General features: G+C 70.8%; 373 protein-coding genes, 6 tRNA genes, 3 rRNA genes, 8 pseudogenes and 1 riboswitch (2 of these 391 cut by a window edge). Of the genes and pseudogenes, 135 read left to right on the top strand and 255 right to left on the bottom strand.

From position 1 onward, the window contains the following. A protein-coding gene (locus OG251_RS30150; RefSeq protein WP_326680047.1) for a hypothetical protein crosses the window boundary here: on the top strand, positions 1–295 show its final stretch. Its footprint begins 620 nt before the window's first position; 295 of the gene's 915 nt are visible here — the last part of the coding sequence; its start codon lies off the left edge, out of view; the stop codon is at positions 293–295. Between the two features lie 15 nt (positions 296–310). Here OG251_RS30150 and OG251_RS30145 read toward each other — a convergent pair whose 3' ends face one another. Genes OG251_RS30145 through OG251_RS30135 form a run of 3 tightly spaced genes read right to left on the bottom strand, consistent with a single transcriptional unit; the run spans position 311 to position 2,221 of the window. Next, a complete protein-coding gene (locus OG251_RS30145) occupies positions 311–616 on the bottom strand; it encodes an AzlD domain-containing protein (RefSeq protein WP_326680046.1) in 306 nt (101 codons plus the stop codon). Then, entirely contained in the window at positions 613–1,347 is a 735-nt protein-coding gene (locus OG251_RS30140) for an AzlC family ABC transporter permease (RefSeq protein WP_326680045.1), read from the bottom strand. The genes OG251_RS30145 and OG251_RS30140 overlap by 4 nt, the downstream gene beginning before the upstream one ends. Positions 1,348–1,357: 10 nt before the next feature. Further along, positions 1,358–2,221, bottom strand: coding sequence for a helix-turn-helix transcriptional regulator (locus OG251_RS30135; RefSeq protein WP_326680044.1), 864 nt, complete (start codon positions 2,219–2,221; stop codon positions 1,358–1,360). Positions 2,222–2,413: 192 nt separating this feature from the next. Between OG251_RS30135 and OG251_RS30130 the strand changes: the two genes are divergently transcribed. The 3 genes from OG251_RS30130 to OG251_RS30120 all read left to right on the top strand — a co-directional run bounded on the left by OG251_RS30130 (position 2,414) and on the right by OG251_RS30120 (position 8,830). Then, entirely contained in the window at positions 2,414–7,123 is a 4,710-nt protein-coding gene (locus OG251_RS30130; protein WP_326680043.1) for an Lhr family ATP-dependent helicase, read from the top strand. Positions 7,124–7,216: 93 nt separating this feature from the next. Then, entirely contained in the window at positions 7,217–8,029 is an 813-nt protein-coding gene (locus OG251_RS30125) for an Fpg/Nei family DNA glycosylase (protein ID WP_326680042.1), read from the top strand. 36 nt (positions 8,030–8,065) lie between these two features. After that, positions 8,066–8,830 carry an SDR family NAD(P)-dependent oxidoreductase gene (locus tag OG251_RS30120; RefSeq protein WP_326680041.1) on the top strand — a complete coding sequence of 255 codons (765 nt, stop codon included), beginning with the start codon at positions 8,066–8,068 and terminating at the stop codon, positions 8,828–8,830. A 133-nt stretch (positions 8,831–8,963) separates the two neighbouring features. Here OG251_RS30120 and OG251_RS30115 read toward each other — a convergent pair whose 3' ends face one another. The 9 genes from OG251_RS30115 to OG251_RS30075 all read right to left on the bottom strand — a co-directional run bounded on the left by OG251_RS30115 (position 8,964) and on the right by OG251_RS30075 (position 23,772). Then, positions 8,964–9,311 carry a hypothetical protein gene (locus tag OG251_RS30115; RefSeq protein ID WP_326680040.1) on the bottom strand — a complete coding sequence of 116 codons (348 nt, stop codon included), beginning with the start codon at positions 9,309–9,311 and terminating at the stop codon, positions 8,964–8,966. A 406-nt stretch (positions 9,312–9,717) separates the two neighbouring features. After that, positions 9,718–10,101 carry a helix-turn-helix domain-containing protein gene (locus OG251_RS30110; protein WP_326680039.1) on the bottom strand — a complete coding sequence of 128 codons (384 nt, stop codon included), beginning with the start codon at positions 10,099–10,101 and terminating at the stop codon, positions 9,718–9,720. A 109-nt stretch (positions 10,102–10,210) separates the two neighbouring features. Continuing rightward, entirely contained in the window at positions 10,211–10,720 is a 510-nt protein-coding gene (locus OG251_RS30105; RefSeq protein WP_326680038.1) for a CinA family protein, read from the bottom strand. Continuing rightward, positions 10,717–11,520: a CDP-diacylglycerol--glycerol-3-phosphate 3-phosphatidyltransferase gene (pgsA, locus tag OG251_RS30100; protein ID WP_326680037.1), complete on the bottom strand. Its 804-nt coding sequence runs from the start codon at positions 11,518–11,520 to the stop codon at positions 10,717–10,719. The genes OG251_RS30105 and pgsA overlap by 4 nt, the downstream gene beginning before the upstream one ends. Next, positions 11,517–12,995 carry a 30S ribosomal protein S12 methylthiotransferase RimO gene (rimO, locus tag OG251_RS30095; protein ID WP_326680036.1) on the bottom strand — a complete coding sequence of 493 codons (1,479 nt, stop codon included), beginning with the start codon at positions 12,993–12,995 and terminating at the stop codon, positions 11,517–11,519. Before rimO ends, pgsA begins: the two co-directional genes overlap by 4 nt. 219 nt (positions 12,996–13,214) lie before the next feature. Further along, positions 13,215–14,015, bottom strand: coding sequence for a helix-turn-helix domain-containing protein (locus OG251_RS30090; RefSeq protein WP_326680035.1), 801 nt, complete (start codon positions 14,013–14,015; stop codon positions 13,215–13,217). A gap of 313 nt (positions 14,016–14,328) precedes the next feature. Further along, positions 14,329–17,121 carry a DNA translocase FtsK gene (locus tag OG251_RS30085; protein ID WP_326680034.1) on the bottom strand — a complete coding sequence of 931 codons (2,793 nt, stop codon included), beginning with the start codon at positions 17,119–17,121 and terminating at the stop codon, positions 14,329–14,331. Between the two features lie 272 nt (positions 17,122–17,393). After that, on the bottom strand, positions 17,394–18,077 hold the full coding sequence (locus OG251_RS30080; protein ID WP_326680033.1) for a response regulator: 684 nt from the start codon (positions 18,075–18,077) through the stop codon (positions 17,394–17,396). A 244-nt stretch (positions 18,078–18,321) separates the two neighbouring features. Continuing rightward, positions 18,322–23,772: a HAMP domain-containing protein gene (locus OG251_RS30075; protein ID WP_326680032.1), complete on the bottom strand. Its 5,451-nt coding sequence runs from the start codon at positions 23,770–23,772 to the stop codon at positions 18,322–18,324. A gap of 400 nt (positions 23,773–24,172) precedes the next feature. Here OG251_RS30075 and OG251_RS30070 point away from each other — a divergent pair, with 400 nt between their 5' ends. Beyond that, a complete protein-coding gene (locus tag OG251_RS30070) occupies positions 24,173–26,800 on the top strand; it encodes a SpoIIE family protein phosphatase (RefSeq protein WP_326680031.1) in 2,628 nt (875 codons plus the stop codon). Positions 26,801–26,810: 10 nt separating this feature from the next. On the opposite strand, the gene OG251_RS30065 is transcribed toward OG251_RS30070, so the two are convergent. From OG251_RS30065 to thyX, 9 genes are all read right to left on the bottom strand, one after another. Then, the gene (locus tag OG251_RS30065) at positions 26,811–27,467 is read right to left on the bottom strand and encodes an NUDIX domain-containing protein (RefSeq protein WP_326680030.1); all 657 of its coding nucleotides are present in this window, start codon (positions 27,465–27,467) and stop codon (positions 26,811–26,813) included. 113 nt (positions 27,468–27,580) lie between these two features. After that, positions 27,581–28,366 carry a DeoR/GlpR family DNA-binding transcription regulator gene (locus OG251_RS30060; RefSeq protein WP_326680029.1) on the bottom strand — a complete coding sequence of 262 codons (786 nt, stop codon included), beginning with the start codon at positions 28,364–28,366 and terminating at the stop codon, positions 27,581–27,583. A gap of 102 nt (positions 28,367–28,468) precedes the next feature. Then, positions 28,469–28,541 (bottom strand) — tRNA-Thr (locus OG251_RS30055). Positions 28,542–28,792: 251 nt separating this feature from the next. Next, positions 28,793–28,909: ribosomal RNA gene (gene rrf / locus OG251_RS30050) — 5S ribosomal RNA — on the bottom strand. Positions 28,910–28,988: 79 nt separating this feature from the next. Then, positions 28,989–32,114: ribosomal RNA gene (locus OG251_RS30045) — 23S ribosomal RNA — on the bottom strand. Positions 32,115–32,415: 301 nt separating this feature from the next. Continuing rightward, positions 32,416–33,941 (bottom strand): 16S ribosomal RNA (locus tag OG251_RS30040). Together the 16S, 23S and 5S rRNA genes with 1 tRNA gene alongside form the textbook arrangement of a ribosomal RNA operon. A gap of 625 nt (positions 33,942–34,566) precedes the next feature. Then, positions 34,567–36,252, bottom strand: a complete 1,686-nt coding sequence (locus OG251_RS30035; protein WP_073726610.1) for a ribonuclease J — start codon at positions 36,250–36,252, stop codon at positions 34,567–34,569. 128 nt (positions 36,253–36,380) lie between these two features. Continuing rightward, complete coding sequence (gene dapA, locus OG251_RS30030; RefSeq protein ID WP_326680028.1) at positions 36,381–37,280, bottom strand: 4-hydroxy-tetrahydrodipicolinate synthase; 900 nt, start codon at positions 37,278–37,280, stop codon at positions 36,381–36,383. Positions 37,281–37,432: 152 nt separating this feature from the next. After that, entirely contained in the window at positions 37,433–38,170 is a 738-nt protein-coding gene (gene thyX / locus OG251_RS30025; RefSeq protein WP_326680027.1) for an FAD-dependent thymidylate synthase, read from the bottom strand. A gap of 187 nt (positions 38,171–38,357) precedes the next feature. Between thyX and OG251_RS30020 the strand changes: the two genes are divergently transcribed. Together OG251_RS30020 and OG251_RS30015 are read left to right on the top strand one after the other, a co-directional pair. Then, positions 38,358–38,597 carry a hypothetical protein gene (locus OG251_RS30020; protein ID WP_326680026.1) on the top strand — a complete coding sequence of 80 codons (240 nt, stop codon included), beginning with the start codon at positions 38,358–38,360 and terminating at the stop codon, positions 38,595–38,597. 94 nt (positions 38,598–38,691) lie between these two features. Further along, complete coding sequence (locus tag OG251_RS30015) at positions 38,692–39,252, top strand: hypothetical protein (protein ID WP_073726618.1); 561 nt, start codon at positions 38,692–38,694, stop codon at positions 39,250–39,252. 80 nt (positions 39,253–39,332) lie between these two features. Here OG251_RS30015 and OG251_RS30010 read toward each other — a convergent pair whose 3' ends face one another. The 6 genes from OG251_RS30010 to eccD all read right to left on the bottom strand — a co-directional run bounded on the left by OG251_RS30010 (position 39,333) and on the right by eccD (position 46,392). Next, the gene (locus OG251_RS30010) at positions 39,333–39,800 is read right to left on the bottom strand and encodes a tetratricopeptide repeat protein (protein WP_326680025.1); all 468 of its coding nucleotides are present in this window, start codon (positions 39,798–39,800) and stop codon (positions 39,333–39,335) included. 12 nt (positions 39,801–39,812) lie between these two features. Beyond that, entirely contained in the window at positions 39,813–40,565 is a 753-nt protein-coding gene (dapB, locus tag OG251_RS30005; RefSeq protein ID WP_326680024.1) for a 4-hydroxy-tetrahydrodipicolinate reductase, read from the bottom strand. An 18-nt stretch (positions 40,566–40,583) separates the two neighbouring features. Beyond that, positions 40,584–41,963, bottom strand: a complete 1,380-nt coding sequence (locus OG251_RS30000; protein ID WP_326680023.1) for a M16 family metallopeptidase — start codon at positions 41,961–41,963, stop codon at positions 40,584–40,586. Next, entirely contained in the window at positions 41,960–44,173 is a 2,214-nt protein-coding gene (locus tag OG251_RS29995; RefSeq protein WP_326681466.1) for a polyribonucleotide nucleotidyltransferase, read from the bottom strand. The genes OG251_RS30000 and OG251_RS29995 overlap by 4 nt, the downstream gene beginning before the upstream one ends. A gap of 272 nt (positions 44,174–44,445) precedes the next feature. After that, the gene (rpsO, locus tag OG251_RS29990; RefSeq protein ID WP_003965855.1) at positions 44,446–44,736 is read right to left on the bottom strand and encodes a 30S ribosomal protein S15; all 291 of its coding nucleotides are present in this window, start codon (positions 44,734–44,736) and stop codon (positions 44,446–44,448) included. A 177-nt stretch (positions 44,737–44,913) separates the two neighbouring features. Continuing rightward, a complete protein-coding gene (gene eccD, locus OG251_RS29985) occupies positions 44,914–46,392 on the bottom strand; it encodes a type VII secretion integral membrane protein EccD (RefSeq protein ID WP_326680022.1) in 1,479 nt (492 codons plus the stop codon). Positions 46,393–46,576: 184 nt separating this feature from the next. Here eccD and eccCa point away from each other — a divergent pair, with 184 nt between their 5' ends. The 6 genes from eccCa to OG251_RS29955 all read left to right on the top strand — a co-directional run bounded on the left by eccCa (position 46,577) and on the right by OG251_RS29955 (position 55,680). Beyond that, positions 46,577–50,536 carry a type VII secretion protein EccCa gene (eccCa, locus tag OG251_RS29980; RefSeq protein WP_326680021.1) on the top strand — a complete coding sequence of 1,320 codons (3,960 nt, stop codon included), beginning with the start codon at positions 46,577–46,579 and terminating at the stop codon, positions 50,534–50,536. Between the two features lie 208 nt (positions 50,537–50,744). After that, positions 50,745–51,197, top strand: coding sequence for a hypothetical protein (locus tag OG251_RS29975; RefSeq protein WP_326680020.1), 453 nt, complete (start codon positions 50,745–50,747; stop codon positions 51,195–51,197). A 71-nt stretch (positions 51,198–51,268) separates the two neighbouring features. Beyond that, complete coding sequence (locus tag OG251_RS29970; RefSeq protein WP_326680019.1) at positions 51,269–51,967, top strand: hypothetical protein; 699 nt, start codon at positions 51,269–51,271, stop codon at positions 51,965–51,967. A gap of 74 nt (positions 51,968–52,041) precedes the next feature. Continuing rightward, positions 52,042–54,333: a hypothetical protein gene (locus OG251_RS29965; protein ID WP_326680018.1), complete on the top strand. Its 2,292-nt coding sequence runs from the start codon at positions 52,042–52,044 to the stop codon at positions 54,331–54,333. A gap of 3 nt (positions 54,334–54,336) precedes the next feature. After that, on the top strand, positions 54,337–55,353 hold the full coding sequence (locus tag OG251_RS29960; protein WP_326680017.1) for a hypothetical protein: 1,017 nt from the start codon (positions 54,337–54,339) through the stop codon (positions 55,351–55,353). Between the two features lie 93 nt (positions 55,354–55,446). After that, a complete protein-coding gene (locus tag OG251_RS29955; protein ID WP_326680015.1) occupies positions 55,447–55,680 on the top strand; it encodes a DUF397 domain-containing protein in 234 nt (77 codons plus the stop codon). A 117-nt stretch (positions 55,681–55,797) separates the two neighbouring features. Here OG251_RS29955 and OG251_RS29950 read toward each other — a convergent pair whose 3' ends face one another. The 4 genes from OG251_RS29950 to eccB all read right to left on the bottom strand — a co-directional run bounded on the left by OG251_RS29950 (position 55,798) and on the right by eccB (position 59,586). Next, entirely contained in the window at positions 55,798–56,103 is a 306-nt protein-coding gene (locus tag OG251_RS29950; protein ID WP_073726640.1) for a WXG100 family type VII secretion target, read from the bottom strand. 52 nt (positions 56,104–56,155) lie between these two features. Further along, on the bottom strand, positions 56,156–56,506 hold the full coding sequence (locus OG251_RS29945; RefSeq protein ID WP_073726642.1) for a WXG100 family type VII secretion target: 351 nt from the start codon (positions 56,504–56,506) through the stop codon (positions 56,156–56,158). A 259-nt stretch (positions 56,507–56,765) separates the two neighbouring features. Next, positions 56,766–57,995 carry a type VII secretion-associated serine protease mycosin gene (mycP, locus tag OG251_RS29940; RefSeq protein ID WP_326680014.1) on the bottom strand — a complete coding sequence of 410 codons (1,230 nt, stop codon included), beginning with the start codon at positions 57,993–57,995 and terminating at the stop codon, positions 56,766–56,768. A 46-nt stretch (positions 57,996–58,041) separates the two neighbouring features. After that, the gene (gene eccB / locus OG251_RS29935; RefSeq protein ID WP_326680013.1) at positions 58,042–59,586 is read right to left on the bottom strand and encodes a type VII secretion protein EccB; all 1,545 of its coding nucleotides are present in this window, start codon (positions 59,584–59,586) and stop codon (positions 58,042–58,044) included. Positions 59,587–59,812: 226 nt separating this feature from the next. Between eccB and eccE the strand changes: the two genes are divergently transcribed. The 8 genes from eccE to OG251_RS29895 all read left to right on the top strand — a co-directional run bounded on the left by eccE (position 59,813) and on the right by OG251_RS29895 (position 71,468). Further along, positions 59,813–61,174, top strand: coding sequence for a type VII secretion protein EccE (gene eccE, locus OG251_RS29930; protein WP_442818436.1), 1,362 nt, complete (start codon positions 59,813–59,815; stop codon positions 61,172–61,174). After that, positions 61,174–61,896, top strand: coding sequence for a hypothetical protein (locus OG251_RS29925; protein WP_326680011.1), 723 nt, complete (start codon positions 61,174–61,176; stop codon positions 61,894–61,896). Before eccE ends, OG251_RS29925 begins: the two co-directional genes overlap by 1 nt. 377 nt (positions 61,897–62,273) lie before the next feature. Beyond that, positions 62,274–65,222, top strand: coding sequence for an SCO5717 family growth-regulating ATPase (locus tag OG251_RS29920; protein ID WP_326680010.1), 2,949 nt, complete (start codon positions 62,274–62,276; stop codon positions 65,220–65,222). 198 nt (positions 65,223–65,420) lie between these two features. Further along, positions 65,421–67,298, top strand: a complete 1,878-nt coding sequence (locus tag OG251_RS29915) for an ABC transporter substrate-binding protein (protein ID WP_326680009.1) — start codon at positions 65,421–65,423, stop codon at positions 67,296–67,298. Positions 67,299–67,301: 3 nt separating this feature from the next. Further along, positions 67,302–68,393, top strand: coding sequence for an ABC transporter permease (locus OG251_RS29910; RefSeq protein WP_326680008.1), 1,092 nt, complete (start codon positions 67,302–67,304; stop codon positions 68,391–68,393). After that, positions 68,390–69,310, top strand: coding sequence for an ABC transporter permease (locus OG251_RS29905; RefSeq protein ID WP_326680007.1), 921 nt, complete (start codon positions 68,390–68,392; stop codon positions 69,308–69,310). The genes OG251_RS29910 and OG251_RS29905 overlap by 4 nt, the downstream gene beginning before the upstream one ends. Next, entirely contained in the window at positions 69,307–70,473 is a 1,167-nt protein-coding gene (locus OG251_RS29900) for an ABC transporter ATP-binding protein (RefSeq protein WP_326680006.1), read from the top strand. The genes OG251_RS29905 and OG251_RS29900 overlap by 4 nt, the downstream gene beginning before the upstream one ends. Beyond that, positions 70,470–71,468, top strand: coding sequence for an ABC transporter ATP-binding protein (locus tag OG251_RS29895; protein WP_326680005.1), 999 nt, complete (start codon positions 70,470–70,472; stop codon positions 71,466–71,468). The genes OG251_RS29900 and OG251_RS29895 overlap by 4 nt, the downstream gene beginning before the upstream one ends. 85 nt (positions 71,469–71,553) lie before the next feature. On the opposite strand, the gene OG251_RS29890 is transcribed toward OG251_RS29895, so the two are convergent. From OG251_RS29890 to rimP, 10 genes are all read right to left on the bottom strand, one after another. Further along, on the bottom strand, positions 71,554–72,726 hold the full coding sequence (locus tag OG251_RS29890; RefSeq protein ID WP_326680004.1) for an XdhC family protein: 1,173 nt from the start codon (positions 72,724–72,726) through the stop codon (positions 71,554–71,556). Positions 72,727–72,826: 100 nt separating this feature from the next. Next, positions 72,827–73,783, bottom strand: coding sequence for a bifunctional riboflavin kinase/FAD synthetase (locus OG251_RS29885; protein WP_326680003.1), 957 nt, complete (start codon positions 73,781–73,783; stop codon positions 72,827–72,829). Between the two features lie 43 nt (positions 73,784–73,826). Next, positions 73,827–77,606, bottom strand: a complete 3,780-nt coding sequence (locus OG251_RS29880) for a serine protease (protein WP_326680002.1) — start codon at positions 77,604–77,606, stop codon at positions 73,827–73,829. 204 nt (positions 77,607–77,810) lie between these two features. After that, a complete protein-coding gene (truB, locus tag OG251_RS29875; RefSeq protein ID WP_326680001.1) occupies positions 77,811–78,713 on the bottom strand; it encodes a tRNA pseudouridine(55) synthase TruB in 903 nt (300 codons plus the stop codon). Beyond that, positions 78,710–79,207, bottom strand: coding sequence for a 30S ribosome-binding factor RbfA (gene rbfA, locus OG251_RS29870; protein WP_326680000.1), 498 nt, complete (start codon positions 79,205–79,207; stop codon positions 78,710–78,712). Before rbfA ends, truB begins: the two co-directional genes overlap by 4 nt. 37 nt (positions 79,208–79,244) lie before the next feature. Then, positions 79,245–79,538, bottom strand: a complete 294-nt coding sequence (locus OG251_RS29865; protein WP_266802363.1) for a DUF503 domain-containing protein — start codon at positions 79,536–79,538, stop codon at positions 79,245–79,247. A 173-nt stretch (positions 79,539–79,711) separates the two neighbouring features. Further along, the gene (infB, locus tag OG251_RS29860) at positions 79,712–82,870 is read right to left on the bottom strand and encodes a translation initiation factor IF-2 (protein ID WP_326679999.1); all 3,159 of its coding nucleotides are present in this window, start codon (positions 82,868–82,870) and stop codon (positions 79,712–79,714) included. Positions 82,871–83,018: 148 nt separating this feature from the next. Further along, positions 83,019–83,297 carry a YlxR family protein gene (locus tag OG251_RS29855; protein WP_266802365.1) on the bottom strand — a complete coding sequence of 93 codons (279 nt, stop codon included), beginning with the start codon at positions 83,295–83,297 and terminating at the stop codon, positions 83,019–83,021. Between the two features lie 113 nt (positions 83,298–83,410). Next, positions 83,411–84,451, bottom strand: coding sequence for a transcription termination factor NusA (gene nusA, locus OG251_RS29850; RefSeq protein ID WP_073726694.1), 1,041 nt, complete (start codon positions 84,449–84,451; stop codon positions 83,411–83,413). 2 nt (positions 84,452–84,453) lie between these two features. Next, complete coding sequence (gene rimP / locus OG251_RS29845; protein WP_326679998.1) at positions 84,454–84,960, bottom strand: ribosome maturation factor RimP; 507 nt, start codon at positions 84,958–84,960, stop codon at positions 84,454–84,456. A gap of 177 nt (positions 84,961–85,137) precedes the next feature. Between rimP and OG251_RS29840 the strand changes: the two genes are divergently transcribed. From OG251_RS29840 to OG251_RS29830, 3 genes are read left to right on the top strand one after another with little or no spacing between them, the layout of a single operon-like run. Beyond that, positions 85,138–85,653 carry a hypothetical protein gene (locus OG251_RS29840; RefSeq protein ID WP_326679997.1) on the top strand — a complete coding sequence of 172 codons (516 nt, stop codon included), beginning with the start codon at positions 85,138–85,140 and terminating at the stop codon, positions 85,651–85,653. Further along, entirely contained in the window at positions 85,650–86,159 is a 510-nt protein-coding gene (locus OG251_RS29835; RefSeq protein ID WP_326679996.1) for a ferritin-like domain-containing protein, read from the top strand. Before OG251_RS29840 ends, OG251_RS29835 begins: the two co-directional genes overlap by 4 nt. A 29-nt stretch (positions 86,160–86,188) precedes the next feature. After that, positions 86,189–87,112, top strand: a complete 924-nt coding sequence (locus OG251_RS29830) for an aminoglycoside phosphotransferase family protein (RefSeq protein WP_326679995.1) — start codon at positions 86,189–86,191, stop codon at positions 87,110–87,112. Positions 87,113–87,266: 154 nt separating this feature from the next. Here OG251_RS29830 and OG251_RS29825 read toward each other — a convergent pair whose 3' ends face one another. The 7 genes from OG251_RS29825 to OG251_RS29795 all read right to left on the bottom strand — a co-directional run bounded on the left by OG251_RS29825 (position 87,267) and on the right by OG251_RS29795 (position 95,238). Continuing rightward, positions 87,267–88,970: a proline--tRNA ligase gene (locus OG251_RS29825; RefSeq protein WP_326679994.1), complete on the bottom strand. Its 1,704-nt coding sequence runs from the start codon at positions 88,968–88,970 to the stop codon at positions 87,267–87,269. 36 nt (positions 88,971–89,006) lie between these two features. Beyond that, entirely contained in the window at positions 89,007–89,612 is a 606-nt protein-coding gene (locus OG251_RS29820; RefSeq protein WP_326679993.1) for a GNAT family N-acetyltransferase, read from the bottom strand. Between the two features lie 29 nt (positions 89,613–89,641). After that, on the bottom strand, positions 89,642–90,484 hold the full coding sequence (locus OG251_RS29815) for a GNAT family N-acetyltransferase (RefSeq protein ID WP_326681465.1): 843 nt from the start codon (positions 90,482–90,484) through the stop codon (positions 89,642–89,644). Positions 90,485–90,665: 181 nt separating this feature from the next. Beyond that, complete coding sequence (gene ispG / locus OG251_RS29810) at positions 90,666–91,820, bottom strand: flavodoxin-dependent (E)-4-hydroxy-3-methylbut-2-enyl-diphosphate synthase (RefSeq protein WP_073726742.1); 1,155 nt, start codon at positions 91,818–91,820, stop codon at positions 90,666–90,668. Positions 91,821–92,023: 203 nt separating this feature from the next. After that, positions 92,024–93,334 (bottom strand): M50 family metallopeptidase, encoded by a 1,311-nt coding sequence (locus tag OG251_RS29805; protein WP_326679992.1) that lies wholly within the window; start codon positions 93,332–93,334, stop codon positions 92,024–92,026. After that, the gene (dxr, locus tag OG251_RS29800; RefSeq protein WP_326679991.1) at positions 93,331–94,584 is read right to left on the bottom strand and encodes a 1-deoxy-D-xylulose-5-phosphate reductoisomerase; all 1,254 of its coding nucleotides are present in this window, start codon (positions 94,582–94,584) and stop codon (positions 93,331–93,333) included. The genes OG251_RS29805 and dxr overlap by 4 nt, the downstream gene beginning before the upstream one ends. A 159-nt stretch (positions 94,585–94,743) precedes the next feature. Continuing rightward, the gene (locus OG251_RS29795; protein WP_326679990.1) at positions 94,744–95,238 is read right to left on the bottom strand and encodes a nucleotidyltransferase domain-containing protein; all 495 of its coding nucleotides are present in this window, start codon (positions 95,236–95,238) and stop codon (positions 94,744–94,746) included. A gap of 83 nt (positions 95,239–95,321) precedes the next feature. Between OG251_RS29795 and OG251_RS29790 the strand changes: the two genes are divergently transcribed. Further along, a protein-coding gene (locus OG251_RS29790; protein WP_326679989.1) for an IS5 family transposase occupies positions 95,322–96,130 on the top strand; the annotation gives its coding sequence in 2 pieces (ribosomal slippage) (positions 95,322–95,661 and positions 95,661–96,130; 810 coding nt in all). Between the two features lie 38 nt (positions 96,131–96,168). Here the strand turns inward: OG251_RS29790 and aroA are convergent. The 5 genes from aroA to OG251_RS29765 form a co-directional block, all read right to left on the bottom strand. After that, entirely contained in the window at positions 96,169–97,404 is a 1,236-nt protein-coding gene (gene aroA, locus OG251_RS29785) for a 3-phosphoshikimate 1-carboxyvinyltransferase (protein ID WP_326679988.1), read from the bottom strand. Positions 97,405–97,495: 91 nt separating this feature from the next. Then, positions 97,496–99,442, bottom strand: a complete 1,947-nt coding sequence (locus OG251_RS29780) for an acyl-CoA dehydrogenase family protein (protein WP_326679987.1) — start codon at positions 99,440–99,442, stop codon at positions 97,496–97,498. Between the two features lie 230 nt (positions 99,443–99,672). After that, complete coding sequence (locus OG251_RS29775; protein ID WP_326679986.1) at positions 99,673–101,118, bottom strand: aldehyde dehydrogenase family protein; 1,446 nt, start codon at positions 101,116–101,118, stop codon at positions 99,673–99,675. Positions 101,119–101,354: 236 nt separating this feature from the next. Beyond that, positions 101,355–102,938 carry a PucR family transcriptional regulator gene (locus OG251_RS29770; protein ID WP_326679985.1) on the bottom strand — a complete coding sequence of 528 codons (1,584 nt, stop codon included), beginning with the start codon at positions 102,936–102,938 and terminating at the stop codon, positions 101,355–101,357. A gap of 100 nt (positions 102,939–103,038) precedes the next feature. Continuing rightward, positions 103,039–105,399, bottom strand: a complete 2,361-nt coding sequence (locus OG251_RS29765; RefSeq protein ID WP_326679984.1) for an ATP/GTP-binding protein — start codon at positions 105,397–105,399, stop codon at positions 103,039–103,041. Positions 105,400–105,803: 404 nt separating this feature from the next. On the opposite strand from OG251_RS29765, the gene gabT reads away from it, so the two are divergent. Together gabT and OG251_RS29755 are read left to right on the top strand one after the other, a co-directional pair. Beyond that, complete coding sequence (gene gabT / locus OG251_RS29760) at positions 105,804–107,144, top strand: 4-aminobutyrate--2-oxoglutarate transaminase (protein ID WP_326679983.1); 1,341 nt, start codon at positions 105,804–105,806, stop codon at positions 107,142–107,144. A gap of 148 nt (positions 107,145–107,292) precedes the next feature. Continuing rightward, entirely contained in the window at positions 107,293–108,123 is an 831-nt protein-coding gene (locus OG251_RS29755; protein WP_326679982.1) for a phosphatase PAP2 family protein, read from the top strand. Here the strand turns inward: OG251_RS29755 and OG251_RS29750 are convergent. From OG251_RS29750 to OG251_RS29715, 8 genes are all read right to left on the bottom strand, one after another. Then, positions 108,074–109,897, bottom strand: a complete 1,824-nt coding sequence (locus tag OG251_RS29750) for a chitinase (RefSeq protein WP_326679981.1) — start codon at positions 109,895–109,897, stop codon at positions 108,074–108,076. The two genes, OG251_RS29755 and OG251_RS29750, sit on opposite strands and share 50 nt — an antisense overlap. 153 nt (positions 109,898–110,050) lie before the next feature. Then, the gene (locus tag OG251_RS29745) at positions 110,051–110,545 is read right to left on the bottom strand and encodes a hypothetical protein (RefSeq protein WP_326679980.1); all 495 of its coding nucleotides are present in this window, start codon (positions 110,543–110,545) and stop codon (positions 110,051–110,053) included. Positions 110,546–110,683: 138 nt separating this feature from the next. Next, a complete protein-coding gene (locus tag OG251_RS29740; RefSeq protein ID WP_326679979.1) occupies positions 110,684–112,099 on the bottom strand; it encodes an NAD(P)/FAD-dependent oxidoreductase in 1,416 nt (471 codons plus the stop codon). 29 nt (positions 112,100–112,128) lie between these two features. Continuing rightward, the gene (locus OG251_RS29735) at positions 112,129–112,926 is read right to left on the bottom strand and encodes an ABC transporter permease (protein WP_326679978.1); all 798 of its coding nucleotides are present in this window, start codon (positions 112,924–112,926) and stop codon (positions 112,129–112,131) included. Further along, entirely contained in the window at positions 112,926–113,849 is a 924-nt protein-coding gene (locus OG251_RS29730; RefSeq protein ID WP_326679977.1) for an ABC transporter permease, read from the bottom strand. Before OG251_RS29730 ends, OG251_RS29735 begins: the two co-directional genes overlap by 1 nt. After that, complete coding sequence (locus OG251_RS29725; RefSeq protein ID WP_326679976.1) at positions 113,846–114,997, bottom strand: ABC transporter ATP-binding protein; 1,152 nt, start codon at positions 114,995–114,997, stop codon at positions 113,846–113,848. The genes OG251_RS29730 and OG251_RS29725 overlap by 4 nt, the downstream gene beginning before the upstream one ends. Before the next feature lie 88 nt (positions 114,998–115,085). Beyond that, a complete protein-coding gene (locus OG251_RS29720; RefSeq protein ID WP_326679975.1) occupies positions 115,086–116,336 on the bottom strand; it encodes an ABC transporter substrate-binding protein in 1,251 nt (416 codons plus the stop codon). Positions 116,337–116,383: 47 nt separating this feature from the next. Beyond that, on the bottom strand, positions 116,384–117,898 hold the full coding sequence (locus OG251_RS29715) for a gamma-aminobutyraldehyde dehydrogenase (protein WP_326679974.1): 1,515 nt from the start codon (positions 117,896–117,898) through the stop codon (positions 116,384–116,386). 207 nt (positions 117,899–118,105) lie between these two features. Between OG251_RS29715 and OG251_RS29710 the strand changes: the two genes are divergently transcribed. Further along, on the top strand, positions 118,106–118,663 hold the full coding sequence (locus OG251_RS29710) for an NADAR family protein (RefSeq protein WP_073726776.1): 558 nt from the start codon (positions 118,106–118,108) through the stop codon (positions 118,661–118,663). 120 nt (positions 118,664–118,783) lie between these two features. Here the strand turns inward: OG251_RS29710 and OG251_RS29705 are convergent, their stop codons facing one another. Then, complete coding sequence (locus OG251_RS29705; RefSeq protein WP_326679973.1) at positions 118,784–119,512, bottom strand: DUF4190 domain-containing protein; 729 nt, start codon at positions 119,510–119,512, stop codon at positions 118,784–118,786. Between the two features lie 65 nt (positions 119,513–119,577). On the opposite strand from OG251_RS29705, the gene OG251_RS29700 reads away from it, so the two are divergent. From OG251_RS29700 to OG251_RS29675, 6 genes are all read left to right on the top strand, one after another. Then, complete coding sequence (locus tag OG251_RS29700) at positions 119,578–120,669, top strand: adenosine deaminase (RefSeq protein ID WP_385896884.1); 1,092 nt, start codon at positions 119,578–119,580, stop codon at positions 120,667–120,669. 22 nt (positions 120,670–120,691) lie between these two features. Further along, a complete protein-coding gene (locus OG251_RS29695) occupies positions 120,692–121,414 on the top strand; it encodes a glycerophosphodiester phosphodiesterase (RefSeq protein ID WP_326679971.1) in 723 nt (240 codons plus the stop codon). A gap of 13 nt (positions 121,415–121,427) precedes the next feature. Beyond that, on the top strand, positions 121,428–122,288 hold the full coding sequence (locus OG251_RS29690; protein WP_385896928.1) for an SAM-dependent methyltransferase: 861 nt from the start codon (positions 121,428–121,430) through the stop codon (positions 122,286–122,288). Then, positions 122,288–123,556: a sensor histidine kinase gene (locus OG251_RS29685; protein WP_326679969.1), complete on the top strand. Its 1,269-nt coding sequence runs from the start codon at positions 122,288–122,290 to the stop codon at positions 123,554–123,556. Before OG251_RS29690 ends, OG251_RS29685 begins: the two co-directional genes overlap by 1 nt. Then, on the top strand, positions 123,553–124,287 hold the full coding sequence (locus tag OG251_RS29680) for a response regulator transcription factor (RefSeq protein ID WP_326679968.1): 735 nt from the start codon (positions 123,553–123,555) through the stop codon (positions 124,285–124,287). The genes OG251_RS29685 and OG251_RS29680 overlap by 4 nt, the downstream gene beginning before the upstream one ends. A 74-nt stretch (positions 124,288–124,361) precedes the next feature. Further along, positions 124,362–125,588 (top strand): serine hydrolase domain-containing protein, encoded by a 1,227-nt coding sequence (locus OG251_RS29675; RefSeq protein WP_326679967.1) that lies wholly within the window; start codon positions 124,362–124,364, stop codon positions 125,586–125,588. Between the two features lie 72 nt (positions 125,589–125,660). On the opposite strand, the gene OG251_RS29670 is transcribed toward OG251_RS29675, so the two are convergent. From OG251_RS29670 to OG251_RS29660, 3 genes are all read right to left on the bottom strand, one after another. Further along, positions 125,661–126,242 carry a hypothetical protein gene (locus OG251_RS29670; protein ID WP_326679966.1) on the bottom strand — a complete coding sequence of 194 codons (582 nt, stop codon included), beginning with the start codon at positions 126,240–126,242 and terminating at the stop codon, positions 125,661–125,663. A gap of 51 nt (positions 126,243–126,293) precedes the next feature. Beyond that, the gene (locus tag OG251_RS29665) at positions 126,294–127,457 is read right to left on the bottom strand and encodes a polyamine ABC transporter substrate-binding protein (RefSeq protein ID WP_326681464.1); all 1,164 of its coding nucleotides are present in this window, start codon (positions 127,455–127,457) and stop codon (positions 126,294–126,296) included. Between the two features lie 198 nt (positions 127,458–127,655). Further along, positions 127,656–129,092: a gamma-aminobutyraldehyde dehydrogenase gene (locus OG251_RS29660; protein WP_073726796.1), complete on the bottom strand. Its 1,437-nt coding sequence runs from the start codon at positions 129,090–129,092 to the stop codon at positions 127,656–127,658. Positions 129,093–129,269: 177 nt separating this feature from the next. Between OG251_RS29660 and OG251_RS29655 the strand changes: the two genes are divergently transcribed. The 4 genes and pseudogenes from OG251_RS29655 (at position 129,270) to OG251_RS29640 (ending at position 133,237) form a co-directional block, all read left to right on the top strand. Further along, positions 129,270–129,761 carry an Lrp/AsnC family transcriptional regulator gene (locus OG251_RS29655; protein ID WP_187281839.1) on the top strand — a complete coding sequence of 164 codons (492 nt, stop codon included), beginning with the start codon at positions 129,270–129,272 and terminating at the stop codon, positions 129,759–129,761. Then, the gene (locus tag OG251_RS29650) at positions 129,746–131,125 is read left to right on the top strand and encodes an aspartate aminotransferase family protein (RefSeq protein WP_326679965.1); all 1,380 of its coding nucleotides are present in this window, start codon (positions 129,746–129,748) and stop codon (positions 131,123–131,125) included. The genes OG251_RS29655 and OG251_RS29650 overlap by 16 nt, the downstream gene beginning before the upstream one ends. A gap of 301 nt (positions 131,126–131,426) precedes the next feature. Continuing rightward, positions 131,427–132,080 (top strand): annotated as a pseudogene (locus OG251_RS29645) (ABC transporter ATP-binding protein); the annotation flags it as partial. After that, positions 132,062–133,237: a hypothetical protein gene (locus OG251_RS29640; protein WP_326679963.1), complete on the top strand. Its 1,176-nt coding sequence runs from the start codon at positions 132,062–132,064 to the stop codon at positions 133,235–133,237. The pseudogene OG251_RS29645 and the gene OG251_RS29640, both read left to right, overlap by 19 nt. Positions 133,238–133,379: 142 nt before the next feature. On the opposite strand, the gene OG251_RS29635 is transcribed toward OG251_RS29640, so the two are convergent. The 3 genes from OG251_RS29635 to OG251_RS29625 all read right to left on the bottom strand — a co-directional run bounded on the left by OG251_RS29635 (position 133,380) and on the right by OG251_RS29625 (position 136,676). Continuing rightward, positions 133,380–133,829: an SRPBCC family protein gene (locus OG251_RS29635; RefSeq protein ID WP_326679962.1), complete on the bottom strand. Its 450-nt coding sequence runs from the start codon at positions 133,827–133,829 to the stop codon at positions 133,380–133,382. Between the two features lie 271 nt (positions 133,830–134,100). Further along, positions 134,101–135,249 (bottom strand): glycosyltransferase family 4 protein, encoded by a 1,149-nt coding sequence (locus tag OG251_RS29630; RefSeq protein WP_326679961.1) that lies wholly within the window; start codon positions 135,247–135,249, stop codon positions 134,101–134,103. Continuing rightward, a complete protein-coding gene (locus tag OG251_RS29625) occupies positions 135,246–136,676 on the bottom strand; it encodes a hypothetical protein (protein WP_326679960.1) in 1,431 nt (476 codons plus the stop codon). Before OG251_RS29625 ends, OG251_RS29630 begins: the two co-directional genes overlap by 4 nt. A gap of 142 nt (positions 136,677–136,818) precedes the next feature. On the opposite strand from OG251_RS29625, the gene OG251_RS29620 reads away from it, so the two are divergent. Beyond that, positions 136,819–138,093: a sensor histidine kinase gene (locus tag OG251_RS29620; RefSeq protein ID WP_326679959.1), complete on the top strand. Its 1,275-nt coding sequence runs from the start codon at positions 136,819–136,821 to the stop codon at positions 138,091–138,093. Beyond that, positions 138,087–138,755 (top strand): response regulator transcription factor, encoded by a 669-nt coding sequence (locus OG251_RS29615; protein WP_326679958.1) that lies wholly within the window; start codon positions 138,087–138,089, stop codon positions 138,753–138,755. The genes OG251_RS29620 and OG251_RS29615 overlap by 7 nt, the downstream gene beginning before the upstream one ends. Positions 138,756–138,786: 31 nt before the next feature. On the opposite strand, the gene OG251_RS29610 is transcribed toward OG251_RS29615, so the two are convergent. From OG251_RS29610 to rpsB, 9 genes are all read right to left on the bottom strand, one after another. Next, positions 138,787–139,812, bottom strand: a complete 1,026-nt coding sequence (locus OG251_RS29610; protein WP_326679957.1) for an ABC transporter ATP-binding protein — start codon at positions 139,810–139,812, stop codon at positions 138,787–138,789. A 23-nt stretch (positions 139,813–139,835) separates the two neighbouring features. Next, positions 139,836–141,449, bottom strand: coding sequence for an ABC transporter permease (locus OG251_RS29605; RefSeq protein ID WP_326679956.1), 1,614 nt, complete (start codon positions 141,447–141,449; stop codon positions 139,836–139,838). Positions 141,450–141,544: 95 nt separating this feature from the next. Then, the gene (locus OG251_RS29600; protein ID WP_326679955.1) at positions 141,545–142,645 is read right to left on the bottom strand and encodes a thiamine ABC transporter substrate-binding protein; all 1,101 of its coding nucleotides are present in this window, start codon (positions 142,643–142,645) and stop codon (positions 141,545–141,547) included. A gap of 239 nt (positions 142,646–142,884) precedes the next feature. Beyond that, positions 142,885–143,991 (bottom strand): 23S rRNA (adenine(2503)-C(2))-methyltransferase RlmN, encoded by a 1,107-nt coding sequence (gene rlmN, locus OG251_RS29595; RefSeq protein ID WP_266802412.1) that lies wholly within the window; start codon positions 143,989–143,991, stop codon positions 142,885–142,887. A 160-nt stretch (positions 143,992–144,151) separates the two neighbouring features. After that, a complete protein-coding gene (locus OG251_RS29590) occupies positions 144,152–145,237 on the bottom strand; it encodes a phosphatidate cytidylyltransferase (RefSeq protein ID WP_326679954.1) in 1,086 nt (361 codons plus the stop codon). After that, positions 145,237–145,794 carry a ribosome recycling factor gene (gene frr, locus OG251_RS29585; protein ID WP_073726823.1) on the bottom strand — a complete coding sequence of 186 codons (558 nt, stop codon included), beginning with the start codon at positions 145,792–145,794 and terminating at the stop codon, positions 145,237–145,239. The genes OG251_RS29590 and frr overlap by 1 nt, the downstream gene beginning before the upstream one ends. A 121-nt stretch (positions 145,795–145,915) precedes the next feature. After that, positions 145,916–146,692, bottom strand: coding sequence for a UMP kinase (gene pyrH, locus OG251_RS29580; protein WP_073726825.1), 777 nt, complete (start codon positions 146,690–146,692; stop codon positions 145,916–145,918). Between the two features lie 159 nt (positions 146,693–146,851). Beyond that, positions 146,852–147,688: a translation elongation factor Ts gene (gene tsf / locus OG251_RS29575; protein WP_326679953.1), complete on the bottom strand. Its 837-nt coding sequence runs from the start codon at positions 147,686–147,688 to the stop codon at positions 146,852–146,854. 99 nt (positions 147,689–147,787) lie between these two features. Continuing rightward, the gene (gene rpsB, locus OG251_RS29570) at positions 147,788–148,714 is read right to left on the bottom strand and encodes a 30S ribosomal protein S2 (protein WP_326679952.1); all 927 of its coding nucleotides are present in this window, start codon (positions 148,712–148,714) and stop codon (positions 147,788–147,790) included. A gap of 277 nt (positions 148,715–148,991) precedes the next feature. On the opposite strand from rpsB, the pseudogene OG251_RS29565 reads away from it, so the two are divergent. Next, positions 148,992–149,480, top strand: a pseudogene (locus tag OG251_RS29565) (peptidoglycan DD-metalloendopeptidase family protein); the annotation flags it as partial. Positions 149,481–149,778: 298 nt separating this feature from the next. Here the strand turns inward: OG251_RS29565 and OG251_RS29560 are convergent. The 17 genes from OG251_RS29560 to OG251_RS29480 all read right to left on the bottom strand — a co-directional run bounded on the left by OG251_RS29560 (position 149,779) and on the right by OG251_RS29480 (position 163,088). Continuing rightward, a complete protein-coding gene (locus OG251_RS29560; protein WP_326681463.1) occupies positions 149,779–150,336 on the bottom strand; it encodes a TetR/AcrR family transcriptional regulator in 558 nt (185 codons plus the stop codon). Between the two features lie 96 nt (positions 150,337–150,432). After that, positions 150,433–151,269 carry an RNA polymerase sigma factor WhiG gene (gene whiG / locus OG251_RS29555; protein WP_266802417.1) on the bottom strand — a complete coding sequence of 279 codons (837 nt, stop codon included), beginning with the start codon at positions 151,267–151,269 and terminating at the stop codon, positions 150,433–150,435. Positions 151,270–151,523: 254 nt separating this feature from the next. Continuing rightward, positions 151,524–152,636 (bottom strand): DNA-processing protein DprA, encoded by a 1,113-nt coding sequence (gene dprA, locus OG251_RS29550; RefSeq protein ID WP_385896926.1) that lies wholly within the window; start codon positions 152,634–152,636, stop codon positions 151,524–151,526. Positions 152,637–152,875: 239 nt separating this feature from the next. Beyond that, entirely contained in the window at positions 152,876–154,498 is a 1,623-nt protein-coding gene (locus OG251_RS29545) for a YifB family Mg chelatase-like AAA ATPase (RefSeq protein ID WP_326679951.1), read from the bottom strand. Beyond that, a complete protein-coding gene (locus OG251_RS29540) occupies positions 154,498–154,857 on the bottom strand; it encodes a YraN family protein (protein WP_326679950.1) in 360 nt (119 codons plus the stop codon). Before OG251_RS29540 ends, OG251_RS29545 begins: the two co-directional genes overlap by 1 nt. Before the next feature lie 118 nt (positions 154,858–154,975). Next, on the bottom strand, positions 154,976–155,284 hold the full coding sequence (locus OG251_RS29535) for a DUF2469 domain-containing protein (RefSeq protein ID WP_003965949.1): 309 nt from the start codon (positions 155,282–155,284) through the stop codon (positions 154,976–154,978). A 63-nt stretch (positions 155,285–155,347) separates the two neighbouring features. Continuing rightward, positions 155,348–155,836, bottom strand: coding sequence for an NUDIX hydrolase (locus OG251_RS29530; RefSeq protein ID WP_326681461.1), 489 nt, complete (start codon positions 155,834–155,836; stop codon positions 155,348–155,350). A 151-nt stretch (positions 155,837–155,987) separates the two neighbouring features. Next, entirely contained in the window at positions 155,988–156,785 is a 798-nt protein-coding gene (gene lepB, locus OG251_RS29525; protein WP_326679949.1) for a signal peptidase I, read from the bottom strand. A gap of 50 nt (positions 156,786–156,835) precedes the next feature. Continuing rightward, the gene (lepB, locus tag OG251_RS29520; protein WP_326681460.1) at positions 156,836–157,729 is read right to left on the bottom strand and encodes a signal peptidase I; all 894 of its coding nucleotides are present in this window, start codon (positions 157,727–157,729) and stop codon (positions 156,836–156,838) included. Next, a complete protein-coding gene (gene lepB, locus OG251_RS29515; protein ID WP_326679948.1) occupies positions 157,632–158,804 on the bottom strand; it encodes a signal peptidase I in 1,173 nt (390 codons plus the stop codon). Before lepB (OG251_RS29515) ends, lepB (OG251_RS29520) begins: the two co-directional genes overlap by 98 nt. After that, positions 158,797–159,567, bottom strand: coding sequence for a signal peptidase I (gene lepB / locus OG251_RS29510; protein WP_326679947.1), 771 nt, complete (start codon positions 159,565–159,567; stop codon positions 158,797–158,799). The genes lepB (OG251_RS29515) and lepB (OG251_RS29510) overlap by 8 nt, the downstream gene beginning before the upstream one ends. A 45-nt stretch (positions 159,568–159,612) precedes the next feature. Then, complete coding sequence (gene rplS, locus OG251_RS29505) at positions 159,613–159,963, bottom strand: 50S ribosomal protein L19 (RefSeq protein WP_326679946.1); 351 nt, start codon at positions 159,961–159,963, stop codon at positions 159,613–159,615. Positions 159,964–160,092: 129 nt separating this feature from the next. After that, positions 160,093–160,914, bottom strand: coding sequence for a tRNA (guanosine(37)-N1)-methyltransferase TrmD (trmD, locus tag OG251_RS29500; RefSeq protein ID WP_326679945.1), 822 nt, complete (start codon positions 160,912–160,914; stop codon positions 160,093–160,095). Then, on the bottom strand, positions 160,914–161,546 hold the full coding sequence (gene rimM / locus OG251_RS29495) for a ribosome maturation factor RimM (RefSeq protein ID WP_326679944.1): 633 nt from the start codon (positions 161,544–161,546) through the stop codon (positions 160,914–160,916). The genes trmD and rimM overlap by 1 nt, the downstream gene beginning before the upstream one ends. A gap of 109 nt (positions 161,547–161,655) precedes the next feature. Continuing rightward, positions 161,656–161,895: an RNA-binding protein gene (locus OG251_RS29490; protein WP_073726853.1), complete on the bottom strand. Its 240-nt coding sequence runs from the start codon at positions 161,893–161,895 to the stop codon at positions 161,656–161,658. Positions 161,896–161,897: 2 nt separating this feature from the next. After that, entirely contained in the window at positions 161,898–162,338 is a 441-nt protein-coding gene (gene rpsP, locus OG251_RS29485; RefSeq protein ID WP_073726855.1) for a 30S ribosomal protein S16, read from the bottom strand. Positions 162,339–162,494: 156 nt separating this feature from the next. Then, positions 162,495–163,088 carry a hypothetical protein gene (locus OG251_RS29480; RefSeq protein WP_018509633.1) on the bottom strand — a complete coding sequence of 198 codons (594 nt, stop codon included), beginning with the start codon at positions 163,086–163,088 and terminating at the stop codon, positions 162,495–162,497. A 549-nt stretch (positions 163,089–163,637) separates the two neighbouring features. On the opposite strand from OG251_RS29480, the gene OG251_RS29475 reads away from it, so the two are divergent. Continuing rightward, positions 163,638–164,528 (top strand): class I SAM-dependent methyltransferase, encoded by an 891-nt coding sequence (locus tag OG251_RS29475; protein WP_326679943.1) that lies wholly within the window; start codon positions 163,638–163,640, stop codon positions 164,526–164,528. Positions 164,529–164,638: 110 nt separating this feature from the next. Here OG251_RS29475 and ftsH read toward each other — a convergent pair whose 3' ends face one another. After that, entirely contained in the window at positions 164,639–166,573 is a 1,935-nt protein-coding gene (gene ftsH / locus OG251_RS29470; RefSeq protein WP_326679942.1) for an ATP-dependent zinc metalloprotease FtsH, read from the bottom strand. A 180-nt stretch (positions 166,574–166,753) separates the two neighbouring features. Between ftsH and yhfZ the strand changes: the two genes are divergently transcribed. The 8 genes from yhfZ to OG251_RS29430 all read left to right on the top strand — a co-directional run bounded on the left by yhfZ (position 166,754) and on the right by OG251_RS29430 (position 174,634). Next, complete coding sequence (gene yhfZ / locus OG251_RS29465; protein ID WP_326679941.1) at positions 166,754–167,692, top strand: GntR family transcriptional regulator YhfZ; 939 nt, start codon at positions 166,754–166,756, stop codon at positions 167,690–167,692. A 102-nt stretch (positions 167,693–167,794) separates the two neighbouring features. Beyond that, the gene (locus OG251_RS29460; RefSeq protein WP_073726861.1) at positions 167,795–168,181 is read left to right on the top strand and encodes a PRD domain-containing protein; all 387 of its coding nucleotides are present in this window, start codon (positions 167,795–167,797) and stop codon (positions 168,179–168,181) included. A gap of 64 nt (positions 168,182–168,245) precedes the next feature. Beyond that, a complete protein-coding gene (locus OG251_RS29455; protein WP_326679940.1) occupies positions 168,246–168,602 on the top strand; it encodes a DUF2620 domain-containing protein in 357 nt (118 codons plus the stop codon). Between the two features lie 47 nt (positions 168,603–168,649). After that, complete coding sequence (locus tag OG251_RS29450; RefSeq protein WP_326679939.1) at positions 168,650–169,984, top strand: YhfT family protein; 1,335 nt, start codon at positions 168,650–168,652, stop codon at positions 169,982–169,984. Positions 169,985–170,122: 138 nt separating this feature from the next. Further along, positions 170,123–171,088, top strand: a complete 966-nt coding sequence (locus OG251_RS29445; RefSeq protein WP_326679938.1) for a phosphotriesterase family protein — start codon at positions 170,123–170,125, stop codon at positions 171,086–171,088. A gap of 2 nt (positions 171,089–171,090) precedes the next feature. Continuing rightward, positions 171,091–172,212, top strand: a complete 1,122-nt coding sequence (locus tag OG251_RS29440) for an aminotransferase class V-fold PLP-dependent enzyme (RefSeq protein WP_326679937.1) — start codon at positions 171,091–171,093, stop codon at positions 172,210–172,212. A gap of 2 nt (positions 172,213–172,214) precedes the next feature. Continuing rightward, the gene (locus OG251_RS29435) at positions 172,215–173,381 is read left to right on the top strand and encodes an alanine racemase (protein ID WP_326679936.1); all 1,167 of its coding nucleotides are present in this window, start codon (positions 172,215–172,217) and stop codon (positions 173,379–173,381) included. Between the two features lie 11 nt (positions 173,382–173,392). Beyond that, the gene (locus OG251_RS29430; protein ID WP_326679935.1) at positions 173,393–174,634 is read left to right on the top strand and encodes a phosphopentomutase; all 1,242 of its coding nucleotides are present in this window, start codon (positions 173,393–173,395) and stop codon (positions 174,632–174,634) included. Between the two features lie 108 nt (positions 174,635–174,742). Here the strand turns inward: OG251_RS29430 and ffh are convergent, their stop codons facing one another. The 5 genes from ffh to nsdA form a co-directional block, all read right to left on the bottom strand. Next, entirely contained in the window at positions 174,743–176,299 is a 1,557-nt protein-coding gene (ffh, locus tag OG251_RS29425) for a signal recognition particle protein (RefSeq protein ID WP_326679934.1), read from the bottom strand. A 131-nt stretch (positions 176,300–176,430) separates the two neighbouring features. Further along, the gene (locus OG251_RS29420; protein ID WP_326679933.1) at positions 176,431–178,881 is read right to left on the bottom strand and encodes a [protein-PII] uridylyltransferase; all 2,451 of its coding nucleotides are present in this window, start codon (positions 178,879–178,881) and stop codon (positions 176,431–176,433) included. A gap of 31 nt (positions 178,882–178,912) precedes the next feature. Continuing rightward, positions 178,913–179,251, bottom strand: a complete 339-nt coding sequence (locus tag OG251_RS29415; RefSeq protein WP_014048583.1) for a P-II family nitrogen regulator — start codon at positions 179,249–179,251, stop codon at positions 178,913–178,915. Continuing rightward, on the bottom strand, positions 179,248–180,600 hold the full coding sequence (locus OG251_RS29410; RefSeq protein WP_326679932.1) for an ammonium transporter: 1,353 nt from the start codon (positions 180,598–180,600) through the stop codon (positions 179,248–179,250). Before OG251_RS29410 ends, OG251_RS29415 begins: the two co-directional genes overlap by 4 nt. Positions 180,601–180,946: 346 nt before the next feature. Further along, positions 180,947–182,422, bottom strand: coding sequence for a transcriptional repressor NsdA (gene nsdA / locus OG251_RS29405; RefSeq protein WP_326679931.1), 1,476 nt, complete (start codon positions 182,420–182,422; stop codon positions 180,947–180,949). Positions 182,423–182,850: 428 nt separating this feature from the next. Here nsdA and OG251_RS29400 point away from each other — a divergent pair, with 428 nt between their 5' ends. Further along, a complete protein-coding gene (locus tag OG251_RS29400) occupies positions 182,851–183,498 on the top strand; it encodes a bifunctional DNA primase/polymerase (RefSeq protein ID WP_326679930.1) in 648 nt (215 codons plus the stop codon). Positions 183,499–183,627: 129 nt separating this feature from the next. Here OG251_RS29400 and ftsY read toward each other — a convergent pair whose 3' ends face one another. Continuing rightward, positions 183,628–184,842 carry a signal recognition particle-docking protein FtsY gene (ftsY, locus tag OG251_RS29395; RefSeq protein ID WP_326679929.1) on the bottom strand — a complete coding sequence of 405 codons (1,215 nt, stop codon included), beginning with the start codon at positions 184,840–184,842 and terminating at the stop codon, positions 183,628–183,630. 306 nt (positions 184,843–185,148) lie between these two features. Here ftsY and OG251_RS29390 point away from each other — a divergent pair, with 306 nt between their 5' ends. Beyond that, positions 185,149–186,129, top strand: a complete 981-nt coding sequence (locus OG251_RS29390) for an LLM class flavin-dependent oxidoreductase (RefSeq protein WP_326679928.1) — start codon at positions 185,149–185,151, stop codon at positions 186,127–186,129. 96 nt (positions 186,130–186,225) lie between these two features. On the opposite strand, the gene OG251_RS29385 is transcribed toward OG251_RS29390, so the two are convergent. From OG251_RS29385 to OG251_RS29370, 4 genes are all read right to left on the bottom strand, one after another. Continuing rightward, complete coding sequence (locus tag OG251_RS29385) at positions 186,226–187,644, bottom strand: sugar porter family MFS transporter (protein WP_326679927.1); 1,419 nt, start codon at positions 187,642–187,644, stop codon at positions 186,226–186,228. Positions 187,645–187,852: 208 nt separating this feature from the next. Then, entirely contained in the window at positions 187,853–191,689 is a 3,837-nt protein-coding gene (locus tag OG251_RS29380; RefSeq protein WP_326679926.1) for an AAA family ATPase, read from the bottom strand. 341 nt (positions 191,690–192,030) lie between these two features. After that, positions 192,031–192,243: a hypothetical protein gene (locus OG251_RS29375; protein WP_018551753.1), complete on the bottom strand. Its 213-nt coding sequence runs from the start codon at positions 192,241–192,243 to the stop codon at positions 192,031–192,033. A 440-nt stretch (positions 192,244–192,683) separates the two neighbouring features. Further along, positions 192,684–192,965 (bottom strand): acylphosphatase, encoded by a 282-nt coding sequence (locus OG251_RS29370; protein ID WP_073726894.1) that lies wholly within the window; start codon positions 192,963–192,965, stop codon positions 192,684–192,686. A 153-nt stretch (positions 192,966–193,118) separates the two neighbouring features. Between OG251_RS29370 and OG251_RS29365 the strand changes: the two genes are divergently transcribed. After that, positions 193,119–194,060, top strand: a complete 942-nt coding sequence (locus OG251_RS29365; RefSeq protein ID WP_326679925.1) for a CAP domain-containing protein — start codon at positions 193,119–193,121, stop codon at positions 194,058–194,060. Here the strand turns inward: OG251_RS29365 and OG251_RS29360 are convergent. From OG251_RS29360 to OG251_RS29340, 5 genes are all read right to left on the bottom strand, one after another. Then, on the bottom strand, positions 193,988–195,316 hold the full coding sequence (locus OG251_RS29360) for a tyrosine-type recombinase/integrase (RefSeq protein ID WP_326679924.1): 1,329 nt from the start codon (positions 195,314–195,316) through the stop codon (positions 193,988–193,990). The genes OG251_RS29365 and OG251_RS29360 overlap by 73 nt on opposite strands. 420 nt (positions 195,317–195,736) lie before the next feature. Then, positions 195,737–195,958, bottom strand: coding sequence for a helix-turn-helix domain-containing protein (locus OG251_RS29355; RefSeq protein WP_326679923.1), 222 nt, complete (start codon positions 195,956–195,958; stop codon positions 195,737–195,739). Positions 195,959–196,208: 250 nt separating this feature from the next. Next, positions 196,209–197,918 (bottom strand): ATP-binding protein, encoded by a 1,710-nt coding sequence (locus OG251_RS29350; protein WP_326679922.1) that lies wholly within the window; start codon positions 197,916–197,918, stop codon positions 196,209–196,211. Positions 197,919–198,087: 169 nt separating this feature from the next. Then, on the bottom strand, positions 198,088–198,738 hold the full coding sequence (locus OG251_RS29345; protein WP_326679921.1) for an HNH endonuclease: 651 nt from the start codon (positions 198,736–198,738) through the stop codon (positions 198,088–198,090). Then, a complete protein-coding gene (locus OG251_RS29340) occupies positions 198,735–199,130 on the bottom strand; it encodes a hypothetical protein (RefSeq protein ID WP_326679920.1) in 396 nt (131 codons plus the stop codon). The genes OG251_RS29345 and OG251_RS29340 overlap by 4 nt, the downstream gene beginning before the upstream one ends. Positions 199,131–199,364: 234 nt before the next feature. Between OG251_RS29340 and OG251_RS29335 the strand changes: the two genes are divergently transcribed. After that, positions 199,365–200,123 (top strand): GntR family transcriptional regulator, encoded by a 759-nt coding sequence (locus OG251_RS29335; protein ID WP_326679919.1) that lies wholly within the window; start codon positions 199,365–199,367, stop codon positions 200,121–200,123. A gap of 35 nt (positions 200,124–200,158) precedes the next feature. Continuing rightward, positions 200,159–200,680, top strand: coding sequence for an AAA family ATPase (locus OG251_RS29330; RefSeq protein ID WP_326681459.1), 522 nt, complete (start codon positions 200,159–200,161; stop codon positions 200,678–200,680). A 1,045-nt stretch (positions 200,681–201,725) separates the two neighbouring features. Here OG251_RS29330 and OG251_RS29325 read toward each other — a convergent pair. Continuing rightward, positions 201,726–201,941, bottom strand: a complete 216-nt coding sequence (locus tag OG251_RS29325; protein WP_326679918.1) for a YozE family protein — start codon at positions 201,939–201,941, stop codon at positions 201,726–201,728. A gap of 85 nt (positions 201,942–202,026) precedes the next feature. Further along, positions 202,027–202,194 carry a hypothetical protein gene (locus OG251_RS29320; protein ID WP_326679917.1) on the bottom strand — a complete coding sequence of 56 codons (168 nt, stop codon included), beginning with the start codon at positions 202,192–202,194 and terminating at the stop codon, positions 202,027–202,029. A 1,508-nt stretch (positions 202,195–203,702) separates the two neighbouring features. On the opposite strand from OG251_RS29320, the gene OG251_RS29315 reads away from it, so the two are divergent. Beyond that, positions 203,703–204,077, top strand: coding sequence for a winged helix-turn-helix transcriptional regulator (locus OG251_RS29315; protein WP_326679916.1), 375 nt, complete (start codon positions 203,703–203,705; stop codon positions 204,075–204,077). Between the two features lie 48 nt (positions 204,078–204,125). Here OG251_RS29315 and mutM read toward each other — a convergent pair whose 3' ends face one another. The 9 genes from mutM to OG251_RS29270 all read right to left on the bottom strand — a co-directional run bounded on the left by mutM (position 204,126) and on the right by OG251_RS29270 (position 213,401). Further along, positions 204,126–204,983, bottom strand: a complete 858-nt coding sequence (mutM, locus tag OG251_RS29310) for a bifunctional DNA-formamidopyrimidine glycosylase/DNA-(apurinic or apyrimidinic site) lyase (RefSeq protein ID WP_326679915.1) — start codon at positions 204,981–204,983, stop codon at positions 204,126–204,128. A gap of 177 nt (positions 204,984–205,160) precedes the next feature. Next, on the bottom strand, positions 205,161–205,985 hold the full coding sequence (gene rnc / locus OG251_RS29305) for a ribonuclease III (protein WP_073726902.1): 825 nt from the start codon (positions 205,983–205,985) through the stop codon (positions 205,161–205,163). 19 nt (positions 205,986–206,004) lie between these two features. Further along, complete coding sequence (gene rpmF / locus OG251_RS29300; RefSeq protein WP_003965982.1) at positions 206,005–206,178, bottom strand: 50S ribosomal protein L32; 174 nt, start codon at positions 206,176–206,178, stop codon at positions 206,005–206,007. Between the two features lie 2 nt (positions 206,179–206,180). Next, positions 206,181–206,846, bottom strand: coding sequence for a YceD family protein (locus OG251_RS29295; RefSeq protein ID WP_326679914.1), 666 nt, complete (start codon positions 206,844–206,846; stop codon positions 206,181–206,183). 168 nt (positions 206,847–207,014) lie between these two features. Next, entirely contained in the window at positions 207,015–208,133 is a 1,119-nt protein-coding gene (locus OG251_RS29290; RefSeq protein ID WP_326679913.1) for a cell division initiation protein, read from the bottom strand. A gap of 97 nt (positions 208,134–208,230) precedes the next feature. Continuing rightward, positions 208,231–208,710, bottom strand: a complete 480-nt coding sequence (coaD, locus tag OG251_RS29285; RefSeq protein ID WP_326681458.1) for a pantetheine-phosphate adenylyltransferase — start codon at positions 208,708–208,710, stop codon at positions 208,231–208,233. Positions 208,711–208,736: 26 nt separating this feature from the next. After that, positions 208,737–209,321, bottom strand: coding sequence for a 16S rRNA (guanine(966)-N(2))-methyltransferase RsmD (gene rsmD, locus OG251_RS29280; protein WP_326679912.1), 585 nt, complete (start codon positions 209,319–209,321; stop codon positions 208,737–208,739). A 129-nt stretch (positions 209,322–209,450) separates the two neighbouring features. Further along, positions 209,451–211,670, bottom strand: a complete 2,220-nt coding sequence (gene recG / locus OG251_RS29275; RefSeq protein WP_326679911.1) for an ATP-dependent DNA helicase RecG — start codon at positions 211,668–211,670, stop codon at positions 209,451–209,453. Positions 211,671–211,721: 51 nt separating this feature from the next. Then, the gene (locus OG251_RS29270) at positions 211,722–213,401 is read right to left on the bottom strand and encodes a DAK2 domain-containing protein (RefSeq protein WP_326679910.1); all 1,680 of its coding nucleotides are present in this window, start codon (positions 213,399–213,401) and stop codon (positions 211,722–211,724) included. A gap of 256 nt (positions 213,402–213,657) precedes the next feature. Here OG251_RS29270 and rpmB point away from each other — a divergent pair, with 256 nt between their 5' ends. Next, positions 213,658–213,843 carry a 50S ribosomal protein L28 gene (gene rpmB / locus OG251_RS29265; protein WP_030928661.1) on the top strand — a complete coding sequence of 62 codons (186 nt, stop codon included), beginning with the start codon at positions 213,658–213,660 and terminating at the stop codon, positions 213,841–213,843. Between the two features lie 167 nt (positions 213,844–214,010). Here the strand turns inward: rpmB and thiD are convergent, their stop codons facing one another. Both thiD and OG251_RS29255 read right to left on the bottom strand, forming a co-directional pair. Then, positions 214,011–214,817: a bifunctional hydroxymethylpyrimidine kinase/phosphomethylpyrimidine kinase gene (thiD, locus tag OG251_RS29260; RefSeq protein ID WP_326679909.1), complete on the bottom strand. Its 807-nt coding sequence runs from the start codon at positions 214,815–214,817 to the stop codon at positions 214,011–214,013. A 10-nt stretch (positions 214,818–214,827) separates the two neighbouring features. Continuing rightward, entirely contained in the window at positions 214,828–215,799 is a 972-nt protein-coding gene (locus OG251_RS29255) for a thiamine-phosphate kinase (RefSeq protein ID WP_326679908.1), read from the bottom strand. A gap of 219 nt (positions 215,800–216,018) precedes the next feature. Here OG251_RS29255 and OG251_RS29250 point away from each other — a divergent pair, with 219 nt between their 5' ends. Further along, complete coding sequence (locus tag OG251_RS29250) at positions 216,019–216,252, top strand: Lrp/AsnC ligand binding domain-containing protein (RefSeq protein ID WP_326679907.1); 234 nt, start codon at positions 216,019–216,021, stop codon at positions 216,250–216,252. A 20-nt stretch (positions 216,253–216,272) separates the two neighbouring features. After that, entirely contained in the window at positions 216,273–216,761 is a 489-nt protein-coding gene (locus OG251_RS29245) for a DUF3515 domain-containing protein (RefSeq protein ID WP_326679906.1), read from the top strand. Positions 216,762–216,807: 46 nt separating this feature from the next. Here the strand turns inward: OG251_RS29245 and OG251_RS29240 are convergent, their stop codons facing one another. Genes OG251_RS29240 through OG251_RS29230 form a run of 3 tightly spaced genes read right to left on the bottom strand, consistent with a single transcriptional unit; the run spans position 216,808 to position 219,777 of the window. Next, positions 216,808–217,983, bottom strand: coding sequence for a D-alanine--D-alanine ligase family protein (locus OG251_RS29240; RefSeq protein WP_326679905.1), 1,176 nt, complete (start codon positions 217,981–217,983; stop codon positions 216,808–216,810). 34 nt (positions 217,984–218,017) lie between these two features. Beyond that, complete coding sequence (locus OG251_RS29235) at positions 218,018–219,028, bottom strand: NAD(P)H-dependent glycerol-3-phosphate dehydrogenase (RefSeq protein WP_326679904.1); 1,011 nt, start codon at positions 219,026–219,028, stop codon at positions 218,018–218,020. Beyond that, positions 219,025–219,777: a lysophospholipid acyltransferase family protein gene (locus OG251_RS29230; protein WP_326679903.1), complete on the bottom strand. Its 753-nt coding sequence runs from the start codon at positions 219,775–219,777 to the stop codon at positions 219,025–219,027. The genes OG251_RS29235 and OG251_RS29230 overlap by 4 nt, the downstream gene beginning before the upstream one ends. A gap of 149 nt (positions 219,778–219,926) precedes the next feature. Between OG251_RS29230 and cofC the strand changes: the two genes are divergently transcribed. Both cofC and OG251_RS29220 read left to right on the top strand, forming a co-directional pair. Next, positions 219,927–220,613: a 2-phospho-L-lactate guanylyltransferase gene (cofC, locus tag OG251_RS29225; RefSeq protein WP_326681457.1), complete on the top strand. Its 687-nt coding sequence runs from the start codon at positions 219,927–219,929 to the stop codon at positions 220,611–220,613. Positions 220,614–220,623: 10 nt separating this feature from the next. Further along, the gene (locus OG251_RS29220; protein ID WP_266802461.1) at positions 220,624–220,827 is read left to right on the top strand and encodes a hypothetical protein; all 204 of its coding nucleotides are present in this window, start codon (positions 220,624–220,626) and stop codon (positions 220,825–220,827) included. 121 nt (positions 220,828–220,948) lie between these two features. Here the strand turns inward: OG251_RS29220 and OG251_RS29215 are convergent, their stop codons facing one another. From OG251_RS29215 to leuC, 4 genes are all read right to left on the bottom strand, one after another. Next, positions 220,949–221,626: an HU family DNA-binding protein gene (locus OG251_RS29215; RefSeq protein ID WP_326679902.1), complete on the bottom strand. Its 678-nt coding sequence runs from the start codon at positions 221,624–221,626 to the stop codon at positions 220,949–220,951. 143 nt (positions 221,627–221,769) lie between these two features. Further along, positions 221,770–221,997, bottom strand: coding sequence for a hypothetical protein (locus OG251_RS29210; RefSeq protein WP_073726930.1), 228 nt, complete (start codon positions 221,995–221,997; stop codon positions 221,770–221,772). Between the two features lie 104 nt (positions 221,998–222,101). Continuing rightward, positions 222,102–222,695 (bottom strand): 3-isopropylmalate dehydratase small subunit, encoded by a 594-nt coding sequence (gene leuD, locus OG251_RS29205; RefSeq protein ID WP_326679901.1) that lies wholly within the window; start codon positions 222,693–222,695, stop codon positions 222,102–222,104. A gap of 5 nt (positions 222,696–222,700) precedes the next feature. Beyond that, positions 222,701–224,125: a 3-isopropylmalate dehydratase large subunit gene (gene leuC, locus OG251_RS29200; RefSeq protein ID WP_326679900.1), complete on the bottom strand. Its 1,425-nt coding sequence runs from the start codon at positions 224,123–224,125 to the stop codon at positions 222,701–222,703. 174 nt (positions 224,126–224,299) lie between these two features. On the opposite strand from leuC, the gene ndgR reads away from it, so the two are divergent. Further along, positions 224,300–225,016: an IclR family transcriptional regulator NdgR gene (ndgR, locus tag OG251_RS29195; RefSeq protein WP_003966003.1), complete on the top strand. Its 717-nt coding sequence runs from the start codon at positions 224,300–224,302 to the stop codon at positions 225,014–225,016. A gap of 114 nt (positions 225,017–225,130) precedes the next feature. On the opposite strand, the gene OG251_RS29190 is transcribed toward ndgR, so the two are convergent. Continuing rightward, complete coding sequence (locus tag OG251_RS29190) at positions 225,131–225,628, bottom strand: DUF4188 domain-containing protein (protein WP_326679899.1); 498 nt, start codon at positions 225,626–225,628, stop codon at positions 225,131–225,133. A 92-nt stretch (positions 225,629–225,720) separates the two neighbouring features. On the opposite strand from OG251_RS29190, the gene OG251_RS29185 reads away from it, so the two are divergent. Continuing rightward, positions 225,721–226,362, top strand: coding sequence for a MerR family transcriptional regulator (locus OG251_RS29185; RefSeq protein ID WP_073726936.1), 642 nt, complete (start codon positions 225,721–225,723; stop codon positions 226,360–226,362). Between the two features lie 65 nt (positions 226,363–226,427). Here OG251_RS29185 and OG251_RS29180 read toward each other — a convergent pair. The 7 genes and pseudogenes from OG251_RS29180 to OG251_RS29150 form a co-directional block, all read right to left on the bottom strand. Beyond that, positions 226,428–226,500: transfer RNA gene (locus OG251_RS29180), tRNA-Glu, on the bottom strand. Positions 226,501–226,520: 20 nt separating this feature from the next. Beyond that, positions 226,521–226,592: transfer RNA gene (locus tag OG251_RS29175), tRNA-Gln, on the bottom strand. 12 nt (positions 226,593–226,604) lie between these two features. Continuing rightward, positions 226,605–226,677, bottom strand: a tRNA-Glu gene (locus tag OG251_RS29170). Between the two features lie 60 nt (positions 226,678–226,737). Further along, positions 226,738–226,810, bottom strand: a tRNA-Glu gene (locus OG251_RS29165). A gap of 38 nt (positions 226,811–226,848) precedes the next feature. After that, positions 226,849–226,920, bottom strand: a tRNA-Gln gene (locus OG251_RS29160). A gap of 87 nt (positions 226,921–227,007) precedes the next feature. Continuing rightward, positions 227,008–227,727 (bottom strand): HAD family hydrolase, encoded by a 720-nt coding sequence (locus OG251_RS29155; RefSeq protein ID WP_326679898.1) that lies wholly within the window; start codon positions 227,725–227,727, stop codon positions 227,008–227,010. 40 nt (positions 227,728–227,767) lie between these two features. Next, positions 227,768–228,722 (bottom strand): annotated as a pseudogene (locus tag OG251_RS29150) (oxidoreductase). Between the two features lie 56 nt (positions 228,723–228,778). Between OG251_RS29150 and OG251_RS29145 the strand changes: the two are divergent. Further along, complete coding sequence (locus tag OG251_RS29145) at positions 228,779–229,408, top strand: acyl-CoA-like ligand-binding transcription factor (protein WP_326679897.1); 630 nt, start codon at positions 228,779–228,781, stop codon at positions 229,406–229,408. A gap of 68 nt (positions 229,409–229,476) precedes the next feature. Here OG251_RS29145 and gltX read toward each other — a convergent pair whose 3' ends face one another. The 3 genes from gltX to OG251_RS29130 form a co-directional block, all read right to left on the bottom strand. After that, complete coding sequence (gene gltX, locus OG251_RS29140; protein ID WP_326681456.1) at positions 229,477–230,934, bottom strand: glutamate--tRNA ligase; 1,458 nt, start codon at positions 230,932–230,934, stop codon at positions 229,477–229,479. A 49-nt stretch (positions 230,935–230,983) separates the two neighbouring features. Further along, positions 230,984–231,769, bottom strand: a complete 786-nt coding sequence (locus OG251_RS29135) for a fumarylacetoacetate hydrolase family protein (RefSeq protein WP_326679896.1) — start codon at positions 231,767–231,769, stop codon at positions 230,984–230,986. An 82-nt stretch (positions 231,770–231,851) separates the two neighbouring features. Next, positions 231,852–232,034, bottom strand: a complete 183-nt coding sequence (locus OG251_RS29130) for a hypothetical protein (protein ID WP_266802472.1) — start codon at positions 232,032–232,034, stop codon at positions 231,852–231,854. A 579-nt stretch (positions 232,035–232,613) separates the two neighbouring features. On the opposite strand from OG251_RS29130, the gene OG251_RS29125 reads away from it, so the two are divergent. The 8 genes from OG251_RS29125 (at position 232,614) to OG251_RS29090 (ending at position 243,327) form a co-directional block, all read left to right on the top strand. After that, a complete protein-coding gene (locus tag OG251_RS29125; RefSeq protein WP_326679895.1) occupies positions 232,614–236,474 on the top strand; it encodes a sensor histidine kinase in 3,861 nt (1,286 codons plus the stop codon). A gap of 9 nt (positions 236,475–236,483) precedes the next feature. Further along, entirely contained in the window at positions 236,484–236,897 is a 414-nt protein-coding gene (locus tag OG251_RS29120) for a roadblock/LC7 domain-containing protein (RefSeq protein ID WP_006127850.1), read from the top strand. A gap of 134 nt (positions 236,898–237,031) precedes the next feature. Continuing rightward, positions 237,032–237,439, top strand: a complete 408-nt coding sequence (locus tag OG251_RS29115; RefSeq protein WP_073726950.1) for a DUF742 domain-containing protein — start codon at positions 237,032–237,034, stop codon at positions 237,437–237,439. Continuing rightward, the gene (locus OG251_RS29110; protein ID WP_003966011.1) at positions 237,420–238,001 is read left to right on the top strand and encodes a GTP-binding protein; all 582 of its coding nucleotides are present in this window, start codon (positions 237,420–237,422) and stop codon (positions 237,999–238,001) included. Before OG251_RS29115 ends, OG251_RS29110 begins: the two co-directional genes overlap by 20 nt. A gap of 350 nt (positions 238,002–238,351) precedes the next feature. Continuing rightward, positions 238,352–241,552 carry a sensor histidine kinase gene (locus OG251_RS29105; RefSeq protein WP_326679894.1) on the top strand — a complete coding sequence of 1,067 codons (3,201 nt, stop codon included), beginning with the start codon at positions 238,352–238,354 and terminating at the stop codon, positions 241,550–241,552. 10 nt (positions 241,553–241,562) lie between these two features. Beyond that, positions 241,563–241,976, top strand: a complete 414-nt coding sequence (locus OG251_RS29100; protein WP_073771622.1) for a roadblock/LC7 domain-containing protein — start codon at positions 241,563–241,565, stop codon at positions 241,974–241,976. A 90-nt stretch (positions 241,977–242,066) separates the two neighbouring features. After that, a complete protein-coding gene (locus OG251_RS29095) occupies positions 242,067–242,765 on the top strand; it encodes a DUF742 domain-containing protein (RefSeq protein ID WP_326679893.1) in 699 nt (232 codons plus the stop codon). Next, complete coding sequence (locus OG251_RS29090; RefSeq protein WP_014048542.1) at positions 242,746–243,327, top strand: GTP-binding protein; 582 nt, start codon at positions 242,746–242,748, stop codon at positions 243,325–243,327. The genes OG251_RS29095 and OG251_RS29090 overlap by 20 nt, the downstream gene beginning before the upstream one ends. A gap of 149 nt (positions 243,328–243,476) precedes the next feature. Here OG251_RS29090 and OG251_RS29085 read toward each other — a convergent pair whose 3' ends face one another. The 4 genes from OG251_RS29085 to OG251_RS29070 form a co-directional block, all read right to left on the bottom strand. Next, positions 243,477–243,680 carry an acyl-CoA carboxylase subunit epsilon gene (locus OG251_RS29085; protein ID WP_073726956.1) on the bottom strand — a complete coding sequence of 68 codons (204 nt, stop codon included), beginning with the start codon at positions 243,678–243,680 and terminating at the stop codon, positions 243,477–243,479. A 66-nt stretch (positions 243,681–243,746) separates the two neighbouring features. Next, positions 243,747–245,330, bottom strand: a complete 1,584-nt coding sequence (locus tag OG251_RS29080) for an acyl-CoA carboxylase subunit beta (RefSeq protein ID WP_266802477.1) — start codon at positions 245,328–245,330, stop codon at positions 243,747–243,749. A gap of 187 nt (positions 245,331–245,517) precedes the next feature. Next, positions 245,518–247,872 carry a polysaccharide lyase 8 family protein gene (locus OG251_RS29075; protein WP_326681455.1) on the bottom strand — a complete coding sequence of 785 codons (2,355 nt, stop codon included), beginning with the start codon at positions 247,870–247,872 and terminating at the stop codon, positions 245,518–245,520. A gap of 202 nt (positions 247,873–248,074) precedes the next feature. Beyond that, complete coding sequence (locus tag OG251_RS29070) at positions 248,075–251,947, bottom strand: endo-alpha-N-acetylgalactosaminidase family protein (protein ID WP_326679892.1); 3,873 nt, start codon at positions 251,945–251,947, stop codon at positions 248,075–248,077. A gap of 399 nt (positions 251,948–252,346) precedes the next feature. On the opposite strand from OG251_RS29070, the gene OG251_RS29065 reads away from it, so the two are divergent. Then, the gene (locus OG251_RS29065) at positions 252,347–253,558 is read left to right on the top strand and encodes a glycoside hydrolase family 64 protein (protein ID WP_326681454.1); all 1,212 of its coding nucleotides are present in this window, start codon (positions 252,347–252,349) and stop codon (positions 253,556–253,558) included. An 89-nt stretch (positions 253,559–253,647) separates the two neighbouring features. Here the strand turns inward: OG251_RS29065 and OG251_RS29060 are convergent, their stop codons facing one another. After that, a complete protein-coding gene (locus OG251_RS29060; protein ID WP_326679891.1) occupies positions 253,648–254,733 on the bottom strand; it encodes a DUF4185 domain-containing protein in 1,086 nt (361 codons plus the stop codon). 251 nt (positions 254,734–254,984) lie between these two features. Between OG251_RS29060 and OG251_RS29055 the strand changes: the two genes are divergently transcribed. Further along, positions 254,985–255,644, top strand: coding sequence for a peptidoglycan-binding domain-containing protein (locus tag OG251_RS29055; protein WP_326679890.1), 660 nt, complete (start codon positions 254,985–254,987; stop codon positions 255,642–255,644). A gap of 172 nt (positions 255,645–255,816) precedes the next feature. Here the strand turns inward: OG251_RS29055 and OG251_RS29050 are convergent, their stop codons facing one another. Further along, positions 255,817–256,350 (bottom strand): hypothetical protein, encoded by a 534-nt coding sequence (locus tag OG251_RS29050; protein WP_326679889.1) that lies wholly within the window; start codon positions 256,348–256,350, stop codon positions 255,817–255,819. A 287-nt stretch (positions 256,351–256,637) separates the two neighbouring features. On the opposite strand from OG251_RS29050, the gene OG251_RS29045 reads away from it, so the two are divergent. Then, a complete protein-coding gene (locus OG251_RS29045) occupies positions 256,638–257,249 on the top strand; it encodes a YceI family protein (RefSeq protein WP_326679888.1) in 612 nt (203 codons plus the stop codon). Between the two features lie 262 nt (positions 257,250–257,511). Here OG251_RS29045 and OG251_RS29040 read toward each other — a convergent pair whose 3' ends face one another. Beyond that, on the bottom strand, positions 257,512–258,528 hold the full coding sequence (locus OG251_RS29040) for a LacI family DNA-binding transcriptional regulator (protein WP_326679887.1): 1,017 nt from the start codon (positions 258,526–258,528) through the stop codon (positions 257,512–257,514). A gap of 195 nt (positions 258,529–258,723) precedes the next feature. Between OG251_RS29040 and OG251_RS29035 the strand changes: the two genes are divergently transcribed. Then, a complete protein-coding gene (locus OG251_RS29035) occupies positions 258,724–262,164 on the top strand; it encodes a glycosyl hydrolase (protein WP_326679886.1) in 3,441 nt (1,146 codons plus the stop codon). A 144-nt stretch (positions 262,165–262,308) separates the two neighbouring features. Next, positions 262,309–263,964, top strand: a complete 1,656-nt coding sequence (locus OG251_RS29030) for a hypothetical protein (RefSeq protein ID WP_326679885.1) — start codon at positions 262,309–262,311, stop codon at positions 263,962–263,964. Between the two features lie 102 nt (positions 263,965–264,066). On the opposite strand, the gene OG251_RS29025 is transcribed toward OG251_RS29030, so the two are convergent. Then, positions 264,067–265,035, bottom strand: coding sequence for an NAD(P)/FAD-dependent oxidoreductase (locus OG251_RS29025; protein WP_326679884.1), 969 nt, complete (start codon positions 265,033–265,035; stop codon positions 264,067–264,069). Between the two features lie 205 nt (positions 265,036–265,240). Here OG251_RS29025 and OG251_RS29020 point away from each other — a divergent pair, with 205 nt between their 5' ends. Further along, positions 265,241–265,867 carry a TetR/AcrR family transcriptional regulator gene (locus tag OG251_RS29020; RefSeq protein ID WP_326679883.1) on the top strand — a complete coding sequence of 209 codons (627 nt, stop codon included), beginning with the start codon at positions 265,241–265,243 and terminating at the stop codon, positions 265,865–265,867. Positions 265,868–265,889: 22 nt separating this feature from the next. On the opposite strand, the pseudogene OG251_RS29015 reads toward OG251_RS29020, so the two are convergent. The 3 genes and pseudogenes from OG251_RS29015 to OG251_RS29005 all read right to left on the bottom strand — a co-directional run. Then, positions 265,890–266,234 (bottom strand): annotated as a pseudogene (locus OG251_RS29015) (ATP-binding protein); the annotation flags it as partial. A 207-nt stretch (positions 266,235–266,441) separates the two neighbouring features. Then, positions 266,442–267,332 carry an NAD(P)-dependent oxidoreductase gene (locus OG251_RS29010; protein ID WP_326679882.1) on the bottom strand — a complete coding sequence of 297 codons (891 nt, stop codon included), beginning with the start codon at positions 267,330–267,332 and terminating at the stop codon, positions 266,442–266,444. Positions 267,333–267,433: 101 nt separating this feature from the next. Next, a complete protein-coding gene (locus tag OG251_RS29005) occupies positions 267,434–267,886 on the bottom strand; it encodes a winged helix-turn-helix transcriptional regulator (RefSeq protein ID WP_326679881.1) in 453 nt (150 codons plus the stop codon). A gap of 97 nt (positions 267,887–267,983) precedes the next feature. Between OG251_RS29005 and OG251_RS29000 the strand changes: the two genes are divergently transcribed. The 3 genes and pseudogenes from OG251_RS29000 to OG251_RS28985 form a co-directional block, all read left to right on the top strand. Then, entirely contained in the window at positions 267,984–269,222 is a 1,239-nt protein-coding gene (locus tag OG251_RS29000; RefSeq protein ID WP_385892312.1) for an MFS transporter, read from the top strand. Between the two features lie 121 nt (positions 269,223–269,343). Next, positions 269,344–269,721 carry a nuclear transport factor 2 family protein gene (locus OG251_RS28995; RefSeq protein ID WP_326679880.1) on the top strand — a complete coding sequence of 126 codons (378 nt, stop codon included), beginning with the start codon at positions 269,344–269,346 and terminating at the stop codon, positions 269,719–269,721. A gap of 282 nt (positions 269,722–270,003) precedes the next feature. Continuing rightward, positions 270,004–270,143 (top strand): annotated as a pseudogene (locus tag OG251_RS28985) (DUF397 domain-containing protein); the annotation flags it as partial. Between the two features lie 59 nt (positions 270,144–270,202). On the opposite strand, the gene OG251_RS28980 reads toward OG251_RS28985, so the two are convergent. Further along, positions 270,203–271,018 (bottom strand): S1 family peptidase, encoded by an 816-nt coding sequence (locus OG251_RS28980; protein ID WP_326679879.1) that lies wholly within the window; start codon positions 271,016–271,018, stop codon positions 270,203–270,205. A 273-nt stretch (positions 271,019–271,291) separates the two neighbouring features. On the opposite strand from OG251_RS28980, the gene OG251_RS28975 reads away from it, so the two are divergent. Then, a complete protein-coding gene (locus OG251_RS28975; protein WP_326679878.1) occupies positions 271,292–271,918 on the top strand; it encodes a hypothetical protein in 627 nt (208 codons plus the stop codon). Between the two features lie 1,228 nt (positions 271,919–273,146). Here the strand turns inward: OG251_RS28975 and OG251_RS28970 are convergent. From OG251_RS28970 to OG251_RS28930, 9 genes are all read right to left on the bottom strand, one after another. Then, positions 273,147–274,514 carry a hypothetical protein gene (locus OG251_RS28970; protein ID WP_326679877.1) on the bottom strand — a complete coding sequence of 456 codons (1,368 nt, stop codon included), beginning with the start codon at positions 274,512–274,514 and terminating at the stop codon, positions 273,147–273,149. Between the two features lie 156 nt (positions 274,515–274,670). Further along, entirely contained in the window at positions 274,671–276,545 is a 1,875-nt protein-coding gene (locus tag OG251_RS28965) for a discoidin domain-containing protein (RefSeq protein WP_326679876.1), read from the bottom strand. 20 nt (positions 276,546–276,565) lie between these two features. Then, positions 276,566–277,987, bottom strand: a complete 1,422-nt coding sequence (locus OG251_RS28960; protein ID WP_326679875.1) for a GH1 family beta-glucosidase — start codon at positions 277,985–277,987, stop codon at positions 276,566–276,568. 22 nt (positions 277,988–278,009) lie between these two features. Further along, positions 278,010–279,041: an ABC transporter ATP-binding protein gene (locus OG251_RS28955; protein ID WP_326679874.1), complete on the bottom strand. Its 1,032-nt coding sequence runs from the start codon at positions 279,039–279,041 to the stop codon at positions 278,010–278,012. Beyond that, positions 279,038–280,030, bottom strand: a complete 993-nt coding sequence (locus OG251_RS28950) for an ABC transporter permease (RefSeq protein WP_326679873.1) — start codon at positions 280,028–280,030, stop codon at positions 279,038–279,040. The genes OG251_RS28955 and OG251_RS28950 overlap by 4 nt, the downstream gene beginning before the upstream one ends. A 5-nt stretch (positions 280,031–280,035) precedes the next feature. Beyond that, positions 280,036–281,016: an ABC transporter permease gene (locus OG251_RS28945; RefSeq protein WP_326679872.1), complete on the bottom strand. Its 981-nt coding sequence runs from the start codon at positions 281,014–281,016 to the stop codon at positions 280,036–280,038. After that, positions 281,013–282,068 carry an ABC transporter ATP-binding protein gene (locus OG251_RS28940; protein ID WP_326679871.1) on the bottom strand — a complete coding sequence of 352 codons (1,056 nt, stop codon included), beginning with the start codon at positions 282,066–282,068 and terminating at the stop codon, positions 281,013–281,015. Before OG251_RS28940 ends, OG251_RS28945 begins: the two co-directional genes overlap by 4 nt. Before the next feature lie 19 nt (positions 282,069–282,087). Next, on the bottom strand, positions 282,088–283,764 hold the full coding sequence (locus tag OG251_RS28935) for an ABC transporter substrate-binding protein (RefSeq protein WP_326679870.1): 1,677 nt from the start codon (positions 283,762–283,764) through the stop codon (positions 282,088–282,090). 160 nt (positions 283,765–283,924) lie between these two features. Beyond that, entirely contained in the window at positions 283,925–284,899 is a 975-nt protein-coding gene (locus OG251_RS28930) for a LacI family DNA-binding transcriptional regulator (protein WP_326679869.1), read from the bottom strand. Between the two features lie 323 nt (positions 284,900–285,222). On the opposite strand from OG251_RS28930, the pseudogene OG251_RS28925 reads away from it, so the two are divergent. Next, positions 285,223–286,695: pseudogene (locus tag OG251_RS28925) on the top strand (glycoside hydrolase family 30 protein); the annotation flags it as partial. A 153-nt stretch (positions 286,696–286,848) separates the two neighbouring features. On the opposite strand, the gene cimA reads toward OG251_RS28925, so the two are convergent. The 7 genes from cimA to OG251_RS28890 all read right to left on the bottom strand — a co-directional run bounded on the left by cimA (position 286,849) and on the right by OG251_RS28890 (position 295,586). Continuing rightward, the gene (cimA, locus tag OG251_RS28920) at positions 286,849–288,456 is read right to left on the bottom strand and encodes a citramalate synthase (protein WP_326679868.1); all 1,608 of its coding nucleotides are present in this window, start codon (positions 288,454–288,456) and stop codon (positions 286,849–286,851) included. A 409-nt stretch (positions 288,457–288,865) separates the two neighbouring features. Then, on the bottom strand, positions 288,866–289,477 hold the full coding sequence (locus OG251_RS28915) for a TetR/AcrR family transcriptional regulator (RefSeq protein ID WP_326679867.1): 612 nt from the start codon (positions 289,475–289,477) through the stop codon (positions 288,866–288,868). A gap of 5 nt (positions 289,478–289,482) precedes the next feature. Then, positions 289,483–290,508: an agmatine deiminase family protein gene (locus tag OG251_RS28910; RefSeq protein WP_326679865.1), complete on the bottom strand. Its 1,026-nt coding sequence runs from the start codon at positions 290,506–290,508 to the stop codon at positions 289,483–289,485. 9 nt (positions 290,509–290,517) lie between these two features. After that, entirely contained in the window at positions 290,518–292,200 is a 1,683-nt protein-coding gene (locus tag OG251_RS28905; RefSeq protein ID WP_326679864.1) for an urease subunit alpha, read from the bottom strand. Then, a complete protein-coding gene (ureA, locus tag OG251_RS28900) occupies positions 292,200–293,015 on the bottom strand; it encodes an urease subunit gamma (protein WP_326679863.1) in 816 nt (271 codons plus the stop codon). The genes OG251_RS28905 and ureA overlap by 1 nt, the downstream gene beginning before the upstream one ends. A 166-nt stretch (positions 293,016–293,181) precedes the next feature. Continuing rightward, positions 293,182–294,285, bottom strand: coding sequence for a branched-chain amino acid aminotransferase (locus OG251_RS28895; RefSeq protein ID WP_326679862.1), 1,104 nt, complete (start codon positions 294,283–294,285; stop codon positions 293,182–293,184). Between the two features lie 257 nt (positions 294,286–294,542). Then, positions 294,543–295,586, bottom strand: a complete 1,044-nt coding sequence (locus OG251_RS28890; protein ID WP_326679861.1) for a 3-isopropylmalate dehydrogenase — start codon at positions 295,584–295,586, stop codon at positions 294,543–294,545. A 130-nt stretch (positions 295,587–295,716) separates the two neighbouring features. Here OG251_RS28890 and OG251_RS28885 point away from each other — a divergent pair, with 130 nt between their 5' ends. After that, the gene (locus OG251_RS28885) at positions 295,717–297,297 is read left to right on the top strand and encodes a purple acid phosphatase family protein (protein WP_326679860.1); all 1,581 of its coding nucleotides are present in this window, start codon (positions 295,717–295,719) and stop codon (positions 297,295–297,297) included. Between the two features lie 93 nt (positions 297,298–297,390). Here OG251_RS28885 and OG251_RS28880 read toward each other — a convergent pair whose 3' ends face one another. Next, positions 297,391–297,522, bottom strand: a complete 132-nt coding sequence (locus OG251_RS28880; RefSeq protein ID WP_266802537.1) for a hypothetical protein — start codon at positions 297,520–297,522, stop codon at positions 297,391–297,393. Positions 297,523–297,744: 222 nt separating this feature from the next. Further along, positions 297,745–298,662 carry a LysR family transcriptional regulator gene (locus OG251_RS28875; RefSeq protein ID WP_326679859.1) on the bottom strand — a complete coding sequence of 306 codons (918 nt, stop codon included), beginning with the start codon at positions 298,660–298,662 and terminating at the stop codon, positions 297,745–297,747. 101 nt (positions 298,663–298,763) lie between these two features. Between OG251_RS28875 and OG251_RS28870 the strand changes: the two genes are divergently transcribed. Then, positions 298,764–299,825 (top strand): NADP-dependent oxidoreductase, encoded by a 1,062-nt coding sequence (locus OG251_RS28870; RefSeq protein WP_326679858.1) that lies wholly within the window; start codon positions 298,764–298,766, stop codon positions 299,823–299,825. Between the two features lie 13 nt (positions 299,826–299,838). Here the strand turns inward: OG251_RS28870 and OG251_RS28865 are convergent, their stop codons facing one another. Further along, on the bottom strand, positions 299,839–300,378 hold the full coding sequence (locus OG251_RS28865; RefSeq protein WP_326679857.1) for a GNAT family N-acetyltransferase: 540 nt from the start codon (positions 300,376–300,378) through the stop codon (positions 299,839–299,841). Between the two features lie 99 nt (positions 300,379–300,477). On the opposite strand from OG251_RS28865, the gene OG251_RS28860 reads away from it, so the two are divergent. Genes OG251_RS28860 through OG251_RS28850 form a run of 3 tightly spaced genes read left to right on the top strand, consistent with a single transcriptional unit; the run spans position 300,478 to position 303,112 of the window. Continuing rightward, positions 300,478–301,050, top strand: coding sequence for a CDP-alcohol phosphatidyltransferase family protein (locus OG251_RS28860; protein WP_326679856.1), 573 nt, complete (start codon positions 300,478–300,480; stop codon positions 301,048–301,050). Beyond that, positions 301,047–301,907 (top strand): phosphatidate cytidylyltransferase, encoded by an 861-nt coding sequence (locus OG251_RS28855; protein ID WP_326679855.1) that lies wholly within the window; start codon positions 301,047–301,049, stop codon positions 301,905–301,907. The genes OG251_RS28860 and OG251_RS28855 overlap by 4 nt, the downstream gene beginning before the upstream one ends. Further along, the gene (locus OG251_RS28850) at positions 301,907–303,112 is read left to right on the top strand and encodes a lysophospholipid acyltransferase family protein (protein ID WP_326679854.1); all 1,206 of its coding nucleotides are present in this window, start codon (positions 301,907–301,909) and stop codon (positions 303,110–303,112) included. The genes OG251_RS28855 and OG251_RS28850 overlap by 1 nt, the downstream gene beginning before the upstream one ends. Positions 303,113–303,262: 150 nt before the next feature. Here the strand turns inward: OG251_RS28850 and OG251_RS28845 are convergent, their stop codons facing one another. Continuing rightward, on the bottom strand, positions 303,263–304,336 hold the full coding sequence (locus OG251_RS28845; RefSeq protein WP_326679853.1) for a S1 family peptidase: 1,074 nt from the start codon (positions 304,334–304,336) through the stop codon (positions 303,263–303,265). Positions 304,337–304,532: 196 nt separating this feature from the next. Between OG251_RS28845 and OG251_RS28840 the strand changes: the two genes are divergently transcribed. Further along, on the top strand, positions 304,533–305,246 hold the full coding sequence (locus tag OG251_RS28840; RefSeq protein WP_326679852.1) for a nitroreductase family protein: 714 nt from the start codon (positions 304,533–304,535) through the stop codon (positions 305,244–305,246). A 164-nt stretch (positions 305,247–305,410) separates the two neighbouring features. On the opposite strand, the gene pruA is transcribed toward OG251_RS28840, so the two are convergent. Then, positions 305,411–307,042: an L-glutamate gamma-semialdehyde dehydrogenase gene (pruA, locus tag OG251_RS28835; protein WP_326679851.1), complete on the bottom strand. Its 1,632-nt coding sequence runs from the start codon at positions 307,040–307,042 to the stop codon at positions 305,411–305,413. Between the two features lie 51 nt (positions 307,043–307,093). Beyond that, the gene (locus OG251_RS28830; protein WP_326679850.1) at positions 307,094–308,020 is read right to left on the bottom strand and encodes a proline dehydrogenase family protein; all 927 of its coding nucleotides are present in this window, start codon (positions 308,018–308,020) and stop codon (positions 307,094–307,096) included. A gap of 181 nt (positions 308,021–308,201) precedes the next feature. Between OG251_RS28830 and OG251_RS28825 the strand changes: the two genes are divergently transcribed. Beyond that, positions 308,202–309,350, top strand: coding sequence for a PucR family transcriptional regulator (locus OG251_RS28825; RefSeq protein ID WP_326679849.1), 1,149 nt, complete (start codon positions 308,202–308,204; stop codon positions 309,348–309,350). Between the two features lie 119 nt (positions 309,351–309,469). On the opposite strand, the gene OG251_RS28820 is transcribed toward OG251_RS28825, so the two are convergent. The 3 genes from OG251_RS28820 to OG251_RS28810 form a co-directional block, all read right to left on the bottom strand. Continuing rightward, positions 309,470–310,354: a helix-turn-helix transcriptional regulator gene (locus OG251_RS28820; RefSeq protein ID WP_326681452.1), complete on the bottom strand. Its 885-nt coding sequence runs from the start codon at positions 310,352–310,354 to the stop codon at positions 309,470–309,472. A gap of 36 nt (positions 310,355–310,390) precedes the next feature. Then, positions 310,391–311,197: an SDR family oxidoreductase gene (locus OG251_RS28815; RefSeq protein WP_326679848.1), complete on the bottom strand. Its 807-nt coding sequence runs from the start codon at positions 311,195–311,197 to the stop codon at positions 310,391–310,393. A 465-nt stretch (positions 311,198–311,662) separates the two neighbouring features. Then, positions 311,663–312,703: an FAD-dependent oxidoreductase gene (locus tag OG251_RS28810; protein WP_326679847.1), complete on the bottom strand. Its 1,041-nt coding sequence runs from the start codon at positions 312,701–312,703 to the stop codon at positions 311,663–311,665. 191 nt (positions 312,704–312,894) lie between these two features. Between OG251_RS28810 and OG251_RS28805 the strand changes: the two genes are divergently transcribed. Beyond that, the gene (locus OG251_RS28805; protein WP_326679846.1) at positions 312,895–313,506 is read left to right on the top strand and encodes a TetR/AcrR family transcriptional regulator; all 612 of its coding nucleotides are present in this window, start codon (positions 312,895–312,897) and stop codon (positions 313,504–313,506) included. Between the two features lie 27 nt (positions 313,507–313,533). On the opposite strand, the gene OG251_RS28800 is transcribed toward OG251_RS28805, so the two are convergent. The 9 genes from OG251_RS28800 to OG251_RS28760 all read right to left on the bottom strand — a co-directional run bounded on the left by OG251_RS28800 (position 313,534) and on the right by OG251_RS28760 (position 327,489). Continuing rightward, positions 313,534–314,082: a hypothetical protein gene (locus OG251_RS28800; RefSeq protein WP_326679845.1), complete on the bottom strand. Its 549-nt coding sequence runs from the start codon at positions 314,080–314,082 to the stop codon at positions 313,534–313,536. Then, a complete protein-coding gene (locus OG251_RS28795; protein WP_326679844.1) occupies positions 314,079–314,801 on the bottom strand; it encodes a hypothetical protein in 723 nt (240 codons plus the stop codon). Before OG251_RS28795 ends, OG251_RS28800 begins: the two co-directional genes overlap by 4 nt. 69 nt (positions 314,802–314,870) lie before the next feature. Beyond that, on the bottom strand, positions 314,871–317,408 hold the full coding sequence (locus OG251_RS28790) for a Tox-REase-5 domain-containing protein (RefSeq protein ID WP_326679843.1): 2,538 nt from the start codon (positions 317,406–317,408) through the stop codon (positions 314,871–314,873). A gap of 218 nt (positions 317,409–317,626) precedes the next feature. Continuing rightward, on the bottom strand, positions 317,627–319,219 hold the full coding sequence (gene serA, locus OG251_RS28785; RefSeq protein ID WP_326679842.1) for a phosphoglycerate dehydrogenase: 1,593 nt from the start codon (positions 319,217–319,219) through the stop codon (positions 317,627–317,629). Positions 319,220–319,518: 299 nt separating this feature from the next. Continuing rightward, the gene (gene ilvC, locus OG251_RS28780) at positions 319,519–320,520 is read right to left on the bottom strand and encodes a ketol-acid reductoisomerase (protein ID WP_326679841.1); all 1,002 of its coding nucleotides are present in this window, start codon (positions 320,518–320,520) and stop codon (positions 319,519–319,521) included. Between the two features lie 116 nt (positions 320,521–320,636). Next, positions 320,637–321,164 carry an acetolactate synthase small subunit gene (gene ilvN, locus OG251_RS28775; RefSeq protein WP_073727039.1) on the bottom strand — a complete coding sequence of 176 codons (528 nt, stop codon included), beginning with the start codon at positions 321,162–321,164 and terminating at the stop codon, positions 320,637–320,639. A gap of 22 nt (positions 321,165–321,186) precedes the next feature. Then, positions 321,187–323,058: an acetolactate synthase large subunit gene (locus tag OG251_RS28770; protein ID WP_326679840.1), complete on the bottom strand. Its 1,872-nt coding sequence runs from the start codon at positions 323,056–323,058 to the stop codon at positions 321,187–321,189. A gap of 217 nt (positions 323,059–323,275) precedes the next feature. Then, on the bottom strand, positions 323,276–326,104 hold the full coding sequence (locus OG251_RS28765; RefSeq protein ID WP_326681451.1) for a putative bifunctional diguanylate cyclase/phosphodiesterase: 2,829 nt from the start codon (positions 326,102–326,104) through the stop codon (positions 323,276–323,278). A 434-nt stretch (positions 326,105–326,538) separates the two neighbouring features. Continuing rightward, positions 326,539–327,489 carry a 2-hydroxyacid dehydrogenase gene (locus OG251_RS28760; RefSeq protein ID WP_326679839.1) on the bottom strand — a complete coding sequence of 317 codons (951 nt, stop codon included), beginning with the start codon at positions 327,487–327,489 and terminating at the stop codon, positions 326,539–326,541. Between the two features lie 161 nt (positions 327,490–327,650). On the opposite strand from OG251_RS28760, the gene OG251_RS28755 reads away from it, so the two are divergent. The 3 genes from OG251_RS28755 to OG251_RS28745 all read left to right on the top strand — a co-directional run bounded on the left by OG251_RS28755 (position 327,651) and on the right by OG251_RS28745 (position 330,396). After that, positions 327,651–328,643 carry an aldo/keto reductase gene (locus tag OG251_RS28755; protein WP_326679838.1) on the top strand — a complete coding sequence of 331 codons (993 nt, stop codon included), beginning with the start codon at positions 327,651–327,653 and terminating at the stop codon, positions 328,641–328,643. 107 nt (positions 328,644–328,750) lie between these two features. Continuing rightward, entirely contained in the window at positions 328,751–329,962 is a 1,212-nt protein-coding gene (locus tag OG251_RS28750) for a PQQ-dependent sugar dehydrogenase (protein ID WP_326679837.1), read from the top strand. A 68-nt stretch (positions 329,963–330,030) separates the two neighbouring features. Further along, the gene (locus OG251_RS28745; RefSeq protein WP_326679836.1) at positions 330,031–330,396 is read left to right on the top strand and encodes a DUF6191 domain-containing protein; all 366 of its coding nucleotides are present in this window, start codon (positions 330,031–330,033) and stop codon (positions 330,394–330,396) included. Here OG251_RS28745 and OG251_RS28740 read toward each other — a convergent pair. The 16 genes from OG251_RS28740 to OG251_RS28665 form a co-directional block, all read right to left on the bottom strand. Continuing rightward, on the bottom strand, positions 330,393–333,536 hold the full coding sequence (locus OG251_RS28740) for a helix-turn-helix transcriptional regulator (protein ID WP_326681450.1): 3,144 nt from the start codon (positions 333,534–333,536) through the stop codon (positions 330,393–330,395). The two genes, OG251_RS28745 and OG251_RS28740, sit on opposite strands and share 4 nt — an antisense overlap. 148 nt (positions 333,537–333,684) lie before the next feature. Next, entirely contained in the window at positions 333,685–333,858 is a 174-nt protein-coding gene (locus tag OG251_RS28735) for a hypothetical protein (protein WP_198953507.1), read from the bottom strand. Between the two features lie 237 nt (positions 333,859–334,095). Then, on the bottom strand, positions 334,096–334,734 hold the full coding sequence (locus tag OG251_RS28730) for a hypothetical protein (RefSeq protein WP_326679835.1): 639 nt from the start codon (positions 334,732–334,734) through the stop codon (positions 334,096–334,098). Positions 334,735–334,795: 61 nt separating this feature from the next. Then, a complete protein-coding gene (locus OG251_RS28725) occupies positions 334,796–335,350 on the bottom strand; it encodes a GNAT family N-acetyltransferase (RefSeq protein WP_073727048.1) in 555 nt (184 codons plus the stop codon). Positions 335,351–335,511: 161 nt separating this feature from the next. Next, a complete protein-coding gene (locus tag OG251_RS28720; protein ID WP_326679834.1) occupies positions 335,512–337,731 on the bottom strand; it encodes an MMPL family transporter in 2,220 nt (739 codons plus the stop codon). Between the two features lie 303 nt (positions 337,732–338,034). Next, positions 338,035–340,146, bottom strand: coding sequence for a phosphocholine-specific phospholipase C (locus tag OG251_RS28715; protein ID WP_326679833.1), 2,112 nt, complete (start codon positions 340,144–340,146; stop codon positions 338,035–338,037). A 151-nt stretch (positions 340,147–340,297) separates the two neighbouring features. Further along, entirely contained in the window at positions 340,298–341,542 is a 1,245-nt protein-coding gene (locus OG251_RS28710) for an SLC13 family permease (protein WP_326681449.1), read from the bottom strand. Positions 341,543–341,642: 100 nt separating this feature from the next. Next, positions 341,643–343,151, bottom strand: coding sequence for an Asp-tRNA(Asn)/Glu-tRNA(Gln) amidotransferase subunit GatB (gatB, locus tag OG251_RS28705; protein WP_326679832.1), 1,509 nt, complete (start codon positions 343,149–343,151; stop codon positions 341,643–341,645). Between the two features lie 16 nt (positions 343,152–343,167). Then, positions 343,168–343,401 (bottom strand): hypothetical protein, encoded by a 234-nt coding sequence (locus OG251_RS28700; protein WP_073727053.1) that lies wholly within the window; start codon positions 343,399–343,401, stop codon positions 343,168–343,170. A gap of 5 nt (positions 343,402–343,406) precedes the next feature. Next, positions 343,407–344,909: an Asp-tRNA(Asn)/Glu-tRNA(Gln) amidotransferase subunit GatA gene (gene gatA / locus OG251_RS28695; protein ID WP_326679831.1), complete on the bottom strand. Its 1,503-nt coding sequence runs from the start codon at positions 344,907–344,909 to the stop codon at positions 343,407–343,409. A gap of 5 nt (positions 344,910–344,914) precedes the next feature. After that, positions 344,915–345,211, bottom strand: a complete 297-nt coding sequence (gene gatC / locus OG251_RS28690; protein ID WP_003966094.1) for an Asp-tRNA(Asn)/Glu-tRNA(Gln) amidotransferase subunit GatC — start codon at positions 345,209–345,211, stop codon at positions 344,915–344,917. Between the two features lie 189 nt (positions 345,212–345,400). Next, positions 345,401–347,725 (bottom strand): putative bifunctional diguanylate cyclase/phosphodiesterase, encoded by a 2,325-nt coding sequence (locus OG251_RS28685; protein WP_442818385.1) that lies wholly within the window; start codon positions 347,723–347,725, stop codon positions 345,401–345,403. A 315-nt stretch (positions 347,726–348,040) separates the two neighbouring features. Continuing rightward, a complete protein-coding gene (ligA, locus tag OG251_RS28680; RefSeq protein WP_326681447.1) occupies positions 348,041–350,236 on the bottom strand; it encodes an NAD-dependent DNA ligase LigA in 2,196 nt (731 codons plus the stop codon). Between the two features lie 32 nt (positions 350,237–350,268). Further along, positions 350,269–351,294 carry a methionine synthase gene (locus OG251_RS28675; RefSeq protein ID WP_326679830.1) on the bottom strand — a complete coding sequence of 342 codons (1,026 nt, stop codon included), beginning with the start codon at positions 351,292–351,294 and terminating at the stop codon, positions 350,269–350,271. A 35-nt stretch (positions 351,295–351,329) separates the two neighbouring features. Then, positions 351,330–352,019 (bottom strand): SDR family oxidoreductase, encoded by a 690-nt coding sequence (locus tag OG251_RS28670; protein WP_326679829.1) that lies wholly within the window; start codon positions 352,017–352,019, stop codon positions 351,330–351,332. A gap of 46 nt (positions 352,020–352,065) precedes the next feature. Next, a complete protein-coding gene (locus OG251_RS28665; RefSeq protein ID WP_326679828.1) occupies positions 352,066–352,605 on the bottom strand; it encodes a TIGR00730 family Rossman fold protein in 540 nt (179 codons plus the stop codon). Between the two features lie 97 nt (positions 352,606–352,702). On the opposite strand from OG251_RS28665, the gene OG251_RS28660 reads away from it, so the two are divergent. Both OG251_RS28660 and OG251_RS28655 read left to right on the top strand, forming a co-directional pair. After that, on the top strand, positions 352,703–353,047 hold the full coding sequence (locus OG251_RS28660; protein ID WP_326679827.1) for a DUF427 domain-containing protein: 345 nt from the start codon (positions 352,703–352,705) through the stop codon (positions 353,045–353,047). Positions 353,048–353,170: 123 nt separating this feature from the next. Next, the gene (locus OG251_RS28655) at positions 353,171–353,974 is read left to right on the top strand and encodes an alpha/beta fold hydrolase (RefSeq protein WP_326679826.1); all 804 of its coding nucleotides are present in this window, start codon (positions 353,171–353,173) and stop codon (positions 353,972–353,974) included. 69 nt (positions 353,975–354,043) lie between these two features. Here the strand turns inward: OG251_RS28655 and mnmA are convergent, their stop codons facing one another. Continuing rightward, positions 354,044–355,177: a tRNA 2-thiouridine(34) synthase MnmA gene (gene mnmA, locus OG251_RS28650; protein WP_326679825.1), complete on the bottom strand. Its 1,134-nt coding sequence runs from the start codon at positions 355,175–355,177 to the stop codon at positions 354,044–354,046. Positions 355,178–355,238: 61 nt separating this feature from the next. Here mnmA and OG251_RS28645 point away from each other — a divergent pair. Continuing rightward, a pseudogene (locus OG251_RS28645) lies at positions 355,239–355,796 on the top strand (N-acetylmuramoyl-L-alanine amidase); the annotation flags it as partial. On the opposite strand, the pseudogene OG251_RS45025 reads toward OG251_RS28645, so the two are convergent. The 4 genes and pseudogenes from OG251_RS45025 to OG251_RS28630 form a co-directional block, all read right to left on the bottom strand. Continuing rightward, positions 355,773–355,841 (bottom strand): annotated as a pseudogene (locus OG251_RS45025) (hypothetical protein); the annotation flags it as partial. The pseudogenes OG251_RS28645 and OG251_RS45025 overlap by 24 nt on opposite strands. 150 nt (positions 355,842–355,991) lie before the next feature. Beyond that, positions 355,992–357,161, bottom strand: coding sequence for a cysteine desulfurase family protein (locus OG251_RS28640; protein WP_326679823.1), 1,170 nt, complete (start codon positions 357,159–357,161; stop codon positions 355,992–355,994). A 141-nt stretch (positions 357,162–357,302) separates the two neighbouring features. Continuing rightward, entirely contained in the window at positions 357,303–357,686 is a 384-nt protein-coding gene (locus OG251_RS28635; RefSeq protein ID WP_326679822.1) for a hypothetical protein, read from the bottom strand. A 53-nt stretch (positions 357,687–357,739) separates the two neighbouring features. Beyond that, positions 357,740–357,895, bottom strand: coding sequence for a hypothetical protein (locus OG251_RS28630; RefSeq protein ID WP_198953509.1), 156 nt, complete (start codon positions 357,893–357,895; stop codon positions 357,740–357,742). A 115-nt stretch (positions 357,896–358,010) separates the two neighbouring features. Between OG251_RS28630 and OG251_RS28625 the strand changes: the two genes are divergently transcribed. Further along, a complete protein-coding gene (locus tag OG251_RS28625; RefSeq protein WP_326679821.1) occupies positions 358,011–358,658 on the top strand; it encodes a TetR family transcriptional regulator in 648 nt (215 codons plus the stop codon). A 70-nt stretch (positions 358,659–358,728) separates the two neighbouring features. Here the strand turns inward: OG251_RS28625 and OG251_RS28620 are convergent, their stop codons facing one another. The 11 genes from OG251_RS28620 to OG251_RS28570 form a co-directional block, all read right to left on the bottom strand. Next, the gene (locus tag OG251_RS28620; RefSeq protein ID WP_326679820.1) at positions 358,729–359,712 is read right to left on the bottom strand and encodes a helix-turn-helix transcriptional regulator; all 984 of its coding nucleotides are present in this window, start codon (positions 359,710–359,712) and stop codon (positions 358,729–358,731) included. A gap of 108 nt (positions 359,713–359,820) precedes the next feature. After that, positions 359,821–360,705 carry a thioesterase family protein gene (locus tag OG251_RS28615; RefSeq protein ID WP_326679819.1) on the bottom strand — a complete coding sequence of 295 codons (885 nt, stop codon included), beginning with the start codon at positions 360,703–360,705 and terminating at the stop codon, positions 359,821–359,823. 87 nt (positions 360,706–360,792) lie between these two features. Further along, on the bottom strand, positions 360,793–361,464 hold the full coding sequence (locus tag OG251_RS28610; protein WP_326679818.1) for a trimeric intracellular cation channel family protein: 672 nt from the start codon (positions 361,462–361,464) through the stop codon (positions 360,793–360,795). 18 nt (positions 361,465–361,482) lie between these two features. Then, on the bottom strand, positions 361,483–362,751 hold the full coding sequence (locus OG251_RS28605) for an ABC transporter ATP-binding protein (RefSeq protein WP_442818384.1): 1,269 nt from the start codon (positions 362,749–362,751) through the stop codon (positions 361,483–361,485). Next, a complete protein-coding gene (locus OG251_RS28600; RefSeq protein ID WP_326679816.1) occupies positions 362,748–363,839 on the bottom strand; it encodes an ABC transporter ATP-binding protein in 1,092 nt (363 codons plus the stop codon). Before OG251_RS28600 ends, OG251_RS28605 begins: the two co-directional genes overlap by 4 nt. After that, positions 363,836–364,846 carry an ABC transporter permease gene (locus OG251_RS28595; protein ID WP_326679815.1) on the bottom strand — a complete coding sequence of 337 codons (1,011 nt, stop codon included), beginning with the start codon at positions 364,844–364,846 and terminating at the stop codon, positions 363,836–363,838. The genes OG251_RS28600 and OG251_RS28595 overlap by 4 nt, the downstream gene beginning before the upstream one ends. 92 nt (positions 364,847–364,938) lie before the next feature. Beyond that, the gene (locus tag OG251_RS28590; RefSeq protein WP_326679814.1) at positions 364,939–366,699 is read right to left on the bottom strand and encodes an ABC transporter substrate-binding protein; all 1,761 of its coding nucleotides are present in this window, start codon (positions 366,697–366,699) and stop codon (positions 364,939–364,941) included. Between the two features lie 44 nt (positions 366,700–366,743). Continuing rightward, complete coding sequence (locus OG251_RS28585) at positions 366,744–367,736, bottom strand: ABC transporter permease (protein ID WP_266802625.1); 993 nt, start codon at positions 367,734–367,736, stop codon at positions 366,744–366,746. Between the two features lie 456 nt (positions 367,737–368,192). After that, the gene (locus OG251_RS28580) at positions 368,193–368,957 is read right to left on the bottom strand and encodes an enhanced serine sensitivity protein SseB C-terminal domain-containing protein (protein ID WP_326681446.1); all 765 of its coding nucleotides are present in this window, start codon (positions 368,955–368,957) and stop codon (positions 368,193–368,195) included. A 230-nt stretch (positions 368,958–369,187) separates the two neighbouring features. Beyond that, positions 369,188–369,958, bottom strand: coding sequence for an enhanced serine sensitivity protein SseB (locus OG251_RS28575; RefSeq protein WP_326679813.1), 771 nt, complete (start codon positions 369,956–369,958; stop codon positions 369,188–369,190). Between the two features lie 107 nt (positions 369,959–370,065). Next, positions 370,066–370,740, bottom strand: coding sequence for an AAA family ATPase (locus OG251_RS28570; RefSeq protein ID WP_326679812.1), 675 nt, complete (start codon positions 370,738–370,740; stop codon positions 370,066–370,068). 157 nt (positions 370,741–370,897) lie between these two features. After that, positions 370,898–370,995: riboswitch (glycine riboswitch) on the top strand. 156 nt (positions 370,996–371,151) lie between these two features. Here OG251_RS28570 and gcvT point away from each other — a divergent pair. From gcvT to OG251_RS28550, 4 genes are all read left to right on the top strand, one after another. After that, the gene (gene gcvT / locus OG251_RS28565) at positions 371,152–372,267 is read left to right on the top strand and encodes a glycine cleavage system aminomethyltransferase GcvT (RefSeq protein WP_326679811.1); all 1,116 of its coding nucleotides are present in this window, start codon (positions 371,152–371,154) and stop codon (positions 372,265–372,267) included. Positions 372,268–372,367: 100 nt separating this feature from the next. After that, positions 372,368–372,745: a glycine cleavage system protein GcvH gene (gene gcvH / locus OG251_RS28560; protein ID WP_266802633.1), complete on the top strand. Its 378-nt coding sequence runs from the start codon at positions 372,368–372,370 to the stop codon at positions 372,743–372,745. Positions 372,746–372,763: 18 nt separating this feature from the next. Then, a complete protein-coding gene (gene glyA, locus OG251_RS28555; RefSeq protein ID WP_326679810.1) occupies positions 372,764–374,023 on the top strand; it encodes a serine hydroxymethyltransferase in 1,260 nt (419 codons plus the stop codon). A gap of 152 nt (positions 374,024–374,175) precedes the next feature. Beyond that, complete coding sequence (locus OG251_RS28550; protein ID WP_326679809.1) at positions 374,176–375,558, top strand: L-serine ammonia-lyase; 1,383 nt, start codon at positions 374,176–374,178, stop codon at positions 375,556–375,558. A 75-nt stretch (positions 375,559–375,633) separates the two neighbouring features. On the opposite strand, the gene OG251_RS28545 is transcribed toward OG251_RS28550, so the two are convergent. From OG251_RS28545 to rfbB, 9 genes are all read right to left on the bottom strand, one after another. Further along, complete coding sequence (locus OG251_RS28545; protein WP_326679808.1) at positions 375,634–376,551, bottom strand: MBL fold metallo-hydrolase; 918 nt, start codon at positions 376,549–376,551, stop codon at positions 375,634–375,636. Continuing rightward, positions 376,548–377,423, bottom strand: coding sequence for a 4'-phosphopantetheinyl transferase family protein (locus OG251_RS28540; protein ID WP_326679807.1), 876 nt, complete (start codon positions 377,421–377,423; stop codon positions 376,548–376,550). Before OG251_RS28540 ends, OG251_RS28545 begins: the two co-directional genes overlap by 4 nt. Positions 377,424–377,426: 3 nt before the next feature. Then, the gene (locus OG251_RS28535; RefSeq protein ID WP_326679806.1) at positions 377,427–379,157 is read right to left on the bottom strand and encodes an acyl-CoA dehydrogenase family protein; all 1,731 of its coding nucleotides are present in this window, start codon (positions 379,155–379,157) and stop codon (positions 377,427–377,429) included. Next, positions 379,157–379,660 carry a flavin reductase family protein gene (locus OG251_RS28530; RefSeq protein WP_326679805.1) on the bottom strand — a complete coding sequence of 168 codons (504 nt, stop codon included), beginning with the start codon at positions 379,658–379,660 and terminating at the stop codon, positions 379,157–379,159. Before OG251_RS28530 ends, OG251_RS28535 begins: the two co-directional genes overlap by 1 nt. 109 nt (positions 379,661–379,769) lie before the next feature. Then, on the bottom strand, positions 379,770–380,027 hold the full coding sequence (locus OG251_RS28525; RefSeq protein WP_326681445.1) for an acyl carrier protein: 258 nt from the start codon (positions 380,025–380,027) through the stop codon (positions 379,770–379,772). Positions 380,028–380,091: 64 nt separating this feature from the next. After that, positions 380,092–381,354, bottom strand: a complete 1,263-nt coding sequence (locus OG251_RS28520; protein WP_326679804.1) for a ketosynthase chain-length factor — start codon at positions 381,352–381,354, stop codon at positions 380,092–380,094. Then, complete coding sequence (locus OG251_RS28515; protein ID WP_326679803.1) at positions 381,351–382,619, bottom strand: beta-ketoacyl-[acyl-carrier-protein] synthase family protein; 1,269 nt, start codon at positions 382,617–382,619, stop codon at positions 381,351–381,353. The genes OG251_RS28520 and OG251_RS28515 overlap by 4 nt, the downstream gene beginning before the upstream one ends. Continuing rightward, entirely contained in the window at positions 382,616–383,380 is a 765-nt protein-coding gene (locus OG251_RS28510) for a thioesterase II family protein (protein ID WP_326679802.1), read from the bottom strand. The genes OG251_RS28515 and OG251_RS28510 overlap by 4 nt, the downstream gene beginning before the upstream one ends. Positions 383,381–383,515: 135 nt before the next feature. Next, positions 383,516–384,487: a dTDP-glucose 4,6-dehydratase gene (gene rfbB / locus OG251_RS28505; RefSeq protein WP_326679801.1), complete on the bottom strand. Its 972-nt coding sequence runs from the start codon at positions 384,485–384,487 to the stop codon at positions 383,516–383,518. Positions 384,488–384,650: 163 nt separating this feature from the next. Here rfbB and fabG point away from each other — a divergent pair, with 163 nt between their 5' ends. Genes fabG through OG251_RS28480 form a run of 5 tightly spaced genes read left to right on the top strand, consistent with a single transcriptional unit; the run spans position 384,651 to position 389,247 of the window. Beyond that, a complete protein-coding gene (gene fabG, locus OG251_RS28500) occupies positions 384,651–385,436 on the top strand; it encodes a 3-oxoacyl-ACP reductase FabG (RefSeq protein WP_326679800.1) in 786 nt (261 codons plus the stop codon). A 19-nt stretch (positions 385,437–385,455) separates the two neighbouring features. Then, positions 385,456–386,394 (top strand): aromatase/cyclase, encoded by a 939-nt coding sequence (locus tag OG251_RS28495; RefSeq protein ID WP_326679799.1) that lies wholly within the window; start codon positions 385,456–385,458, stop codon positions 386,392–386,394. Continuing rightward, complete coding sequence (locus OG251_RS28490) at positions 386,391–387,236, top strand: oxidoreductase (protein WP_326679798.1); 846 nt, start codon at positions 386,391–386,393, stop codon at positions 387,234–387,236. The genes OG251_RS28495 and OG251_RS28490 overlap by 4 nt, the downstream gene beginning before the upstream one ends. After that, positions 387,233–387,811, top strand: coding sequence for a hypothetical protein (locus OG251_RS28485; protein WP_326679797.1), 579 nt, complete (start codon positions 387,233–387,235; stop codon positions 387,809–387,811). The genes OG251_RS28490 and OG251_RS28485 overlap by 4 nt, the downstream gene beginning before the upstream one ends. Beyond that, positions 387,805–389,247 (top strand): multicopper oxidase family protein, encoded by a 1,443-nt coding sequence (locus tag OG251_RS28480; protein ID WP_326679796.1) that lies wholly within the window; start codon positions 387,805–387,807, stop codon positions 389,245–389,247. Before OG251_RS28485 ends, OG251_RS28480 begins: the two co-directional genes overlap by 7 nt. A gap of 104 nt (positions 389,248–389,351) precedes the next feature. On the opposite strand, the gene OG251_RS28475 is transcribed toward OG251_RS28480, so the two are convergent. Further along, positions 389,352–391,022, bottom strand: coding sequence for an MDR family MFS transporter (locus tag OG251_RS28475; protein ID WP_326679795.1), 1,671 nt, complete (start codon positions 391,020–391,022; stop codon positions 389,352–389,354). Positions 391,023–391,058: 36 nt separating this feature from the next. Continuing rightward, positions 391,059–391,775 carry a mycothiol-dependent nitroreductase Rv2466c family protein gene (locus OG251_RS28470; RefSeq protein ID WP_326679794.1) on the bottom strand — a complete coding sequence of 239 codons (717 nt, stop codon included), beginning with the start codon at positions 391,773–391,775 and terminating at the stop codon, positions 391,059–391,061. Positions 391,776–392,059: 284 nt separating this feature from the next. On the opposite strand from OG251_RS28470, the gene OG251_RS28465 reads away from it, so the two are divergent. From OG251_RS28465 to OG251_RS28450, 4 genes are all read left to right on the top strand, one after another. Beyond that, on the top strand, positions 392,060–393,190 hold the full coding sequence (locus OG251_RS28465; protein WP_326679793.1) for a glycosyltransferase: 1,131 nt from the start codon (positions 392,060–392,062) through the stop codon (positions 393,188–393,190). After that, entirely contained in the window at positions 393,187–393,786 is a 600-nt protein-coding gene (locus OG251_RS28460; protein WP_326679792.1) for a dTDP-4-dehydrorhamnose 3,5-epimerase family protein, read from the top strand. The genes OG251_RS28465 and OG251_RS28460 overlap by 4 nt, the downstream gene beginning before the upstream one ends. Beyond that, on the top strand, positions 393,783–394,916 hold the full coding sequence (locus OG251_RS28455) for a DegT/DnrJ/EryC1/StrS family aminotransferase (protein ID WP_326679791.1): 1,134 nt from the start codon (positions 393,783–393,785) through the stop codon (positions 394,914–394,916). Before OG251_RS28460 ends, OG251_RS28455 begins: the two co-directional genes overlap by 4 nt. Before the next feature lie 62 nt (positions 394,917–394,978). Beyond that, positions 394,979–395,431 (top strand): nuclear transport factor 2 family protein, encoded by a 453-nt coding sequence (locus tag OG251_RS28450; protein WP_326679790.1) that lies wholly within the window; start codon positions 394,979–394,981, stop codon positions 395,429–395,431. A gap of 92 nt (positions 395,432–395,523) precedes the next feature. Here OG251_RS28450 and OG251_RS28445 read toward each other — a convergent pair whose 3' ends face one another. The 3 genes from OG251_RS28445 to rfbA all read right to left on the bottom strand — a co-directional run bounded on the left by OG251_RS28445 (position 395,524) and on the right by rfbA (position 398,688). Further along, positions 395,524–396,444, bottom strand: coding sequence for an NADP-dependent oxidoreductase (locus tag OG251_RS28445; protein ID WP_326679789.1), 921 nt, complete (start codon positions 396,442–396,444; stop codon positions 395,524–395,526). An 85-nt stretch (positions 396,445–396,529) separates the two neighbouring features. Beyond that, positions 396,530–397,696, bottom strand: coding sequence for an acyltransferase family protein (locus OG251_RS28440; RefSeq protein ID WP_326679788.1), 1,167 nt, complete (start codon positions 397,694–397,696; stop codon positions 396,530–396,532). A 59-nt stretch (positions 397,697–397,755) separates the two neighbouring features. Continuing rightward, positions 397,756–398,688 carry a glucose-1-phosphate thymidylyltransferase RfbA gene (gene rfbA, locus OG251_RS28435; protein ID WP_326679787.1) on the bottom strand — a complete coding sequence of 311 codons (933 nt, stop codon included), beginning with the start codon at positions 398,686–398,688 and terminating at the stop codon, positions 397,756–397,758. Positions 398,689–399,018: 330 nt separating this feature from the next. On the opposite strand from rfbA, the gene OG251_RS28430 reads away from it, so the two are divergent. Beyond that, on the top strand, positions 399,019–399,846 hold the full coding sequence (locus OG251_RS28430) for an SDR family NAD(P)-dependent oxidoreductase (protein ID WP_326679786.1): 828 nt from the start codon (positions 399,019–399,021) through the stop codon (positions 399,844–399,846). A 55-nt stretch (positions 399,847–399,901) separates the two neighbouring features. Here the strand turns inward: OG251_RS28430 and OG251_RS28425 are convergent, their stop codons facing one another. Continuing rightward, positions 399,902–401,089 (bottom strand): acyltransferase family protein, encoded by a 1,188-nt coding sequence (locus OG251_RS28425; protein ID WP_326679785.1) that lies wholly within the window; start codon positions 401,087–401,089, stop codon positions 399,902–399,904. Positions 401,090–401,347: 258 nt separating this feature from the next. Between OG251_RS28425 and OG251_RS28420 the strand changes: the two genes are divergently transcribed. Beyond that, on the top strand, positions 401,348–402,625 hold the full coding sequence (locus OG251_RS28420) for a DUF6365 family protein (protein WP_326679784.1): 1,278 nt from the start codon (positions 401,348–401,350) through the stop codon (positions 402,623–402,625). An 85-nt stretch (positions 402,626–402,710) separates the two neighbouring features. After that, positions 402,711–403,352 (top strand): hypothetical protein, encoded by a 642-nt coding sequence (locus OG251_RS28415; protein WP_326679783.1) that lies wholly within the window; start codon positions 402,711–402,713, stop codon positions 403,350–403,352. 93 nt (positions 403,353–403,445) lie between these two features. Here the strand turns inward: OG251_RS28415 and OG251_RS28410 are convergent, their stop codons facing one another. Further along, complete coding sequence (locus OG251_RS28410) at positions 403,446–404,276, bottom strand: SAM-dependent methyltransferase (protein ID WP_326679782.1); 831 nt, start codon at positions 404,274–404,276, stop codon at positions 403,446–403,448. Positions 404,277–404,492: 216 nt separating this feature from the next. Here OG251_RS28410 and OG251_RS28405 point away from each other — a divergent pair, with 216 nt between their 5' ends. The 6 genes from OG251_RS28405 (at position 404,493) to rfbH (ending at position 410,201) form a co-directional block, all read left to right on the top strand. Then, positions 404,493–405,638, top strand: coding sequence for an acyl-CoA dehydrogenase family protein (locus OG251_RS28405; RefSeq protein WP_326679781.1), 1,146 nt, complete (start codon positions 404,493–404,495; stop codon positions 405,636–405,638). 39 nt (positions 405,639–405,677) lie between these two features. Next, on the top strand, positions 405,678–406,148 hold the full coding sequence (locus OG251_RS28400; RefSeq protein ID WP_326679780.1) for a nuclear transport factor 2 family protein: 471 nt from the start codon (positions 405,678–405,680) through the stop codon (positions 406,146–406,148). A gap of 16 nt (positions 406,149–406,164) precedes the next feature. Further along, positions 406,165–407,229, top strand: coding sequence for an LLM class flavin-dependent oxidoreductase (locus OG251_RS28395; RefSeq protein ID WP_326679779.1), 1,065 nt, complete (start codon positions 406,165–406,167; stop codon positions 407,227–407,229). A gap of 19 nt (positions 407,230–407,248) precedes the next feature. Next, positions 407,249–408,199: a 3-hydroxyacyl-CoA dehydrogenase NAD-binding domain-containing protein gene (locus OG251_RS28390; protein ID WP_326679778.1), complete on the top strand. Its 951-nt coding sequence runs from the start codon at positions 407,249–407,251 to the stop codon at positions 408,197–408,199. 76 nt (positions 408,200–408,275) lie between these two features. After that, positions 408,276–408,863, top strand: coding sequence for an NADPH-dependent FMN reductase (locus tag OG251_RS28385; RefSeq protein ID WP_326679777.1), 588 nt, complete (start codon positions 408,276–408,278; stop codon positions 408,861–408,863). A 39-nt stretch (positions 408,864–408,902) separates the two neighbouring features. Then, entirely contained in the window at positions 408,903–410,201 is a 1,299-nt protein-coding gene (rfbH, locus tag OG251_RS28380) for a lipopolysaccharide biosynthesis protein RfbH (RefSeq protein WP_326679776.1), read from the top strand. 72 nt (positions 410,202–410,273) lie between these two features. On the opposite strand, the gene OG251_RS28375 is transcribed toward rfbH, so the two are convergent. The 3 genes from OG251_RS28375 to OG251_RS28365 all read right to left on the bottom strand — a co-directional run bounded on the left by OG251_RS28375 (position 410,274) and on the right by OG251_RS28365 (position 413,445). Beyond that, the gene (locus OG251_RS28375) at positions 410,274–411,248 is read right to left on the bottom strand and encodes a Gfo/Idh/MocA family protein (RefSeq protein WP_326679775.1); all 975 of its coding nucleotides are present in this window, start codon (positions 411,246–411,248) and stop codon (positions 410,274–410,276) included. Then, a complete protein-coding gene (locus OG251_RS28370; RefSeq protein ID WP_326679774.1) occupies positions 411,245–412,534 on the bottom strand; it encodes an NDP-hexose 2,3-dehydratase family protein in 1,290 nt (429 codons plus the stop codon). The genes OG251_RS28375 and OG251_RS28370 overlap by 4 nt, the downstream gene beginning before the upstream one ends. Before the next feature lie 107 nt (positions 412,535–412,641). Next, positions 412,642–413,445, bottom strand: a complete 804-nt coding sequence (locus tag OG251_RS28365) for an AfsR/SARP family transcriptional regulator (protein ID WP_326679773.1) — start codon at positions 413,443–413,445, stop codon at positions 412,642–412,644. Between the two features lie 1,141 nt (positions 413,446–414,586). On the opposite strand from OG251_RS28365, the gene OG251_RS28360 reads away from it, so the two are divergent. Then, positions 414,587–415,801, top strand: a complete 1,215-nt coding sequence (locus OG251_RS28360) for a cytochrome P450 family protein (protein ID WP_326679772.1) — start codon at positions 414,587–414,589, stop codon at positions 415,799–415,801. Between the two features lie 45 nt (positions 415,802–415,846). Here OG251_RS28360 and OG251_RS28355 read toward each other — a convergent pair whose 3' ends face one another. Beyond that, the gene (locus OG251_RS28355; RefSeq protein WP_326679771.1) at positions 415,847–416,941 is read right to left on the bottom strand and encodes a 3-deoxy-7-phosphoheptulonate synthase; all 1,095 of its coding nucleotides are present in this window, start codon (positions 416,939–416,941) and stop codon (positions 415,847–415,849) included. Between the two features lie 802 nt (positions 416,942–417,743). Here OG251_RS28355 and OG251_RS28350 point away from each other — a divergent pair. Next, entirely contained in the window at positions 417,744–418,610 is an 867-nt protein-coding gene (locus tag OG251_RS28350) for a terpene synthase family protein (RefSeq protein ID WP_442818383.1), read from the top strand. 285 nt (positions 418,611–418,895) lie between these two features. Then, positions 418,896–421,196 carry a peptidoglycan recognition protein family protein gene (locus tag OG251_RS28345; RefSeq protein ID WP_326679770.1) on the top strand — a complete coding sequence of 767 codons (2,301 nt, stop codon included), beginning with the start codon at positions 418,896–418,898 and terminating at the stop codon, positions 421,194–421,196. On the opposite strand, the gene OG251_RS28340 is transcribed toward OG251_RS28345, so the two are convergent. After that, entirely contained in the window at positions 421,189–422,529 is a 1,341-nt protein-coding gene (locus OG251_RS28340) for a PucR family transcriptional regulator (RefSeq protein ID WP_326679769.1), read from the bottom strand. The genes OG251_RS28345 and OG251_RS28340 overlap by 8 nt on opposite strands. A 163-nt stretch (positions 422,530–422,692) precedes the next feature. On the opposite strand from OG251_RS28340, the gene OG251_RS28335 reads away from it, so the two are divergent. Further along, positions 422,693–424,186, top strand: a complete 1,494-nt coding sequence (locus OG251_RS28335; RefSeq protein ID WP_326679768.1) for a long-chain-fatty-acid--CoA ligase — start codon at positions 422,693–422,695, stop codon at positions 424,184–424,186. 393 nt (positions 424,187–424,579) lie between these two features. Continuing rightward, positions 424,580–426,040 carry a carboxylesterase/lipase family protein gene (locus tag OG251_RS28330; RefSeq protein WP_326679767.1) on the top strand — a complete coding sequence of 487 codons (1,461 nt, stop codon included), beginning with the start codon at positions 424,580–424,582 and terminating at the stop codon, positions 426,038–426,040. A gap of 366 nt (positions 426,041–426,406) precedes the next feature. Here OG251_RS28330 and OG251_RS28325 read toward each other — a convergent pair whose 3' ends face one another. From OG251_RS28325 to OG251_RS28295, 7 genes are all read right to left on the bottom strand, one after another. Next, complete coding sequence (locus OG251_RS28325) at positions 426,407–426,622, bottom strand: EF-hand domain-containing protein (RefSeq protein ID WP_326679766.1); 216 nt, start codon at positions 426,620–426,622, stop codon at positions 426,407–426,409. Between the two features lie 106 nt (positions 426,623–426,728). Then, a complete protein-coding gene (locus tag OG251_RS28320) occupies positions 426,729–427,925 on the bottom strand; it encodes a YncE family protein (protein WP_326679765.1) in 1,197 nt (398 codons plus the stop codon). After that, positions 427,925–428,743, bottom strand: a complete 819-nt coding sequence (locus OG251_RS28315) for a polysaccharide deacetylase family protein (RefSeq protein WP_326679764.1) — start codon at positions 428,741–428,743, stop codon at positions 427,925–427,927. Before OG251_RS28315 ends, OG251_RS28320 begins: the two co-directional genes overlap by 1 nt. Positions 428,744–429,137: 394 nt before the next feature. After that, positions 429,138–429,653, bottom strand: a complete 516-nt coding sequence (locus OG251_RS28310; protein ID WP_326681443.1) for an ATP-binding protein — start codon at positions 429,651–429,653, stop codon at positions 429,138–429,140. 250 nt (positions 429,654–429,903) lie between these two features. Next, entirely contained in the window at positions 429,904–430,671 is a 768-nt protein-coding gene (locus OG251_RS28305) for an enoyl-CoA hydratase/isomerase family protein (RefSeq protein ID WP_073727105.1), read from the bottom strand. Between the two features lie 89 nt (positions 430,672–430,760). Then, positions 430,761–432,005 (bottom strand): L,D-transpeptidase, encoded by a 1,245-nt coding sequence (locus OG251_RS28300; RefSeq protein WP_326679763.1) that lies wholly within the window; start codon positions 432,003–432,005, stop codon positions 430,761–430,763. 303 nt (positions 432,006–432,308) lie between these two features. Continuing rightward, on the bottom strand, positions 432,309–433,535 hold the full coding sequence (locus tag OG251_RS28295) for a L,D-transpeptidase (RefSeq protein WP_326679762.1): 1,227 nt from the start codon (positions 433,533–433,535) through the stop codon (positions 432,309–432,311). A gap of 179 nt (positions 433,536–433,714) precedes the next feature. On the opposite strand from OG251_RS28295, the gene glgX reads away from it, so the two are divergent. Beyond that, positions 433,715–435,937 (top strand): glycogen debranching protein GlgX, encoded by a 2,223-nt coding sequence (gene glgX / locus OG251_RS28290; RefSeq protein WP_326679761.1) that lies wholly within the window; start codon positions 433,715–433,717, stop codon positions 435,935–435,937. 25 nt (positions 435,938–435,962) lie between these two features. Here the strand turns inward: glgX and OG251_RS28285 are convergent, their stop codons facing one another. From OG251_RS28285 to OG251_RS28270, 4 genes are read right to left on the bottom strand one after another with little or no spacing between them, the layout of a single operon-like run. Continuing rightward, positions 435,963–436,613: a response regulator transcription factor gene (locus tag OG251_RS28285; RefSeq protein WP_326679760.1), complete on the bottom strand. Its 651-nt coding sequence runs from the start codon at positions 436,611–436,613 to the stop codon at positions 435,963–435,965. A gap of 23 nt (positions 436,614–436,636) precedes the next feature. Further along, positions 436,637–437,926 (bottom strand): sensor histidine kinase, encoded by a 1,290-nt coding sequence (locus tag OG251_RS28280; RefSeq protein ID WP_326679759.1) that lies wholly within the window; start codon positions 437,924–437,926, stop codon positions 436,637–436,639. A gap of 32 nt (positions 437,927–437,958) precedes the next feature. Beyond that, complete coding sequence (locus OG251_RS28275) at positions 437,959–438,771, bottom strand: ABC transporter permease (protein WP_326679758.1); 813 nt, start codon at positions 438,769–438,771, stop codon at positions 437,959–437,961. Position 438,772: 1 nt separating this feature from the next. Beyond that, the gene (locus OG251_RS28270; RefSeq protein ID WP_326679757.1) at positions 438,773–439,690 is read right to left on the bottom strand and encodes an ABC transporter ATP-binding protein; all 918 of its coding nucleotides are present in this window, start codon (positions 439,688–439,690) and stop codon (positions 438,773–438,775) included. 231 nt (positions 439,691–439,921) lie between these two features. Between OG251_RS28270 and OG251_RS28265 the strand changes: the two genes are divergently transcribed. The 4 genes from OG251_RS28265 (at position 439,922) to OG251_RS28250 (ending at position 447,331) form a co-directional block, all read left to right on the top strand. Next, complete coding sequence (locus OG251_RS28265) at positions 439,922–441,841, top strand: ABC transporter ATP-binding protein (protein ID WP_326679756.1); 1,920 nt, start codon at positions 439,922–439,924, stop codon at positions 441,839–441,841. Then, positions 441,838–443,724, top strand: coding sequence for an ABC transporter ATP-binding protein (locus OG251_RS28260; protein WP_326679755.1), 1,887 nt, complete (start codon positions 441,838–441,840; stop codon positions 443,722–443,724). Before OG251_RS28265 ends, OG251_RS28260 begins: the two co-directional genes overlap by 4 nt. A gap of 125 nt (positions 443,725–443,849) precedes the next feature. Next, positions 443,850–445,559: an ABC transporter ATP-binding protein gene (locus OG251_RS28255; protein WP_326681442.1), complete on the top strand. Its 1,710-nt coding sequence runs from the start codon at positions 443,850–443,852 to the stop codon at positions 445,557–445,559. Beyond that, positions 445,556–447,331 (top strand): ABC transporter ATP-binding protein, encoded by a 1,776-nt coding sequence (locus OG251_RS28250; protein ID WP_326679754.1) that lies wholly within the window; start codon positions 445,556–445,558, stop codon positions 447,329–447,331. The genes OG251_RS28255 and OG251_RS28250 overlap by 4 nt, the downstream gene beginning before the upstream one ends. A 102-nt stretch (positions 447,332–447,433) precedes the next feature. Here the strand turns inward: OG251_RS28250 and OG251_RS28245 are convergent, their stop codons facing one another. Both OG251_RS28245 and OG251_RS28240 read right to left on the bottom strand, forming a co-directional pair. Beyond that, positions 447,434–448,342 (bottom strand): PDR/VanB family oxidoreductase, encoded by a 909-nt coding sequence (locus OG251_RS28245; protein WP_326679753.1) that lies wholly within the window; start codon positions 448,340–448,342, stop codon positions 447,434–447,436. 23 nt (positions 448,343–448,365) lie between these two features. After that, on the bottom strand, positions 448,366–448,995 hold the full coding sequence (locus OG251_RS28240; RefSeq protein ID WP_326679752.1) for an MSMEG_1061 family FMN-dependent PPOX-type flavoprotein: 630 nt from the start codon (positions 448,993–448,995) through the stop codon (positions 448,366–448,368). A gap of 191 nt (positions 448,996–449,186) precedes the next feature. On the opposite strand from OG251_RS28240, the gene OG251_RS28235 reads away from it, so the two are divergent. Next, positions 449,187–449,837, top strand: coding sequence for a TetR/AcrR family transcriptional regulator (locus OG251_RS28235; RefSeq protein ID WP_326679751.1), 651 nt, complete (start codon positions 449,187–449,189; stop codon positions 449,835–449,837). Positions 449,838–450,258: 421 nt separating this feature from the next. Further along, complete coding sequence (locus OG251_RS28230; protein WP_326679750.1) at positions 450,259–452,295, top strand: M4 family metallopeptidase; 2,037 nt, start codon at positions 450,259–450,261, stop codon at positions 452,293–452,295. An 85-nt stretch (positions 452,296–452,380) separates the two neighbouring features. Here OG251_RS28230 and OG251_RS28225 read toward each other — a convergent pair whose 3' ends face one another. Next, a complete protein-coding gene (locus tag OG251_RS28225) occupies positions 452,381–453,601 on the bottom strand; it encodes an alginate lyase family protein (protein ID WP_326679749.1) in 1,221 nt (406 codons plus the stop codon). Positions 453,602–453,900: 299 nt separating this feature from the next. Then, positions 453,901–456,564, bottom strand: a complete 2,664-nt coding sequence (gene glgP / locus OG251_RS28220) for an alpha-glucan family phosphorylase (RefSeq protein ID WP_326679748.1) — start codon at positions 456,562–456,564, stop codon at positions 453,901–453,903. Between the two features lie 674 nt (positions 456,565–457,238). On the opposite strand from glgP, the gene OG251_RS28215 reads away from it, so the two are divergent. The 3 genes from OG251_RS28215 to OG251_RS28205 all read left to right on the top strand — a co-directional run. Then, positions 457,239–459,341: an alpha-1,4-glucan--maltose-1-phosphate maltosyltransferase gene (locus OG251_RS28215; RefSeq protein WP_326679747.1), complete on the top strand. Its 2,103-nt coding sequence runs from the start codon at positions 457,239–457,241 to the stop codon at positions 459,339–459,341. Beyond that, positions 459,338–461,044 carry a maltose alpha-D-glucosyltransferase gene (gene treS / locus OG251_RS28210; RefSeq protein WP_326679746.1) on the top strand — a complete coding sequence of 569 codons (1,707 nt, stop codon included), beginning with the start codon at positions 459,338–459,340 and terminating at the stop codon, positions 461,042–461,044. Before OG251_RS28215 ends, treS begins: the two co-directional genes overlap by 4 nt. 219 nt (positions 461,045–461,263) lie before the next feature. Next, positions 461,264–461,373: the 5' end (the start) of a maltokinase N-terminal cap-like domain-containing protein gene (locus OG251_RS28205; protein WP_442818382.1), read on the top strand. Its footprint extends 1,405 nt past the window's final position; the window shows 110 of its 1,515 coding nt (coding positions 1–110); its start codon is at positions 461,264–461,266; its stop codon lies off the right edge, out of view.

The following is a 461,373-nucleotide window of genomic DNA, read 5'->3' as shown; positions in this document are numbered from 1 at the left end:
GGCGGTACTGGACCCGGAGCGGCGGGCGGAGTACCCGGGGTCGCCCGGCTACGCCCCGGGAGAGCACCACTTCCCGTACGACTACGCCCGTACACCCGGCTCGCTGGCGCGGCGCTGGTTCACCGACGAGGAGCTGGACCGCTCGCTCGACCACCTGGCGTCCGAGCAGCAGGAGGACGGCGGCTGGCCGGTGAACTGGCGCCGGTGGGCACCGGGCACGGAGCTGGAAGGCCGCCCCCTGGTGACACTGAAGGCACTGCACACCCTGCGGGCGTACGGTCGCAGGCTCGGCTGACCGGGCCGGTGGCGTTCAGCCCAGCGCCCGTACGCCCGCCGTCACCACGACGGCGGCGCCGACCACGACCAGGAAGGGGGCCCGCAGAGCCAGCGCGAGCGCTGCCGCGGCGAGGCCCACGCCCCGGGCGTCGAGCACCAGCTGCCGGCCGTCACCGAAGGTCTGCTGTGCGGTGAGGGCGGCGAGCAGCGCCACCGGAAGGAGCGCGGCCAGGCGCTGCACCAGTGGCCGTTCCAGCACTCCGGCCGGTACGACCAGCCCCAGGAGTTTCGCCAGGTAGCAGCCGGCGGCGGTCAGTCCGATGGCGATCCAGACGTTCATCGGCGCTCCTCGGCCTTCTTCGGGCGCCCCATCAGGAAAAGGACCACGGGTGCGGCGAGCGCCGACAGGAGGACCGGCAGTCCCGCGGGCAGCACGGGCAGCAGGCCCAGGGCCAGCAGCACCGCGAGTGCCGCCGTGACGCGTTCCGTGGTGCTCTTCAGCATCGGCGCGAGCAGGGCCAGGAAGACCGCGGGACTCGCCGCGTCCAGCCCCCAGGCGTCGGTGTCGCCGAGCGCCTCGGCACCCAGCGCGCCCACCAGCGTGGTCAGGTTCCACAGCACGTACAGGGTGAGCCCGGTGACCGTGAAGCCGATCCGCGCGGCCCGCCGGGTGGGCTGGGGCAGCGTGACAGCCGTCGTCTCGTCGATGGCCCACTGTGCGGCGAAGGGGCGTAGGGCGCGCGGCAGGGAGAGCAGCTGCGACAGGCGCAGGCCGTAGAAGACGTTGCGGACGCCGAGAAAGAACGCTCCGGCCGCCGCGGTGTACGGATTGCCGCCCGCCGCGAGCGCGCCCACCAGGGCGAACTGCGAGGCTCCGGTGAAGACGAGGAGGCTGAGTGCGCAGGTCTGGAGAAGCGTGAGTCCGGATCCCGCCGAGGTGACGCCGAACGCGAAGCCGGAGAGCCCGACGGCGATGCCGACGCCGAGCGCGTCCCGTACGACCGCCGCGTCCGGCTTCTCCCGCCCGGCGCCGACGTCCGCGCTCTGAGGGGGTGCTGTCTGTTCTGCCACGTCCGGAACGTTACGGCGAGCGGTCCGGGCCGGTCTTGTACGTTCTTGCGCGCTCGCGCTGGTACGCGCCCGGTGGCACCCCCACGATCCGGGTGAAGTGACGGTTGAGATGCGGCTGATCGGTGAAGCCGACGGCCGCCGCGGCGTCGGCGGGGGTGACACCCGCGTCGAGCATGCGTCGCGCCCTGCGCACCCGCGCATCGGTGAGCCAGGTGTGCGGCGGCATCCCGTAGCGCTTCCTGAAGGCCCTCAGCAGCGCGAACGGGCTGGTCCCCAGTTCGGCGGCGAGCGTCTCCAGGGTGGGCGGCCCGGTCATCCGTTCCTCCAGCACGGCACGGGCACGGGCGGCGTCGCCGGCGCCCGCGGCGTGCGGGGCGAGGGTGGGCAACGGGCTGCCGTGCCGGTTCAGCAACCGGGCCACCATGACCCGCAGCAGGCTGTCGGCGGCCAGCGCGTTGCCCTCCTCCGCGGCACGGTGTATCTCGGTGATCAGCCGGGCCGCCCCGGGGTCGGCCGCGCTGGTCTCGGCGAACCCGACGGTCCCGCGCAGGCTCGTCACGTCGGCGGCGATGTCGTTGATCACCTGGGCCGACGGATAGAGCGTGGCGTACACCCAGCCCTCGGGGACTCCGGCGCGGGCGGTGTGCGGCACCTCCGGATTGATCATGACCACCATGCCGGGGCCCGCGTGCACCGTGCCGCCGGGCAGTCCGACGTCCTCGACGCCGCGGGTGATCGTGCCGAAGACGTAGCCCTCGTGGCTGTGCCGGGGGAACGTGTGGCGGACGTACCGGGCGCGCAGAAGATCGAGGTCGGGCAGCTCCGCGTGCTGCCAGTACCTCGCCCACTCCTTCGTCCCGTCCACTCCCGCCATAAGCGAATTCTCGCAGGTCCTGGCCGCTTTCCGCAGGCCAGGAAAGATCACCGCGCCCCCGTCGCGCCCCCGCCGCGCCCCCACCGCACCCCTTCCGCACACACGTGCGGACCGCCTCCCGCACGCCCGGCCGACCGGCCCCGACGCACGCCGTCACCGGCTGTTGTCAGTGGCGGGGTGCACGATGGGGACATGGTCGGCTCCGCACTCGATTCGTTCTCGCCCGCGACCCGCAGCTGGTTCGCCGGTGCCTTCAGCGCGCCGACGGCCGCGCAGGAGGGCGCCTGGCGCGCCATCGGTGAGGGCAGCGATGTGCTGGTCGTCGCGCCGACCGGCTCCGGCAAGACCCTCGCCGCGTTTCTGGCCTCGCTGGACCGGCTGGCCGCCGTCCCGCCGCCCGCCGAGGCGAAGAAGCGCTGCCGTGTGCTGTACGTGTCCCCGCTCAAGGCTCTCGCCGTCGATGTGGAGCGCAATCTCCGCTCACCGCTGACCGGTATCCGCCAGGAATCGGTGCGGCTCGGACTGCCCGAGCCGGAGGTACGGGTGGGGATCCGGTCCGGCGACACCCCGCCGGCCGAGCGGCGCTCCATGGTGACCAAGCCCCCGGACATCCTGATCACCACACCCGAGTCGCTGTTCCTGATGCTCACCTCCTCGGCCCGGGAGGCCCTCGCGGGTATCGAGACCGTGATCCTCGACGAGGTGCACGCCGTCGCCGGTACGAAGCGCGGTGCCCATCTCGCCGTCTCCCTGGAGCGGCTGGACGAGCTGCTGCCCAGGCCCGCCCGCCGGATCGGCCTGTCCGCGACGGTCCGGCCCGTCGACGAGGTGGCGCGCTTCCTCTCACCGCAGCGGAAGGTGGAGATCGTCCAGCCTCCGTCCGCCAAGGAATTCGACCTGTCGGTGGTCGTGCCCGTCGAGGACCTGGGCGAGCTGGGCGGCTCCCCCGCCACCGACGGCGGTGCCGACCAGGCGGAGAAGCCGTCGATCTGGCCGCATGTCGAGGAGCGCATCGCCGATCTCGTCCAGTCGCACCGCTCCACGATCGTCTTCGCCAACTCCCGGCGACTGGCGGAGCGGCTCTGCAACCGGCTCAACGAGATCGCGTACGAGCGCGCGACCGGAGCCGTGTTCGATGAGCACGGCTCCGGCACACCCCTCCCGGAGCCCCTTCCGGAGGCCCACTCCCCCGCGGAGGTCATGGCCCAGTCCGGCGCGGCGAAGGGCGCCCCCGCACTGCTGGCCCGCGCGCACCACGGCTCGGTCTCCAAGGAGCAGCGGGCCCAGGTCGAGGAGGACCTCAAGGCGGGACGGCTGCCGGCCGTCGTCGCCACCTCCAGCCTGGAGCTGGGCATCGACATGGGCGCGGTCGATCTGGTGGTCCAGGTCGAGTCACCGCCGTCCGTCGCCTCCGGGCTGCAGCGGGTGGGCCGGGCCGGGCACCAGGTGGGCGCGGTCTCGACCGGAGTCGTCTTCCCGAAGTACCGCGGCGATCTGGTGCAGGCCGCCGTCGTCACCGAGCGGATGCGCCAAGGCGCCATCGAAGCCCTGCGCATCCCGGCCAATCCCCTGGACGTGCTCGCCCAGCAGCTGGTCGCCATGGTCGCGCTGGACACCTGGCAGGCCGACGACCTGCTGGCCCTCGCCCGCCGGGCGGCCCCGTTCGCCTCGCTCCCCGAATCGGCGTTCACCGCCGTGCTCGACATGCTCGCCGGACGCTATCCGTCCGATGCCTTCGCGGAGCTCCGGCCGCGAGTGGTGTGGGACCGCGTCGCCGGAACGGTCACCGGCCGCCCCGGCGCACAACGGCTCGCCGTCACCTCCGGCGGGACCATTCCCGACCGCGGGCTCTTCGGCGTCTTCCTCGCGGGGGCGGACCCGAAGAAGGGGGGCGGCCGGGTCGGCGAGCTGGACGAGGAGATGGTCTACGAGTCCCGGGTCGGTGATGTCTTCACGCTGGGCACCACGTCCTGGCGGATCGAGGACATCACCCGAGACCGGGTCCTCGTCTCGCCCGCGCCGGGCGTTCCGGGACGGCTGCCGTTCTGGAAGGGCGACCAGTTGGGCCGTCCGCTGGAGCTCGGCCGCGCGCTGGGCGCGTTCCTCCGGGAGATCGGCGGGCTGTCGGAGGAGGATGCCCGGCTCCGGCTGCTCGCCGCCGGGCTCGACGCCTGGGCCGCGGACAACATCCTGTCGTACCTGGACGAGCAGCGCCGTGCCTGCGGCCATGTTCCGGACGACCGGACGATCCTGGTCGAGCGGTTCCGGGACGAGCTGGGTGACTGGCGGGTCGTGGTGCACTCCCCCTTCGGCGCCCAGGTGCACGCTCCCTGGGCACTGGCCCTGTCCGCCCGGCTGCGTGAGCGGTACGGGATGGACGCCCAGGTCATGCATGCCGACGACGGCATCGTGCTGCGGCTGCCCGACGCCGATCTGATGGGTCTGGATCTGCTCGACTTCGATCCCGCCCAGGGCCCGGACGCGGCGGGCGGCGCGGGCGGGCCGGGCGCGGCGCTCCCCGATGGCGCGTTCGACAGCGAGCAGGCCCCGGTCGGCGCGGCCGACGTCGTGTTCGACAAGGGCGAGATCCAGCAGATCGTCACCGATCAGGTGGGCGGCTCGGCACTGTTCGCCTCCCGGTTCCGCGAGTGTGCGGCGCGTGCTCTGCTGCTGCCCCGGCGCAGCCCCGGAAAGCGCACCCCGCTCTGGCAGCAGCGCCAGCGCGCCTCCCAACTGCTCCAGGTCGCGTCCGAGTTCGGTTCGTTCCCCATCGTTCTCGAAGCGGTCCGTGAATGCCTCCAGGACGTCTTCGACGTTCCCGGACTCACCGAACTGATGGGCGACCTGGAGGCGCGTCGTATCCGGCTGGTCGAGGTGACCACACCGGAGCCCTCGCCGTTCGCCCGCTCGCTCCTCTTCGGCTATGTCGCGCAGTTCCTGTACGAGGGCGACTCCCCGCTCGCCGAGCGACGGGCCGCCGCGCTCTCCCTCGACTCCCATCTCCTGGCCGAACTGCTCGGCCGGGCAGAGCTGCGCGAGCTGCTCGACGCCGATGTGCTGACCGAGCTGGAGCAGGAGCTCCAGTGGCTCACCGAGGACCGGAAGATCAAGGACATCGAGGGCGTCGCCGACCTCCTTCGTGTCCTCGGCCCGCTCACCGAAGCCGAGTTGGCCGACCGGGGCGCCCAGCCCGGGTGGGCACCGGAGCTGGCGTCGGCCCGCCGCGCCATCAAGGTCCGCATCGCCGGCGCCGACCACTGGGCGGCGATCGAGGACGCGGGCCGGTTGCGCGACGCCCTGGGCACCGCCCTTCCCGTCGGTGTCCCTGAGGCGTTCACCGAACCGGTGAAGGACCCTCTCGGCGACCTCCTCGCCCGCTTCGCCCGTACCCACGGCCCGTTCACCTCGACCCGGGCCGCCGAGCGCTTCGGGCTCGGCACCGCCGTCACCGACGGAGCGCTGCAACGGCTGTCCGCGTCGGGCCGGACCGTCCAGGGCGAGTTCCATCCGGCGGGCATCGGACAGGAGTGGTGCGACGCGACCGTTCTTCGCCGACTGCGCCGTCGATCGCTCGCCGCGCTCCGCCACGAGCTGGAGCCGGTTCCCCCGGCCGCACTCGCCGCCTTCCTCCCCCAGTGGCAGCACCTGGGCGGCAACAGCCTGCGCGGGATCGACGGACTGGCCCGCGCCGTCGAGCAGTTGCAGGGCGCCCCGGTTCCCGCATCCGCGCTGGAGAAGCTGATCCTGCCGAGCCGGGTCACGGGCTACACCCCCGCGATGCTCGACGAGCTGACGACGACCGGCGAGGTCGTCTGGGCCGGTGCGGGCGCTCTTCCCGGCAAGGACGGCTGGCTCTCCCTCTATCCGGCGGACAGTGCGCCCCTGCTGCTGCCGCCACCGCATCCGCTGGAGCAGTCCGCGCTGCACGAATCGGTCCTCACCGTCCTGTCCGGCGGTTACGGCCTCTTCTTCCGGCAGATCGCCGACCAGGTCCGCGCGACCACCCACCCGGACTGCACCGAACCGCAGTTGGCCGACGCCCTCTGGGACCTGGCCTGGTCCGGGCGCCTCACCAACGACACTCTCGCCCCGCTGCGCTCGCTCCTGGGCTCGGGACGCACGGCGGGCTCGACCGCACACCGGGCCAGACGCAGCGTGCCACGAGGCCGCTACGGATCACTCACCGCGGCCGCCCGGCCGGCGTCCCGCACGGGCCCGCCCACCGTCTCGGGCCGCTGGTCCCTGCTGCCCCCGGCCGAACCGGAGCCGACCCACCGCGCCCACGCCCTCGCCCGTACCCTGCTCGACCGCCACGGCGTGGTGACCCGTGGAGCGGTGCAGGCAGAAGGCGTCGAGGGCGGCTTCTCCGCGACGTACCGCATCCTCGCCGCCTTCGAGGACAACGGTCAGGCACGGCGGGGCTATGTCGTCGAGGGGCTGGGAGCCGCACAGTTCGCGATGGACGGAGCCGTCGACCGGCTGCGGGCCGCGTCCACCGCCCGCGACCGTACGGACCCGGGGACCGCGCCCCGCGCCCTGGTCCTCGCGGCGGCCGACCCGGCCAATGCCTACGGGGCCGCCCTGCCCTGGCCCGAACCGCCGGACGGAGCAGGCCACAAACCGGGCCGCAAGGCGGGGGCCCTCGTGGTGCTCGTGGACGGTGAGCTGACGCTCTACATGGAGCGCGGTGGCAAGACGCTGCTGGCCTGGCCCTCGGACCCCGACTCCCCCGCGCTGAGAGCGGCGGCCGAGGCGCTGGCCGCTGCCGCGCGCGCCGGCGCTCTCGGCACCGTCACGGTGGAGCGCACCAATGGCACCTCCTCCCTCACCTCGCCCCTGGGCCGCACCCTGGAAGCCGCCGGATTCCTCGCCACCCCGAGAGGGCTGCGCCTGCGCGCCTGACCGGCCCGGGGCAGCTACCGGCCGCCTGCACCGACCCCCGGGTCCCGCCCTCACCGCCCCGCGTCCACCGTCCGTACCGCGCATCATGGAGGCATGCCTGAAGGAGACACCGTTCTGCAGACCGCCAAGCGTCTGCACACAGCGCTCGCAGGGCGGGTGCTCACCCATGCGGACCTGCGCGTTCCGAGATTCGCCACCGCCGACCTCACCGGCCGCACCGTTCTTGACGTCACCGCGCGCGGCAAGCATCTCCTCACCCGTCTCGACGACGGTCTCACCCTTCACAGCCACCTCCGGATGGACGGCGCCTGGCGCGTCTACGCCCCGGGCGAGCGCTGGCGCGGCGGCCCCACGCATCAGATCCGCGCCGTCCTGGCCAACACCGAACACACCGCCGTCGGCTACCGGCTCCCCGTGCTCGAACTCCTCCGTACCCGCGACGAGGACAAGGCCGTGGGCCACCTCGGCCCCGACCTGCTGGGACCCGACTGGAACCCCGACACCGCTCTGGGCAACCTCCTCGCCGACCCGGACCGCCCGCTCGGCGATGCCCTCCTGGACCAGCGCAATCTGGCCGGCATCGGCAATGTCTACATGTGCGAACTCTGCTTCCTGGCCCGAGTCACCCCCTGGACCACCGTGGGCGCGCTTCCGGACACCACCGCGGCCCGTCTGGTGGCCACCGCCAAACGACTCCTCGAAGCCAACCGTGACCGCCCCAACCGCACCACCACCAACTTCCGCGCCACCGCGGCCCTCACCCGGGCCCACGCCCATGACCGCCTCCATGTCTACGGCCGGGCGCAGCGCCCCTGCCTGCGCTGCGGCACACCCATCCGCGTCGCCGAGCGGAACGGCCGCCCCGCCTACTGGTGCCCGCGCTGCCAACCGGGCCCCACCGAGTAGTTGACGCATCGTCAGATCCAGTCGTACGGTCCGGTCATGCCCCTCACCGCGTACGACCTCACCGGCCGGTCCGCGTTCGTCACCGGCGCCGCAAGCGGCATCGGCCGGGCCAGTGCGGTCCTGCTCGCCGAGGCGGGGGCCACGATTCACTGCGCGGACCGCGATGAGAAGGGCCTGTCGGAGACCTGCGATCTGATCACCGCGTTCGGGGGCACGGCCCGCGCCCACCCTCTCGACGTGACGGACCGTAGCCAGGTCAACGGCGCCGTGGCCGAAGCGGAAGCCATCGACATCCTGGTCGCCGCCGCCGGAATCATGCACACGAGCAGCGTCCTGGAGACGGCCGACGAGGATCTGGACCGCGTCCTGTCGGTCAACTTCAAGGGCGTCCTGTACGCCTGCCAGGAGGTGGCCCGCGGCATGATCGCGCGCTCCGTCCCCGGTTCGCTGATCACCATGGCCTCGGGCGCGGTGGACGCCGCGAGTCCGGGCCTGCTCTGCTACAGCGCCGCGAAGGCGGCCGTCGTCCAGCTGACGAGGACGCTCGCCACGGAGCTCGGTCCGCACTCCATTCGTGTGAACGCCGTCGCTCCCGGCTGGATCCGCACGCCGATGACCGACCGCCACGACGCTGACCAGCAGCATCGGGCAGAGGCCGCGATGGTGCGGATCTCCCCGCTCGGCCGGGTCGGCGAGCCCCAGGACGTCGCGCACACCGTGCTGCATCTCGCATCGGACGCGTCGTCCTTCATGACCGGTCAGATCCTCCGCCCGAACGGTGGCGTCGCCATGCCCTGGTAGACCACACGGCCGACGCCACCGGCCGGACTACCACCACCGGCACCGACCGACGGGCCCGCGCCACCACCTGCGGGCCCGCCACCGCTACCGGCCCGGCTGTCACCCGCACCGCCACCCGCACAACCGGCCGGGACTACCACCACCGGCACCGCTCCGAGCGTCGGCGGGCAGCATCACGGCCGACATCGTCCACCCCGCCCGCATCCCCCGTACTGGCACGCCCCGAGCCGCCACCGGCCTCACCGGCCCCCTCATGCGGCGGCCCGGCCCCCTCATGCGGCGACGCATCAGCCGCCCCGGAAAGGGCTCTGCCGGGCCGTACGACCGCCCCCACATGGACGGGCAGCAGGCTCAGCCCCCATCCGCCCGCCGCCACCGCCCCCTCCACCAGCCCGGCGTGCTCCGGCTCCAGCACCAGCCGGAGCACCGCCCACCACCACAGCCCGCCGAGGACGAACGCCGGCACCCATCGACGCACCATGGCTGCCTCCTCCGGCCGACGCTAGACCGGCTCGCTCACCCGGCGGGAGGGCGTACCGGTGCAGTACCGGTGCAGTACCGGCGCGCACGGCACGGCCAGGCACGAACCCGCACTCCCCGCGACGGGCGCACCGTTCGAAAGGGGGCCCCGATGGCCGGGGCGCCTTTCCGGCAGTTTCCCCCGGCACCGGACCCGCTGCATCCAGAGCGAGCGACGGAACGACCGGATGAAGGGAACCGGATCAAGGCGGCGAACCAGAACACGGGCAGCCACACCACCCCGCACCACCCGTGCCCGTACCTCGTACCCCGTACCCCACCGTGGTCCGGCTCCCTCACACACAAGAGCCCCGGCCGACCCCTCCAGGGGATCGACCGGGGCTCCCGGTCACACCGAACCGCGCAGATCAGGCGGCGACGACATCCACCGCTTCCGCGGGCGCCTTGATGGTCACCCGTCCCGTCGGCACACCTGCCACCGACGACACAGAGACGGAATTGAGCCTTGGTCGTACCGGTACAGGTACCGGATCGACGGCCGCTGCCGACTCGGCCAGCTCAGCCAGGGACAGCTCATCGCTCACTTCACGCATGAGCTCGGACATCCGTACGTCAAGCGCGTCGCAAATCGCGGAGAGCAGTTCGGAGGATGCCTCCTTCTGCCCCCGCTCCACCTCGGAGAGATAACCGAGCGAGACCCGGGCGGACGAGGAGACTTCGCGCAGAGTACGGCCTTGGCGCTGGCGCTGCCGACGCAGCACGTCACCAAGCAGGCGACGGAGCAGAATCATCGGTGGCTCCCTCCTCGGACCGCGTAGCCGCATCCTTCACGCCCTACCGTACCGCCTTGTGCTGCGGCCGTGCGGGGAGCGATGTCGTGTTCACTCAGGGCTGCAAACATCAATTCCCCCCGTTCTGTTCCGTATCCTGTGCCCCCACATTTTCACCGAGTTCGCTTGAAAGCAGCTCAAGCACACTTCGCACAGTCTCTCTACGGATGTCCGCGCGCCCGCCGTTCAATCGCAGCGCGGTGACTTTCTCGGTGCCGGACGGCCCCGAAAGTGCCACGTAGACCGTTCCGACGGGCTTGCCGTCCTGCGCCTCAGGGCCCGCGACGCCGGTGGTCGACACACCCCAGTCCGTTCCCAGGACCCGCCGCACCCCGGCCGCCATCCCCCGGGCCACATCGGGATCGACCGCGCCGCGCTCCGCCAGAAGGGTCCCGTCGACGCCGAGCACGTCCCTCTTCAAGGGCGTGGCGTACGCCGTCACGGCTCCTCGGAAGGACTGCGAGGCTCCGGGTACGGAGGTGAGCTCCGCAGCGACGAGACCGCCGGTCAGCGATTCGGCGACGGCAAGCGTCTCACCGCGCTCCACCAGCCGACGCAGTACGCGGGCCGCGACTGTCACCGTTCGGCCTCCGCGCCACCACGCGCATCGGCGGTGGTGCGCGCGTCCCTCGCCGCACCCGGGACATCGACCGCACCCGCACCGGGGACGTCCGCCGCAGTCGCCCCACCCGAGGCGTCCGCCACGTCCGCCGCACCCGACCCGGCCCCGGCAGCACGCTCGGCAGCGATGCCCTTGCGGCGCAGGACGACGGCCTGGCGTACGTAGTCGAGCCCGGTCGCGACCGTCAGCACGACGGCGGCCATCATCACCCAGAAGCGCAAGGTGGCCAGGGGACCGGTCAGCGCCAGCACGTACATGCCGGCCGCGACGCCCTGCGTGAGCGTCTTTATCTTCCCGCCACGACTGGCCGGGATCACCGCGTGCCTGATCACCCAGAACCGCATCAGCGTGATCCCCAGCTCACGGGCGAGAATCACACCGGTGATCCACCAGGGAAGATCACCGAGCGAGGAGAGGCAGATCAGCGCCGCTCCCATGATCGCCTTGTCGGCGATCGGGTCGGCGATCTTCCCGAAGTCCGTGACCAGGTTGTACGTACGCGCCAGATGCCCGTCGAACACATCGGTGATCATGGCCACGGCGAACGCCGCCCAGGCGAAAGCACGCCAGACCGGGTCGTCACCACCGTCGTGCAGGAGCAGCATGACGAAGCCGGGGACGAGCAGCAGGCGCAGCATCGTGAGGATATTGGCGATGTTCCAGAGGCTGGCCTGATTGACGGCCGCAGTGCCCAGCTTGCCGCCGCGGACCGGCTTCGCGCCGGTGCCGCCTGCCGCGGATGCCGGGACTCCGGTCATCTGGCCACCTCCGCAAGCTCATGGTGTTCGGCCACCAGGTCCACGCCCTCGGTGCCCACCACCTTTGCCTCGACCATACGGCCAGGCACGAGCCCCTCGCGTGTGGTGAAGACGACCTGTCCATCCGTTTCGGGGGCCTGGTGCGCCGCGCGGCCCACCGCGACCGGTCCGTCATCCTCGGACTCGATGGACTCCACGAGAACCTGGAGGGTCTCGCCGAGCCGCTCCTCGGCCCGCTGCGAAGTCAGCTCCTCGGCCAGCTGCGAGATGTGCGCCAGCCGCTCCGCGATGACATCGGCGTCCAGCTTGTTCTCGTAGCCGACCGCTTCGGTGCCCTCCTCGTCGGAGTAGCCGAAGACGCCGATGGCGTCCAGCCGTGCTCCGGTGAGGAAGCGTTCCAGCTCGGCGAGGTCGGCCTCGGTCTCGCCGGGGAAGCCCACGATGAAGTTGGAGCGGGCACCGGCCTGCGGTGCCTTGTTGCGGATGGTGTCCAGGAGCTCCAGGAAACGGTCCGTGTCGCCGAACCTGCGCATCGCCCTGAGCACACCCGGGGCGGAGTGCTGGAAGGACAGGTCGAAGTACGGAGCGACCTTCGGCGTCGAGGTGAGGACGTCGATCAGCCCGGGGCGCATCTCGGCCGGCTGGAGGTAGCTGACCCGGATCCGCTCGATCCCCTCGACGTCCGCGAGCTCCGGCAGCAGGGTCTCCAGGAGGCGGATGTCGCCGAGGTCCTTGCCGTACGAGGTGTTGTTCTCGGAGACCAGCATGACCTCCTTGACCCCCTGCTCGGCCAGCCAGCGGGTCTCCCCCAGGACGTCCGAGGGGCGCCGCGAGATGAAGGAGCCGCGGAAGGACGGGATGGCGCAGAAGGAGCAGCGGCGGTCGCAGCCGGAGGCGAGCTTCACCGAGGCGACCGGGCTGGTGCCCAGCCGCCGCCGCAGGGGCGCCCGCGGACCGGAGACCGGCGCCACGCCGTCCGGAAGGTCCTCGGGGGCGGGAGCGGCCTCCTGCGCGTGGCCCGGCAGCGCGACCGCGGCGTCCTGCCGCTCGGCGGGGCTGATCGGCAGGAGCTTGCGCCGGTCGCGCGGGGTGTGCGAGGCGTGGATGCCACCGTTGAGGATGGTCTGGAGCCGGTCGGAGATATCGGCGTAGTCGTCGAATCCGAGGACTCCGTCCGCCTCCGGCAGGGCCTCGGCGAGATCCTTGCCGTAGCGCTCGGCCATGCAGCCGACGGCGACCACGGCCTGGGTCTTGCCGTGGTCCTTCAGATCATTGGCTTCGAGCAGGGCGTCGACGGAGTCCTTCTTGGCGGCTTCGACGAACCCGCAGGTGTTGACGACGGCGACATCGGCGTCGGAGGCGTCCTCGACGAGCTCCCAGCCGTCCGCTGCCAAGCGGCCTGCAAGCTCCTCCGAGTCCACCTCGTTACGGGCGCAGCCGAGAGTGACAAGGGCGACGGTACGGCGTTCGGGCATGGACTCAAGACTACTTCGTCGTGGCACGCCCCCTGCCGTGCAGGGTTACCTGCTACAGGGAGTAACAGAGAATGGGCGCCCGGCAGGTGTGCCGGGCGCCCATCCGAGCGGATCGAGAACCGAGAAACGGATCGAGAGAGCGGAGAACCGAGAACCCCACGACACCGCGGCACCCGCGGGGCCCGAAGGCCCCGGGAGCACCCGGGCGCCGGGCCGCGGTCAGCCGACCTCGGGGTCGCCCTTCGTGTACGAGAGCCGCTCGACCTGACCCGGCTCGAACTGGTCCTCGACCTTCTTGCCGTTCACGAAGAGCTCGATCGCCCCGGCGTCGCCGAGGACGAGGTCGATGCGCTCCTTGTCCTGGAAGGTCTTGGACTCGTCCTGGAGCAGAAGGCCGTCGAAGAGCAGGCGGCCGTTGTGGTCCTTGGCGGAGATCCAGCTCTTGCCCTGGGTCGCGCTGAGCTTGACCGTCACCTTGTCCCTGGGGGCCGCGGCGATGGCACTCTCGGAGGGCACGGGCTTGGGGTCGGCCGGCTTGCTGGCGGCCGGTTTGGCGGTGGCCTTGTCGGGGGTCGAGCCCTCGGCCACCTGAGCGGTGTTCGCGGGCTCGTCGTCGCCGTTGAAGAGCGTGAAGCCGACGAAGCCGACCACGGCGACGATGGCCGCGACCATGGCCGCGGTCCAGTTGGGCCGTCGGGGTTCGGAACGGATGCGTTCCGCCTCGAACAGCGGTGCCGCCGGGGTGGGCGCAGGACGGCCGCCATGTTCGGCGTCGTACTGCTCGACCAGGGGTTCCGGGTCGATACCGACGGCACGGGCGAGCGTACGGATGTGGCCGCGCGCATAGACGTCGCCGCCACAGCGCGAGAAGTCGTCCTCCTCGATCGCGTGCACGATGGGGATGCGCACCCGGGTGGAGCTGCTGACTTCCTCGACCGTCAGACCTGCGGCGATACGAGCCTGCTGAAGCACGCGACCGATCGAAGGCCGGTCGTCTTCGGGGGAGTTGCCGATGGACACGGGGGCGCCTTTCGAGCGTGAGCCACCTGCTGGATGTTCAGTCTAGGGGGGGTACGAAAGGGTGGGGCAACCGGGAGCGACGACTTTGTACGCCATCGGGTTCGCCGGACAGCCCCGCCGACAGCTCCGGGAGCGGAGCGGGAGACGGAGCACGGAACTGATCGTTCGACTGAGCAACGGGCGGAGCGGAGGATGGGGCGACGGACGGAGCGGAGGATCGGGCCGAACCAGCGGAAACCGCTGTAGGAGAAGCATCCGCTGTACCTCCCTCAACTTGACGTACGACCGGCCGAAACGGTTGCCCACAGAACCTCTACGGAGCAGTTTCCCCCCGGATCACGGCCAACACCCCGTCGAGTTCGTCCGGTTTCACCATCACATCGCGCGCCTTGGACCCCTCGCTGGGTCCGACGATGTTGCGGGACTCCATCAGGTCCATCAGCCGGCCGGCCTTGGCGAAGCCGACCCGGAGCTTTCGCTGGAGCATCGAGGTCGACCCGAATTGCGTGGAGACGACCAGCTCGGCGGCCTGGCAGAGCAGATCCAGGTCGTCGCCGATGTCCTCGTCGATCTCCTTCTTCTGCTTCGTTCCGACCACGACGTCCTCGCGGAAGACCGGGGCCATCTGGTCCTTGCAGTGCTGGACGACGGCCGCGACCTCGTCCTCGGTGACGAAGGCGCCCTGCATACGGGTGGGCTTGTTCGCCCCCATCGGCAGGAACAGTCCGTCACCCTTCCCGATGAGCTTTTCGGCCCCCGGCTGATCGAGGATGACGCGGCTGTCGGCGAGGGAGGAGGTCGCGAAGGCCAGCCGCGAGGGCACATTGGCCTTGATCAGACCGGTCACCACGTCGACCGAGGGCCGCTGGGTGGCGAGCACCAGATGGATACCGGCGGCGCGGGCCAGCTGGGTGATGCGGACGATCGAGTCCTCGACGTCACGCGGGGCGACCATCATGAGGTCGGCGAGCTCGTCGACGATGACCAGCAGATACGGGTACGGCGACAGCTCCCGCTCGCTGCCCTCGGGCGCCTTGGCCTTGCCGTTGCGCACGGCGTGGTTGAAGTCGTCGATGTGCCGGTACCCGTACGCCGCGAGGTCGTCGTAGCGCAGGTCCATCTCCCGCACGACCCACTGCAGGGCCTCGGCGGCCTTCTTCGGATTGGTGATGATCGGCGTGATCAGGTGCGGGATGCCCTCGTACGCCGTGAGCTCGACCCGCTTGGGGTCGACCAGGACCATCCGGACGTCGTCCGGGGTCGCCCGCACCATGACCGAGGTGATGAGGCAGTTGATGCAGGAGGACTTGCCGGATCCGGTCGCACCGGCCACCAGGACGTGCGGCATCTTCGCGAGGTTGGCCATCTCGTAGCCGCCCTCGACGTTCTTGCCGAGCGCCACGAGCATCGGGTGGTCGTCCTCCGCCGCGTCCGCGAGACGCAGTACGTCACCGAGGTTGACCATCTCGCGGTCGGAGTTCGGGATCTCGATGCCGACCGCGGACTTGCCGGGGATCGGGGAGATGATCCGGACGTCCGGGCTGGCGACGGCGTACGCGATGTTCTTGGTGAGCGCGGTGATCCGCTCGACCTTCACGGCCGGGCCGAGCTCGACCTCGTACCGCGTGACCGTCGGGCCGCGGGTGAAGCCGGTGACGGCCGCGTCGACCTTGAACTCCGTGAACACGTTCGTCAGCGAGGCGACGACCACGTCATTGGCGGCGCTGCGGGTCTTCCCCGGCCCACCGCGCTCCAGCAGGTCGAGCGAGGGCAGCGCATACGTGATGTCGCCGGAGAGCTGGAGCTGCTCGGCGCGGGCGGGCAACGGCTGGGAGTGCTCCGGAGCGGGCTTCGTCAGATCGGGTACGCCGCCGGAGGGCGACCCCGTCCTCTCGGTGCCCCGGCCCTTCGCCCCGGCACCGCTCTTCGCCGCCTCCCGGGCGCCGGGTACGGGTGTCCCCGTCCGCTCCCGGTCCGCGGAGACGCCCTGGGTGAGGTCGGCGACGATCGGCGAGGGCAGCATTCCGTTGAGCACCGCTCCGTCGAGCGCCGCCGCGGCGGCCGCCGCGACGTCCACGGCATCCATGGGCCGGTTCATCGCGGGCTGTACGGACGGCCTGCGCGGCCGCCCGCGCCGGGAGAGCGCTTCCGACTCGGCGTGGTCCGGGTCGTACTCCCCGTCCGCCTCCGAACGGCGCGCGGAGCCGCGGCGCGAGCGGTCGGGGAGCGCCTCGCGCCACTGCTCGTCGTAACGGTCGTCGTCGCTGCCGTCCGCGCCGGGCTCGTACACCGGGTCGACGATGCCCAGCTTGACGCCGAGCATCCGCAGCCGCTGAGGAATGGCGTTGACGGGGGTGGCCGTGACCACGAGGAGCCCGAAGACGGTGAGCAGCAGCAGCAGCGGGACGGCGAGGACCTCGCCCATCGTGAAGATGAGCGGTTTGGAGGCGGCCCAGCCGATCAGACCGCCCGCGTCCTGCATCGCCTCGGTGCCGTCCTCGCGCCCCGGCGCTCCACAGGCGACATGGACCTGCCCGAGGATGCCGATGACAAGGGCGGAGAGCCCGATGACGATCCGGCCGTTGGCCTCCGGCTTCTCCGGATAGAGGATCAGCCGTACGGCGATGACGCCCAGCAGTATCGGGACCAGCAGATCCAGTCGGCCGAACGCGCCGGTCACCAGCATCTCGACGAGATCGCCCACCGGTCCGCGCAGATTCGACCAGGTGCCCGCGGCCACGATCAGCGCCAGGCCGAGGAGGAGGAGCGCGAGGCCGTCCTTGCGGTGCGCGGGGTCGAGGCCCTTCGCACCACGCCCTATCGAGCGGAACAGCGCGCCGACGCCGTGCGCGGTACCGAGCCACACCGTGCGCAGGAGCCACACCACGCCCCCGGTGGGGGACGGGGCTGGCTTGGGCGCGGGCTTCTTGGCCGCCGCCTTCTTGGCGGGAGCCTTCTTCGTGGGCGCGGACTTCTTCGCCGGGGGCTTGTTCGGCACGGACTTCTTGGCGGGCGCGGCTTTCTTCGCCGGCCCCGGGGTACGGCCGACGCGCTTCCCGGTGCCCGCCGTGCCCTGGGAACCCTTGCCGGACGTACGTGAGGCCATGGGTCCGAGGTTACCGTTGTCGACGCCGGTGAACACGCGTGCCTACTGGTTCACCCGACCGTGTCGGCCCGCGGAGGCAGGAAACTGACGCGCACTCACTCCGTACGCGCCGCCGGGCAGCCCAAAAGCGCCTGGTGTCCCGGACGGGAAGCGGCGAATGCCCCTGGCAGATCACCCGCGAGGGAGCACCCGCAAGGGCCGCCGCCCGCCCGGTTCTCCGAGCGCCGACGTCCGTCCCTGCGCCGGGCCGTGTGCGCCCAGTTCCGCGCGGGCTAGCTCTGGGCGGGCAGGGCTCCGGCGTTGCCGCCCGTGCCCGGCTCCAGTGCGTCGAGCGCGCGACGCAGCCCGGTGAGCTTGCGTTCGAGATGGGCCGCGGTCGCCACGGCACCGGCGTCCGCGGACTCGTCGTCGAGCTGCTTGGAGAGGGCTTCCGCCTGTTCCTCCACCGCCGCGAGCCGCGCGGAGAGTTCGGCCAGCAGACCGGCCGGCTCCCTCTCGTGCTCGGCGCCCGGGTGGCCGCCGCCTTCGAGCTGGAGCCGCAGCAACGCGGCCTGCTCACGCAGCTGACAGTTCTTCATGTACAGCTCGACGAAGACCGAGACCTTCGCGCGCAGGACCCACGGGTCGAACGGCTTGGAGATGTAGTCCACCGCACCGGCGGCATAGCCCCGGAAGGTGTGGTGGGGACCGTGGTTGATCGCCGTGAGGAAGATGATCGGGATGTCCCGGGTCCGCTCCCGGCGCTTGATGTGCGCGGCGGTTTCGAAACCGTCCATGCCTGGCATCTGGACGTCCAGCAGAATGACCGCGAAGTCGTCCGTCAGCAGCGCTTTGAGCGCTTCCTCCCCTGACGATGCCCGTACCAGTGTCTGATCGAGCGCAGAGAGGATGGCCTCCAGCGCCAGCAGATTCTCCGGCCGGTCATCGACCAGGAGGATCTTGGCCTTCTGCACCATGGCCCGTCCTCCTCGCCCCGGAATCGCACCGGGTGCCGCCCCAGGGGACGACTCCCTTACGCCGTCCGTCCTTGTGCCGGTCATGGTAGCCGCACCCCGCCCGTCACCACACCCTGTCACCGCGATGTCACTGTGCACGAAGCGCAAACGCGGTGGGAGACCAGAAGGTTCCCCGGAAATCCCGCTCTCACACCCGCTCGGCCACAGTCGGTCAGCAATTCACTGTGATTCACCCAATCCCCGATCACTCTCCGTGCATCCATTGCTCCATCACCGCAAGAAGATGATCAGGATCGACGGGCTTGGTGACATAGTCGGAAGCCCCGCAGTCGATGGCCTTCTCCCGGTCACCCTTCATCGCCTTCGCGGTGAGCGCGACGATCGGCAGCCCGGCGAACTGCGGCATCCGGCGGATCGCCGTCGTCGTCGCGTAGCCGTCCATCTCCGGCATCATGATGTCCATCAGCACGACCGTCACATCATCGTGCTGTTCCAGGACTTCGATGCCCTCGCGGCCGTTCTCCGCGTACAGAACCGAGAGTCCGTGCTGCTCCAGCACGCTGGTGAGCGCGAAGACATTGCGGATGTCGTCATCGACGATCAGCACCTTCTCACCCCGGAACCGGAACGTCCGCCGGGCCTCCGGCTCCTCCTGCCCTCCCTGCACCCACTCCTCCTGCGCACCGCCCCCGCCGACGCCGCCCGCACTTGCGCGAGCAGGCGTACCGGCAGGCAGCGCGGGCCGTCGTGCCGCGTCCCCCAGCGCCTTGCGGCGCCGCCGGAACATCCCCGCCGAGTTGGCCGGATCGCCCAGCGGTGCCTGACCGGCCCCCTGGCCGGCCTCCCCGTGCAGGGTGTGCTCGGCCGCGATGCCGTGGGCCTCGATGGGGCCGGAGCCCAACTGCGGGTAACCCTGCGGCGGCAGCTCGCTGGCGTGCAGCGGCAGATACAGCGTGAACGTCGAGCCCCGTCCGGGCTCGCTCGCCGCATGGATCTCGCCGCCGAGCAGCCGGGCGATCTCGCGGCTGATGGAGAGGCCCAGGCCGGTACCGCCGTACTTGCGGCTGGTCGTCCCGTCCGCCTGCTTGAACGCCTCGAAGATCACCAGCATCTTGCTGGACGCGATGCCGATACCGGTGTCCGTGACCGAGAAGGCGATCAGATCGGCATCCGCGTCACGCAGCGATCCCGCCTCCAGCAGATGCTCCCTGATCGCGTTCGGCACATCGGGACCGGCCGGCCGGATCACCAGCTCCACAGCGCCGCTGTCGGTGAACTTCACCGCGTTGGAGAGCAGGTTGCGCAGCACCTGGAGCAGTCGCTGCTCGTCCGTGTGCAGCGTGGCGGGCAGTTCCGGGGACACCCGCACGGAGAAGTCGAGCCCCTTCTCCGCCGTGAGCGGCCGGAACGTCGCCTCCACGTAGTCGACCAGCTGGACCAGCGCGATCCTGGTCGGGCTGACGTCCATCTTGCCCGCCTCGACCTTCGACAGGTCGAGGATGTCGTTGATCAGCTGGAGCAGGTCGGAACCCGCCCCGTGGATCGTCTCGGCGAACTCCACCTGCTTCGGCGAGAGGTTGCCCTCGGCGTTGTCCGCGAGCAACTTGGCGAGGATCAGCAGCGAGTTGAGCGGCGTACGCAGCTCGTGCGACATGTTCGCCAGGAACTCGGACTTGTAGCGCATCGACACGGCGAGCTGCTCGGCACGCTCCTCCAGGACCTGCCGGGCCTCCTCGATCTCGGTGTTCTTCACCTCGATGTCCCGGTTCTGCTGGGCCAGCAGTTCGGCCTTTTCCTCCAGTTCGGCGTTGGACGCCTGGAGTGCCTTCTGCCGGTTCTCCAACTCCTGCGAGCGGTCGCGCAGTTGCTCGGTCAGCTCCTGGGACTGTTCGAGGAGCTTCTCGGTCTTCGTGTTGACGCTGATCGTGTTGACGCTCGTCGCGATCATCTCGGCGAGCTGGTTGAGGAAGTCCCGCTGAATGTGCGTGAACGGCTGGAACGAGGCCAGTTCGATCACGCCGAGAACCTTGCCCTCGAAGAGCACCGGCAGCACGATCACATGCGCGGGCGGCGCCTCACCGAGCCCGGAGGAGATCTTCAGATAACCCGGCGGCACATTGTCCACCTGGATGGTCCGCTTCTCCTCGGCCGCCGTACCGATCAGCGTCTCGCCGGGGCGGAAGGAGGTCGGCATCGAGCCCGCCGAGTATCCGTAACTGCCGCGCATGCGCAGCACGTACGAACCGTCCTCCCCACTGTCCGAGCCGACCTCTCCCGTGTCGCCCGGCACCATGGCCAGGAAGAACGCGCCGTGCTGCGCGGAGACGACCGGGGTCAGCTCGCTCATGATCAGCGAAGCGACATCGTCCAGATCGCGGCGGCCCTGCATCAGACCGGAGATCCGGGCGAGGTTGCCCTTGAGCCAGTCCTGCTCCTTGTTGGCGAGGGTGGTGTCGCGCAGGTTGGCGATCATCGTGTTGACGTTGTCCTGCAGCACCTGGATCTCGCCGGCCGCGTCCACATCGATCTTGAGGTTCAGATCGCCGCGGGTCACCGCGGTGGCGACGGCCGCGATGGCGCGCACCTGACGGGTCAGGTTCCCGGCCATCTCGTTCACCGACTCGGTGAGGTCGCGCCAGGTGCCGTCCACGTCACGGACGCGGGCCTGACCGCCCAACTGCCCCTCCGTGCCCACCTCACGGGCCACCCGGGTCACCTGCTCGGCGAACGACGACAGCTGATCGACCATCGTGTTGATGGTGTTCTTCAGCTCCAGGATCTCACCGCGGGCATCGATGTCGATCTTCTTGGTGAGATCGCCCTTGGCGATCGCCGTGGTGACCGTGGCGATCTGGCGCACCTGACCGGTCAGGTTGGAGGCCATCGAGTTCACGGACTCGGTGAGGTCCTTCCACGTACCGGCGACTCCCGGCACCCTGGCCTGACCGCCCAGCTCGCCCTCCGTACCCACCTCACGGGCGACTCGCGTCACCTCGTCGGCGAACGAGGACAGCGTCGTCACCATCGTGTTGACGGTGTCGGCGAGTTCGGCGACCTCGCCGCGCGCCTCGACGGTGACCTTCTTCGTCAGATCGCCGTTGGCGACCGCCGACGAGACCCGGGAGATGTTGCGCACCTGGCTGGTGAGGTTGCTGGCCATCAGGTTGACGTTGTCGCTGAGGTCCTTCCAGATGCCGGTCGCGCCGCGCACCCGGGCCTGACCGCCGAGGATGCCCTCGGTACCCACCTCGCGGGCGACCCGCGTCACCTCGTCGGCGAAGTTCAGCAGCTGGTCGACCATCGTGTTGACCGTCGTCACCAGTTCGAGCATCTCGCCCTTGGCGTCAACGGTGATCTTCTTGGAGAGATCACCCTTGGCGACCGCGGTGGTGACCTCGGCGATATTGCGGACCTGCAGGGTGAGGTTGTTCGCCATGCCGTTGACGGACTGGGTGAGGTCCTTCCACGTACCGGACACCCCCTGCACCTCGGCCTGACCGCCGAGGATGCCTTCCGTACCCACCTCACGGGCGACCCTGGTCACCTGCTCGGCGAAGTTGGAGAGCTGGTCGACCATGGTGTTGAGGGTGTTCTTCAGCTCCAGGATCTCGCCCCGGGCATCCACGTCGATCTTCTGCGACAGGTCACCCCGCGCCACCGCCGTGGCGACCTGCGCGATATTGCGGACCTGGGCGGTGAGGTTGCCCGCCATGCCGTTCACCGAGTCGGTGAGATCACGCCACACCCCGGCCACGCCGGGCACCTGCGCCTGGCCTCCGAGCCGCCCGTCCGTGCCCACCTCACGGGCCACCCTGGTCACCTGCTCGGCGAAGGCGGACAGCTGGTCGACCATCGTGTTGATGGTGTTCTTCAGCTCCAGGATCTCGCCCCGGGCATCCACGTCGATCTTCTGCGACAGGTCACCCCGCGCCACCGCCGTGGTCACCTGGGCGATCTGGCGGACCTGCGACGTCAGGTTTCCCGCCATGAAGTTGACGGAGTCGGTGAGTTCCTTCCAGGTCCCCAGGACGCCGTCGACCCGCGCCTGGCCACCGAGACGGCCCTCCGTGCCCACGTCCCGCGCCATCCGCGTCACCTGGTCGGCGAAGGACGACAGCTGCGCCACCATCGTGTTGACGGTGTTCTTCAGCTCCAGCATCTCGCCCGCGACATCGACGGTGACCTTCTGCGACAGGTCGCCGTTGGCGACCGCCGTCGTCACCTGGGCGATGTCGCGCACCTGACCGGTCAGGTTGCGGAACGCCGTGTTGACGGAGTCGGTCAGGTCCTTCCACGTCCCCGCCGCACCCGGCACCTCGGCCTGACCGCCCAGCCGGCCCTCGACACCGACCTCACGGGCGACCCGGGTCACCTCCGAACCGAACGACTGAAGCTGGTCCACCATCGTGTTGACGGTGTTCTTCAGCTCCAGCATCTCGCCGGCCACATCGACGGTGACCTTCTGCGTCATGTCCCCACTGGCCACCGCGGTGGTCACCTGGGCGATGTCGCGCACCTGGGTCGTCAGGTTCCGGAAGACCGTGTTCACCGAGTCGGTGAGGTCCTTCCACGTCCCCGCGGCCCCCGGCACCTGGGCCTGACCGCCCAGCAGACCTTCACCACCGACCTCGCTGGCCACACGCGTCACTTCGTCCGCGAAGGTCCGTAGCGTCTCGGTCATCTGATTGATCGTCTCGGCGAGCTGGGCGACTTCGCCGCGCGCGCTCACCGTGACCTTCTGCGACAGGTCACCATTGGCGACCGCCGTCGTCACCTCCGCGATGCCACGCACCTGGGAGGTGAGGTTGCCCGCCATCGTGTTGACGGAGTCGGTCAGGTCCTTCCACACCCCGGCCACACCGGGCACCGTCGCCTGGCCGCCCAGTTCACCCTCGGTACCCACCTCACGCGCGACACGGGTCACCTCGGAGGAGAACGAGGACAGCTGGTCGACCATCGTGTTGACGGTGTTCTTCAGCTGGAGCATCTCACCGGCCACATGGACGGTGACCTTCCGTGACAGATCCCCCTTGGCGACCGCCGTCGTCACCAGGGCGATGTCCCGCACCTGCGCCGTCAGCCGGTACGCCATGGTGTTGACGGAGTCCGTGAGGTCCTTCCACGACCCGGACATGCCACGCACCTGGGCCTGACCGCCCAGCTTGCCCTCGGTCCCCACCTCGACCGCGACCCGCGTCACCTGCTCGGTGAACGCCGACAGCTGGTCGACCAGGTTGTTGACCGTGCGGGCGACCTTCAGGAACTCGCCGCGCAGCGGCCGTACCGTCTCGTCCGCCGTGTGCGAGCGCAGCTCCATCCGCTGCTCGAGATCACCGTCGGCGACCGCCGAGAGCACCCGGCCGACCTCGGACACCGGTCGCGCGAGATCATCGACCAGCTCGTTGGAGGCGTCGATCGCGGCCGCCCAGGAACCTTCGCAGGCCCCCGTCTCCAGCCGTTCCGTGAGTTTTCCCTCACGTCCCACCACACGCCGTACGCGTGCGAGCTCGCCGGTGAGATGGAGATTCCGGTCGGCGACCTCGTTGAAGACCGCCGCGATCTCCGTCATCACACCGTCGCCCGAGACGGTCAGCCGCCTGCGGAAGTTGCCGTCCCGCATCGCCACGAGGGCCGCGAGCAGTCTGTTCAGAGCCGCCGCATCCACATCGATGGTCCCATTGCGCTGTTTTTTCACGGACTGTCCGCCTTTTGTGCGCGTTCCTGAACCCCGCGCCGCCACGCCAGACTCCACCGTGTCCCTCCCGCAGGGTTTGACCGTATCGCTCGGGCCTATCCGGAAAGCTTGCCCAGTTCTACTTTGGCTCACCGCCACAGCACACCGTTGACGGGTGACCATGCGGACGTCAAATCGTTGAAACGTACCAGGCCGGAACCGGTCGGGGTGGAACCTCCAACGGTTCTGGCACATCCCTCCCTCGGGAGCCCGTGGTTGCGCGCCCGCGCACAACTGCCGGGGTATCCGGTCCCGAAGTCGGCCCTCGTGTACCCGCGACAGTGAACGAGCGTCTAGCCTGGCAGGCGAATCGAAGTGGCGAGAATCGGGCACAGGACTCGGGGAAGCGACGAGACACCATATGGGGAGTGCTGTGATCACCGCGCGCGCGGCTGCCACCTTCGACCCGGTCGGGCGCTCGGTCGCGACCGCCCGCGCCTTTGTCCGGGACACCCTCCAGGGGTGGGGCTACAACGATGTCGTCGACGACGCGGTCGTCCTCACCAGCGAGCTCGTGACCAACGCCGTGGTGCACGCGGGGACCGCGGCCGACGTGCTGTGCCTGCGCACCGAGGACGGCGTACGCGTCGAGGTCTCCGACCACTATCCGGAACGCGAGGTCCCGCTCCAGAGCACCGCTCTGGACTTCGGCAGCCCCGACCGCGAGAGCGGCCGGGGTCTGCTGCTCTGCGCCGCGCTCGCCGTCCGCTGGGGCGTCGAGTACACCCCGACGCGCAAGCACGTCTGGTTCCAGCTCGACCTCCCCGAACGCCCGGTGGGCATCCGCTCCGCGGGCCCGGTGCTGCCGACCGCGCTCCTCCCCGTCACCGACGAACGCGTACGGGTCGCCGTCGTGCAGATCGACCGCTCCGGCTCCATCTCCGCGTGGAACGACGACGCCGGGTTCCTCTTCGGCTACGCGGCCGACCAGGTCACCGGGAAACAGCTCACCGACTTCGTGGCCTGGCCGCACACCCCTGGCACCAACACCGGCATCGCCGACGCACTCCAGCTCTCCCGCTGGGAGGGCAGCTACGGAATCCGCGGCTCCGACGGCCGCGTCATCCCGGTCTACGCCTCGCACCTGCGAGTACGCGACACCGAGGGCGAACCGTCCACCGTCTGCCTCCTCGTCCGCGAATACGAACGCGCCGTACTCCTGTCCCCCGTGCGCACCCCCGTCTCCGACACGACCGCCGAGAACCGTGCCGCGGACCCGTTCGAGGTCTTCATCGGCTCCCCGGCCCCCGACGACCTCGACGGCCTGCTCCAGCGCACCGTCGAACGGGCCCGGGACATGCTCGACGCCGACGCCGCCTTCCTCCTGCTGGCCACCGACGACGAGACCGAACTGGAGGTCCGGGCCACGACCGGCCTCCCCTCGGCCCGCCAGCGCTTCGCCCGGGTCCCCGTCGAAGCCGGAACGGGACGTTACGGCTCCGCCCGGATGCCCGCCGTCCACGAAGACCTCACCGCGGTCCCCGGCGCCGTCCCCCTGCTCGGCGACACCGGCATGCGCTCCGTCGTCACGGTCCCGCTGAAGGTCGAGGGCCGCCTCACCGGCTCCCTCGGCGTCGCGGCCGAAGCGGCGGGCCGGTACTCCAACGAGGAAGCCCTGCGCCTCCAGTTCGCCGCCGACCGCATCGCCCTCGCCGTCGAATCCGCCCGCCTGGGCGAGCTGGAGCGCCTGCGCCGCGGCTCCCTGTCCTTCCTCGTCGAGGCGTCCGACCTCCTCGCCGGCACCCTCGACCGGGACCAGACCCTCGCGCTCATGGCCCAGATGACGGTGCCCACGCTCGCCACCTGGTGCGCCGTGTACACCATCGCGGACCAGTCATCGGAGCCGTACCTCTCCTATGTCCTCCACGAGGACGAGGACCTCATCGACGGGCTCAAGGCCCTCCTCTCCAAGATCGACCCGCCGGATCCGGTGCCGACCCCCGGCGCCCGCGTGTGGGCCGCCCCGTCCGAAGCCGCTCACCGGGCGGCGCTCCTCACCTCCACGCGCAGCCTCGACCGCGACGCGCCGCTGAGCATGGGAGTGGCCACCCGCACCACCCTGGCCACGGCCTCGGCCGTGGGCGGGGAGACGGTGGTACTCCCGCTGGTCGCCCGCAACCGTGTCATCGGCATGCTCACGCTCGGGAAGCCCTCCGACGACCACTTCCGCCAGGAGATCCTGGAACTGGCCGAGGACCTCTCCCGACGGGCCGCGCTGGCCCTCGACAACGCCCGCCTGTATTCGGAGCGCACGGCGATCAGCCAGTCCCTGCAGCGCAGCCTGCTGCCTCCGGGCCTGCCCGACGTACCCAATGTCGAGATCGAAGTCATCTACCGCGCGGCGGGCGAGGGCAACGAGGTCGGCGGCGACTTCTACGACGTCTTCCCCATCCGCGACGGCGCGTACGGCTTCGCCATCGGCGACGTCTGCGGTACGGGACCGGAAGCCGCGGCCGTCACCGGGCTGGCCCGGCACGCCCTGCGTCTGCTGGCCCGCGAGGGCTTCGGCGGCCCGGCCGTGCTGGAACGGCTCAACGCCGCGATCCTCGACGAGGGCACACGCAGCCGCTTCCTCACGCTGCTGTACGGGGAGCTGTGGCCCCAGGAGGACGGCAGCGCTCTCCTGAAGGTGGTGTGCGCGGGGCATCCCCTGCCGCTGCGTCTGCGCCAGGACGGCTCCGTCGAGGCGGCCGCCGAGCCTCAGCCGCTGCTCGGCGTCATCGAGGACCTCGAACTGTACGAGCAGGAGGTCACCCTCGACCCGGGCGATGTCCTGCTGTGCGTCACCGACGGTGTCACCGAACGCCGTGAGGGCGCCCGCATGCTCGGCGACGACGGCCTCGCGGACGTCCTCGCCACCTGTACGGGCCTGACGGCCGGGGCGGTCGCCGCCCGCATCCTGCGCGCCGTCGAACGCTTCGCGGCCGAGCCGGCATCCGACGACATGGCCATCCTGGCCATGCGCGTCCCCGAACCGCCCCTCGTCTGACGGCCGGCGTTCAGGAGCCGAACGGACCGTCCAGGGCCGCCCATTGCAGGAGCATGATGGTCTTCGCGTCGGCGATCTCCCCGGATCGGATCATCGCGAGGGCCTCGGTGAAGGGCAGCTCGACGGTGGCGATGTCCTCGCCCTCGGCGGCGATGCCGCCTCCGCTGCCGGTGGCGGTCGCCGGGGTGTACGGGGCGGCGAAGAAGTGCAGCCGCTCGGTGACGGAGCCGGGGCTCATGTAGACGTCGAAGACGTGCTCGGCCGCGCCGACGGTGTGCCCCGTCTCCTCGGCCGCCTCCCTGCGGATGGCCTCCTCGGGGCTGTCCCCGTCCAGCAGGCCCGCCGCCGTTTCGATGAGCATTCCGTCGGGGTGGCCGTTGACGTAGGCCGGGAGACGGAACTGGCGGGTCAGCAGCACCGTACGGCGGTCGGGATCGTAGAGCAGGATGGTGGCGCCGTCGCCCCGGTCATGGGTCTCACGCTGTTCCCGGCTCCAGTGTCCGTCGCTGTGCCGGTAGTCGAAGGTCGTCCTGCGCAGGACGTACCAGTCGCAGGAGAGCACCTTTACGTCGACGATCCGCACCCGCGGGTTGCCGGTCAGGTCACGGCCCTGCCGGTCGAGGCCGGTGCGGCCCCGACGGTCGGGGGTATCGAGGCCCGCGGTCATCGCGGGACCGGAACGGCGTCGAGGTCGATCAGCGGGCGGGGAACAGCGTTCATGGCGTCACCTCGGTGGCGATGTGCGGGCTTCGGGGGCGGGGAGTCGGAGGGCGGGGGGCCTCAGGCCAGGAGGACGGGCACGCCCGCCGTCCTGAGTGCCTTCAGCGTGTGCGGGCCGTTGGGATGGGTCTCGGAGTCCTCGGCACCGGTGTCGGTCACGAAGCTGTCCACCGCGCCGAGCGGGGCGACCTGGCTGAACGCCCGGACCCCGAGCTTGGTGGCGTCTGCCACCGCGACGGTCCGGGCGGACTGCGCCAGCCCGGCCTGTTTGACGGCCGCGTCGTCCAGGGAGAACTCGGACCAGCCGTGCTCGGCGTGCACGCCCCCGATGGACATGACGAAACAGTCGAAGGCCAACGACTCCAGCGTGCGCAGGGCCAGCGGACCGACCAGGGACCGTTCTCCGGCCCGTGAACGCCCACCGACGACGAGCAGGTCGATACCGGGGCGGTCCGCCAGACACATCGCCGCCTGGAGGCTCAGCACCGCCACCGTCAGGGGCCTTCGGGCGGCGAGGTGCTCCGCGACGTGCACGGTCGTGGTTCCGGCGTCCAGCAGCACACGAGACCCCGGCTCGACCATCGCGGCCACCCGGGCACCCAGCCGGTCCTTCGTGGCGGACTGCCAGGCTTCCCGTGCGACAAAGCCCGCGCCCTCTTCACGCGCCTTCGTGGCCACGGCGCCGCCATGGACTCTGCGGACGAGCTCCTGGCGCTCCAGCGCGTCGAGGTCCCTGCGGACCGTCATCTCGGACACCCCCAGACGCTGGGAGAGTTCCGAGACGGAGACACGGCCGGAGCCCTGCACCAGCCGCAGGGTCAGGTCCAGACGATCAGCAACACCCATGGACCATTTCTATCATGCTGATGTTCATATGAACATCAGCATGTGAGGGGGCGGGACGCAAAAAAGGCCCCCGCCGAGTGGCGGGGGCCTTTCTTCTGTCTGAGCCCCAATGCGGAATCGAACCGCAGACCTTCTCCTTACCATGGAGACGCTCTACCGACTGAGCTATTGGGGCCTGTCGCGCTGTGCAACGAGATAAAGCATACCCTGAATCCCGGGGTGCTGTTGACCATCGGACGCACCGATTTCCGGCGGATTCTCCCGAGCCTCATGGAGCTCCCCCACGGGTCGGCCGGGCCGGCCCGGCTTACGGGTAGCGCCGAGAACAGCATCGGGAGGGAAGCTACTACGGGGCGTGGGCGCGAAACCGGTGGGGAACGCAGAAAAGCCCCGTGCCACAAGGCACGGGGCTTTCCCGGAAAAATTGTTCGGCGGCGTCCTACTCTCCCACAGGGTCCCCCCTGCAGTACCATCGGCGCTGAAAGGCTTAGCTTCCGGGTTCGGAATGTAACCGGGCGTTTCCCTAACGCAATGACCACCGAAACACTATGAAATTAACCAACACCGGAACACAACACGGCCGTTCGTTATTTCAGAACTAACACAGTGGACGCGAGCAACTGAGGACAAGCCCTCGGCCTATTAGTACCAGTCAGCTCCACCCGTTACCGGGCTTCCACATCTGGCCTATCAACCCAGTCGTCTACTGGGAGCCTTAACCCTTCAAGAGGGTGGGAATACTCATCTCGAAGCAGGCTTCCCGCTTAGATGCTTTCAGCGGTTATCCTTTCCGAACGTAGCCAACCAGCCATGCCCTTGGCAGGACAACTGGCACACCAGAGGTTCGTCCGTCCCGGTCCTCTCGTACTAGGGACAGCCCTTCTCAATATTCCTACGCGCACAGCGGATAGGGACCGAACTGTCTCACGACGTTCTAAACCCAGCTCGCGTACCGCTTTAATGGGCGAACAGCCCAACCCTTGGGACCGACTCCAGCCCCAGGATGCGACGAGCCGACATCGAGGTGCCAAACCATCCCGTCGATATGGACTCTTGGGGAAGATCAGCCTGTTATCCCCGGGGTACCTTTTATCCGTTGAGCGACAGCGCTTCCACAAGCCACTGCCGGATCACTAGTCCCGACTTTCGTCCCTGCTCGACCCGTCGGTCTCACAGTCAAGCTCCCTTGTGCACTTACACTCAACACCTGATTGCCAACCAGGCTGAGGGAACCTTTGGGCGCCTCCGTTACTCTTTAGGAGGCAACCGCCCCAGTTAAACTACCCATCAGACACTGTCCCTGATCCGGATCACGGACCCAGGTTAGACATCCAGCACGACCAGAGTGGTATTTCAACGACGACTCCACAACCACTGGCGTGGCCGCTTCAAAGTCTCCCACCTATCCTACACAAGCCGAACCGAACACCAATATCAAACTATAGTAAAGGTCCCGGGGTCTTTCCGTCCTGCTGCGCGAAACGAGCATCTTTACTCGTAGTGCAATTTCACCGGGCCTATGGTTGAGACAGTCGAGAAGTCGTTACGCCATTCGTGCAGGTCGGAACTTACCCGACAAGGAATTTCGCTACCTTAGGATGGTTATAGTTACCACCGCCGTTTACTGGCGCTTAAGTTCTCAGCTTCGCACACCCGAAAGTGCACTAACCGGTCCCCTTAACGTTCCAGCACCGGGCAGGCGTCAGTCCGTATACATCGCCTTACGGCTTCGCACGGACCTGTGTTTTTAGTAAACAGTCGCTTCTCGCTGGTCTCTGCGGCCACCCCCAGCTCACCGAGTAAATCGGATCACCAGTGATGGCCCCCCTTCTCCCGAAGTTACGGGGGCATTTTGCCGAGTTCCTTAACCATAGTTCACCCGAACGCCTCGGTATTCTCTACCTGACCACCTGAGTCGGTTTAGGGTACGGGCCGCCATGAAACTCGCTAGAGGCTTTTCTCGACAGCATAGGATCATCCACTTCACCACAATCGGCTCGGCATCAGGTCTCACCCTTATATGTGTGACGGATTTACCTACCACACGGGCTACACCCTTACCCCGGGACTACCACCGCCCGGGCTGGACTACCTTCCTGCGTCACCCCATCGCTTACCTACTACAAGTCTGGTTCATCGGCTCCACCACTACCCTCAACTCCGAAGAGATCGGGCCGGCTTCACGGACTTAGCATCGCCTGATTCAGTACTGGGCGTTTCAAAGCGGGTACCGGAATATCAACCGGTTGTCCATCGACTACGCCTGTCGGCCTCGCCTTAGGTCCCGACTTACCCTGGGCAGATCAGCTTGACCCAGGAACCCTTAGTCAATCGGCGCACACGTTTCTCACGTGTGTATCGCTACTCATGCCTGCATTCTCACTCGTGAACCGTCCACAACTCGCTTCCGCGGCTGCTTCACCCGGCACACGACGCTCCCCTACCCATCCCAGCCCCCGTTGGGGGTATGTGCTGGAATGACACGACTTCGGCGGTACGCTTGAGCCCCGCTACATTGTCGGCGCGGAATCACTTGACCAGTGAGCTATTACGCACTCTTTCAAGGGTGGCTGCTTCTAAGCCAACCTCCTGGTTGTCTCTGCGACTCCACATCCTTTCCCACTTAGCGTACGCTTAGGGGCCTTAGTCGATGCTCTGGGCTGTTTCCCTCTCGACCATGGAGCTTATCCCCCACAGTCTCACTGCCGCGCTCTCACTTACCGGCATTCGGAGTTTGGCTAAGGTCAGTAACCCGGTAGGGCCCATCGCCTATCCAGTGCTCTACCTCCGGCAAGAAACACACGACGCTGCACCTAAATGCATTTCGGGGAGAACCAGCTATCACGGAGTTTGATTGGCCTTTCACCCCTAACCACAGGTCATCCCCCAGGTTTTCAACCCTGGTGGGTTCGGTCCTCCACGAAGTCTTACCTCCGCTTCAACCTGCCCATGGCTAGATCACTCCGCTTCGGGTCTTGAGCGCGCTACTAAATCGCCCTGTTCGGACTCGCTTTCGCTACGGCTTCCCCACACGGGTTAACCTCGCAACACACCGCAAACTCGCAGGCTCATTCTTCAAAAGGCACGCAGTCACGACTGCATGTGCAAGCACATACAGCGACGCTCCCACGGCTTGTAGGCACACGGTTTCAGGTACTATTTCACTCCGCTCCCGCGGTACTTTTCACCATTCCCTCACGGTACTATCCGCTATCGGTCACCAGGGAATATTTAGGCTTAGCGGGTGGTCCCGCCAGATTCACACGGGATTTCTCGGGCCCCGTGCTACTTGGGTGTCTCTCAAACGAGCCGTTAATGTTTCAGCTACGGGGGTCTTACCCTCTACGCCGGACCTTTCGCATGTCCTTCGCCTACATCAACGGTTTCTGACTCGTCTCACAGCCGGCAGACTATGAAAGAGAGATCCCACAACCCCGCATGCGCAACCCCTGCCGGGTATCACACGCATACGGTTTGGCCTCATCCAGTTTCGCTCGCCACTACTCCCGGAATCACGGTTGTTTTCTCTTCCTGAGGGTACTGAGATGTTTCACTTCCCCTCGTTCCCTCCACACTGCCTATGTGTTCAGCAGCGGGTGACAGCCCATGACGGCTGCCGGGTTTCCCCATTCGGAAACCCCCGGATCAAAGCTTGGTTGACAGCTCCCCGGGGACTATCGTGGCCTCCCACGTCCTTCATCGGTTCCTGGTGCCAAGGCATCCACCGTGCGCCCTTAAAAACTTGGCCACAGATGCTCGCGTCCACTGTGCAGTTCTCAAACAACGACCAGCCACCCATCACCCCACCCTTACAGGTGAGTGCACTGGGGCCGGCAACCGAAGGACAGACTCAAACGAGTCCGTACCCTCAGATACCCAACAGCGTGCCCGACCCGACCGATCCCTCCCCACGTTCCACGCCGAAGCAGTACTAGTGAAAAACAACCTGTCGTGCCGAGTAGTCAACGTTCCACCCATGAGCTAACCACCGTCGAACATTTGTCGACGTAGTGGCTCTGGATTCCTTGCGGAATCTAGATGCTCCTTAGAAAGGAGGTGATCCAGCCGCACCTTCCGGTACGGCTACCTTGTTACGACTTCGTCCCAATCGCCAGTCCCACCTTCGACAGCTCCCTCCCACAAGGGGTTGGGCCACCGGCTTCGGGTGTTACCGACTTTCGTGACGTGACGGGCGGTGTGTACAAGGCCCGGGAACGTATTCACCGCAGCAATGCTGATCTGCGATTACTAGCAACTCCGACTTCATGGGGTCGAGTTGCAGACCCCAATCCGAACTGAGACCGGCTTTTTGAGATTCGCTCCGCCTCGCGGCATCGCAGCTCATTGTACCGGCCATTGTAGCACGTGTGCAGCCCAAGACATAAGGGGCATGATGACTTGACGTCGTCCCCACCTTCCTCCGAGTTGACCCCGGCAGTCTCCTGTGAGTCCCCATCACCCCGAAGGGCATGCTGGCAACACAGAACAAGGGTTGCGCTCGTTGCGGGACTTAACCCAACATCTCACGACACGAGCTGACGACAGCCATGCACCACCTGTATACCGACCACAAGGGGGGCACCATCTCTGATGCTTTCCGGTATATGTCAAGCCTTGGTAAGGTTCTTCGCGTTGCGTCGAATTAAGCCACATGCTCCGCTGCTTGTGCGGGCCCCCGTCAATTCCTTTGAGTTTTAGCCTTGCGGCCGTACTCCCCAGGCGGGGAACTTAATGCGTTAGCTGCGGCACCGACGACGTGGAATGTCGCCAACACCTAGTTCCCAACGTTTACGGCGTGGACTACCAGGGTATCTAATCCTGTTCGCTCCCCACGCTTTCGCTCCTCAGCGTCAGTAATGGCCCAGAGATCCGCCTTCGCCACCGGTGTTCCTCCTGATATCTGCGCATTTCACCGCTACACCAGGAATTCCGATCTCCCCTACCACACTCTAGCTAGCCCGTATCGAATGCAGACCCGGGGTTAAGCCCCGGGCTTTCACATCCGACGTGACAAGCCGCCTACGAGCTCTTTACGCCCAATAATTCCGGACAACGCTTGCGCCCTACGTATTACCGCGGCTGCTGGCACGTAGTTAGCCGGCGCTTCTTCTGCAGGTACCGTCACTCTCGCTTCTTCCCTGCTGAAAGAGGTTTACAACCCGAAGGCCGTCATCCCTCACGCGGCGTCGCTGCATCAGGCTTTCGCCCATTGTGCAATATTCCCCACTGCTGCCTCCCGTAGGAGTCTGGGCCGTGTCTCAGTCCCAGTGTGGCCGGTCGCCCTCTCAGGCCGGCTACCCGTCGTCGCCTTGGTAGGCCATTACCCCACCAACAAGCTGATAGGCCGCGGGCTCATCCTTCACCGCCGGAGCTTTTAACCCCCGCCCATGCAGGCAGGAGTGTTATCCGGTATTAGACCCCGTTTCCAGGGCTTGTCCCAGAGTGAAGGGCAGATTGCCCACGTGTTACTCACCCGTTCGCCACTAATCCACCCCGAAAGGCTTCATCGTTCGACTTGCATGTGTTAAGCACGCCGCCAGCGTTCGTCCTGAGCCAGGATCAAACTCTCCGTGAATGTTTTCCCGTAATCGGGACACACATCACGAGAGCGGAACGACCGGTCGGAATAAGACCAGTCGTTCACAGCGTCCTCGCTGTGTAATTGCCCACCGGAACCCTAAGGCCCGGCAGGACTTTCAAAGGAACCACCAACCTGCCGAAGCAGGCCGGGGTATCAACATATCTGGCGTTGACTTTTGGCACGCTGTTGAGTTCTCAAGGAACGGACGCTTCCTTCGGTCCCGTTTCACCGGGGCCCTCCGGGCGCTTCCCTTCGTGTTCTTGCGTTTCCGACTCTATCAGACTCTTTCGTGTCCGATTCCCGGTCGAAGCGGGCCGAGCAGTTTTCGCTTTCCAGTTCTTCGCTTTCGCGTTTCCCTTTCCGGCGGTTCCAACTTTACCAGACTCTTTTTCGTTCCGTTTCCGGTCCGAATTTGATTCCGGCGGCCTGTGGAGTGGCCTTTGCCTTTCGGCGGATCCGACTTTATCAGAGATTCTGAGTCGGAATTCCCGCCCCCTTCAGGTGCTTCCTGCGCACAAGTGCGCGGGTGCTTCCTGGTCGGGCGGAGCCGTAAACCTACTGGAGCGGGGCGCCCCGATGCAAATCGAGGCGCCCCGCTCCAGGTCGGCGGTCGTGAGGATCAGACCTCGACGACGACCGGAAGGATCATCGGGCGCCGGCGGTAGGTGTCGGAGACCCACTTGCCCACCGAGCGGCGGACGAGCTGCTGGAGCTGGTGGGGCTCCATCACGCCGTCCTGGGCCGACTTGTTGAGGGCTTCCTCGACCTTCGGAACGACGGCGCTGAAGGCGGCGTCGTCGATGCCGGAGCCCCGGGCCTGGATGTGGGGGCCGCCCACGATCTTGCCCGAGGAACTGTCGACCACGATGAAGACCGAGATGATGCCTTCGTCGCCGAGAATGCGGCGGTCCTTGAGCGAGGTCTCGGTGACATCGCCGACCGAGAGGCCGTCGACATAGACATAACCCGCCTGAACCTTGCCGACGATCCTGGCCTTGCCGTCGACCAGGTCGACGACCACGCCGTCCTCGGCGATGACGATGTGGTCCTTGGGGACACCCGTGAGGGCGCCCAGTTCGGCGTTGGCGCGCAGGTGGCGCCATTCGCCGTGGACCGGCATCAGGTTCTTCGGCTTGCAGATGTTGTAGAAGTACAGCAGCTCGCCGGCCGAGGCGTGGCCCGAGACATGGACCTTGGCGTTGCCCTTGTGGACGACATTGGCGCCCCAGCGGGTCAGGCCGTTGATCACGCGGTAGACCGCGTTCTCGTTGCCGGGGATCAGGGACGACGCCAGGATCACCGTGTCGCCCGGAACGATCCGGATCTGGTGGTCGCGGTTGGCCATCCGGGAGAGGGCGGCCATCGGCTCGCCCTGCGAGCCCGTGCAGACGAGCACGACCTCGTCGTCCGGCAGATCGTCCAGGGTCTTCACATCGACGACCAGGCCCGCGGGGACCTTCAGGTAGCCGAGGTCACGGGCGATGCCCATGTTGCGGACCATCGAGCGCCCCACGAAGGCGACCCGGCGGCCGTACTCGTGGGCCGCGTCCAGGATCTGCTGGATGCGGTGCACGTGGCTGGCGAAGCTGGCCACGATGATGCGCTTCTGGGCGTTGGCGAAGACCGTGCGCAGGACGTTGGAGATGTCCCGCTCGGGCGGTACGAAGCCGGGGACCTCGGCGTTCGTCGAGTCGGAGAGCAGCAGGTCGATGCCCTCCTCGCTCAGCCGGGCGAACGCGTGGAGGTCGGTGAGACGCCCGTCCAGCGGGAGCTGGTCCATCTTGAAGTCACCGGTCGCGACGGCCATGCCCGCAGGGGTGCGGATGGCGACCGCGAGAGCGTCCGGGATCGAGTGGTTGACCGCGATGAACTCGCAGTCGAAGACGCCGATGCGCTCGCGCTGGCCCTCGGTGACTTCGAGGGTGTACGGACGGATCCGGTGCTCCTGGAGCTTGGCCTCGATCAGTGCGAGGGTCAGCTTGGAGCCGATGAGCGGGATGTCCGGCTTCAGGCGCAGCAGATACGGGACACCACCGATGTGGTCCTCGTGTCCGTGCGTGAGGACGATGCCCTCGACGTCGTCCAGACGGTCCCGGATGGTGGTGAAGTCCGGAAGGATCAGGTCGATCCCGGGCTGCTCCTCCTCGGGGAAGAGCACGCCGCAGTCGACGATGAGCAGGCGGCCGCCGTACTCGAAGACCGTCATGTTGCGGCCGATCTCACCGAGACCACCGAGCGGCGTGACGCGCAGGCCGTTCTTCGGGAGCTTCGGCGGGGTACCGAGTTCAGGATGCGGATGACTCAAAAGACTCTCCTTACCACGCGCGCCACGTACCGCTGAGGCACGTGGCGCGCGTGTCATTCGTGCACTTGCTGTTGTCTGGGATCGTGCTTCGCGAGTGTTCCTCGCTTATTCAGTTGTGAAGTCCGTGGTTACAGCTCTACCCCACCGGCGGCCAGATCGATCTTGAGCTGCGCCGTCTCCTGTGCGGTGAGTTCCACCAGGGGCAGGCGCAGCGGACCGGCCGGGAGGCCCTGGAGGGTCAGCGCGGCCTTCGTCGTGATCACGCCCTGGGTGCGGAACATGCCGGTGAAGACCGGGAGCAGCTTCTGGTGGATCTCCGTGGCCTTGTGGACGTCGCCGCCGAGATGCGCCTCGATGAGCGCCCTCAGATCGGGGGTCACCACATGGCCCACGACGGAGACGAAGCCGACGGCGCCGACCGAGAGGAGCGGCAGGTTCAGCATGTCGTCGCCGGAGTACCAGGCGAGGCCGGACTGCGCGATGGCCCAGCTGGCGCGGCCCAGGTCCCCCTTGGCGTCCTTGTTGGCGACGATACGCGGGTGCTCGGCGAGCCGGACCAGCGTCTCCGTGTCGATCGGCACGCCGCTGCGGCCGGGAATGTCGTACAGCATCACGGGGAGTCCGGTGGAGTCCGCGATGGCGGTGAAGTGCCGCAGGAGGCCTTCCTGCGGGGGCTTGTTGTAGTACGGCGTGACGGCGAGGAGGCCGTGGGCGCCGGTGCGCTCGGCGGTGCGGGCCAGCTCGACGCTGTGGCGGGTGTCGTTGGTGCCGATGCCGGCGACGACGTGGGCCCGGTCTCCTACCGCTTCGAGTACCGCCCGTACGAGCTGGTCTTTCTCCGCGTCGCTGGTGGTCGGGGACTCGCCGGTGGTGCCGTTGACGATCAGGCCGTCATTGCCTGCGTCCACCAGATGGGCGGCGAGCCGCTGGGCGCCGTCGAGGTCGAGTGCGCCGTCCGCCGTGAAGGGCGTGACCATAGCGGTGAGGACCCGCCCGAAGGGGGTCTGCGGAGTGGAGATCGGAGCCATGGGTAACACGCTACTCGTTGCTCAGCGCCCGGTGTCCCCTCGGGGGGACGGGGAAGTGGAACCCGGCACTGCCTGCTCGGGGGTTCAAGCAGTGCCGGGTCCGTTTGATCAGCCTAGATGAACTTCATGAAACGCCGCAATACGGACACCGCTTACGGGGCGACCCGTCCGTTTTTGTTGAAGGCGGCATGAGTGAGCGGCATGAGCCGCGCCCAGTGGGCCTCCATCTGCTCGCCGACCATCTCGATCTCGCGCTGCGGGAAGGACGGGACCGCCGCCAGCTCGTGCTGGGTGCGCAGACCGAGGAAGTGCATCAGTGAGCGGGCGTTGCACGTGGCGTACATCGTCGAGAACAGGCCGACGGGCAGGACCGCGCGGGCGACCTCGCGGGCCACTCCGGCCGCGAGCATCTCCTGGTACGCCTCGTACGCCTGGCGGTAGGAGTCCTCCATCACACGGCCGGTGAGCTCGTGCTGTGCCTGGGTGCCCTCGACGAACTCGTACTTGCCGGGGCGGCCCTGCTGGACGAGCTTGCGGGACTCCCCCGGTACGTAGAAGACCGGCTCCAGCTCCCTGTAGCGGCCCGATTCCTCGTTGTACGACCAGCCCACGCGGTGCCGCATGAACTCGCGGAAGACGAAGATGGGGGCGCTGATGAAGAAGGTCATCGAGTTGTGCTCGAAGGGACTTCCGTGCCGGTCCCGCATCAGGAAGTTGATGAGCCCCTTGGACCGTTCGGGGTCCTTGGTGACCTCTTCCAGCGACTGCTCCCCGGCCGTGGAAACACGGGCGGCGAACAGGACGTCGGAGTCACCTGCGGCATGTTTCACCAGGTCAACGGTGACATCGCTGCGGAAGTGGGGCTTTACGGGTTCGGGGGTGTCGGTCACCGGCGGGGGTCCTTCCAATGGCGTCGCACGGGCGGCGCCCACTCTACGGCCCGGCACCGACAACGCGTCCGGGACCGCCCGTACGGGGAAATCTTGCATCGATTCGGCGATTCGGGGCACCGATCGGGTGTTCCGCGCGTCTGACTCATTAGCAGCACCCGTTACAGAGATCAAGGAGAGTTTCCTCATGTTCCGCCGGCGTGAATCCGTCCCGTTCTCGTTCGTAGCCGAGGCCGACCGGTTCCGCAGTAATGTCACTCCCCCGCCCCGTGCCCGCGCCAGCGTGTCGGAACTGGCGGGCCGTTCCCTCGTGGGGCTGACCGTGGTCACCGGTCTCGTCGGATCGCTGCTCTTCGGCCTCCCCGCCCTCGACTCCGGGCACGCCCCGGCCCACGGGAAGCAGTCCGAGGCCGCTCAGGGCCGCTGACCCGTACGGACCCCCTGGGGTGGTCGGGCCGGTACCACTCTCGGTAGCCTCACCGGGCACAGCAATCGAGCGTGCTTGTGAGTGAGGATCAGTCGTGCCCCTGCCCTTCCTGACGGCCGACCGCGCATTCGATGCGAGCGCGGAGGACGTTGCGCTGCCGTTCGACGACCACGACAGCTGGCGGCGCCCCTATCGCCCCGGCCCGTGGCGGGTCGCGGCGGCGGCCACCCTGTTGTTGCTCGCGTCGTTCGTGCTGCTCGCAGCCATGATCATCGGTTTGACCGGCGGGCCGTCCGGAGCCCTCGTGTGTATGGGGCTCTCCGCCGCGGTGATCGCGGGTGCGCTCCGGCTCCTGCGGGTCGGCGCCTGGGTCAGCCGGCACGGCGTGCGGCGCGTGGCGTTCTTCCGGACCACCACCGTGCCGTGGGACCGGGCCGCGGCGGTGCGTACCGTCCAGCAGCCGGTGAACTGGCTCGGCCTGCCCCGTACCGTGCAGGGCCAGGCCCTCGTCGTGGTCCGCCAGGGCGGCGACACACTGCCGCCGCTGGTGACTGACCACAACGCGGATTTCCTGGGACGGGACGAGGCCTTCGAGCGGGCGACGGACACGATCGAGGCGTGGGGGGACGAGTACCGCCAGGGTGTAGCCGTGTAGTTGTGCGGTTGTGTGGCCGTCGCGCGTCAGGCCCGGCACGGGAACACCCCGTGCCGGGCCTGACGCGTGTGAAGGTGCCCTCAGCCGCCGGACGGGCTCGATTCCGCTCGGCGCGGGCCGTGCAGTGCGATCGCCCGTTGCATCGCCTTGCGGGCGCGCGGGGTGTCCCTCGCGTCCTGGTAGGCGACCGCCAGACGGAACCAGCAGCGCCAGTCGTCCGGGGTGTCCTCGGTCTCCTCGCGTCGACGGGCGAACACGGCGTCGGCGGAGTCGCGGTCGATACGGCCTGCCGGGGTACGGACCAGTTCGTCGATGGGGAGCCCGCCCTCCGCTTCCAGCTCGGCCGCCAGCGCGTTGGCCCTGCGGACGAACTGGGTGTTCTTCCAGAGGAACCAGACGCCGATCACCGGCAGCACCAGTACCGAGACGCCGAACGCGACCGTCAGCAGCGTGCCGTGCCGAATGAGGAGCAGGCCACGGCTGCCGACCAGGGCGAAGTAGAAGACCAGGACGGCGGCGGTGACAACGTAGGTGATCTTTGCGCGCATGGGTGGGCTCAGTCAGTTCAGGTCGAGGAAGTGTTCCAGGCCGAAGGTGAGGCCCGGAGTGGTCACCACACGGCGCGTACCGAGCAGGATGCCCGGCATGAAGCTGCTGTGGTGCAGGGAATCGTGGCGGATGGTGAGGGTCTCGCCCTCGCCGCCGAGCAGCACTTCCTGGTGGGCGAGGAGCCCGCGGAGCCGGATCGCGTGGACCGGGACCCCGTCGACGTCCGCGCCGCGGGCACCGTCCAGAGCCGTGGTGGTGGCGTCCGGCTGCGCGGCGCGGCCGGCCTTCTCGCGGGCGGCCGCGATCAGCTGGGCCGTACGGGTGGCGGTGCCGGAGGGCGCGTCGACCTTGTTCGGGTGGTGCAGCTCAATGACCTCGACGGACTCGAAGTAACGGGCGGCCTGCTCGGCGAACCTCATCGTGAGGACCGCGCCGATGGAGAAGTTCGGCGCGATGAGCACCCCGGTCTCCGGGGAGCCGTCGAGCCAGGTGCCGAGCTGCGCGAGCCGTTCGTCGGTCCAGCCCGTGGTACCGACGACGGCGTGGATGCCGTGCCGGACACAGAAGTCGAGGTTGCCCATCACCGATGCGGGGGTGGTGAGCTCGACGACGACCTGGGCGCCGGTGTCCGCGAGGGTCTCCAGCTTGTCGCCCCGGCCCAGGGCAGCCACCAGCTCCATGTCGTCGGCGGCCTCGACGGCTCGTACCGCCTCGGCTCCGATACGGCCCTTGGCGCCGAGAACGGCTACGCGCAGCTTGCTCATTGCTTTGTTCCTTAAGGGTTAGGAGACCGCTTCGTGGAGGCGGTCCGCCTGCTTGTCCTTGAGCGGGCCGATGACGGAGAGCGAGGGCCGGTGTCCCAGGACCTCGCCCGCCACCGCGCGTACGTCGTCGGGGGTGACCGCCGCGATCCGGCCGAGCATGTCGTCGACCGACATCTGCTCGCCCCAGCACAGCTCGCTCTTGCCGATCCGGTTCATCAGCGCGCCGGTGTCCTCCAGGCCGAGGACCGTGGAACCGGAGAGCTGACCGATGGCCCGGCCGATCTCCTCGTCGCTGAGGCCGTCGGCCGCGACGCGGTCGAGCTCGTCGCGGCAGATCTTCAGGACGTCGTGCACCTGGCTGGGCCGGCAGCCCGCGTACACGCCGAAGAGCCCGCAGTCGGCGAAGCCCGAGGTGTACGAGTACACGCTGTAGGCCAGGCCGCGCTTCTCCCGTACCTCCTGGAAGAGGCGGGAGCTCATGCCGCCGCCGAGGGCGGTGTTGAGTACGCCGAGCGCCCAGCGGCGTTCGTCGGTGCGCGCGAGACCCGGCATGCCGAGGACGACGTGGGCCTGCTCGGTCTTGCGGTTGAGCAGTTCCACCCGGCCGGCGGTGCGCAGGGTGCGTGAGCCCTCGCGCGGTGCCATCGGGACGGCGTCTGCGCGGGACAGGGCGCCGGAGCGCTCGAAGGCCCTGCGGACCTGACGTACGACCGTGGCGTGGTCGACGTTGCCCGCCGCGGCGACGACGAGGTGCGTGGGGTCGTAGTGCTTCTTGTAGAAGCGGTCGATCTGGCCGCGGTTCAGCGCGTTGATCGTGTCCACGGTGCCCAGGACCGGGCGGCCCAGGGGGGTGTCGCCGAGCATGGTGTGCGCGAACAGGTCGTGCACGCAGTCGCCCGGGTCGTCCTCCGTCATCGCGATCTCTTCGAGGATGACTCCGCGCTCGGCGTCGACGTCCTCGGGGGTGATCAGCGAGCCGGTCAGCATGTCGCAGACGACATCGATGGCCAGCGGCAGGTCCGTGTCGAGGACCCGCGCGTAGTAGCAGGTGTACTCCTTCGCCGTGAAGGCGTTCATCTCGCCGCCGACCGCGTCGAGCGCGGCGGAGATGTCGAGGGCACTGCGCTTGGCCGTGCCCTTGAAGAGGAGGTGTTCGAGGTAGTGCGTCGCGCCGTTCAGGGTGGGGGTCTCGTCGCGTGATCCGACGTTGGCCCAGATCCCGAAGGTGGCGGAGCGTACGGAGGGCAGCGTCTCGGTGACGATGCGCAGACCGCCCGGGAGGACGGTGCGGCGGACCGTACCGATGCCGTTGGTGCCCTTGAGAAGCGTCTGGGTACGGGCGACGGCCCGCGCCTTGGAGGAGGTGCGGGCCGTCGTCACGGAACTACGGGACGTCACTTGGCGGCGTCGTCCTTCTCGTCGGCCTCTTCGCCCTCGACCACGGGGATCAGGGAGAGCTTGCCGCGGGAGTCGATCTCGGCGATCTCGACCTGGACCTTGGCGCCGACGCCGAGCACGTCCTCGACGTTCTCCACGCGCTTGCCACCGGCGAGCTTGCGGATCTGCGAGATGTGCAGCAGGCCGTCCTTGCCGGGCATGAGGGAGACGAACGCACCGAAGGTGGTGGTCTTGACGACCGTACCCAGGTAACGCTCGCCGACCTCCGGCATGGTCGGGTTGGCGATCGCGTTGATCGTGGCGCGCGCGGCCTCGGCCTGCGAGCCCTGCTGGGCACCGATGTAGATGGTGCCGTCGTCCTCGATCGTGATGTCGGCGCCGGTGTCCTCCTGGATCTGGTTGATCATCTTGCCCTTGGGGCCGATGACCTCACCGATCTTGTCCACCGGGATCTTGACGGTGATGATCCGCGGGGCGTTCGGGGACATCTCGTCCGGGACGTCGATGGCCTCGTTCATGACGTCCAGGATGTGCAGACGCGCGTCACGGGCCTGCTTCAGCGCGGCGGCCAGGACCGAGGCGGGGATGCCGTCGAGCTTGGTGTCGAGCTGGAGCGCGGTCACGAACTGCTTCGTACCGGCGACCTTGAAGTCCATGTCGCCGAAGGCGTCCTCCGCACCGAGGATGTCGGTGAGGGCGACGTAGTGCGTCTTGCCGTCGATCTCCTGCGAGATCAGGCCCATGGCGATACCGGCGACGGCGGCCTTGAGCGGCACACCGGCGTTCAGCAGCGACATGGTGGAGGCGCAGACCGAGCCCATGGACGTCGAGCCGTTGGAGCCCAGCGCCTCGGAGACCTGGCGGATCGCGTAGGGGAACTCCTCGCGCGAGGGCAGGACCGGAACGATCGCGCGCTCGGCGAGTGCGCCGTGGCCGATCTCGCGGCGCTTGGGCGAGCCCACGCGGCCGGTCTCACCGACGGAGTACGGCGGGAAGTTGTAGTTGTGCATGTAGCGCTTGCGGGTCACCGGGGAAAGGGTGTCCAGCTGCTGCTCCATACGGAGCATGTTGAGGGTGGTGACGCCCAGGATCTGGGTCTCGCCACGCTCGAAGAGCGCCGAGCCGTGCACGCGCGGGATGGCCTCGACCTCGGCGGCGAGCGTACGGATGTCCGTGACGCCACGGCCGTCGATGCGGACCTTGTCCTTGATGACGCGCTCGCGGACCAGCTTCTTGGTCAGCGAACGGTACGCGGCGGAGATCTCCTTCTCGCGGCCCTCGAAGGCCGGGAGCAGCTTCTCGGCGGCGATCTCCTTGACGCGGTCCAGCTCGGCCTCGCGGTCCTGCTTGCCGGCGATGGTGAGCGCCTGGGTCAGCTCGGAGGTGACGGCGCTGGAGAGCGCGTCGAAGACGTCGTCCTGGTAGTCCAGGAAGACCGGGAACTCGCCGACCGGCTTGGCGGCCTTGGAGGCCAGGTCGGACTGGGCCTTGCAGAGCGCCTTGATGAAGGGCTTCGCGGCGTCCAGACCGGCGGCGACGATCTCCTCGGTGGGAGCCTCGGCGCCGTCCTTGACGAGCTGGATGGTCTTCTCGGTGGCCTCGGCCTCGACCATCATGATCGCGACGTCGCCGTCCTCCAGGACGCGACCGGCGACGACCATGTCGAAGACGGCGTCCTCGAGCTCGGTGTGCGTCGGGAACGCGACCCACTGGCCCTTGATCAGGGCGACGCGGGTGGCGCCGATCGGGCCGGAGAAGGGCAGGCCCGCCAGGATGGTGGAGCAGGAGGCGGCGTTGATCGCGACCACGTCGTACAGGTGGTCGGGGTTGAGCGCCATGATCGTCTCGACGATCTGGATCTCGTTGCGCAGGCCCTTCTTGAAGGAGGGGCGCAGCGGGCGGTCGATCAGGCGGCAGGTGAGGATCGCGTCCTCGGAGGGCCGGCCCTCACGACGGAAGAAGGAGCCGGGGATCTTGCCGGCCGCGTACTGCCGCTCCTCGACGTCCACCGTGAGGGGGAAGAAGTCGAGGTTGTCCTTGGGCCGCTTGGAAGCGGTGGTGGCCGACAGCACCATGGTGTCGTCGTCCAGGTACGCGACGGCGGAGCCGGCGGCCTGCTTGGCCAGGCGGCCCGTCTCGAAGCGGATGGTGCGGGTGCCGAAGGTTCCGTTGTCGATAACGGCCTCGGCGTAGTGGGTCTCGTTCTCCACTAGTGTTTTCTCCATACTCGTCGTCTTTCGTCCCCCTGCCCGTGTGGCGGGGGACGGTGCAGGAGAAGCGCACCGTGTGTGCGGGCCGGTCTTCGATCGAAGCTCCCGGGCGTTGTCCCGGGGGCCACTACCGAGGACCGGCGGCGGCGTCGCTGCGCCTCTCCTCGTTCTGGTGTCGTACGCCCAGATTACTGAGCTTGACACCGGTCGTGCACGTACGGCAAAGGGAGCGGTCCCCCAGAAGACGGGAACCGCTCCCTTTCACAGCGTCCTTACTTGGCGCCGCCGGCCGCGCCGCGGCGGATGCCGAGGCGGTCGACGAGCGCACGGAAGCGCTGGATGTCCTTCTTGGCAAGGTACTGCAGGAGGCGGCGACGCTGGCCGACCAGGATCAGCAGACCACGACGGGAGTGGTGGTCGTGCTTGTGCGTCTTGAGGTGCTCCGTCAGGTCCGAGATCCGGCGGGAGAGCATGGCGACCTGAACCTCGGGGGAACCGGTGTCACCCTCCTTCTGGGCGAACTCGGACATGATCTGCTTCTTCGTAGCGGCGTCGAGCGGCACGCGTACTCCTCTGTGATGTTCGATGCGCCCACGAGTGCTCCTGGTCTTGATCGCAGGAGAGCTTCCATGACTCGGAGGCGAAGGTCCGATGAGCGCAGTCCCCAGGATGATCCGGAGACGCGTACACAAACGGCCACCAGCCAGAGTACCAGCCATTCGGAGCGCTCCTGCCGGGCCTCAGCTGGTGAGGGCCCTGGCCTTCGCGAAGACGTCCAGCACGGCCAGGCAGAGCGGGACCAGGGAGAGCAGCAGGGCGCTCTCGGTGAGGTCGAGGAGACGGCCCCAGAAGGGTGAGAGACCCTTGCGCGGGATGACGAGGCCGATCGCGGTGAACAGGGCCGCGCCCGCGGCCACGGCCGCGGAGAGCCAGATCGTACGGATGTCCAGGGAGCCGCGGTCACCGTAGCGGACCAGGTCGTACAGCAGGTCCGTGGGCGGGTTCAGGGAGAGGCCGAGGACGAGCAGGGTGATGGCGCCGATGCCGGCCACCAGGACGCAGGCGACCTGGGAGGTGTAGCGGAACAGGCGGGCGCGGAGCAGCATCGCGAGTCCTGCGGCGAGCGCGAGGACCTGGCCCCAGATGTTGTCCGAGAAGCCGAGGACCGCGGCGGACCCGACGGCCACGGCGGCGCAGCCGCCGACCAGGCCCAGGAGCATCTCGTGGCCCCGGCGGGCCTGGGCGGCGATGCGCTCGGCGTCGACGGGCTCGGGGTCGCCCATGGGGGCGTTCGGGTCGGCGAAGTCGTCCTCGTAACCACCGGGGGCGGTGCGCGGTGAGGCGTATCCGATGGGCAGCCGGGCGAAGCGGGCGGAGAGGCCGGGCAGGAAGGCGACGAGGCCGAGTGCCACCGGGGCGCAGACGGCGGCGGTCTGGGTGGCCGATGCCTCGGTGAGGATCGCGAGGAAGGTGGCCAGGGTGCCGACGGTGGCCAGGAAGGTGGCCGCGACGAAGGGCGCGTCACCGCTGGGGGTGAGGGCGACCAGGACGACCGAGGCCAGCAGGACGGCGACGCAGCCGAGCAGGAACTGGAGCCGGCCGGGTCCCTGGCCGGCGTCCGGGCCGACGATGCCGGAGCCGGCGATGAGGACCAGCGGAAGTGCGCCCAGACCGAGTGCGACGGCCGTGGCGCGGTCCGTGTAGACCCGGGCGCGTACGCCGGCGAAGGCGGTCAGCAGCAGTCCGGCGGAGCCCGCGATGATGCCGGGCAGGCTGTGCATGTCGTGCCGGACCGGGTCGGCGAACCAGAGCACGAAGCCCATGAGGACGAGCAGCAGGACGCCGCCGACCAGGCCCGCGCCGCGCAGGAGTTCGTCGCTCCACAGATGGCGGTCGCGGGTGACGGCCGAGGCGACGGCGTCCGAGACGTCGTCGAAGACGGCGGGCGGCAGCGACTGCGCGAACGGGCGCAGGCTGAGCAGTTCGCCGTCGAGCACCTGCTGGGCGGCGAGGGTTCTGGCGCCGTCCAGGACCGTGCCGTCGCGGCGTACGAGGTGAAAGCCGGTCGGTGTTCCGGCCGCCTGCGTCTGGCCCGTGAGACGCAGGATCTCCGGGTAGACGTCGGCGACGGCGATGTCTTCCGGCAGGGCGACGTCGATCCGGCTGTCGGGCGCCACGACAGTGACGCGGCAGAAACCCGTCGCTGCGGTCGTACTCACGTGTCTGGTCCCCCTGATTCGCGGTTGCGCACAGTGCGCGCGCCACCCTACCGGGAGGTGGGCGGGTCATCTGCAAGTAGGATCGCCGTCGCGCGGAGGGAAGTCCGCGCACACGCAGCCACGGGGGCGTCGGTGCGGACCAGACCGGCCTTCCGCCCGTCCGTATTGAGGGATTGATGTTCCGGTGAGCCAGATCGTCGTGAAACGACCTCCGCGGTCTCTGCCGCCGGAAGTACCCACGGAAGAATTGACGTTGGAGGCTCCTCCCGAACTGCCGCGCGGGCAGCAGGAGGGCATGCTGATGCAGATCCTGCCGGTGCTCGGCATGGGTTCCTCGGTGGTCTTCTTCTTCTCGCCGCAGGCACCTCCGTTCATGCGGATCATGGGTGTGCTGATGCTGGTCTCGACCGTCGGAATGGTGGTCGCCCAGCTTGTCCGGCATCGTCGTGGTACGCAGGGGCAAATGGCAGATGTCCGGCGCGACTACCTCAAGTACCTGGCCCAGACGCGGCGGACGGTACGCCGGACGGCGCGTTCGCAGCGCGATGTGCAGCTGTATCTGCACCCCGCGCCGGAGCAGCTGTGGTCGGTGGTCGCCGAGGGCAGCCGGGTCTGGGAACGGCGCGTCGGGGACAAGGACTTCGCGCAGGTCAGGGTCGGGCTCGGGGCGCAGCAGCTGTCGACGCCGCTGGCCGCTCCGGACACCGCGCCGGTGGATGAGCTGGAGCCGATGTGCGCCGGTGCGATGCAGCAGTTCCTGGCGGTGCACGGGTCGTTGGACGGGCTGCCGATGGCGGTCTCGATGCGGGCCTTCTACCACGTGACGGTCTCCGGGCAGCCGGAGGCGGCGCAGTCGACGGCCCGCTCGCTGGTGGCGCAGTTGGTGACGCTGCACTCCCCCGAGGATCTGATGGTCGCGGTGGTGGCGGCGCCGAGCGCGGTGGCGCGCTGGGACTGGACGAAGTGGCTGCCGCACACGCAGGTTCCCGGGCAGGTCGACGGGGCCGGTACGAAGCGGCTGTTCGGTGATGATCTGGGCGAGCTGGAGCAGTTGCTGGCGAGCCGGCTGGACGGGCGGCCGCGGTTCGGCCGGGAGAGCCAGCCGGTGCTGGACCAGCCGCATGTCGTGGTGGTCCTGGACGGCGGGATGGTGCCGCCGGACTCGCTGTTCGCGGCGGCCGAGGGTCTGCAGGGCGTGACGATCGTCGAGGTGGTCTCCGGTGAGCTGGACGAGCAGCGCGGTGGCCTTTCGGTGGTGGTACGGCCGGGGCTGCTGAGGCTGGAGTCCGGTGCGAGGCTCGCGTACGAGGGGTTGCCCGACGGAATGTCGCTGCCGGCCGCCGAGGCGCTGGCCAGGCAGCTCGCCCCGCTGCGGATGGGCGGGGGCGACGACGACGAACCGCTGCTGGCCAACCTGGACTTCACGGATCTGCTGAATCTGGGGGACGCGGGTTCGGTCGATGTGGCGCGTACCTGGCGGCCGCGTTCGGTGTCGGAGCGGCTGCGGGTGCCGATCGGTATCGGCGAGGACGGCCAGCCGGTGATGCTGGACCTGAAGGAGGCCGCGCAGGAGGGCATGGGGCCGCACGGGCTGTGTGTCGGTGCGACCGGTTCCGGCAAGTCGGAGCTGCTGCGGACGCTGGTGCTGGGGCTCGCGGTCACGCACTCGTCGGAGACGCTGAACTTCGTCCTCGCGGACTTCAAGGGCGGCGCGACGTTCGCCGGGATGTCGCAGATGCCGCATGTGGCGGCGGTCATCACCAACCTGGCGGACGACCTGACGCTGGTGGACCGCATGGGTGACGCGATCCGCGGTGAACTCCAGCGCCGTCAGGAGCTGCTGCGGTCGGCGGGCAACTACGCCAACATGCACGACTACGAGAAGGCGCGGGCCGCGGGTGCCGCGCTGGAGCCGCTGGCCTCGCTGGTCCTGGTGATCGACGAGTTCTCCGAACTCCTCACCGCGAAGCCGGACTTCATCGACATGTTCATCCAGATCGGCCGCATCGGCCGTTCGCTGGGTGTGCATCTGCTGCTGGCCTCGCAGCGTCTGGAGGAGGGCAAGCTGCGCGGTCTGGACACGTATCTCTCCTACCGGGTCGGTCTGCGGACCTTCTCGGCCGCGGAGTCGCGTACGGCGCTGGGTGTGCCGGACGCGTACCACCTGCCGTCGGTGCCCGGTTCCGGCTATCTCAAGTTCGGTACGGACGAGATGACCCGGTTCAAGGCGGCGTACGTGTCGGGGACGTACCGCACGGGCGGTCCCGATCTGTCGGTGGGACAGCTGCCGATCGACCGGCGGCCCGCGGTGTTCAGTGCCGCTCCGGTGCCGGTGGTGTACGCGGCCCCGGATCCGGCGCAGTTGGCGGCCGCCCGGTCGACGGCGGACGACGACGCGCTGGCCGACACGGTGCTCGATGTGATCGTGCGGCGTCTTGAGGGCCAGGGGGTGCCGGCCCACCAGGTGTGGCTGCCGCCGCTGGACCGGGCGCCGACGCTGGACCAGTTGCTGCCGGGGCTCGCGCCGACGTCGGACCGGGGGTTCTCCTCGACCGAGTACACGCGTCCGGGCGGTCTGACCGTGCCGCTGGGGCTGATCGACAAGCCGTTCGAGCAGCGGCGTGAGGTGCTGTACCGGGACTTCTCCGGTGCGGCCGGTCACATGATGGTGGTCGGTGGTCCGCAGTCCGGGAAGTCGACCATGATGCGGGCGCTGGTCTCCTCGTTCGCGCTCACCCACACCCCGCACGAGGTGCAGTTCTACGGTCTCGACTTCGGCGGTGGCGGTCTTGTGTCGCTGGCGGAGCTGCCGCACGTCGGCGGGATGGCCTCCCGGCTGGACCCGGAACGGGTGCGCCGTACGGTCGCCGAGGTGGCCGGGGTCCTCAACCGGCGCGAGGAGTTCTTCCGCTCCCACTCCATCGACTCGATCGCCACCTACCGGCGCAAGCGCGCCCGGGGAGAGCTGCCCGGCGAGCCGTGGGGCGATGTGTTCCTGGTGATCGACGGCTGGGGCGGCTTCCGGGCCGAGTACGAGATGCTGGAGCAGACCGTCACCGACATCGCCTCGCGCGGTCTCGGGTACGGCATCCATGTGATCATCACGGCGGCCAGGTACATGGAGGTCCGGGCGGCGCTGAAGGACCAGATCCTCGGCCGGCTCGAACTGCGGCTGGGCGATGTGATGGACTCCGAGTTCGACCGCAAGGTCGCCTCGAACGTGCCCGCGGGGGTGCCCGGCCGTGGTCAGGTGCCGGAGAAGCTGCACTTCATGGGCGCTCTGCCGCGTATCGACTCCGTCAGCAGCGGTGCGGATCTCTCCGACGGCACCGCGGCGTTCGTCGGGGCGGTGAAGGCGAACTGGTCGGGGCCCTCGGCACCCGCGGTGCGGCTGCTGCCGCGCAAGCTGCCCGCGGACCAGCTGCCCAAGGGGTTCGAGTTCCCGGAGCGGGGCATCGCGATCGGGATCGACGAGACGGCGCTGGAGCCGGTGTTCGTCAACTTCGAGACGGACCCGTTCTTCCTGATCTTCGGCGAGAGCGAGTCCGGCAAGACCAATCTGCTGCGGCTGATCGCCAAGCAGATCGCGGAGCGGTACTCCCCCGACGAGGCGAAGCTCGTCGTCGGCGACTACCGGCGGGCGCTGCTGGGCGCGCTGCCGGAGTCCCATCTGCTGGAGTACGCGCCGATGGCCAGCTCCATGCAGATGCACATGGAGGCGTTGTCGGGGGTGTTCGCGCGGCGCCAGCCGCCGACGGATGTGACTCCTCAGCAGCTGCGGGACCGCAGTTGGTGGAGCGGTCCGCAGATCTTCATCATCGTGGACGACTACGACCTGGTGGCGACGAACGCGGGCAATCCGCTGGCTCCGCTGGCGGAGTATCTGCCGTTCGCCCGGGACACCGGGGTGCGGTTCATCATCGCCCGTAACTCGGCGGGGGCGTCGAGGTCGATGTACGAGTCGTTCATGCAGCGGATCAAGGAACTGGGCGCGCAGGGCGTCGTCCTGTCCGGCGATCCGGGCGAGGGCGAGCTGATCGGCTCGGTGCGCGGCCACGCGATGCCGCCGGGGCGCGGGTACTTCGCGTCGCGCAGGCGCGGTACGCCGCTGGTGCAGATCGGGCGGTTGCCGGAGCAGCACTGAGGCAGTGCCGCGGTGTCGGCCGGGCCCCCGCGCGATGTTGCGCGGGGGCCCGGTGCGTTTCGGAGGGCGGTCGGGGGTGCGCGTCGTGGGGGCGGGGCGGGGCCGGACCGTGACCGGTAGCCACCATGTATTAGCGTCGAGTGGGTGATCCATCGGTGCGCTCGGACACGGCGGCACCGTCCACAGGCATGCGATACGGGGGAATCCGATGGGCTTCGACGACGAGTGGGCCACGCTGCGCGCGGAGGCCACTCAACGGCAAAGCACGAGTATGCGGCTGAACGGCGCCGACGGCGGCCCGCCGCCCGGCCTCGGCGGGCAGGTCCTGGCCTCGACGCCCGCGGAGAAGGCAGCCGCCGCGAACACCATCCAGAACGAGTTGGAGGGCAGTACCCAGAAGTCCACCAACTGGGCGGACGAGTCGTCGGCCGCGGCGGCAAGGGAGTTCACCGACTGGGCCACCGGTCCAGCCATCACCAAGCTGGGCGAGACCTGGGACAAACAGGTGCAGACGCTGATGGGTCGGCTCAGCTCGGAGAAGAACGGCCTCCGCGGTGCGGCCAACGGCTTCGCCCGCACCGACCTGGACATCAATTCCCAGTTCTCGCCACTGCTCAAGCCGCAGTACGGGCCGTGGGCGTCGGGCCTCGGCGGGGTATAGGGCGGAGGCAGATCATGACCTGGCACCCGTTGTCCCTCCCCCATGCCCACAGGACGAAAGGCCCCGGCGCCATGGAACGCACACGACTCCGGCGCGGTGGCGCCCTGACCTTGCTGCTCGCGACGGCGCTGCTGACCGGTTGCCAGCAGGGTGACGACGATGGTGGATCCAGCGCTTCCGACGCGGGGACGGGGAAGGCGGCCGGTCCTGTGAGCGTCTCCGCGCTCCGGGCGGCCGCAGACAAGGTTGGGCCGGATGGAGCGGACGACTGCCCGCTCCCGTACGACATCGCCCGTGCGGCGAAGGCGGCGGGGCTGTCCGGGGAGACGGGTGCCGGTGCCGCTGGAGGCGGCGACGCGGACGCGTCCGCCGTCACCGCCGAGAACGGACGGGGCGCCGAGGGGCCGGGTGGATTCGCGGCCAACCCCGGGGCGTTGGTCAGCTGCCTCTTCCATGTGGGCGCCGACACCGTGGAAGTACACACGATCGCCACGGAATCGGCGTCGGCCGAGAACCTGCTGGCACCGGTGATCATGGCTGCCGGCGGGTTCTCGACCGAGCAGCTGACCTCGTACCTCAAGCGCACGGGGGCGGGCGCGCCGGGCGAGGCGGTGGCCTCCGAGAACGGCGACTGCGTCACCGTGCGGGTGAAGCCCACCGATGACGGCAACGCCTCGCTGGTAGTGACGGCGGGCGAGGACGGAAGGCCCGGACCCGGCCGCGAGAAGCTCTCCGGCCTCGCCCTGGCCCTGCACGCGCAGCTCGCCTGAGATCCGGCCGCCACCACGCAGGGCCGGGCCGCGCCGACCGGCCCGATCCGACAGACACAGCACCAGGGGGAGACATGCTCACCTACAGCGAGGTCATGACGACCGACCTGAGCAAGCTGACCGCGGCCGCGGACAAGTGGGACGACGCGGCCGCAGAGATCAAGAAGGTCGAGAACCGGTACAAGGACAGCGTTCAGTGCATCACGCTCGGCCAGTCCTGGTCCGGGCTGAGCGCGAACACCGCGCAGATGAACTTCGCCGCGACACGCTACGAGTACGCCGCCGCGCAAACCCAGGCCAAGGCCATAGCCTCACTGCTGCGGGACGCGCACAACGACTTCGTACGGCTGAAGAAGAACCTGGAGAACCAGTGCGCCGCAGCGGTCACGGCGGGCATGAAGATCTCCGAGGGTGGCGTGGTCACCTACGACTACGCGAAACTCACGGAAGGCGAACTCGCGGCCACCCGGCACGACCCGGACTACGCGGAGAGCATCCGCAAATCCGTGGCGTCCTGGTCGAAAGCAATCGACGACTGCGTCAAGGCGGTGGACGACGCCGACCAGGGCGTGAAGATCGCGCTGGAGGCCGTCACCAAGGACGGGTACGGGGACAGGAACGACAACACGCTGGGCACCGGCTTCAACGCGCACGCCCAGGGCGACGTGGAGAAGTACGAGGCGGAGAACACCAAGGACATCGCCACCCGTATCAACAACGGTGACAAGGTCTCCGCGGCCGACATGGCAGAGTTCCAGCGCTCGGTGCGGGACAACTCGCACGACAAGGCCTTCTCCCAGACGCTTCTCAACGGGCTGGGCCCGGACGGACTGATCAAGGTCAACAACAAGCTCAACGACCGCGCCTACGACTCGGACAAGAAGAACAAGGACCAGTACCTGGAGATTCAGAAGGGCCTGGCCAACTCCGCCGCCACCGCTACCCAGGTGCCGGGAAGCGTCAAGGACGCACCGCCCGGATCGGAGGCGTTCAAGAGGTGGAAGGCATCCGACGAGGGCAGGTTCTACCGGGAGTGGACGGACAAGCTCGACAGCTCCGGCACCAAGAACTTCGGCTCGAACACCCAGCCGCTCTACGGCTACCAGTCGTTCGTCAGCATGATGCAGCACGCGGACACGAAGTTCGACGATCAATTCCTGTACGAGCTGGGAGATGATCTCATCGCCGCCGAGAAGAAGCAGGACAGCATCTTCACGCTGTGGGGCGGCGGTCGCAAGGGCATCGAGAGCGACCCGATCGATGGCCTCCTCGGTGTCATGAGCAAGAACCCGGACGCCGCCACCGCCTTCTTCGACTCGCAGGGCAACGGCACGGCCGGCGACAAGGTGTCCAACGACCACCTCACCTACCTGCTCGGCGGCGGTGACGACGCTCGCGACTGGCCGAAGAACACCGTCACCGGCTACGGCATCACAACCTTCGACGACCCGACGTCAAAGATCGGCCTCGGCCTCGCCCTGGAAGCGGCGACGACGGGCCGCGAGCCCAACGCCGGGGGCGCTTCGTTCGGCCACCACTCGGAGGCGCAGGCCCGGGTGATGCAGGAGACCATCAGCGTCCTGGACCAGGATTCCAAGGGCGACACGATCCCGCAGAACCTGAAGGTGCCCCTCGGCCGAGCACTGTCCGACTACACCGTCGACACCCACGCCATCCTCAGCGGTACAGCCCCGGGCAGCCCCACCGGTGGCGACGCGATCACCGCCCGCGGCGACGAGTCCGGAATCACCAATTCCAAGCACAGCCTTCTGCGTGTGATGCGTGGCGTTTCGGACGCCGCGTACGGGCAGACGACCGACGGCGAGCCCGTACTCGTCTACGACATGCTGTACGAGAACGAGAAGCGGTACGCGGCCGAGTACCTCCTTACCGCGAAGGACGCTCCGCCGGAGCAGGTGGGCAATGTCGTCGGCGACTGGGACAACAAGGCACGCCACGTCGGCGAGGTGTACGGGGCGATGAACGCCATCGGCTCCGACATGACCCTCGACGACCGCGACACCAAGATCGGGAACCTCAACGACGAGATGCGCTACACGTACCACGGCGTGGGCGGCCTCTTCACACAGATCCCGGTCGTGGGCGACCCGATCCAGCGCATGGTCGACGCGGCCACCTACGAGTACTCGAAGGACGTCGCCGCTGAGGCGGAGGACGCCGCCCGCGCCAAGGAGAGCACCAACACCTCGGCGGGGATCGCGGGCACGAACCAGCTCCTCGACGCGTGGGGGAACGAACGAGGCTTCGCGGGCACGGACGCGCACGACCATGCCAAGGGCGAAGCCAAGCAGAGTTACATCACGGGGCGCGAAGACGCGTACTCGGCGCTGCGCACGAGGAAGTAGGACATGACGCAAGGCAAGGGCAACCGGGCACCCCGGTGGAAGTGGATCGCTCCGGTACTGGCGCTCGGTGTCGTGTTCGCGGCCCTTCATGTGTGGCTGAACACCAACCTCTTCGCCGGCGACGACCTGTGCGGGGGCCTCGTGTCCGCGGCGCGGGCCGACTCGGTGCTGTCCGGGGGCGGCCGTATCTCCGACGGGGGCGGTCAGGACGGCCGGACGGGCGAGGCGTGGGAGTTCTCCTGCACCGTCGAGTCCTCGTCCTTCCTGCCCGGGGCGGGGAAGGGGCATCTGAGGATCTCGGGAACCCACGAGCGGGGCGACTTCGCGTTCACGGACGGCCGCTGGCCCACTCCTGCCACGGTGTCCTTCTTCTCCGGACCGGCGACCGGCGGAGTGGGCAGGGACCACGGCTGGGTGCTCCTGCCGGTCGGCTGCGCGAAGACGGCCCCGGCCATCATCGAGGGGTACGCGCCCCAGGGCTCAGACCCCACGGCGCTGGCCGGGCTCCTGACCGACGTGGCGAACAGGGCGGCGGAACGGGCGGGGTGCGCGCCGGAGCGGCCGCTCACGGCACCTGGCACGCTCCCGGCCGCCCCGGCCGCGCAGAAGGTCCCCGCCGACGCGGTGTGCGGCATCGAGGGCCTGGCCTTCCCCGGCCCGGTTGCGGGAAGGAAAGCGGCACGCCAGACGGTCCAGGAGCGGACCGGCCCCACCTGGGCCTGCGAGGTGAGCGGGCACGCGTCCTTCGCCGTGACGCGGGAACCGCGCGTCCTGGAGGCGATCACCTCCTCCCCCGGCTTCGGGGAGCAGCCACGGATCGCGGGCCTGCGCGTCTCGGGCTTCGACCGGCGGCACGTGGTGGCCGACTGCTCGGGCACACCGACGTACTTCTCGATGGAGCCCGGTCCCACGTACACAGCCGCCCTCGAATCGCCTGACACCCCCTCCCCCGGGGCTGTCTTCGCCGACTTCGTGGCCACTGCGGGGAAGAGCTTCGGGTGTTCCGCCACGACCCCGTGAACCGGGTCCGACCCCACCCCCGGTGCCGGTGTGCGGAGATAGCCTGCACGGGGCGAGGAGCACGTTCCCGCCGCACGAGAGGAAAGGCAACTGATGGGCACGCAAGCGGAGAAGGACGAGCTGTACGCGCTCGACATCTCGGGGGTGGAGTGGCTCAGTGCCCCCGGTACGGAGGAGGCGGAGGAGCGCGTCGAGATCGCGCATCTGCCGGGCGGGGCCGTGGCGATGCGGTCCTCGCTGGATCCGGAGACCGTGCTGCGGTACACGGAGGCCGAGTGGACCGCGTTCGTGCTGGGCGCCCGTGACGGCGAGTTCGACCTGAAGTAGACGTGGCGCAACGCGAGAGGGGCACGCTCCGGTGGGAGCGTGCCCCTCTTGCCGTGCGTGGGAGCCCATGTGCCGCAGCACTCGCGCCGCGGCGGCGTACGGGCCGGAACGCGTGGGTCAGAACGCCTCGGTGAAGTAGCGCGAGGCCTTCACGTCGGTGGAGCGGTAGCTGTCCTTGCCGGACTCGATGATCTTGGCTACCTGGTCCAGCCGCTTCTGCATGTGGTCGGCACGGCCCTTGTACTTGCTCTGGAGGTTGACGTACTCGCCGTGAGCGTCACCGTCCCAGGTGTCGGTGACGACCTTGAGGGCGGCGTCCATCTCTTCGAGGTCCTTGATGATGTTGCGCGACACCACACGGATGCGGTTCGCCATCTCCTGGACGCTCTCGTACCTGACCTTGGTGTTCGGGTCCCCAGCCATCAGTCTTCTCCTCTGTGCTCAGCGTGTGCGGTATGGGGTGCGGCGGTTCGGCTCAGACGCCGTTCAGGCCGGACGTGTTGGAGGAGGACGCCGACTCCTTCACCGCGTTGAAGGCCGCGCGGACCTCGTCGTCGTTGGCGTTGCTGAGGTTCTTGGTCTGGCCCACGGCGTTGAGCAGCACCTGGAGCAGGCGCCGGATCTCGTCGTGGTCCTCGTTGATCGTGACCTGCGCAGTCGTGAATCCCGAGGCACCGACACCCGTCCATCCCGCGCTGACCGTCGCCAGGATGTCGGCCAGTTCACGGGCCTGCTTGGACACCGCATCGGCCGTGTCGACGATCTTGTTCTTCGCCTGGATGATCGGATCGTCGGCGAGTCCGAAACCAGCGGCGGGGTTGGTCATCCGGAGGTCCTATCTCTCAGTTCCCGAGCCTGTCCGCAGGGCGCGGTCAGGCTTCCTCTTGCCCCCGTGTGCTCCGGATAAGGAGTGGGGTATGCGCAAGGCCCAAGAAGCGCGTGGCGGTGTTCCCACGCTCTGGAATCGGACTCGGCCACTTCTCGTTCCCCCGTCACACACGTGAAGTCTGCTACCACCCTAGTCACTTCGTCATCTCTCCCCAACTGCGGTTTATAGGAGAGATCTCTTTCACGCACCGGCGCTCTCAGCGCAAAACGCGTCGTCGCCGGACATCACGGACGACCGTCGCCGTGCCCGCCACCACGGAGACCAGTACCGCCGCCAGGGCCAGCGCGTAGGTGGCGTACCGCTCGCTGCGCTCCTGGGAAGTCTCCGTCATGGCCAGGTGCGCCGGCTCGGGAGCGAGCGCCTTGGGCGGTGCCGGGTCCGGGCGGGCCGCCTCCTGCGGAATGTCGCCCTTGTCCCCGGAGAGCGCTCTGACCGGGTCGATGACGCCCCAGCCGACGAAGTCGTCGTGGCCGGTGACGGACCGCTCGGCGGTCTGCTCGATGCGGGCGATGACCTGGGCGGGCGTCCACGCGGGGTACTTGGCGACCAGGAGGGCGGCGACTCCGGCGACGTACGGCGCGGAGAAGCTGGTGCCGTTGTCGGTGCACTGGCCGAAGCCCGGGACGGTGGAGACGATGTCGACGCCCGGCGCGGCGACGCCGACGAAATCACCGGCCTGTGAGAATTCGGCGCGTTCGTTGTTGCGGTCGGAGGAGGCGACGGCGAGGACACCGGGGAAGGCGGCCGGGTAGGTCTTCTTCCGCTTGCCGTCCATGCCGTCGTTGCCCGCAGAGGCGACGACGACGACGCCCCGGGAGATCGCCTTGGCCACGGCCACGCCCAGCGCCGAGTCGGGCGTCAGCGGCTTGGTGGTGTCCTGGGAGATGTTGATGACGTCGGCCTTCTTCGCGAGCGCGTGCTCGATCGCGGTGGCCATGGTGGTGTCCTTGCCGCTGTTCTTCTCGTCGTTCTGCCGGATCGGGATGATGGTGGCCTCGGGCGCCAGCCCGACGAATCCGGTGCCCTTGGCGGGACGCGCGGCGATGAGGCCGGCGACCTTGGTGCCGTGACCGACCTCGTCGGTGGTGCCGTCCGCCTTGCCGCCCTTGAGCAGATTACGGCCGGCGGAGGTGTCCACGGCGGACTTCAGCTGTGGATTGGCGTTGTCCACCCCGGTGTCGATGACCGCGATCCGGACGCCCTTGCCCTTGGTGTCCTGCCACAGTTCGTCGAGCATGACGCGCTGGAGCGGCCAGGGCCTGCCCTCGAACTGCTCCTTCATCGGGAAGGTGCATTCGCCGCTGCCGTCTATCCCGAGGCCGCCCGGCGCTTCGGGACCCCCGGCGGCGTACGCGGCCTGAGGCCCCGCCAGCACGGCCAGCGCGGCGGCAGCCGCCGTCAACAGCACGGTCTTCCGGTACAACATCTGTTCCTCTCCCCCGAGTCCCGCGAGCGACTGTCGAACGGGTGGCTTACGAGCCCTGGGGCTGGCGGGCGCTGTTGGTGTCGAGCCGGGGGCCCTTGGACAGGAAGTCCGACCATTCGATGGGTACGAGCGAGGGGGTGACCTTCTCGTAGCCGAGCCGGATCTGGGCCTGACTGGCCTCGGGGCGGCCGTCCTGGGTCTGCTGGCCGCCGGTGCCGATGTCGGAGCGCTTCGCGTCGCTGTCGCCGTTGGCCTGGACCGCGTACCGCAGCCCGGTGTCGGTGACCAGGAAGAGCGAACCGTCGGGGCGGGTCTGCTTGCCCTGGACCTGGGTGTAGAGGAGGCCGCTGCCGGGGGTGACGTAGGTGCTGGTGCCACCGGCGTTGATGGAGGCGGGGTATTCGGTGCCCGCCCAGGTGCTCAGCGTCGTACGGCCGCGGTCGTCGACCTTGCGCAGCACACTGCAGACGGTGTCCCGACTGCCGCCGCCCCCGGTCGAGTTGACCTGCTCGGCCCGGTGGGCGGGCCAGCGCGGGGCCTGTCCGGCGAAGGTCCGCGCGTCCGGGACGAAGTCCTGGAGGTCGGCGGAGCGGGCCTCACTGGCCAGGTTCAGGGTGGCCGTCTGCGGGGAGTTGATCAGCAGCCAGGCGGTGAACTCGGAGATGGGCTGGACCGCGCCCTCAAGCACCACGTAGTGGGCGGTGCCTTCGCCGGTACGGGTCTTGAGGACCATCCCGACCTTGTTCTCCTCGGCGGACAGCTGGCCCTCGATGTGCGCGGGGGCGCCGATCGTGCCGGGGATCTGAGGGAAGACGATGGGGCTGCCCTCGTGCAGGGTGGCCAGCCAGTCGTCGGTGACGGACTGCGGCTGCCTGCTGCCGACCAGGGCGTTGGTCAGGTGCCCCTTGTCCGTGGCCACCTCGTTGACGCGGTACTTCGTGCCGCTCGCGTCGACCAGGTAGCGGGTCCTGTCCTGACCCTGGACATACAGCACCTGTCCACCGCTGAGCTGCTTCTTGCCGCTGGTCAGCTTGTGGTCGCGCTTGGCGAGGACGAACGCCGCCTTCTGCACCGTGCTGCCCTTGCCGCCGGGCTGTTCGCAGACGGCCCACTGCTTGGCGGTGCCCGCGTCCGTCGCCTCGGGCAGCCGGTCGGGGGCGTACGGAATGCCGAGGATCGGCCCGCGCGGTGGCTGCCCCTTGTCCAGGATCTTGTCGGAGACCTGGATCACGGCGAACTGCTGCGGAGTGAGCAGCAGCCGCGCCGATGCGAGGTTGAGGACCGGGTGGAGCAGGTTCTTCCTGTTCTTGCCCTTGCCCGTGGGGAGAACCACGTAGCGGGTGGTGGAACTCTTGCCGACGATCACCTTGGTGCCCGGCTTGTCCCAGTCCTTGGGTGCCGTGGGCTTGAACATGCCCCAGGCCCCGAATCCCGCGAGGATCAGCGCACCGACGATCAGGCTCGGGAGGACCGCCCGCAACGGCCGCGGGGCGCCCTCCTCGGTTCCCGTGGGCGACGGTTGGAGGAATGCCGCGACCGTGCGCTTCTTCGCAAAGGTGTACGCGTTGAGCTCATCCCGCCGTGATGCCATGAGTCTGTCTGTCTCCCGTGTCTCCCCGCGCGGCCCAGGAGCGGACACACCCCTGCCGCCGTGCCGGACCCCCGATGCCGGACCCTGGTGCCGGACCGGCCCCCTACTATGCCTGCTGAAGGCGAGTGCCCGTGGGGCGGGTAGGGTGATCCAGCCTCCAAGCCCCCGGTGGTACAGGGGCGATCGGGTTGAGTTGGGGCCTTATGAACGGGGGAATGCCGGAATGATGGCTTCCGCGACGCGGACACGTCCGGCCGGGAACGGGGGGCCTTCCGGGGCTCCCGGAGCAGGGGAGCCACCGGCCTCGCGCAGGGGTTCGCGCTCCTCGTCCCGAAGGTCCTCCGGTGCCCCCGCGGGGTCCGGCGGACCGGCCGCACCACGACTGAACGGACGTGCCGGACACTTCGGTTCGTTCCGATTGCAACAGTTCGTACTGATCGAAATCGCCGCAGCGCTGCTGCTCGCCGCCTGGGTGATCGAGCCGTTGCTGCTCGCCCCCGCCGGAGTGCTCGCCGCGCTGCTGGTGGTGCTCGCCGTGGTCCGCAGACACCGCCGCTCGCTGCCGGAATGGCTGGGCACGGTCTTCGCGCTGCGGGCCCGCACCCGACGGGCCGCCGCACTCGTGCTGCCCCCGGACACCGAGCCCGGTCTCGCGCCCGCCGTCGAGTGCGACCCGGCGCTGCGCACGTACTCCTTCAGCGACCGCGACCGGCGGCCGGTCGGCATGATCGGTGACGGTACGTTCGTCACGGCGCTCGTCCAGGTCGAATCGGACGCCACGGCACTGCGGCCCGACCGGTCGGCGCATCCGCTGCCCCTGACGCTCGTAAGGGACGTGCTGGAGGTCGACGGCATCCGGCTGGAGTCCGCGCAGATCGTCCAGCACACCCAGCCCGCGCCCGCGCCGCATCTGCCGCAGCAGTCCGTCGCCGCGCGCAACTACGCACCGCTGCAGGCCCAGACGGGCTCTCCGGCGCTCCGGATCACCTGGATCGCGCTCAAACTGGACCCGGAACTGTGCCCGGAGGCCGTCCAGGCGCGGGGCGGCGGAATCGTCGGCGCCCAGAAGTGCGTGGTGCGGGCCGCCGATCAGCTGGCCAGCCGGCTGACCGGGGCCGGATTCCGGGCGACGGTGCTCACCGAGCAGGAGCTGACGTCGGCCGTCGCGACATCGGCGTGTGTCAGCCCGCTGGCGATGGCCCAGGCGAGCCGGGCGGAGACGCCCGGACGGCGCACCGAGGAGACCTCGCGCACCTGGCGCTGCGACGACCGGCGGCACACCACCTACTGGGTGGGCCGCTGGCCGCAGCTGGGCGGCGGAGGTGCGTCGATGCCGCAGCTGGTGGCCCTGCTCACCTCGATCCCGGCGCTGGCCACCACATTCAGCCTGACGCTCGGGCACGGGGACCGCTCGGAGGTCTCGGTCACCGGACATATCCGGATCACGGGCCGCAGCGACGAGGAACTCCTGGGCGCCCGCCATGAGTTGGAGCGCACCGCGCGCGGTGTGAAGACGGCGCTGGTACGGCTGGACCGTGAACAGCTGCCCGGCGTGCTGGCCACCCTGCCGCTCGGAGGTACCCGCTGATGTCCACCTCTACCGGCAATCGGACCCGGCTGGGTTTCGGGCTCATCGGTCCGCGCCGCGGCCGGCACGCCATCTCCTTCGACGAACTGGCCTCGCTCGGCCTGCCGGTCGGTGACGACGGCACGGTGATCGGGGTCGACGCCGAAGGACGCCCGGCGGTACTGGGCATCAACCGGCCCACTCCGTACGAGGTCACGCTGATCGGCGGGCTGTGGACGGCACAGGTACTGGCGCTGCGCGCCGCCGCGACCGGAGCACGGATCGCGGTGGAGACCGGCCGGGCCCAGGCCTGGACCGGGCTCGCCCAGGCGGCGGGCGGCGGGCAGCCCTGCGTCTCGCTGCACGATGTGGGACGGGTGCCGCCGCAGGGCGCGTCGGCCGGTTCGCCGGTCGTCGTGGTGCGTGACTGCGGGATGCGGCCGCCGCGCGGCCGGGTGGTGTCGGGGCCCTGGCAGTCCGTGGTGACACTGCTGCCCTATCTCAGCCCGGTGGCACCGCGGCTGATGGAGAAGTCGGCGCTCGTCGGCGTCCAGCGGGTGTCCCCGGACGAAGCGGCGCAGATCGGCAGGATCATGAATCTGCAGCCCGCCGAGGCGCAGGCGCTGTCCACGCTGGCCGACGGCGTCACGCTGTGGTGCACGGACCGGGACCGGCAGTTCGTGATGACGCAGGCGACCGATGCCGAGACCGGACTGCTGGGCAGCGCCCGCCGGATGGACTGATATCCGGTCGTGATGTGCCGTGTTGTGCGGTGATGCGCCGCGTCATGACTCGCCGGATGGCCTGGCACAGCACGGCACGGCGTGGGTTCACGCGATCGACTTGCACGGAACGTTCCGCATTCGTACCCCTTTCGGTTCGTGCCCCGTATCCCTTCCCGTTCACTCGGGAAGGGCGGGTGACGTACGGGACGGACCTTGCCTTGCCCTACGGCCTGCCGTAGAGAGCCCGATGGCGATTAGGGTGGGTCCGGGCGTGGCAGCAGAACCTGCGGACAGGCATTGCGCGTCCCAGGGGGAGAGCCGGGCGGAACGAACGCCGGGAACGGACACCCCCACCCCCCACGGCACACGGGTGCTCGACCACACCAGGAGGCAAAGTGAACGGCGATCGGGACGAGATCCGCGGGGGATGGAACACGCCCGTCGACGAGTCGTCCGACGCGGATCCCGCCGAGATGACGGGTGAGTTCACCATCGACTACACCCCGCCCGCCTGGTACACGCAGAACGCGACGGGGGATTCGTCGGGCGGTTCCGGTTCGCATCTGGCGCCGCCTCCACCGCCCCACGGGGCGCCGGTCTCCGTACCGGGACCGCCGGCCGCGGGTGGCTTCGACCCCAACTGGGCGCCCGCACCGCCCGCTCCGGCGCCGTCTCCTGCGGCGCCCGCGTCTCCTGCGCCCGCTTCTCCGGTGCCGCCCGCGTCGGCGCCGTCTCCCGAGGCCGCGCCTCCTGCCGCGCCGGTGCCCGCGCCGGCACCTTCCGAGGAGGCCGGGGGCGGTGATCTGGAGAGCGGCACGACGATGCGGTTCTCCCCGGCCGCGCTGAAGCGGGAGATCGCGGAGCGCGAGGCGGCGGCCGCCCCGTCACCGGACACCGGTGGCTCCGGGCCGGACGGCGGTGCTCCCGACAGCGGTACGCATGAGGCCGCCGAGGCCGGTGCCCGGGAGAACGGGGCGCCGGACGCGACGAGCGCGGCGGACCGCGACGAGAACGCCCCCGACTCGGGTACGGATACCGACGCGGTGGCCGACGACCTCGGGAGCGCCGGGGGCACGGAGGAGTCCGCGAGCGCCGGCAGCCCCGACGCCCCGGCGGACGAGGCCCCGGCCGTGACGGACCCGACGGCGCCCGCCGACGCGCACCCGCTCGCCGTGACGGACGCGGTGCCCCAGGACGTACCGCAGGCCGCCGCTCCGGCGCCGTGGTCCCCCGCACCGCCCGCCCCTGGCGCCCTGCCGCCGCTGCCGCCCGCCTTCCAGCCCGCGGCACCGCAGCCCACCGCACCGCAGTCCGCGGCGCAGTGGCCCTCCCCGGTACCCGCGAACGAGGCGCCCGGCGGATACGGATTCCCCCAGCCCGCCCAGACAGCGCAGCCGGCCCAGGTACCCCACCAGGCACCGCAGGCCCACCAGGCACCGCAGGCCCACCAGGCACCGCAGCCGCACCAGCACCTCCCGGCGCAGCAGCAGGCACCCCAGCAGCTCCCGCAGCATCAGCAGCCCCCGCAGCACCAGCAGTTCCAGCAGTTCCCCGGCCAGGGCGCACCGCTGCCGCCACAGGCCCCGCAGGCCGGCGGCGGGTACGGATTCCCGCAGCAGCAGGGCGGATACGGGTTCCCCCAAGCACCTCAGGCACCTCAGGCACCGCAGGCGCCCCACCCCTCGTTCCCCGCCCAGGGGGCCGCCCCGCTCCCCGCGCAGCAGCCGGGGCAGAGCTCGCCCAACCTGCCCGCGCCGATCGCTCCGACGGCACCGCAGCCGCCGGAGCCGTACCAGCCGCAGCAGCACCTCCCTGCCCAGCAGCAGGCTCCGCAGCAGCAGGCACCCCAGCAGCCCGGTCCGCCGGCTCCGCCCGTCGACCCGCGTACCGGCACCGCCTGGCCCACGCCGGTCACCCATGACCAGCGCGAGCGTTCCGTGCCCGGCGCACCGCTCGGTTACACGGCCGCCGTCGAGCTCTCCTCCGACCGCCTGGTCCGGGGCAAACAGAAGGCCAAGAGCAGCCGTACTCCGTCCGGGGTGTCCCGCTTCAAGCTGGGCGGCAAGAAGGAGGAGATCGAGCGTCAGCGCAAGCTGGAGCTGATCCGCACTCCGGTGCTGTCCTGCTACCGGATCGCCGTCATCAGCCTCAAGGGCGGTGTCGGCAAGACCACCACGACGACCGCGCTGGGCTCGACGCTGGCGACCGAGCGGCAGGACAAGATCCTCGCCATCGACGCCAACCCGGACGCCGGCACCCTCGGCCGCCGGGTGCGCCGCGAGACCGGGGCCACCATCCGTGACCTGGTGCAGGCGATCCCGTACCTCAACTCGTACATGGACATCCGCCGGTTCACCTCGCAGGCGCCCTCCGGTCTGGAGATCATCGCCAATGACGTGGACCCGGCGGTCTCCACGACGTTCAACGACGAGGACTACCGGCGCGCGATCGAGGTGCTCGGCAAGCAGTACCCGATCATCCTCACCGACTCGGGCACCGGTCTCCTCTACAGCGCGATGCGGGGAGTGCTGGACCTCGCCGACCAGCTGATCATCATCTCGACGCCGTCCGTCGACGGCGCGTCCAGCGCGTCGACCACGCTCGACTGGCTGTCCGCGCACGGCTACGCGGATCTGGTGCAGCGTTCGATCACGGTCATCTCCGGGGTTCGCGAGACCGGCAAGATGATCAAGGTCGACGACATCGTGCAGCACTTCGAGACGCGCTGCCGGGGCGTCGTCGTCGTACCGTTCGACGAGCATCTGTCCGCGGGCGCCGAGGTCGACCTCGACATGATGCGGCCCAAGACCCGCGAGGCGTACTTCCACCTCTCCGCGATGGTCGCCGAGGACTTCTCGCGCGCCCAGCAGCAGCAGGGGCTGTGGACGTCGGACGGCTCCATGCCGCCGCAGTTCGCCCCGCCGATGCCCGGACAGCAGCAGCCCGGTCAGCCCATGCCGGGTCAGCCGATGCCCGGTCAGCACCAGCCGGGACAGCCCGCGCCGGGACAGCAGCCCTACCCGCCGCAGCAGCCGCAGCCGGGGCAGCCGTACCCCCAACAGCCCTATGGCGGGCAGCCGCCGTACGGGGGACCTCAAGCCCCTCAGCAGCAGCCCCCGCAGCAGCCGTATCCCCCTCAGCCGGGCCCCGGCGCCCAGCAGAACTGGCAGCAGAACGGCTGGCAGCAGCAGTCGCTGCCCTCGCAGGCCCAGTCGGGCACGAGCCCGGCCGGTCCGCCCCCGCCGGCCGGACAGCCCGGTGGTCAGAGCGAACTGCAGGGCCCCGTACCGCCCGCGGGCTGGCAGCAGACTCCTCCGCAGCCACCGCCGGCGCCCCAGCAGTAGGGCAGTAGAGGTCTAAACCAATGAGGGCCCGCACCGTTCCCACGGTGCGGGCCCTGCGCGTATTCCCGCAGCCCACACGCGGTTTGGCGGACCGTTGACGCGACTCGGCCACCGCTGATAAACCTTCGCTTCACCAGCTGGCGAACCAGAGCTCTACCCGCCTTCCCCGAGCGAGTCATGACGCGAGGTCCACGTCCCATGGTCACAAGAGTTCCACCACGCTCCTCCCGGCCACGCCGCCGCATGCGCGTTCTTCTGGCCTCCGGCGCCGCCGCACTGGCGCTCGCCGCCGGATCGGTAGTTCCCGGGAATCCCCTCACACCCGCGCCCCCGCAGGCGCAGGCCGCCGACAGCGGCAGGACGACGCTCACGGTCGCGGTCGCGCAGAGCGTCGACTCCCTGAGTCCGTTCCTCGCCCAGCGCCTGGTCAGCACGAGCGTCTACCGGCTCATGTACGACTACCTGACCAACTACGACCCCAAGGACAACCACGCGATCCCGGGGCTCGCCACCAAGTGGGAGCCGTCCGCGGACAAGTTGACCTGGACGTACACGATCCGGTCGGACTCGAAGTGGTCCGACGGTCACCAGGCCACCGCCGAGGACGCCGCGTGGACCTTCAACAAGATGATGACCGACGAGGGCGCCGCCACGGCCAACGGCAACTTCGTCGCCAACTTCGAGAAGGTGACCGCGCCCAGTGCGGACAAGCTGGTCATCCAGCTGAAGCAGCCGCAGGCCACGATGGCCGCGCTCGATGTGCCGATCGTCCCGAAGCACGTCTGGGAGAAGGTCTCCGACTTCTCCAAGTTCAACAACGACACGGAGTTCCCGATCGTCGGGAACGGGCCGTTCATCCTCACGGACTACAAGGTCGACAGCTATGTGAAGCTGAAGGCCAACAAGGACTTCTGGCGCGGTTCGCCGAAGTTCGACGAGATCGTCTTCCGTTACTACAAGGACCAGGACGCGGCCGTCGCCGCCCTGCGCAAGGGTGAGGTCTCCTTCGTCGCGGGCAGTCCCAGTCTGACGCCCGCGCAGTCGGCGTCCCTCAAGAACGCCCCCGACATCAAGGTGAACGACGCGCCGGGCAGGCGGTTCTACGCGCTGGCCGTCAACCCGGGCGCCCGCACCAAGGACGGCGAGAAGTTCGGCGACGGCCACCCCGCCCTGCTCGACCAGAAGGTCCGTCAGGCGCTCTTCATGGCCGTCGACCGCGCGACCATCATCGACAAGGTCTTCCAGGGCCACGCCGTGGAGGGTGAGGGCTACATCCCGCCGCGCTTCTCCGACTACTTCTGGAAGCCCGCCGCCGATCAGGAACTGGCGTACGACCCGGCGAAGGCCGCGAGCACCCTCGACGAGGCCGGCTACAAGAAGAACAGCGACGGCAAACGCGTCGGCAAGGACGGCAAGCCGCTCGACTTCCGCATCCTGTGCCACGCCACCGACCCGAACGACAAGGCGGTCGGCAAGTACCTCCAGGAGTGGTGGGGCGACCTCGGTGTCGGCCTGAAGGTCGACTGCATCGACAACGTCTCCGACCCCTGGTACGCCGGTGAGTACGACCTCGCCTTCGACGGCTGGTCCGTCAACCCGGACCCCGACTTCGTGATGTCGATCCACACCTGCGCCGCGCTGCCGTCCAAGCCGAAGGAGTCGGCCGCGACCGACAACTTCATCTGCGACAAGCAGTTCGACGAGCTCTACAAGAAGCAGAACGTCGAGTACGACACGGGCAAGCGCGCCGCTCTCGTCAAGCAGATGGAGTCGCGGCTGTACGACACGGGGTACATGAACGTCATGGCGTACCCGAACGCGGTCGAGGCGTACCGCACCGACCAGATCGAGTCGATCACGACGATGCCCTCGGACGCCGGCAACATCTACGGCCAGGACGGTTACTGGAGCTGGTGGTCGGCGGTTCCGGCCGATGCCGCCTCCGCCGGCTCCGACGACTCCGGTGGCAGCTCCACCGGAGTGCTCGTCGGTGTCGGTGTCGCCGTCGTCGTCCTCGCCGGTGGCGGACTGCTGTTCGCCATGCGTCGTCGTTCCACCGCGGAAGACCGTGAATAGTCCATGAGCACAGAAAGCACTCCCGCGCTCGTGAAGGGCGCGGCGGGCGTGGACAGTGCGGAATCCGACGGCCCGGCTCCGGCCGGGCCGTCGGCCCGCGGTCCGCGGTCCCGCAGCACGGCCGCCTATCTCCGCTATGTGGCGGGCAAGCTGGTCGGCGCGGCCGTCTCGCTGTTCGCCGTGCTCGTCACGAGCTTCTTCCTGTTCCGGCTGATTCCCGGCGACCCGGTCAAGCAGATGACCGGCGGCCGGCAGGTCTCCACGGAGCAGATCGCCGCGATGCGCCGCGAGTTCGGCCTCGACCTGCCGCTCTGGCAGCAGTTCACCGAGTACTGCGGCAAGGCGCTCACCGGGGACTTCGGTACGTCGTACCAGTTCCGCGCGCCCGTCATCGACAAGATCAGCGAGGCGCTGCCCGCGACGCTGCTGCTCACCGGCACCGCCTTCGTTCTCTACACGGTGATCGGCGTCTGGCTGGGCGCCCGGTCCGCCTGGCGCAGCGGCTCCGTCGGGGACCGTGCCCACACGGCCCTCGCGCTGACCCTCTACTCCGTGCCGTCGTTCTGGCTCGGCCTGCTCCTGATCATCACGCTGTCGGTGGGCATCGGCCCGATCCCCGGGCTCTTCCCGACCGGTGGCATGGAGTCCGGCAACACGAGCGGCTTCGACTACGTCCTCGATGTCGCCCACCACATGGTGCTGCCGGTCATCACGCTCGTCGCCGTCGAGTACGCGCGCACCCTGCTGGTGATGCGCTCCTCGCTGCTCGACGAGATGGGCAGCGACTATCTGACGACGGCCCGCGCCAAGGGGCTGCGCGACGACCTCGTACGCCGCCGCCATGCCGTGCCCAACGCGATGCTGCCGACCGTGACCCTGCTCTTCGTGAACCTGGGCACGACGGTCGCGGGTGCCATCCTGGTGGAGACCGTGTTCTCCTGGCCGGGGCTCGGCGGGCTCTTCTACCAGGCACTGAGCGTGCCCGATCTGCCGTTGGTGCAGGCGCTGTTCTTCGTCTTCGCCGCCGCGGTGATCATCATGAACACGCTCGCCGATGTGATCTATCCGCTGCTCGATCCCCGGGTGGGCCGATGACGACTTCGACCGATGCCGTGCAGAACGGCAGCCCGCGCGCGCTCGGCCGGGCCCGCAGACGCCGGGCGGCGGCCGCCTTCTGGCAGCAGTACCGCGGCCACCGGGCGGGCCTCGTCGGCCTGGCCGTCCTCGCCGTGATCGCCCTGGTCGCGCTGGCCGCCCCGTTGCTGGTGGGTGCCGGCTCGCAGAGCGTCACCCAGGCGCCGGGCGGCCCCCTGGAGTCACCGAGCGGGCAGTTCCCGCTGGGCACCGACCAGTTCGGGCGCAGCCTGCTCGCACTGCTGGTGTGGGGAACGAGGGTCTCGCTGACCGTCGGACTGCTCGCGGCGTTCCTGTCGGTGGCCATCGGGACTCTGGTCGGGATCACGGCGGGACACTTCAAGGGCTGGTACGGGACCGTCATCATGCGGATCACCGACTGGTTCCTGGTGATGCCGACCCTGGTCCTCGCCATCGCGCTGGCCACGGTCCTGTCGCGGTCCATCTGGACGACGATCCTGGCGATCGGCGTGACGACCTGGCCGACGACCGCCCGGCTGGTGCGGGCGCAGACGCTGTCCGTCGAGTCCCGGCCGTACATCGAGCGTTCCAAGGCGCTCGGCGGCGGCCACGGACACATCATGTCCCGCCATGTGCTGCCCAATGTGATGCCGCTGGTGCTCGCCCAGACCACGCTGGTCATCTCCACCGCCATCCTCACCGAGGCGACCCTCGCCTTCCTCGGGCTCAGCGATCCCACGATCGTCTCCTGGGGCGGGCTGCTCCAGGACGCCCGTGAGGCCGGTGCCGTCAGCTCCGGCAACTGGTGGTACCTCGCCCCGCCCGGACTCGCCATCGCGGTCGTCGCCCTCGCGTTCACGCTGTGCGGCCGCACCATCGAGACCGTGCTCAACCCCAAGCTGGGGGTGACCCGTTGACCGCCACGACCACCATCACGACGAAGCCCACGACCGGGCAGCCGCTGCTCGACGTACGGGACCTGCGGGTCACCTACGGCTCCGGGGCCTCGGCCGTGCCCGCCGTGCGCGGCATCGATCTGCGCGTCGAGGCGGGCCAGAAGCTCGGCATCGCCGGGGAGTCGGGCTGCGGGAAGTCGACGCTGGCGCTCGCCCTGCTGCGGCTGCTGCCCGCCTCGGCCTCCCTGTCCGGCGAGATCCTGCTGGACGGGGAGGACATCCTCACCATGAAGTGGGGCCGGCTGCGGGCGGTGCGCTGGGCCGGGGCGTCGATCGTCTTCCAGGGCGCGATGCACTCGCTCAACGCCGTGCACCGGGTCGGGGACCAGATCGCCGAGCCGATCCTGCTGCACAAGAAGTCCACCGCCGCGGCGGCCAGGAAGCGGGCCGGTGAGCTGCTGGAGCAGGTGGGGCTGCCGGCGGCCCGTGCGCAGGCGTATCCGCACGAGCTCTCCGGCGGTCAGCGCCAGCGCGTCATGATCGCCATGGCGCTGGCCTGCGACCCGCGCCTGATCGTCGCCGACGAGCCGACCACCGCGCTCGACGTGATGATCCAGGCGCAGATCCTGCGGCTGATCGAACAGCTCGTCGCCGAACAGGACCTCGGGCTGATCATGATCAGCCACGACCTGGCGGTGCTCTCCGACACCTGTGACCGGCTGGCCGTGATGTACGCGGGCCGGGTCGTCGAGGAGGGCCCGGCCAAGCAGGTGTACGAGAACGCCCGGCACCCGTACGGCAAGGCCCTGTCGGCCGCGTTCCCCAGGATCGGCGACCTCGCCTCCCGGCACGCCCCGCGCGGGCTGCCGGGCGACCCGCCGGACCCGGCGGCGCTGCCGTCCGGCTGTACGTTCCATCCCCGGTGCCCGGTCGCGCTGGAATCCTGCGCCACCGCGGACCAGGAGCTGCGGGACGCCGGGGACGGGCGGCGGGCGGCCTGTGTGCTGGTGGAACCGGGTGCCGTCGTGGTGCCGTTGGGCCTGGCGGGTACCGAGTCCGCGGCGCCGTTGGGCGTGCCGGGTACCGAGTCCGCGGCGCCGTTGGGCCCGCCCGGGGCCGAGTCCGCGGCGCCGGGTACGGACTCCGGCCTGCCCGGAGCCGAGGAAGTCGGGAGCACGACATGACCATCACCCCCCTGCTCAGCGCCGAGGCGCTGAAGGTCACCTTCCCCGGCAGGCGCGGAGCGGCCACCGCGCGTGCGGTGGACGGCGTCGACCTGGACATCCGGCCCGGCGAGATCGTCGCGCTGGTCGGCGAGTCGGGCTGCGGCAAGACGACCCTGGCCCGCTCCCTGCTGGGCCTGGTACCGCCCAGCTCCGGCCGGGTCACGTTCGGCGGCTCACCGCTCGCGTACTCGGGCCGCGCGCTCAAGGCGTACCGCAAGCGGGTGCAGCTGGTCCTTCAGGACCCCAGCGGCTCGCTCAACCCCCGGCACACGGTGTACGACGCGGTGGCGGAGGGGCTGCGCATCCACGGGTACGCCGGTGACGAGCGGGCCGCGGTGGCCGAGGCGCTGTCCCGGGCGGGACTGCGGCCGCCCGAGCGGTTCTTCCTGCGCTACCCGCACGAGCTGTCCGGCGGTCAGCGCCAGCGCGTCGTCATCGCGGGCGCCCTCGTCCTGGAACCCGAACTGATCGTCGCCGACGAGCCGGTGGCCTCGCTGGACGCGTCGGTGCGCGGCGAGATCCTGGCCCTGCTGCTGCGGCTGCGCGACGAACTGGGGCTCTCCGCGCTGGTCGTCACACACGATCTGGGGCTGGCGTGGAACATCGCGGACCGGGTGGCGGTGATGTACCTGGGCCGGATCGTCGAGACGGGCGCGGTGGAGAAGATACTGACCGCCCCTCAGCATCCGTACACCAAGGCCCTGTTGTCCGTGCTGCCGGAGGCGGAGGGCGAGCCGGTGATTCTGACCGGTGAGCCGCCGGACCCGTCCAGGGTGCCGTCGGGCTGCCGGTTCCACGTCCGCTGCCAGGTCCTCGCCTCGGGAGAGGCCGAACGGGCGGGGGTGGCGGACGCGTGCCGTACGAAGGATCTGCCGGTCCTCGACGGGGGCGCAGCCACCCAGGTGGCGTGCCACTGGGCCGCGGCGGGCTCGAAGACGGCGTCCACGGCCTGACCGGGTGCGCCCGGCGTGACGGCGCTGCCGGGGAGTGCCCGGCCCGACCGGCGCACGGGCGCACTTTCCAGCGGTCGTACGGGCCTCACGAGCCGTCCGGGCCGTCCGGGCCGTCCGGGGCTGCGTGGTGGATGGCGCCCGCCAGCTCGCCCAGCGGGCGGCCGGTGCCGCCCCAGCGGTGCTGGATGATCTCGGCGGCGATGGAGACCGCCGTCTCCTGGGGAGTACGGCCGCCGAGATCGAGGCCGACGGGTGAGGCGAGGCGGGCCAGTTCCGCCTCGCCCACCCCGGCCTCGCGCAGCCGGGCGGTCCGGTCGAGGTGGGTACGGCGGCTGCCCATGACCCCGATGTACGCGGCCGGCGTCCGCAACGCGGCGATCAGCAGGGGGACATCGAACTTCGGGTCGTGCGTGAGCACACAGATCACCGTGCGGGCGTCGACGGTGGTCGATTCCAGATAGGTGTGCGGCCAGGCGCGGACGACCTCGTCGGCGGCCGGGAAGCGTTCCCGGGTGGCGAAGGCCGGCCGGGCGTCGCAGACCGTGACCCGGTAGCCCAGGAACGAGCCGATCCGCGCGGTGGCCGCGGCGTGGTCGATGGCGCCGAAGACGAGCATGCGGGGCGGCGGGGCGTACGTCTGGACGAAGACGGACACCTCCTGCATCCGGCGCTGACCGTGCGCCCCGTACCGCTGCACCCCGGTCACACCCTGGGCCAGCAGTCCGCGGGCGTCGTCGGTGACGGCCGCGTCGAGCCCCTCGGCGCCGAGGGAGCCCGCCGTACGGTCCTCCAGGACCACCAGGGTGGCCGCGGGCGCCCCGGCCTCGCCCGGCGCCGCGTCCGAGGTCCCGCCGGGGGTGGCTCGCGGCAGGAGCGTGGCCACGGCCACCGGCTCGTGGGCGGCCACCAGGTCCATGACCTCCCGCAGCCGGTCCCGGTCGGCGGCCGGGACACAGGCCCGCACCAGGACCTCGATCGAGCCGCCGCAGGTCAGACCGACACCGAGGGCCTCGTCGTCGCTGATCCCGTACGACCGCAGCTGTGGGCGGCCCGAGGCGAGCACCTCACCGGCCACCTCGAACACATCGCTCTCGACGCAGCCCCCGGACACACTGCCCAGCACCGCGCCGTCGGCGCTCACCGCCATCACGGCGCCGGGCGCACGGGGCGCACTGCCGTGGACGGCCACCACGGTCGCCAGGGCGAAGGGCGTACCGGCCGTGTGCCACTCGCGGAGTTCGGGAAGGATGTCACGCACCCTGCCAGCATCCGCCGCCCGGCGGCGGAACGCGCGACGACGGGACGGGGGCGGGCGGTGCGGTCGTGCGCGCGGTCGGGCGGTGTGGTCGTACGCGCGGTCAGACGGTGCGGCCGTACGCCACGATCAGCTCGCTGCAACGCTTCACGTCGGCGGCCATCGCCACCAGGAGGTCGTCGACCGAGTCGAACTTCAGCATGCCGCGTACGTACGCGAGGAAGTCCACGGCCACGTGCAGCCCGTACAGATCCAGGCCCACCCGGTCGATCGCGTACGCCTCGACGGTCCGCTCGGTGGCGTCGAACTGCGGGTTCGTGCCCACGGAGATCGCGGCGGGCATCGCCTCACCGTTCACGTGCAGCCAGCCCGCGTAGACGCCGTCGGCGGGGATCGCGGTGTGCGGCAGGGTCTCCACGTTCGCCGTGGGGAAACCCAGCTCACGGCCGCGCTGCGCGCCGCGGACCACGATGCCCTCGACCCGGTGCGGCCGGCCGAGGATCTCGGCGGCGCCCGCCACGTCGCCCTCGGCGACCAGACGGCGGGTGAGCGTGGAGGAGAACGGCTGACCGCCGCCCGCCGCACCGCTCACATAGAGGTCGATGACCTCGACGGTGTAGTCATAGGTGGCGCCCAGCTCGGTGAGCAGCGCCACGTTCCCCGCCGCCTTGTGGCCGAAACGGAAGTTCGGCCCCTCGATGACGGCCTGTGCGTGCAACTTGTCGACCAGCACCTTCACGATGAAGTCGGTGGGCGACAGCTTCGAGAACTCGGTCGTGAACGGCAGGATCAGCACCGCGTCCACGCCCAGCTCCGCCATCAGCTCGGCACGCCTGTGGTGCGGGGCGAGCAGCGGCGGGTGGCTGCCGGGGCGGACGACCTCGCTGGGATGCGGGTCGAAGGTCACGACGACGGACGGAACGCCCAGCTCGCGCGCCCGTTCCACGGCCCGGCCGATGATCAGCTGGTGTCCGCGGTGCACACCGTCGTAGGAGCCGATGGTGACGACGCTGCGTCCCCAGTCCTGGGGGATGTCCTCCAAGCCACGCCAGCGCTGCACTGTGACCGCTCCTCGCCCGAACCTGTGTACGTGTGTATGTCGATTACGCAGGTCTAAGACTGCCATGCTCACGTCCCGCGGCCTGCATCGGCATCGGGATCGCGGGCCGTGATGCCTTCAGCGCCTCCACCGTCCGCCGCGCGCTCGGGCCCACGACCGCCGCCCACTCCTGCGGGGCGTCGGCCAGCCAGCCGATGACCAGCGCGGCGAAACCGGGCACGTCACGAGCGAGCTCGACGAGGCTCCGGTCGAAGCGTGCCGCACCCTCCGGGGTCCGCACCAGGAGCATTCCGGTGCGGTGCACCAGCGCCCTCGTCCGTACTTCCGGCCGTTGGCCCGACCCCGCCGCGGCGGCCCGCAGCAGCGCGTCGAGCACCTCCGGGTCCCGCCCCCGGTCCTGCTCGAACTCCAGCAGGACCTCCAGCAGCTCGGCCCGCAGCGGCCTGGAGGCGGTGCTTGCGGGCCCCGCGAACACCCGGGCGAGTGCGCCGCGCACGGCGGGCGGTACGGGGCGGTCCCGCAGCAGTCCCGTCACCAGGGGCAGCAGCAGGGCACGGGCGGCGGGGCCGTGCTCCAGCCGCAGGTCAACGTACTCACCGGCGTACGTGCCGTCGTCGGGGTGGCTGTCGATGTACGTCCGTACCAGCCCCGCGGCGTGCAGCGCCAGGGCGGGCGCGTCCAGCGCGGCCAGCTCCCGCAGCACCTCGCCCGCGCCGTCACCGGGCCGGACCAGCCGGGTACGCAGGGCGGCGAGCACCGGCTCCGGGCGGGCCGGGAACACCTCGGCCAGCAGCGCCACCGGCAGCCGGGGATCCCCGGCTGCGAAGACCCGCAGGGCCTCGGCGAGATACCGGTCCCGGGTCTCCGGGTCCCGGACGAGAAGGGTGAGCGCCGGGCCGTGCAGGGCGTCGTCGCAGCGGCGGGCCAGCAGGGTGAGGGCAGTGGCGCGCAGGAGGGCCCGGTCGGTGTCGGCGAGGGTGCGCTCCGCGAGCTGCACGGCGTAGTGCGCGGCCGCCGGGCGCCGGGCCGGCCGGTCCTCGTCGCGCGCCCAGCGCTCCACGGCCCGGCAGAGCGCGGCGGGCTCGTCCTCGGCCAGTGCGGCGAGGAGTTCGGCGGCGCGCGGATGGGGCGTCACCACGAGGGCGTCGGTCAGCTCGTCCACGGCCAGGTCCCGGCGGGCGTACAGGAGAGCCTGTGCGGCGGCGGCCACCGTGGGACGCAGGGGCACGTCCTGTCCGGCCGGCAGCGGGCGCTCGTCGGTGAACCAGCGGCACAGCAGCCGCTGCACGGTGGGCGGGTCGAGGGCGAGCCGCCGGGCCACGGCGTCCAGATACCGCTCGTCCCCGTCGGCGCGCGGGATTCCGTCGGCGGGCACCAGCCGCCGCAGCAGGTCGATCCGGTCCTCCTCGGGCAGCCGCAGCCGCCGCCAGAACCAGGGCCCGAACTCCGTGTAGGCCCCCAGCCCGGCCGGGCCCGCCCCGGCGGCGGACCGCCGGGTGATCCGTCCGGCGAGCACCCGCAGTACGCCCAGATAGGGGCGGGCGTCGGGCACTTCGAGCAGTGACTGGCCCAGGAGGTGGGCGGCCCACCAGCCCGCGTCCTCGTCCGCCCGCGTCCGCCCGTCGTCACGGGAGAGCCGGTCCAGCGCCTCGATCAGGTCGGCCATCCGGTGCGCCAGCGCGGAGGCGCCCTGGCGGCGGCCGAGCAGCAGCATCGCCTGGATCACCGGTCCGATGCGATGCCTCGGCACGGGCAGGCTCCGGGGCTCCGGCGTCTCCAGGGACGCCGGGGACTCCTGAAGGGCCTGGGGCTGGTGAGGCACTTGGAGCAATGGGGGCCGATGAAGCTGCTGTGGCGACCCCACCGACCGCGACTCACGGAACTGCTCAAGAGACCGGGGCTGCTGGGACTGACGGCGGGGCTGGGACTGCTGACGGGGCTGGGACTGCCGTGACCGCCGGGGCCGCGGCAGAGGCCCCTGCCCGGAGACCACCGGCGCCGCGCCGACCGGGCCCGCCGGGGCCGCCGAGGCTGTCGGCTCCTCCCCCGTGTGCCAGCGGTGGACCAGCGACCGCAGCGCCGCGTCCAGGTCGAGGTGCGCGCCCTGCACCCAGTCCCCCAGCTCCTCGTGGGCGAAGCGGTAGCCCGCGCCCGCCGGAACCAGGAGGCCCTCGGTGAGAACCGCCGAGGCCCAGCCGGTGCGCCAGGGGAAGATCTCCTCGAACGCCGCCCGGTCCAGCTCCCCCTGGCCCGGCCCGAGACAGCGCCGGGCCGCCTCGTGGACCTGCCCGGCCACCCGGGCGGCCAGCCTGCGTACGGCGGTGCCACGGGGCTGCGGGTCGGCCGCCGCCGCGATCCGGACCGCGACGCGGACGCACATGAGGTCGAGGTGGGCGCCGAAGACGTCCTCGGTGTCGGGCAGGCCCGCCACGTCCGGGGGCAGCGCCGCGCGCACCTCGGCGAGCAGCCGGAGCGTGAGCGGGTGCCGGTCGTGGCCGGGGGCGAGGGCTCCGGCGGGGAGGCCGTGGCGCTCCCGGGCCCGCTCGGCCTCGCTCGCGGTCAGGTCGCCCAGACGCAGCGCGGGAGGCAGTCCCCGGGCGGGCCGCGCGGGGCGGTGCAGGGTGTCCGGCGGGTGGAACGACCCGGCCCGCTCCCAGTGCTCGGGGCGGCAGGCGACGACGAGCCGTGCCCCGTGGTGGCGCAGCCAGTCGGCCGTGCCCGCCGTCCACTCGGCGAGCCGGTGGGCCAGCAGCGGGGGCATCTCCTCGGGGCCGTCCAGCACGACGAGCAGCGGGTGTCCCGCCGCCACGGCCAGCGCGGCCACCCGCTCGGGGGTGGCCGTCCCCATGTCCCCCCGGGCCCCGGCGGCCGTGACGATCCGTGCGGACCTGGCGAGGGTACGGGCGACGGCTTCGGCGACGGAGGTGTCGTCGGCCAGCAGATCGGCGCCGCGCAGCCACAGGGTGAGCGCGGGCTCCTCACCACCGGCACGGCGGGCGGCCAGGGCGGCCAGCTCGGTGGTGCGCCCGGTGCCGGGCGCCCCGACGAGGCCCAGGACCGTCCCCGTACCGTCCTCGAAGGCGGTGAACTCCGCCCGGACCTCGTCCCGCTCCACCCGTTCGGTGGGGGCGCCCGTACCGCCCGCCGAGCCGACCGAGGTCGCGGTGAGCTGGAGGGCACCGGCGAGGTTGAGGTCGGGTCCGTAGCCGGGGACGCTCATCGCGTTGCGCCGCAGCAGGGCGTCGAACTCGCCGCCGGAGCCGGGGGCGAGCGGCAGGGCGAGCCCGGCCGCCTCGTGGGCGGCGCGCAGGGCGGTGCAGAGCACGCCGAGGACCGCACCGGTCCGGGGGTCGGTCACCGGGCCGCCGACGGCCGCCCCGCCCGAGCGCAGCGCGTCGCGCCCGTCCGTGCCGAGGGCCAGTTCCAGCGCCGCCCCGACCGGGTGGCCGCGGCCGTCCGCGGTGTAGGTGGCGGGGGCCGTACCGAGCACCCGGGCCTCGCGCCAGCCGTGCGCGGCGATGCGGACGTACGTCCCGGCCTCGATCCGGTCCCGTGCGGCGATGGGGAGCGGGTCGGTGCCGAGCGCCTCCGGTCCGCCGGTGCGCACCAGGGCGAGACCGAGCGCGGGCAGTGCGGTGATGCCGTCGGACCCGACGGGACAGGTGCGGCCGTCGCTCCCGTGGAGCACCAGAGGCACGTCGGAGGAGACCGCCCGGTGACTGGTGACGACCGTCCCGCGATCGTCCGCGACGAATCCGGTACCTCTCGGCCGGCCGGCCTGATCGCAGATTCTTACCAGCTTCGACCGGTCCCCGCTGCCCATGGTCAGACGGTAGGTCGGCAACGATCGGCGCGAGAAGCGCAAGGGGCGAAAGCGCCCCCCTGCGTACCCCTCGTTCACTCCGAGCGCCCGTCCATTGGGGTGAATTCGCGGTGCGGGATGGACAGGGCTCACCGCGGGAGGGGGATCGTGGAGCGGGCACCGGGGGCCGTGCCCGCTCCACGGGGGAAGCGGTGGCGGAGCCCGTCAGGCGAAGACGGCGAGGCTCTTGGCCTTGCCCTTCTGCTCCTCGACCAGCACCAGGAACGACCCGTCGGGCCCGAAGACCCCGACCGGTCCCGGCGGATACGCGGGCATGTCCAGCCGGACGCCGTTGAGCAGCAGCTTGGCCCGCTTCTCGTCCACGTCCCAGCGGGGGAACGCGGAGGCCGCCGCCTCCGCGACCGGCATCACGGTCAGCTCCTCCTGGTGGGCCTCCAGCGTCCTCGCCGCGTCCAGCCCGTACGGGCCGACCCGGGTGCGCCGCAGCGCGGTGAGGTGCCCGCCCACACCGAGCCCGGCACCGAGGTCCCGGGCCAGGGCGCGGATGTACGTACCGGAGGAGCAGACGACGGAGACGACGAGGTCGACGACCGGGGTCCCGTCCTCGGCGACCGCCTCACGGACGTCGTGGACGGCGAAGGACGAGACGGTCACCGGACGGGCCGGGATCTCGAACTCCTCGCCGCCGCGCACCCGCGCGTACGAACGCTTGCCGTCGATCTTGATGGCGCTGACCTTGGACGGCACCTGCATGATCGGGCCGCTCAGCGCGGCCACCCCGGCGTCGATGCCCTCCCGCGTCACACCCGAGGCATCGGTGGACGAGATGATCTCGCCCTCCGCGTCATCGGTGATGGTGTCCTGCCCGAGCCGGATCGTGCCGAGGTACTCCTTCTCGGTCAGCGCGAGATGGCCCAGGAGCTTGGTGGCCCTCTCGACGCCGAGCACGAGCACACCGGTCGCCATCGGATCGAGCGTGCCGGCGTGCCCGACGCGTCGGGTACGGGCGATGCCGCGCATCTTGGCGACGACGTCGTGCGAAGTGAAGCCGGACGGCTTGTCGACAATGACAAGGCCGTCCGGCGTCCTGTTGTTCTGCTGTGTCATGCGGAGGCCGAGCCCTCGTTCCCACTGGGGCGCTCGGGCTCGTCGGACCCCTCGGCCCCGGCGGCCTCGTCCTCGTCCTCCGGCTTGCGGTACGGGTCGGCGTCGCCCGCGTACTTCGCGCCGGTCGACACCTCGCGCACCGCGGCGTCCTTGGCCCGCGCCTTGTCGAGGAGGTCCTCGATGGTGCGGGCGTTGTCCGGCAGGGCGTCCGGGACGAAGGCCAGGGTCGGTGTGAACCGGACCCCGGTCTGCCGGCCGACCTCGGAGCGCAGGACGCCCTTGGCGCTCTCCAGCGCCGCGGCGGAGGCCGCGCGCTCCTCGTCGTCGCCGTAGACCGTGTAGAAGACCGTGGCCTCCCGCAGGTCGCCGGTGACACGGGCGTCCGTGATCGTCACGAATCCGAGCCGCGGATCCTTGATACGCCGGTCCAGGGTCTCCGCGACCACGACCTGGATGCGATCGGCCAGCTTGCGGGCCCGCGCGTTGTCGGTCACCGGTCCGTCACTCTTCCTTCTGGTTTTTGCTTACGGTTCAGTCTTCGTCACTGTGCAGCCGCCGTCGAACCGACAGCAGCTCCACCTCGGGACGCGCGGCGATCAGCCGCTCGCACCGGTCCAGTACATCTGTGAGGTGTCCGGTGTCCCCGGAGACCACGGCAAGACCGATCTCGGCCCTGCGATGGAGATCCTGCCCGCCCGTCTCCGCCGCACTCACCGCGAACTTGCGTTGCAGCTCGGCGACGATCGGACGGACGATGGAGCGTTTCTCCTTCAACGACCGTACGTCGCCGAGGAGCAGATCGAAGGACAGTGTCCCCACATACATGTATGTCCGGATGTCCCGCCGGTTCGGGTTCGGAAAGGCCCGGAGGCCACCCCCCGGACCGGCACAGCGTGCCCTGCCGGTACTCGGCCGGGACACCAGAACCGTACCGGAACGGCCGGGGCCGATCGACGGAAATATGACCCGTCGACCGGCCCCGACTGTTGAGGTACGGATCAGCCGCGCGGCTTCTCGCGCATCTCGTACGTCGCGATGACGTCGTCGATCTTGATGTCGTTGAAGTTTCCGAGGTTGATACCGCCCTCGAAGCCTTCGCGGATCTCGGTGACGTCGTCCTTGAAGCGGCGCAGACCGGAGATGTTGAGGCTCTCCGCGATGACCTTGCCATCGCGCAGCAGGCGCGCCTTGGTGTTGCGCTTGACCTCGCCGGACCGGACCAGCACACCGGCGATGTTGCCCAGCTTGGACGAGCGGAAGATCTCGCGGATCTCCGCCGTACCGAGCTCGACCTCTTCGTACTCCGGCTTGAGCATGCCCTTGAGGGCCGCTTCGATCTCTTCGATCGCCTGGTAGATGACCGAGTAGTACCGGACGTCCACGCCTTCGCGCTCGGCCATCTGCGCGGCACGCCCTGCGGCGCGCACGTTGAAGCCGATCACGATGGCGTCGGAGCCGGTCGCCAGGTCGATGTCCGACTCGGTGACCGCACCCACACCGCGGTGCAGGACCCGGATGTCGACCTCTTCACCGACGTCGAGCTGGAGCAGCGAGGACTCGAGAGCCTCCACCGAACCGGACGCGTCGCCCTTGATGATGAGGTTGAGTTCCTGGACCAGACCGGCCTTGAGCGCCTCGTCCAGGTTCTCCAGGGAGAACCGGACACCCTTGCGGGCGAAGTTGGCGTTGCGCTCACGAGCGGCACGCTTCTCGGCGATCTGACGGGCCGTACGGTCCTCGTCGACGACCAGGAAGTTGTCGCCGGCGCCCGGGACGTTGGTGAGACCCAGCACGAGGACGGGGGTCGAGGGACCCGCTTCCTCGACGTTCTCGCCCTTGTCGTCGAGCATCGCGCGGACTCGGCCGTAGGCGTCGCCGACGACCATCGTGTCGCCGACCCGCAGCGTGCCTCGCTGGACCAGGACGGTCGCAACGGCACCGCGGCCGCGGTCGAGGTGGGACTCGATCGCAATACCCTGCGCGTCCTGCTCCGGGTTGGCCCGCAGGTCGAGCGAGGCGTCGGCGGTGAGGACGACGGCCTCCAGCAGTGCCTCGATGTTGAGGCCCTGCTTGGCGGAGATGTCGACGAACATCGTGTCGCCGCCGTACTCCTCGGCCACCAGACCGAACTCGGTGAGCTGACCGCGCACCTTGGTCGGGTCGGCACCCTCGACGTCGATCTTGTTGACCGCGACCACGATCGGCACCTCGGCCGCCTTGGCGTGGTTCAGCGCCTCGATCGTCTGGGGCATCACACCGTCGTTGGCCGCCACCACGAGGATCGCGATGTCGGTCGACTTCGCACCACGTGCACGCATGGCGGTGAACGCCTCGTGACCCGGGGTGTCGATGAAGGTGATCCGGCGGTCCTCGCCGTTGACCTCGGAGGAGACCTGGTACGCACCGATGTGCTGCGTGATGCCGCCGGCCTCGCCCGCAACGACGTTCGTCTTGCGGATCGCGTCCAGCAGTCGGGTCTTACCGTGGTCGACGTGACCCATGACGGTCACGACCGGCGGACGCGAGACCAGGGCCTCTTCGCCGCCCTCGTCCTCGCCGAACTCGATGTCGAAGGACTCGAGCAGCTCGCGGTCCTCCTCCTCGGGGCTGACGATCTCCAGGACGTAGTTCATCTCGTCCGCGAGAAGCCGGAGCGTCTCGTCGGAGACGGACTGCGTCGCCGTGACCATCTCGCCGAGGTTCATCATCACGGCGACGAGCGACGCCGGGTTGGCGTTGATCTTCTCCGCGAAGTCGGTGAGCGAGGCACCGCGCGACAGCCGGACAGCCTGTCCGTTGCCGCGAGGCAGCATGACGCCGCCGACCGACGGGGCCTGCATGGCCTCGTACTCCTGGCGCCTCTGCCGCTTCGACTTGCGACCACGACGCGCCGGACCGCCGGGACGGCCGAACGCACCCTGTGTGCCACCACGGCCACCGGGGCCGCCGGGACGTCCACCGAAGCCGGGACGACCGCCGAAGCCGCCGCCACCACCGGGACGGCCTGCGCCGCCACCGCCACCGGGACCACCGGGACGACCGGCGAAGCCGCCGCCACCGCCACCGGGACCGGCCGGACGGCCTGCGAAGCCGCCGCCACCGGGACGGCCAGCGCCGCCACCGCCACCGGGACGACCGCCGCCGCCACCGGGACCGCGGCCACCGCCGGGGCCACCGCCGGGACGCGGACCCGCAGCGGGACGCTGCGGCATCATGCCGGGGTTCGGACGGTTACCGGACGGGGCACCGCCCGGACGGGGAGCCTGCGGACGGGGCATGCCGCCGGGGCTCGGACGTGCGCCACCCTGACCCTGCGGGCGCGGGGCGCCACCGGGGCCGCCCTGCGGACGCGGGGCGCCGGGGCGCTCCTGACCGCCACCGGGGCGCGGGGCGCCACCGGGCCGGGGGGCCTGGGGACGCGCCATGCCGGTGGAGCCACCGGAGGTGAAGGGGTTGTTGCCCGGACGGGGACCCGCCGGACGTGCGCCACCGGGGCGCGGGGCGCCCTGGCCGGCGGGACGTGCGGGGCGGTCGCCGCCACGCTCGCCACCGCGGCCGCCGTCACGCTGACCGCCCTCACGCTGACCACCGTCGCGGCCGCCGTCACGCTGACCGCCGGCCGGAGCCGGACGGGAGGCGGGACGCGGGCCGGGGGTGGCGCCTGCGGGGCGGGGGGCCTGCTGCTGCGCGGGCGCGGCCTGCTGAGCCGGAGCCGGTGCCGAGAACTCGGCAGCGGGGACCGGAGTCACCGGGGCGGGCTTGGGCGCGGGCTTCGGGCCCGGACGCGGGCCGGACGACGGCGCGGAAGGCGCTGCCGGTGCGGTGCTCGCGGGGGTGCTGCTCGCCGGGGCCTCGGCCGCGGCCGGCTTGGGAGCCGGGGCGCCGGGCTTCGGGGCAGCGGGACGTGCCGCGGCGGCCGGGGAGGGCGCTGCGGGCTTTACGGGCGCGGCCTTGCGGGGCGCGCCGGGCTTGGCAGCGGACTTGCCGGCGTTGCCGCCGGGCCCCTGCAGTGCGTCAGTCAACTTGCGTACAACCGGCGCCTCGATCGTCGAGGACGCCGAACGGACGAATTCACCGAGTTCTTGGAGCTTGGCCATGACGACCTTGCTCTCGACGCCGAACTCCTTGGCGAGTTCGTATACCCGGACCTTAGCCACTTCGCTCCTTTTAGGTCCGGGTTACCGCCGGACCGTCGCTACTTCATGGGCGTACTCATCGCGTACTCATCGAGTGCTCATCGCAATCTCGACCTACTTCCAACTCGCGAGGTACCTGACCGCACGGGGACCCGTGCCGTTCACTTTCCTACGGTGTCACCCGCTCGACGAACCGCTGCAGTGCGGCGGAGTCGAACGGCCCCTTGGCCTTGAAGGCCCGGGGGAATGCCCGGCGGCGAACCGCCAGGTCGAGACAGACAGATGCGGGGTGCACATAAGCACCCCGGCCGGGCAGCGTACCGCGTGGATCAGGGACGCATACTCCCTCGTCCACCACGATGCGCAACAGCTCGCTCTTGGCCACTCGCTCCCGGCATCCCACACAGGTTCGCTCGGGGCAAGCGCGGGCTTGCGTCCGGCCAGACACGGTTAAGTCTACCTCCCCGTAACGACCCCACCCCTTTGGGGCAAGAATCGAACGGATGTTGTCGTGATCTCAGCGGCTTGCCACCCAGATCTATTCCTTCGAGCGGGTCCGGGTCAACGCCTTTCCGAGCGCTCCCGGGCCCGCTCGGCCCGCTCGCGGTCGGCGATGTCGCGCTCGGCGTCCGTCTCGGTGTCCGGCCGGATGTCGATGCGCCAGCCGGTGAGACGGGCGGCGAGACGGGCGTTCTGCCCCTCCTTGCCGATCGCCAGCGACAGCTGGTAGTCCGGGACGGTGACCCGTGCGGACCGGGCGCCGAGGTCCACGACCTCCACCTCGCTCACCCGGGCGGGCGACAGGGCGTTGGCGACCATCTCGGCCGGGTCGTCCGACCAGTCCACGATGTCGATCTTCTCGCCGTGCAGCTCGGCCATGACATTGCGCACACGGCCGCCCATCGGGCCGATGCAGGCGCCCTTGGGGTTGAGGCCGGAACGGGTCGAACGGACCGCGATCTTCGTACGGTGGCCGGCCTCGCGGGCGATCGCGCAGATCTCGACGGAACCGTCGGCGATCTCCGGGACCTCCAGTGCGAAGAGCTTCTTCACCAGGTTGGGGTGGGTGCGCGACAGCGTCACGGACGGACCGCGCACGCCCTTCGCCACCCGTACGACGTACGTGCGAAGGCGCAGGCCGTGGGTGTACTCCTCGCCCGGCACCTGCTCCTGCACCGGCAGGATCGCTTCCATCTTGCCGATGTCGACCAGGACGTTCTTCGGGTCCTTGCCCTGCTGGACGACGCCGGTGACGACATCCCCCTCGTGGCCGGCGTACTCGCCGAAGGTCTTGTCGTCCTCCGCGTCACGCAGCCGCTGCATGATGACCTGCTTGGCGGTGGACGCGGCGATACGGCCGAAGTCGGACGGGGTGTCGTCGAACTCCTTGGCCTCCTGGCCCTCTTCGAGGTCGGCCGGGTCCTCCTTCGCCCACACCGTGACGTGGCCGGAGTCGTCCAGCTTCACGCGTGCCCGGCGGTGGCTGTGGGGGGTGTGGTGGTACGCGATGAGGAGGGCCGATTCGATCGCCCCGACGAGCACCTCGAAGGGGATCTCCTTGCTCTGCGCCAAGCCCTTCAGAAGCTTCACATCGATGTCCACGGCTACGCCTCCTCTTCCTTCTTGTCCTTGCGGTTGAATTCGATCTCCACGCGCGCCTTGGCGATGTCGGCGAAGGCGACCCGGCGGGACGTGGGCCTGCGGCCCTTGACGCCCGGCACTTCGAGGTCGAGTCCTTCGTCGTCGACGGCCAGGATGCGGGCGACCAGCTCGTCGGCGCCCGCTGCGGCGGACAGCTGGAACCTGGCCAGCCTGCCGGTGGCGCGTACGTAGTGGCGGTGCTCGGTCAGCGGGCGGTCGGCGCCCGGAGAGCTCACTTCGAGGACGTACTCGTCCTCGCCCATCGCGTCGGTCTCGTCGAGCTTCTCGGAGATCTCGCGGCTCAGCTCGGCGCAGGTGTCGAGCTCCACGCCCTCGTCGGAATCCACGATGATCCGCAGCACGCGACGGCGGCCTGCCCGGGAAACCTCGATCTCTTCGAGATCCAGCTGCTTCGCGCTGACGAGTGGTTCGAGCAGTCCGCGCAGCCTCTCGCTCTGGGTGGTGCTCATCCGGGTGACTCCTCGGCCGCGTGTGCTGTTGTGGGGATCGTCGTGCGTCAGGTCAAAGGGTATCCGGTCCCGAGGGGTGTTGCCGTCCGCCGGCCCCGCCTCCCGCGGGTACGCTCGCCTGCGGTGATCACTTCAGGACAGATCCGGTCAGGACCGGTCCCGGCTCGAAGGAGAAAAGTGCGGCGCACGGGGACGACGCGCAGGGGGGCGCTCACCGCGACGGGGGTGCTGGCGGCGGGAGCGGTGCTGGCCGGCTGCGGGGGCGACAGCGCAACCGGGGGCCGCGGGGGCGCCGTGAGTGCCGCGGCGGTGCGGGCCGAACGGACCCGGCGGGCGACGGCCGCCCGGACCGGTGCCGAGCTGCTCGCCCGGTACGAGGACGTCGCCACGGCCCACCCGGCGACCGCGGCGGGGCTCGCCCCCCTGCGGGCGGCCGTGGGGGAACACGTGAAGGCCCTCCTGGAGGGCGCCGGGAAGGCGCAGTCGCTCTCCTTCGTCAGGACGCCCCCCGGGACCGACGCGAGGAGTGCGCTGAAGGAGCTGGCCGCGGCCGAACGGCGGGCGGCCGACGCGCACACCAAGGCGCTGCTGACGGCGGAGCCGGAGCTGGCCCGGCTGCTGGCCTCGGTCGCCGCGGCCTGCGCGGCCCACGCGTATCTGCTCACCGAACTGGCCAAGGAGACCTCGTCATGACCACGCAGGCCGGCAACGAGGACAAGCCCGCACCCGCCCTGACCGCCGCACAGGCCGCGCTCGCCGCGGAGCACGCCGCGGTGTACGGCTACGGGGCGCTGGGCGGCCGGGTCGCCGGCAAGCGGCGCGGCGAGGCCGGGGCGGCGCACGACGGCCACCGGGCCCGCCGTGACGCACTGGTACGCACCGTGCGTGACCTGGGCGGTACGCCGGTCGCGGCGGACGCCGCGTACGCTCTGCCGTTCGCGGTGGCGGACTCGGCGTCGGCGGTGCGGCTGGCCGCGGTGCTGGAGGACCGGGTCGCCGGTGTCTACTCCGATCTCGTACGCGCCGCCGAGGGGCCGTTGCGGCGGGAGGCCGCGGGCGCCCTGCGCGAGGCCGCGGTGCGCGCGGCCCGCTGGCGGGGCAGCGGCGTAGCCTTTCCTGGGCTTGCCGAGCGGGCCACCGGCCGCGAACCGGCCGCGTCGGCACCCGTGGAGGCCGCCGGGGCCGACGGGACGCACTGAAGAAGGCTCTGAAAGGGAACAAGGCAGGTATGGGTTTCGAACCGCCGCAGCGTCTGGTGCGAGCGCTCGGCGAGATGTACGGGGACGCTGTCGCCGCCGACTGGCTCGGCCGGCTCCCCGCACTCACCGAGGAGGCACTGACCGGGAACGGACGGGATCTGTCCGTCGAACGGGCGGTCGCCCCCGGTGGACGCAGCGGTCTGGTGCTGCTGGTCCGGCGGCCCGACGGGACCCCGGCCGTGCTGAAGATCGCCCCGTCGGCGGCCGGGCCCGAGCACGAACGGGCGGCGCTGGCCCACTGGAACGGCTGGGGCGCGGTACAGCTCCTGGACCTTCCGGGCGCCGACGCGGCACCGCCCGGCGGGCTGCTGCTGGAGCGGCTGCACCACGAGGTGTCGCTGCGTTCGCTGCCGGAGGCGAAGGCCCTGCTGGAGGCGGCGGGCACGGTGCGACGGCTGTGGGTCGAACCGCCCGCCGGACACACTTTCGAGACGGTCACCGAGCGGACCGCCCGTCAGGCGGGCCCGATGCGGGCCGCCGCCGAGGCGGACCCGGTACTGGCCCCGCTCGTCTCCGCGGCCCTGGCCGCTCGCGAGGAGTTGGTCGCCCACTCCCCCGAACTCCTGCTGCTGCACGGCAACTTCCGCCAGAGCAAGGTGCTGTCGGGTGAGCGCGCGCCGTGGCTGACGGTCGGACCGGAGCCGCTGGTGGGTGAGCGCGCCTATGACCTGGCACGGCTGGTGCGCGACCGGGTGGAGGATCTGATCGCCTCGCCCGGCGGCCCCGTGACGGCCCGCCGGAGGGTCAAGAAGCTCGCGGAGTCGCTGGATGTGGAGCAGGAACGGCTGCACGGCTGGACGCTGTTCCGGGCAGTGGAGTCGGGGACCCGGGCGCTGGCCGAGGGACGGCGGCAGACCGGCGAGGTGACGCTGGAGTTCGCGGGGTGGCTGTAGGCACCCGCCCCGGCAGGGCGCCGACCGGGGGTGCGCCCCGGCCCGGTGCCCCGCCGGCCGGCGGAATCCGGCCCCGATGCCGCCCGACCGCTGCGAAAGGCCCCCGCGCACCTGAGGTGCGCGGGGGCCTTCGTCGTCCGTGCGGGCGCTTAGATCAGCCCTGGTCGGCGATGAGGCGGGCGATCGCCTCGTCGACGGTCAGCTCCTCGCGCTCGCCGGTGCGGCGGTCCTTCAGTTCCAGGACGCCCTCGGCCGAGCGGCGGCCCGCGACCAGGATCTTCGGTACGCCGATCAGCTCGGCGTCGGTGAACTTCACGCCGGGCGAGACGCCCGCGCGGTCGTCGACCATGACCCGGACGCCGGCCGCGTTGAGCTTCTCGGAGACGTCGAGGGCCAGCTCCGTCTGGAGGGCCTTGCCCGCGGCGACGACGTGGACGTCGGCCGGGGCGATCTCGCGGGGCCAGCACAGGCCCTTGTCGTCGGCGGTCTGCTCGGCGAGCGCGGCCACCGCACGGGAGACGCCGATGCCGTACGAGCCCATCGTCACCCGGACCGGCTTGCCCTGCTGGCCGAGCACGTCGAGCTGGAAGGCGTCGGCGAACTTGCGGCCGAGCTGGAAGATGTGGCCGATCTCGATGGCGCGGTCCAGCTGGAGGCCGGTGCCGCAGTTGGGGCAGGGGTCGCCCGCCTCGACCACGACGACGTCGAGGTAGTCGTCGACCTCGAAGTCGCGGCCCGCGACGACGTTCTTCGCGTGGGTGCCGGGCTTGTTCGCGCCGGTGATCCAGGCGGTGCCCGCGGCGATGCGGGGGTCGGCGATGTAGCGGACCTTCTCCAGACCCTGCGGGCCGACGTAGCCGCGTACCAGGTCGGGGCGGTCCACGAAGTCCTCGGCCGTGACCAGCTCGACCACGGCGGGGGCCAGGTGCTCGCCGAGCTTGCCCAGGTCGACCTCGCGGTCACCGGGGACGCCCACGGCGACGATCTCGCCGTCGATCTTGACCAGGAGGTTCTTCAGGGTGGCGGAGGCCGGGACGCCGAGGTGGGCGGCCAGGGTCTCGATGGTCGGGGTGTCGGGGGTGTCCAGCTCCTCGACGGGGCCGGTCGCGGAGCTGTCGACGGCGGTGGCCCTGAAGGTCACGGCCTCCGTGTTGGCGGCGTAGTCGCAGGCGGGACAGTCGACGAAGGTGTCCTCACCGGCCGGGGCGGGGGCGAGGAACTCCTCGGACGCGGAGCCGCCCATGGCGCCGGAGACGGCGGAGACGATGCGGTGGTCGAGGCCCAGGCGCTCGAAGATCCGGATGTAGGCGTCGCGGTGCAGCTGGTACGACTCGGCCAGACCCTCGTCGGTGGTGTCGAAGGAGTACGAGTCCTTCATCTGGAACTCGCGTCCGCGCAGCACACCGGCGCGGGGGCGGGCCTCGTCGCGGTACTTGGTCTGGATCTGGTAGAGGATCACGGGCAGGTCCTTGTAGGACGAGCACATGTCCTTGACGACCTGGGTGAAGATCTCCTCGTGCGTGGGGCCGAGCAGATAGTCGGCGCCCTTGCGGTCCTTGAGCTTGAAGAGCAGGTCGCCGTACTCCTCGTACCGCCCGCTGGCGTCGTACGCCTCCTTGGGCAGCAGCGCGGGCAGCAGGACCTCCTGGCCGCCGATGGCGTCCATCTCCTCGCGGACGACGCGGGTGATGTTCTCCAGGACCTTCTTGCCCAGGGGCAGCCAGGACCAGATGCCGGCGGCGGTGCGACGGACGTATCCGGCCCGGACGAGCAGCTTGTGGTTGAGCGTCTCGGCGTCCGCCGGGTCGTCGCGCAGTGTCTTGATCATCAATCGGGACATGCGCTGGACCTGGGCCATGGTGAACTCCTGCTCGCAAGGGTGGTGTGGCCGAGATTAGCCGGGCGCCCCGTGCGGGCGGAAATCGATTCGGTCCGGGCGGCGCAGCGGCAGGGGTGCTCCCATCACCGCGTACGGCAGCGGAGCGCTCGGGAAGACCACCTGACGGGCCAGGTCCTGGTAGCCCAGCGCGCGGTACAGACCGCGTGCCGGGCTCTCCGTGTCGATCGCGGAGAGGATGGAGCGGGGGTGGTCGACGGCGTCGGTGATGGTGGTGATCAGCGCCCGGCCGATACCGCGCTGCTGGTGGTCCGGGTGGACATGGAGCTCGGTGATCACGAACGAGTCGTCGAGCCAGCCGTCGGAGCCGGTGGCCCGGAGATAGGGCTCGACGACGGTGGACCACCAGTGGGTGCGGCTGTTGGGCAGGCCGTAGACGAAGCCGACGAGCCGCCCGGTGGGGGTGGTGGCGCCGAGGGCCCGCGCGAAGGGATGGTCCAGGTGTCTGAGGACGATGTGGCGGCGCACGTCGATCTCGTCCTGGCTGAGGCCGAAGGCGACGGCCTGGACGAGCAGGGCTTCGTCGACCCGTGCGGCCAGATCGAGCGGGCCGATCACGATGCCGGGGATTCCGGGGCCGTTCCCGGGGACTGCTGCTGCCATGCGCGAACCCTACTGGCCCGTTCGCACGGTCAGAACAGCACGCTCATGAAGGCGCCGACCTCGCGGAAGCCCACACGGCTGTATGCCTTGCGCGCGGGGGTGTTGTAGTCGTTCACGTACAGGCTGACGACCGGGGCCACATCGGCCAGCGCATGGGCCAGAACGGCCGCCATGCCCGTCTCGGAGAGGCCGCGGCCACGGAATTCGGGAGCGACCCAGACGCCCTGGATCTGGCACGCCCGGGTGGTGGCGGCGCCGATCTCCGCCTTGAAGAGCACCTTGCCGTCCTCGATACGGGCGAAGGAGCGGCCGGAGCCGATCAGTTCGGCGACGCGTGCCTGGTAGAGGAGCCCGCCGTCACCCGCCAGCGGGGAGATCCCGACCTCCTCCGTGAACATCGCCACGCAGGCCGGCATCACGATGTCCATCTCGTCCTTGCGGATGCGGCGCACGAAGGGGTCGGGCGCCACCTCGGCGGACAGGCTCTCGGTGACCATCAGCGGCTGGTTGGCCCGGACCTCGCGGGCGGGGCCCCAGCCGGGTTCCAGCAGGCGCCACAGCTGGGCGGTGGGCCCGGCGGGGCCGACGATCGAGGAGCAGCGGCGGCCGGCCCTGCGGGCACGGTCGGCGAAGGCCCTGACGGCTTCCGGTCCGGCGCAGACGGGGACGAGGTTGGCACCGGAGTAGCAGAGCGAGCGCAGCCTGCCGTCGGCGTACCAGCCCCACATCTCACCGCCGAGGCGCCAGGGATCGAGCCCGGCGACCTGCACGCGCGAGGTCACAAAGGCATTGGCCACGGGCTCGCTCTCCAGGATCGCGAGCGCTGCGTCGAGGTCGCTGGGTTCGAGGACCCGGGTGGTGGTCTGCGTCAACACGAGGGGGCCTCACCATACGGTCTGCTGATTTCCGCACTGTACCGAACAAGGCTGTGGGGCGCCGCTCGCATGCGGGTACGGGACCGGGCGGTGCTCCGGGCACGGGCCCGCCCGGAGACGGCCGCGCCCCGCGGGACACGGGGTCCGGCGGGGCGCGGCAACGGTATTGAGCTGCGGGTCAGCTGATGGAGACCTCGGGTTCGCCGGACGGGATGCCGTCCTTCTCCATCTGCTCGGCGATCTTCAGGGCTTCTTCGATGAGGGTCTCGACGATCTTCGATTCCGGTACGGTCTTGATGACCTCGCCCTTCACGAAGATCTGGCCCTTGCCGTTCCCGGAGGCCACCCCGAGGTCCGCCTCACGGGCCTCACCGGGACCGTTGACGACACAGCCCATCACGGCGACCCGCAGCGGGACCTCCATGCCCTCAAGACCGGCACTGACCTGGTCCGCCAGCTTGTACACATCCACCTGCGCCCGGCCGCACGAGGGGCAGGACACGATCTCCAGCCGCCGCTGCTTCAGGTTCAGCGCCTCCAGGATCTGCAGGCCGACCTTGACCTCCTCGACCGGCGGCGCCGACAGGGACACCCGGATCGTGTCCCCGATGCCCTCCGAGAGCAGCGCGCCGAACGCGACGGCCGACTTGATCGTGCCCTGGAACGCCGGGCCGGCCTCGGTCACACCGAGGTGCAGCGGGTAGTCGCTCTGCGCGGCCAGCTGACGGTAGGCGTTGACCATGACGACCGGGTCGTTGTGCTTCACCGAGATCTTGATGTCGCCGAAGCCGTGCTCCTCGAAGAGCGACGCCTCCCACAGCGCCGACTCCACCAGAGCCTCGGGGGTGGCCTTGCCGTACTTCTTCAGCAGCCGCGCGTCCAGCGAGCCCGCGTTCACACCGATCCGGATCGGCGTACCCGCGTCACCGGCCGCCTTGGCGATCTCCTTGACCTTGTCGTCGAACTGCTTGATGTTGCCCGGGTTCACCCGGACCGCCGCGCAGCCCGCGTCGATCGCCGCGAAGACGTACTTCGGCTGGAAGTGGATGTCAGCGATGACCGGGAGCTGCGACTTCCGTGCGATCGTCGCCAGCGCGTCGGCGTCGTCCTGCGTCGGGCAGGCCACCCGCACGATCTGGCAGCCGGAGGCCGTCAGCTCGGCGATCTGCTGGAGCGTCGCACCGATGTCCGACGTACGCGTCGTCGTCATCGACTGCACGGACACGGGTGCGTCCCCGCCGACCGCGACCGATCCGACCTGGATCTTTCGACTGACCCTTCGGTCGGCGAGCTTGGTCGGAACGGCCGGCATTCCGAGAGAAATCGCAGTCATGCGCTGAGCATCCCCAAGGTGTGGATCAAGGTGCGGATCAAGGTGGGCAGGGGTCCCGGGATCGGCGGGCCCCGGCCTTCGAGGTTACGGCACCGGAGCCGGGGCGGACGCATCACGTCGCCCGGGCAATCCGGTGACGGCCCGCCGGACACCGGGTGTGTGTCCGGCGGCCACCTGAGCGACTGCCGGGGCGGACGGTGCGGTCAGGAGATCTTCACCGGGTTCACGATGTCGGCGACCAGGACCAGCAGGGTGAAGCAGATGAAGATCCCCGCGACGACATAGGCGACCGGCATCAGCTTCGCCACGTCGAACGGGCCCGGGTCGGGACGCTTGAAGACCTTGGCCACATTGCGGCGCACGGCCTCCCACAGGGCGCCCGCGATGTGTCCGCCGTCCAGCGGGAGCAGCGGGAGCATGTTGAACAGGAACAGCGAGAGATTGAATCCGGCCAGCAGGAACAGCATCATCGCGATCTGGTTCTGCGCCGGGACGTCCAGCGTCATCACCTCGCCGCCGATCCTGGCCGCGCCGACCACCCCGACCGGGGAGTCGTCGGCGCGGTCCCCGTCGCCGAAGGCCGCGTCCCAGAGATCCGGGATCTTGGAGGGCAGGGCGATCATCGAGTGGACGCCGTTCTCCATCATGTCGCCCATGCGGTCGACCGAGTCGCCGAAGGAGAGCGGCACGATCTCGGACTGCGCGGCGAAGCCCAGGTAGCCGGCCTTGATGTACTGGTCGGGCACGACCTCGCCGTTGGAGTCCTTCTTCGCCACGGCGTTCTCGCGCAGCACCGCGTGCAGGGTCACTTCCTGACCGTCGCGCCGCACGGTGAGGGTGGCGGGGCCGATGGTCTCGCGGATGCGGTCGGAGAGCGTCGCCCAGTCGTCGACCTTCTTGCCGTCGAAGGCGACGATCCGGTCGCCCTTCTGCAGTCCGGCGGCCTGCGCCGGTGAGACGGGGTCGGACTTCTTGCAGGTGTCGCGCTTGTCGCTCTGCGAGATCACGCACTTCTGGACGCCCGCGACCTCGGTGGTCTGGGTCTGGAAGCCGAAGGTCATCGCCACACCGAGGAAGATCGCGATCGCCAGGACCAGGTTCATGAACGGTCCGGCGAACATCACGATGACGCGCTTCCACGGTTTGCGCGTGTAGAAGAGCCGCGTCTCGTCGCCCGGTTCGAGCTCCTCGAAGGCGGCGGACCTGGCGTCCTCGATCATCCCGCGCCAGGGCGAGGTCGAGCGCGCTTCGATGCGGCCGTCCGGTCCGGGCGGGAACATGCCGATCATGCGGATGTAGCCGCCCGCCGGGATGGCCTTGATCCCGTACTCGGTGTCGCCCTTCTTCCGCGACCAGACGGTCGGGCCGAAGCCGACCATGTACTGCGGTACCCGGATGCCGAAGAGTTTGGCGGTCGAGAGGTGTCCCAGCTCGTGCCAGGCGATCGAGAACAACAGGCCCACGGCGAAGATGACGATCCCCAGGATCGTCAACAGGATCGTGGTCAGACTCATGCGCGCGCCTCCGCTGTCGCTTTCGCCGAGAGTTCCCGGGCCCGGGCACGGGCCCAGGTCTCCGCATCGAGGACGTCCGCGACCGTCAGCGAAGTTCCCGGGGCAGGGGTGCCGTGTTCGGACACCACAGCGGTGACGGTATCCATGATTCCGTTGAAGGGAAGCCGTCCTGCGAGGAATGCGTCCACGCACTCCTCGTTCGCGGCGTTGAAGACCGCGGGCGCGGTGCCGCCGAGCGTACCGACGTGCCTGGCGAGACCGACGGACGGGAAAGCCTCGTTGTCCAGCGGGTAGAACTCCCAGCTGGCCGCCTTCGACCAGTCGAAGGCCGGTGCGGCGTCCGGGATGCGCTGCGGCCAGCCGAGGCCGATGGCGATCGGGCCGCGCATGTCCGGCGGGGTGGCCTGGGCGAGCGTGGAGCCGTCGGTGAACTCCACCATGGAATGGACGTACGACTGCGGGTGGACCACGACCTCGATCCGGTCGAACGGAATGTCGTAGAGGAGATGCGCCTCGATGACCTCCAGTCCCTTGTTGACCAGGGTCGCGGAGTTGATCGTGATGACCGGGCCCATGGCCCAGGTCGGGTGGGCGAGGGCCTGTTCCCGGGTGACGTCGGCCAGATCGCTCCGCGTGCGTCCCCGGAAGGGGCCGCCGGACGCGGTGACGACGAGCTTGCGGACATCGGCGCGGGTCCCGGCGGCCAGCGCCTGGAAGAGCGCGGCGTGCTCGGAGTCGACCGGAATGATCTGGCCGGGGGCGGCGAGCGCCTTCACCAGCGGGCCGCCGACGATCAGCGACTCCTTGTTGGCGAGGGCGAGGGTGCGGCCCGCCTCCAGGGCGGCGAGGGTCGGGGCGAGCCCGATGGAGCCGGTGATCCCGTTCAGCACGGTGTGGCAGTCGCTCGCGGCGAGCCGGGTGGCCGCCTCGGGTCCGGCCAGGATCTCGGGGAGGGGCTCGTCGGCCCCGTACCGCTCCCGCAGGGCCTCGCGCAGGGCCGGTACCGCGTCCTCGGCGGCGACCGCCACCGTACGCACCCGCAGTTTCCGCGCCTGCTCGGCAAGGAGGGCGACCCGGCCGCCCGCGGCCGAGAGCGCGGTGACGCGGAAGCGGTCGGGGTTGCGCAGCACCAGGTCGATGGCCTGGGTGCCGATGGACCCGGTGGAGCCGAGGATCACGAGATCCCGGCGTCCTTCAGCGGCGTCGAAGACGAGATGCGGGTCGGCGAGGGGGGCAGGGCTGTCGCTCATGCCCCCCATTGTTGCCGCTTCACCTGTGTGGTCGGACAGTGCGTCCCGATCCGCTGTGCGCGGCGCGGGGATTCCGCTGCGCGCCCGCCGTCCGCTCCGTTCCGCGGCCGCGGGTGGCGCAGCGGGACCGGAGCGGGCCGCCGGGCTCCGCGGCGGCGGTCAGACGGGGGTCTCGATGCCGAACCTCAGCCGCAGCTGTTCCATGTCGTGGCGGTCGCGGTCGGCCGGTTCGTACCCCTGGTGGAACAGCGCCTGCTGCTCGGCCGAGATGCAGCGCACCTCGGTGCCCCCGATGGTGCCGGTGACGAAGCACTCGGCCGGGTAGTGGTAGGGCTCGGCGGGGTCGAGCGAGGACTGGAGCGCGGAGCCGTCGGGGGCGAACTCCAACGGATGCAGGTCGATCTCCAGCCCCGACGGGTGGCTGAGGACGAAGCGCGCGGGACGCCAGTCCAGCGTCTCGGTGTAGCCGGCCGCCGTCAGCACGGCGACGACGGCGGGCTCCTGGTCACGGTGGTGCAGCAGGTCGACGTCGCGGTGCTCACGGGTCTGCTCGCCGAGCAGGGCATCGACGCCCCAGCCTCCGGCGAGCACCACCTCCGTGCCCGCACGGTGCAGCAGTTCGAGGATGGACAGCAGATCGTCACGGGACATCATGGACACGAGGCTAACTGATCGTTTCAGAATGAGATCGGTGTAGTGGCTTGGCAGTTGGACGTTGGGTCGGCAGGATCTGGTGGGTGTCTGCTGACCTTGTGCCTGATGACCTGTGGGAACGCATAGCTCCGCTGCTTCCGGTTCGTCCGCCTCGGCGGCACCGGTATCCCGGGCGGCTGCCGGCCAATGACCGTGCTGCTCTGCGGGGCATCGTTTACGTGCTGCGCAAGAGTGTGAGCTGGCGGGACGTTCCCGCGGAGCTGGTGGGCTGCAGCGGGGTGACGGCCTGGCGGCGCCTGCGGGACTGGACCGAAGCCGGCGTATGGCCCCGCCTGCACGAGGTTCTCCTGGCGGAACTACGTAAAGAGGGCCTGCTGGAGATGGACGACGCCTCGATCGACGGCTCGCACGTCAGGGCCCTCAAAGGGGGACTCACACCGGACCTTCGCCGGTCGACCGGGCCCGGCCCGGCAGCAAGCACCACTTGATCGTCGACCGGCACGGAACTCCGCTCGCCGTCTCTCTGACCAGCGGGAACCGCCACGACGTCACCCAGCTCATGCCCCTGCTGGACGCCATACCCCACATTCGCGGACTGCGCGGCCGGCCACGCCACCGACCCCGGCGACTGTTCGCCGACCGCGGGTACGACTACGACAAATACCGCCGTCTCGTCCGCGCACGTGGGATCACACCCAAGATCGCCCGCCGCGGCACCCCGCACGGCTCAGGACTGGGCAAGACCCGGTGGGTCGTCGAGCGCACCTTCGCCTGGCTCCACCAGTTCAAAAGACTCCGCATCCGTTACGAGATACGAGCCGACCTCCACCTCGGGCTACTCCAACTCGCCTGCAGCATCATCTGCTTGAGGCGACTCCGGACCTCATTCTGAAACGATCAGTAAGGGCTGTCCGCGGCCGACGGGCCCGGTTATTTTCGCTCCGCGGCGAACCCGGCGAAGGTCTCGTGGAACTCCGGGAACGTCTTGCGTACGCAGCCGGGGTCGTCGAACGTCAGACCCGGCGTCCGCAGTCCGGCGACCGCGAACGACATGACGATGCGGTGGTCTCCGTGGGTGGCTATCTCGGTGGGGCGGGGGGTGCCGGGGTGGATCTCGATCCAGTCGTGTCCCGTGTGGACGGTGATGCCCATGCGGCGCAGGTTCTCGGCGCACGCCTCCAGCCGGTCGCACTCCTTGACCCGGGTGTTGGCGACGTCCTCGATCCGCACCGGTGCGTCGGCGAAGGGTGCGATGGCGGCCAGGGTCGGCATCGTGTCGGAGATGTCGCGCATGTTGACGGTGAGCCCGCGCAGGGTGCCGTCGGAGCGGACGGTCGTGGCGTCGGCCGTGGTGCGGACCTCGGCGCCCATCCGGCGCAGGACGTCGACGAAGCGCAGGTCGCCCTGGAGTGCTCCGGTGCCGAGCCCGGGGACGGTGACCTCACGGCCCGAGAGGGCCGCCGCGGCGAAGAAGTAGCTCGCGGTGGAGGCGTCGGGTTCGACGGCGTAGGTGGTGGCCCGGTAGCCGCCGGACGGGACGGTGAAGGTGTTCCCCTCCCTGGCGGCCTCGGCCCCGAAGGCGCGCATCATCGCGAGGGTGATCTCGATGTACGGCGCCGAGACCAGCTCGGTGACCTCGATGCGCAGGCCCTCGGCGGTGAGCGGGCCGAGCATCAGCAGGGCGGTGAGGTACTGGGAGGACTCCCCCGCGTCCAGGGTCAGTTCGCCGCCCCTGACGCCACCGGCGTGGATGCGCAGCGGGTGGTGGCCCTCGGCCTCGTCGTGCCGCAGGTCCACGCCGAGGGTGCGCAGGGCCCCGGTGAGCGGGGCGAGCGGCCGGCGGCGCATCTGCGCGGAGGCGTCGAAGCGGTAGGTGCCCCCGGCGGCGGCGGAGACGAGCGTCGGCAGGAAGCGGGCGGTGGTGGCTCCGTCGCGGCAGTGGACGTCGGCGTCGGTGGCGGCGGGTCCGGCCGGGCGGCCTTCGACGTGCCAGCGGTCCGGCTCCCGGGTGACCGCGTATCCGAGGCGGGTCAGCCCTTCGGTGAAGCCCTCGGTGTCGTCCGAACGCAGGGGGCGCACGAGGGTGGTGGTGCCGTCCGCCGCGGCGGCCAGGAACAGGGCGCGCGCGGTGACGGACTTGGAGCCGGGGATGTGGATGACGGTCACGGTCCCCCATCCTGCCGTGCGCCGGGCGGCCGGGCGGGGCGCGTCCACTCGCTGGACGCGCCCCGCCCGTACCTCGCTCGGCGGACCGCCCTCAGCCGATCGGCCGGTGGAGGTTCTCCTTCGTGGACGCTCCCGGCGTGGCGTCGGCGATCCAGGGGCCGTCTCCGCTCGGGTCGACGATGCCCTCCTCCAGCCAGGTGTACCTCCCGGCCAGCACGCCGTCGACCACCCGGCGGTCGAGGTCGTCGGTGTTGGACCAGAGGCGGGTGAACAGCTCCTCGACCCGGATCCGGGACTGGTGGCAGAAGACGTCGGCGAGCTGGTAGGCCTCGCGGCCGTGTTCACCGCCGCTCCGCAGGAGTTCGGCGCGCACGCAGGCGGCGCTCATCGCGAAGAGTTCGGCGCCGATGTCGACGATCCGGCCGAGGAAGCCCTGCTTGGTCTCCATGCGGCCCTGCCAGCGCGACATCGCGTAGAACGTGGACCGGGCCAGTTTGCGGGCGGAGCGTTCGACGAAGCGCAGATGGGTGGCGAGGTCGGGGTGGCCCGCGGGGTGGAATTCGCCGTAGGTACGCGGGAGTTGGCCCGCTCCGGTGACGAGCCCCGGAAGCCAGCGGGCGTAGAAGCCGGCCGCGTTCGCGCCCGCCTTCGCCTTGGCCGACAACGGCTTGTCCGGGTCGATGATGTCGCCCGCGACCTTCAGATGGGCGTCGACGGCCTCCCGGGCGATCAGCAGATGCATGATCTCGGTGGAGCCCTCGAAGATCCGGTTGATGCGCATGTCGCGGAGCAGTTGCTCGGCGGGGACTGCGCGCTCGCCGCGGGCGGCGAGGGAGTCGGCGGTCTCGAAGCCGCGCCCGCCGCGGATCTGGACGAGTTCGTCGGCGATCAGCCAGCCCATCTCGGAGCCGTACAGCTTGGCGAGGGCCGCTTCGATCCGGATGTCGTTGCGGTCCTCGTCGGCCATCTGGGAGGAGAGGTCGACGACGGCCTCCAGCGCGAAGGTGGTGGCGGCGATGAAGGAGATCTTCGCGCCGACCGCTTCGTGCCGGGCGACCGGTCTGCCCCACTGTTCGCGCACGGCCGACCATTCGCGGGCGATCTTCAGACACCACTTCCCGGCGCCGACGCACATCGCGGGCAGGGAGAGGCGCCCGGTGTTGAGCGTGGTGAGGGCGATCTTGAGACCGGCGCCCTCGGGGCCGATCCGGTTGGCGGCGGGGACGCGGACGCGGTGGAAACGGGTCACGCCGTTCTCGATGCCGCGCAGCCCCATGAAGGCGTTGCGGTTCTCCACGGTGATGCCGGGGGCGTCCGCCTCGACGATGAACGCGGTGATGCCGCCCCGGTGCCCCTCGGACTCGGGAACGCGGGCCATGACGACCAGCAGATCGGCGACGACCCCGTTGGTGGTCCACAGCTTCACGCCGTCCAGGACGTAGTCGTCCCCGTCCGGCACGGCGGAGGTCGCGAGCCGGGCCGGGTCGGAGCCGACATCGGGTTCGGTGAGGAGGAAGGCCGAGATGTCGGTGCGGGCCAGCCGGGGCAGGAAGGTGTCCTTCTGCTCCTGGGTGCCGAAGATCTTCAGCGGCTGCGGTACGCCGATCGACTGATGGGCGGAGAGCAGTGCGCCGAGCGAGGGGTTGGCCGAGCCGACGAGGGCGAGCGCCCTGTTGTAGTACACCTGGGTGAGGCCGAGCCCGCCGTACTTCGTGTCGATCTTCATGCCGAGTGCGCCGAGCTCCTTGAGCCCGTTGACCACCTCGTCGGGGATCTTCGCCTCGCGCTCGATCAGGGCGCTGTCGACGCTCGTCTCGCAGAACGTCCGCAGCCGGGCCAGGAACTCCTCGCCGCGCCGGACGTCGTCCGGGGGCGGCAGGGGGTGCGGGTGGATCAGGTCGAGCCGGAAGCGGCCCAGGAAGAGTTCCTTGGCGAAGCTGGGCCGGTGCCAGTCCTGCTCGCGGGCCGCCTCGGCCACCCGGCGCGCTTCACGCTCGGTGACTTTGGGGGCCTGGGACGTGTGGGGTGGGGCGGACATGAGGAGCTCACCTCGCCGCGTGGGGGGCCGATGGACCGTACGTACCGATTTCGATGGGTACTTCTTGTCCGTATGTACCTGATCACGGCGGTACGCACCACCCCTGCGGCGGGCAGCGCGAACGGTCCGAGCCCCCGCACAGTGGGCTCGGACCGTTCGCACACCCCGCCCGCCGTCGTGCTGTCCGGGCGGAATGCGGGCGGGTGGTTCCTGAGGGCCTGCGGCCCCGTCTAGAGCGCGAGGCCGGTGAGGACCAGGACGCGCTCGTAGGTGTAGTCGTCCATCGCGTACCGCACGCCCTCGCGGCCGACGCCGGACTGCTTGGCTCCGCCGTACGGCATCTGGTCCGCGCGGTACGAGGGGACGTCGCCGATGATCACGCCGCCCACCTCCAGGGCGCGGTGGGCGCGGAAGGCGGTCTGCAGATCGTGCGTGAACACGCCCGCCTGGAGGCCGTACTTGGAGGAGTTGACGGCGGCGAAGGCCTCGGCCTCTCCGTCCACCTTCTGAACGGACATGACCGGGCCGAAGACCTCCTCGCAGGAGAGCTTCACCTCGGCCGGGAGGCCGGTGAGCACGGTCGGGGCGTAGGTGGCCCCGTCGCGCTTGCCGCCGGTCAGCAGCGCCGCCCCGGCCCCGACGGCCTCGTCGACCCAGGACTCGACGCGCTTGGCGGCGTCCTCGCTGACCAGCGGGCCGACATCGGTGGCCGCGTCGGCGGGGTCGCCGGTCACCAGCGCCTCGACGGCGGAGACGATCTTCGGGACGAGCCGGTCGTAGACCGAGGCGTCCGCGATGACGCGCTGCACCGAGATGCAGGACTGACCGCCCTGGTAGTTGGAGAAGGTCGCGATCCGGGTGGCGGCCCAGTCCAGGTCGGCGTCGGAGGCGTAGTCACCGAGCACGACCGCCGCGCCGTTGCCGCCGAGCTCCAGGGTGCAGTGCTTGCGGGGCACCGACTCCATGATCGAGTAGCCGACCGGGCCCGAGCCGGTGAAGGAGATCACGGGCAGCCGCTCGTCCTTCACCAGGGCGGGCATGCGGTCGTTGGGCACCGTCAGCACGGACCAGGAACCGGCCGGGAGGTCGGTCTCGGCCAGCAGTTCGCCCAGGATCAGCGAGGAGATCGGGGTCGCCGGGGCGGGCTTCAGGATGATCGGGGCGCCGACGGCGATGGCCGGGGCGACCTTGTGGGCGCTCAGGTTGAGCGGGAAGTTGAACGGCGCGATACCGAGGACGGCGCCGCGCGGGAAGCGCCGGGTCAGCCCGAGGCGGCCGGTGCCGCCGGCGTCGGTGTCCAGCCGCTGGGCGTCGCCGCCGTTGAAGCGACGGGCCTCCTCGGAGGCGAAGCGGAACACCGAGACGGCCCGGCCGACCTCGCCGCGGGCCCACTTGATGGGCTTGCCGTTCTCGGCCGAGATCAGCTGGGCGATCTCCTCGGTGCGCTCCACGAGACGCCGTACGACGTGGTCGAGGGCGGCGGCCCTGACGTGCGCCGGGGTCGCGGCGAACTCGTCCCGTACGGCGTGCGCGGCGGCGACGGCCTCCTCGATCTGCGCGTCGGTCGGCACGCTGACCGTGCCGACGAGACGGCCGTCGTAGGGGTTGGTGACGTCGAAGCTGTCCTCGCCGGTGGCCCGGCGGCCGGCCAGCCAGAAGGCGTGGGTGGAAGTCATGGCGGTTCCGGCCCTTCGGAGGTCGTGACGGAGATCGCGGGCGCCCGGAAGGCTCCCCACTGGTGTCCCACGGTAGGGCGGCGGGGCGCTCAAAGCGTTTGTCCGGGGTGGAGTACACGGGGGCGGCCGTGCTCCGAATTGTCGCAGGAGGAGGCCGGTTCTCCGGTTCCGGTTCTCCGGTTCCGGTTCTCCGCGCGGCGTCCGGGCGACGGGCTACCGTCCCGCCGGCGGGTCGTTCACTTCGGCGCGGGTCCCGTCGTCGTGCCCGCCGCCGTCGCCTTGAGGGCCAGCCACAGCTCCATCCGGGCATCCGGATCGTCGAGCGAACGGCCCAGGATCTCCTCCACCCGGCGCATCCGGTAGCGCAGGGTGTGCCGGTGCACGCCCAGGTCCGCGGCGGCGGCGTCCCACTGGCCGTGCCGGGAGAGCCAGGCGCGCAGGGAGGCGACGAGGTCGCCGCGGCCCTTCGCGTCGTGCTCGTGCAGCGCACGGAGCATCCCGTCCGCGAAGGCCCGTACCGCGTCGTCGGCCAGCAGCGGCAGCACCGAGCCCGCCGCCAGCTCCTCGTGCTCGACCAGGGCCCTGCCCCGTCGGCGGGCGACCGAGAGGGACTGCTCGGCCTGCTTGTACGCGGCGGACACGGCGATCGGTCCGGCCGGGGCGGACAGGCCCACGACGACCTCGCCCTCCTCGGTGCCCGGCTCGCGGGCCGGGCGCCCGTCCTGGGCCTCGGCGTACGCGGTGCAGGCGGCGACCGCCGCGCCGCCGTCCGCGGCCAGGACCACCAGGCGTTCGCCCTCGGGGACCATGAGCAGTGTCTCGCCGGACCGGGCGGCGGCGGCCTCCATCGTCCCGGCGAGCGGTTCGGATCCGGCCGGTGCGGTGGACTCGGCGATCAGCAGCCGGAACGGGGCGTCCAGCAGCCCGCCGTACAGGTCTCCGGCGACGGCCCGCGCATGGTCGGACTCCCCGGCCAGCAGCATGCGCAGGACCGCCGCGCCGAGCCGCTGCTCGGCGCCCTGGAGCGAGCGGGAGCGGGCGGTGGTCAGGGTCAGCAGGGCGACGGCCGAGTGCACGGCGTACCGCTCGGCGGTCCCCAGCGCGGCCCCGGTGCCGACGGCCAGGGCGCCGCGGGCCCGGCGTCCGGTGCCCAGCGACTGGAGCTCGACCCGGTCGTCGGTGCCGCCGACGACCACGCTGGCCGGCGCGGGCCGCTCCCGTAGGCGCTCCACGTCCGGGGTGAGCCGGGCGGCGCGGCGGGCGGCCCAGTCGGGCGCGGCGGCGACGACGGCGCCCGAGGTGTCGTACAGGGCGGCCCAGCCGTCGACGTGCGCGGCGAGCCGGGTGAGGAGATCGGCGGGACCGTCCCCGGCGAGCGCGGCCCTGGTCAGTTCGCGCTGGGCCTCGAAGCCCGCGGTGACGGCGCGGTACTGGTCGGCGGCGATGGCGGCGGAGACGGCCTTGCTGATGGCGAGGAACGGGGTGCGGCGCGGGACTTCGAGGAGCGGCATCCCGGCCTCGTCGGCGGCGTCGACGAGTGCCTGCGGGATGTCGTCGTAGGTGACGCCGACCGCGAAGCCGACCCCGGCCACTCCGGCTCCGGCCAGCCGCCGCACGTACCGGCGCATCGCCTCGGCGTTCTCGGCGTCGAGGTTGGTGGCGGTGACGAGCAGGAGCTCGCCGCCGTCCATGTACGGCACGGGATCGGCGAGCTCGCTGGCGTGCGCCCAGCGCACGGGGGTGTCGAGCCGGTCCGCCCCCGCACGCACCGTGAGCTTGAGCGCCGGGTGCTTGATGAGCGAGGCGAGCGTGGGGGGCATGGGACCGGGAACCCTCAGAGGTCGATGGTGTCGATTTCGCCGTCCCGTATGAACGGCCACCTTCGATTCTGCCAGGGCGGCAGGGTCCCCGTGACCGTTCTCAGCCGCCGAGCTCCACCAGGAGCGGGGGCGCGTGCTCGCCGTCGACCGTCGTCAGGGAGAGCACCGCGTGCCCGGCCGGAACGGAGTACGCCAGCTCGGAGGCCGACCAGCGCTCCCGCTCGACCTGCCGTACGGTCACGGCGTCCCTGGTCACGGCCTTGCCGGTGACGAGCTTGCGCAGCGCGTGCAGGGCCCGGGTGAACGGCTGGTCGGCGAAGACGGTGTGCTGGGCGACCTCACGGGTCTCCACCCATTCCTTGCCCCATGCCTCGGTGAACCGCTTGCCGTCCCAGGTGGTGAGGCCGGAGAAGGCCATGGTGCAGCCGACCGCGCCGAGCAGGGGGGTGTGCAGGTTCTCCGGGACGTCGTCGATCGTCCGCAGCGCGAGGACCACGCCCGCGTTCACGGAGCGCAGGCGCCGGATGCCCCGGACGGTCTCGGCGGTGACGGCGTGGGTGGCGTCGTCCAGGACGAGGCAGACGAAGAGCGAACGGTCGGTGCGGGCCGAGGTGATGGCGTTGAACTGGGCGAGCAGGAGCCGGGTGAGCAGCCGGGACGCCTCCGCGTGGCCGCGTTCCGGGAGGTCGACACGGACCCGCAGCGGATGCTGTTCCAGGGAGCGCAGGGAGAAGGCGCGGGCCTGTTCACCGGTGGTGAAGAATCCGGCGAACGCGGGCCGGTCGAGCAGGGCGATCCGGTCGGCGAGTACCGGGGCGGGATCTCCCGCCCCGCCCGCCTGGCGGGCGCGGGCGTCCAGTTCGCGCAGCATGGCCCGGTGCCCGCCCGCTTCGAGCGACGCCCTCAGCGCGGCCAGCGGGTGCGGGTCGCCGTCGAGGAGCTCGCGCAGTTCGGGGACGCCGGGGAAGCAGCCGTGGGCGGCGCGGTAGGGGCCGAGCAGCTGGGCCAGTACGGTCGCGGCGCGTCGGCTGTCGAGGCTGCCGACGTCGCCGATCAGCCCCTCCGCGAGCACGGTCGCGGCCTCGTCGGGATCGGTCGTGCCGCCGTACAGGTCGAAGTCGTGGGCGGATTCGGGGTCACCGATCGCCACGACGACGTCGTAGGCGTCGTCGTGGCCGAGCGGCGCTCCGGTGGCGCCGACGGCGAGCAGCGCCGCCTTCCCGGCGAGGGCCTGGAGGGCGAGGGACTCGACGACCGGCCGCACCAGCCGGGCGGACTTGCCGGCTCCGGGCGGCCCCACCGCCAGCAGCGAGGTGCCCAGCAGCGTGGGGTCCAGGGCCAGGCCCGCGCCCCGGCGGGCGTACGGGTTGTGCGCGTCGTCGGCGCAGCGGCCGATCCGGACCTGTCCGGTGAGCAGGTCGTGCCGGGCGGTGCGCCGGGGCAGGTCGCGCCGTCCCGAGGGGTGCAGGGCGGCGGCGCCTCCGGCACGCAGGACGGCTTCGCTCAGCGCGGCGAGCCGGTCGGGGTGGCCCCGGCCGACGGCCCAGGCGTGGCGCAGCCGTGCGCAGTCGACGTCGTTCATGCGGCCGGTGCGCACCTCGGTGGTCAGGGCGTCGGCGGCGTCCGTCCACCCGGCGGCCCGCAGCTCGGGCCACCGGTCGGCAGAGGTGGCGGAGACCTGCGCCGGTACGGGGAGTGCCTCATCCGGTGCCCGCGCGGCGGAGCGCTTCCTGAGATGGGTGGTGGCCAGTTCGCGCCAGTGCCCCAGCAGGGCGAACGGCCAGAGCACCGCGGCGGCGATCACCGTGTAGACGATGTTCACGACCGTCTGGCTCTGGAAGTTCTCGCCGCCCACGACCGCGGCGGCCAGGATCAGGGCGGGCCTGAGGACCGGCACGGCGTCCTTCCAGACGAGCAGCTGTGCCAGCCCCGCGCCCACCGCCGCCGCCACCGCGAGGAAGGGCTGCCCCCGGTCCGCCACATGGCGGCGGAAGAGCTCGGACCAGTTGCCCAGGCGTCCGCAGCCGTAGACCAGGAGCCCGAACAGGACGGCCTCGTACACGGTGAGGGCACGGGCTCCGTCGACCGTCGCGGGACCGCCGAAGCTCCCGGCGTACCACCAGTCGCCGGGGGTGAAGAGCTTCACCGGGACCAGCCGGTAGGGGAGGTAGCCGTTGCGCCAGAGCGACCACAGGAGCAGGCCGGACAGCAGCGAGATCACCACGCCGACCACCAGGGAGCGGTCGGAGACGCCCTCGGGCCGCTCGGGGGGCCGCGGGGTGTATCCGTACCGCCAGATGCCCGGGTCCTGCGGCCGGCGCGGGGTGCGCAGCCATTCGTCGAGCGGGGGCCCCTCGTCCGGGGCCCCGATCCGGGGCGGCGCGGACGGCGGTGGCGGCGTGGGTCCGGGCACCCGTTTCGCGCTCGTGCCCCGTGCGCGGTGCGTGCCTTCGTCGTTCATGAACCGTTGCCCCCTGACCAGCCAGGTCCGTCCACTGCCCCGGTCAATCTAGTGGGCCCGCACGGGGAGTTCAGCCAAGTACTGTCCCGTGGTCCCCGGCGGATCGGCGCGCGGCGTCGGACGCGGCGCGTCGCGAGGCGGAGGGACGTCCGCATACGGGATGCATTCGGGCGTTCCGGCAACGCCGCGAGGTGCCGTAGCCGTCGTCGCGCGCCCGCAGCGACGACGGGACAGCCCCCGGGCGGTCGGCCACGTGCCGACGGCCTCCCCGGCTTCCGCGCGCCCTCTTCTGTCCGCGACGGACAAGGACACGCCCCCATCACTCCCGATCGGAGCATGCCCGCACCGCCGTCCCGCCCCTAGCCTGCACGAAGAAGCGTCCGAAACACCCCCAGGAGCCCCTCATGACCGCTATTCCGCAGGAGCGACGCGTCGTCACCGCCATCCCCGGCCCGAAGTCGGTCGAGCTGCAGGCTCGCCGTCTCGCGGCGGTCGCCGCAGGTGTGGGCTCCACCCTGCCGGTGTTCACCGCCCGCGCCGGTGGCGGGATCATCGAGGACGTGGACGGCAACCGGCTGATCGACTTCGGTTCGGGTATCGCCGTGACGTCGGTGGGTGCCTCCGCCGAGGCCGTCGTGCGCCGCGCGTCCGCGCAGCTCGCCGACTTCACCCACACCTGTTTCATGGTCACGCCGTACGAGGGGTACGTCGAGGTCTGTGAGCAGCTCGCCGAGCTGACGCCGGGCGACCACGCGAAGAAGTCCGCGCTGTTCAACTCGGGCGCCGAGGCCGTCGAGAACGCCGTGAAGATCGCCCGCGCCTACACGAAGCGCACCGCCGTCGTCGTCTTCGACCACGGCTACCACGGCCGGACGAACCTCACGATGGCGCTGACGGCGAAGAACATGCCGTACAAGCAGGGCTTCGGTCCGTTCGCGCCCGAGGTCTACCGTGTCCCGGTCGCCTACGGCTACCGCTGGCCGACCGGTGCCGAGAACGCCGGCGCCGAGGCGTCCGCGCAGGCCATCGACGAGATCACCAAGCAGATCGGCGCGGACAACGTCGCCGCGATCATCATCGAGCCGGTCCTCGGCGAGGGCGGCTTCATCGAGCCGGCCAAGGGCTTCCTCCCGGCGATCGCCCAGTTCGCCAAGGACAACGGGATCGTGTTCGTCGCGGACGAGATCCAGTCCGGCTTCTGCCGTACCGGCCAGTGGTTCGCCTGCGAGGACGAGCGCATCGTCCCGGACCTGATCACGACCGCCAAGGGCATCGCGGGCGGCCTGCCGCTGTCCGCCGTGACGGGGCGCGCCGAGATCATGGACGCCGCGCACGCCGGTGGCCTGGGCGGCACCTACGGCGGCAACCCGGTCGCCTGCGCGGGTGCGCTCGGTGCCATCGAGACCATGCGTGAGTTGGACCTGAACGGCCGGGCCAAGCGCATCGAGGAGGTCATGAAGGGCCGCCTCGCCGAGATGCGGGCGAAGCTCCCGAACGGCGACATCATCGGTGACATCCGCGGCCGCGGCGCCATGATCGCGATCGAGCTGGTGGAGTCCGGTGCCAAGACCCCGAACGCCGCGGCCGCCGCCGCGCTCGCCAGGGCCTGCCACGCCGAGGGTCTGCTGGTCCTCACCTGTGGCACGTACGGCAATGTGCTGCGCTTCCTGCCGCCGCTCGTGATCGGCGAGAACCTGCTGAACGAGGGACTCGACATCATCGAGCAGGCGTTCGCCCGCATCTGATCGATTCGAACCCCAGGCCGAGGAAGAGACATCATTTTCGGGGCGGTCCATGGCGCGCGTGTGGGCCTGTGAAGAAGGTGTGCGGGGCCGATGGCGGGACCGGGTTCCCGCTGTCGGTCGCCCCTCGGCTGCCGTACGGTTTCTGCAGATGAGAGAAACACCTCGCCCGCAGGGGACTGCGGGCGATGCCGGGCCGGGGCTTCCCCAGCACGGACCCGGTCGTGCCCTCGCGCACACCGCTGGAGCCTCTGGCTCCGGAACTCCTCACCGATCGGATGGCCGCTCGCCCCACACCCCCCGGGGCGCGCGGCAAACCGATCCGGCCGGCCATCCCGGAACACCCCCCCCTGTTCCCCGGTGGCCGGCTTCTCTCATTTCCCTGGTGCCGGCGCTTCTGGTGCTCTTCGCACTCATCACCTGGCAGGTGGTGGCCGACGGCCCCCTGCTCGGACCGGACGAGCGGATCGGCCGGGCCCTGGCGGGGCGTGGCCCCACCCGGATCGCCGATCTCCTCAGCGACCTCGGCAATATGCAGGTCGCGCTCCCGGTGCTCGCCTGCGCGATCATCTGCGCGCTGCTGCGCGGCGCCCGTCGCGAGCCGCTGTACGCGGCCCTCACGATGGCGGCGGTGCCCGCGCTGATCGTCCCGCTGAAGCTGTGGACCGACCGCCAGGGGCCACTGACCGAGGCGACCGGCTACTACCCCTCGGGCCACACGGCGACGGCCGCGGTGGCGTACGGCGCGGCGGCGCTGCTGCTGGCCCCGTACCTGAGGCGCTCATGGATGATGCTCGTCGCCGCCGTCCTGCTGACGGCGGCGACGAGCATCGGTCTGGTGCTGCGCGGCTACCACTGGCCCCTCGACGTGGTCGCCAGTTGGTGCCTGAGCGGGGTGCTGCTGGTGGTGCTGGACAGGGCGCTGCGGTCGGTCAGCCGCCGAAGTAGGCGTCGAAGTTCTTCGAGAACTCCCAGTTGTTGAAGCGGTCCCAGTTGATCGACCAGGTCATCAGCCCGCGCAGGCCGGACCAGGTGCCGTGCGTCTGGTACGAGCCGCAGTCGGTCTTCTTCGTCAGGCAGTTCAGCGCCTTGGTGACCTCGGCGGGCGAGGTGTGCCCGTTGCCCGCCTGGGTCGAGGCGGGGAGGCCGAAGGCGACCTGCTCGGGACGGAGCGCCGGGAAGACCTTCGTCTGGTCGCCCGCCACCGGGAAGCCGGTGAGCAGCATGTCCGTCATGGCGATGTGGAAGTCGGCGCCGCCCATGGAGTGGTACTGGTTGTCCAGGCCCATGATGGAGCCCGAGTTGTAGTCCTGGACGTGCAGCAGGGTCAGATCGTCCCGCAGGGCGTGGATGACCGGCAGGTAGGCACCGGCGCGCGGGTCCTGACCGCCCCACGGGCCGGAGCCGTAGTACTGGTAGCCGAGCTGCACGAAGAAGGTCTCGGGCGCCATGGTGAGGACGAAGCCGGAACCGTACTTGGCCTTGAGGGTCTTCACCGCGGAGATCAGGTTGACGATGACCGGCGACGTCGGGTTGCGGAAGTCGGTGTCACCGGTGTTCAGCGAGAGCGAGTGCCCCTCGAAGTCGATGTCCAGGCCGTCCAGGCCATAGGTGTCGATGATCTTGGACACCGAGGTGACGAAGGCGTCGCGGGCGGCGGTGGTGGAGAGCTGCACCTGACCGTTCTGGCCGCCGATCGAGATCAGCACCTTCTTGCCCGCGGCCTGCTTGGCCTTGATGGCGGCCTTGAACTCCGCCTCCGACTCGACGTTCGGGCATTCGGCCACCGGGCAGAGCGAGAAGCGTATGTCGCCCGAGGTGACGGAGGTCGGCTCGCCGAAGGCGAGGTTGATGACGTCCCAGGAGGCGGGCACGTCCGCCATCCGCGTGTAGCCGGAGCCGTTGGCGAAGCTGGAGTGCAGATAGCCGACGAGCGCGTGGGCCGGGAGCCCCGCGTCGCCTCCCCCGCCGCCCGCCGTGGTGGTGGCGCTGACGGCGGCCGATTTCGCGGACTCCCCGGCGGCGTTGACCGCGGCGACCTGGAAGCTGTACGCGGTCGAGGCGGTCAGGCCCGTCACGGTGGCCGAGGTGGCGGTGGTGGAGGCCACCTTCGTACCGCCCCGGTAGACCTGGTAGCCGGTGGCTCCGGCGGAGGCCGTCCAGGAGAGGTCGACGGAGGAGGCGGTGACCGGTCCGGCCTTCAGTCCGGCGGGCGTGGCCGGGAGCGTGACGGGGTCGCCGCCCGGTCCGACAAGGCTGAGGTCGTCGGCGTAGTAGGCGGGGGTGCCGTACCAGCCGTGGGTGTAGACGCTCACCGAGGTGGTGGCCGGGCCGGTCTTGAAGGTGGTGGTGAGCTGCTTCCAGGCCCCGGTGGACTGGGTCCAGGTGGAGACGTCGGTGGTGCCGGTGCCGGCCGCGCCGAGATAGACGTAGGACCCCTGCACCCAGGCGCTGAGCGTGTACGTGGAGTCGGGCTTGACCGTCACGCTCTGGGAGCACTTGGCGTAGTCGGCGCCGGCCGGGGTGGCCCGCAGCGCGGAAGTGCCGCTGTGCGCGGGCGTGCTGACAGCGGCTCCGCTGCCGCCCGTACAGCTCCAGCCGTCCAGGCCCGCCTCGAAGCCGCCGTTGCGCGCCAGTTCGGCGTCGGCGGCGCCCGCCGGCGGGGCCGTGGCGACCAGCGCTCCGGCGGCGAGCAGGGCAGCCGAGAAAGCGGCCAGAAGTCCGGAATATCGGGCGGGGAGTCCCGTACGTTCCACAACAGCCTCCGTGCAGGGGGGAATGGGGTGTGACGTGCGCACAACATGGTCCAGACCAATCAGGTTGTCAAGACCTCTGGCGCTCCCCGGCGGGGGCGGTCGGCGCCGGGCCCTCCCGCCGTCCCGCCCCGCCGTCCCGGCTCTACGCTCCCCTCAGCGGCCCCCCTCGTTCCCGGAGTCGTCCCCGTCGCCGCCCCGGGCCGCCGTCGCCAGCGACGCCGCCGCCTCGTGCATCGCGAGCTCCAGAAGCGTCGCGTCCGTGAGGGTCCCCGATCCGTCCGGCGGGATCAGCCACCGCACTCCCCCGGCCGCCCGTCCCGGATGGGGGACGACGATCCAGGTGCCCGGCCCCGCCCCCCGTACGCCGGTGCCGAGCCAGCGCGACGCGGTGCCCGGCGGCACGAAGAAACCCATCCGGGCATCGCCGAAGTCGGCGAGGACCGGACCCGGCCGCTCGACGAGACGGGTGAGCACATCGAGCGTCGGATAACCCAGCTCCCCCGGAAGAATGAGCACGTCCCAGCGCTTGCCGGCGGGAAGGAGCACGATCCCCCGAGGGTTGCGCTCCCATTCCCACCGGCACGCGGCCGGATCCGGTGCCACCGACACGAGCCACCGGACCGCTGCCTTTACCCCCGAGCCACTCATGGCCTGCCTTCCCGTTCCATGACCACCGGCAGTGTCCTGCCGATGCGTACACGAGCGAGAGAGGGCCGGGCCCGGATCATGACGCGGGTTTTGGCTACTCGTTGGTAGTGAACTGGGTCACAAGGGAATCGGTGCTGGTCAGCTGTCGAATCCGAGCCCCACGCGGTCCATGGTCCGCAGCCACAGATTGCGGTGGCCGCCGTGCGTGTCGGCGCGGGCCAGTGACCGCTTGGTGAGTTCGATCCCGGCCCACGCGAAGGGCTCCGGCGGGAACGGCATGGGCTTGGAGCGGACCATTTCCAGTTCGGTCCGCTCGGTGCGCTCGCCGGACAGCAGATCGAGCATCACATCCGCCCCGAACCGGGTCGCCCCGACGCCCAGCCCGGTATATCCGGCGGCATACGCGACGCGCCCCTGATGGGCCGTACCGAAAAAGGCGGAGAAGCGGGAACAGGTATCGATCGCGCCGCCCCACGCATGCGAGAAACTCAGCCCGGAAAGCTGCGGAAAACAGGTGAAGAACTGGTCCGCGAGCTTCAGGAAGGTCTCCGGCCGCTGATCCAGATCGGCGCTGAGCCGGCCCCCGTACGGATAGATCGCGTCATATCCGCCCCACAGGATGCGATGGTCCGCGGAGAGCCGGAAATAGTGGAACTGATTGGCGCTGTCGCCGAGTCCCTGACGGTTCTTCCAGCCGATGGAGGCGAGCTGCTCGGGGGTGAGCGGTTCGGTCATCAGCGCGTAGTCGTAGACCGGCACGGTGTACGGGCGCACCCGCTTGACGAGCGAGGGGAAGATGTTGGTGCCGAGGGCGACCCGACGGGCGAAGACCCGTCCGTACGGGGTGCGCACCGCCATGCCGGAACCCGAGCGGGCGAGTTCGAGGGCGCGGGTGTGCTCATGGATGCGTACACCGAGGTCGAGACAGGCGCGCTTGAGCCCCCAGGCCAGCTTGGCGGGGTGCAGCATGGCGACCCCCCGGCGGTCCCAGAGCCCACCCAGGAAGGTGGGTGAGTCGACCTCGGCGCGCAGGGCCTCGCGGTCCAGGAATTCCAGCCCGGTGAAGCCCAGCCGCTCGGCCTCCTGGTGCCATTCCCGCAGCTCTTCGAGCTGGTGCGGTTCGGTGGCGACATCGATCTCGCCGGTGCGCTCGAACTCGCAGTCGATGGCGTAGCGGGCGACGGCGTCCTCGATGGCGTCGAGGTTGCGTTCGCCCAGCTCCTCCAGCTTCCTGATCTCGTCGGGCCAGCGCTCCAGCCCGTTGGGCAGTCCATGGGTGAGGGAGGCGGCGCAGAATCCGCCGTTGCGGCCCGAGGCGGCCCAGCCCACCTCGTGCCCCTCGACCAGGACGACCTCGCGCTCCGGGTCGCGTTCCTTGGCGAGCAGCGCGGTCCACAGTCCGCTGTAGCCGCCGCCGATGACGAGCAGGTCCGCGTGTGCGTCGCCGGTGAGGGCGGGGAGCGCCTCGGGCTTCGCGGGATCGTCGAGCCAGTAGGAGACCGGCTTGGCACCGGCGAGTGATTGTGCGGCACTACGCATGGCAGCTGGGGCCATGGTTTCCAACTCCTTCAGGACTTTCAGGGTCAGGCGCTTTTCTTCCGCCGGTTCGCGAGAAGCTGGCCGGCGAGTACCACCAATACCGCAAGGACGAACATTGCCGTACCGATGACGTTGATCTGCACGGGTGTGCCGCGCTGTGCCGATCCCCAGACGAACATGGGGAAGGTCACGGTCGAGCCCGCGTTGAAATTGGTGATGATGAAATCGTCGAAGGAGAGCGCGAAGGCGAGCAGCGCTCCCGCGGCGATTCCGGGGGCCGCGATCGGCAGGGTCACCCGGACGAAGGTCTGCACGGGTCCCGCGTAGAGGTCGCGGGCGGCCTCCTCCAGGCGCGGGTCCATCGACATGACCCGCGCCTTGACCGCCGTCACCACGAAGCTGAGGCAGAACATGATGTGGGCGATGAGCACGGTCCAGAAGCCCAGCTCGGCGCCCATGTTGAGGAAGAGCGTGAGCAGCGACGCGGCCATGACGACCTCGGGCATCGCCATCGGCAGGAAGATCAGCGAGTTGATCGCGCCGCGCGCCCGGAAGCGGTAGCGGACCAGCGCGAAGGCGATCATCGTGCCGAGCACGGTCGCCCCGACGGTGGCCCAGGCGGCGATCTGGAGGGAGAGCGAGAGCGAGCCGCACATGTCGGCGACCCCGCAGGGGTCCTTCCAGGCGTCCAGCGAGAAGCGCTGCCAGGCGTAGTTGAAGCGCCCGTTCGGCTTGTTGAACGAGAACACCATCACGACGATGTTCGGCAGGATCATGTACGCGAGGGTCAGCAGACCCGCGATGACGATCAGATTGCGGCGAATCCAGCGCAGTACGGGCATCAGACCAGGTCCTCCGTCCCGGAGCGGCGGATGTAGGCGGTGACCATCAGCAGGACGATCGCCATGAGGATGAACGAGAGCGCGGCGGCCGTCGGATAGTCCAGGACCCGCAGGAACTGGGTCTGGATGACGCTGCCGACCATCTTGGTGTCGGTGGAGCCGAGCAGTTCCGCGTTGACGTAGTCGCCGCTCGCCGGGATGAACGTCAGCAGGGTGCCGGAGACGACGCCGGGCATGGACAGCGGGAACGTCACCTTGCGGAAGGTGGTGGCGGGGGTGGCGTACAGGTCGCCCGCCGCCTCGTGCAGCCTGCCGTCGATGCGCTCCAGCGAGGTGTAGAGCGGCAGGATCATGAACGGCAGGAAGTTGTACGTCAGTCCGCAGACGACGGCCATCGGGGTGGCGAGCACCCGGTTGGACTCGGTCCAGCCGAGCCAGCTGGTGACGTCCAGGACGTGCAGCGTGTTGAGGACGTCGACGACCGCGCCGCCGTCCGCGAGGATCGTCTTCCAGGCCAGCGTGCGGATCAGGAAGCTGGTGAAGAACGGGGCGATGACCAGCACCAGCACCAGGTTGCGCCAGCGGCCCGCCTTGAACGCGATGAGATAGGCCAGCGGGTAGCCGAGCAGCAGACACAGGATCGTGGCGGTGCCCGCGTACAGCAGGGAGCGGATGAACTGCGGGTAGTAGTCCCGCAGCGCGTCCCAGTAGGTCGCGAAGTGCCAGGTGACCTCGAACCCCTTCTCCAGGGACCCGGTCTGCACGGAGGTCGACGCCTGGTAGACGAGCGGCAGGGCGAAGAAGACGACGAGCCACAGGATGCCGGGGAGCAGCAGCCAGTACGGGACGAGCCGCTTGCGGGTGGAGGGCTTGCGTATCTGCGGCCCGGTGGCCTTCGCGGGAGGCGCGTCGGTGACACTCACGCCGCGTCCTCCACGCTCTCCACACCGGCGTCGATGTCCTGGTCGGCGCCGAGACCGAAGGTGTGGGCGGGGTTCCAGTGCAGGACGACCTCGGCCCCGGGGGCGAGTCCCGCGCGACGCTCGACGTTCTGCTCGTAGACCTGGAGCGCCTGGCCCGCCGCGCTGCGCACCACGTACTGCGTGGAGACCCCGATGAAGCTGGAGTCGACGATCCGGCCGGTGACACGGTTGCGGCCGTCGGCTATCGCGCCGGCGTCCTCGGCGTGCGCGAGGGAGATCTTCTCCGGGCGCACCCCGAGGAGCAGCCTGCCGCCGTTCGCCGTCGGGGCCGAACATCGCTCGGCGGGCAGCCGGAGTTTCGCTCCGCCCGCGGAGACGACGAGCTCCGCCCCGGTGGAGACGATCTCGCCCTCGATGAGGTTCGAGGTGCCGAGGAAGTTCGCGACGAAGGTCGTACGGGGGTTCTCGTACAGGTCGGCGGGCGCGCCGAGCTGTTCGACGCGGCCGCCGTTCATCACCGCGACGGTGTCGGCCATGGTCATGGCCTCCTCCTGGTCGTGGGTGACATGGACGAACGTGATGCCGACCTCGGTCTGGATCCGCTTGAGCTCCAGCTGCATCTGGCGGCGCAGCTTGAGGTCGAGGGCGCCGAGCGGCTCGTCGAGCAGGAGGACCTGCGGGTGGTTGATGAGCGCGCGGGCCACGGCGACGCGCTGCTGCTGGCCACCGGAGAGCTGGTGCGGCTTGCGCCGGGCGAAGTCGCCGAGCTCGACGAGTTCCAGCATGTCGTCGACCTGTTTCTTCACCGACTTGATGCCGCGCCTGCGCAGCCCGAACGCGATGTTGTCGGTGATGTCCAGGTGCGGGAAGAGCGCGTAGCTCTGGAAGACGGTGTTGACGGGCCGCTTGTACGGGGGCAGGCCGGTGATGTTCCGGTCGCCGAGCATGACCGTGCCGGTGGTCGCCTCCTCCAGGCCCGCGATCATCCGCAGGGTGGTGGTCTTGCCGCAGCCGGACGCGCCGAGCAGCGCGAAGAAGGAGCCTTGCGGAACGGTCAGATCGAGGGGCTGTACGGCGGTGAAGGAGCCGTACGTCTTGCTGATCCCGGAGAGGCGGACATCGCCGCCCGCTGTCTGCTGCTGTGTCATGGGTCGCGGTCCCAGTGTGTTCGGGGGAGAGATCGGGGAGGGAGGAACGGGACGGCGTCGGCGGCGTGAGAGGCGCCGAACGGCCGGCTCAGGCTCCGATGAGCTTGGCGAACTTCTCTTCGTACGCCGTCTCTTCCTCCGTGCTCAGCGAGCGGAAGGAGCGGGACTTCGCCGCCATCGCCTTGTCGGGGAGGATCAGGGTGTTGGAGGCCATCGACTCGTCGATCCTGGCGAGTTCGTCGCGCACGCCGTCGACGGGGCAGACGTAGTTGATGTACGCGGCGAGCTGGGCGGCGACCTTCGGCTCGTAGTAGTAGTCGATGAGCTTCTCGGCGTTGGTCTTGTGCCGGGCCCGCGCGGGGACGAGCAGGTTGTCCGTGGAGGTGATGTAACCGGCGGCCGGGATCGCGTACTTGATGTCCGGGTTGTCGGCCTGGAGCTGGATGATGTCCCCGGCCCAGGCGACACAGGCGGCGATGTCGCCCTTGCTCAGGTCGGCGGTGTAGTCGTTGCCGGTGAAGCGGCGTATCTGCTTCTTGTCGACGCCCTTCTGCATCCGGCCGATCGCGGCGTCGTAGTCGGCGTCGGTGAAGTCGCCGGGGTCCTTGCCCATGTCGAGGAGGGTCAGGCCGACCGAGTCGCGCATCTCGGAGAGGAAGGAGACCTTGCCCTTGAGCTTGGGGTCGTCCAGCAGCTGGGTGACGGAGTCGACCTTGCGGCCGCCGGTGGCCTTCGTGTTGTAGGCGATGACGGCGGGGATGGCGGTCCAGGGGTAGGAGTAGGAGCGGCCCGGGTCCCAGTCGGGGGTGCGGAACTGGGAGGAGAGGTTGGCGAAGGCGTGCGGCAGGTTCGCCGGGTCGAGCTTCTGCACCCAGCCCAGCCGGATCATGCGGGCGGCCAGCCAGTCGGTGACGCAGATGAGGTCGCGGCCGGTGTCCTGGCCGGCCGCGAGCTGTGGCTTGATCTTGCCGAAGAACTCGACGTTGTCGTTGATGTCCTCGGTGTACTTGACCGTGATCCCGGTGCGTTCGGTGAACGCCTCCAGGGAGGGCCGGCCCTTGTCGTCCTCGCCGACGTCCATGTACTCGGTCCAGTTGGAGAAGGTGACCCGCTTCTCCTCGGCCGAGTGGTCGTCGGAGGCGGCGGCCGAGCCGTCCGCGCGCTTGGCGGGCGGGATGCCGCACGCGGCGAGGGTGCCGAGCCCGCCGAGCGCGAGCGCGCCCGTGCCGGAGGCGCGCAGCAGCGAACGGCGGGTGAGGGCTCCCCTGCCGGTGGTCAGACTCCGCCTCATGGCCGCCAGCTGGGCCGGCGAGAGGTGGTCGGGCTCGTGACTCTCCATACGCGTTGCCCTTTCGGGTGGGTGTGGCCGCTGGTCGGCGGCAGCTTCTATCGGTCCCCGAAGATCGTGCGGTGCCAGTCCTTGCGGGCAACCGCGGTGTTGTCGTACATGACGTGCTTGACCTGGGTGTACTCCTCGAAGGAGTACGACGACATGTCCTTGCCGAAGCCGCTGGCCTTGTATCCGCCGTGCGGCATCTCGCTGATGATCGGGATGTGGTCGTTGATCCAGACACAGCCCGCCTTGATCTCACGGGTGGCACGGCCCGCGCGGTACAGGTCGCGGCTCCAGGCGGAGGCGGCGAGTCCGTACGGGGTGTCGTTGGCCAGCGCGATGCCCTCGTCGTCGCTGTCGAAGGGCAGCACCACCAGGACCGGGCCGAAGATCTCCGACTGGACGATCTCGCTGTCCTGGGCGGCGTCCGCGATCAGGGTCGGCCGGTAGTAGGCACCGTCGGCGAGGTCGCCGCCGGGGGCCTCGCCGCCGGTGACGACGGTGGCGTACGCACGGGCCCGCTCGACGAATCCGGCGACCCGGTCGCGCTGGGCGTGGCTGATCAGCGGGCCGAGGTCGGTCGACGGGTCGAAGGGGTCACCGAGCCGCACGGTCTCCATCAGCGCGGCGACGCCCCGCACGAAGGCGTCGTACAGCGGACGCTGGACGTAGGCACGGGTGGCGGCGGTGCAGTCCTGGCCGGTGTTGATGAGGGCTCCGGCGACCGCCCCGTTGACCGCGGCTTCGAGGTCGGCGTCGTCGAAGACCAGGAAGGGGGCCTTGCCGCCGAGTTCGAGGTGGAGGCGTTTGACGGTGGAGGTGGCGATCTCCGCGACCCGCTTGCCGACGGCGGTGGAGCCGGTGAACGAGGTCATCACGACGTCCGGGTGGCCGACGAGGTGTTCGCCCGCGTCCTTGCCCGCGCCCGTGACGACGTTGATCACCCCGTCGGGGATGCCCGCCGTACGGGCCGCCTGCGCGAACATCAGCGAGGTCAGCGGGGTGATCTCGGCGGGCTTGAGCACGATGGTGTTGCCCGCGGCGATGGCCGGGAGGATCTTCCAGGCGGCCATCTGGAGCGGGTAGTTCCAAGGGGCGATGGAGCCGACGACACCGATCGCCTCGCGGCGTACGTAGGAGGTGTGATCGCCGTCGTACTCGGCGGCGGACCGGCCCTCCAGATGGCGGGCGGCGCCCGCGAAGAACGACGTGTTGTCGACGGTGCCCGGCACGTCGAACTCGGTGGAGAGCTTGATCGGTTTCCCGCACTGGAGCGACTCGGCGTACGCGAAGTCGTCCGCCTGCTCCGCGAGGACGGCCGCGAAGCGGTGCATCGCCTCGGACCGCTCGGCGGGGGTGGCGCCCGACCAGCCGGGGAAGGCCGCGCGGGCGGCGGCGACGGCCGCGTCCACGTCGTCGGTGCCCGCGAGTTCGTAGCGCAGGACGCTCTCGCCCGTTGCCGGGTTCACCACTTCGTGGTGGCGCCCCGACGTACCGGGGAGCAGTTCGCCGCCGATGAACTGCGCACCCTTCGCGAAGCGGTCCTGCACCTGGATGCCGTTGCCCATGACGTTCTCCTCCGCCGCTGTACCCGCTGGGCGGGGTCGGCGTAGCTTCTTCGTGAATTGAGTGCCGATCCTGACAGAGGCACCCCAGCCCAACAAGTGATTCCGTTGTTGCCTTTTGGTTACGCGACGGAATCTGTCGACCATGTGTCGCGTCAGTGCGGAAATCCCCGTACGGAGTGTCCGTGGCGGATGCCACACTCAGCTGTCATGGGACAGATTGATGACCTTCTGGCGGATCTGGCACGTGGCGAGCGGGTGAAGTATCTGCCGTTCTGGGGGCACCGCCCGCGCCCCGACGGACGCATCGGTTCGAGCTGCCTGAGCCAGTGGTGGCCCTCGCCGTTCACCGTGGACTCGGTGACCTATCCGTCGGCCGAGCACTGGATGATGGCGGGCAAGGCGCGGCTCTTCGGCGACGCGGCGGCCGAGCGCGAGGCCGTGGAGGCGAGCAGCCCGGCGGCGGCGAAGAAGGCCGGCCGGACGGTGCGCGGCTTCGACGAGGACGTGTGGAAGCGGGAGCGCTTCGCGCTGGTGGTGGCGGGCAGCGTCCACAAGTTCGGCCAGGACCCGGACCTGCGCGAGTATCTGCTGAACACCGGGGAGCGGGTACTGGTCGAGGCGAGCCCCGTGGACCGGATCTGGGGCATCGGGCTCGCGGCGGACGACGAGCGGGCGGAGCGTCCGCAGCAGTGGCGGGGGCTGAATCTGCTGGGCTTCGCGCTGATGGAGGCGCGTACGCGGCTGCGCGCGGATACGGCGGCCTGAGCCGGCACCGTACGTTCCGTACGTTTCACGCGTGTGCTTCGTGCGCTGGGTGCACTCGGTGCCTTGCCTGCGCGGACGACAGCGCCGCCCCGCCGGGCGGCGCTGTGCGTCGGACGGCCCTTAGCGGGTTCCCCCGATGACCAGCGACGTGGCGAACGGGTCGTCGTAGGTCTCGCCGAACTCCTCGTCGCTGTCGGCGTTCGTGGCGGCCCAGATGATGACGCCGAGGAACGCTGCACCGATGACCATGCCGACGGAGCCGAGGATGACCCCGGCGATCGCCATGCCCCTGTTGGTGGCCTCGCCGCGCTTGGCACGGCCGAGGCCGATGATGCCGAAGGTCAGCGCGAGGATACCGAGGACGATGTTGACCCCGTAGAGGCAGAAGCCGACCACCGAGATGATGCCGAGCACCATCGCGGCGGTGCCCAGGCCGTTCGACGGCGCCGGGGCCCAGGCGGCCGGGCCGCTGAAGGAGTTGTAGCCCGGGTAGCCGCCGTACGGCTGCGCGGGCGGCGCCGGGTAACCGTAGTGACCGGCGGGCGCACCGGGGCCGGGCGGCGGCATCTGTCCCGGGCCGTTCGGACCGGGCGGCGGTGGTGGTACGTCGGCGGGCGCCGGGCCGAAGCCGCCGGCGCCCGGTATCGGTCCGGGCGCGGGTATCGGTCCGGTCCCGTCCCCCGGGCCCGTTCCGGCGCCCGGCATCGACGCCATCGTCGGCTGGTCGTGCACCGCGGGCGGACGGGCGTCGGCGGGCGGCTGCTTGCCCAGCTCCACCCGGCTGTCCGGTGGCGCCCACGGATCGCGCGGCGCGGGCCCGCCCCCGGGCTGCTCTGTGTTGTCTGACATGGGCCTCCCCCATCGTGGTTCCGTCATGCTACGGCCCGGCCCCCGGTCACCGGGCCCCGCCTACGATGATCGGTGCAGCCGGTGAGCCCGGCCGAAATTCTTCGAGAACCGGGAGAAATCCGATGACCGATCCGCACCCCTTCATCGCGGGGCTGCCCAAGGCCGAGCTCCACGTCCATCACGTCGGATCCGCTTCGCCCCGCATCGTCGCCGAGCTGGCCGCCCACCACCCCGACTCCGAGGTCCCCACGGACCCCGAGGCGCTGGCCGACTACTTCACCTTCACCGACTTCGCCCACTTCATCCAGGTCTACCTCTCGGTGGTGGACCTGATCCGCACCCCCGAGGACGTCCGGCTGCTGACCTTCGAGGTCGCCCGGGACATGGCCCGGCAGAACATCCGGTACGCGGAGCTGACCATCACCCCGTTCAGCTCGGTCCGGCGGGGCATCCCGGAGCAGGCCTTCATGGAGGCCATCGAGGACGCCCGCAAGGCCGCCGAGGCCGAGCTGGGCGTCGTCCTGCGCTGGTGCTTCGACATCCCCGGCGAGGCGGGGCTCGTCTCGGCCGAGGAGACCGCCCGGCTCGCCGTGGACCTGCGGCCCGAGGGACTGGTCTCCTTCGGTCTGGGCGGACCGGAGATCGGGGTCGACCGCCCGCAGTTCAAGCCCTACTTCGACCGCGCCATCGCCGAGGGCCTGCACTCCGTGCCGCACGCCGGGGAGACCACCGGCCCGCAGACGATCTGGGACGCGCTCACCGCGCTGCGCGCCGAGCGCATCGGCCACGGCACCAGCGCCACCCAGGACCCCAAGCTGCTGGAGCACCTGGCCGAGCACCGGATCGCGCTGGAGGTCTGCCCGACCTCGAACATCGCCACCCGCGCCGTCACCGACATCGAGCAGCACCCCATCAAGGAGATGGTGCGGGCGGGCGTCCTGGTCACCATCAACAGTGACGACCCGCCCATGTTCGGCACCGACCTCAACAACGAGTACGCGGTGGCGGCCCGCCTGCTGGAGCTCGACGAGCGGGGCATCGCCGCGCTCGCGAAGAACGCGGTGGAGGCATCCTTCCTCGACCCGGCCGGCAAGCGGAAGCTCGCCTCCGAGATCGACACGTACACGGCGAACTGGCTGGAGGCCCCCGGCCGCTGACCCCACTGGTCACAATGGCCCCATGGCCAAACCTGTCGGCACCACCAGCGCTGTCACCGCCGTGGGGCATCGCGGCGATCCGTACCGGGCCCGCGAGAACACCCTGCCCTCGATCCGCTCCGCCCTCGAACGGGGGGCGGACGCGGTCGAGATCGACGTCCGGGTGACCCGCGACGGGGTGCCCGTCCTGCTCCACGACGCCACCCTGGAACGGCTGTGGGGCCACGACCGCCGACTGGACCGCCTCGATCACCAGGAGCTGCTGGAGCTGACCCGGGGCGGGGTGCCCACCCTGCGCGAGGCACTGCTCGCGGCGGGGGCGCACCGGGTGATGGTCGATCTGCCCGGTGCCACGGACGCGTCCGTACGGAAGATCGTCGGGGTGGTCCGCGAGTGCGGGGCGGGCGAGCGCGCGTACTACTGCGCGGGCGCCGGGGCGATGCTGCGGGTGCGCGCCGCAGATCCGTCCGCCGAGATCGCCCTGACCTGGACCACGCTCGCCCCGCCGCGCGCCGTGCTGCTGGACGCGGTGAAGCCGCGCTGGCTGAACTACCGGTTCGCCCTGGTGAGCCGGGAGCTGACCGACCGCGCGCACCGGGACGGGCTGCTGGTCTCCGCCTGGACGGCCGACACCAAGCGCACCATGCGACGCCTGATCGAACGGGGTGTCGACTCGATCACCACCAACCGGGTGGACGCGCTGCACCGGGTGCTCGCCAACTCACCCACCAGGCGGGTTCCTTGATCTGTCCGGCATGATGGGCGGTGCCCGCATCGCCCGTGATGCCCCGCCCGGCACCAGAGGAGCAGACGTGACCGACCCCAGCCAGCACTCCGTCCCCGCCCGCGTCCGTTCCGACATCGCCCACAACGCCCGGGTGTGGAACTACTGGCTGGGCGGCAAGGACAACTACCCCGTCGACCGGGCGGTCGGCGAGCAGGTCACCGGCATGTACCCCAGCATCGGCGAAGTGGCCCGCGCCGACCGGGCGTTCCTCGGCCGGGCCGTGCGGCACCTGGCCGGTGACAGGGGCATCAGCCAGTTCCTGGACATCGGCACCGGTCTGCCGACCTTCAACAACACCCATGAGATCGCCCAGCACACCGCGCCGCACTCACGCGTCGTGTACGTCGACAACGACCCGATCGTGCTGGCCCACGCGCGGGCCCTGCTCACCAGCTCGCCCGAAGGCGTCACCGAGTACATCGACGCGGACGCCCACCACCCGGAGCGGATCATCCGGGCCGTCGAACCGACGCTGGACCTGGGCCGGCCGGTCGCGGTGATGATGCTCGGCATCCTGAACTTCGTCCTGGACACGGACGAGGCGCTGACCATCGTGCGCGAACTGATGGCCGCGGTGCCCTCGGGCAGCTATCTGGTACTCACCCACCCCACGCTGGAACTGGGCGGCGAGGGCAACGAGGCGGCGATGCGCTTCTGGAACGAGAACGCCACTCCGCCGATCACCGCCCGCAGCCGCGCCGAGTTCGCCGCGTTCCTGGACGGCCTGGAGATCCTGGAGCCGGGCATCGTGTCCTGCTCGCGCTGGCGCGCCGACGCGGAGACCGGGACGCCCGAGGTGGCCCAGTTCGGCGCGGTGGCCCGGAAGCCCTGATGCCGATACGCGGGGGCCGGTGGCGCCCGCGGGGGCCGTGGGTCACCGACATCGGCGTGGCGCTGCTGGTACAGGCCGCCGTGACCATGCCGTTCGTGGTGCCGCGCTCCGCCGGCCTGCCGGCCGCCACCTGGGCCTCGTACGGCCTGACGACACTGACCGTGCTGCCGCTGGTGGCCCGGCGGCGCGCACCGGTCACCGTGCTGATCGCCGTGCTCGCGGCCGGTGCGCTGTACAAGTTCACGGTCGACGGTCCGGGCCAGCCCTTGCCGTACACGGGTCTGGTGACGTTCTACACGGTGGCCGAGCTCTGCTCGCCGCCCCGGCGGCTCGCGGTCGCGGTGCTGGTCGGCGCGGCGGTGTTCCCGTCGGTCGCGTGGAACACGGGTGAGGCCAGGGAACTGCTCTTCTCCCTGTTCGTGTTCGCCGCGGCGTACGCCTTCGGACGGTTCACCCACACCCGCAAGGCGTACATCCGCGCGATGGAGGACCGGGCCCGGCAGCTGGAGCTGACCCACCGGATCGAGGCGGAGCGGGCGGCGGCCCGCGAACGGGCCCGGATCGCAAGGGAGATGCACGACATCCTCTCCCATGCGGTGAGCCTGATGATCGTGCAGGCGGAAGCGGGCCCGGTGGCGGTGCGCACGGCCCCGGAACGCGCGGAGGCCGCGTTCGACGCCATCTCGGAGACCGGGCGGGACGCGATGACGCAGCTGCGCCGGATGCTCGGGGTGCTGCGCGAGGACGGCTCCGGGCCCGCGGACCCGCCCCGCTCCCCGCAGCCCACGCTGGCGGAGCTGCCGGGGTTGCTGGAACGGGTACGGGCGAGCGGTCCGCGGGTCGAGTGCACGACGACCGGGCGGGCGCGACCGCTCGGGCCGGACACCGAGGCGACGGTCCACCGGATCGTGCAGGAGGCGCTGACGAATGTGGTCCGGCACGCCCGCGCCGACTCCGTACACGTACAACTGGCCTATGGGGCAGATACGTTGACCCTCACCATCACGGACGACGGACGCGGCACGGGTCCCGGAACGCAATCGGACGCGAACCCGGACCCGGGTTCGGCCGCGGGTCCGGGTCCGGGTCCGGGTCCGGGTCCGGACACCGCGGCAGGCACCGGCGCCGGGCACGGGCTGGTCGGCATCCGGGAACGGGCCGCCGCCCACGGCGGGACGGTCCGGGCGGGCCCCCTGCCCGAGGGCCGGGGCTTTCGCGTCCGGGTCACCCTGCCCCTAGTAACGTCGCTTTCGGAGGTGGGGAGTTGACGATCCGCGTGGTGGTGGCCGACGACCAGGAGCTGGTGCGCAGCGGATTCGCGATGATCCTGGACGCGCAGCCGGACATCGAGGTGGTCGCGGAGGCCGGTGACGGTGAGCGGACTCTCGACGCGGTGCGGCGGCTGCGGCCCGACGTGGCGCTGCTGGACATCCGGATGCCCGTCATGGACGGCATCGAGGCGTGCCGGGCGATCAGCGCGCAGAGCGCGTGCCGGACGGTCATGCTGACCACGTTCGACGCGGACGAGTATGTCTATGAGTCCCTGCACGCGGGCGCGAGCGGCTTTCTGCTGAAGGACGTCCGCCGGGACGACCTGGTGCACGCGGTGCGGGTGGTGTCGGCCGGTGACTCGCTGCTGGCCCCGTCGGTGGCGCGCCGGCTGATCGCCGAGTACACCGCCCGACCGCCCGCGACCGCCTCCGCCGCACCGTCCGCGCAGCGGCTGGAGGTGCTGACCGCCCGGGAGCGGGAGACCCTGCTGCATCTGGCCCGCGGTCTGTCCAACGCGGAGATAGCGGCCGCGCTCGTGGTCAGCGAGCACACGGTGAAGACGCATGTGGGCAACGTGCTGTCCAAGCTGGGCCTGCGGGACCGGATCCAGGCGGTCATCTGCGCGTACGAGACGGGGCTCGTCGCTCCCTCGCCGGAGGGAGAGGCCGCGCTCTCCTCCCCCGCACAGGCGAGGAGATCACGGGGCGAGGACCACCCGCTCCGGTGATCCGCCGGGGCCCGTGGGTCAACAGGATGGAGTCATCGAGCAGTTACGGACTTCATGCCCCTCGGAGGCACCTGATGCACCCCCGTACCCACACCCGTGCCCTTCTCGCCGCAACCCTGGTTCTCGGCGTCGTGTGCGGCCCGGCCGCCCCGGCGTTCGCAAGCACTTTCGCCGCGCCGGCGGTCGCGGGCACCTCCACCGCCCCGGACGCCGCGGCCCGCCCGCACGACGCCCCGGACGCCGACGCGCTGCGCGCGGCGATCAGCGGGCTGCCGAATGCCGACGCCACCGCCGCGCTCGTCCGGGTCGGCGGCGGCGACGGCGGCTGGCGGGGCAGTGCGGGCGTGCACGATCTGGTCTCCGGCCGCCCCGCCGACCCCGACGCCCGCTTCCGGGCGGGGTCGGTGACCAAGGTGTTCACGGCGGCCACGGTCCTCCAGCTGGCGGACGAGGGCGCGATCGCCCTGGACCGTACGGCCCGGCACTACCTCCCGGACCTGATCCCGGCACGGTACGGGCGGGTCACCGTGGGCCAGCTCCTCAACCACACCAGCGGCATCCCGGCCGCCGGCCTGCCGGGCGGCGACACCGTCGAGGAGCGGTACGCTCACCGCTTCGACCTGCACACCCCGCGCGAAATGGCCGCCTCCGCGATGGCGAAGGAGCGGGAGTTCGCGCCGGGCCGCAGCCAGCACTACCTCAACATCAACTACACCGTGCTGGGGCTGCTGATCGAGAAGGTCACCGGCGACGCGTACGCGGACCAGGTCGGCGCGCGCATCCTGCGCCCGCTCGGGCTGCGCTCCACCTCCTACCCGGGGACCGACCCCCGTATCCAGGGCCCCCACAACCGCGGCTACCAGGTCTTCGAGAAGCCCGGCGGCGGTACGGAGCTGAGGGACGTGTCGGTGTGGGGGGCGACCGACGGGTGGGCGGCGGGGGACATCATCTCCACCACCGCCGATCTGGAGCGCTTCACGAAGGCCCTGTTCCGGGGGCAGGTGGTGCGCGGGCCGCTGCTGGAGGAGATGTTCACACTGCCGGACCCGTCGGTGCGCGACCACGGATCGGGGAAGCCCGCCCAGTACAGCGCGGGGCTTTCCGTGATGACGCTGGGCGGCCGCCAGGTCTGGGGGAAGACGGGGGGCCGCTGGGGCTACAACTCCGTGGTGGCGGCCACGCGTGATCTGTCCCGGACCCTGGTCTACAGCGTCAACGCGACGGACGCGAAGGGGCAGGACGCGAACGCCACGGCGATGAAGCTCGTGGTGGCGGCCTTCGGCCCGCCGTCGGCCGGGTGATCCGGACCGCCGCCGGGCGGAGGACCCGGACAGCGGACGGCCGGGGCCCTGACCGCCGCCGTCCGGTGCGGCTCAGACCGCCGGGGCGGGCGCCGACGGCCCGGACGGCGATCCGCCCGTCACCTCTCCCGTCACCTCTCCCGCCGCCGCATCCGCCGCCGCATGCGCCGCCGCTTCCAGCCGCTTGATCAGCCGGCGCAGAAGCAGCAGCGGGATCACTCCGAAGACGCCGAAGGACATGTCGATCACCGTCCACCAGACGGGGATGTCCCGCAGGGGTCCGCAGATCAGGGCGAGCGGGATGATCCCCGCGCAGGCGATCATGCCGAACTCGATCACCCAGATGTTGCGGACCGGGTCACGGTAGGGGCCGTAGAACGCGACCGCGATGACGAGGTGGGCGAAGGCGAGCCAGTCGGTGCCGTACAGGACGAAGGGGTACGACGCGTCGGCCGCGTCGAGCCCTTCCCTGACCCGGGTGATCCACTCCATCAGGGACGGCAGGTGCTCGGGCACGGGCGAGGAGGCCAGGACGTCCTCGGCCCAGCGGAGTTCGGTGACGAGCGGGAAGGCGGTCAGCCCGCTCAGCACCAGACAGACGATGAAGATGACCAACCACACGCGGATGCGCCGCAAGAGGGCTCGCTCGCTCATGTCCGCAGCGTACGCCCATCATGAACGTGTTCAAAAACTGCTCCGGCCCACTCACAGCCCGACGATGGAGTTCCACTTCTTGGCGAAGCCGGTGCGCTCCTCGGACGTGATGTCGCGGGCGATCGCCAGCCGTCGGCGCATCGCGTCGTCGGGGAAGACGAGCGGGTCCTCGGCGAGCGCGGCCGTCTCCTCGTCCTTGGCGGAGGCCAGGATCTCCCGGGCGGCCGGGACCGGGCAGACGTAGTTGACCCAGGTGGCCAGTTCGGCCGCGACCTCCGGCCGGTAGTAGAAGTCGACCAGCTTCTCCGCGTTGCGCTTGTGCTCGGCGAGGTTGGGGATCATCAGCGACTCCGACCAGAGCTCGGCACCCTCCTCGGGCACCATGAACTCGATCTCCGGGTTGTCGGCCTGGAGCTGGATGACATCACCGGAGTACGCCTGACAGGCGAGCACATCACCGGTGGCCAGGTCCTTGATGTAGTCGTTGCCGGTGAAGCGGCGGATGTGCCGGGACTTCACCCGCTTCTCCACCTGCTCGCACATCAGATGGAAGTCGTCGGCCGTCCAACGGGTGATGTCGACGCCATTGCCCTGCATCAGCAGCGCGAACGACTCGTCCAGCCCGGACAGCAGGGTCACCTTCCCCCGCAGGTCGTCGGCCCACAGCTCGCCCGTGTGCCGGATCTCGCGGCCGAGCTTCTCGCGGTTGTACGCGATGCCGGTGATCCCGGACTGCCACGGAACACTGTGCCGCCGGCCCTCGTCGAACGCGGGCGAACGCAACTGCGGGTCGAGGTACTTGGCGACATTGGGCTGCCTCGCCCGGTCCATCTCCTGCACCCAGCCCAGACGTACGAAGCGGGCGGCCATCCAGTCGCTGATGACGATCAGGTCCCGGCCCGTCCGCTGGTGGTTCATCAGCGCCGGACTGATCTTCCCGAAGAACTCGTCGTTGTCGTTGATCTCCTCGGTGTACGTGACGGAGATCCCGGTCCGCCGTGTGAACGCGTCGAGGGTGGGCCGCTTCGACTCGTTCTCGTCGTCGGTGTCGATGTAGAGCGGCCAGTTGGCGAAGTGCAGGGAACGGTCGCGCCGCGAGCTGTCGCGTCCGGCCCGGTCCCCCGGCTCCACATAGGCTGCGGGCACTCCGCAGCCCGCCAGCGTGGCACCGGCCGCTCCCGCCCCGAGGGCGCGCAGCAGGGAACGGCGGGACATGGGGTTGTTCGGGATCGCTCGCACCTGCGCAGGATGCCGGTCGGGGGACGCGGCGGGCAATGGACCAACCGTCCAGCGCCACCCACCCGGTCCGCACACCCTGTCGATGGTGCGGGCACCCGGCCGCCGGAGGACGCGAAACGGCCCCGGGCCGGAGCCCGGGGCCGTAGCCTGCACCGCGATGTCCGCCGGGCGGTCTCAGTCGAGCGACGTCATGACGTGCTTGATCCGGGTGTAGTCCTCGAAGCCGTACGCGGAGAGGTCCTTGCCGTATCCGGACTTCTTGAACCCGCCGTGCGGCATCTCGGCGACGAGCGGGATGTGAGTGTTGATCCACACGCAGCCGAAGTCGAGGTTCTTGGACATCCGCATCGCGCGGGAGTGGTCCTTGGTCCACACCGAGGACGCCAGCGCGTACTCGACGCCGTTCGCGTACTCCAGGGCCTGGGCCTCGTCGGTGAACGACTGGACCGTGATGACCGGGCCGAAGACCTCGTTCTGGATGATCTCGTCGTCCTGCTTGAGCCCGGAGACGACGGTCGGGGCGTAGAAGTAGCCCTTCTCACCGACCCGGTGGCCACCGGCCTCGACCTTGGCGTGCGCGGGGAGGCGCTCGATGAAGCCGCTGACCTGCTTCAGCTGGTTGGCGTTGTTCAGCGGGCCGTACAGCACGTCCTCGTCGTCCGGCTGCCCGGTCTTCGTGTCGGCGGCGGCCTTGGCGAGCGCGGTGACGAACTCGTCGTGGATGGACTCGTGGACCAGCACGCGGGTCGCGGCCGTACAGTCCTGGCCCGCGTTGAAGTAGCCCGCGCCGGAGATGCCCTCGACGGCCTTGGCGATGTCGCTGTCCTCGAAGACCACGGCGGGCGCCTTGCCACCGAGCTCCAGGTGGACGCGCTTGACGTCCTTGGCCGCGGACTCGGCGACCTGCATGCCGGCCCGTACCGAACCGGTGATGGAGGCCATCGCCGGGGTCGGGTGCTCGACCATCGCACGGCCGGTGTCCCGGTCGCCGCAGATGACGTTGAAGACGCCCTTGGGGAGGATCTGGCCGATGATCTCGGCGATCAGCACAGTCGACGCCGGGGTGGTGTCGGACGGCTTGATGACGACGGTGTTGCCCGCGGCGAGCGCCGGGGCGAACTTCCACACAGCCATCATCATCGGGTAGTTCCACGGCGCCACCTGCGCGCAGACCCCGACCGGCTCACGCCGGACGATGGAGGTGAGGCCCTCCATGTACTCGCCGGCCGAGCGGCCTTCGAGCATCCGGGCGGCGCCCGCGAAGAAGCGGATCTGGTCCACCATCGGCGGGACCTCTTCGGTACGGGTGAGCTCCAGCGGCTTGCCGGTGTTCTCCGACTCGGCCGCGATCAGGTCCTCGGCCCGCTCCTCGAAGGCGTCCGCGATCTTCAGCAGGGCCTTCTGGCGCTCCGCGGGCGTGACGTCACGCCAGGCGGGGAACGCGGCGGCAGCGGCGTCCATGGCGGCATCGACATCGGCCTGACCGGAGAGCGGGGAGGTCGCGTAGACCTCTTCCGTCACCGGGTTGACCACATCAATGGTCCGCCCGTCCGCGGCGTCCCGGAACTCTCCGTTGATGTAGTTGCGCAGACGGCGCACCTCGGTGGTCACAACCACCCCTCCTGTCGGCTGTCCGATGGGTGAGATGTCCACCCTAATCGTTCCGGTGACGCTTTCGACATACCCACCCGCCGGGAACTTCGGATTCAGTGAGATCCAGACCCTCAAACAACGAATTTCATCGATTTGGGGTTGCGAGACAGACGAGTCTCGGTGCAGAGTGAGTTCGTGGCCAGTCGCAGCGCAGACTCCAGGACAGGGAACGGATCGTCCCCAGCGGTCGATGCCGTCTCCCTCGCAATCATCGAGCAGCTCCAGGAGGACGGGCGTCGTCCGTACGCCGCGATCGGCAAGGCCGTCGGCCTCTCCGAAGCCGCCGTGCGCCAGCGCGTCCAGAAGCTGCTCGATCAGGGCGTGATGCAGATCGTCGCCGTCACGGACCCGCTCACCGTGGGCCTGCGGCGGCAGGCGATGGTCGGCATCAACGTCGAGGGCGACCTCGACCCCGTGGCAGAGGCCCTGTCGGCCATGGCCGAGTGCGAGTACGTGGTGATGACCGCGGGCTCGTTCGACCTGATGGTGGAGATCGTCTGCGAGGACGACGACCACCTGCTGGAGACGATCAACAAGCGCATCCGGGCCATACCCGGCGTTCGCTCCACCGAGAGCTTCGTCTACCTCAAGCTCAAGAAGCAGACCTATATGTGGGGAACCCGATAGCCGTGAGCAAGGACCTCAGCCGAACCGCGTACGACCACCTGTGGATGCACTTCACCCGCATGTCGGACTACGAGAACGCCCCCGTTCCCACCATCGTGCGGGGTGAGGGCACCTACATCTACGACGACCAGGGCAAGCGGTACCTCGACGGCCTCTCCGGCCTGTTCGTGGTCAACGCCGGTCACGGCCGTCACGAGCTCGCCGAGACGGCGTACAAGCAGGCGCAGGAGCTGGCCTTCTTCCCGGTGTGGTCCTACGCCCACCCGAAGGCCGTCGAGCTGGCCGAGCGGCTGGCCGACTACGCGCCGGGCGACCTCAACAAGGTCTTCTTCACCACCGGTGGCGGCGAGGCCGTCGAGACCGCCTGGAAGCTGGCCAAGCAGTACTTCAAGCTCCAGGGCAAGCCGACCAAGTACAAGGTCATCTCGCGCGCCGTCGCCTACCACGGCACCCCGCAGGGCGCCCTGTCGATCACCGGTCTGCCGGCCCTGAAGGCCCCCTTCGAGCCGCTGGTCCCCGGCGCGCACAAGGTGCCGAACACCAACATCTACCGCGCCCCGCTCTTCGGTGACGACCCGGTGGCCTTCGGCCGCTGGGCCGCCGACCAGATCGAGCAGGAGATCCTCTTCGAGGGCCCGGAGACCGTCGCCGCGGTGTTCCTGGAGCCCGTGCAGAACGCCGGCGGCTGCTTCCCGCCGCCGCCCGGATACTTCCAGCGGGTCCGCGAGATCTGCGACAAGTACGACGTGCTGCTCGTCTCCGACGAGGTCATCTGCGCCTTCGGCCGGCTCGGCACAATGTTCGCCTGCGACAAGTTCGGCTACGTGCCGGACATGATCACCTGCGCCAAGGGCATGACCTCCGGGTACTCCCCGATAGGAGCCTGCATCGTCTCGGACCGGATCGCGGAGCCGTTCTACCAGGGCGGCAACACCTTCCTGCACGGCTACACCTTCGGCGGCCACCCGGTCTCCGCCGCGGTCGGCCTCGCCAACCTCGACATCTTCGAGCGCGAGGGCCTCAACCAGCACGTCCTCGACAACGAGAACGCGTTCCTGACGACGCTGCAGAAGCTGCACGACCTGCCGATCGTCGGCGACGTCCGCGGCAACGGCTTCTTCTACGGCATCGAGCTCGTGAAGGACAAGGTCACCAAGGAGACCTTCACCGACGAGGAGACCGAGCGCGTCCTGTACGGCTTCCTCTCCAAGGCGCTGTACGACAACGGTCTGTACTGCCGGGCCGACGACCGCGGCGACCCGGTCATCCAGCTCGCGCCGCCGCTGATCTCCGACCAGTCGACGTTCGACGAGATCGAGGGCGTCCTGAGGACCGTCCTGACGGAGGCGTGGACGAAGCTCTGACCGACGCCACGCCCACCGGATGATCATCATCCGGCGGTCATTTCATACGGTCCACGCGGCCCGGATGAGCCCTTTCGAGTGAGAAGCGGCGCATCCGGGCCGCGTGCTGTGCGCACACCCCGGTCCGACTACCTACGGTGCCCAGTGACCGATCGGCCGCGTCTTCGTTCCCCCGTACGGGGGAACGGGAAAACTGATCTGAACCGAGGTGTACGCCATGGTGGCCCCGCCGGACAACGACGTGATCTGGGCGCGTTCCCTGCACCACTCCCACAACGGCTCGCCCGGCCTCGGCGGTGTCTCCCTCGGCATCCGCGACGGCGAGGTCCTGGCCGTGACCGGCCCGCGCGGCAGCGGGAAGTCGACCCTGCTGCGCTGCCTCTCCGGTCAGCTGGTGCCCCAGCAGGGCGAGGTGTGGTTCAACAGCGTCCCCGTGCACACCATGGGCCCCAGGCTCCGCGAGCGGCTGCGGCGCGACCGCTTCGGCTGGATCGCCTCCGACCCGCAGCTCGTCCCCGAGCTGACCACCTGGGAGAACGCGGCCCTCCCGCTGCTGCTGCGCGGTGTCTCGCACCGGGCGGCCAAGAAGACCGCGCTGGAGTGGCTGGACCGCCTCGACATCGGCGTGGTCGCCAGGAAGCGCCCGCACGCCCTGCTCCAGGCACAGCGCCAGCGGATCTCCGTCGCCCGGGCCCTGGCGGCGTCACCGTCCGTGATCTTCGCCGACGAGCCGACCGCGACGCTGCACCGGGCCGACCGCACCCAGCTCCTGCGCACCCTCACCACGGCTGCCCGCTCGCACGGCATCACGGTCGTCCTGGCCACCCACGACGTCGAGATCGCCGACCTCGCCGACCGCATCGTCCCGCTGCTGGACGGCCGCCGCGTCGCCACCGTCACTCTGCCCGCCGTATCGGATACGGAAGGCCGCTCGGCGTGCTCGCTCTCCGTCTGACCCGCGGTACCCATCCGCTGGTGCTGGTGCGGCGGCTGCTGGTCGCCGCCGCGTCGGCCGGGGTCGGCTTCCTGCTGCTGTGCACCCTGGGGTACGCCTCCGGGCACCCGGCGCACGCCGCCGCCTCGGTGCTCCGGCTGCTGTGGTGCTTCGTACCGTTGGTGGCCGCCGTGCAGTTCGCGGTCGCGGTGGCCCGTACGGACCCGAGCACCCGCCCGCGCTCCGGGCTCTCCGCCGTCGGCCTCGGCCCGGTCAAGCTCTCCGTGCTCGCCGCGGTCTCGACGGCCGTGTCCACCACGCTCGGCTCGATGGTGGCCCTGCTCCTCTTCCTGCACCTGCGCGGCGATCTGACGGGGCTCCCGTTCGACGGCGGCGCCGCGGAACTCCTCGGCGCGGAAGCCCCGTTGCCGCTCGCCGCAGCGCTCACGCTGCTGGCCCTGGTACCGGTGGCCTCGGCGACGGCGAGTGCGCTCGCACTGCGGGCCCGGCCGTCGGCGACGACACCCGAGACCTTCGAGGCGTTCGAGGCACCGGAAGCACCGGACCCGGCGCCGACGCCCGCCGGGCTGCCTTGGGGCGTGGCGCTGACGGCCGCCGGGCTCGCGGTCGAGGCGTACACCAGCCGGGGCTCGGCGGGCAGCGCGTTCCCACTGCCCGGCAGGCTCGACTCCACCCCGGCCGCGGTCCTGGCGGGCTGGACCCTCACCGCGATCGGCCTGGCCATGGCCGGGCCCGGGCTCACCCACCTCTGCGGGCGGCTGCTCCAGGCGGTGCGCCCCGGCGCCGTACGCCTGCTGGCGGGCCGGGTCCTGATGGACGAGGCGCGCCGGATCGGCCGTCCCCTCGGTATCGTCTGCGCGGTGCTCTCCGCGGTGATCGCGGCAGCGACGCTGTACGGGTCGGGCCCGCACTCCTTCGGTCCGCTGACCGCGCTCGGGGCGGTCCTCGTCCTCGGCTGCACGACGGCGACCCTGCTGACTTCGGCGCTGGAGGCCAAACAGGCCCGCGCCCGGACGGCCGACGCACTGCTCAGGATGGGCGCCCCGGCCTCGGCACTGCGATCCGCCACCGCGCTGCGCGCGGGGGTGCTGCTGATCGTGTTCGCCCCGCTGACCTGGGTGATCGCGGAGCTGGCAGCACTGCCGCTGACGAGCTGACCCGTGACGGGCGAGGCCGGCGGCGTCCGGTCGGGTGGTGTGCGGGGCGGTGCGCCGGACAGCGGTGGAAGGCCTGACGTCCGGCGTCGGGATACACGCGGGCGCCGGAGCGCGCGGGCGCCGGAGCCCCCGGCCGGCGGTTTCAGAGCACCAAGTGGTGGGCCAGCGTGTCGAAGAACGCCTCCCAGCCGTCCTCGGCCGCCGCGTACTGCTCCGCCGTGAGATTGCCGCCGCGCTGCCGGAAGACCACCTCGGTCGACCGGTCGCCGAGCTCGGTGAAGGTGGCGGTCACGACTTCGCCCTCGATGCCGGGGGGTGCCGAGGCGTCCTTGAGCGTGAAGACCAGGCGCTCGGGGGCGATCACCTCGCGGTAGACCCCGTGGAAGGGCATCTCGGTGCCCGGCACCACGATGACCAGGCTCCAGGCGCCGCCGGGCCGGACATCCATCGACACCCGGTCGAGCGGCACCTCCGCGTCGGCGCCGTACCAGGCCGCGAAGTCCTCGGGGGTCGTCCACGCCTCGAAGACGCGTTCCCTCGGAGCCTCGAAGACGCGGGTGATGTCGATGCCCTCGCGGGCCGAGTCGCTCATGGTCGCGGTCCTTCCGAAGTCGCTCCGGTACCCGTGGTGCTCGGACGCGCCCATGAGGTACCGCCTCCAGCTTGCACGGCGCACGCCTGCCTGTCGCGACAGGCAGGCGTGCGCTGCTCGGGGCCTCACGGCTCATGGCTGGTGGCTCTTGGTGGTGGCTCGTGGCTCGTGGTGGTGCGTGGCCTTGCAGGGCTGTGGAGCGGCCAGAAGCGGTGAGGGCGGTTATGGAGGGACGAGCCGATCACATCTGGTCACACCCGGTCACTCGTGATTACGAATGAAGGAGCGCCGCGAGCGTGTCGTAGGCCTGGTCCCACCCCCACTCCTGGCGCACCCAGGCCCGGCCCTTCTCCCCCATCGCCGTCGCCGCCCCGCGGTCCCGCAGCAGTCCGACGAGCCGGGCGGCCACGGCCGGGATGTCCCTGCCGTCGACAAGATGCCCCGTCTCCCCGTCGCGCACGGTGTCCGGCGCACCGCCCGAATCGCCGACGAGGACGGGCAGCCCCGCGGCGGCGGCTTCCAGGAAGACGATGCCGAGCCCTTCGACCTCCAGGCCGCGGCGGCGCGTACGGCAGGGCATCGCGAAGACGTCGGCGGCCGCGTAGTGGTCCGGCATCGCCGCGTGGGGCTGACCGCCCGCCATGATCACGGCGTCCCCGACCCCGACGGCCCCGGCCAGACGGTGCAGGGAGCGGGCGTACGGTCCGTCTCCGGTCAGCAGGAGCACGGCTCCGGGAACCGCCCGCCGCACGGCGGGCAGGGCCCGGATCAGCGTGTCCTGGCCCTTGCGCGGGACGAGCCTGGCGGCGCACAGGATCACCGGACGGTCGCCCAGCCCGTAGCGTTCCCGGACGCTGCCGGGGCCGTGCCGCTCCCCCTGCCGCACCCGGAACGCCTCGGGGTCGACGCCCGGCGCGAGGCGCACCATCCGGCCGGCGGCGGCGGGGCCGACCGCGGCGGCGATCGGCGCCCTGGTGGCCGCGCCGAGGTAGGTCAGGGCATCGGTACGGGCCCCGATCAGGCGCAGCAGGGAGCGGGCGCCCGGCGTGCGGGCCCACCACACCTCATGGCCGTGGGTGGTGGCGACGGCCCGCCGCACCCCGGCCCCGCGGCGCAGCCGGTCCGCCATCAGGCCGAGCGGAGCGGCTGCCCCGAACCACACGCTGTCGCAGCCGTGGCGCCGGGCGAGCTCGACGGACCGGTCGGCGACGCGCGCGGTGGGCAGCAGCATCCGGGCCGGATCGCGGACCACCGGGTACGGGAGCGCCGCGTCGTGGGCGGCGGAGCCGGGTTCGGCGGAGGTGTGGACGACAACGGAGTCGGCGGGAAAGCGGCTGGTCATGGCGTGGACGAAGGTCTCTATGCCGCCCTGGCGCGGCGGGAAGTCGTTGGTGACGACAAGGGTGCGGCGGCGGGTCAACGGAGGACCTTTCGTACGGGCCGGTGGAGGGGCGCGGTGGTGGTGCGGGAGCGGATCACGGTGGTGCGTAGGCGCGCGGCGGTGGTGCGGAGGCGCGCGGTGCGCAGGAGCGTGGCGCGGCCGGGCATGGTGCGAGTGGCTGCCCACACGGCGAGGACCAGCGGGTGCACGAGGTACCCGAAGCGGGTGGCCGGCATGAACGCGATGGCCGGCAGCAGCCCGAGCGCGAGCCGCAGCGCGGCGGCGGACGCCGTCCTCGGGGGGCGTACGAGCAGGGAGACGCACACCAGCAGGGCGCTCGCGGCGAGCAGCAGGACGGCGAGGGTCCGGCCGCCCGGCACGTAGGTGGCGAGCAGATGGCCCGGCAGAGGGCTGGCCGCGCTGGAGACCGCGTCGGTGAGGCCGAGCGGGAAGGCGACGACATGGGCGTGGAAGGCGCCGGGATCACGGAGGGCCGCCGGAAGGACGAGCGCCACGGCGGTGACCACCGCGGCGGCCCCGCAGCGCAGCGCGGCGAACGGCCCCGCCCCCGCTGCCCGGCACGCAGCGGGCCCCTGGCGCGTGCCGGGTGTCCGCCGTGCGGCGCCCGTCCCGCGTAGGACGGGTTCCCGGTGCGCCCCCGGTGCCCGGCGCATCACCGCCAGGAGCACCACGGCGACCGGCAGGGCGGGCCAGGCCGTCCACTTGAGGGCGGCGGCCAGACCGAGCACCAGCCCGGCGCGCCCGGCCCTGCCCCGCCCCGCCTGCGCGAGCCCCAGACACATCAGCCCCGCGACGGGCAGGTCGACGCCGCCGACGGCGAGCGGCAGGGCGACCAGGGGACAGGCGGCGAGCCACCCCACGTACGGCCACCGCCCCCGCCCCGCCGGGAGGGCGAGCGCGAACGCGCCGATGAAGGCGGCGCCCATCCACAGTCGCGGATCGGTGGCCGGCGACGCCCCGAGCAGCGCTTGCGGCAGACCGAAGGCCGCCATGCCGGGGAGGTACGGATTGAAGTCCTCCACCCCCGTGGGCAGTGCGCTGTACGGGGTCCCCTCCGACAGCAGGAGGCCCGCCGAGCGAGCGACGACCTCGACCTCCAGCTGTGCGCGGCCCAGGACGACGAGCACCAGCAGCGGCAGGACCGCGGAGCCGGCCGCGGCCACCGCGACGACCGTCCGGACGCCGCGGCCGCGGGCGCACAGCCAGGCCGCGGCCAGATATCCGGCCGCGCTCGTCACTCCCCAGACGCGGTGGGGGGTGAGTGCGGAGAAGGCCGCGAGCCCCAGGGCGGCGACGGCACAGAACGTCCACCACCCGGGACCGTCGTACACCCCGATCCCGGCACGCCCCCAACGCCGTGTACGGACATGGCTCCGCGGCCGAACACGGCTCCGTGCACCGGACCGGACCCGGTCGACCCCCATGAAGAATGCTGCTGCGCCCATGCATCCGAGGCTAGGAACGGCCTGGTCACCGGGCGTCACACCACCATCCGGTCTTCGGACTCAACCCGTGGCATGAGACGGGACGGGGAATTCCACCCGTGCTCCGATGCGTCTCCACCCGGTGGTGCCGAAGAATCACCGTATGAGCCGCACGACCCCCGCCGCCCCGGCCCCGCACCCGCCCACGGCCCGCGCCCCTTCCCCGCGGGTACGGCAGCGAGCCCGGGACCGGATTCGGCAGCGGGTGCGCCGCTGGTCGGCGGCGCCCGCGTACCCCTGGCTGACCGGAGCCGCGCTGACCCTCTTCGCGCTGGGGGAGCTGGTCGTCGTACCGGGCTCGGCCATCACCTCCTTCGGCGTGCTGGTCTGCACGGCGTCGCTGATGTGGCGCGGTTCCCGGCCCGCCGTCGGCCTCCTGACGGTCGGTGCGGCGCTGCTCAGTTTCGCGACCGACGGCAACATGGCGTACGCGACGGTGGCCGGTGCGCTGATCGGCTGCTACACCCTGGGGCGGCACCGTGTGCAGCATCCGGCGCTGCTCGTGCTCGGCGGGGCGCTGGCCTCGCTCACCGTCAATCTCGTCCACATCGACCGCTGGGCGCGCGCCGGCTCCCCGGGGCTGCCCGCGCTCCAGGGCAGCGACCGCTTCAGCCTCGGGCTGTACGCCGAGACGATGGCGCTGACGGTGGCGATCCTGGGGGCGGTGAGTATGGGGGACGCGGTCCGGGCCCGCGAGGAGACGCGGCACGAGCGGGCCGCCGCCCAGTCCCGGCTGCTGGCGATGGAGCGGCGCCAGGCGGCCGAGGCGGAACGGGCCGCCATCGCCCGGGAGTTGCACGACATGGTCGCCCACTCGGTCTCGATGATCGCGGTGCAGGCCGAGAGCGCGACGTACACGACACCGGATCTCTCCCCGCAGGCCCGCGACGCCTTCCAGCAGATCGCCGGGACGGCCCGGTCCTCGATGACGGAGCTGCGCAGGCTGCTGGGGGTGCTGCGGACGGAGAAGGCGACCGCGGCACTGACCGCGCCGCAGCCGTCGCTGGCCGGCATCGGCGAGCTGCTGGACCAGCACCGCGCGGTGGGGGGCACGGCCGAACTGCACATCAGCGGCGAGGCGATACCGCTGCCCGCCTCCTGGGAGCTGTCGGCGTACCGGATCGCGCAGGAGGCCCTGACGAACACCCGCCGTCACGCGCCGGGGGCCCATGCGGTCGTGGAGATCGGCTACCGGCCGGGCCTGCTGACGGTCCGGGTCAGCGACGACGGACCGGGACCCGTCCCGGCAACGGCCGACCGCGGCAACGGCCATGGTCTGGTGGGCATGGGCGAGCGGGCCGCCCTGCTCGGCGGCCGGCTCACCACCGGCCGGGGTCCCGCCGGTGGCTTTCTCGTGGAGGCGGAACTGCCGTGGTGATCCGGGTACTGGTGGCCGACGACCAGGCGGTCGTACGGACCGCCTTCTCCAATCTGCTGAGCACGCAGGAGGACATCGAGGTGGTGGGCGAGGCCGAGGACGGGGAGCAGGCCGTCCGGGGCGCCGCCGAACACCGGCCCGATCTGGTGCTGCTGGACATCCGCATGCCCCGGCTGAACGGTATCGAGGCGGCCCGGGAGATCGTCGCCGCCTCGGAAGGTGCCACCCGAGCGCTGATGCTGACGACGTTCGGCCTGGACGAGTATGTGTACGACGCACTGGCCGCGGGGGCGAGCGGCTTCCTGCTGAAGGACGCGACTTTTCCCGAACTGCTCCATGCCGTACGGGTGGTGGCCGACGGCCATGCGCTGCTCGCCCCCGAGATCACCGGACGGCTCATCGCGGAGTTCACCCGGCAGCGGGTGAGTGCTCCCCCGGTCCGCGATGTCGATGGCCTCACGGCCCGAGAGGCCGAAGTACTCGTGCTGATCGCGCAGGGCCTGTCGAACGGGGACATCGCCGAACGGCTCACCATCACGGACCACACGGTCAAGACCCATATCAACCGGCTCTTCACGAAAATGGAGCTGCGGGACCGGGCACAGGCGGTGATCCTGGCGTACGAACTGGGCCTGGTCGTCGCCGGTACGGGCCCCGCGTGAGGCCGCCCCTGCCCGCAGGGGCAGCGGTCCGTCACCCCTCCTGAGCCAGGACCACCGTCTCCGCCGCGTCGAAACCGACGCCCACGACCGCACCCTCCGGCGGGGTGTCCCGCAGGGCGCACTCCGCCTCCAGCTCCGGTCCGTCGTCGGGCCGCAGCCGCACCGCGACATGGTTCCCGCGGAACGTCCGCACCCCGACCGTGCAGCGCAACCCGTCCTCCGGGGCGCCGATCCGTACGCCTGCGGGACGGACCAGCAGGTCGCACCGGCCCTGGGGCGAACCCTCGGGCACCGGCACCTTGCCCCACGCCGTGCCGGCGGCCGTGCCGGTCACCGTCGCGTCCACCACGTTGTCGAAGCCCAGGAACCGGGCGACGAAAGCGGAGGCGGGCCGCTGCCAGACCTCCAACGGCGTACCCACCTGGGCGATCCGGCCGTCCCGCATGACGACGACCCGGTCTGCGAGCGCGAATGCCTCGCCCTGATCGTGGGTGACGGCCAGCACCGTCGTGCCCAAGCGGCCGAACAGCGTGCGCAGTTCGACCACGAGGCGTTCGCGCAGACTGCGGTCCAACTGGCCCAGCGGCTCGTCCAGCATCAGCAGTTTCGGGCGCGGGGCGAGCGCGCGGGCGAGGGCGACACGCTGCTGCTCACCGCCGGACAGCGCGGCGACCGCACGGCGCTCCGCCCCGGGCAGGCCCACCAGATCAAGGAGTTCCGCCACCTCGCGGCCCGTCTCGACGCGGCCGGACCCGTGCATCCGCAGCCCGAAGCCCACATTGGCGCCGACGTCGCGGTGCGGGAACAGCTGGTGGTCCTGGAACATCAGCCCGAGCCCGCGCCGGTGCACGGGCACCCCCTGCTGGTCGGCCCCGTCCAGCAGCACCCTGCCGCCGTCCATCGCCTGCAACCCGGCGACGACCCGCAGCAGGGTGGACTTCCCGCTGCCGCTCGGTCCGAGGACACACACGATCTCGTGGTCGGCGACCTCCAGATCCACGGTGTCCAGGGCAGCCCTCTTCCCGAACCGGACCGTGGCCGCTTCCAGCCTCAGCATGCGCAGAACTCCCCAGCCATCACTCAGAACTCCCCGGATCGATCGGTGCGGATGCGTTCGAGGAGCAGCAGCGACACCGCGCACACGAGCATCAGAATGGTGCTGAGGGCCATCGCCTGCCCGTAGTTCAGTTCCCCGGACCGCCCCAGCAGCCGCGCCACCGCGACCGGCAGCGTCGGGTTGTCGGGCCGCGCGATGAAGACGGTCGCCCCGAATTCGCCGAGCGACACCGCGAAGGCGAAGCCCGCCGCGACGAGCACCGCCCTGCGCACCAGGGGCAGATCGACCTCGCGCCACGCCCGCAGCGGAGAGGCGCCGAGCACCGCCGCCGCCTCGCGCAGCCGTCCGTCCACCGCGCGCAGCACCGGCAGCATGGTCCGTACGACGAAGGGGACACCCACCAGCGCCTGGGCCAGCGGCACCAGGATCCAGGAGGTCCGCAGGTCGAGCGGCGGCTTGTCCAGGGTGATCAGGAATCCGAAGCCGACGGTGACGGCGGACACCCCGAGCGGGAGCATCAGCAACGCGTCGAAGCCGCGCACCAGCCGCCCCGCCCGCCGGGTCAGCGCGGCCGCGGCCAGCCCGCCGACGACCAGGGCGATGACGGTCGCGACGAGCGCGTACCGAAGGGAGTTCCCGATCGCTTCGAGCGGGGCGACCAGGAACGTGGAGCCGCTCGCCCCGGCGGACTGGAGCGCCCGGTAGTAGCCGAAGCCGTAACCGCCGGGCCCGTCGAACGAGCGCTCCACCAGCACCCCGAGCGGGAGCAGGATCAGCAGCAGGACGGTCAGCAGTACCCCGCCGAGCAGCGCCCGCTGTCCGGCACCGCGCGGACGGCGTGCGGTCTGTGCGGGGTCGACGAGCTTCAGCGCGGTCTCCCGGCGCCGCACCGTCCAGGCGTGCACGCCGAGGATCGCGCCGACCGCCGCGAACTGCACCAGGGTCAGCACGGCGGCCGTCGGCAGATCGAGCAGCTGCGCGGTCTGCCGGTAGATCTCCACCTCCAGGGTGGAGTAGGCGGGACCACCGAGGATCTGTACGACACCGAAGGAGGTGAAGGTGAACAGGAAGACCATCAGCGCGGCGGCGGCGACGGCGGGCGCCAGCGCGGGCAGCGTCACCCGGCGCCAGGCGGCGAACCGTCCGGCGCCGAGCACCCGCGCGGCCTCCTCCTGCCGCGGGTCGAGCTGCGACCAGAGTCCGCCGACGGTCCGCACGACCACCGCGTAGTTGAAGAAGACATGGGCCAGCAGGATCGCCCATACGGTGGTGTCGAGCCGGACGCCCCACAGTTCGTCCAGGAATCCGCCGCGTCCCAGCAGTGCCAGGAACGCCGTACCGACGACCACGGTCGGCAGGACGAACGGCACCGTGACGATCGCCCGCAGCAGTTGTTTTCCGGGGAAGTCGAAGCGGGCGAACACATAGGCGCCGGGCAGTGCGATGAGCAGGGTGAGCGCGGTCGAGGCGAGCGCCTGCCAGGTGGTGAACCAGAGGACGTCCAGGATGTCCGGCCGGGACAGCACCTCACCGATCCGGCCGAACTGCCAGGTGCCCCCGGCCTTCAGCCCGCGGCCGACGATCGCGGCCACGGGGTAGGCGAAGAACAGCGCGAAGAACGCGACGGGCACGGCCATCAGACCGAGCCGTACCGCGTTCCCGCGCCGAGCCCCGCCGGGAGGCACGGCAGCGGACGGGGACTGCGGCCGGGGCCCGGCCCCGGCCGGCTTGGCTACTTCACGACGAGCGAGTGCCACGACTGGACCCACTGCTCACGGTTCTTGGCGATCTTCTCCGGGGCCAGGGTGGCCGGCCTGTCGACGGTCGCGCCGAACTTCGTGAAGAGCTCCGGCAGCTTCGCGTCCTTCGCCACCGGGTTCACGAACATGTTCAGCGGCATGTCCTCCTGGAACGTCTTGCTGATCAGGAAGTCCAGCAGCGCCTTGCCGCCGGCCTCGTTCTTCGCCCCGGTCAGCAGCCCGGCGAACTCGATCTGACGGAAGCAGGTCCCGGTGGCGGCCCCGGTCGGTGCCTCGGCCGGCTGCGGCTTCGCGTACAGCACCTCGACCGGCGGGCTGGAGGCGTAGGAGACGACGAGCGGCCGGTCCGCCTTGGTCTTCTTTCCTCCCGCGGAGCCGGAGAACTCCTCGTTGTACGCCTGCTCCCAGCCGTCGACGACCTTGACCCCGTTGTCCTTCAGCTTCTTCCAGTAGTCCTGGTAGCCGTCCTCGCCCCGGGCGGCAACGGTTCCGAGGAGGAAGCCGAGGCCGGGCGAGGAGGTCGCGGCGTTCTCGGTGACGAGGAGGTTCTTGTACGCGGGCTTCAGCAGGTCGTCGAAGGACTGCGGCGGCGCGAGCTTCCTGTCGGCGAAGTACTTCTTGTCGTAGTTGACGCAGATGTCGCCGGTGTCGACCGGTGTGACCCGGTGCTTGCCGTCCAGCCGGGTGTCGGCCGCGACCCGGTCCAGGCCCTTCGCCTCGTACGGGGTGAACAGGCCGTTGTCGAGGGCGCGGGAGAGCAGGGTGTTGTCGACGCCGAAGAAGACATCGCCACGCGGAGAGCCCTTGGTCAGGATCTCCTGGTTGAGCGCGGCACCGGCGTCGCCGCTCTTCAGCACCTCGACCGTGTAGCCGGACTCCTCGGTGAACTCCTTGAGCACGGAATCGGAGGCGTTGAAGGAGTCGTGGCTGACCAGGGTCACGGTCCTGGAGCCGGAACTCTTCCTACCGCCGGATCCCGCGCCCGCGTCGCCGGAGCTGCCGCAGCCCGCGAGCGCGGTGACTCCGAGGGCCGCGGCGAGAGCCGTCGCCGCGTACTTCGTGATGGTGTTCATGTGATTCCTCCTGGAGTGACCAGGAAGAGACGCGGCCCTGCCCGCGCCGGTACGAACCGGAAGCGGGCAGGGCGCAACAGCTTGAGTAATGACCGAACTTCCTACCCGGAATGACCCGGGCGAGGTTCAGAGGGTCTGCGGCCAACCTGTCCTCGGTGCCGCACTCTCAGCGCTGTGGCGCTCCCCTGTCGGAATATGAAGTTGATTTCGGTCCCAGGCTACACGGGCGTTTTCCGGCCTCAGCGCTCGGAGGCGGCCAGCTGCCCGCAGGCCCCGTCGATCTCCTGACCCCGGGTGTCACGCACGGTCACCGGTACGCCATGGGCGGCGATGGCCTCGACGAACGCCTTCTCGTCCTCGGGCCGCGAGGCGGTCCACTTGGAGCCGGGCGTCGGGTTCAGCGGGATCAGGTTGACGTGTACCCGCTTGCCCTTGAGGAGTCGGCCGAGCAGGTCACCCCGCCAGGCCTGGTCGTTGATGTCACGGATCAGCGCGTACTCGATGGAGATGCGGCGGCCGGACTTCTCGGCGTACTCCCATGAGGCGTCCAGCACCTCGCGGACCTTCCAGCGGGTGTTCACCGGGACGAGGGTGTCGCGCAGCTCGTCGTCCGGAGCGTGCAGCGACACGGCGAGACGGCACTTGAAGCCCTCGTCGGCGAAGCGGAGCATGGCCGGAACCAGACCCACGGTCGAGACGGTGATCCCGCGCTGCGAGAGCCCGAGGCCGTCCGGCTCGGGGTCGGTCAGCCGTCGGATCGCGCCGACGACCCGCTTGTAGTTGGCCAGCGGCTCACCCATGCCCATGAAGACGATGTTGGAGAGCCTGGCGGGGCCACCCGGAACATCGCCGTCGCGCAGCGCCCGCATGCCGTCCACGATCTGGTGCACGATCTCGGCGGTCGACAGATTGCGGTCGAGCCCGGCCTGCCCGGTCGCGCAGAACGGGCAGTTCATCCCGCAGCCGGCCTGCGAGGAGATGCACATCGTCACGCGCTCGGGATAGCGCATCAGAACGGACTCGACGAGCGTCCCGTCGTGCAGCTTCCACAGCGTCTTGCGGGTGGTGTCGTCGTCGCAGCTGATGTGCCGGACCACGGTCATCAGATCCGGGAACATCGCCTCGGCGAGCCTGTCCCGCGACGCGGCGGGAATGTTGGTCCACTCCGCCGGGTCGTGCGCGTACCGCGCGAAGTAGTGCTGCGAGAGCTGCTGGGCGCGGAACGGCTTCTCGCCGATCGCGGCGACTGCTTCCTTGCGCTCTGCGGGCGTGAGGTCGGCGAGGTGCCGCGGCGGCTTCTTGGCTCCGCGGGGCGCGACGAAAGTGAGTTCTCCGGGCTTAGGCATGGTTCATCCAGTGTCGCAGACAGACGGGTGAGGGCCCGCCGCCCTGTGGACAACGGACCCTCACTCGTAGAAATCGCAGGTCAAACGGCATCTGTACGCGTCAGCCCGGCCCCCGGCAGGTGGACTGTGGCGGCTCAGCCGGTTCCAACGGACAGCACACTCAGCCGGACCCGACGAACAGCACCAGCAGCAGCCACACCACCGGCGCGGTCGGAAGCAGCGAGTCCAGCCGGTCCATGATGCCGCCGTGGCCGGGCAGCAGCGTGCCCATGTCCTTGATCCCCAGATCCCGCTTGATCATGGATTCGCCCAGGTCACCGAGGGTGGCGCTGGCGGCGACCGCGAGACCCAGCAGCAGCCCCTGCCACCAGGAACCGCCGTCGATCAGGAACTCCATGCACAGCGCACCGGCGGCCATCGCGAAGGCGACCGCCCCGAGCAGGCCCTCGCGGGTCTTTCCGGGGCTGATCCGTGGTGCGAGCTTGTGCTTGCCGAACCGCCAGCCCACGGCGTACGCACCGGTGTCGCTGACCACGGTGAGCAGCAGGAAGGTGAGGACCCGCTGCGGCCCGTCGTCCGCCGTCAGGAGCATCGCGACGAACGTGGCCAGGAACGGTACGTAGAACGCGGCGAAGACCCCGGCGGTGACGTCCTTGAGGTAGCCCTCGGGCGGCTGCGTCATCCGCCGGACCAGTACCGCGAGCGCGGTCAGCGCCATGGCGACCCAGGCACCCTCCGCACCCCGTGCGTAGCCGGCGACGACCATGGCGGCCCCGCCGACGGCGAGCGGCACGAGGGGCGCCTTGATGCCCTTGCGCTCCTCCAGGCGGGAGGTGAGCTCCCAGAGGCCGACGACGACGGCGAGCACGATCACGCCGACGAATACGGCCTTCACGATGAAGAGCGAGGCGACGATGACGGCGCCGAGTCCCACGCCCACCCCTATGGCGGCGCGCAGATCACGCCCCGCACGCTTCTTCTGCGGCGGGGGCGGCAGCGGGGTGGACATGGGCTCCTGCGGCATCTCGTCACGGAACAGGGGGCCGCTGACGTGAGCGGCATCCCTGTTCCGGTCGTCGCGGTCGTCTGCGTCTCTACCTGCGTCGGGAACGTCCGGCACGTTGGGCATGGGCCGAGTCTGCTGGGCGTCATGCACATCGTAGGCAGGACCCGCCGGAGCAACGCCCATCTCGGGCGTGCTCCAGTATCCGGCTCCCTGCGCGGCGCCCCAGGAAGAGTCGTTCATCAGACTTCGAGCAGCTCGGCTTCCTTGTGCTTGAGCAGCTCGTCCACCTGCGCGACGTACTTCGCGGTGGTGTCGTCGAGCTCCTTCTCCGCGCGACGCACCTCGTCCTCGCCGGACTCCTTGTCCTTGACGAGCTTGTCGAGCGTCTCCTTGGCCTTGCGGCGGATGGAGCGGATCGAGATCTTGGAGTCCTCGGCCTTGGTCTTGGCGACCTTGATGTACTCCTTGCGGCGGTCCTGGGTGAGCTCGGGGAAGGTCACCCGGATGATGTTGCCGTCGTTGCTCGGGTTGACGCCGAGGTCGGAGTCGCGGATCGCCTGCTCGATGTTGCGCAGCGCGGTCTTGTCGAACGGCGTCACGACGGCCATCCGCGGCTCGGGAACCGAGAACGAGGCCAGCTGGTTGATCGGGGTCAGCGCGCCGTAGTAGTCGGCGACGATCTTGTTGAACATCGCCGGGTGCGCGCGGCCGGTGCGGATCGCGGCGAAGTCCTCTTTCGCGACGACAACGGCCTTCTCCATCTTCTCCTCGGCCTCGAGGAGGATTTCTTCGATCACCACGTGCTCCTGCGTGTCTTGAGTGGGCCCGGCATCGTCATCGCCAGGCCCGGCGGGTCCTGCGTCGCGTCCTCACCTGCACGGTGTCCGACCGGCAGGCCGTTGTCCATCCTTGGGGCCGTCAGGCCCGGGTGCTCTCGTCGCTCACGAGCGTGCCGATCTTCTCACCCTTGACCGCGCGGGCGATATTGCCCGCGGCGGTCAGCTCGAAGACGAGGATCGGGAGCTGGTTGTCACGGCAGAGCGTGATGGCGGTGGCGTCGGCGATCTTCAGATCGCGGGCGAGCACCTCGCTGTACTCCAGCGCGTCGAACTTCACCGCGTCGGGGTTGGTCTTGGGGTCGGAGTCATAGACGCCGTCGACCCCGTTCTTGCCCATCAGCAGGGCCTCGGCGTCGATCTCCAGGGCACGCTGGGCGGCGGTGGTGTCGGTGGAGAAGTACGGCATCCCCATGCCGGCGCCGAAGATGACGACGCGCCCCTTCTCCAGGTGCCGCACGGCACGGAGCGGGATGTACGGCTCGGCGACCTGGCCCATGGTGATGGCGGTCTGGACGCGCGAGTCGATGCCTTCCTTCTCCAGGAAGTCCTGGAGCGCCAGGCAGTTCATGACCGTGCCGAGCATGCCCATGTAGTCGGACCGGGCCCGGTCCATGCCGCGCTGCTGGAGCTCGGCACCACGGAAGAAGTTGCCGCCGCCGATGACGATCGCGATCTCCGCGCCGTCGCGCACGACGGCCGCGATCTCGCGGGCGATGGCATGCACGACATCGGGGTCGACACCGAGACCTCCGCCACCGGCGAATGCCTCGCCGGACAGCTTCAGCATGAAGCGTCCGGAAACCTTGCCGTCGTCGCGCTTGTGGTCACCCTGAGTGGCGTCCGCGCCCTTGTCCATGGAAATTCTCCTCGTGCACATACGAAGAAGGCCATTGCCGGTGGGTCCGATGTCCCTCAGCGGCAATGGCCTCCTCGTCAGATCTGCGGTCGTCCGGCATAAGTGCGGCCGTCGACTGCACTAGACCCTATCGGGGTCCACCGTTTTTCGCGGACGGACTCAGATGCCGACCTTGATGCGCGCGAAGCGCTTCAGGGTGACACCGGCCTCGTCCAGGACCTTCTGAACCGACTTCTTGGCGTCCAGCGCGTACGGCTGACCGAGGAGGGTGGCCTCCTTGAAGAAGCCGTTGACGCGACCCTCGACGATCTTCGGGAGCGCGGCCTCGGGCTTGCCCTCGGCGCGCGTGGTCTCCTCGGCGACGCGGCGCTCGGCCTCGACGATCTCGGCGGGGACGTCCTCGCGGGACAGGTACTTCGGGGCGAAGGCGGCGATGTGCTGCGCGATGCCCTTGGCCAGCTCGGCGTCGGCCTTGTCCAGCTCGACCAGGACACCGATCTGCGGCGGCAGGTCGGGCATGGTGCGGTGCATGTACACGGAGACGTACGAACCGGTGAACTGCGCGAAGCGGTCCAGCACGATCTTCTCGCCGAGGTTGGCGTTGGCCTCGTCCACGTACGCCTGGACGGTCTTGCCGGGCTCGATCTCGGAGGCGAGCAGCGCCTCGATGTCGGCCGGGGACGTCGCGGCGACGTGGGCGGCGAGCGTGTTGGCGACGGCCTGGAACTTGTCGCCCTTGGCGACGAAGTCCGTCTCGCACTTCAGCTCGAGGAGGACGCCGGACGTCTTGTCCTCGGAGATGAGGGAGACGACGGCACCGTTCTCGGCAGAACGGCCCTCGCGCTTGGCGACGCCCTTCTGGCCCTTGATACGGAGCGCCTCGACGGCCTTGTCGACGTTGCCATCGGCCTCGTCGAGCGCCTTCTTGCAGTCCATCATGCCGGCGCCGGTGAGCTCACGGAGCTTCTTGACGTCAGCGGCGGTGTAGTTCGCCATGAGTCTGTATTTCTCTCTCGAAGTCTGAAAGATCTACGGGTGAACGGCGGGGGCGGTGCCCTGTGGCACCGTCCCCGCCGTCTTCAGCCGTGACGGGTGTCAGGCCTGCTCGGCGTCCGCGGCCGGAGCCTCGGCAGCGGGGGCCTCGGCGGCCGGCGCCTCGGCGGCGTCGGCAGACTCGGCGTCCGCGACCTTCTCGGTCTCGGCGGAGGTCTGGACCTCGGCGGTGGCCGCGGTCTCGTCCTTCTTGTCGCCCTCGAGCAGGTCGCGCTCCCACTCGGCGAGCGGCTCGCCGGCGGCCTTCTCGCCCGGCTTCGAGTCACCGGTGGCGGCACCGGAACGGGCGATGAGGCCCTCGGCGACGGCGTCGGCGATCACGCGGGTGAGCAGGGTGACGGAGCGGATCGCGTCGTCGTTGCCCGGAATCTTGTAGTCGACCTCGTCGGGGTCGCAGTTGGTGTCGAGGATCGCGACGACCGGGATGTGGAGCTTGCGCGCCTCACCGACGGCGATGTGCTCCTTCTTGGTGTCGACGATCCAGACGGCGCTCGGCACCTTCTGCATCTCGCGGATACCACCGAGGGTCTTCTCCAGCTTGGCCTTCTCGCGCGAGAGGACCAGGAGCTCCTTCTTGGTGAGGCCGGAGGCGGCCACGTCCTCGAAGTCGATGAGCTCAAGCTCCTTCAGACGCTGAAGGCGCTTGTAGACGGTGGAGAAGTTGGTGAGCATGCCGCCGAGCCAACGCTGGTTGACGTACGGCATGCCGACGCGCGTCGCCTGCTCGGCGATGGCTTCCTGCGCCTGCTTCTTGGTACCCACGAACATGATGGAGCCGCCGTGGGCGACGGTCTCCTTGACGAACTCGTAGGCGCGGTCGATGTACGACAGCGACTGGAGCAGGTCGATGATGTAGATGCCGTTGCGCTCGGTGAAGATGAAGCGCTTCATCTTCGGGTTCCAGCGACGGGTCTGGTGACCGAAGTGGACGCCGCTTTCCAGCAGCTCCCGCATCGTGACGACGGCCATGGCCGTACTCCTTGAGGTGCTCGGTTGTCGCGACCGCAGGATTGCGATCGCGCCTGACGCCCCGACGCGCCGTGCCACAAGGGACCGAGGAGCGCGGCCACCTCCGCAGAGAGGGAGGTGGCGGGGCGTGCGAAGTCGACCCGGTGACCCGGATCGCCACAAGAAGTGTACGGGACCCGATGAGTGCCGGGTGACGGCGATGTCCACAACCGGCGAGTAGTCCACAGGAGCGGTTCATGATCCCCCCGATCGCGCCCGGCGGGACATCGTTTCGGGCATGCGAAGCACACCCGGACCGCCCCGCTCCCCCTCACTCCCGACCGGCCTCTCGTCCTTTCCGCGGGCCGCACTGCCGGCCGCCCTGCCGCTGGCCGCTCTGGTGGCCGTTCTGCTGGTGGGGCTGCTCGGACCGGCGGCGGGCCCGGCTTCGGCCGCACCCGGCCCGGCACCGGGCGGCGACCGGGTCTGGCCGCTGGCCGGGAGACCCACGGTCCTGCGGGGGTGGGAGCCGCCCGCCGGCTCGTACGGGCGCGGCCACCGCGGCGTCGATCTCGCCGCGCGGCCCGGCGGTGAGGTGCGGGCGGCCGCCACCGGCCGGGTGTCGTTCGCGGGCCGGGTGGCCGGGCGCGGGGTGCTCGTCATCGAGATGGCGGGGAGTGGGGACCCGCCGCTGCGCCTCACGTACGAGCCGGTGGCGGCGCTGGTCGCGCGGGGCGGGGCGGTGACCGCCGGCGGGGCGGTGGGCAGACTGGAAGAGGGGCCGTTCCATTGCCGTACGGGCTGTCTGCACTGGGGGCTGCGGCGCGGGGACACCTATCTGGACCCGCTGTCCCTGCTGCCGCCCTCGTCGCTGCGGCGGGGTCCGTCCCGGCTGCTGCCGGTGTTCGGCGTACCGCGGCCTGATTCGTCCGAGCCCGAGCCGGTCCGGGCCGGACTCCCGATGGCGTCACGGACCACCCGGTACGGCACGGCCACCGGGGACACCGGACCCCGCGGCGCCCAAGGGCACGGCGTCCTCCCGGCGGTGGCTCCGCTCATGGCGGCGGTGGTGGCGCGGGGCCGGATCAGCCCCGTACGCCGCGCAGGATCATGGCGACGGCGGTGTCCGCGACGACGCCCGGCTCCTCCGCCACTCCCAGTTCGATACGGCGCACCGCCGCGTCGACCGAACCCTGCAGCAGCATCGCCGCCAGCCTCGGCTGGGCGTGGCCGAGATCGCCCAGCGCCTCCACGATCATGGCGATCAGCCCGCCGTGCGCGGCCCGGATCTTCTCGCGGGCGCCCGCGTCCAGCTCGCTCGCGGAGATCGCGACGACCGCGCGATGGCGTCGGTCCCCGACGAGATCGAGCTGTCGGCGTACATACGCCTCGATCTTCTCCTCGGGGGCCTCGGCCCGCTCCATGGCGTTCTCGATCTCGGCCGCCCAGACGGGGAAGTCGACGGCGCAGAGCTCCTCGACGACAGCCGCGCGGGAGCGGAAGTACTCGTACACGGAGGACCGGGCAAGGCCCGTGCGTTCGGCGAGTGCGGGGAAGGTCAACGCCTCCGTACCGCCCTCGGACAGCAGGGAGCGCGCGGCGTCCAGGAGGGCGCCGCGCTGCATGGTCCGGTGCTCGGCCACGGAGGCCGCTCGAATCCTGGGCACGCTTCCACTCTACGGCGGCAGGTGTTCGAGGGAAGGGCGCAGCCTCCGTCGGGATGGCCGAACGGTGAGCGCTCAGCGTCCGGCGTCGGCCAGTTTCGCCCGGAGTTGCAGCACGGACTTGGTGTGGATCTGGCTGACCCGGCTCTCGGTGACGCCGAGGACATTGCCGATCTCGGCGAGGGTGAGGCCCTCGTAGTAGTAGAGGGTGACGACCGTCTTCTCCCGGTCGGGGAGCGTGTTGATGGCACGTGCGAGCAGCCGTCTGAGCTCACGGTCCTCGGCGACCTCCACCGGATTGTCGGCGGCGGTGTCCTCCAGCGTGTCCATCAGGCTCAGCCGGTCACCGCCCTCGCCGCCGACGTGCAGCAACTCCTCCAGCGCCACCACGTTCGCCAGCGACAACTGGCTGAAAACCGCGTGCAGTTCCTCCAGGGCGATGCCCATCTCCGAGGCCACTTCGGCCTCCGAGGGGGTGCGCCGCAGCTGGGCCTCCAGCGTGGCATAGGCGCGTTCCACGTTCCGCGCCTTCTGCCGCACGGAGCGGGGGATCCAGTCCAGGGCCCGGAGTTCGTCGATCATCGCGCCGCGGATCCTGGTGATCGCGTACGTCTCGAACTTGATGGCCCGCTCGATGTCGAACTTCTCGATGGCGTCGATCAGCCCGAAGACCCCGGAGGAGACGAAGTCGGCCTGCTCGACGTTGGAGGGCAGTCCCACGCTGACCCGGCCCGCGACATATTTGACGAGCGGCGAGTAGTGGAGGATCAGCTGCTCCCGCAGGCGCTCGTCGCCGGTGGTCTTGTACGAACGCCACAACTCGTCGAGCGAGGAGGGGGCGGGAGGACGCACAGTGCCACGCGCAGCCGGTGGTACTGCCGCGCGGTCAGACCCGGAGGTGTGCTGGGGCATGTGGTGCCTTGAGCCGTTCTGCCGTGAAGTGCTGGGGGACGTTTGTGTGGGACGGAATCCTTGTGAGCGTAGCGTGACTGAAGCATCGCAGTGCGCGCAGGACAGAGGTTCGGTGCCGCGCGCTGACATACCCGCGTTCCCGCCATAGGACAGGACCGATGGCCGGGACCGTCGCCGCGCGCACCGGCCCCGGGAGCGCCGCTGGATTGGCTGCCGAGGTCATCGGCATTACCTTTTCACCCGAATGCCCCAGGTCAAGTACCGCCTCGCCGCGCGTCGGCGTTGCATGTCGGCCCACTGGTCAACCGCCATCGGTCGCCCTGACGTTCTACGAACCCCAGTGAGTGCAGTTCGTACAGTCGCCCGAGGGTTTCGTCGGCGGACGTTCCCGCGGCACGTGCCACGTCACGCACATCGGTGATGCCGTGGTAGGGAAGGGCGTCCAGGACCCTCGCGGTGACCGCGTCCAGCAGGTCCCTGGGCAGTACGGGGCCGCGTCTGGCGGGTGCGAGGTCGCCGATGTCCCCCACCAGTTCGGCGATTTCCGCCGCGTCGGTGACCAGGACCGCTTCGCCGCGCAGCAGCTCATGGACTCCGGCGGACAGACCGCTGGTCGCCGGGCCCGGCACTCCCATGGTGAAGCGGCCGAGGCGCTGAGCGCTACGGGCCGTGACGAGCGAACCGCTGCGGTATTCGGCCTCGACCACGACCGTCCCTCTGGTGAGCGCGGCGATCACCCTGTTCCGGAGGATGAACCTGCTGCGCGTGGGGTGGGCGGCGGGCGGCAACTCCCCCATGACCAGACCTTGTTCCGCCATGCGTCCGATCAACTCGGTGTGGCCTCGGGGATAGGCGACGTCGACCCCGCACGCCAGCACCGCCATCGTCGCCCCGCCCGCGGCCAGCGCACCGCGGTGGGCCGCCCCGTCCACCCCGAACGCGGCGCCCGACACCACGACCCAGCCACGCTCCGCGAGCCCCGCGCCGAGGCTTGCCGCCATGTGGGCGCCGTAGGGTGTGCAGGCCCTGGCGCCGACCACCGCGACCGAACGCAGGGCCCACAGGCGCAGGTCAGGACCCCCGCGCACCCAGAGTCCGATCGGCCGGGCGTCGCCCAGGTCGTCGAGTTGACCGGGCCATTCCTGGTCGCCCGGGCAGAGGAAGCGCCCGCCCACCGCGGCCACGGCCGCCAGATCCCGCTCGGGCTCGGCCGCCGCGGCACGCAGCCGATAGCCGCCCAGGCGCGTCGCGGTCATCCCCGGCAACTCCTCGGCCGAGCCGTCCCGGGCGGTGAGCCGTCGTATCAGCTCGACCGGCCCCGCCTCCCGCAGCCAGCGTCCGGCACGCTCGTCGCCCGGCTCCAGAATCCGGGTCAGCGCGACCCGCGCCAACCGCACTCGCTCGCTTCGCCCTTCCTGCCCCGACCCCGCGCACCCCGTCTCATCCGCCCCTTCTCCCTGCCCGGCCCACTCCATCCGCCCCACCCGTCCTGCCCAACCTGCCGCCCGGCCTGCCTCTCCCGCCTGTCCCGCCTGTCCTGCCTCTCCCGCACCACCGTTCCCCGTCTCGTCGGCAGCCGCTCCCCCGTCCGCCCCCAACTGCCGTTTCACGATGCTCCGGCCTCCATCGCCACCCCGCGCTGGATGCCCGTCCGCAGCTCCAGGGCCACCGCGATGTCGGAGGCGTCCGGCCGGTCGGCGCCCCGCAGGTCCGCCACTGTCCACGCCACCCGCAGCACCCGGTCGAGGCCCCGGGCCGTCAGGATGCCGCGCTCCATGTCCCGCTCCGCCGCCATCAGCGCCCCCGGTGCCGCGAGCAGCCGGGTCCGCAGTTCGTGTCCGGGCACTTCGCTGTTGGTGGTCCAGGGCGTACCGGCCAACCGGTCGGCGGCCCGTGCCCTGGCCTCCCGTACCCGGGCGGCCACCTCCACCGTCGACTCGCCCCGGCCACCGCGCCCCATCAGGTCGGCGCGGTCGACGGGCTCCACCTCGACGCGCAGGTCCACCCGGTCGAGCAGGGGCCCGGAGAGTCTTGCCTGGTAACGGCGGACGGCCGAGGGCGGGCATTCGCAGCCGGCGCCACTGAGGGTGTGTCTGCCGCAGGGGCACGGGTTCGCGGCGAGCATCATCAGGAATCTGGCGGGCAGCCGCACCACCCCGGCCGCCCGCGCGACCACGACATGGCCGGACTCCAGCGGCTGGCGCAACGCGTCGAGCACCTTCCCCGAAAACTCGGGCGCCTCATCCAGAAAGAGCACTCCGCGATGGGCCAGCGAGACGGCTCCCGGCCTCGGCAGTCCATTGCCCCCGCCGACCAGCGACTGCATCGTCGCCGAGTGGTGAGGTGCGCAGTACGGCGCTCTGGCGACCAGGGGTTCACCCGGTGGGAGGATTCCCGCCACCGAGTGAATCGCCGTCACTTCGAGGGATTCTTTCCGGGTCAGCGGAGGCAGGATCGCGGGGAGGCGCTCGGCCAGCATCGTCTTTCCGGCCCCCGGCGGCCCGGAGAGCAGCAGATGATGTGCCCCCGCGGCGGCCACCTCCAGAGCCTTGCGGGGACGTGCCTGTCCCGCGACATCCGCCAGGTCGGGCCGATGGCCGTCACCCTGCCCGCAGAGCGCGGCGAGGCCCGAGCCGACACCGGCGCCCGGGACCATCAGCCCGGCCAGCATCGCGTCCGGACGTCCCGGGTCATCGGCCGGCTCGTCCGGCACGGGCTCGTCGCCCAGCACCGCGATGAGCTGGCGCAGGCTCCGTACACCGAGGACCGAGACACCTGGTACAAGGGCCGCTTCCCCGGCGGTCTGCTCGGGGACGACCACATGGCGGTATCCCGCCTCGGCGGCGGCGAGCACGGCGGGCAGCACGCCTCGGACCGGGCGTACCCTGCCGTCCAGGCCGAGCTCACCGATCATCACCACATCCGCGATGGAACCGGGGGCGATCCTCTCGGCCGCGCCGAGAACCGCGCACGCGACAGCGAGATCGAAACCCGAACCCCCTTTGGGTACGGATGCCGGGGAGAGTCCCACGGTGAGCTTCTTCTGCGGCCACTCCGCCCCCGAATTGACCACGGCGGCCCTGACCCGGTCCCGGCTCTCCACCAGGCTCTTGTCCGGCAGCCCCACCAGGGTGAACGCCGCCACTCCCGGCTCCAGGTCCGCCTGGACCTCCACCACCACGCCCTCGACGCCGACCAGCGCCACCGAACAGGCCCGCGCGAATCCCATCAGGACACCCCGCGCACATGCTCGGTGACCGCCGCGCCCCGCCTCGGCACGACCACTCCGACCAGGTCGATCCGGACCCCGCCGTCCGGTGGCCCGCCGTGACTGTCGAGCCAGATCTCCGCGAGCCGTCGCAGCCGGTCCGCCTTGACCGGGGTGACGGCCGCCATGGGATGCTCGAACCCTCCGGACCTGCGGGTCTTCACCTCGCAGATGACCAGCGCGTCGCCGTCCCTGGCGACAATGTCGATCTCTCCGGCGCGACAGCGCCAGTTGCGCTCCAGTACGGCCATTCCGGCGTCGGCCAGCAGCCGTGCCGCCAGATCCTCGCCGTACCGCCCGAGTGCCCCCCGTGCGTTCATATCGGCACCACCTCCGGCACCGACTCTGACGTGTCCGGCCCGGACGTGTGGATCTTGGTGGACAACTCCGCGATTGTGGATAACCCGGTCACCCGTCAGGGCGACCGGGTCGCGCGGATCAGCCCCCCGGTAGTTCGAGGTCGCTCTTGTTGAGCTCCTCGATGTTCACGTCCTTGAATGTCAGCACACGGACCTGCTTGACGAATCTCGCGGGCCGGTACATGTCCCACACCCAGGCATCCGCCATGGATACTTCGAAGAAAACCTCACCCTGGACCGAGTGCACCTGCATCTCGTAGTCGTTGGTGAGGTAGAAGCGCCGTTCGGTCTCGATCACATATTTGAACAGACCGACGACATCGCGGTACTCCCGGTAGAGCTTCAGCTCCATCTCGGTCTCGTACTTCTCGAGGTCCTCGGCGCTCATGGCATGTTCCCCTTCAGCCGTGCGTCCCCCTATTGTGCGCCAGCCCCCGGCACCCCTGAACGATTAGACGATTTCGGGGGCCAGAAGCAGCGGAGCACGTGGAGGACCCTCGTCGAGGAGCGTGCGCAGCAGCTCGGCGAGTCTGGTCGGATACACCGTCTCACGCGCCGCGAGCAGTTCGGCGGAAGTCCACCACCTCAGACCGGCAACACTGCGCCGCTCCAGTTCGGTGAGGCCCTGGGGGGCGGTGGCGGTCTGCGCCGTACGGGCCAGGAAGTACCACTCGTCCTGGTTCCAGCGCCGCCCGTCGAACGGGAAGGAGCAGGTCCGCCGCCAGAGCACGGGGCCCAGCTCGATGTCCGTGATCCCGGTCTCCTCGGCGAGTTCGCGCCGCGCCGCCTGCTCCCGGGTCTCGTCGCCCTCCAGGCCACCGCCGGGCGTGAACCACCAGGTGTCCGCCGGGTCGTCCGGCTCGTACCCGTGCATCAGCAGGACGCGGTCCTCAGGATCGAGGAGCACCACCCGGGCGACCCTGCGAACCTCGGCGCCCATCGACGGCCCACCGGTCCCGGCCCCCACCGACGGCCCGCCGGTCTCGGAAGACATCGGCATCCCACCGGTCCCGGCGGCCGTCTGTGTCCCGTCTTCCTCGGCAGCCACCGACGGCTCACCGCCTTCCGCGGCCCCCTGCGTCCCGTCGGTCTCAGCCGGCATCGGCGGCCGCCGATGTCCGCTGCTTCCCTCGGGCCGACCGGGCTGACCGGGCCGACCTGGAGGAGCGCGCGGCGATCGGTCCGTACGCGGCGCCGCCCAGAATGAGCACCAGGCCCACCACGACCGTCCCGAGCTGGAGCCGCAGAGGTCCACTGGAGGACACCCCGCCGGGCAGCGCCGCGAAGGAGTCCGGCCGTCCGATCATCCCGTTCATCGGCCACGCCACCGCGTCGACCCGGGCCTCGACGGCCCTGCGGGGGACAGAGCCCTGGCTCGCGTCGTCGAGGTGCACCCGGGAGTCCAGTGAACCGGCCCGTTCGTCACCGAGCAGGAAGAGCTGGCCCCTGGGTACTTCGGCCGTGAATCCCTGGGGCGAGGCCGGGGTCCGTGCCGCGGAACCGGCGGTCCCGTCGTACGCCCGCAGATACGGTTCCTCAACGGGGGTGCCGTTGATGGTGAGCCGACCGCCCTTGTCGCAGCAGGCCACCTTGTCGCCGCCGACACCGACGACCCGCTTCACCATCGGCACAGCGCCCCAGGCCGCATCGGTGAACACGACCACGTCCCCGCGCCGCACATCGGCGCCGTCCACCCGCTCCGCGAGCACCCGGTCCCCGGAGTTCACCGTCGGCGCCATCGAATCGGTCGGCACCGTGTACGGCGCGTACACCACTGCTCCCCAGGCGAATCCGCCGAGGAAGAGCACACAGCCGACGGCCACGGCCAGACCCGACAACACATTGCCGAGCCGGCCGCGGCCGCCATCCGTACGTCCTGTTCCACTCATCCCAGCGCTCCCCCATCGGAGATCGACAATCGCTGATCCGAGTCGGCACCCTACCCGGCGGTACGCCCGCTGGTCAGCCTCTTGCGGCGCCACAGCACGAGGGGCAGCGCTCCGGCCACACCCAGTGCGGCGGGCGCCATGGCCGCGGCCTTGTTCAGCCCCGCCTGGTCGAAGGTCCCCGGAACCGGGAGGGTCGCCCAGCGGTTGATGGGCCAGGCGACGACGACGGCACGGCCGACGACCTCGTCCGTGGAGACCGTGCCCTGGCCGGGAAGCTCCTGGTGGTACCGGGAGTCCAGCGAGTTCTGACGGTGGTCGCCCATCACCCAGATCCGGCCCTCGGGCACATGGATCGGTCCGAACGGCTCGTCATTGCACGCGGTGTTCCCGGGGAAGATGAACGACTTCTCGTCCAGCGCCTTCCCGTTGACCGTCACCGGCCCGTTCTTCTTGCACTCGACCGTGTCGCCGCCGACCGCGATGACCCGCTTGATCAGGTCCTTCTCCTCGGCGGACGGCATCAGCCCGATGAAGCTGAGGAACTTCTGCACCGCGTTGGGGTCCGGCGTCGCGGTGTCCTCCAGCCAGCCGCCCGGGTCGTGGAAGACCACGACCTCGCCGCGCTCCGGCTCCGAGCCGAACCACGGGGTCAGCTTGTCGACCAGCACCCGGTCGCCCCGCTGCAGCGTGTTCTGCATGGAGTCCGAGGGGATCGAGAACGCCTGTACCAGGAAAGTCTTGATCAACAACGCCAGAACGAGCGCGATGCCGATGAGCAGCGGCAGTTCCTTCCAGAAGGAACGCGGCTTCTTCGGAGCCCTGCCTCCGCTGTCCGAGGAGTCGGAGTCACCCTCCGTCCGGCCCGCCGTCGCCTCCACAGGAGACTCCGCGTGCTCCGGCCGATCCTCGGGTTCGTCGTGTCCGGATCGTGCGCCGACCGCCAAATCCCCCACATCCACTCCTCAATACGTGCCACTGCCCACGCCCGGTTCGGTGCAGGCCCACCACTCCCATAACGAGCGGGAGTTCCGCAGGGGTCGGGAGCCGGACCATCGCGTATCGATCCTGGGGAGACAGACTATTCGACATGGCCGACACTGCCGTCGCCCCGGCGCGCGCGTCCGGGACCGAGCCGAAGGTCGCGCGTTCCTCCAGCGTGCGCCAGTGACCGAACGGCCAGGCGATCACCACGGCCCGTCCCACGACCTCGTCCTCGGAAACGGTGCCCTTGTCCGGCTCGTCGAGATGGAAGCGCGAATCCGCGGAATTCGACCGGTGGTCCCCCATCACGAAGAGCCGGCCGGCCGGAACCTTTACCTCGAATTGGACAGTCGATGGCTCGTTGCCGGGGTACAGATAGGGCTCGTCCAGCGCGACACCGTTGACGGTGACCCTGCCGTCCTTGCCGCAGCACTTCACGGTGTCGCCGCCGACGGCCACCACGCGTTTGATGAGGTCCTGTTCGTCGTCGGACGGCAGCAGCCCGATGAAGGTCAGCAGTTCCATGACCTGTTTGACGCCGACGGGAGGGTCCTTCTCCCCGCCGCCCGCGTGCTCCTCGCCCAGCCAGCCGCCGGGGTCCTTGAAGACGACGACGTCGCCACGCTGCGGCTCCGACCCGAACCAGGGGGTCAGCTTGTCCACGAGCACCCGGTCGCCGATCCGGATGGTCTGCTCCATCGACCCTGACGGGATCACGAACGCCTGCACCAGGAAGGTCTTCAGCACCAGCGCGATCAGCAGCGCCACCACGATGAGCACGGGGATCTCCGTCACCGCCGACCTGCGCCGCCGCCGTCTGACCCTGCGCGCCAGTTTGCGGCGCTCCGCCCGTGTCGGGAGCGAGCGCGACACGGTGGGCCCGTCTCCGGCCGCCGGTCCTGCACCCGTCGACCCGGCGTCCGCCCGTCCGGCACCCGTCGACCCGGCATCCGTCCGTCCGGCATCCGCCCGCCCCGCTCCGGGCGGCAGCGGACCCTCGGCGTCCGGCACGCCGCGCCTGCGCCCGCGGTTACCCATGGGCTCCGACGGGCGCCCGTACACCCCGGAAGGCGTCGGTGCCCGGCAGTGACCCCAGCCGGTTCAACGGCCAGCCCAGCCAGTCGACCCGCCCGATCACCATGTCGACGGGGACCATGCCGCCGCCGGGCTGCCCCAGGTGGTCCCGGGAGTCGCGGGAACTGCCCCGGTGGTCCCCCATCATCCACAGGGTGCCCATGGGGACGACGATGTCGAAGGGCACCTGGGAAGGCACGTCCCCGGGGTACAGGTACTCCTCGTCCACCGGGTGGCCGTTCACCTCGATCCTTCCCTGCTTGTCGCAGCAGACCACGCGATCGCCCCCCACGCCCACGACGCGCTTCACGAAGTCGGTCGCGGCGGGTTCGGCCAGCCCCAGCGACGAGGCCGCACCGCGCAGCAGCCCGGCGACGGCGTTCGTCCCGGGGCTCTCCTGGACGAAGGAACCGGTCCCGTCGAACACCACCACGTCGCCGCGCTCCGGCACCGAGCCGAACCGGTACGCCAGCTTGTTGACGAGCACCCGGTCCCCGACCCGCAGGGTGGGCTCCATCGAGCCGCTGGGGATCAGGAAGGGCTGGATCACATAGGCGCTGAACAGCAGCAGGACGACCGTGCAGAGGGCTCCCAGCGCGGCTGCCCGCCGCCAGGACATCGACGGGACGGACCGGTCCTGGATACGCGAGAAGCGCGACCCCTCCTCCGGCCCTGTTCCGGGTCCGGAGGAAAGGTCGCGCTCCGTGTGCTGTGCTTCCGTGTCCATCGCGGCCGAAGCTTATCCGGCCGGGCTGTGGACGCGGGCGTCAGCTCAGTTGTCGCGCTTCTCCTTGATCTTCGCGGCCTTGCCGCGCAGGTCACGGAGGAAGTACAGCTTGGCGCGACGGACGTCACCGCGGGTGACGAGCTCGATCTTCTCGAAGATCGGGCTGTGCACCGGGAAGGTGCGCTCGACGCCGACGCTGAAGGAGACCTTGCGGACCGTGAAGGTCTCGCTGACGCCCGAGCCCTGGCGGCGGATGACAACACCCTTGAACTGCTGGATACGGGAGCGGTTGCCCTCGATCACGCGCACGTGGACGTTGACGGTGTCACCGGGGCGGAAGGACGGAACGTCCGTACGCAGGGAGGCGGCATTGACGCCATCGAGCAGGGAAGCCATTTTGTCTGCTTTCTTCGCCGATGCCACAGGTCATCGACGGGAGTTCGTGAGGAGTTCGGAGTGCTGATCGCGTCGGGCGGGCGTCGTTCCCCCTGTGGCAGGGGCGCACGCCGGACGTACAGCAGCTGCCTATTCTTCCACGGCCGGGGGCCTGCGCCAAAATCGGCCGCCGGGCTCCGGGGACCAGCCGAGGATGGAGAGGATCTCGCGGTCCTTCTTGTCGAAGCCGCTCGCCTCGCAGCGCTCGATGAGGTCGGGCCGGTTGAGCGCGGTACGGGCGAATGCCTGGTCCCGCCGCCAGCGCGCGATCCTGCCGTGATGTCCGCTCAGCAGGACGTCCGGAATGCCCCGGCCGCGCCACTCGGGCGGCTTGGTGTAGACGGGACCCTCCAGCAGATCGGCCATGGCGCCCGGGGCGAAGGAGTCGTCGCGGTGCGATTCGGCGTTGCCGAGCACCCCCGGCAGCAGCCGGGCCACGGCTTCCGTGATGACCAGAACGGCGGCCTCCCCGCCGGCCAGCACGTAGTCGCCGATGGACACCTCGATGACGGGTATCCGTGTGGCGTATTCGTCCATCACCCGGCGGTCGATGCCCTCGTAGCGGGCAGGGGTGAAGATCAGCCAGGGCCGCTCGGAGAGCTCGACGGCCAGTTCCTGGGTGAACGGCCGTCCGCTGGGCGTGGGCACCACGAGCACCGGTGCGTGCGCGCCCGCCTCGTAGCCGTCCGCCAGCGCCTCGTCCAGGGCCTCGCCCCACGGCTCGGTCTTCATGACCATGCCGGGACCGCCGCCGTACGGGGTGTCGTCCACCGTGTTGTGCCGGTCGTACGTCCAGTCCCGCAGGTCATGGACCTGTACGTCGAGCCGGCCACGGGCGCGGGCCTTGCCGACCAGCGATACGTTCAGCGGTTCCAGGTACTCCGGGAAGATCGTGACGACATCGAGCCGCATTACGCGTCACCCTTCGGCTCCGGGCCCGCACTGCCCGCCTCACCGGCGTCCGCCGGCCCGCCGGGGCCGTCCGCCACGTCCGCACCGTCCGCCTCGTCGCGCGAGGAGGCCACCACCGCCTCGCTCTCGTCGATGAGGCCCGGCGGCGGGGAGATGACCGCGCGCTGCTCCTCCAGGTCGATCTCGGTGACGATCTCCTCCACGAACGGGATCATCACCTCGCTGCCGTCCGGGCGCTCCACGATGAACAGGTCCTGCGAGGGCAGGTGGGTGATCTCGGTGATCCGGCCGATCTCGGTGCCGTCGGCGAGGACGACATCGAGGTCCATCAGCTGGTGGTCGTAGAACTCCTCGGGGTCCTCCGGGAGTTCCGCCGGATCCACTTCGGCGATCAGGAGAGTGTTGCGCAGGGCCTCGGCCCCCGTACGGTCCCGTACGCCCTCGAAGCGCAGCAGCAGCCTGCCGCTGTGCACCCGGCCGGTCTCGATCGTCAGCGGCCCCGTCGTGGCCGGGTCGGTGGCCAGGACGGCCCCGGGCCCGAGCCGCAGCTCCGGCTCGTCCGTTCGTACCTCGACGGTGACCTCGCCCTTGATGCCATGGGCGCGGCCGATCCGCGCAACTACCAACTGCACGCTGCTTCTCCGATTGATGGTGTACGGACGTACGAGTAGAGGGTGACGGACGACAAAGGCCGGGGACGGCTCGAAAGCCCTCCCCGGCCCTGGCCGGTGTTCAACTCTTTCAGTGAACCTGGTCCACATCGACGAGGTCGACACGGATACCACGACCACCGATGGCGCCCACGACGGTACGCAGAGCGCGAGCGGTGCGGCCGTTGCGGCCGATCACCTTGCCGAGGTCATCGGGGTGGACCCGAACCTCCAGCACGCGCCCACGGCGCAGGGTGCGCGAGGCCACCTGCACTTCGTCGGGGTTGTCGACGATGCCCTTCACGAGGTGCTCGAGAGCCTCCTCGAGCATGCTCAGGCCTCGGTCGACTCGGTGGACGCAGCAGCGTCAGCCGCCTCGTCCGCCTTCTTGTCGGACTTCTTGGCCTTCTGAGTGATGGCCTCACCCTTGGCCTCGTCGCCGTCCGAGGACAGCGCCTCGAAGAGGGCGCGCTTGTCAGCCTTGGGCTCCGGCTGCAGCAGCGGCGCGGGGGCCGGGAGGCCCTTGTGCGCCTGCCAGTCACCGGTGAGCTTCAGGATCGCGAGAACCGGCTCGGTCGGCTGGGCGCCGACGGACAGCCAGTACTGCGCACGCTCCGAGTTGACCTCGATGCGCGAGGGGTTCTGCACCGGGTGGTACAGGCCGATCTCCTCGATGGCCCTGCCGTCACGGCGGGTACGGGAGTCGGCGACGACGATGCGGTAGTGAGGCGAACGGATCTTGCCCAGACGCTTCAGCTTGATCTTGACTGCCACGGAAGTGGTGTCTCCTGGTCTTGACGTGGTTGGGCACAACGAAGATGCCACGTGGGGTTGCGGTACTCGGGTGCCCGACGGACGCGTCAGCCGGAGGAGAGAGGGGTCCTATGCGGCTGTCGAGTACAGCTAGCCATTGTGCCACACCCCGTCGGCTCACCCCACCGCGACCGCCGCTTCCGGGATCTGGAACGGCTTGCCGCAGCCACCGCAGACGATCGGCGCCTGCGCGAGGACCGACGGCACGACGCGGACGTTGCGCCCGCAGTCGCAGACGGCCTTGACCCGCACGCCGCCTCCGGAGGAGCCGTGCCGGGCGGCCGGGCCGCGGAAGGAGCGCTTGGTGTCGGCGGCGGTGGCCACCGTGTGCGCCTTGAGGGCGCGCTGCAGCCGTTCGGTGGTCGGGCGGTACCGGCGCTTGGCCTCCGGATTCAGCGTGACCAGCGAGAATCCGCTGCTGGGGTGGGGCTCCTCGGCATGATCGAGGCCCAGCTCCTCGGCGATCGCGAGGAAACGTCGGTTGTGGTAACGGCCGGCGCGGGAGGTGTCTCGGACACCTCTCGCGGCGGCGATGCCGTGGACTGCCTCATGGAGCAGTCGCTCGAAGGAGAGCTCGGCGCCACAGGCGGACGAGGACTCTCCGATCAGGGACTCGGGCGCGGCAAGATCGGGCAGCTCGGGGTGGTACCGCTGAATGTCGGCCCACGCCTGTGCCAGCTCTGCGGCAAGTACAGGTGGTGTCGTGCTCACGTCGTGACAACGAGCCTGAGTGCCCCGGTGTTCCTATTCCGGGGCATCCCAAATAATTTGCACGTACCAGTCAGTTGCCGTTGATGCGTCCGGACGAGGGCGGGTGCGCAGATCTGCGGAGAAGGCTCACAGCTCGCACCAAGGTGGTACGTAGCACCGGCTACGCCCCGGCGTGCGCGCGGGGTGCGGGGCACCGACCTCGCGAGCGAGGTTACCCGGCGCACCACCACCCGTTGCGCCGGGCCGCGTGCCGGGCGTCCACCCGGGCGTCCGCGGCGGGTTTCACCGTACGGAGTCCGGGTCCGGAGCCCTCGACGTGCTGTGCCCGGCGTGTCGGGTAAGACTGAGAGCGAAGAGCGGGAAGCAGCACGGTGCCGCGCGCGGGGGCGCACGACCGGGCACACGAGCATCGCCATTGAACCCCTTCAACCCCTGGACGGGACCGCGGATGCGCAGTTCTCTGACATACGGGGGAACCGCGGGCGTACGCACACGGGGGACTGTCACTCTCGGGCACGACCGACCTCTCGGCGGATTGGGGCGCATTCCATGACACCAACGCTCGTCCGGCACCACCGGTACACGGATTCGTACACGGATTCGTCCGCGGATGCGTCCGCCCCGGCCGATGCCGGCATCCGTGCCCGTGACTGGGCCGAGATCCAGGAGCGGATGCTGGCACCGCTGTACGAAGCGGTGTACGACCGGCTCGAGGTCGGGACCGCCACACGGATGCTCTCCCTCGGCTGCGGCTCCGGGCTCGCCCTGCTGATCGCCGCTTCCCGCGGGGCGCGTGTCACCGGCGTCGACACCGACCGGGAACGGCTCGCGCTGGCCCGTGAGCGGCTGTTGCCCGATCCGGGGCCCGGCGCTCCGTCCGGCCGGCCCGGCCCCGAGCGGGCGCGGCTGGTCATCGGCGGCCCCTCGGCGGCCGGTGAGGCCGAGGGGCCGTACAACCTGCTCACCTCGTTCGACCCGATCGGGTGCGCGGCCGGTGACTCCGAGGGGCTCACCCCCGCGCTGGAATCCGCCGTACCGCTGGCCGCCCGGGGCGCCACCGTGGTCCTGACCGGCTGGGGTCCGCCCGAGAGGTGTGCCACCGCGGCGGTGCTGCGGGTGGCGGCCCGGCTGGCCGGTCCGTCGCGCGCTCCGCGTTCCGGCGGCTGGCGGGCGGCCCGGCGCGACGACCTGGAGGACGTGGCTTCGCGGGCCGGGCTGAGACCGGACGGCTCGGGGCGGGTGTCATGCCCGTTCGGGTACGCGGACCTGGACAGCGCGGTGCGCGGGCTGCTGTCCACCGGACTCTTCGACGCGGCGCTCCGGGCGACGGACCGTACCCGGGTGGAGGACGAGGTCACGGAGGCGCTGCACCCGTATCGGCGGCCGGACGGCACGGTGTGGATGCCGAACGTGTTCCGCTACCTGGTGTGCGTGGCCTGACCCCCGGCGCACCCGACCGCACAGCGAACCCCGGCGCAGTGCACCGGCGTGGTCCGTGTGCACCGGCGTGGTCCGTGTGCACCGGCGTGGTCCGTTGCTCGCCGTGTTCGTCAGGAGGAGGAGTCTCCGCCGGGCTTGGCCGGCCGGGTCACGCCGGCCGCCCGGTAGGCCGCCGTTTCGTCCAGGGTCTCGTTCGCGAGCAGCGCCTCGGCCAGTGAGTCGAGCTTGTCCCGGTTCTCGCGCAGCAGGCCGCAGGCCTCCTCGTAGCACTCGTCGACGATGCGGCGCATCTCGGCGTCGACGGTGTCGAGGGTGGCGGGCGCCGCGGAGAGGCCGTAGGCCTGCTGGGCGTCGGCGGGGATGGCGGTGAGGCGGCCGATCCTGTCGCTCATGCCCCACCGTCCGACCATGCCGCGGGCCAGGCCGGTGACCTGTTCCAGGTCGCTCTCCGCGCCGGTGGTGACCACGTCGTACACGATCCGTTCCGCCGCCATGCCGCCCAGAGCACCGATGATCCGGCCGCGCAGATACTCCTCGGTGTACGCGTACTTGTCGGCGTCCGGGGTCGAGAGGGTGACGCCGAGGGCGCGCCCGCGCGGCACGATGGTGATCTTGCGGACCGGGTCGGCGCCGGGCTGGAGCATGCCGAGCAGGGCGTGGCCGCTCTCGTGGTACGCGGTACGGCGGCGCTCCTCGGCGGGCATGACGAGCGGGCGTTCCGCCCCGAGCTGGACCTTCTCCAGGGCGTCGGAGAAGTCGGACTGACCGACCTGCGACTGTTTGCGCTTGACGGCGAGCAGGGCGGCCTCGTTGGCCAGGTTGGCGAGGTCGGCGCCGGTCATGCCGGGGGTCGTCCGGGCGACCTGGGCGAGGTCGACGTCCTCGGCGAGCGGGATGCTCCGGGTGTGGATCCGCAGGATCGCTTCCCGGCCGTCCCTGTCCGGCGGGCTGACCTGGACGATCCGGTCGAAGCGGCCGGGCCGGGTGAGGGCGGGGTCCAGGACGTCGGCGCGGTTGGTGGCGGCGAGGACGACGACGCCCTCGGAGCCGGAGAAGCCGTCCATCTCGGTGAGGATCTGGTTGAGGGTCTGTTCGCGTTCGTCGTGGCCGCCCATGCCGGAGCCGCCGCCGCGGGCCCGGCCGATGGTGTCGATCTCATCGATGAAGACGATGGCGGGGGCGACCTTGCGGGCCTCGGCGAAGAGCTCCCGTACCCGGCCGGCTCCCACCCCGACGATCATCTCGATGAATTCGGAGGCCGAGGCGGAGAAGAACGGCACCCCCGCCTCACCGGCCACGGCGCGGGCCAGCAGGGTCTTGCCGGTGCCGGGCGGGCCCGCGAGCAGGACACCGCCGGGCATCCGGGCGCCCATCTTCGCGTACTCCTGCGGGTTCTTGAGGAAGTCGACGACGTCGTTCAGTTCGCCCTCGACCTCGTCGATTCCGGCCACGTCCTCGAAGGTGGTGCGCTTGCTCCCTTCGAGCTCGACCGGCTTGGGCGGGGGCTTGCGCCCGAGACCGGCCATCCCGCCGCCGGGACCGCCGCGCATCCGCCGGGCGATGAACACCCACAGCAGGACGAGCAGCAGCATCGGGGCGAGCGAGATCAGCAGGTTGGCCAGGAAGCTGCGCTGCTGGACGACCGGCTCGGCGGTCACGGTGACATCGTCCTTGGTCAGTTCGGCCCAGAGGTGGTCGTCGGCGAAGGCGGGCCGCTGGGTGGTGAACTTGCTGTACTTGTCGTCCCCGCCGGGGAGCTTGGCCTCCTTCTTCAGCTGCCCCTGGATGGCATCGCCCTTGGAGTAGATCTTCGAGACGTTGCCCGCGGTGACCTGCTTGCTGAACTCGGTGTACGCGATGGTCGGCTCGTCGTCGCCGTTGAAGAGGGACAGCACCAGGTTGGCGATCAGATAGACGGCCAGGGCCGTGAGCAGCAGTCCGCCCCAGCCGCCCGGCATCTTGCGGCCGGGGGGCGGGGGCGGGGGCGCGCCTTCGGAGCGCCATGGCTGGTCCGTTCGATCGCGCGGAGGTACGGGGTTGGTCACGCGTGCTCCTCTGCCGACGGCCACTGTTGGCGACATTAGGGGAGAAACAGCACCAAAGCCTCTGGAGGGGCGGCCCGGAGGGCCCAGGAGGGGGACGCGCGGGCGGGCCTGCCCCCGGCGCCTCACATCACCGGGGTGAACTCCTTGCCAATATCCAGAATCCTGTTTACTGTTCTTTTCGTGAACGTTTTCGATGACCGCTTCCTCACACGGAACGGCCTCGCCGCCCGGCAGCTCGCGGTCCTGCTGCTCAACCACGAGCCGGACACCCGGCTGCCCCGGGTGCGCGACTTCGCCGAGGAGCTGGGCTGCGGAAACGGCACGGTCCAGGCCGCGCTGCAGCTCCTGGAGGAATCCGGGGCCATCGAGACGACCGCCCGGGGCCACCTCGGCACCTTCCTCGTCCGCTCGGACCGCTCCATACTCTGGCGGCTCTCCGGCCTCGGCACCCTGCTCGCCGCGATGCCCCTGCCGTACTCCCGTCGGTACGAGGGCCTGGCGACCGGGCTGCGCAGCGCCTTCGAGGAGGCCGGCGCCCCGTTCGCGATCACGTTCATGCGAGGCGCCGGAGCCCGTACCGCCGCGCTGCTCGAAGGGAAGGTCGACCTTGTCGTCCTGTCACGCTTCGCGGCCGACCAGCTGATCTCCGAGCACCCGGTGGAGCTGGTCGCCGATCTGGGACCGGCCACCTACGTCGGCGCGCACGGCATGCTCGTACGCCACGGCGTCGACCTCGACGCCCCCGGCCTGCGGGTCGCGGTCGACCACGCGTCGGAGGATCTGCGGATGCTCGTCGAGCGGGTCTTCGCCGGGCGCGAGGACGTCCGGTGGCGGGAGGCCTCGTACATGCAGCTGCGCGACCTCTTCGCCCGCGACGAGGTCGACGCCACCGTCTGGAACCTGGACGAGGCGCAGGACCGGGTCGGATTCGGCGTCGATGTGCTCCCGCTGGGCGACGAGGTCACCCGCGAGCTGGCGCTGCGCAACTCCAGCGCGGCCATCATCGGCCGGACCGACGGGGCGAAGGCCCTGGCGGCCGTCCGGGACTCGCTCGACCTCTCCCTGATCACCTCACTCCAGAACGAGGTACTGAGGGGCGAGCGCGTGCCCTCGTACTGACTCCGGTCCGGCGGGGCGAGTGACCAAGGTCCGAACGGTACGGGACCTTTGTCACCTTCAAAATACAGAATCCTGGTTATTGTTGATTTTAGGAGGATCACCATGGACGACCAGCTCGCACTGCGGATCCAGCTCTTCCGTGACGGTGGACAGGTCCGGCCCGAAGTGGCCGACTTCGTCACTGCCGAGCTGGCCGCCCTCGAAGCCGACGGCCGCACGGTCACCGAAGCGACCGCGGGCATGCTCACCAGCCATCTGATGATGGCACTCACCCGGCTCCTGGACGGCGAGCCCATCGAGCAGTTCCTCACCGACGACCAGGTCGCCGCCGAACTGGCCGGACATCCCGACGCCGTCGCCCGCGCCCGCGCCGTCTCCGCGCGCGCCCGGCGGGAACTCGGCGCGGCACTCCCCGAGTCCGAGGTCAATTTCCTCGGCATGCACCTCGCGGTCCTGGCCCAGCAGTCCCCCGCCACACCCGCTTCCTGACCACCGCACCCCCGCAGCCGGGTTCACCTCGGCCGAACCACCTCACGAAGGAAGAAGGACAGCCATGACGAAGATCCTCACCGGCGGCGTCGGCAAGATCGAGGTCACCGACACCATCAGGAAGCTGGCCATCGAGGGCATCGACGTCGTCGCCTCCAGCGACATGGACGCCGCGATGAAGCTCCGGGTGGGACAGGCCGACTACTACCTCGGCACCTGCCACACCGGCGCCGGCGCCTCACTCGGCGTGCTCGTGGGTCTGATGGGCGCCGCCGCCTGCCACACCTTCGGCCGCAGCGTCCCCACCGAGGACGAGGTCACCGCCCTGCTCGCCGACGGCAAGAAGGTCTTCGGCTTCTCGATGGACCAGATCGACACCATCGCCCCCCTCATGGCGCGCGCCATCGCCGCCCGCGGCTGACCCCCAGCCACATTTCTTGATCATCCCGGGCACGAAGGAGTGACCCAGTGAGTACCACACTCGCAGCCGGTGCCGGCCTCGATTTCACGCTGGCACAGCAGCTGACCGTGATAGCCCTCTGTGCGCTCACCGCGTACATCTCGCACATGGCGCTGGCCGTCTTCAACGACGGCGTACGACCGTTCCTCCTGGACTTCATCCAGGGGCGCACCACCCGCAGCGCCACGACGGCGGTCTCTTTCGGTCTCTCGGCCGGGTTCATCTTCGGGCTCGGCGCACCGATGGCCCTCTCCACCGGTGTGCTGAACCCGTGGCTCCTCTTCCTGCCCACCGACATCCTCGGCATGCTGTCGCCGAAGAAGTGGCTCGCGCCGATCCTCGGCGGTGCCTGGGGCGCGGTGGTCGTCTTCGGGCTGAACGGCGCCAACAACGTGGCGCACGACCTGCCGGTCGACTTCATCACCGCGATGCAGCAGATGTCGACGCCGATCCTCTTCCTCTTCACGCTCTTCCCGGTGCTGGCCATCACCAAGCAGTTCGGCCGCAAGTGGGGCGGCATCGCCGGTGTCCTCGAATTCGCCCTGGTCGTCATGACCATGAAGCTCTGGCCGAACATGTTCGCCGGAGCACTGGCGATGGCCGTCGGCGTGCTGATGCTGATCGGGCTCGCCGTCGCCAAGGACCTGAAGCAGCGCAAGGCCGACAAGGCCGCGGGCGTCACCGAGCCCGTCCTCGACGACGACCCGATGGCCTCGCTCTTCAGCGCCAGCGCCGCCCGGCTGCGCAAGTACCTCCCCCTGTTCATGGTGCTGGGGGCCGGAGTCTGTGTGCTCGCGCAGATGCACATATTCGGCGGCGGCGAGGCAACCAGCTTCCTGATCGCCAAGGGGCAGTACGCCGAAGCCGCCCAGGTCGACTTCTACCGGGTCTTCGGGTTCATCCCGCTGATCGCGACGACCGCCCTCGCCTCCGGCGCGTACGGCATCGCCGGCTTCACCCTCGTGTACCCCATCGGCTACCTGATGCCGAACCCGTTCGTCGCCGCCATCGTCGGCGCGCTGGTCTTCGCCCTCGAAGTACTGGCCCTCTCCTACATCGGCAAGCTCCTCGGCAAGCTGCCCAGCGTCCGCGACTCCTCGGAGCACCTGCGCAGCGCGATCAGCGACACCCTCCAGCTGGCGATCCTCTTCGGTTCGCTGATGGCGGCCAACGCGATGGGCGGCGGGCTCGGCATCCTCGTCGTCGGCGGGCTCTACCTGCTGAACGAGGCGATGGGCCGGCCGATCGTCCGGATGGCCGCGGCACCGGCCGCGGTGATCGTCGGCGGCATCCTCCTCAACCTCCTGTACTGGCTCGACCTGTTCACACCGATCAAGGGCTAGGCCGTGTCCGCGGAGTTCCGCCCCGCCCGCGACCGCCCGGCTCCGTACGCCCGGCCCGCGAGCGTACGGCGGAACTCCGCGGACACCCCCCGGGCCCCCGGATCAGGTACGCGCCACCGCCAGGAAGGACCCCCCACGATGAACAGCACCGCCTCGCACCCCGCCCCCCTTCTCCGTACCGTCGTCGGAGAGATCACCCCCGATTCCGTACGCGGCCCCGTCCTCGCCCACGAGCATCTGGTCCTGGACCTGGACCACAAGGGCGACGGCGCCGCCGTCCTCGCCCCGGACCGGCACGCCGCCGCCGTCACCGCCGAGCTGGCCGCACTCCGCGAGGAGTTCGGGCTGTCCCTGGTCATCGAGCTGACCTGCCGCGGCATGGGCCGCGACGTGGAGACGCTGGCCCGGATCGCCCGGGACGCCCAGGTCGCCGTCGTCGCCGCGACCGGCTGGTACTACGAGCCGTTCCACACCCCCGAGATCGACGACAGCAGCGTCGAACAGCTCACCGGCACCCTCGTCCGCGAGATCCACGGCGGCATCGGCGCCACCGGGGTGCGCCCCGGAGTCCTCGGCGAGATCGGCAGCCACGGCGACACTCCGACGGCGCCCGAGACCAAGGTGCTGCGCGCCAGTGCGCGGGCCGCCGTCACCACCGGGCTCTCCGTCGCCACCCATGCCCAGCTCGGCCGCGGAGGACTGGCCCAGCTGGACCTGCTCACCGCCGAGGGCCTGCCCCCGCAGCGGATCTCGATCGGTCACCAGGACCTGCTCGACGACCCTGCCGTGCACCGGGAACTGGCGGCGAGCGGTGCGTACGTCGCCTTCGACACGGTCGGCAAGGACAGCTACCAGAGCGACGGCACCCGGCTGCGGCTGCTGCTCGCCCTGCTGGAGGCCGGCCACGCCGACCGGGTACTACTCAGCTGCGACATCTCCCGCCACGGCTATCTGACCACCGAGGGCGGCCAGGGGTACGGGCACCTCTTCCACAGCTTCCTTCCCCAGGCACGCGCGGCCGGTGTGGACGAGGACCTGATCGACCTGATGACCCGCCGCAATCCGCTGCGCTTCCTCACGGGCGCGAGCGTGGAGGAGATCTGACCATGAGCCCCGCCCCCGCACTCCCCGAGACCTTCCCGCTGCCCACGGTGGAGCTCGCCGATGCCGTCGCCCGGCAGTTCCGGCTCATCGAGGCCACCGCCCGGCACTTCGAGGGACCTCAGCTCTTCGCGTCCGATGCCGGGGTCGTCCCCGGTCTCGGCCGCCCCCGGACCACCGCCCGCGTCGAAGCCGTGCTGGCCGACTTCTTCGGCGCCGAGGACGCCGCGTTCGTCCAGGGCGCGGGCACCGGCGCGATCCGGGCCGCCCTGAACGCCGCCGTACGGGCGGGCGATCCGCTGCTGATCCACCGGGCGCCGGTCTACCGCACCACCGAGGTCACACTGCGCGGCATCGGCGTGGAGACCGTCGAGGCCGACTTCAACGACCCGGACGCGCTGCGCGAGGCGCTGGAGTCCGGCCGCTTCCGGTGGGCGTACGTCCAGCACACCCGGCAGCGGCTCGCCGACTCCTACGATCCCGGCGCGGTCCTGGCGGCCTGCCGGGCGGCGGGTGTCCGCACCCTGGTCGACGACAACTACGCCGTCCTGCGCACCCCGGCCGCCGGGGTGGAACTGGGCGCCGACGCCTCCTGCTTCTCCCTGTTCAAGCTGCACGGCCCGGAGGGCGTCGGCATCGTCGTCGGCGCCGGCGACCTGGTGGAGCGCATCCGCCACGACAACTACTCCGGCGGCGGCCAGGTCCAGGGCCACCAGGCGCTCGACGCCCTGCGCGCGCTCACCCACGTACCGGTGATGTGGGCCGTGCAGTCCCGGGTCGGCGCCGAGGTCGCCGAGCGGCTGGCGTCGGGCGAGGTGCCCGGTGTCGCCGAGGTACGGCTCGCCAACGCCCAGGACCGGTGCCTGCTGGTCCGCCTCGACCGGCCGGTCGCGAAGGAACTGCCCGCGGTCGCCGCCCGCTTCGGCGCGGCCCCCTACCCGGTCGGCTCCAACTCGCGCTACGAGATCGCCCCGCTCTTCTACCGGATGTCCAGCTCCGCCCTGGACGACTCCCCCGAGCTGGCCGACTGGACCGTACGCATCAACCCGATGCGGGCGGGCGCGGACCTCGTCGTCGAGATCCTGCGCCGCTCGCTGGACGCCCTGAACGACCAGAAGGACGACTGACCGTGTTTCTCGACACCCTGCTCACCCGCAACCCCGGGCTCGTCGAGGCCGCGACCGCGCTCCACCGCGACGGCGAGATCCCGCCCGACACCTATGTGATGGACCTCGACGCCATCGAGGCCAACGCCGCGCTCCTGGCAGCCGAGGCCGAACGGCTGGGAATCTCGCTCTGGTTCGTCGTCAAGCAGCTCGGCCGCAACCCGGAGCTGATCCGGGCCATCGCCCGGCACATCCCCAAGTACGCCGCGATCGACCCGCCCGAGGCCCGCACCCTGCACGCGGCGGGCGCCCGCGCGGGCAACCTCGGCCATCTGGTCCAGATTCCCCGCCGCGCGCTGCCCGAGATGCTGGCCTGGCGCCCCGAGACCGTCACCGTCTACGACCTGGCCAACGCCCGCGCGGTCTCCGAGGCGGCGACGGAACTGGGCTTCGTCCAGGACGTCCTCATCCGTCTCGAAGGCGTCGAGGGCACCGTCTACCCCGGACAGGAGGGCGGCGTCCCGCTCGCCCGTCTCGACGCGTTCGCCGAGGCCGCCGAGCGGCTGCCCGGCATCCGGCTCGCGGGCGTCACCGCCTTCCCGTGCGTCCTGTGCGACCCGGCGACCGGAGCCCCGTACGCCACGCCCAATTTCGCGATGGCGCTCAAGGCCCGTGAGGTGCTCGCCGCGCGCGGTCACGAGGGCCTGCTGCTGAGCGCCCCCAGCGCCACCTCGATGGCCTCGCTCCCGCTGCTCGCCGGTCTCGGCGCCACCCACGGCGAACCGGGCCATGCCCTCACCGGCACCACCCCGCTGCACGCACTCGACCCGGACCAGCCCGAGACGCCCGCCTATGTGTACGTCAGCGAGGTCGCCCACACCCTCGACGACGGCCGCCCGGCGCTCTTCGGCGGCGGGTTCTACGCCCGCTCCCACATCAAGAGCGCACTGCTGCCACGCACCGGCGCGCGCCTGGGCGTACAGGACGCGCCCGCCGAGAACATCGACTACTACCGGCTGCTCGACGCGCCCGCCGCCGGAGCGGACGTCCGGATCGGCGACACCGCGCTGCTCGCCTTCCGTACCCAGATCTTCGTCACCCGCTCGACCGTCGCCGTCGTCTCCGGAATCTCTTCCGGTGCCCCTCGCCGGGTCGGTCTGTACGACGCCCAGGGCCGGGCCCTGAGCTGAGGAGGCACCCCATGGCCAAGACCGTCATCGTCGTCATCGACGGATTCGGCGTCGGCGCCATGCCCGACGCGGGCACGCTGCGCCCCGGCGATCTCACCGCCGACACCTGCGGACATGTCCTGGACCACTGCCGCGAAGCCTTTGGCCGTCCGCTGCGGCTGCCGGTACTGGGCTCGCTGGGACTCGGTCTCGTCCACCCGCACCCCGACCTCGCCCGCCGTACACATCTGCCGGTCGCCGCGGGCCGGGCCGCCCTCGGCTATCCGGGCGCCGACACCTTCGCCGGCCACCAGACGATGATGGGCGCCGACTTCAGCCATGTCACCGTGGCCCGGCTCGCGGACCACATCGGCGAGGTGACCGCCGCCCTCGAAGCGGCCGGACACCGGGTCGAGCCGCTGGAGGGCAGACCGCTCCTGGTCGTCGACGGGGCGGTCCTGGTCCACGACAACCTGGAGGCCGATCCGGGGATCAACTGGAACGCCTCCGGCCGGCTGGACGACCTGCCGTTCGACGGACCGGGCGGCATCCTCGCCATCGCCCGAACGGTACGCACCGTCGCACCGGTGGCCCGGGTCATCGCGGTCGGCGGCCACGCGGACGGCCCGCTGGCACGGTTCGTCCGTGCCGGGGAGGCGGGCACGGTCGGCCTCGACACCCCCGCCACCGGCTTCTACCGCAACGGCGGCCTCGAAGTGCAGCACCTGGGCGCGGAGCTCGACCACACCCGCCAGCTCCCCGATCTGGCCGCCCGCGCGGGCATTCCCGTCACCCTGGTGGGGAAGGCCGCCGACATCCTGGCCTGCGACGCGGCGACGCGGCACCCCGCGGTGGCGACCGCGGACGTGCTCACGTACACCCTCGAAGCGGTACGCGCCCCCGGCGACGCCCTCGTGGTCGCCAACGTCCAGGAGACCGACCTGGCGGGCCACCAGCAGGACACCGAGCGGTACGGGCACCTCCTGGAGCAGGTCGACGCGGGCCTGGCCGCACTCGTCGCCCTGCTCGACAGCCCCGGCGACCGGCTCATCGTCACCGGCGACCACGGCAACGACCCGACGATCGGGCACGCCCTGCACACCCGTGAGTACGTCCCCGTCCTCATCCACCGGCCCGGCGCGGGCACGGTGGAACTGCTGCCGGACGCGGGGAGCCTGGCGGACGTCGGCGCCACCGCCGCCGTATCACTGTCGCTGGACCCGGCGGGGCTGGCCAACGGCCGGGCGCTGAAGCCGGGACGGCATGCGGCGTAGAGGCCGGGACGGCACGCGGCGCGGAAGCCGTCGGCCGCGGAGCATGTGCGCGAACGCGTAAGGGGCGCCCACTCAGGTGGGCGCCCCTTACGCATGGTCCGTGGGCGGTCAGCCCATGAACTTCTTGAACTCGTCCGGCAGGGCGAAGTCCTCGGCGGGCTTGCCGTCCTGACCGGGCAGACCGAACGCGCCGCCCTGCGCCGCCTGCTCGCGACGGGCCGCCTCGGCCTGCTCCTCGGCCTTGCGCTTCATCGGGTTACCGCTCTTGCGCTTGCCCTTGGCCTGCTTGACCTGCTTCTTCTGCCGGCCGGGGCCACCACCCATGCCGGGCATCCCCGGCATCCCGGGCATGCCGCCGCCCTGGGCCATCTTCGACATCATCTTGCGGGCCTCGAAGAAGCGCTCCACCAGGTTCTTCACGGCGGAGACCTCGACACCCGAACCCTTGGCGATACGGGCCCGGCGCGAGCCGTTGATGATCGTCGGCTCGGCGCGCTCCTTCGGGGTCATCGACTTGATGATCGCGGCGGTGCGGTCCACGTCGCGCTCGTCGATGTTGTTGATCTGGTCCTTGATCTGCCCCATTCCGGGCAGCATCCCGAGCAGCTTGGAGATGGAGCCCATCTTCCTGACCTGCTCCATCTGCGCCAGGAAGTCGTCGAGCGTGAAGTCCTTGCCCTTGCTCGACGCCAGCTTGGAGGCCATTTTGGCGGCCTCTTCCTGGCTGAAGGTCTTCTCCGCCTGCTCGATCAGGGTGAGCAGGTCACCCATGTCGAGGATGCGGGAGGCCATCCGGTCCGGGTGGAAGGCGTCGAAGTCTTCGAGCTTCTCGCCGTTCGACGCGAACATGATCTGCTTGCCCGTGACATGGGCGATCGACAGGGCCGCACCACCGCGGGCGTCACCGTCGAGCTTGGAGAGCACCACGCCGTCGAAGCCGACGCCGTCGCGGAAGGCCTCCGCGGTGTTGACCGCGTCCTGGCCGATCATCGCGTCGACGACGAAGAGGATCTCGTCCGGGCTGACGGCGTCGCGGATGTCCGCGGCCTGCCGCATCAGCTCCTGGTCGATACCGAGGCGGCCCGCGGTGTCGACGACGACCACGTCGTACTGCTTGGACCGGGCGAACTCGATCGAGTCCTTGGCGACCTGGACCGGGTCACCGACCCCGTTGCCCGGCTCCGGGGCGTACACCGCGACACCGGCACGGTCGGCGACGACGCTGAGCTGGTTGACGGCGTTGGGACGCTGGAGGTCACAGGCGACCAGCAGCGGGGAGTGGCCCTGGCCCTTGAGCCAGAGGCCGAGCTTTCCGGCGAGGGTGGTCTTACCGGCACCCTGGAGACCCGCGAGCATGATCACGGTGGGTGCGGTCTTGGCGAACCGCAGGCGCCGGGTCTCGCCACCGAGGATGCCGACGAGCTCCTCGTTGACGATCTTGATCATCTGCTGGGCGGGGTTCAGCGCCTGGGAGACCTCGACGCCGCGCGCCCGCTCCTTGACGTTGGCGATGAAGGCGCGCACGACCGGCAGGGCGACATCGGCTTCGAGGAGCGCGATACGGATCTCGCGGGCCGTGGCGTCGATGTCCGCCTCGGACAAGCGGCCCTTGCCCCTGAGGTTCTTGAAAGTCGCGCTAAGGCGGTCGGAGAGAGTATCGAACACGGCGCTCGTCGGTCCTCAGGGTCGGGGGCGGGGCAGGTCAGTCGCACTCCAGGGTATCCGGCCACCGGAGAACGCAAAGCCCTCGCCCGGTTCTGGTACCGGACGAGGGCCGATCGGCGTGATCGCGCGGGTCAGCCGAGAGCCTTCTCGACCTCCTTGGCCACCTCCGCCGCCCGCACCTCGGGCAGCGGTTCGCCGTCCGTGCCGGTGACGTAGAAGGCGTCCACCGCGTTGGCGCCGAGCGTCGAGACATGGGCGCTGCGCACCCGTACCGCGCTCTGCTCCAGGGCCCGGCCGATCCGGTGCAGCAGGCCCGGTGCGTCCTGGGCGCGGACCTCGATCACCGTGGCCAGACGTGAGCCCGCGGCCGCGACCGTCACCCGGGGCGGCGGGGCCTTCACCCCCCGGCGGCGCGGGTAGGCGGCCTCCCGTTCGGCGAGGCGGGCCCGGATGTCCAGCGATCCCTCCAGGGCGCGTACGAGGTCGGCGCGCAGCCGGGCCGCCTGTGGGAGGGACCCGTACTCGGCCGCGACCCGCCAGCTGAGCAGCAGCAGGTCCGCGGAGTCGCCCACCTCGGTGGGGAGTTCCACGGCGCGCAGTTCGGCGGCGCGGACGGTGAGGCGGTGCAGGGCCAGGACACCGGCCGCCGCGGGCAGGACGCCGGGGCGGTCGGGCAGGGCGATGAGGAGTTCCACGCCGACGGGTTCCGGTTCCCCGTCGTCGGCGGGCGGCCCCGGCTGGGTGTGCAGGGACAGGACGGGTTCGCCGGTACGCAGGGCCTCGATGGCGAGGCGTTCCTGTTCGGCACCGGGCGCGGCGGGTTCCGGTTCCTGGGGGGCCTCCCCCGCGAGGACGGCGGCGACGCGTTTGACGAGGTCGGCGACGAGCGAGGCGCGCCAGGAGCTCCAGGCGGCGGGGCCGGTGGCGAGGGCGTCGGCCTCGGTGAGGGCGTGCAGCAGTTCCAGCGTGGAGGCGCTGCCGACGGCGGTGGCGACGGAGCGGACGGTGGCGGGGTCGTCGAGATCGCGGCGGGTGGCCGTCTCCACGAGCAGCAGATGGTGGCGTACGAGGGTGGCGACGATGCCCACGTCGTGCTTGTCGAAGCCGATGCGGGCGGCCATGTCCCGGGCGATGACCTCGCCCGCGGCGGAGTGGTCCCCGGGCCAGCCCTTGCCGATGTCGTGGAGCAGGGCGGCGATCAGGAGCAGGTCGGGGCGGTGGACGCGGCGGGTGAGGGAGGCGGCCCTGACGGCGGTCTCGACGAGGTGGCGGTCGACGGTCCAGGTGTGGACGGGGTTGCGCTGGGGGCGGCAGTGGACCCGCTCCCAGTCGGGCAGCAGCCGGGTGATGATCCCCTCGGACTCCAGGGCTTCCCAGACGCCGACGGTGGATTCGCCCGCCCCGAGGAGAGTGACGAGTTCCTCGCGGGCCTCGGCGGGCCACGGGACGGGCAGCGGCCGGGCGGCGGCGGCCAGATGGCGGACGAGGTGGCGGGAGAGCGGCAGCCCGGATTCGGCGGCCGCGGCGGCGGCCCGGAGGGTCAGGACGGGGTCCTTCTCGGGGCGGGCGGCGCGGGCGAGGACGACCTCGCCGTCCGCCTCCACGACCCCGTCGGCGAGCGGGGTGCGCTCGGGCACGGCCTTGCCGCCGCCCAGCATGGCGCGGAGCCTCGGGCGTACCGAGCGGGCGCGCAGGACGCGGTTGACCTCGCGCCAGGTGACGTCGGTGGCGTACGAGACGGTGCGCGCGGCCTCGTACACCTGGCGCAGCAGGACGTCGGCGTCGAGCAGCCCGAGGGCCTCGGCGACCTGGTCCTGCTCCTGGAGGGCGAGGCGGTCGGTGGCGCGGCCGGTGGTGAGGTGGAGGGCGTCGCGGGCGTCGAGGAGGGTGCGGCGGGCCTCGGCGAGCCCTTCGCGGGGGGCGTCGGCGACCCAGGAGGCGGCGACGGCGCGCAGGGCGGTGGCGTCGCGGAGGCCGCCGCGGGCCTCCTTGAGGTCGGGTTCCAGGAGGAACTGGAGCTCGCCCATGCGTTCGGCGCGTTCCCGGCAGAGTTCGTCGAGGGCGGGGAGGCGTCTGGGCGCCTGGTTGCGCCAGTCGGCGAGGATCGCGGTGCGCAGGCCGGCGACGAGGCCGAGGTCTCCGGCGACGGCGCGGGCGTCCAGCAGGCCGAGCTGGACCTTGAGGTCCTCGCCCGCGGTCCTGCGGGCTTCGCCGGGGGTGCGGACGGAGTGGTCGAGGGACAGGCCGAGGTCCCAGACGGGGTACCAGATGCGGTCGGCGAGGGCGGCGAGGGCTCCGGCGTCGGCGCTGCCGTCGTGCAGGAGCAGCAGATCGAGGTCGCTGCGCGGGGACAGCTCGCCGCGGCCGTAGCCGCCGACGGCGACGAGGGCGGCTCCGCGGACTCCGGCGTGCTCGGCGGCTGCGGTGAACAGGCCGGTCAGCCAGTCGTCGGTGAGGCGGGCGAGGGCGGCACGGCGCGGCGGCCCGGACTGCGCCTTCTCCTGGAGGAGGCGCAGCCGGGCCGCCGCGTAGCCGCTGGGTCCCGAGTCTTCGGATTCGGTGGTCGTTTCGGTGCTCGTCACCCAGCTGCCTTTCAGTTGGCGGGGCCGTCGGTCAGAGGGCGTCCGGACCGCGTTCACCGGTCCGTACGCGAATGGCGGTCTCGACCGGCACGCTCCAGACCTTGCCGTCCCCGATCTTGCCGGTCCTGGCGGCCTTCACCACCACGTCGATGAGCTGTTCGGCGTCCTCGTCCTCGACCAGGACCTCGATGCGGATCTTCGGGACGAGGTCGACGGTGTACTCGGCGCCCCGGTAGACCTCGGTGTGTCCGCGCTGACGCCCGTATCCGCTGGCCTCCGTGACGGTGAGGCCCTGGACGCCGAAGGCCTGGAGGGCCTCCTTGATCTCGTCCAGCCGGTGTGGCTTCACGACTGCGGTGATGAGCTTCATGCGTCCACCTTCTTTGCCTTCGGTGCTGCCGTCGTGTCGTGCGCCGGGGACACGGTGCGGGGGGCCGTGCCGCCGCCGGCGCCGCTGAAGTCGTATGCCGTCTCGGCGTGCTCGACCTGGTCGATGCCGGAGATCTCGTCGTCCTCGGGGACCCGCATCCCGATGGTCCTGTCGAGCAGGAGGGCGAGGAGGGCGGAGACGACCAGAGAGTACGCGAGGACGGCGAAGACCCCGACGGCCTGCTTGCCGAGCTGGTCGAGGCCGCCGCCGTAGAAGAGGCCCGCCGCGTCGGACTGGACGCCGCCGGTGGCGAAGAGGCCGACGAGCAGGGAGCCGGCGACGCCGCCGACGAGGTGGACACCGACGACGTCCAGGGAGTCGTCGTAGCCGAAGCGGTACTTCAGTCCGACGGCCATGGCGCACAGGACACCGGCGATGGCACCGACGGCGATGGCACCGAGCGGGCTGACCGATCCGCCGGCCGGGGTGATGGCGACGAGTCCGGCGACAGCACCGGAGGCGGCGCCCAGCGTGGTGAAGGAGCCGTGGCGCAGCTTCTCGTAGCCGAGCCAGGCGAGCATCGCGGCGGCGGTGGCGACCTGGGTGTTGACGAACATGACCGCGCCGACGCCGTCGTCGTTGCCGAGCCAGGAGCCCGCGTTGAATCCGAACCAGCCGAACCACAGGAGACCGGCGCCGAGCATGACGAGCGGCAGGCTGTGCGGCCGCATCGGGTCCTTCTTGAAGCCGACACGCTTGCCGATGACGAGGATCACTCCGAGGGCCGCGGCGCCCGCGTTGATGTGGACGGCCGTGCCACCGGCGAAGTCGATGACGCCCAGCTCGAAGAGCCAGCCGCCCGCGCCCCACACCCAGTGGGCGACCGGGAAGTAGACGATGGTGACCCAGAGGGTGATGAAGATCGCCCAGGCGGTGAACTTGACGCGGTCGGCGAGGGCGCCGCTGATGAGGGCCGGGGTGAGGACGGCGAACATCAGCTGGAAGACGGCGAATACGTAGACCGGGATGGTGTAGCCGTCCCAGAGCTCGGTGACGCCGATTCCGCTCAGGCCGACGTAGTCCGCGCTCCAGCCGATGACCGAGCCGGTGTCGGTGCCGAAGGCGAGGCTGAATCCGTAGAGCACCCACAGGATCGTGACGATCCCGAGGCTGATGAAGCTCATCATCAGCATGTTGAGGGTGCTCTTGACGCGGACCATGCCTCCGTAGAAGAAGGCGAGGGCCGGGGTCATGAGCATCACCAGGGCCGAGCAGATGAGCATGAACCCGGTGTTGGCGGCAGACAGCTCTGGGGCGTCTGCGGCAAGCGTCGTGATGCCTGGGGGCATCGGCGTCTCCTCGTCGTCGGTGCGGCCGCGTGCGGGGGAAAGCTGCGGGACCACTGGGGAAAAGGTGCGGGCCGGTTATGCGCCATGAGATTGGCGGAGCGCCGTTTCCACGAATGCCGCACGATGTTTCACACCAGTGACGAAGAGGGTTCGCGTGTTACGTCCGAATGAACCGCAGGTGGCGTATCCGGTGCCCTGGCTACCATGCGGTCCACGCCGCATACGGCGCGGTTGGGGCCGCCGCACACGGGAACCGGCCACGGCGGCCCTCCGTGTGACCTGGCGATGGGGGAGCCCGGTCGGGGTGTACGGAAGGGGCGCCGCGGCCGGTGGCGGGCGGGCCGGGTCAGACCGCTTCGGCGGTCTCCGGCAGCTGTTCGGTGAGCCGGTCGGTGAGCCGGGCGACATCGGCGACATCGCCGAAGTCCCTGGCGGCGGTGTCGACGGTCTTGCGGAGCCGGGTGTTCACCCGCTCGGAACGGACCTTCTTGGCGATCTTCAGCGCCTGCGCGGCCAGCACCGTGGACTGCTCGGGCTCGCGCTTGAGCAGATGGACGGTGGCCATCCCGATCAGATTGAGCGCGTACGAGCGCTGGTGCTCGTCGTCCTCGCCGAACAGCTCGACGGCCTTCTCCATGACGGGTTCGGCGAGCGAGGCGTAGGTGGGGCTGCGGCCGGCGACATAGGCCAGGTCGCGGTAGGAGTGGGCGTTCTCGCCGTTGAGTTCGGCCTCGGAGAAGAAGCGGATCCAGTCGGGTTCGCTCTCGCCGTCGAGTCCGGCGTCCAGGAAGGTGTCCTCGGCCATGCGGACGGCCCGTTTGCATTTGCTGGGCTGGCCCATGTTGGCGTAGGCACGGGCCTCCATCGCATACAGCATGGCCTGGGTCCGCGCGGTGGCGCAGTCGCGGCTGCCGTACTGGGCGAGATGGATGAGTTCCAGGGCGTCGTCGGGACGTCCGAGGTGGATCATCTGGCGGCTCATGCTGGACAGGACGTAGCTGCCGAGCGGTTTGTCACCGGCCTCCTTGGAGGCGTGCAGCGCGAGGACGAAGTACTTCTGCGCGGTGGGCTGGAGGCCGACGTCGTAACTCATCCAGCCCGCCAGTTCGGCCAGTTCGGCCGCGCACCGGAAGAGCCGCTTCGCGGTGGCCGTGGGCTGCGGTTCCTGCAACAGGTCGGTGACCTCGTGGAGTTGGCCGACGACGGCTTTGCGGCGCAGTCCGCCGCCGCACTGCGCGTCCCACTGCCGGAACATCGCCGTGGTGGACTCCAGCAGATCCAGCTCGGGCTGGGAGAGCCGGGAGGGGCGCCGGGCGGCGGCGGGCGATTCCGGTTCGGCCCGGCCGGCCCCGGACACCGGCACCAGCCAGCGCTGCATGGGTTCGATGAGGGCGGGGCCCGCGGCGAGGGCCAGCGAGGAGCCGAGGAATCCGCGCCGGGCGAGCATCAGGTCGCTGCGGGAGAACTCGCTGAGCAGGGCGACGGTCTGCGGGCCGGCCCAGGGCAGGTCGACACCGGCCACCGAGGGTGACTGGTGCGCGGTGCGCAGCCCGAGGTCCTCGACGGCGACGACGGCGCCGAAGCGCTCCGAGAAGAGCTCGGAGAGGATGCGGGGGATCGGCTCGCGGGGCTGTTCACCGTCGAGCCAGCGGCGCACCCGGGAGGTGTCGGTGCTGATGTGCAGGGCACCCATCTGCCGCGCCCGGCGGTTCACCTGCCGTGCCAGCTCGCCCTTGGACCAGCCGCTGCGCACGAACCACGAGCCCAATTGCTCATTGGGGCGCTTCCCGGCATTCGTCTCGCCTGCGCCGCTGCCACTCACTGGAACGCCCCCATCCCGCCGGAAATCTCATCGCGCGAACCACTATCAGAATGCCGTGCATCGGTGCTGTCCGTACGGAGGTTGCACACCATCGAACAAGGAATCGGGTTGCCTCCGGCATACCCGTGGGTGCACATACTTCCAGGGTTCGTGTACCGACGGTAATCCTACGATCACCCCTCTCGCGAGGGCTCTTACGGAAACGCCACCATTCGCCACCCCTTCGAATGAACCCGACTGCCGCCGGGCGCGCTTGACTTGACAGGCGACGATCAGCGACAGGCGGATTGGAGCACATAGGGGGCGCGTATTCCGTGCCATTCACCTCTTGTGCACACCCGCGCGCCGCCCGATCGAGAACGGCAACGGAGGGTTGAGCGAAGGCTCCGGGTCGTAACCACCGATGAGTCGGACCCGTTGGAGGGGGTATGGGCTTCACGATCGGCGGCATCCGGGAGATGCGATCCGGCTCGCGGCGTCGCGGCCGTACGGCCGAGGGCACCGCGGTGGCCGAGTACACAGGACTCTGGGGCTGGGCCGTGGTGCCCGGGGCGCGGGCCGGCGCCGGCGTCTGCTCGTGCGGCGACCCGGTGTGCGCCGCTCCCGGCGCCCATCCACTGGACTTCGCCCGCGAGGTCCCGGCCGGGGCGACGCTCGACATCGCCGCGCACGCCTGGGCCGAGGTGCCCGGCGCCTCGATGCTGCTGCCGGTGGGCCGCACGTTCGACGTCCTGGAGGTCGCGGAACCGGCCGGCCGCCGCGCCCTGGTGCGGCTGGAGCGGATGGGCCTGCCCCTGGGGCCGGTGGCCGTGACCCCGACCGGCCGGGCCCAGTTCCTCGTCGCCCCCGGAGCCGCCGCCGAACTCCCCCGGCTGCTCTACCGGATGGGCTGGGACGACGCGGGTCTGGATCTGCGGGCGCTGGGGCCGGGGTCGCACATCACGGCACCGCCGTCCGATCTCGGCGGTCTCGGGCCGGTCCGCTGGCTGCGACCGCCGGCACTGGACACCACGGCCGCTCCCCCGCAGGCGCGTCTGCTGCTGGGCACGCTGGCCTACAGCTGCCACCGCTCGTAGTCGGGCACCCGCCCCCCGCCCCCGGCCGCACGTCCCCGGCCGGGACCGCGCCGGCCCCTCATGGACGCACACACACGAACGGGCGGCGGCCTCACAGAGAGGTCCGCCGCCCGTTGTCCGTACGGTGGGTCAGTCGCCGATCAGCGCGTCGACGAAGGCTCCCGGCTCGAACGGGGCCAGGTCGTCCGGTCCCTCACCGAGACCGATCAGCTTCACCGGCACGCCCAGCTCGCGCTGGACGGCGATGACGATGCCGCCCTTGGCGGTGCCGTCGAGCTTGGTGAGGACGATGCCGGTGATGTCGACGACCTCGGCGAACACCCGGGCCTGGACGAGACCGTTCTGCCCGGTGGTGGCGTCCAGGACGAGCAGGATCTCGTCGAGCGGCCCGTGCTTCTCCACGACCCGCTTGACCTTGCCGAGCTCGTCCATGAGGCCGGTCTTGGTGTGCAGGCGGCCCGCGGTGTCGATGAGGACGACATCCGCACCCTCGGCGATACCTTCCTTCACCGCGTCGAAGGCGATCGACGCCGGGTCGCCGCCCTCCGGCCCGCGGACCGTGCGGGCGCCGACGCGCTCGCCCCAGGTCTGGAGCTGGTCGGCCGCGGCCGCCCGGAAGGTGTCGGCCGCGCCGAGCACGACGCTGCGGCCGTCGGCGACGAGCACCCGGGCCAGCTTGCCGGTCGTGGTGGTCTTGCCGGTGCCGTTGACGCCGACGACCATGACGACGCCGGGGGTCTCGGCGCCGCCCTCCGTCCTGACCTCGCGGTCGAGGTCGGGGCCGAGCAGGGTGATCAGCTCCTCGCGGAGCAGGTTGCGCAGTTCCTCGGGGGTACGGGTGCCGAGCACCCGGACGCGCTCGCGCAGCCGCTCGACCAGTTCCTGGGTGGGGGCGACGCCGACGTCGGCGGTGAGGAGGGTCTCCTCGATCTCCTCCCAGGTGTCCTCGTCGAGGTTGTCCCGGGACAGGAGCGTGAGCAGCCCCTTGCCGAGGGAGTTCTGCGAGCGGGCGAGCCGGGCGCGGAGCCGGACGAGCCGGCCCGCGGTGGGCTCGGGGACCTCCAGCACGGGGGCGGCGGGCGCCTCCGGCTCGGCGACGGCCGGGGCTTCCCCGGCGGGAGCCTCGGTGTCCGGGAGACCGACCTCCTCGACGGTGCGCCGCGCTTCGTCGCGCGGCGTCTCGGCCTCGTCGCCGACATGGGGCTCGGCGGGAGGAGTGATGGTCGGCGTGCTCGACGGTGCCGAGGGCGGCAGCTGCTTCTTCTTGCGGCTGCTGACCACGAGCCCGCTGATCAGGCCGACCGCGACCAGGGCGATGACTACAGCAAGGATGACGATTTCCATAACCCGTCCAGTATCGGCCACGGCCGCACCGGGGCGCGGCCGTGACGGACACCTCGAAGGCCACACATGGACTTATGCACCTTTTGGGGGTAAAACCGCGCTTCCGCTCATGAAGGCCCGCCCACTGGGGCGGGGTGACGCCCCCCACATGAGACCGCCCCGCACCTCACCCTCCGACCGGGGCGCGTGCCCGAACGCGATGCCGCCGCCCCCTCCCGGCGCCGGCGACCGGCCCCTACCCTTCTGACGCTATGTCAGTTACGGTGCCGCCTCCACCAAGCCCGCCCGGCGAAGGGGACGCCCGTCATGGCCTTCACAGTGGTCCGGTTCAATCTCGTCGATCCCGACGCCACGCCCGAGTCCCTCTCGGCCCGCTACCGCGCGGCGCTGGAGATGGCCGCGTACGCCGACGAGCACGGCGTCGACACCGTACAGACCGAGGAGCACCACGGGGCCGCCAACTCCTGGCTGCCCTCCCCGTTCGTCTTCGCCGGTTCCGTCTTCGGGGCCACCCGGCGGATCGCGGTGACCGTCTCGGCCATCATCGGCCCGCTGCACGATCCGCTGCGGCTGGCCGAGGACATCGCCGTGCTCGATCTGCTCAGCGCGGGGCGGCTGGTGACCGTCGCGGGGATCGGCTACCGGCCCGCCGAGTACGAGCGGGCGGGCGTGGAGTGGGGCAGGCGCGGCAAGCTCCAGGACGAGCTGCTGGAGACACTGCTCCGGGCGTGGACCGGGGAGCCTTTCACGTACCGGGGCCGTACGGTCACGGTCAGCCCGCGCCCCTACACCCAGCCCCATCCGCTGCTGCTGGTGGGCGGCAGCTCACGGGCGGCGGCGCGGCGGGCGGCCCGGCTGGGGCTGCCGCTCTTCCCGAGTGCGCATCTGCCGGAGCTGGAGGCGTACTACCACGAGCAGCGCGCGGAGCACGGGACGGAGGGGTTCTGCATGATGCCCGCGGCCAGGACGCCGCTGCTGCATGTGTCCGAGGACCCGGACCGGACGTGGGCGCGGTACGGGGAGCACCTGCTGCACGAGGCCCGTACGTACTCCTCCTGGCAGTCGAAGGACATCCGCTCGGCCGTGCGCTCGGCGGCGACGACGGTGGCGGAGCTGCGCGAGGAGGGCGTGTACCGGATCGTCACACCGCGGCAGTGCGCGGAGCTGGACGCGGACAGCCTGGTCCTGCATCCGCTGTGCGGCGGGATGCCGGTGGAGGAGGGGTGGCGCAGCCTGCGGCTGTTCTGCGAGGCGACGGGGAAAGCCGCCGCCCCGGCTCGACAGTGAGCCGGGGCGGGCGGTAGACGGGGGCGGGCGGGCGCCCGGACACCGGGAGGACGGCGGGGCCGGGCTCCGGGAAGCGCGGTGGGGCCGGGCAGTGCCTCAGCCCATCTCCTCCAGGGTCTTGCCCTTGGTCTCCTTCACGAACTTGAGCACGAAGGGGATCGAGAGCGTCGCGAACGCCGCGTAGATGATGTAGGTGGCCGACAGGTTCCAGTCGGCCAGGCTCGGGAAGCTCGCGGTGATCGCCCAGTTGGCGATCCACTGCGCGGACGCGGCCACGCCGAGCGCGGCGGCGCGGATCCGGTTGGGGAACATCTCGCCGAGGAAGACCCAGACCACGACACCCCACGACAGGGCGAAGAAGAGCACGAAGACATGGGCCGCCACGAGGGCGACGACGCCCTGGGTGTTGGGCAGTTTGCCGTCGACGAGGTCGGCGGAGAACGCCCAGGCCTCGAAGGCCAGCGCGATCGCCATACCGGTCGAGCCGACCAGCGCGAGCGGCCTGCGGCCCACCCGGTCCACCAGCACCATCGCGATCACCGTGCCGATGATGTTGATGATCGAGGTGGTGAACGAGTAGAAGAACGAGTCGGTCGGGTCGATGCCGACGGACTGCCACAGCGTCGCCGAGTAGTAGAACGCCACGTTGATGCCGACGAGTTGCTGGAAGACGGACAGGCCGATACCGATCCAGACGATGGGCAGAAAGCCGAAACGGCTGCCGAGCAGGTCCTTGAAGGTGGACTTGTGCTCCCGGTGCATGGCGGTCTCGATCTCGCTCACGCGCGCGTCGAGGTCGACGTGCTCCCCTTCGACCTCCGCGAGGATCTGCCGGGCCCGTTCCTTCTTGCCGACCGAGATCAGGAAACGCGGGGACTCGGGGATCGCGAAGGACAGGAGCCCGTACAGGACGGCGGGGACGACCATCACACCGAGCATCCACTGCCATGCCTCGATGCCGCCGATCTTGCCGCGCTGGTCACCGTCGGCGATCTGGAGGATGCCGTAGTTGACCAGCTGGGAGATGGCGATGCCGATGACGATGGCGGCCTGCTGGAAGGAGCCGAGCCGGCCGCGGTAGGCGGGCGGCGAGACCTCGGCGATGTACGCCGGGCCGATGACGGAGGCCATCCCGATGGCGAAGCCGCCGATGATGCGCCACATCGCCAGATCCCAGAGGGCGAACGGCAGCGCCGATCCGACCGCGCTGACGGTGAAGAGCACGGACGAGATCTGCATGCAGCGGATGCGGCCGATGCGGTCGGCGATACGTCCTGCGGTGGCGGCGCCGATCGCGCAGCCGATCAGCGCGATCGCGATGACCTGGGCGAGCGTGCCGGAGCCGATGTCGTACCGGTGGCGGATCGCTTCGACGGCGCCATTGATGACGGAACTGTCGTAGCCGAAGAGAAAGCCGCCCATGGCGGCGGCCGCCGTGATGAAGATGACATGACCGAGGTGGTCCGGGTGGGCGGCTCGTGCTCCGGACTGCGGTCCCTGCGCTGTGCTGGACACATGAACTCCTGATGCCTGGCCGCATCGTCAGGCGTGGGGGGTGAGCCCTCTAAGTGGCGCATAAGATCCGGCCTGCCACCACTTGAAGGTGAAATCAACTTCGCAGGAATTATTCATTCAGATCTCGAAGTCGAATTTCTCTTGCGAGCCGACTTCTACCCCGAAGCAGGGGAATAGCCCGTTGAAGCCTTGAAGATTAGGTAAAGGTTCAGCGCAGCCGCTGGCTGATGACCTTCGAGACTCCATCGCCCTGCATGGAGACCCCGTACAACGCGTCGGCGACCTCCATCGTCCGCTTCTGGTGCGTGATCACGATCAGCTGGGAGCTCTCCTGGAGCTCCTCCATGATCCGGATCAGCCGCTGCAGATTGGTGTCGTCCAGCGCCGCCTCGACCTCGTCCATCACATAGAACGGGCTCGGCCTCGCCTTGAAGATCGAGACCAGCAACGCCACGGCCGTCAGGGACCGCTCGCCGCCCGACAGCAGGGAGAGCCGCTTGACCTTCTTGCCCGGCGGGCGGGCCTCGACGTCCACGCCCGTGGCGAGCATGTTGTCGGGATCGGTCAGGATCAGCCGCCCCTCGCCACCGGGGAAGAGCCGTGAGAAGACGCCCTCGAACTCGCGGGCCGTGTCCCGGTACGCCTCGGTGAACACCTGCTCGACCCGCTCGTCGACCTCCTTGATCACCTGGAGCAGATCGGCCCGGGTCTTCTTCAGGTCCTCCAGCTGCTCGGAGAGGAACTTGTGCCGCTCCTCCAGCGCCGAGAACTCCTCCAGGGCGAGCGGATTCACCTTCCCGAGTTGCTGATACGCCCGTTCGGCCGACTTCAGCCGCTTCTCCTGCTCGGCCCTGACGAACGGCCTCGGCTGGTTGCGCGGGTCCTGCGGATCCTCCGGCAGCTCCTCGCCCTGGGCCGCCGGGGACGGCGGAACCAGCTGGTCCGGTCCGTACTCGGCCGCCAGCCCGGCCGGCTCCACGCCGAGCTCCTCCAGCGCCTTCGCCTCCAACTGCTCTATCCGCAGCCGCTTCTCGGCACCCAGGACCTCACCGCGGTGCACCGAGTCGGTCAGCTTGTCCAGCTCGCCCTTCAGCGCCCGGCCCCGGTCCCGCTCGGCCGCCAGCTCCCGCTCGCGTTCGGCCTTCGCCGCCTCCGCCGAGGCCCGCTCCTCCTGGGCCCGTACGACGGACACCTCGACGTGCGCGAGCAGCTGACGGGCACCGGAGGCGACGGCGGAGGCCACCGCGGCCTCGTGCCGCAGCCGGGCCCGGTGCTGCTCGGCGCGGGCGCGGGCCTCACGTTCGGCACGGGCCGCGCGGTCCAGGGAGTCGGCGCGCCCGGCGAGCGACTTCACCCGTTCCTCATGGGTACGGGCCTGGAGACGGGCCTCCATCTCGGTCTGGCGGGCGTTGGCACCGTCGGCGGCGAGCCGGTCCCGTACGGAGGTGTCGGGCTCCTCGTCGACCGGCAGCTCCTCCGCCACCAGCAGCCGCTCGGCCAGCTCCGCCGCCTCCTCGGTCGCCCGCTCCAGGGCCTCCTGGGCGCGGGCCGCGGACGCGGCGGTCCGCTCGGCCTCGCCCGCGGCTCCCCGGGCCTGCCCGGCGAGCCGCCCCAGCTGCTGGGCCACGCCCGACTTCTCCCGCTCCGCGGCGCGGCGCCGCTCCCCCAGCTCCTCGACGAGCGCGGCACCGGCCCGGCGCCGCTCCCCCGCGAGCCGCTGGGCAGCGGCCAGCTCCTCGCACCGCACGGCCAGCTCCGCCAGGTCGGCGGCCGCCTCGTCGACGGACGCCTGCACTTCCAGGAGGCTCGGCGCCCCGGCGGAACCGCCGTGCGCGAAGTGGGCCGACAGCACGTCGCCCTCACCGGTCACCGCGGTCAGCCCGGGGTGTGCGGCGACCAGGTCCTCGGCGTCCTCCAGGGTGCCGACGACCACCATGTCCCGCACCAGTGCGCGCACGGCGCCCATCAGCTCGGCGGGCCCCCGCACCAGCCCGGCGACGGCGGGCGCTCCCGCGAGCGGGGCCTCGTCCCCGGCGGCCACCAGGGCGGCCGGGGCGGAGGGGGCGTCGGCGGCGGCCGGACGGACGCCCGTGTCGCTCTGCCCACCCGGGTACGCGTCACCCCGGCCGGGCAGCTGTGTCGCGTCCACCTGCCCGGGTACGTGCGCGTCCACCTGTCCGGGTACGTGCGCGCCGGGACCGCTCACCGACGCTTCGCCGGCCTGCCCCGGAACGGCGGCACCCCCGTGCCCCGTCACATGCGCGTCCCCCTGCCCGGGTAGATGCTGACCACCCAGCTGAACGCCCGCCTGGGCAGCCGCCCGTGGGCCGGCGCCCAGCAGCAGCGCCGCACGCCCCGCGTCCTCCTTGCGCAGCAGCCGGATCGCCTCCGCGGCCGTGGCCGGGTCCGTCACCGCCACCGCGTCCGCCGCCGCGCCCAGGGCTGCCGCCACCGCGACCTCGTACCCCGGTACCACCGTGAGCAGTTCCGCGGCCGGGCCGAGCAGACCGGACAGCCGGTCGCGGGCACCGAGCAGCGCGCCCGTGCCGTCCTTGCGGCGCAGGCCCAGGGCCAGCGCCTCGTGCCGGGCCGCGACCGCTGCGCGCTCGCGCTCGGCGGCCGTCGTGGCCTCCCGCGCCGCACCGTGGGCCGCCTCCGCCCCGTCGAGCGCGCGCTTGGCGGCCTCGTGCCGCCCGGCCAGCTCCGCGTCGCCCGCGTCCAGGCCGTCGACCTCGGCCTTGAGCTGCTCGTACTCCTCCTGGGCCACGGCCGCGCGCTCCCGCGCCTCGTCGCGGGACGCGGCCAGCCGGTCGATCTCCGCCTGGGCCGAGCCGGCCCGGCTGCGGGCCGCGTTGACCTGGCCGTTCAGCCGCGCGAGCCCTTCGCGCCGGTCCGCGATGGCCCGCGCGGCGTCCTTGAGCCTGCGCTCCTCGGCCGCCAACTCCCGCTCCAGGTCGGACCGGTGGGCGACGGTGTCCTCCAGGGCGTGTTCCGCGGCCTCCAGCGCGGCCGTCAGCTCCGCCTCCTGCTCGCGGATCCGGGCTGCCTCGCGCTCCATGTCCTCCGGGTCCCGCCCGCGCCGTTCCTCCGCGGGCGCGGCGGTGGCGCTCTTGACCCGGGCGTCGGCCAGCGAGATCGTGCCGCGTACCCGTTCCGCGAGCTGCGACAGTTCGTACCAGGTCTGCTGGGCCCGCTGGAGTCTCGGCGCGAGGCGCCGCACCTCGCCCTCCAGCTCCGCCTCCCGGGCGAGGGCCGCCTTGAGCTCGGCCTCCGCGGCGTCCTTGCGCTTCTTCAGTTCGGCCTCGTCGGCGATCTCGTCGCGCAGCGCGCTGTGCAGGGTCACGAGGTCGTCGGCGAGGAGCCGCAGCCGGGCGTCGCGCAGATCGGCCTGGATGACCGCGGCCCGGCGGGCGACGGCCGCCTGTCTGCCGAGCGGCTTCAGCTGGCGGCGCAGTTCGTCGGTGAGGTCCTGGACGCGAGCCAGATTGGCCCCCATCGCGTCCAGCTTCCGCAGCGCCTTTTCTTTTCGCTTGCGGTGTTTGAGCACACCCGCGGCCTCCTCGATGAAGGCGCGGCGGCCCATCGGATCGGCATGCAGTACGGAGTCCAACTGACCCTGGCCGACGATGACATGCATCTCGCGGCCGATTCCGGAGTCCGAGAGGAGTTCCTGGATGTCGAGCAGCCGGCAGGTGTCCCCATTGATCTGGTATTCGCTGCCGCCATTGCGGAACATGATCCGGGTGATCGTCACTTCGGCGTATTCGATGGGGAGCGCGCCATCGGAATTGTCAATGGTCAGCGACACTTCCGCCCGGCCGAGCGGTGGCCGCCCGGTCGTGCCGGCGAAGATCACGTCCTCCATCTTGCCGCCGCGCAGGGACTTGGCGCCCTGTTCCCCCATGACCCAGGAGAGCGCGTCCACCACATTGGATTTGCCTGATCCATTGGGTCCGACGACACAGGTGATCCCCGGTTCGAACCGCAGGGTCGTGGCGGAGGCGAACGATTTGAAACCACGCAGGGTCAGGGCCTTGAGGTGCACGCCGCCGGACTCTACCTTTCACTCTCGGTTTCGCTGCTGAAGGTGCAGGGCACATCAGACGGTAAGGGAAGGGCTGTACGTCCGGGCGGGGGCCCGGATCGGCGCCGGGGGCGGGAATGTGCGACCGGGGGGTCGAGAACGAAAGAAAGGGACGCCGAAGCGTCCCTGTAAATCTTGCGCGGCGTCCTGCGTGACGGATCGCTGACACACCGGACGATGAGCACATGCCCGGTGTTCCGGGACACCCTCGGTGTTCCGGTGCGCGATCCGTGACGAAGACGATCCAGTAATTCTCAGGCGGCTGAGCATGCCCGGCCCGACCGGCCCCACGGGGCCACCGGTCAGGTCAGCGCAGGCTCCGCCTGGGGTACGTCGATGTCGATGCTGTCGAGCAGCGACTCTTGGTGCTGGGCGGCGGCGTTCAGCGCGTCGTTCTCGTCCTGGATCCGTACAAGCTCGGATTCCAGGTCCTGGACGCGCTGCTGGAGCCGTCGCATCTCGGCGAGGAGTCGCGGGTCGGAACCGCCGACGTAACCGAGAAGCGCCTTTGCCATGATGGATGGTCCTCCACACTGAGTGACCGACCGAGAGCGGTGTGGGTCGTGAGGGAATCGCACCCGCGGTGCTCGGCAGTGCCCTGTCAACACTGCGGTTCTGCTGCCAAACAGCTCTGCCAAACAGCTAAGGTGCGCGGGGTTTTCAGCGTCTCACCAAAAAGTTTGACGGTCAACACGATCACACCCCGTAGAGGCGGGCGTCCCGGGGGTGCGCGGCTTTTCGATCATGCGGCGCGACTCTCCTGCGGGGCCCTGAGGGGCGTGGAGATCTTCGTTAATGCCGCAGCCTGGCACGCCGGCCCGTTCTTGGCAACCACAGGCCGCCGCCAGGTCCCTTCGCAGGTCATTTCGGGTGCGGGGTCACCCTGAACTCTTCGGTAACCGCCCGGCGCGCTCCGTATACGGTGCGAATCCACAGCCCCTCGCCGATGCCGTGATCAACGGATCGCGAATCCCTCGTAACCCCCGCGCGGCGTGTCCCAGATCTCAGTGACTCCGTCCACGCGCCCGGGTGTGTCGTCGGAACGCAGCCAGTCCAGCAAACGGTGGCAATTCTCACGTGGACCCTCGGCGACGACCTGCACCCTGCCGTCGTCGAGATTGAGGGCAAAGCCGATCAGCCCACCGATCTCCAAAGCGTTTGCCCTGGTGAACCAGCGGAAGCCTACTTGCTGTACTCGGCCGCGTACCCAAACGACGAGTCGTGCGTCTTCGCTCATACGTGAACGCTAACGGGCCAATGGCCCTCGGAGCACTTCGCCCCTTTGACCCATGGCGTACAGTCCGGTCGCAATAGTCTCACTCGAACGGGTGAGTACGGCTGAGAATTGTGACGTCGCAGGGGCGTCCGGAGCACCAGGAAGGCACTGCGCATGGGACGCCACCGACGATCCGCCGCAGACCCCGCCGCCGAGGAGAACGCGGCCGGAGCCGCGTTCGGGCACCGGGATGCGCGACGGAAGAAGCGGGCTTCCCTGCCCGTGCGCACCGGGCTCCTCGGCGTCTCCGCGGCGGTGGCCCTGGGAGCGGTCGCCCTGGCCTCGGGTCTGCTGCCCGGTGGTGACACCCACACCGTGGGCGGTACGTCCACCGCGGACCAGCTGCGCTCCGGTGGCGCACCGGACCTCCTGACGCAGGGCGGCGACTCGGCCGAGCCGACCGACCGCGCCTCCGCTTCGGCCTCCAACCCCGCAAGCCGGGGCAGCGCACGGCCGAAGGCTCCGTCGAAGTCCGCTTCCGCTTCCGCCACCCCCAGCAAGCCGGCCGCCGTGCCGTCGAAGAGGCCGACCGAGTCGAAGGCGCCCTCGAAGACGCCGTCGAAGACTCCCCCCGCGACGCCGAGGAAGACCACGAGCCCGGCGACGAAGGCCCCGGCCGCGCCGAAGACCTCGTCCGCCGCACCGTCCCGGAAGGCACCGGCCGCCCCCTCGCCCTCCGCCACCTCCGCGCAGGCCGCCGTCCTCGCCCTGGTGAACCAGGAACGGTCCAAGGTCGGCTGCTCCCCGGTCACCACCAGCGCCCCGTTGACCGCGCTCGCCCAGAACTTCAGCGAGGACATGGCTGCGCGCGGCTTCTTCGACCACACCGACCCCGACGGCGCGACCCCCTGGGACCGTGCCGCGAAGGCCGGCATACAGGGGCTCGGCGGCGAGAACATCGCCCGCGGACAGGCCGACGCCAAGGCCGTGATGGCGGCTTGGATGAACAGCGACGGGCACCGGGCAAACATTCTCAACTGCGATTACAAGACCCTCGGCGTCGGCATGCACGCCGGTTCCGGCGGCCCCTGGTGGACGCAGGACTTCGGCTTCTGAGAAGTCCGCAGGTCAGAGACACCTTCGTGCCCATGGGCCGTCTCAGGGCCGTGGGTGTGCCCGGTTCCGTTGAAGACGCCGTCCACCGCCGCGCGGGTACGAGTCTCGCTCGCAGGCATGAGATGGGTATACGTCCGTAGCGTGAAACCTGGGTCGTGGTGCCCCAGATACTCGCTGAGAGCCTTGATGCTCTCCCCGGCGTCCAGGAGCACCGACGCGTAGAAGTGCCGCAGCGCGTGCGTACCGTTGTCGCGAACCGTGGGGACGCCCGCGGCTTCGAGAGCGGGCTTCCACACCCGGTGATTGAAGCGATTGCGGTTCAGGGAGAGGCCCTCAGGGCTGTAAAGGATCAGGGTCGCGGTGACGGGCCTCCCGTCCGCCGACTTCCACGGCAAGGTGATCTCCTTCGCCGGATGCTTCACCAGGTGCGCCCTCAAGGCGTCCGCAACCGAATCAGGCAACGGAACATCCCTCTCCTTGCCTCCCTTGGGAGGGGCGAACACCGGCCGGTTACGCAGAAGCTTCACCTGCCGCACCACATGCACGACTCCACCAAGAAAGTCCACGTCCTCAACGGCCAACCCGAAGACTTCCCCCTGCCGCAGGCCACACCCGGCGGCAGGCTCGACCAGGACGCGATATCGCTCGGGAAGCGCTGCTCGCACAGCCATCACGCGATCGGCCGGCCACGGCTTGACCTTGCGCGGATCAAGGCGGGGTGCCTTGACCGAACGGGCGCTGCACGGATTCGAGTGGATAAGCCGGTCCTCGACCGCTGCCGTAAACACAGTCGAGACGTGCGCGAAGATTCCGCGCCGGTAGGCGGGTGAGAGCCCGGCATCCTCCAGGGTCCGAATCCACTGCCGCAGGTGAGTCGGGTTGAAAGAGGCCAAGGAGCGCTGTCCCAGATGAGGGATCGCGTGGAGCCGAAGTCGCATCTCTACGGACTCCCTGGTTGCGGGGTCTGTCATCTGGGTGGTCATCCACTTGATGGCGTACTGCCCGAACGTCACCTTCCCTGCATCTGGGTCGACGTAGTGTCCGCGCGCCATGTCGGCCGCCGTCTCGTTCAGCCACTGCTCGGCCAGTCGCTTCTGCTTGTCAGGAAAGCTCTTGGACTTCTCGGTGCCGTTGGGCCCGATGTAGCGGGCCCGGTAACGGAGGCCGGTTCCGTGACGGTCGGTCTTTGTGCGGCTGGTCTTGCCGTCTGAAGTGGTCTCGGTCTTGAACCAGCGGTCTTGGATGTGGCCAGCCATGGTGGCTGACTCCTCTCGGTTGGGTGCTGTGCCTTGGGTCGGTGAGGGCGGACAGCAGGGTGGACAGGGGGGTGGACGGTGCCCGGGTCGTGTCCGCCCCCTGTCCGCCCGGTTGTCCGGGGTGCAGTCCGGGGCAAATTGGGTGGTCGTCCGGGTGGTCGCAACCCGGTCGGCGCCCGTTTGACCCCGGTTTGCCGGGTGGTCGCTGCCCCCCGTTGGGTGGTCGGCCGACCGGGTAGCGGTGTCCGTCGACCGGGTGGCAAACCGGGGCATTTCAGCTGCCGACCGGGTGGGTGTGACGCTGTGACGGCGGGGGTGTGACGCCGTCACGCGGGGGTGTGACGGGCCGCCGTGAGGGCGCGTCACACCCGCTCCCGCCTAGGGGTTTGGGTGTGACGCGGCTGTCACATGTGACGGGTGTCAGGCGGCGTCGCGGGTGGTCTGCTGGGTGATCCAGTCGCGGACGGCGGCGGGGTCGTAGCGGATGTGGCGGCCGACGCGGAAGCCGGGCGGTCCGGTGCGGCGCTTGCGCCAGTGGTAGACGGTCTCGACCGGGACGGTGAGCAGCGCGGCGAGGTCTTCGGGGGTGAGGTAGCGGTCCGGGAGTCCGGCGCGGAGGGTCGCGCGGGGGTCGGTGGCCATGGTGGTGGTTACTCCTCGTGTCCGTGGTGCGGTGCGTGGGAGTGGTGCCGGTCGCCGTACTAGAGAGTTGATGTATCGCAGCGTCCGCAGCGTCCCAGCGTCCGCACCCACCTGTCTTCGCAGGTCAGTTGGGGTGAGAGGTGCGGACGCTGGTGCGGACGCTGCGGACGCTGGACGGCTTCAGCGTCCGCAGCGGGTGACGTGTCCGGGCCGCTGTTTCGCGGCCCGGCCCGGTGGTGTTCCGGCTACGTCAGTGCAGGTCAGGCGGGATGTGTCCCTGTCCGATGGGGGCCACGTCGGGCCACAGGGTCTGTTCCTGCGGTGCGGACGCTGCGGACGCTGACTCGTCGGGCGGATCGGTCCGGGTGAGGATCAGGAGCTTGTGACGGTGCCTGTCACGGCTACGCTGCGTGTCGTCCACCGTGATCCCGACGGACCGCAGGAGCGGAGCGAGGCGCTTGACCTTGCCTCCCGCGCGGGTGGCGTCCTTGGGCCAGTTCGGCGGCCGGACCCCGCCGGGCGGCTGGAGCTGTTCGAGAAGCTGCGCCGCGGTCCCGGTCCATGTCCCGGCCTCTTCGACCAGGGCCGCGACCGCCGAGCCGAACAAGTCGCCTTCCAGCGCGTCGCCCGCGACGTTCGCGGAAGCGGTGAGGTAGGTGTCCAGGGTCTGCCACTCCTGGACCTGGTCGACGGCGGCCAGCACGCGGGCGAAGTCGGCCATGCGGGGCATGGAGTCGAGCCGCACCGTGGGCAGGGTGGCCAGCACGCACGCCAGGAGATCGAAGAGAGCTCCCAGAACGGCCGGCCGGACCTCTTCGAACCGGCCGTCCAGCTCCTCTTCCGTCCGGCGCCGGTCTTCCTCGATCAGCTGGAGATCGAGCATCAGGAGCCGTTCCGCGAGGTCTCCGGCCAGCGCCCCCGCGTCGATCGTCGTCATGGCCAGCACCCGGCGGAAGGACAGCACGACCACGTCGTCGTCGGTGTACAGGGCCCGGTCCACGATCCCGTCGCCGGTGACGGCCTTGCACAGAGTGTCGGAGAGCCACGGCGGGATCGTGCTGACGTTGTCCAGGCACAGCGCCCACGAGTTGAACGCCTGCGCGGACCAAGCCTTGATGTCCCGCGGCTGCGACCGTTTCGAGGCGGGCGACGGGTCGATGAGGTTCACGACCATCTGCGCCGTCTTCGACTTCCCCGTGCCCTGCTCGCCCTTGAACGTCAGGACCGGGTGCGGAATGGTCGGGATCCACGCGGCGACCAGCCACGCCACCAGCTGCCGGAACGTGGTCTCGTCCATGTTCAGCAGCCCGTGGAGCTTGGCCAGGCCGTCACCGTCCAGGACCGGGGTCGGCATCGGGGCCATGGCCCCGGAGCGGCGGAACAGCACCGGGGAGCGCTCCACCACGTGCCATCCGTCGGCCCCGGACACGGTCACGGCACGGCCGTCCGCGGTCCCCAGGTCGACCACGATCCGGCCCGAGTCGTCGTTCCCGACCCGCAGATGGACCGGTACCGGGTCCTCGGAATCCGCGATCCCCTCCAGCACCGTCATCGCGTCCGCCAGGGCCGACTGCGAGGCAACGTCCCCTTCGAAGGTGTCGGCGTACAGGCGGGCGAGACGCTGGCGAAGCCCGGTCCGGCCACGCAGAGGGAGAGCGAGGTTCGGGCCGTCGATCGCGACCGCGTACGGGCGGCCGTCGGTCGACGTGACGAACGTGTACCGCTCCCGCGCCAGAGCGACCAGCCGGACGGCGGCCGACTGCTTCTTGCCTCCGTCCCCGTCACCACCGCCGGGTCGATCGGTCGGGCCGCCGGTCGACTGCCGCTTGTTCACGGCGGCCGGGATCGTGTTCACGTGGTCGGGTCGATCGTTCACGGTGCCGCCCTCGGTGTTCAGCGCCGGGGGGCTGGTGTTCACGGAACCGTTCACGGCGTTCAGTCGCTTGGTCGGGATGTTCATGCTGCCGTCCTTGCGGTTCCGCGCAGGCGGGTGGTGGCCGTGCGGGTGACTGTGCGGGTGGCCGTGCGGCCCCGGTGTACGCGCAGGTAACACCTCGACCGGTCAGGCGTGCGGGTAGCCGTGCGGGTGACCGTGCGGGGTGTGCGGACGGCCGTGCGGATCGGGGGTGTCATGCCGCCCCCTCGCCGGTCGGGTGGTGCGCGCACAGCCGCGTGCGGGTCGACCGGTCGGGCCGGTGGCGGGGGTGAACACGCAGGTGGAATCCCAAATGGTGATCGCGGCGTCCCCCCGGACACTCAGGGCGTCCACGGGGCGCGGTGGCCGACTGGCGGGCGTGCGCGAGTCGGGCCAGCAGGCGCCAGTCGATCGAGGGGGACGGGGTGGAAACCGGTTGGCTGTCCACCCCGTTTCCACCCGCCCCGACCGGCGGATTCCCAATTCCCGCAAGGGAACCGGCGGTGCCGTCGGCGCTCTCGATGAACGCGTCCCGAGGGGTGGTGAACACCGGGTGGAAACCGTGAACGTCCACCTCTTGCACCGGGTGGACGGCCGACCGGTCCGGAGCCGTCCACCAGACCAGCAGAAGGGCCATGGACAGCGGCAGCCGGTCGGCCTTCGCGTGGTTGCAGTTGGCGCACGCAAGAGCGAGGTTGCCGACCGACCACGTCCGGTAGAGGGACACCGGCACGATGTGGTCCAGGGTCGCTTCCCGCAGCGCCGCGAACCGGCGACGGCAGTAGGTGCACCGGGCCCCGTGGACGCGTGCGAGCTGTTCCTTGCGCAGGCGCCGACGGGACGCGGTCAGGTGACGGGCACTCACGCGGTCACCCCGAATACGCGGGTGACGGCGCGGCCGACCGCCATCAGGTAGTCGACCTCCACGGCCGGGTACACCCGCTCCGTGTGCAGCACTTCGTCACCCCGGTACAGGGCCGTGACGTACGAGGCCAGGTAGTACAGGTCCAACAGGTCCGCCGAAAGGGCCGCGAACTGGACGCCGTACCGGATCGCCTCGTCCTCGTCCAGCTCCTCCCAGAGCAGATTCAGCCCGGGCGTGAACACCAGCATCGCCAGCAGCTCCCCGAAGGAGAGGCAGGCACGAACCTGCACCGTTACGCGGGTCGGTGTCCCCTGCTCCGGCTCACCGAACACATCGACGTCGTTGACCAGCTGTCCAGCGGTAGAACGCTCCGCAAGAATTCCAGGCATCATGGACTTACCCCTTCGAGGGTCGGGGAGCGGCGTTCTGCTTGGCGGTAGGGAGCCGCTCCCTGTGAGAGCCCTGGTCTTCTGGCCAGGGCTTTCTTACGATCAGCACCAGGTCCACAGCGCTGCTGCACCTCCCGATTTGAGCAACCGGTGGGCACATCCCTAGGGTTCCCTAGGGCGCCCTAGGGTGTCAAGCGGTACGCTAGGGAACTCATCAACTGAGAGAAGGAGCTGAGAATGCCGGAGCAGGCTGGTCATAGGGCGCCGTACGCACGGATCGCCGCCCACTACACGGACCTGATCGCCTCAGGAAAACTGCAGCCCGGCGAGCTTCTGCCCAGCATCAAAGCCCTGTCACAGGAGTGGAGCGTCAGCACCGCCACCGCCGAGAAGGCGTTGCGGCAGCTTCGCGGCGAAGGGCTCGTGCGAGGCATCCACGGCATTGGTACCGAGGTGATCGACCGCCCCACGCCGATGTCCTCAGGCTCCCAGCGGCAGGATCGTGGCCACCGCAGCGGTTCGAGCTGGGGAGCGGGTGAGCGGTCCGACTCGCATGAGGCGTCGATGGTCTCAGCGCCGGCCGATGTGGCAGCAGCCTTGGAGATCACGCCGGACTCAGACGTTATCCGCCGACGCCGGGTGTATCGCGATCGTCGCGGCATCGTCGCGCATTCGACCTCGTGGATTCCCGCTGAGTATGGAGAGCTGGTGCCCCAACTCGCCGAGAGTGCCCGCCTCACCGGTGGCACGTCGTTGCAGCTCATCGCCAAGGCCACCGGAAGGCCGATCACCCGCCGGATCGACACCGCTTCAGCCCGCCTGCTGAGGCCGACAGACGCCAGGCTCCTGGAGCTGGACCCGTCGAACCCTCCGATGGAGCCGGTGGTCGTCATGACCGCGAAGTTCATCGACAGTACGGGCCAGGTCGTTGAATATGGCGTAGACCTCGGCGGGCCGGGCCGGACGTGGCTCACGGAGTCGGAGGTAGCGCAGTGACGGCGGCTTCAACCTCAGGTCCGTTCTGCGTCCTAATGGCGGGGCTCCCCGGATCGGGTAAGACGACTCTCTCGCGCGCCCTTACGGCACGCAGGTTCGTCCGGCTGTGCCCGGACGAGGAGATGTTTCGTCGCCATGGTGTGTACGGGGTCGACTTCCCGCGAGGCATCTTCCCGAAGTTGGAACGCCCGGTGCTGGAAGAGATCGCCGTAGACCTCGGTGAGCAGCTTCGGGCGGGACACAACGTCGTGGTCGATCACGGGTTCTGGACTCCAGAAGACCGCGCTCACTGGAGCTCGGTGGCCGCGAACGCCGGGGGTCGGGTAATGCTTGTCTACCTGGAGGCGAGCCACGAAGAACTCTGGGCACGAGTCAGCGAGCGAAACGCTCGCCACAAGGCCGATCCGAACTCGATCTTCTTCTCGGAAAGCGACCTGACTCGGTACCGGACGAGATTCATCCCGCCTCAGGCCGATGAGCCTCACATCGTCTACGGCGGCAACCCTGATTCGGTGCTGGAAGCCCTCGAAACGGCAGGGCTGAAAACCGAGCGCTAGACGCTAGATCCCTGATCAGGGGCACTTTGAGCCGCTAGCGCGCCTGCTAGGTCTAGCACCCGCCCCTGCTAGACCTGGCAGGGACTACGCAACCTTGGAGTCACCTTCTGCCGCCCAGAATCACGTGCCGTGGTGAGGGAGTGGATAGAAGGAGCGGCAAGCCGCATGACATTTTGCAGCCCGCTGCGCGAGCGCGCGAGGCGCGTCGTCCGGCCGCGGCGCCGTGGCGCGGTGCGGGTCCTCCGATCCGATGGCACAGGACCTGTCCGAGGCTCCGTTTTCTGCGTCACCGCGTCACCCGCGTCATCGGGGGCTCTGACCTGGCGTTTTGGGTGACGCAGCCGGTTGGGGGTGCGTCACCCCTGCGTCATCGTCTGCGTCATCGGTGACGCGGGGGGTGACGCAGGTGACGCAGGGGTGACGCAGGATCGGCCGTCTGCGTCACCCCTGTTCGTGCAGCTCAGGGGCCGCTTTCTGTCCTAGGTGACGCAGGTGACGCAGAGCTTCCCTACTTAAGAAAAAGAGGGGGAAGTCCTTTGTAGTACCGCCAAGCACGAAGCGCGGCTTGAGCCGAACAGCAAGAGGAGCACCAGCGGCCCCGGCGGGGGTGCTCCTCTTGCTTGTACGTACGAAGCGGAATGCTTGCGACCGCCCGGAACCAGCGCTCGGTGCGGGGGTCAGCGTCCGCAGCGTCCGCACATCTCTCCTCTGAAGAGCCGCCTTGACCTGCGGTGATGCTCTTCAGAGGGAGTGGATCTTGCGGACGCTGCGGACGCTGGCGGACGCTATACATTTTGTTTAGCGTCCGCACTGTTTCAGCAGGTCAGGCATAGTGCGCCACACCTTGCGGACGCTACGGACGCTGTCTTCCCTTAACTCTCTAGGATGAGAGGGGGCGAGAGCTAAGCGGAACCCCCTGAAGAGCCTGGCCACGTGCAAGAGGAGCTCGCTGCCAGGTGGCGCCGAGCTCCTCTTGCACGTAGGCGCGGCGAATACAGGAAAGCCAAGAGACCACCTCGCGGCGACCGAGTGGTCTCTTGCCCTTCTACCGCTGAGACTCGTAGAGCTCCCACGCGCGTTCCAGGGTCTCCACAGCGGCCGGAATCGCCCCCCGGTCCTCCAAGTACCCCCGCTGTCCATTGAGCCGCTGCCTGCTGGGCCAGTCAGGGTCTGCGGCGACGTCACGCGCCAGGTCACCGATGGCGCTCTCAGCCTTTGAGTGCGTCTTCAACCATGAGGTGAAGTTCCGGTTCCGAGTCATCTCGGCATCGTTTCACCGATGCGCCGGCGCAGGGGAAGTGTTGCGGAATCAGAACTGCTTCAGGAACGGCACCTAAGCTGATTGGTCACGGGCGCCTACGGCGGAGCAGCGCAAGGGCAAGCTCCGGAAGGGCCAGCACGACCGCGACGACGTCCGTTTGATGGGCGCGGCAAATCGCGACGACGCAGACGACGGTGACGCAGAGCAGGCTGAGCCCACCGAGGAGGACTGCGGCGAGAGCGATGTGGTCCATGAGGTCTCCAGTTTCAGAGCGGGTTGGGTACCCGTCCTAAGAAGAGCAATGCGCCTGCCCAACGACAGGCTCTCGCAGCCCACACTTTCGGCATATTCGTCAGCACGCGTTGAGGCGGTCGGCAGCCTTCGGTGTCTTCTCATCAGCGGATACAACTAGCGGAGAAGGGGTTCCAGGCTCCGCAGATGAAAGTGGTAGCAGCGCGCAAGAGGTGCGGTGAGAGCCAGCGGAATGACCGCCTCCCCCACTGAAATGCCTTCAGAAGCTACGTGGAGGGGAAGCGGCCGGATGACCTCAAGCCCGAAGCCCCCTGCCTCCCCACGTGGCTCCTGGAGGCATTTCAGTGGGAGAGGCGGACGGCTGCTGTGCGGCATCCCTGCTCGGGATGTGTCAGGGAGGCGGAGACACCCCCCTCAGGTTGGCTCGCAGCGGCCCCTTTCAGGGGGCTGGTCTGACTGCCTCCCTGCCTCCCTGAACGACGGTTTGCGCTGGTCAGGCCAAGGGAGGCGGCCCAGGGAGGGGGTTAGGGAGTTCTCCCTGCCTCCCCGGACCGTGCGGGGGCGCCTCCCTCTGCTCGATATCGGTATCGCGGCCCGCTGCCGGACCCGTCGAAACGCTCGGGCGCCAGGAAGAGACCACCACGCCACGGGGCGGGGTGGCCTCTTCATCTCCCGGCTGCACCACGTGGGATCGCAGCCCTGCCAACGCCTGCGGCGGCCCTGACACCGGGATATCCCGGAACAGCAAGAGGAGCACGCGCGGCGGCGGGTGCTCCTCTTGCTTGTGCAGAGCGTTCGGGATGAGCACGAGGCGGTTCAGGCAGGGGCGTGCTGCGTAGGAAGGCATCCGAGTTCCGCAGGCGCCGACGCCCTGGCGGAGAACTCCCGCAGAGGCGCCGGAAAGTCGCCCGCCCGAAGGGCGGTCTATCCGGCTCTTCGTCTGACGCCCCTGACGGCCTGACACCACGTTTCCCTAGGTAGACGCGTCCGTCAGGAGCGTCTGACACCCCTCTGACGCACGGCCTGACGCTCCTGACACCCCGACGCCCCTGAGGGTGTCAGAGCGGGGCACGCGAGGTGTCACGGGCAGTGTCAGGCAACGTCACGGGCCACCGTCAGGCGGTGTCACGAGCGGTGTCAGGCCCGCGTGACACCGCTCGTGCCTAAGGGTTTGGGTGTCACGGGGCCCTGACTGTCACGGAGGTGTCAGGACCCCTCCTCGCCTCGCTAGCCGGGGCCGTCTGTGGGCCGTCCAACGACGGCCCACAGCCACCAACGTTCACCAATGGTGCCCCACTGCCCCGCAGGTCAGGGCAGTGAAAGCCCGTTGTTCCGCAGGTCGCCGTGAAGGGGGGCTCAGTTCTTCGGCTTCTGAGGCTTCCGAGCGCTTCTGAGACTTCCGAGCGCCTCTGTGGGCTTCTGGCACCACCGGTATCGCCCCCGCATCCCCCCTTTACGTCGCACAGCGCACTCTCCTGGTAAGCGCTGTGCGGGCGTAAGGTGTGGCGTATGGACAGCCTCTCGTTCGACGTCTTCTCCAGGCAGTGCCCTTCGCGCGGCACGCTGGAGCATGTCACCGGGCGCTGGGGCAGCCTCACCCTCGGCGCGCTGTACGAGGGCAGCCTCCGTTTCAACGAGCTGCGCCGTCGGGTCGACGGGGTGAGCGAGAAGATGCTCTCCCAGACCCTGCATGCCCTGGAGCGCGACGGACTCGTGCACCGGGAGGCACAGCCCACCAATCCGCCCCGGGTGGACTACGAGCTGACCCCCCTCGGCCGCGAGGTGACCGGGCGGCTGCTGGGACTCATCCAGCTCGTGCAGGACCGGATGGCCGAGGTACTGACGGCCCGCGAGCGCTACGACGAGGCGCACGGCGGCCGCTGAGGGCTGTCCCGACCCGGTCACGGAGCGGTCCGCGCGAGCGGGGGCCGGTCACGAGGCGCGCGGCGGCCGCTGGCAGCGCGGGCAGTAGTAGCTGGAGCGGTTCATCCAGGCCCGGCGGCGCATCGGCGTACCGCAGCGGTGGCACGGCTCGCCCTCCCGCCCGTACGCGTCGAGCGAGCGGTCGAAGTAGCCGGACTCGCCGTTCACGTTCACATAGAGGCTGTCGAAGCTGGTGCCACCCTGGTCGAGGGCCGCGTTCATCACGTCGCGGGCGTGGCCGAGCAGCTCGGCCGACTTGGGCCGGGTCAGCGTCGCGGTCGGCCGGTCGAAGTGGAGCCTGGCCCGCCACAGCGCCTCGTCGGCGTAGATGTTGCCGACGCCGCTGATCAGCGACTGGTCGAGCAGGGCGCGTTTGACCGTCGTACGGCGCAGGCGCAGGGCCGTGTGGAACGCGGCGTCGTCGAATTCCGGGTCGAGCGGGTCCCGGGCGATGTGGGCGATGGTGTCGGGAAGCCCGTCCGGGGTGTTCTCGTGGAGCGAGAGCCCGCCGAAGGTCCGCTGGTCGACGAAGCGCAGCTCGGTGCCGAGCGCGTCGTCGAACCGGATCCTGATCCGCAGGTGCTTCTCGTCGGCGGCGTCCTCGGGCTGGACGAGCAGCTGGCCGCTCATCCCGAGATGGCCCAGCAGCGAGGAGGACTCCTCTTCCAGCGGCACCCAGAGGTACTTGCCCCGTCGCATCGCCGTGCCGAACCGGACCCCGCGCAGCCGCGCCGCGAAGTCCACGCCGCCCGCGAGGTGTCTGCGGACCGCGCGCGGGTGCAGGACCTCGACCTCGGTGACGGTGCGGCCGGTGACCCAGCGCTCCAGCCCTCGCCGTACGACTTCTACCTCGGGCAGCTCGGGCACGATGGCGCTCCTGGAACGACTGGGTGGTACGGGACGACAAGGGGATGTCCGTACGGCACGGACGGTCCGGACGGCACGGACGGTCCGGACGGCACGGACGGTTCGTGCGGCACGGACGGTTCGTGCGGCACAGGGAAACCCCCCGGTGCGCTAGGCACCGAGGGGTTCCCGGTTGCTTCAGGCCGGAGCGACGTCCGTGTTCGGCGACGGCTCGGCAGGGGTGTCGGCGACCCCTCCGTCGGCTGCGGCCTTCGCCGCGGCCTCCCGCGCTTCCGCGGCGGCGCTGATCTCACGCCAGGCGGATTCCGCCGCCTGTTGCTCCGCTTCCTTCTTGCTACGGCCGGTGCCGGTGCCGTACGAGACACCACCGACGCGAGCAGCAGCAGTGAAGGTCTTCTCGTGGTCCGGGCCGGTCTCCGTGACGAGGTACTCGGGGACTCCGAGGCTCTCGCTCGCGGTGAGCTCCTGGAGGCTGGTTTTCCAGTCCAGACCGGCGCCGAGGTTCGAGGACCTGTCGATCAGCGGGTCGAAGAGCCGGTGAACCAGCTCCGAGGCCGCGCTGAGGCCCTGATCGAGGTAGACCGCACCGATCACCGCTTCAAGGGTGTCGGCGAGGATGGAAGCCTTGTCCCGGCCCCCCGTGCCCTCTTCACCGCGGCCGAGCCGGATGAAGGAGCCGAGTTCGAGGCCGCGGCCCACTTCCGCAAGTGCACGTGAGTTGACCACCGCGGCCCGCAACTTGGCCAGCTGGCCTTCGGGCAGGTCGGGGTGGGTGCGGTACAGCGTGTCCGTGACCACCAGGCCGAGCACCGAATCCCCGAGGAATTCGAGCCGCTCGTTGGTGGGCAGACCGCCGTTCTCATATGCGTACGAACGGTGGGTCAGCGCACGCACCAGAAGGGCGGACTCGAGGTGATACCCGAGCCGCCCTTCCAGAAGCGTGTGGGACGAGGCTGTGTTGACGTTGTCTGCCTGCTTCTTGGCACTGGACAACTCAGACATCGGGCCTCTCACCAGCCGCTCAGACCTCGAGGACCTGGCGCTTGTTGTAGGTGCCGCAGCTCGGGCACGCAATGTGCTGGAGCTTCGGCTCCTGGCAACGCTCGCACGAAACCAGGGTGGGGACCGCAGCCTTCCACTGCGACCGGCGGTGGCGCGTGTTGCTGCGCGACATCTTCCGCTTCGGAACAGCCACGGCTACTTCTCCTGCTTCTCGTCGACGCCAGGTTCGGCGCCGCCCATGTTGTCCTTCTCGCCGTCCTGAACGGTCTCGGCGAGTCCTTGCAGTGCCGCCCAACGAATGTCGACGGCGTCGTGGTGGTGGCCGGGATTCTCGTCCAGCCTGATTCCGCATTCGGAACACAGGCCGGCGCAGGTCTCCTTGCACACCGGCTGCATGGGCAGTGCGAGCACTACCGCGTCACGCAGCACTGACTCGAGGTCGAACAAGCCGTCCTCAAGGAAGAACACGTCCTCGTCGTCCTCGGCGTCGTCGGCCGGGTCCGCCGCTTTGCTGCGGCCCCGGTCATCGGCGTCAGGGTACGAGAACATCTCCTGGAAGTCCGCTTCGACCTCTACGGTCAGCGGCTCCAGACACCTTACGCACTCCCCCTCGGCCGACGCACGGGCGGTGCCTGTGACAAGCACCCCTTCCATGACCGACTCGAGGCGGATGTCCAGCACCACGGGTGCGCCTTCCGGCACACCGATGACGCCGTCGATACCCAGATCCTTCGGTGCCTCGACCGAGCGGGTCAGCCGCTTGAGGGCACCGGGACGCCGACCCAGCTCGTGCGTATCGAACACGAGGGGGTTTCGGTGGTCGAGGTGGCCGTTCAGGGCTTTTCCTGCTTTCGCGATCATGTGCGTCGTGCTGCATCGGAGGGGCCGACCCGGTCCGGAGTCGAAACGGGCAGCCGGGATCGCGGATCTACGCGCGACCGAAGAGCCAGGATACTTGACGTACCGCTCAGCACCCAATCCGGGCCGGAGCCGAAGGCGGGCACCCGGACCGGGGCCCGGCACCGTGCGTCAGCGGCCCTGTTCGTAGCGGCGCAGCTGCTCCAGATCGATCATGCTCGTGTCGAAGAGGCTGGTCTCGTCCAGTGCGCTCTCGCCCTGCGGGGCCGGGGCGGGCGGCTGGGCGGGCTGCTGCGGCCACCCGTAGTCCTGCTGGACCTGCTGGGGCTGCTGCTGCGCCTGTAGCTGAGCGGGGTCGTAACCCTGCTGCTGATAGGCGGCGTACGGGTCGGGCTGCTGCTGGTAGCCGTAGGCGTCCTGCTGGTACGGCTGCTCCTGGTAGCCGTACGCCTGCGCGTACTGCGGCTCGACCTGTGGCTCGGGCTGCGCCTGGGCCGGGAAGTGCGGCTGCTGGGGCTGCGGCGACGGCTGGGGCACCTGGCGCGGGTCCGGGGTGGCGAGCTCGGCGAGACCGGCCAGATAGTCGGCGTCGCTGGTGTGGCCCTGGCCGCCCGCGGCGTCCTGGGCGGCCATGTGCGCGCCGAGGTCGTCGCTGGCCACCCGGCCGTGCAGCTTCTGCCGGCCCCTGCCGACCGCTTCCAGGGTCTTGGCGAGCACCGCCTCGAAGGCACCGAGCTTGGTGTCGACGTACTCGTCGGCCCGGCGCTGGAGCGTGGCCGGGTCGGCGCTGCGCTCGGGCGCCTCGGCGAAGTCCGGGTCCTGGTAGCCCTGCTCGTCCAGGCCCTGGCCGCGTCCCAGCAGCTTCTCCCGGCCGCGGTCCACGGAGCCGATGGTCTTGGTGAGGACGACCTCGAAGTTGGCGAGCTTGCTGTCGACGTACTCGTCGGCGTCGGCCCGGACCTCGTCGGCCTCCCGGCGCGCCTCGGAGAGGATGCGGTCGGCCTCGCCCCGGGACTGCCGGGCGACCTCCGTGTCGGAGACCAGCGAGCCGCGCTGGCTGTGGGCGGACTCGATGATCCGCTCGGCCTCCTGACGGGCCTGCTCGACCAGCTGCTCACGGTCGCCGATGAGCTCCTGGGCGTGGGCCAGCGAGCCGGGCAGGGCCTGCCGCACCTCTTCGAGCATCGCGAGCAGCTCGGCGCGGTTGACCACGCACGAGGCCGACATGGGCATGGAGCGGGCGTTCCCGACCGCTTCGACGATCTCGTCGAGCTTCTTCTGCACGTCCACCGTGTGCTCGCCACTCTCTGCTGCTGTTGGAGCCGGACGGGACGACTGTAAGGCCAGTCGGCTCCCGCCCGACACCTGGTGACGGTCCGTCAGTCGCTCACTGCTCGCCGAGGCGCGCGATGAGGGCGTCGTGGACCACCGGCGGCAGCAGGTGGGTGACGTCGCCGCCCCAGGTCGCGACCTCCTTGACCAGGGACGACGACAGGAAGCTGTACGTGGGGTTGGTCGGCACGAAGAGCGTCTCGACACCGGAGAGGCCGTTGTTCATCTGGGCCATCTGAAGCTCGTAGTCGAAGTCGCTCACGGCCCGCAGGCCCTTCACGATCGCCGGGATCTCGCGCTGCTTGCAGAAGTCGACCAGCAGGCCGTGGAAGGACTCGACCTCGACGTTGCCGAAGTCGGCGGTGACCTGACGGATCAGTTCGATCCGCTCGTCCACCGTGAAGAGGCCCTTCTTGGACTGGTTGATCATCACCGCGACGTGCACGACGTCGTACAGCTTCGAGGCTCGGCCAATGATGTCGAGATGTCCGTTGGTGATGGGGTCGAAGGACCCCGGACAGACGGCGCGGCGCACCCTGATTCCCTCGCTCTCCGGTCCGGTCATCGTGCGTCTTCGCACGTAGAGGCGGCGCGACCGTACCAAAGCGTTCCCTCGCCGTAGCGGCGGGCCCGCAGGGGCTCGAATCCTTCGGGCCAGCCGAATTCTCCGCCTCTGGTGCTGCGTTCCACGGTGACGAGTGCATCGCCCGTGAGCCAGCCCTGAGCACGGAGTGTGAGCAGGATCTCGCCAAGATCGCCATCGGTGACGGCGTACGGGGGATCGAGGAAGACGACGTCGTAGGGGTCCGTGGGCGCCGGTCCTGTCACGATCTGTTCGGCTTTGCCGGTACGGACCTCGGCGCCTGGCAGGCCGAGCGTGCGGACGTTGTCCCGCACGGTGCGGACGGCCTTCGCGTCGGCTTCGACGAGCAGCGCGTGGACGGCGCCGCGGGAGAGCGCTTCGAGGCCGACGGCGCCGGACCCGGCGTACAGGTCGGCGATGCGGATGCCTTCGAGGGTGCCGAGGAGCGCTTCCCACGTGGAGAACAGGCCCTCACGCGCGCGGTCGGAGGTGGGGCGGGTGCCGGTGCCGGGCGGGACGGCCAGGCGGCGTCCGCCGGCCGAGCCGGCGATCACGCGGGTCATGGGTGTCTGGTCCTCGGGTCGCGGGGCGGCACACAGGGCGTGCGTGTGCCGTGCTCCCACGATATGGCGTCGGGCCCGCCCCGGCCTTCGCGCCTCCTCCCCGGTCCGTCCGCCGCCCGCGCGGCCCCGTCATCCCTTGTCCAGGTATTCCTCGCGCTCCTTGTCCAGCAGCGCGTCCAGCACGATGCGCAGGTCAGGCAGGTGTTCCAGCTCCGGGTCGGCGGCGACGACCGCCACGGCCTCCTCGCGGGCGGCGGCGATGACCTCCTCGTCGTCGATGACGGTGAGCATCCGCAGGGAGGAGCGGACGCCGGACTGTGCCTGGCCGAGGACGTCGCCCTCACGGCGCTGTTCCAGATCGATCCGGGAGAGCTCGAAGCCGTCGAGGGTGGCGGCCACGGCGGCGAGCCTGGCCCGTGCGGGACTGGCCTCGTGGGCCTCACTGACCAGCAGGCAGAGCCCGGGGGCCGAGCCCCGGCCGACACGTCCGCGCAACTGGTGCAGCTGGGATACGCCGAACCGGTCGGCGTCCATGATCACCATGGCCGTGGCGTTGGGGACGTTGACCCCGACCTCGATGACGGTCGTGGCGACCAGCACATCGACCTGGCCCGCGGCGAAGCGGCGCATCACGTCGTCCTTGTCGTCGGGGTGCATCCTGCCGTGCAGCACCTCGATCCGCAGTCCGGCCAGCGCGCCCCCGCGCAGCTCCTCGGTGATCTCCAGCACGGCCAGCGGCGGCCGCTTCTCCCCGTCGTCCTCGGCGGCCTTCTCCTTGGCCTTCCTGCCCTTCTTCTTCTCGGCCGCCTCGTCGGCGTCGTCGCCGATGCGGGGGCAGACGACGTACGCCTGGTGGCCGTTCTCGACCTCCTCACGGACCCGTTCCCAGGCGCGGCTGAGGAAGTGGGGCTTGTCCTTGGCGGGGACGACATGGGTGGCGATCGGTGAGCGTCCGGCCGGGAGCTGGTCCAGTACGGAGGTCTCCAGGTCACCGAAGACCGTCATCGCGACCGTACGGGGGATGGGGGTGGCGGTCATGACGAGCAGGTGGGGCGGCTGTTTTCCCTTGGAGCGCAGGGCGTCGCGCTGCTCCACTCCGAAGCGGTGCTGCTCGTCGACGACGACCAGGCCCAGGTCGTGGAACTGCACCTTGTCCTCGATCAGCGCGTGTGTGCCGATCACGATCCCGGCCTCGCCGGTGACCAGGTCGAGCAGTGCCTGCCGCCGGGCCGGGACTCCCATGGAGCCGGTGAGCAGAACGACCTTGGTGCCCCGGTCGGAGCCGCCGAGCATGCCTCCCTCGGCCAGCTCGCCCATCATCTCGGTGATGGACCGGTGGTGCTGCTGGGCGAGAACCTCGGTGGGCGCGAGCATGGCGGCCTGGCCGCCGGCGTCGACGACGGTCAGCATGGCGCGCAGGGCGACCATGGTCTTGCCGCTGCCGACCTCGCCCTGGAGGAGGCGGTGCATCGGATGCTCGGTCGCCAGGTCCCCGAAGATCTCGCCGGTGACCTTCTGCTGGCCTTCGGTGAGGGTGAAGGGCAGCTTGGCGTCGAAGGCGTCGAGCAGCCCGCCGGGGACGGATTTCCTTGCCACCGCCGGGAGTTGGGTGTCGGCGTACCGTCTGCGGGCGAGCGCGACCTGGAGGACGAACGCCTCGTCCCACTTCAGCCGCTCCCTGGCGTCCGCGATGTCCGCCCTGGTCTGCGGGCGGTGGACCTTGAGCAGCGCCTCGGGCAGCGGGGTGAAGCCGCGCCCCTCGCGCAGCGACCCGGGCAGCGGGTCGACGGCGTCCCGCGCACTGGGCAGCACGGCGTCCACAGCCTTGGCGATCCGCCAGGAGTCGAGCTGCTTGCAGGCCGGGTAGATGGGCAGCAGCCGCCCGGCGAAGGCGTCCACCGCCTCCGTCGCCTCGTCCGCGTCCGCCGCGTCCAGCAGCTGGTACGTGGGGTGGGCGAGCTGCATCTTGCGGTTGAAGACGGAGACCTTGCCCGCGAACATCGCCCGGCGGCCGGGCACGAGTTCCTTGTGCGGCTTGTGGACGCCATGGCCGAAGAAGACCAGCTGGAGGCGGCCGCTGCCGTCGGTCAGGGTCACTTCGAGGCGCTTGCCCCGGCCGTTGTTGAACACCATGATCCGGGCGTCGGCGACCTGCGCGACGACCGTCACATGCTCGTCGAGCGGGAGGTCGGCCAGCGCCGTGAGCTGACCGCGCTCCTCGTACCGCCGCGGGTAGTGGTGCAGCAGATCACCGACCGTGTGCAGGTCGAGGTGTTCGGCCATCACCTTCGCGGTGGCTCCGCCGAGCAGCTTCTTGAGGGGTTCATCGAACGCAGACACGCGTTCCATTGCACACCACGCCACTGACAAATGTCCGCCGGGCGCCACGACACGGGTCGGCTACTCCACGCCGATCAGCATCGGTGCCGCCTGGCGCCCGCCCCGGTAGACCACGGTGTCCACGGCCAGATACCCCTCGCGCACATGCTCCGCGAGCGCCTCCGCCAGGGCGTCCGGCACATCCTCGCCGAGGACCAGGGTGACCAGTTCGCCGCCCGCCGCCAGCATCCGGTCCAGTACGGTGCGGGCCGTCGTGGGCACGTCGGTGCCGATGACGGCGACGTCCCCGTCGATCAGGCCGAGGATGTCACCGGCCTGGCAGATGCCGGCCATGGTCCACGACTGCCGTTCGGCGACGGCCAGTTCGGCGTACCGGGTCGCCCCCGCCGCCGCCGTCATCGCGACCACGTCCTCGTCGAAGCTGCGGTCCGCCTCGTGGACGGCGAGCGCGGCGATGCCCTGGACCGCCGCCCGGGTGGGAATCAGGGCGACCCGGACGCCCTCGGTCCTGGCCTGCTCGGCGGCGGCTCCCGCGGTGTGCCGCAGCCCCGCGTCGTTGGGCAGGAGGACCACCTCGCGGGCGTGGGCGCGGCGGATCGCGTCGACCAGTTCGCCGCTGGCGGGCGGTTCGCCGGGGCGCGCGAGCACGGTGGTCGCACCGGCCTCCGCGCACAGCCCGGCCAGCCCGTCGCCGGGTACCACGATGACGACGGCACGCTGGGCGGGCTCCGTGTGGGGGCGGACGTCGAGGGTGCCGTCGGAGGCGAAGTGGGTGATCCGGATCCGGTACGGCCGTCCGGCCTCGACCCCGGCCTCCACCGCGGCCCCCGCGTCGTCGACATGGACGTGCACGTTCCACAGCCCGTCGCCGCCCACGACGACCAGGGAGTCCCCGAGTGCGTCCAGCCGGGTCCGCAGCCGGTCGACCGCCTCGTCGTCGGCCTCCAGCAGATAGATCACCTCGAAGGCGGGGCCGCTCCCCGGCCCGCCGGCCGCGCAGTCGTCCGGACCACCGCGCGGATCGCTGTCCGCGCCGCAGCTCGCCCCGCCGTCCGGACCGCCCGCCGCCGGAACCGCGGGGACCCTCCAGGAGTGACGTACCGGCGCCTGGCCGGACACCGTCTCCAGCAGCGCGCCGAGCACGGCGACGAGCCCCCGCCCGCCCGCGTCCACGACGCCCGCCCGGCCGAGGACGGCGAGCTGGCCGGGGGTGGCCTCCAGCGCCGCCCGCGCGCCGTCGTACGCCGCCTCCACCACCGTGACGAGACCCGGACCCGCGTCCCGCGCGGCTTCGGCTGCCGCGGTGGCCACGGTCAGCACCGTGCCCTCGACGGGGTGGGCGACGGCCTGCCGGGCGGCCGAAGCGGCCCGGGCGAGGGCCTCGCGCAGCCGGTCGGCGTCACCGCCGTCGGCCAGCACCCCCGCCATACCGCGCAGCAGCTGGGCCAGGATGGTGCCGGAGTTCCCCCGGGCACCGATCAGCGCTCCGTGCGCCATGGCCCGTACGGCGTCGGCGGCGGCGGGCACGGTCGAGCCGGTCTCATGGGCGGCGAAGACCGCTTCGACGGCGGCTGTCGCGGATTCCACGGTCAGATAGAGATTGGTGCCGGTGTCACCGTCGGCGACGGGATACACATTGATCGCGTCGATCTCCGCGCGTTCCCGGCCGAGGGCCTCCAGGGCCAGTGAGCACCAGGTGCGCACCGCGACGGCGTCCAGATCGTCGGGGAGCTGCGGCACCGATGGTCCTCCTTGAAGCGGCCGTGGCAGCGGACTGCACCGCAGGGTAGCCCGCCTGTGGTGGGTCCGGCCGGAACAGGGGGCGGGCGGACGGCGGGCGCAGTCATGGTAGTTTCGTATCTCCGGAGCAGCCGTTGTATGCTGCTTCGGTTGCCCGATGAGAGTCGGGCCATACCTCCGGTACCGCCACTTCAGTCAAATGATTCCGGCGCGCCGGAATTCACTGTAAGTGCACCTGAAGTCTTTGGAGTGACCCGTGGCTGCCAACTGCGACGTCTGCGGCAAGGGGCCGGGCTTCGGCAACAACATTTCGCACTCGCACCGCCGTACGTCTCGTCGCTGGAATCCCAACATCCAGCGCGTGCGTGCCGTGGTCGGTCGGACGCCGAAGCGGCTCAACGTCTGCACCTCGTGCATCAAGGCCGGCAAGGTCGCGCGCTGACGTTCCCGTCGTAGCGCAGCCTTCCGGTTGCCCAAAAAGCCGGTCCACCTCGGTGGACCGGCTTTTTGCTGTCCGCACGGCGGCGGACGGCGTATGTACCGGACGTACCGGAAGGGCCGTCCGGCCGCCGTCCGCCGCCGACCGCACCTGCCGGTACGGCGGCCCGGTCAGCCCTTCCGGGTCCGCCAGCCGTGGTCGACGGGTCCGATGCCGCCGCCGAGCGGGAATCCGGCCTCGATCGCCCCGGTGACGTACGCCTTCGCGCCCCGCACGGCCGTGGGCACGTCCTGGCCGAGCGCGAGGCCGGAGGCGATGGCCGAGGCGAGGGTGCAGCCGGTGCCGTGGGTGTGCCGGTTGTCGTGCCGGGGTGCGCGCAGCCAGTGCTCCTCGCCGCCGTCGGTCAGCAGGTCCACGGCCTCGCCCGGCAGATGACCGCCCTTGATGACGACCCAGCGCGGCCCGTACGCCAGGATTCCGGCGGCGGCCCGGCGCAGGTCCGCCTCGCCGGTGACGGTGATCCCGGTGAGCTGTGCCACTTCGTCGAGGTTCGGGGTGGCCACCGTGGCGACGGGCAGCAGCTTCGTCCGTACGGAATCGAGCGCTTCGGCGGCGAGCAGCGCGTCCCCGTGCTTGGAGACGCCCACCGGGTCGACGACGACCGGTGCGTCGGTTCCCGCGAGGAGTGCGGCGACGGTCTCGACCAGGGCGGCCGACGAGAGCATGCCCGTCTTCACCGCCTGGACGCCGATGTCGTCGACGACGCTGCGGTACTGGGCGGTGACGGCTTCCACCGGAAGCTCCCAGGCGCCCTGGACGCCGCGGGAGTTCTGGGCGGTGACGGCGGTCAGCACGCTCATGCCGTGCACGCCGAGGGCCAGCATCGTCTTCAGGTCGGCCTGAATGCCCGCACCGCCGCCGGAGTCGGATCCGGCGACGGTGAGGACACGCGGTGGTACGGCGGTACGTATCGGCATACGCGGCAATCTACTGGGCGTCCTCGATGTTCCCGAAGTGGTCCCAGCCGCCCTTGCTGGTCCAGGGCGCCCCGTCGACGGTGACCTGGGGCAGTGCGGAGGGGTTCAGGACCTCGCCGATCACCTTCCAGCGGGCCGGAAGCTTCACGTCCTGGGGGAACGTCGCCACGATCGCGTGGTCCTCCCCCCCGGTGAGCACCCACTGGAGCGGGTCGACGCCGACGGCCTGGCCGATGTCGGACATCTGCGAGGGGATGTCGATGAGGCCGGACCGCAGATCGATCCGGACCTTGCTGGCCTCGGCGATGTGCCCGAGGTCGGCGACCAGTCCGTCGCTGACGTCGGTCATCGCGGTGGCGCCGAGTCCGGCCGCCGCGGGGCCCGCGTGGTACGGCGGTTCGGGTCGCCGGTGGGCCTCGACGAAGGCGCGCGGCGAGCGGAAACCCCGGGAGAGCACGGCGAATCCGGCGGCGGACCAGCCGAGCCAGCCGGTGACGGCGACCACGTCGCCGGGCCGGGCGCCGGAGCGGGTCACCGGTTCGTGGTTGCGCAGGTCGCCGAGGGCGGTGATCGAGACGGTGATGGTGTCGCCGCCGACGACGTCGCCGCCGACCACGGCCGCGCCCGCGACCTGGCACTCGTCACGCAGGCCGTCCATGAGTTCACCGGCCCAGGTGACCGGGAGGTCGGCGGGGACGACGAGACCGAGGAGCAGTGCGGTGGGCACGGCGCCCATGGCCGCGATGTCGGCGAGGTTCTGGGCGGCGGCCTTGCGTCCGACGTCGTACGCGGTCGACCAGTCCCGGCGGAAGTGCCGGCCTTCCAGGAGGATGTCCGTACTGACCACGACCCTGCGGTCGGGAGCGGCCACGACCGCGGCGTCGTCGCCGGGCCCCAGCCGTACCGCCGGAGTGGTGGTGAGCCGGGAAGTGAGCTCTCTGATGAGCCCGAACTCCCCCAACTCGCCCACGGTTCCCTTCACCGAGTCTCACCTCTCATTTATCGCCCCGGACACCCGTCCGGGCCCCCGGTCGCGAGCCGTCACTGCTGTCGGTACCGTCAAGAGATACGTCAACTTCTGTCGTCTGTACGCCACGCTGTGGACGTCATACGGCCCGCAGGTCTCCCCGCGGCCCGCGGCAACGCGATACCGTGGCGTCCCTTTCCCCCACATGATCCTCGTGGCCGCCCTGGAGGTTCCGTGGTACAGGCGTACATCCTTATTCAGACCGAGGTGGGCAAGGCGTCGATCGTCGCCGAGACCATCGCCAAGATTCCGGGAGTTATCCAGGCAGAGGACGTCACCGGTCCCTACGACGTGATCGTGCGGGCCCAGTCCGACACGGTCGACGAGCTCGGCCGCATGGTGGTCGCCAAAGTGCAGCAGGTGGACGGCATCACCAGAACCCTGACCTGCCCGGTCGTCCACATCTGACCCCCGTCTAGGCTGGGCCGGTGACGTCATTCCGCCGCCGGTCCCCCCGCTCACTGTTCCTCGGTCCGTCCGCCGCCCTGCTGGTCCTGGCCGCGGCGGGCTGTTCCTCCAGCGACGCGCAGCCCTCGGTCACGGTTCCCACCCCGTCGTCGCAGGCCGCCGCGTACTGCGGAGCGCTGCACAAGGCGCTGCCGCAGACCGTCGCCGATCTCGAACGGAGTGATCCCGGACCGGATTCGGAGCTGACCGCCGGCTGGGGGGACGGGGCGATCGTACTGCGCTGCGGTGTCCCCCGGCCCGCGAAGATGGACGACGCGCAGTCCAAGGCGATCGACGCGGACGGCGTCAACTGGATGCTGGAGCAGCGCCAGGACGCCGGCCCCCGGTTCACCACCACGTACCGCGAGGCGTACGTCGAGGTGACGTTCTCCGAGGAGTACGCCCACGACGCCAGCCCGCTGGCCGCGTTCGCCGCCCCCGTCAGCAGGACGGTGCCGGAGAGTCTGTGACCGGCGGGCCGGGGCGTCGTGCTCCGGCACGCTCCCCCGGAGCGCCTCAGCGCAGTCCGGTGGAACGGGTCAGCGCGGCCTGGATCAGGCGGTCCACCAGTTCCGGGTAGTCCACGCCGCTCTCCTGCCACATGCGCGGGTACATGGAGATCGGGGTGAAGCCCGGCATCGTGTTGATCTCGTTGATGACGAACCCGCCGTCCTCGGTGAGGAAGAAGTCGGCGCGCACCAGTCCTTCGCAGGAGGTGGCCTCGAAGGCGGCGACGGCGAGGCGCTGGACCTCGGCGGTCTGCTCCGCGGTGAGCGGGGCGGGCACCAGACCGGCGGCCGAGTCGATGTACTTGGCCTCGAAGTCGTAGAAGTCGTGCGAGGTGACCGGCGGGATCTCGGCGGGCACGCTGGCCCGCGGTCCGTCCTCGAACTCCAGCACCCCGCACTCGATCTCCCGGCCGCGCAGCAGCGACTCGACGAGGAACTTGGGGTCGTGGCGGCGGGCCTCCTCGATCGCCTCGTCGAGGCCGGAGAGGTCGTCGATCTTGGTGATGCCCACTGAGGAGCCGCCGCGGGCGGGCTTGATGAAGAGCGGCCAGCCGTGCTCACCGGCGAAGTCCACGATGCGCTTGCGGGCGGCGTCGCGGTCGTTGTCCCACTCACGGGGGCGGAAGACCTCGTACGGTCCGACGGGCAGTCCGAAGGAGACGAACACCCGCTTCATGTACTCCTTGTCCTGGCCGACCGCGGAGGCGAGGACACCGGCGCCGACGTAGGGCACTCCGGAGAGTTCGAGCAGCCCCTGGAGCGTGCCGTCCTCTCCGTACGGGCCGTGCAGCACGGGGAAGACCACGTCGACCTCGCCGAGTGCCTTGGGCACCGATCCCGGTTCGCTGTAGACGACTTCGCGGCTGCCGGGGTCGACGGAGAGCACCACGGCGCCCTCGTCGGACTCGGCCAGCTGGGCCACGTTGGGCACCTGGCGGCCGGTGATGGCCATGCGTTCGGGCTCATCGGCGGTGAGTGCCCAGCGGCCGTCCGTCGTGATGCCGATCGGCAGGACGTCGTAGACGGTCCGGTCGATGGCGTTCAGGACGGCGCCGGCCGTGACGACCGAGATGCCGTGTTCGGAGCTGCGGCCGCCGAACACGACAGCCACGCGCGGCTTACGGCGCTGCTGCTCAGGGCTCTCGGGGCGCTCAGGGCTCTGGGGGAGGTTCTCGCTGCTCATATCGCGATGAGCGTACCTGCTGGTAAGGGAGACGTCAGCGCCGCTCGGCCTTGGCGCTGCGCGACATCAGCTCCTTGAGGGCGACGACCGGCGGCTTGCCCTCGTGGACGATGCCGACGACCGTCTCGGTGATGGGCATGTCGACGCCGTGCCTGCGGGCCAGGTCGAGCACCGATTCGCAGGACTTGACGCCCTCCGCGGTCTGCTTGGTGACGGCGATCGTCTCCTGGAGCGTCATGCCGCGGCCGAGGTTGGTGCCGAAGGTGTGGTTGCGCGAGAGCGGCGAGGAGCAGGTCGCCACCAGGTCGCCGAGGCCCGCCATTCCGGAGAACGTCAGCGGGTCGGCGCCCATCGCCAGGCCCAGCCGGGTGGTCTCGGCGAGTCCGCGGGTGATGAGCGAGCCCTTGGCGTTGTCGCCGAGGCCCATGCCGTCCGCGATGCCGACGGCGAGTCCGATGACGTTCTTCACGGCGCCGCCGAGCTCGCAGCCGATCACATCGGTGTTGGTGTACGGGCGGAAGTACGGGGTGTGGCAGGCGGCCTGGAGGCGCCGGGCGACGGACTCGTCCTGGCAGGCGACGACGGCCGCGGCGGGGCGGCGTTCGGCGATCTCCTTGGCGAGGTTGGGCCCGGAGATGACGGCGATGCGGTCCGGGGAGACCTTGGAGACATCCCCGATGACCTCGCTCATCAGCTTGGCGGTGCCGAGTTCGACGCCCTTCATCAGGGAGACCAGGACGGTGTGGTCCTCCAGGTACGGGGCCCAGTCGGCGAGGTTGGCGCGCAGCGTCTGCGAGGGCACGACGAGGAAGGCGAACTCGGCGCCGCGCAGCGCCTCGGCGGCATCGGTGGTGGCCCGTACCGATGCGGGGAGTTCGATGCCCGGCAGGTAGTCCGGGTTGGTACGGGTGGTGTTGATGGCCTCGGCGACTTCGGCGCGGCGGCCCCAGAGGGTGACCTCGCATCCCGCGTCGGCGAGGATCACGGCGAAAGCCGTACCCCATGAGCCGGTTCCGAAGACGGCTGCTTTGACGGGGTGCGTCACGTGGGTCCCTTTCCCTGGGCCTTGCGCCGTAGTTCAGCACGGGCTTTGCGGTGATCGTAGAGCTCTGCGGGGGCCTTCTCGCCGCGTACGTCCTCCAGCTGGGCGGTGATCGCGGCCATGATGACCTCGGTGGCCTGCCGCAGCACTTCGGGGGTCGGCTCCAGTGCGTAGAAACGGCTGAGGTCGACGGGCGGTCCCGCCTGCACGATGAGGGTCTTGCGGGGGAACAGCCGGAGCTTGTTCTCCTTGGCGTACGGCGGCATCGCGAGATTGGCGCCCCACTGGGCGACGGGGATGACCGGTGCCCTGGTCATCAGCGCCACGCGGGCGGCGCCGGTCTTGCCCGCCATCGGCCACATGTCGGGGTCGCGGGTGAGGGTGCCCTCGGGGTAGAAGGCGACGCATTCGCCCCGCTCGATGGCGTCGACGGCGGCGCGGAACGCGTCCAGCGCGTTGGTCGTCTCCCGGTAGACGGGGATCTGCCCGGTACCCCGCAGCATCATTCCGACGAACGGGGTCCGGAAGAGCCCCGCCTTCGCCAGCAGCCGCGGCACCCGGCCGGTGTTGTACTGGAAATGTCCGTACGAGAGCGGGTCCAGATACGAGTTGTGGTTGACCGCCGTGATGAATCCGCCGTCGGCCGGAATGTGTTCCGTTCCCCGCCAGTCACGCTTGAACAGAACCACCAATGGCGGTTTGGCGATGAACGCCGCCAGGCGGTACCAAAAGCCGATTCTGCGGCGGGACACTCGGACACCTTCCTCTATTACCTGACCTACTGCTGCCTGGCTACTGACGGTCAAGTCTGGCCCCAGGCCCCTGCTGTGTCGAGAACACCGTACGCCTCACCTTCGGGACCGCCCCTCCGGGTTGTCGTACCGGCAGGCGAGAATATGTCCTGACGCGTACGGAGGGGGAGATCGCCACGAACACCGACCTGACCGGGTCCTGGTCACTGGTCGTCCCGCTGAAGCCGCTCGCACGGGCCAAGAGCCGCTTGGGGCGGGCGGCGGGCGAGCTGCTGCGGCCCCGGCTGGCCCTCGCGTTCGCCCAGGACACCGTGGCCGCGGCGCTGGCCTGCCCGGGGGTGCGCGATGTGGTGGTCGTCACGGACGACACGGTGGCCGCGGCGGCCCTTTCGGCGCTCGGGGCCCGCATCCTGCCCGACACACCGGGCGCCGGGCTCAACGCCGCGCTGGCGCACGGCGCGCTGGCGGCCCGCGAGCTGCGGCCCGGCAGTGCGGTGGCGGCTCTGAACGCGGACCTGCCCGCGCTGCGCCCCGCGGAATTGGCGCGGGTGCTCGATTTTTCTTCCACTTTTCCTCGCGCATTTGTCACGGATGCGGCAGGAATCGGCACCACATTTCTGTCCGCTGCGCCGGGAGTGGAATTGCGCCCGGCTTTCGGCGGGCCTTCCCGCGCCCGCCACCTGGCGTCGGGAGCGGCGGAAATTCATCTGGCCGGCCTCGACTCGGTCCGCCGGGACGTGGACACCGGGGAGGATCTGCGGGTGGCTCTGACGCTCGGCGTGGGCCCGCACACGGCGGATCTGAACGCTTCGGCCGCCCCGGCCCGCGACCGATAGGCTGCCGCCCATGCAGGCGACCTCGTACACGTACGACTCCGAGACCCGCACCGGCAGCGTGCTGCTGGACGACGGCACCCCGGTGGATTTCGACGCCCCGGCCTTCGACGCGGGCGGCCTGCGGCTGCTGCGTCCGGGCCAGCGGGTCCGGATCGAGGGCGAGGGAGAGGGCGCGGCCCTGCGGATCACCCTGGTGACGCTGCAGACGTTCTGAGACGGTCCGGGGACCTCTGCGCGGCCCGCGAAGGCCGTCCGGACCCCGGACAGCCCGCGGGCCGGGCTCCCCCGAGGGGAGCCCGGCCCGGCGCGTGTGAGGAGCGAGCGTGTGCCCGGTCTCACTTCTTGCGTGCAGTGGCCTTCTTGGCCGTGGTCTTGCGCGCCGTGGTCTTCTTCGCGGGCGCCTTCTTCGCCGTGGTCTTCTTGGCGGGCGCGGTCTTGCTGGCGACGGCCTTCTTGGCGGTCGTCGTGGCCTTCTTCGCCGGGGCCGCCTTCTTCGCGGTCGCCGTGGCCTTCTTGGCCGTCGCGGTGGCCTTCTTCGCCGTCGCGGTGGTCTTCTTGGCGGTGGCGGTGGTCTTCTTCGCCGCTGCCACGGTCTTCTTGGCGGTGGCCTTCTTCGCCACGGCCTTCTTGGCGGTGGCCTTCTTGGCCGCGGCCTTCGCCGTCGTACGGGTGGAAGATCCGCCCGAGAGGCTGCCCTTGGGCGCCTTCTTCACGGCCACGTCGTTCTTGGGGAGCTTCTTGGAGCCGCTCACCAGGTCCTTGAAGCCCTGTCCCGCACGGAAGCGGGGCACCGAGGTCTTCTTGACCCGTACGCGCTCACCCGTCTGCGGGTTGCGGGCGTACCGGGCGGGACGGTCGACCTTCTCGAACGAGCCGAAGCCGGTGACCGAGACACGGTCCCCGGCGACAACGGCACGGACGATCGCGTCGAGTACCGCGTCGACGGCGTCTGCGGCCTGCTGACGGCCGCCGACCTTGTCGGCAATCGCTTCTACGAGCTGCGCCTTGTTCACGTCTTCCCCTTCGGAGACATAGCCAGAACGAAAGTGTTCAAGCTTTTTCGCACGTTAGGCAGATATATACCGCAAATCAAACACGAAACGGGCTAATCACCCTAGTGCCGCAACGAAGTCGACCGCTGCACAGTTCCGCAGAGTCAGTCACCTTCGGGGAATCGGCCCTCATCGAGGTCCTTCATCAACCGGTCCAGACGCCTTGCCGCATCTGGGAGATCGTGCTTCGCCGCGGCCGTGACGACCAGCAGCTTCCGGGACAGCGCCATCCTTACGCCCTCCGGGACTTGCAGTGCACGCACCCTTGCGTGCGCTTCCTTCAATCGGTCGGCGACTTGGCCATAGAGCTTGAGTTGGCTGTCGCGTCCCATGCACCGATTGTGCCATCTGGGGCGAGTTGTCGCCCGAGGGGGGCTCAACAAGCGACTGCGCCCCCTACCCGAAGGCAGGGGGCGCAGTCCTGGAAAAGCGCTGCTCAGACCTCAATTGTACGCGGCTTGAAGGTCGGCCTTGCCGCCTCATAAGTCGCAATGTCCGCTTCGTTCTGAAGGGTGAGGCTGATGTCGTCGAGCCCGTTGAGCAGCCGCCAGCGGGCGTTCTCGTCGAGCTCGAAGTCGGCCGTGATGCCCTCGGCCCGGACCTGCCGCGCCTCCAAGTCGACGGTGATCTCGGCCGTTGGGTCGGCGTCCGTCAGCTCCCAGAGCGCGTCGACGACCTGCTGGTCCAGGACCACGGTCAGCAGCCCGTTCTTCAGCGAGTTCCCGCGGAAGATGTCGGCGAACCGGGACGAGATGACGGTCCTGAAGCCGTAGTTCTGCAGGGCCCAGACCGCGTGCTCGCGGGACGAACCGGTGCCGAAGTCGGGACCGGCCACCAGGACCGAGGCGCCGCGCCGCTCGGGGCGGTTGAGGACGAAGTTCTCGTCCTTGCGCCACGCCTCGAAGAGCCCGTCCTCGAAGCCGTCGCGGGTGACCTTCTTCAGCCAGTGGGCGGGGATGATCTGGTCGGTGTCGACGTTGCTGCGGCGCAGCGGGACGGCCCGGCCGGTGTGTGCGGTGAAAGCTTCCATGGTTCTCAGACTCCGGCGGGCGTACGGGCGTCGGACAGGTCGGCGGGCGAGGCCAGATGGCCCAGCACCGCGGTGGCGGCGGCGACCTGCGGGGAGACCAGGTGGGTGCGGCCGCCCTTGCCCTGCCGGCCCTCGAAGTTACGGTTCGAGGTGGAGGCGGAGCGCTCGCCGGGGGCCAGCTGGTCGGGGTTCATGCCGAGACACATCGAACAGCCCGCGTGCCGCCATTCGGCTCCCGCGGTGGTGAAGACCTTGTCCAGGCCCTCCGCGACGGCCTGGAGCGCGACCCGGACGGAGCCGGGGACGACCAGCATCCGCACCCCGTCGGCGACTTTGCGGCCCTCCAGGATCGAGGCCGCGTTGCGCAGGTCCTCGATCCGGCCGTTGGTGCAGGAACCTACGAAGACGGTGTCGACGTTGATGTCCCGCAGCGGCTGTCCGGCGGTCAACCCCATGTACTCCAGGGCCTTTTCGGCGGCGTTCCGCTCCGAGGCGTCCTCGTACGAAGCAGGGTCGGGGACGTGTCCGGAGAGGGGCGCGCCCTGGCCGGGGTTGGTGCCCCAGGTGACGAACGGGGCCAGTTCGGCGGCCTCGATGACGACCTCGGCGTCGAAGACGGCGTCGTCGTCGGTACGCAGCGTGCGCCAGTACGCGACGGCGGCGTCCCAGTCCTCGCCCTGCGGGGCGTGGTCACGGCCCCGCAGGTAGTCGAAGGTGGTCGCGTCCGGGGCGATCATGCCCGCGCGGGCACCGGCCTCGATCGACATGTTGCAGATGGTCATCCGGGCCTCCATCGAGAGCTTCTCGATGGCGGAGCCGCGGTATTCGAGGATGTATCCCTGGCCGCCGCCGGTGCCGATACGGGCGATGATCGCCAGGATCAGGTCCTTCGCGGTGACGCTGTCGGGCAGTTCGCCCTCGACGGTGATGGCCATGGTCTTCGGGCGGGCCAGCGGCAGCGTCTGGGTGGCCAGGACGTGCTCGACCTGGCTGGTGCCGATGCCGAACGCCAGCGCGCCGAACGCGCCGTGCGTGGAGGTGTGGGAGTCACCGCAGACCACCGTCGTACCGGGCTGGGTCAGCCCCAGCTGCGGGCCGACCACGTGCACGACGCCCTGCTCGACGTCGCCCAGCGGGTGCAGCCGGACACCGAAGTCCGCGCAGTTCTTGCGCAGGGTCTCCAGCTGGGCACGCGAGACCGGGTCGGCGATCGGCTTGTCGATGTCGATCGTCGGGGTGTTGTGGTCCTCGGTGGCGAGGGTGAGGTCGAGGCGCCGCACCGGACGTCCGGCCTGGCGCAGACCGTCGAACGCCTGCGGGCTGGTCACCTCGTGCAGCAGGTGAAGATCGATGAAGAGAAGGTCGGGCTCGCCCTCCGCGCGCCGGACGACATGGTCGTCCCAGACCTTCTCCGCGAGTGTCCTACCCATCGCTTTCCCTCCGGCCGGCGTCTTCGCCGGCCCAACTAGAGATGTGGTGCGCCGCCGTCCGGACCCCCGAGCGGGGCGGCGGCTGCGGGCCGTTGTGTGGCCGCCCGTACAGGTTCGCAACTTCCGCCGAAAATTGAACTTGCGTTTCACAGAGTGAGACGCAAGTATCGTCGTATGGACAACTCTAGCGGCGTCGGCGTTCTCGACAAGGCGGCTCTGGTATTGAGCGCCCTGGAGTCCGGTCCGGCCACCCTCGCCGGGCTGGTCGCTGCGACCGGGCTCGCACGGCCCACGGCCCATCGGCTGGCCGTGGCACTGGAACACCACCGCATGGTGGCGAGGGACATGCAGGGCCGGTTCATTCTCGGCCCCCGGCTCTCGGAACTCGCGGCGGCGGCCGGCGAGGACCGGCTGCTGGCCACGGCGGGACCGGTGCTCACCCATCTTCGCGACATCACCGGCGAGAGCGCTCAGCTCTACCGCCGGCAGGGCGACATGCGGATCTGTGTGGCGGCGGCGGAACGGCTGTCCGGACTCCGGGACACGGTACCGGTCGGCTCCACGCTCACCATGAAGGCGGGATCCTCCGCCCAGATCCTGATGGCCTGGGAGGAACCGGAGCGTCTGCACCGCGGCCTCCAGGGCGCCAGGTTCACGGCGACGGCCCTCTCGGGCGTACGGCGCCGGGGCTGGGCCCAGTCGATCGGCGAGCGGGAACCGGGCGTCGCCTCGGTCTCGGCGCCGGTGCGCGGCCCCTCGAACCGGGTGGTCGCCGCGGTCTCGGTCTCCGGGCCCATCGAGCGGCTGACCCGCCACCCGGGCCGGATGCACGCACAGGCGGTCATCGACTCGGCAGCACGGCTGAGCGAGGCCCTGCGCCGCACGGGCTGACGCCCACCGGTCACCCCGCTCCTCCCGGTAACACCCCTTCCCCTTCCCCGGAAGGCCGCCCCAGCGCCGTGGCGGCCCCCCTCACCTCCCCGGACTGCCCCCCGGCACCTCTTCTCACCCCTCGGACGAGCGGTGCGCGAGACGGTCCGCCGCCCGGCGGCCCCGCTCCTCGATCGGCAGCACACCGGTCGCCGCCGACAGGCCGTACGCCGGCATATCGGCGTAGATCGACTCGTAACCCCCCTCGGGCACGATGTAGCTCTCGTGCCACAGCCCCACATGCTGCCGGGAGTTCTTCTCCTTGCGATTGATCCTCGCCCAGGCCCTGTGGTGGAACATGTCGGGAGCGCTCGCGTACGCGTACAGCTTCTCCTTCGACTCCCAGTACTGAACGACGTAGTAGGTGCGTGGCGAGCCGGTGAGCAGCGTGTAGCCGAGCAGGCCCCGGCTCCTGTCCCTGGCCAACTCCCGCAGCATGCGCGGCATCGCGGCGAAGACGGGCAGCCAGTGGTGCACCCCCCAGAAGTGGTTGATGCGCATCCCGATCAGCAGGACGACGACCTCGCCCTCCGCGGCTGCCGTCGTCCGGCCCGGTATCGGCTTCGCGAACATGCTGTGCACCCCTGGTTCCGTTGGAGAGTTTCGCTATCCAATGATTGGATAGTTCCACCACCCAAGGGGCGGCGCAAGGGAAGGCGCAGAGAATGCGACTGTCGGAACTGAGTGAACAGAGCGGCGTCTCGACGGCGACGATCAAGTACTACCTGCGCGAGCGGCTGCTGCCGCCGGGCAGGCGGATCAGCGCGACGCAGGCCGAGTACGACGAGGGGCATCTGCGCCGGCTGCGTCTGGTGCGGGCGCTGATCCAGATCGGGCGCCTGCCGGTGGCCACGGCCCGCGAGGTGCTGGCCCATGTCGACGACGAGTCGCTGGGCCGGACGATCCGTCTGGGCGCCGCTCTGTGGGCCCTGCCGCACGGCCCCGATCCCGACGAGGACGCCCCGGAGACGGCCACCGCCCGCGCCGAGGTGACCCGGCTGCTCGGCGAGTTGGGCTGGGAAACCGCGCTGGAACTCGGCGACCTCTCCCCCGTCCACCGGTCGCTGGTCGCTTCCGTGGCCACCCTCGGCAAGCTCGGATACCCCTGTGACATCGCGTACTTGACCCGGCAGGCCCGCATCATGGAACAGGCGGCCGTGCACGATCTGGACGAGATGGAGACGTACGCCTCCGAGGCGGAGCAGGTCGAGAACGCCATCGCCTCGGCCGTGCTCTACGAGCCGCTGCTGATGTCGCTGCGCAGGCTGGCCCAGGGCGAGGAGTCGGCCCGGCGGTACGGGCTGTAGCCGCCGCCCCGGAACGGAAGAAGGCCCTCCACCGAGGTGAAGGGCCTTCCCGTACTGCTCTGTTGTACCCCCGACCGGATTCGAACCGGCGCTACTGCCGTGAGAGGGCAGCGTGCTAGGCCGCTACACAACGGGGGCGTGTTCACTGCTGACTTGCGCTGGGCTACCAGGACTCGAACCTAGAATGACGGTACCAGAAACCGTAGTGTTGCCAATTACACCATAGCCCATGGTGTGACAAGTACCCCCGACCGGATTCGAACCGGCGCTACTGCCGTGAGAGGGCAGCGTGCTAGGCCGCTACACAACGGGGGCCCTAGCGATCCTGCATCAAGAACGTGGGTGCGACCCAGATGTTCTCGCGGGAAGGATCTGTACCCCCGACCGGATTCGAACCGGCGCTACTGCCGTGAGAGGGCAGCGTGCTAGGCCGCTACACAACGGGGGCGTGTTTACTACTGATTTGCGATTTACTGCTGACGTGCGCTGGGCTACCAGGACTCGAACCTAGAATGACGGTACCAGAAACCGTAGTGTTGCCAATTACACCATAGCCCACTGAAACGCAACCCCCGGAGGAGTCTTATTTCTGTCTGCGCTTCCCGGCCGGATCTTTCGGCCCGCTCGGGCGGCGCAGGAAGAACATTACCCGAAGGTGTCCGGCGCTCCAAAACGGGTATTGCCCGCCAGCAGCCCGGGAAGCTGATCGAGCCCGGTGATCCGGACAAGATCCTCCCGTCCGCCCCTTCCCCGGCGGTCCAGCCAGATCCCCGCCAGCCCGGCGGCGACCGCGCCGCTCGCGTCGATGTCCGGCTCATCTCCCACGTACGCCACCTCGTGCGGCGCGAGCCCGAGCTCCTCGCAGGCCGCGTGGAAGGCGCCGGCGTGCGGCTTGGAGATCCCCAGGTCGACGGCGCACACCAGCGCCTCGAACCGGTCCCGCACACCGAGCACGGTCAGTTTGCGGTGCTGGTTGTGGAGGCTGGAGTTCGACAGGACCGCGTGCCGGTAGTCACGCGCCAGCAGGTCCAGCACCGGCACCACATCGGGAAAGAGCGTCCAGGCGGCCTCGTAGTGCGCCGCGTGCCGGCCGAACCACTCGTCGGCCTCGGCGTCCTCCATCGCCTGGGAAAGGAATTCCCGCACCCGGTCGCGGCGTTGCCCCAGGAAGTCGGTCTCCCCCGCGGCGCACCGCGCCCAGTGCACATCGGTCACCGCCCGCCACCCGTCGAGGGCCTGCTCGACGGAGGTGTACCCGCTGGGCAGGCCCTCGCGTTCCAGGTGCCGTTGCATGCCGATGCGGTCGGCGCCCGAATAGTCGAAGATCGTGTCGTCGATGTCCCAGAGGACTGCTCGGATCGGCATGCGCCGAGGTTAGCCGGGGGCCCGCCGGGGAGCCAGACCGTCACCCGGCGCGCGGGGGCAGTCCGGGCGCCGGGAGCGCGATCCGTACGTCGGTCAGGCGTTCCGACAGCTCCCACAGGCGGCGGGCGGTCCCGGTGTCGGCCGCGCGGGGACAGCCGCACCCGGGTCGGGGCGCCCCGCAGTTCCGCCGGGCCGCCGGGGCCGATGAACTCGCCGCCCTCCACGTCCGGGGCCGTCGCCGCGTACAGCTGCGGCAGCGCCCCCGCGTCGGGGCCCTGGGCGAGCAGCGGGTTGCCGATGCGGCCGAGCACGACCCGCCACAGGCGGACCGGCGCGCCCCTCTGGAGGTTGGTGGCGGTGTAGCCGGGGTGGGCGAGCACGCTGCGCACGGGGCTGCCGGCCCCGGTCAGGCGGCGGTGGAGTTCCCGCCCGAAGACGGCGTTGGCGAACTTCGACCCGTTGTAGAAGCCCATCGGCGAGTAGCCGCGCTCGCCGGTGAGGTCGTCGAAGTCCAGCCGTCCCTTGTGGTGGTTGACCGAGCTGACCGTGACGACCCGGGGGTCGCGCCCGGCGGTGAGGAGGTCCAGCAGCAGCCCGGTGAGGGCGAAGTGCCCCAGGTGATGGGCCGCGAACTGGAGCTCGTGGCCCTGCGCGCTCAGGGTGCGGGGCGGCGCCAGGACGCCCGCGTTGTTGACGAGCACGTCCAGCCGCCGATGGTCGGCGTGCAGCCCGGCGGCGAAGGCGCGGACCGAGTCGAGGTCGGCCAGGTCGAGGCGGCGCACCTCCAGGGCCGCGTCGGGCTGCTCGGCGGTGATCCCGGCGGCCGCGCGGTGGCCCTTCGCCTCGTCGCGCACCGCGAGGATCACCCGCCCTCCCCGGCGGGCGAGTGCCCGGGTGGTGGCCAGGCCGAGGCCGCTGTTGGCCCCGGTGACGACGAACACCCTCGTGGACTGGTCCGGGATCCGTTCGGCGGTCCAGCGCTGCTTCTGTGTCATACGGCAGACAGTGCCGAAGATGGCACTTGGTGTCAAGAAGATACCGAGTGCCATCCATGGCATGGCGATACGATCACGGGGTGAGCCCTCCCCCCGAAGTCAGCCTCGCCCAGCGCAAACGTCAGCTCGTCGCGAACGAGTTGACCGAAGCGGCGCTGCAACTGCTCGCGCTGCGGGGGTTCGACGCCGTCACCGTGGACGAGATCGTCGCCGCGGCCGGGGTGTCCAAGCGCACGTTCTTCCGGTACTTCGCGTCCAAGGAGGACGTGGTCGTCCAGTTCCTGGCCGGGATGGGGACCGGCATGCACGCGGAGCTGGCCTCCCGGCCCGTCGGGGAACCGCCCTCCGTGGCGCTGCGGCACGCCGTCTGGGCCGCGATGTCCGCCTGCGCCGACCACTCCGAGCGGGCGCTTCGCGTGGTGCGGCTGATTCTGCGTACCCCTGCCCTGCGCGCCCGCTTCCTGGAGCACCAGGCGCGGTGGCGCGACGACCTCGCGGCGGAGCTGGCACGCCGCGCGGGGCTCGATGCCGAGACCGACCTGTACCCGCGGCTGGCGGCGGGAATGGCGCTGGCCGCCTTCGACACCGTGCTGCAGCGGTGGAGCGGCAGTGAGGGCGCCGAGGATCCGGCCGCGCTGACCGACCGGGCCTTCACGGTCATCGCCCCGGCGCTGGACGCCGTCTGACGGCGGAACGCCGATGGGGTGGCCGCTCCCTCGGGAGCGGCCACCCCATGGTGGTGAAGCGGTAGCGGTCAGCCGGCCAGTTTCGCCAGTGCCGCGTCCACCCGGGCGAGGCTCTTCTCGCGGCCCAGGATCTCCATGGACTCGAAGAGCGGCAGGCCGACCGTACGGCCGGTGACGGCCACGCGGACCGGGGCCTGGGCCTTGCCGAGCTTCAGGCCGTGCGCCTCACCGGCGGTGAGCACGGCGTTCTTCAGGGCCTCGGCGTTCCACTCGGCGGCGGCCAGGTTGGCACGGGCCGTGGTCAGCAGGGCGTCGGAGCCCTCCTTCATCGCCTTGGTCCAGGACGCCTCGTCCTCGACCGGCTCGTCGAGGAAGAGGAAGTCGACGTTGTCGGTGATGTCCGAGAGGACGGTGACCCGCGTCTGGGCGTGCGGGGCGATCTCCGCGAACTTCTCCGCGTCGAAGGACTCCGGGGCCCACGGGGCGAACGGGGCCCTGAGCCAGGGGCCGCACGCCTCGGTGAACGCCTTCACGTCGAGCCTGCGTACGTGCTCGGCGTTGATGTGCTCGCACTTCTTGAGGTCGAAGCGGGCCGGGTTGGCGTTGACGTCCTTGATGTCGAACGCCGCGACCATCTCGTCCATGGTGAAGATGTCGCGGTCCTCGGCGATCGACCAGCCCAGCAGCGAGAGGTAGTTCAGCAGCCCCTCGGGGAGGAAGCCGCGCTCGCGGTAGAGGTTGAGCGAAGCCTGCGGGTCGCGCTTGGACAGCTTCTTGTTGCCCTCGCCCATGACGTACGGGAGGTGGCCGAAGGCCGGGGTGTCCTTGGCGATGCCCAGCTCGATGAGTGCCCGGTACAGGGCGATCTGGCGCGGGGTGGAGGAGAGCAGGTCCTCGCCGCGCAGGACGTGGGTGATCTCCATCAGCGCGTCGTCGACCGGGTTGACCAGCGTGTAGAGCGGGGCGCCGTTGGCCCGGACGATGCCGTAGTCCGGCACGTTCTCCGGCTGGACGGTGATGTCGCCGCGGACCAGGTCGGTGAAGGTGAGCGCCTCGTCGGGCATCCGGAAACGGACGATGGAGGTGCGGCCCTCGGCCCGGTACGCGGCGATCCGCTCGGCCGTGAGGTCGCGGCAGTGTCCGTCGTACCCGGACGGCTTGCCGGCCGCACGGGCGGCGTCGCGGCGGGTGTCGAGCTCCTCGGTGGTGCAGTAGCAGTGGTACGCGTGACCGGCCGCGAGGAGCTTGTCGGCGACGTCCTTGTAGATGTCCATGCGCTGCGACTGGCGGTACGGGGCGTGCGGGCCGCCGGTCTCGGGGCCCTCGTCCCAGTCGAGGCCGAGCCAGCGCATCGAGTCGAGCAGCTGGTCGTACGACTCCTCGGAGTCGCGCGCCGCGTCGGTGTCCTCGATGCGGAAGACCAGGGTGCCCTTGTTGTGCCGGGCGAAGGCCCAGTTGAACAGGGCGGTCCGGACCAGACCCACATGGGGGTTGCCGGTCGGGGAGGGACAGAAACGTACGCGAATGGGTGTCCCCTGCTCGTCGAGCGGAGCCGAGAGCTCGGGGGTGGGTCCGTTAACCACGCTTGATCACCTTGTTGGTGAGAGTGCCGATGCCTTCGATGGTGACGGCGACCTCGTCGCCGACGTGCAGGGGACCGACCCCTGCGGGAGTTCCGGTGAGGATCACATCGCCCGGAAGCAGGGTCATGGCTTCCGTGATGTGGACGACGATGTCCTCGATCGAGCGGACCATGTCGCTCGTACGGCCCAGTTGCCGTTGCTCGCCGTTGACCGTCGCCTGAATGGTGAGGTCGTGCGGATCGAGGTCGGTCTCCACCCAGGGGCCGAGCGGGCAGGAGGTGTCGAAGCCCTTGGCCCTGGCCCACTGCTTCTCGCGCAGCTGGGCGTCACGCGCGGTGACGTCGTTGGCGCAGGTGTAGCCGAAGATGACGTCCTTGACGCGCTCGCGCGGAACTTCGCGGCACATACGGCCGATGACCACGGCCAGCTCGGCCTCGTGGTGCAGCTCGTTGGAGAAGGAGGGGTACTCGATCGCGTCGCCCGAGCCGATCACCGAGGTGGTGGGCTTGAAGAAGGCGACCGGGACATCGGGGACCTCGTTGCCGAGTTCGGCGGCGTGCTCCGCGTAGTTGCGGCCGATGGCCACGACCTTGTTGGGGAGCACGGGGGGCAGCAGCCGGACCTTGTTCAGCGGGACCTTGGTGCCGGAGAGCTCGAAGTCGGCGTACGGAATGCCCTTGATGATGTCGAGGACGAGGTCACCGGATTCCACGGTGCCCTGACCCTCGACGGCGCCGAAGGCGACATTGCCGTCGATGGAGAACCTGGCGATGCGCACGGGATGCTGTCGCCCCTCACTTGCTCGCTGACTGAAGACTGACGCTCCAGGCTAACGCGGGCGAGGGGGACAGCCACGCCGATCAGCGCGCGGTCGCGACCGGCGCTTCCATCAGGATGGTGCGGCGCGGGTTGGCCGTCTGGGTGGGCAGGTCGACGGCGTGCTCCGGCAGCTCCGGCGTCTGCAGCGCTTCGGCGTCCTTGAGGTGCGCCAGCGTGGTGCGCCGGGGGTTGGCAATGTTGCGGAACATCATCGTCGTCTTCATCTGCCGTATGGACCTTGTCGGTGTGGGCGCCGCCCGGAGGGGCGCCGGCTTGTCGGATTCGCCATCCCTAGTAAAGCGTCAGGCTAAACATCCAATTCCCCGCAGCAGCAGGGAAGAGACGACGATCATCATGTGAGTTTGCTCACGAAGTTATCGACAATTCGAACATACCGGTCAGCTGACCCTGCTTCAGGAAACGGACATTGCACCACTGAATCAACCATTCCGCTCCTGATCATGCCGACTGGGACACCCCCCACCGGCCTTCAAGTCCTCCCTAATAGTCCGATTTAACCATGAACACTCTGCACTGCTTGTTACTCCCTCATCACAACGTGTCACCCAGGTCACAGCCCGGTACGTGGGCCTTGTTGGAGATCCGGCACTGTGCTGGAATTCCACGCACCGCCGCGGGTTTCAGGCCGGCGCGCAGGGGCGCAACGCAGCGCCGAGTGGCGGCGGGAGGGGGAGAACGCCGGTCACTCACGACCACCATGGGGCGCGTCCAGCGCTCCACGACGCCGACACCGTCCCACCCGCCTGGCGGAGGGGACGCCTGGTCCAGAGGTTGCGACGCTAGTGCAGGGACGTTTCAAGAGGGATGGCAGTGCTCCGGCGGAACAGGAGCCGCGCGGCGGGACCGACCGCGGTTCCTCCCCCCAGCACGCCCAGAACCCCGGACCGGCCGCAGCCGGTGAAGGCGGCGACCGTGCGCAGCGCCCGGACACGACGACGGGCGGCGGCGGCGAGCCGGCCACTCCCCTCAAGTCCCGCGGCCCGATCAACACGGGGTCGCGAATAGCGCTGCGTAACTGGCGCATCAGCACCCGTCTGGTCTCCCTCCTCGCCCTTCCGGTGGTCGCCGCGACCACGCTGGGCGGACTGCGCATCAACGAGTCGATGAACGACATGCAGCAGCTGGAGCACATGCAGCTGCTGACGAGGATGACCAAGCAGGCGACCACGCTCGCCCAGGCCCTCCAGGTGGAGCGCGACCAGTCGGCCGGTCCGCTGTCCAACAAGTCGAAGGCGACCGACTACAAGGTCACCGAACCCCGGAAGAAGACCGACCGGGCCAAGGACGCGTTCTTCGACGCCACGAACGCCATCGGCGACGCCCAGGGCGACGAGGCGCTCGAAGGCATCCACGCGAGCGTCGCCCAGATCGCGTCGCTGCTCGGCGACATCCGCACGATCCGCAAGACGGCGTACGCGGAGGGCTCCCCGAGTCTCAACACGATCGACCAGTACAGCCAGCTGATCACCTCGCTGCTGAGCCTCTCGCAGGACATGGCGCAGGCGACCAGCAACCCGGAGATGATCAAGCGGACCCGTGCACTGGCGGCGTTCTCGTCCGCCAAGGAGTACGCCTCGGTCCAGCGGGCGATCATCGCCGCGGCGCTTCCCGGCGGCAGCGTCAAGGAGCCGCACCTCAACCCGAACGACCAGCAGTTCGGTCAGAACGCGCTGGCGAAGGAATCCCGGGCCCTCACCTCGTTCAACACGATCTACGGGACCACCGGGGACAGCGCGGCCGAGCTGACGGCGCCGCTGGACAACGGCAACCCCGAGATCAACGCCGCGAACATGTACGCGAAGCGGGTCCTGGACACCACCTCGGACCTCAACGACACCAAGAAGGTCCGCTCGTACCTCGACTGGTACGACCAGAGCTCCACCAAGATCAACGCGATGCAGACGATCGAGGCCACCCTCCTCAGCGACATGGAGGCCAAGGCCCGCGAGCTGCGCGAGGCATCGCAGCGCGAAGCGATCGTCAACGGTGCGGTCATCCTGCTCGTGCTCGGTGTCTCGCTGGTCGGCGCCTTCGTCGTGGCACGGTCGATGATCCGCTCGCTGCGGCGCCTTCAGGACACCGCTACGCGTGTTGCGCAGGACCGACTGCCCGAACTCGTCAAGCAGCTCTCCGAGACCGACCCCCAGGATGTCGACACCTCGGTCGAGTCGGTCGGTGTGCACTCCCGGGACGAGATCGGCCAGGTGGCCGCGGCCTTCGACGACGTGCACCGCGAGGCCGTCCGCCTCGCCGCCGAACAGGCGCTGCTGCGGGGCAACGTCAACGCGATGTTCACCAACCTCTCGCGCCGCTCGCAGGGCCTCATCCAGCGTCAGCTCTCGCTCATCTCCGAGCTGGAGTCGCGCGAGGCCGACCCGGACCAGCTGTCCTCGCTCTTCAAGCTCGACCACCTCGCGACCCGTATGCGCCGTAACGGTGAGAACCTGCTGGTCCTCGCCGGTGAGGAGCCCGGCCGCCGGTGGACCCGCCCCGTGCCGCTGGTCGACGTGCTCCGGGCCGCCGCCTCCGAGGTGGAGCAGTACGAGCGCATCGAACTGGCCGCGGTGCCCGCCACCGAGGTCGCGGGCCGGGTCGTCAACGACCTCGTGCACCTGCTCGCCGAGCTGCTGGAGAACGCCACGTCGTTCTCCTCGCCGCAGACGAAGGTCCGGGTCACCGGTCACGCGCTGCCCGACGGGCGGGTGCTCGTCGAGATCCACGACACCGGCATCGGCCTCTCCCCCGAGGACCTCGCGGCGATCAACGAGCGGCTCGCGGCGCCGCCCACCGTGGATGTCTCGGTCTCCCGCCGCATGGGTCTGTTCGTGGTCGGCCGGCTGTCCCTGCGTCACGGCATCCGGATCCAGCTGCGTCCCTCCGACTCCGGTGGCACGACCGCGCTGGTCATGCTGCCCGTCGATGTCGCGCACGGGGGCAAGCAGCCCGTTCCCAAGCAGGGCCCCGGTCAGCATTCCGGTGCGCCCGGCGGTCTGCTCGCCGGTACGGGTCCGGGTCCGGGCAGCGCCCCGCGTCCGGGCCTCGGCGGCGGTCCTTCCGCCCCGCCCGCGAAGGGGCTCGGCACGGGTCCCGGCAGCTCGCGCGGCCAGGTCGGTGCGGGCAACGGCCCGCGGGCCGCGCTGCCCTCGCGCGACACCGGGCCGCGTCAGCCGCAGTCCCAGCAGAACAACGGCCCGCAGAACCCCGGCCAGCAGAACCCCGGCCAGCAGGGTCCCGGCCGCCCGAACCAGGCTCCGCAGGGCGGTCCGCAGGACTTCCCGCGCCAGGAACCGCAGCGCCACGGCGGCGGCCTCTCCGGCGCCTTCGGCGGCGGCGCCCGGCTGGGTGCCCGCGGCCAGGGCGAGAACCCCGGCCGTACGGATTCGGGTCAGCCCAACCTGTTCGGTCACGGTGGTCCGGCTCCGCAGGGCCCGAACGCCCGCCAGGGCCAGTTCGCACCGCAGGACCCGTTCGCACCGCAGGACCCGTTCGCCCAGCAGGGCCGGAACAACGGGCCCGTCCCGCCGCAGCAGCCGCAGCAGCCCCTCCAGGGTCAGAACGGTCCCGGCGCCCAGGGCGGACTCCAGCAGCCCGGCGGCCCCGGCCGTCAGCTGCCGCCGCCCGGTGGTCCGCGTGCCGAGCTGCCCGGGGGCAACCCGCAGCCGCAGCGCCCGCAGGCCGCCAGCTGGGGCGTCGAGGAGCAGGGAGCGCAGCGGCGTACCCCGCTGGACGCGCCGCGCGGTCACGAGGAGCCCGACTCCACCGGCCGGTTCGCCCGGCCGGCCGGACTCGGCCAGGACGCCGGACCGGGCCAGGACCGGCCGTTCGACGCCCCGCCGGTCCGGCGCCGGCCCATGGACGACCGTCAGGGCCCCGGCGCCACCTCCGAGTTCGCCCGCCCCGACTTCTCGGCGCCGCAGGCACCTCAGTTCCCCCAGGCGCCGCAGTTCCCGCAGTCGGACGCGCAGGACCCGGCGAGCACCGCGCAGTTCGCGCGCCCCGACTTCAACGCCCCGCGCCCGCAGGACCAGGGGCTGCCCGCACCGCGTCAGCGCGACCGGGACGACAGCGACTTCGGCGTACCGCGTCCGTCGGCCTCACCGGCCGGCGAGGCGCCGCACCGTCCCATGCTGCCGCAGCAGCCCCAGCCGGAGGCACTGCCGCCGGCAGGTCCCGGGGACGGGCGGACGCCGCTGTACGACACGCTGGAGACCAACTGGTTCCACGGCCCGCAGCAGGGTGGCCAGCAGCCGCCCGCCGCCGAGCCGCAGGCACCGGGCGCTTTGGACTCCGGGGCTCCGCTCGCGCCCATGCCGCGCCGTGAGGCGGCCGACACCGGGGCCACCGCTTCGTGGCGTGCCTCGCCCAACGACGAACTCGTCCGTCAGGCCGAGCGGGTCAAGAAACCGGCGGCGGGCGGGGTCACCACCTCCGGACTGCCGCGCCGTGTTCCGCGTGCCAATTTGGTGCCGGGCACCGCACAGCAGCAGAATCACCAGACCGGACCTCAGGTTTCGCGTGCGCCCGATGACGTGCGCGGGCGTCTGACCAATCTCCGCCGGGGCATCCAGCAGGGTCGGCAGGCCAACAACGGCCAGTCGACCGGCAGTTTCCAACTCGGCCCCACTCACCAGCAGGAGCGTTAGTTGAGCCCCATGAGTCAGGCCGCGCAGAATCTGAACTGGCTGATCACCAACTTCGTGGACAACACCCCCGGGGTGTCGCACACGGTGGTGGTCTCCGCCGATGGGCTGCTGCTGGCGATGTCCGAGGGATTCCCCCGGGACCGCGCCGACCAGCTCGCCGCCGTCGCCTCCGGGCTCACCTCGCTGACCGCGGGTGCCTCCCGGATCTTCGAGGGCGGTGCCGTCAGCCAGACGGTGGTGGAGATGGAGCGCGGATTCCTCTTCCTGATGTCCATCTCGGACGGTTCCTCGCTGGCCGTTCTCGCCCATCCGGACGCCGACATCGGTCTGGTCGGGTACGAGATGGCCCTGTTGGTGGACCGTGCGGGCACCGTCCTCACGCCCGACCTCCGCGCCGAGCTCCAGGGCAGTCTGCTCCACTAGGCGGCCATGCAGCGGATACCCGACACGATCCCCCCAGGTACTTCCCACAACCCTCACCCGTCCGGCCGCCACAGCCCCCTCACCGGCCCCTTCAGACGGCAAGCCGACAGCCTGTTGTCACGCCCGGAGGATTCATGACCCCGCCACCCGCCTCACACGATCCGTACGGCGCACTGCATCACGCGTCGTACGACGGTGAAGGCGACCAGCCGCTGGTCCGTCCGTACGCCATGACCGGCGGCCGGACCCGGCCGCGCTACCAGCTAGCGATAGAGGCACTGGTCAGCACGACGGCAGACCCGGCGCATCTGGGAACACTGCTCCCCGAGCACCAGCGGATCTGCCACCTGTGCCGCGAGGTCAAGTCGGTGGCCGAGGTCTCGGCGCTGCTGTCCATGCCGCTCGGCGTGGCCCGGATTCTCGTCGCGGACCTGGCGGAAGCCGGCATGGTGGCCATCCACCAGCCGGGCAATGGAGAGGCCGGCGGCGCGCCGGATGTGACACTGCTCGAAAGGGTGCTCAGTGGACTTCGCAAGCTCTAGCGGCGGTACGGGACGTGCCACTACCTCGGCGAAGATCGTGGTGGCGGGCGGTTTCGGCGTGGGCAAGACCACGTTCGTCGGGGCCGTGTCGGAGATCAATCCGCTGCGCACCGAAGCCGTCATGACGTCCGCGTCCGCGGGCATCGACGACCTGACCCACACCGGGGACAAGACCACCACGACGGTGGCCATGGACTTCGGCCGTATCACCCTGGACCAGGACCTGATCCTGTACCTCTTCGGAACCCCCGGACAGGACCGCTTCTGGTTCATGTGGGACGACCTCGTACGCGGCGCCATCGGCGCCGTCGTCCTCGTCGACACCCGCCGCCTCGCCGACTGCTTCCCCGCCGTCGACTACTTCGAGAACAGCGGCCTCCCCTTCGTCATCGCCCTCAACGGCTTCGACGGACACCAGCCCTACACCCCCGACGAAGTACGCGAAGCACTCCAGATCGGACCCGACGCGCCCATCATCACGACGGACGCCCGCCACCGCGCGGACGCCAAGAGCGGTTTGATCACGCTGGTGGAGCACGCTCTGATGGCCCGCCTCAAGTAGGCGTAAGTCGTTATCGGTATACGGAAGTTGCCGTAGTCACGCGGGGGCGACCTGTGTCCTTTGACACGATCCGCCCCCGCGTTCATAACGTTTCGACAGAGAATTACCCTTACACCCGACACCCGACGCATCCGACCGGTGCCACTGCGCTCACATGAGCCCCGCCTTTTGACGGGGCTCGCTCTTTATGCCCGTTTTATCTGAGGCCTGGACCACTCGGAATGACTCATTCCGACTGTTTGGAACGCGACCGGTCCTCGTGCTGCAATTCGATGAACTACCGAGCAGTACGGCCCTGAACGAAAAATCCGGCACAGCGTAGGTGCCGACGCCGAGAGGTTGTTGGTCGAGTGAGGCGAAGCAACGAGGGCTCCGCGGCGCAGCCGGAACGGGGTAATTTCACCCCGCCGCCGCGCGCCGCGGCATCGTCTGCGAGCACGTCCGGTCCGGAGGCGGCCGGCGGCAGCACCAGTCGGCTGTCCCCGCGCAACTGGCGGGTGGCCACCCGGCTGAACGCGATCCTCCTGATCCCCGTGCTGGTCGGTCTGGTCATGGGCGGCTTCCAGGTGAAGGGGTCGGTCGACACCTGGAGCGAGGCCCAGGACGCCGAGCGGACCGCGCTGATCGTGCGCGCCGCCTCGGAGTACGGGCAGGCGCTGCTCGACGAGCGTGACCTCACCGCTCAGCCGCTGCTCTCCAACGACCGCGAGGCCGCCGTCGTCGAGCAGGTCCGCGCCACCACGGACGAGGCGCGGACGAAGTTCGACGCCGCCGTGAAGAACATGCCCCCGAAGCAGGGCCTGGAGCGTCGCCTCAAGCTCTTCAGGGCCGAGGAGCCCAAACTCCCCGAGCTGCGCAAGGCCGCCTACGCCGAGGCGCTGGACCCGGTGAAGACCGAAGAGGGTTACACCCAGGTCCAGCACTCGCTGATGGAGTTCTCCAACGAGCTCGGACTCGGTACCGGCAACATCACCAGTTATGGCCGTACGGTCTACGCGATCGAGCTGGCCAAGGCTGCAGAATCGCTTCAGCGCTCCATCGGCATGCATCTGCTGGTGCGTCCCAGCCAGGAGCCCGGCACATTCAACGGCCAGGTCAAGGCGTTCGGCTCGTACAACTATCTGGAACAGATCGCACTGGGTGAGTTCAACTCGGGCGGCACCCAGGCGGACGTGGACCGGCTCCAGCAGGTCATGGCGAGCACGGCGGCCGACGGCGCCGAGCAGATCAGAACGGCCAAGCGGCAGGCCGAGGCCGCCGGGAAGAAGTTCGTGGCGCCGCCGAGCATCGACGGGTCGGTCTTCGACGGCATGGCCCAGCAGATCGGCCAGGGCCAGACGCCCGAGAAGCTGGCGTCCAAGGGCATCACCCCGGAGTCCTGGATGGCCGCCGCCACCGCCAAGTTCGAGGGCTACACCACGGTCGAGGACGAGCTGGTCGACAAGGCGGTCACCGAGGCCGCGGACATCTCCGCCGGGGCGAGGACCGACGCCTTCGTCAACGGCGCCGTGGTGGTCGTCTCGCTGCTGGCCGCCTTCATCCTGGCCGGGCTCATGGCCCGCCAGATGAGCCGCTCGATGCGCCGGCTGCGCACCGCCGCCTTCGGTATCGCCGAACAGCGGCTGCCGATGCTGGTCGACCAGCTGTCGCGGACCGATCCCGGCCGGGTCGACACCCGGGTCCAGCCGATCCCGATCACCACCCGGGACGAGATCGGCGAGGTCGCCCGCGCCTTCGACCAGGTGCACCGCGAGGCCGTCCGGCTCGCCGCCGAACAGGCCATGCTGCGGGGCAACGTCAACGCGATCTTCACCAACCTCTCCCGGCGCAACCAGTCGCTCATCGAGGGCCAGCTGACCCTCATCACCGGCCTGGAGAACAGCGAGGCCGACCCGGACCAGCTGGAGAGCCTCTTCAAGCTGGACCACCTGGCCACCCGCATGCGCCGCAACGGCGAGAACCTCCTCGTGCTCGCGGGTGAGGAGCCCGGCCGCCGCTGGAACCAGCCGGTGCCGCTGGTCGACGTGCTGCGGGCCGCCTCCTCGGAGGTGGAGTCCTACGAGCGCATCGAACTCACCGGTGTACCGGAGAGCGAGATCCACGGCCAGGCCGTCACCGACCTGGTGCACCTGCTGGCCGAGCTGCTGGAGAACGCCACCACCTTCTCCTCGCCGCAGACCAAGGTCCGCGTCAACGCGACCCGGCTGCCGGACGGCCGGGTGATGGTCGAGATCCACGACAAGGGCATCGGCCTCACCCCCGAGGACTTCGCCGACATCAACCACAAGCTGGCCAACCCGCCGACCGTGGACGCCGCGGTGTCCCAGCGCATGGGCCTGTTCGTGGTCGGCCGGCTCTCCGACCGGCACGGCATCCGCGTCCAGCTGCGCCCCTCGGGCGAGCAGGCGGGGACCACCTCGCTGGTCATGCTGCCGGACGCCATCACCCACGGTGGCGGCGGCGAATCCGCACCCGCCCAGAGCGACTTCACGGTCTCCTCGATCATCCCGCAGCAGCAGTCCTTCCCGGCCGCCCCGCAGCAGCCGCAGATCCGCACCGCGGCCGAACTCGGCTTCGACGACTCGCGGTACGAGGCACCGGCCGACTCGGCACAGCTGGACCCGGTCGGCCGCTCGCTGCTGCGCGAGGAGCGCCGCGCCGCACTGGAGTCCCAGCAGCCCCCGTCCGAGCCGCAGCCGTACGCGCAGGACGCGTACGGCCAGGACCGGTACGGCCAGGAGCAGTACGCCCAGGACCCGTACGGCCAGGAGCCGCAGCAGCAGGAGTACGAGCGGAATGCGTACGGGAACGGCTACGATCCGTACGCCACCGGGACCGGCTACCCCTCGCAGGCACAACAGCCGGAGCAGACACCACAGGGTGACTATCCGGAATCGGCATATGCCGCTCCGGGCGCTCCGCAGGACGCCTACGCCGCGCAGTACACCCCCGGCAACGAACAGCCCCAGCAGGATGGTTGGCCTGATCAGAGCGGGTATCAGGGCACCTATGAGCCTGTTGCCCAAGCCGAAGCGGAATCTGTACCCAGCGCTCCCGCGGAGCCTTCGGAGCGCGTAGGCTTCGATCGTCCGGGGCCTACCCCGAACGACGGCCACGAGCTGACCGAAGCCGGTCTGCCGCGCCGGGGCGGTCAGCAGCACTGGCAGCCCTCCGGGCGCGGAAACGATCAGCCTGTCGCAGCTCGGCAGCAGCCGCAGCAGGAACAGCCGCAGCAGCAGCCGGAGCAGCAGGCCGCGCAGGCGAACGGGGACGGCCCCGACGACTGGCGCTCGACGAACGACGAGCGCTGGGAGCGGGCCGAGAAGCTCCGTGAACCGAAGGCGGGCGGGATCACCCCCTCCGGTCTTCCCCGGCGTGTACCCAAGGCCAATCTGGTCGAGGGCACGGCGGAGCAGACCCAGCAGGGCGGCCCACAGGTCTCCCGTGCCCCCGAGGACGTCCGCGGCAGGTTGAGCAGACTGCGGCGCGGTGTCCAGCGGGGACGCAGTGCGGGGTCGGACACAAGTACCACCTACAACCAGGAGCGTTAGTGTGAGCCCGATGAGCCAGGCGGCGCAGAATCTCAACTGGTTGATCACCAACTTCGTGGACAACACCCCCGGGGTGTCGCACACGGTGGTGGTCTCCGCCGACGGACTCCTGCTGGCGATGTCCGAGGGTTTCCCGCGCGACCGTGCCGACCAGTTGGCGGCTGTCGCCTCCGGTCTGACGTCGCTGACCGCGGGCGCCTCGCGGATCTTCGAGGGCGGCGCCGTGAATCAGACGGTTGTGGAGATGGAGCGTGGATTCCTCTTCATTATGTCCATCTCTGACGGTTCCTCCCTCGCCGTCCTCGCCCACCCGGATGCCGATATCGGTCTTGTCGGGTACGAAATGGCACTTCTGGTCGACCGCGCGGGCGGGGTTCTCACCCCGGACCTCCGCGCCGAGCTCCAGGGAAGTCTTCTTAACTAGTAGACAGACAGTGCGTTTCTCGCCACCGCGCCATAAGGTGCGGTGGCGCGGCCCCACTGGGATCGGCGACCGGCAGTCGGAGGAGGAAACGTGGCAGCACCCACAGACGGGCACCCGTACGACGGTGCCCGGAGGGTTCCGGGTGAGCACGGTGACAACCGCTTCAACTTCCCCTCCGCGCCCGGCAGACAGGGTCCGCAGGAGCCCTATCAGCAGCAGCCCCACCAGCCGTACCAGCAGCAGCCGCACTATCCTTACCAGCCGCAACAGCCGTACCAGCAGCCGCAGCAGCCCCGGCGTGCGCAGGGTTCCGACTGGCCCCCGCAGCACCCGGACGCGGGGTGGCCCCAGCAGCCCCAGCAGCCGCAGCGGTACGACTCGCCCCGGCAGCCCCGTATTCAGCCGGTGCAGCCGCAGCAGGCCCCCGAGCCCGCCGCGCACTCCGGGCACAACCCGCTGGTCCGTCCGTACGCCATGACCGGCGGCCGGACCCGGCCGCGTTACCAGCTCGCCATCGAGGCGCTGGTCAGCACCACGGCCGATCCGTCCCGGCTGCAAGGGCAGTTGCCCGAGCACCAGCGGATCTGCCGGCTCTGCATCGAGATCAAGTCGGTGGCCGAGATTTCGGCCCTTCTTTCGATCCCGCTCGGCGTTGCCCGCATCCTCGTGGCCGACCTGGCCGAGGCCGGACTCGTCGCTATCCATCAGCCCGGCGGCGACGAGGCCGCCGGCGGCCAGCCAGATGTGACACTGCTCGAAAGGGTGCTCAGTGGACTTCGCAAGCTCTAGCGGCGGAGCGGCCCGCTCCACTACCTCGGCGAAGATCGTGGTGGCAGGGGGCTTCGGCGTGGGTAAGACCACGTTTGTCGGTGCTGTTTCGGAGATCAATCCGCTGCGCACCGAAGCCGTGATGACGTCCGCGTCCGCGGGCATCGACGACCTGACCCACACCGGGGACAAGACCACCACGACGGTGGCCATGGACTTCGGCCGTATCACCCTGGACCAGGACCTGATCCTGTACCTCTTCGGAACCCCCGGACAGGACCGCTTCTGGTTCATGTGGGACGACCTCGTACGCGGCGCCATCGGCGCCGTCGTCCTCGTCGACACCCGCCGCCTCGCCGACTGCTTCCCCGCCGTCGACTACTTCGAGAACAGCGGCCTCCCCTTCGTCATCGCCCTCAACGGCTTCGACGGACACCAGCCCTACACCCCCGACGAAGTACGCGAAGCACTCCAGATCGGACCCGACACCCCGATCCTCACGACGGACGCCCGCCACCGCGCGGACGCCAAGAGCGCGCTCATCACGCTGGTCGAGCACGCCCTGATGGCCCGCCTGCGCTGACGGCCCCGGCCGCCGCACGCAAGAGCCCCGCACTCCTTGGGAGTGCGGGGCTTTCCCGTGTGTACCGGGTCCGTCGCGGCGGGCTCCGTGACGCCCGCATCGGGCCGCTGCCGGTGGCCGGTCCCGCCGGCCGCCCTCAGCGGCCGTTATCAGCCCTGCCAGCTGTGCGGGGCGCGGAAGCCGGGAGTGCGCTCCAGACGGCGCCATCCGGCCGTGTCACGGCCGCGGTGGGCGGGGGCGGCGGGCTGGGACGCCGCGCGGGCGAGCAGAACGGCGGTGATGGCCGCGAGCTCCTCGGGGTCGGCGTGACCCTTCTCGACGCGCAGCACTGACTCGGCAGGAGTGGGGCTCATAGGTGTGTCTCCGTCTTCTCGGCAGGGTGTCGCGGGCTCCGGCGGGGTCACCGCCGCGGGCCGCGGCTACTGCGGCGGGTTGCCGTGCTTACGGGACGGCAGGTCGGCGTGCTTGTTGCGGAGCATCGCGAGCGAGGCGATCAGCACCTCGCGGGTCTCGGCGGGGTCGATGACGTCATCGACGAGGCCGCGCTCCGCCGCGTAGTAGGGGTGCATCAGTTCGGCCTTGTACTCCTTGACCATGCGCGCCCGCATGGCCTCCGGGTCCTCGGCCTCCGCGATCTGGCGTCGGAAGATGACGTTGGCGGCACCTTCGGCGCCCATCACCGCGATCTCGTTGGTGGGCCAGGCATAGGTGAGGTCCGCGCCGATGGACTGGCTGTCCATGACGATGTAGGCGCCTCCGTAGGCCTTGCGCAGGATCAGCGAGATCCTCGGCACGGTGGCGTTGCAGTACGCGTACAGCAGCTTCGCGCCGTGCCGGATGATCCCACCGTGCTCCTGATCGACACCGGGCAGGAAGCCGGGTACGTCCAAAAGAGTGATGATGGGGATGTTGAATGCATCACACATCTGGACGAATCGTGCGGCCTTCTCGGACGCCTCGATGTCCAGGACTCCGGCCAGCGCCTGCGGCTGGTTGGCCACGATGCCGACCACGGCACCGTCCATGCGGGCCATCGCGCAGATGATGTTGCGGGCCCAGCGTTCGTGGATCTCCAGGTAGTCGCCGTCGTCGACGAGCTCCTCGATGACCTTGTGCATGTCGTACGGGCGGTTGCCGTCGGCGGGGACCAGGTCCAGCAGGACGTCACCGCGCCGGTCGGCCGGGTCGTCGCTCGCCACCGTCGGCGGGTTCTCCCGGTTGTTCGAGGGCAGCATCCCGATCAGATACCGCACCTCCGCGATACAGGTCTCCTCGTCGTCGTACGCGAAATGCGCCACGCCCGACGTCTCGGCGTGCACATCCGCACCGCCCAGACCGTTCTGCGAGATCTCCTCGCCCGTCACCGCCTTCACCACGTCCGGACCCGTGATGAACATCTGCGACGTCTCACGCACCATGAACACGAAGTCCGTCAGCGCCGGACTGTAGGCCGCACCGCCCGCACACGGACCGAGCATCACACTGATCTGCGGGATCACCCCCGACGCCCGCGTGTTCCGCTGGAAGATCCCCCCGTACCCGGCCAGCGCCGAGACGCCCTCCTGGATACGCGCACCCGCACCGTCGTTCAGCGACACCAGCGGCGCACCCGCCGAGATCGCCATGTCCATGATCTTGTGGATCTTCGTCGCATGAGCCTCGCCCAGCGCCCCGCCGAAGATCCGGAAATCATGCGCGTACACGAAGACCGTCCGGCCCTCGACCGTGCCCCACCCCGTGATCACGCCGTCCGTATAGGGCTTCTTCGCCTCCAGGCCGAACCCCGTCGCCCGGTGGCGACGCAGCTGCTCGACCTCCTTGAACGAATCCGGGTCCAGCAGCAGCCCGATACGCTCACGCGCCGTCAGCTTGCCCTTCGCGTGCTGCGCCTCGGTGGCACGGTCGCTCGGTCCGCGCCTCGCCTGCTCACGCAGGGCCAGCAGCTCGGCCACCCGGCCACGGGTGTCGGTCGGGTCACCCGGGGTTTCCTCCACAACGGTCATGTACCGACCCTACGAACCCCGACCCAGAAACCCTGCCGTCGACTCCGGACAGTCTCCTGCCCCGTTTGGTGGTGGGAGTGGACAGAACCCGTGCCCCATGCAGCCGAACCACCAGCCCAGCACCACTCCGCTTTGTGAATCCCCTACAAAGCGGAGTGGTGTGGTGTACAGCACACGACAGGGCTGGTCAGCGCACCTCGCAGCGCAGTGCGGCGCCTTCGGTACCCGGCGAGGCGCGCAGCACGAGCCGGTTGCCCGTCGCGCGGACCTCGATCCCCGGATCGGTACGGACCACCGTACGCACCGGGCGGTCCCAGACCACGTCCACCGGGGCACCCGACCGGTCGGGTCCGCTGACACAGAGCGTAGTGGAGTGCCGCCCCTGCCTGACAAGGACGCTCGCCGGGCCCGTGGCGGAAAGCGGCCCCGCCGCGCCGGGCTGCCAGAAGTTCGCGGCGGTCAGGCCCAGCGAGCGGACGGCGACGGCCTGCGCCGCGGCCGTGTTGGCGAGAACCTTCAACCAGCCCCGGTCCGCTCCCCTGGCCGCCACCGTGCGCCGGTCGGCGCCCGGCATCAGCAGATAGACGTAGTCGGCGCCCACCGGGTCGGTGCCGTGGTCGAGCCAGAGCGTCTGCCAGTGGCGGGTCTCGCGGGCGGTGGAGCTGGTGGTGTTGATGTCGGCCCAGGCACCGGTCCTGGCCTCGCGCAGCGTGCGCAGGGCGGCGCCGCCGGGCAGCACCCAGCCGCCGTGTCCTTCCAGGTGGGCCCAGCGCGGGCGGTCCCGGCCGTCGAGCGTGAAGGGGTGGGCGTCGCCGTCCGGGCCGAGGTTGCGGTTGTCCACCACGGTCTCGACGGGCACCCCGTCGGTGGCGGTGATCCCCGCGCCGAGGCAGATGATCGCGTCGGCGGCGCAGAACCAGGACTTGCGGGCCTCCAGGGTGGAGCCGAGGCCCTTGATGTGCTGTCCCACCGCGGCGAACTCCCCGTCGTGGGCGCCGCCGGTCCACCGCACGGCGGGCCGGGGCTCGCCCCATTCGCCGCCCGCCCGGTCGGCGAGGCGCTTGGTGGAGACGGTGATGCCGGGCAGGCGGTACCAGTCCACGGTTGGCCAGAACCAGTCGGTGTACTGGTCGCCGCGCTCGGCCCCCGGCCACCAGTAGAGCATCCCCGCCCCGGTGTGCCAGGCGCGCGGGTTCTCGCCGTTGCCGCACTCGTAGGAGCTGATGCGCTCCGAGGACATGGCGATGTTGGCGGCCCAGCCGGGGCGGCGGTGGACGGCCCGGTCCATGGCCGCGAACAGGGTGTGGCCGACGGGCTCCGGGGCGGCGGGGACGGGGGCCGCCGCGGCGGCGTGCAGCCGGGCGAGGTCGCCGATGTCGAACTGCGGGGCGGTGAGGATCGGGGAGGTGGTGTCCCGCTCGATCCAGCCCTTGATCATCCCGTTCCAGCGGTCGCGCTCGGCGGCGGACGCCCCGCCCGCGAGCAGGGCGATGGCCGCGATCAGGCCCTGCCCGTGGAAGTGGTCGCCCCGCAGCACCTGGCGCTCGTCGCCCTTGAGCAGGCCCCGGCTGATGGCGCGGCCGTTGACACTGTCCATCGCCAGGCCGTTGAGGATCAAGGGCGCGTAGGCGTGCTCGACGCTGTCCAGGATGGTCTGCCGGCCCGGATCGGTGACCGCCCAGGTGGACCCGGCGAGCAGCGCGAACAGCCGGCCGAGGCCGTCGAGCATGACCTGTCCGTACGTCCCCGAGTAGGCGACCCAGGTGTGCTGGACGAAGGAGCCGTCGGCGTAGAGCCCGTCGCCCTTCGTCACGTACGGGAAGACCGGCGAGAGGGCGTCGCGGGCCAGCGCGGTCTTGGCCGCCTGCCGGCCGAGGATGCCGCGCAGGGCGACGGAGCGGCAGAGGTCGACCCGGTTGGCGCCGGTGGAGGTGCCGCTGTAGTCGCGGAGCATGGCGTCGGGGATGAAGTGGTCGACGGCCGCGCAGGCGGCCTGCCGCTGCTCCTCGGTGAGGTGGTCGTGGAGGACGGCGACGATGTCCATGAGGAGGCGGGGGCTGCCGGTCTGCCACTCCCACCAGTTCCCGTAGCGGGTGGTGGACGGGTTGTAGACCGTCGTGCCGAGGTGGTCGAGGCCGCGCAGGACATCGGCGAGGAGCCCGGCGTCCCCGGTGTGTCCGGTACCCGGCTGGGCGTACGCCCGGGTCATGGTCCACAGGCGGCTGTAGCTCTGGGTGATGCCGGACGGCGGGTCGAAGGTCAGACCGGGCCAGAGGGAGTGCGGGGCCGGGCTCATGGTCGTACGGAATCCGGCGGCGGACGCGCCGGTCGCGGCGAGGCGGGAGGCGTAGGGCTCGACCGCCGCGTCGTAGCCGGTGCCGAGGGCGAGGCCGGTCCAGCGCAGGCGGAGGGTGTCGAACTCCGCGTCGTCGGGGGCCGGTGAGGGGCCGGCGGCGTGGGCCGGACCCGGCAGGGAGAGGCCGAGGGCGGTGGCACTGCCGGTGGCCAGGAAGGCGCGGCGCGACCAGGCGGCGTCGGACATGAGCGGCACGGGTGAACCTCCGGGGGCGGGGGGCCCGGACACCGGCCCGGACCCGGTCGTGCGACCTGGTCCGGGCGGCCGGCCGGGGCTCCGAACGGTGTGGACCGGGCGCCCGCCGGTCTAGCACGGGCCCGGTCGGGACGAAAGAGCGGGAGCGGAGGCCGAGGGGGCGCGGCCGGGTGCCGGCCGCGCCCCCCCCCTCTCAGCTCCCGCAGTGGAAGCGGGCGTTGCCCCAGTCGGCGTGGTCGTTGCCGTTGCCGTCGCCGCCGTCGTCGACGACCAGCTCGACATAACGCGCGCCGGTCACATCGGCGGTGAGCGGCCAGGCGGCGTCGGTCGCCCTGAGCACCGGCGAGGTCACCTTGCCGGTGCCGTCCGCGGTGACGGAGAACCGCACGCTGCCGCGCGAGGTCTGCACATCGTCCACGCCCACCTCGGCGGTGAGAGAGGTGCACTTCCCGCCCAGGTAGTAGCGGACCTTCGCCGGGGCGTGGGTGCCGATGCCCTTGGCGTAGGTGACCCCGCCGATCTTCAGCGGGGAGCCGTCGCCGGTCCCCGTCTCACCGTTGGAGAGGTCGCGCTCGACCGGTCCCCAGCCGTTCTCGGAGGCCGTCCAGTCCAGGTCACTGGCCCAGCTGTCCGAGGTGGGCGGCGGCGGCAGGGTCCGCACGGACGTCCGCGCGCCCAGCTTCCGCGCCGTACCGCCGACCGTGTACGCGGCCTGCGAACCCAGCTGGTACGTCCGGTACTCGGCGTCCAGCGGCGGGGTGACCCGCCAGGTGCCGGTGACCTTCGCGCCCGGCGCGACCGAGTCGAACGTGACGGCGCCCGCGGGCTGTGCGGTCCAGCCCTCGGGCACGGTGAGGGCCACCTCGACGCCGGTCGCGGCCGTGGTCTCGAAGTTGCTGAAGGACGCCTTCACCGTGTTGGCCTCGCCGGGCACCAGGGTCTCGGCGTCGGCGGCGACGTCGAGGGTGGCGCAGACGGCCTCCTCACCGGCCGGGGCCGGGCCGAGGTCGGTGACGGTGAAGCCGTCGAGGACGAAGTCGGCACCCTCGGGGGCGTCCCCGCGCTTGCGCAGCCCGGTCCAGGTGTCACCGCAGCCCGCGGTGAGCGTCTCGGTGAAGTGGCCGGTGGTGCGCTGCTCACCGATGGGGGTGGTCCGGGTCCCGGTGGCGGCGGGGGTGCCGTCGGCGGTGATCCGGTCGTAGCCGTCGACCCACTCGTAGGCCCCGGCGTGGCTGGACTGGTAGTCGTACTCGACCCGGTAGCGGCGGCCGTCGGTCATGGGCACGGTCCAGGGGGCCGTGCGGTAGACGAGGCCGGTGTTCTCCTCGTGGGCCTTCAGCGACTCCTTGCCGCCCAGGACGTCATCGACGCGCTTTCCGTTCCAGCCTGCCTGCGTGTACGGGGCGTGCAGCTGGGAGACGCTGGTGCGGGGGTCGGTGCTGCCGCCCGCGTCACCCTTGAGGAAGGGTCCCCAGCCCTGGTCGACGTCCTCGAAGTCCTCGTACACGACCGTGTTCTTCCTGGTCGTGGGCGCGTTCTCGACCAGGCGTACGTCATCGGCGCGGACCGTGACGGTACTGCCCCCGGCCGCTCCGACGCGCAGTGTGGTGCGGCCGTTCGCGGGGGCGGTGAAGTTGACCTTGGCCCGCTGGAAGTACGTGCCGTTCCAGTCGGAGGCGGCGACCTGGTCCTTCGCGGTGGAGCGGTCCACGGCGACGGACTTCCCGCCCGCCGAGAGGGTGGTGTGCCTGCTCCCGCCGGGCTCCACCTCGATGAGGGCCGAGGCGGTGTAGCGCTTGCCGGGCTTGAGGCCGGTGACGCGCTGGGAGACCGAGGCGGCCGGTGAGCCCGAGAGCTCGACGCTGTTGCGGCCCTGGTCGTCGGTGTCGCGGGTGGCGGTGCCGGTACGGGTCCAGGCGTCGAGCCCGTTGTCGTTGAAGCCGGGGTCGGCGACCGGGGTGCCCTCGCCCCAGCGGGGGTCGGCGGCCTTCGGGGCGTGGTCGGGGTAGAGGACGTACGGCTGCCCTGCGGCGGCCTTCAGCGTGATCCTCCCGTCCGTGGGGCGGACGGTCGTGACCTTCTCGCGGCCGTTGTCGGTGAGCTTGTAAACGGTGTACGCACCCTTGCCGGGCACCTCCCAACTACTGCTGCCACCGGCCTTGTTGTAGTGGTACAGCTTCTTCCCGCCGTCCCACGGCAGGAGGTAGTCACTGCCGCTGAGGACCTTGCGGCCGTGGTCGTAGAAGGTGCGCTTCCCGTCCTCGACCGTGCCCCGCACCCCACCGGTGAAGGTGATGTCGTTGCCGGCCCAGCGGGTGATCCGCTCCTGCTGGAGGTACTTCGCGGGCAGGTTCCGCTGCCAGATGTTGGCGTAGAAGGCGTTCCAGTCGGTCTCGCCCGTCCAGCCCTCGAACTCCTCGATGGCGCTCTGCCCGAGGACCGGGTCGTTGTTCCAGATGTCCTTCTCGCCGTTGCGGATGAACCGGATGATCTGCGAGTTGAGGCCCTTGTTGGTGGCCCCGCCGTAGTTCAGGTCGTTCGCCCAGTGCGACCACAGGGAGCCGCGCTCGAACTTGTCGGCCCACTCGGTGCCGACGTTCCAGCCCTGCCGCCGCACGGCCTGGAGCGTCTTGTCGGCGATCCAGCCGTGGGAGTAGTAGACGTCGATGTAGAGCAGGCTGAGGTTCTTGTCGGTCTCGTCGCGCAGCTGCTGGAAGCGCCGGGCCAGGTCGCCGCTGTTGATGTCGCGGCGCTGGTCGATGTAGTAGCTCTGGTTGAGCCAGTTCCAGCCGGGCTTGGACTTGTCGACCAGCTTCTCGTCGAAGGCCTTCGCCTCGGGGTACGACTCGGTGGCGTTGACGTGGACGCCGAAGGTGGCGCCCCACTTCCTGCCGTTCTTGAGCAGCGCGTTGAGGTCCTTCAGCCCGCCGGCGCGCTTGTTGTAGTTGCCGCCGTAGTCGGGGTGGGCGGAGTCGTGCCCCTCGGAGCCGTAGCCCTTGAGGAGGGCGAGCTGGCCGAGGCCGTCGGTGGCCTGCGAGATCCGCTTGACGTCGTCCAGGGTGCGCAGGAAGGGGTGGGTGGCCTGGCTGGCGAAGTTGAACGGGATGTGGGTGATGACCCGGTCCGGGGTGTCCTCGCCACCGGGTGCGGCGATGCCGATGCCGCGGAAGGCGATGGCACCGTCCTGCCAGTCGACGGTCCTGTCCCCGTTGGCGTCGGGCGTGACGACGACCTTCGCCCAGGGGAGGTCCGCCCCGCTCTCGGGCTTCGGCGCGCCCTCGCCCCGGTAGGTCCACTGGCCGGACCAGACGCCGACCCGGACGCCGCCGTCCTCGGCTTTGCGGGCCTGGTGCCAGAAGCGGGCGTCGTCGCCACCGGTGGCGCCCGCGGGCTTGTCGTAGGAGGAGTTGGACTCGACGGCCGCGGCGAGGGCGCCGGTGTGGACGATCGCGTAACTGGCGCCGACGGGTGCGGGGTCGGCCGCCGTGTCCGCGGTGACCTTCCCGAAGACGTCGGCGGTCCGCGTCGAGTCCGGGTCGAGCTTGGTGAAGGCGGTCGCCGCGCCGGTGTCCGCGGAGCCGACGGAGACCAGGTCGTGCCCGGGTATGTCGATGGTGCCGACCCGGAACGCCGCGGTGTCGCGGACGGCGGTCACCTGGAAGGTGGTGGCGCGTCCGGAGACGGAGAGCGTGGCGTCGATCTCGATGCCCGGCAGGTCGGTGAAGGTGAGGGTGTAGCGGGCGCTGGAGGCGGTGACCTCGGGTGCGCCCTTGAGGGCGACCGGGTGGGCGGTGCCGTTGAGGGTGACGGCGGCGACCGGCCGGGTGCTGCCGAGGAGCCGCTTCCCACTGGCCCGGTCGGTGTACGACAGGACGCGCGGGAAGTCGTCGGCGACGGCGACGGAGAGCTGCGCGGATCCGATGACGGCGGAGCCGCTGGGGTCGGCCGCCTCGGCTGCGGCGGGGAGCGGGTCGGCGGCTGCGGCGGGGAGGCTGGTCCCCACGAGCGCCAGGACGGCTGCTGAGGCGGCGGCGACGGCGCCGGCCGAAGTGAATCTTCGCGACATGGCCCCTGAGTAGTCGCCGTGTCGGGACAGCGTCAACGACGTACGCCTTCAAGGGCCGTCGCAGTCCAACAACCGCCGTGCGTTAGTCCAAGTCGGGAGCGCACGGGCCGGACCCGGTGGCGCGTTCATTTGGTGATCACGGACTCCGCCGTCCCGTCGGTCAGCTCCCGTCCGCTTCCGGACGGAGCCCGCCAAGTGCCGTGAATCAGCGTCGAGTGGTGAAGACCCAGAATTTCTGAGAGCGCTCTCAGTCACAAGTATTGACGCCCACCCCGGGCGTCGCGAGAGTGGTGCGCACCGCAGACGCCCCACTGTCCCGGCATTCCCCCCACCACCCCCGCGATCCCCGTCTGCGGCCCCCACACACACCTCGGGAGTCCCCTCGTGATCTCGCGCAGAATGTTCCTGACGGGCGCCGCCGCCTCGGCCACGGCGCTGACCTACCCGCTCTGGGGAAGCGCCCTGAGCCCCCGCGCCTCCGCCGCCCCCGCGACCTGTGAACTGGCCCTGGAGAACCGCTCGTTGCCGGGCACGGTGCATGCCTATGTCACCGGCCACGAGCAGGGCACCGACCGCTGGGTGCTGCTGCGCGCGGACGGCAGCGTCTACCACCCGGACTCCCCCGGCGCGCCGCAGACCCCGCTGCCGGTCGACTGCGCCATTCCGCTGAAGGGCGCGGGCACCGGACCGGTCGTCCTGACGCTTCCCCAGATGTACGGGGCCCGCGTCTACTTCGTACGCGACGGCAAGCTGGACTTCTATCTGAACCCCGGCCCCTCCCTGGTGGAACCGGCCTTCGCGACACCCACGGACCCGAACTACGGGCGGACCTGGTCGTTCTGCGAGTTCACCTTCAACCCGCAGCAGCTGTTCGCGAACATCAGTTACGTCGACCTGGTGACCGCGCTGCCGATCGGGCTGACGCTGGAGGGCGACTCCACGCACACCGTCGCCCCGCTCCCGGACGGCGCCGTGCAGCGGATCGCCGACGGCCTGACGGCCCAGGCGGCCGCGGACGGGCAGCCCTGGGACAAGCTGGTCACCCGGGGATCGGACGGCAGTGTCCTGCGGGTCATCTCGCCGCAGAACCTGATGGCCCCGTTCTTCGACCGGCCGGACCAGATGCCGTTCCGGGACCTGTTCACGGCGCAGATCGACGAGGTCTGGAACAAGTACCGCTCCACCGACCTGCGCATCGATCTCCAGGGCGGACGGGGCACACTCGCCGGGCGGGTCAGCGGTGACACGCTGACCTTCGCGGGCGGCCACACCTTCGTCAAGCCGGTGTCGAAGGACATCTTCACCTGCAACCACGGGCCGTTCACCAACAACCCGGGCGACTCCGACGACAAGAAGGCGCTCCTGGCGCGGCTGGCGGCGGGCTTCAACCGCTCGATCATGCTCAGCCACCCGCAGCAGCCGAACGGCACCACGGTGGCGGACTACTACCGGGGCGCGGTGACCAACCACTGGTCGCGGGTCGTCCACGCCAACAGCCCGATCGGCTACGCCTTCCCGTACGACGACGTGCGCCCCGACGGCCAGCCGGACGTCTCGGGCGCGGCCCACGACGGCAACCCGCGCCGCTTCACGGTGAGCGTGGGTTCCTGACCCTGACCCACCGGGGTGCGCGGGTGCCCCCGCCCTGCGGGGCGGGGGCACCTCCGTGCGTCACCGGCCGGCCCGGTTCACAGGCGGCCCTATCCGCTCAGCCCGTTGATGCGGTACTGCATCACCCGGTAGTTCTGGTCGTCGTACCACTGGCTGACGGCGATATGGAAGTCCGCGAAGGTCGATCCCGGGATGATGAACCCGCCGTACGGGCTCGCCACCGCATTGCCGAATTCCAGTCCCGGCACGGTCGGGACGATGATGGTCTGTTCCGGTGTGGCGAACAGATTGGACGTGGGCAGCGCGAAAATCTGGGCGCGTAGGTCGAGCGGAGCCATATTGAGCCAGCTGAGTGCGTATTTTCCGTCCATGGCGCGGAAGCAGATCTCGCCCCAGCGGCGCGGCCCGCTGACCGAGGTCGGATAGTTGCCCCAGGCCCAGACCCCGTCCGCGTATCCCCAGGGCTCGTATGCCGCGGGATTTCCGAGGGCGTCCTGCGGAACCCGGTGGAGCAGCAGGTCCGACGTCACGTCCCGGTTGAACACCGTGGACAGGACATAGCAGTAGCCGTCGTCCGCCACGGCGTAGGTCTTCTGCTGGAACTGCCCGTTGTACTGGTCCCCCGCCCATTGGCAGAGGTATTCCCAGGTCTCCCCGTTGTCCCGGGAGCGCCAGAAGTCGGAGTGGTGCGTCCGGTAGATCACTCCGCGCATGAGGTGCATGTACATCGTGTCGCCGATGGTGAACACATCGGAGGGAATGGCGGTGGTACCGCCGTCGTGCCCCTCGGGGACCAGGCCCACGGCGTGGGCGCCTCCCACGCTGTCGTCGATGACGAGGGACCCGGGGGAGGCGTTGCGGGACCGCAGGCCCACCGGTGACCGCCAGTCGGGGCCGCCCACACCGCCGCCGTCGAAGGTGTCGCCCCCGACGAAGAGCATGGAGCCGTCGGGGCAGCGGGCGGGGATGCCCAGGTCGGTCCAGGGAGCCGCGAAGCGGCCGGTCGCCACCGGGCCGGTGAGGTTGCGCACCTTCCCGCCGGTGATCAGCTTCGGGCCGCCCTCGGCGGCGCCCGCCGCCGTGCCGCCCGCGGCGACGCCCGCCGCGGCGAGGGCGACGCCCGTACCGGCCCGCAGGAGCGAGCGGCGCGTCAGGGAGTGGGGGGATCCGTGCATGGGACAGCTCCTGTGGAGAGGGGGCTCGCTGCGGCCGGGTCTGCGTGGGGCCAACTCGGCACGGCCGCCGGACCTTTCGGAGCGTAGGTGCCCGTCCCCCCGCGCGAAAGGTGGTGTTCACCGGCGCATTTTCCCTGCCATTGGTCCGACCGCTGAAAGAACTCCCGGCGGGCAATGAGCCGCCGATTTTGCCAACTTCCCTTTTATGCAACAGTCTTGACTTTGGATTCGGATACGCGACACCGTGCGGTATGCGAAAGAACTCAACCCCCCACCGCATGCTCGTATGTCTGGCCGCAGCCGGAATTCTGCTCTCCCTGCCGGCCACCGCCCACGCGGCATCCGCCCCCGACCCCGCACCCCACGGCCTGCGCGCCTTCCAGGCGAACCACGGACTCCGCCCCACCGGTTCCGTGGACGCCGCCACCGCCCGACTGCTCGACGCGGCTCCGGACAGTGAATTGCGTACGGTCTTCACCGCACCGTCCGACCTCGGCCCCGAAGAGCTCGCCAACGCCCGCACGGTCATCGGCGTCGGAAAGGGCGCGCAGATACCGGAACAGGGTCAGGTCATCGCCCTGATGACGGCCATGCAGGAATCGAAGTTCGTCAACTACACGGTTCCCGTCGACCATGACTCGCTGGGCATCTTCCAGCAGCGGCCCAGCACCGGCTGGGGCACTCCGGAGCAGATCACGGATGTCGCCACGTCGTCCAAGTCCTTCTACGGGGTGGCCCCGTTCGGCAACAACCCCGGACTGATCCAGATCAGCGGCTGGGAGTCCATGGCTCCCGGCGACGTGTGCCAGGCGGTGCAGCGTTCCGCGTATCCCGACCGGTACGCGCAGTGGGAGCAGTTCGCCCGCGACCTGCTCGCACAGGAGGGCCCCACGGTCGACCCGATCCCCTGACGAGGCGTTCCGCCTCCACAGACGCGGGTGCCCCCGTCCGGCGGGACGGGGGCACTCGTCTGTTCGCGGGGAAGCGACCGGCGGGCCCGCCGGTCCGCGGCCGGCCGTTCCCGGACGGTCAGCGGCCAGCCGTTGTGGGGATGCCCGGCCGGCCGTTCCCGCCGGTCCGCGGTCAGCAGCCGCCGCAGTTGTGGAACGTCACGTCCCAGTGGTTGCCCTCGTCCGCGTAGATGTTGCCGGAGCCGGACTGGTACTGGGGCGCACCGTCACCGCGCACACCGATGTAGGTGAAGACGCTCGTGACGTAGTTGGTGACGCAGCTGCTCTTGGCGAAGTCGAGCTTGTAGCCGTTCCAGTGGGAGTACGTACCGCCGGCGTGTCCGGTCTCGGTGCCGCCGGTGATGTTGAGCGCGCAGCCCGTGGCGCTCTTCAGCGTCTGGGCACCCTGCGCGGTCGCCTGGTTCAGCTGGTCGAACGACGTACATGTGGCGACGTTCCGGTCGGAGCAGCCGCCCGAGGACGACCAGGTGACCCCGGACGAGGAGAAGCGCGAGGTCGCCTGGGAGTGGGTCAGCTTGGTGTCGGCGTGCGCCTCGGTGGCGCCGCCGCCGAGGGCGCCGATGCCGGGGGCGAAGAGTGCGCCGAGGACGAGGGCCAGGGCGGTGAGGGCGGAACGGAGTCTCGGGCGGGTCGCCTGGTTCACCATGGGGGGATTCCTCCTGCTCATGACAATTTGTGGGGTGCACGGCCGCGCGGAAAACGCGGACCGGCAGGGAGATAGTGCCTGAGCTCTACGCGCGTCCGCCAGAGGGCGGCGTGTTGCCATGCGGTGAACATCGCGACGCACGGGCCGCCCGAACGGGGCCCCGTCCCGGCAGGGACCACAAAGGTTGAACTTTGAACTAGATTCCTCTACAGTCAATCTCGTTGAAGGTTAAACAACACCGCCGACATCTTTCACCGCCGCTCGATCACGTCCCCCGAGGAGGAGCCATGGCTCTGTTCAACCGCAAGTCCACCACCGCCCCGTCCACCACCGAGACCCCCGCTGTTGACCCTGCACTGGCCGCCCTGACCGGCGACTACACGATCGACCCGGCCCACAGCAGCATCGGCTTCACCGTGCGTCACGCCATGGTCACCAACGTGCGCGGCACCTTCGTGGAGCACGAGGGCGCCCTGAAGCTGGACGGTGCCGACCCCTCGAACTCCGCCGCCTCGATCGACGTGAGGATCGCCAGCGTCAACACCGGCATCGCCGACCGCGACGGACACCTGGTCAGCGGCGACTTCTTCGACGCCGAGAAGTTCCCCCTCATGACGTTCCGCTCCACGGGGGCGGCGCAGCTGGGCGGCGACAAGTACCGGGTGACCGGTGACCTCACCATCAAGGACGTCACGCGCCCGCTCGCCATCGACCTGGAGTTCAACGGCTCCGCCACGGACGTCTACGGCAACGAGCGCGTCGGCTTCGAGGGCAGCGCGGACATCCTCCGCTCCGACTGGGGCCTGACCTGGAACGCGGCTCTGGAGACCGGCGGCGTGATGGTGGCCGACAAGGTCAAGCTGAACTTCGACATCTCCGCGATCAAGGCCGCCGCCTGATCCTCCGCACACGCACCCGCACGGGCGGCCCCGCACCCCTCCAGACCGAGGGGAACGGGGCCGTCCGGCGGCGTACGGGGGCCACCTCCAAAACCCGCCGTTCGGCCCCGGCCACGGCTCTCGCCGTTCGGCCCCCGCACCTCCGGGCCCGCCGTTCGGCCCTCGCTCACCGACCTCGCCGTTCACCCCCCGACCACGGACGTCGCCGCTCGGCCCCCGCTGGGCCCCCATCGCTCGGAGCCACCGCGGGCCCCCGCCGGGGTCAGTCCCCCGGTCTGCCTCCGCCCGTCGTCGCGCCGACCACCAGCTCGCACGGGTGGGCATGCGGCCCGGGGTCGTCGCGCCCGTCGGCCACCTGGGCCGCCGCGGCGGCACCCAGACCGGCCAGCCCGGTGTCGACGGTGGTCAGGTGCCGTGTGCCCTGGCCGCTGATCACCGTCTCCCAGTTGTCCACCCCGACCAGCGCGACATCGTCCGGGACACGCCTGCCGGCCTCCAGCAGAACGGACTCCACGCCGAGCGCGATCTGGTCGTTGCCGCAGAAGACGGCATCGAACGGGGTGCCGGATTCGATCAGCCGACGGCAGGCCGCAGCCCCCGAGGCCCGGCTCCAGTCGCCCCGGAGCGTGTCGCCCGCGGCGGGCAGCCCCGCCTCGGCCAGCGTGGTGAGCAGACCCCGTTCCCGTCCGGCCGCCGCGGCGTCGTGGTGCTCGGCGGTGATGTGCGCGATGCGCCGCCTGCCGAGGGACAGCAGATGCTCACCGGCCAGCCGCCCCGCCATCTCGCCGTCCGGTACGTAGCAGGAGTCGGCCGCACGGTCCGTGAGGCCGTGCGCGTACACCACCGGAACGGTGAAGTCACCCGTGACGGAACGCAGTTGGGACTGGAACCCGTCGCCCAGGACCAGCAGGCCGTCGACCCGGCGGGCCAGCAGCCTGCGCACGCTCCCGGCCATCGCGTCCGGGTCGAAGCCGGTGTCGTAGAGCAGGCAGGCCTGCTCCCGGCCGCCCAGGTGCGCCACCGCCCCGACCAGCACGGGTTCGGTGAACGCGCCCCGCGCGTTGTACGCGAGGATGCCGATCGTGCGGCTGCGCCCCAGCGCGAACGACTGGGCCAGCGCATTGGGGCGGAAGTCCAGGCGGCGGGCGACCTCCGCGATACGGGCGCGGGTCGCCGCGGAGATCCGCCCGCCGCCGTTCAGCGCCCTCGACGCGGTCGAGAGCGACACTCCGGCGACCGCCGCGACATCGCTCAACGTGACACTGCTCCGTTCCGACATGGCAGCAGCCTACCGACCTGCGCAACTGCTTGTGCGGAGACGCCGATTGCCGCGCAGACCCTTGACAGCGACAGGCACCCGGATCAGTCTGTGCCGCGATGAGCAACCGCTTGCGCAAACCCCGGAGTGCGGTTCGGCGCCCCCTCGGCGACCGTGCGCAGCGGCCCCGTGCGCGACGATCAGGGAGTTCCCGCCATGCGACTTCGACCACGGCAACGGCAACGGCAGAGACCGCGGCGTCGGCTGATGGGGACGGCGATGGCGGTGACGCTGCCCCTGCTCCTCGGCCTCCTCGCCCCCGGCTCCGGCCCCGCCTTCGCCACGGGCACGGGCGGCGCCGCCTCCGACTCGGCCACGGCCGTGTTCGGGCGCGCGCTGGAGACCGGCCGCGCCACCGTCGACGCCTCCCCCGGCAGCGACGAGCCGAGCGCCAACGTCAGGACCTACGGCGACCGGGACTGCTGGGAGATCGGGCCGGGCCGCCCCAACCAGTACCTCAACGTCACCCTGGACACCGGTCTGAAGCACGACGGCAAGAACTTCGCGGGCGTCGACATCGAGTACTTCGACGGCCCGGACGCCAAGTTCGCGCTGGTCTACGACGCCGTCTCGAACCCCTGGCGCACCTCGCGGATCATCAACACCACCGGCACCAACGTCTGGAAGACCGCGCACTTCTACCTCCCGGACGGGGCGTTCACCGGCGGCCAGCACGGCCGTGACATGCGCATCGCCACCTGGGCGCAGGACATGGGCTCCAGCGGCAGACCGGTCTGCTTCGCCCGCTACGCCCTCACCCCCTCCCTCGTCGACACCGACGACGTCCAGGTCGAGGTGACCACCCCGGGCAATCTCTTCGACCCGGGCGAGAAGGCCACCTTCGGGGTCCTCGCCACCCGCGACCGCACCGTCCCCTGGAGCGTCCGCGACTACCGGGGCCGCACCGTGGGCGGCGGCAGGGCCGCCATCGACCCCACCACCGGCAGGGGTTCGGTGGACGTCGGTGAACTTCCGCTCGGCTACTACACGTTGACCCTGCGGGGCAGCGCGGCCGACGGCGCCCCCGTCTCCCGTACCGCGGGCTTCGCCGTGCAGCACCCCGGCCCTGACCCGAGGCGGACCACCGACTCCTTCTTCGGCGTCAACCACCACCACCGCTCCGCCCCGGACGACGCCTGGGACGACTCCACCGCGCTCGCGGCCCGGGCCGGCATCGACGCCCTGCGGGTCGACTCCGCCTACTGGGGCTCCATCGAACGGCCCAAGGGCACGTACCAGTGGCCCGCGGCCACCGAGCGCGTCACCGCGGACTTCGGCACACGCGGCCAGAACGGTCTGATGCTGCTGGGCCTGGGCAACGGCGACTACGGCGGCATCCCCAGCACCCCCGAGGCGTACGAAGCGTTCGGCAGGTACTCCGGGAAGGTCGCCGAGCAGGCCGGGGGCCGCATCGAGTCGCTGGAGGTCTGGAACGAGTACTACGGCGGCTTCTCCAGCGGAGTGTGCTCGCAGAGCGCGAAGTGCTACGCCAAGCTGCTCGCCGCCGCGTACCCGGCCGTCAAGGCCGCCGACCCGAAGATCACCCTGGTCGGCGCCTCGTCCTTCAAGGTGCCGCTGGACTGGTTCGAGGAGCTGTTCAGCCTCGGCGCGCTGAAACACATGGACGCGGTGTCCGTCCACCCCTACCGCGCACCCGGTGCGCCCGAGGGCGTCGGACTCGACGTCGCGGGCCTGAAGCGGCTGATGCGCCAGTACAACGACGGCAAGGAGCTCCCGGTCTGGATCACCGAGCAGGGCTGGACCTCGGCCGACCGGGACGGCATCGGCGTCAGCGAGCAGACCCAGGCGCAGGCCACCGCCCGCGCCCTGCTGGAGGCCAAGGCCGCGGGCGTCGCCCGCTACTACTGGTACGACCTGATCAACGACGGCAACGGGCCCAGCAACGGGGAGCAAAACTTCGGCCTGCTGCGCCGCAGCGGGCCCGAGGCCACCGGGCTCAATCCGAAGCCCGCCTACCTCGCCTACGCGACCGCCGCCCGTGAGCTCACCGGGGCGACGTTCACCGGGCGGCTGCGCACCGGCGACGCCGGCCCGCACGCGTACCGCTTCGCCTCCGCTCCCGGCTCGCCCGGCGCGGGCTCGACGACCACGGTGCTGTGGAGCAGCGACCGCACCGGCGAACCGGTCCGGATACGGGCCACGAAGCCGGTCACGGTGGTGGACATGCTCGGCGGCGAGCGGGTGCTGGAGCCGGTCGGCGGCTGGGTCCATCTGACGGCCACCGGCGATCCCCTCTATCTGCGGGCCCCGGTGAGCAGGATCGAGAAGTCGCCGTTGCTGTCACTGTCCACGCCACGCGACATCGTGGCGGGCACCGACGTTCCGGTGACCGCGACCGTCGACAACCGTGCGGCGGGCGGCCACGGCAGCACGTCGGCCCGGCGCACCGCCGTCTTCGAGGTCGAGGGCGAGCGGGTCACCGTCACAGCGGCCCCCGGCCGCCGCGCGAGTGCCGTGCTGAAGGTCCCGGCCGGAGCGACACCCGGCAGCCGCGTCCTTGCGGCATCCGTGACCGTGGACGGGAAGCGGGCCGGAGCGCTCGCGGCCGGGACCGAGGTGGTGGCGGAGCCGGTGACGGTCGATGTGTCGCCGGACATGTCGGTGGCGCACGGCAGCCGCACCGACCGGCTCGCGGTGACCGTCACCAACCACTCGCCGGACAGGCCGGTCACGGTGACCGGTATCGACTGGTCCTTCGGCGACCGCAGCGGACGGATCGAAGGCGCGGGAAGCGGCAGCGCGGAGGCCGGAAGCGGCGGAAACAGGAGCACCGGAAGCGCGGGCGGCGGAAGCGACAGGCACCGCGTCCCGCCGCTCGGCAGCCGCACCTTCCGTACGGAGGTAGACGGGGCGTCCGCGTACGCCGTACAGCCGGTGGCGGTGACGGCGCGGCTCGCGGACGGGCGGACCGCCCGCGACAGCGACTCCTTCGGCTTCAGCCCGGTCACCCGGGCCACCCCGCGCCTGGTGGGCGGAGAGCTCACCGGTCTGCGGGGCGTCCCGAAGGTGGACCTGTCCGAGGTCGGCTCGTACAAGGGGATCGACGCCTCCGCCGCCGACGGCGACATGTGGGCGACCTGGGACGACAAGAACCTCTATGTGTCCGCCGTGGTCCGGGAGAAGGACTACCGGGCCCCGGAGAAGGTGGCCTGGCTGCCCGCCGGGGACAGCATCGGCATCGGCGTACAGCCCGGAAAGCCCGGCGACGGGCTGGGTCGCTGGGGTGCCGACTGGTACATGCTCTACGCCGGTGACACCACGCGGGAGGGCCCGGGGGTCTTCGTCGAGTCCCTGCCGAAGGACTACCCGGTGGGCGCCGTGGACGGCGCGGACGTACGGGTGTCCCGCGACGCGGCGGCCGGGACGACGACCTATCTCGTCGCGGTGCCGTGGAAGCGGATCGCTCCGCTGTCGCCCGCCGACCCGTCGTTCTCGCTCACGCTCACGGTCAACAAGAACGACGGTGTACAGCGGGACAAGTACCGCTCGCTCGGTCTGCGCGGCTGGCAGACCTGGGGCGACGGGCTCAACAACTGGAAGCTCGTGCGCTATCAGCAGGTGCGGCTGACCCGCTGACGGCTGTCGGGTGGCCGGTGGCGCGCCTCGTACGGCGGCCCCGGTCACCCGCCGTCCACCACCGGCCGACCGGCCGCCCACCACCGCCACCGATCCCGTCACCCCACTCGCCAGCAGGCACGACCACCCGGAGGGCGACTCTCCATGACCGGCATCCCGATCGGACCCCCCGCCACCTCCCATCCCCGGCGTCGGCCCCTGCCCCTGCCCCTGCCCCTCGCGCTCACCCTGGTGCTCGCACTCGCGCTCTCCCTGCTCGTGGGGCTCCCCTCGTCCGCCCCCGCCGCGACGCACACCCTGACCGTCACTTCCCCGAGCCTGATCTTCCAACGGGGCCAGGGAGCAGTGGAGTTCGGCTCGTCCGCCGCATCCGTCTCCTGGTCCGTCACCGACGAGCGGGGCACCCGGGTCCGCAGCGGCACCAGCTGGCTCTCCGGGGGCAGGGCCGTCCTCTCCGTCGCCGACCTCGCGCCCGGCTATTTCGAGCTCGCCCTCCACGCGGGCTCCGCCACCGACCCGACCGATCTGCGGACCTCGTTCGCCGTCATCGAGCAGGTGCCGGACAGCGCGGTCGGACCGTCGTCGCCCTTCGGCGCGGCCGTGCACCTCACGCGCACCGGCTGGGGCACGCGGGTGCTGGACGAGGCTCGGAAGGCGGGCATCTCGCACATCCGCGAGGACGCCTGGTGGGACCGGTTCGAGACCGCGAAGGGCACGTACACCTATCCGGCCGCCTTCTCCGCCGGGATCGCACGCGCCCGTGCGCTGGGCATCACCCCCCTGATCATCGCCAACGGCGCCAATCCGCTGTACGACAAGGGGGTGACCCCCAGCACCCCCGAAGGCATCGCCGCCTTCGGGAAGTTCGCCGCGGAACTCCTGAAGCACTACGGCGAGAGCAACGTCGAGGTGCTCAACGAGTACAACGGCACGACCTTCAACAAGAGCGCGTGCGGGCGGACCGCCGCGTGCTACCTGGACGTGCTCACCGGCGTCAACAATGCCGTGAAGGCCGTGAACCCGCAGGCCACGGTGGTCGGCCCGGCCACCATCGGCATCGCCAACTGCACGCCCGCCACCGGCCCCAAGTGCTTCGCACCGGATCTGATCGACCGCGGCGGTCTGCGGCAGATGGACGCCTACAGCGTCCACCCGTACCACTACCCGGGCGGCCCGGAGTGGATGGCGGGGACCGGCGACACCCTCGCGGGCCTGCGTCAGCGGATCCGTGACGCCAACGGCGGCAAGGACAAACCGATCGTCCTCAGCGAGATGGGCTGGCCCACCGACACCGGGCACGGCACCGGCGAACTCCAGCAGGCCGACAACCTGATCCGCCTCTACGCGGTCGGCCTGGCCAACGGCGTGAGCCGGGTCTACTGGTACGACCTGGTCAACGACGGCAACGACCCCGCCAACAAGGAACACAACTTCGGCATGCTCCGGCAGCCGGTCACCGCCACCGCCGCGAACCCGGTGTCCGTCACCGCCAACGCCCCGAAACCGGCCCTGGTCGCCCAGGCCGTGACCGCGCGGATGATCGGCGGCAGGACCTACTCCGGCGACGACGGACTGACCGCACCGGCCCGCTCGGCCCGGTTCACCGCGGGCGGCACAACCACCCGGGTGGTGTGGGCGACCACGGCCCGCGACTTGGTCGTCTCGGCGACCGGCCCGGTGACGCTGGTCGACTCCTGGGGGCGGAGCTCCGTGAGGCAGCCGACGGGCGGGAGCTTCACGCTGTCGGCCGGTACGTCGCCGGTCTTCGTCCAGGGACCGGTCACCGGGATCACCGGGTGACGGCACCCGCCCGCGCACAGCGGCGCGGGCGGTAGAGGGGGGCGGCCGTGCGGACGGTAGAGGGCAGGGGGCGGCCGTGCGGGCGGCCGCCCCCTGCCGCACCTACCGCGCCCGGCGTGCCTCGACCGCGAGCCGGGTGTCGTCGGCGATCAGCTCGGCGTTGATCGCGATGGCCGCCCGCAGTCCCGCGTTGGCCGCGCCGATCACCTGCTCCATCAGGTTGGTGACGTTGCCGGCCGCCCGGACACCGGGGACCTCCGTCGCCCCCGTCGGGTCGACCTCGATGTACGAACCGATCACACTCCCGGCCGCCTCCTGTACGACCGGGACCAGCCCCAGGCTCTCCAGTACGGCGGACCTGGCGGTGAAGCGGGCCTGGACCACCAGGGCCTCGCGCGGGACCACCCGGCCCCCGGCCAGCCGGATTCCGGTGAGCCGGTCCTCCGTGATCTCCAGGCCGGTCACCTCGCCGTCGACCACGGCGATCCCCCGCGCGGCGAGCTGCTCGTACTCCTCGTCGGTGGGCTCGGGACCGGTGTGGCGGAAGAGGGTGACGTCCTCGCTCCACTGCCGCCACATCAGCGCCTGGTGCACGGCGAGCGGTCCGGCCGACAGCACGCCGATCGGGCGGTCCCCGACCTCCCAGCCGTGGCAGTACGGGCAGTGCAGCACCTCACGCCCCCACCGTTCGGCCAGTCCCGGCACCGGCGGCAGCTCGTCGACGAGACCGGTCGTCACGAGCAGCCGGCGGGCCACCACGGTGGAACCGTCCTCCGCCACGACCCGGAAACCCTCGTCCCCCGGCAGCCGCTCGGCCGATACGACGCCGCCCCTGACGATCTCGCCCCCGTACCCGGCCACCTCGTCGCGGCCGATCGCCAGCAGTTCCGAAGGCGCGATGCCCTCACGGCCGAGGTAGTTGTGCGCATGGGACGCGGGTGCGTTGCGCGGCTCTCCCTTGTCGATCACCAGCACCGAACGCCGGGCCCGCGACAGCGCGAGAGCCCCGCCCAGCCCGGCCGCCCCGCCACCGACGACCACCACGTCGTACCGCTGCTTCTTGTTGTTCATGCGAAACACCTCCTGTTACGGGAGAGAGTGCGCGCAGCGCTGCCGGAACGACAAGTTTGATTGCTGATCCGGCAAACACGCGAAGCGGACCGGATGCGGACCGGAAGCGGATCGCGGGCGGACCGGAAGCGGATCGCGGGCGGACCGGACGCGGGCCGGGGCGCGAGCCCGCCGCCGGAACGGGACGGTGCGTACGATCGGAGTCATGACAGCCCCAGTACGCGGACGGATCGACAAGCGGCAGGCGATCCTGGAAGGCGCGTTCACCGTCTTCGCCCGCCGGGGTTACGACCAGGCGGGCGTCCAGGAGATCGCCGACGAGGCGGGGGTGGCCAAGCCCACGGTGTACAACCACCTCCACGACAAGGCCACGCTCTTCCGCCACGCCATGGAGACCGAGTCGCAGGTCGCCCTGGGCAAGCGCCTCGCCGCGCTCGAACCGCTGCTGGAGCCGGGGGACGACCTGCGCGCCACCCTGCGGACTGTGGCGCTCGAACTGCTCAGGCTCCACTGCGACGACCGGGCCTGCGCCCTGCGTCGGCTGCTGCACTCGGAGATCGCCCGCTTCCCCGAGACCCTCGACATCGTCAGCGCGAGCGGACCCCACCGCATCAATGAGGCCCTGGCCGACCGGATGGCCCGGCTGATGCTGAGCGGGCGGCTGCGCTCCACCGACCCCGACCTGGCCGCCGAGCAGTTCATGGCGCTGCTGACCGGCTCGATGGAGGCCCGGTCCCGGATGGGTACGCGCACCATCGGCGAGGACGAGCTGCGGAGCGTGGCGCACGCCTCCGTCGACACCTTCCTCCGGGCGTCCGCACCGGCCGGCTGATCACCGGCCGCCGGTCGCGCGGCACCGCGAACTCGCACCACACCACCTTGCCCGGGTTCCGCTCCCCCACCCCCCACCGGTCGGCCACGGCGGCCACCAGCAGCAGCCCCCGCCCGCCCTCGGCGCCCGGCCCCGGCACGCCGGCCGCCGCACGGACCTCGCCGTCACCGCTGTCGTGCGGCTCGACGCGGATCAGCCCGTCGACGCGCTCCAGGCAGAGGTGGACCCGGAACCCGCGACCGGGCGGCACACCGTGCAGCAGCGCGTTGGTGGCGAGTTCGCTCACACAGAGCACCACATCGTCGGCGCGGTCCTCGCACGCCCAGTCGACCAGCGCCTCGCGGGCGAACTTCCGTACGGAAGGGATGGACCGGCGCTCACGGCGGTAGAACGCTTCACGGAAGTACGGGAGTTAGGTTGGCCCGCCCATGCCGCCAAGGTGACACAACGTCACCTCCCCTGATCAGTGCGTCAGGTCGTACAGCGGATCCGTACGACCCCTGACGGGTCACCCGACGGTTCGGGACGGCGAGAGCCGCCACTCTCCCGCCGGCCCCGCCGCCTCCCGCCCCGGTCAGTCGGTCCGGGGCTCCTCGAAGCTCGCGAAATAGGCGGCGGCCATGTCCTCGTCGCCATGGCCCTGGGCCGCAGCGCGGGCGAAGCGTTCGGCGCTCGCCTCGGCCACGTCGAGACGGATGCCGTACTGCTGACCGGCCCGGACGATCAGCCGGGCGTCCTTCTCGGCGGTGGAGACCGCGAAGGACGCCGGTGACAGCCGGTCCTCCAGGACGAGCGCGGACTTGGCGCGCAGATAGCCCATGTCGAGCGGGCCGCCCTCGATGAGACCGAAGAAGCTCTCCGGATCCACGCCGAGGACCTTGTACAGGGCCAGGACCTCACCGGCCGCGTTGGTGGCGGCGAGGACCCAGCTGTTGGCGACGAGCTTGAGGCGGGTGGCACTGCCCTCCGCACCGTCCTCGCCGGTCCACACGGTACGGGCGCCGACGGCGTCGAACACGGGCGTCACGGCAGCGCGGCCCCCGGCCGGCCCTGCGGCCAGGACCACCAGCTGCCCGGCCTCCGCGGGCTCCCGGGTACCGAGAACGGGTGCGTCGTAGAAGACCAGCCCCTGTTCCCGGGCGTAGTCGGCCAGCTCGCGCACGGCCTCGACCCCGGCGGTCGTGGACTGCACCCAGGCGGCGCCGGGCCGGAGCGCGGGCGCGGCCCGGCGCACGACGTCGAGAGCGGCGGGGCCGTCGTGGAGCATGGTGAGGACAACATCGGCGCCCTCGACGGCGTCGGCGGGGGTGTCGGCGATGTACGCGCCGTCGGCGGCCAGCGGTTCGGCCTTGGCCCGGGTGCGGTTCCACGCGCGGACGGTGTGTCCGGAGCGGGTCAGGTTACGGGCCATCGCGGCCCCCATGATCCCGGTGCCCAGGACGCTCACGGTGAGGTGATCGGTCATGACGTCGGTCGCCTGCCTTCTGCCGGTGCGGTGCGGTGCGCGTGCATCTTCACCCCTCGCGACCGCTGCCGCGACCCGGCGGCCCGTCACACCGTCCCCGCTCACCGGGCGGCGAGCTTGTGGACGGTGGTGTCGTCGGGGCTGAGCAGCCGCCCGTCCTCCGACCGGACCTCCAGCGGGCGAAGGCGGTTCCCCTGCTGCCGGTCGACCAGCTCCGAATGCGGTTCGCCGGGCGCGAAGAAGCTCTGTTCGCCCCATTGCCGCAGCGCCACGATGACGGGGAAGAGGGACTTCCCCTTCGGGGTCAGCACGTACTCGCGGTAGGCGCTGCCGTCGGAGGCGGGGACGGATTCGAGGACACCACCGGCGACCAGGGAGCGCAGGCGCGTGGTGAGGATGTTCTTCGCCACGCCGAGGCTGCGCTGGAACTCCCCGAAGCGGCGGCTCCCGTCGAAGGCGTCCCGCACGATCAGCAGGGACCACCAGTCACCGATCGCGTCGACCGATCGCGCGACGGGGCAGTCGCTGTCATCGAAGCGCGTCCTGTTCACCATGCCGTCCTCCATCCTCATACCGGTTGCAACATGCTACCAAAATAGTTACCGTCCCACCTGGTAGCAAGATGAAACCAGATGCACGGAGGGATTCCGCATGGTCGGCGACAGTGAGGCCGTGACACCACGGACCGCGGCACGGAGCGGGGGTGTCGCCGGGGACGCCCTGTCCCGTGGCGTGGTCATGCTGTTCGCCGTCGCGTGCGGTGCCGCGGTGGCCAACGTCTATTTCGCCCAGCCACTCCTGGTGACGCTGGGCCATGACCTCGCGATGAGCCCGGCCCTCATCGGCAGCGTCGTCACACTCACGCACATCGGATACGGGCTGGGGCTGTTCTTCCTCGTGCCGCTGGGGGACGTGGCCGACCGCCGACGGATCATCGTGGTCCAACTGCTGCTCCTGGTCGGGGCGCTGGCCGTGGTCGCCACCGCCGGGACCGCGGGCGTCCTGCTCGCGGGCATGGCCGCGGTGGGGCTGCTCGCGGTGGTCACACAGACGCTGGTGGTCTTCGCCGCGTCACTGGCCCCGCCCGACCGGCGCGGAAGCGTCGTCGGCCTGGTGACCAGCGGCGTCGTCATCGGCATCCTGCTCGCCCGCACCGTGTCCGGCCTCCTGGCCGACCTCGCGGGCTGGCGCTCCGTCTACCTCGCCTCGGCGGTGCTCATCGCGGTACTCGCCCTGGTCCTGCACCGGGTGCTGCCGCGCCACGGCGACGTACCGCCGACCGCGCCCCTGCGGTACGGGCAGCTGCTGCGTTCCACGGTCACCCTGTTCGCGCGGGAACGGCTCCTCCGGCTCCGGGCCGTGTTCGGGCTGCTGATCTTCGCCGCGTTCAGCACCCTGTGGAGCAGCGTCGCGCTACCGCTCAGCGAGGCCCCGTACGCCATGTCCCACACCGCGATCGGCGCGTTCGGGCTGGTCGGAGCCGTGGGCGCGCTCGCCGCGACGGCGGCGGGCCGACTGAACGACCGGGGGCTCTCCCGGCGGACCACAGGCATCGGCCTGGCACTGCTCGCCGCCTCGTGGCTACCCCTGGCCTTCACCCGCAGTTCGCTCTGGGCGCTGGTCATCGGCGTGATCGTCCTCGACCTGGCCGTACAGGCGGTCCATGTCACCAACCAGACCCTGATCTACGCCCTGCACCCGGACGCGGGAGGGCGGCTGATCGGCGGATACATGATCTTCTACGCGATCGGCAGCGCCACCGGCGCCATCGCCGCGACCTCCCTGTACGCGGCGGCCGGCTGGGGAGCCGTATGCGCACTGGGCGCCGGGATCAGCGGCCTCGCGCTCCTGCTGTGGGCGCTCACACGGCACACGGAGTACGGGAGCTGAGTCGGCTCATTCCGGCCGCCGCGGTCACCCATGGTCACTGGTGCTGTGACCGGGGCGGCCCCCGTGACCGGAAGGCGGCTCACGGGACGAGCACACGCGCAAGGGCTGGTATTACTGGGGCATGCAGGAAGAGACGGCACGCTCCGCGATCGACACGTTCATCTCCGCGTTCAACGCCTCGGACGACAGCTATGTGACTGACCTGCTCTCCCAGGCCCTGACCTCAGACGTGGTCTTCTGGGGGCCGTTGGGTCGCAGCGAAGGAATCGCGGCGGTCGAACGGTTCGTGCTGGACATCCGGCGCCACCCGGCGGGGACCGGCACGATGGTGCGCTGCTCAGCGGTGGACATGCCTGACGAGTGGGCCCGGTACCAGTGGGTCTTCACCACGCCGGACGGAGGCCCCCGCCTGGCGGGAACGGACATCGTCCATCTGCGGCGGAGCCTCATCGACCAGGTCATCGTCTTCGCGGGGGAGATCGAGCCGTCCGCCTCCTGAGTCGTCCTTCTGTCGCTGTCTTTCTCGTGAACCTGTCCCTCTCGGCACTCAGGGGCCGCGGTTCGCGGTCGGTCAGGCTGCGGCGCCGAGGGGGCGTCCGCCCCGGCGGATGCCCTTCTCACCGCGGGTACGTCGAGGTGGCGGGCGTTGGCGTTGCGCCGGCGCAGGTAGCGGTGCAGTGCCTGGGTTTGCGTGGGGTGGCTGCGGTGGTGGGAGCCGGCCGGGGTGAACTGCCACAGCGGGCCGAAGTGGGCCCCGATCGGGTTGTCCCAGGATGATGCAGATCGGGGCGGCGACTGCGTCGAGGTGGCCGCGCACCCGGCCGCCGTGCACATCCGGACTCCAAGGTCGCCGAGGGACCGGTCCTCACCGTTCCCCCCACCGCCTGGGACGCGTTCCTCAGCGGCACGGCCGTCCAGTAGACCCGGACCGGCCGCCGTATCAGGGGTGACCCCCCGATACGGCCGACGGCTGCCGGGGATCAGACGTTGCGCTTGATGGTCTTGCTGATCCAGTCCGCGTAGGCGGGCACGTTGCTGTAGAGACCCGGCCCGTCCGAGCACGCGACGTTCGGGGCACCGGGGCCCGATGTGGCCCCCACCAGCTCCCAGCGTCCGTGCCGGCCCTTCTGGAGCTGCGGCCCTCCGGAGTCCCCGAAGCACGCCATGGCCTTGGGCACGCGGCTGATCGTGCACAACCGGGTCCGGTCCGCGTAGCCGGGGGCGCACTCGGCGTCGGAGCCCCTGCGCGTACCGAGTTCCTGAAGCCGCTCCGCGAACTTCATCTCGGTGTCGACGGTGGTGCCGAATCCCAGGAGCCGGGTCGGGGTGCCCGGCCGCGCGGCCCGCTCGGCGATACGGATGGGCTTCTCGGCGACCGGGCGGTCGAGGCGGACGAGCGCGACGTCATCCTTGTTGGCGGCAGTCCCGCCACCGTTCACATAGCCGGGATGGACGACCGTCCGCTCGATGGCCCGGACGGTTCCCCCGGACTTCCGGTGCGCGCTGCCGATCCGGACGATGCCGTCCAGCACAAGGCCGTCCCCCTGGACGCAGTGGGCCGCCGTCAGCACCCACTGCCGGTCGATGAGCGACGCCCCGCACGTACCGTCGTACAGCCCGTGTTCCGGGGCCGACTCCGGGATCGTCGCCATGAACGGGTAGCGCTCGGTGGAATCGTCACCGTTGACGATCGCTCCGGCACTGCCGGTCATCAGGGTGGCGCAGGCAGCGACGGCGAGAGCACCGACGGCCGTGGTGCGCACCGCGCGGCGGCGCACCGACTTCAAGCTGAACACAGAGGGTTCCTTCCCTCGGAAATCCGGACATGTTCAGCCTGCGCGTCGGCGGTCTGCCGGACCATCCGGCCAGCAGGTCCGATCATGGTGGAGCCTGCACCCCCACACCGGTCGGGCCGGCCCACCTCGCCGACGGCCACCCTGGACCAACCCTCGGCCCCGACTCCGCCCAGGGCACGGCCAGTTCACCAAATCGGGCCATGAACCGACCACGCATCGCGAGGTCCGCTACCCTGCCCCCGGAGCGCATCGGCCGGGGTCGAGGGGGGCGTCATGACACGTACACGTCGGGTCAGCGGGAACATGGTCCTGGTCGTGGCGGCCCTGTCCGCAGTCCTGGCCGGCTGCGGTGGCGACGACTCGTCCGACGGATCGGCACCCTCGCCCTCCCCCGAACGCACGGCGGGACCCGGCACCTACGCACCGCCCGACCGCCTGTGCGACCTGGTCGACTTCAGCGAACTCGCCACCGCCGTAGCCCCTTTCGCGAGCGCGGCCCAGGGACGCGAGACCGGGGGCGATCCCTCGGTGTCCAGCGGCTCCGAGTGCAAGCAGTCGCTCAGCAACGGCACGACGGTGCACGCACGCGCCGTCGCCCAGTGCAGCGCCTGGAAGGACATCGGCAAGGCGATCGGCATGCACCGGCACGGCAGGGAGAGCGCCGAGGTCGCGGACTCCTCCCTGACCGACGTCAAGGGACTCGGGAACCAGGCGTACCGCTATGTCTCCTCCGAGGACGGCCCCTGGAAGGCCGACCTCCGCCTGGTCGTCCGGGACAGCAATCTCGACTGCGAGTTCCACACCCAGAGCGGGCATCCGATGAACGCGCAGGACCTGGACATCACCTTCGCGGCCATGGAAGCCACCGCCAAGAACCTCCTGCCGAAGCTCCGGCCCTGAGCCCGATTTCCCTCTCTTTCTCCCCTCCGACCGCCACGTGCTGTGCGAGTGGAAGCACACACGCTCGGTGCCCGTCCGGGGCTTTCTGCATTTCCCATGAGCACGGGCAATGATCATGCAATCGCACCTGGGTCAAAGAGGACCAAGTCGGAGTTGCAGCCTCGACGGGTTTCGCCGCGGACGCATTGCGAGATAATGCGGATTCGATTGACCAGCCGAGGAGTGAAGCGGCGGGATTCGGCGGGATTTCACACCCTCTCAGGGCGATTCTTCAGAGAACTTTCGGCATAGCTGACATTGACGTAGTTTCACGACCTCTACGGGTACATGCGGTGGACTTGGCGGGAACTTCGCATCCGGATACACTCACATCGCCACGGCGGGTACCGCTGACGGAGAAAATACGCAGTCGAGCCATCAGCGGCCGGAATTCGCACAATGATGAACGCTGAGGCTCAACGACCGCGGCATGACCGCTGGATACATCATCAAGAACAGTAAAATCGAATTAGTGAACTGCATAGATTGGGTGCTGCACCATGGCAGGTTCGATCTGGGGTATTTCGGTCGGCGTGATAGGACTGCTGATTGCGTTGGACTATCGAGGTCTGTCGATCAGGATATACGATCTCATTTCCATCGTGACGCCTGGCGGCCCTCCGGACCCTAGGTTCACACCAACTACACTGAGGCTCATTTGGGGAATCCTTTCTGCGGCCGGATTCTGCCTAGGCGGAATCCGCATTTTTGACTACACATCTCATTAGGTTCTGAAGCCTTCCCGCATACAAGTACTCGCATGAACGGCGGGACTAATTTGCCGGGGCCCGCATGCAGCTGGCGACACTCTCCGCCGAACCGTCAACCCGCATCACGAACTGGCACCTTTGCCGTTCTCTCTATCTCATCTGGAGACCTTTTCAGAATCCATTCGTGACCCTTGAGGCACACGGTGTTCTCATAGATAACGCCTATTCCCAATCCTTCATTCCGTACGACGAGATTTCAACGTGCGGCGCAGGTCCAGGACTGGTTATTGCAACAAAACAGAACGGAAAGGTGTTCGTCACCGCATTTTCATCCTGTTTTTCGTCGCTCTGGCTCTGCAGTGAGCGGCCGAATCGCGTAGCGCCGCCCTGGCCGACGGATCCCGGCGGGGATCAGGGCGGAATTCGGCTGCCTCGCTCGCTGACCGAGGCAGCCCGGCTCGTGGCACAGTCCGGGGGGCTCAGAACCCGCCGCCGCCGTCGAACCCTCCCCCGCCGCCACCGTCCCCGAAGCCGCCGCCTCCGAAGCCGGAGGAGTCGAAGTCCGAGCCGGAGAAGTCGCCGCCGCTCCAGTCGCCGCCGCCTCCGCCGAAGTCGCCGCCTCCGTACTCCCCCGCGTACGCCGGGGTGGCGAGCATGGAGCCGAGCACCGTGCCGACCAGCAGGCCCGGCAGCAGGCCGCCGCCGAAGTAGCCGCCCGCCCAGGGGCCGTACGCCGGGCCCGCCTCCCAGTACGGGCGGCGGCGGCCGTCGCCGACGTCGACCGTGCGGCTCATCGGGTCCTCGCCCTCGCGCAGCCGGACCTCGTCCGCACCGCAGACGGGGACCTCGCGGGCCGCGCCGCCGGACGGGGTCCACAGCACGTCGGCGACCGAGGGGCCGTGGCGCGGGTCGAAGAAGCACGGCGGGCGGCGGGCCGGGACCGGTTTTCCCGTGCGGCGGGCCTCCAGTACGGCGAGGGAGTAGCGGCCGTCCTCCAGGGACTGGGTGACCGGGCGCACGTCCGAGGGGTGCTGGGCGTGCTCCATTTTTGTCTTGGCGCTCTCGTAGGAGTCGAGGGCGCGTTCGTAGTCGGCACGCATCGTGTCGTCCGCGCCCTTCTCCGCCGGATGGAAGTCGAGCCGTTCCAGGGTCTCGCCGTACGCGGTGATGTCCTCGTCCACGACGACCCGCAGCTTGTCGAGCGCGGCCCGTTCCTCTTCCTCCTTGCGGCGCCGGTTGCGGCGGACGACCGCGTACGCGCCCGCGCCGCCCACCACGGCGATCGCGCCGAGGGCGATGAGGCCGGTCGAGGGGGATCCGCCGCTGTCCGAGCTGCCGCCGGACCAGGAGGCGGGGGCGCTGCCCCGGGCCTGCTCGACGGCACGGTCGACGAACGTGTTCAGCTGGGCGGCGGTGCCGGTGTCGGTGGCCGGTGTCTTCACGGCCGCCGTGAGGTTCTGGACCGCCCGGTTCGGCATGACCTGCGGGTCCGCGCCCGCGTTGAAGCCGTTGCCCAGACGTACGGCGTAGACGCCGGTGATGCCGGTGTCCGCGCGCAGGGTCTGGAGCAGGCCCTCCTCGGGGAAGGCGGAGTTGGCGGGGAGAACGGCCACGAACACCGGCTTGTCGGCGTCCGTGATCTTCTTCTCCAGGGCCTTTTCCTGGGCGGCCGAGAGCTGGTCGCGGGCGCCCGGGTCCACATAGACCGGATCTTTCCGCAGGGCCTGTGCGGCGTCGTCGAGGGTCGCGGCGGGGGCGGCGGACGCGGCCGGGGCGAGAGCGAGGGCCACGGCTGCGAATATGAGCAGCAGGCCCGCCATGAGCGTGGGAAAAAGCCTTTTCCTCATACTTCACGCTACTCCAGACAGGCAACCTCCTCCAGGTGAGCAGCCCGCTCCGCCCGGACCGGCCGCTCCGGGCGGGCGGGCCCCTCCGGGCGGGCGGCATCCGTCGTCGCCCGCCCGGAGGAGGTCCAGGCGCCCGCCCGGAGCAGGTCCGGCGCGCTACTTCTGCTCGACCCGCACCCAGTCGATCTCCGCCTTGATGCCGCCCCGTGCGATCCGGTCGACGCTGGACTGCGGGAGGCCCCAGTAGGGCTGGGTGACCTTGTTGTGGCCGGCCGGGTAGGCACCGCCCAGCGCCAGGTTGAGGATCACGTACTGGTTGTGGTCGAAGACCCACTTGCCCCGGGTGGATTCCAGCTTCTGCCGGGAGGTCCGCTGGACCACCTGGCCGTCCACGGTGAACGTCATGCCCTCGGGCGTCCACTCGACGCCGTAGGTGTGCCACTGGTCGGCGCGCCCGCCGTTCGGGAAGGTCTGGGACTTTCCGACGTTCCCGTCCGCCGAGTAGCCGGGGCCGTGCAGGGCGGAGCTGGTCCAGTCGCCGTAGCCGATGTTCTCCATGATGTCGGTCTCCCCGGCGCCGGGCCAGGAGACGGCCGGGTTGTCGACGTCGCTGCCCAGCATCCAGAACGCGGGCCAGAAGCCGTCGCCGACGGGCAGCTTCATACGGGCGCTGACCCTGCCGTACGTGAAGTCGAACCTGGTGTTGGTGTCGACGCGGCCCGAGGTGAAGTCGAACGTCCCGTTGGGCGTGGAGGCGCAGCCCTTGCAGTACTTGGACTCCAGGACCAGGGCCCCGTTCTCGGTGCGAATGGTGTCGGGCGAGTCGACGTACGCCTGCGACTCGCCGTTGACCGGGCTCATCTCCGTACCGGTGCGCACCACGCGCCACTTGGAGCGGTCCAGGCCCGAGCCGGTGAAGTCGTCGAAGAAGGTGGTGTTGTAGGCGCCTCCCGGATTCCTGGGCAGCGGCGGGTACGCGGCGTTCGCGCTGCCTCCGGTGCCCCACACCTGGAACTCGTAGAGGGAGTAGCCGAACTGGGCGGTGGACGGTGCCGGGTTGTAGAAGGAGCGGCGCTCCTTGCCGAGCATCCGTACGTAGCGGCCGGTCGCCGGGGTGGGCAGGGTGATGGTGTCGTGGCGGCCGACCGCGTCGGCGGGTGACTTCACATCGGCCCGGCGGGCGGCGACCTCGGCGGCGGAGGGGCGGTGGACGGTGCGCCAGTTCCGGTTGTCGTCGGAGACCTGGATCTCGTAGTCGACGGCGTAGGCCGCCTCCCAGTACAGGTCGACGCTGCTGATGGTGGAGGTGGCGCCGAGGTCGACGCCGACCCAGCGGTCCGCGTTCCAGTCGGAGGACCAGCGGGTCCGGTCGGCCTTGAGGTCGGCGGGCCAGCCGCCGTCGGTGATGTAGGCGGGCGAGTTGCCGGCGTGCTGGTAGAGGTCGCCGTACGCCGGGTGGTTCAGGGCGAGGTTGGCGCGGGTGGCCGACGCGGGCGCGGGTTCGCCTCCGTACACCTGGAAGGAGAACAGGGAGTAGCCCCAGGCGGTGGCGCGGGCGATGCCGCGCATGCGGACGTAGCGGCCGGTGACTTCCTGCGGGTGGGTGTGGGCGGTGACGGTGCCGCCGGTGCCTTCCGTCTCGGTGAAGAAGGTGGTCCAGTCCGTGCCGTTCTTCGACACTTCGAGGACGTACTCACGGCCGTAGGCGGCTTCCCACTCCAGTTTCACCTGGTTGATGCGGAGGGTGGCGCCGAGGTCGACGCGTATCCAGGCGTCGTCGGCGGCGTTGCTGGACCATCGGGTGGTGCCGTTGCCGTCGGTGGCTCTGCCGGGGGTGGTGTCGGGGTTCTCGCTGCCGGAGGCGGTGACGGCGCCCGGGTCCGCGGTGTAGGCGGACGCGGCGCGGTCGGTGTCCCAGGCGGCGGCCGCCGCCCGGGGTGCGGGACCGGGCGCCGGGGCGGCGAACGCGAGCGGCGCGGAGAGGGCGATCAGGGCTGCGGTGGCGGCGATCAACGTCGTACGAGAGGGCATGTGAGGATGCTCCAAGTCGGCTAATCGGTGCGGGCGTTCCTGGTGAGCTGAATCGTGTCGCGGTACCACTTGGCGCTGTCCTTGAGAGTCCGCTGCTGGGTGTCGTAGTCGACCCGGACGATGCCGAACCGCTTGTCGTAGCCGTAGGCCCACTCGAAGTTGTCCATCAGCGACCAGGCGAAGTAGCCCCGGACGTCGGCGCCCCGGGCGCGGGCTTCGGCGACGGCGTCGATGTGGTCGGCGAGGTAGGCGGTGCGGTCCGTGTCCGGTACGGAGCCGTCGGCGGCGACGGTGTCGTCGAAGGCGGCGCCGTTCTCGGTGATGACGGTCGGCAGCGCGTAGTCGCGCTCCAGCCGCAGCAGCAGATCGGTGAGTTCGCCCGGGGTGATCTCCCAGTCCATGGCCGTACGCGGAAGGTCGCGTTCGACCGCGCGGGTGACGGGCAGCCCGTCGGCGTCGGTGGGCGAGCCGTCCTCGGTGAGGCCGGAGAACAGCGCGCCGCGGTAGAAGTTGACGCCGAGGACGTCGAGGGGGGTGGCGATGGCGGCCAGGTCGCCTTCCTGGACGGGGAGTTCGATGCCCTGGGCGGCCAGGTCCTCGACCACGTCCCGCGGGTACGCGCCGTGGACGACCGGGTCCAGGTAGAGGCGGGTGCCGAGCCCGTCGGCGCGGCGGCACGCCTCGCGGTCGGCCTCGCTGCCGGTCTCCGGGGTGGCGGTGCCGAGGTTGAGGGTGATGCCCAGCTCCAGCGGGTTCGTGCCCGCCGCCTCCCGGATGCGCCCGGCCGCCAGACCGTGGCCGAGCAGCAGGTGGTGGACGGCGTGGAGCCCTTCGCCGAGGTTCCGGCGGCCGGGGGCGTGCACCCCGTACGCGTAACCGAGCATGGCCGAGCACCAGGGCTCGTTCAGCGTCGTCCAGTGCGCGACCCGGTCGCCCAGTGCCTCGTACGCGAGCATCGCGTAGTCGGCGAAGCGCAGGGCGGTGTCGCGGGCCGGCCAGCCGCCCGCGTCCTCCAGCTCCTGCGGCAGGTCCCAGTGGTACAGGGTGATCCAGGGGGTGATCCCCCGGCCCTGGAGTTCGTCGACGAGCCGCTTGTAGAAGTCGAGACCCTTCCCGTTGGCGGGGCCCCGGCCGCCCGGCTGGATGCGCGGCCAGGCGAGCGAGAAGCGGTAGGTGTCGACGCCGAGGCCCGCGAGCAGTTCCACATCCTGGGGCATCCGGTGGTAGTGGTCGCAGGCCACGTCCCCCCTCTCGCCGCCCTCGACGGCGCCGGGAACGTCGCAGAAGGTGTCCCAGATGGACGGGGTGCGGCCGTCCGTCGCCGCCGCGCCCTCGATCTGGTACGCGGACGTGGCGACGCCCCAGCGGAAGTCGGCCGGGAGTCCGGGGACGGCGGCGGGCCGCGGGAGTCGCCGGCTCTGGGAGGTGGTGACGGGGTTCATCGGTCTCCGTAGGTAAGGGGCGTCAGACGGCCGGGGTGGACGCGGACGGGTGCGGGGCTCGCGGGTCCTGTGCGTGCAGCCAGCAGGCGACCGCGCGGCCCGGTTCGCCCGCGGGCGGGGTCAGCACCGGGACCCGCTCGTCGCACGGCTCGAACGCCTTGCCGCAGCGGGGGTGGAAGGCGCAGCCCGTGGGCATCGCGGACAGGTGCGGGGGTGAGCCGGGGATGCCGGTCAGCTCGCGGCGCGGGCCGTGCAGCGCGGGGAACGAGTGGAGCAGCCCGTCGCTGTAGGGGTGGCGCGGGTCGCGGTAGATCTCGGCCGCGCCCGCCTCCTCCACGATCCGGCCCCCGTACATGATCGCGATCCGGTCCGAGAACTCGATCAGGAGCGAGATGTCATGGGTGATGAACACGACCGAGAAGTTGAGCTGCTCCCGCAGCTGGACCAGCCGGCGCAGGATCTGCCGCTGCATGACGACGTCGAGTGCGGTGGTCGGCTCGTCCATGATGACGATCTCGGGTTCCAGCGCCAGCGCCATCGCGATCATCACGCGCTGGCGCATGCCGCCGGACAGCTGGTGCGGATAGGCGGCGAGCCGGTCCGCGGAGATCCCGACGAGCGTCAGCAACTCCGCCGCGCGGGCGGTTCTTTGGGCGGCGCGCAGTTCGGGGCGGTGGGCCTTGAGTACGTCGGTGAGCTGGCTGTGGACGGTGTGGACCGGGTTGAGCGAGTTCATCGCGCCCTGGAACACGATGGACAGCTCCTGCCAGCGGAAGGCGCGCAGCTTCTCCGGGGGCAGGGAGAGGATGTCGATGCTGTCCCCGCCCGGCCGGTGGTACCGGACGTCGCCGCCGGTGATCACTCCGGGCGGGGAGAGCAGCCGGGTGACGGCGTAGGCGAGGGTGGACTTGCCGGAGCCCGACTCGCCCGCCAGGCCCAGGACTTCGCCCCGGTGCAGGGTGAGGTCGATGTCGCGCAGGGCGTGGACGGCGTCGCGGCCGGTGCCGTAGTCGACGTTGAGTCCGCTGATGGTGAGGACCGGCTCGGCCGTCATGCGCTCTGCTCCTTGCTGGGCGTGTCGGCCGTCCGGGCGACCGGGGTGAAGCCGACCCGCATCCTGACCTTGCGGGAGGCGCCGGTCGCGGTGCGCAGACGGGGGTTGACGAACTCGTCGATGCCGAAGTTGATGAGGGCGAGGGCACAGCCGAGCAGGGCGATGCAGAGACCGGCGGGGACGAACCACCACCAGGCGCCCTGGGCGAGGGCCTGGTTCGACTGGGCCCAGAACAGGACCGTGCCCCAGTTCCAGTGCGAGATGTCGGCGACGCCGATGAAGGCGAGGGTGATCTCGGTGAGGACGGCGAAGATGACCGTGCCGACGAAGCCGGAGGCGATGACGGCGGTGAGGTTCGGCATGATCTCGAACAGGATGATCCGCCAGGTCGACTCGCCGGTGGCGCGGGCCGCCTCCACGTAGTCGCGGCGGCGCAGCGACAGGGTCTGGGCGCGCAGGATGCGGGAGCCCCAGGCCCAGGAGGTGAAGGCGATCGCGGTGGCGATGAGCAGGTCGCCGGTGTCCGGGACGAAGCTCGCGATGATGATGATCAGCGGGAGTCCGGGGATGACCAGGAAGATATTGGAGAGCGCGGAGAGGATCTCGTCGGCGGCTCCGCCGAGGAATCCGGCGCTGACCCCGATCAGCACGGAGAGCACGGTCGCGAAGAATCCGGCGACGAAGCCGACGACCAGGACGCCCCGGGTGCCGACGAGGATCTGCGAGAGGACGTCCTGCCCGGTCTGCGTGGTGCCGAACCAGTGCTCGGCGGAGGGTGGTTGGAGGAGCTGGTCGCTCATCGCGTCGGGGTCGTACGGGGCGAGCCAGGGCCCGGCGATCGCGAGGAGCACGAAGAAGCCGAGGATGATCAGGCCGGTGCGGGTCTTCGCGCCGCGCAGGAACCTCAGCCGGGCCCGGCGGGTGGGCGGCGTGGGCGCCGGTACGTCGGCGGTACCGGGAGCGTCGGTGTCGGTGGCGGTGACGGACATGGGCCCTACGCCTCCTTCCGGGTGCGGGGGTCGAGGGCGGCGTAGACGAGGTCGGCCAGCAGGTTCGCGGCGAGGACGGAGAGCGTGATGATCAGGAAGACGCCCTGCATCAGCGGGTAGTCCTTGGCGCCGACCGCCTGGAAGAGCTGGTAGCCGATGCCGGGGTAGGAGAAGACCATCTCGACCAGCAGCGTGCCGCCGACGATGAAGCCCAGGGAGAGGGCGAAGCCGGAGATGTTGGGCAGGACCGCGTTGCGGGCGGCGTAGCTGAACATCACGCGCCGCTCGGAGAGCCCCTTGGCCTGCGCCACCATGACGTAGTCCTCGGAGGAGACGGTGACCATCATGTTGCGCATGCCGAGGATCCAGCCCGCGATGGCGCTGAGCACGATCGTGACCCCGGGCAGTACGGCGTGGTAGAGCGCGCTGGAGATGAACGGCCAGTCGAAGGCCGGGACGAGCGAGCTGTCGTAGCCCCCGGCGGCCGGGAAGAGCGGCCACTTCACGGCGAACAGGGCGATGGCGATGAGCCCGAGCCAGAAGTAGGGGATGGCGGAGATGAAGGTGGTGACGGGCAGCAGCCCGTCCAGCCAGGAGCCGCGCCGCCAGCCGCTGTAGACGCCGATGCCGGTGCCGAGCAGGAAGCTGATCAGGGTGGTGACACCGACCAGGGCGAGTGTCCAGGGCAGCGACTGCGAGATCACCTCACCGACCGGGGTCGGGAAGAAGGTGAACGACAGTCCGAGGTCGCCGTCCAGCAGATGCGCCCAGTAGTCGGTGTACTGCTGCCAGAGCGACTGCTCCTCGTCGAGGCCGAACAGGGCCTTGAGGGAGGCGATGGCGGTGGTGTCGAGCTGCCCCTGGTACCGGCTCATCAGCGCTTCGACGGGGTCGCCCGGCATCAGCCGCGGGATCAGGAAGTTGATGGTGATGGCGGCCCACGCGGTGATGGCGTAGAAGGCGAGCCGCTGGGCTGCGTACTTCACCGGCCGGCCTCCGCTCGCGCGGCGCCGTCGTAGAGCCAGCAGGCGGCCCACTGGCCGTCCGCCAGGTCGAAGCGTGGCGGCAGTTCGGTGCGGCACCGCTCCATGGCCTTCGGGCAGCGCGGGTGGAAACGGCAGCCGGCCGGCGGGGCGATCAGCGACGGGGGCTCGCCGGTACCGGTCTCCTCCTGTTCCTCCTCGGCGACCACCCGGTCCGGGTCGGGCGCGGAGGCGATGAGGAGCTGGGTGTAGGGGTGGGCGGGGCGCTGGGTGAGCGTCTCGCTGTCGCCGCCCTCGACGATCCGGCCCGCGTACATCACCAGGGTGGTGTCCGCGAAGTAGCGGGCGGAGGCGATGTCGTGGGTGATGTAGAGGATCGCGAGGTGCAGGCGTTCCTTGAGGTCGCGCAGCAGGTTGAGGACGCCGAGCCGGATCGACACATCGAGCATCGAGACCGGTTCGTCGGCGAGGAGTACCTGCGGGTCGGCGCCGAGCGCGCGGGCGATGGCGACGCGCTGGCGCTGGCCGCCGGAGAGCTCGTGCGGGAACTTGTCCAGGTACTGGTGCGGTGGTGTCAGCTGGACGCGGTTCAGCAGATCGGTGAGATTGCTCTCCAGCTCCGTGTCCCCGTTGCCCGCCCGGCCGTGGATCCGCAGCGCCCGGGTGAGGTGGTAGCGCACGGTGTGCACGGGGTTCAGCGAGGCGAACGGGTCCTGGAAGATCAGCTGGACCCGGCGTACGTAACGGCGGAAGGACCGGCCACGTCCGGCCTTCACCGCGGTGCCCGCCAGCCGTATCTCGCCCGAGGTGAGCGGATACAGCTGGGCGAGCAGCCGGGCGACGGTGGACTTGCCCGAGCCGGACTCCCCCACCAGGGCCGTGACGGTGCCGCGCCGGAGTTCGAGCGAGACGTCGTCGACGGCGTGGACGGTACGGCGGCGGCGCGCGGCGAGGTCGCGGGCGGTGCGCCGGACGGGAAAGTGCTTGGTGACTCCGCGTGCTTCGAGCACCACGTCGGTGGTGGTCCGCACGTTCTCGGACTGTTCGGTGGTCATGGCCGGTTCTTCCCCGTGCTTACTTGGTGGGCTTGAGCTTCAGCACGATCTCCAGCGCGGTGGGCTGGGTGTGCTGCGGCGGGGCGTAGGGGTCGGCCTCGGTGGGCCAGCCGGTCCAGTTCTTCGTGGAGTACTCGGCGCCGATGGGAGCGGCGGCCGTCGGGATGACGGGAGCCTGCTCCACGAAGATCTTCTGGAGGGTGTTCATGGCCTTGGTGCGGGTGGCGTCGTCGGTGGCGTTCGCGTACTCCTTGAGCGCCGCGGTGGCCTCCGGGCTCTTGAAGCGGCCGAAGTTGCCGAGCTGGGAGCTCTTGCCGACGGGCTGGAGGATCGAGCCGTCCATGATGTTCTGGTACATGTCGTAGGGCGTGGCGCCGCTGTTGGTCCAGTGCAGGGTGGCGTCGAAGTTGCCGTTGGCGACGTCCGCGCCCCAGGCCTCGGCGGTCTGCGTCTTGACCTTGGCCTCGATGCCGAGCTGCTTGATGTTGTCCTTGATGATCGAGAGCCCGGTGATGTAGTCGTTCCAGCCGGCCGGGTCGGTGAAGGTCAGCTTCACGGGCTTGCCGCCCGGGTCCTTCAGTACGCCGCCGGCGAGCGTGAACCCGGCGTCGGTGAGCACCTTCTTGGCCCCGGCCACATCGGGCGCGGTGGTGGCCTTCGCGTACTCCGGCGCGAGGAAGGGGTCACCGGCGGGCAGCGGGATGCCGGTCGGGTTGGTGATCTCCGGGTACAGCGTCGCCTGGGCCTGGACGTGGATCGCCCGGCGGTCGACCACCATGGCCATCGCCCTGCGCAGTGCCGGGTTGTCGAAGGGCTTGCGGGCGGTGTTGAACCACAGTCCGTGGATGCCGAGCCCGGAGGGGAACCAGAGCTTGTGGTTCTCGGGGTCCTTGGCGATGTACAGCTGCTTGTAGTTCGGCATGAAGACGAACGACCACTCGACCTTGCCGCTCGCCAGTGCCGTGGTCGCCGCGCTGTTGTCGTTGTACGCGGTGTACCGCAGCTCCTTGACCTTCGTCGCGCCCTTCCAGTACGTCGGCGTCGCCGTCAGCGTCGTGGTCTGCGGGGTGAAGGTCTTCAGCTTGTACGGGCCCGAGCCGACCGGGGTGCGGTTGGGCCAGGTCTCCGGGTTGTCGACCTTCTCCCAGATGTGCTTGGGCACGATGTAGGTCTGGATGATCTTGTTCTGGTTGACGAACTGGGACTCCTTGAAGGTCAGGACGACCTTCCCGCCCTCCACGGCGATCCCGTCGAAGGGGATGCCGTTGCCGTTGAGCGCCGGGTGCTTCTTCAGCAGGCTGAAGGTGTACTCGACGTCCGCGGCGGTCAGCGGCTTGCCGTCGGCCCACTTCGCGCGCGCGTCGAGCGTGAAGGAGACCTTGGTGAAGTTGGCCTCCCACGTCCAGTCGGTGGCGAGCCACGGGGCCGCCTTGTCCGTGGGGCGGACCTGGTTCGTCATCGCCAGCGGCTCGTAGATCATGTAGCGGTAGCCGAGGGTGGCACTCGCCGAGGTGTTCAGGAACGGGTTGCTGTTGTTGGTCTGCGGCCCGTCCGGCTTGCCGAGGGTCAGCACGCCGGAGGCACCGGCTCCCCCCTTGTTGGCACCCGAGTTGGCGGACGAGCAACCGGCGGCGAGCGCGACCACGGCGGTGGCGGCTGAGAGCGCTCTCAACGTGTGGCGACGGCGTACGGACATAGCTACTCCAGGAGGGGCTGCGGGTGGTGCGGTACGGGCGGGTGGAGGTGGAACGGACGGGGCGGGCGATGCGGACGGGGCAGGGAGCGCCGACAGCGCGGGCGGTGCGGGCGGTGCGGGGTCGGGGATGCGGACGGGTGCCCGGGGAGGGGCGGTCCCGTTACGGCGCCGAGTGGCGCACGACCAGTTCGGTGGGCAGCACGGCAGGTTCGTCCGGTACGGGTGTGCCGCCGAGGTGGGACAGCAGCATCCGCGCCGCCGTCTCCCCCATCCGCCGGGTGGGCTGGCGCACGGTGGTCAGGGGCGGTGCGGTGTGCTCGGCCATCGGGATGTCGTCGAAGCCGACCACCGCGATGTCGTCCGGTACCCGGCGCCCGGCGGCGCGCAGGGCCCTCAGCACACCCGCGGCGCTGATGTCGTTGTGCGCGAAGACGGAGTCGAACTCCACCCCGGCGGCGAGGAGTTCCTCCACCGCGAGGCGGCCGCACCGCTCGGTGAAGTCACCGTGCACGACCAGTTCGGTGGGCAGGACCGAGCGGAAGCCGCTGAGCCGGTCACGTACGCAGCCGAAGTTCCGCGGGCCCGTGAGGACCATCGGTCTGGTGCGCCCCGCGGCCAGCAGATGGCGGGCCGCCGACGCGCCTCCCTCGTGGTTGGTGGTCACGACGGAGGGGAATTCCGGGTGGTGGCCCCGGTCGTCGATGAGGACGATCGGCAGGCCGTCGCGGTGCAGTTCGGTCAGGTGGTAGAGCGTGTTCTCCGGCTCCACGACGACGAGTCCGTCGAAGGCGCGCGCCGACACCTGGGTGGTGAAGCGCTGGACGGATTCGGCGCCGCGGTTGCAGGTGAAGAGCAGCAGCCCGTAGTCGGCGGCCTCGACGGTGTCGACGACGCCCTGGAGCAGTTCGCCCATCCACGGCCAGGTCAGCGACGGCACCAGCATCCCGACCGTACGGCTGCTGCCGCGGGCCAGTCCGACGGCGCCCGAGCTCGGCACATAGCCGAGCTGTGCGATCACTTCACGAACGCGGGCGGCCGTGGAGACGTCCACTTCGCCCTTGAGGTTGATGACCCGCGACACGGTCGTCTTGCTGACGCCCGCCGCACGGGCGACATCGGCGATGGTGACACGCAACGGGGCCTCCAGGGACAAGGCAGAACGGGTCGGATCGGCAAACGGAGCAGGCAGGGGCGGACCGCGGCAGCCGGCTTCGGTACCGGTTCCGCAACCGGTCCCGGAACCGGTACCGGCGTTGCGGCTGGAGTTAACCGCGCCGGAACAGAGGCGTCAATACTTCACGCCGACATTGGTCCGTACCCATCTCCTGACCAGCCAGGGCCAGTTATTCGTTCAAGTACTGAAAGCGCACCCTCTTGACGACGGCCCACAACAGCAGTTCACTCACGCCTCGATCGACGGCATCACCCCCACACCCTGCCGAGAGAGGCAGAAAGCCCATGATCCGATCCAGCAGAACGGCACGCGTCCTCGTCGCCACCGCGCTCGCCGCGGCGTGCCTCACCGGTCTCACCTCCGGTACGGCCCGGGCGGCGGGCGAGAGCGTGAACATCGTGCTGACCACCACCGACGACTCCGGCGGCCGCCATGTCACCCGGGGCCTGCAGGCCCAGGCACCGGTGGCCTTCGTCGCCGGGAACGGCGGCTCGGGCACCACCATCACGGTGGACGAGAACACCCGCTACCAGACGTTCACCGGCGGCGGCGCCTCGTTCACCGACACGGCGGCCTGGCTGATGAAGGGCAGCGGTGCGCTGAGCCAGGCGACCCGCGACGCCACGATGAAGAAGCTGTTCTCCCCCACGGAGGGCATCGGGCTCTCGTTCGTACGCAATCCGATGGGCGGTTCCGACCTCGCCCGCTTCGGCTACACGTACGACGACATGCCGGCCGGGCAGACGGACCCGAACCTCAACAGCTTCTCGATCGCACATGATCTCCAGGATGTGCTGCCGCTGACCGCGCAGGCCAAGCAGCTCAATCCGGCGCTCACCACGGTGGCCTCGCCGTGGACCGCTCCGGCCTGGATGAAGGACAACGGCGGGCTCAACGGCGGCTGGCTGAAGGCCGAGTACTACGGCACGTACGCCACGTACTTCGTGAAGTACCTCCAGGCGTGGCGCGACCGGGGCGTCCCGGTCGACTACGTCACCGCGCAGAACGAGCCGACCTGCTGCTCCGGCTATCCCTCGATGAGCTGGAACGGCTCCGGGCTCGCCTACTTCACCAAGAGTGAGCTGCTGCCCAAGCTCCAGTCCGCCGGCCTGCCCACCAAGGTGCTGGCCCACGACTGGAACTGGGACACCTACGACGCCTACGCGGCCGCCACCGTGAACGACGCGGCGGTGCGCAGCCACCCCAACTTCGGCGGGATCGCCTGGCACGGCTACGGCGGCGACGTCACCGAGCAGACGGCCGTGCACAACCGGTACCCGCAGCTCGACGCCTTCCAGACCGAGCACTCGGGCGGCACCTGGATCGCCGACCAGCAGCGCGAGGACATGCTCAACATCATCGACTACACCCGCAACTGGGCGAAGTCGGTGACCAAGTGGTCGCTGGCCGTGGACCAGAACAGGGGCCCGCACAACGGCGGTTGCGGCACCTGCGACGGGCTGATCACCGTGCACAACGGGGACGGCCGGCACGGTCAGGTCGACTACGGCATCGAGTACTACACGATGGGCCATCTGACGAAGTTCGTCCGGCCCGGTGCCGCGCGGATCTCCTCGACGGCCAGTTCCGCGGTGCCCAACGTGGCCTGGCGCAACCCGGACGGCTCCAAGGCGCTGATCGCGTACAACGGTTCGGGCTCCGCCCAGCCGGTCACGGTCAACTGGGGCGGGCAGAAGTTCACCTACACCCTCCCCGGCCGCACCTCGGCGACCTTCACCTGGCCGGGCACCCAGTCCGCTGCCTGAACAGGTCCCGGCACCGTCGGAGCAAAGGCGCTTCTGTACATCTGCAACGAATACGACGCCTGATCCGGAGGCCCGGACCGGGCCCGGATCCAGGTCGCCCGCACCGGAGCCGCCCACCGGACGTGGCGGCTCCGGCAGCGGCGGCTACTCGGTCGGCTCGATCCCGGCCCGCAGCAGTCCGAAGGTGTACGCGTCCTCCAGCGCCTGCCAGGACGCGGCGATGACGTTCTCCGCGACCCCCACCGTCGCCCAGTCACCGGTTCCGTCACCCGTGGTGATCAGTACGCGGGTGGTGGACTCGGTGCCGGTGCGGCCCTCCAGGATGCGGACCTTGTAGTCCACCAGCTCCAGCTTGGCGAGCTGCGGGTAGATCCGCTCCAGGGCGACGCGCAGGGCCCGGTCGAGCGCGTTGACCGGGCCGTTGCCCTCGGCGGTGGCGACGATGCGCTCGCCCTTGGCCCAGAGCTTCACGGTCGCCTCGTTGGCGTGCGTGCCGTCGGGGCGGTTCTCCACGATGGCGCGCCAGGACTCGGTACGGAAGTAGCGGCGGGCCCGCCCCTCGACCTCACCGCGCAGCAGCAGTTCGAAGGAGGCGTCGGCCGCCTCGTAGGTGTAGCCCCTGAGTTCGCGCTCCTTGACGCGCTCGACCACACGGCCGACCAGCTCGCGGTCGCCCCCGAGGTCGATGCCGAGCTCCTTGCCCTTGAGCTCGATGGAGGCGCGGCCCGCCATGTCGGAGACCAGCATCCGCATGGTGTTGCCAACCAGCGCCGGATCGATGTGCTGGTACAGGTCGGGGTCGACCTTGATCGCGGAGGCGTGCAGCCCGGCCTTGTGGGCGAAGGCGGAGACCCCCACATAGGGCTGGTGGGTGGAGGGGGTGAGGTTGACGACCTCGGCGATGGCGTGCGAGATCCGCGTCATGTCGGCGAGCGCGCCCTCGGGGAGCACGGTCCTGCCGTACTTGAGTTCCAGCGCGGCGACGACCGGGAAGAGATTGGCGTTGCCGACCCGTTCACCGTAGCCGTTGGCGGTGCACTGGACGTGGGTGGCGCCCGCGTCCACGGCGGCCAGGGTGTTGGCGACGGCGCACCCGGTGTCGTCCTGGGCATGGATGCCGAGCCGGGCGCCGGTGTCGGCGAGGACGGTGGCGACGACGGCCTGCACCTGGGCGGGGAGCATGCCCCCGTTGGTGTCGCAGAGGATCACGACATCGGCGCCGGACTCGTGGGCGGCCCGGACCACGGCCTTGGCGTAGTCGGGGTTGGCGCGGTAGCCGTCGAAGAAGTGCTCGCAGTCGACGAAGACCCGGCGGCCCTGTTCGCGGAGATGGGAGACGGTGTCGCGGACCATCTCCAGGTTCTCCTCCAGGGTGGTGCGCAGGGCCAGCTCCACGTGGCGGTCGTGGGACTTGGCGACCAGGGTGATCACCGGCGCCCCCGACTCCAGCAACGCCTTGACCTGCGGGTCCTCGGAAGCCTTGCCACCCGCCCTGCGGGTCGCGCCGAACGCGACGAGCTGGGCGTTCTGGAACTCGATCTCGTGCTGGGCACGGGAGAAGAACTCCGTGTCGCGGGGGTTGGCGCCCGGCCAGCCGCCCTCGATGAATCCCACGCCGAAGTTGTCCAGGTGCCGGGCAATGGTCAGCTTGTCCGCGACCGTCAGGTTGATGCCTTCACGCTGTGCACCGTCGCGCAGTGTGGTGTCGAAGACATGGAAGCTGTCGTCGGTGGCCTTGGCCTTGGTGGTCATGCTGATCTGACTCCTGTCGGATGAGTGGATCCGGACGATCTGGCTCCACTTGCCCCCATCATCCCGCGTGCCTCGCCCCGGCCGAGGTGAGGGCCGGAAAACGAAAAAACCCCTCGCGGGTGCGAGAGGTCTGCGCGCGGGTCTGGGGCACGATGTCCGTGCCGTACATGGTGGTACGGGACGGTCACTGCGGACCGGCGCGCCTGTTGCCAATAATCATGACGAACGAGGACACGGGAGCAGTCTGGCACACCGCGCTCCCCGATCCGGGCCCGTCTCAGAATGCGGTCGCCGCTCTCGGGACATCGTGCGGCTCCGGCTCCGGTGGCACGGTCGGTGGGCGGGGGCCGCGGGAGCGTACCCGCGTACGCGCGGGCACCGGGCGCGTACCGGCGTACGTACGCGTCGTTCAGGACCGGGCGGGCGCCAGCGCCTCGTCCGTGAACTCCGCCACCCGGTCCAGGACCCGGTCCCGGCCCGTACCGGGGATGCCCACCGTCACATGGACGCTGAACCCGTCCAGGAGCGCCCGCAGCCGGGTCGCGAACCGTTCCGCGTCCACCGCCCGGAACTCCCCGCGCGAGACCCCTTCGGCGACCAGGGCCACCAGATCCCGGTGCCAGGCGCCCTCGATGGCGCCCTGCCGGACCCGGGCGTCGTCGTCCGCGTCCCGCGAACGGTTCCAGACCTCCAGCCAGAGGGTCCAGTGCGGGTCGCGGTGCCCTTCGGGGACGTACAGGGCGATGTACGCGTCCAGCCGTTCCCGGACCGTGCCCGGCCGGGCGAGCAGCGCGCGCCGCTGCGCACCGAGACGGTCCTCGCTCCACTCCAGGGTCTGGAGCAGCAGCTCGTCCTTGGTGCGGAAGTAGTAGAGCAGGTGCCCGCTGCTCATGTGGACCTCCCGCCCGAGCCCGGCCATGGTGAGCCCGTCGAGCCCCCGCTCGGCGATCGTGGCCATGGCGGCGGCCAGCACGTCCTCGCGCGGCGGGGCGGTGTTGCGGCGACGGGGGGAGGCGGGCATGGGCTTCAGACCTTCGGTTGCTGCTGGGTGACGCAGTGGATGCCTCCACCGCCCGCGAAGATCGTACGGGCGTCGACCGGGGTCACCGTGCGGTCCGGGAAGAGCCGGCCGAAGAGGGCCGCCGCCTCCTGGTCACGCGGGTCGTCGAAGGCGCAGAGGATCACGCCGCCGTTGCAGAGGTAGTGGTTGATGTAGGAGTAGTCGGCCCACTCGGCGTCCACCCGCAGCACCGTGGGGGCCGGGACCTCGACCACCTCCAGGGGCCGGCCCCGGGCGTCGGTGGCGGCGCGCAGGACTCGCAGGGTCTCGCGGGTGATCTCGTGGTCGGGGTGGGCCGGGTCCGGCTGGACATGGGCGAGCACCGTGCCGGGGCGGGCGAAGGCGGCGACGATGTCGACGTGGCCCAGGGTGCCGAAGGTGCCGTAGTCGGCGGTGAGGCCGCGGGGCAGCCAGATGGCCTTCTCGGTGCCGAGCCGGGCGTGGATCTCGGCCTCGACCTGTTCACGGGTCCAGCCGGGGTTGCGCTCCTTGCCGAGCTGGACGGTCTCGGTGAGCAGGACGGTGCCCTCGCCGTCGACGTGGATCGCGCCGCCCTCGTTGACGAGCGGGGAGCTGTGCACGGGGACGGCGGCCAGCTCCGCGACGCCGCGGGCGATGTGCGCGTCGTGCTCCCAGCGCGCCCAGCCCTGGGCACCCCACCCGTTGAACGTCCAGTCGACGGCGGCCAGTTCGCGTCCGTCGGTGACGAAGGTGGGGCCGATGTCGCGCATCCAGGCGTCGTCCAGGGGGCGGACGGCCAGCTCGATGTCCGGGCCGAGCAGGGCTGCGGCGCTCTCCTGCTGGCCGGGGCCGACGACCATGGTGACGGGTTCGAAGCGGCGCACCGCGCGGGCGACGTCGGCCCAGGCGCGGCGGGCCCCGTCGAGTTCGGCGTCGCTGTCGAAGGTGGGGTTGGGGCCGGGCCAGGCCATCCAGGTGCGCTCGTGCGGGGCCCACTCGGGGGGCATGCGGAAGGTCGCGGAGGGCGTCATGGCGGGGTCCTAGAGGAAGTAGAGACGGTTGAGGGAGACGGAGTCGGCGGGCTCGGAGCGCAGCGGCTCACCGTCCAGCGTGACAAGGCCGCTGTCCGCGTCCACGGCGACCTGTCCCGTACGGGAGTTGAGGCGCAGGTCCGCGGGGCCGATGCCCCGGGTGCCGCGGACCCCGACCCGGCGGCGGCGGGTAGGCATCAGGTCGGCGCCGAGCTGGGTCGCCGCCTCGGAGACGAACGCCACCGAGAGGTCGGCCGGGGTCGCTCCGTGGGCGCCGAACTGCGGTCCCAGGACCAGGGGTTCACAGGTGTCGGTGGCCGCGTTCGGGTCGCCCGTGACGCCGTACGCGGGGAAGCCGGACTTCAGGACCAGCTGCGGCTTCGCGCCGAAGAACTCGGGGCGCCACAGCACGATGTCGGCGAGCTTGCCGGTCTCGATGGAGCCGACCTCGTGGGAGAGGCCGTGGGCGATGGCCGGGTTGATCGTGAGCTTGGCCAGGTAGCGCAGCACGCGGGCGTTGTCGTCGCCCGGTCCGTCACCCTCCATCGGGCCCAGCTCGCCCTTCATCTTTCCGGCCATCGCGAACGTACGGCGGACCGTCTCGCCGGCCCGGCCCATCCCCTGGGCGTCGGACGAGGTGATCCCGATGGCGCCGAGGTCGTGCAGCACGTCCTCGGCGCCCATGGTGCCCGCCCGGATGCGGTCGCGGGCCATGGCCGCGTCGCCGGGCAGGTCGGTCTTCAGGTCGTGTACGGAGACGATCATCCCGTAGTGCTCGGCGACCGCGTCCCGGCCGAAGGGCAGGGTGGGGTTGGTGGAGGAGCCGATGACATTCGCCACGCCCGCCATCTTCAGGACGTCGGGGACGTGCCCGCCGCCGCAGCCCTCGATGTGGAAGGCGTGGATCGTGCGGCCCTCCAGGACGCTCAGGGTGTCCTCCACCGACAGGCACTCGTTCAGCCCGTCGCTGTGCAGGGCGACCTGGACGTCGTACTCCTCGGCGACCCGCAGCGCGGTGTCCAGGGCGCGGGTGTGGGCGCCCATGTCCTCATGGACCTTGAAGCCGCAGGCCCCGCCCTCCGCCAGCGCCTCGACCAGCGGCGCCCGGTGGGAGGAGGAACCGCGGCCCAGGAAGCCGATGTTGACCGGCCAGGCGTCGAAGGCGTTGAAGGCGTGCCGCAGGGCCCACGGCGAGTTGACGCCGACGCCCCAGACCGGGCCGAACTCCTGGCCGATGACCGTGGTGACGCCGGAGGCGAGCGAGGCTTCCATGATGCGCGGCGAGAGCAGATGGACATGGGTGTCCACGGCGCCCGCCGTGGCGATCAGTCCCTCGCCGGAGACGATGGACGTGCCGGTGCCGACGACCACGTCGACACCGTCGAGGGTGTCCGGGTTCCCGGCCCGCCCGATCGCCGAGATCCGGCCCTCGCGGATACCGATGGACACCTTCCGGATGCCCTGCACCACGTCGATGACCAGCACATTGCTGATCACGACATCGCAGGTGTCGCGGACGGCCGCGGCCTTGAGGTGCAGCCCGTCGCGGGCGGTCTTGCCGAATCCGGCGAGGAACTCCTCACCGGGTCTCTGCGCGTCGGACTCGACACGGACGGTCAGCCCGGAGTCCCCGAGCCTGACCCGGTCCCCGGCGCGCGGGCCGTGCGTGGCGGCGTATGCGTACGGGTCCATCAGTGCCTCTCCTCGCCGGACGCGGCTCCGGTCCGCTCTTCGGCTCCGGCTCCTTCGGCTTCCGGTACGGCTCCTTCGGTTTGCGCGGCGGCTCGTGCGGCGTCCGCACCGGCTCGTGCGGCTTCCGCTTCCGGCCGCCGTTCCGCTCCGAGGTAGCCGCAGGCCACCGCGCGGCGCAGGGCCTCCTCCTTGGCACCCGGTGCGTCCAGCGGACCGTCGACGAGCCCGGCGAATCCGATCGCGATCCGGGCGCCGCCGATCGGCTCCAGACCGACCTCGACGCGCTCGCCGGGGCCGAAGCGGACCGAGGACCCGGCGGGCACGCACAGCCGCATCCCGTACGCCGAGCCCCGGTCGAAGTCGAGCCGGGGGTTGGCCTCGAAGAAGTGGAAGTGGGAGGTCACGCTGACGGGCACGGTCGCGGTGTTCCGGACGGTCAGCAGGAGCGCGGGGACCGGTTCGGGAGCAGCGGGGCCGGGGACGAGCGCGCCGGGCGCCCGGTCGCCGAGGCCGGCGCCCAGCGGGCGGGAGACGACGGCGAGCCGGGAGCCGTCGTCGAAGACGGCCTCCACATGGACCTCGGTGACCACGTCGGCGACGCCCGGCAGCACGTCGTCGGGGCCGAGCACGGAGCGGGCCGCCTCGATCGCCTCGGCCAGCCGCCGTCCGTCACGGGCGGCCTCGCAGACGGTGTCCGCGATCAGCGCGGTCGCCTCGGGGACATTGAGCCGCAGACCCCGGGCACGGCGGGCACGGGCCAGTTCGGCGGCACCGAAGAGCAGCAGCCGGTCGCGTTCCGTCGGGGTCAGTCGCATGTCCTCGCACCTCCTGTTTAGAGCGTCACTCTAACCATGGAAAAGAGGGAAAGGGAAGCCGTTCATTCATCGATTAGAGCGCCGCTCCAATGCGCGGACACGAAAAAAGCCGCGCCCGGCGGGAAGCCGGGCGCGGCCTTGGTGGTGCGGGTGAGGAGGCGGACGCCTAGCCGAGCGGGTGCATCCAGCCGTGGGTGTCCTCGACCACTCCGCGCTGGATGTCGAGCAGGCGCTCGCGCAGCTTCAGCGTGACCTCGCCGGGCGTGCCGTCGCCCTGGGTCCAGTCGCCGTCCGCGGACTTGACGATGCCGACGGGCGTGATGACGGCGGCGGTGCCGCAGGCGAAGACCTCGGTGAGGGTGCCGTTGGCGGTGTCCTCGCGCCACTGGTCGATGGAGACACGGCCCTCCTCGGACGCGTAACCGAGGTCACGGGCGACCTTGAGGAGCGAGTCGCGGGTGACACCGGCGAGCAGGGAGCCGGTCAGCGCCGGGGTGACGATCCGCTTCGACCCGTCCTCCTGCCCGTACACGAAGTAGAGGTTCATCCCGCCGAGCTCCTCGACCCACTTGTGCTCCACGGCGTCGAGGTAGGCGACCTGGTCGCAGCCCTGGGCGGCGGCCTCGGCCTGGGCGAGGAGGGACGCGGCGTAGTTGCCACCGGTCTTGGCGTCGCCCATGCCGCCGGGGACGGCGCGGACGCGGTTCTCCGAGAGCCAGATCGAGACGGGCTTGACGCCACCGGGGAAGTAGGCGCCGGCGGGCGAGGCGATGACCAGGAAGAGGTACTCGTTGGCGGGCTTCACGCCGAGGCCGACCTCGGCCGCGATCATGAACGGGCGCAGGTAGAGGGACTCCTCGCCGCCGTGCGCCGGGACCCATGCCTTGTCCTGCTGGACCAGGACGTCGCACGCCTCGATGAACGTCTCGACCGGCAGCTGCGGCATGGCGAGGCGGGCGGCGGAACGCTGGAAGCGCTCGGCGTTGGCCTCGGGGCGGAAGGTGGCGACCGAACCGTCGGCCTGGCGGTACGCCTTGAGGCCCTCGAAGATCTCCTGCGCGTAGTGCAGGGTCATATTGGCCGGATCCATCGACAGCGGGCCGTAGGGGACGAGCTGGGCGTCGTGCCAGCCGCGGCCCTCGGTCCACCTGATGGTCACCATGTTGTCGGTGAAGTGGCGGCCGAATCCGGGGTTGACCAGGATCGCCTCGCGCTCCGCGTCGGACAGCGGGTTCGAGGAGGGCTTGAGCTCGATCGTGGGCGTCGTCATGAGTGCGTGTCCTTCACCGGTCTTGTGTGTGATGGACCGCGCTCACGCCCCGTCTCCGCCCGGCGGTTTCCGGTCAGGTCCTAGGACGTCCGAGCTTTACCGCAAGCCACGGCCCCGCGTTCGATTATCGCTCGTGGGTGGCCGTGGACGAAATGGCGCGAATGCGGTCCAGTGGTCGATGGTGGCATCCGGAGGCCGCACAGGTGAAGCCGCCGGGTGCGGTTGCGACCCGGCGGCTTCGAAGTGGAGTCGTCGGGTCAGCTCGCTACTCGTACCGCGAGCGCGTCACCGATCTCGTCGGTGGTGCGCGTGCTGCCCCCGTCGCGCTCCGCGAGGTCGGCGGAGACGGCGTCCTCGATGCGCGCGGCCTGGGTCTCGTAGCCGAGGTGGCGCAGCAGGAGGGCGACGGAGAGGATCGTGGCGGTCGGGTCGGCCTTGCCCTGGCCCGCGATGTCGGGGGCAGAGCCGTGGACCGGCTCGAACATCGACGGGAAGGTGCCCGTCGGGTTGATGTTGCCGGACGCGGCCAGGCCGATGCCGCCGGTCACGGCTGCGGCGAGGTCGGTGAGGATGTCACCGAAGAGGTTGTCGGTGACGATGACGTCGAAGCGCTCCGGCTGGGTGACGAAGAAGATCGTCGCGGCGTCGACGTGCAGGTAGTCGGTGCTGACCTCGGGGTACTCGGTCGCGACCCGGTCGAAGGTGTTCTTCCACAGGTGACCGGCGTAGACGAGGACGTTGTTCTTGTGGACCAGCGTCAGCTTCTTGCGCGGACGGGCGTTCGCCCGTTCGAAGGCGTCGCGGACGACGCGCTCGACACCGTACGCCGTGTTCAGGCTGACCTCGGTGGCGACTTCGGCCGGGGTACCGGTGCGCAGGGAGCCGCCGTTGCCCGTGTACGGGCCTTCGGTGCCCTCGCGGACGACGACGAAGTCGATGTCCGGGCGGCCCGCCAGCGGGGTCGCGGTGTTCGGGAACAGCTTCGACGGCCGCAGGTTGATGAAGTGGTCGAAGGCGAAGCGCAGCTTCAGCAGCAGCCCGCGCTCCAGGACACCGGAGGGCACGGACGGGTCACCGATCGCGCCGAGCAGGATGGCGTCGTGGCTCTTGAGCGCCTCCAGCTCCGCGTCCGGGAGGGTTTCACCGGTGCGGTGCCAGCGCTGGGCGCCAAGGTCGTACTCCTTGGTCTCCAGCTTCACATCCTGCGGGAGGACAGCGTTGAGGACCTTGAGGCCCTGGGCCACGACTTCCTGGCCGATTCCGTCACCGGGGATCACTGCGAGATTGATGCTGCGAGACATAACGGCAGCCTAACCATGCGTCCCATCCCATGACATCCGCCGTCCACTATACGGACACATGGGGAGCTGTACGTGTACCGTTCACCTACTTGCCGATACGCGGTCAGCCCGCCGGTGGATCTTTTCGGTCATGGACATCCCTCGTTTCGGAATCCCCGAGAAGCTCGCCGGCCGCATGAGCATGGCGGAACAGCACGACTATCTGCGCACCCGTCTCACCCGGCGCGGCGTGCTGCGCACGAGCGTGGCGACCGCGGCCGTCACCGGAGCCGGACTGGCCGCGGGGGCGGGCGCCGCCTCTCCCGCGTACGCCGCCCCCTCGGTGATCACCTCGCGCCGCACCTCCACCCAGGTGGACGGCTCGCTGGTCGCGCCGTTCGGCCGGCACCTCGCGTACGGGGCGGACCCGCGGACGCAGATGGCCGTCTCCTGGCAGGTCCCGTTCGCCGTGCGGCGGCCCTACCTCCGCATCGGCGCGAAGCCGTGGGCGCTGAGCCGCCGGATCGACGCCGAGGTGCGTCACCTCACCACCCCCGAGCTGAACGGCGGGAAGATCGCGGCCGCCGAGCAGTTCTACGTCCACGCGAGCCTGGACCGGCTGCGGCCCGGGACGACGTACTACTACGGCGTCGGCCACGACGGCTTCGACCCGGCCGACACCCGCAACCTCGGCACGCTCGGCACCTTCACCACCGCGCCCGCGCACGCCGAGTCCTTCACCTTCACCGCCTTCGGCGACCAGGGCGTCAGCTACCACGCGCTCGGCAACGACCAGCTGATCCTGGGCCAGAACCCGGCCTTCCACCTGCACGCGGGCGACATCTGCTACGCCGACCCGTCGGGCTCCGGCCGGGAGACGGACTCCTACGACGCGCGCACCTGGGACCAGTTCCTGGCGCAGACGGAGACCGTGGCCAAGACCGTGCCGTGGATGGTGACGACCGGGAACCACGACATGGAGGCGTGGTACTCGCCGGACGGGTACGGCGGCCAGAACGCCCGCTGGACCCTGCCGGACAACGGCCCGGACCCGGTGAACCAGCCGGGCGCGTACTCCTTCGTCCACGGCAACGTGGGCGTGATCGCCCTCGACGCCAACGACGTGTCGTACGAGATCCCCGCCAACTTCGGGATCAGCGGGGGCGGCCAGACGCGGTGGCTGGACCGGCGGCTGGGCGAGCTGCGGGCCCGCCACGACATCGACTTCCTGGTGGTCTTCTTCCACCACTGCGCCTTCTCCACCACGAACGCGCACGCTTCCGACGGCGGGGTGCGCGACGCCTGGGTGCCGCTCTTCGAGAAGCACCAGGTGGACCTGGTCATCAACGGGCACAACCACGTCTACGAGCGCACCGACGCGATCCTGCGGAACGCGGTCGCGCGCCCGGTGCCGATCGGTGAGCGCACCGACCCGACGCGGGACGGCATCGTGTACGTCACGGCGGGCGGCGCGGGCAAGGCGCTGTACGACTTCCCGGCGCCGGACAGCTACGAGGGACACGTCAAGGACCTGGACAGCGTCGAGACGTACCACGTGGCGAAGGGCGGCGGGAAGGCGGCCGAGACCGTGGAGTGGTCCCGCGTGCGTTACACCGGCTTCTCGTTCCTGGCGGTGGAGGTGCTGCCGGGCCGGCACGCCCGGATGAAGGTCACCGCACTCGCCGAGTCGGGCGAGCGCATCGACCACTTCGAGATCGCCCGGGGGCGCTGAGCCCGGGATCGGGCCCGGTCCGGACCGGGCCGGTTCCGGTGTGGGCCGGTTCCGGTATGGGCCGGTTCCGGTGTGGGCCGGTTCCGGTGTGGCTCAGTGGCCCGTGGAGCCGCCGTTGTCCCTGCGGTCCAGTGCGCGCTGGAGGGCGGCGGCGGCGTTCCGGCGCTCCGACTCGGTCGGGCGGGGGGTGTGACGGACGCGGCGGCGGACAGTCGTCTCGGCCATGATGGATCGACTCCTTGAGATCGCGTGGATGCCGGGACCGGGTTCCGGGGAATCCGGACGCCGACAGTCATGAGCGGGATTTCGAGGTGCCGGAAGGGGTGGGGAGCGTCGCCGCAGGGGTTGCCTGCTTCGTGGCGCGCACTCACGACCACCGGTCGCTGGATCGAGCGAGTCGTTCGGCTCCTACAAAGCTAGGACAGCCGGCCCGCTCTGTCTCCACAATTACTCGGACTTCCTACTATCTGAGACGGCCGCCCCTCGGCGTTCGGCGCGCAGTTCACGGATCAGCGCCCGCACGGCGAGGGATCGCGCCTGCTCAGGGGTGGTGACATAGCCGATCGACCGCGTGGGACGCTCCGGTCCGAGAGCGGTGATCTCGATTCCGTCGGGTGCTCCATAGAGGGACAGTCCGGGCATGATCGCCATGCCGAGACCACGGGACACCATCGAGAGCACCGCTCCGTCGTCCTCGGCCTCCACCGTCGCCCGCGGGATCCACTCCTGCGCCGCCCACCAGTCACGTGTGTACGAGGTGCAGTTCTCCCGCCAGTCGACCAGCGGCAGCGAACGCGGCGCGGGATGCCCCGCCGGATGCACCAGCGCGTACTCCTCCTCCAGCAGCACTCCCCCGACCAGCGCCTCCGGTACGGGAGAACCGGTCCCGATCGTCGCGATACCCAGGTCGGCCCGACCCTCCAGCACCTCTCCCGCGGTGCCCGGCCCCACCTCGCGCACCATCCGCACCACCGGCTCGATGCCGGGGTGACGGGCGGTGAGACGTTCCAGCGCGGGCGGCAGCAGATGGAGCGCGGCGCTGCGGAAGGCCGCGATCCGCAGCGGCCCGGACACCGTGGCGGTCCCCGCCGGCCCGGCGGCGATGCCCCGCGCCTCGGCGCCCATCACGTCGAGCAGCCGCAGAACGCGCCGGGCGTGGGCGACGGCGGACTCACCGGCGGCGGTGGGCCTGGCGCCCTGCCGGCCTCGGTCGAAGAGCACGGTGCCGATCTTGCGCTCGCTGGTGCGCACGGAGTGCGAGACGGCGGACTGTGTCATGCCCAGGTCCGCTGCCGCGCCGGAGAAGCTGCGGGCGTCGGCCACGGCGGCGAGTATCCGCAGTTCGTGCGGGGCGAGGTCGGTCATCGCTGCGTCCACCTGGGTCTATGAGAGCTGCTCATGGAAAGAGCCGTTCCATCGAAGCAACCCCCTGCCGGGCCCCGGGATTCCTTCCTACGGTCCTCGGCATGACGACGACACGCGCCACCAGCACCGCCCGCACCACCGCCGGGACCGCCCGCGCCACCGCCGGGACCGCCCGCACCTTCCACCTCACCGCCCGGCCGCACGGCTTCCCGACCGCGGACCTCTTCTCCGTCGTCGAGTCCCCCGTGCCGGAACCGGGACCGGGCCAGGCCCTGGTGGAGAGCCTCTATCTCTCCGTGGACCCGTACCACCGCGAGGAGATGGACGGCGGCTGGGAGCTGGGCACCCCGTTGGAGGGCCGCGTCATCGGCCGGGTGACCGCCTCCCGCACCCCGGAACTCTCCGAGGGCGACCTGGTCCACCACCGCGACGGCTGGCGGACCCACGCCCTGGTCACCCCCGGAACGAACGGCACCCGCAGGATCTCCTCGTACGACGGGGTGCCGCTCACCGCCCATCTCTCCCTCCTCGGCGGGACCGGGCTCACCGCCTATGTCGCGCTCACCCGGACCCTGGAACTCCGCGCGGGCCAGGACCTCTTCGTCTCGGCGGCGGCGGGCGGTGTCGGCACGGCCGTGGGACGGATCGCCCGGCTGCTCGGCGCCGGACGGATCATCGGCAGCGCGGGCTCGGCCGCGAAGGTCGCCCGGCTCACCGGGGAACTCGGCTTCGACGCGGCCTTCGACTACCACGACGGTCCCGTCGGCGAACTGCTGGCGAAGGCGGCACCGGACGGGATCGACGCATACGTCGACAACGTCGGCGGGGAGCACCTGGAGGGTGCGATCTCCGTGCTGCGCGACCACGGGCGGATCGCCTGGGTCGGCGCCATCTCCCAGTACCACTCGGCGCACAACCCGCCCGCCGCGCCGCGCAACCTGTTCGACGTCGTGGGCAGGAGCCTGCGGCTGGAAGGGGTGATGGTGCGCGACTACCGCGATGTCCAGGGCGAGTTGGAGGATTTCCTGGTCCCGCATCTGCGGAGCGGGCTGATCGCCCCCGAGGTGACGGTCGTGGACGGTTTCGAGCGGACGGTGGACGGCTTCCTCGGCATGCTGCGCGGCGAGAACACCGGCAAGATGCTGATCCGGGTGGCCGAGTGACACCCACCGCGCCTCACAGCACGTCCCCGTCGCGCCAGTCGAAGACCAGCGTCCCGGACCGGGCGGGCAGCGCGCCGCGTACGTAGGTGCTGCCCTCCTCGTCGGGGAGCGGCTCGATGCCGTCGGCCCCCTGTGCGGCGAGCTGTCCCGGCCACGGCTCCCAGCCCCGCGACGCATAGAGCGCGGCCCCCGCGTCGGACGCGGACAGCGCCCCGAAGGCGTACGCCCCGTCGATGACCCGTTCCAGCGCGGCCATCACGCGTCCGCCGAGCCCTTGCCTGCGGTGCTCGGCGCTGACGGCCACGCCCTCGACGTAGCCGACGCGGTACGAACGGCCCGCGTGGACCACCCGCCGCTGGATCACGCTGCCGTGGGCGAGGAGGAGTCCGCTGCCGTCGCGTACACAGGCGTGGACGCCGCCCAGGGTGTGATCCCAGTCGCCGTCGGAGAAGTCCCCGTCGAACGCGGCGTCCAGGAGGTCGCGGATCCCGGCGAGGGCCGGCGGGGTCAGCTCATAGGTGTGGGCGAGGTGCAGGGCTGCCGGTTCGGTCATGTACCCAGAGTCCCAGGCAGGGCCCTCACCCGGTACTCAGTATTCATTTGAGTACTCGGGCCGTGTCGAAAGGATGTGCGCCGCACGAGAGTTGCCTCCATGAACGGCCTCTACGCTCTCAAGCCCTGGTACGCGAACCGGCTCGCCGGTGTCCGTGCCCGTCTCGTCCGCCGTGAGGTGTCGCCCGACACCCTCACCGCGGCGGGCGTGGCCGCGGCGGCCGGTGGAGCCGCCGCGCTGGCCTGGCTGCCCGCCGGACCCGCCGCGCTCCCGGTCGCCGTACTGCTCGCGGCGCGGCTCGCCTTCGCCAACCTCGACGGGGCGCTGGCCCGCGACACCGGCCGGACCACCCGGCGCGGCGCGGTCCTCAACGAACTGGGCGACCGGGCGGCCGACCTGGTCGTGCTCGCCGGGTTCCTGACGCTCGCCCCGCTCTGGCTGGTGGCGGTGGCCGCCCTCGCGGCGACACTGCCGTCCTGGGTGTCGCTGGCGGGCGCCGCGGCCGGTGCGCCCCGGCACAACGGGGGCCCGGTCGGCAAGACCGAACGCTGTCTGCTGGTCGTGGTCGCGGCGGCGAGCGGCTGGGCCGTCCCCGTACTGATCGTGATCGCCGCCGGTTCGCTGCTCACCGCCGCGCTCCGGCTGGCCCGGCTGTGGCGGGAGCTGGCATGAGCGCCGTACTGATCGCCGAGGAGGCGGCGGCGCGAGCCGTGCCGCTGGTCGCGGGTGTGCTGGGGGCGGGCGGCGTGGCCGTCGCCGTACTGCCGTCGAAGGTCCGGATGCGGGCCGAGCTGCGCAAGCGGTGGCGGACCTGGGCACTGGTCGCGCCGGTCTTCCTGGGGGCGTACTTCCTGGGCGGCGGGGGCACGTTCGTGCTGGCCGCCGGGCTCGGGGCGGTCGCGGTGACCGAGTTCGTCCGGATGGCCGGGCTGACGCGGGGCGACCACGCGGTGCTGGTCGCGGCGGCGGTCCTGGTGCCGGCCCTCGCGTGGCGGGCGCCGGAGGTCCTGGACATGCGGGCGGCGGCCCTGCTGCTGCTCGCGGCGGCGCTGCCCCCGGTGCTGTCGGGTGACGACACCCGGGGCTTCACCCGCGGGGCCCGGACGGCCTTCGGGCTGCTGTGGATTCCGGTCGCGCTGACGGGTCTGGTGACGCTGGGCGAGACGGGGGTGGCGGTCGGCCTGGCGGTGGCGCTCGGTGATGTCGGCGCCTGGTGCGGCGGTACGGCGCTGGGCCGCCGGGGTCCGCTCGCCCGGCGGCTCTCCCCGCTCTCCCCGAACAAGACCTGGGCGGGGGTGCTGGGCGCGGCCCTCGCCACGGCCCTGCTCCTGCTGGTGCTCGGCTCGTTCTCGGTGGCGCTGTGGGCCGCGGTGCTCGGCGGCTGTGTCCTCGGTGACCTGATCGAGTCGATGGTCAAGCGCGAGTCGGGGGTGAAGGACGCGGGCAGCTGGCTGCCCGGGTTCGGCGGCCTCCTCGACCGGATCGACTCCCTGCTGGTGGCCCTTCTCCTGGCGATGGTGATGACGTGATGACGACCCCGCTCCCCGCGCCCGGCCGGGTGGACCTCCCGGCACGCTCCCGCTTCGCGGCGGCGCTGCGCCGCGGTCTGTGGTGGGCGGTGCTGAGCCTGACCGGTGGGGTGGAGCGGCGCGGGCGGCTGCCGCGCGGCGGCTGCGTCGTCGTCGCCAACCACTCCTCGCACGCCGACACGGCGGCGCTCCTCGCGGCGCTGGACGCCCGGCACACCCCGGTGATCGGGGCGGCGGCGGACTACTGGTTCGCCTCGCCGTGGCGGCGCCGGATCTGCCGCAGGCTCGCGGCCGGGTTCCCGGTGCGGCGCGGCGGGGGCGGCATGGACGATCTGCTGTCGATGGCGGACGAACTGCGGGCGGGCCGGGCGGTGGTGCTGTTCCCCGAGGGCACCCGGGGCAGGGACGGCGAGCTGGGCTCCTTCCACCGCGGTGCGCTGGTCCTGGCCGAGCGGGCGGGGGTGCCGGTGGTGCCGGTCGGCATCGCGGGTACGGACCGGCTGCTGCCCAAGCACGGGCGGCTGCGTTCGGCCCTGGTGCGGGTGACGATCGGGGAGCCGCTGCCCTCGGCGGTCACCCCGGCCGGGGCGCGCGACGCGGTCGTGGCACTGCACTCCCGTACGGTCGCCGAACCGCTCGGGGACTCGGCGGCGCGCCGCCGGGTGGCGGCGGTCGTGACCTCCCGGTGGGGTGTGCCGCTGGCCTTCGTCTGGGCGCTGGCGGAGGCACTGAGCTGGCCGCTGATGCCGGAACTGCTGCTCGGGGTGGTGTGTGTGGCGGTGCCGCGTGCGGCGTGGAAGATGTCGCTGGGGGCACTGGCGGGGAGCGTCGCCGGCGGGCTGCTCGCCCTGCAACTGGCCGCGGCGGGGGTCCAGTTGCCCGCGCCGCTGACCACCGACCGGATGCGGGCGGAGGTCCGTCGGGGGCTGGCGCTGGAGGGCGCGTCGGCGGTGCGGCAGCAGCCGTGGAACGGCATCCCGTTCAAGGTGTACGGCGCCGGGGCGGGGCGCGCCGGAGTGCCGGCCGGTGACTGGGCCGCCGCCTCCGCGACGGCGCGCGGTGCGCGGACGCTGTCGGTGGGGCTCGGGTTCGCCGCGTTCGGGCTGCTGATGCGGCGCCACCGCAGGCACTACGGGCGCTATCTGGTGCTGCTGGGCGGCGGATTCACGGCGGGCCTTGCCCTGATCGTGCACGGCTGGGCGTGAGCTGCCGCCCCGGGCGGGGTGGCAATGCACGGCCGGGCGTGAGCTGTCCGCCCCGGGCGGGGGCAGTGCAACGGCCGGGCGTGAGCTGCCCGCCCCGGGCGGGGCGGCCCGGGGCGGACACAGGACCGTGCGGTCCGGGGGCGGGGACGGTCAGTACACGGTCACGCCGTAGGCGGCCAGGGCCTCCTTGACCGGCTGGTGGATGGCGGAACCGCTGGTGCCGGTGCAGCCGGAGCTGCCCGAGTGGATGCCGAGCGCGACGGAGCCGGCGAAGTGGGCGCCGCCGCTGTCGCCGCCCGCGGAGCAGGCGGTGGTGCGGACCATGTTGTAGACGGGCCCGTCGCCGTAGTTGACGGTGACATTGACGGCGGTGACGGTGCCGCTGGTCACCTTGGTGGTGGAGCCGCTCTTGCTGAGGGTCTGGCCCACGACGGCGTCGGCGGCGGAGCTGATGTCCTGGGAGCCGCCGTTGTAGAGGTCGACGTCCCCGGCGGGCGAGGAGCCGTCGGTGTACCGGACGATGCCGTAGTCGTTGGTCGGGAAGCTGGTGCCCTCCCGGACCCCGACGACCGGCCCTCCGGAGGTGGCCGACCAGTTGGCGGAGATGTTGGTGCAGTGCCCGGCGGTGACGAAGTAACGGGCGCCGCCCTTGGTGACGTTGAAGGCGGCCGAACACCGGCTCCCGCCACCGTAGATGGCGCCGCCGCCCAGCACCTCGCGGTGGAAGACGCCGGGCACCCTGGTGATGCGTACGGCACCGTCCAGCCGGTCGGCGACGGCTTCGAGCCGGGCCAGGTCCCGCGCGGAGACCGACTGATCGGCCTCCACGGCGACCTGGTTGGTCCGGGGGTCGACGCCCCAGGAGGTACCGGTGATCTTCGCCTCGGCCTCCAGGGTGTCCATCGCGGCGCCCAGTTGCGCGGCGCTGCGCGCCACCCGGCGCACGGTGGCCCCGGCGGCACCGGCCTGTTCGGCGGCACGGTCGGTGGTGACGGTGACGACGAGGTCACCGGTCCTCCGGTCGAGGTAGCTGCCGGCGCTCCCGGCCCCGAGCCGCTGCTCCAGGGCGGCGTCCAGGGCGTACGCGGCGGGGGTGGGGGCGGGCAGTGCGGTGGGGGCGGGCTCCGGAACGGGCGCCGCCCCGGAGGGAGTTGCGCCGAGACCGAGGGTACCGATGACGAGCAGAAGGGAAACGCCGACGCGGGCACGGGTGGTGCGTCTCATGGGGTGCTCCTTCTCGGGTGACGCGTGGGGACGTACCGAGTAAGGAATTTGACATGCTCATTACCTAACCCGCAAGAACGCGTTACCCGGAAGGCCCCTCGCGGGCCCGGTGACCGGACACTGACCGGGACGGGCGGCCCGCCGTTGTCCGAAGGCCCTCTGTTCGCGGGGCGGGCGTGGGCCGCACACTGCCGCCATGCCCGAGAACACGACTGAAGCACCCCAGCGGTGGACCCCGGTCCACGGCGACCCGTACCGATCGGTCCCCTACCGCCCCGAGCGGATGCCCGTCGAGGAGTCCCTGGACCGGGCCGCCCGACTGCGGCACCGGATGGACGGACGCAGGACCGTACGCCGGTTCTCCACCGACCCGGTGCCCGAGCAGGTGCTGCGGGACGCCGTCGCCTGCGCGGCGACCGCACCTTCCGGAGCCCATCAGCAGCCGTGGACCTTCGTCCTGGTCAAGGACCCCGAGGTGCGGCGCCGCATCCGGGAGGCGGCCGAGCACGAGGAGAAGATCAGCTACGACGGCAGGCTCGGCGAGGAGTGGCTGGCGGCGCTGCGCCCGCTGGGCACCGACGCGGTGAAGGCCCATATGACGGACGCCCCGGGCCTGATCGTGGTGTTCCAGCAGCGGTACTGGCTGGGCGAGGACGGCACGAAGCGCAAGCACTACTACGTCGACGAGTCCGTCGGCATCGCGGTCGGCATGCTGCTGTCGGCCCTGCACCTGTCGGGGCTGTCGGCCCTGATCCACACCCCGAGCCCGATGCGCTTCCTGCGCGAGGTACTGGACCGGCCGGAGAACGAGAAGGCGTTCGCGGTGATCCCGGTGGGCTATCCGGCCGAGGACTGCGAGGTGCCGGACCTGGTCCGCAAGTCACTGGACCAGGTGATGGTGGAGATCTGAGCCGGACGGACCCGCTGACGGACCCGGACACCGCCCCGCGCCGGACCCGGACACCGGACCCGTGACGGGCCGGTACATGGAAACCGCCTCCCGGCCGGCAGGGGGGCCGGTCGGGAGGCGGGACTCCGGGCCGGGGCGCCGTGCTGCGGCGCCCCGGGAGGGGGTCAGCCCTGGTGGGGGTAGGTGTAGTCGGTCGGCGGGACCAGCGTCTCCTTGATGGCGCGGGTCAGCGTCCAGCGCTGCAGGTTCTGCGGGGCACCGGCCTTGTCGTTGGTGCCCGAGGCACGGCCGCCGCCGAAGGGCTGCTGGCCGACGACGGCGCCGGTCGACTTGTCGTTGATGTAGAAGTTGCCCGCGGCGTACCGCAGCTTCTCCATCGTGTACGCGGCCGCCGCACGGTCGTTGGAGATGACCGCACCGGTCAGCGCGTAGTCGGAGGCCGACTCCATCTGCTCCAGCATGGCGTCGTACTTCTCGTCCTCGTACACGTGGATCGCGAGGATCGGGCCGAAGTACTCGGTCGTGAAGACCTCGTTGGCCGGGTCGGTGCAGACGATGACCGTCGGGCGGACGAAGTAGCCGACGGAGTCGTCGTACGTGCCGCCCGCGACGACCGTGCACGTCGGGTCGGACTTCGCGCGGTCGATCGCGGCCTTGTTCTTGGCGAACGAACGCTCGTCGATGACGGCGCCGATGAAGTTCGTCAGGTCGGTGACGTCACCCATCCTGATGCCGTCGACCTCGGCCGCGAACTCCTCCTGGAAACCGGAGTTCCAGATGGAGGCCGGGACGTACGCCCGCGAGGAGGCCGAGCACTTCTGGCCCTGGTACTCGAAGGAGCCACGCGTCAGCGCGGTCTTCAGCACGGCGCGGTCGGCGCTGGGGTGGGCGACGACGAAGTCCTTGCCGCCGGTCTCGCCGACCAGACGCGGGTACGTCCGGTAGTTGGCGATGTTGTTGCCGACCGTCTTCCACAGGTGCTGGAAGGTCGGGGTCGAGCCGGTGAAGTGGATACCGGCCAGGTCCCGGTGGTTCAGGGCCACCTCGGAGACGGCGATGCCGTCGCCGGTCACCAGGTTGATGACGCCCTTGGGCAGACCGGCCTCCTCCAGCAGCTGCATCAGCAGCACGGCGGCGTGGGTCTGCGTCGGGGACGGCTTCCACACCACGACGTTGCCCATGAGGGCGGGGGCGGTGGGGAGGTTGCCCGCGATGGCCGTGAAGTTGAACGGCGTGATCGCGTAGACGAAGCCCTCCAGCGGGCGGTGGTCCATGCGGTTCCACACGCCCGGCGAGTTGGCCGGGGGCTGCTCGGCGAGGATCTGGCGCGCGTAGTGCACGTTGAAGCGCCAGAAGTCGACGAGCTCGCAGGGGGTGTCGATCTCGGCCTGCTGGGCGGTCTTGGACTGGCCGAGCATGGTCGAGGCGGCCAGCGTCTCGCGCCAGGGGCCCGACAGCAGCTCGGCGGCGCGCAGGATGATCGCGGCGCGGTCGTCGAACGCCATCGCGCGCCACGCCGGGGCGGCGGCCAGCGCGGCGTCGATCGCGTCCTGCGCGTCCTGCTCGGTGGCCCCGGCGAACGTACCGATGACGGCCTGGTGGTTGTGCGGCTGCACGACGTCGAAGCGCTCGCCGCCACCCATCCGCTTCTCGCCGCCGATGGTCATCGGCAGGTCGATCGGGTTCTCGGCGAGCTCCTTGAGCTTCACTTCGAGGCGGGCGCGCTCCGGGGAGCCCGGGGCGTAGGAGCGGACCGGCTCGTTGACCGGCGCGGGGACCTGGGTCACAGCGTCCATGAGTGCCTTGTCTCCTTGGTTGGGCGGGGTGGGGGTCGGCCGGGGCGGGGGTCAGCCCTTGGTGATGATGGAGCGGGCGAAGAACAGCAGGTTGGCCGGCTTCTCCGCGAGGCGGCGCATGAAGTATCCGTACCAGTCGGTGCCGTACGCCGTGTAGACGCGCATCCGGTGGCCCTCGGCCGCGAGCCGGATGTGCTCCTCGCTGCGGATGCCGTACAGCATCTGGAACTCGTACTCGTCCAGTTTGCGCCCGGCCTTGCGGGCGAGCTCCTGGCTGATGGCGATGAGCCGCGGGTCGTGGGACCCGATCATCGGGTAGCCCTCGCCCTCCATGAGGATCCTGACGATGCGGACGTACGCCCGGTCGATCTCGGCCTTGTCCTGGTACGCGACGGAGGCGGGCTCCTTGTAGGCGCCCTTCACGATACGGACGCGGCTGCCGGCGGCGGCCAGGCGGCGGGCGTCGTCCTCGGTGCGGAACAGGTAGGACTGGATCACACAGCCGGTCTGCGGGTAGTCCTTCCGCAGCTCCTCGTGGATGGCGAACATCGAGTCGAGGGTGGTGTGGTCCTCGGCGTCCAGCGTGACCGTGGTGCCGATCTCGGCGGCGGCCTCGACGACCGGGCGGACGTTGGCGAGCGCCAGCTCGTGGCCGCCCTCCAGCGCCTGGCCGAACATCGACAGCTTCACGGACATCTCGGCCCGGGTGCCCAGGCCCAGCTCCTTGAGGCGGCCGACCAGCTCCAGGTACGCGTCCCGGGCGGCGGAGGCCTGGCCGGCGGTGGTGATGTCCTCGCCCACGACGTCCAGGGTGACCTCAAGGCCCTTGCCCGCGGCGTCCTGGATGATCGGAACGACCTGGTCGACGGTCTCACCGGCGATGAAGCGGTCGACGACCTGCTTGGTGCCGGGCGCGGCGGAGACGAACCGGCGCATGCGGTCGCTGCGCGACGCGGCGAGAATCACGGGACCCAGCACGGGGCACCTCCACGGAAAGTACGTACGAACGGCCGTAGCGGTACGAAGGAAAACGAACCGGTACGGCACGGAGAACCACCGTGAAATCTATGGATCCCTCCGATCGTGTGCCATCGACAGCTGTCACGCATCTGTGGCCGGGACCTCAGACATATGTCTGAAGAGGTGCGAGAATGTGCGAGTGAAGGGCGATTACCAGGAACTGGTCGACGAGATCTCCACGCTGCTCGGCGCCCCCGCCACCCTGGAGAACCGGGACTTCGGCCTGGTCGCCTTCGGCGCCCACGACAGCGACGACGACACGGCCATGGACCCGGTCCGGACGCGCTCGATCCTGACCCGGCGCTCCACCCCGGCGGTCCGGGCGTGGTTCGAGGGCTTCGGCATCGCGCGGGCGACCGGCCCGGTCCGGATTCCGGCCGCCCCGGAGGCCGGGGTGTTCCGGGACCGGATCTGCCTTCCGGTACGCCATCGGGGTGTCGCGCTCGGTTATGTGTGGCTGCTCGACGCCGAGCCCGCCCCGACCGACGAGCAGCTGGGCGCCGCGATGGACGTCGCGGCCCGGATCGGGGCCCTGTTCTCCGACGAGGCGCGGGCGGGCGCGGATCTGACGCGGGAGTTCGGCGCGGTTCTGGCGGCCGGGCGCGGCTGGCAGCACGACATGGCGGTGGCCGCCCTGCGCGAGGCCCTCGGACCGGACGCGGACGGCCTGCACACCGTGGTGTGCGTGACCCCGTGGGAGGACGACACCCCTTCGGTACGTACGGTCCCCTCGGCCGCGGCGCTGGCCTCGGTGGCCTCCCCCGCCGGCGCGGGCGCCCTGTCGCTGGCAGCCCTGGTACGGCTGCGCTCGGCCGGTCAGCTGGATCCGGCCACCAGCGCCGCGGACCGGCTGCGGACCGCCGCGGGCCCGGCCGCCACGGCCGGGATCGCGCTCCCGCGCCGCGGTCTGGCCGAGCTGGGCGACTCCTGGCACGAGGCGGTGTCAGCGGCCCGCGCGGCGACGGCGGAGGACCGTTTCGGCCCGGTCGCCGACTGGGCGGCCATCGGCCCGTACCGTCTGCTGACCGCACTCCCCCGGACCCCGGACGCCGCCCCGGACCCGGCGGTGACCACTCTGCTGACCCCGCCGCACACCGAGCTGGCCCGGACCGCCGAGGTGTTCCTCGACTGCGCGGGCCAGGCGAGCCGGACGGCGGCGGAGCTCGGCGTCCACCGCCAGACGCTGTACTACCGCCTCTCCCGCGTCCAGCAGCTCACCGGACTCGACCTGAACGACGGCGAGGACCGGCTGCTGCTGCACATGGCGCTGAAGCGGGCACGGCTGTGAGCGGCTGCAGGTTCCGCGATTCGATGCGCACTGGACCCGTGAAGTGCGCACTGAACGCGCAATCCCAAGGAGCTGTGCGCACTGACTCCGCACGGTGACCAAGAGCTGTAGGGGTTGGACTATCCGTTGTGTGCTCCGAGCTCGGTCGCCAGCGTCTGTCGGGTGGCCGCCCACGACGCCAGGAGCGCCAATGTGTCAGCGGTCGGTGTGTCCGCGGGTGCGGTGTAGACGTTGAGGCGCAGGCCGGGTTCGGCGGGCAGTTCCAGGGACTCGACGTCCAAATCGAGCCGGCCCACGATCGGATGGCGCACACGCTTGCGGCCGGACCGGTGCAGCCGCACGTCCTGGGATGCCCACCGCTGCCGAAATAGCTCACTGCACGTCGACAGTTCGCCGACCAGGGCGATCAGCTCCTCGTCGTGCGGATTGCGGCCGGCTTCCATGCGTAGCTTCGCGGCCACGTCACCGGCGATTTGGTCGTGGTCGACAAAGAAATCTCCGGCCGCCTCGGGGCTCAGATAGACGAACCGCGCTGTGTTCGCGGGCCGTCGCGGGTCGGCCAGCACCGGTGAATACAGCGCGCGAGCGAGTTGGTTCATGGCGAGCACGTCATAACGGCCGTTACCGATCCAGGCCGGCGCATCGGAGATCGCGTCGAGCACCTGCCGCAGCGTCGAGCGCACCGTCACGGCAGGCCTACGCCGGCGTGGGCCACTGGGCGCCCTGGATTGGCGCGCGAGGTGGAACAGGTGGTCGCGCTCGGCCTCGTCGAGTTGCAAGGCAGAGGCCAACGCGTCGAGCACGCCGTCGGAGGCACCGGCGAGGCTGCCGCGCTCCATGCGCACGTAGTAGTCGACGGATACCCCCGCCAGTAGCGCTACCTCCTCGCGGCGCAGACCTTTGACCCGACGGTTGCCGCCGTAAGCGGGCAGGCCCGCCTGCTCCGGTGCGATGCGGGCGCGACGCGAGCTGAGAAACTCCTGTATCCCGGTGCGTGGATCCATCGTGGCCATCCCCTCACCGTAAGCCCGTCCCGCAGCCTAAGGGGTACCCGATGCGGTCGTCGCGATGCCGCCGTCCACCGGGATGATGGTGCCCGTGAGGTAGGACCCGGCCCGGCCGGCGAGAAACACGGCGATACCCGCCATGTCGTCGTCGCGGCCGAGCCGGCGCAGAGGGGCCGCCGCCGCGATCGTGTCGCCGATGGCATCGAGCGTGGACGCCATCATCCGCGACGGGAACACTCCCGGTGCTATCGCGTTCACCGTGACGTGCTGTGGGCCCAGCTCTCTGGCCAGCACTCTGGTGAGTTGATGGAGTGCCGCTTTGCTGCTGGCGTACGAGTAGTTGGGCGACTGGGCGACGTGGATGGCGGCGATACTGCCGATGTTGATGATCCGCGCGGGATCATCGGCGGTGCCTGCCCTGCGAAGTGCGGGGAGCAGCGCCTGCACCAGCCGGAACGGCGACTTGAGGTTGAGGTCGATCACTGTGTCCCAGGCCTCGTCCGGGAACGTCTCCAGCGGCTCGCGCCACATCGCTCCCGCGTTGTTGACAAGGATGTCCAGGCGTTCCGAGTCGGCCTTGACAAGATCAGCGAGGCGCTGACACTCGTCGCGCCTGGACAGGTCGGCGGGGACTGCTTGAACGTCGCCGAATTCGGACAGTAGATGCTGTGCCTTGGCGCACGCGTCTGCCTTGCGTGAGCTGATGACGACGCGGGCGCCCGCCTGGAGAAGGCCGCGCGCCACCATCATCCCAATTCCCCTGGTGCCGCCAGTGACGAGGGCGTACTTCCCACTCAGATCGAAAAGTTCTGTGTGAGTGGTGAATTGGTTGTCCGCCATTGGTCTCCGTCCCTTCTGCCGTGGAGGAATGCGCCGACACGGTCACGCATTCGGGGCAGCTCAATTGAACTGATGGGGTAAAGCCGCAGTGCGCGTCCATGGAGCGTTGTCGACGCTTTCGACTCAATCAGGTTGACAGGCGTTCGGGACGTCTGGGAGACCCTGGTGATACAGGTACTGGGAGATCCCCCCTTGCCCGGTGCGCTGACTCACCCCGGATCCACCGGCTTGATTCCCGGTTGATCGTTTCGGGGTCGTGCGGGCCGCCTATTGCGCATGGAGGACCGGCACCCGCAGTACTCACTTCGCGCGGAATCCGGTATCTCCGCTGGAGCCGGCGCGCACGAGAAGGTGGAACCTACAGCGGCGACGGCCCCTGCCCCGGCCCGGCCCTGTGCGGACGAGTCCCGCGACACCGGCGGTACGCGCACGGCTGCTGGGTCCGGCGGTACGCGCACGACTCCCTCAGCCCGGCATCATGCGGACCAGCGCGTCCCGCAGGCCGGTGCGCCCGGTGGTCATGAAGCGGTGCAGGCTGCGGGAGCCGAAGGCGACCCGCTGGGCGCTGCGGCGGCGCTCCGCGTCGTAGGCGCGCAGGGCGGCGGGCAGACCGGTTCGACCGTGTTCCGCGACGGCCCGGGTCAGGGCCTCCGCGTCGAGGATCGCCGTGCACGCGCCCTGGCCCAGGTTGGGCGTCATGGCGTGTGCCGCGTCGCCGACCAGCGCGACGCTCCCGCCGTGGACGAAGGTGGGCAGGGCGGGGAACAGGTGCCGCATCTCGTAGCGGATCCGGTGGGACGGGTCGGTACCGGCGAGGATGCGCGGGATGGGGTCGTGCCAGCCCTCGAAGTACCCGCGCAGCTCCTCGGCGGTGACGGCCTCGGGCACCGTGGCGTACCAGTTGGTGCGGCCCGGCTCGACCGGGGTCATCCCGAAGAACCGGCCCCTGCCCCAGGTCTCGCCGTGGACACCGCTCTCGAAGTCGGCGGTACCGATCCAGGCGACGGAGCCGACGCTCCGCGGGCCGCTGCGCCCGCCGAAGCGCGCGGTGCGCACGGCGCTGCGGATTCCGTCGGCGCCGACCACCAGGTCGTGCCCGGCCACCAGCGCGTCCACATCACCGACGTTCTCGCCGAACGTGAGCGGCACATCCCCGAAGGCGTCCAGCACGGCGAGCAGGGCGTCGATCAGATACGGCCGAGAGATCAGCAGTTCGGGGCAGCCGGCCTTCCGCTCGATCCGCTCCAGCGGGAGGCTCGCCATCACCTCGCCCGCCGGGGTGCGGATCCGCGCGCCCCGGTACGGCACCGCCCGGCCGCGGAACGCCGCCACCCCCAAGCGGTCGAGCGCGGCCTGCGCGGTGGGGTGGATGCCGAACGCGGTGCCGTAGCGCTCAACCTCCGCCCGCCGCTCGACGACCGACACCGCCCACCCCGCGCGGCGCAGCCCGATCGCCGTCGCCAGCCCGCCGACTCCCGCCCCGACCACTGCCGCCGTTCCGGTCATGCCGGTCTCCTCAGCTCGTCCGCCCCGGAATCAGATCACCACATCTGTGGTACCACGGCTGGGGTAGTGTGAGCAAGGCGGCACGGGCGGGGCAAGGCGCACCTCTGTGCGCGGGGCACCCCTGTGAGCGGCACACCTCTGTGCGCGGGGCACCCCTGTGAGCAGGTCATCCAGGAGAAGGAGGGCGGACGGTGAATCCGGACCGGCGGGACCGGCTGCGTGACGCGGCGATCGAGGTACTGGCCGACGCGGGCGGTCGCGGTCTGACGCACCGCGCCGTCGACTCGGCCGCGGAGGTACCGCACGGCACCACCAAGAACTACTTCCCGACCAGGGACGCCCTGCTGCGCGCGGTGGCCGAACGCTGCCTGGAGCAGTACCGGGCGATCACGGAGCGACTGGCCGCCGCCGGACCGGGTCCCACCGACCGCGAGGGCCTGGTGGCCGTGCTCCGGGGACTCCTGGAGAACGTCGCCGGGCCGGGCCGGTCCCGTCTGCTCGCCTACCTGGAGCTCCAGGCCGAGGCGGCCCGCAAGCCGTGGCTGTCGACGATCCTCGACCCGATCGCCACATCCGACTTCACCGGCCTGGAGCTGGCCCAACGGGCCGCCGGACTGCCCGTCACCCCGCAACGGGCCGCCGCCGTCACCCTCGCGATGCACGGCGCCCTCGTGCATCTGCTGGCCGACGGCCCCGACACGCTGGCGGCCGCGGGCCTGGACGACCTCGACGGCTTCGTACGCGGCCAGCTCCGGGCGGTGTACCCGGAGGACCGGGAGCGCCCGGAGGACCCGGGCGCATAGACCGTCCGGACGCGGTACGCCGTTCGGTCAGCGCTCCCCCGCCGGCAGCTCCGTGACCGGCCGGTCGCTGACCAGGGCCGCCATCACCAGCGGCGCGTCCCCGTCGCTGTGCCCGACACACACCGCGATCCAGCGGTCCGGCGCGCCCGCCGGTCCAGCCACCGCAGCCGGCACCGGTCCCCAGACGGTCAGGTCGCCGTAGAGGTCCTGTCCGAGCAGCGCCTCGAACAGCGGGGGCAGCGGCGCGCCCTCCTGCTTCCGGAAGAGCGCCACATGCATGGCCACCGCCCGGTGCGCACCCCATCGGGCGTCCAACTCCGCCACGAGAGCGGCCAGATGGGCCTCGGCGGCCTCCTCGGCGTCGTTCCACTCGGGGGCGTACACACCGGTCAGCGGGTCGCCCTCCCAGAGCGGGACGATCCGGAAGCCCGCACCGCTGGTGGCGGTCCACTCGCCGGTGTCCGGGTCGCCCTCCCCCACGGTGGGCCCGGTGGACGGTACGGGGCCCCCGAGCAGGTCCTCGACCTCGGACACGGCCCGCTCCGTGGCGAACGGCTCACCGGTCCGGGCGCTCACAGCGCGGCCCGGTCCATCGGGCGCGGCAGCGGCCGCAGCGCCCCGGCCCCGTTCAGCCGTTCGTAGGCCCGGACCACCGCGTCGGTGTCGCCGGGGGCCGCGATGCGCAGGAGCACACCGCCGCCCGGCAATTCCTCGCGGACCGCCTTCAGCTCGTCCGGCACCAGGGCCGCGCGGCCCGGGGAGAGATAGCCGACCCGCCCCACCACGGGGTCCCCCACGGAGAAGCCGGCGTCGTCCTCCAGGGCGTCGAGCACGTCGTCGTCGCTCACGTCCCCGAAGTCCGGCTCCCACACCCGGGCGAGGGCCGCGAGCAGCGCGGCCTCCGGGACCTCCGCGTCGTCCGGCGCGTGGAGGGCGATCACGAGCGACTGGAGCAGGAACTCCGGCGTGCCGCCCGCCAGACCGCTGATCTCCGCCTTCCAGCCGGACCCGCCACCGCGGGCGATCCGCAGTCCGGTGCCCGTGACGTCGGACCAGTCGTCGGCCGTCCGCACCAGACGCAGAGCGGCGAGCAGCGCGGCCTCGTCCGCCGGGAGTTCGGTGCCGGGCCCCGACGCGTGGACCTGCCGCCACGGACCGGTCAGGCCCGCCCCGGCCGGTGAACCGGCCTCGGGGAGCAGGGCCGTGAGCTGGTCGAGGGTGTGTTTCCAGCGACCGGCCAGCGCCTCGGCCGACTCGGGCCTGGGCCCCCAGAAACCCCGCACTACACGTCGCATCCGCTTTTCCTCCGTCGACCGTCGTCCGTCGGCGTGGCCCCGGACCGGCCGGGGGCCACGCCGTGCAGGCTACTCGTCGAACGCACCCGGTTTCCTGGTGCTGTCGTTCACCTTCGGCTTGCTGTAGACGACCTTGATCGGCAGTCCTTCGTCGCGGAACGCCTTGCGGGCGGCCTTGGCCACGTCCGGGTCGGAGAAGTGCCATTCGACGGCACGGCCGCCGGACGCCTCGACCTGGGACCGCGCCTCGGTGACGAACTTGTCCTTGCCGGACGGGGTGAGGGTGCCGCTGTCCGTCTTCGAGAGGTAGCTGCCGTAGCCGTTCTTGGCCTCCAGGAACGTCTGCCGGCCGGAGTCCCAGCCGTCGTACTCCACGGCCGGCTTGCCGTCCTTGGGGTGCGGTACGACGTACTCCTGGCCGCGGTTCGTCCCGGTGACCTGCTCCTGGTAGCGGAGCCAGGACTCGTTCTTCCAGTTGGGCGCGGGGTTGCGGTCGCGGCTGGCCCAGTAGCCGTCGCCGAGGTCCGCGTCACCGAGCTTGCGGTCCTTCAGGTCGTCGGCCCAGGACGGCGGGTTGTAGTTGCGCGGGTCGGACGTGTCGTTGCGGTTGGCCTCGGGGTACTGCTTCTTGTCCAGCTCGGCCTTGCGCGCCCGCTCCGGCTCCTCCAGCCGCTTCTGGTCCAGGTGGGCGGCCCGCTCCTGGTCGCGGGCCTCCTTCGCCTTGGCCTTGGCCGCCTCGTCGCAGCCGCCGTCCGCGAGGATCACCCGGCCGGTGGACCCGGAGGCCAGCACACCGATGCCGGAACCGCCGACTCCGGTGGAGCCGCCGGAACCTCCGGAGCCTCCGTACCGCACCAGCGGCGGCCCGGACGCGATCACACAGCCGGTCCTGCGTGCGGCGTCCTCGGCGGCGTCCGCGGCGTCGTCGGCCTCCTTCGCCGCCTTGCGGACCCCGTCGATGTCGCCGGCTTCGAGAGCCTTGCGGGCCCGGCGTGCGGCGGCCCCCGCCTCCCCCGCGGCTTCGGCCACCTGCTCGGCGACCTTGCCGACCTTGCCGAGCACCCCGACCTTGCCGACGACCTTCGCCACGTCGTAGCCGGGGATGAACATGGACCCGATGTTCCAGACGACATCGGTGACGGCCCGGGTCTTCTCGCCGTTGTTCCAGCGCTCGCGGACCTCGTCACCGACGAAAACGGTGTCGGCGACCGACCCCACGGTGTTGCCGGAAGCCTTGGTCCAGTCCCAGACCGCGCCGAGGTAGTCGCCGTCGTCCCACTTGTCGCCCGCGCCCTTGGAGTCCTGCATCCACTTGTCGCCGAGCTGGCTGCCGTAATCGGCGATCCCGGACCAGGTCTCGGGCTTGAAGAGGTCGACGATGCCGGTGACATCGCCCCAGATCCCGTCGACGGCCACGCCCTTGACGACCTGGGTCGTGCGGTCCCAGGCGCATCCGAAGAAGCCCCAGCCGCCGCAGTCCTCCTTCTCCTCGGCCTTGCTGCCGCCGTCGCCGTCCTCGCCCTCGCCCTCGCCCTCGGCGGAGGCGGGCTGGTCGTAGTCGGCCTCGGGCTCCTCGCCCGCCTCGGGGAAGGTGTCCTCGCCGGTGCCGGGACGGCCGTCGTCGTCGGGGCCGCCGGTGCCTCCACCGGAGCCGGTGGAGCCGGTGGTGCCGCCGCCCGTGGAACCGCCCGTCGTGTCGCCCCCGGTCGAGCCGCCGCTGCCGCCCGTACCGCCGGAGGAACCGCCTTCCGTACCGCCCGTGGAGCCGGAGCCGCCCGTGGAGCCGGTGCCGCCCGTGGAGCCGGTGCCGCCCGTGGAGCCGGTGCCGCCCGTGATGGTCGAGCCGCCCTCCGTACCACCGGTCGCGCCGCCGTCCGCGCCGCCGTCCGCACCCCCGGTCGCGCCGCCCTCCGTGGCGCCGCCGTCCTTGCCGCCGCCCGCCTCGACCGAGCCGCTGCCGCCCGGGGACACCGGGCACGCCGAACCGGTGAGCGAGCAGATCGCCGACTGGAGGCCCTCGGTGATACGGCCGCCCAGGCCGCCCACCGTCATCGCCCCGATGAGCGCGACGACGATCAGCACCAGGCCCAGGTACTCCAGGGCCGACTGACCCCGGTCGCGGCGCCAGGTGATCATGTGCGGGAGCGAGAACTTGGGCTTCTCGCCCCGCTCCCCCGACGGCAGCAGGAACCACGCGCGGCTCTGCGGCCGCAGGAGGAGGACGAGGATCAGCGTCGGCAGGAGCAACTGGCTGAAGCCGTCCGCCGAACCGTCACCGATGTTGGCGACGCCCCCGAGGAACAGCCACACCTGTACGGCGACCAGTCCCCACCACACCCGTTTTCCGCCGGTCCTGACGTGCCGCGCGAGCAGCAGGCCCAGGACGCCGGGAGCGGAGGCGTAGAGCATGACGCCGAGGACCTGTGCGCCCATCGCGTCCACGGCCAGGGCCGAGCCGAGGAGCCCGAGCCCGCCGAGGACCGTCGCGCCGAACAGCACGAGGAGCAGCACACGTGCCGTGGCGAGCGGGCGGGGCAGATCACGCCGCCCGGGGACAGGTACGGGAGCAGCCGCTCCTGGAATGGGTATGCCACCGATCGCAGACATACGTGACCCCAACCCCCGCTGTCAGTAGCGACATGACAACGGCTCACGCTAGGGCCGGGACCCCTGTCCCGTCGTGGGTCCCAGGGCCCAACACCGGGCCCATCCTCCCCGGCCCCGCCCTGCCCGGTCGGGCCCCGGACAGCACCGTACCCGGCAGCTGGACGCTCGCGGAGAACGCGCGTCCAGCTGCCGGGTACGGTGTCCGGCCGGTGCGGGGGTCAGGCGGTGAGGTTCACCGAACGGGCCGAGGCGGCGCCGATCTCCACCGAGATCTCGTTCAGCACGGGCTGCGGGACGGTGTCGTCCACGGTGAGGACGACCAGCGCCTCGCCGCCCACGGCCGCCCGCGAGACCTGCATGCCCGCGATGTTCAGCCCGGCCTCGCCGAGGATCTTGCCGACCGCGCCGACGACGCCGGGACGGTCCTGGTAGCGCAGCACGACCATGTGGTCGGCCAGCGCCAGGTCGACGTCGTGGTCGCCGATGGCCACGATCTTCTGGAGGTTCTTCGGGCCGGCCAGCGTGCCGGAGACCGCGACCTCCTCGCCGCTCGACAGTGTGCCGCGGACGGTCACCACATTGCGGTGGTCGGGCGACTCGGAGCTGGTGGTGAGGCGGACCTCGACACCGCGCTCCTGCGCGAAGAGCGGGGCGTTGACGTAGCTCACGGTCTCGTCGACGACATCCTCGAAGACGCCCTTGAGCGCCGAGAGTTCCAGCACCTTCACATCGTGCTGGGTGATCTCGCCGTACACCTCGACGTCGAGCCGGGCCGCGACCTCGCCCGCGAGCGCGGTGAAGATCCGGCCGAGCTTCTCGGCGAGCGGCAGCCCGGGGCGTACGTCCTCGGCGATCACACCGCCCTGCACGTTGACCGCGTCCGGCACGAGCTCACCGGCGAGGGCCAGGCGTACGGACTTGGCGACCGCGATGCCCGCCTTCTCCTGGGCCTCGTCGGTGGAGGCGCCCAGGTGCGGGGTGCAGACGACCTGGTCGAACTCGAACAGCGGGGAGTCCGTGCAGGGCTCCTTCGTGTACACGTCCAGACCGGCACCCGCGACACGGCCCTCCTTGAGGGCGGAGGCGAGGGCCTGCTCGTCGACGATGCCACCGCGGGCGGCGTTGACGATGCGCACCGAGGGCTTCACCTTGTGCAGCGCCTCGTCACCGATCAGGCCGAGCGTCTCGGGGGTCTTGGGCAGGTGCACGGTGATGAAGTCGGCGACCTCCAGCAGCTCGTCCAGGCTGAGGAGCTTGACGCCCATCTGCGCGGCGCGGGCCGGCTGTACGTAGGGGTCGTACGCGACGATCTTCATGCCGAAGGCCGACATGCGCTGCGCGACCAGGACGCCGATGCGGCCGAGACCGACGACGCCGAGGACCTTCTCGCTCAGCTCGACGCCCGTGTACTTGGAGCGCTTCCACTCGCCGTTCTTCAGGGCGGTGTTGGCCTGCGGGATGTTGCGCGCGGTGGCGACCAGCAGGCCGCAGGCGAGCTCGGCGGCGGTGACGATGTTGGACGTCGGGGCGTTGACGACCATCACGCCGGCCTTGGTGGCCGAGGAGACGTCGACATTGTCCAGACCGACACCGGCACGGGCGACGACCCGGAGCTTCTTCGCGGCGGCGATGGCCTCGGCGTCGACCTTGGTGGCGGAGCGCACCAGGATGGCGTCGACATCGACGATCGCGGGGAGGAGTTCGGCGCGGTCCGCGCCGTTGCAGTGCCGGATCTCGAAATCCGGACCCAGGGCGTCGACCGTGGCGGGCGACAGCTCTTCAGCGATGAGTACGACAGGTTTCGAGCTCACGTGAGTCCTCACAAGTCCAGTGCGGACGGCCGTCCCGACGGCCGCAGGCGGTGGAGGGGCTAGCCGCGTGGTAGACGCACGACACTGTGGGCCCTGACGCGTGTATGTGTGGAGAAGTGTAGTCATGCGACGGAGCGCATATTGCGCCCCGGTGGAAGGATCACCCGCACGAGGGTGGACGTGGTGTCCACCCGTGCGGTGCCGCCCCTTCCCCCGCCGCCTCTCCCGCAGTGACACGGGGGTGTGAGACGGCTGCGGTGCCGGGGGCGGGCCCGATGGACCCGCCCCCGGCGAAGGACCTACGCGTCCTCGTCGTTGACCCAGCTCATGAGCTTGCGCAGCTCACGGCCGGTGGTCTCCAGCAGGTGGTCGCCGTCGGCCTTCTTGTACTCGTTGTACTTGGGCAGACCGTTGTGGTACTCGGCCATCCACGCCTTGGCGAAGGTGCCGTCCTGGATCTCGGCGAGCACCTTCTTCATCTCGGCCTTGGTGTCCTCGGTGATGATCCGCGGGCCGGTGACGTAGTCGCCCCACTCGGCGGTCTCCGAGATGGACCAGCGCATCTTCTCCAGGCCGCCCTCGTACATGAGGTCCACGATGAGCTTCAGCTCGTGCAGGCACTCGAAGTACGCGATCTCCGGCTGGTAGCCGGCCTCGGTCAGGGTCTCGAAACCGGCCTTGACCAGGGCGGCGGTGCCACCGCAGAGGACGGCCTGCTCACCGAACAGGTCGGTCTCGGTCTCCTCGGTGAAGGTCGTCTTGATGACGCCGGCGCGGGTGCCGCCGATGCCCTTGGCGTACGAGAGGGCGAGCGCCAGGCCGTTGCCGGTCGGGTCCTGCTCGACGGCCACGATGCACGGGACGCCGCGGCCTTCCTCGTACTGGCGGCGGACGAGGTGGCCGGGGCCCTTCGGGGCGACCATGCAGACGTCGACGTTGGCCGGCGGCTTGATGAAGTCGAAGCGGATGTTCAGGCCGTGGCCGAAGAACAGCGCGTCGCCGTCCTTGAGGTTGTCCTTGATGGACTCCTCGTAGACCTGGGCCTGGATCGGGTCCGGGACGAGGATCATGATGACGTCGGCCTCGGCGGCGGCCTCGGCGGGGGTCACCACTCGCAGGCCCTGCTCCTCGGCCTTGGCCTTGGACTTCGAGCCCTCGTGCAGACCGACGCGGACGTCGACGCCGGAGTCACGGAGCGACAGCGCGTGGGCGTGGCCCTGGCTGCCGTAGCCGATGACCGCGACCTTGCGGCCCTGGATGATGGACAGGTCGGCATCGTCGTCGTAGAACAGCTCGGCCACTGGGTCTTCTCCTTGGTGTGCAGGTGTTGCGTCCCACCGTACGGCGGGGTGCGTCGTATACGTTCTCGGGTCTCGCCATGCGAGCGGCGGGCCGGCGGCCGGGGCCGCCGGCCGGGCTACGCCGTGCGGTCGAGTGCGCGCAGGGACCGGTCGGTGATCGAGCGCGCGCCGCGCCCTATGGCGATGGTGCCGGACTGGACCAGCTCCTTGATGCCGTACTGCTCCAGCATCTTGAGCATGGCCTCCAGCTTGTCGGCCCCTCCGGTCGCCTCGATCGTGACGGCCTCCGGGGAGACGTCCACGGTCTTGGCGCGGAACAGCTGGACGATCTCGACGATCTGGGAGCGGGTCTCGCTGTCGGCGCGGACCTTCACCAGGACGAGCTCGCGCTGGATCGCAGCGGAGGGCTCGAGTTCGACGATCTTCAGGACGTTGACCAGCTTGTTGAGCTGCTTGGTCACCTGCTCCAGGGGCAGGTCCTCGACATTCACGACGATGGTGATGCGGGAGATGTCGGGGTGTTCGGTGGTACCGACCGCGAGCGAGTCGATATTGAAGCCGCGCCGGGAGAACAGGGCCGTGATCCGGGCGAGGACACCGGGCTTGTTCTCGACCAGGACGGAGAGCGTGTGCTTGCTGGACATGGAGTCGGTCTCTCTCTGTCTCTCAGTCGTCTTCGTTGTCGCCGAAGTCGGGGCGGACACCGCGGGCTGCCATGACCTCGTCGTTGGAGGTGCCGGCGGCGACCATCGGCCACACCATGGCGTCCTCGTGGACGATGAAGTCGACCACGACGGGGCGGTCGTTGATGGAGTTGGCCTCTTCGATGACCTTGTCCAGGTCGGCCGGGTCCTCGCAGCGGATCGCGTAGCAGCCCATGGCCTCGGACAGCTTGACGAAGTCCGGCACGCGGGTGCCCTTCGCCGGGATGCCGTCCGTGTCGGCGCCGGAGTGCAGCACGGTGTTGGAGTAGCGCTGGTTGTAGAACAGGGTCTGCCACTGGCGGACCATCCCGAGCGCGCCGTTGTTGATGATGGCGACCTTGATCGGGATGTTGTTGAGCGCGCAGGTGGTGAGTTCCTGGTTGGTCATCTGGAAGCAGCCGTCGCCGTCGATGGCCCAGACCGTACGGTCCGGCATGCCGGCCTTGGCACCCATCGCGGCCGGGACCGCGTAGCCCATCGTCCCGGCGCCGCCCGAGTTCAGCCAGGTGGCGGGCTGCTCGTAGTCGATGAAGTGGGAGGCCCACATCTGGTGCTGGCCGACGCCCGCCGCGAAGATCGTGCCCTCGGGGGCGAGCCTGCCGATGCGCTGGATGACCTGCTGCGGGGAGAGGCTGCCGTCCGCGGGCAGGTCGTAGCCGAGCGGGTAGGTGTCGCGCCAGCGGTTGAGGTCCTTCCACCAGGCCGCGTATCCCGTTCGGGCGGCCTCGCCGATGTGGCCCTCGGTGTGCTCCGCCTGGACCGCCTGGACCAGGTCGGCCAGGACCTCGCGGGCGTCCCCCACGATCGGCACGTCGGCGGCGCGGTTCTTGCCGATCTCGGCCGGGTCGATGTCGGCGTGGACGATCTTGGCGTACGGGGCGAAGCTGTCCAGCTTGCCGGTGACGCGGTCGTCGAAACGGGCTCCGAGGGCGACGATCAGGTCGGCCTTCTGCAGCGCGGTGACGGCGGTGACCGCACCGTGCATGCCCGGCATTCCGACGTGCAGCGGGTGGCTGTCGGGGAATGCGCCGAGCGCCATCAGTGTGGTGGTGACGGGCGCTCCGGTGAGCTCCGCGAGGACCTTCAGCTCGGCGGTGGCACCCGCCTTGAGGACGCCGCCGCCGACGTACAGCACGGGGCGCTTGGCCTGGGTGATGAGCCTGGCGGCCTCGCGGATCTGCTTGGCGTGCGGCTTGGTGACCGGGCGGTAGCCCGGCAGGTCCTGGGTGGGCGGCCAGCTGAACGTGGTCTGCGACTGGAGGGCGTCCTTGGCGATGTCGACGAGGACCGGTCCGGGGCGGCCGGTGGAGGCGATGTGGAAGGCCTCGGAGATGGTGTGCGCGATGTCCTCGGCGCGGGTGACCAGGAAGTTGTGCTTCGTGATCGGCATCGTGATGCCGCAGATGTCGGCTTCCTGGAAGGCGTCCGTGCCGATCGCCTTGGAGGCGACCTGGCCGGTGATCGCGACGAGCGGCACGGAGTCCATGTGCGCGTCGGCGATCGGGGTGACCAGGTTGGTGGCGCCGGGGCCCGAGGTGACCATGCAGACACCGACCTTGCCGGTGGCCTGCGCGTACCCGGTGGCCGCGTGACCGGCACCCTGCTCGTGGCGGACCAGGATGTGGCGGACCCGGGTGGAGTCCATCAGCGGGTCGTACGCCGGGAGGATGCAACCGCCGGGGAGGCCGAATACCGTGTCGGCGCCGACTTCCTCAAGAGAACGGATGAGGGACTGCGCGCCCGTGAGGTGCTCAACGGTGACGGACGACGGTCCGCCGTTACGGGCGCGCGGCTGCGGGTGGTGGGCCCCGGTGGCCTGCTCGGTCATCGACATTCTCTTCTCGAAGCTGAGGGTTTTCGCGGGTGTTTTGCAGCGTTTTGCGGGGTGCCGGTGCAACAAAAAACCCCTCGTGCCGTGAGGCAAGCGAGGGGAGCGCGCCGGTGCGGTCTGCAGAGTGTCAGGGAGTGACTCTGCTTCAGCCGACGCGCTTTCCAAGTACGAGAATTCGGGTGCGCATGGCATTGACCCTCTCTCCGGCACGCATGAGGTGTCAAGTGGGTGGGATGGGCGTCTCAGCATGTGATCCGGCGAGGAGCGGAATCGAGCCGCCCGCGAGGACCGGCCGGGCGGTGGGAACGCCGGGCACCGGGAACTCTCCGCGGACCAGCGCACGGCGCAGCCGGTACTCGTCCAGCGGGCCGGAGAAGGCCATCCCCTGGCCGTGCGTACACCCCATGGCGCGCAGCGCGAGGACCTGCTCCGGTACGTCGACGCCGTCGGCCACGGACTGCATGCCGAGATCGCAGGCGATCCGCAGCAACCCGCTCGTGATCTTGTGGAGCCGGGCGGACTCCACCACTCCCTCGACCAGCCCGCGGTCCAGTTTCAGTACGTCGATGGGGAGGCGGCGCAGCGCGTTGATCGCCGCGTAACCGCTGCCGAAGCCGTCCAGCGCGATACGTACGCCGAGCCGGCGCAGCGCGACGAGCCGCTGCTCCAGATCGTCGAAGGAGACCCGTGGGTCGCTGTCGGCCACCTCGATCATCAGCGCCCCGGAGGGCAGCCCGTACCGGGTCAGGAGCGCTTCGACGGAGCCGAAGGGCAGGGTCCTGTCCAGGAGCCGGCCGGCGGACAGCCGTACGGAGACGGAGACGGGGTGTCCGGCCCTGGCCCGTTCGGCGGCCTGCGCGACGGCCTCTTCGAGCAGCCAGCGGCCGAGCTCGGCGGTGCGGTCGCTGTCGTCGGGGACCCGCAGGAACTCGGCGGGGGTGAACAGGATGCCCTGCGCGGAACGCCAGCGGGCCTGGGCGGCGACGGCGGCGACGGACCCGCTGGCCAGATGGACGACCGGCTGGTGCAGCAGGGCGAACTCCCCGTCGCGCAGGGCGGTGCGCAGCCGGGCGGCCAGCTCGGAGCGGCGGACGACGTCGGCCTGCATCTGCGGGGCGTACAGCTCGACCCGGTCCTTGCCGCCCGCCTTGGCCCGGTACATCGCGAGGTCCGCGTTGCGCATGAGGTCGGTGGGGGTGATGGCGGGCTCGGCGAAGGCGACGCCGATGGAGGCCGCCACCCGGACCTCGCTGGCGCCGATCCGGTACGGCTGGGAGAGCGTGAGGCGCAGCCGGTCGGCGATGTCGTGGACCTGATACTCCCGCGCGGCCTGGTCGCGTGTGCCGTCGCCGATGATGAGCGCGGCGAACTCGTCACCGCCGAGCCTGGCCGCGGTGTCCCCGGCCCGTACGGATTCGGCCAGGCGGCGGGCTGCCTGGATGAGGAGTTCGTCGCCCGCCTGGTGGCCGATGGTGTCGTTGACCGCCTTGAAGCCGTCGAGGTCGATGAAGAGCACGGCGGTGCCCGGGTCACCGGAGCGGCGCCCGCCGAGTGCCTGGCGGACGCGTTTGGTGAAGAGGGCGCGATTGGGCAGGTCGGTGAGCGGGTCGTGTTCGGCGTTGTGCTGCAACTGCGCCTGGAGGCGGACCCGTTCGGTCACGTCCCGGCTGTTGAGCAGAAGGCCGCCGTGGTGCCGGTTGACGGTGGACTCGACATTGAGCCAGTCACCGGTGCCGGATCTGAAGCGGCACTCGATCCGGGTGGTGGGCTCCTCGTGGGGCGGGGTGGCGAGAAACCGCCGCAGCTCGTGGACCACCCCGCCGAGGTCCTCGGGGTGGATGACCGAGGACAGCTCGGAGCCGACGAGATCGTCCGCTTCACGCCCGTACACACCGGCCGCGGCGGGGCTGACGTAGCGGAGTGTGCCGGAGGGCGCGGCGATCATGATGACGTCGCTGGACCCCTGCACCAAGGAGCGGAAGTGGTTCTCCTTCTGGGCCAGCTCCTGGGTGAGGGTGATGTTGTCGAGGAGCATGATGCCCTGCCGGACGACCAGGGCCAGGACGACGGCACAGCCGGTGAGCACCACGACCTGGTCCACCCGGCGCCCCTCGACCACGTTGTACAGGATGCCCAGGGTGCAGACGGCGGCGGCCAGATACGGGGTCAGGGCGGCCAGGGACCCGGCGATCGGCCGGCTGGTGGTGGCCCGCGGCGGACCGAAGGGCCGGTCGGAGCGGCTCGCGGCGCGCCGGGCACCCCAGGGGGCGTAGGCGAGAAGCAGCGAGCCGGCGAACCAGCCCGCGTCGAGCAGTTCGCCCGAGCGGTAGGTGGAGCGCAGCAGCGGTGAGGTGAACACCGCGTCGCTCAGGACGGTCAGGGCGAGCGCGGCGATGGCCAGATTGACCGCGGAGCGGTTGGCGTTGACCCGGCGGAAGTGGAGCGCGAGCACCATGGAGACGAGCACGATGTCGAGCAACGGGTAGGCCAGCGAGAGCGCCGCACGGGCCACGCTGGCGTCCTCGACGTTGGCCACCTGCGCGGTGTGGGCCAGGGCGAGGCTCCAGGAGAGCGTGAGCAGCGAGCCGCCGATCAGCCAGGAGTCCAGGGCCAGGCACACCCACCCGGCCCGGGTGACGGGACGCTTGGCGAGGACGAGCAGCCCGACGATCGCGGGCGGCGCGAAGCAGAGGTAGAAGAGATCGGCCAGCGAAGGCGTGGGCACCGGGAGCCCCAGCACCACTTCGTACCAGCCCCAGACCGCGTTCCCTCCGGCGGCCATCAGGGAGGAGAACGAGAACAGCAGCCAGGCGGGCCGCAGCCGCCGGCCGCTGGCGCGTGCGTAGAGGAAGCAGGAGACCGCGGCGATCGTCGCGGCGACGCTGAGGCCGAAGTCCCCCATGACGAGGGCCAGTTCCGGTGAACCCCAGCCGGTGGCCGCTCCCACGGCGTAGCCCCCGCAGACGAGGGCGAGCAGGATCTGGGGCAGCAGCCCCGCCCGGCTGCCGGTGAGCGGCGGACGGGCGAGCAGTGCCCCGAAGGCGCTCACCGGAAGGCTCCGGGGATCGGGCCCGGCACCCCCGGCATCGACCCCTCCGCCGGACCTGTCCGGCACCGCGATTCCACCCTCGGGCGGGTGCGGCGTCCCCGCTCCGGTGGTACCGATGACCGCCGTCGCCCGCCCCGCGTCGGATCGTCTCTCCATGGCCAGCACATCGCCCGTCGCCCCCTCGCGTTCCGGTGCTCCCCCCGCGCCGTCCCTTCCACGGCGCAGCCCCCCGGTCTGGACGATACACCAGACTCGTCACTCAGGGCCATAGTTCCTCTACGCTCCGTGACGACCTGCGGTTTCGTCGCCACACGACGCGTCCGTAGCGCTTCACAGCGTGGCGGAGCGCCCCGCCGGACGCCTGCCGACCGCCGTGCCGAGCGCTGCGACGACCGCCGCGACGGGGCTCCGCTGGACGCCGTCGGACGCCTGCGTCAGCCGATGGTGCGCACGACGTTGCGCACCGGCTCTCCGGCGGCGAACCGGGTGAGCTGAGCGGCCAGCAGACGCTTCGCCCGGGGCTCGAACGCCGAGGTACTGCCGCCCACATGAGGGGTGATCAGCACATTCGGAGCATGCCAGAGAGGATGGCCGGCCGGCAGCGGTTCCGGGTCGGTGACATCGAGCGCCGCCCGCAGCCGGCCGGACGCGAGCTCGGACAGCAGCGCCCCGGTGTCGACCACGCCACCGCGTGCGACATTCACCAGCAGGGCGCCGTCCGGCATCGCGGCGAGGAACTCGGCTCCCACCAGCCCTTGCGAGGAAGGGTTCAGCGGGGTGGAGAGTATGACGACATCGGCCTCGGGCAGCAGCGCGGGCAGGTCCTCCAGCGTGTGCACGGGGCCGCGCGCCGTTGTCCGGGCGGATCGTGCGACGCGTGCCACCCGCGCGCACTCGAAGGGTGCGAGCCGGTCCTCGATGGCCGATCCGATGGATCCGTATCCCACGATCAGGACGGACTTGTCGGCCAGCGCGGGGTAGAAGCCGGAGAGCCACTTCTCGTCGTCCTGCCCGTGGACGAACCCGGGGAAGCCGCGCAGGGAGGCCAGGACCAGCGCCAGGGCGAGTTCCGCGGTGGACGCCTCGTGCACCCCCCTCGCGTTGCACAGCCGCACCCCGGAGGGCAGCAGACCGAGACCCGGCTCGACATGGTCGATCCCGGCGGAGAGGGTCTGCACGACCTGGACCGCGCCCATGGACGCGAGCGGGCGGACCGCGACCTCGGAGCCCTTCATGTACGGGACGACGTAGAAGGCGCAGTCCGCGGGATCGGCGGGGTAGTCCCGGCCGCCGTCCCACAAGCGGTAGTTGAGACCCTCGGGGAGCCCGTCGATCTCCTCGGCGGGAAATGGCAGCCATACGTCGGTATGCGTCGCGGAAGTCATGGTCAGGAGGCTATGCGACGACGGCGCGGGGGCGCCGGGGCGGTTCCACGAGGGGTTGCGGACGGCTCTGCGACGGCTGCCCGGAGGTGGCGCGGCGCCAGAGGTTACTTTGGGGTCCGGTGTGGTCCCGCATCGGCGGGACCGAGGGAGGGTTCGGGGAGTTGGAGCGCAGGACTATCGGTGCGGCGGGGCTCGCCGTCGGCGCGGTCGGGCTGGGCTGTATGCCGATGAGCTGGGGGTACAGCGCGTCGCAGCGGCTCGGTGACCGTTCGTTGCGGACCGTGCACGCAGCGCTCGACGCGGGTGTCCGGCTGCTCGACACGGCGGACATGTACGGCCCGTTCACCAATGAGCTGCTGGTCGGGCGGGCGCTCAAGGGGCGCCGTTCGGAGGCGTTCGTCTCGACCAAGTGCGGGCTGCTGGTGGGTGATCAGCACATCGTGGCCAACGGCCGGCCCGGCTACGTACGACGGGCCTGCGACGCCTCGCTGCGGCGGCTCCAGACCGATGTGATCGACCTCTATCAGCTGCACCGCGCCGACCCCGAGGTCCCGGTGGAGGAGACCTGGGGTGCGATGGCCGATCTGGTGACCGCGGGCAAGGTGCGCGCGCTCGGGCTGTGCGCCGTGGGGGCGCGCGCTCCGCGCCGGTCCGGTGCGGGCGTGCATGACGGAACGATCCGGCAGCTGGAGCGGGTGCAGCAGGTCTTCCCGGTCAGCGCGGTCGAGGCGGAGCTGTCCGTGTGGTCCCCCGAGGCCCTGGAGACGCTGCTGCCCTGGTGTGCGGCGCGGGGTGTGGGGCTGCTGGCCGCGATGCCGCTGGGCAACGGCTACCTCACGGGAACGCTGAAGCCGGGGCAGGGGTTCGAGCCGGACGATCTGCGGGCCAGGCATCCCCGGTTCACGGCGGAGATGATGGCCGCGAACCAGCCGGTGGTGGCCGGGCTGCGGCGGATCGCGGAGCGGCACGGGGCGACGGTGGCACAGGTGGCACTGGCCTGGGTACTGCGGCAGGGGCCGCACGTGGTGCCGGTACCCGGTGCGAAGCGGGAACGGTGGGCCGTGGAGAACGCGGCGGCGGCCCGGCTGCGGCTCCAGGACCGGGATCTGGCGGAGATCGCCGCTCTCCCGCGGGCGCGCGGGTCGTGGGACTGAACGGACAGCCGGGGGAAACGGCCGGGGAATTGACGGCACCGGGAACCCCGGGCGGGGCCCGCGGTGTATGAACAGTAGTCATGCCGCCGTCGGAAGGGATCAGTACTGTGCGCGGTGCTGTGTTCGGATCTGTCCATGTCCCCGTGGTGCGCAGGGGGGCGTTGGCCGTCCTGGCCACGGCGTCGCTGCTGCTGTCCGCCGCGTGCGCGTCCGGGGAGGGTGCGGCGGGCACGAAGGGACGGGACGGCGACGCGTCCGCGCCGGCGAACGCCTCGTCCGCTCCCCCGGCCGCCCCGTCGCCCGAGCCGCCCCCGGCCAAGGGCTCCGTGAAGGTGCTGTCGACACTCACGAAGGACCTCGCCTCCCCCTGGGGACTGGCGGTCCTGCCGGGCGGTGATCTGCTGGTCGCCTCGCGCGACGATGCCACGATCCACCGGATCGACGGCACGAGCGGCAAGCAAACCCTCCTGGGCTCCGTCCCCGGGGTGTCACCGGCCGGTGAGGGCGGACTGCTGGGCCTCGCGGTCTCCGCCACGTACGGCGCGGACCATCAGGTGTACGCGTACTTCACCACCGAGTCCGACAACCGCATCGCGCGGATGCAGTACGACGAGGGGCGCCCGGCCGGTCAGCGGCTGGGCGCACCGGACACGATCCTGCGGGGCATCCCCAAGGGCGCCATCCACAACGGCGGCCGGATCGCGTTCGGCCCGGACCGGATGCTGTACGCGGGCACCGGCGAGACCGGGGACACCGGGCTGGCTCAGGACAAGGAGTCACTGGCGGGCAAGATCCTGCGGATGACCCCGGACGGCGAGCCGGTGCACGGCAATCCGGCGGCGGACTCGGTGGTGTATTCGTACGGGCACCGCAATGTGCAGGGGCTGGCCTGGGACGGGGAGAAGCGGCTGTGGGCCTCCGAGTTCGGCCAGGACACCTGGGACGAGCTGAACCTGATCGAGCCGGGCCGGAACTACGGCTGGCCCGACGCCGAGGGCAGGAAGGGCAAGACGGGGTTCGTCGACCCGGTGGCCCAGTGGAAGACGTCCCAGGCGTCCCCGAGCGGGATCGCGTACGCCGAGGGCTCGATCTGGATGGCGGGCCTGCGGGGCGAGCGGCTCTGGCGGATCCCGCTGTCCGGGACGACGGGCAAGGAACCATTGGCGGCCCCCCAGTCGTTCCTGGACAAGAAGTACGGCCGCCTGCGCACCGTGATGAGCGCGGGGGGCGACAAGGTGTGGCTGGTCACCAGCAATACGGACGGGCGCGGGAGCCCGAAGCCGGGGGACGACCGGATCATGCTGCTGGAGGTGCGCTAGGCCGTGTCCGCACGGCCCGGCCACGCCCGGGGGCACCATGCCGCAGTGTGTCGGAGGGAGCACGGCCGGTGTTCAATTTCTTCGAGGAGCTGTTCGCCCCGGGCCGTAAGCACACGTCCGAGGAGCAGAAGCGGCTGGAGCTGAGCCGGGTGGATCTCGGCGTCGGTGATCCGGGCCGGGGGCCGATAGACCTGTCCTCGGGCAAGGTGACGGTCCGCGCGCCGGAGCCGGCCGCCCCGGACGGCGAGGTCCCGGACGGAACGGCCCCGAGCGGGAAGGCCCCGGTCGGCGAGGTTCCGGACGGAAAGGCCCCGGGCGCAAAGGTTCCGGGCGACGACGCAACGGGCGGCGCGGTCGCGCACGACGGCGTACAGGACGACGGCGCTACGGGCGCTGCCGCTGCGGACCCGGCCGCTCCGGACGGGAGACCTTAGCCCTGCCGCGCCGGGTAGAGCCGCAGCCGGTGCGCGAGTGCGGCCGCCTCGCCGCGGCTGGAGACGCCGAGCTTGGCCAGGATGTTGGAGACGTGCACGCTCGCCGTCTTCGGTGAGATGTACAGCTCCTCGGCGATCCTGCGGTTGGTGTGACCGGCCGCGACCAACTGGTGCACATCCTGTTCGCGCGGGGTCAGCCCGAACGACTCGACGGCCGCCACCGCCGGGTCCTGTTCCGCGGCGCCCGCCCGCCCGGCGCCGATGGCGCCGACGCCGCCGTCCCGCCCGGTACTGCCCTCGGCGGACGGGACCAGGACCGCGGCGTGGATCTCGGACCCACCGCCCCCGGCCGGAGCCCGGTCGGGGGCGTCCAGCGTGATCCGGGCACGGCCGGCGAGCTGTTCCACGGTCTCGGCCAGCGGCTTGGCGCCCAGCCGGTGCGCGACGGCGTGGGCCTCGCGCAGCAGGGCCGTCACGGCGGTCCGGTCGCCGGGGGCGATGAGGAGCGCCTCGGCCCAGCGATGCCGGATCTGGGCCAGTTCGTAGGGGCGGTGCAGCGGGGCGAACGCCTCGGCGGCCCGGGACCAGTGGCCGGGGGTGTCGGCGCCCTCCGCGCGGGCCAGTTCGGCTTCGACAAGCACCCCGTGGGCGGCCCAGACGGGGATCAGCATCGGCAGCCGCTTCAGGTGGCCGCGGATGCGCTCCAGGGCGGCGGGGCGGCCCGGGTCGGTGGCGGGCAGCCCCCGGGCGTCCGCCTCGACGGCAGCTGCGACATGGAGCAGCGGCAGGGCGTACCGCTGTGTGCCGGGCGGGAAGCCCCGCTCGGCCAGCGCCTCGAACGCGGCCCGTGCCTCGGCGAGGCGCCCCTGCCGGGCGGCGATGTACATGGCGTGGCGGACCGGGGTGATCAGATGCTGGGGCTGTGGGTCGTGCGGCCCGAACAGGCGCCGGGCCAGGGCGAGTTGCTGCTCGGCCTCGACGAGGTCGCCACGGGCGATGGCCAGTTCGGTGCGACGGGTCGCGACGAGGCCGCGGGACTTGCGGGACTGGGCGAGCAGGGCCGCCGCGTCGGCGGCCGCCAGGCTCTCGTCCCAGTACCCGAGCGAGAAGTAGGACTGGGACTGGTTGGAGAGGACCCATGCCTCCGTGTCGGCGATGCCGTGGCTGTGGCAGACCTCGATGCCGTGGTCGGCGGCGGCCACGGCTTCCAGGGAGCGGCCCATGGACTCCAGCGAGGAGGGGAGGTTGATGCTGGCGCGGCCCACCAGGTGGACCAGGTGCAGTTCGTCGGCGCGGTCCCGGACGGCGTACATCTCGGCCAGGCCCTCGTCGACCGCGCCCGCGTCGGCGGTGAGCCACCCCCGGGTGAGACGTGCGTGCAGTTCGATGTACTCGTCCCCGACGAGCCGGGCGTACTCCACCGCCCGGTCGGCGTCGGAGAGCGTCTCCGGCCCCGGACGGTGCAGGGCTCCCCAGCTCGCCACGTTGGTGAGGACGTCGGCGTGCACGGCGGACGGGGGCAGTCCGCGGACCAGGTCCTGGGCGATGGCGAGTTCCTGCCATCCGTCGCCCCGGGTGAGGTCCTGCATCAGCCGGGAGCGCTGCACCCAGAACCAGGCGGCGCGCAGGGGGTCGCCCTCGGCGTCCAGGACCCGCATGGCCTTCTTCGAGATGGCCAGGGCCCGTTCGCGGTCGCCGCCGAAACGGGCGGCGACGGTGGCCTCGGCCATCAGGTCGAGGTAGCGCAGCGGAGTCGTCTCGGGGTCACAGCCGCAGGCCGGGTAGACCTCGGCGTAGTCGAGGGGGCGCAGGGTGCGGCGCACGTCGTCGGGGACGTCGTCCCACAGCTCCATGGCCCGCTCCAGCAGGCGCAGTTGCTCGGAGTGGGCGAAGCGGCGGCGGGCCTCGACCGCTGCTTTGAGTACGGCGGGCAGGGCCTTGGCCGCGTCGTGCGCGGCATACCAGTAGCTGGCGAGCCGGGTGGCCCGTTCGTCGGCCCGGACGAGGGCGGGGTCCGCCTCCAGGGCCTTCGCGTAACGGCGGTTGAGGCGGGAGCGCTCGCCGGGCAGCAGGTCGTCGCTGACGGCCTCGCGGACCAGGGAGTGCCGGAAGCGGTAGCCGTCGGAGTCCGGTGCGGGGCGCAGCAGGTTGGCGCCGACGGCTGCGCGCAGGGCCTCGTTGAGCTCGTCCTCGGCGAGCCCGGCGACGGCGGCCAGCAGTTCGTGCTCGACGGTGGATCCGCCCTCGGCGACGATCCTGGCGACCTTCTGGGCGTCGTCGGAGAGTGCTTCGACGCGGACCAGAAGGAGGTCGCGCAGGGAGTCGGAGAGGCCGGAGCTGTCGCCGCAGCACTCCAGGCTGCGGGCCAGTTCCTCGACGAAGAAGGCGTTGCCGTCGGAGCGCTCGAAGATGTCGTCGACCAGGGCGGCCTCGGGTGTCACGGCGAGGATGCCGGTGAGCTGGCGGCGCACCTCGGCGTGGCTGAACCGGGGCAGTTCGATACGGCGGACGGTGCGGAGCCGGTCCAGTTCCGCCAGGAGCGGGCGCAGGGGGTGGCGGCGGTGGATGTCGTCGGCGCGGTAGGTCCCGATCACGACGAGGCGGCCGTTGCGCAGGGTGCGGAAGAGATAGGCGAGCAGATGCCGGGTGGAGGCGTCGGCCCAGTGCAGGTCCTCCAGGACGAGGACGACCGTGCGGTCCGTGGAGATGCGCTCCAGGAGTCGTGCCGTGAGCTCGAAGAGGCGGGCGGTGCTGTGCTCGTCGGTCGCGTCCCGGTCGGCCTCGCCGAGTTCGGGCAGGAGCCGGGCCAGTTCGCCCTCCTGTCCGGCGCAGGCCGAGGCCATTTCCCCCGGCAGGGTGCGGCGCAGTGCGCGCAGTGCGGTGGAGAAGGGGGCGAACGGGAGCCCGTCCGCGCCGATCTCCACACAGCCGCCCACGGCGACGACGGCTTCTCGGCGTCCGGCCGCGGCAAGGAACTCCTCGACCAGGCGGGTCTTCCCGACGCCCGCCTCACCGCCGATCAGCAACGCCTGCGGCTCGCCCGCGCCGGCGCGGGCGAGCGCGTCGACGAGCGAGGCGAGCTCCTCGGCTCGGCCGACGAACTCGGGGCTGACGGACCTGTTCTCCACGTCGCCGAGCATCGCACACACGTCCGGCGCGACCGGCCGCGGCAGGACGGGCCGGGCGGGCGGCGGCAGGACGGGCTGGGCGGGCCGCGGTGGGACGGGCTGCGGTACGGCCACCACCCGCCCCACCGCGTCCGGAGCGTCCATCGCCGGGCCGCCCGGCCTAGGCGGCGTGCGCGAAGCGGTCCTGGTCCGTGCTCACCCGCCCCTCGGGATCCTCACGTCCGGAACGACGCGCCGCCCGGCGGGCGAGCAGGGCCTGACGGACGGTGCGCTGGGCGTCGGCCCGGCGGATCAGTTCGGCGGCGTTGACCTGGTGCAGCTCGTAGTCGTACATGTGCTTCTCCCCGGTGACGACAAGCGGCGGGCGGGGACCGGCCGGCCGGCCGGTGCTCCGTTCGCGCCGTGCCTCCACTCTCGTCCGCCAGGGGGTGCCGCCGCATCGGGCGAGTGCCGCATCTCCGCAGGCCGGGACGCCTTAGACGCGGGCCAGGATGCCTTAGGGATACGCGTGCGGGGCGGGCCGGACGCCGTACGCGCCCGGACCGCCCCGCACCCGCGGGGCCTCGGTGGCTCAGCCGCCGCTGGCCGGGGCACCCGCGCTGGGCAGGGCGACGAACAGGTCGAAGTACATGCCCACCGAGATCAGCACGCCGAGTACGCCGAGGGCGACACCGGCCAGCGCCACGGCACGGATCCAGCCGGGCTGCGGGCGGTCGGAGGGGGCGCCGAAGGCGGGGCGTACGAGGACGAAGAGGCCGACGAGCAGGGCGAGCAGCGCGAACAGGCCGTTGACGAGGGCGGTGGTGTGCCAGGCGTCCCCGTAGATCTCGGAGATCTGCTGGGCCGCGCTGCCGCCGCCGGACGTGCTGATCTGGCCGATCAGGGTCTCGCGCTCGGCGGCGACGCGGCCGGTCCAGGCGCCGGTCAGGGAGACGATGCCGAGTCCGGCGGCGACGACGGCCGCGGCGCCCGCTCCGACGCCGCGGGACGCCTCGGCGAACGCGTCCGGCTCCAGGTCCTCGTCGTCCAGGGCCGACTCGTCGTCCGCCGCCGGGTCCACGGCCTCGGCCGTGCCGTCGTCCGCCGCCCCGTCCCGGTCATCGGCCGTGACCGGGGCGTCCTGCTCGGCGCCCGCGTCCGCGGCGGTCTTCTCCTCGCGGTCGTCGTCGACGGCGGGAGCGGTGGAGGTCTTGGAGGGGGTGGTGTTCATGCGCCGCACGCTAGGGGGCCCGGATGAGAACCTTCTTAACGTTGCGGCGCCGGCCCGTCCGTCAGCCCCGCTGTTCCCGCCATTCCGGTGCCAGGACGGCCCAGATCTCCGAGTCGTGCCGCGTCCCCCGGTACAGGTAGTTCTCGCGCAGCACGGCCTCACGCGTCATGCCGAGCCGCTTCGCCACGGCGATGCTGCGGGTGTTGGCCGCGGAGGCGTCCCACTCCACGCGGTGCATCCCGCGCTCGTCGACCGCCCAGTCGATCAGGTGCCGCATCGCGCGGGTGATCAGGCCGCGCCCCTGCGCGGCGGGCTCCAGCCAGCAGCCCACCTCGCAGTTCCCGGCCTCCGCGTCGAAGATCCGGAACAGGACGCCGCCGACGAGCGTGCCGTCCAGCCAGATGCCGTACAGCCGCCCCGTGTCCGCCGCCTGCTTGTCCGCGTACCGCTGGAGCAGGGCCCGCGCCGAGGTGAGGTCGGTGGCGGCCGAGGCGAACGGGATCCAGGGGTCGACCAGGTCCCGCGCCCGGTCCATGTGGGCCAGGAACTCCGGTGCCCGCCAGACCTCCAGCGGGCGCAGTTCGGCTCCGTCGTCATCCAGGGCTATGGCGAACATCGTGCTCCTTCTCGTACGGCTTCTCGTGCGGTATCCGTGCATGGACGGCGCTGCTTCCCGCACGGTGTCCGTGCGGTGGCCGGCGCCGCTCTCCACGCCGCTTCCCACTCCGTGGCCCGGGCCGTGGCGGGCCCGTGGCCCGCCCTGCCGCTGCCGGAGTCTCAGCGAACGCGCTGTTCGAGCGCTCCCGTCTGCTCGTTCACGCGCGTCCCCGGGATTTTCGCATGCGGTACCCGGCAGTCCGGCGGCTCGATGCTGATCCTCGGCAGCCACCGCTCCAGCCGGGCGGGCAGCCACCAGTTCGCCCCGCCCAGCAGGTGCATCAGGGCGGGCACCAGCAGGGTGCGCAGGACGAAGGCGTCCAGGGCGACGGCGGCGGCCAGCGCGATGCCGAACATCGCGATGACCCGGTCGCCGCTGAGCACGAAGGCGAGGAAGACCGAGATCATGATCACCGCGGCGGAGTTGATCACCCGGCCGGTCTCGGCGAGGCCGACCCGGACCGCCCGCCGGTTGTCCCCGGTCTCCAGCCACTCCTCGTACATCCGTCCCACCAGGAAGACCTGGTAGTCCATCGAGAGGCCGAAGAGCACCGAGACCATGATCACCGGAAGGAAGGGTTCGATGGGGCCGGCGCTGCCGAGGCCCAGCAGTTCGCTCCCCCAGCCCCATTGGAAGATCGCGACGACGACCCCGAACGAGGCGGCCACGGCCGCCACGTTCATCACGGCGGCCTTCAGCGGGATGCCGACGGAGCGGAAGGCGAGAAGCAGCAGCAGACAGCCGAGCGCGATGACGACACCGACGAAGAGCGGCAGCTTGCCGATGATGACCTCGGCGAAGTCGTCGTAGCTCGCCGTCACCCCGCCCACGTGGGCCCGCAGCGAGGTGTCGTCCCGCACCGGCGGCAGGACGTCGGTGCGGAGCCGGTCGACCAGCTCGCTGGTCTGCTTCGACTGCGGTGCCGACGTGGGGACGACGGTGAGGAACGCCGTGTCGCCGGCGCTGTTGTACGTGAGGGGTCCGACCGCCGCGACGCCCTCGGTGTCCCGCAGCGCGGCGGGCAGGCTGTCGAGGGCGAGCCGGTCGTCGGCGCCGTCGAGCTGTGCGGCGATCGTCAGCGGCCCGTTGACGCCGGGTCCGAAGCCGTCGGCCAGCAGGTCGTACGCCTGCCGGGTGGTGGAGCTGGTGGGGTTGTTGCCCTGGTCGGAGGTGCCCAGGTGGAGTCCGAAGGTGGGCAGGGCGAGGACCAGCATCACGGCGGCGGCGATCGCCCCCAGCAGCTTGGGGTGCCGTTCGACGAACGCGGACCAGCGGGCGGCGAAGCCGGTGGGCGGTTCCGGCCGCGGGCCGTGCTCGGCGAGCTCCGCGCGTTCGCGCCGGCTCAGTGCCCGCATTCCGATGAGGGAGAGCAGCGCGGGCAGCAGCGTGACCGAGGCGGCCACGGTCAGCACGACGGTGAGCGAGGCGGCGATGGCGACGCCGTTGAGGAAGCCGAGCCGCAGGACCAGCATGCCGAGCAGGGCGATACAGACCGTCGCCCCGGCGAACACGACCGCGCGCCCGGTCGTGGTGACGGCGTTCCGCGCCGCGTCGGCGACCGTCATCCCCTGTCGCAGCCCTCTGCGGTGCCGGGTGACGATGAACAGCGCGTAGTCGATGCCGACGCCGAGCCCGATCAGCATGCCCAGCATCGGTGCGAAGTCGGCGACGGTCATCAGATGGCCGAGCAGCACGATGCCCGCGTAGGCGGTGCCGACGGAGACGAGCGCGGTGGCGATGGGCAGCAGGCTGGCCGCGAGCGAGCCGAAGGCGAGGAAGAGGACGACTGCGGCGACGGCCACCCCGATGGCCTCGCTCAGGTGGAGGGCGGGGGCTTCGGTGAGGGCGACGGCGGTGCCGCCCAGCTCGACCCGCAGCCCGTCGCTCCCGGCCGCCTTCGCGGTGTCGACGAGCGCCCGCGCCTGTTCCTCGGGGATGTCGTCGGCCTGGTGGTCGAAGGTGACCGTGGCGTACGCGGTGCGGCCGTCCTCGCTGATCTGCCCGGTCCCGGCGGCACCGTACGGGCCGGTGACGTCGCCGATGCCGGGCAGTTCCTCGATCGCGTGCAGGGTCCGGGTCATCGTCTGTTCGACGTCGGCGGCGAGGACCGTGGAGCCGGTGGTGTGCCAGACGACGGTGTCGGTGTCCCCGCCGAGGTCCGTGAAGCCGTTGCGCAGGAGTTCGGTGGCCCGGCCGGATTCGGTGCCGGGCACCTCGTAGTCGTTCGAGTACGCGGAACCCGCGAAGCCCGCCGCGGTCGCCGCGCCGCCGAGGGCGGACAGCCAGAGGAGGACGGCGACGAGGCGGTGCCTGATGCACCAGCGGGCGATGGCGGCCAACGGACGGGCTCCCTGCGGGCTCGTGGACCCTTATCCGGAGATAGTGGGAACTTCCGGTAAACGTCACAGGACCTGAGAACCGTCACTCTGACAGCCAACTGTGATCGTTTGCCCCATTCGTGGCCATGGTCACATGGCTTGATCTCACCCCTACACGCCACCGTCACCCGCCCCCGGGGACCACGGGGGAGCGCCGGGACACTCCCGGGCGCACCAGGACGCTCGCGGGGACCTCGGGGCGCTCCGGGGCGCACCGGGCCGGTGGCCACCCCCCGCGGCCCCGGCCCGTGTCCCCTCCCCCGGTCAGCCGGAGACGCTCGCCCTGCCGTTCTCGATGTGCCCCATCAGACGGCGCCGGAAGGTGGCCTCCCCCTCGGCGGTCACGGCGAGGTCGTACCAGCCGCGGGCGTCGGACGCCGAGTGCACGACCGTACGGCTGCGTCCCGGCTTGACCTTGACCGTGCGGGTCCAGTCCCGCAGATCGTCCTCGTCGACGTACGCGAGCGGCCGGACGGTGAACGTCAGGGTGCGCCTGCCGGTGTTGCGCAGGGTGAGGTGCAGGTCGCGTTCGTGCGCGTCGATCCGGGACGCGACCTCGGCGGTGCCGTCGGCCGCTCCCTCGAACTCCCGCCGGAAGCCGTTCGGCCCGGTGACCGTGAACCGGTAGCCCTTATCGGTAAGGGGCACGGTCCATTGCGCGGTGCTCCTTACATCGCGATGCTGCGGCGCGGTGAACTCCCCCGCGTACGGGTACAGCGCGAAGTGCGCGGAGGACCGGCCGCTGTTGCTGAGGGCCACCCGCAGCTGCCCGTCCACCCGCCGCGCCTGGGCGTCGGGCTGGTAGGGCAGGGGCCTGGCCGGGCGGGCGCCCCGCTCCTGCACGGGCAGGTGCTGGACGGCGGGCGGCTTCGGCTGCCAGCGGCCGCTCAACGGCGGAATGACGGCGGGGTGCGCCACCTTCGGCTGCCGTCGGGCCCGCTTGAAGTCGAAGGCCGAGGTGAGATCGCCGGTGACCTGGCGCCGCCAGTCGCTGATGTTCGGCTCCCGTACTCCCGTCCAACGCTCCAGGAAGCGGATCACGGAGGTGTGGTCGAAGACCTCGGAGCAGACGTATCCGCCCACCGTCCACGGTGAGACGACCAGCAGCGGCACCCGTACGCCGAGGCCGGTGGGCTTGCCCTCCCACTGCTCCTCGGCCACCTCGGGAGGGGCGACCGGCGGCGGTACGTGGTCGAAGAAGCCGTCGTTCTCGTCGTAGTTGATGAGTACGGCGGTGTGCCGCCACACATCGGGGTGCTTGCCGAGCGCGTCGAGCACCTTGTAGACGATCGTGGCGCTGTGCACCGGCGAGGAGACGCTCGGGTGCTCGGAGTCGAGGGCCGAGGGCACCAGGTAGGAGACCTCGGGCAGCGTCCCGGCAGCGACGTCCTTGGCGAACTCGTCGGCCAGGCTGCCGGTCTCGACCCGGCGCAGCGCCCGCTCGAAGAGGCTGCGCTCGGACTTCGTCAGCGTGGCGACGCCCTCCTCCAGCAGCCCCAGCAGCCGCTCCCGCTCGCCCGTGTCGTCCGTGTCGCGGACGGCGGCGTAGAAGGACTCCATGTACGTGTGTCCGCCGGTCTTCGCCAGCGCCTTGCGGGCGACGGCCTTGAAGGTGGCGAAGAACTCGATCTGGTTGTCGGTGAAGTTCTCCCACTCCGTGTACGTCTTCCAGCTGCGCCCGGCCTTTTCCAGCCGCTCCGCGTAGGTGCTCCAGTCGTAGCCGGGGTGGGTGCCCTCGTTGTACGCGTCATTGCCGACGGCCCGCTTGCCGTTCGGCTCGTTGCCCGTCTTCCCGCTCCACAGGTGGTTGCGGTTGGGGCTGGTCGAGGTGTGGATCGAGGAGTGGTAGGCGTCGCAGATCGTGAAGGTGTCGGCGAGTTCGTAGTGCAGCGGGATGTCGCGGCGGTCGTAGTACGCCATCGTGGCGGCCGTCTTCGCGGTGATCCAGCCGTTCATCCAGCCCCCGGCCCATGCCTTGGAGCCACCGCTCCAGGAGTGGTCGAGGGCCCCGATGTACTGGAGGTCCTTCTTCTGGGTCTCGGCGGCCCCGCGCACCGGGAACGGCAGCACACCGGTGCCCAGCGGGCCCGGCTGCTCGAAGACGGGCTTGCCCGAGGGGAGTTCGATCGCGTTGCGGTCGCCGAAGCCCCGCACCCCGCGCAGCGTCCCGAAGTAGTGATCGAAGGAACGATTCTCCTGCATCAGGATCACCACATGCTTGATGGCGCCCAGACCGTCACGACCGGCCCCCGCGGCGGCGGGCTGTGCGGCGATCGCGGCCTGGAGCGACGGTGGCAGGAACGATCCCGCCGCCGCGGCGCCGAGCGCGCCGCCGCCGAGCGCGAAGAGCCGCCGTCGTGAAATGTCCGTGGTCAAGTGAGCCTCCCGATTCCGGTGGTACGGCGGGGAAGTTAGTCAAGCCAAGTGGCTGCGGGAAGGCCGTTGCACGGCATGGCGGTGAACGTCCAACAGGTCGTCACCGAAAGTCCAAGCGGCACCCTCCCGCGAACGGCCCCCACCACCGCCCTCACACCCCGATGAGGTGCAGCGCCCCCCACAGCGCGACCGTCGACGCCACCAGCGTCGCCGGTACGGTCACCAGCCCGAGCCGGGTGAAGTGGCCGAGCTCCGGCTCCGCGCCGTGCGCGTGCAGGATGCGGCGCCACAGCAGGGTCGCGAGCGAGCCGACGTAGGTGAGGTTCGGGCCGAGGTTCACCCCGATCAGCGCGGCCAGCAACGGTCCGGGACCGGCCGCCGCGACGACCGGGAGCAGCGCCAGGATCGCGGGCAGGTTGTTGATCAGGTTGGCCAGCACGGCGGCCACCGCGGCGACCACCAGCAGATCGGGCAGCGAGGAGCCGTCCGGCAGCAGCGTGCCGATACCGGCGCCGAGCCCGTGGTCGACGACGGCCTCGACCACGACGCCCAGCGCCAGGACGAACAGGCAGAACAGCGGGTTGGCGGCCCGTACGAGGCCCTTGACCGTCGTCCTGCGCCGCCCCAGCGCCCTCACCGCGAGCACCGCCGCACCGGCCAGCGCCGCCCACAGCGGTTCCGCGCCCGCGAACGAGGTGACGACGAAACCGGCCAGGGTGAGCGCGAGCACGACCAGCGTGAACACGGGCACGCGGGTCCGGTCGCGCTCCGGCAGCGGCTTCGGCGGGTGTGCCCCGGCCGCCAGGTCCGCGGCGAAGGCACGGCGGAAGACCACGTACTCGACGGCGATGGCGGCCAGCCACGGCAGGGTCATCAGCGCCGCGAACCGGGTGAAGGAGAGCCCGCTGGCGGTGAACGCCAGCAGATTGGTCAGGTTGGAGACCGGGAGCAGCAGGGACGCCGAGTTGGCGAGGTGCGCGCAGGCGTAGACGTACGGGCGGGGGCGGGCACCGACGCGGGCGGCCGTCGCGAGGACGACCGGGGTGAGCAGGACCACCGTCGCGTCCAGGCTGAGGACGGCGGTGATCAGCGCGGCGATGACGAAGACCCCGCCCAGGAGCGGTCCGGTCCGGCCCCCGCAGGCGCGGGCCACCAGATCCCCGGCCGCGGTGAACAGCCCCTCGTCGGCGCAGAGCTGGGCCAGGACCAGGATGGCGGCGAGGAATCCGACGACCGGCAGCATGCTGTCGATCCGGTCCCGGGCACCGTCGAGCGGCACCACGCCGGCCAGGACCACCAGCACCGCGGCGGGCACGGCCACGGTCGCCTCCGGCAGCCCCCGGGGGCGCAGGACGGCGAACGCCAGCACCGCGAGGAGCAGCGCGACGGAGAGGATTCCGGCGGTGACGGTGTTCAGCGGAGTCTCCGAGCGGGGAAAAGGGGCGGTGCACCCGCATCACGGGTGCACCGCCCCTACGAGGACGTACGAGACGGGCTCAGCCCTCGACGCCGAGCTTCTCCAGGATCAGCTCGCGCACGCGGGCCGCGTCCGCCTGGCCGCGGGTGGCCTTCATGACCGCGCCGACGAGCGCGCCCGCCGCCGCGACCTTGCCGCCGCGGATCTTGTCGGCGATGGCCGCGTTGGAGGCGATGGCCTCGTCCACGGCCGTGCCGAGCGCGCCCTCGTCGGAGACGACCTTCAGGCCGCGCTTCTCGACGACGGTGTCCGGGTCGCCCTCGCCCGCGAGGACGCCCTCGATGACCTGGCGGGCCAGCTTGTCGTTGAGGTCGCCCGAGGTGACGAGCTCGGCCACCCTGGCGACCTGCACCGGGGTGATGGGGAGCTCGTCGAGGCCGCGGGCGGTCTCGTTGGCGTTACGGGCCAGCTCGCCCATCCACCACTTGCGGGCCTGGTCCGAGGGGGCGCCCGCGTCCGTCGTGGCCACGATCAGGTCGACCGCGCCCGCGTTGAGGATGGACTGCATGTCGTGCTCGGAGACGCCCCACTGCTCCTTCAGCCGTGCGCGGCGCAGCCGCGGCAGCTCGGGCAGACTCCTGCCGAGCTCCTCGACCCACTCGCGGGCCGGGGCGACCGGAACCAGGTCGGGCTCCGGGAAGTAGCGGTAGTCCTCGGCGTTGTCCTTGATGCGGCCGGCCGTGGTGGAGCCGTCCTCCTCGTGGAAGTGCCGGGTCTCCTGCACGATCGTGCCGCCGGAGTTCAGTACGGCGGCGTGCCGCTGGATCTCGAAGCGGGCGGCACGCTCGACGGAACGCAGCGAGTTCACGTTCTTCGTCTCGGAGCGCGTACCGAACTTCTCGGTGCCGTGCGGGCGCAGCGACAGGTTCACGTCGCAGCGCATCTGGCCCATTTCCATCCGGGCTTCCGACACGCCGAGCGCCTTGATGAGCTCGCGCAGCTCGGCGACGTACGCCTTGGCGACCTCGGGTGCCCGCGCGCCCGCTCCCTCGATCGGCTTGGTGACGATCTCGATGAGCGGGATGCCCGCGCGGTTGTAGTCCAGCAGGGAGTGGGACGCACCGTGGATACGGCCGGTGGCGCCGCCGACGTGCGTCGACTTGCCGGTGTCCTCCTCCATGTGGGCGCGCTCGATCTGCACGCGGAAGATCTCGCCGTCCTCCAGCTGGACGTCCAGATAGCCGTTGAAGGCGATCGGCTCGTCGTACTGGGAGGTCTGGAAGTTCTTCGGCATGTCCGGGTAGAAGTAGTTCTTCCGGGCGAAGCGGCACCACTCGGCGATCTCGCAGTTCAGCGCGAGACCGATCTTGATGGCGGACTCGACGCCGATCTCGTTGACGACCGGCAGCGCGCCGGGCAGCCCGAGGCAGACCGGGCAGGTCTGCGAGTTGGCGTCCTGCTTCAGCTCCGTGGAGCAGCCGCAGAACATCTTGGTCTTGGTGCCGAGCTCGACATGGACTTCGAGGCCCATGACGGGGTCGTAGGACGCGAGCGCGTCCTCGTACGACACCAGGTCAGTGACAGTCACGGTGAAACTTTCCCTCTCAGCCCAGCAGGACGTCGTCGTCGCCGAGACGCTTCAGTTCGCGATACAGGATCGCGAGGCCGGTGACGATGGCGGCGGCGGACACCGCGGCGTCGATCAGCCGCAGCACGTCGTTGTCGTTGCGCGCGAGCTTCGCCTGCTTGGCGACGCTGATCGCACCGAACGCGGTGCTGCCGAGCGAAACGTACAGCCCGGTCTTCGACTTCTTGAAGTTCTTGGCCTTCTTTGCCATGGCACTCACAGCGACGGAGCCTCCTCGAGCAGCGGGTGCCCCCACTTTTCCACGAAGGCGGCCTCGACGGCGGCTCCGACCTTGTACAGACGGTCGTCCTTCATGGCGGGGGCGATGATCTGCAGCCCGACCGGCAGACCGTCCTCGGGGGCCAGGCCGCAGGGCAGCGACATGGCGGAGTTGCCCGCGAGGTTGGTCGGGATGGTGCACAGGTCCGCGAGGTACATCGCCATCGGGTCGTCGGCGCGCTCGCCGATCGGGAAGGCGGTGGTGGGCGTCGTCGGGGAGACGATGACGTCCACCTGCTCGAACGCCTTCTCGAAGTCCCGGGTGATGAGGGTGCGGACCTTCTGGGCCGAGCCGTAGTACGCGTCGTAGTAGCCGGAGCTGAGCGCGTACGTACCGAGGATGACGCGGCGCTTGACCTCGTCGCCGAAGCCGGCCTCACGGGTGAGCGCGGTGACCTCCTCGGCGGACTTCGTGCCGTCGTCGCCGACCCGCAGGCCGTAGCGCATGGCGTCGAAGCGGGCCAGGTTCGACGAGCACTCGGACGGCGCGATCAGGTAGTACGCCGACAGGGCCAGGTCGAAGGACGGGCAGTCCAGCTCGACGATCGTGGCGCCGAGCGACGTCAGCAGCTCGACCGACTCGTTGAAGCGCTGGACGACACCGGCCTGGTAGCCCTCGCCCGAGAACTGCTTGACGACGCCGATCCGCATGCCCTGTACGGAGCCGTTGCGGGCGGCCTCGACGACCGGCGGGACCGGGGCGTCGATGGACGTCGAGTCGAGCGGGTCGTGCCCGGCGATCGCCTCGTGCAGCAGGGCCGCGTCCAGGACCGTACGGGCGCAGGGCCCGCCCTGGTCGAGGGAGGACGAGAAGGCGACCATGCCGTAGCGCGAGACACCGCCGTAGGTGGGCTTGACGCCCACGGTGCCGGTGACGGCGGCGGGCTGGCGGATGGAGCCGCCGGTGTCCGTGCCGATGGCGAGCGGGGCCTCGAACGAGGCGAGCGCCGCCGCGGAGCCGCCGCCCGAGCCGCCCGGGATGCGGGTGAGGTCCCAGGGGTTGCCGGTCGGGCCGTAGGCGCTGTTCTCGGTGGAGGACCCCATGGCGAACTCGTCCATGTTGGTCTTGCCGAGGATGACGACATCGGCGGCGCGGAGCCGCTGCGTCAGGGTCGCGTCGTACGGCGGGACCCAGCCCTCAAGGATCTTGGAGCCGACGGTGGTCGGCATGTCCTTGGTCGTGAAGATGTCCTTCAGCGCGAGCGGAACGCCGGCCAGCGGGCCGAGCTTCTCGCCCGCGGCCCTCTTCGCGTCGACGGCACGGGCCTGCGCGAGCGCGCCGTCCCGGTCGACGTGCAGGAAGGCGTGGACCTTCTCGTCGATCGCGTCGATCCGGGCCAGGTGGGCCTCGGTGACCTCGACGGCCGTGAGCTCGCCGGAAGCGATCTTCGCGGCGGTCTCGGCGGCGGTGAGCTTGATGATGGTGCTGATGTCCGTCATGGCTGTTAGTCCTCCCCCAGGATCTGCGGCACCTTGAAACGCTGCTGCTCCTGGGCAGGGGCGCCGGAGAGCGCCTGCGCGGGGGTGAGCGACGGACGGACCTCGTCCGCCCGCATGACGTTGGTCAGCGGCAGCGGGTGGGAGGTCGGCGGTACGTCTTGGTCGGCGACCTCGGAGACGCGGGCGACCGCGCCGATGATGTCGTCGAGCTGACCGGCGAAGTGATCGAGCTCTTCGCCCTTCAGCTCCAGACGCGCCAGCCGGGCGAGGTGGGCGACCTCCTCGCGCGTGATGCCAGGCATGCAGCGATCCTCAGGGGTTGGTGTGTGGTTTTGGCCCAATCCTATGGGGTCGCCCGCAGCCCGGTTCCCCACCGGCCCCTTCACCCGGCCCGATCACGCCGGACCGCGCCGGAGGGCCGGACCACGTCCACGGGCCGGACCCGCGCGGAAAACGCGGGCGGACCGCCCGCCCCGCCCCGCTCCGCCCCCTCAGGCTGTGGCGGGGCCCGACTTCACGGCACGGCCGGAGGGCCGCTGCTCCACGTCCGCCGCCCCGTTCACGGCGGTTCCGTTCACCGCCGCTCCGTTCACCGCGGCCCCGTTCACCGCGCCGTTCGCCACCGCGCTGTTCACCGCCGCGGCGGCAGCGGCGGCAGCCGCCGCCGCTGCCGCCGCCGCGAGCTCCGCGGGCCGTCGCCAGCCGTGCTCGCCGCGCGCCCGCAGCCAGGCCGTCGCCTCCTGCGGCGGCATCGCGGCGGCGACCAGCCAGCCCTGCACCGCGTCGCACCGCAGATCCCTCAGCCGCTCCCAGGTCTCGTCGTCCTCGACACCCTCGGCGACGACGAGCAGGCCGAGCGAGTGGGCCAGGTCGATCGTGCAGCGGACGATCTCCGCGTCCTCGTGGTCGATGGCCAGCCGGGCGACGAACGACCGGTCGATCTTGAGCTCGCTGACCGGCAGCTTGCGCAGATGGACCAGGGAGGAATAGCCGGTGCCGAAGTCGTCGAGGGACATCTTCACGCCGTGCCCGGTCAGCCCGGCGAGCGTGTCGGCGGCGCGCTGCGGGTCCTCCAGCAGCACATGCTCCGTTATCTCCAGCTGAAGGGCACCGGCCGGCACCCCGTGCCGGGCCAGCCGGGCGGCGACGCTGCCCGCGAAGCCCGGAGTGTGGACGTCGCGCGGGGAGACGTTGACCGCGACGGGGACGAACAGCCCCTGCGCCCGCCACCTGGCGACCTGGGCCAGCGCCGTCTCCAGGACGTACTCCGTGAGGTGCGGCATCAGGCCGGACGACTCCGCGATCGCGATGAACTCGTCCGGGGGGACCCGCCCGCGCTCCGGGTGCACCCAGCGCACCAGGGCTTCGAGACCGGCGACCTGGCCGTCGAAGCGGACCTTGGGCTGGTAGTGGAGCTCCACCTCGCCCGCGTCCAGCGCGCGCCGCAGATCGCCGAGCAGACCGAGCCGGTCTGGGGTGTTGCTGTCCCGCTTCGACTCGTACACCTCGACGCCCGTACGGTCCCGCTTGGCCTGGTACATGGCCACGTCCGCGCGCCTGAGCAGTCCTTCGGCGTCCAGCGCGTGGTCGGGGTAGACGGCGACCCCGGCACTCGCCTCCAGCACCAGGGTGAGACCGTCGAGGTCGAGCGGCGAGGAGAGTTCCGCGACCAGGTGGCGGGCGACCCGCTGGGCGCTGGTGGTGGAGTCGGCCTGGGGCAGCAGTACGGCGAACTCGTCCCCGCCGAGGCGGGCCGCCTCCGCACCGCGCGGCAGGGCGAGCCGCAGCCGCTCCGCTATCTGCAGCAGCAGCCGGTCCCCCGCCAGGTGACCGAGGGTGTCGTTGACGGCGCGGAAGCGGTCGAGGTCTATCAGGACCAGCGCGGACCTGGTGCCCACGCTCTCGGCGTCCGCCAGCGCCGACCAGGTCCGCTCCAGCAGCCACTGCCGGTTGGGCAGCCCGGTCAGCGGGTCCCGCAACTGCTCCTCCGCCCGCGCGCGGGCGATCCAGAGCGTGGAGTCCAGGGCGATCAGCGGAACCGCGAAGAGCGGCAGCAGTACCGGCATGACCGTCGCGACGACGCAGATCAGCGGGGCGATCCCGAGCAGGGCGACGGCGACGAGCCCCTGGCGCAGCAGCGCCGTGCGGGCGATGGTCGGCAGCCCGCCGCCCTGGGGTGCCCGCGCGTACCAGAGCAACACCCGGGTGACGAGAAGATACGTGGAGGCGGCCAGGAGCACTTCCGGAACGGCTTCGATGCCCCAGTCGAGTGGCTGCCAGGGGGCCGCGACGGTCGGGACCTCGCCGAAGGCGGCCAGGACGAGGGCGGCGACCCCGATTCCCAGGATGTCGACCGCGCCGTGCAGCAGCCCCTGCCACCAGCGGTGGCGTCTGGCCGACCCGACGAGGACCACCACGACCGTGCTGACCAGGCATGCGGGCACCCACCCGTAGAGCAGCAGTACGGCGAGGGTGAGGGCGGCCCCGGAGCCGGTGCCGCCCCACCACCGGTCGCGCCCCAGCGCGACCAGGTGGCCGACGATGATTCCGGTGAGCAGGGCGAGCGACCAGCCCACGGAGCCGTCCGGGAAGAGCGCCTCGCCCTCGCGCACCGTCAGGTAGAAACCGGTCGCCAGCTGGAGCGTGGCGATCATCACGACGACGGCACCCACTTTGGGCGTGAGGCCGACGAAACCTTGCAGCCGCGCCACCGGTGCGGCGCTCTCGGTCGGTTTCATTCCGTCCCTCTCACAGCCGGCGGGGCCGATGGCCCCCGCTCTCATGCCACCGCGACCTCCTACCGGAAGACCGCGCACGGCAGGCGCACGTCTCAACAGTAGGCCGCGAAAGGCTTCCACGGGCAGCGCTCTACAGCTCTTGCCCGAATGCGAACCGACCACCCGTCACCTTCTGCTATGCGCCGAACGGGTGGCCGTGGTCGGCCATTCGGGCCTCGCGGGCCCCTCTCGCCCCCTCTGGCCCGTTTCTTCCCCCCTGATCCGCCGCCACGCCTGGGCGTTGTCTCGAAGACATCTCGAAGACGTCTCGATCGTGGCCGGAACCGAGATGTCCCCGGCCGGGGAGCGCCGCCGTTCCTCGACGGACGGGGGCGGCGTCCCCCGCCCGTACCGCTACTCCGCGACGGGCAGGGCCGCCTCCGCCGCCGCGTCCGGTCCCCGTTCGAGCAGCACGGCGAAGCCGTCCTCGTCCAGCACGGGCACCTTCAGCTGCATCGCCTTGTCGTACTTCGAACCGGGGTTGTCGCCCACCACCACGAAGGCGGTCTTCTTCGACACCGATCCGGCGACCTTCGCGCCCTGGCTCTGCAAGGCCTCCTTCGCGCCGTCCCTGGTGTACGTGGTCAGCGTTCCGGTGACGACGACGGTGAGCCCTTCGAGCGGGCGCGGCCCTTCGTCCTGACCCGCCCCCTCGTCCTCCATGCGGACCCCGGCCTCCCGCCATTTGCGCAGGATCTCGCGGTGCCAGTCCTCCGCGAACCAGCGCTTGACCGACTCGGCGATGATCTGGCCGACCCCGTCGGCGGCGGCCAGCTCCTCCTCGGTCGCCTCGTCGATCCGGTCGATGGAACGGAACTGACGGGCCAGCTCCGCGGCGGCCACCGGGCCCACATGACGGATCGAGAGCCCCGTCAGGATCCTGGCCAGCGGGGCCTCCTTCGCCGCGGCGATGCCCTCCAGCATCGCGAGGGCGTTCTTCTTGGGCTCGCCCTGCTGGTTGGCGAAGACCGTCGCGATCTTCTCCTCGCCGGTCTTCGGGTCGCGCTTGGGCAGTCCGCTGTCCTGGTCGAGGACATAGGCCCGGATCGGCAGCAGCTGATCGACGGTCAGCCCGAAGAGGTCGCCCTCGTCCAGCAGCGGCGGCTCGGCGGGCTCCAGCGGCTTGGTCAGGGCCGCGGCGGCGACGTACCCGAAGTGGTCGATGTCCAGGCTCTTGCGGCCGGCGAGGTAGAAGATCCGTTCCCGCAACTGGGCCGGGCAGGAGCGCGCGTTGGGGCAGCGGAGGTCGATGTCGGCCTCCTTCATGGCGCGCAGCTCCGTGCCGCACTCGGGACAGACGTCGGGCATCACGAACGCCTTCTCCGTGCCGTCGCGGAGATCGACGACCGGGCCGAGGATCTCCGGGATGACCTCGCCCGCCTTGCGGATCACCACCGTGTCACCGATCAGGACGCCCTTCGCCCGGACCACGTTCTGATTGTGCAGGGTGGCGAACTCGACCTCCGAGCCCGCCACTTCGACCGGTTCGACCTGGGCGTACGGGGTGACCCTGCCGGTGCGTCCGACGCCGACGCGGATGTTGACCAGCTTGGTGTTGACCTCCTCCGGCGCGTACTTCCAGGCGATCGCCCAGCGCGGGGCGCGCGAGGTGGAGCCCAGCCGGCCCTGGAGCGGGATCTCGTCGAGCTTGACGACGACACCGTCGATCTCGTGCTCCACGGAGTGCCGGTTCTCGCCGAAGTACGCGATGAACTCCCGTACGCCGTCGAGGGAGTCCACGACCTTGTTGTGCCCGGCCGTGGGCAGTCCCCATTCGCGCAGCAGTTCGTAGGCGTGCGACAGGCGGTCGATGTCGAAGCCCTCGCGGGCGCCGATGCCGTGCACCACCATGTGCAGCGGGCGGGTCGCGGTGACTCTGGGGTCCTTCTGCCGCAGCGAGCCCGCCGCCGCGTTGCGCGGGTTGGCGAAGGGTTTGTCATCGGCCGCGACCAGCCGGGCGTTCAGCTCCTCGAAGGCGTCCATCGGGAAGAAGACCTCGCCCCGGATCTCGACGAGGGCCGGAATCCGCTCCCCCTTCAGCCGGTGCGGGATCTCGGCGATGGTCCGGACGTTGGGGGTGATGTCCTCGCCGGTACGGCCGTCGCCGCGGGTCGCCGCGCGGGTGAGCAGGCCGTGCTCGTAGGTGAGGTTGACGGCGAGTCCGTCGACCTTGAGCTCGCACAGGAGGTGGTAGTCCGTGGTGCCGACGTCCTTGGCGACGCGCTCGGCCCAGGTCGCCAGCTCCGCGTCGTCGAACGCGTTGTCCAGGGAGAGCATGCGCTCGCGGTGCTCGACGGACGTGAACTCCGTGCGGTACGGGCCGGCGACCTTCTGGGTCGGGGAGTCCGGCGTACGCAACGAGGGGTGCTGGTCCTCCAGGGCCTCCAGCGCGCGCAGCAGCCGGTCGAACTCGGCGTCGCTGACGACCGGCTGGTCGTTCACGTAATACCGGAAGCGGTGCTCCTCGACCTGCTCGGAGAGCCGCGCGTGCTCCTCCTGCGCCTGCGCCGGAACCGTGCCCGACTGCTCTGCCCGGTGTTCGCCGGCCATCATCCCGTCCTCCCGTTGGCCCGCCGTCCCCATCACTCAGGGTTGTCCGCGAGCGATCTCGCCGCCTTGGCACAGTGGGCGAGCGCGGCGCGCGCGTACGTGGGCGATGCCCCCGCGAGCCCGCACGACGGAGTGATCACGACGGACTCGGTGAGAGTCCCCGGATTCAGCCCCAACCTGCTCCACAGCGTCCTGACACCCATGACGCTACCGCCCGGGTCCGACAATCCGGCCGAGGCCGCATCGGTGCCGGGCAGCACACCGAGGAACAGTTGGGTGCCGCCCTCGACCGCTTCCCCGATCGTCTCCTCCTCACGCTCGGTGAGCAGGGAGAAGTCGAACGAGATCCCGTCGGCACCGGCCCTGCGCAGCAGCGCGAACGGCACCTCGGGTGCGCAGGAGTGCACGACCGTGGCCCCGTCCCCGTTCACGGCGAGCACCTCGCGCAGGGTCGCCTCGACGACCTGACGGTCCACGGCCCGGTAGGTGCGGTAGCCGCTCGCCGACCTGACCCGCCCCAGGAGTACGGCGGTCAGGGACGGCTCGTCGAGCTGGAGCACGATCCGCGCGCCCGGCATCCTGCGGCGTACGTCGGCGAGGTGCGCGCGCAGCCCCTCGGCCAGCGAACCGGCCAGGTCGCGGCAGGCGCCGGGGTCGCCGAGCATGGCCTCGCCGCCCCGCAGCTCCAGTGCGGCTGCCAGGGTCCACGGGCCCACGGCCTGGACCTTGAGCAGCCCCTCGTACCCCTGGGTGAACTCCTCCAGGGCGTCGAGGTCCTCGCCGAGCCAGGACCGGGCCCTCCTGGTGTCACGGCCCGGCCGGTCGCTGATCCGCCAGCCGCTCGGTTCGACGTGGCCGTACATCTCGACGAGCATCCCGATGGTCCGCCCGATCATGTCCGCGCCCGGACCGCGGGCGGGCAGTTCCGCCAGGTACGGCATGCCCTGACCGTCGGCGAAGGAACCGGTGACGGTCCTGGCCGCCTCCCGTGCGTCTCCCCCGGGCATCGAGCCGACCCCGGTCGCCGGGCACCCGCTGAACTTGCTCTTCTCGCTCACCCGCGAAGCCTACGGGTGGGAGCGGACCGGCGAGGTCAGCGGCCGGGGCGGACGGTGAGGTCGTTGACCTCGGCGTCGCGCGGGAGGTCGAGGGCCATCAGGATCGTGGTGGCCATCGACTCGGGGTCGATCCACTTGGCGGGGTCGTACTCCTTGCCCTCCTGCTGGTGGACCTTGGCCTGCATGGGGCTGGCGGTGCGTCCGGGGTAGACGGAGGTGACCCGGACCCCGTTGCCGTGCTCCTCGTGGCGCAGCGAGTCGGCGAGGGCCTTGAGGCCGTGCTTGCTCGCGGCGTACGCGCCCCACTCGGCGTGCGCCTGGAGCCCGGCGCCCGAGTTCACGAAGATCACGTGGCCGTGGGCGACGCGCAGCTGCGGCAGCAGGAGGCGGGTGATCTCGGCGGGGGCGACGAGGTTGGCGTTGAGCTGGAAGTGCCACGCCTTGGGGGTCAGCTCGCCGACGCGGCCGAGCTCGACGACGCCCGCGATGTGCAGCAGCGAGTCGAGCCGTTCGGGCATCGACTGCTGCCCGAACGCCCAGGAGAGCCGGTCGGGGTTGCCGAGGTCGCCGACGAGCGTACGGGCACCGGGGTACAGGTCCGCGAGCTCCTTGGCGCGGCCGGCGTCCCGGGCCAGCAGCACGATCTCGTCACCGCGCTCCAGAAGACGGCGGGCGACGGCTGCTCCGATGCCGGAACCGGCACCGGTGATGAGGTGGGTAGACATGTACCGATGATCCCATCACCGGGCGGTTCGCAGCGGGGCGGCCCGGTCACTGGTGTCCGGCGGACTCCTCCAGGTGGGCGAGCGCGCCGACGGCGTCCTTGGCGAAGAAGACCAGGTCGGTGAGGGGCAGCGGCAGGAAGCCCTCGTCCTCCATCCGCTGGAACTGCTGGCGCAGCCCGTCGTAGAAGCCCGCCGTGTTCAGCAGGACGACCGGCTTGGCGTGCTTGCCGTGCTTCTTCAGCTCCAGGATCTCCGTGGCCTCGTCGAGCGTCCCGGTTCCCCCGACCATGATCACGACCGCGTCGGCCTTCGCCAGGAGCAGCGCCTTGCGCTCGGCCAGGTCGCGCGCGATCACCATCTCGTCGGCGTTCGTCCGGGCCTTCCCGGCCAGGAAGTCCACCGACACCCCGACGAGCCGCCCGCCCGCCTCCTGGACACCGTCGGCGACCACCTTCATCAGGCCGCTCTCCGAACCGCCCCAGACCAGGGTGTGACCGCCCCGGCCCAGCAGTTCGGCGAACTCCCGGGCGGGCACGGTGTAGCGGTCGTCGAGGTCGGCGGCGGAGAGGAAGACGCAGATGTTCATGGAGCCACCGTACGACCCGCCCCCGGACAGCGCGGTCCGCGGCCCATCCGTTCCGGACACGGGGAAGAATCCGGGCCCCCGTACCGCTGCACCTGACATGACTTCCCTCACAGGACACCGCATCACCGTCGAGCCCGGCTCCGAGCACGTCCGGGCGGTGCGCGACGGGCAGGTGCTGGCCGAGAGCCGTCGCCCGCTCGTGCTGCGCGAGACCGGCTGTCCGGTCCGCTACTACCTGCCGCCAGAGGACGTCCGTACCGAACTGCTCACGGCTTCGGACACCAGCACCCACTGCCCGTTCAAGGGCGACGCCTCCTACTGGTCGGTGCCGGGTGCGGCCGATCTCGTCTGGGCCTACCCGGACCCGAAGCCCGAAGTCGCCGCGATCAAGGACCACTTCTGCTTCTACGAGACCGAGACCGTAGCCGGGGAAGCGGTCTGAGGCACATCCGTGGCCGTGGCCGACCGGACGTCAGAAGTGCTTTGCCGGAAGGCTCCTGAGATATTTCCAGGAATTGTTCCGCGGCAGCGATGAGTTTTCGCGGCCGGTCCAGTCAGCCGTCACATGGACACGACTCTCTCCGCCGACGGCACCCCGATCGCGTACCGCCGCCAGGGCGACGGGCCGCCCGTGGTGCTGGTCGGCGGGGCGCTCAGCACCGCCGCGACCGAGGCGCCCCTGGCCGCCCTGCTGGCGCCGCGCTTCACGGTCGTCACGTACGACCGCCGGGGGCGGGGCGCCAGTGGTGACGGCGGCGGTTACGCGGTACGGCGGGAGATCGAGGACCTGACCGCCGTCGCGGACGCGGTGGGCGGGCGGGTCTCGGTGTTCGGCATGTCGTCCGGCGGGGCGCTGGCCCTGGAGGCACAGGCGGCCGGGCTGCCGGTGGATCTGCTCGCGGTCTACGAACCCCCGTACACCCCCGGCCCGTCCGGCCTGCTGCACAAGGCCCGTTGCACGGCCCGGCTGCACCGGCTGCTGTCCGCCGGGGACCTGGGCGGGGCCGTGGAGCTGTTCCTGGCGGCGGCCGGCGTCGAGGCCGGGACGATCGCCCGGATGCGGCGCGCACCGCTGTGGCAGGGCCTGGAGTCGGTGGCGCACACCCTCGCGTACGACGACGCGCTCCTGGGCGACGGGACGGTCCCGGCCGAGCGGTTCGCGGCCGTCACCGCGCGCACGATGGTGGTCTGCGGCGGCTTCAGTCCGCTCCAGGCCCGTAACGCGGCCCGCGCCCTCGCGGACGCGGTGCCGCGCGCCCGCCACCGCACCCTGACGGGCCAGATGCGTGAGGTGGCACCCCAGGTGATCGCCCCGGTGCTGGCGGATTTCTTCGCCAGGGACGTGTACGTCGGCCGGGCCGCGTCGTGAGGCGGGCCGCGTCGTGAGGCGGGCCCGTGTGGCCCGGCGCGGTGACCCGAGCCGGGCCCGGGGGCGGCCTCAGGAGGGCGAGGACACCTTCTCGCGGCGCACCGTCGTCGCGATGGTGGCCGAGCCGACCACGCGCGTGCCGTCGTACAGGACGACCGCCTGGCCGGGGGCCACGCCGCGCACCGGCTCGGTGAAGGTGACGTGCAGTGTGCCGTCCACGAGTTCGGCGGCCACCTCCGTCTCACCGCCGTGGGCGCGGAGCTGGGCGGTGTACGTGCCGGGGCCGGACGGAGGCGTTCCGCACCAGCGGGGCTTGATCGCGGTGAGCGCCGTGACATCGAGGGCCTCGACGGGGCCCACGGTGACGGTGTTGTTCACCGGGGAGATGTCCAGGACGTAGCGCGGCTTGCCGTCGGCGGCGGGGTGGCCGATCCGCAGGCCCTTGCGCTGGCCGATGGTGAAGCCGAAGGCGCCGTCGTGGGTGCCGAGCTTCGTGCCGGACTCGTCGAGGATGTCGCCCTCGGCCCGGCCGCCGAGACGGTCGGCCAGGAAGCCCTGGGTGTCGCCGTCGGCGATGAAGCAGATGTCATGGCTGTCGGGCTTCTTGGCCACGGCGAGTCCCCGGGCCTCCGCCTCGGCCCGGATCTCGTCCTTGGTGGTGAGGGTGTCGCCGAGCGGGAACATCGCGTGGGCGAGCTGCTTCTCGTCCAGGACACCGAGGACGTAGCTCTGGTCCTTGGCCATGTCGGAGGCGCGGTGCAGCTCACGGCTGCCGTCCTCGGCGAGCACGACCGTGGCGTAGTGCCCGGTGCACACGGCGTCGAAGCCGAGCGCGAGCGCCTTGTCCAGCAGCGCGGCGAACTTGATCTTCTCGTTGCAGCGCAGGCACGGGTTCGGGGTGCGGCCCGCCTCGTACTCCGCGACGAAGTCCTCCACGACGTCCTCGCGGAAGCGTTCCGCCAGGTCCCAGACGTAGAAGGGGATGCCGATGACGTCCGCCGCGCGGCGGGCGTCGCGGGAGTCCTCGATGGTGCAACAGCCGCGTGCGCCGGTACGGAAGGACTGCGGGTTCGCGGACAGGGCGAGGTGCACACCGGTCACGTCGTGGCCTGCCTCGGCAGCGCGTGCGGCGGCGACGGCGGAGTCCACACCGCCCGACATCGCGGCGAGGACACGGAGGGGGCGCGGGGAAGTCTGAGTCATAGCCCCTCCAGGGTACGGGGCGCCGGGAACCGAACGCTCGCGGATATGCGTTGACGATCACATGGGGACCAAAGGAAGCGGCCGGGCTTCGAAGAAGGAGCCCGCGCGCGGCATCAGCCGGCGCGCGCTGCTGATCGGCGGCGGTGTGACGGCGGCGGGCGCCGCCGCGCTCGCCCGCGACGAGCTCAGGCACGCCTGGTGGCGGGTTCCGGGCGTCGAGAAGCCCCGCAGGCCGGGCGAACTGGACTACGCGGGCGCCCGGTGGGTCGCCGCCTCGGAGGCGAACTGGCGGCGCGCCGACCGCCCCGACGACTACCGGATCGACCGCGTGGTCATCCATGTCACGCAGGGCAGCTTCGCCAGTGCGGTGAGGGTCTTCCAGGACCCCGGCCACGGCGCCGCCGCGCACTACGTGGTGCGCAAGGACGGCCATGTGGCACAGATGATCCGTGAGCTGGATGTGGCATACCACGCGGGGAACAGGTCGTACAACGAACGCAGCGTCGGCATCGAGCACGAGGGCTTCGTGGACCGCCCCAAGGACCTCACGAAGGCGATGTACGAGTCGTCGGCCCGGCTGACGGCCGCGATATGCGGGCGCTACGGCATACCGATGGACCGCGAGCACATCATCGGGCACGTCGAGGTGCCGGGCACGGACCACACCGACCCCGGGCCGCACTGGGACTGGGACCGGTATCTGAAGCTGGTGCGGCGGGCCGCGACGGCGGGGCCCACCGGGCCGGCCAAGCCCTCGGACTCGACGGGCCCCGCGTGATCCCGGGCGCGACGGCCTGCGCGGGACGGCCCGCCCTCAGCTGAGTCCGGCCGTCCTCGCGCGTTCCACCGCCGGACCGATGGCGCCCGCGAGTTCCTCGACGTCCTGCCTGGTGGAGGTGTGGCCGAGCGAGAAGCGCAGCGTGCCGCGGGCCAGGTCCGGGTCGGTTCCGGTGGCCAGCAGGACATGGCTGGGCTGGGCGATCCCGGCGGTGCAGGCGGAGCCGGTGGAGCACTCGATGCCCTGGGCGTCCAGCAGCAGCAGGAGCGAGTCGCCCTCGCAGCCGGGGAAGCTGAAGTGGGCGTTGGCCGGGAGCCGCCCCGCCGGATCCGGGTCGCCCCCGAGCACGGCGTCCGGCACGGCCCGCCGCACGGCGGTGATCAGGTCGTCCCGGAGCGCCCCGATCCGGCGGGCGAAGTTCTCGCGCCCCTCGGCGGCGAGCCGGGCGGCGACCGCGAAGGCGGCGACGGCGGGCACATCCAGGGTGCCGGAGCGCACATGGCGCTCCTGCCCGCCGCCGTGCAGCACGGGTACGGGGGTGTATTCGCGGCCCAGGAGCAGCGCGCCGATACCGAACGGACCGCCGATCTTGTGTCCGCTGACGGTCATGGCGGCCAGCCCCGACCGTGCGAAGTCGACCTCCAGCTGGCCGACGGCCTGTACCGCGTCGGCGTGCATGGGAATGCCGAACTCGCGGGCGATGTCGGCCAGTTCACGTACCGGCATGATGGTGCCGATCTCGTTGTTGGCCCACATCACGGTGATCATCGCGATGTCGTCGGGGTTGCGGAGGACGGCTTCGCGCAGGTCCTCGGGGTGCACCCGTCCGTAGTGGTCGACGGGGAGGTACTCGACGGTCGCGCCCTCGTGCTCGGCCAGCCAGTCGACGGCGTCCAGGACCGCGTGGTGTTCGACGGGGCCCGCGAGGACCCTGGTGCGCCGGGGGTCGGCGTCGCGGCGGGCCCAGTACAGGCCCTTGACCGCGAGGTTGTCGGCCTCGGTACCGCCGGAGGTGAGGACCACCTCGCTGGGACGTGCGCCGAGGGCGTCGGCGAGGGTCTCTCTGGACTCCTCGACGGTACGGCGGGCCCGGCGCCCGGCGGCGTGCAGGGAGGACGCGTTACCGGTGACGGCGAGCTGGGCGGTCATCGCCCCGATCGCCTCCGGCAGCATCGGCGTGGTCGCGGCGTGGTCGAGGTATGCCATGGTGGGCTCGATTCTACGAGCCCCCGCCGGGACGTACGCCGGTGCGTCACGGCCCGGCCCCGGCCGGCGGTGCGCGGCGGCCCGGTCCGGAGCCCGGTCCGGGACCGGGAGAGCTTGGCGCCCGTCCGTACCGGTCCCCCCTCAGCCGCCGACGTTCCAGACGACGGCGCCGTTCGCGGAGACCAGGACGGCCAGGACGACGAGGTCGGCGACGCCGAGCGCGAGGCCGAGCAGGGCACGGCCGCGGCGGCCGGTGGAGCGGGCGAGGGCCAGCAGCGCCATGACGATGGCGGTGGGGCCGAGCAGGACGTTCATCACGAGGAGTCCGACGAGCCCCAGGACGAACGAGGCGACGGCCAGCCCGTCGGCCTCCCGGCCGGCGGCGCTCCGGGGCGCCTTCTCCGGAGCGGAGGCGTCGGAGGTGCTCTCGGCACGCGCGGTGCCTTCGGTACGCGCGGTGCGGCCCGCGAGGCCGGCGAGGCCGACGGCGTGCTCTGCGCGGCGGACGGTATCGGTGAGTGTCATGGTGCGGGCTCCTTCGGATCGGCCGGATTCGGCAGGCTCTTGCCGGACGGTCTTTACCGGGAGCGGCGCGCGAGGCGCTCGCGGACGGCGAAGAGGAGCAGCCAGCCGCCGATGACGGCGGCGACGGCCAGGGTCGAGGACAGCGGGATCTGGGCGACCGCCCCGAGGGCGATCCCCAGCAGGAGCAGGGCGGCGACGAGGACGAGCATGTGCGGCCTTTCCACGTGTGGGCCGGAACCATTGAGAGTACGACTGTTCACTGACTCTTGAGTCTAAACCTCACCTCTCTTCCTCGGCCCGGAGAACGGTTGTTTACTGAATGGCATGAGTCACACCGCCGGTATCCGCCAGACCCAGAAGCTGAAGACGCGTCAGGCGCTCCTGGACGCCGCGCTCCGGCTGCTGGAGCACCAGAGCCTGAGCAGCCTGGGCCTGCGGGAGGTCACCCGGGCCGTGGGAGTCGCCCCCACCGCCTTCTACCGGCACTTCGAGGGCACCGCGGCGCTCGGTGTGGCCCTCGTGGAGGAGACGCTGGGCAGCCTGCACGGCATGATCGGCGCGGTCCTCGCGGAGACCGGTGACAGCGACGAACGCCTGGACCGCAGCGTGGAGCTGATAGCGCGCCATGTCGCCGCGCAGCCCGCCCACTTCCGCTTCATCGCCCGCGAGCAGCACGGCGGCGTGGGCCCGGTCCGCGAGGCCATCGCCGCCCAGCTCCGCCGGTTCGCGGACGAGGTGGCCACCGCGCTCGGCGGCGAGCCGGAGTCGGCGGGATGGAGCCGGGAGGACCTGCTGATGCTCGGTGGCCTCTACGTCGACCACATGGTGATCACCGCGTCGGCGCTGCTGGACGCGGGACCCGGCGGTGAGCGCGAGGTCGTACGGGTGGCCCGGCGCCGACTGCGCCTGGTCTCCCTCGGCCGCGCGCACTGGCTGGATGACGGGGAGGACTCGGGCACTGGCCCCGTGTGACCGGCCCCCCCACCACCGGCCGTGGCGGCCCCGTCGCGCTCAGCCGTCCGCCGCGGCCGCCGCCGCGCGCTCAGCCGTCCGTCGCGTACAGCTCCACGACCTGCGCGGCGGCACGGGCGAGCAGGGTCCGCGCCTCGGGCGGCTCCAGCACTTCCAGGTTCGGCCCGAAGGAGAGCAGGGAGCGGGCCCAGGCCACTTCGGGTACCGCGAGTTCGGCCAGCAGCCACTCCCCGCGCTCGTCCCCCGGCCGGGTTCCGCCGGGCCGGGGAGCACCGGTGAGCACGCCCGCGTGGAGGCGTACGAAGAGGTCGAGGCGGGAGCGGTGCACCCGGACCCGGAGCCGTACGTCCGCCGGGCGTTCCTCGACCTGCCGGCGCAACACCGCCCACACCTCGGCCAGTTCCGCTCCCGGCCGGCGCACCACGCCCTCCTCGCCGAGGACCGCCTCCCGCACCCGGTCCGCGCGGAAGAGCCGGGGCGCGCCATCGAGGTCCGCGACGAGGTACCAGACGCCCGCCTTCACGACGAGGCCGTACGGGTCGACGGTGTAGGTGCGCGGGGTGTCGGTGCCGCTGTGCCGGTAGCGGATCCGCAGCCGCCGGTCGGCGAGGACGGCGTCGTGGAGCTCGGCGATGTCCACGGCGGCCCGCGGGCCGCTCATCCAGCGGACCGGGTCGACGAGGAACCGCCTGCTGGTCTGCTCGGCGGCGGGGCGGTGCGGCGCCGGGAGTGCCGCCATCACCTTGCGCAGGGCCGAGCCGAGCGCCGCGTCCAGGCCGAGCGCGGAGTGTGCGCCGTCGGCGGCCAGGACGAAGAGGGCGCGCGCCTCGTCGGCGGTCAGGCCGGTGACATCGGTACGGAAGCCGGGGAGCAGGGCGATGCCGCCGTGGCGGCCCCGCTCGGCGTAGACCGGGACACCGGAGGCGGAGAGCGCCTCCACGTCGCGGTAGATGGTCCGTACGGAGACTTCGAGACGGTCGGCGAGCTCGGTCGCGGGGACCAGCGAGCGGGTCTGGAGCAGCAGCAGGATGGAGAGCAGCCGGTCGGATTTCACGTCACCATGATGGCCGGGGGCCGCACGACCGCCGCCCCGCCGCCCAACACCCCGAGCCCTCAGCCCCGAACCCGGGCTCCGGGCTCCGGGCTCCGGGCTCCGGCGAACCTAGCCGCGCGGGGCCTTGGCCAGTTGGCGGGACTGGGCCACCAGGCGGTCCGCGCTGTCCCAGACCTCCGCGTCCTCCTCCAGGAAGCCGCCCGCGAGGTTACGGGTGGTGATCGAGACCCGCAGCGGACCCGGTGCCGGGCGGCAGCGGATGTGGGTGGTGAGTTCGACGGTCGGGGTCCAGCCCTTGAGGCCCAGCTCGAACGCGGTCGGCGGCAGCGCGTCGACGGTGAGCAGCAGGGACAGCGGGTCCGCGTCGCGGCCGTCCGCCAGGCCGAACCAGCCGCGGATCTCGCCCTTGCCGGACGGCGCGCCGACGGCCCAGCCGACCGTCGCCGGGTCGAGCGCGATGTCGATGCGCTCGGTGATGGCGGAGCTGCCGGGGATCGGGGCCGGGCCGTCGTCCGGACCGAGGCAGTGCTCCCTGGCGGGCATGGCGGGCGGCGTGGCCGACGTACGGATCTCGTCGGTGAGTTCGTCCAGGTCGCCATAGGTGGCGATGACCCGGATGCGCTCGACCTCGGCGCCGTCCTCGGCGAACTGGAAGAGGGATGCCTGGCCGGTGGAGAGGGTGCGGCCGGTGCGCACGACCTGGGTCCGGACCACCGCGGGGCCGGGGACGGACGCGGTGAGGTAGTGCGCGGAGACCGAGAACGGGTCGGGGTGCGGGAGCGCCTCGCCGAGGGCCCGGCCGATCAGGGCCAGCAGGTAGCCGCCGTTGACGGCGCGGATGATGGTCCAGCCCGCGGAGAGTTCCGCGTCGTAGACGCCCTCCTCGCGGAGCGTGACAGCGGTGTCGCGGTCGAACTCGCTGTCCCCGATGGTCGCCCGCGTCACCTGCGTGGTCCGCGTGCCGTGCGCCGCCTGCGCTGCTGCCTGTGCCATGCCACGCACCGTACACCGATCGTATTACTAAGCGGTAGCTTCTCCTGGTGGTCACTTCTGCCGGTCGGCGGCTCCCCGGCCCCGCTCTCAGGTCGCCGCCGAGTCCCCCTCCGCCCTGGCGGAGCGCCTGTTGTAGGCGCGCGGGGCCCGCCAGTGGAAGCGCAGCGCCAGCAGCCGCAGGACGAACGCGGTGAGCACGGCCGTACCGCTGGTGAACGCGTTGAGGGCGTCGAAACGGATGCACAGCACGACCATGACCGCGCCGACGATCGCGGGCACCGCGTACAGATCGCGGTCCCAGCGCAGCAGGGACGGCACCTCGTTGGCCAGGACGTCCCGCAGCACACCGCCGCCGACCGCGGTCGCCAGGCCCAGGGCCGCCGACGCGGTGAGGCCGAGGCCGTAGTCGTACGCCTTGACCGTCCCGGTGACGCAGAACAGGCCGAGCCCCGCCGCGTCGAAGACGTTGACCCCGACCTGGATGCGCTCGACGTGGGGGTGCAGGAAGAACACCAGGACGGCGGCGAGCAGCGGCGTCGTGAAGTAGCCGAGATCCGTGAACGCGGCCGGCGGGATCGCGCCGATCATCACGTCACGGAACAGCCCCCCGCCCAGCGCTGTCACCTCGGCGAGCACCGCGATGCCGAAGACATCGAAGTTCTTGCGTACGGCGAGCAGCGCGCCCGAGATCGCGAAGACGAAGATTCCGACGATGTCGAGCGCATGCTGGACGGAGGGCGTGAACAGTTCGTTGAGCACCGGGCAATTGTGCCGGTATTACTCCTTCGGGCTGTCCTCCGAGGTCGTGGTCGGGGCCGGGTCGTCCCCGGAGGGCTTCGCGGCGGGCTCTTCGGCGGGCTTCGCGGCGGGCTCTTCGGCAGACTTCGCGGAGCCGGCGGGCTCCGCCTTCCCGTCCTCGGCCGCGTCGCCCTTCGCGACGCTCGCCGCCTTCACCGTGATGACCTCCACCGCGTCCCCCGCTCCGGGCAGCGGCGCGTCGCCGGGCGCCTGGTCCGGTGCGTTCTCCGGGTGGTGGCAGGCGACCTGGTGGCCGGTCTTGAGCGCGATCAGCGGCGGTTCCTGCGTCTTGCAGATCTGTGTCGCCTTCCAGCACCGGGTGTGGAACCGGCAGCCGCTGGGCGGCGATATCGGCGAGGGCACATCGCCCTTGAGCAGGATGCGGTCGCTCTTGGCGCCGCGCCGACGCGGGTCGGGCACCGGCACCGCGGACATCAGCGCCTTGGTGTACGGGTGCATCGGCGCCTCGTACAGCGACTTGCGGTCCGCCAGCTCCACGATCTTGCCGAGGTACATGACCGCGATCCGGTCCGAGACATGGCGGATGACCGAGAGGTCGTGCGCGATGATCATGTACGTGAGCCCGAGCTCGTCCTGGAGGTCGTCCAGCAGGTTCACCACCTGCGCCTGGATCGACACGTCCAGCGCGGAGACCGGCTCGTCGGCCACCACGAGCTTCGGCTTGAGGGCGAGCGCGCGGGCGATGCCGATGCGCTGGCGCTGGCCGCCGGAGAACTCGTGCGGATAGCGGTTGTAGTGCTCGGGGTTGAGGCCGACCATCTCCAGCAGCCGCTGGACCTCCCGCTTCAGACCGCCCTCGGGCGTGACGCCCTGGAGCCGGAAGGGGGTGCCCACGATCCCGCCGACGGTGTGGCGCGGGTTCAGCGAACCGTACGGGTCCTGGAAGATCATCTGCACATCGCGGCGCATCGGCCGCAGCTTCCCGGCGGACAGATGCGTGATGTCACGGCCCTCGAACTCGACCTTGCCGCCGGTGGGTTCCAGCAGGCGCGTGACCAGCCGGCCCATCGTCGACTTGCCGCAGCCGGACTCGCCGACGACGCCGAGGGTCTCGCCGGGGCGCACGTCGAAGGTGAGCCCGTCGACCGCCTGGACGGCGCCCACCCTGCGCTTGAGCACGCCCTTGGTGATCGGGAAGTGCTTGACCAGGCCGGTGACCTTGAGGAGCGGCTCGGACCCGGACCCGTCCGACCCCGGCCGGGGAGTCTTCTTGTCCATATCAGTCACAGCTTCGGCGCAATCTCTTCGGTCCAGATCTGTTCGCGCTGCTCCGGCGACATGTGGCACGCGGAGTAGTGCCCGTCGCTGACGAGCTGCAGCTCCGGGCGCTCGGTGCGGGTGACGTTGTCGGCCGGCACGTCGGCGTACGGGCAGCGCGGGTGGAAGGCACAGCCCGACGGAACGTTGATCAGGCTGGGCGGCGAGCCCTTGACGGGCACCAGGCGCTCGGTCTGCTCCCGGTCGATGCGCGGCATCGAGCCGAGCAGACCCCAGGTGTAGGGGTGCTGCGGCTGGTAGAAGACCTTCTCCGAGCTGCCGCGCTCGATGCAGCGGCCCGCGTACATCACCAGCAGCTTGTCGGCGATCTCCGCGACGACCCCGAGGTCGTGGGTGATCATGACGACCGCCGAGCCGAACTCCTTCTGGAGATCGCGGATCAGGTCGAGGATCTGCGCCTGGACGGTCACGTCCAGGGCGGTCGTCGGCTCGTCGGCGATCAGCAGCTGCGGATTGTTGACCAGCGCCATCGCGATCATCGCGCGCTGGCGCATACCGCCGGAGAACTGGTGCGGGTAGTCGTCGTAGCGCCGCTGCGGCTCCGGGATGCCGACCCGGTCGAGCATCTCGATCGCGCGCTTCTTCGCGGCCTTCTTGTCGACGTGGTGGTGGACCCGGTGGGCCTCCACTATCTGCGAGCCGATGCTGTAGTACGGGTGCAGGGCCGACAGCGGATCCTGGAAGATCATCGCCATCTTCTGGCCGCGCAGCTCGCGTACGCGCTCGGGCCCGGCGCCGATCAGCTCCTCGCCCTCCAGCCAGATCTCACCGGAGATCCGCGCCCGCTCCGAGGTGTGAAGTCCCATGATCCCCAGTGAGGTCACGGACTTGCCGGAGCCGGACTCGCCGACGATACCGAGGGTCTCCCCGGCCTTCAGGTCGAAGCTGACGCCGTCGACGGACTTGACCAGACCGTCGTCGGTGTCGAAGTGGATGGTGAGGTCGCGTACCGAGAGGAACTGCTCTTCGTCGGCTGCGGATCCGGCGTCGGAAACGGCCCCGGAGTCCGGTGAGTCCGTCTTGCGTACGTCGCTCATGAGAGCCTCACCCGGGGGTCGATCGCGGCGTACACGAGGTCCACCAGCAGATTGCAGACAACGATGAAGAAGGCGGCGACCAGCGTCACGCCCATCACGATGGGCAGGTCGCTGCGGGTCACGCCCTGAATGGCGTACTCGCCCATCCCCTGGAACGAGAAGACGCTCTCGGTGATGACCGCGCCGCCCAGGAGCAGCGCGAAGTCCATGCCGAAGATGGTGACGAGGGGGGTCAGAGCCGCGCGCAGGCCGTGCTTGACGACCACCTGGCGTTCTCGCAGGCCCTTGGCGCGGGCGGTTCTGATGTAGTCCTCGCCCATCGTCTCCAGCATCCCGGCCCGGGTGAGCCGGGCGTAGAGCGCGGAGTACAGGAAGGCGAGCGTGCACCAGGGGAGGACCAGGTTCCAGGCCCACTCACCGGGATTCTCGGAGAACGGTACGAAGTGGACGTCGTCCCAGATCTTCCAGTTGAAGGCGAAGAGGGCGAGCGAGACCATGCCGGTGAAGAACATCGGCAGGGAGACACCGGCCAGGGCGACACCCATCGCGAGGCGGTCGAAGACCGAGCCCCGCTTGAGAGCCGAGAGCACACCGGTCGCGACACCCGATATGACCCAGAGGACGGCCGCGCCGACCGCCAGGGACAGCGTCACGGGTATGCGCTGGACGATCTCGGGCCAGATCTCGGAGTGCGTCTTGAAGGAGTACCCGAAGCAGGGCGCGTTGCAGGTGACCGGGTCCGGACCGAACTGGTACTCGGCGCCGACAACGATGCCCTTGATGAAGTGCCAGTACTGGAGATAGAGGGGCTGGTCGAGCCCCAGGTTCTTCTTGACCGCGGCGATGACGTCCGGGTCGGGGCTCTTCCCGACGTACTGGGCGGCCATCGAGTCGACTGTCTGCCCGCCGAGGCGGGGCACCAGGAAGAAGATCGCGAACGTGACTGCGCTGACCACCAGCAGCAGCAACACCGCGGCGAATACGCGTCGGATGATGTACGCAGCCACAGCCGTGCGGCGCCGGGTCGAGCGGGCGGGGTAACGCCCGACGTCCCGGCGCCTTCACCTGCCTTTCGAGGGATGCTGTTGAGGAACAGGTGCTACTTGGTCGAGGTCAGCAGCACGTAGTCGTACATGCCGAGGTACGCGTCGGTGACCGTGACGTTCGCCGCGGAGTCCGGGCGGTAGAGCAGGTTCTTGCGGTAGAAGAGCGGCACGACCGAGGCGTTCTCCATGACCTTCTGGTCGACCTCGCCCCAGGCGGCGTTGCGCGCCGTGGTGTCCACCGTGCCGATGCCCTTGACCAGGGCCTCGTTGATGCCCTTGTCGTTGAGCTCCATCAGGTTGGTGCCACCGGAGGGCTTGATGGCGGTGCCGTTGACGATCTGGTCGAGGAAGCCGAAGCCGGTCGGCCAGTCGGCGCCCCAGGCCATCATCATCATGCCCGCGTTGTTCTTGTGGACCCAGGTCGGGACACCGGCGAAGTCGGTGAAGTACTTGTCGCCCGGGAACTGCTTGATCTCGGCGACGATGCCGATCTGCTTCAGGCTGTTCTGGAGCTGCGTGGCCGCGGTGACCTCGTCGGGGCGGTCGGACCGCGCGGTCAGCGTGGTCTTGAAGCCGCCCGGCTTACCGCACTTGGCCAGGTGCTCCTTGGCCTTCTTGACGTCGCCCTTGCTCTCCGCGGTCGGGTACAGGTCGAACTTCTTGTAACCGGCGACGGTGGGCGGGATGACCGTGGACGCCGGGTCACCCTTGACGGAGCCGCCGATCGCGTCGACCATGCTCCGCTTGTCGGTGATGTACTGGACGGCCTTGCGGCACTCGATGTTGTTGAACGGCTCCACGTTGACGTTCAGCGCCAGGTACTGGAGCGCACCCGCGTACGGGTTGTCCGTCTTGGCCTTCTCATCGGCCTTCACGAGGACCTTGGGCTGGGTCTTGGACTGCAGGCCCGTGCCGTTGACGTCCGAGGTGATCGTGTCGCTGAGCAGGTGCTCGTCGAGCGTCGTCGCGTTGACGTTGAACTTGAGCTCGATCTTGTCCGGCAGAGCCTTGCGGATCGGGTCGTTCTTCTGGTCCCACTCGGGGTTGCGGACCAGGGTCGCGCCGCGGCTCTCGCTGTACGAGGAGAACTTGTACGGGCCCGACGAGACGATCTTCTGGACGTAGGTGGCGCCCTTGTCGGCCTTCTGCGGGACCGGAGCGGTCTGCGAGAAGGCGGCGAGGTAGTCCATGTCCGCGAACGGCTTGTTCAGGTGGAAGATGATCGTGTAGTCGTCCGGCGTCTCGATGGACTTGAGACCCTCGGCCGACTTGTCCTTGTACGGACCCTTGTACTTGTCGCCGCCGTCGAGGTAGGCCTTGAAGTACGTCGGGCCGTTGGACAGGGCCTCCGGCGCGAAGTTGGAGCGCTCGATGGCGTACTTGACGTCCTTGGCAGTGACCTCGGTGCCGTCCTCGAACTTCACGCCCTTGCGGAGCGTGTACGTCCAGGTCTTGGCGTCCGCGCTCGCCTTGCCGAGGCCCGTCGCGAGGTCGGGAACGACCTCCAGGCTCTCCTTGCCGGCGGCCGGCTTGAAGGTCACCAGCGAACGGCCGTACAGGCGGGCGAAGTTCTGCACCCAGCCGTAGTACGTGTTGCCGGGGTCGAGGGAGTCCGGGCCACTGGAGTGCTCGAAGGTGACCGTCCCCCCCTTCTTGTCGGTCTTGTTGACGATGGTGGTCAGACCGGCGTCCGCCTTGGCACTGCCGCCGCCGCTGCCGCCGCCGCTGTCCGAGTCACTGCTGCTGCAGGCCGAAGCGCCGAGTGCGACCGCTACGGCAACGGCTATCGCCGTCGCTGTCTTTCTGTTCTGCATGCTGAGGAAAGCCCCCTCGTTAGTCGGGTGCGGCAAGGCCGCGATTACTTGCCACGAGGGTCGAGTGCGTCGCGCAGCCCGTCCCCCAGCAGATTGAAGGCCAGCACGGTGATGAAGATCGCCATACCGGGAATGACCATGAACATCGGGTCGACCTCGTAGAGATCGACCGCCTGGGTGAGCATGCCGCCCCAGGACGCCTGCGGCGGCGAGATGCCGACGCCGAGGAAGCTCAGCGCCGCCTCGAAGAGGATGTTGGTGGGGATCAGCAGCGTCGCGTACACGAGGATCGGCGCGATCAGGTTGGGCAGCAGCTCCCGGAACAGGATGAAGGGGCCGCGTGCGCCCAGCGACCTGGCGGCCTCCACGAACTCCCGCTCGCGCAGCGACAGGGTCTGCGCGCGGACGATGCGGCCGATGTAGGGCCAGCTGAAGAAGCCGATCACGAAGATCAGCACGGCGATCCGGAGCGTGAGACCTTCCAGGCCGAACGCGCTGCCCTGGAGCGAGGCCGAGATGGAGATCGCGAAGAGCAGCAGCGGGAACGCCAGGAAGGTGTCCATCAGCCGGCTGATGAAGCTGTCCACCCAGCCGCCGTAGAAGCCCGCCACGACACCCATCACCACGCCGATGACGACGGACAGGAGCGTGGACCCGGCGGCGACCACCAGCGAGACCCAGGATCCTTCGATGATCCGGGCCAGGATGTCGCGGCCGGTCTGCGGCTCGACACCGAGGGGGTGATCCCAACTGATGCCGCCGAAGCTGCCCTTGGGCGCCAGCAGCGTGGGGTCGACCAGATCCTGGTTGAACGCGTTGGGATCGAGTCCGAGGAGGGACTGGAGCGGCTTGGACAGGACGGCGACGAGGACGAGCAGCACCACGACGATGCCACCGGCCATGGCCACCTTGTCCCGCTTGAAGCGGGTCCAGGCGATCCGGCCGAGCGACCGGCCTTCGATCTGCTTGCGCCCGGCGCCTTCCAGCACCGCTTCGGGCTTCGCATCCGCCCCGGTGGTCTCGATAGGTGCCGTCATTACGCTGGAGACCCCTCTCGGCCGACGGTGGCCGGCCCATGACCGCCGCTGTAGCGGCTCGTACAAAACGTCACGCATGTGGTCACGTTGCGGCGGAAACCACTGCTGTGAGCGTCTGTTCAGAGCAGCGCGCGCCAGGCCGGGACCACCTGCTGCGTGGAGTCTTCAGCGACTTTGCGATCACCCGCCAGCCCTGAAGGGGAATGTTTGCTCAAACGTGATGCGGTCAGAGGGCTTCCGTTATCCGGACGCCTTGATCTTCTGAGCGGAGGTCTCCGCCACTAGTCCACCAGAACGGACATGCCGCCCAACCGGGTTGATTGGGTGGCTATTTGGGTGGACGTACGGAGTGGCCCGGCGGGTGTGCGGGAGGCTGTCCGCCGGCCGCGGCAGCAGCGCCGCGGTCGCCCGTGCCGGGCGTCGTGGACCGGTCGGGATGTGCCGGACGGCGTCCGGTCAGTACGCGCGGGGGGCCGGGCCCGTGGCCGGCGGATATCCGTAGCCGGGAACGGCCGCGGGCGGCGGGCCTGCCGGGGCGTGCGCCTCGCGGTCGTAGAACGGACGGGAGTTGGCGCGCAGCCACATCGCGACCGGGTCGTACTCGTCGGACATGGCGACGGTGGAGACGGGCAGCCCGTCGGGGACCGCTCCGATCGACTGCCGCATCATCTCGCGGACCGCGTCGACGGACGCGCGGCCCGTGTCGTAGAGGTCGAGACCGATCGCGAGGTACGGGACGCCGATGGCGGGGTGCACCCAGGCGCGGCGCAGCGAGCGGACCGCCGGGGTGCGGTGGGCGTTCTGCGTGAGCAGTGCGTAGAACTGGGGGATCTCGACGGCGGGCTCGGAGAGCCGCAGCGGCCCCGCGGGCAGCCGGTCGAGGCCGGTGGCGATGCGGCGCAGGTCCAACCAGGGGATCCCGACACCGCCGCCCGGGGCGTGCGGGTTGAGCCAGATGCCCCAGCGGTCGGGGAACAGCGCGCGGGCGATGTCGCGGCCGGTGACGAGCTCGTGGGCGCGGTTCCAGCCGCTGGCGGAGAGCTCCTGGGCGGAGGTCACGCACGGCGCGTATCCGAGGCCGTCGATCTCCATGTTCCCGTACTGGGCGTCCGGCGAACCGGCCGTGCCGTGCCAGAGGAGCATCCAGATCCGGCCGTCGGCGAGGGCCGCCAGCAGCGCCTCATAGGCGTCGTAGCGCCCGGGTGTCACCTGGCGCAGCATGTGCTCGACCTGTCCGGCCGCCGCAGTGCCTGACGCACTCACCCTGGGTTCCGCCCCTCGTCGATCCGCTGTGTCGCGCCGCCGCTCCCGGGCACACGGGAGCGACCCCGCCATCAAACCAGCTTATGCGCCGATCCTGACACCGACTTGACGCCATGGGCCGGCGTCCGCCACCCGGCGACGGCGGTCGGCCCCGCCACCGGCGCCTTCGGCGCCCTTCGCGCGGGTCGTCAGTACCCTTCGCGCCGGTAGAACGGCCGGACCTTCTCCCGCATCCAGTCGCCGACGAGGTCCTGGGCGACATCGAGCAGGACCAGGTTGACCGGCCACGGCACCTGGACCCGGCCCAGGGCCCGGCCCAGCGCGTCCATCGGGGCGCTCTGTCCGGCACCGTCCCAGGTGGCGAACTCGACGCCGACGAAGAGGACGGGGTCGCCGCCCTCGATGCTGGCCAGTGCCCGGCGGGCGGTGCTCACGACGCCGCTCTCCTGGAACTCACCGGAGACCGCGGCGAGGAAATCGACCGGTTCCTGCTGCCAGTCCGGCTCGAACAGCCGGACCCGGCCTCCGGTGGAGGGGCCGTCCAGCGGCGTGCGGCCCGCCCGGCAGAGCTCGGCGACGGCGGGCGGCGGCAACGGCACCCCGACGGCGCCGCCGGGGTTCACGGCTATGCCGACCTGCGGGGGCAGGCCGCGGGCGAAATCGCGGGCGGGGGCCACCGTGAAGGACATCTGGGTGCCGACGCAGGCCAGGAACTGCGCCTCGGAGCTGAACACGGGGACGTAGGCGACGCCCTCGATCTCCATCATCGGCAGGTCGAGATCGGCGCTCTCGGGGCTGCCGCCGTTGGGCAGCGGCACCCACACGGGGCTGCGCCCGAGCACCTCGACGAGCCGCCCGCCCGCCTCCGGGACGCCGATCGAGGCGACGAGCACCTCTTCGAGCTCGTTGGCCGGCCATCCCTGCTGCGGATGCGTCTGTGCCGGTACCGGAATGTCCACTGGCTCGGTGTCCCTCTCTCGACCGTGCGTTCCGGCGGAAACCCTAGCCTCCCCGGAACGCCGCCCGTCCGCCCCCGCACATGACGTGCGCTCGGGACCCTCCGCCCCTACCCGTCCCCGAACGAGATCCGGCCGAGCACCCCGGCCGCCTCACGGTCCAGCAGGACGGCCGAGGCACACCCGGGGGGCAGCAGGCCCAGCTCCGTGTCGTGCAGCAGCCGCCCGACCGAGCGCCGGTGCCGGGCGAAGGCGTAGCCGGAGACGCCGCGGCCACGCTCGCGCTGCCCTTCGCGCGCCACTTCGGGCGTGACGTCGAGCAGGACGAGGTGCAGGATGCGGCCCCGGCGCCTGGCGTGCCGGGCGAGCCAGCGACGTACCCACGCCTGCGTACCGCAGTCGTGCACGACCACCGACTCGCCGGAGCGCAGCGCCCGCCACAGCCCGAGATAGTGGGCCGCCCGGACCAGCGGGCGGTAGAGGGCGTACGGGAGTAAGCGGGGCAGCGCACCGGCCCAGGTGTCCCGGGTGTCCTGGGAATCGATGGCGCGGTCCGTCACGGCCCGCTTGATCAGTGTCGACTTTCCGCTGCCGGGCAGCCCGGAGACCACCACCAGATCGCCCTCCGCGAAGTCCAGGCTGTGCGGGCTGCGCCCGGCCCGGTCCCGCAGATCACGCACCACCGGCGCGTGTGTGCCCAGCATTTCCCGGGCGGGTGCGCCCGGCTGCGCGGGCATCGCGCCGTGCGCGACCCCCGCGGTCGTCGCGTACCGCTGCAACGTCATCGCCCTCCCCCTGTCGGGTCACCCACACCTGCCCAAGAAGTGTAAAGAAAAGGTAATGCGGCACAACTGGGCCCGCCGACGAAATCGGTGGGGACCGGACGCCCCACTCTCCCGCACGGCATGCGATGATGACCCCGCCAACTGCATACCGGCCGTTTGAATCCGCGCGGGAGAGTTCCGGCCACTGTGTGTGCCGGGCGCCGAAGGAGCAAGTTCCTCCCTTGAATCTCTCAGGCCCCGTACCGCGTGGATGAGGCAGATCTGAAAAGCGAGCCGCCCGGCGGCTCCACCCAAGGTGCAAGCCGAACCCGGCGAGGGCTGACCCCTTCAGGGCCTTTCGGCGAACCTCTCAGGTTCCGATGACAGATGGGGAGGGATCGTCCTCTGTCGTCATGCCCTGGAGCCGAATCCATGAGCAATGCCCCCCGTCACACAGCCCTCGACGCCCTGCACCGTTCGCTGGGCGCGACCATGACCGACTTCGCGGGCTGGGACATGCCGCTGCGGTACGCCAGTGAGCGCGACGAGCACAACGCCGTACGCACCCGGGCCGGTCTCTTCGACCTGTCGCACATGGGCGAGATCACGGTCACCGGGCCGCAGGCCGCCGCCTTCCTGAGCTTCGCGCTGGTCGGCAACATCGCGACCGTCGGCACCGGCCGCGCCCGCTACACGATGATCGTCGGAAGCGACGGCGGCATCCTGGACGACCTGATCGTCTACCGCCTGGGCGAGAGCGAGTACATGGTCGTCGCCAACGCGGGCAACGCCCAGATCGTGCTGGACGCGCTGCGGGACCGGGTGGCCGGCTTCGACGCCGAGGTGCGCGACGACCGGGAGGCGTACGCGCTGCTCGCCGTCCAGGGCCCGCAGTCGCCCGCCATCCTGAAGGCCGTCACGGACGCCGACCTGGATGGCCTGAAGTACTACGCGGGCCTGCCCGGCACGGTCGCCGGGGTGCCCGCGCTCATCGCCCGTACGGGCTACACCGGCGAGGACGGCTTCGAACTGTTCGTCGCCCCCGAGCACGCCGAGCAGCTGTGGCGGGCGCTCACCGAGGCCGGCGCCCCGCACGGCCTGATCCCCTGCGGGCTCTCCTGCCGCGACACGCTGCGCCTGGAGGCGGGCATGCCGCTGTACGGGCACGAGCTGACGACCGCGCTGACCCCGTTCGACGCGGGTCTGGGCCGGGTCGTGAAGTTCGAGAAGGAGGGCGACTTCGTCGGGCGCGAGGCTCTGACGGCCGCCGCGGAGCGCGCCGAGACCGCCCCGCCGCGCAAGCTCGTCGGCCTGATCGCCGAGGGCCGCCGGGTCCCCCGCGCCGGTTTCGCGGTCGTCGCCGACGGCAAGGTGATCGGCGAGGTCACCTCCGGCGCCCCGTCGCCCACCCTGGGCAAGCCGATCGCCATGGCGTACGTGGACGCGGCCTTCGCCACGCCCGGCACCGGGGGCGTCGGCGTGGACATCCGGGGCACGCACGAGCCCTACGAGGTCGTCGCGCTGCCGTTCTACAAGCGCGAGAAGTGACATCCGGGGCATTCCACCGCCCCGGAAGTGACGCATTCCCGTCTCACACCGTAAGACCACCGTTCATCAGCACTCCCCCGCGTACAGGAGAATTCAGGTCATGAGCAACCCCCAGCAGCTGCGGTACAGCAAGGAGCACGAGTGGCTGTCGGCCGTCGAGGACGGCGTGGCCACGATCGGTATCACCGAGTACGCGGCCAACGCGCTCGGTGACGTCGTCTACGCCCAGCTCCCCGATGTCGGCGACACCGTGACCGCGGGCGAGACCTGCGGTGAGCTGGAGTCGACCAAGTCGGTCAGCGACCTGTACTCCCCGGTCACGGGTGAGGTCGTCGCGGCGAACCAGGACGTCGTGGACGACCCGTCGCTGGTGAACTCCGCTCCCTTCGAGGGCGGCTGGCTGTTCAAGGTACGTGTGGCGGAGGAGCCGGGCGACCTGCTCTCCGCAGACGAGTACACCGCGTTCTCCGGCAACTGAGACCCTAGGGAACCCCTGATGTCGCTTCTCAACTCCTCCCTCCACGAGCTGGACCCGGATGTCGCCGCCGCCGTCGACGCCGAGCTCCACCGTCAGCAGTCCACCCTCGAAATGATCGCGTCGGAGAACTTCGCTCCGGTCGCCGTCATGGAGGCCCAGGGCTCCGTTCTCACCAACAAGTACGCCGAGGGCTACCCCGGCCGCCGCTACTACGGTGGCTGTGAGCACGTCGACGTGGTCGAGCAGATCGCGATCGACCGGATCAAGGCCCTGTTCGGCGCCGAGGCCGCGAACGTCCAGCCGCACTCCGGTGCGCAGGCGAACGCCGCCGCGATGTTCGCGCTGCTGAAGCCGGGCGACACGATCATGGGCCTGAGCCTGGCCCACGGCGGTCACCTGACCCACGGCATGAAGATCAACTTCTCCGGCAAGCTCTACAACGTGATCCCGTACCACGTCGACGACACCGGCACCGTGGACATGGCCGAGGTCGAGCGCCTGGCCAAGGAGTCCAAGCCGAAGCTGATCGTCGCGGGCTGGTCCGCCTACCCCCGTCAGCTCGACTTCGCCGCCTTCCGCCGCATCGCGGACGAGGTCGGCGCGTACCTGATGGTCGACATGGCGCACTTCGCCGGCCTGGTGGCCGCGGGTCTGCACCCCAACCCGGTGCCGCACGCCCACGTCGTCACGACCACCACGCACAAGACCCTCGGCGGTCCGCGCGGTGGCGTCATCCTGTCGACGCAGGAGCTCGCCAAGAAGATCAACTCCGCGGTCTTCCCCGGTCAGCAGGGTGGCCCGCTGGAGCACGTGATCGCGGCCAAGGCGGTCTCGTTCAAGGTCGCGGCGACCGAGGAGTTCAAGGAGCGCCAGCAGCGCACCCTGGACGGCGCCCGCATCCTCGCCGAGCGTCTGGTGCAGCCGGACGTCACCGAGGTCGGCGTCTCCGTCCTGTCCGGCGGCACGGACGTGCACCTGGTCCTCGTCGACCTGCGCGACTCCGAGCTGGACGGTCAGCAGGCCGAGGACCGTCTCCACGAGGTCGGCATCACGGTCAACCGGAACGCCGTCCCGAACGACCCGCGGCCGCCGATGGTCACCTCGGGTCTGCGGATCGGTACGCCTGCCCTGGCGACCCGCGGTTTCCGCGACGAGGACTTCACCGAGGTGGCGGAGATCATCGCCGCCGCCCTGAAGCCGTCGTACGACGCCGCCGACCTCAAGGCGCGCGTCACCGCGCTCGCCGAGAAGTTCCCGCTGTACCCCGGTCTGAAGTAGTCCGGCACCAGTAGTCACGTTTCGGGCGGGGCACCACGCACACTGGACAGTGAGCGCGGTGCCCCCACCCTTGTCCTCGCTCTTCGGGCCCACCCGCCCGTACCGCACCACCCGGCGGACAACGGCGTCCACCAACCCTTAGGAGTCATCCCGTGGCCATTTCGGTCTTCGACCTGTTCTCGGTCGGCATCGGCCCGTCCAGCTCCCACACGGTGGGCCCCATGCGGGCCGCCCGGATGTTCGCGCGCCGCCTGAAGAACGAGGGCCTGCTGGCCCACACCGCTTCGATACGGGCGGAGCTGTACGGCTCCCTCGGCGCGACCGGCCACGGCCACGGCACGCCCAAGGCCGTGCTGCTCGGTCTGGAGGGCGAGTCGCCCCGCACCGTCGACGTGGAGGGCGCCGACGCCCGCGTCGAGCAGATCCGCGCCACCGGCCGGATCAACCTGCTCGGCATGCACGAGATCCCCTTCGACGCGGACGAGCAGCTGGTCCTGCACCGCCGCAAGGCCCTGCCGTACCACGCCAACGGCATGACGATCTTCGCCTACGACCACGAGGGCGCCCTGGTCCTGGAGAAGACGTACTACTCGGTCGGCGGCGGCTTCGTCGTGGACGACGACGCCGTGGGCGAGGACCGCATCGTCCTGGACGACACCGTGCTCAAGCACCCCTTCCGCACCGGCGACGAACTGCTGCGGCTCTCCAGGGACACCGGCCTGTCCATCTCCTCCCTGATGCTGGAGAACGAGCGGGCCTGGCGCTCCGAGGACGAGATCCGCTCCGGTCTGCTGGACATCTGGCGCGTCATGCAGGCGTGCGTCTCGCGCGGCATGTCCCGCGAGGGCATCCTGCCCGGCGGCCTGAAGGTCCGCCGCCGCGCCGCGAACTCGGCCCGCCAGCTGCGCGCCGAGGGCGACCCGCAGGCCCACGCCATGGAGTGGATCACCCTCTACGCGATGGCGGTCAACGAGGAGAACGCGGCGGGCGGGCGCGTGGTGACGGCCCCCACCAACGGCGCGGCGGGCATCATCCCCGCCGTTCTGCACTACTACATGAACTTCGCCGCCGGCGGCTGCACCGAGACCGAGAAGGAGGACAGCGTCGTCCGCTTCCTGCTCGCCGCCGGAGCCATCGGCATGCTCTTCAAGGAGAACGCCTCCATCTCCGGCGCCGAGGTCGGCTGCCAGGGCGAGGTCGGCTCCGCCTGCTCCATGGCCGCGGGCGCGCTGGCCGAGGTCCTCGGCGGCTCCCCCGAGCAGGTCGAGAACGCCGCCGAGATCGGCATGGAACACAACCTGGGTCTGACCTGCGACCCGGTCGGCGGCCTCGTCCAGATCCCGTGCATCGAGCGCAACGGCATGGCCGCGGTCAAGGCGGTCACCGCGGCGAAGATGGCACTGCGCGGCGACGGCAGCCACAAGGTCTCCCTCGACAAGGTCATCAAGACCATGAAGGAGACGGGCGCCGACATGAGCGTGAAGTACAAGGAGACCGCACGCGGCGGGCTCGCGGTGAACATCATCGAGTGCTGAGGGAGGGGCCCCGGCCCGCGGCTTCGTGTCCGCGGCGTGGCCGGGGCCCCTCGGGGGCCGGTGCCGGGCGTGGTGTCAGGCCGCGCAGTGGGGCAGGCCGCCGTGGAAGTCGACCATCTCGGAGAACAGCTCCCCGATGTCCAGGTGATGGCCCGCCGCGGCACCGTTGGCCTCGGCGCAGGCGCGGTGCAGGTTGGGCACCAGACGTTCGCTGTCCAGGAGGTGGGCGAACGGGGTCGGGGCGGCCTCGCGTGCGATCCGGAGCGGGGAGAGTCCCGCGGCGATGCCGTCGGCGGCCAGGCGCTGGACGTACCGCAGATAGGACTCCGTGGTGTCGAGGAGTTCGGGACCGCCGACCGGGCCGTGACCGGGAACCACGACGCGGGGCGAGAGGGCGCGCAGCCGCTCGATGACGGAGATCGACCCGGCGACGGACCCGGTGAGGCAGAACGGTGTGGCTCCCGACATCACCACGTCGCCGGTGAACAGGACGCGCTGGTCCGGCAGCCAGACCACGGTGTCGTTGGTGGTGTGGGCGGTGCCCAGGTGCATCAGCTCCGCCCGTACGCCGCCGAGGTGGAGGGTGATGGGCTCGCGGAAGGTGAGGGCGGGCAGCTCCACCGAGAGGTCGCCCCAGCAGACTCCGGGCCACAGACCGGTCAGATGCAGTCCGGCCAGGTCCATCTCGGCGCGGGTCGCCTCGTGGGCGATGATCACCGCCTCCTCCGCGAAGAAGCGGTTGCCGAAGGTGTGATCGCCGTGCGGGTGGGTGTTGATCACGTAGCGGGGATCGTGCGGGGTGACTTCGGCGACCGCTTCGCGCAGAGCCAGGGCGCGTGCCTCGGTGGCCGCGGTGTCGATGAGCGCGGGGCGGCCCCCCGCGGTGATGAGGCCGGCGTTGTTGAGGCACCAGCCGCCGTCCGGCTGGACGTAGGCGTAGATGTCCTCGGCGACCTCCTGGAGCCGCGCGGCGGACGTGGAAGGACTGATCATTGTTCTCTCCTCGTTTCGGTAGGGCCGTCGTGCGCGTCGAACGGTCCGCGCACGACGGCCCTCATGAGCCGCTGATCGACCATTTCCGCCGCGCGCTGGATCCCGGTGGACGCGAAGGCCGAAGGGCCGACGGCGGCGCTCAGCGTGCAACCGCCCTCCAGCGGGTGCGTCTCGAACTGCCAGCCCCCGGTGTCCGAGGGCTGTCCGTCCGCCTTCAGCAGCCGCGGAGCGGTGTCGTCGGTGGCCGGGGTGGTGAAACCGAAGGACCGGAACGAGAGCCGGGTGCCGAGGCCGAGGGCCTTGCTGTACGCCTCCTTGAGGGTCCACAGCCGGATCACCGCCGCGTTGCGGTCCTCGGGAGGGAGCCAGTCGAGGACGGAGCGTTCGTACGGGGTGCAGATGTCCTCCGCCAGGCCGGTGGCGTAGGCGGGACGGCCCGGTTGCTCGACGTCCACCCCGATGGGGCCGAGTCCGCTCAGTCCCACCGCCACGGTGCGGCCGGTATGGCTCAAGGTGATCTCGAACCGGCTGAACCCGCGCAGGTACGGACGCCCGTTGGGGCCGCGGGCCAGCTCCAGATCGGCCGGTTCGGCGTCGAGCAGCGCCCCGGCCGCGTACTTCAGCAGCAGCCGGGACACGGTGAACCGGTCGCGGGCCCCGGCTCCTCCGATCGTGTCCAGGCGCCCGGCCTCGTGGCCCAGCAGCCGCTCCACGGCCCGCTCGTCCCCGGCGACGGGAAGCCAGTCGCCGACCTGGGCGTGGACGAGCGCGTACCCCCGGTCCCGCAGGGCGTCACGTACCGGGTGCCACGGGCCGGACGGGCCGGCGACGCGGGTGGGGGGCGGGCCGGTCAGGCCGGGGCGCGGGGGCACCGTTCAGCCTCCCCGACGGCCGGGGTCCGCGGATCCCAGCACCGTGTCGTACAGGTCGAGGCTGCGGTTCTCCCGGCAGCGGCGCACCGCCTCGCTCAGCAGCGCCTCCTCCTCCCGGCTGCCGGGCGCCGGTGCCGCGACGGGCAGGCCCAGCCGCAACGAGATCCGGCCCAGCGCGACGGTCAGCCAGCTGGGGTCGGCCAGGAATCCGGCGTCCGGCCGCCAGCGCGCCGACTGCCACACCCCGAGACAGGCGGCGGCCGCGACGAGCAGCGTGTAGCGCTCCGCGTGGGCGTAGCCGCGGGCGTTGGCCACGGCGGCGGGGTCGTGTTCGGGCAGCCGCCGGCACTCCTCCCTCAGCCCGGCGAGCTGACCGCCCAGTTCCCGGAGCCGGAGCCGGAGCGCGGTCGGCGTCGGCCCCGTGCCCACCCCGGTCGGATCGTGTGCGCCGGCCAGCATGCCGGCCAGCGGGTCCACCGTGGTCGCGCCGTCCAGGCGGCCGAGGTCCAGCGGTGGCAGCGGCCCGCCGGGAAGGAACAGTTCATCGATCCCGCCCGCGTCCGCCGCGGTCCACGACCGCCGGGCCAGGGTCGCCAGATGGGGCAGCAGGGTGGACAGCGCCCGGCTGTCCCCGACCGAGCCCGGCGGGACTTCGGCGAGATCGCGCAGGTGCTTGCGGAAGGTCCCGTACCCTCCGTCCTCACGCAGGAGATGCGCGCCCAGTACGGCACGGAGGTCTCCCGTGCTCTGCTGGAGGAGGCGCGGTACGAGACAGCGCGCCGCCGCCGTCCAGATGCTCGAAGGTCCCGGCCGCAGATACAGGGAACGGGTCGCGACGAGCAGGACGCAGTCCGCGACGAGCAGATCGGCGAACTGGGAGACGACGGCCCGCCGGGTGGATCGGGAAGTGATGCGGCGGACACCGCCCTCGGCCGTGAGGACGGCGCGGAGTGCGGCGCGCAGCGCGGTGTCCGCGCAGCCCAGCGCCATCGAGGGGCCCAGCGTGCGGGTGGCCTCCAGTACCCGGACGGTCGCCGGGAAACCGTGGCCCGGCGGGCCGACGAAGGACCGTTCGGGCACCGGCCAGCCCCGGAACTCCAGGCTGCCGGCGGGAATCCGGCGGGGAGCGTCGGCCTCGTCGGGCGAGCACTCACGGACGGCGCCGGGAGGCAGGTCCTCCCGGCGGATCAGCAGGACCGACTCGCCGCCGTCCGCCGGGTGGCGCGCCGCCGTGACGAACCCCGCGGCCCGGGGGGCGTTGACCAGGGCGGGCAGCGATCCTTCGAGCTGCCACCGCGCGGTGCCCCCGCGGGGGACGACCGCCAGGCCGTGGCTGCTGTAGGCGCCGGTGGCGAGCTTGCCTCCGCCCAGCAGGAGACGGGCGGTGTCGCGTCGCTGCCCGGGGCTGCCGTACGCCCAGACGAACTGGGCGGCGAGCAGGCTGGCGGAGCCGTATCCGCGGGCCAGCGCCAGATCCCTGCGGCTGACCGCGCGCAGCAGTTCCGCCGCGGTGGCGACGTCGGTCAGCCGCCCGCCCAGGTCGAGGGGGACGAATTCGGCGTCGAGGCCGAAGGAGCCGAGCAACGACTCGGCTCCCGGAGGGAGTTCGCCGCGCCGGTCCGCGGCGAGCACGGCCGCGTCACCGAGGGGGTTGAGGGGGTCCGCGGGGTCCCCGAGCACGGTCTCCAGCGCCGCGACACGGTCCGTGGCGGTGGCGCACGGGGACGCGGTCATCAGCGGGCCGGTGCGAGGGCCGGGTCCGCCGCCGGCCGGGTGAACTGCCGGTTGTAGTAGACGAGCGGGTCCCGGTCGCCCGTCGCGACGGATTCGACGCGGCCGACGAGGATGCTGTGGTCCCCGCCGTCCAGCACCGCGTGAAGCGTGCAGACGATCCGGGCGGTGGCGGTGGTCAGTCCGGGCAGCCCGGACTCGCAGGGCATCATGGCGCCGCCGGCGAACTTGTCGTGGCCGGACCGGGCGAAGTCGGCGGCGATGGTCGACTGGTCGGCGGACAGGACGTTCACCAGGAACCGGTCCGCGGACACGAAGGCTCCGTGGCAGGAGGCCGACTTGGCCGGGCAGACCAGGACCAGCGGCGGGTCGAGCGAGAGCGAACTGAAGGTGCCGGCGGTGAATCCCCAGCGCCGGCCGGCCGCGTCCACGGTGGTGACCACGGTCACCGGGGTGGGCACGCGTGCCATGGCGCGGACGAATTCCGTGGGGTCGACGATGGGCAACGGTCCTCCTGGCATGGCGATACCGGTTCGGACCCGCCGCCCCGCGGCCGCCGCTTGCCGCGCACGGACCGCGAGGACGGTCGGGAACCTTGGGCAGTAGGGAGCCGGATCAGCTCTTGACCGAGAGCGCCTCGTTGACGAGTACGAGGTACTGGCGGGGCGTCTCGGCCTCGGAGACCGCGTCCTCGTCGATGGTCACCCCGTGGTCGCGCTCGATGCATCCGGTGGTCTGCAACAGGGCGAGGGAGTCGTAGCCGAGGTCGGCGAAGGCGGTGTCGAGCACATCGCCGCTGAGGTCGACCGTGTCGTCCTCGCCCGCGCACTCGCGCAGCAGGCCGGTCAGCTGGGTGATCGTGAAAGCAGTCATCATTGCCCTCTCAGGTCTTCGTCGGGTGGGGGTCGGTCGTGTTCCGTGGTGGTCCTGGTGGCGGTCAGCCGGCGGCCCGGACGACCATGGCGGCGTTGAAGCCGCCCCGGCCGCGCGCCAGCACCAGCGCCGTGCGCAGCGGGGCCGGGCGGCTCGTGCCGGTCACGAGGTCGAGGGGGCAGTCCCCGGCCACCTCCGCGACGTTGACGGTCGGCGGGATCACCTGGTCCCGCAGGGCGAGGAACGCCGCGGCCACGTCCAGGGAGGCGGCGCCGGCCGACAGCCGTCCGGTCATGGTCTTGGGCGCGGTGACCGGGACGCCGTACTCGCCGAAGATCCCGCTGATCGCCTCGGCCTCCTGACGGTCGGCCTCGCGCCTGCCCGCCGCGTCGGCGAACACCACGTCCACGTCGGCCGCCGTCAGTCCGGCGTCGCGCAGGGCCAGTTCGGCCGCGGCGCGCAGCCTCGGGGTGCCGCCCGAGCCGGGGGGCGGGTCGAAGGTCGCCGCGTATCCGTCGACCGTGCCGTGGACCCCGGCCCCCCGCTCACGGGCGTGGGCCGCGTCCTCCAGGACGAGGAGCGCACCGCCCTCACCCGCGACATGGCCGCGGGCGTCGGCGGAGAACGGCAGATAGGCCCGGTCCGGGTCCTCCCCGGTGCTCAGTTCACCGCCCGCCAGATGGGCCGCCCACCCCCAGGGGCAGAGCGAGGAGTCCACCCCGCCGGTGACCAGCAGCCGGGTGCCCTTGCGGAGCTGCCTGCGGGCCTGGGCGACCGCGTCGAGTCCGCCGGCCTGCTCCGTGACCAGCACACCGCTGGGTCCCCGCAGGCCGTGCCTGATGGAGATCTGCCCGGTGTTGACGGCGTAGAACCAGGCGAAGGACTGGTAGGCGCTGACGTACTTGCCGCCCTTGCTCCACAGGGCCTGAAGCTCCCGCTGGCCGAACTCGAAACCGCCGGCGGAACTGGCGGTGACGGCTCCGGCGGCGTAGTCGGGGAGCTCGGAGGTGTCCAGTCCCGCGTCGGCGAACGCCTCCTCGGCGGCGGTCAGCGCGAGGCGGGTCATGTGGTCGGTCTGCGGCAGCAGCCTGCTGGGGATGTGCGCCGCCGGGTCGAAGCCCGGTACCTCCCCCGCGAGCTTGGCGGGGTACCGGCCGGTGTCGAAGCGGGAGACGGGCCGGATGCCGCTCTCGCCGCGCAGGACGGCCGCCCACCACGCCTCGGTGCCGAGGCCGTTGGGCGCGGTGACGCCGATGCCGGTGACGACGGGGGCTTCGGCCGCGGACGGGGCGCCGGAGCCGGTCCGGTGCAGGGTCTGGGTGGTCATGCGGCCTCTCCCGGGCGCGGGCTGGTCAGGATCATGGCGCTCTGGAAGCCGCCGAAGCCGCTGCCGACGCTGAGCACGGTGTCCGTGCGCTGCTCGCGAGCGGTCAGGGGGGTGTAGTCGAGGTCGCAGGCCGGGTCCGGCGTGTGCAGGTTGGCGGTGGGCGGCACGGTGTTGTGCTCGATGGCCAGCACGCTGGCCGCCACCTCCAGTGACCCGATGGCGCCGAGCGAGTGCCCGATCATCGACTTGATGGAGCTGACCGGTACGTCATAGGCGTGGCTGCCCAGGCTGCGCTTGAACGCGGCGGTCTCGTGCCGGTCGTTCTGCTTCGTGCCCGAGCCGTGGGCGTTGATGTAGTCGACGGCGGTGCCGTCGAGGCGTGCCTCGTCCAGGGCGACCCGAATGGCCTCGGCCATCTCCTTGCCGTCCGGTTTCAGCCCGGTCATGTGGTGGGCGTTGCAGCGGGTGGCGAAGCCGGAGATCTCGGCGTAGACGTGCGCACCGCGGCGGAGCGCGTGCGAGAGCTCCTCCAGGATGAAGACGGCCGAACCCTCGCCCAGGACGAACCCGTTGCGGGTCGCGTCGAACGGGCGCGAGGCGGTCTCCGGTTCGTCGTTGCGCGGCGAGGTGGCCTTGATCGCGTCGAAGCAGGCGACGGTGATCGGTGAGATCGGCGCCTCGGTGGCCCCGGAGACCATGACATCGGCGCTTCCCTCGCGGATGAGTTCCACCGCGTGGCCGATCGAGTCCAGGCCCGAGGTGCATCCGGTGGAGATCAGGGAGACCGGTCCCTGAGCACCGGTCCGCCAGGCCACCTCGGCCGCCATCGAGCTGGGCACGAAGTAGTCGAACAGGTGGGGCACGGCCAGCTCGTGGTTGACCTGCCAGTCGCGGCCCCCCTCGCTCACGGTGTTGTACTCCCGGTCCAGCCCCATCGTGCAGCCGACCGCGCTGCCCAGGGTGACCCCCGTACGCAGCGGGTCGAGAGCGCCGGTCAGACCGCTGTCCTCAAGGGCCTCGGCCGCACTGACGATCGCGAACTGGGCTGCCCGGTCGAGAGTCCGGGACTCGTCGTCCGAGAAGCCGTGCTCGATCGGATCGAAGTCGGCCTCGGCGGCGATGCGTGAGCGGAAGGGCGAGGCATCGAACAGGGTGATGCCCCGGGTCGCTGTCCGGCCGGCGGTCAGCAGCGACCAGAACTCCTTGGTGCCGACCCCGCCGGGGGCCACGACTCCTATGCCGGTGATGACGACTCGACGGTTCATCGGCGATCCTCCACGTCTGTCCTCCCGCTGACCTGATGCGCCAGTGGCTGGGTGCGCTGTACGACACGGCAGGCCCGCCCGAGAAGCCGGGGCAGTTCCCTTCCGCGTACGAAGAAGTGGTCGCCGGGAAGCGTTCGCTCGACGACGGTCCGGCTGCCCCAGTCGCGCCAGCCGGTCATGACGTCCGGCGCGGCCAGCGGGTCGTCGCGGCCGGAGAGGATGAGCAGCGGCACATCGAGCGGGCCGTCCGCGTCCGCACGGAGCGCCCGCGCGAGTCTCAGGTCGTCCCGGATGACGGCCAGCGCGACGCGCTGCCACACCCCGCCGCGCGGTGTATCCGGCGGTACGGCGCCGAACTCGTGCAGCAGGTCCAGCAGTTCGTCGTCGGAGAGGTCACCGGCTTCGGTGAGCCCCCCGGTGGCGTGGGGCGGTGGGCACGCCCCGACGGCGACGAAGGCGGGACCCGGCAGCCCGGCCCGGTGCGCCGCGCGGGCGACGGTGTAGGCGATCATCCCGCCGAGGCTGTGTCCGTAGAGCCCGTACGGCTCCTTCGTCGGTCTCCCGTACATCCGGAGCAGTTCGGCGAGCAGCCCACTGGGGTCGACGATGCGTCTCTCGCGGCGTCTGCCGCCCCGGCCGGGCAGCAGCACCGGGGTGGACAACGCGGCGGAGCCGACCGCCGAGGGCCAGCGGCCGAAGGACGAGACACCGGCTCCCGCGTGGGGGAAGCAGTACAGCTTTATCGGCCCCCGATCAGACATCGATACTCCTCTTCACGTTGGCCGGTCCATGAGGGGTGGTGGGCGGTTCGAGAGTCGAGGACACACCTGGAGACCCACTCGAAGGGCGCAAGGAGCCCGGTCGTGGGGGTGTCGTACCCGGTGCGAGGACGCCGGTCATGCCGCGATCAGCGGCTTCCACCAGTCGGGGTGGTCGCGGTACCAGCCGACGGTCCGCGCCAGGCCCTCGTCCAGCGGGACGCGGGGCGCGTAGCCGAGCTCGGTCCGGATCCTGGTGTCGTCGACGGCGTACCGCAGGTCGTGGCCCTTGCGGTCCGGCACGGACTGCACCGCGCTCCAGTCCGCGCCGCAGAGGTCCAGCAGCCGCTCGGTCATCTGGTGGTTCGTCAGTGGGGTGGCCCCGCCGATGTTGTACACGGCTCCGGGACGCCCACCGGTGAGCACCAGCTGGATGGCCCGGCAGTGGTCGTCGACGTGCAGCCATTCGCGGATGTTCCTGCCGTCGCCGTAGAGCGGCACGGGCAGTCCGCGCAGCAGCCGGGTGACGAAGTTCGGGATCAGCTTCTCCACGTGCTGGTGCGTCCCGTAGTTGTTCGAGCAGCGGGTGACACGGACGTCCAGGCCGTGTGTGCGGTGGTACGCACGGGCGAGGAGATCGCTGCCCGCCTTGGAGGCGGAGTAGGGGGAATTGGGCAGCAGCGGCGCGCTCTCGGTCCAGGTGCCGGAGTCGATGGACCCGTAGACCTCGTCGGTGGAGACATGGACGACGGGACCGGTCCCGGTGTGGAGCGCGGCGTCCAGCAGGCTCTGGGTGCCCTGCACGTTGGTGCGTACGAAATCCGCCGCGCCATCCACGGACCGGTCCACATGGGATTCGGCGGCGAAGTGGACGATCGCGTCGTGGCCGGGCAGCAGGTGTCGCAGGAGTTCCTGGTTGCCGATGTCCCCGCGTACCAGGGTCAGTCGCGGGTCCTCCAGCGGCAGATTGGCGGGGTTGCCGGCGTAGCTGAGCTTGTCCAGCACGGTGACACGGGCGTCCTCGTAGCCGGCGTAGCCGCCCGCCAGCAGCGTCCGGACGTAGTGCGAGCCGATGAAGCCGGCTCCGCCGGTGACGAAGATTGTGGACATTGAGGCCTCCCAGGGCTTCGCATCGGCAGAAGATTCCGCGAGTTCCCTCGATGGCGCTTCGAGATCCGGTCGGGGCGGGCCGCCACGAGACCGCTTCGAGTGGCACTCCAGTCGGGCCTGTGAACGTCGGTGGGCGACGCAACCCGACTGTCTAGGAGAGCTCATGTCGGATCAGGCCCAGCGGGTCGCCCTTGTCACCGGTGCGACGAGCGGGATCGGCCTCGCTGTGACCCGGCTGCTGGCCGGCCAGGGGCATCAGGTGTTCATCTGCGCACGCACCGAGGACAGCGTGACCGCGACGGTGAAGGAGCTGCGCGACGAGGGACTGGAGGTGGACGGGGTCGCCTGCGATGTACGTGACGCAGGGGACGTCAAGCACCTGGTGCGGGCGGCAGTGGACCGTTACGGCCCGGTGGACGTGCTGGTGAACAACGCCGGCCGCAGCGGTGGCGGGCCCACCTCGGGCATCGCGGACGAGCTGTGGTCCGACGTCATCGAGACCAACCTCAACAGCGTCTTCCGCATCACCCGTGAAGTCCTCACCGCCGGCGGAATGGAGGGGCGCGGAAGCGGCCGGATCATCAACATCGCGTCCACCGCCGGGAAGCAGGGCGTGGTGCTCGGCGCCCCGTACTCCGCCTCCAAGCACGGCGTGGTCGGCTTCACCAAGGCGCTCGGCAACGAGCTGGCCCCGACCGGGATCACGGTGAACGCCGTGTGCCCCGGTTACGTGGAGACGCCCATGGCCCAGCGGGTTCGGCAGGGCTACGCGGCCGCGTACGACACCTCCGAGGAGCAGATCCTGGAGAAGTTCCAGGCCAAGATCCCGCTCGGCCGCTACTCCACTCCCCAGGAGGTGGCCGGTCTCGTCGGCTATCTGGCCACGGACACCGCCGCCTCCATCACCGCGCAGGCCATCAACGTCTGCGGCGGCCTCGGCAACTTCTGAGCAGTTAGGAGACATGAGCATGACCCGGGAAGTCGAGCATGAGATCACGGTCGACGCGGCCGCCGCGGACATCTACCGGCTGATAGCCGAAGTCGAGAACTGGCCGCGGATCTTTCCGCCGACCGTGTACGTGGACCAGGTCGAACGCGGCGAGCGTACGGAGCGCATCCGGATCTGGGCCACCGCCAACGGCGAGGCCAAGCAATGGACCTCGCGCCGCACCCTGGATCCCGAAGGGCTGCGCATCACCTTCCGGCAGGAGGTGTCCACTCCTCCGGTGGCCGCCATGGGCGGCACCTGGATCATCGAGCCCCTCGGCGACAGCAGGTCCCGCGTGCGGCTGCTGCACGACTACCGGGCGGTCGACGACGACCCCGGGAGCCTCGACTGGATCGACAAGGCCGTGGACCGCAACAGCCGCTCCGAGCTGGCGGCCCTGAAGGCGAACGTCGAGCTGGTCACCGGCACGGAGGAGCTGACCCTGTCCTTCGAGGACAGCGTGCGGGTCGAGGGGCCGGCGAAGGACGTCTACGACTTCATCAACGAGGCCGACCAGTGGAAGTCCAGGCTGCCGCACGTCGCCGAGGTCGATCTGCGTGAGGACGAGCCGGGCCTCCAGGTACTGCGGATGGACACGCTGACCAAGGACGGCTCCTCCCACACCACCGAGTCGGTCCGGGTGTGCTTCCCGCACCACAGGATCGCCTACAAGCAGACCACCCTGCCGGCGCTCATGACGCTGCACACGGGCTACTGGCAGCTGACCGACAACGGTGACGGGAGCACGACCGCCACCTCTCAGCACACCGTCGTCATCAACACCGAGAACATCACCCGGATCCTCGGTGCGGACGCGGGTGTCGCGGAGGCCCGGAGCTTCGTCCGCAACGCCCTGGGCACCAACAGCAGCGCGACGCTCGGCCACGCCAAGCGCTACGCCGAACGGGACGAGCGGTGAGCCGCGAGGCCCCGCGCACCTGGCTGATCACCGGCGCCTCCCGCGGTCTGGGGCGGGCCATCACCGAGACCGCGCTCGAAGCGGGCGACGTGGTCGTCGCCACCGCACGCGATCCCAAGTCGCTGGAGGAGCTGCGGGACCAGCACGGCGACCGCGTGATCCCGCTCGCCCTGGACGTCACCGACCGCCGGGCCGCCATGGACACGGTCGCCCGCGCGGCCGACCTCGCCGGCCGGATCGACGTCCTGCTGAACAACGCCGGTTACGGTCTGGCCGGGGCCGTGGAGGAAGTCAGCGAGCAGCAGGTGCGCGACCAGATGGAGGTGAACTTCTTCGGCGTGCTCTGGATGACTCAGGCCGTGCTGCCGGTGATGCGCCGCCAGGGATGCGGTCACATCCTGCAGATGTCCTCCATCGCGGGCATTGCCTCCTACCCCAACCTCAGCATGTACCAGGCCGGGAAGTGGGCGCTGGAGGGCATGAGCGAGACGCTCGCCAAGGAGGTCGCCGGATTCGGTATCCGCGTCACCCTGGTGGAGCCGGGCGAGTTCCGTACGGACTGGAGTGCGGGCAGCATGACCCGGGCCACCCCCATGCCGGAGTACGACTCCGTACTCGCCGCCCGGCGGCACGGGCTCTCCGGTGCCTACGCGGACGTGCAGCCCGGCGACCCCCGCAAGGCGGGGCAGACCCTGATCAAGCTGCTGGAGGAGGAGAATCCGCCGCTGCGGCTGCTGCTCGGCAACAGCGCGGCCGACCTCGCTCCCCGTACCTACCAGGAGCGTCTGGAGGAGTGGGCGAGCTGGGACCACCTGGCACGCACCACGGACTTCGAGCAGTGAGCAGCCGGGTTCACGGCGGGGCGCACTCCGCGCGGCGGTTCACGCCGACGGTCCTGCGCCCCGCCGTGCTCGGCGTGTCCGCCTTCGTGGCGGCCTTTCTGATCGCCCGGGTGGCGTACGAACGGACCCTGCCCACCCGGGACATGGTGGTGATGGACTGGTGGCACGGCGGCGGCGGGCACGCCCACGGCTCCGGTGGCGCGGGCGGCCCCGGGACCTATCTCGCCCTGTCGGCCGCCGCTCTGTACCTGCTGCTGCCCCTGCTCGTGCTGGCCTCGCACGCGGCGCGCGCCTTCGTGACGGCACGCCGCGGCACCCCGTTCATGGCCCGGACGGTCCTCGCCGCGCTCACCGCGACGGCCGCGGTGCTCGTCTGTGTCCCGGTCACCGCGCTGGCCCTGGCGCTGAGCCCCTACGACGGAGCCGGCCTGTGGGACGCCGTGCGGGCGGATGCGGTGACCGTTCTGCGCTCCTGCCTGCCCACCGGTCTCCTGCTGTCCGTCGCCTTCGGCGTGTCCTGGGCCGAGGCCGGCCCGTCCCACCGACCGACCAAGAGAGAAGTCCCTCCATGCTGAACCGCAGAAACCTGCTGAAGGCCGCTGCCGGCGCCGGGGCCGTCGGCCTGTTCCCCTGGGGCAGGGTGATGGCGTCCCCGTCCGGGAACGTGGCGGTCCTGGGCGACGCGGCCACGTCGGCGCCGTTCGCGCACGCCATGCCGATACCTCCCGTGCTGCGCCCGTCGTCCTCGACCGCGGCCGCCGACACCTACCATCTGCGCATGGCCGAGAGCAGCCTGGAGGTCGTGCGGGGCCTGCGGTCCACGGTACGCACCTACGGCGGAAGCCTTCCGGGCCCGACCATCCACGCGGTCAGGGGGCGCACGGCCGTCGTCCACCAGACGAACGGCCTCGCCGTCGACACCGCGGTGCATCTGCACGGCGGTCACGTCCGTTCCCAGGACGACGGCCTCCCGATGGACACCATCGCACCCGGCGCCACACGTACGTACACCTATCCCAACCAGCAGCGGGCGGCGCTGCTCTGGTACCACGATCACGCGCACCATCTGGAGGCCGAGAACGTCCACATGGGCCTGCACGGCCAGTACCGGATCACCGACGAGCACGAGCTGAGCCTCCCCCTGCCCAAGGGTCGGTACGACGTACCGCTGGTCATCCGTGACGCGCGGGTCGAGGCCGACGGCACGTTCGTGTACACCCGGCCGTCCGACTGTCCCCACCTGCTGGTCAACGGCAAGGAACGGCCGTACTTCAAGGTCGCGGCGCGCAAGTACCGGCTGCGCGTCCTCAGCGCCTGTGTCAACCGCTACCTCTCACTGCGGTTCGCCGACGGGGCGGAGTTCACCCAGATCGGCGGTGACGGCGGCCTGCTGGACGCGCCGGTCACCCGGACCTCCATGACCGTCATGGGCGGGGAGCGGGTCGACATCGTCGTCGACTTCTCGCGGTACCCGGTCGGTTCGACGGTGGTGCTGGAGAACACCCTGGCGGGGTCCGGGGAACGCACCGAGGTGCTGCGCTTCGACATCGACCGCACGGCCGAGGACCGCAGCTCGGTGCCGGGCCGGCTCTCCGTCCTGCCGCCCGTGCCCAGGGCCGATGTGGAGCGGGAGTTCGTCCTGCGGACCTATCCGCAGATGACGATCAACGACCAGTTGTACGACCCGGCCCGCGTCGATGTGCGGACCACACTGGGCAGCAGCGAGATCTGGACCGTCAAGAACGTCGAACCCCCCGTCGCACGGCCCGACTTCCACGTCTGGCACAGCTTCCACACCCATCTGGTCAACTTCCGGGTGCTGGACCGCAACGGCCGGGGGCCGGGCCCCGACGACGCCGGGCTCAAGGACACCGTGACGCTGGCGCCGGGCGACACGGTCCGCCTCGCCATGACGTGGAGCGGCTACACCGGCTCGTACCTCTACCACTGCCATCAGCTCGGCCACTCCTCGGGCGGGCAGATGGGCCGGATCGACATCGTCGCCCCCTGAGCCGCGGCCTGCGGGAATCCCGGTCACCCACCGGCACGAGCGCCCCACCGGACCCGGTCCGGTGGGGCGCTCGTGCGGGTGATCCCGGCCACGGCCGCGGGGGCTCACTCCGCGGCGGCGAGCCGTTCCCCGGCCCCGTCGCTCTCTTGGGCCGGCGCCTTGGATCCGGCCTTCTCCCTGATCGTGAGCGATACGAGTACCGCGAGGAGGCCGAGACCGCCCAGGACGAGGAAGACCGTGTTGATGCTGCTCCCCATGCCCTCCAGGATCGGGCGCGCGATGCGCGGGTCGAGGGTGTCGAGCACCGCCGTGTTGTCGAGGTCGATGCCCTCGGTGCCGTCGAGCAGCCCGGTGAGCACCTTCTGGTCCGTCGCGCTGGACAGCACCGCCGGGTCGTTCATCGCGGCCCGCAGTTCGGGCGTGTTCCGCACCGAGGCGAAGGAGTCGATGATCCGGCCGGCGGCGATACCGAACATGACCGAGAGGAAGACGGCCGTACCGGAGATCGCGCCGAGCTGCCGCGAGAAGCTGTACAGCCCGCTGGCCACACCCATGTCCCGCGGGGGAACACTGTTCTGGAGGGCCGTGAGGACCGTCTGCATGAAGATGCCGAGCCCCAGGCCCATCGCCACGGCCAGTGCGCCCATGACCCACAGCGAGGTGTCCACGCCGACGGTGCTCAGGACCAGGTAGGTGGCGCTGAGCATGGCCAGTCCGCCGGCCAGCATGAACTTGTAGCGCTCGGTCCTGGCGACGATGGGGCCGGCGAACTTGGCTCCCACGGTGGTCGCCAGCGACTGCGGAAGCAGCAACAGGCCCGCGGTGGTGGGCGACAGCCCCTGCACGATCTGGAGGTAGAGCGGCAGGAACGTCATGGAGGTGAAGGCGCCGATACCGCCGATGAAGTTCACCACGTTCACCCGTGTGAAAGCGCTGTTGCGGAAGAGCCGGGGCGGCATCAGCGCCGCGTCGCCCATCCTGCGCTCCACGAGCAGGAACCACGCCAGGCCGACCGCGCCCAGGACGAACAGCCCCATCGAGAGCGGCGATGTCCAGCCCCACTGCTTGCCCTGTTCGGCGACCAGCAGCAGCGGCACCAGCCCGGCGACCAGCGCGGTGGCCCCCCAGTAGTCGACGCGCTGGGGGATCCGGACGTTCCTGAACGTGAACAGCTTCCCGACGACGACCAGCGTGATCAGGCCGATCGGCAGATTGATGAGAAAGATCCAGCGCCATCCCGCGATACCCAGGAAGCTGTCCAGGCCCGCGAACAGCCCGCCCACGGCCGGGCCCAGGACGCTCGCGATCCCGAAGACCGCGCCGAAGTTCGCCTGGTAGCGCACGCGCTGCTCCGGCGGCAGCATGTCGGCCAGCACGGCCAGGGCGACCGAGCCCAGTCCACCGCCGCCCAGCCCCTGGATGCCGCGGTACAGGGCGAGTTCGTACATCGACTGGGCCATCGCGCAGAGCAGCGAACCCAGCAGGAAGAGCACGATGGCGATCATGTACAGCCGCTTGCGGCCGAAGATGTCGGAGAGTTTTCCGTAGAGCGGCAAGGAAATGGTCGCGGTGATCAGATAGCCGGTGGTGGCCCATGCCTGCAGGGTCTGCCCGTGCAGGTTGTCGGCGACCGTCCGCATCGCGGTGGCCATGATCATGCCGTCGAGTGCGGACATGAAGACCGCGAGCAGGAGCCCCGTCACCACCAGGGTGATGGTCCGCTGAGTGAGCTCGGGGTACTTCGGGTCCTCGGGTGCGGCGACTGACTCAGCCATGGCTGATACATCCCTTCTCGGATCGAGCCATGACGGTCAGAACACCAGCCGCGGCTGCGGGACCGTACGGTCGCCGACCACCTTCATCTCGCCGACCAGCTCCTCGGCCGCGACCAGCCGGAAGCCGTCCCACAGCCGCCCCGCCCGTTCCCCCGCGGGAATCGCGCTGAGCACCGGGCCGAACCAGCCGTTGCCGCCGTTGACGGAGATCACCGGGACACCGATGAGTTCGATCCGCCGGCCGTCGAGCGGGATCGCCGCGTGGGAGTCGCTCAGCGCCCCGTCCCACTGCGTGGAGCGCATCTGTTCCGTCAGATCCGGAGACAGCCCCACCTCGGTGAGCGCCGCGGCGACCGCCCCTTCGGCCTTCCCCAGCACCTCCAGCTGGACCAGCCTGCGGTCCTCGGGCGACAGATCGCGTGCCCGCCCGAAAGTGCCCTCCAGGACACCGCCCGGGGCGTGCAGGCGCGAACCGACCGCGTCGTAGAGCGGTGCCAGGATCTCGTCGCCGCGCAGGGCGTGAGCGGCCGCGATCACCCGTGCCGGGCCCTGCGCGAGCTCGTGGTACCGCGGGTTCACATCCACCTGCCCGGTCCGTGCGCGCATCAGCGCGAGCCCGGTGGGACGGAGGCGCACCGACACCTCACGCACGCTTTCCACCTGGCGTAACCACTGGTACGCGAGCCAGGTCCAGCCGCACAGGGGGTCGAACCAGAAGTCCACCTGGTCGCGGTCGGTGTGTTCAGTCGTCATAGCGCTCTCCTCCGGTTGGTCGGCCGTGGCCGGTAGCCGGTCTCCATTGGGCCACCTCAACCAAACTTGAGGTCAAGTCACGGTTTGGTCTCACGTGCGCGAGGCATCACCGCGCAGGATCCCGGGCCGTGCTGGGGCCTTCCTCGAAGCCCCCTCGAACCGGCACGGGCGGTACGGGCCCCGCCCGCACGGCCGGTCCGTGTCGCGGCATCCTCGACCGTGCTTCGAGCCCGTGTGGCGACGATCGCCGCGACCGCGTCCACCCACGCATCGAAGGTGTACACATGAAGCTTCTGTTCGTCGCCGGGGGCAGTGGCGGCGTCGTCTTCGCCATCACCCCGCTCGCCGTCGCCGCGCGTGTCGCGGGGCATGAGGTCTACGTGGCCGGGCCCCAGAACGTGGCATCGACCGTGACGAGCGCGGGGCTGCCCTTCGTCGCGGTCACCGACCGGACCATGCCCGACTTCCTCGCCGACCGGCAGGGCAACAAGGTCGAGGTGCCCCAGGACCTGCACGAGCGCTTCATCTTCAACGGGCGCATCATGGGCCGGTTCGCCGCCGCCTGTGTACCGGGGCTGCTGGAGCTCGTCGAACGCTGGCGGCCCGATGTGGTCGTCGGCGGCGCGCTGTCCTTCGCGGCACCCGTCATCGCCGGACACCTCGGTGTCCCGTTCGTGCGGCACGCCATCGACATGGGCGAGCCGCGCACCATCGACCTGGCGGCCGCCGCCGAACTCGGCGTGGAACTCGCGCAGCTGGGGCTGCACGACATGCCCCGTCCGGACCTCTTCATCGACATCTGCCCGCCCACCATGCGCCGCGCGGACGCGCCGGCGGCGCAGCTCATGCGGTACGTGCCGTTCGTCACCCAGCGGCAGGTCGAGCCCTGGATGTACACCAGGGGCGACAAGCCGCGGGTGCTGGTCACGGCCGGCAGCCGGGTGACCAAGGAGTTCGACTTCGACATCCTCGTCTCCCTCGGGAACGGCGTCGCCGAGCTGGACGTGGAGCTGCTGATCGCGGCGCCGGAGGCGATCTCGGAAGAGCTCCGCCCGCTGCTCCCCGACAACGTACGGGTCGGCTGGATGCCGCTGGACGTGGTGGGGCGCACCTGTGATCTGTTCGTCCACCACGCGGGCGGCAACACCATGCTCGCCGGTATGGCGTACGGCGTACCGCAGGTGCTCATCCCGTATCTGCCGTACGTGGTCGACTACACCAGCAGGCTGGCGCAGTTCGGCGCCGCGAAGATGCTCACCCCCGAGGAGGACTCGACGGAGAACATCGTCGCCGCCTGCCGTGAGGTGCTGGGCGATCCCTCGTACGCCGGGCGCGCACGGGAGCTTTCCGAGGAGATGGCCGCGCAGCCGAAGCCTTCGGAGGTCGTGGACATCCTCGAGAAGCTCGCTGGATGAGGATCACCGAGCTGGACGTCCCCGGCGCGCTGCTGATCACTCCCACGCCCCATCTCGACGAACGGGGCAGTTTCTTCGAGGGGTTTCGGACCGACGCGCTGCGCGAGGTCACGGGGCGGACGTTCACCGTCGAGCAGATCAACTACTCGGTGTCCCGCGCGCGTACGCTGCGGGGCATCCATGGCGTGACCATTCCGCCGGGGCAGGCGAAGTACGTCACCTGTGTGAGCGGCACGCTGCTCGACATGGTCGTCGACCTGCGGGTCGGCTCGCCGACGTTCGGCCGGCACGCCGTGAACGTCCTGGACGCCCGCGCGGGAACGGCCGTGTATGTCCCCGAAGGTCTCGGCCACGGCTTCCTCGCACTCAGCGACGACGCCTGCATCTGCTACGTCCTGTCCAGCCGGTACGTCCCCGGCACCCAGTTCGAGATCGATCCGCTCGACCCGGAACTCGACCTGCCCTGGGGGCTCACCGGCGCCCCTCTGCTCTCCCCGAAGGACGCCGGCGCCCCCTCGCTGGCCCGGGCGCTGGCCGCAGGAACACTGCCGACCTGGCAGGAAGACATCTTCGATGTGTACGGAGGAATGCGATGATCAATGTTTTCCAGCCGCAGCTGGGCGAGGAGGAACTCGCCGCGGTCAAGGCGGTGTTCGAGAGCAACTGGCTCGGGCACGGCCCCCGGAGCAAGGAGTTCGAGGCGGGTTTCGCCGAGCACATCGGTGTCGGGGCCGAGCACACCGTCTTCATCAACTCCTGCACCGCCGGGCTGTTCCTCGCCGTCGAGCTGCTGGGACTGGGCGAGGGCGACGAGGTCGTCATGCCGTCGATCAGCTTCGTGGCCGCGGCCAACGCCGTCGCCGGCTCGGGCGCCCTGCCCGTCTTCTGCGACGTCGATCCGCGCACCCTCAACCCGACCGTGGAGCACATCGAGGGCGCCCTCACCGAGCGGACCCGGGCGGTCGTCGTCCTGAACTACGGCGGCTACCCGGGCGACATCGCGCGCATCGCCGCGCGCTGCCGCGAACTCGGTATCCCGCTGATCGAGGACGCGGCGTGCGCGGTCGCCTCCCGCGTCGACGGACAGGCCGTCGGCACCTTCGGCGACATCTCCGTGTGGAGCTTCGACGCGATGAAGATCCTGGTCACCGGGGACGGCGGGATGCTGTACGTCAAGGACCCCGAGAAGGCGCGCCAGGCCCGCCGGCTGGCGTACCACGGGCTGGGGCAGTCCAGCGGATTCGCCGGCGCCAGGGTCTCCCACCGCTGGTGGGAGCTGGATGTGCAGGAGTTCGCCCGGCGCGTGATCGGCAATGACCTGACTGCGGCGATCGGCACCGTTCAGCTCGGCAAGCTGCCGGAGTTCGTCCGGCACCGCGCCCGGTCGGTGGAGCTCTACAACAGCGAACTGGCGGGCGTGGAGGGCCTCGTGCTGCCCCCGGCCCTGCCGGAGGGCCACGAGACGTCGCACTACTTCTACTGGGTGCAGATGGACGCCGCCCTGCGGGACGAGGTGGCCGCCGAACTCTACGCCTCCGGCATCTACACGACCTTCCGCTACCCGCCGCTGCACAAGGTCCCCGCCTATGGCTCCAACCTCGTGCTTCCGGACGCCGAGCGGGCCTCGGAGCGCACGCTCTGCCTGCCGCTGCACCACAGCCTCGACGACGCCCAGGTGCGCGAGGTGGCCACCGCGCTCCGCAAGGCCGTCGCCTCCCGGAGCTGACGGCCCGGCCGACGGCCGCACCACGGATTCCCTCTGTTCCCCTCACCGGAAAGGCAGTTCAGATGACCCAGCCGAAGAACTTCACCGCCGACGCCTTCGTCTCCCCGGAGCTCTACACGGAGATACAGCAGTACTACGTCCGCCAGCTGGGCCTGCTCGACCAGACCAGGATCGCGGAGTGGGCCGAGCTGTTCACCGAGGACGCCGTGTTCGACCAGATCACCGGTGTCGCGCTGCAGGGGCGTGACGTCATCCGCAAGCAGGTTCTCGCCCGTGCCGACGAGGTCGTGGAGAAGGGCCTGGACTTCTTCCGGCACTGGCTCGGCATGCTCGACGTGCGGCCCCAGGACGACGGCAGTCTGCATGTGCGCGCCTATTCGCTGGCAATGCACACGCCGACCGGCGGCGCGCTGAACATCCACGCGAGCGTCGTCATGGAGGACGTCCTGGTGAAGCGGGACGGCGGATGGAAGGTGTCCCACCGCAACCTCACCCTGGACGGCCGCGCGGCCTGACCCGACCGAGGGCAGGAATGAGGGGATGGCTCCCGCGGGAGCCATCCCCTCACCCGTTGCCGTCCTCACCTCTCGGACGTCACCGCGGCGACTCAGCCGATGGAGATGACGACCTTGCCCCGGCCGTGGCCGCTCTCGACGTCACGGTGCGCGTCGGCCGCCCGGTCCAGCGGGTAGACCTCGCGCAGGTGGACCGTGAGCTCGCCGCGGTCGTAACGCTCCACCATGCCCGCGAGCCGCTCCGCGGTGCGCTCACCGCGCACCACCTGGACGCCCAGCTCCTCGTGGAGGTGGTAGGCGACCATGGTGCCGATCCGCTTCCGGTCCTCGACCAGCTCGACCGAGGCGCGCAGGGCCTCCTCGCCGGCCAGGTCGAGGGCGGCGTCCACACCCTGGGGCGCGGCGGCCCGCACCCGGTCCACGACGCCTTCCCCGTACGCCACCGGGATGGCGCCGAGGGAACGCAGGTACTCGTGGTTGGGCTCGCTCGCGGTCGCGATGACCGCGGCCGCGCCCAGCCGCTTCGCGAGCTGGATGGTGAGGGTGCCGAGGCCACCGGAGGCACCGTGGATGAGCAGGGTGTCCCCCTCCCCGACCGCGAGGACCTCCATGGCGAGCGCGGCGCCCTGTGCGTTGCCGGGGAAGCCGCCCGCGGCCTCCCAGGTCATGCCCGCGGGCTTGCGCACGATCTGGTCGGCGCCGACGGCCAGGTACTCGGCGTAGCACTTGAGCATGCTGAAGCCGAGCACCTCGTCGCCCACGGCGAATCCGGTGACTCCCTCGCCGATCTCGTCGATGACTCCGGCGAACTCATTGCCGGGGATCTCGGGGAAGTTCATCGTGTACCCGGCCGGGGTCCAGCCGGCGCGTACCGCGGGGTCGTACGGCATGACGCCGGCTGCCTTGACGTTCACCCGCACCTGGCCGGGACCGGCCTGCGGCGCGTCCAGTTCGGTCGTGCGCAGGACATCCGCGGTCCCGAACTCTGCGAACGCTGCGGCTTTCATCTTCATACGAACTCCTCCAACTTGTATCCGGCCGTGGGGGCCGGACATTTCTTGATGCGCGCCCCGGCGAGGGGGCGGGGGTGCCGTCGGTTCACTGCTTGTGCGAATCGACGAGCGGGAGCCGCTCGTCCGTCGCGTCGGGTGAGCGGCGCGTACGGGACCAGCGGAGCATTGCGGGGATCTCGACGAGCCGGTACAGCAGCCAGGCGAGGCCGAGGGCGATGACGAAGGAGAGCGCCACGATGCCGAGCGCCGGGAGCAGCTCCCACTGGCGGCCGGAACCGAACTTCATGGGACCGTAGTAGAGGACCAGCATGTGCACCATGTAGAAGGCGAAGGAGATCTCCCCGAGCCACACCATCGGGCGGCTGGCGAAGAAGCCCTCCCGGCCCGCCACATCGGCCGTGGCGGCACTGGCCACCACCAGCGCGAGCGGGATGACGCAGGGAACGACCATGTCGAAGGGGCTGGGCAGCCACAGGGTGACCAGGTATCCGGGCACCACGGTGAGAAGGGCGAGCGGCAGCGGCAGCCGGAGGTAGCGGCCGGTCATCACGATCCGTGCCATCACCATGCCGATCACGAACTCGAAGACGCGGCTCGGCGGGAGGAAGTTGACGAACCAGTACTTCCACCAGGAGACGTCGTAGAGATCGACCCTGGGGTTGTCGGGCAGCAGGGTCGCGATGAACGGGATCGCCACGATCCCGGCGAAGAGCATCCCGGCCCACAGCCACAGCCGCTCCGGCCGTATCCGGTTGACCAGCACGAGCAGCCAGGGGAAGGAGAGGTAGAAGATCAGTTCCACGGCGATCGACCAGCTCGGCCCGTTGATCCCCACGACGACGGTGAAGTCGGGGAACCAGGGCTTGATGAGCAGAAGGCTGGGGATCGCCGCCTTGGCGGTGAGCGCCACACCGGCTCCGGCCATCAGGATCAGGCCGGCCAGCCAGGTCACGAGGTGGTTGGGGAGGATCTTCACCATCCGGCGGCGCCAGAAGCCGCGCCAGTGGTCACCCGGGCGCGCGGACCAGGTGAGGACGAAGCCGCTGAGGATGAAGAAGAACTGCACTCCGATGAAGCCGAGCGTGGAGACGTACTCCGCCAGCGCCTCGTTCACGCCCTCGCCGGGGAAGATCCAGGACAGCGAGATGTGGGTCGCGAACACCAGCATGGCCGCCACCCACCGCATGCCGGTGAGCGCGGGCAGCGTGGCGGGTCTCCGTGGGAGGGTTCCGGTCCGGTCGTGGTCTGCCATGCCGAATTCCTTTGATTCGCGGGCGGGTTCGGGCCGTTCGCGGGCGGTGTCAGGGAGGCTCATACGGCGAGTGCCCTGATCCCGTACTCGGAGGACCGCTCTCCGCGTCCTCCGCCCGCGGCACGTACCGCCTCGGCCACGGACACGATGTACTGGCCGTATCCGGACTTCGCCAGGCCGACGCCGAGCCGGTGACACTGGTCCGCGTCGATGAATCCCATGCGCAGCGCCACCTCCTCGATACAGGCGATGCGCAGTCCCTGCCTGCGCTCCAGGATCTGGATGTACTGGGACGCCTCCAGGAGGGAGTCGTGCGTCCCGGTGTCCAGCCAGGTGAACCCCCGGCCGAGGTCGACCAGCGCGGCCTTGCCCCGCTCCAGGTAGTGGCGGTTCACATCGGTGATCTCCAGCTCCCCGCGCGCCGACGGGCGCAGGTCCCTGGCGATGGCGACCACGTCGTTGTCGTAGAAGTACAGCCCGGTGATGGCGCGGTTGGACGCCGGACGCCGCGGCTTCTCCTCGATGGAGAGCAGCCGGCCGAACTCGTCGGCCTCGGCGATCCCGTACCGCTCGGGGTCCTTGACCGGATAGCCGAACAGCAGACACCCGTCGGTGTGCGGCACATGGCTGCGCAGCAGCCCGGAGAAACCGGGGCCGTGGAAGATGTTGTCGCCCAGCACGAGCGCGACCGGGCCGGAGCCGATGTGCCGTGCCCCGATGACGAACGCCTCGGCCAGCCCGCGCGGTTCCGGCTGCTGCGCGTAACTCAGCTCGATTCCGAGGGAGTTGCCGTCGCCGAGCAGCCTGCGGAAGTGCGGCAGGTCCTCGGGGGTGCTGATGATGAGGATGTCCCGGATACCGGCCAGCATGAGGACCGACAGCGGGTAGTAGATCATCGGCTTGTCGTACACAGGCAGCAGTTGCTTCGAGAGACCGAGGGTGATCGGGTGCAGTCGCGTCCCGCTACCGCCGGCCAGGATGATTCCCTTCAAGCTGGCACCTCGCTCACGTGGCGCGTCCCCCGCATCGGGAGAACGCGCTCGTTGACTCATGACGGCCCGAGACTGCGGTACGGCGGTGGAGGCTTCCTCGAACCGGCATCGCGGACTCCGTTCTCCGCGTTCGGGTGCGGCGTCGCGGGACAGCGACCGTCGAAGACTCTCGCGGCTCACTCGAAGCCGGCTCGAAGCCCGCTCGTGGCGCCGCCCGAGCGGGCCTCCACCGGTGCTCGATTCCGACGGGCGAGAGTCGCCCCGCGCGCGATCCGGCGGCAGGCACCGCCCGACGCGCCGCCTTCCCGTCCCCTGATGCCGGAGTCGATCATGGATCTCTCGAACCAGACAGCGTTGGTGACCGGAGGGGGGCGCGGCATCGGAAGGGAGATCGCCGTCGCCCTCGCCTCCGCCGGGGCCCGGGTCACGGTGATCGCCCGCGATCACGCCCAACTGGAGCGGACGGCCGCCCTCGCCGACCCCGGTGGCGCACGGGTGCACACCGCCGTCGCGGACGTCACCGATGAGCAGGCCGTCGGCCGCGCGGTCGCCGAGGCCCACGAGCGCTTCGGCCCGGCGACCCTGCTGGTGAACAACGCGGGCGGTTACGCCCCCGACGAGCCCCCGCTGTGGGAGGCGGACCTCGGCGCGTGGTGGCGGACCGTGGAGATCAACCTCTTCGGGACGCTGGTGTGCAGCAGGGCCGTGCTGCCCGCGATGCTCGCCGCCGGGGGCGGCCGGATCATCAGTGTCGGCAGCGACGGCGGGGTGATCCCCATGCCGCTGAACTCCTACAACCTGAGCAAGAACGCCGTGGTCCGCCTGACGGAGTCGCTCTCCATCGCGCTGGCCGAGCAGGGCGCTGCCGTCCGGACGTTCGCCATCAACCCCGGGCTCGTCCGTACCTCGATGACGGAGCAGTTCGTCGACCGGTATCCGGATACCTCCTGGACTCCCGTCGAGCTGAGCGGGGACCTGGTCACCAAGCTGGCCTCCGGGGCCTACGACGCGCTCGCGGGCCGCTACCTCTCCGCGGAGGACGATCTGGATCTGCTGATGTCGCGGATCAAGGAGATCGAACAGGAAGACCTCTATGTACAGCGGCTGCGCAGGTTCGCACCCGACGGAAGCGTCGAGTCGATCCACTGGCCGGAATGACACGCGCGCTGCTCCCGGCCCGGATGGCCGGGAGCAGCACCCTTCGTCGGGACGGCTATCCGCCGTGCGGGACCGCGGACTCGCGCTCAGGACGTTCGCCGTCCTTCGGCGCGGCCTCTCCCCCGGTGCCTCCCGCGGGCGGGGTGCGCCTCCCTCGTGCGGAACGGCCGAACCGGCGCATGACGGGCTGCTCGACCAGATCGTGCAGCAGCCACGCCAGGACCAGCGTCACCAGCAGCGACAGCGCCACGACCCCGGTGGCCGCCGCGGTGCTCCACTGCTCCTTCTCGAACGCCCCGGTCAGCCGGGTCAGCACCATGTGGTGCCACAGGTAGAAGGCGAAGGAGATCTCGCCCAGCCGGACCATCACTCTGCCGCGCAGGGGTGAGGGGGTTCCGCGTACGTCGGCCACCGCGCCGGCCCCGATCAGCAGGGCCAGGGGCACGATGGTCGCCGCCGCGAACACGAACAGGACCGGGACGTAGAGCGAGAGCGCGTAGCCCGCCGCCATCGCGACCGTCGCGCCGATCAGACCCGGCCCCACCCAGCGGCCCTCCCGCACGATGCGTGCCATCAGGACGCCGAGGACGAACTCGAGCATGCGGGTCAGGGGAAACACGTAGACGAACCAGAACTGCCAGGCGGGGTTGGGTGCCCAGGGCAGATACGGGCGCTCCGGCAGCAGCCCGGCCGCGAACGGCAGACAGATCACCACCGCCGCCAGCCCGGCCGCCCAGTACCACAGGTGGTGCGGCGATATCCGGGCGATCAGCCTGCGCCACAGCGGGAACGAGGCGTAGAACAGCAGCTCGCAGGAGAGCGACCAGCTCACCGGGTTGCCGCCCATGGAGATCGTGGGGTCGGACCACCACGACTGGATCAGCAGCGCCCCCGGTACCACCCCGGTGACCTCCGCTCCCGCCCACAGGGCCAGCAGGAGTGCCGCCGCCAGTGTGACCAGGTGGTTGGGGTAGATCTTCAGCAGCCGCCGGCGCCAGAAGCGGCGCACCGTGTCACCGGGCTTGGCCGACCAGGCCAGGACGAACCCGCTGAGCACGAAGAAGAACGAAACCCCGACCCAGCCGAGGTTGCTCACCAGCCGGCCCCCGGACTCCCCGAAGAGCTGGGCCGGGAAGGTCTCCCAGACGGCGTGGTAGACGAAGACGGAGAGGGCGGCCAGCCACCGCATCCCCGTGAGTGTGGGAAGGCGTTCTCCCGCGGACCGGATCTCAGCCGTGCTCATAAAAACCTTCCATGCGGTGGGACATCTCCGCGGCGGGCCCGGTGGGGGTGGCGAAAACCCGTCGTCGGAGAGGACAGGGCCAGCCTGACCGCCGTGGCTCGATTCCTACTCGTGGCCGCTCCCAAACGTCTGTCCACCAACTCTCCAGTCCCCGTCCAGCGCGCTTAGAGCCATCGTGTGCAGGGTGTGCACCGCAGAGCAGGGCGGTTCGCCGGCACCGGCCGGACACCGCCTCGATACCGTCAACGGGGGCGTGTCATGCGGCTGTTGTTTCTCGCGACCGTGGTCAAGGAGCACCACGAGGCGACCGTCGGTATCGACCTCGCCAACCAGCTCCGAAGCGCCGGCGTGGAGAGTCACTTCATCGTCGACACCTACAACGAACAGCAGGTGCGGGCCGCGGGCTACGCCCACACGATCGTCTCGCCCACCATGGACGCCGGCATCCTCGACGTACTGCGCGGGGTCGTTGGGGAGTTCCGGCCGGACGCGATCGTGCTGAGCGACTATGTCGCGCACTGGGTCGCGTTCACCTACGCCTACCGGACGGACCCGTGGTGCGTGGAGGAGTTCGGCCTGCCGGTCATTCCGCTGGACCTGTACGAGCTGGCGAACACCGACTTCGAGCTGGAGATCCTGGGCCGCCCCGTACGGGCGGACGACCGGATCCTGTCCATGCCCGCGCATCTGCGGCCGGTCCCCGTGGCCCGGCCGGAACCGGCCCCCGGTGACGGCCAGGCCCTGCCCTACCGGCTGAGCCGGACGATCGGGCCGGCTCCGGCCGCCGAACGGGAGCGGATACGCGGCCCGCTCGGACTGTCCGACGACGAACGTCTCCTCGTGGTCCCCACCATGGACTGGCAGCGGATCATCGCGGCCAAGGGCGACCGGATCACCAGGGAGCTGGGCAGCCGGGTGCCGGAGCTGATCGCCGGTTATCTCGGGAAGCTGCCCGAGCGCACCCACTTCCTGCTGCTCGGACCGGAGTGGGAGGCGTTCCGGCGGCTGCCCCCGGAGCGGACCCACCTGGTGCCGTCCTACAGCCCCGCGGAACACGACGACTGGGTCCGTTCCGCGGACGGGGTGATGGCCTTCCACCTCCCCTCCCCCGCACTGGAGCGGTCCGTCTTCGCCGATGTCCCGGGTCTCTACGCGGTCAACGGGATCGAGGTGGCGCCCGGCGCCGGCCGCACGGTGCTCACGGACGCGCTGGGCGGAGTCTCCGGGCAGGTGGCGGAATGGCTGGACGCGTTCCCGCTGCCCCTGCCCGAATTCCATCTGTGGCCGCTGCGGTGGAACTCCATCTACCGGCCGCTGTACGCAGGCAATCCCTTCGCGGACGCGGTCGCGCACGCCGAGATCCTCGACGAGCCCTCGGTCGTCGGCCGGCTGGAGGAGCTGCTGTACGACACCGCCGCCCAGGACCGTCTGGCGACGGCACGCGACGGATACCGGCGGCAGATCGACGCCCTGCCCGACACCGTCGAGGTCTTCTCCGAGGCCGCCCGGCGATCCGGGCTGAGCGACCTGTCCTGACCGCCCGGCGCCCACGCCCGGCCGTCACCTCCTTCCACTTTCCTTCCCATCACACCGAACCCCAGCACTCGAACGGGAGTACCCCATGCCCATTTCCCTGACCTCCAAGGCCACGTGGACGCGAAGACTGCTCGCCACCGCCGCCGCGTCCACCGCCCTGTGGACGATGTCGACGACCGTCGCCGGCGCCACCACCACGACCGTCCCCTACCTCTGCCGCAGCGCCGAAGGCACCGGCGCCTGGGAGCCCTACACCGGCCCCCGCGGCTTCGACGTGACCGCACCCGCCACGGTCTCCCCGAACCAGACGTTCACCATCGCCTTCGACACCTCCGCCAACCTCGCGAACCCGACCTACGCCGCGGAGGTGCGGGACGTGAAGCTGGTCTACCGGCTCCCGCAGAACGCGGTCATCCAGAGCTACCAGCTGACCGGGGGCAACGGCCTCGGCACCGCCCAGGTGAAGGTGAAGGCCAACGGGCACGAGCTGTCGGTGGTGACGGCGGGACCGCTGACCACCAGCACCACCCTCGATCTGCCCAACCTGGAGGTCACTCTGACCGCTCCCGCCTCCGGCACGCTCGTCAGCAAGGTGGGCGGCACGTCGTTCACCAATCCCGGCTACGCGTTCCGCTTCCTCGGCATACCGAGCAACGCGTGGGGCCAGGCCCAGTGCTACCCGGACCCCGCCGGGGGGACCACCCTGAGCACGATCACCGTCGTCTGACCGGCGACCGGCCGAAGGGGCCGGCGTCCCGATCCTCATGGATCGGGACGCCGGCCCCTTCTTCGGGCCGGGCCCTCGCACCGGACCGCCGGATCAGGCCTTCGGGTTCCTGGCCACGGCGATCAGGTAGCCGAGCACATCGCGCTCCAGGACACCCACCCTGGTGACCATGGCCTTGAACTCGTCGGCGTACTCCTGTCCGGCCTTCTCGGCGATGACCGGGGCGTTCTTCTCCAGCTGCTGGGGAATCCTGGCGGCGGAGATGCGCAGCTGCCCGGTCGCGTCCTCGAACCGCTCCACGGACAGTCCCGCCGTACCGAGCATCGTGCGGTACTCCTCGGCGGTCGGGAGCGCGTCGACGGTGAAGCCCTCCTTCAGCGCCGTGCGCTGCTCGGCGCTCAGTTCGGTGCGCTCCACGTAGTCGGAGAGCACGAACGTACCGCCGGGCACCAGCACCCGCTGGATCTCCCGCAGCGCCTGCTCACGGTCGGACATGTACATCACCGACTCCACGGCCCAGACGTGCTCGAAGGAGTTGTCCGGGTAGGGCAGGTTCATTCCGTCGGCCTGCTGGAAGACCACCCGGTCCGAAAGACCGGCCTCGGCGGCGAGCGTCGTCGCCTGCTCGACCTGCTTCGCGCTGATGTTGATCCCGGTGACATGGGCGCCGCTGATCTGCGCGGCCCGGACGGCGGGACGGCCGAAGCCGCATCCCACGTCCAGCATCCGGTCGCCCTCGCCGAGACCGCACGCCTCGGCCAGCACATCGATCAGCCGGTCCTTGGGCTCGGTCTCCTCGTCCCCACCGTCGAACCAGCCGATGTGCAGATTGAAGGCGGCGGTCCCGAACAGCTCGTAGAGCCAGTTCCGGTCGTCGAAGTACTCGCCTACCTCGTCGGCGCTCTTCGCTGCGTACTGCGACATGCAGGACTCCTCGTCTCGGTGGTCGTACCTGGCCGTGGCCCACCCTGTTGCGCCTCGCTCGAAGGCTCCTCGTGCCGGTGTCGAGGCGGTCACGCCCCCTCTTCCGCGCGGCCCGGGAGCGACGGCGGGCATCGAGCGCTCCTCCAGCCGGGCTGGATCGGGGGCGGGCACCTTGTGCAACGCCTCAGTGCCACGACGAGTGAGGAAGTGGGTCGCATGCCGGGCCAGCCGACTACAACCACCGATCTGCCGACCAGGGCGCAGCGGCTCGCGGCCGTGGCCACCCGCCACGCCGCCGGGGCGGACCGTGACGGAGTGCTGCACAGGGACGTCCTGGAGGGCATCCTCGACGCGGGCTTCGCCCGGCACTTCGTCCCCCGGGAGTGGGGCGGAGTGGCCGGCCGGACCAGCGATCTGCTGCACGCCGCCGCCGCGCTCGGCGAGGGCTGCGCCTCGGCGGCCTGGACCGCGTCCGTGATCGCGGGCGCCGCGCGGATGGGTGCCTATCTGCCCGAGCAGGGACAGCGGGACCTCTGGGCCAAGGGCGCGGACACCGTCGTGGTGGGCGCCCTGATGCCCCGGGGCAGTGCGACGAGCACGGACGGCGGCTGGCGGCTGAGCGGCCGGTGGGAGTTCACCAGTGGCGTGGGCTTCTCCGACTGGGCGCTGGTGTGCGCGACGGCGTCCGGCGAGCACGGCCCGGAGGCATGGTTCTTCGCGCTGCCCCGCCGGGAGTACACGGTGGCGGAGAGCTGGGACGCCGTGGGGATGCGCGGCACCGCCAGCGACACCCTGGTCGCCGACGACGTGTTCGTACCGGCGCACCGCGGATTCTCCCGCGGGCTGGTGATGGCCGGGCGCAGCACGGTTTCGGCGGCCCCCTGTCACACGGCGCCGCTGCGGCTGGTGAGCGGTCTGCTGTTCGGCGCCCCCGCGCTGGGCGCGGCACGGCACGCGCTGCGGATCTGGTCCCGCCACACGGCTCCCGGTGCCCGGCCCGTCGAGGCCGATCCGCTGACCCGGCTGACCCTGACACGCGCCGCCACCGGCATCGACGGGGCCGCGCTGCTGCTGGAACGGGCCGCCGGCGTCGCCGATTCCGGCACGGCGACGACCACCGACGCGCTGCGCAACCCGGTGGACTGCGCCGTGGCGGTGGAGAAGCTCGTCGACACCGTCGAACTGCTGTACCGCACGATCGGCAGCACCGGGCAGCTCGCCTCGAACCCCCTCCAGCGCGTCTGGCGGGACGCCCACACCCTCGCGAGCCATGTGGCACTCCGCTTCGATCCCGCGGCCACGGCCTACGGGGACCACCTTCTGGCCCAGGCCCGGGAGCCGGCGGCACAACGGAGCAGCTGACCCGGGCGATCTCCTCCTGACAGACGAAAGGCAACCGGAATGACGAGTACGCAGGCCGAAACCACGGCAGCGGGCCCCAAGGGCTATGTGTCCGCCGAGGTCTACGCACAGGTGCAGCAGTTCTACGCCCGTCAGATGGGCCTCATCGACGACGGCAAGCCCGACGAGTGGGCCGGGACCTTCACCGAGGACGCGGTCTTCGAGGAGGCCGGCCGGCTGGACGAGCCGGTACGGGGCAGGGAGGCCATCCGGCTCTCCAGCCGGGCCAGGCAGGAGCGGCTCGACCGGGACAAGATCGATTTCCGGCACTGGCTGAGCATGCTCGACGTCAGCCCGCAGGACGACGGCAGCCTGCACGCCCGTACGTACGCGCTGGCGATGCGCACGCCGCGCGGCGGCCCGCTGGACGTCTTCGCCAGTGTGCTCTGCCGGGACCACCTGGTCGTGGTGGACGGGGACTGGCAGGTGCGCCACCGCAATCTGCGCCACGACGGCTCGGCCCAAGACTGATCGACGAGGAGTCACCATGAAGTTCGGGATCGTCTTCTTTCCCACCGTCGGACCGGCCGACAAGCCGGCCCAGCAGTACTTCGACGAGAGCCTCAGGCTGGTCGACCTGGCCGAGGAACTGGGCTTCGCCCACGTCAAGATGGTGGAGCACTACTTCTTCTCGTACGGAGGCTACAGCCCCGACCCGGTCACCTTCCTGGCCGCGGCGGCGGGCCGCACCAGCCGCGTCCGGCTCGGCACGAGCGCGACCATCCCCGCGTTCCAGCACCCGGTGAAGCTGGCCGGCAAGCTCGCCATGCTCGACAACATCTCCAACGGCCGGGTGGACGCCGCGTTCGGACGCGCCTTCCTGCCCGACGAGTTCAAGGCGTTCGGCGTCCCCATCGACGAGAGCAAGGACCGCTTCGTCGAGGGTGTGGAGGCCATCAAGCGGCTCTGGACGGAAGAGGACGTCGTGTTCGACGGCCGGTTCCACCAGTTCGGCCCGGTCACCCTGCTGCCGCGGCCGTTGCAGCAGCCGCATCCCCCCGTCTTCGTCACCACCGCCCGCAGCGCCGAGTCCTGCGCCGAGGCGGGCCGGGCGGGTCACAGCCTGCAGACGGTGCCCAATGTGATGTCCACCGAGGAACTGAAGAACCGGCTGAGCGTCTACCGCGCGGAGTGGGCAGCCTCCGGGCACGAGCCGGGGACGGAGCAGATCCACTTCAGCTACCCGTGCGTGGTCTCCCTCGACGGCGAGGAGGCACGCCGTCTGGGACGCCACGACGACGACCGCAACACCGCGGCCATCCACCAGGCGGTGCAGTCCTGGGGCACCACCACCAGTTCCGCGTACCCGGGCTACGAGCGGCTGTTCGAGGCGACGAAGCGGTCCCACTTCGACGACAAGATGAACGCCCGGAAGCTCCTCATCGGTGCGCCGGATCAGGTCAGGTCCCAACTGGAGGACATCGCCGAGTGGTTCGGCGACGACATCACCATCAGTCTCGGTGTCCACTCGGGCCATCTCAGCTACGAGGACGCGGCCACCACCATGCGGCTGATGGCCGAGCAGGTCATTCCCAAGCTCTCCCGGCGATGAGGCGAGGTCGGACAAGCGCATGAGTGAACAGAACAAGGAGCCCCGTACCGTCACGGTGATCGGGGCGGGCACCATCGGGCTGAGCTGGATCGCGCTCTTCCTCGGCTACGGGCTGCGTGTGCGGGTCAACAGCCGTCGCCCGGAGGCGGAGCGGATCGTCCAGGAGGGCATCGCGCTCTTCGCCCCCTTCCTCCCGGAGGAAGCGGACCGGCTGGCCGACTCCGCCGACCGGCTGGAGTTCGAGCCCGATCTGGAGACGGCGGTGGCGGACGCCGATGTCATCGTGGAGAACGCCCCGGACAATCTGGAGCTGAAGCAGGAGCTGTTCGAGCGGGTGGGCAAGGCCGCGCCGGCCGGTGCGCTGATCCTCTCCTCCACCTCGATGCTCAGCCCCGATGCCATGGGGGCGCGGATGGCGGACCGCAGCCGGCTCGTCGTCGGCCACCCGTTCAACCCGCCCCATGTGGTGCCGCTGATCGAGGTCGTGGCGGGCGAGGAGACGGATCCGGAGGCGGTGCGCGAGGCGGTCGAGTTCTACCGTTCGGTCGGCCGGGTTCCCGTCGTCCTGCGCAAGCAGATCCTCGCCTTCGCGGCCAACCGGCTGCAGAACGCCCTGCTGCGGGAGTCCATCCACCTCGTACGCGAGGGAGTGGTCACCGTCGGGGAACTGGACGAGGTCGTCACCAACTCCATCGGGCTGCGCTGGTCCACCATCGGTCCCTTCCACGCCTTCCACCTGGGGGGCGGCGAGGGGGGTCTGCGCAAGTGGCTCACCGGCCGCGCGGTCGGCATGGAGCAGGGCTGGGAGCTGCTGGGACGTCCGCGGGTGGACGACGACCTCATCGAGACGCTTGTCGCACAGGCGGAAGAGGCGTTCGGCGACAAGACCTACGCGGAACTCGTCCGGTCCCGCGACACCAAGCAGCTGGCCGTCCTGAAGGCGCTCGCGTCGGTAGCGCCGAACGCGTAGAGCCCCCGCACCGCGGCGGGGTGCCGTCCTCGGCGCTCCGCCACATCTCCGAGTCCCAGAGTGAGGTCCCTTCTCCATGTCCGACGCACCTCTCAAGATCGGCATCATCATCGGGAGCGTCCGCACCGGGCGGTACGCCGACACGATCGCCAACTGGTTCATCGCCGAGGCCCGCAAGCGCACCGATCTGGACATCCACGTCATCGATCTCGCGGAGCCGGCGATCCTCGACGAGCTCAAGCTCACGCTCGACGCGCGCCCGGAGCCGGCGGACACGCCGGGACTGGCGGACCGTATCGAGCCGCTCGACGGCTGTGTCGTGATCACACCCGAGTACAACCACGGCTATCCCGCGTCCCTCAAACTGGCCATCGACTACGTGTACACCGCCTGGCAGGCGAAGCCGGTGTCGTTCGTCTCCTACGGGGGCATGGCCGGCGGACAGCGTGCCGTCGAGCAGCTCCGGCAGGTCTTCGCGGAGATGCACGCCGTCACCCTGCGGGACGTCGTGAGCTTCCACAACATGTGGGAGCAGTTCGACGCGGAGGGGCACCCGCTCGACCCGGACGGGACCGGCAAGGCCGCCGAGGTCCTCTTCGACCAGCTGGCCTGGTGGGGCAGGACGCTGCGCGAGGGGCGCGAGAAGCAGCCGTACACGGCATGAGAGCGACTCGGTGACGACGCCCCTGGGAGGCGATGAGAAGTGAACGAAGCCAAGGCCCGCATCCTGGAACAGGTCCGCGCGTACCACGGCAGTGACGAGAAGGAGTTCGAGCCGGGCGTCTCCGAAGTATGGCCGTCGGGCGCGGTGTTCGACGCCGAGGACCGGATGGCCCTGGTGGAGGCCGCCCTGGACATGCGGATCGCCGCGGGGGTGAGTTCTCGTACCTTCGAGCGGGAGTTCGCGAAGGTCTTCAAGCTCCGCAAGGCCCATCTGGCGAACTCCGGTTCCTCGGCGAACCTGCTCGCGATGTCCGCCTTCACCTCACCCCAGCTGGAGGACCGCCGGCTGGTCCCCGGTGACGAGGTGATCACCGTGGCGGCCGGATTCCCGACCACGGTGAATCCGATCATCCAGAACGGGCTGGTCCCCGTGTTCGTGGATGTGGAGCTGGGAACCTACAACACCACCCCGGAGCGGATCACCGAGGCCATCGGGCCGCGTACGAAGGCCATCATGATCGCCCACTCGCTGGGCAATCCCTTCGCCGTGGAGGAGGTCGCGCGCATCGCCGAGGACCACGGGCTGTTCCTGATCGAGGACAACTGCGACGCGGTCGGCTCCACCTACCGCGGCAGGCTGACGGGCACCTTCGGCGACATCGCGACGACCAGCTTCTACCCGGCCCATCACATCGCGATGGGCGAGGGCGGCTGTGTGCTCACGGACAATCTGGCACTGGCCAGGATCGTGGAGTCGATGCGGGACTGGGGCCGTGACTGCTGGTGCGAGCCCGGTGAGAACAACCGCTGCTTCAAGCGGTTCGACTACCAGATGGGCACGTTGCCGCACGGCTACGACCACAAGTACATCTTCTCGCACGTCGGCTACAACCTGAAGTCGACGGACCTTCAGGCAGCCCTGGGGCTCAGCCAGTTGCGCAAACTGCCGGACTTCGGGACGGCGCGGCGTGCCAACTGGCGGCGGCTGCGGGAGGGCCTGGACTCCGTACCGGGGCTGCTCCTGCCCGTGGCCACCCCGGACAGCGACCCCAGCTGGTTCGGCTTCGCCATCACCGTGGCCGAGGACGCCCGGTACACGCGCAAGGAGCTGGTGAGCTTCCTGGAGGCGCGCAGGATCGGTACCCGCCGGTTCTTCGCCGGCAACCTCACCCGCCACCCCGCGTACATCGACCACCCCCACCGCATCAGCGGCTCCCTGGAGAACAGCGACAGGGTCGCCACGGACACCTTCTGGATCGGTGTCTATCCCGGCCTGAGCGAGGAGATGATCGACTACATGGCGGAGTCCATCAGGGATTTCACCTCGAAGAACTCCTGAGACCTCCCCGGACCGGCGAGAAACGGCTCCCCCCGCACCTGACGTGGCAGGTGCGGGGGGAGCCGTCGCCGTTCAGGAAGCGCAGCCGCACGAGCGGTCGGCCGTCCGGCGGATCGCCGCGATGAACCCGGCCTGTCTGACCGTCGCCGGGTCCACCGCCGTGTTGTTTCCGGCGATGTCCTGTACGAAGGCGGCGACGGCCGCCGCGTACTGGTCCTCCTGTTGCAGCACGAGCTCCTCCTGGCAGGTCCCCCGCTCGATGCGCAGGACCGGCCGGTGGTCCACGGGCGGGGTGAAGGCGTGCCGCAGACTGATCCGCCCGGCGCTGCCCACCAGCTCGTACTCGGACGTGTACTGATGGTCCATGCCGAACGTCAGCTGGGCGGTCACCCCGTCCGCCCGGCGCAGCAGGGCGCTGCCCCCGATGTCGACCCGCTGCCGGGGATCGAGGCGCAGGCCGGAGCCCAGGAGCTTCAGATCGGATCCCAGCAGCAGTTGTGCCGCTCGCAGCGGATAGCCGCACACGTCGAACAGCGCACCGCCGCCGAGCTCCGGCCGCAGCCGGATGTCCTGCGGGGGGCGTGCGGGGATGGCGAAGGAGGCGGAGAAGGAGCGCAGGTCCCCGATGGCTCCCTCGTCCAGCAGCTCCCGCACCCGCCGGTGCTGGCCGTGGTGGAGGAACATGTAGTTCTCCCGCAGCACCAGGTGCGAGGCACGCGCCAGCGCGACCATCTCGCTGGTCGTCTCGTAGCTGATGGTCAGTGGTTTCTCCGCCAGGACGTGCTTGCCCGCGCGCAGCGACCGGCCGATCCACTCGGCGTGCATCACCGGCGGCAGCGGGATGTAGACGGCGTCGATGTCCGGGCGCTCCAGCAGCGCGCGGTAGTCGTCGACCGGCTCGGCGTCGGCGCACTGGGCGACGAAGCGGGCGGTGTCCGGGTTGCGGCTGGCCACCGCGGCCAGTTCGATACCCTCGGTCGCGGCGACGGCGGGGATCATCCGCCGCAGTGCGATGTCGGCGCAGCCCATCAGGCCGAGGCGGATCACGGGATCAACCGCAGGGAGGCGAGGAGGTTGCGCGCTTCCACGTTGACGACGTTGCCGAGCCGCGCCAGCTCGGTCAGCTGGCCGACCGTCGCCCATATGAAGCCGTCCGGCACCGTGTCGGGGAAGTCGTCACCCGCCTCGACCACGGCGTACCGGTTCTCGGCGTGATAGAAGCGTCCGCCCTCTTCCGAGTGCACCACGTCCAGACGGATCCGGGACGGCGGGGCCGACAGGACGGAGCCGAGGAACCGCGGCCACGATGCGGCGGGCTCCTGGGCGAAGTTGCCGGGATTGCACTGCACGGTGGGGCCGACCTCGACCACGTCGCGGGTACCCGCCTCGGTGCACGCCTGGATCAGGAGGTGCGGCACTCCCTGGATCGTCCTCGTCAGGAAGGCGATGAGGCCTCGGCCGACGGGGGCGATCATCGGCTGCGACCACCGGGCGACTTCCCGGTCGCCCGCTTCCACATCCACGCCCATCACCGAGAAGTAGCGGCCGCTCGTGTGGACGATGCGCCCTTCCTCCCGGACCCAGTCCTTGATGCTGTCCAGGGGTACCCGGGAACGCTCCAGCCGGCGCCCCGCCTTCGCCTCGGTGAACCAGCTGAGAATTTCCGCGGTGGAGTGCGCACCGGGTTCATCGGGGTTTACCGGCAGGGGAAGTCCGGACAGCACGGTACGGGTATCCATGTTCACCAGGTTTTCACAGCGCAGTAGCTCGCCGATCTGTTCCCGGGTAAGCCAGCAGAACCGGTCGAGCAGGGGAACGTCTTCAGCGACCTCTATGATCATGTTGCGGTTTCTCTTGCGCAGGAACCAGGCTCCCTGTTCCGACTGAAGTGCGTCGAAGAGGACTTTCCCGCGCCGAGGAGCGAGGAAGTATTCCAGGTACGGAACCGCCGTTCCCCGGTGAACTCCGGTGTAGTTGCTGTGGGTGGCCTGGACGGTGGGCGACAGCTGCAGGACATTGATGTTGCCCGGCTCCATCTTCGCCTGGAGAAGGTAATGCGGAACGCCGCCGAACCGCTTGACCAGGATTCCTAGAATTCCGGATTCCGGTTGATTGATGATGGGCTGAGCCCAGGAGGTGCCCTCACCGTTTCCCGTACTGACCTCCAGGCCCTCCACCGTGAAGAACCGTCCGGTGCGGTGGCGGATCAGGCTCGCGCCCCGGTCGGCCTCCCAACCGTCCAGGGCGTCGAGGGGCGCCGGGGTCACCCGGCACGTTTGCGCTCGTTGCCGCTCCGCGAACCAGGCGTGGAACTCCGACATGCGTCCGAACATGACAAGCCTCCCAGAGGGCGGATTTCGGCGGGTCCCCCGCCCGTTCGCCCATGGTCCGCAGACCACATGACATCTCGCTCGCACGTCACTCGAAGTCCGCGCACAGCTCAGCCGACGGCGACGAGCCCTCGGAACATGAACGGGGACAGTTCGCTCTGTGACGGGTTGAGTACTTCCTGCTGGAGCCGCTGGAGCTCGGGCGACGGGTCGAGTCCGAGCTCGTCGTTGAGCAGTTGCCGCAGGTTCCGGTACGCCTCAAGTGCTTCGCCGCGGCGTCCCGAGAGGCCGAGTATGGAGATGAGCTGGCCGTGGAACCACTCGTTGAGCGGGTGGTCCTTGACCAGGGCGTAGAGCTCCGCGACGAGTTCGCGCCGGTGGCCCAGCCGGATGCTGGCCTCGATGCGCAGTTCGATGGTGCGCAGCCGCAGCTCTTCCAGATAGGCGATGTGCGAGGTGAGCACATCACCCGCGAGGACATCGGCGAGGACTCTGCCCCGCCACATCCCCAGGGCATCGGTGAGCAGGCGCAGCGCCGACTCGTCGTCACCCTCACGGAGCTTGTTGCGCGCCTCCCTGATGCGCTCCTCGAACACGGCGACGTCCACCTCGCCGCTCTCCACCTCCATGCGGTAGCCGGGCGGGCAGGTGACCAGGAGGGGCCTGTCGGCTGTCGCGAGACCTTCCTGGGCGAACGCCTTTCGCGCGTGGTACACGTACGTCTGAAGAGTCGTCAGTGCGCTGCGCGGCGGAGAGTCGCCCCACAGCTCCTGTATCAGCGCGTCCACCGGCACGACTTCGTTCGCGCGGGCGAGCAGCAGCGCCAGGACCTGCCGCACCTTCGGGGATCGCAGGGTGCACGGCGCTCCGGCTCCGGTGGTGATCTCGAAGGAACCGAGCAGGCTGAACCTCATGAACGTCTCCACTCGTCGATCGGTCTCTCTGGACAAGGCCGGCGGTGAAGCGAGGTGGCTCCCCCGAACCTGCGGCACCCCCCAGGAGAAGCATCCGCCCCACTAGAAAACCATCCCGCTGGTTTTTTATGTAGGGAGATTCGCCGCGATGCGATCACATCAAGCCAGGTTGTACACCGGTCCGGACAGATGACGGAGCCCCCCGAACACGTCCGGAAATGCGATACAGGACAGAAGCTGCCCTAAAAGTCCGGAGATCCGGGTGGCCAGGTCTCGCTCATCGAATAGTCCAGGGGCATTTTCGGAAAATACTCTGCCGCATGTTTCCTATCGGCGCCGCCACTGCCCTTCGGACCACTTCCTTTGACGGAACCGGACCCCGGACCGCGGCCATTCCTGGCCCGTACCACTTCGCGGACATGAGGCCGGGGCCGTGCGCGGCACGTCCCGCCCGGCCGCCCGGGGGCGGGGCGGAAGCCGTGCCGGAGCAGGCCCCGGAAGGGCCGGCGCCTCTCCGGGACGGTGCCGCCGCACTCGTCCGGGGCCGCGGCCGCCGCCGGAGCGGCCCGGTCGCCGCGCACCCCGAATACCGCGTGGCGCCTGCCCGCCGGACCCCTTTGAACGACCCCCGGCACACCGCCGGCGGGGAATTCGCGACCCCTCCGTTCGGTCGTGCTTTTCGGGGTAGAAGTACCACGGGCGAGCCGGGGCGGGCGTGCCTCCCGGTCCCCCGACCCGGACATCCGCATCCGTCACGGCAACACCGTCATGGTCCGGGCGCAGCGCGAGTTCGGCTGGATATCCCCGGCGGCCCGCGGACGGCTCCACGGCGGTCACCCGGCCGCCGAATGGGGCAAGTGGCCGATACCCGCTCATCGGCCCCGATGTACGCGGACCGGACCTCCGGCGCTCTCCGGACGCCCGCGGAAGCCGACGCGGCTCCGGCGCGACGCCCCGCGGTACCCGTCGGCGGGCCGAGGGGGGCACGTCTTCCATCGTGCTCAATGCGCCCTCGATCAAGGACCGGAAGGCGGCTGATCAGTAGCCTGATCATGGACGGCCTGTTACCGGCGGGCGTCCCTCACCGTTCCGCCCGTCACCCCATCCCCGGTCCCCCCACGACCAGTACAGGAGCCGTACCGTGGACGTGCCCTTCGCCATCGACCCGGCCGGGAGCGACATTCCCGGCGAGGGCGCACGGCTCCGCGCGGCCGGACCCGCGACTCCCGTGACCCTGCCCGGCGGGGTCACCGCCTGGGCCGTCAGCCATCACTCGCTGATCAAGCGGCTCCTCACCGACGACCGGGTGAGCAAGGACCCCCGCGCGCACTGGCCCACCTGGCAGCGGGGGGAGGTCACCCCCGATTCCTGGCTGCACACCTGGCTCGGCGTGGTCAACATGTTCACGGCGTACGGGGAGGACCACCGGCGGCTGCGCAAACTCGTCGCCCCGGCGTTCACCGCCCGCCGCACCGAGGAGCTGGCCGGTGACATCGAGAAGGTGGCCGGGCGGCTGCTCGACTCCATGGCCGCCGAGCCGGCCGGCCGGACGGTGGATCTGCGCGCCCGTTACGCGCACCCGCTGCCGATGCAGGTCATGTGCCGGCTGTTCGGGATCCCCGAAGGGCTGCGGCCCCGTACCGCGGCGGTCATCGCCCGCATCTTCGACACCGACATCGGTCCGGAGGAGGCCGCGTCCACCTGGCAGGAGATCCAGGAGGTGCTGAGCGAACTGGTCGCGCTCAAGCGCCCCGACCCCGGCGACGACATGACCAGTGTGCTGATCGCCGCCCGGGACGAGGACGGAACCCGGCTGAGCGAGGAGGAGTTGCTGCACACCCTGTGGCTGGTGATCTCCGCCGGGTTCGAGACCACCGTGAATCTCATCGGCAACGCCGTGCACGCCCTGCTCAGCCATCCCGAGCAGCTCCGTCTCGTCACCGCGGGCCAGGCGTCCTGGAGCGATGTGGTCGAGGAGACCCTGCGCTGGGCGCCGAGCGTGGCCAGCCTGCCCCTGCGCTTCGCCGTGGACGACATCCCGCTCCCCGACGGCCGGACGATCGCCAGGGGCGAGGCGATCCTGCCCGCCTACGCGGCGGCGGGCCGGGACCCGGATCAGCACGGCGAGGACGCCGACGGCTTCGACATCACCCGGCCCGCCCACGGGCATCTGGCGTTCGGCCACGGTGTGCACATGTGCCTGGGCGCGCCCCTCGCCCGCCTCGAAGCGCGCATCGCCCTGCCGGCCCTCTTCGAACGGTTCCCCGGCCTGTCGCTCGCCGGGGAACCGCGGGACCTGGTGCCCCTGGAGTCGTTCATCTCGAACGGGTTCCGGGCCCTGCCCGTCACCCTGTGACCGCTCGGCGAGCCGGCGGCCCGGCCCCGCACGCCCGGCCGGGTCCTATCCGGCGGGCGTGCGCCGTGCCTCCCGGCGCCGGCGCACCGCCGACGCCAGCTCGCCCAGCAGCTCCTCCGTCCGCTCCCATCCGATGCAGGCGTCCGTCACGCTCTGCCCGTAGGTGAGCGTGTCGAGGGGGCCCGGCTCCTGACGTCCCTCGCGCAGGAAGCTCTCCACCATCAGCCCGGCGATCCCTTCCTCGCCCCCGGCGATCCGGTCGGCGATCTCGCCGACGACCTCCGCCTGCCGGTGGTGGTCCTTGCCGCTGTTGGCGTGGCTGGCGTCGATGACCAGCTGCTCGGGCATGCCCGCCCTGGCCAGCAGCTCCAGGGCGTCGCGGATGTCCTCGGGGCCGTAGTTGGGGCCGCCGCGCCCGCCGCGCAGGATGACGTGGCAGTCGGGGTTGCCGCTCGTGGAGACGATGGAGCCGTTGCCCTGTTCGTCCACGCCGAAGAAGACATGGTCGCCCGCCGCCGCCCGGCATCCGTCGACGGCGGGCTGCACCGCGCCGTCGGTCGCGTTCTTGAAGCCGACGGGCATCGACAGGCCCGAGGCGAGCTGGCGGTGCACCTGGCTCTCCGGCGTACGCGCGCCGATCGCTCCCCAGGTCACCGCGTCCGCGATGTACTGCGGGCTGGTCGGCTCCAGGAACTCGCAGCCCACCGGGAGTCCGGTGTCGAGCACATCGAGCAGCACCTGGCGGGCGATCCGCAGCCCGTGCTGGACGTCGTGCGTCCCGTCCAGGTGGGGGTCGTTGATGAGCCCCTTCCATCCGAGCGTCGTACGGGGCTTCTCGAAGTACACCCGCATCACGACGCACAGGTCCTCGTGGAGCGGGGCGACGGCCGCGGCGAGGCGGCGGGCGTAGTCCCGGGCGGCGGCCGGGTCGTGGACGGAGCAGGGGCCGACGACCAGCAGCAGGCGGTCGTCCTCCCCGGTGAGCACGTTCTCGACGGCGCGCCGGCTGTCCTGGACCAGAGCCGCGCGGGTGGGGCCCAACGGCAGGTCGTCGAGCAGGACGGACGGGGCGATCAGGGGCTGGAATCCGGTGACGCGCAGGTCATTGGTGCGCAGGGGGCCCGTGGTGGGCGTGGTCATGGGGTGATCCTGTCTCTGTGTCGAGGCAGGGTCCCGGTCCTGCGGTGCTACGTCCGCGTCACCCGCTACCAGCCGCCTCAACGACGAAAAGGCAGAGACGGATCGTCTCTGCCCTGCTGGCTCCGGATGATTGGTCGGTGGTCAGCGCATGTGACCACCGGCTCCACCCGGAGCCGGCGTAAAGCGCCGATACCAACCGAACAACGTAGACATGCGCAGGACCCTAACACGGGTGACCGGCCGGTCAGGGGCCCGCCGGAGCGGTGAGCCACGGGCCCGCCGGACCGGCTCGTGGGCCCACCCGTCACGGGCGGCCTGGCGCGTCCCGGCAGTTCACCAACCGCTCAGAGACGTTCAGGCGTTCGCGACGATGAAGCGATTTCGGTCACATATAGGCTTCCCACAATCACCCACAAGGGGTTGACTGGGGGTCACGCATGGTGACGCGGTCGGCCCCCATCGGCTTGCGGATCCGGCTCCGATGCCCGGGCTCCGGCGGAGGAAAGAGGACAGCGATGACCGCCTCACCTCGGACAGTGACCCTTTGGCCACGAGTGGCGGGCGCCGGGCGTCCGCACTCCACCGGACCGGCCCCATGCGCGATCACGAGATATTCCCCGCTCTCACCGTTCTTCCGTACCGTTCCGCAGAGGGGCTACAAATGAGCCAGATCGCTTTACCGACGTTTCATATGCCGTTCGAGAGCGCAGGGTGCAATCCGGGCATCGCGGAAACCAGGAGAGCCGCCTGGGAGTGGGCGGAATCCCATGGCCTGTTCCTTTCCCCACCCGCCCGGAAGAAGATGATCCGGACGCGCCCCGAACTCTGGATTTCCCTCATTTTCCCCCGCGCCTCCCAGCGCCATCTCGACCTCTTCTGCCAATGGCTGTTCTGGGCGTTCCTGGTGGACGACGAGTTCGACGACGGTCCGGCCGGGCGCGATCCCCGGATGTGCGAGGAGGCGATCGCCCGGCTCGTCGACGTGTTCGACGGAGCCGTACCGGTGGGGCGCATGGAACACGCCCTGGACGGACTGCGCGAGCGGACCTGCCGGGACCGGTCGCCGCGCTGGGTACGGCAGTTCCGCCGGGACACCGTCGCCTGGCTGTGGACGTACTACGCCGAGGCGGTCGAGCGGGCCGCCGGACAGGTCCCGAGCCGGGCCGACTTCGTGAAGCACCGCCGGGACTCGGTGGCCATGCAGCCCTTCCTGTGCCTCCACGAGATCGCCGCCGGGATCGACCTCCCGGACTCCGCCCGGAGCCTGCCCGCCTACATCGCCCTGCGCAACGCGGTGACCGATCACTCCGGGCTGTGCAACGACATCTGCTCGTTCGAGAAGGAGGCCGCCCTCGGCTACGAGCACAACGCCGTACGGCTCATCCAGCGGGACCGGGGAACCAGCCTCCAGGAAGCCGTGGACGAGGCCGGGATTCAGCTTGCCCGGATCGTCGAGCGGGTGCAGCGGGCGGAAAAGGAACTGGCCGAGGAAATCGACGCGGCGGACATCGGCGGAGGAACCCGGGCCGCGCTGGAACGCTGTGTACAGGACTACCGGGGGCTCGTACGGGGCGACTTCGACTACCACGCCCGCGCCGAGCGGTACACCCGTCCCGACCTCGTGGAACTGGACGAGCGGGACTCGCTGTCGCGGTACTTCGCCGCCTGAGGATCAAAGCGTGTGAGGGGCTGAAGGCCCGAGGGCGCGGCACCGGCCGTTCACAGGGCCCGGGACTCCCGACGAGGGAGTCCCGGGCCCTTTCCCATGGTGATCGGATCGAGTCATGAAAGGTCGGGACAGGGCGGGACAGATCAGAGACGATCACATGGAAGACTGGGGAAACCGGCACCACCACAGGTCGCCGTCGGCCGCGCCGACGGAACCGCTGTTCCCCCACACAGCTCCTGACCTGCTGGAATGCCGCTCCTTTCACCAACGTCCCCGGGGAATCACGTGAGATCGAAGCGAAGAGTATGGGCCACGGCTGCCGTCGCGACGGCAGCCGTGGCGGGTGTCCTGGTCGTCCAGGGGGTGACCGGCACACCCACCACGGGCGAGGACCCCGACGCCAAGTCCGCTCCCGCGCGGGCCGATGTGCGCAAGAGCGCGCTGAAGGTGTCCGAGGACGGCGACTCCGCCTCCCTGCGCCGGCGCAGCACCGAACCGTTCAGCATGCTCGGCGTCACCTGGACCGACCCGGCCGCCAGGGTGTCGGGCGAGGTCGAGGCACGTACCCGGTCCGCCGCCACGGGCAGATGGACCGGCTGGCTGCCGCTCGACACCGAGATCGACGGACGTACCGAGGCGGGCCGCCCCGGCGTCCGGGGCACCACCGAACCCCGCTGGGTCGGTCCGTCCAACGGCGTGGAGGTCCGCGTCACCGCCGGGGACGGTACGTCGGCCGGGCTCCCGGAGGGGCTGCGGCTGGACACCGTGGACCCCGGAGGGAGCACGTCCACGGCCGCCGAACCGGCCGCGTACGTCGCTGCCGACACCGCTCCGGTGGAGCCCTCCGAAGAGCCGGCGGCCACCGGGGACCCGGCACAGACGCCCGACACCGCGCCGTCGCCCGATCCGTCCGTGTCCGACACCACCGGACCGGACCCCTCCGCGACGACGGAGACCGCCGGAACGCCCAGCTCCGACCCGGACCCGGGGCTGACGTCCCCGGCCCCGTCGCAGCCGCCGTCCGTGACCGCCGAGCCGTCGGCGACCCTGCCGCCCGCCCCGCCGTCCACGGTGCCCCGGCCGCCGGTCGTCCCGCGCGCCGGGTGGGGCGCGGACGAGTCGCTGAACAACGAGTCCCCGGACTACATGTCCTCGGTCAAAGCCGTCTTCGTCCACCACACCGCGCAGACCAACAGCTACTCCTGCGCCGACTCTCCCGCCATCGTGCGCGGTCTGCTCGCCTTCCATGTGAAGTCGAACGGCTGGAAGGACCTCGGCTACAACTTCCTGGTCGACAAGTGCGGAAAGATCTTCGAAGGCCGTAAGGGCGGCGTGGACCGGGCGGTCCAGGGCGCGCACACCTACGGCTTCAACCGCGACACCGCCGGTATCGCCGTGATCGGGATGTACACCGACACGAAGGCCGCGAGCGCCGCGACCGCCTCGGTCGCCCGGATCGCCGCGTGGAAGCTCGGCCAGTACGGCGGCGACCCCGCCGGTACGGTCCCGCTGACCGCGGGCGCGGCGGGCAACAACTACGCCGGTACGAAGTTCACCGCCGGGAGGAAGTACTCCTTCCAGCGGATCTCCGGCCACCGGGACGGCTTCAACACCCAGTGCCCCGGCGGCAGGCTCTACGGTCAGCTCTCCGCTGTCCGCGGCCTCGCCGCGGGCCCCGTCACGGGCCTGGCCATCACGTCGGTGACCGGAGCGAGCGCCTCGGGCGGCACCTACCACACCACGTCGGACATCACCGTCGGCTGGGCGGCCTCCACTCCCGCCGCGTTCATCACCGCGTACGACCTGCTGGTCGACGGGAAGTCCGTGGCCACCACCAAGGGCGGCGTCACCTCGGCCCGGGCCACGCTCGCCGCGGGCAGCCACAAGGTCCAGGTCCGGGCCACCCACCAGTCGGGGAGGACCAGCCTCTCCGCGACGGCGACCGTCGTCGCCGACCGTACGCCGCCCGCCTTCCCGGCCGGGCCGAGCCTGTCGCTGCGCACCGGCACGGTGAGCACCACCGCCGTCCCGCTCACACTGAAGTGGAAGGCCACCGACGCGGTCTCGCTCAAGGAGGTCAGGCTCACCGCGCCCACGGCCAAGACGTACGGTCCGACGACGGTCAGCGCCTCCCACACCGCGAAGTCCGGCGTGGCGACCGCCTGGAGGATGACGGCGTACGACCGTGCGGGCAACGCGGCGGCCGCCTCGGTCACCGGTACTCCGGTCATCCTCAAGGAGTCCTCGGCGAAGAAGTCCGGCAGCTGGTCGACGAAGTCCTCGTCCCACTACCTGGGTGGCAAGTCGTACGCGAGCAGCACCAGGAACGCCGCCCTCACCTGGACGTTCACCGGCCGCTCGGTCGCCTGGGTGGTCTCCCGCGCCTCGACCTCCGGCATCGCGTACGTCTATGTGGACGGAGTCAAGGTGGCCACGGTGGACCTGAAGTCCTCCAGCACCAAGTACCGCGACGCGATCTGGACGAAGTCCTGGTCCTCCAGTGCGAAGCACACCGTCAAGATCGTGGTGGCCGGCACCAAGGGCCGCCCGACCGTCACCACGGACGGACTCGTCCACCTCAAGTAGGCGTCACGTCCCAGTAGTCGTCGGGCGCCGGTTCGTCACCGGTGCCCGACAGCGGCAGGGCGCGCAGCGCCAGTGCCCACCCCAGCCGGTCCTCACCCGACTCGGCGGATCTGCCGGTGAGTTCGGCGACCCGGCCGATCCGGTTGAGGACCGTGTTGCGGTGGCAGTAGAGGAGTTCGGCGGCCCGCGCCGCCGAACAGCCGTTGTCGAGCCAGATGCGCAACGTGTCGAGCAGCGCGTCGCGTTCGGCCGCCGTGTCCAGTACGGGGCCGAGGTACCGGGAGACGATCCGGGCGGCGATCTCGTGGCGCCCGGTGAGCAGGACCTCCGTCAGCCGGTCGTCGAACGCCGCCGCCCCGCCGCTCTTGGCGGGCAGCGTGCGCAGCGTCTGCTCGGCCAGCCGCAGCGCCCGGCCCGCACCGTCGAGCCGGTCGAACTCCGGGGACACCCCCGCGGTCGCCCCGGTCCGCCCGCGCAGCAGCTCCAGCAGCATGCCCGACTCCCCCGCCGCCAGGCGCACGATGCCCGCGTACCGCCCCGAGCGCGGCCGCCAGAACGACCAGAGGCCGTGCTCGTCGAGTACGGGTGCCGGGTTGGGCGGGGCGGCCGGGTCCTGGGCGGCGACCACGATCACATACCGGTCGTGCAGCGGTACGCCGAGTGCGGCGGCCGCCGCCGAGGCGACGGCCGGATCGGAGCCGCGCCCGTCGAGCAGCGCCTCGAAGAGGGCGACGCGGCGGGTGTCCTGGCGGCCCTGCATCTCCAGCTGGGTGAGCCGGTACGACTCCGCCATGACCAGGGAGTACCGGTCGATGGTCTCCCAGAGGGCGCCCGCCACATCGAGCTCCACGTCGCGACGGTCCACCGTGCCCGGCTCCCGCTGTCCGGGCCCCGGCTCCCGGCGTCCCGTGCCCGCGCGCAGGTACTCCGCCATGACCTGCCACATCACCCGCCCGCCGCGCCGGTACGCCTGGAGGACGGTGTCCAGGGGGAGGTTCTGCTCGGCGCGGCGCCGTCCGGTCTCGCGGGCCGCGTGCTCGAAGTCGCCCCCGGTGGGCGGCAGTCCGCCGAAGTCCTCCAGGGCGCAGAGCAGATTGTCCCGGCAGATCCGCCACAGGTCCTCGCGGCTGACGGGGTTCTGCGCCGCGTACGTACCGCTGTGCGCGTGGATGTCGTCGACGACCCTGCGGGTCAGCTCGTCGAGCTCCGGCAGCAGGGCGGCGGCCAGGTCGTGCCGCAGACCGATGTCCTCGCCACCGCCGGACAACGGCCCCTGCGGGGTCGGGGAGCTCCGGGGGCTCTGGGGGCCCTGAGGGACTTTCGCGGACGCCATGGCCAGGAGATTAGGCGAATGCCGCGCCCGGCGCACGGCTGCGGGTGCCGCTGCCCAGGTGAGCGGGGCGGATGGTGGGCACCTGCACATTGTGCGGAGACGGACGCACGGCTGATTCTGAGGGACATCAGCCGTGTTAACGCCATGTTTCCCGGAGCGTGCCATGTCTCTCAGCGTCGCCTCTGTCCTGGGCGAGTCCGCCCGCCGGTATCCCGGCCGTACCGCCGTGGTGGACGGCGAGGTGCGTCTGACCTACGCGGAGCTGTGGGCACGGTCGCTGCGCTGCGCGGGGGCGCTGCGGGCCGCCGGGGTGCGGCCGGGCGACCGGGTGGCGGTCCTGCTGCCGAACTCCGCGGACTTCCTGTACGCGTACTACGGGGCGCTGGCCGCCGGGGCGACGGTGGTCCCGGTGCACGCGCTGCTCGTGGCGGACGAGGTGGCGTACGTGCTGCGGCACAGCCGGTCGGTGGCGCTGATCAGTGCCGGGCCGCTGTGGCCGGTGGCCGAGGAGGCCGCTCGGGCGGCCGGGGTGCGGGCCCTGAACGGGGCACCCGACGGTGAGCCGCTGACCGCCGCCGAGCCCGCCGAGGCCACCGGCACCGCGGTGATCCTCTACACCAGCGGGACGACGGGCCGCCCCAAGGGGGCGCGGCTGACCCATCTCAACATCGTCATGAACGCGTCCGTGATCACCAAGGACCTCCTGGACATGGGCCCGGACGATGTGGTGCTGGGCTGTCTGCCGCTGTTCCACAGCTACGGCCAGACATGTGCGATGAACGCGACGCTGCGGGCCGGGGCGACCCTCGTCCTGATGACGCGCTTCACCGGAGCGGCGGCCCTGACGGCGCTGGCGGCCGAGAGCGTGAGCATCTTCATGGGCGTACCGACCATGTACCACGCCCTGGTCGAGGCGGCGGCGCTGGGCGGGCAGGCGGCACGGGGGCTGACACTGCGGGCGGCGGTCTCGGGTGGTGCGGCGTTGCCGGTGGCGGTCCTGGAGCGGTTCGAGGCGGCCTTCTCCACGCAGGTCCTGGAGGGGTACGGGCTGACCGAGACGTCCCCGGCCGCCACGTTCAACCAGCCGCATCCGGGCCGGCGCCCCGGTACGGTCGGGCATCCGGTGTGGGGCGTGGAGATCGGGATCGCGGACGCGGCGGTGGACGAGTCGGTGCGGCTGCTGGCGGACGGGGAGATCGGCGAGGTCGTGGTGCGCGGCCACTGTGTCTTCGCGGGCTATCTGGACGATCCGGAGGCGACGGCGGCGGCGATCGTGGACGGCTGGTTCCGCACCGGGGACCTCGGGGTGCGGGACGCGGACGGTTACCTGAGCATCGTGGACCGGAAGAAGGACCTGATCATCCGGGGCGGGTTCAACATCTATCCGCGCGAGGTCGAGGAGATCCTGATCCGGCATCCCGCGGTCGGCGAGGTCGCGGTGATCGGGGTGCCCGACGACGCGCGGGGCGAGGAGATCTGCGCGGTCGTGGTGGTCCGGCCGGACGCGGAGCCGGTCACCGGGGACGAGCTGATCGCCTGGTCGAAGGAACGGCTCGGGCGGCACAAGTACCCGCGGATCGTCCGGTTCACCGAGCGGCTGCCGCTCGGCCCGACCGGCAAGGTCCTCAAGCGTGCCCTGACGGCCACCGCATCCTGAGCACGCCACCGGACCACGGCCACCACGTCCTGAGCGCACACCGGACCACGGCCACCACGTCCTGAGCGCCGCCGGGGCGGCCTGGGCGACCGGATCGAGGGGCTCTGCCGCGGATGGTCGGCCACCCCCGGCCGTGATCTGCTGGTGCACACGCCCGGCGTCGCCCCGGCCGAGCCCGGCCACCTGCGGGTACACGTCGCCCCTCGGCCCGGCGGGCTCTCCCGGGCGCGCGGGGCGGTGCCCACCCCGGGGCCCGGTCCAGGTCGGCGCGGCGCCGGAACGGGTACGTATCGAGTCACCGGTTCCGGTCGAGGTGCCGCACCCCGACGGCTCCCTCACCCACCATCCGTACGGCACCTCGTCCATCGACTTGCGAAAGGGCTGATGCGCACCATGTCCGAGACCCAGGTGGAGATACCCCCGCAGGCGGCCACCGCCCACGGCGCCGTCCGCGGCACGCTGGAGCACGGTGTGGCGGTCTTCCGGGGCATCCCGTACGCGGCGCCGCCGGTGGGCGCGCGCCGCTTCCGGGCGCCGGAGCCGCCGGAGCCGTGGCAGGGCGTCCGGGAGGCCGTCGCGTACGGCCCGACGGCGCCCAAGCGCCCCTACGCCCCGCCGCTGGACGCGTTGCTGCCGGACCCCGAGGTGGCGGGCGAGGACTGTCTCAACCTCAATGTGTGGACCCCGTCGACCGGCCCGGCGGGACTGCCGGTCCTGGTCTGGATCCACGGCGGTTCGCTGCTGCACGGCTCCTCCGCCGTGCCGGTGTACGACGGGGCGGCGTTCGCCCGCGACGGGGTGGTGCTCGTCTCGGTCAACTACCGCCTGGGGATGGAGGGCTTCGGGGTGTTCCCGGACGCGCCCGCCAACCGCGGGCTGCTGGACCAGATCGCGGCGCTGGAGTGGGTGCGGGACAACATCGCGGCGTTCGGCGGCGATCCGCACCGGGTGACGGTGGCCGGTGAGTCGGCGGGCGCGATCAGCATCGGAGCGCTGCTGGCCGCGCCGAGGGCGGCGGGGCTGTTCCGGCGTGCGGTGCTCCAGAGCGGGGCGCCCACCGCGCTCTCCGTGGCGGCCGGGCGCGGTACGACCGAGCGGATCGCGAAGCGGCTGGGCCTCCCGGCGACGGCCGCCGCACTGGCCGCCGCGGACCCGGCGGAGCTGCTCGCCGCGCAGACCGAGGTGACGGGCGGCGGATCGCCGCTGACCGGTGGGAACTCCTTCCAGATAGTGGTGGACGGCGATCTGCTGCCCCGCGATCCGGCCGAGGCGCTGCGGGCCGGCGCCTCGGCCGACGTCGATCTGCTGATGGGGACGAACAGCGAGGAGTACCGGCTCTGGTTCGTCCCCAGCGGACTGGTCGAGAAGCTGGGGAAGGTCAAGCTCCGCCTGGCGCTGCTGAAGTTCAAGGTGTCCGCCGCCATGGCGCGCCCGTACCGGGCCAACCGGCCGGGTGCCACACCGGGCGAGCTGCTGGGCGCGATCGCCACGGACCTGTTGCTGCGGGTCCCGCTCAACCGGCTGGCCGACGCCCGCACGGACGCGGCCGGGGCCACGTATTTCTACGAGTTCGGCTGGCCCTCCCCCGTGCGGCGGCTCGGCGCCTGTCACGCCCTGGAGATCGGCTTCGTCTTCGACACCCTGGCCCACCCCGACACAGTGGCCCTGACCGGCCCCGACGCCCCGCAGGAACTGGCGGACGCGATGCACGGCGCGTGGGTACGGTTCGCCGTCTCCGGCGACCCGGGCTGGCCGTCCTGGGACGCGACCCGGCCGGTGATGGGCTTCGGCCCCGGCGCGCCCGCGGTGGTCCTGGCCCCGCGCGACGACGAGCTGAGCGGCTGGCCCCGGTAGGGACCCGGTCCCGGCCCTGCTGACGACGCTCGTGGTCCATACGCCCAGCGCGTGCTGAGCCGGTGCGGGCCGGGGACGACGGTCAGGACCGCCGAGACCAGGACGACCAGGGCCGGTACGGCCTGTTCACGGCGGGCGATCCGGCGCGGCGTCATCGGGTCTCACGGGTGCGGCGGGCACAGCGGGTTCGGCAGGTTCGGCGGATTCGGTGGGCGGACCGGGGAACATCACGGCCCGACCCTTGCCGGTGGACATACGCACAACAAACGGCCCACTGTCCATGGGAACGCCTGAAGTTCACCCGAAAGGCTCATCGGGGAGGTAACAACGGCCCCCCGACCGGTCCGGCCGGGGGTTCCCCTGCGGTCAGCCCTTGTTCTGCGCTGCCCAGAACTCGTCGAAGGTGAGCCGGCCGTCACCGTTCGTGTCGTGGGAGTTGATGACCGCCTGCGCCACCGTCTCGGTGACGTAGGGGTCGCCCAGCTGCGCCATGGCGCTCTTGTACTCGGTCGCCGTTATCCGGCCGTCGCCGTCCTGGTCGAACCGCTCGAATGCCTTGCGCGCCGACTCGATGTCCGCCATTGTTCCGCCCCTTCGTCATGCCAACTGTCGGGGTCAGATTATCGGGCCGTCCCGGCGGCCCGTGCGGCGGCCGGGTCGCGGCGGCGGTCGCCGGTGCCGGGCCGGCTCAGCGGAAGATGCCGGTGTGGCCGAGCGAGTAACGGCCCGGCTGCGGGTACACGGCGAGACCGTGCGGCCCGCTGCCGACCGGGATACGGGCGAGCTGCCTGCCGCTGGTGGTGTCGATCGCGTACACCTCGGCGTCGTAACGCCCCGACAGCCACAGCACCTTGCCGTCGGCGGAGACGCCGCCCATGTCGGGGCTGCCGCCGTCCGGCAGATGCCACTTCTTCGTCAGTGCGTTCCGCGCGAAGTCGAAGACGGAGACGGAACCCTCGCCCCGGTTGGAGATGTACATCTCCTTGGAGTCGCGGCCGACATAGAGCCCGTGACAGCCCTTGCCGGTGGGCAGCAGCTTCGGGGCGGTGAACTTCAGCCCGTCCAGCACCCACATGCCGTGCGCCATCATGTCGGCGATGTAGAAGGTCTTCCCGTCCGGGGAGAGCTTGACGTCCTGCGGCATCGCGCCCTTCAGCGGCAGTTTCCGCTGACCGACGACCTTCATCTTCTCCGTGTCGACCTTGAGGAGTTCGCCGGAGAACTCGCAGGAGACGATGAAGTACCTGCCGTCCGCCGAGAAGTCGGCGTGATTGACGCCCGCGCAGGTCACCGGGACCGTCTTGACCCGGTCCATGGTCCGCGGGTCCCGGAAGACCAGCTCGCGGTCCATCGAGGCCATGACGACGGCGTACTTGCCGTTCGGGGTGAAGTAGAGGTTGTACGGGTCGGAGACCTCGACGGTCCGGCCGGCCTTCCCGGTGGCCGGGTCGATGGCGGTGAGGCTGTCGCCGAGGTCGTTGTTGACCCAGAGCGTCTTCATGTCCCAGGACGGCACCACGTGCTGCGGCTGGTTGCCGACCGGGATGGTCTCGATGACCTTGTACGTCTTCGGGTCGATCACCGACACCGTGTTGGAGCTGGTGTTGGGGACGTACACGCGGGGCGGGAAGTTCTTGACGGCCGGGGCCAGCCTGCCCGCCCGGTCGGCGGCGTAGACGTCCTTCGGGTCGAGCACGGGCGGCATGCCCGGCAGCGAGGGCGGGGCCGCGGCGCGGACCGGTTCGGCGGGCGCGGCGGCTTCGGTGCTCCGCGCCCGGGGGCTCTCCCGGTCCGCGGGGGTGCCGCAGGCGGCGAGCGCGGCGACGAGGAGGCCCCCGAGCAGGGCGGTGGCGGCAGTGGTGGTGGTGCGGGTGAAGGGAGGCATCAGGTCAACAGCTCCGTGGTGGTCACCGCGCGCATTCGGCGCCGGTCGATTTCGGTGAGGAGGAGCGGCAGCGCGGCGACGGTGTCCGCGTAACCGAAGTGCAGGCTCACCACGGACCCGTTGCGGAGCTCCCCGGCGACCTTGCGGGTGACGGCCGGGACGCCGGGCGAGGTGAAGTCGAGGGAGTCCACGTCGTACGACAGGACGTGCGGGTAGCCGGCCCGACGGGCGAGCCGCTGGACGAGCGGGGTGGCGTACTGGGCGCGCGAGGGCCGGAACCAGGTGCCGATGGACCCGGTCAGCCGGTGCAGGCGCCGGGCGCAGGCGGTGATCTCCGCGTACGCCTCGCTCTCGCCCATCGTGTTGATGTCGAGGTGGTGCTGGGTGTGGTTGCCGAGGTCATGCCCCCTGCCGAGGATGCGGCGGGCCATGCCGGGGTGCTCGTCGAGCCAGCTGCCGACGGCGAGCACGGTGAGCCGGACCCCGGCCCGTTCGGCCGCGGCGAGTACGGACTCGGCGACGGCGGGGTCACCCTGCCCGTGGAAGGTGAGGGCGACGCGGGCCCGGTCGCGGGGGCCGTGGCTCACCTGGACCGGCTGCCCGCGGAAGCGGCGGGGTGCGGGGGCCGCGGCGTTCCGCGCGTTCTTCGCCGGGCTCGCGGCGGGGCGGGCGGCGGGCGTGCGCGATGCGGTGCTCCCGCCGTCCGCTGCGGTGCCCCCGCCGTCCGCGCAGCCTGCGGCGAGCGCTGCCGCGGTGAGCGCCCCGGCGCCCGCGCGCAGGGCTTCCCGGCGGCGCACCGGTGTTTCGCGACCGTTCATGCACGTCCACCTCGCGGGATCGGCGTGACGGATCCGGTGTCCGGCAGGACGGCGGATCCCCGCATCACAGTAGAGGTGGGACGGGCGAAATATACCGATTGAACGACCCTCTGGATGGTCTATGAATCATTCATCGGATGCCATAAGGATTCACTGAATGCCAGGCGAGTGACCCAGCACACCTACGATTCACCTATGGATTGTCCGGTTATGTCGAAAATAAAGAGAAATGCGACTTTGGCGCCGGGGTCGCCCGTCTGCCATAGTCGGTGACACGACCCCCATTGACCCGGGCCGGGTCGTCACAAGCGGCCGTGAGAACACCCCCCATTTCACGGCCTCCCACAGAAGCCCCCGCAGCGCCGCACCACGGCCGACCGGGGGCTTCTGTGTGTCAGCGGTCGGAGATCCGCATCTCGAACCAGGTGGTCTTGCCGCGCGGCAGCAGATCCACGCCCCAGCGGTCGGAGAGCTTGTCGACCAGGAAGAGACCGCGCCCGCTGACATCCATCTCACGCACGGGCATCAGACAGGGCAGCCCGCGCGAGGGGTCGCGCACCTCGATCCGGATCCAGCCGCGACGGCGCAGCATCCGCAGCCCGAAGACCCGGGCGCCGGTGTGCCGTACCGCGTTGCCGACGAGTTCCGAGACGAGCAGCACCGCGTACTCGGCGGTCTGCGGCGAGAGCGCCCACTGACGCAGCACCACACAGGAAGTGAGCCGGCGGGCGGTGGCCGCGGACTCCGGCCGCGAGGGCAGCCGGACCTCACCCTCGGTCGGATTTCCGAACAACTCCAGTGCCTTGAACGCCTGTTCGTCCTCAACAGTCGACGTCAAGCGTGCCGCCGCCGCGCTGCCGCACGGTCGCGGCTGTTCCACACCCTCCAGGCCCGCCATGTCCACCATCATGGCCGCACGGAGCGGCTTCCGGGGCCGTTCCCAGGGAATCCGCCCCCCGGAACGCATCATTCCGTAGGGGTGTTTTGGCATATGCCAGAGGCAAGCCGACGCCGCACACAACCCATCTGACCTGGGAGAACGCACCCCCGACCGGGAAAAACCGCGGCCGAGGGCGTCCGCGCCTTAAGGCTGCCTTAAGGTCCGGATAATCCGCTCGCACGAATGAACCGTCGTCCCCACGTACCCAACTGGCGTTCGGTCAGAGGAACTTGGCCTTGCCCGGACCCTCCTCCACAAAGCTGCGCATACCGCGCTCACGGTCCTCCGTGGCGAACAGACCTGCGAACCAATTCCGCTCGATCGTGAGCCCGGTGTCGATGTCCGTCTCCAGTCCGCCGTCCACCGCCTCCTTCGCGGCGCGCAGCGCCAGCGCGGGCCCCTTCGCCAGCCGGGTGGCCCAGGCGTGCGCCTGCTCGTACACCTCGGCGGCGGGCACCACACGGTCCACCAGGCCCATCGCCAGGGCCTCGTCCGCCTTCACCTGACGACCGGTGAAGATGAGGTCCTTGGCCTTGGACGGGCCGACCAGCCGGGCCAGGCGCTGGGTACCGCCGGCGCCCGGGATCAGGCCGAGCAGGATCTCGGGCTGGCCGAGCTTGGCGTTGTCCGCCGCGACCCGGAAGTCGGCGCAGAGCGCCAGCTCGCAACCGCCGCCGAGCGCGTAGCCGGTGACGGCGGCGACGACGGGCTTGGGGATGCGGGCGACGGCGGTGAAGGAGTCCTGGAGCGCCTTGGACCGGACGATCATCGCCGGGTGGTCCATCCGCTGCATCTCCTTGATGTCCGCGCCCGCCGCGAACACCTTCTCACCGCCGTAGAGGATGACGGCGCGCACGTCGTCGCGCCGGGCCACCTCGTCGGCCAGCTCGCGCAGCCGGTCCTGGACGGCGATGTCCAGGGCGTTCATCGGCGGCCGGTCCAGCCGGATCGTGCCGACGTTGTCGCGTACTTCGAGGGTTACGGTCATGGGGAGCAGGTTAACCGTGGCTAACGGGAGCGGGCCCGGTGCTGTTGGTCACAGCACCGGGCCCGCTCCACGCTCTTCGCGACGGGGACCTACTTGGTCCACTCCGACCAGTCCATGTTCCAGCCGTTGAGGCCGTTGTCCGGAGCGATCGTCTTGTCCTTGGAGTTCTTCACGATCACCACGTCGCCGATGAGCGACTTGTTGAAGAACCACGCGGCCGGGGTCTGGCCGTCGTAGCCGCCGCGCACATCGCGCAGACCGACACAGCCGTGGCTGGTGTTGGTCGTGCCGAAGATGCCCGAGGAGCCCCAGTAGTTGCCGTGGAGGAAGGTGCCCGACGTGGACAGCCGCATCGCGTGCGGCACGTCCTTGATGTCGTACTCACCGCCGAAGCCGACCGTGTCGCCGTTCATCCGGGTCACCTTGAGCTTCTCGCTGATGACCATCTGCCCGTTGTACGTGGTCGTCGCAGGGGCGCCCGCGGAGATCGGGATGTCCTTGATCTGCTCGCCGTCCCGGACCACCTTCATCCGGTGCGTGCTCGCGTCCACCGTGGAGACCTGGCTGCGGCCGATGGTGAACTTCACCGTCCTGGACTGCTTGCCGTAGACGCCCGGCCGTCCCTCGACGCCGTCGAGGTTCAGCTCCACGGTCACCTTGGTGCCCGCGGCCCAGTAGTTCTCCGGGCGGAAGTCGAGACGGTCGTTGCCGAACCAGTGGCCCGCGATCTCGACGGCCGGCTCCGACGTCACCTTGATCGCGTTCTTCACGGCGTCCGGGTCGGTGATGCCCCGGGTGAAGTGGATCGAGACCGGCATGCCGACGCCGACGGTCGAACCGTCCTCCGGCGTGTACTGGCCGATGAAGGTGTTCTGCGGAACCAGCGTGGTGAACGTGGTGTCCTTCGCCGACTCACGGCCCTTGCCGTCCTTGGCGACCGCGTGCACCGTGTACTTGGTGGCCGCGGCCAGATGCCGCTCCGGTGCCCAGCTCGCACCGTCGGCCGCGATCTTGCCCTCGACCGCGTTGCCCTTGGGGTCGGCCACCTTCACGGTGGTCAGCTTGCCCTGGGCGGCCGAGACCTTCAGCGCTCCGCTGGTGGACACGGAGTCGGCGCCGTCCTTCGGTGCGACGGTCACCACCGCTTCGGAGGCGCTGGTGTCCTCCGCCTTCGAGCCGCCGCCCGCCTTGTCCCCCGCGTCGGCGTTACCGCCGCATGCCGTCACCAGCAACAGCAGCGCACCCAGTACCAGGGCCAGGAGTCCCGGGCCCCCACGCCCGCGCCTTCCCCTGCTCGCCCCGGCCGATGCCCCCGATATCGGCTGCCCGTTCAATGTGGTCGTCTCCCCTCGCACGGCCTGGCACCGCCCGGCCCGCACCCCCGCACGCTGCATATGCGTGCTCGGCGCAAGATAATCACACCGGAGGCGGGTGGACTCCCCCGCGAATGTCACCGTTCAGTCCCAACTTGTCCGGGACATGCGCAGGTGGCACGGGGTGCGGGGCCCCGGCGGCGCCGGGCGCCGGGAGAACGGCGCGAGGGGCGGCGCCCGCCGGGACCGGGACGGAGCCGGGAAACGGGGAGCCGGGAAGGGGCCGGGACCGACGCGGGCGCCGGCCCCGTACCGCACGGGGTGTCAGCGCAGTGCCGAGCCCGCCTTCCACTTCTTCCAGTCGAGGTTCCAGCCGCCGAGCCCGTTGTCCGGAGCGACCTTCTTGTCACGGGAGTTGACCACCTCGACCACGTCCCCGACGAGGGTCCGGTCGAAGAACCAGCCCGCCGGGGTGTCCCCGCTGCCGCCCTTCACGTCGCGCAGTCCGACACAGCCGTGGCTGGTGTTCTCGGAGCCGAAGGTGTCGTACGGCTCCCAGTAGTTGCCGTGCAGGAAGGTGCCGGACTCGGTGAGCCGGATGGCGTGCGGGACGTCCTTGATGTCGTACTCCCCGCCGAACCCGACCGTCCGGCCGTCCATCCGGGTCACGTCGTGCATCTCGGTCACCACCATCTTCCCGTTGTACGTCGTCGTCTTCGGGCCGCCCGCGGAGATCGGGATGGTGCTGATCACCTCCCCGTCGCGGCGTACCTCCATGGTGTGCTCCGCCGCGTCCACCAGGGACACCTGGGACCGGCCCACGGTGAAGACGACCGTCTTGTCCTGACTGCCGTACACCCCGGGGGCACCTTGCACATCGCGCAGCCCCAGGTCCACCGTGACCTCGGTGCCGGGCTTCCAGTAGGCGGCCGGACGGAAGTCCAGACGGTCCTTGCCGAACCAGTGGCCCACCACCTCCACCGACGGTTCGGCGGTGACCCTGATGGCCTTCTCCACCGCCGCCCGGTTGGTGACCGGCTGGTTGAACGAGAAGGAGACGATCATCCCGGTCCCGACGGTGGACCGGTTCTCCGGCTTGAAGTAGCCGATGAAGCGGTGGTCGGGCACGGCCGTGGTGAAGGTGGTGTGGCGGGCCGAGCGGCGCCCCTCCCCGTCCACGGCCACCGCGTCCACGCTGTACTTCGCGGCCAGCCCGATCCGGCCCGCGTCCGCCTCCGGAATCCAGGAGAGCCCGTCCTCGGAGATGCGGCCCGCGATCTCCTCCCCCCGGGCGTCCTCGATCCGCCTCACATGCACGCTCTCCAGGCGCCCGTCGGGGATCTTCACCTCGATCCGGGTCTTCGCCCCGACGTCCTTGGCACCGTCCTCGGGCACGATCCGGATCACGTCCGTCGGCGTGCGCGGCTTTCCGTTGAGGACCGACGGCATTCCGTCGGTGCAGCCGGCCAGTACGGCCAGCACGGTGAGTAGTCCTGCCCATGTCAGCACGGCGGCCGAACCCGCCCGTGCTCTCTTCGCTACGTGATTCACGTCCCCCCAACGATCAGGGCCGGTCGGGGGAAACGTGAGTGCGGGCCCGGCCCTGGGCAGAACAGGGGGGAGGACTGCACAGAGGACTTCACGGAGGGACCGCACGGGGGAGGCCGCGGCCGGGACGCCGCGTGCCCTCCCGCCGGCCCCGGTCCGTACGAGCCGCGGGAGGCCGAGAGGTGTCGAGCGCAGCCGAGCAGGAGGCAGTACAGGAGCCGGAGCCCCGCACGGCCGGGTACGGAGACGAAACGGCGGCCCCCGTCGTGTGGCCCGGTACGCCGATGCCGCTCGGCGCCCGTTTCCGGGTCGGTCCGGACGGGGTGGCGGGCACCAATTTCGCGCTCTGGGCGGGCGGCGCCGAGGCGGTCGAACTCTGTCTCTTCGACGAGCGGGGCGGCGAGCGGCGCTGTTTCCTGACCGAGCTGACCCATGAGATCCGGCACGGCTTCCTGCCCGGTGTGCGGCCGGGACAGCGGTACGGCTACCGGGTGCACGGCCGCTGGGACCCCTGGACCGGCGCCCGCTGGAACGCGGCGAAGCTGCTCCTCGATCCGTACGCGCGCGCGGTGGACGGCTCCTTCACCCTGCCGTCCGAGGTGTACGGCCATGTGCGGGACTGGCCGCAGCAGCAGGTCGCCGACACCGTGCGCGACGACCGGGACTCCGCCCCCTTCGTGCCCAAGGGCGTCGTCGTCCATGACGACGACGACTGGGTGGAGGACCGGCGCCCCAAGACCCCGTGGGCGGACAGCGTCATCTACGAGCTGCATGTGCGCGGCTTCACGAAACTGCACCCCGGCATCCCGCCGGAGCTGCGGGGCACGTACGCCGGTCTCGCCCACCCGGCGGCGATCGGGCATCTGCGACGGCTGGGGGTGACGGCCGTCGAACTGCTGCCGGTGCACCAGTTCGCGCACGAGGACCATCTGCTGCGGCGCGGTCTGCACAACTACTGGGGCTACAACTCCATCGGCTACTTCGCCCCGCACGCCGGGTACTCGGCGAGCGGCACCGCGGGCCGCCAGGTCGGCGAGTTCAAACGGATGGTGCGCGCCCTGCACGACGCCGGGATCGAGGTCATCCTCGACGTGGTCTACAACCACACGGCGGAGGCGGGTGAGCTGGGCCCGATGCTGTCCCTGCGCGGCATCGACAACCGCGGCTACTACCGCCTCCAGCCCGACGCCCGCAGATACGCGGACTACACGGGGTGCGGCAACACCCTGCACGTGGTGCAGCCGCACGTCCTGCGGCTGATCACGGACTCCCTGCGCTACTGGGTGACGGAGATGGGCGTCGACGGCTTCCGTTTCGACCTGGCGGCGGCACTGGCCCGTTCGATGCACGACGTCGACATGCTCTCCCCGTTCCTCGCGGTGATCGCCCAGGACCCGGTGCTGCGCCGGGTCAAGCTGATCGCCGAACCGTGGGACGTCGGCGACGGCGGCTACCAGGTCGGCGCCTTCCCGCCCCTGTGGACGGAGTGGAACGACCGCTACCGCGACGCCGTACGGGACTTCTGGCGCGGCGCCCTGCCCGACGTACGGGACCTCGGCTACCGGCTGACCGGATCGAGCGACCTGTACGCCTGGGGCGGCCGACGGCCGTACGCCTCCGTCAACTTCGTCACCGCGCACGACGGCTTCACCCTGCGCGACCTGGTCAGCTACGAGCACAAGCACAACGAGGCCAACGGCGAGGGCAACCGCGACGGCACCGACGACAACCGCGCCTGGAACAGCGGGGCCGAGGGCGAGAGCGACGACCCGCGGATCAACGCCCTGCGCCTGCGCCGGCTGCGCAACCTCCTCACCACGCTGCTGCTCTCCACGGGCGTACCGATGCTGGTGGCGGGCGACGAGATGGGGCGTACCCAGGGCGGCAACAACAACGCGTACTGCCAGGACAACGAGGTCAGCTGGCTGGACTGGTCGCTGCTGGAGGAGCCCCGGTGGCGGGAGCTGACCGAGCTGACGGCCCGGGTGCTGAAGCTGCGCCACACCCATCCGGTGCTGCGCCGCCGGGCGTTCTTCTCCGGGCGCCCGCAGGCCCCGGACGGACTGCGGGACCTGGCGTGGTTCACCCGCGACGGTACGGAGATGACGGAGGCCGACTGGTACGCGCCGGCCGCGATGCTCGGGCTCTTCCTCTCCGGCCGCGACATTCCCGGCCGGGACGCGCGGGGCGAGCAGGTCACCGACGACAGCTTCCTGACGATCCTGCACGCCGGGGCGGAGCCGATCGGCTTTCGGCTGCCGGGACCCCCCTGGGCGGCGCGCTACGAACTGGTCCTGGACACCTCGCGGGAGGACCAGTCGGCCGCGCCGGGCACGGCCCACGCGGGCGGCGAGGACCTGACCGTACCGGCGCGCTCGGTGCTGCTGCTGCGGGTGACGGCGTAGCCGGGAGCGGGGCGCGGGCGGGAGGTCAGCCGAGGATGCCCCGGTCGTAGCCGACGGCGACGGCCGCGGCCCGGTCCTTGGCGCCGAGCTTGGCGTAGACATGGGTCAGATGGGTCTTCACGGTCGCCTCGCTGATGAACAGTTCGGCGGCGATCTCCCGGTTGGTGGTCCCCCGCGCGACCAGGGCCAGCACCTCACGTTCCCGGGCGGAGAGGGACTCGTCGGCGGGGGCCTCGGGGGTACGCACCCGGGTCATCAGCCGGGAGGCGATGGCGGGCGACAGGACGCTGCGGCCGTCGGCGGCGGCCCGGACGGCGGCGAACAGTTCCTCGCGCGGGGCGTCCTTGAGCAGATAGCCGGTGGCGCCCGCCTCGATCGCGGGCAGCGTGTCGGAGTCGGTGTCGTACGTGGTGAGGACGAGGACCCTGGAGCGGGCGCCGCGCCGGGTCAGCTCGGCGATGGCCGCGACCCCGCCGCCACCGGGCATCCGCAGGTCCATCAGGACGACGTCGGGGTCCAGGCGGGCGGCCAGGTCCACGCCCGCGACGCCGTCCGCCGCCTCCCCCAGGACCCGGAAGCCGGGGGCGGACGTGAACATGCCGCGCAGGCCGTCCCGTACGACGGGGTGGTCGTCGACGACGATGAGTGTGATGACGCGTGCGGATTCCTCAGTCATGGCAGGTCGAACGGTACGCGTGATCAGCTCTGCCGGACCAGGGGGACCCGCGCCGAGACGGCCGTGCCCCGGCCCGGCCCCGACTCCACCTCCAGGGAGCCCGCGACCCGTTCGGCGCGGGCCCGCATCCCGCCGAGGCCGAATCCGCCGCTGCGGCCGGCCGGGGGCACGGCGCCCGGCTCGAAGCCGCGCCCGTCGTCCCGGACGTCCAGGGCGAGTTCGTCGCCCATGAAGGACAGCGTGACGCCGACCCGGCCCGCCCCGGCGTGCCGCCCGGCGTTGGCGAGGGCCTCGCCCGCGATGCGCAGGAGAGCGGCGGCGATCTCGTCGTGGACCTGCTCGACGGTCCCGGTCACCGTGAAGTCGGCCCGCACCCGGCGCTGTTGGGACCAGTCGGCCACCGCGGCCTTCAGCGCGCCCACCAGATCGTCGTGCTCCAGGGCGACGGGGGCGAGATTGTGGACCGAGCGCCGGGCCTCGCCGAGGCTGTGCCGGGCCAGCGCGGCGGCCCGGCCGAGGTGGACGCGGGCGGTCTCCGGATCGGTGTCCGCGGTGGAGGTGACGACCTGGAGCTGGGCGATGATGCCGGTGAGGCCCTGGGCCAGGGTGTCGTGGATCTCGGCGGCCAGCCTGCGCCGCTCGTCGTCCACCCCGGCCTCGCGGGCCTGGACCAGGAGCTGGGTGTGCAGGGCCGCGTTCTCGGCCATCGCCTCCTCCAGCCGGAGGTTGGTGCGCTCCAGCTCGGCGATGGTCTCGACCTGGATCCGGGCCTTCTCCGCCTCCCGGGCCGCGACGTTGCTGAAGAACTCGACCAGGGCGGCGTTGAGGACGAACAGCGCGCCGAAGGCGACCCAGTTCATCGGGGAGGCGGGCGGCAGCCCTCCGCTCTGCGAACCGGCCATGGTGACGGCGGTGGCGAACAGCCCGACCCGGACGGCGCGCCTGGGGAGCAGGGGCTCGACGTCGAAGTAGCCGAGGGCCGCGTAGACCGCGAAGAAGGGGTTGAGCCAGCCCAGCGCGAAGGCGAGGACGGTACGCAGGGCGTAGTAGACCTGCCCGGCCGGGGCCCCCGGTGCGGTACGCGGGCGGACGCGGCCCCACCAGAACTGGAGCGCGTACGCCGCGGCGGCCAGCACCCCGGCCACGTACATCTCGGTACGGGTCATGATCAGGTCGGCGGCGGCCGCCGCGACCAGGGTGGCGAGGGTGAGGATGGCGTAGGAGCCGTACCGGTAGAACTGCTCCCAGCGCTGGTCGGCCCGGTGGGGACCGGCGGCTCCGGGCGTGTGGGGGGTACGGAGCGCCTGCGTCATCCGCGCAGTCTCCCCCGGGCGCCCGGTCCCCGTCACTCCCACCGGAAGACGCGGCTCGCCGTGAAGCCCAGCACGACGGTCCACAGGGCGACGACCCCGAGGTGGACCCAGCCCGGCCACTGACCGGTGACCGCCTGGTCCAGGGCCTGGGAGGCGGCGCCGAGCGGGGTGAGCTGCACGATGTGGCGCAGGGTGCCGGGCATCGTCTGGACCGGCAGCCACACCCCGGCGGTGAACATCATCACGAGGTAGCTGACCGACCCGACCGCACCGGCCGCCTTGGTCGTACGGGACAGGGAGCAGATCGTGGCGCCGAGGGCCAGCACACCGGCGACGGCGAGCAGCAGCGCCAGGGCGTATCCGGGGAGTTGCCGGGGCAGCGGGACGCCGTAGGCGAGCCGGCCGACGGCGATGACCAGGGCCGCCGAGCCGAGCGCCGCCGCTCCGTGCAGCACGATCTGGGCGGTGAGCAGGGCGGAGGGCCGTACCGGCGTCGTCGACATCCGGCGCAGGATGCCGCGTTCGCGGTAGGCGGTGAGCACCGGGGGCATGGCCTGGATCCCCGACATGATCAGGGCGAGCAGGACGGAGACCGGGACGTACAGGTCGATGACACGGCGTGCCCCGAGGTCTTCCTGCGCTTCCCTGAAGGCCGGGACGAAGCCGAGGATCACCAGGAGTACGGACGGGAAGGCCAGGATCCAGAAGAGGCTGCCCGGTTCGCGGAGGAACAGCCGGGTCTCGGCCCTCAGGACGGCGCCCGCCGGTCTGCGGCGTCGGGCGACGGGCCCGGCGGGTGCGGGAGCGGGGGCCGGGGTGTTCCGGGTGGTGGGCGCGGTGGTCATGTCAGGCGTCCTGTCCGGTGAGATCGAGGAAGGCGTCGTCGAGGCTGGTTTCGGTGACCCGCAGGCGGCGGGCGGTGATGCCGAGCCCGGTCAGCAGCGAGATGAGCGGGGTGACGGTGTCGTCGGTGGCGTGGAGGACGAGCGCGCCGTCGCCGTCGGGCGGTGCGACGGTCGCGACGCCCGGCAGCGCGGTGAGGCCGGTGAGTTCCGGGCCGGTGAGGGCGCGGGTGGGGACGAAGGAGATGACGGTGGACCCGGTGGCCTGCCGGACCAGTCCGGACGGGGTGTCCAGGGCGACGACGCGGCCCTTGTCGATGACCGCGATCCGGTCGCAGAGGCGCTGGGCCTCCTCCATGAAGTGGGTGACGAGCAGAACGGTCACCCCGCTGTCGCGGATGTCCTCGATGAGCTTCCAGGTGTCGCGGCGGGCCCGTGGGTCCAGGCCGGTGGTCAGCTCGTCGAGGACGACGACCCGGGGGTTGCCGATCAGGGCGAGCGCGATGAACAGCCGCTGCTTCTGGCCGCCGGAGAGCTTCCCGAAGCGGGTGGTGAGCCGGTCCTCCAGGCCGAGCCGCCCGACGAGGGGCCGCCAGTCGGCGGCGGACGGGTAGAACGCGCTGTAGAGCTCCAGCGCCTCGCGCACGGTGAGTTTGGCCTGGAGTTCGCTCTCCTGGAGCTGGGCGCCGAGCAGTTGGGTCACCCGCTCGTGGTCGGCGACCGGGTCGAGCCCGGCGATCCGGACCGTGCCGGCGTCGGGGACGCGCAGCCCCTCCACGCATTCGACGGTGGTGGTCTTGCCCGCGCCGTTGGGTCCGAGGACGCCGAAGATCTCCCCCTCGTCGACGTGGAAGCTCACCGCGTCGACCACGGTCCGCCCGCCGTACGCCTTGTGCAGCCCGTTCACTTCGATGATCGCCATGGCCACAAGAATTCCGGCGGACGGGCCACGGCGGTATCGGCCGGAACGCTCGAACCGGCATCGTCCGATCGGTTGATGCCGGGGTACGACCCACCCCCGGACCGGGGCGCGTCCGGGGCGCGTGGGCGGGTGGTGCCGGGTGCGTGTGGGGTGCGTACGGGTGCGTGCGGGGTGCGTGCGGGCAGAAATACCCAGGACCGATGTCAGTGGTGAAACGTAGGGTCGGCCCTGATGCCCGAAATACCTGCCGAGCACACGGAACGGTCCGCCGTGCGCTCCCTCCTGCGCCTGTGGCCCTATGTCCGCCCTGTTCGGATCCGCCTGCTCAGCGCGGCTCTCGTCGCCATCCTGGCCTCCTGTCTGGGCCTGGTGATCCCCCTCGTGCTGAAGTGGATGGTGGACGGCCCGGTCGCCGACCGTGACCCGGGCGGCGTCTGGCTCGGCGCGCTGTATCTCCTGCTGCTGGGCATCGTCGAGGCCCTGCTCTTCGGGCTGCGGCGGTGGCTGGTGGCCCGGCCGCTGGCCGGGGTGGAGGCATCGATGCGCGCCGCCCTCTACCGCCATCTGCAACGGCTGCCGGTGGCCTTCCACGACCGGTGGCCGTCGGGGCAGTTGCTCTCGCGCGGGACCACGGACCTGATGCTGCTGCGGATGTTCCTCGCCTTCCCGCTGACGTTCCTGCTCGTCAACGGCACCACGATCGTGATCGGTTTCCTCATCCTGTTCGCCCAGGACTGGTCGCTCGGGCTGGTGCTGCTGGCGCCCGCGATACCGCTGATGATCCTGTGCTCGCTCTTCGAGACGAAGTACGCGGTGGTCGCGCGTCAGGCCCAGGACCAGGTCGGGGACCTGACGACGGTGGTCGAGGAGAGCGTCCTCGGCATCCGCATCATCAAGGGTTTCGGCCGGCACCGCAGCCAGGCGCTGGCCTTCCGGGCGCTCTCCCGGCGGCTGCGCGCCACGGAGTTGGGCAAGGCGCGTCTGCTCGCGGGGATCTGGGCCCTCATCACCGCCATTCCCGAGCTGGCGATCGGTGCGGCACTGGTGCTCGGCACGGTCGAGGTGGCCGACGGTGATCTGTCGGCGGGCACGCTCGTCGCCTTCCTCTCGACAGCGCTGGCGCTGCGCTGGCCGGTCGAGTCGATCGGTTTCCTGCTGGCCATCAGCCAGGAGTCGGCGACCGCGACCGAGCGGTACTTCGAGGTGATGGACGTGGCGGAGGAGCGCGATACGGAGGTGAGCGCGACCGCCCCCGAAGCCGGTGCGAAAGCCGATGTCGATGTCAACGCCGATACCGAAGCCGACGCCGATACCGAAGCCGACGCCGACGCCGATACCGGCGCTTGCGCCATGGCCAAAACCGGTGCGCGCCCCGGTACCGCCCCCGACCGGGGTGGAATGGCCTTCGAGGGCGTCGAGTTCCGCTACCCCGACGCGCGACCCGGCTCCGTACCCGTACTGACGCGGATCGATCTGCGCATCAGGCCCGGCGAGACGATGGCCCTGGTGGGCGCCACCGGTTCCGGGAAGACGACGCTCACCGCCCTGGTACCGCGGCTGCACGAGCTGACCGCCGGGCGGATCACCCTGGACGGCGAGGACATCGCCGCGCTGGAGCGGCCGAGGCTGCGGGAGCTGGTGTCGGTGGCGTTCGAGGAGCCGACGCTGTTCTCCGCGACGGTCGGTGAGAACGTGCTGATGGGCGCCGAGGGCGCGGGCGAGGACGATCTGCGGCGGGCCCTCGCCGTCGCTCAGGCCGACTTCGTGTACGACCTGCCGCAGGGGCTCGACACCCAGGTCGGCGAGCAGGGGCTCAGCCTCTCCGGCGGCCAGCGGCAGCGTCTCGCGCTGGCCCGCGCCGTGGTCGGCGAGCCGCGCTTCCTGGTGCTGGACGACCCGCTCTCCGCACTGGACGTACACACGGAGACGCTGGTGGAGGCGGCGCTGCGGCGCGTGCTGGAGCGGACGACCGCGCTGGTGGTCGCCCACCGGCCGTCCACCGTGATGCTCGCCGACCGGGTGGCACTGCTCTCCGACGGCCGGATCACCGCGGTCGGCACCCATCAGGAACTGCTGCGCGGCAACGCCGAGTACGCCTGGCTGATGTCGGGCGCCGAGCACACCCCTGCCGAGGAGGGCAGCACCCGATGACGACCACCGCCGACGACGCGGTCACCGACGACGACCTGGCGCGCGGGGCCGCACCGCCGTCAAAGGAGTCCGGCGGGGGCTCCGAGCCCCCCGGGGACTCGTTCGACCGGGACGACCTGCCCGCACCGCGCGGTGCGACCCGGACCCTGCTGACCTCGCTGCTCGCCCCGATGCGCGGCCGGGTCGTCGTGGCCGCGCTCTTCCTCCTGCTCCAGCAGGCCGCCGTCCAGGCGGGCCCGCTGCTGGTGGCGTACGCCATCGACAGGGGTGTTCCGGCCTTCCGGGACCACGACTACGGGCCGTTGATCGCGGTGGCGGCCGGCTACGCGCTCTGCTCCGTCGGTGCCGGAGTCCTTCAGTACGCGTTCATCAGGGCGGCCGCGCGGATCAACCAGGACGTGCTGCTCGATCTGCGCGGCCGGATCTTCCGGCACGCCCAGGCCCTGAGCGTCGACTTCCACGAGCGCTACACCTCGGGCCGGCTGATCTCGCGGTCCACCACGGACGTGGAGTCGCTGCGCGAGCTGCTGAGCGAGGGCCTGCAGGAACTGATCGGCGTGGTCCTCTCGTTCGCCTCCATCTCGCTGATGCTGCTCTGGCTGGACCTCGGCATCGGGGCGATCGCGGTGTTCTCGTTCGTCCCGCTGTATCTGCTGGTGCGGCTCTACCAGCGGCGGGCGGGCCGGGTCTTCGCCAGGCGGTCCACGGCGATCGCCGCGGTCATCGTGAAGTTCGCGGAGACGATGAACGGAATCCGCCCGGTCCGCGCCTTCCGCCGGGAACGGACCAACGACGCGGTGTTCGACACGCTCAACCACCGCCACGAGCGGACGAACGGTGACGCGATGCTGGAGATGGCCCGCTATGTCATCGGCTCCCGGCTGGTCGCCAACACCGCGGTGGCCGGGATGGTGCTGTGGGGCGCCTACCGGGTGGCGTCCGGCACGCTGGCCCTGGGGGTGCTGGCCGCGGCGGTGCTGTATCTGCGGCGGCTGTACGACCCGATCGACCGTCTCGGGATGTTCCTCAACTCCTACCAGTCGGCCGCCGCGTCGCTGGACAAGATCGCCGGTCTGCTGGCCCAGCGGCCCACCGTCCCCGAGACGACCGCGCCCAAGGAGCTTCCCGCGCGGTCCGGCGACCACCCGGGCCGGCAGGTCACCTTCGACGCGGTGAGCTTCGCCTACCGTACGGGCGGTGAGGTGCTGCCCCGCTTCGGCCTGGACATCCCCGCCGGGCAGACCGTGGCCGTGGTCGGCTCGACGGGTGCCGGGAAGTCGACGCTCGCCAAGCTGCTGGCCCGGTTCTACGATCCGACGGACGGCCGGGTCCTGCTGGACGGCGTCGACCTGCGGGACCTCGACACGGCCGGGTTGCGCAAGGGCGTGGTGATGGTGACCCAGGAGGCGTTCCTGTTCTCCGGGACGGTCGCGGAGAACATCGCGATCGGCCGCCCGGACGCGAGTCCGCAGGATATCGAGCGCGCGGCCAGAGCCATCGGGGCGCATGACTTCATCGCCTCTCTGCCCGAGGGGTACGACACGGACGTACGCAAGCGGGGCGGCCGGATCTCCGCCGGTCAGCGCCAGTTGGTCGCGTTCGCGCGGGCCCTGCTGGCCGACCCCGCGGTGCTGATCCTCGACGAGGCGACCAGTTCCCTGGACATCCCCGGTGAGCGGGCGGTGCAGCAGGCCATGGACACTGTTCTGCACGGCCGTACGGCGGTGGTGATCGCGCACCGCCTGTCGACCGTGGAGATCGCGGACCGGGTGCTGGTGATGGAGCACGGCCGGATCGTGGAGGACGGCGCCCCGGCCGAACTGATCGGCGGCACGGGCCGGTTCGCGGGGCTGCACCGCGCGTGGCGCGACAGCCTGGCCTGAGGACGGGGTGACCGGCCCGGGGTTTCGATGGACGACGGACACCTGCCGACCGACCGGAGATCACTGACGTGTGGTGGAAGAAGGATTCGCCCGTGGATCCGGGGGTCCCGGACTGTCGCAGCGCCATGCGGTACCTGTGGTGGCTGATCACCGGTCAGCGCCGCCGGATCGCCGCCGGCGCGCTGCTGGGCAGCGCCTGGATGCTCTGCCTGACACTGCCGCCGTATCTGCTCTCACGCGCCATCGACGACGGTCTGGAACCGGGCCGGTGGCCCGTGCTCGTCGGCTGGGCGGCGGCGTTGCTGGGTGTCGGGGTGTTGAACGCGTGGCTGGCCATCATGCGACACCGCACGATGACCAGGGTGCGGCTGGACGCCGCCTTCCGCACCGTGCGGGTGGTGGTCGGGCAGGCGACCAGGCTGGGCGGGGCGCTGCCGCGCCGTGTCACGGCCGGGGAGGTCCTCACGATCGGGTTCGGCGATGCCACCGTGATCGCCAACACGCTGACCATCACCGGCCCCGGCGTCGGCGCGGTGCTCGCCTATGTCGTCGTGGCCGCGCTGCTGCTGGCCGTGTCGCCACTGCTCGCCGTGGTGGTGCTGCTCGGTGTGCCGCTGCTCGCGGTGTCGGTCGGGCCGCTGCTGGGGCGCCTTCAGGGCGTCGAGACGACGTACCGGGAGCAGCAGGGCGCGCTCGCCTCCCGTTTCGAGGACATCGTCAGGGGCCTGCGGGTCCTCAACGGCATCGGCGGCAAGGAGGTGTACGCCGAGCGCTACCGGCGCGGCTCGCGAGCGCTGCGGGCGGAGGGCTATCGCGTCGGCTCCGTGACCAGCTGGGTCCAAGCCCTGGGTGTCGGCCTTCCCTCTCTGTTCCTCGGGGTCGTGACATGGCTGGCAGCCCGGATGGCCGCGCAGGGAGAGATATCCGTCGGTGAGTTGGTCGCGGTCTACGGATACACCGCGGTTCTCGCCGTGCCGGTCGCGTTCTTCATCGAGGGCGGCTACGGCCTCAGCCGCGGACTGGTCGCGGCCCGCAGAGTCATCCGCTTCCTGGCCCTGGAACCCGATTCCACCGGCCGGGAAGCGACGCGCGACGGGCCCGGGGCGCCGTCCACGCTTCGTGATCCGGCGTCCGGCGTCGAGGTGGCGCCCGGCAGGCTGACCGCGTTGGTCAGCGCCCGGCCGTCGGAGTCCGCGGCGGTGGTCGACCGTCTCGGCCGGTTCGCCGGGTCGGCCGCGACCTGGGGCGCGACACGCCTCGACGAGATCGACCTGACGCAGGTACGGCGGCGGATCCTGGTCGCGGACAACGAGGCCGATCTGTTCGCCGGTCCGCTGCGGGACGTGATCTGCGGATGGGACCGGGACGACGAGACCATCGGCCGCGCTCTCCACGCCGCCATGGCACAGGACATCGTCCGCGGCCTGCCGGACGGACTCGACTCGCCCGTCGACGCGCAGGGCCGCAACCTCTCCGGAGGCCAGCGGCAGCGCATCCGCCTGGTCCGGGCCCTGCTGGCCGATCCCGAGGTACTCCTGGCGGTCGATCCCACCTCCGCGGTCGACGCGCACACCGAGGCGGCCATCTCGACCCGGCTGCGCACCGCACGGGCCGACCGCACCACACTCGTCACCAGCACGTCACCGCTCCTGCTGGACCAGGCGGACATCGTGTACTACCTGGCCGACGGCTCCGTCGCCGCCGTCGGCAGCCATCGTGAACTCCTGGACCGGCAGCCCGGCTACCGCCGCCTCGTGTCCCGCGGCGCGGACGACGAAGAAGACGACCTCACCGGCGACGGAACCGTCCCGCCGTTCCGAAAGGCCCTGCGATGACCGCCGGCTCCCCGCCCACGGCCCCGGCCCTGCCCGTCGCCGAGCCGCTGCGGATACGCCGGGAAGCGCTCCGGCTGATCCGGCTGGACGCTCGCGCCTTCGCCGCGGTGATCGGCCTCAACGCGCTGGCCGCCGGTGCCGGGCTCGTCGGCCCCTGGCTGCTCGGCCGCATCATCGACGAGGTCAGGGGCGGTGCCGGGGTGGCCGCGGTGGACCGCCTGGCCCTCACCATCCTCTTCTTCGCACTGGCGCAGCTCGTCCTGGCCCGGTACGCCGGCTACCTCGGACACCGCTTCGGCGAGCGGACCCTGGCGCGCATTCGCGAGCAGTACGCCGACCGGGTGCTCGCACTGCCCGCCTCGGTGGTCGAGCGGGCGGGAACGGGCGACCTGACGACCCGCGGCACCACCGATGTCGCCGCGGTCGGCGCCACCCTCCGGAACACCGGGCCCGAGGTCCTCGTCGCCGGGGTCCAGGCGTTGTTCATCCTCGGGGCGGTCTTCGCCCTCGATCCGCTGCTCGGGGCGTGCGGGGTGCTGGGCCTGCTCGGCATCTGGTTCGCCGCCCGCTGGTATCTGCGCCGGGCGCTCACCGCGTACCTGGCCGAGGGAGCCGCCAACTCGGTCCTCGCCGAGCAGCTCGCGTCCACCACCGCCGGCGCCCGCACGATCGAGGCCCTCGGACTCCAGGGGCGCCGGGTGGCGGCGTGCCAGGAGGAGATCGAGAAGTGCCGGACCACCCGGACCCGGACACTGTTCCTCCGCAGTGTGCTCTTCCCGGCCGTGGACATCTCCTACGTCCTTCCCGTGGTCGGTGTTCTGCTGGTCGGCGGCGTGCTGCACGACCACGGCACGATGAGCCTCGGCGCGGTGGTCGCCTCGGCCCTGTACCTGCGGCAGCTCTCCCAGCCCCTGGACACCATCCTTCAGCAGATGGAGCAACTGCAGAGCAGCAGCGCCTCCTTCGCCAGGGTCGAGGGCCTCGGCCCGGCCGCGCCCGTACGGCCGGCCGCCCCCTCCCCCACGCCTGCCGACGACCGGATCGAGGTGGCCGACGTGCACTACGCCTACGACGACGGGAGCGACGTCCTGCACGGCGTCGACCTCACCGTCCGGCCCGGCGAGCGGCTGGTGATCGTCGGCCCCTCCGGCGCGGGCAAGACCACCCTGGGCCGGCTGCTGGCGGGCATGGACGGACCCCGGTCCGGTTCGGTGACGGTGGGGCAGGTTCCGGTCGCCGATCTGGACCCCGGCCAACTGCGCCGGCATGTCGTCCTCGTCACCCAGGAACACCACGTGTTTCTGGGAACGGTCCGGGACAACCTGCGGATCGCCTCCGCCCACGCCACGGACGCCGAACTGCGGGAGGCTCTCGCCGCCGTCGGCGCCGAATGGGCCGACGAACTCCCCGACGGGCTGGACACCGATCTGGGCCATGCGGGGCACCGGCCGGACGGCGCCCAGGCGCAACAACTCGCCCTGGCACGCGTGGTGCTGGCCGACCCGCACACGCTGATACTCGACGAGGCCACCGCACTCCTGGACCCGAGGACCGCCCGGCACACGGAACGGGCGCTGGCCGCCGTCCTGGAAGGCCGGACCGTCATCGCCATCGCGCACCGCCTGCAGACGGCGCACGACGCCGACAGGGTGGCCGTGATGGAGGGCGGCCGGCTCACCGAACTCGGCACCCACGACGATCTCGTGGCGGCCGGCGGCGCCTACTCCGCGCTCTGGCGCTCATGGCACGGCGAGCGGTCTCCTTCCTCCTGAGGGCGGGCGCCGGGAGGGGCGCCGGGGGGCGGGCCCTCAGAGCCCGCGGGCAGGCCCCGGATGTGTGAAGTCCCCGTGCAGCGGCCTGGATCGGCGGAGGGGTCAGAGGTCCAGGACGAGCCGGGAGGACAGGGCCCGGGACACGCACGCGTACATACGGCCCGCGGGGGCGCCGATGTCGTCCCGGTGTTCGGGTTCCCCGGCGACGACGGTGAGTTCGCAGCTGCCGCAGACGCCTTCACGGCACCCGGATGCCACGGGGCGCCCGGCGTGGATCAGGGCCTCCAGCAGCGATTCGTCGGCGGGCACCCGGACCGTCCGCCCCGACCGGGCGCACACCGCCTCGAACGGGGTGTTGGGGGCGAACGACCTGACCGCGGGGTGGAATCGCTCCGTGTGCAGCCGGTCGGCGGGGAAAACGGCTTCTGCCGCGGCGAGCATGGACGCGGGGCCGCAGCAGTAGACCGCGGCGGCGGGGTCCAGCGCGGCCGCCAGGCCGGCGAGGTCCGGTCTGCCCTGCTGCCGGGTGGGGACGATCCGTACCCGTTCCCCGTGGGAGGAGCGCAGTTCGTCCGCGAAGGGCATGGTCGCGAGCGTCCCTCCCGCGTAGACGAGTGATGCCGGGGTCCCCGATCCGGCCGCTGCCCGCAGCATCGGCAGGATCGGAGTGATGCCGATCCCGCCCGCGAGGAAGAGGTACTCCGGCGCGGGTACGAGCGGGAAGTGATTGCGCGGCAGCGACACGTCGAGGGCGCGGCCCCGGCGTAGGAACCGGTGGATGTACTCGGACCCGCCCCGGCTGAGCGGTTCGTACCGGGCCGCGATCCGGTAGGAGTCCCGGTCCGCCGGGTCTCCGCACAACGAGTACTGCCGGGTCAGCCAGTTCGGGAGGGCCAGGTCGATGTGCGCGCCCGGCTCCCAGGGTGCCAGCGGCCCGGCGGCGCCCCGCAGGACGAGGGAGACGACGTCCTCGGCGATGCGGTCGAGCCGCTCGATGATGGTCTGCTGCATCGGTGATCCGCCCTCCGGCGTGGTCAGTAGAGCTTCCGGTAGGCGTCTTCGAGATCGCGGTCGACCACCGCGGGGTCGATGTCGAGCCCGAGCTGGGCGGTGACCATCTCGCCGGCCGAGGGGACCTCGTCGGCCAGGGCCTGACTGGCGGGATCCCACAGCCGGGACCGGACGAGGGCACGACCGCAGTGGAAGTAGACCTGTGCCACGTCGACGACGAGCGCCAGCTCCGGTTCCTTGGTCTCGATCCGCATCCGGGCGAGGACATCGGGCTCATCGGTGGGATAGGCGCGCCCGTTGATCCGGAGCGTCTCGCGTATTCCGGGGATCAGGAAGAGCAGCCCGATCCCGTCGTTCTCGGCGAGGTTGCGGAAGGAGTCGGCGATCTTGTTGCCGGGCCGGTCCGGAATGGCCAGCGTGCGCTCGTCGAGGACCTTCGCGAACCCCGGATGATCGCCGCGGGGTGAGCAGTCCGTCTGTCCCGCCGCGTCCGCCGTGGCCAGTGCGAGGAAGGGCGAGTGCGCGATGAAGCGGTGGGCGTGCTCGTCGATGTGGTCGAGGATCTTGGCCTCGGCCATGGGCTCGGGCTCACCGAGCCGAGCGCGGACCTCGGCCGGCGACAGCCGCCGGGGGCGCGTGCTGGTGTGTGTCACGAAGACTCCTTCCGGGGTCGGGCGCAGCCGGTGCGCGGAGGGGCCGACCGCCCGCCCGCTCGCGCCTTCCTGCCGGCACCACCTCGCGGGTGACATCCGCAGTGCTCCGCCGCGCCGCAGCTCATGACACCATTGTGAGTAATTGCTCAGGTTCTGCCTACTCGCTTCCGAGCCGCCGCCGAGGAGAGGTCATGACGTCGGGTCATCGCGGACTTCAGCCACGTAAACAGCCGCGGCAGGCGCGGGCCGAGGTCACCCGGCAGCGCATTCTCACCGCGGCTGCTCACGTTTTCGCCGACTACGGCTACGCCGCCGGGACCACCAACCGGATCGCCGAGCGGGCACGGATCTCGATCGGCTCGCTGTACCAGTACTACCCGAACAAGGACGCCATCCTCGTCGAGCTGCTGACCCGGCACCTCGACGCCGGGATGGCAGCCATGGAGCGCCGCCGGTTCGAGGAGCTGCCCGACTCCCTGGAGGAGTTCATCCGCTCCTACGTGCGGACCGTGACCGAGAACCATCTCGATGACCCGCAGCTGCTGCGCGTGATGCTCGAACAGGGGCCCCGGTCCCCCGAACTGCTGGAGAGGATCTCCCACAGCGTGCGGGCGAGCATCACCCATCTCCAGGACCTGCTCGACCGTCACCCCGAGGTCCATCTCGGCGACACGCACACCGCCGCCCGGCTCATCGTCGCCACGGTCGAGCTCGTCACCCACCAGCTCGTCGCCGCGCCCGACCCCATCGACATCCGCCGTCTGGAGAACGAACTCGTCGCCATGCTCACCCGCTACCTCACGGCCGTACCGCCCGGGACGGACGCCGACGAGCGCGGCTGACCCTCCACAGCGCCCTCCGTCACGCCTGCCGCCGCGCCCTCGGCCGTCCGGGGATGCCTCCGGCGGCCCGCCCGGTACCCGGCCCGCTGTCCGGAACGCGCCAGAGCGTGACCCGGTCTCACCAGGTGGTCAGAAACCGCTTGTGCGTACGTTGTTCGAACACGACACCGGAAAGTCAATCTTGTGCGCTCCCTGTGAATACGGGCCCGAGGGGCACCGGGCGACATTTCGATGATGATCGGCGAAACGTCCGCTTAACGAACATGACCTTTTCGGCAACGGACGAATTCCGGCCAACTTGTTGACGCGGTCCTGACACGAGTACGCAACTGCTGACACTCTTCCCCCGTTCTGCGCACCGCCTGCACTGTCCGGACGGCTCACCAGCGCCGCCGGTACCCCCCTCGCAGAAGGAGTCCGCGTGAGATCCACGCCCAGCCGTCGTGCCACCGCGACCGGCGCTCTGATAGCCGCAGCAGCCCTCCTCGCCGTCGGAGTCCAGTCCGGCACCGCGACCGCCACCCCCGGCAGCGCCCCCGGCGCCGCCCCGGCGGCGGCCTCCAAGGCCGACCCCGGTTCGCTCCCCGTCAAGCTCTCGCCCGCCCAGCGCGCCGAGCTGCTCAGCGAGGCCAACTCCACCAAGGCGGACACCGCCAAGGCGCTCGGGCTCGGCTCCCAGGAGAAGCTCGTCGTCCGCGACGTCGTCCAGGACCAGGACGGCACCACGCACACCCGCTACGAGCGCACCCTCGCCGGGCTGCCCGTACTCGGCGGCGACCTGGTCGTGCAGGAGACCAAGGCCGGGAAGACCGAGAGCGTCAGCAAGGCGTCGAAGGCGACCACCGCGCAGCTGAAGGCCGTCGGCACCTCGGCCGACGTGGCCCCGGCCGCCGCCGAGAAGCAGGCACTCGGTGCGGCGAAGGCCGAGGGCTCGAAGCAGACCGAGGCGAGCAAGGCCCCGCGCAAGGTGGTCTGGCTGGCCGGCGGCGGCGCCCCGCAGCTCGCGTACGAGACCGTCGTGGGCGGGCTCCAGCACGACGGCACCCCGAACGAGCTGCACGTCGTCACCGACGCCTCCTCCGGCGCCAAGCTCTACGAGTGGCAGGCCGTCGAGAACGGCACCGGCAACACCCAGTACAGCGGCCAGGTCACGCTGGGCACCGCGCCGTCGTACACCCTGACGGACACCACCCGCGGCAACCACAAGACCTACAACCTGAACCACGGTTCGTCCGGCACCGGAACGCTGTTCTCCGGCTCCGACGACATCTGGGGCGACAGCACCCCGCAGAACGTCGAGACCGCCGGGGCCGACGCCCACTACGGTGCGGCCGAGACCTGGGACTACTACAAGAACGTGCACGGCCGCACCGGCATCCGCGGTGACGGTGTCGGCGCGTACTCCCGCGTCCACTACGGCAACAACTACGTCAACGCGTTCTGGCAGGACAGCTGCTTCTGCATGACGTACGGGGACGGCAGCGGCAACGCCGCACCGCTGACCTCGCTCGACGTGGCCGCCCACGAGATGACGCACGGCGTCACCGCCGCCACGGCCAAGCTGGTCTACAGCGGTGAGTCCGGCGGCCTCAACGAGGCCACCTCCGACATCTTCGCCGCGGGTGTGGAGTTCTACTCCAACACCGCCGAGGACAAGGGCGACTACCTCGTCGGCGAGAAGATCGACATCAACGGCGACGGCACCCCGCTGCGCTACATGGACAAGCCGAGCAAGGACGGCGCGTCCAAGGACGCCTGGTACTCCGGCCTCGGCAACATCGACGTCCACTACTCCTCGGGCCCGGCGAACCACTTCTTCTACCTGCTCTCCGAGGGCAGCGGCGCCAAGACGGTCAACGGGGTCAACTACGACTCCCCGACCTCCGACGGTCTCCCGGTGACCGGCATCGGCCGCGACAAGGCCCTGCAGATCTGGTTCAAGGCGCTCACCACCAAGTTCACCTCCACGACGAACTACGCCGCTGCCCGCACCGGCACCCTCGCCGTGGCCAGTGAGCTGTACGGCGCCACCAGCCCCGAGTACACGGCCGTGGCCAACGCCTGGGCCGGCATCAACGTCGGCCCGCGCCCCGGTGGCGGTGACCCGGGCGGTGTGGTCTTCGAGAACACCACCGCGGTCGCCATCCCGGACAACGGCGCCGCCGTCACCAGCTCGGTGAACGTCACCGGCCGTACGGGCAACGCTCCGGCCGCCCTCAAGGTCGGCGTGGACATCACCCACACGTGGCGCGGTGACGTGGTCATCGACCTGGTCGCCCCGGACGGCACCGCCTACCGGCTGAAGAACTCCTCCTCCAGCGACTCCGCGGACAACGTGGTGGAGACCTACACGGTCAACGCCTCGTCCGAGGTGGCGAACGGCACCTGGAAGCTCAAGGTCCAGGACATCGCCTCGCAGGACACCGGACGCATCAACAGCTTCAAGCTGACCTTCTAGTACGACACCGGAACGGCCCGGAAGGAGTTCACACTCCTTCCGGGCCGTTCCGTCGTTCCCGTCGTTCCCGTCGTTCCCCGCCGGCTCAGGCCGGGTTGTCCGCGTGGGTCAGGGTCTCCCAGGCCACGAACAGGTTGTTGGAGGCGGCGGGCCGCTGCCGCTCGGTGAGAAGCTGGGTGTTCGACATGGCGTAACCCAGCCGGTTGTGCAGCGCGTTGAAGCCGACCTCGGTGACCGGGCCGAGCCTGTCCTTGAGCGTGCCGCCGCACAGCGAGGACGGCACCGCCGCACCGAGCTGGTACTTCGCGTGCAGACCCAGCGCGTGCCGCAGCCGGTCGGCGACCTCGGGGTAGAGGTCCTGTCCCTGGATGCGGCCGGTCTCCGCGATGTGCGAGATGGCGGAGAGGCCGTAGCCGGTGTGGGTGAGATCGCGGCAGGTCTCCTGGGCCAGCCCGTCCATGAAGGTCGACTGACCCTGCCAGTACTTGATGACCTTGTCGCGGGTGTCCAGACCGCTGCCGGGCGCAGTCCTGGGCAGCGAGCCGTCCGCGGTCACATAGATGTACGCGGGAACCCGCCCGCGGAACAGCGCCACGGCTCTGTCGTAGGCGGCGCGGTCCTCCAGGAAGACGGCGATGCCGATCGCCGCCTCGGTCATGGACAGTTCCCAGTTCCCGTTGGACCGGGAGCCGCCCGCGACCTCCGGCAGGTACACGTCGCGCAGCATCGTGCCGAAACGGCCGGAGTTCGGCCAGCTCGTGTAGGTGTACTTGATGATCTCGGCGGCACGCGGCCAGGAGGAGCCGGCCCAGCCGGTCTGGAGGGGCGCGTTGCTGTTGGTGTGGTCCTTGATCACGCCGGACCAGGCATCCATGATCTCGATGGCCTTGCGCGCGTACCGGTCGTCCTGGCCGATGTACCAGGCCAGCGAGAGCGTGTACGCGGCGATGGCGTCCTCGCGCTCGTCGGTGCAGCCGTAGTTGGGATCGGAGTAGGAGCCGCACTCGACGACGGCGCGGGGCTCGGCGGTCCGGGTGAGCGAGGCGTACTTGCTTGCCAGCATCTGGTCGTACGCCCCCTTCCACGGCTGCGCGCCGGCCCGGACCTTCTCGCGTACGAAGTCGAGCTGGGGACGGCTGACGAGGACGCCGGGGTGGGTGAAGGCGGCGGGGGCGGCGGCCTTCACGGATACGGCATCGGCCGCGGCGGGTCTGTCCGCCGCCGCCGGGGCCGCGGCGGCCGTGGCGATCAGCGCGGCCAGTGCGGTGGCGGTGCCCAGGACGCGGGCGAGGGTGCCGGTACGCATGTGGGGTGCCTTCCGGTGCGGTGGGGTTCAACAGCGCGACCCGACGCGGGATTTCACATACTTGAACACTGGGCCGTGTTGTGAACTCTGTGATGAGTGAGGAACGTAAAGGCATCCCATGGACACGTCAAGACTCTGCGTTCAGAACACGAACCCGGTCCGGGTGACCGCCGGGCCCGGCACCGTGCTCCGGTACCGGGCCCCGCCGTCCGTGCCGTCCGCGCTTTCCGCACCGTCCGCAGCGTCCGCGCCGTCCGCGCCCTCCGCGCACCGTCCGCGCCGTCCGTGCACCGGACCGCTCAGCGCATCAGCACCCCCGCGCCCTCCCCCGTCGCCTCCGTCGGCAGCGCGACCAGGCCCGGTTCGGCGCCGGAGGCCAGCAGCGCGTGGGCCGGCAGGACCCGCACGGTGTAGCCGTACGGCCCCGTGCGGTCCAGCGCCAGTGGTCCCTCGTACAGCCAGCGGCCCTCCAGGTCGTGGCCGCCCGCCGGTTTCAGCGGGAAGACCTGGGCGTCCGCGATGGCGTCGCCGGAATCGACCCGCCCGGCGACCACCTGCACCTCCACGTCGTCCGGGTCGAGCCCGCCCAGCGCGATCCGGACCCGGAGCGCCAGCGTGGACCCCAGCTCCGCCGAGCCGCCCGCGGCGGTGTCGGTGACGGCCTCCACATGGTCGACGGAGACCTTCGGCCAGGCCGCCCGGACGCGGGCCTTCCAGTCCGCCAGTTCGCGGGCCACCTCGGGAACCAGGGCGCGCCGGGCGCGGGCGGCGGGGGCGTAGAGCCGCTCGACATACTCACGCACCATGCGCCCCGCGAGCACCTTGGGGCCCAGGGTGACCAGGGTGCGGCGGACCATCTCGATCCACCGCTCGGGCAGCCCCTCGCCGTCCCGGTCGTAGAAGCGCGGCGCGACCCGGTCCTCGATCAGCGCGTAGAGGGCGTTGGACTCCAGCTCGTCACGCCGGTCCTCGTCGACGGCCGAGCCGTCGGCGGTCGGGATCGCCCAGCCGAAGTCCGGCTCGAACCACTCGTCCCACCAGCCGTCGCGCACCGAGAGGTTGAGGCAGCCGTTCAGGGCCGCCTTCATCCCGCTGGTGCCGCACGCCTCCAGTGGCCGCAGCGGGTTGTTGAGCCAGACGTCGCATCCGGGGTAGAGCTTCTGCGCCATCGCCATGCCGTAGTCCGGCAGGAAGACGATGCGGTGGCGCACCCGTGGGTCGTCGGCGAACCGCACCAGTTCCTGGACCAGCCGCTTCCCGCCGTCGTCGGCCGGATGGGCCTTGCCCGCGACGACGATCTGGATCGGCCGGGTCGGGTGCAGCAGCAGTTCCCGCAGCCGGTCGCGGTCGCGCAGCATCAGCGTGAGCCGCTTGTACGAGGGGACGCGGCGGGCGAAGCCGATGGTCAGCACGTCCGGGTCGAGGACATCGTCGATCCAGCCGAGTTCGGCCGTGCCGGCGCCCCGCCTGCGCCAGGAGGCGTAGAGCCGCTTGCGCACCTCGGTCACCAGCTGTTCGCGCAGGACCCGGCGCAGGTCCCAGATCTCCCGGTCGGGGACGGCGGTGACGGCGTCCCAGCGCCGGGGCGTACCGGCGCGGCGCTCGCCGGCCACCTCACCGCCGGCCAGCGCGTCCCTCGTCCGGTCGGCGCCGAAGTGGCGGACGCCGAGCCGCAGGACCTCCGGGGCGACCCAGGTCGGCGCGTGGACCCCGTTGGTCACCGAGGTGATCGGCACCTCGGCCGGGTCGAAGCCGGGCCACAGGCCGGAGAACATCTCCCGGCTGACCGCCCCGTGCAGGGTGGAGACGCCGTTGGCGCGCTGGGCGAGCCGCAGTCCCATGACCGCCATGTTGAAGAGGTCGGGCTCGCCGCCGGGGTAGGTCTCGCGGCCGAGCCGGAGGATCCGCTCGACGCCGACGCCCGGCAGTTCGCCGCCCTCGCCGAAGTGACGGGCGACCAGCTGCCGGTCGAACCGGTCTATCCCGGCGGGGACCGGGGTGTGCGTGGTGAAGACGGTGCCGGCCCGCACCACTTCCAGCGCTGAGTCGAAGTCGAGTCCCTCCCCGGCGAGTTCCCGGATGCGTTCCAGACCGAGGAGTCCGGCGTGGCCCTCGTTGGTGTGGAACACCTCCGGGTCCGGGGTCGCGGTGAGCCGGCAGTAGGTGCGCACGGCGCGCACCCCGCCGATGCCGAGCAGCATCTCCTGGAGCAGCCGGTGGTCGCTGCCGCCGCCGTACAGCCGGTCGGTGACATCGCGTTCGCCCGGCGCGTTCTCCTCGACGTCGGAGTCGAGCAGCAGCAGGGGGACGCGGCCGACCCGGGCCAGCCATACACAGGCGTGCAGGCTGCGCCCGCCGGGCAGGGCGAGCACCACTCGGGCGGGGGTGCCGTCGGTCTCCCTGAGCAGGGTGAGCGGGAGTTCGTTGGGGTCGAGGACCGGATAGTGCTCCTGCTGCCAGCCGTCGCGCGAGAGGGTCTGCCGGAAGTAGCCGTGCCGGTAGAGCAGGCCGACCCCGATGAGCGGTACGCCGAGGTCGCTGGCGGCCTTCAGGTGGTCGCCCGCCAGGATGCCGAGTCCGCCGGAGTACTGCGGCAGGGCGGCGGTCACCCCGAACTCGGGTGAGAAGTAGGCGATGGCGGCGGGCAGTTCGGCGCCCTGGGCCAGCCGGTTCTGGTACCACCGGGGGCCGTCCAGATACTCCCGGAGGTTCTCGGACGCGTCGGCGAGCCGGGCCAGGAACTCCTCGTCCCGGGCCAGCTCGGCGAGCCGCCCCGCGGACATGGCGTCGAGCAGACGTACGGGGTCGAAGTCCGCGGGCCGCCAGCCCTCGGGATCGGCGGCGCGGAAGAGCTCTCGGGTCTCGTGGTGCCAGGACCACCGCAGATTGCGGGCGAGGTCCTGGAGGGGTCGCAGGGATTCGGGGAGGACGGGACGCACGGTGAATCGACGAATGGCCTTCACGTATTCCACCTTTACAGGGGACGTACGAATCCGAGGGGACGCACCACGGTGTGCGCCGCGCCGTCACCCTCGACGTTAACGGCGGCCGGTCCCCGGCAGCCACGGCGCGCGGACGGCTCACCGGGTCCGGCGGCTCCCGCCCCGCCCGCCCCCCGCAGCCTCCCCCAGGCGCCCCACCGTTCCCGCGCGCATTCTTCCGTCTCACCGTTCACCTGCGGGTTTGGCCGATTTCACCCCCGCACGCGGCCTTGTGGACCTTCGCACCACAGGGAAGGCTGCCGTGTGGCGCCGCAGAGCGGGTACCCGGAATCCGCAGGGGCGCCCCGGCCCCGTACGCCCACCGGGGCGCGCGCCGGGAGCCCGGCTACGACCGAGTAGTTAACACGGGCGCCGGATTGCCCTCCCGAAGACACGGGGAAGGCTTTCCCGGTACGCAGCCCGAACCAGGCCCGCACATGTTCTCCGTGCACGTTCTTCGTGCCCGAACCCCCGCGCTCCTCCCCGTTCGAGTGCCATTGGAGTGAACGCGGACAGGAGCGGCCATGCCCACAGCCCGTCAGCCGACAGCGGAGCAGCTACAAAGGACAAATCCCTATCATCGCGACATACGCGGTCATACCGCCGCACTTGTGCCGCACCCCGTGCACGCCGAGCTCCAGCCCCCAGGTGATTCCATGATCGGTCGAATTCCCGTCCTGGACGTCCGTCCTCTCGTCGACTGCGGCAAAAGGCCGGCGAAAGCCGTTGCCGGTGAGACCTTGCAGGTCACCGCCACCGTCTTCCGCGAAGGCCATGACGCGGTGGCTGCCAACGCCGTGCTGCGCGACCCGAACGGACGTACCGGCCCCTGGACGCCGATGCGTGAACTCGCCCCCGGCACGGACCGCTGGGGCGCCGACATCACCCCGGACACCGAGGGCCGCTGGACGTATACGGTCGAGGCGTGGAGCGATCCGGTCACCACCTGGCGCCGGAGCGCCCGGATCAAGATCCCGGCGGGCATCGACACCGCCCTGGTGCTGGCGGAGGGCGCGGATCTGTACGAGCGGGCCGCCGCCGGCGTACCGAAGCGGGACGGTCGCGAGGCGGTGCTGGCCGCGGCCGACGCGCTGCGCGACACCTCCCGCCCGGCCGCGTCCCGGCTGGCGGCGGCCCTGACCCCGGCGGCCGACGAGGCGCTCGCCCGCCACCCCCTGCGCGAACTGGTCACCCGCTCACGCCCGCTGCCGCTGAACGTGGAGCGCCGCCGGGCCCTGTACGGCTCCTGGTACGAGCTGTTCCCGCGCTCCGAAGGGGCCAGGACGGAGCGGGCGCAGCCACCGGTGGAGCGGGGCCGGGGCAAGGGCGCGCGCACCGCACCGGCGGCACGGACGGCACCGGCCGCACGGGCCACCGCGGGAGCCGCGACGGATGCGGCGACGCACACCTCACGCGTCGTCAGCGGCACCTTCCGTACCGCAGCCGAGCGGTTGCCCGCCGTCGCCGCCATGGGGTTCGACGTCGTCTACCTCCCGCCGATCCACCCCATCGGCACCACCCACCGCAAGGGCCCCGACAACTCCCTCTCCCCCGGCCCCGACGACCCCGGAGTGCCCTGGGCGATCGGTTCGGCGGCCGGCGGGCACGACGCCGTCCATCCGGAGCTGGGCACGCTGGCGGACTTCGACCACTTCGTCGAGACGGCCCGCACCCTGCGGATGGAGATCGCCCTGGACTTCGCGCTCCAGTGCTCGCCCGACCACCCCTGGGTGGAGGAACACCCGGAGTGGTTCCACCACCGGCCCGACGGCAGCATCGCGTACGCCGAGAATCCGCCGAAGAAGTACCAGGACATCTACCCGATCGCCTTCGACAGGGATCTGCGCGGCCTGGTCACCGAGACAGCGCGCATCCTGCGGTTCTGGATGGACCACGGGGTGCGGATCTTCCGCGTCGACAATCCGCACACGAAACCGGTGGTCTTCTGGGAGAAGGTGATCGCCGACATCAACGGCACCGATCCCGACGTGATCTTCCTGGCCGAGGCCTTCACCCGCCCCGCGATGATGCGGACCCTCGGGGCGGTCGGGTTCCAGCAGTCGTATACGTACTTCACCTGGCGCAACACCAAGCAGGAGCTCACCGACTACGTCACCGAGCTGTCCGGCGAGAGCGCTTCCTCCATGCGCCCCAACTTCTTCGTGAACACCCCGGACATCCTGCCCGGTTACCTCCAGGACGGCGGCCGTCCGGCCTTCGAGGCCCGCGCCGTGCTGGCCGCCACGCTGTCCCCGTCCTGGGGGGTGTACGCGGGGTTCGAACTGTGCGAGAACACCGCGGTGCGTCCGGGGAGCGAGGAGTACCTGCATTCGGAGAAGTACCAACTCCGGCCGCGCGACTGGGAGTCGGCCGAGCGCGAGGGACGTTCACTGGCACCGCTGATCACCTCGCTCAACCGGATCAGACGCCGCCATCCCGCGCTCCAGCAGCTGCGCGACGTGCATTTCCACACCGTCGACAACGAGGCGCTGATCGCGTACAGCAAGCGCTCCGGGACGGATGTCGTCCTCGTCGTCGTGAACCTCGACCCGCACCACACCCAGGAGGCCACGGTCTCGTTGGACATGCCGGAGCTCTGCCTCGACTGGCACGAGACCGTACCGGTGCGCGACGAGCTCACCGGCGACACCTACCACTGGGGCAGGACCTTCTATGTGCGCCTAGAGCCGGGCATCACGCCCGCGCACATCGTCGTCCTGCGACCGTCCCCGCCGACCGGAGGGTCACCCACACCATGATCGTCAATGAGCCTGTCCACGACACGTTCGAGGACACTCCCGCCAAGGACCGCGATCCCGACTGGTTCAAGCGCGCCGTCTTCTACGAGGTACTCGTCCGGTCCTTCCAGGACTCCAACGGCGACGGCATCGGCGACCTCAAGGGCATCACCGCCAAGCTGGACTATCTGCAATGGCTGGGCGTCGACTGCCTCTGGCTGCCGCCGTTCTTCAAATCGCCGCTGCGCGACGGCGGCTACGACGTCTCCGACTACACCGCGGTGCTTCCGGAGTTCGGTGATCTCGCCGACTTCGTGGAGTTCGTGGACGCCACGCACCAGCGCGGCATGCGCGTGATCATCGACTTCGTCATGAACCACACGAGCGACCAGCACGACTGGTTCCAGCAGTCCCGCAGCGACCCGGACGGGCCGTACGGGGACTACTACGTCTGGGCCGACGACGACAAGCAGTTCCAGGACGCGCGGATCATCTTCGTCGACACCGAGACGTCCAACTGGACCTTCGACCCGGTGCGCAAGCAGTACTACTGGCACCGGTTCTTCTCCCACCAGCCCGATCTCAACTACGAGAACCCGGCGGTGCAGGAGGAGATCATCTCCGCTCTGCGGTTCTGGCTGGACCTCGGCATCGACGGATTCCGCGTCGACGCAGTGCCCTACCTCTACCAGCGCGAGGGCACCAACTGCGAGAACCTCCCCGAGACCCACGACTTCCTCAAGCGGGTCCGCAAGGAGATCGACGCCAACTATCCGGACACCGTGCTGCTCGCCGAGGCCAACCAGTGGCCGGAGGACGTCGTCGACTACTTCGGCGACTACCGGGCGGGCGGCGACGAGTGCCACATGGCGTTCCACTTCCCCGTGATGCCGCGGATCTTCATGGCCGTACGGCGCGAGAGCCGCTACCCGGTCTCGGAAATCCTGGCGAAGACCCCGGCGATCCCGAAGAACTGCCAGTGGGGCATCTTCCTGCGCAACCACGACGAGCTGACGCTCGAAATGGTCACGGACGAAGAGCGCGACTACATGTACGCGGAGTACGCCAAGGACCCCCGGATGCGGGCCAACATCGGCATCCGGCGGCGCCTGGCCCCCCTGCTGGACAACGACCGCAACCAGATCGAGCTGTTCACCGCCCTGCTCCTGTCGCTGCCCGGCTCCCCGATCCTCTACTACGGGGACGAGATCGGGATGGGCGACAACATCTGGCTGGGCGACCGGGACGCCGTACGGACCCCGATGCAGTGGACGCCCGACCGGAACGCCGGGTTCTCCTCCAGTGACCCCGGGCGGCTCTACCTCCCCACGATCATGGACCCGGTCTACGGCTACCAGGTCACCAACGTCGAGGCGTCCATGGCCTCACCGTCGTCGCTGCTGCACTGGACGCGGCGGATGATCGAGATCCGCAAGCAGAATCCGGCGTTCGGCCTCGGCTCGTACACCGAACTGCCCTCCTCGAACCCGGCGGTGCTGGCGTTCACGCGTGAGTACAAGGACGACCTCGTGCTGTGCGTCCACAACTTCTCGCGCTTCGCACAGCCCACGGAACTGGACCTGAGGTCGTTCAACGGGCGTCATCCGGTGGAGCTGATCGGCGGGGTGCGCTTCCCCGCCATCGGGCAGTGGCCCTACCTGCTGACTCTCGCCGGACACGGCTTCTACTGGTTCCGGCTGCGCAAGGACGCCCCCGCCCTCTGAGCCCGCGCCGCCCCGTGCGCGGCGGTTTCCGCCGCCCCGCACGGGGCACTCTCCCCCACATCGAGCTCTTCCGGGCTCCTCCGGGCCCTTCGGGGCTCATCAGGTCGAGTCCGTACGGATCATCCTCACCCGACACGTCCCGCACAGCCGGACAGCCATTGCCGCAATCCGGGACACTCTTCGCATCCTGTGGTGTGCCCGGGGAAAGGACGCGATGCCATGTCGGAGACTGCATCCCCGCACGTCGCCCTGGCGAAGAGCACGACGGACAGGGCAGCGAAGAGCAGCGCGACGAGGGACAGCGCAACGAAGGACGGCGTGCCGGACAG

It is taken from the genome of Streptomyces sp. NBC_01237 (genome assembly GCF_035917275.1).
Taxonomy (GTDB): Bacteria; Actinomycetota; Actinomycetes; order Streptomycetales; family Streptomycetaceae; genus Streptomyces.
This window is presented reverse-complemented; position numbering and strand designations above follow the sequence as displayed.

Bases quoted from the DNA above. Each gene is read 5' to 3' on its own strand.
- rplS (WP_326679946.1), bottom strand. From the start codon at position 159,963: ATGGCTTCCCTGCTCGATGGCGTCAATGCCGCCTCCCTGCGTACGGAC.
- OG251_RS29100 (WP_073771622.1), top strand. From the start codon at position 241,563: ATGAGCCAGGCGGCGCAGAATCTCAACTGGTTGATCACCAACTTCGTG.
- OG251_RS29755 (WP_326679982.1), top strand. From the start codon at position 107,293: ATGAGAGAAACACCTCGCCCGCAGGGGACTGCGGGCGATGCCGGGCCG.
- OG251_RS28275 (WP_326679758.1), bottom strand. From the start codon at position 438,771: ATGACCACCGCGCCCACCACCCGGAACACCCCGGCCCCCGCTCCCGCA.
- OG251_RS28840 (WP_326679852.1), top strand. From the start codon at position 304,533: ATGCCCGAGAACACGACTGAAGCACCCCAGCGGTGGACCCCGGTCCAC.
- OG251_RS29130 (WP_266802472.1), bottom strand. From the start codon at position 232,034: ATGAAGACGACGATGATGTTCCGCAACATTGCCAACCCCCGGCGCACC.
- truB (WP_326680001.1), bottom strand. From the start codon at position 78,713: ATGACACAGCAGAACAACAGGACGCCGGACGGCCTTGTCATTGTCGAC.
- fabG (WP_326679800.1), top strand. From the start codon at position 384,651: ATGTCGGATCAGGCCCAGCGGGTCGCCCTTGTCACCGGTGCGACGAGC.
- OG251_RS30145 (WP_326680046.1), bottom strand. From the start codon at position 616: ATGAACGTCTGGATCGCCATCGGACTGACCGCCGCCGGCTGCTACCTG.
- cimA (WP_326679868.1), bottom strand. From the start codon at position 288,456: ATGACCACCAAGGCCAAGGCCACCGACGACAGCTTCCATGTCTTCGAC.
- OG251_RS29740 (WP_326679979.1), bottom strand. From the start codon at position 112,099: ATGGCCCCAGCTGCCATGCGTAGTGCCGCACAATCACTCGCCGGTGCC.
- OG251_RS29915 (WP_326680009.1), top strand. From the start codon at position 65,421: ATGGTCACAAGAGTTCCACCACGCTCCTCCCGGCCACGCCGCCGCATG.
- OG251_RS29050 (WP_326679889.1), bottom strand. From the start codon at position 256,350: ATGGTGAACCAGGCGACCCGCCCGAGACTCCGTTCCGCCCTCACCGCC.
- OG251_RS29625 (WP_326679960.1), bottom strand. From the start codon at position 136,676: ATGGGCGCAGCAGCATTCTTCATGGGGGTCGACCGGGTCCGGTCCGGT.
- OG251_RS29530 (WP_326681461.1), bottom strand. From the start codon at position 155,836: ATGGGCGCCGAGGTTCGCAGGGTCGCCCGGGTGGTGCTCCTCGATCCT.
- OG251_RS28970 (WP_326679877.1), bottom strand. From the start codon at position 274,514: ATGAGGAAAAGGCTTTTTCCCACGCTCATGGCGGGCCTGCTGCTCATA.
- rsmD (WP_326679912.1), bottom strand. From the start codon at position 209,321: ATGACCCGCGTGATCGCCGGCTCGGCCGGCGGACGCCGCCTGGCCGTC.
- OG251_RS29365 (WP_326679925.1), top strand. From the start codon at position 193,119: ATGGGACGCCACCGACGATCCGCCGCAGACCCCGCCGCCGAGGAGAAC.
- OG251_RS28395 (WP_326679779.1), top strand. From the start codon at position 406,165: ATGAAGTTCGGGATCGTCTTCTTTCCCACCGTCGGACCGGCCGACAAG.
- OG251_RS28895 (WP_326679862.1), bottom strand. From the start codon at position 294,285: ATGACGACGCCCACGATCGAGCTCAAGCCCTCCTCGAACCCGCTGTCC.
- rimO (WP_326680036.1), bottom strand. From the start codon at position 12,995: ATGCCCGAACGCCGTACCGTCGCCCTTGTCACTCTCGGCTGCGCCCGT.
- OG251_RS29770 (WP_326679985.1), bottom strand. From the start codon at position 102,938: ATGCCCCCCACGCTCGCCTCGCTCATCAAGCACCCGGCGCTCAAGCTC.
- OG251_RS28405 (WP_326679781.1), top strand. From the start codon at position 404,493: ATGCCGGGCCAGCCGACTACAACCACCGATCTGCCGACCAGGGCGCAG.
- rlmN (WP_266802412.1), bottom strand. From the start codon at position 143,991: ATGCCTAAGCCCGGAGAACTCACTTTCGTCGCGCCCCGCGGAGCCAAG.
- OG251_RS28960 (WP_326679875.1), bottom strand. From the start codon at position 277,987: ATGAACCCCGTCACCACCTCCCAGAGCCGGCGACTCCCGCGGCCCGCC.
- OG251_RS28400 (WP_326679780.1), top strand. From the start codon at position 405,678: ATGACGAGTACGCAGGCCGAAACCACGGCAGCGGGCCCCAAGGGCTAT.
- OG251_RS29475 (WP_326679943.1), top strand. From the start codon at position 163,638: ATGACACCAACGCTCGTCCGGCACCACCGGTACACGGATTCGTACACG.
- OG251_RS29005 (WP_326679881.1), bottom strand. From the start codon at position 267,886: ATGGTGAACAGGACGCGCTTCGATGACAGCGACTGCCCCGTCGCGCGA.
- gcvT (WP_326679811.1), top strand. From the start codon at position 371,152: ATGAGCAATGCCCCCCGTCACACAGCCCTCGACGCCCTGCACCGTTCG.
- OG251_RS28330 (WP_326679767.1), top strand. From the start codon at position 424,580: ATGTCCGAGACCCAGGTGGAGATACCCCCGCAGGCGGCCACCGCCCAC.
- ispG (WP_073726742.1), bottom strand. From the start codon at position 91,820: ATGACTGCGATTTCTCTCGGAATGCCGGCCGTTCCGACCAAGCTCGCC.
- OG251_RS28885 (WP_326679860.1), top strand. From the start codon at position 295,717: ATGGACATCCCTCGTTTCGGAATCCCCGAGAAGCTCGCCGGCCGCATG.
- pgsA (WP_326680037.1), bottom strand. From the start codon at position 11,520: ATGACCGGAGTCCCGGCATCCGCGGCAGGCGGCACCGGCGCGAAGCCG.
- lepB (WP_326679948.1), bottom strand. From the start codon at position 158,804: ATGGGTAACCGCGGGCGCAGGCGCGGCGTGCCGGACGCCGAGGGTCCG.
- OG251_RS29080 (WP_266802477.1), bottom strand. From the start codon at position 245,330: ATGACCGTTGTGGAGGAAACCCCGGGTGACCCGACCGACACCCGTGGC.
- OG251_RS28445 (WP_326679789.1), bottom strand. From the start codon at position 396,444: ATGAAGATGAAAGCCGCAGCGTTCGCAGAGTTCGGGACCGCGGATGTC.
- OG251_RS29295 (WP_326679914.1), bottom strand. From the start codon at position 206,846: ATGATCGCGAAAGCAGGAAAAGCCCTGAACGGCCACCTCGACCACCGA.
- OG251_RS28725 (WP_073727048.1), bottom strand. From the start codon at position 335,350: ATGTTCGCCATAGCCCTGGATGACGACGGAGCCGAACTGCGCCCGCTG.
- OG251_RS29335 (WP_326679919.1), top strand. From the start codon at position 199,365: ATGCCGGAGCAGGCTGGTCATAGGGCGCCGTACGCACGGATCGCCGCC.
- ftsY (WP_326679929.1), bottom strand. From the start codon at position 184,842: ATGGAAATCGTCATCCTTGCTGTAGTCATCGCCCTGGTCGCGGTCGGC.
- OG251_RS29590 (WP_326679954.1), bottom strand. From the start codon at position 145,237: ATGAACGACTCTTCCTGGGGCGCCGCGCAGGGAGCCGGATACTGGAGC.
- OG251_RS28880 (WP_266802537.1), bottom strand. From the start codon at position 297,522: ATGGCCGAGACGACTGTCCGCCGCCGCGTCCGTCACACCCCCCGCCCG.
- treS (WP_326679746.1), top strand. From the start codon at position 459,338: ATGATCGTCAATGAGCCTGTCCACGACACGTTCGAGGACACTCCCGCC.
- OG251_RS28820 (WP_326681452.1), bottom strand. From the start codon at position 310,354: ATGGATCCACGCACCGGGATACAGGAGTTTCTCAGCTCGCGTCGCGCC.
- ilvN (WP_073727039.1), bottom strand. From the start codon at position 321,164: ATGTCCAGCAAGCACACGCTCTCCGTCCTGGTCGAGAACAAGCCCGGT.
- mnmA (WP_326679825.1), bottom strand. From the start codon at position 355,177: ATGACTCAGACTTCCCCGCGCCCCCTCCGTGTCCTCGCCGCGATGTCG.
- OG251_RS29415 (WP_014048583.1), bottom strand. From the start codon at position 179,251: ATGAAGCTCATCACCGCAGTCGTGAAGCCACACCGGCTGGACGAGATC.
- OG251_RS29695 (WP_326679971.1), top strand. From the start codon at position 120,692: ATGGCCAAACCTGTCGGCACCACCAGCGCTGTCACCGCCGTGGGGCAT.
- OG251_RS29350 (WP_326679922.1), bottom strand. From the start codon at position 197,918: ATGAACATCCCGACCAAGCGACTGAACGCCGTGAACGGTTCCGTGAAC.
- OG251_RS29325 (WP_326679918.1), bottom strand. From the start codon at position 201,941: ATGACTCGGAACCGGAACTTCACCTCATGGTTGAAGACGCACTCAAAG.
- OG251_RS29430 (WP_326679935.1), top strand. From the start codon at position 173,393: ATGGCCAAGACCGTCATCGTCGTCATCGACGGATTCGGCGTCGGCGCC.
- OG251_RS29700 (WP_385896884.1), top strand. From the start codon at position 119,578: ATGATCGGTGCAGCCGGTGAGCCCGGCCGAAATTCTTCGAGAACCGGG.
- OG251_RS29835 (WP_326679996.1), top strand. From the start codon at position 85,650: ATGACCACGCAGGCCGGCAACGAGGACAAGCCCGCACCCGCCCTGACC.
- OG251_RS28580 (WP_326681446.1), bottom strand. From the start codon at position 368,957: ATGCTGCGCCAGGTGACACCCGGGCGCTACGACGCCTATGAGGCGCTG.
- OG251_RS29765 (WP_326679984.1), bottom strand. From the start codon at position 105,399: ATGAACGACGAAGGCACGCACCGCGCACGGGGCACGAGCGCGAAACGG.
- OG251_RS28475 (WP_326679795.1), bottom strand. From the start codon at position 391,022: ATGGCTGAGTCAGTCGCCGCACCCGAGGACCCGAAGTACCCCGAGCTC.
- OG251_RS29055 (WP_326679890.1), top strand. From the start codon at position 254,985: ATGCGAAAGAACTCAACCCCCCACCGCATGCTCGTATGTCTGGCCGCA.
- gatC (WP_003966094.1), bottom strand. From the start codon at position 345,211: ATGCCTGGCATCACGCGCGAGGAGGTCGCCCACCTCGCCCGGCTGGCG.
- OG251_RS29795 (WP_326679990.1), bottom strand. From the start codon at position 95,238: ATGATGTCCCGTGACGATCTGCTGTCCATCCTCGAACTGCTGCACCGT.
- OG251_RS28470 (WP_326679794.1), bottom strand. From the start codon at position 391,775: ATGACGACTGAACACACCGACCGCGACCAGGTGGACTTCTGGTTCGAC.
- OG251_RS28245 (WP_326679753.1), bottom strand. From the start codon at position 448,342: ATGCAGCAGACCATCATCGAGCGGCTCGACCGCATCGCCGAGGACGTC.
- OG251_RS28795 (WP_326679844.1), bottom strand. From the start codon at position 314,801: ATGCGACGTGTAGTGCGGGGTTTCTGGGGGCCCAGGCCCGAGTCGGCC.
- OG251_RS28355 (WP_326679771.1), bottom strand. From the start codon at position 416,941: ATGACCACGCCCACCACGGGCCCCCTGCGCACCAATGACCTGCGCGTC.
- OG251_RS28390 (WP_326679778.1), top strand. From the start codon at position 407,249: ATGAGTGAACAGAACAAGGAGCCCCGTACCGTCACGGTGATCGGGGCG.
- OG251_RS29030 (WP_326679885.1), top strand. From the start codon at position 262,309: ATGACCGGCATCCCGATCGGACCCCCCGCCACCTCCCATCCCCGGCGT.
- OG251_RS29925 (WP_326680011.1), top strand. From the start codon at position 61,174: ATGTCCACCTCTACCGGCAATCGGACCCGGCTGGGTTTCGGGCTCATC.
- OG251_RS29440 (WP_326679937.1), top strand. From the start codon at position 171,091: ATGAGCCCCGCCCCCGCACTCCCCGAGACCTTCCCGCTGCCCACGGTG.
- OG251_RS29635 (WP_326679962.1), bottom strand. From the start codon at position 133,829: ATGAGCGACTCGGCCCGCGAGGGCATCGACATCACCCGCGTCTTCGAG.
- OG251_RS28305 (WP_073727105.1), bottom strand. From the start codon at position 430,671: ATGACCGTAACCCTCGAAGTACGCGACAACGTCGGCACGATCCGGCTG.
- OG251_RS28225 (WP_326679749.1), bottom strand. From the start codon at position 453,601: ATGCGTACCGGCACCCTCGCCCGCGTCCTGGGCACCGCCACCGCACTG.
- OG251_RS28235 (WP_326679751.1), top strand. From the start codon at position 449,187: ATGACGTCGGGTCATCGCGGACTTCAGCCACGTAAACAGCCGCGGCAG.
- OG251_RS29945 (WP_073726642.1), bottom strand. From the start codon at position 56,506: ATGACCAACCCCGCCGCTGGTTTCGGACTCGCCGACGATCCGATCATC.
- OG251_RS28935 (WP_326679870.1), bottom strand. From the start codon at position 283,764: ATGTCCGTACGCCGTCGCCACACGTTGAGAGCGCTCTCAGCCGCCACC.
- OG251_RS28815 (WP_326679848.1), bottom strand. From the start codon at position 311,197: ATGGCGGACAACCAATTCACCACTCACACAGAACTTTTCGATCTGAGT.
- OG251_RS30115 (WP_326680040.1), bottom strand. From the start codon at position 9,311: ATGGTGCGTCGATGGGTGCCGGCGTTCGTCCTCGGCGGGCTGTGGTGG.
- OG251_RS28430 (WP_326679786.1), top strand. From the start codon at position 399,019: ATGGATCTCTCGAACCAGACAGCGTTGGTGACCGGAGGGGGGCGCGGC.
- whiG (WP_266802417.1), bottom strand. From the start codon at position 151,269: ATGCCCCAGCACACCTCCGGGTCTGACCGCGCGGCAGTACCACCGGCT.
- OG251_RS28385 (WP_326679777.1), top strand. From the start codon at position 408,276: ATGTCCGACGCACCTCTCAAGATCGGCATCATCATCGGGAGCGTCCGC.
- OG251_RS29820 (WP_326679993.1), bottom strand. From the start codon at position 89,612: ATGGCAGCAGCAGTCCCCGGGAACGGCCCCGGAATCCCCGGCATCGTG.
- OG251_RS29620 (WP_326679959.1), top strand. From the start codon at position 136,819: ATGAGCCGCACGACCCCCGCCGCCCCGGCCCCGCACCCGCCCACGGCC.
- OG251_RS28310 (WP_326681443.1), bottom strand. From the start codon at position 429,653: ATGATGGTGGACATGGCGGGCCTGGAGGGTGTGGAACAGCCGCGACCG.
- OG251_RS28525 (WP_326681445.1), bottom strand. From the start codon at position 380,027: ATGACTGCTTTCACGATCACCCAGCTGACCGGCCTGCTGCGCGAGTGC.
- OG251_RS28425 (WP_326679785.1), bottom strand. From the start codon at position 401,089: ATGAGCACGGCTGAGATCCGGTCCGCGGGAGAACGCCTTCCCACACTC.
- OG251_RS29355 (WP_326679923.1), bottom strand. From the start codon at position 195,958: ATGGCCACCGACCCCCGCGCGACCCTCCGCGCCGGACTCCCGGACCGC.
- OG251_RS30135 (WP_326680044.1), bottom strand. From the start codon at position 2,221: ATGGCGGGAGTGGACGGGACGAAGGAGTGGGCGAGGTACTGGCAGCAC.
- OG251_RS28640 (WP_326679823.1), bottom strand. From the start codon at position 357,161: ATGGCATACCTCGACCACGCCGCGACCACGCCGATGCTGCCGGAGGCG.
- OG251_RS28335 (WP_326679768.1), top strand. From the start codon at position 422,693: ATGTCTCTCAGCGTCGCCTCTGTCCTGGGCGAGTCCGCCCGCCGGTAT.
- OG251_RS28265 (WP_326679756.1), top strand. From the start codon at position 439,922: ATGCCCGAAATACCTGCCGAGCACACGGAACGGTCCGCCGTGCGCTCC.
- OG251_RS29705 (WP_326679973.1), bottom strand. From the start codon at position 119,512: ATGTCAGACAACACAGAGCAGCCCGGGGGCGGGCCCGCGCCGCGCGAT.
- OG251_RS28670 (WP_326679829.1), bottom strand. From the start codon at position 352,019: ATGTCTACCCACCTCATCACCGGTGCCGGTTCCGGCATCGGAGCAGCC.
- OG251_RS28510 (WP_326679802.1), bottom strand. From the start codon at position 383,380: ATGTCTGATCGGGGGCCGATAAAGCTGTACTGCTTCCCCCACGCGGGA.
- rimP (WP_326679998.1), bottom strand. From the start codon at position 84,960: ATGAGCACCACCCAGAGCGAGAGGCTGCGCGGACTGCTCGAACCACTC.
- OG251_RS29880 (WP_326680002.1), bottom strand. From the start codon at position 77,606: ATGGGCAGCGGGGACCGGTCGAAGCTGGTAAGAATCTGCGATCAGGCC.
- OG251_RS29240 (WP_326679905.1), bottom strand. From the start codon at position 217,983: ATGAGCAGCGAGAACCTCCCCCAGAGCCCTGAGCGCCCCGAGAGCCCT.
- OG251_RS28655 (WP_326679826.1), top strand. From the start codon at position 353,171: ATGGACACGACTCTCTCCGCCGACGGCACCCCGATCGCGTACCGCCGC.
- OG251_RS28590 (WP_326679814.1), bottom strand. From the start codon at position 366,699: ATGCAGAACAGAAAGACAGCGACGGCGATAGCCGTTGCCGTAGCGGTC.
- OG251_RS28875 (WP_326679859.1), bottom strand. From the start codon at position 298,662: ATGACCGACCTCGCCCCGCACGAACTGCGGATACTCGCCGCCGTGGCC.
- OG251_RS28415 (WP_326679783.1), top strand. From the start codon at position 402,711: ATGCCCATTTCCCTGACCTCCAAGGCCACGTGGACGCGAAGACTGCTC.
- OG251_RS28665 (WP_326679828.1), bottom strand. From the start codon at position 352,605: ATGAACATCTGCGTCTTCCTCTCCGCCGCCGACCTCGACGACCGCTAC.
- OG251_RS30085 (WP_326680034.1), bottom strand. From the start codon at position 17,121: ATGGCCTCACGTACGTCCGGCAAGGGTTCCCAGGGCACGGCGGGCACC.
- OG251_RS30080 (WP_326680033.1), bottom strand. From the start codon at position 18,077: ATGGTGCAGAAGGCCAAGATCCTCCTGGTCGATGACCGGCCGGAGAAT.
- pruA (WP_326679851.1), bottom strand. From the start codon at position 307,042: ATGGACGCTGTGACCCAGGTCCCCGCGCCGGTCAACGAGCCGGTCCGC.
- eccB (WP_326680013.1), bottom strand. From the start codon at position 59,586: ATGGCATCACGGCGGGATGAGCTCAACGCGTACACCTTTGCGAAGAAG.
- OG251_RS28855 (WP_326679855.1), top strand. From the start codon at position 301,047: ATGAGCGCCGTACTGATCGCCGAGGAGGCGGCGGCGCGAGCCGTGCCG.
- OG251_RS28365 (WP_326679773.1), bottom strand. From the start codon at position 413,445: ATGAGGTTCAGCCTGCTCGGTTCCTTCGAGATCACCACCGGAGCCGGA.
- rnc (WP_073726902.1), bottom strand. From the start codon at position 205,985: ATGTCTGAGTTGTCCAGTGCCAAGAAGCAGGCAGACAACGTCAACACA.
- ligA (WP_326681447.1), bottom strand. From the start codon at position 350,236: ATGGCCGGCGAACACCGGGCAGAGCAGTCGGGCACGGTTCCGGCGCAG.
- OG251_RS28865 (WP_326679857.1), bottom strand. From the start codon at position 300,378: ATGACCGAACCGGCAGCCCTGCACCTCGCCCACACCTATGAGCTGACC.
- OG251_RS29735 (WP_326679978.1), bottom strand. From the start codon at position 112,926: ATGCCCGTACTGCGCTGGATTCGCCGCAATCTGATCGTCATCGCGGGT.
- OG251_RS28735 (WP_198953507.1), bottom strand. From the start codon at position 333,858: ATGTACGACTACGAGCTGCACCAGGTCAACGCCGCCGAACTGATCCGC.
- OG251_RS29545 (WP_326679951.1), bottom strand. From the start codon at position 154,498: ATGGGATTCGCGCGGGCCTGTTCGGTGGCGCTGGTCGGCGTCGAGGGC.
- OG251_RS29315 (WP_326679916.1), top strand. From the start codon at position 203,703: ATGGACAGCCTCTCGTTCGACGTCTTCTCCAGGCAGTGCCCTTCGCGC.
- OG251_RS29540 (WP_326679950.1), bottom strand. From the start codon at position 154,857: ATGAACGCACGGGGGGCACTCGGGCGGTACGGCGAGGATCTGGCGGCA.
- OG251_RS28460 (WP_326679792.1), top strand. From the start codon at position 393,187: ATGAGGATCACCGAGCTGGACGTCCCCGGCGCGCTGCTGATCACTCCC.
- OG251_RS28625 (WP_326679821.1), top strand. From the start codon at position 358,011: ATGAGTCACACCGCCGGTATCCGCCAGACCCAGAAGCTGAAGACGCGT.
- OG251_RS28350 (WP_442818383.1), top strand. From the start codon at position 417,744: ATGATCCGGACGCGCCCCGAACTCTGGATTTCCCTCATTTTCCCCCGC.
- OG251_RS29895 (WP_326680005.1), top strand. From the start codon at position 70,470: ATGACCATCACCCCCCTGCTCAGCGCCGAGGCGCTGAAGGTCACCTTC.
- rfbB (WP_326679801.1), bottom strand. From the start codon at position 384,487: ATGTCCACAATCTTCGTCACCGGCGGAGCCGGCTTCATCGGCTCGCAC.
- OG251_RS29400 (WP_326679930.1), top strand. From the start codon at position 182,851: ATGGGCTTCACGATCGGCGGCATCCGGGAGATGCGATCCGGCTCGCGG.
- OG251_RS28845 (WP_326679853.1), bottom strand. From the start codon at position 304,336: ATGAGACGCACCACCCGTGCCCGCGTCGGCGTTTCCCTTCTGCTCGTC.
- OG251_RS29320 (WP_326679917.1), bottom strand. From the start codon at position 202,194: ATGGACCACATCGCTCTCGCCGCAGTCCTCCTCGGTGGGCTCAGCCTG.
- OG251_RS28420 (WP_326679784.1), top strand. From the start codon at position 401,348: ATGCGGCTGTTGTTTCTCGCGACCGTGGTCAAGGAGCACCACGAGGCG.
- dapA (WP_326680028.1), bottom strand. From the start codon at position 37,280: ATGGCTCCGATCTCCACTCCGCAGACCCCCTTCGGGCGGGTCCTCACC.
- OG251_RS30010 (WP_326680025.1), bottom strand. From the start codon at position 39,800: ATGCGCGCAAAGATCACCTACGTTGTCACCGCCGCCGTCCTGGTCTTC.
- gcvH (WP_266802633.1), top strand. From the start codon at position 372,368: ATGAGCAACCCCCAGCAGCTGCGGTACAGCAAGGAGCACGAGTGGCTG.
- OG251_RS29605 (WP_326679956.1), bottom strand. From the start codon at position 141,449: ATGGCCGTGCCCGTCGCGTTCTTCGCGCTGTTCTTCGCCTACCCCGTG.
- OG251_RS29145 (WP_326679897.1), top strand. From the start codon at position 228,779: ATGGCATGGCGATACGATCACGGGGTGAGCCCTCCCCCCGAAGTCAGC.
- OG251_RS29830 (WP_326679995.1), top strand. From the start codon at position 86,189: ATGGGTTTCGAACCGCCGCAGCGTCTGGTGCGAGCGCTCGGCGAGATG.
- OG251_RS28215 (WP_326679747.1), top strand. From the start codon at position 457,239: ATGATCGGTCGAATTCCCGTCCTGGACGTCCGTCCTCTCGTCGACTGC.
- OG251_RS28600 (WP_326679816.1), bottom strand. From the start codon at position 363,839: ATGAGCGACGTACGCAAGACGGACTCACCGGACTCCGGGGCCGTTTCC.
- OG251_RS30070 (WP_326680031.1), top strand. From the start codon at position 24,173: ATGGGGAGTGCTGTGATCACCGCGCGCGCGGCTGCCACCTTCGACCCG.
- OG251_RS28535 (WP_326679806.1), bottom strand. From the start codon at position 379,157: ATGACCGCGTCCCCGTGCGCCACCGCCACGGACCGTGTCGCGGCGCTG.
- gabT (WP_326679983.1), top strand. From the start codon at position 105,804: ATGACCGCTATTCCGCAGGAGCGACGCGTCGTCACCGCCATCCCCGGC.
- OG251_RS29445 (WP_326679938.1), top strand. From the start codon at position 170,123: ATGAACAGCACCGCCTCGCACCCCGCCCCCCTTCTCCGTACCGTCGTC.
- OG251_RS29715 (WP_326679974.1), bottom strand. From the start codon at position 117,898: ATGGGCAACGGCATCCAGGTGCAGGACCGCTTCGCGAAGGGTGCGCAG.
- OG251_RS29040 (WP_326679887.1), bottom strand. From the start codon at position 258,528: ATGTCGGAACGGAGCAGTGTCACGTTGAGCGATGTCGCGGCGGTCGCC.
- OG251_RS30110 (WP_326680039.1), bottom strand. From the start codon at position 10,101: ATGATTCTGCTCCGTCGCCTGCTTGGTGACGTGCTGCGTCGGCAGCGC.
- OG251_RS30120 (WP_326680041.1), top strand. From the start codon at position 8,066: ATGCCCCTCACCGCGTACGACCTCACCGGCCGGTCCGCGTTCGTCACC.
- OG251_RS28955 (WP_326679874.1), bottom strand. From the start codon at position 279,041: ATGACGGCCGAGCCGGTCCTCACCATCAGCGGACTCAACGTCGACTAC.
- OG251_RS28975 (WP_326679878.1), top strand. From the start codon at position 271,292: ATGACACGTACACGTCGGGTCAGCGGGAACATGGTCCTGGTCGTGGCG.
- OG251_RS30130 (WP_326680043.1), top strand. From the start codon at position 2,414: ATGGTCGGCTCCGCACTCGATTCGTTCTCGCCCGCGACCCGCAGCTGG.
- OG251_RS29060 (WP_326679891.1), bottom strand. From the start codon at position 254,733: ATGCACGGATCCCCCCACTCCCTGACGCGCCGCTCGCTCCTGCGGGCC.
- OG251_RS29710 (WP_073726776.1), top strand. From the start codon at position 118,106: ATGGGACAGATTGATGACCTTCTGGCGGATCTGGCACGTGGCGAGCGG.
- OG251_RS29120 (WP_006127850.1), top strand. From the start codon at position 236,484: ATGAGTCAGGCCGCGCAGAATCTGAACTGGCTGATCACCAACTTCGTG.
- lepB (WP_326679949.1), bottom strand. From the start codon at position 156,785: ATGAGTGGAACAGGACGTACGGATGGCGGCCGCGGCCGGCTCGGCAAT.
- OG251_RS29210 (WP_073726930.1), bottom strand. From the start codon at position 221,997: ATGGGACGCGACAGCCAACTCAAGCTCTATGGCCAAGTCGCCGACCGA.
- pyrH (WP_073726825.1), bottom strand. From the start codon at position 146,692: ATGGACAAGGGCGCGGACGCCACTCAGGGTGACCACAAGCGCGACGAC.
- OG251_RS29950 (WP_073726640.1), bottom strand. From the start codon at position 56,103: ATGGCTGGGGACCCGAACACCAAGGTCAGGTACGAGAGCGTCCAGGAG.
- OG251_RS29000 (WP_385892312.1), top strand. From the start codon at position 267,984: ATGGTCGGCGACAGTGAGGCCGTGACACCACGGACCGCGGCACGGAGC.
- OG251_RS28965 (WP_326679876.1), bottom strand. From the start codon at position 276,545: ATGCCCTCTCGTACGACGTTGATCGCCGCCACCGCAGCCCTGATCGCC.
- OG251_RS28635 (WP_326679822.1), bottom strand. From the start codon at position 357,686: ATGACACTCACCGATACCGTCCGCCGCGCAGAGCACGCCGTCGGCCTC.
- OG251_RS28615 (WP_326679819.1), bottom strand. From the start codon at position 360,705: ATGGCACAGGCAGCAGCGCAGGCGGCGCACGGCACGCGGACCACGCAG.
- OG251_RS28860 (WP_326679856.1), top strand. From the start codon at position 300,478: ATGAACGGCCTCTACGCTCTCAAGCCCTGGTACGCGAACCGGCTCGCC.
- OG251_RS28770 (WP_326679840.1), bottom strand. From the start codon at position 323,058: ATGTCGATGACCGAGCAGGCCACCGGGGCCCACCACCCGCAGCCGCGC.
- OG251_RS29410 (WP_326679932.1), bottom strand. From the start codon at position 180,600: ATGCCCCCAGGCATCACGACGCTTGCCGCAGACGCCCCAGAGCTGTCT.
- OG251_RS29970 (WP_326680019.1), top strand. From the start codon at position 51,269: ATGGAACGCACACGACTCCGGCGCGGTGGCGCCCTGACCTTGCTGCTC.
- OG251_RS28515 (WP_326679803.1), bottom strand. From the start codon at position 382,619: ATGAACCGTCGAGTCGTCATCACCGGCATAGGAGTCGTGGCCCCCGGC.
- lepB (WP_326679947.1), bottom strand. From the start codon at position 159,567: ATGGACACGGAAGCACAGCACACGGAGCGCGACCTTTCCTCCGGACCC.
- tsf (WP_326679953.1), bottom strand. From the start codon at position 147,688: ATGGCGAACTACACCGCCGCTGACGTCAAGAAGCTCCGTGAGCTCACC.
- OG251_RS29455 (WP_326679940.1), top strand. From the start codon at position 168,246: ATGACGAAGATCCTCACCGGCGGCGTCGGCAAGATCGAGGTCACCGAC.
- OG251_RS28480 (WP_326679796.1), top strand. From the start codon at position 387,805: ATGCTGAACCGCAGAAACCTGCTGAAGGCCGCTGCCGGCGCCGGGGCC.
- OG251_RS29975 (WP_326680020.1), top strand. From the start codon at position 50,745: ATGGGCTTCGACGACGAGTGGGCCACGCTGCGCGCGGAGGCCACTCAA.
- OG251_RS28700 (WP_073727053.1), bottom strand. From the start codon at position 343,401: ATGGCAAAGAAGGCCAAGAACTTCAAGAAGTCGAAGACCGGGCTGTAC.
- OG251_RS29115 (WP_073726950.1), top strand. From the start codon at position 237,032: ATGACCCCGCCACCCGCCTCACACGATCCGTACGGCGCACTGCATCAC.
- leuC (WP_326679900.1), bottom strand. From the start codon at position 224,125: ATGGGTAGGACACTCGCGGAGAAGGTCTGGGACGACCATGTCGTCCGG.
- OG251_RS28315 (WP_326679764.1), bottom strand. From the start codon at position 428,743: ATGAACGGTCGCGAAACACCGGTGCGCCGCCGGGAAGCCCTGCGCGCG.
- rpsB (WP_326679952.1), bottom strand. From the start codon at position 148,714: ATGGCCGTCGTCACGATGCGGGAGCTGCTGGAAAGCGGCGTCCACTTC.
- OG251_RS29155 (WP_326679898.1), bottom strand. From the start codon at position 227,727: ATGCCGATCCGAGCAGTCCTCTGGGACATCGACGACACGATCTTCGAC.
- OG251_RS28250 (WP_326679754.1), top strand. From the start codon at position 445,556: ATGACCGCCGGCTCCCCGCCCACGGCCCCGGCCCTGCCCGTCGCCGAG.
- OG251_RS28260 (WP_326679755.1), top strand. From the start codon at position 441,838: ATGACGACCACCGCCGACGACGCGGTCACCGACGACGACCTGGCGCGC.
- OG251_RS29075 (WP_326681455.1), bottom strand. From the start codon at position 247,872: ATGTCCGACGCCGCCTGGTCGCGCCGCGCCTTCCTGGCCACCGGCAGT.
- OG251_RS29390 (WP_326679928.1), top strand. From the start codon at position 185,149: ATGGCCTTCACAGTGGTCCGGTTCAATCTCGTCGATCCCGACGCCACG.
- OG251_RS28995 (WP_326679880.1), top strand. From the start codon at position 269,344: ATGCAGGAAGAGACGGCACGCTCCGCGATCGACACGTTCATCTCCGCG.
- OG251_RS29035 (WP_326679886.1), top strand. From the start codon at position 258,724: ATGCGACTTCGACCACGGCAACGGCAACGGCAGAGACCGCGGCGTCGG.
- OG251_RS29360 (WP_326679924.1), bottom strand. From the start codon at position 195,316: ATGGCTGGCCACATCCAAGACCGCTGGTTCAAGACCGAGACCACTTCA.
- OG251_RS29955 (WP_326680015.1), top strand. From the start codon at position 55,447: ATGGGCACGCAAGCGGAGAAGGACGAGCTGTACGCGCTCGACATCTCG.
- OG251_RS28915 (WP_326679867.1), bottom strand. From the start codon at position 289,477: ATGCCCGCCTCCCCCCGTCGCCGCAACACCGCCCCGCCGCGCGAGGAC.
- OG251_RS29665 (WP_326681464.1), bottom strand. From the start codon at position 127,457: ATGTCCCGCCGTTCCCTGCTGCGCGCCCTCGGGGCGGGAGCGGCCGGT.
- OG251_RS29085 (WP_073726956.1), bottom strand. From the start codon at position 243,680: ATGAGCCCCACTCCTGCCGAGTCAGTGCTGCGCGTCGAGAAGGGTCAC.
- OG251_RS29720 (WP_326679975.1), bottom strand. From the start codon at position 116,336: ATGGAGAGTCACGAGCCCGACCACCTCTCGCCGGCCCAGCTGGCGGCC.
- OG251_RS28280 (WP_326679759.1), bottom strand. From the start codon at position 437,926: ATGACGCAGGCGCTCCGTACCCCCCACACGCCCGGAGCCGCCGGTCCC.
- OG251_RS29685 (WP_326679969.1), top strand. From the start codon at position 122,288: ATGCCGATACGCGGGGGCCGGTGGCGCCCGCGGGGGCCGTGGGTCACC.
- leuD (WP_326679901.1), bottom strand. From the start codon at position 222,695: ATGGAAGCTTTCACCGCACACACCGGCCGGGCCGTCCCGCTGCGCCGC.
- OG251_RS28890 (WP_326679861.1), bottom strand. From the start codon at position 295,586: ATGTCTCGCAGCATCAATCTCGCAGTGATCCCCGGTGACGGAATCGGC.
- OG251_RS28630 (WP_198953509.1), bottom strand. From the start codon at position 357,895: ATGCTCGTCCTCGTCGCCGCCCTGCTCCTGCTGGGGATCGCCCTCGGG.
- gatA (WP_326679831.1), bottom strand. From the start codon at position 344,909: ATGACGGACATCAGCACCATCATCAAGCTCACCGCCGCCGAGACCGCC.
- OG251_RS28455 (WP_326679791.1), top strand. From the start codon at position 393,783: ATGATCAATGTTTTCCAGCCGCAGCTGGGCGAGGAGGAACTCGCCGCG.
- OG251_RS29725 (WP_326679976.1), bottom strand. From the start codon at position 114,997: ATGACACAGCAGCAGACAGCGGGCGGCGATGTCCGCCTCTCCGGGATC.
- OG251_RS29775 (WP_326679986.1), bottom strand. From the start codon at position 101,118: ATGACTTCCACCCACGCCTTCTGGCTGGCCGGCCGCCGGGCCACCGGC.
- eccE (WP_442818436.1), top strand. From the start codon at position 59,813: ATGGCTTCCGCGACGCGGACACGTCCGGCCGGGAACGGGGGGCCTTCC.
- OG251_RS28270 (WP_326679757.1), bottom strand. From the start codon at position 439,690: ATGGCGATCATCGAAGTGAACGGGCTGCACAAGGCGTACGGCGGGCGG.
- OG251_RS28320 (WP_326679765.1), bottom strand. From the start codon at position 427,925: ATGCCTCCCTTCACCCGCACCACCACCACTGCCGCCACCGCCCTGCTC.
- OG251_RS29535 (WP_003965949.1), bottom strand. From the start codon at position 155,284: ATGAGCGCCGAGGACCTCGAGAAGTACGAGACCGAGATGGAGCTGAAG.
- OG251_RS28760 (WP_326679839.1), bottom strand. From the start codon at position 327,489: ATGACTTCCGCGACGCATACCGACGTATGGCTGCCATTTCCCGCCGAG.
- OG251_RS28325 (WP_326679766.1), bottom strand. From the start codon at position 426,622: ATGGCGGACATCGAGTCGGCGCGCAAGGCATTCGAGCGGTTCGACCAG.
- OG251_RS29610 (WP_326679957.1), bottom strand. From the start codon at position 139,812: ATGCTGAGGCTGGAAGCGGCCACGGTCCGGTTCGGGAAGAGGGCTGCC.
- OG251_RS29865 (WP_266802363.1), bottom strand. From the start codon at position 79,538: ATGTATGTGGGGACACTGTCCTTCGATCTGCTCCTCGGCGACGTACGG.
- OG251_RS28850 (WP_326679854.1), top strand. From the start codon at position 301,907: ATGACGACCCCGCTCCCCGCGCCCGGCCGGGTGGACCTCCCGGCACGC.
- ndgR (WP_003966003.1), top strand. From the start codon at position 224,300: ATGGACAACTCTAGCGGCGTCGGCGTTCTCGACAAGGCGGCTCTGGTA.
- recG (WP_326679911.1), bottom strand. From the start codon at position 211,670: ATGGAACGCGTGTCTGCGTTCGATGAACCCCTCAAGAAGCTGCTCGGC.
- OG251_RS29745 (WP_326679980.1), bottom strand. From the start codon at position 110,545: ATGAGTGGCTCGGGGGTAAAGGCAGCGGTCCGGTGGCTCGTGTCGGTG.
- OG251_RS29460 (WP_073726861.1), top strand. From the start codon at position 167,795: ATGGACGACCAGCTCGCACTGCGGATCCAGCTCTTCCGTGACGGTGGA.
- OG251_RS28730 (WP_326679835.1), bottom strand. From the start codon at position 334,734: ATGAACACCACCCCCTCCAAGACCTCCACCGCTCCCGCCGTCGACGAC.
- OG251_RS28255 (WP_326681442.1), top strand. From the start codon at position 443,850: ATGCGGTACCTGTGGTGGCTGATCACCGGTCAGCGCCGCCGGATCGCC.
- mycP (WP_326680014.1), bottom strand. From the start codon at position 57,995: ATGTTGTACCGGAAGACCGTGCTGTTGACGGCGGCTGCCGCCGCGCTG.
- OG251_RS29185 (WP_073726936.1), top strand. From the start codon at position 225,721: ATGCGACTGTCGGAACTGAGTGAACAGAGCGGCGTCTCGACGGCGACG.
- OG251_RS29600 (WP_326679955.1), bottom strand. From the start codon at position 142,645: ATGAACACCATCACGAAGTACGCGGCGACGGCTCTCGCCGCGGCCCTC.
- OG251_RS28660 (WP_326679827.1), top strand. From the start codon at position 352,703: ATGACTTCCCTCACAGGACACCGCATCACCGTCGAGCCCGGCTCCGAG.
- OG251_RS29670 (WP_326679966.1), bottom strand. From the start codon at position 126,242: ATGAGCGAGCGAGCCCTCTTGCGGCGCATCCGCGTGTGGTTGGTCATC.
- OG251_RS29010 (WP_326679882.1), bottom strand. From the start codon at position 267,332: ATGACCGATCACCTCACCGTGAGCGTCCTGGGCACCGGGATCATGGGG.
- OG251_RS28790 (WP_326679843.1), bottom strand. From the start codon at position 317,408: ATGTCTGCGATCGGTGGCATACCCATTCCAGGAGCGGCTGCTCCCGTA.
- OG251_RS28410 (WP_326679782.1), bottom strand. From the start codon at position 404,276: ATGTCGCAGTACGCAGCGAAGAGCGCCGACGAGGTAGGCGAGTACTTC.
- OG251_RS28285 (WP_326679760.1), bottom strand. From the start codon at position 436,613: ATGACTGAGGAATCCGCACGCGTCATCACACTCATCGTCGTCGACGAC.
- OG251_RS29025 (WP_326679884.1), bottom strand. From the start codon at position 265,035: ATGAACAACAAGAAGCAGCGGTACGACGTGGTGGTCGTCGGTGGCGGG.
- OG251_RS30065 (WP_326680030.1), bottom strand. From the start codon at position 27,467: ATGACCGCGGGCCTCGATACCCCCGACCGTCGGGGCCGCACCGGCCTC.
- OG251_RS29965 (WP_326680018.1), top strand. From the start codon at position 52,042: ATGCTCACCTACAGCGAGGTCATGACGACCGACCTGAGCAAGCTGACC.
- OG251_RS30125 (WP_326680042.1), top strand. From the start codon at position 7,217: ATGCCTGAAGGAGACACCGTTCTGCAGACCGCCAAGCGTCTGCACACA.
- glyA (WP_326679810.1), top strand. From the start codon at position 372,764: ATGTCGCTTCTCAACTCCTCCCTCCACGAGCTGGACCCGGATGTCGCC.
- trmD (WP_326679945.1), bottom strand. From the start codon at position 160,914: ATGCGGCTCGATGTCGTCACGATCTTCCCGGAGTACCTGGAACCGCTG.
- OG251_RS29690 (WP_385896928.1), top strand. From the start codon at position 121,428: ATGGGCGGTGCCCGCATCGCCCGTGATGCCCCGCCCGGCACCAGAGGA.
- OG251_RS28545 (WP_326679808.1), bottom strand. From the start codon at position 376,551: ATGATCAGTCCTTCCACGTCCGCCGCGCGGCTCCAGGAGGTCGCCGAG.
- OG251_RS28585 (WP_266802625.1), bottom strand. From the start codon at position 367,736: ATGACGGCACCTATCGAGACCACCGGGGCGGATGCGAAGCCCGAAGCG.
- OG251_RS28450 (WP_326679790.1), top strand. From the start codon at position 394,979: ATGACCCAGCCGAAGAACTTCACCGCCGACGCCTTCGTCTCCCCGGAG.
- OG251_RS28440 (WP_326679788.1), bottom strand. From the start codon at position 397,696: ATGGCAGACCACGACCGGACCGGAACCCTCCCACGGAGACCCGCCACG.
- OG251_RS28740 (WP_326681450.1), bottom strand. From the start codon at position 333,536: ATGCTCGGCGACGTGGAGAACAGGTCCGTCAGCCCCGAGTTCGTCGGC.
- OG251_RS28495 (WP_326679799.1), top strand. From the start codon at position 385,456: ATGACCCGGGAAGTCGAGCATGAGATCACGGTCGACGCGGCCGCCGCG.
- OG251_RS29825 (WP_326679994.1), bottom strand. From the start codon at position 88,970: ATGGCCCAGGTCCAGCGCATGTCCCGATTGATGATCAAGACACTGCGC.
- OG251_RS28465 (WP_326679793.1), top strand. From the start codon at position 392,060: ATGAAGCTTCTGTTCGTCGCCGGGGGCAGTGGCGGCGTCGTCTTCGCC.
- OG251_RS30060 (WP_326680029.1), bottom strand. From the start codon at position 28,366: ATGGGTGTTGCTGATCGTCTGGACCTGACCCTGCGGCTGGTGCAGGGC.
- OG251_RS29340 (WP_326679920.1), bottom strand. From the start codon at position 199,130: ATGATGCCTGGAATTCTTGCGGAGCGTTCTACCGCTGGACAGCTGGTC.
- OG251_RS29910 (WP_326680008.1), top strand. From the start codon at position 67,302: ATGAGCACAGAAAGCACTCCCGCGCTCGTGAAGGGCGCGGCGGGCGTG.
- OG251_RS28520 (WP_326679804.1), bottom strand. From the start codon at position 381,354: ATGACCACCCAGACCCTGCACCGGACCGGCTCCGGCGCCCCGTCCGCG.
- OG251_RS29780 (WP_326679987.1), bottom strand. From the start codon at position 99,442: ATGTCCGCCCCACCCCACACGTCCCAGGCCCCCAAAGTCACCGAGCGT.
- dapB (WP_326680024.1), bottom strand. From the start codon at position 40,565: ATGAGCAAGCTGCGCGTAGCCGTTCTCGGCGCCAAGGGCCGTATCGGA.
- dxr (WP_326679991.1), bottom strand. From the start codon at position 94,584: ATGAGCGACAGCCCTGCCCCCCTCGCCGACCCGCATCTCGTCTTCGAC.
- OG251_RS29020 (WP_326679883.1), top strand. From the start codon at position 265,241: ATGACAGCCCCAGTACGCGGACGGATCGACAAGCGGCAGGCGATCCTG.
- thiD (WP_326679909.1), bottom strand. From the start codon at position 214,817: ATGCCGATACGTACCGCCGTACCACCGCGTGTCCTCACCGTCGCCGGA.
- OG251_RS29675 (WP_326679967.1), top strand. From the start codon at position 124,362: ATGCACCCCCGTACCCACACCCGTGCCCTTCTCGCCGCAACCCTGGTT.
- OG251_RS29070 (WP_326679892.1), bottom strand. From the start codon at position 251,947: ATGTCGCGAAGATTCACTTCGGCCGGCGCCGTCGCCGCCGCCTCAGCA.
- OG251_RS29375 (WP_018551753.1), bottom strand. From the start codon at position 192,243: ATGGCAAAGGCGCTTCTCGGTTACGTCGGCGGTTCCGACCCGCGACTC.
- OG251_RS29045 (WP_326679888.1), top strand. From the start codon at position 256,638: ATGGCTCTGTTCAACCGCAAGTCCACCACCGCCCCGTCCACCACCGAG.
- OG251_RS29330 (WP_326681459.1), top strand. From the start codon at position 200,159: ATGGCGGGGCTCCCCGGATCGGGTAAGACGACTCTCTCGCGCGCCCTT.
- OG251_RS29220 (WP_266802461.1), top strand. From the start codon at position 220,624: ATGCAGGCGACCTCGTACACGTACGACTCCGAGACCCGCACCGGCAGC.
- ureA (WP_326679863.1), bottom strand. From the start codon at position 293,015: ATGCGACTGACCCCGACGGAACGCGACCGGCTGCTGCTCTTCGGTGCC.
- OG251_RS29190 (WP_326679899.1), bottom strand. From the start codon at position 225,628: ATGTTCGCGAAGCCGATACCGGGCCGGACGACGGCAGCCGCGGAGGGC.
- OG251_RS29065 (WP_326681454.1), top strand. From the start codon at position 252,347: ATGTTCCTGACGGGCGCCGCCGCCTCGGCCACGGCGCTGACCTACCCG.
- OG251_RS29370 (WP_073726894.1), bottom strand. From the start codon at position 192,965: ATGAGCGAAGACGCACGACTCGTCGTTTGGGTACGCGGCCGAGTACAG.
- OG251_RS28905 (WP_326679864.1), bottom strand. From the start codon at position 292,200: ATGGACCCGTACGCATACGCCGCCACGCACGGCCCGCGCGCCGGGGAC.
- OG251_RS28340 (WP_326679769.1), bottom strand. From the start codon at position 422,529: ATGGCGTCCGCGAAAGTCCCTCAGGGCCCCCAGAGCCCCCGGAGCTCC.
- OG251_RS28950 (WP_326679873.1), bottom strand. From the start codon at position 280,030: ATGTCCGTCACCGCCACCGACACCGACGCTCCCGGTACCGCCGACGTA.
- OG251_RS28810 (WP_326679847.1), bottom strand. From the start codon at position 312,703: ATGACCGGAACGGCGGCAGTGGTCGGGGCGGGAGTCGGCGGGCTGGCG.
- OG251_RS28870 (WP_326679858.1), top strand. From the start codon at position 298,764: ATGACGACGACACGCGCCACCAGCACCGCCCGCACCACCGCCGGGACC.
- OG251_RS28570 (WP_326679812.1), bottom strand. From the start codon at position 370,740: ATGACGTTGCAGCGGTACGCGACGACCGCGGGGGTCGCGCACGGCGCG.
- OG251_RS29905 (WP_326680007.1), top strand. From the start codon at position 68,390: ATGACGACTTCGACCGATGCCGTGCAGAACGGCAGCCCGCGCGCGCTC.
- OG251_RS29805 (WP_326679992.1), bottom strand. From the start codon at position 93,334: ATGAGTCTGACCACGATCCTGTTGACGATCCTGGGGATCGTCATCTTC.
- OG251_RS28910 (WP_326679865.1), bottom strand. From the start codon at position 290,508: ATGACGCCCTCCGCGACCTTCCGCATGCCCCCCGAGTGGGCCCCGCAC.
- OG251_RS29960 (WP_326680017.1), top strand. From the start codon at position 54,337: ATGACGCAAGGCAAGGGCAACCGGGCACCCCGGTGGAAGTGGATCGCT.
- OG251_RS30020 (WP_326680026.1), top strand. From the start codon at position 38,358: ATGTTCCGCCGGCGTGAATCCGTCCCGTTCTCGTTCGTAGCCGAGGCC.
- OG251_RS28940 (WP_326679871.1), bottom strand. From the start codon at position 282,068: ATGACCACCGAACAGTCCGAGAACGTGCGGACCACCACCGACGTGGTG.
- OG251_RS29490 (WP_073726853.1), bottom strand. From the start codon at position 161,895: ATGCTCGAGGAGGCTCTCGAGCACCTCGTGAAGGGCATCGTCGACAAC.
- OG251_RS28370 (WP_326679774.1), bottom strand. From the start codon at position 412,534: ATGTTCGGACGCATGTCGGAGTTCCACGCCTGGTTCGCGGAGCGGCAA.